Source organism: Marinobacter salexigens (assembly GCF_002806945.1).
Taxonomy (GTDB): Bacteria; Pseudomonadota; Gammaproteobacteria; order Pseudomonadales; family Oleiphilaceae; genus Marinobacter; species Marinobacter salexigens.
The window spans coordinates 57,672-445,627 of record NZ_NIHC01000005.1 but is presented as its reverse complement, the minus strand read 5'-3'; the positions used below and the strand labels follow the sequence as shown (position 1 = coordinate 445,627).

The 387,956-nt window shown below is 54.0% G+C and carries 347 protein-coding genes, 4 tRNA genes, 1 other RNA gene and 2 pseudogenes (1 of these 354 only partly in view); 218 read left to right on the top strand and 136 right to left on the bottom strand.

Going from position 1 to position 387,956, the window contains the following annotated elements; genetic code table 11:
- The first annotated feature begins 200 nt into the window (after nucleotides 1–200).
- The 12 genes from CDH47_RS12275 (at nucleotide 201) to CDH47_RS12220 (ending at nucleotide 10,591) form a co-directional block, all read left to right on the top strand.
- On the top strand, nucleotides 201–1,751 hold the full coding sequence (locus CDH47_RS12275; protein WP_100640175.1) for a 2-isopropylmalate synthase: 1,551 nt from the start codon (nucleotides 201–203) through the stop codon (nucleotides 1,749–1,751).
- Complete coding sequence (locus CDH47_RS12270) at nucleotides 1,752–2,561, top strand: 2-isopropylmalate synthase (RefSeq protein ID WP_100640174.1); 810 nt, start codon at nucleotides 1,752–1,754, stop codon at nucleotides 2,559–2,561.
- Nucleotides 2,561–3,049 (top strand): ribosomal protein S18-alanine N-acetyltransferase, encoded by a 489-nt coding sequence (rimI, locus tag CDH47_RS12265; RefSeq protein WP_100640173.1) that lies wholly within the window; start codon nucleotides 2,561–2,563, stop codon nucleotides 3,047–3,049. Before CDH47_RS12270 ends, rimI begins: the two co-directional genes overlap by 1 nt.
- Before the next feature lie 87 nt (nucleotides 3,050–3,136).
- Entirely contained in the window at nucleotides 3,137–4,717 is a 1,581-nt protein-coding gene (gene prfC / locus CDH47_RS12260) for a peptide chain release factor 3 (protein ID WP_100640172.1), read from the top strand.
- A gap of 22 nt (nucleotides 4,718–4,739) precedes the next feature.
- On the top strand, nucleotides 4,740–5,513 hold the full coding sequence (locus CDH47_RS12255; RefSeq protein ID WP_100640171.1) for a TatD family hydrolase: 774 nt from the start codon (nucleotides 4,740–4,742) through the stop codon (nucleotides 5,511–5,513).
- Nucleotides 5,514–5,723: 210 nt separating this feature from the next.
- Nucleotides 5,724–6,152 carry a 50S ribosomal protein L13 gene (gene rplM / locus CDH47_RS12250; protein WP_100640170.1) on the top strand — a complete coding sequence of 143 codons (429 nt, stop codon included), beginning with the start codon at nucleotides 5,724–5,726 and terminating at the stop codon, nucleotides 6,150–6,152.
- A 12-nt stretch (nucleotides 6,153–6,164) separates the two neighbouring features.
- On the top strand, nucleotides 6,165–6,557 hold the full coding sequence (gene rpsI, locus CDH47_RS12245; RefSeq protein WP_100640169.1) for a 30S ribosomal protein S9: 393 nt from the start codon (nucleotides 6,165–6,167) through the stop codon (nucleotides 6,555–6,557).
- A gap of 243 nt (nucleotides 6,558–6,800) precedes the next feature.
- Nucleotides 6,801–7,394: a ubiquinol-cytochrome c reductase iron-sulfur subunit gene (gene petA / locus CDH47_RS12240; RefSeq protein ID WP_100640168.1), complete on the top strand. Its 594-nt coding sequence runs from the start codon at nucleotides 6,801–6,803 to the stop codon at nucleotides 7,392–7,394.
- Complete coding sequence (locus CDH47_RS12235; protein ID WP_100640167.1) at nucleotides 7,394–8,626, top strand: cytochrome b; 1,233 nt, start codon at nucleotides 7,394–7,396, stop codon at nucleotides 8,624–8,626. Before petA ends, CDH47_RS12235 begins: the two co-directional genes overlap by 1 nt.
- Nucleotides 8,626–9,381 carry a cytochrome c1 gene (locus CDH47_RS12230; protein ID WP_100640166.1) on the top strand — a complete coding sequence of 252 codons (756 nt, stop codon included), beginning with the start codon at nucleotides 8,626–8,628 and terminating at the stop codon, nucleotides 9,379–9,381. The genes CDH47_RS12235 and CDH47_RS12230 overlap by 1 nt, the downstream gene beginning before the upstream one ends.
- Nucleotides 9,382–9,490: 109 nt before the next feature.
- Nucleotides 9,491–10,120 (top strand): glutathione S-transferase N-terminal domain-containing protein, encoded by a 630-nt coding sequence (locus CDH47_RS12225; protein ID WP_100640165.1) that lies wholly within the window; start codon nucleotides 9,491–9,493, stop codon nucleotides 10,118–10,120.
- Between the two features lie 60 nt (nucleotides 10,121–10,180).
- Nucleotides 10,181–10,591 (top strand): ClpXP protease specificity-enhancing factor, encoded by a 411-nt coding sequence (locus tag CDH47_RS12220; RefSeq protein ID WP_239985754.1) that lies wholly within the window; start codon nucleotides 10,181–10,183, stop codon nucleotides 10,589–10,591.
- A 55-nt stretch (nucleotides 10,592–10,646) separates the two neighbouring features.
- Here the strand turns inward: CDH47_RS12220 and CDH47_RS12215 are convergent, their stop codons facing one another.
- The 3 genes from CDH47_RS12215 to CDH47_RS12205 are packed head-to-tail and all read right to left on the bottom strand — an operon-like array spanning nucleotide 10,647 to nucleotide 13,504.
- On the bottom strand, nucleotides 10,647–11,237 hold the full coding sequence (locus CDH47_RS12215; RefSeq protein WP_100640163.1) for a D-sedoheptulose-7-phosphate isomerase: 591 nt from the start codon (nucleotides 11,235–11,237) through the stop codon (nucleotides 10,647–10,649).
- A gap of 6 nt (nucleotides 11,238–11,243) precedes the next feature.
- Nucleotides 11,244–11,612, bottom strand: coding sequence for a YraN family protein (locus CDH47_RS12210; RefSeq protein ID WP_100640162.1), 369 nt, complete (start codon nucleotides 11,610–11,612; stop codon nucleotides 11,244–11,246).
- A 29-nt stretch (nucleotides 11,613–11,641) separates the two neighbouring features.
- Nucleotides 11,642–13,504, bottom strand: a complete 1,863-nt coding sequence (locus tag CDH47_RS12205) for a penicillin-binding protein activator (protein WP_100640161.1) — start codon at nucleotides 13,502–13,504, stop codon at nucleotides 11,642–11,644.
- A 133-nt stretch (nucleotides 13,505–13,637) separates the two neighbouring features.
- Here CDH47_RS12205 and rsmI point away from each other — a divergent pair, with 133 nt between their 5' ends.
- The 18 genes and pseudogenes from rsmI (at nucleotide 13,638) to lpxC (ending at nucleotide 33,401) form a co-directional block, all read left to right on the top strand.
- Nucleotides 13,638–14,534, top strand: coding sequence for a 16S rRNA (cytidine(1402)-2'-O)-methyltransferase (gene rsmI / locus CDH47_RS12200; protein WP_420843681.1), 897 nt, complete (start codon nucleotides 13,638–13,640; stop codon nucleotides 14,532–14,534).
- A 56-nt stretch (nucleotides 14,535–14,590) separates the two neighbouring features.
- Nucleotides 14,591–14,949, top strand: an RNA gene (gene rnpB / locus CDH47_RS12195) — RNase P RNA component class A.
- A gap of 317 nt (nucleotides 14,950–15,266) precedes the next feature.
- Nucleotides 15,267–15,719 carry a division/cell wall cluster transcriptional repressor MraZ gene (gene mraZ, locus CDH47_RS12190; protein WP_100640160.1) on the top strand — a complete coding sequence of 151 codons (453 nt, stop codon included), beginning with the start codon at nucleotides 15,267–15,269 and terminating at the stop codon, nucleotides 15,717–15,719.
- Nucleotides 15,716–16,699 carry a 16S rRNA (cytosine(1402)-N(4))-methyltransferase RsmH gene (gene rsmH / locus CDH47_RS12185; RefSeq protein ID WP_100640159.1) on the top strand — a complete coding sequence of 328 codons (984 nt, stop codon included), beginning with the start codon at nucleotides 15,716–15,718 and terminating at the stop codon, nucleotides 16,697–16,699. Before mraZ ends, rsmH begins: the two co-directional genes overlap by 4 nt.
- 2 nt (nucleotides 16,700–16,701) lie before the next feature.
- Complete coding sequence (ftsL, locus tag CDH47_RS12180; RefSeq protein ID WP_100640158.1) at nucleotides 16,702–17,106, top strand: cell division protein FtsL; 405 nt, start codon at nucleotides 16,702–16,704, stop codon at nucleotides 17,104–17,106.
- 32 nt (nucleotides 17,107–17,138) lie between these two features.
- The gene (locus tag CDH47_RS12175) at nucleotides 17,139–18,881 is read left to right on the top strand and encodes a peptidoglycan D,D-transpeptidase FtsI family protein (RefSeq protein ID WP_100640157.1); all 1,743 of its coding nucleotides are present in this window, start codon (nucleotides 17,139–17,141) and stop codon (nucleotides 18,879–18,881) included.
- A gap of 4 nt (nucleotides 18,882–18,885) precedes the next feature.
- Entirely contained in the window at nucleotides 18,886–20,370 is a 1,485-nt protein-coding gene (locus CDH47_RS12170) for a UDP-N-acetylmuramoyl-L-alanyl-D-glutamate--2,6-diaminopimelate ligase (RefSeq protein WP_100640156.1), read from the top strand.
- Nucleotides 20,367–21,770, top strand: a complete 1,404-nt coding sequence (locus CDH47_RS12165) for a UDP-N-acetylmuramoyl-tripeptide--D-alanyl-D-alanine ligase (protein ID WP_100640155.1) — start codon at nucleotides 20,367–20,369, stop codon at nucleotides 21,768–21,770. The genes CDH47_RS12170 and CDH47_RS12165 overlap by 4 nt, the downstream gene beginning before the upstream one ends.
- Complete coding sequence (gene mraY / locus CDH47_RS12160; protein ID WP_100640154.1) at nucleotides 21,755–22,840, top strand: phospho-N-acetylmuramoyl-pentapeptide-transferase; 1,086 nt, start codon at nucleotides 21,755–21,757, stop codon at nucleotides 22,838–22,840. Before CDH47_RS12165 ends, mraY begins: the two co-directional genes overlap by 16 nt.
- A gap of 15 nt (nucleotides 22,841–22,855) precedes the next feature.
- The gene (gene murD, locus CDH47_RS12155; RefSeq protein ID WP_100640153.1) at nucleotides 22,856–24,211 is read left to right on the top strand and encodes a UDP-N-acetylmuramoyl-L-alanine--D-glutamate ligase; all 1,356 of its coding nucleotides are present in this window, start codon (nucleotides 22,856–22,858) and stop codon (nucleotides 24,209–24,211) included.
- A complete protein-coding gene (ftsW, locus tag CDH47_RS12150) occupies nucleotides 24,211–25,413 on the top strand; it encodes a putative lipid II flippase FtsW (protein WP_100640152.1) in 1,203 nt (400 codons plus the stop codon). Before murD ends, ftsW begins: the two co-directional genes overlap by 1 nt.
- Nucleotides 25,406–26,512 (top strand): undecaprenyldiphospho-muramoylpentapeptide beta-N-acetylglucosaminyltransferase, encoded by a 1,107-nt coding sequence (gene murG, locus CDH47_RS12145; RefSeq protein WP_100640151.1) that lies wholly within the window; start codon nucleotides 25,406–25,408, stop codon nucleotides 26,510–26,512. The genes ftsW and murG overlap by 8 nt, the downstream gene beginning before the upstream one ends.
- The gene (gene murC / locus CDH47_RS12140) at nucleotides 26,505–27,950 is read left to right on the top strand and encodes a UDP-N-acetylmuramate--L-alanine ligase (protein ID WP_100640150.1); all 1,446 of its coding nucleotides are present in this window, start codon (nucleotides 26,505–26,507) and stop codon (nucleotides 27,948–27,950) included. The genes murG and murC overlap by 8 nt, the downstream gene beginning before the upstream one ends.
- On the top strand, nucleotides 27,943–28,917 hold the full coding sequence (locus CDH47_RS12135) for a D-alanine--D-alanine ligase (RefSeq protein ID WP_100640149.1): 975 nt from the start codon (nucleotides 27,943–27,945) through the stop codon (nucleotides 28,915–28,917). Before murC ends, CDH47_RS12135 begins: the two co-directional genes overlap by 8 nt.
- A complete protein-coding gene (locus CDH47_RS12130) occupies nucleotides 28,910–29,749 on the top strand; it encodes a cell division protein FtsQ/DivIB (RefSeq protein ID WP_100640148.1) in 840 nt (279 codons plus the stop codon). The genes CDH47_RS12135 and CDH47_RS12130 overlap by 8 nt, the downstream gene beginning before the upstream one ends.
- 36 nt (nucleotides 29,750–29,785) lie before the next feature.
- Nucleotides 29,786–31,021: a cell division protein FtsA gene (gene ftsA / locus CDH47_RS12125; RefSeq protein WP_100640147.1), complete on the top strand. Its 1,236-nt coding sequence runs from the start codon at nucleotides 29,786–29,788 to the stop codon at nucleotides 31,019–31,021.
- A gap of 96 nt (nucleotides 31,022–31,117) precedes the next feature.
- Nucleotides 31,118–32,159 (top strand): annotated as a pseudogene (ftsZ, locus tag CDH47_RS12115) (cell division protein FtsZ); the annotation flags it as partial.
- Between the two features lie 324 nt (nucleotides 32,160–32,483).
- Nucleotides 32,484–33,401 carry a UDP-3-O-acyl-N-acetylglucosamine deacetylase gene (lpxC, locus tag CDH47_RS12110; RefSeq protein WP_100640145.1) on the top strand — a complete coding sequence of 306 codons (918 nt, stop codon included), beginning with the start codon at nucleotides 32,484–32,486 and terminating at the stop codon, nucleotides 33,399–33,401.
- Between the two features lie 11 nt (nucleotides 33,402–33,412).
- Here lpxC and CDH47_RS12105 read toward each other — a convergent pair whose 3' ends face one another.
- A complete protein-coding gene (locus CDH47_RS12105; RefSeq protein WP_100640144.1) occupies nucleotides 33,413–33,859 on the bottom strand; it encodes a DciA family protein in 447 nt (148 codons plus the stop codon).
- Between the two features lie 231 nt (nucleotides 33,860–34,090).
- Here CDH47_RS12105 and CDH47_RS12100 point away from each other — a divergent pair, with 231 nt between their 5' ends.
- From CDH47_RS12100 to ribA, 6 genes are all read left to right on the top strand, one after another.
- On the top strand, nucleotides 34,091–35,026 hold the full coding sequence (locus tag CDH47_RS12100) for a peptidoglycan DD-metalloendopeptidase family protein (RefSeq protein WP_420843680.1): 936 nt from the start codon (nucleotides 34,091–34,093) through the stop codon (nucleotides 35,024–35,026).
- A gap of 179 nt (nucleotides 35,027–35,205) precedes the next feature.
- A complete protein-coding gene (gene secA / locus CDH47_RS12095) occupies nucleotides 35,206–37,938 on the top strand; it encodes a preprotein translocase subunit SecA (RefSeq protein ID WP_100640142.1) in 2,733 nt (910 codons plus the stop codon).
- 123 nt (nucleotides 37,939–38,061) lie between these two features.
- On the top strand, nucleotides 38,062–39,279 hold the full coding sequence (argJ, locus tag CDH47_RS12090; protein WP_100640141.1) for a bifunctional glutamate N-acetyltransferase/amino-acid acetyltransferase ArgJ: 1,218 nt from the start codon (nucleotides 38,062–38,064) through the stop codon (nucleotides 39,277–39,279).
- 1 nt (nucleotide 39,280) lies between these two features.
- Nucleotides 39,281–40,264 (top strand): Nudix family hydrolase, encoded by a 984-nt coding sequence (locus tag CDH47_RS12085; protein WP_100640140.1) that lies wholly within the window; start codon nucleotides 39,281–39,283, stop codon nucleotides 40,262–40,264.
- Nucleotides 40,265–40,372: 108 nt separating this feature from the next.
- On the top strand, nucleotides 40,373–40,855 hold the full coding sequence (gene moaC, locus CDH47_RS12080) for a cyclic pyranopterin monophosphate synthase MoaC (RefSeq protein WP_100640139.1): 483 nt from the start codon (nucleotides 40,373–40,375) through the stop codon (nucleotides 40,853–40,855).
- 63 nt (nucleotides 40,856–40,918) lie between these two features.
- A complete protein-coding gene (ribA, locus tag CDH47_RS12075) occupies nucleotides 40,919–41,533 on the top strand; it encodes a GTP cyclohydrolase II (RefSeq protein WP_100640138.1) in 615 nt (204 codons plus the stop codon).
- A gap of 106 nt (nucleotides 41,534–41,639) precedes the next feature.
- Here ribA and dxs read toward each other — a convergent pair whose 3' ends face one another.
- The 4 genes from dxs to CDH47_RS12055 form a co-directional block, all read right to left on the bottom strand.
- Nucleotides 41,640–43,571 carry a 1-deoxy-D-xylulose-5-phosphate synthase gene (dxs, locus tag CDH47_RS12070; RefSeq protein WP_100640137.1) on the bottom strand — a complete coding sequence of 644 codons (1,932 nt, stop codon included), beginning with the start codon at nucleotides 43,569–43,571 and terminating at the stop codon, nucleotides 41,640–41,642.
- A 116-nt stretch (nucleotides 43,572–43,687) separates the two neighbouring features.
- On the bottom strand, nucleotides 43,688–44,584 hold the full coding sequence (locus CDH47_RS12065) for a polyprenyl synthetase family protein (RefSeq protein WP_100640136.1): 897 nt from the start codon (nucleotides 44,582–44,584) through the stop codon (nucleotides 43,688–43,690).
- On the bottom strand, nucleotides 44,584–44,838 hold the full coding sequence (locus CDH47_RS12060) for an exodeoxyribonuclease VII small subunit (protein ID WP_100640135.1): 255 nt from the start codon (nucleotides 44,836–44,838) through the stop codon (nucleotides 44,584–44,586). Before CDH47_RS12060 ends, CDH47_RS12065 begins: the two co-directional genes overlap by 1 nt.
- A 55-nt stretch (nucleotides 44,839–44,893) precedes the next feature.
- The gene (locus CDH47_RS12055; RefSeq protein WP_100640134.1) at nucleotides 44,894–45,661 is read right to left on the bottom strand and encodes an NRDE family protein; all 768 of its coding nucleotides are present in this window, start codon (nucleotides 45,659–45,661) and stop codon (nucleotides 44,894–44,896) included.
- A 100-nt stretch (nucleotides 45,662–45,761) separates the two neighbouring features.
- Between CDH47_RS12055 and CDH47_RS12050 the strand changes: the two genes are divergently transcribed.
- From CDH47_RS12050 to CDH47_RS12035, 4 genes are all read left to right on the top strand, one after another.
- The gene (locus CDH47_RS12050; protein ID WP_100640201.1) at nucleotides 45,762–46,559 is read left to right on the top strand and encodes a sulfite exporter TauE/SafE family protein; all 798 of its coding nucleotides are present in this window, start codon (nucleotides 45,762–45,764) and stop codon (nucleotides 46,557–46,559) included.
- Between the two features lie 10 nt (nucleotides 46,560–46,569).
- On the top strand, nucleotides 46,570–47,358 hold the full coding sequence (gene lgt / locus CDH47_RS12045) for a prolipoprotein diacylglyceryl transferase (protein ID WP_100640133.1): 789 nt from the start codon (nucleotides 46,570–46,572) through the stop codon (nucleotides 47,356–47,358).
- The gene (locus CDH47_RS12040; RefSeq protein ID WP_100640132.1) at nucleotides 47,355–48,194 is read left to right on the top strand and encodes a thymidylate synthase; all 840 of its coding nucleotides are present in this window, start codon (nucleotides 47,355–47,357) and stop codon (nucleotides 48,192–48,194) included. The genes lgt and CDH47_RS12040 overlap by 4 nt, the downstream gene beginning before the upstream one ends.
- 201 nt (nucleotides 48,195–48,395) lie before the next feature.
- Entirely contained in the window at nucleotides 48,396–48,911 is a 516-nt protein-coding gene (locus CDH47_RS12035) for a dihydrofolate reductase (protein WP_100640131.1), read from the top strand.
- Here CDH47_RS12035 and CDH47_RS12030 read toward each other — a convergent pair.
- Nucleotides 48,890–50,413 (bottom strand): DEAD/DEAH box helicase, encoded by a 1,524-nt coding sequence (locus CDH47_RS12030; RefSeq protein ID WP_100640130.1) that lies wholly within the window; start codon nucleotides 50,411–50,413, stop codon nucleotides 48,890–48,892. The two genes, CDH47_RS12035 and CDH47_RS12030, sit on opposite strands and share 22 nt — an antisense overlap.
- A gap of 198 nt (nucleotides 50,414–50,611) precedes the next feature.
- Between CDH47_RS12030 and CDH47_RS12025 the strand changes: the two genes are divergently transcribed.
- A complete protein-coding gene (locus CDH47_RS12025) occupies nucleotides 50,612–51,400 on the top strand; it encodes an acyl-CoA thioesterase (protein ID WP_100640129.1) in 789 nt (262 codons plus the stop codon).
- Between the two features lie 42 nt (nucleotides 51,401–51,442).
- On the opposite strand, the gene CDH47_RS12020 is transcribed toward CDH47_RS12025, so the two are convergent.
- Both CDH47_RS12020 and CDH47_RS12015 read right to left on the bottom strand, forming a co-directional pair.
- The gene (locus CDH47_RS12020) at nucleotides 51,443–52,342 is read right to left on the bottom strand and encodes a haloalkane dehalogenase (protein WP_100640128.1); all 900 of its coding nucleotides are present in this window, start codon (nucleotides 52,340–52,342) and stop codon (nucleotides 51,443–51,445) included.
- Between the two features lie 145 nt (nucleotides 52,343–52,487).
- Nucleotides 52,488–52,835 carry a hypothetical protein gene (locus CDH47_RS12015; protein WP_100640127.1) on the bottom strand — a complete coding sequence of 116 codons (348 nt, stop codon included), beginning with the start codon at nucleotides 52,833–52,835 and terminating at the stop codon, nucleotides 52,488–52,490.
- A gap of 121 nt (nucleotides 52,836–52,956) precedes the next feature.
- Between CDH47_RS12015 and CDH47_RS12010 the strand changes: the two genes are divergently transcribed.
- Together CDH47_RS12010 and CDH47_RS12005 are read left to right on the top strand one after the other, a co-directional pair.
- Nucleotides 52,957–54,036: an AI-2E family transporter gene (locus tag CDH47_RS12010; RefSeq protein WP_100640126.1), complete on the top strand. Its 1,080-nt coding sequence runs from the start codon at nucleotides 52,957–52,959 to the stop codon at nucleotides 54,034–54,036.
- A gap of 123 nt (nucleotides 54,037–54,159) precedes the next feature.
- Complete coding sequence (locus tag CDH47_RS12005; protein WP_100640125.1) at nucleotides 54,160–54,552, top strand: peptidoglycan-binding domain-containing protein; 393 nt, start codon at nucleotides 54,160–54,162, stop codon at nucleotides 54,550–54,552.
- A gap of 75 nt (nucleotides 54,553–54,627) precedes the next feature.
- Here the strand turns inward: CDH47_RS12005 and ilvD are convergent, their stop codons facing one another.
- Nucleotides 54,628–56,463 (bottom strand): dihydroxy-acid dehydratase, encoded by a 1,836-nt coding sequence (gene ilvD, locus CDH47_RS12000; protein ID WP_100640124.1) that lies wholly within the window; start codon nucleotides 56,461–56,463, stop codon nucleotides 54,628–54,630.
- 165 nt (nucleotides 56,464–56,628) lie between these two features.
- Here ilvD and CDH47_RS11995 point away from each other — a divergent pair, with 165 nt between their 5' ends.
- On the top strand, nucleotides 56,629–57,885 hold the full coding sequence (locus CDH47_RS11995; protein ID WP_100640123.1) for an HDOD domain-containing protein: 1,257 nt from the start codon (nucleotides 56,629–56,631) through the stop codon (nucleotides 57,883–57,885).
- A 13-nt stretch (nucleotides 57,886–57,898) separates the two neighbouring features.
- On the opposite strand, the gene CDH47_RS11990 is transcribed toward CDH47_RS11995, so the two are convergent.
- Genes CDH47_RS11990 through CDH47_RS11980 form a run of 3 tightly spaced genes read right to left on the bottom strand, consistent with a single transcriptional unit; the run spans nucleotide 57,899 to nucleotide 61,358 of the window.
- On the bottom strand, nucleotides 57,899–59,350 hold the full coding sequence (locus CDH47_RS11990) for a bifunctional DedA family/phosphatase PAP2 family protein (protein ID WP_100640122.1): 1,452 nt from the start codon (nucleotides 59,348–59,350) through the stop codon (nucleotides 57,899–57,901).
- Nucleotides 59,347–60,345: a GGDEF domain-containing protein gene (locus tag CDH47_RS11985; protein WP_100640121.1), complete on the bottom strand. Its 999-nt coding sequence runs from the start codon at nucleotides 60,343–60,345 to the stop codon at nucleotides 59,347–59,349. Before CDH47_RS11985 ends, CDH47_RS11990 begins: the two co-directional genes overlap by 4 nt.
- The gene (locus CDH47_RS11980) at nucleotides 60,342–61,358 is read right to left on the bottom strand and encodes a GGDEF domain-containing protein (RefSeq protein ID WP_100640120.1); all 1,017 of its coding nucleotides are present in this window, start codon (nucleotides 61,356–61,358) and stop codon (nucleotides 60,342–60,344) included. Before CDH47_RS11980 ends, CDH47_RS11985 begins: the two co-directional genes overlap by 4 nt.
- Before the next feature lie 133 nt (nucleotides 61,359–61,491).
- On the opposite strand from CDH47_RS11980, the gene CDH47_RS11975 reads away from it, so the two are divergent.
- The 11 genes from CDH47_RS11975 to CDH47_RS11925 all read left to right on the top strand — a co-directional run bounded on the left by CDH47_RS11975 (nucleotide 61,492) and on the right by CDH47_RS11925 (nucleotide 72,140).
- Complete coding sequence (locus tag CDH47_RS11975) at nucleotides 61,492–62,748, top strand: glutamate-5-semialdehyde dehydrogenase (RefSeq protein ID WP_100640119.1); 1,257 nt, start codon at nucleotides 61,492–61,494, stop codon at nucleotides 62,746–62,748.
- Nucleotides 62,749–62,753: 5 nt separating this feature from the next.
- Nucleotides 62,754–63,404 carry a nicotinate-nucleotide adenylyltransferase gene (gene nadD / locus CDH47_RS11970; protein ID WP_100640200.1) on the top strand — a complete coding sequence of 217 codons (651 nt, stop codon included), beginning with the start codon at nucleotides 62,754–62,756 and terminating at the stop codon, nucleotides 63,402–63,404.
- 70 nt (nucleotides 63,405–63,474) lie between these two features.
- Entirely contained in the window at nucleotides 63,475–63,825 is a 351-nt protein-coding gene (gene rsfS, locus CDH47_RS11965) for a ribosome silencing factor (protein WP_100640118.1), read from the top strand.
- A 2-nt stretch (nucleotides 63,826–63,827) separates the two neighbouring features.
- Complete coding sequence (gene rlmH, locus CDH47_RS11960; RefSeq protein WP_100640117.1) at nucleotides 63,828–64,298, top strand: 23S rRNA (pseudouridine(1915)-N(3))-methyltransferase RlmH; 471 nt, start codon at nucleotides 63,828–63,830, stop codon at nucleotides 64,296–64,298.
- A gap of 9 nt (nucleotides 64,299–64,307) precedes the next feature.
- Nucleotides 64,308–66,206, top strand: coding sequence for a penicillin-binding protein 2 (mrdA, locus tag CDH47_RS11955; protein WP_100640116.1), 1,899 nt, complete (start codon nucleotides 64,308–64,310; stop codon nucleotides 66,204–66,206).
- Nucleotides 66,206–67,348: a rod shape-determining protein RodA gene (gene rodA, locus CDH47_RS11950; protein ID WP_100640115.1), complete on the top strand. Its 1,143-nt coding sequence runs from the start codon at nucleotides 66,206–66,208 to the stop codon at nucleotides 67,346–67,348. Before mrdA ends, rodA begins: the two co-directional genes overlap by 1 nt.
- A 104-nt stretch (nucleotides 67,349–67,452) precedes the next feature.
- The gene (locus tag CDH47_RS11945) at nucleotides 67,453–68,370 is read left to right on the top strand and encodes a septal ring lytic transglycosylase RlpA family protein (protein WP_193601651.1); all 918 of its coding nucleotides are present in this window, start codon (nucleotides 67,453–67,455) and stop codon (nucleotides 68,368–68,370) included.
- A gap of 47 nt (nucleotides 68,371–68,417) precedes the next feature.
- Nucleotides 68,418–69,599: a D-alanyl-D-alanine carboxypeptidase family protein gene (locus tag CDH47_RS11940; protein WP_100640113.1), complete on the top strand. Its 1,182-nt coding sequence runs from the start codon at nucleotides 68,418–68,420 to the stop codon at nucleotides 69,597–69,599.
- 29 nt (nucleotides 69,600–69,628) lie between these two features.
- On the top strand, nucleotides 69,629–69,898 hold the full coding sequence (locus tag CDH47_RS11935) for an HP0495 family protein (RefSeq protein WP_100640112.1): 270 nt from the start codon (nucleotides 69,629–69,631) through the stop codon (nucleotides 69,896–69,898).
- Between the two features lie 5 nt (nucleotides 69,899–69,903).
- Nucleotides 69,904–70,548, top strand: coding sequence for a lipoyl(octanoyl) transferase LipB (gene lipB / locus CDH47_RS11930; protein ID WP_100640111.1), 645 nt, complete (start codon nucleotides 69,904–69,906; stop codon nucleotides 70,546–70,548).
- A 137-nt stretch (nucleotides 70,549–70,685) separates the two neighbouring features.
- Complete coding sequence (locus CDH47_RS11925) at nucleotides 70,686–72,140, top strand: ABC1 kinase family protein (protein ID WP_100640110.1); 1,455 nt, start codon at nucleotides 70,686–70,688, stop codon at nucleotides 72,138–72,140.
- Here the strand turns inward: CDH47_RS11925 and CDH47_RS11920 are convergent.
- Nucleotides 72,080–72,523, bottom strand: a complete 444-nt coding sequence (locus CDH47_RS11920; protein ID WP_100640199.1) for a YqaA family protein — start codon at nucleotides 72,521–72,523, stop codon at nucleotides 72,080–72,082. The genes CDH47_RS11925 and CDH47_RS11920 overlap by 61 nt on opposite strands.
- A gap of 195 nt (nucleotides 72,524–72,718) precedes the next feature.
- On the opposite strand from CDH47_RS11920, the gene CDH47_RS11915 reads away from it, so the two are divergent.
- Nucleotides 72,719–72,955, top strand: a complete 237-nt coding sequence (locus CDH47_RS11915; protein ID WP_100640109.1) for a GrxA family glutaredoxin — start codon at nucleotides 72,719–72,721, stop codon at nucleotides 72,953–72,955.
- A 97-nt stretch (nucleotides 72,956–73,052) separates the two neighbouring features.
- Here CDH47_RS11915 and CDH47_RS11910 read toward each other — a convergent pair whose 3' ends face one another.
- Nucleotides 73,053–74,315 (bottom strand): 6-phosphofructokinase, encoded by a 1,263-nt coding sequence (locus tag CDH47_RS11910; RefSeq protein WP_100640108.1) that lies wholly within the window; start codon nucleotides 74,313–74,315, stop codon nucleotides 73,053–73,055.
- A gap of 155 nt (nucleotides 74,316–74,470) precedes the next feature.
- Here CDH47_RS11910 and mpl point away from each other — a divergent pair, with 155 nt between their 5' ends.
- From mpl to CDH47_RS11890, 4 genes are all read left to right on the top strand, one after another.
- On the top strand, nucleotides 74,471–75,865 hold the full coding sequence (gene mpl, locus CDH47_RS11905; RefSeq protein WP_100640198.1) for a UDP-N-acetylmuramate:L-alanyl-gamma-D-glutamyl-meso-diaminopimelate ligase: 1,395 nt from the start codon (nucleotides 74,471–74,473) through the stop codon (nucleotides 75,863–75,865).
- Nucleotides 75,866–75,901: 36 nt separating this feature from the next.
- Nucleotides 75,902–76,573, top strand: coding sequence for a flavin prenyltransferase UbiX (locus CDH47_RS11900; RefSeq protein WP_100640197.1), 672 nt, complete (start codon nucleotides 75,902–75,904; stop codon nucleotides 76,571–76,573).
- A gap of 85 nt (nucleotides 76,574–76,658) precedes the next feature.
- Nucleotides 76,659–77,798: an acyl-CoA dehydrogenase family protein gene (locus CDH47_RS11895; RefSeq protein ID WP_100640107.1), complete on the top strand. Its 1,140-nt coding sequence runs from the start codon at nucleotides 76,659–76,661 to the stop codon at nucleotides 77,796–77,798.
- Between the two features lie 143 nt (nucleotides 77,799–77,941).
- On the top strand, nucleotides 77,942–79,828 hold the full coding sequence (locus CDH47_RS11890; protein WP_100640106.1) for a hypothetical protein: 1,887 nt from the start codon (nucleotides 77,942–77,944) through the stop codon (nucleotides 79,826–79,828).
- A 170-nt stretch (nucleotides 79,829–79,998) separates the two neighbouring features.
- Here CDH47_RS11890 and CDH47_RS11885 read toward each other — a convergent pair.
- Nucleotides 79,999–80,085 (bottom strand) — tRNA-Leu (locus CDH47_RS11885).
- A gap of 254 nt (nucleotides 80,086–80,339) precedes the next feature.
- Here CDH47_RS11885 and rnr point away from each other — a divergent pair.
- The 8 genes from rnr (at nucleotide 80,340) to alr (ending at nucleotide 88,570) form a co-directional block, all read left to right on the top strand.
- Nucleotides 80,340–82,865, top strand: a complete 2,526-nt coding sequence (gene rnr, locus CDH47_RS11880; protein WP_100640105.1) for a ribonuclease R — start codon at nucleotides 80,340–80,342, stop codon at nucleotides 82,863–82,865.
- 15 nt (nucleotides 82,866–82,880) lie between these two features.
- The gene (gene rlmB / locus CDH47_RS11875) at nucleotides 82,881–83,618 is read left to right on the top strand and encodes a 23S rRNA (guanosine(2251)-2'-O)-methyltransferase RlmB (RefSeq protein ID WP_100640104.1); all 738 of its coding nucleotides are present in this window, start codon (nucleotides 82,881–82,883) and stop codon (nucleotides 83,616–83,618) included.
- A gap of 230 nt (nucleotides 83,619–83,848) precedes the next feature.
- Nucleotides 83,849–84,292: a 30S ribosomal protein S6 gene (gene rpsF, locus CDH47_RS11870; RefSeq protein ID WP_100640103.1), complete on the top strand. Its 444-nt coding sequence runs from the start codon at nucleotides 83,849–83,851 to the stop codon at nucleotides 84,290–84,292.
- A 25-nt stretch (nucleotides 84,293–84,317) separates the two neighbouring features.
- Nucleotides 84,318–84,548, top strand: a complete 231-nt coding sequence (gene rpsR, locus CDH47_RS11865; protein ID WP_100640102.1) for a 30S ribosomal protein S18 — start codon at nucleotides 84,318–84,320, stop codon at nucleotides 84,546–84,548.
- Between the two features lie 26 nt (nucleotides 84,549–84,574).
- The gene (locus CDH47_RS11860) at nucleotides 84,575–85,441 is read left to right on the top strand and encodes a YybS family protein (protein ID WP_100640101.1); all 867 of its coding nucleotides are present in this window, start codon (nucleotides 84,575–84,577) and stop codon (nucleotides 85,439–85,441) included.
- Between the two features lie 20 nt (nucleotides 85,442–85,461).
- The gene (rplI, locus tag CDH47_RS11855; protein WP_100640100.1) at nucleotides 85,462–85,908 is read left to right on the top strand and encodes a 50S ribosomal protein L9; all 447 of its coding nucleotides are present in this window, start codon (nucleotides 85,462–85,464) and stop codon (nucleotides 85,906–85,908) included.
- A 179-nt stretch (nucleotides 85,909–86,087) separates the two neighbouring features.
- Nucleotides 86,088–87,494, top strand: a complete 1,407-nt coding sequence (gene dnaB, locus CDH47_RS11850; protein WP_100640099.1) for a replicative DNA helicase — start codon at nucleotides 86,088–86,090, stop codon at nucleotides 87,492–87,494.
- Nucleotides 87,494–88,570, top strand: coding sequence for an alanine racemase (gene alr, locus CDH47_RS11845; RefSeq protein ID WP_100640098.1), 1,077 nt, complete (start codon nucleotides 87,494–87,496; stop codon nucleotides 88,568–88,570). The genes dnaB and alr overlap by 1 nt, the downstream gene beginning before the upstream one ends.
- Before the next feature lie 5 nt (nucleotides 88,571–88,575).
- Here the strand turns inward: alr and CDH47_RS11840 are convergent.
- Nucleotides 88,576–88,834, bottom strand: a pseudogene (locus CDH47_RS11840) (hypothetical protein).
- 167 nt (nucleotides 88,835–89,001) lie between these two features.
- On the opposite strand from CDH47_RS11840, the gene CDH47_RS11835 reads away from it, so the two are divergent.
- Nucleotides 89,002–89,883: an SDR family oxidoreductase gene (locus tag CDH47_RS11835; protein ID WP_100640097.1), complete on the top strand. Its 882-nt coding sequence runs from the start codon at nucleotides 89,002–89,004 to the stop codon at nucleotides 89,881–89,883.
- A gap of 30 nt (nucleotides 89,884–89,913) precedes the next feature.
- On the opposite strand, the gene fnr is transcribed toward CDH47_RS11835, so the two are convergent.
- Both fnr and ylqF read right to left on the bottom strand, forming a co-directional pair.
- On the bottom strand, nucleotides 89,914–90,666 hold the full coding sequence (fnr, locus tag CDH47_RS11830; RefSeq protein WP_100640096.1) for a fumarate/nitrate reduction transcriptional regulator Fnr: 753 nt from the start codon (nucleotides 90,664–90,666) through the stop codon (nucleotides 89,914–89,916).
- Between the two features lie 98 nt (nucleotides 90,667–90,764).
- Entirely contained in the window at nucleotides 90,765–91,709 is a 945-nt protein-coding gene (ylqF, locus tag CDH47_RS11825) for a ribosome biogenesis GTPase YlqF (RefSeq protein WP_100640095.1), read from the bottom strand.
- Nucleotides 91,710–91,923: 214 nt separating this feature from the next.
- On the opposite strand from ylqF, the gene CDH47_RS11820 reads away from it, so the two are divergent.
- The gene (locus CDH47_RS11820) at nucleotides 91,924–92,388 is read left to right on the top strand and encodes a Spy/CpxP family protein refolding chaperone (RefSeq protein ID WP_153045479.1); all 465 of its coding nucleotides are present in this window, start codon (nucleotides 91,924–91,926) and stop codon (nucleotides 92,386–92,388) included.
- Nucleotides 92,389–92,446: 58 nt separating this feature from the next.
- Here the strand turns inward: CDH47_RS11820 and lipA are convergent, their stop codons facing one another.
- Nucleotides 92,447–93,490 (bottom strand): lipoyl synthase, encoded by a 1,044-nt coding sequence (gene lipA, locus CDH47_RS11815; protein WP_100640093.1) that lies wholly within the window; start codon nucleotides 93,488–93,490, stop codon nucleotides 92,447–92,449.
- A gap of 153 nt (nucleotides 93,491–93,643) precedes the next feature.
- Nucleotides 93,644–94,921 carry an O-acetylhomoserine aminocarboxypropyltransferase/cysteine synthase family protein gene (locus CDH47_RS11810; protein ID WP_100640092.1) on the bottom strand — a complete coding sequence of 426 codons (1,278 nt, stop codon included), beginning with the start codon at nucleotides 94,919–94,921 and terminating at the stop codon, nucleotides 93,644–93,646.
- Between the two features lie 180 nt (nucleotides 94,922–95,101).
- Here CDH47_RS11810 and CDH47_RS11805 point away from each other — a divergent pair, with 180 nt between their 5' ends.
- Nucleotides 95,102–95,434, top strand: a complete 333-nt coding sequence (locus CDH47_RS11805; protein ID WP_100640091.1) for a DMT family transporter — start codon at nucleotides 95,102–95,104, stop codon at nucleotides 95,432–95,434.
- On the opposite strand, the gene CDH47_RS11800 is transcribed toward CDH47_RS11805, so the two are convergent.
- Together CDH47_RS11800 and CDH47_RS11795 are read right to left on the bottom strand one after the other, a co-directional pair.
- On the bottom strand, nucleotides 95,428–95,862 hold the full coding sequence (locus tag CDH47_RS11800) for a PACE efflux transporter (RefSeq protein ID WP_100640090.1): 435 nt from the start codon (nucleotides 95,860–95,862) through the stop codon (nucleotides 95,428–95,430). The two genes, CDH47_RS11805 and CDH47_RS11800, sit on opposite strands and share 7 nt — an antisense overlap.
- Before the next feature lie 90 nt (nucleotides 95,863–95,952).
- A tRNA-Met gene (locus CDH47_RS11795) sits at nucleotides 95,953–96,029 on the bottom strand.
- A gap of 266 nt (nucleotides 96,030–96,295) precedes the next feature.
- On the opposite strand from CDH47_RS11795, the gene CDH47_RS11790 reads away from it, so the two are divergent.
- Nucleotides 96,296–96,676 (top strand): nuclear transport factor 2 family protein, encoded by a 381-nt coding sequence (locus tag CDH47_RS11790; protein WP_100640089.1) that lies wholly within the window; start codon nucleotides 96,296–96,298, stop codon nucleotides 96,674–96,676.
- Nucleotides 96,677–96,682: 6 nt separating this feature from the next.
- Here CDH47_RS11790 and CDH47_RS11785 read toward each other — a convergent pair whose 3' ends face one another.
- Together CDH47_RS11785 and CDH47_RS11780 are read right to left on the bottom strand one after the other, a co-directional pair.
- Nucleotides 96,683–97,144, bottom strand: a complete 462-nt coding sequence (locus tag CDH47_RS11785; protein WP_100640088.1) for a CBS domain-containing protein — start codon at nucleotides 97,142–97,144, stop codon at nucleotides 96,683–96,685.
- On the bottom strand, nucleotides 97,141–98,355 hold the full coding sequence (locus tag CDH47_RS11780; protein ID WP_161494489.1) for a cation:proton antiporter: 1,215 nt from the start codon (nucleotides 98,353–98,355) through the stop codon (nucleotides 97,141–97,143). Before CDH47_RS11780 ends, CDH47_RS11785 begins: the two co-directional genes overlap by 4 nt.
- A gap of 136 nt (nucleotides 98,356–98,491) precedes the next feature.
- Here CDH47_RS11780 and CDH47_RS11775 point away from each other — a divergent pair, with 136 nt between their 5' ends.
- The gene (locus CDH47_RS11775; RefSeq protein ID WP_100640196.1) at nucleotides 98,492–99,013 is read left to right on the top strand and encodes an O-acetyl-ADP-ribose deacetylase; all 522 of its coding nucleotides are present in this window, start codon (nucleotides 98,492–98,494) and stop codon (nucleotides 99,011–99,013) included.
- A gap of 17 nt (nucleotides 99,014–99,030) precedes the next feature.
- Here CDH47_RS11775 and ychF read toward each other — a convergent pair whose 3' ends face one another.
- From ychF to CDH47_RS11735, 8 genes are all read right to left on the bottom strand, one after another.
- Nucleotides 99,031–100,122 carry a redox-regulated ATPase YchF gene (ychF, locus tag CDH47_RS11770; RefSeq protein WP_100640086.1) on the bottom strand — a complete coding sequence of 364 codons (1,092 nt, stop codon included), beginning with the start codon at nucleotides 100,120–100,122 and terminating at the stop codon, nucleotides 99,031–99,033.
- 114 nt (nucleotides 100,123–100,236) lie between these two features.
- Nucleotides 100,237–100,830 carry an aminoacyl-tRNA hydrolase gene (gene pth / locus CDH47_RS11765; protein WP_100640085.1) on the bottom strand — a complete coding sequence of 198 codons (594 nt, stop codon included), beginning with the start codon at nucleotides 100,828–100,830 and terminating at the stop codon, nucleotides 100,237–100,239.
- Between the two features lie 21 nt (nucleotides 100,831–100,851).
- Entirely contained in the window at nucleotides 100,852–101,508 is a 657-nt protein-coding gene (locus CDH47_RS11760) for a 50S ribosomal protein L25/general stress protein Ctc (RefSeq protein WP_100640195.1), read from the bottom strand.
- 185 nt (nucleotides 101,509–101,693) lie between these two features.
- Nucleotides 101,694–102,644: a ribose-phosphate pyrophosphokinase gene (locus CDH47_RS11755; RefSeq protein ID WP_100640084.1), complete on the bottom strand. Its 951-nt coding sequence runs from the start codon at nucleotides 102,642–102,644 to the stop codon at nucleotides 101,694–101,696.
- A gap of 52 nt (nucleotides 102,645–102,696) precedes the next feature.
- Nucleotides 102,697–102,771 (bottom strand) — tRNA-Gln (locus CDH47_RS11750).
- 19 nt (nucleotides 102,772–102,790) lie between these two features.
- Nucleotides 102,791–103,654 carry a 4-(cytidine 5'-diphospho)-2-C-methyl-D-erythritol kinase gene (gene ispE / locus CDH47_RS11745; protein ID WP_100640083.1) on the bottom strand — a complete coding sequence of 288 codons (864 nt, stop codon included), beginning with the start codon at nucleotides 103,652–103,654 and terminating at the stop codon, nucleotides 102,791–102,793.
- Entirely contained in the window at nucleotides 103,651–104,286 is a 636-nt protein-coding gene (gene lolB, locus CDH47_RS11740) for a lipoprotein insertase outer membrane protein LolB (RefSeq protein WP_100640082.1), read from the bottom strand. Before lolB ends, ispE begins: the two co-directional genes overlap by 4 nt.
- Entirely contained in the window at nucleotides 104,286–106,043 is a 1,758-nt protein-coding gene (locus tag CDH47_RS11735; RefSeq protein ID WP_100640081.1) for a tetratricopeptide repeat protein, read from the bottom strand. The genes lolB and CDH47_RS11735 overlap by 1 nt, the downstream gene beginning before the upstream one ends.
- Nucleotides 106,044–106,291: 248 nt before the next feature.
- Here CDH47_RS11735 and hemA point away from each other — a divergent pair, with 248 nt between their 5' ends.
- Genes hemA through CDH47_RS11715 form a run of 4 tightly spaced genes read left to right on the top strand, consistent with a single transcriptional unit; the run spans nucleotide 106,292 to nucleotide 110,261 of the window.
- Complete coding sequence (gene hemA, locus CDH47_RS11730) at nucleotides 106,292–107,581, top strand: glutamyl-tRNA reductase (RefSeq protein ID WP_100640080.1); 1,290 nt, start codon at nucleotides 106,292–106,294, stop codon at nucleotides 107,579–107,581.
- Entirely contained in the window at nucleotides 107,578–108,666 is a 1,089-nt protein-coding gene (gene prfA / locus CDH47_RS11725) for a peptide chain release factor 1 (RefSeq protein WP_100640079.1), read from the top strand. The genes hemA and prfA overlap by 4 nt, the downstream gene beginning before the upstream one ends.
- On the top strand, nucleotides 108,656–109,522 hold the full coding sequence (gene prmC, locus CDH47_RS11720; protein WP_100640078.1) for a peptide chain release factor N(5)-glutamine methyltransferase: 867 nt from the start codon (nucleotides 108,656–108,658) through the stop codon (nucleotides 109,520–109,522). Before prfA ends, prmC begins: the two co-directional genes overlap by 11 nt.
- Nucleotides 109,512–110,261, top strand: a complete 750-nt coding sequence (locus tag CDH47_RS11715; RefSeq protein ID WP_100640077.1) for a HesA/MoeB/ThiF family protein — start codon at nucleotides 109,512–109,514, stop codon at nucleotides 110,259–110,261. Before prmC ends, CDH47_RS11715 begins: the two co-directional genes overlap by 11 nt.
- A gap of 132 nt (nucleotides 110,262–110,393) precedes the next feature.
- Here the strand turns inward: CDH47_RS11715 and phrB are convergent, their stop codons facing one another.
- Nucleotides 110,394–111,812 carry a deoxyribodipyrimidine photo-lyase gene (phrB, locus tag CDH47_RS11710; protein WP_100640076.1) on the bottom strand — a complete coding sequence of 473 codons (1,419 nt, stop codon included), beginning with the start codon at nucleotides 111,810–111,812 and terminating at the stop codon, nucleotides 110,394–110,396.
- Nucleotides 111,813–111,968: 156 nt separating this feature from the next.
- Between phrB and CDH47_RS11705 the strand changes: the two genes are divergently transcribed.
- From CDH47_RS11705 to CDH47_RS11680, 6 genes are read left to right on the top strand one after another with little or no spacing between them, the layout of a single operon-like run.
- The gene (locus CDH47_RS11705) at nucleotides 111,969–112,778 is read left to right on the top strand and encodes a hypothetical protein (RefSeq protein WP_100640075.1); all 810 of its coding nucleotides are present in this window, start codon (nucleotides 111,969–111,971) and stop codon (nucleotides 112,776–112,778) included.
- Between the two features lie 51 nt (nucleotides 112,779–112,829).
- Entirely contained in the window at nucleotides 112,830–113,690 is an 861-nt protein-coding gene (locus CDH47_RS11700) for a mechanosensitive ion channel family protein (RefSeq protein ID WP_100640074.1), read from the top strand.
- On the top strand, nucleotides 113,671–114,168 hold the full coding sequence (locus tag CDH47_RS11695; protein WP_100640073.1) for an ATP-dependent zinc protease family protein: 498 nt from the start codon (nucleotides 113,671–113,673) through the stop codon (nucleotides 114,166–114,168). The genes CDH47_RS11700 and CDH47_RS11695 overlap by 20 nt, the downstream gene beginning before the upstream one ends.
- Nucleotides 114,165–115,070 carry a 30S ribosomal protein S6--L-glutamate ligase gene (gene rimK, locus CDH47_RS11690; RefSeq protein WP_100640072.1) on the top strand — a complete coding sequence of 302 codons (906 nt, stop codon included), beginning with the start codon at nucleotides 114,165–114,167 and terminating at the stop codon, nucleotides 115,068–115,070. Before CDH47_RS11695 ends, rimK begins: the two co-directional genes overlap by 4 nt.
- A 3-nt stretch (nucleotides 115,071–115,073) precedes the next feature.
- Nucleotides 115,074–116,138 (top strand): succinylglutamate desuccinylase/aspartoacylase family protein, encoded by a 1,065-nt coding sequence (locus CDH47_RS11685; protein WP_100640071.1) that lies wholly within the window; start codon nucleotides 115,074–115,076, stop codon nucleotides 116,136–116,138.
- 15 nt (nucleotides 116,139–116,153) lie between these two features.
- Complete coding sequence (locus tag CDH47_RS11680) at nucleotides 116,154–116,579, top strand: secondary thiamine-phosphate synthase enzyme YjbQ (RefSeq protein ID WP_100640070.1); 426 nt, start codon at nucleotides 116,154–116,156, stop codon at nucleotides 116,577–116,579.
- A 14-nt stretch (nucleotides 116,580–116,593) separates the two neighbouring features.
- On the opposite strand, the gene amn is transcribed toward CDH47_RS11680, so the two are convergent.
- Both amn and CDH47_RS11670 read right to left on the bottom strand, forming a co-directional pair.
- The gene (gene amn, locus CDH47_RS11675) at nucleotides 116,594–118,069 is read right to left on the bottom strand and encodes an AMP nucleosidase (RefSeq protein ID WP_100640069.1); all 1,476 of its coding nucleotides are present in this window, start codon (nucleotides 118,067–118,069) and stop codon (nucleotides 116,594–116,596) included.
- A 62-nt stretch (nucleotides 118,070–118,131) separates the two neighbouring features.
- Nucleotides 118,132–119,586: an MFS transporter gene (locus CDH47_RS11670; RefSeq protein ID WP_100640068.1), complete on the bottom strand. Its 1,455-nt coding sequence runs from the start codon at nucleotides 119,584–119,586 to the stop codon at nucleotides 118,132–118,134.
- Between the two features lie 309 nt (nucleotides 119,587–119,895).
- Here CDH47_RS11670 and CDH47_RS11665 point away from each other — a divergent pair, with 309 nt between their 5' ends.
- Nucleotides 119,896–121,542, top strand: a complete 1,647-nt coding sequence (locus CDH47_RS11665) for a serine hydrolase (protein WP_100640067.1) — start codon at nucleotides 119,896–119,898, stop codon at nucleotides 121,540–121,542.
- Between the two features lie 121 nt (nucleotides 121,543–121,663).
- Here CDH47_RS11665 and gltS read toward each other — a convergent pair whose 3' ends face one another.
- From gltS to betI, 11 genes are all read right to left on the bottom strand, one after another.
- Nucleotides 121,664–122,887 (bottom strand): sodium/glutamate symporter, encoded by a 1,224-nt coding sequence (gene gltS, locus CDH47_RS11660; RefSeq protein ID WP_100640066.1) that lies wholly within the window; start codon nucleotides 122,885–122,887, stop codon nucleotides 121,664–121,666.
- 95 nt (nucleotides 122,888–122,982) lie between these two features.
- Nucleotides 122,983–123,561: a TMEM175 family protein gene (locus CDH47_RS11655; RefSeq protein WP_100640065.1), complete on the bottom strand. Its 579-nt coding sequence runs from the start codon at nucleotides 123,559–123,561 to the stop codon at nucleotides 122,983–122,985.
- Between the two features lie 74 nt (nucleotides 123,562–123,635).
- A complete protein-coding gene (locus CDH47_RS11650) occupies nucleotides 123,636–123,884 on the bottom strand; it encodes a DUF6868 family protein (protein WP_100640064.1) in 249 nt (82 codons plus the stop codon).
- Nucleotides 123,881–125,335: a diguanylate cyclase domain-containing protein gene (locus CDH47_RS11645; RefSeq protein ID WP_100640063.1), complete on the bottom strand. Its 1,455-nt coding sequence runs from the start codon at nucleotides 125,333–125,335 to the stop codon at nucleotides 123,881–123,883. The genes CDH47_RS11650 and CDH47_RS11645 overlap by 4 nt, the downstream gene beginning before the upstream one ends.
- A 283-nt stretch (nucleotides 125,336–125,618) precedes the next feature.
- Nucleotides 125,619–127,250, bottom strand: coding sequence for an alkaline phosphatase (locus CDH47_RS11640; RefSeq protein ID WP_100640062.1), 1,632 nt, complete (start codon nucleotides 127,248–127,250; stop codon nucleotides 125,619–125,621).
- 56 nt (nucleotides 127,251–127,306) lie between these two features.
- Nucleotides 127,307–128,488 (bottom strand): choline ABC transporter ATP-binding protein, encoded by a 1,182-nt coding sequence (gene choV / locus CDH47_RS11635; protein WP_100640061.1) that lies wholly within the window; start codon nucleotides 128,486–128,488, stop codon nucleotides 127,307–127,309.
- Nucleotides 128,485–129,333 (bottom strand): choline ABC transporter permease subunit, encoded by an 849-nt coding sequence (gene choW, locus CDH47_RS11630; RefSeq protein WP_100640060.1) that lies wholly within the window; start codon nucleotides 129,331–129,333, stop codon nucleotides 128,485–128,487. The genes choV and choW overlap by 4 nt, the downstream gene beginning before the upstream one ends.
- 105 nt (nucleotides 129,334–129,438) lie before the next feature.
- Nucleotides 129,439–130,368, bottom strand: a complete 930-nt coding sequence (locus CDH47_RS11625; RefSeq protein WP_100640059.1) for a choline ABC transporter substrate-binding protein — start codon at nucleotides 130,366–130,368, stop codon at nucleotides 129,439–129,441.
- 34 nt (nucleotides 130,369–130,402) lie between these two features.
- Nucleotides 130,403–132,070: a choline dehydrogenase gene (gene betA / locus CDH47_RS11620; RefSeq protein WP_100640058.1), complete on the bottom strand. Its 1,668-nt coding sequence runs from the start codon at nucleotides 132,068–132,070 to the stop codon at nucleotides 130,403–130,405.
- A 63-nt stretch (nucleotides 132,071–132,133) separates the two neighbouring features.
- On the bottom strand, nucleotides 132,134–133,597 hold the full coding sequence (betB, locus tag CDH47_RS11615; protein WP_100640057.1) for a betaine-aldehyde dehydrogenase: 1,464 nt from the start codon (nucleotides 133,595–133,597) through the stop codon (nucleotides 132,134–132,136).
- On the bottom strand, nucleotides 133,594–134,193 hold the full coding sequence (gene betI, locus CDH47_RS11610; protein ID WP_100640056.1) for a transcriptional regulator BetI: 600 nt from the start codon (nucleotides 134,191–134,193) through the stop codon (nucleotides 133,594–133,596). The genes betB and betI overlap by 4 nt, the downstream gene beginning before the upstream one ends.
- Before the next feature lie 481 nt (nucleotides 134,194–134,674).
- Between betI and CDH47_RS11605 the strand changes: the two genes are divergently transcribed.
- From CDH47_RS11605 to CDH47_RS11585, 5 genes are all read left to right on the top strand, one after another.
- Nucleotides 134,675–135,652, top strand: a complete 978-nt coding sequence (locus CDH47_RS11605; RefSeq protein ID WP_100640055.1) for a TAXI family TRAP transporter solute-binding subunit — start codon at nucleotides 134,675–134,677, stop codon at nucleotides 135,650–135,652.
- Nucleotides 135,653–135,763: 111 nt separating this feature from the next.
- Nucleotides 135,764–137,944, top strand: coding sequence for a TRAP transporter permease (locus CDH47_RS11600; protein WP_100640054.1), 2,181 nt, complete (start codon nucleotides 135,764–135,766; stop codon nucleotides 137,942–137,944).
- An 85-nt stretch (nucleotides 137,945–138,029) separates the two neighbouring features.
- Nucleotides 138,030–139,844, top strand: a complete 1,815-nt coding sequence (locus tag CDH47_RS11595) for a sensor histidine kinase (RefSeq protein ID WP_100640053.1) — start codon at nucleotides 138,030–138,032, stop codon at nucleotides 139,842–139,844.
- A complete protein-coding gene (locus CDH47_RS11590; protein WP_100640052.1) occupies nucleotides 139,841–141,193 on the top strand; it encodes a sigma-54-dependent transcriptional regulator in 1,353 nt (450 codons plus the stop codon). The genes CDH47_RS11595 and CDH47_RS11590 overlap by 4 nt, the downstream gene beginning before the upstream one ends.
- A gap of 163 nt (nucleotides 141,194–141,356) precedes the next feature.
- A complete protein-coding gene (locus CDH47_RS11585) occupies nucleotides 141,357–143,051 on the top strand; it encodes a methyl-accepting chemotaxis protein (protein ID WP_100640051.1) in 1,695 nt (564 codons plus the stop codon).
- Nucleotides 143,052–143,083: 32 nt separating this feature from the next.
- On the opposite strand, the gene CDH47_RS11580 is transcribed toward CDH47_RS11585, so the two are convergent.
- The 6 genes from CDH47_RS11580 to CDH47_RS11555 form a co-directional block, all read right to left on the bottom strand.
- Entirely contained in the window at nucleotides 143,084–144,103 is a 1,020-nt protein-coding gene (locus CDH47_RS11580) for an ArsA family ATPase (RefSeq protein ID WP_100640050.1), read from the bottom strand.
- Nucleotides 144,104–144,110: 7 nt separating this feature from the next.
- Complete coding sequence (locus tag CDH47_RS11575) at nucleotides 144,111–144,389, bottom strand: cory-CC-star protein (RefSeq protein ID WP_193601649.1); 279 nt, start codon at nucleotides 144,387–144,389, stop codon at nucleotides 144,111–144,113.
- 65 nt (nucleotides 144,390–144,454) lie between these two features.
- The gene (locus CDH47_RS11570; protein ID WP_100640049.1) at nucleotides 144,455–146,137 is read right to left on the bottom strand and encodes a carbon starvation CstA family protein; all 1,683 of its coding nucleotides are present in this window, start codon (nucleotides 146,135–146,137) and stop codon (nucleotides 144,455–144,457) included.
- A gap of 172 nt (nucleotides 146,138–146,309) precedes the next feature.
- Nucleotides 146,310–147,665 (bottom strand): PhoH family protein, encoded by a 1,356-nt coding sequence (locus CDH47_RS11565; RefSeq protein ID WP_100640048.1) that lies wholly within the window; start codon nucleotides 147,663–147,665, stop codon nucleotides 146,310–146,312.
- A 67-nt stretch (nucleotides 147,666–147,732) separates the two neighbouring features.
- Entirely contained in the window at nucleotides 147,733–148,230 is a 498-nt protein-coding gene (locus CDH47_RS11560; protein ID WP_100640047.1) for a CBS domain-containing protein, read from the bottom strand.
- A 71-nt stretch (nucleotides 148,231–148,301) separates the two neighbouring features.
- Nucleotides 148,302–149,042 carry an START domain-containing protein gene (locus CDH47_RS11555; protein ID WP_100640046.1) on the bottom strand — a complete coding sequence of 247 codons (741 nt, stop codon included), beginning with the start codon at nucleotides 149,040–149,042 and terminating at the stop codon, nucleotides 148,302–148,304.
- A 135-nt stretch (nucleotides 149,043–149,177) separates the two neighbouring features.
- Between CDH47_RS11555 and CDH47_RS11550 the strand changes: the two genes are divergently transcribed.
- Nucleotides 149,178–150,185 carry a DUF2804 domain-containing protein gene (locus CDH47_RS11550; RefSeq protein WP_100640193.1) on the top strand — a complete coding sequence of 336 codons (1,008 nt, stop codon included), beginning with the start codon at nucleotides 149,178–149,180 and terminating at the stop codon, nucleotides 150,183–150,185.
- 87 nt (nucleotides 150,186–150,272) lie between these two features.
- Here CDH47_RS11550 and minE read toward each other — a convergent pair whose 3' ends face one another.
- The 5 genes from minE to CDH47_RS11525 form a co-directional block, all read right to left on the bottom strand.
- Nucleotides 150,273–150,524 (bottom strand): cell division topological specificity factor MinE, encoded by a 252-nt coding sequence (gene minE, locus CDH47_RS11545; protein WP_100640045.1) that lies wholly within the window; start codon nucleotides 150,522–150,524, stop codon nucleotides 150,273–150,275.
- 3 nt (nucleotides 150,525–150,527) lie between these two features.
- The gene (minD, locus tag CDH47_RS11540; protein ID WP_100640044.1) at nucleotides 150,528–151,340 is read right to left on the bottom strand and encodes a septum site-determining protein MinD; all 813 of its coding nucleotides are present in this window, start codon (nucleotides 151,338–151,340) and stop codon (nucleotides 150,528–150,530) included.
- Between the two features lie 80 nt (nucleotides 151,341–151,420).
- On the bottom strand, nucleotides 151,421–152,170 hold the full coding sequence (gene minC / locus CDH47_RS11535; protein WP_100640043.1) for a septum site-determining protein MinC: 750 nt from the start codon (nucleotides 152,168–152,170) through the stop codon (nucleotides 151,421–151,423).
- Entirely contained in the window at nucleotides 152,167–152,553 is a 387-nt protein-coding gene (locus CDH47_RS11530) for a HopJ type III effector protein (protein ID WP_100640042.1), read from the bottom strand. The genes minC and CDH47_RS11530 overlap by 4 nt, the downstream gene beginning before the upstream one ends.
- On the bottom strand, nucleotides 152,553–152,831 hold the full coding sequence (locus CDH47_RS11525) for a DUF1244 domain-containing protein (protein ID WP_100640041.1): 279 nt from the start codon (nucleotides 152,829–152,831) through the stop codon (nucleotides 152,553–152,555). Before CDH47_RS11525 ends, CDH47_RS11530 begins: the two co-directional genes overlap by 1 nt.
- Before the next feature lie 115 nt (nucleotides 152,832–152,946).
- Here CDH47_RS11525 and dinB point away from each other — a divergent pair, with 115 nt between their 5' ends.
- The 7 genes from dinB to CDH47_RS11490 all read left to right on the top strand — a co-directional run bounded on the left by dinB (nucleotide 152,947) and on the right by CDH47_RS11490 (nucleotide 161,098).
- Nucleotides 152,947–154,011 (top strand): DNA polymerase IV, encoded by a 1,065-nt coding sequence (gene dinB, locus CDH47_RS11520; protein WP_100640192.1) that lies wholly within the window; start codon nucleotides 152,947–152,949, stop codon nucleotides 154,009–154,011.
- 46 nt (nucleotides 154,012–154,057) lie between these two features.
- Entirely contained in the window at nucleotides 154,058–155,095 is a 1,038-nt protein-coding gene (locus tag CDH47_RS11515) for an NADP(H)-dependent aldo-keto reductase (protein WP_100640040.1), read from the top strand.
- Nucleotides 155,096–155,338: 243 nt separating this feature from the next.
- Nucleotides 155,339–155,668 (top strand): hypothetical protein, encoded by a 330-nt coding sequence (locus CDH47_RS11510; RefSeq protein ID WP_100640039.1) that lies wholly within the window; start codon nucleotides 155,339–155,341, stop codon nucleotides 155,666–155,668.
- Nucleotides 155,669–155,874: 206 nt separating this feature from the next.
- Nucleotides 155,875–158,085, top strand: coding sequence for an acetyl-CoA hydrolase/transferase C-terminal domain-containing protein (locus CDH47_RS11505; protein WP_100640038.1), 2,211 nt, complete (start codon nucleotides 155,875–155,877; stop codon nucleotides 158,083–158,085).
- On the top strand, nucleotides 158,085–158,558 hold the full coding sequence (locus tag CDH47_RS11500) for an FKBP-type peptidyl-prolyl cis-trans isomerase (protein WP_100640037.1): 474 nt from the start codon (nucleotides 158,085–158,087) through the stop codon (nucleotides 158,556–158,558). Before CDH47_RS11505 ends, CDH47_RS11500 begins: the two co-directional genes overlap by 1 nt.
- A 178-nt stretch (nucleotides 158,559–158,736) precedes the next feature.
- Entirely contained in the window at nucleotides 158,737–159,465 is a 729-nt protein-coding gene (locus CDH47_RS11495) for a response regulator (RefSeq protein ID WP_100640036.1), read from the top strand.
- Nucleotides 159,466–159,529: 64 nt separating this feature from the next.
- The gene (locus CDH47_RS11490) at nucleotides 159,530–161,098 is read left to right on the top strand and encodes an ATP-binding protein (protein ID WP_100640191.1); all 1,569 of its coding nucleotides are present in this window, start codon (nucleotides 159,530–159,532) and stop codon (nucleotides 161,096–161,098) included.
- Between the two features lie 235 nt (nucleotides 161,099–161,333).
- On the opposite strand, the gene CDH47_RS11485 is transcribed toward CDH47_RS11490, so the two are convergent.
- Both CDH47_RS11485 and argF read right to left on the bottom strand, forming a co-directional pair.
- Entirely contained in the window at nucleotides 161,334–162,407 is a 1,074-nt protein-coding gene (locus tag CDH47_RS11485; RefSeq protein WP_100640035.1) for an ABC transporter ATP-binding protein, read from the bottom strand.
- Between the two features lie 5 nt (nucleotides 162,408–162,412).
- Entirely contained in the window at nucleotides 162,413–163,327 is a 915-nt protein-coding gene (argF, locus tag CDH47_RS11480) for an ornithine carbamoyltransferase (protein ID WP_100640034.1), read from the bottom strand.
- 245 nt (nucleotides 163,328–163,572) lie between these two features.
- Between argF and grxD the strand changes: the two genes are divergently transcribed.
- Entirely contained in the window at nucleotides 163,573–163,899 is a 327-nt protein-coding gene (gene grxD, locus CDH47_RS11475; protein ID WP_100640190.1) for a Grx4 family monothiol glutaredoxin, read from the top strand.
- 25 nt (nucleotides 163,900–163,924) lie between these two features.
- Here grxD and CDH47_RS11470 read toward each other — a convergent pair whose 3' ends face one another.
- The 5 genes from CDH47_RS11470 to CDH47_RS11450 all read right to left on the bottom strand — a co-directional run bounded on the left by CDH47_RS11470 (nucleotide 163,925) and on the right by CDH47_RS11450 (nucleotide 170,106).
- On the bottom strand, nucleotides 163,925–164,698 hold the full coding sequence (locus CDH47_RS11470) for an energy transducer TonB family protein (protein ID WP_100640033.1): 774 nt from the start codon (nucleotides 164,696–164,698) through the stop codon (nucleotides 163,925–163,927).
- A gap of 76 nt (nucleotides 164,699–164,774) precedes the next feature.
- Nucleotides 164,775–166,979: a DUF1631 domain-containing protein gene (locus tag CDH47_RS11465; protein ID WP_100640032.1), complete on the bottom strand. Its 2,205-nt coding sequence runs from the start codon at nucleotides 166,977–166,979 to the stop codon at nucleotides 164,775–164,777.
- 201 nt (nucleotides 166,980–167,180) lie between these two features.
- Nucleotides 167,181–167,783 (bottom strand): Yip1 family protein, encoded by a 603-nt coding sequence (locus CDH47_RS11460; RefSeq protein WP_100640031.1) that lies wholly within the window; start codon nucleotides 167,781–167,783, stop codon nucleotides 167,181–167,183.
- 150 nt (nucleotides 167,784–167,933) lie between these two features.
- Complete coding sequence (locus CDH47_RS11455) at nucleotides 167,934–169,217, bottom strand: HlyC/CorC family transporter (RefSeq protein WP_100640030.1); 1,284 nt, start codon at nucleotides 169,215–169,217, stop codon at nucleotides 167,934–167,936.
- Nucleotides 169,218–169,299: 82 nt separating this feature from the next.
- A complete protein-coding gene (locus CDH47_RS11450; protein WP_100640029.1) occupies nucleotides 169,300–170,106 on the bottom strand; it encodes a cytochrome C assembly family protein in 807 nt (268 codons plus the stop codon).
- A 182-nt stretch (nucleotides 170,107–170,288) separates the two neighbouring features.
- Here CDH47_RS11450 and ffh point away from each other — a divergent pair, with 182 nt between their 5' ends.
- The 13 genes from ffh to ung all read left to right on the top strand — a co-directional run bounded on the left by ffh (nucleotide 170,289) and on the right by ung (nucleotide 184,119).
- Nucleotides 170,289–171,677: a signal recognition particle protein gene (gene ffh, locus CDH47_RS11445; protein WP_100640028.1), complete on the top strand. Its 1,389-nt coding sequence runs from the start codon at nucleotides 170,289–170,291 to the stop codon at nucleotides 171,675–171,677.
- A gap of 164 nt (nucleotides 171,678–171,841) precedes the next feature.
- Nucleotides 171,842–172,081, top strand: coding sequence for a 30S ribosomal protein S16 (rpsP, locus tag CDH47_RS11440; RefSeq protein WP_100640027.1), 240 nt, complete (start codon nucleotides 171,842–171,844; stop codon nucleotides 172,079–172,081).
- Nucleotides 172,082–172,107: 26 nt separating this feature from the next.
- Complete coding sequence (gene rimM, locus CDH47_RS11435) at nucleotides 172,108–172,635, top strand: ribosome maturation factor RimM (RefSeq protein ID WP_100640026.1); 528 nt, start codon at nucleotides 172,108–172,110, stop codon at nucleotides 172,633–172,635.
- Nucleotides 172,636–172,638: 3 nt separating this feature from the next.
- Nucleotides 172,639–173,397, top strand: coding sequence for a tRNA (guanosine(37)-N1)-methyltransferase TrmD (trmD, locus tag CDH47_RS11430; RefSeq protein ID WP_100640025.1), 759 nt, complete (start codon nucleotides 172,639–172,641; stop codon nucleotides 173,395–173,397).
- Nucleotides 173,398–173,422: 25 nt separating this feature from the next.
- Nucleotides 173,423–173,779, top strand: a complete 357-nt coding sequence (gene rplS, locus CDH47_RS11425) for a 50S ribosomal protein L19 (RefSeq protein ID WP_100640024.1) — start codon at nucleotides 173,423–173,425, stop codon at nucleotides 173,777–173,779.
- A gap of 116 nt (nucleotides 173,780–173,895) precedes the next feature.
- A complete protein-coding gene (gene xerD / locus CDH47_RS11420) occupies nucleotides 173,896–174,798 on the top strand; it encodes a site-specific tyrosine recombinase XerD (RefSeq protein ID WP_100640023.1) in 903 nt (300 codons plus the stop codon).
- 148 nt (nucleotides 174,799–174,946) lie between these two features.
- The gene (locus CDH47_RS11415; protein ID WP_100640022.1) at nucleotides 174,947–175,678 is read left to right on the top strand and encodes a thioredoxin fold domain-containing protein; all 732 of its coding nucleotides are present in this window, start codon (nucleotides 174,947–174,949) and stop codon (nucleotides 175,676–175,678) included.
- A 173-nt stretch (nucleotides 175,679–175,851) separates the two neighbouring features.
- On the top strand, nucleotides 175,852–177,153 hold the full coding sequence (locus tag CDH47_RS11410) for a homoserine dehydrogenase (RefSeq protein ID WP_100640021.1): 1,302 nt from the start codon (nucleotides 175,852–175,854) through the stop codon (nucleotides 177,151–177,153).
- A 26-nt stretch (nucleotides 177,154–177,179) separates the two neighbouring features.
- Entirely contained in the window at nucleotides 177,180–178,580 is a 1,401-nt protein-coding gene (thrC, locus tag CDH47_RS11405) for a threonine synthase (protein ID WP_100640020.1), read from the top strand.
- Nucleotides 178,581–178,586: 6 nt separating this feature from the next.
- The gene (gene recJ / locus CDH47_RS11400) at nucleotides 178,587–180,320 is read left to right on the top strand and encodes a single-stranded-DNA-specific exonuclease RecJ (RefSeq protein WP_100640019.1); all 1,734 of its coding nucleotides are present in this window, start codon (nucleotides 178,587–178,589) and stop codon (nucleotides 180,318–180,320) included.
- Nucleotides 180,321–180,697: 377 nt separating this feature from the next.
- A protein-coding gene (prfB, locus tag CDH47_RS11395) for a peptide chain release factor 2 (RefSeq protein WP_100640018.1) occupies nucleotides 180,698–181,793 on the top strand; the annotation gives its coding sequence in 2 pieces (ribosomal slippage) (nucleotides 180,698–180,769 and nucleotides 180,771–181,793; 1,095 coding nt in all).
- A gap of 53 nt (nucleotides 181,794–181,846) precedes the next feature.
- The gene (gene lysS / locus CDH47_RS11390) at nucleotides 181,847–183,394 is read left to right on the top strand and encodes a lysine--tRNA ligase (RefSeq protein WP_100640017.1); all 1,548 of its coding nucleotides are present in this window, start codon (nucleotides 181,847–181,849) and stop codon (nucleotides 183,392–183,394) included.
- 2 nt (nucleotides 183,395–183,396) lie between these two features.
- Entirely contained in the window at nucleotides 183,397–184,119 is a 723-nt protein-coding gene (ung, locus tag CDH47_RS11385) for a uracil-DNA glycosylase (RefSeq protein ID WP_100640016.1), read from the top strand.
- Between the two features lie 157 nt (nucleotides 184,120–184,276).
- Here ung and CDH47_RS11380 read toward each other — a convergent pair whose 3' ends face one another.
- From CDH47_RS11380 to nadB, 5 genes are all read right to left on the bottom strand, one after another.
- Nucleotides 184,277–185,110: an HDOD domain-containing protein gene (locus tag CDH47_RS11380; RefSeq protein ID WP_100640015.1), complete on the bottom strand. Its 834-nt coding sequence runs from the start codon at nucleotides 185,108–185,110 to the stop codon at nucleotides 184,277–184,279.
- Nucleotides 185,111–185,230: 120 nt separating this feature from the next.
- Nucleotides 185,231–186,241: a CAF17-like 4Fe-4S cluster assembly/insertion protein YgfZ gene (ygfZ, locus tag CDH47_RS11375; RefSeq protein ID WP_100640014.1), complete on the bottom strand. Its 1,011-nt coding sequence runs from the start codon at nucleotides 186,239–186,241 to the stop codon at nucleotides 185,231–185,233.
- A 21-nt stretch (nucleotides 186,242–186,262) separates the two neighbouring features.
- The gene (locus tag CDH47_RS11370; protein ID WP_100640013.1) at nucleotides 186,263–186,724 is read right to left on the bottom strand and encodes a hypothetical protein; all 462 of its coding nucleotides are present in this window, start codon (nucleotides 186,722–186,724) and stop codon (nucleotides 186,263–186,265) included.
- Nucleotides 186,708–186,980: an FAD assembly factor SdhE gene (locus tag CDH47_RS11365; RefSeq protein WP_100640012.1), complete on the bottom strand. Its 273-nt coding sequence runs from the start codon at nucleotides 186,978–186,980 to the stop codon at nucleotides 186,708–186,710. Before CDH47_RS11365 ends, CDH47_RS11370 begins: the two co-directional genes overlap by 17 nt.
- Before the next feature lie 23 nt (nucleotides 186,981–187,003).
- Entirely contained in the window at nucleotides 187,004–188,608 is a 1,605-nt protein-coding gene (nadB, locus tag CDH47_RS11360) for an L-aspartate oxidase (protein ID WP_193601656.1), read from the bottom strand.
- A gap of 133 nt (nucleotides 188,609–188,741) precedes the next feature.
- On the opposite strand from nadB, the gene rpoE reads away from it, so the two are divergent.
- From rpoE to pdxJ, 13 genes are all read left to right on the top strand, one after another.
- A complete protein-coding gene (gene rpoE / locus CDH47_RS11355; protein WP_100640010.1) occupies nucleotides 188,742–189,425 on the top strand; it encodes an RNA polymerase sigma factor RpoE in 684 nt (227 codons plus the stop codon).
- A gap of 15 nt (nucleotides 189,426–189,440) precedes the next feature.
- Nucleotides 189,441–190,013: a sigma-E factor negative regulatory protein gene (locus CDH47_RS11350; protein WP_100640009.1), complete on the top strand. Its 573-nt coding sequence runs from the start codon at nucleotides 189,441–189,443 to the stop codon at nucleotides 190,011–190,013.
- A gap of 21 nt (nucleotides 190,014–190,034) precedes the next feature.
- On the top strand, nucleotides 190,035–191,060 hold the full coding sequence (locus CDH47_RS11345) for a MucB/RseB C-terminal domain-containing protein (RefSeq protein ID WP_100640008.1): 1,026 nt from the start codon (nucleotides 190,035–190,037) through the stop codon (nucleotides 191,058–191,060).
- Between the two features lie 2 nt (nucleotides 191,061–191,062).
- On the top strand, nucleotides 191,063–191,530 hold the full coding sequence (locus CDH47_RS11340; protein WP_100640007.1) for a SoxR reducing system RseC family protein: 468 nt from the start codon (nucleotides 191,063–191,065) through the stop codon (nucleotides 191,528–191,530).
- 93 nt (nucleotides 191,531–191,623) lie between these two features.
- Entirely contained in the window at nucleotides 191,624–193,024 is a 1,401-nt protein-coding gene (locus tag CDH47_RS11335) for a DegQ family serine endoprotease (protein WP_239985747.1), read from the top strand.
- Nucleotides 193,025–193,167: 143 nt separating this feature from the next.
- The gene (locus CDH47_RS11330; RefSeq protein WP_100640006.1) at nucleotides 193,168–195,894 is read left to right on the top strand and encodes a bifunctional diguanylate cyclase/phosphodiesterase; all 2,727 of its coding nucleotides are present in this window, start codon (nucleotides 193,168–193,170) and stop codon (nucleotides 195,892–195,894) included.
- Nucleotides 195,895–196,000: 106 nt separating this feature from the next.
- Nucleotides 196,001–197,803, top strand: a complete 1,803-nt coding sequence (gene lepA / locus CDH47_RS11325; protein WP_100640188.1) for a translation elongation factor 4 — start codon at nucleotides 196,001–196,003, stop codon at nucleotides 197,801–197,803.
- Nucleotides 197,804–197,814: 11 nt separating this feature from the next.
- Nucleotides 197,815–198,588, top strand: coding sequence for a signal peptidase I (gene lepB, locus CDH47_RS11320; RefSeq protein WP_100640005.1), 774 nt, complete (start codon nucleotides 197,815–197,817; stop codon nucleotides 198,586–198,588).
- Between the two features lie 27 nt (nucleotides 198,589–198,615).
- Entirely contained in the window at nucleotides 198,616–199,005 is a 390-nt protein-coding gene (locus CDH47_RS11315) for a DUF4845 domain-containing protein (RefSeq protein WP_100640004.1), read from the top strand.
- Nucleotides 199,002–199,691: a ribonuclease III gene (gene rnc / locus CDH47_RS11310; RefSeq protein ID WP_100640003.1), complete on the top strand. Its 690-nt coding sequence runs from the start codon at nucleotides 199,002–199,004 to the stop codon at nucleotides 199,689–199,691. The genes CDH47_RS11315 and rnc overlap by 4 nt, the downstream gene beginning before the upstream one ends.
- Nucleotides 199,691–200,608: a GTPase Era gene (era, locus tag CDH47_RS11305; RefSeq protein ID WP_100640002.1), complete on the top strand. Its 918-nt coding sequence runs from the start codon at nucleotides 199,691–199,693 to the stop codon at nucleotides 200,606–200,608. The genes rnc and era overlap by 1 nt, the downstream gene beginning before the upstream one ends.
- A 24-nt stretch (nucleotides 200,609–200,632) precedes the next feature.
- Entirely contained in the window at nucleotides 200,633–201,364 is a 732-nt protein-coding gene (gene recO, locus CDH47_RS11300) for a DNA repair protein RecO (protein WP_100640001.1), read from the top strand.
- Entirely contained in the window at nucleotides 201,354–202,094 is a 741-nt protein-coding gene (gene pdxJ, locus CDH47_RS11295) for a pyridoxine 5'-phosphate synthase (protein ID WP_100640000.1), read from the top strand. Before recO ends, pdxJ begins: the two co-directional genes overlap by 11 nt.
- 30 nt (nucleotides 202,095–202,124) lie before the next feature.
- On the opposite strand, the gene CDH47_RS11290 is transcribed toward pdxJ, so the two are convergent.
- Nucleotides 202,125–205,001 (bottom strand): ATP-binding protein, encoded by a 2,877-nt coding sequence (locus CDH47_RS11290; RefSeq protein ID WP_100639999.1) that lies wholly within the window; start codon nucleotides 204,999–205,001, stop codon nucleotides 202,125–202,127.
- A 221-nt stretch (nucleotides 205,002–205,222) separates the two neighbouring features.
- On the opposite strand from CDH47_RS11290, the gene cysM reads away from it, so the two are divergent.
- The 9 genes from cysM (at nucleotide 205,223) to CDH47_RS11245 (ending at nucleotide 217,264) form a co-directional block, all read left to right on the top strand.
- Entirely contained in the window at nucleotides 205,223–206,116 is an 894-nt protein-coding gene (cysM, locus tag CDH47_RS11285; protein WP_100639998.1) for a cysteine synthase CysM, read from the top strand.
- A gap of 26 nt (nucleotides 206,117–206,142) precedes the next feature.
- Nucleotides 206,143–207,492, top strand: coding sequence for a 23S rRNA (uracil(1939)-C(5))-methyltransferase RlmD (gene rlmD, locus CDH47_RS11280; RefSeq protein WP_100639997.1), 1,350 nt, complete (start codon nucleotides 206,143–206,145; stop codon nucleotides 207,490–207,492).
- A gap of 58 nt (nucleotides 207,493–207,550) precedes the next feature.
- Entirely contained in the window at nucleotides 207,551–209,791 is a 2,241-nt protein-coding gene (gene relA / locus CDH47_RS11275) for a GTP diphosphokinase (RefSeq protein ID WP_100639996.1), read from the top strand.
- Nucleotides 209,788–210,642, top strand: coding sequence for a nucleoside triphosphate pyrophosphohydrolase (gene mazG / locus CDH47_RS11270; RefSeq protein WP_100639995.1), 855 nt, complete (start codon nucleotides 209,788–209,790; stop codon nucleotides 210,640–210,642). Before relA ends, mazG begins: the two co-directional genes overlap by 4 nt.
- 93 nt (nucleotides 210,643–210,735) lie before the next feature.
- Nucleotides 210,736–213,381, top strand: a complete 2,646-nt coding sequence (gene ppc / locus CDH47_RS11265; protein WP_100639994.1) for a phosphoenolpyruvate carboxylase — start codon at nucleotides 210,736–210,738, stop codon at nucleotides 213,379–213,381.
- 61 nt (nucleotides 213,382–213,442) lie between these two features.
- Nucleotides 213,443–214,816 carry an HDOD domain-containing protein gene (locus CDH47_RS11260; protein ID WP_100639993.1) on the top strand — a complete coding sequence of 458 codons (1,374 nt, stop codon included), beginning with the start codon at nucleotides 213,443–213,445 and terminating at the stop codon, nucleotides 214,814–214,816.
- A gap of 201 nt (nucleotides 214,817–215,017) precedes the next feature.
- Nucleotides 215,018–215,671 (top strand): adenylate kinase, encoded by a 654-nt coding sequence (gene adk / locus CDH47_RS11255; RefSeq protein WP_100639992.1) that lies wholly within the window; start codon nucleotides 215,018–215,020, stop codon nucleotides 215,669–215,671.
- A gap of 33 nt (nucleotides 215,672–215,704) precedes the next feature.
- Nucleotides 215,705–216,403 carry a tRNA (adenosine(37)-N6)-threonylcarbamoyltransferase complex dimerization subunit type 1 TsaB gene (gene tsaB, locus CDH47_RS11250; RefSeq protein WP_100639991.1) on the top strand — a complete coding sequence of 233 codons (699 nt, stop codon included), beginning with the start codon at nucleotides 215,705–215,707 and terminating at the stop codon, nucleotides 216,401–216,403.
- A 12-nt stretch (nucleotides 216,404–216,415) separates the two neighbouring features.
- Entirely contained in the window at nucleotides 216,416–217,264 is an 849-nt protein-coding gene (locus CDH47_RS11245) for a class I SAM-dependent methyltransferase (protein ID WP_100639990.1), read from the top strand.
- 8 nt (nucleotides 217,265–217,272) lie between these two features.
- Here CDH47_RS11245 and plsB read toward each other — a convergent pair whose 3' ends face one another.
- Nucleotides 217,273–219,741 carry a glycerol-3-phosphate 1-O-acyltransferase PlsB gene (gene plsB / locus CDH47_RS11240; protein WP_100639989.1) on the bottom strand — a complete coding sequence of 823 codons (2,469 nt, stop codon included), beginning with the start codon at nucleotides 219,739–219,741 and terminating at the stop codon, nucleotides 217,273–217,275.
- Nucleotides 219,742–219,880: 139 nt separating this feature from the next.
- Between plsB and nudC the strand changes: the two genes are divergently transcribed.
- Both nudC and murI read left to right on the top strand, forming a co-directional pair.
- Nucleotides 219,881–220,708 carry an NAD(+) diphosphatase gene (gene nudC, locus CDH47_RS11235; protein ID WP_100639988.1) on the top strand — a complete coding sequence of 276 codons (828 nt, stop codon included), beginning with the start codon at nucleotides 219,881–219,883 and terminating at the stop codon, nucleotides 220,706–220,708.
- Nucleotides 220,705–221,538, top strand: coding sequence for a glutamate racemase (gene murI / locus CDH47_RS11230; RefSeq protein WP_100639987.1), 834 nt, complete (start codon nucleotides 220,705–220,707; stop codon nucleotides 221,536–221,538). Before nudC ends, murI begins: the two co-directional genes overlap by 4 nt.
- Here murI and CDH47_RS11225 read toward each other — a convergent pair.
- From CDH47_RS11225 to CDH47_RS11210, 4 genes are all read right to left on the bottom strand, one after another.
- The gene (locus CDH47_RS11225; protein WP_100639986.1) at nucleotides 221,533–222,540 is read right to left on the bottom strand and encodes a DUF2156 domain-containing protein; all 1,008 of its coding nucleotides are present in this window, start codon (nucleotides 222,538–222,540) and stop codon (nucleotides 221,533–221,535) included. The genes murI and CDH47_RS11225 overlap by 6 nt on opposite strands.
- Before the next feature lie 39 nt (nucleotides 222,541–222,579).
- Nucleotides 222,580–223,233 carry a methyltransferase domain-containing protein gene (locus tag CDH47_RS11220; protein WP_100639985.1) on the bottom strand — a complete coding sequence of 218 codons (654 nt, stop codon included), beginning with the start codon at nucleotides 223,231–223,233 and terminating at the stop codon, nucleotides 222,580–222,582.
- A 239-nt stretch (nucleotides 223,234–223,472) separates the two neighbouring features.
- Entirely contained in the window at nucleotides 223,473–225,650 is a 2,178-nt protein-coding gene (locus tag CDH47_RS11215; RefSeq protein ID WP_100640187.1) for a two-component system response regulator, read from the bottom strand.
- A gap of 20 nt (nucleotides 225,651–225,670) precedes the next feature.
- The gene (locus CDH47_RS11210) at nucleotides 225,671–227,656 is read right to left on the bottom strand and encodes an HDOD domain-containing protein (RefSeq protein WP_100639984.1); all 1,986 of its coding nucleotides are present in this window, start codon (nucleotides 227,654–227,656) and stop codon (nucleotides 225,671–225,673) included.
- Nucleotides 227,657–227,864: 208 nt separating this feature from the next.
- On the opposite strand from CDH47_RS11210, the gene CDH47_RS11205 reads away from it, so the two are divergent.
- The 4 genes from CDH47_RS11205 (at nucleotide 227,865) to CDH47_RS11190 (ending at nucleotide 233,828) form a co-directional block, all read left to right on the top strand.
- Nucleotides 227,865–229,187, top strand: coding sequence for an AAA family ATPase (locus CDH47_RS11205; RefSeq protein WP_100639983.1), 1,323 nt, complete (start codon nucleotides 227,865–227,867; stop codon nucleotides 229,185–229,187).
- A 223-nt stretch (nucleotides 229,188–229,410) separates the two neighbouring features.
- Nucleotides 229,411–230,922, top strand: coding sequence for a fatty acyl-CoA reductase (locus CDH47_RS11200; protein WP_100640186.1), 1,512 nt, complete (start codon nucleotides 229,411–229,413; stop codon nucleotides 230,920–230,922).
- Nucleotides 230,923–231,172: 250 nt separating this feature from the next.
- A complete protein-coding gene (gene acs, locus CDH47_RS11195) occupies nucleotides 231,173–233,122 on the top strand; it encodes an acetate--CoA ligase (RefSeq protein ID WP_100639982.1) in 1,950 nt (649 codons plus the stop codon).
- Between the two features lie 40 nt (nucleotides 233,123–233,162).
- Entirely contained in the window at nucleotides 233,163–233,828 is a 666-nt protein-coding gene (locus CDH47_RS11190; RefSeq protein WP_100639981.1) for a response regulator transcription factor, read from the top strand.
- A 145-nt stretch (nucleotides 233,829–233,973) separates the two neighbouring features.
- Here CDH47_RS11190 and CDH47_RS11185 read toward each other — a convergent pair whose 3' ends face one another.
- Nucleotides 233,974–234,957 carry a D-2-hydroxyacid dehydrogenase gene (locus tag CDH47_RS11185; RefSeq protein ID WP_100639980.1) on the bottom strand — a complete coding sequence of 328 codons (984 nt, stop codon included), beginning with the start codon at nucleotides 234,955–234,957 and terminating at the stop codon, nucleotides 233,974–233,976.
- 265 nt (nucleotides 234,958–235,222) lie between these two features.
- Between CDH47_RS11185 and CDH47_RS11180 the strand changes: the two genes are divergently transcribed.
- The 3 genes from CDH47_RS11180 to CDH47_RS11170 all read left to right on the top strand — a co-directional run bounded on the left by CDH47_RS11180 (nucleotide 235,223) and on the right by CDH47_RS11170 (nucleotide 237,342).
- Complete coding sequence (locus tag CDH47_RS11180) at nucleotides 235,223–236,449, top strand: pyridoxal phosphate-dependent aminotransferase (protein ID WP_100639979.1); 1,227 nt, start codon at nucleotides 235,223–235,225, stop codon at nucleotides 236,447–236,449.
- Between the two features lie 35 nt (nucleotides 236,450–236,484).
- The gene (locus CDH47_RS11175) at nucleotides 236,485–236,676 is read left to right on the top strand and encodes a CPXCG motif-containing cysteine-rich protein (protein ID WP_100639978.1); all 192 of its coding nucleotides are present in this window, start codon (nucleotides 236,485–236,487) and stop codon (nucleotides 236,674–236,676) included.
- A gap of 93 nt (nucleotides 236,677–236,769) precedes the next feature.
- On the top strand, nucleotides 236,770–237,342 hold the full coding sequence (locus CDH47_RS11170; protein ID WP_100639977.1) for a YceB family lipoprotein: 573 nt from the start codon (nucleotides 236,770–236,772) through the stop codon (nucleotides 237,340–237,342).
- 54 nt (nucleotides 237,343–237,396) lie between these two features.
- Here the strand turns inward: CDH47_RS11170 and CDH47_RS11165 are convergent, their stop codons facing one another.
- Entirely contained in the window at nucleotides 237,397–238,551 is a 1,155-nt protein-coding gene (locus tag CDH47_RS11165; RefSeq protein WP_100639976.1) for an isocitrate/isopropylmalate dehydrogenase family protein, read from the bottom strand.
- Between the two features lie 183 nt (nucleotides 238,552–238,734).
- On the opposite strand from CDH47_RS11165, the gene CDH47_RS11160 reads away from it, so the two are divergent.
- Nucleotides 238,735–239,091: a hypothetical protein gene (locus CDH47_RS11160; protein WP_100639975.1), complete on the top strand. Its 357-nt coding sequence runs from the start codon at nucleotides 238,735–238,737 to the stop codon at nucleotides 239,089–239,091.
- On the opposite strand, the gene CDH47_RS11155 is transcribed toward CDH47_RS11160, so the two are convergent.
- A complete protein-coding gene (locus CDH47_RS11155) occupies nucleotides 239,085–239,978 on the bottom strand; it encodes a LysR family transcriptional regulator (protein WP_100639974.1) in 894 nt (297 codons plus the stop codon). The genes CDH47_RS11160 and CDH47_RS11155 overlap by 7 nt on opposite strands.
- 167 nt (nucleotides 239,979–240,145) lie before the next feature.
- Here CDH47_RS11155 and CDH47_RS11150 point away from each other — a divergent pair, with 167 nt between their 5' ends.
- From CDH47_RS11150 to CDH47_RS11130, 5 genes are all read left to right on the top strand, one after another.
- On the top strand, nucleotides 240,146–241,357 hold the full coding sequence (locus tag CDH47_RS11150) for an acyl-CoA dehydrogenase family protein (RefSeq protein WP_100639973.1): 1,212 nt from the start codon (nucleotides 240,146–240,148) through the stop codon (nucleotides 241,355–241,357).
- Between the two features lie 187 nt (nucleotides 241,358–241,544).
- Nucleotides 241,545–242,366, top strand: a complete 822-nt coding sequence (locus CDH47_RS11145) for an SDR family oxidoreductase (protein ID WP_100639972.1) — start codon at nucleotides 241,545–241,547, stop codon at nucleotides 242,364–242,366.
- A 31-nt stretch (nucleotides 242,367–242,397) separates the two neighbouring features.
- Nucleotides 242,398–243,462, top strand: a complete 1,065-nt coding sequence (locus CDH47_RS11140; RefSeq protein ID WP_100639971.1) for a phosphotransferase family protein — start codon at nucleotides 242,398–242,400, stop codon at nucleotides 243,460–243,462.
- Nucleotides 243,462–244,151: a histidine phosphatase family protein gene (locus CDH47_RS11135; RefSeq protein WP_100639970.1), complete on the top strand. Its 690-nt coding sequence runs from the start codon at nucleotides 243,462–243,464 to the stop codon at nucleotides 244,149–244,151. The genes CDH47_RS11140 and CDH47_RS11135 overlap by 1 nt, the downstream gene beginning before the upstream one ends.
- A 17-nt stretch (nucleotides 244,152–244,168) precedes the next feature.
- Nucleotides 244,169–244,939, top strand: a complete 771-nt coding sequence (locus tag CDH47_RS11130; protein ID WP_100639969.1) for an SDR family oxidoreductase — start codon at nucleotides 244,169–244,171, stop codon at nucleotides 244,937–244,939.
- On the opposite strand, the gene CDH47_RS11125 is transcribed toward CDH47_RS11130, so the two are convergent.
- Entirely contained in the window at nucleotides 244,940–245,836 is an 897-nt protein-coding gene (locus tag CDH47_RS11125; RefSeq protein ID WP_100639968.1) for a DUF6279 family lipoprotein, read from the bottom strand. It lies immediately after the preceding gene.
- A gap of 142 nt (nucleotides 245,837–245,978) precedes the next feature.
- On the opposite strand from CDH47_RS11125, the gene CDH47_RS11120 reads away from it, so the two are divergent.
- Nucleotides 245,979–246,245: a DUF2798 domain-containing protein gene (locus tag CDH47_RS11120; protein WP_100639967.1), complete on the top strand. Its 267-nt coding sequence runs from the start codon at nucleotides 245,979–245,981 to the stop codon at nucleotides 246,243–246,245.
- 133 nt (nucleotides 246,246–246,378) lie between these two features.
- Nucleotides 246,379–247,719 (top strand): DUF4397 domain-containing protein, encoded by a 1,341-nt coding sequence (locus tag CDH47_RS11115; protein WP_100639966.1) that lies wholly within the window; start codon nucleotides 246,379–246,381, stop codon nucleotides 247,717–247,719.
- A gap of 51 nt (nucleotides 247,720–247,770) precedes the next feature.
- Here the strand turns inward: CDH47_RS11115 and dacB are convergent, their stop codons facing one another.
- Nucleotides 247,771–249,228, bottom strand: coding sequence for a D-alanyl-D-alanine carboxypeptidase/D-alanyl-D-alanine endopeptidase (dacB, locus tag CDH47_RS11110; protein WP_193601645.1), 1,458 nt, complete (start codon nucleotides 249,226–249,228; stop codon nucleotides 247,771–247,773).
- Nucleotides 249,229–249,642: 414 nt separating this feature from the next.
- Between dacB and CDH47_RS11105 the strand changes: the two genes are divergently transcribed.
- Both CDH47_RS11105 and CDH47_RS11100 read left to right on the top strand, forming a co-directional pair.
- Nucleotides 249,643–250,410: a glutathione S-transferase N-terminal domain-containing protein gene (locus tag CDH47_RS11105; RefSeq protein ID WP_100639965.1), complete on the top strand. Its 768-nt coding sequence runs from the start codon at nucleotides 249,643–249,645 to the stop codon at nucleotides 250,408–250,410.
- A gap of 104 nt (nucleotides 250,411–250,514) precedes the next feature.
- Nucleotides 250,515–250,928, top strand: a complete 414-nt coding sequence (locus CDH47_RS11100; protein ID WP_100639964.1) for a GFA family protein — start codon at nucleotides 250,515–250,517, stop codon at nucleotides 250,926–250,928.
- Here CDH47_RS11100 and CDH47_RS11095 read toward each other — a convergent pair.
- Entirely contained in the window at nucleotides 250,922–252,046 is a 1,125-nt protein-coding gene (locus tag CDH47_RS11095; protein ID WP_100639963.1) for a PQQ-dependent sugar dehydrogenase, read from the bottom strand. The genes CDH47_RS11100 and CDH47_RS11095 overlap by 7 nt on opposite strands.
- A gap of 190 nt (nucleotides 252,047–252,236) precedes the next feature.
- A complete protein-coding gene (locus CDH47_RS11090; RefSeq protein WP_100639962.1) occupies nucleotides 252,237–252,698 on the bottom strand; it encodes a YaiI/YqxD family protein in 462 nt (153 codons plus the stop codon).
- 158 nt (nucleotides 252,699–252,856) lie between these two features.
- On the opposite strand from CDH47_RS11090, the gene CDH47_RS11085 reads away from it, so the two are divergent.
- Nucleotides 252,857–253,195 carry a zinc ribbon domain-containing protein YjdM gene (locus CDH47_RS11085; RefSeq protein ID WP_100639961.1) on the top strand — a complete coding sequence of 113 codons (339 nt, stop codon included), beginning with the start codon at nucleotides 252,857–252,859 and terminating at the stop codon, nucleotides 253,193–253,195.
- Nucleotides 253,196–253,345: 150 nt separating this feature from the next.
- Nucleotides 253,346–253,855, top strand: a complete 510-nt coding sequence (locus CDH47_RS11080) for a copper chaperone PCu(A)C (RefSeq protein ID WP_100639960.1) — start codon at nucleotides 253,346–253,348, stop codon at nucleotides 253,853–253,855.
- A gap of 85 nt (nucleotides 253,856–253,940) precedes the next feature.
- Here the strand turns inward: CDH47_RS11080 and CDH47_RS11075 are convergent, their stop codons facing one another.
- Nucleotides 253,941–254,102 (bottom strand): CCGSCS motif protein, encoded by a 162-nt coding sequence (locus tag CDH47_RS11075; RefSeq protein ID WP_161494488.1) that lies wholly within the window; start codon nucleotides 254,100–254,102, stop codon nucleotides 253,941–253,943.
- 305 nt (nucleotides 254,103–254,407) lie between these two features.
- Here CDH47_RS11075 and CDH47_RS11070 point away from each other — a divergent pair, with 305 nt between their 5' ends.
- Nucleotides 254,408–255,475, top strand: a complete 1,068-nt coding sequence (locus tag CDH47_RS11070) for a diguanylate cyclase (RefSeq protein WP_100640184.1) — start codon at nucleotides 254,408–254,410, stop codon at nucleotides 255,473–255,475.
- A gap of 68 nt (nucleotides 255,476–255,543) precedes the next feature.
- Here the strand turns inward: CDH47_RS11070 and CDH47_RS11065 are convergent, their stop codons facing one another.
- Entirely contained in the window at nucleotides 255,544–255,750 is a 207-nt protein-coding gene (locus CDH47_RS11065) for a cold-shock protein (RefSeq protein ID WP_071266268.1), read from the bottom strand.
- 299 nt (nucleotides 255,751–256,049) lie between these two features.
- On the opposite strand from CDH47_RS11065, the gene CDH47_RS11060 reads away from it, so the two are divergent.
- A complete protein-coding gene (locus tag CDH47_RS11060; RefSeq protein ID WP_100639958.1) occupies nucleotides 256,050–256,904 on the top strand; it encodes a crotonase/enoyl-CoA hydratase family protein in 855 nt (284 codons plus the stop codon).
- A gap of 6 nt (nucleotides 256,905–256,910) precedes the next feature.
- Entirely contained in the window at nucleotides 256,911–257,507 is a 597-nt protein-coding gene (locus CDH47_RS11055; protein WP_239985739.1) for a CPBP family intramembrane glutamic endopeptidase, read from the top strand.
- On the opposite strand, the gene CDH47_RS11050 is transcribed toward CDH47_RS11055, so the two are convergent.
- Complete coding sequence (locus tag CDH47_RS11050) at nucleotides 257,504–258,370, bottom strand: LysR family transcriptional regulator ArgP (RefSeq protein ID WP_100639957.1); 867 nt, start codon at nucleotides 258,368–258,370, stop codon at nucleotides 257,504–257,506. The two genes, CDH47_RS11055 and CDH47_RS11050, sit on opposite strands and share 4 nt — an antisense overlap.
- A 91-nt stretch (nucleotides 258,371–258,461) precedes the next feature.
- Between CDH47_RS11050 and CDH47_RS11045 the strand changes: the two genes are divergently transcribed.
- Nucleotides 258,462–259,076 carry a LysE/ArgO family amino acid transporter gene (locus CDH47_RS11045; RefSeq protein WP_100639956.1) on the top strand — a complete coding sequence of 205 codons (615 nt, stop codon included), beginning with the start codon at nucleotides 258,462–258,464 and terminating at the stop codon, nucleotides 259,074–259,076.
- Nucleotides 259,077–259,086: 10 nt separating this feature from the next.
- On the opposite strand, the gene CDH47_RS11040 is transcribed toward CDH47_RS11045, so the two are convergent.
- A complete protein-coding gene (locus CDH47_RS11040) occupies nucleotides 259,087–259,587 on the bottom strand; it encodes a C40 family peptidase (protein WP_100639955.1) in 501 nt (166 codons plus the stop codon).
- A 93-nt stretch (nucleotides 259,588–259,680) separates the two neighbouring features.
- Between CDH47_RS11040 and arfB the strand changes: the two genes are divergently transcribed.
- The gene (gene arfB, locus CDH47_RS11035) at nucleotides 259,681–260,094 is read left to right on the top strand and encodes an alternative ribosome rescue aminoacyl-tRNA hydrolase ArfB (RefSeq protein WP_100639954.1); all 414 of its coding nucleotides are present in this window, start codon (nucleotides 259,681–259,683) and stop codon (nucleotides 260,092–260,094) included.
- Here arfB and CDH47_RS11030 read toward each other — a convergent pair.
- Complete coding sequence (locus CDH47_RS11030; protein ID WP_100639953.1) at nucleotides 260,085–261,161, bottom strand: alpha/beta hydrolase; 1,077 nt, start codon at nucleotides 261,159–261,161, stop codon at nucleotides 260,085–260,087. The two genes, arfB and CDH47_RS11030, sit on opposite strands and share 10 nt — an antisense overlap.
- 116 nt (nucleotides 261,162–261,277) lie before the next feature.
- Here CDH47_RS11030 and CDH47_RS11025 point away from each other — a divergent pair, with 116 nt between their 5' ends.
- Nucleotides 261,278–261,595 carry a putative signal transducing protein gene (locus CDH47_RS11025; protein WP_100639952.1) on the top strand — a complete coding sequence of 106 codons (318 nt, stop codon included), beginning with the start codon at nucleotides 261,278–261,280 and terminating at the stop codon, nucleotides 261,593–261,595.
- A 19-nt stretch (nucleotides 261,596–261,614) separates the two neighbouring features.
- Here the strand turns inward: CDH47_RS11025 and rluF are convergent, their stop codons facing one another.
- Nucleotides 261,615–262,562 carry a 23S rRNA pseudouridine(2604) synthase RluF gene (gene rluF, locus CDH47_RS11020; protein WP_100639951.1) on the bottom strand — a complete coding sequence of 316 codons (948 nt, stop codon included), beginning with the start codon at nucleotides 262,560–262,562 and terminating at the stop codon, nucleotides 261,615–261,617.
- A 137-nt stretch (nucleotides 262,563–262,699) separates the two neighbouring features.
- On the opposite strand from rluF, the gene CDH47_RS11015 reads away from it, so the two are divergent.
- Both CDH47_RS11015 and CDH47_RS11010 read left to right on the top strand, forming a co-directional pair.
- Nucleotides 262,700–263,452 (top strand): substrate-binding periplasmic protein, encoded by a 753-nt coding sequence (locus CDH47_RS11015; protein ID WP_100639950.1) that lies wholly within the window; start codon nucleotides 262,700–262,702, stop codon nucleotides 263,450–263,452.
- 121 nt (nucleotides 263,453–263,573) lie between these two features.
- Nucleotides 263,574–264,161, top strand: a complete 588-nt coding sequence (locus CDH47_RS11010) for a class I SAM-dependent methyltransferase (RefSeq protein WP_239985737.1) — start codon at nucleotides 263,574–263,576, stop codon at nucleotides 264,159–264,161.
- Here CDH47_RS11010 and CDH47_RS11005 read toward each other — a convergent pair.
- The 7 genes from CDH47_RS11005 to CDH47_RS10975 form a co-directional block, all read right to left on the bottom strand.
- Nucleotides 264,156–265,463, bottom strand: coding sequence for a short-chain fatty acid transporter (locus CDH47_RS11005; protein WP_100639948.1), 1,308 nt, complete (start codon nucleotides 265,461–265,463; stop codon nucleotides 264,156–264,158). The genes CDH47_RS11010 and CDH47_RS11005 overlap by 6 nt on opposite strands.
- 135 nt (nucleotides 265,464–265,598) lie before the next feature.
- A complete protein-coding gene (locus CDH47_RS11000) occupies nucleotides 265,599–267,044 on the bottom strand; it encodes a phospholipase D family protein (protein WP_100639947.1) in 1,446 nt (481 codons plus the stop codon).
- A gap of 18 nt (nucleotides 267,045–267,062) precedes the next feature.
- Nucleotides 267,063–267,797, bottom strand: a complete 735-nt coding sequence (locus CDH47_RS10995) for a glutamine amidotransferase (protein WP_100639946.1) — start codon at nucleotides 267,795–267,797, stop codon at nucleotides 267,063–267,065.
- Nucleotides 267,794–268,531, bottom strand: a complete 738-nt coding sequence (locus CDH47_RS10990; RefSeq protein ID WP_100639945.1) for a YebC/PmpR family DNA-binding transcriptional regulator — start codon at nucleotides 268,529–268,531, stop codon at nucleotides 267,794–267,796. Before CDH47_RS10990 ends, CDH47_RS10995 begins: the two co-directional genes overlap by 4 nt.
- A 112-nt stretch (nucleotides 268,532–268,643) precedes the next feature.
- Nucleotides 268,644–269,444, bottom strand: coding sequence for an oxygen-binding di-iron domain-containing protein (locus CDH47_RS10985; protein ID WP_100639944.1), 801 nt, complete (start codon nucleotides 269,442–269,444; stop codon nucleotides 268,644–268,646).
- Between the two features lie 150 nt (nucleotides 269,445–269,594).
- A complete protein-coding gene (locus CDH47_RS10980; protein ID WP_100639943.1) occupies nucleotides 269,595–270,023 on the bottom strand; it encodes an SRPBCC family protein in 429 nt (142 codons plus the stop codon).
- Nucleotides 270,024–270,136: 113 nt separating this feature from the next.
- On the bottom strand, nucleotides 270,137–271,012 hold the full coding sequence (locus tag CDH47_RS10975) for an AraC family transcriptional regulator (protein ID WP_100639942.1): 876 nt from the start codon (nucleotides 271,010–271,012) through the stop codon (nucleotides 270,137–270,139).
- Between the two features lie 165 nt (nucleotides 271,013–271,177).
- On the opposite strand from CDH47_RS10975, the gene CDH47_RS10970 reads away from it, so the two are divergent.
- From CDH47_RS10970 to CDH47_RS10940, 7 genes are all read left to right on the top strand, one after another.
- Entirely contained in the window at nucleotides 271,178–272,671 is a 1,494-nt protein-coding gene (locus tag CDH47_RS10970) for a CoA-acylating methylmalonate-semialdehyde dehydrogenase (protein ID WP_100639941.1), read from the top strand.
- 94 nt (nucleotides 272,672–272,765) lie between these two features.
- Nucleotides 272,766–273,932 (top strand): acyl-CoA dehydrogenase family protein, encoded by a 1,167-nt coding sequence (locus tag CDH47_RS10965; protein ID WP_100639940.1) that lies wholly within the window; start codon nucleotides 272,766–272,768, stop codon nucleotides 273,930–273,932.
- A gap of 26 nt (nucleotides 273,933–273,958) precedes the next feature.
- Nucleotides 273,959–274,738, top strand: coding sequence for an enoyl-CoA hydratase (locus tag CDH47_RS10960; protein WP_100639939.1), 780 nt, complete (start codon nucleotides 273,959–273,961; stop codon nucleotides 274,736–274,738).
- Between the two features lie 42 nt (nucleotides 274,739–274,780).
- The gene (locus CDH47_RS10955; RefSeq protein WP_100639938.1) at nucleotides 274,781–275,884 is read left to right on the top strand and encodes an enoyl-CoA hydratase/isomerase family protein; all 1,104 of its coding nucleotides are present in this window, start codon (nucleotides 274,781–274,783) and stop codon (nucleotides 275,882–275,884) included.
- A gap of 62 nt (nucleotides 275,885–275,946) precedes the next feature.
- Nucleotides 275,947–276,834: a 3-hydroxyisobutyrate dehydrogenase gene (mmsB, locus tag CDH47_RS10950; RefSeq protein ID WP_100639937.1), complete on the top strand. Its 888-nt coding sequence runs from the start codon at nucleotides 275,947–275,949 to the stop codon at nucleotides 276,832–276,834.
- A 196-nt stretch (nucleotides 276,835–277,030) separates the two neighbouring features.
- Nucleotides 277,031–277,963 (top strand): DMT family transporter, encoded by a 933-nt coding sequence (locus CDH47_RS10945; RefSeq protein WP_100639936.1) that lies wholly within the window; start codon nucleotides 277,031–277,033, stop codon nucleotides 277,961–277,963.
- Nucleotides 277,964–278,091: 128 nt separating this feature from the next.
- Nucleotides 278,092–280,272: an OsmC domain/YcaO domain-containing protein gene (locus CDH47_RS10940; RefSeq protein ID WP_100639935.1), complete on the top strand. Its 2,181-nt coding sequence runs from the start codon at nucleotides 278,092–278,094 to the stop codon at nucleotides 280,270–280,272.
- A 31-nt stretch (nucleotides 280,273–280,303) separates the two neighbouring features.
- Here CDH47_RS10940 and CDH47_RS10935 read toward each other — a convergent pair whose 3' ends face one another.
- Nucleotides 280,304–280,759, bottom strand: a complete 456-nt coding sequence (locus CDH47_RS10935) for a CopD family protein (RefSeq protein WP_100639934.1) — start codon at nucleotides 280,757–280,759, stop codon at nucleotides 280,304–280,306.
- 197 nt (nucleotides 280,760–280,956) lie between these two features.
- Here CDH47_RS10935 and CDH47_RS10930 point away from each other — a divergent pair, with 197 nt between their 5' ends.
- Genes CDH47_RS10930 through CDH47_RS10920 form a run of 3 tightly spaced genes read left to right on the top strand, consistent with a single transcriptional unit; the run spans nucleotide 280,957 to nucleotide 283,112 of the window.
- Nucleotides 280,957–281,943 carry a diaminopimelate dehydrogenase gene (locus tag CDH47_RS10930; RefSeq protein ID WP_100639933.1) on the top strand — a complete coding sequence of 329 codons (987 nt, stop codon included), beginning with the start codon at nucleotides 280,957–280,959 and terminating at the stop codon, nucleotides 281,941–281,943.
- Nucleotides 281,944–281,997: 54 nt separating this feature from the next.
- Nucleotides 281,998–282,843 carry a sulfurtransferase gene (locus tag CDH47_RS10925; RefSeq protein ID WP_100639932.1) on the top strand — a complete coding sequence of 282 codons (846 nt, stop codon included), beginning with the start codon at nucleotides 281,998–282,000 and terminating at the stop codon, nucleotides 282,841–282,843.
- The gene (locus tag CDH47_RS10920; RefSeq protein ID WP_239985730.1) at nucleotides 282,840–283,112 is read left to right on the top strand and encodes a YkgJ family cysteine cluster protein; all 273 of its coding nucleotides are present in this window, start codon (nucleotides 282,840–282,842) and stop codon (nucleotides 283,110–283,112) included. Before CDH47_RS10925 ends, CDH47_RS10920 begins: the two co-directional genes overlap by 4 nt.
- Before the next feature lie 4 nt (nucleotides 283,113–283,116).
- Here the strand turns inward: CDH47_RS10920 and CDH47_RS10915 are convergent, their stop codons facing one another.
- On the bottom strand, nucleotides 283,117–283,383 hold the full coding sequence (locus CDH47_RS10915) for an RNA recognition motif domain-containing protein (protein ID WP_100639930.1): 267 nt from the start codon (nucleotides 283,381–283,383) through the stop codon (nucleotides 283,117–283,119).
- Nucleotides 283,384–283,558: 175 nt separating this feature from the next.
- Between CDH47_RS10915 and CDH47_RS10910 the strand changes: the two genes are divergently transcribed.
- The 7 genes from CDH47_RS10910 (at nucleotide 283,559) to CDH47_RS10880 (ending at nucleotide 295,136) form a co-directional block, all read left to right on the top strand.
- Nucleotides 283,559–284,455 carry a DMT family transporter gene (locus CDH47_RS10910; protein WP_100639929.1) on the top strand — a complete coding sequence of 299 codons (897 nt, stop codon included), beginning with the start codon at nucleotides 283,559–283,561 and terminating at the stop codon, nucleotides 284,453–284,455.
- Nucleotides 284,456–284,574: 119 nt separating this feature from the next.
- Nucleotides 284,575–286,704, top strand: coding sequence for a type VI secretion system Vgr family protein (locus CDH47_RS10905; protein WP_100639928.1), 2,130 nt, complete (start codon nucleotides 284,575–284,577; stop codon nucleotides 286,702–286,704).
- 11 nt (nucleotides 286,705–286,715) lie between these two features.
- Complete coding sequence (locus CDH47_RS10900; protein WP_100639927.1) at nucleotides 286,716–287,255, top strand: DUF4123 domain-containing protein; 540 nt, start codon at nucleotides 286,716–286,718, stop codon at nucleotides 287,253–287,255.
- Between the two features lie 39 nt (nucleotides 287,256–287,294).
- Nucleotides 287,295–291,311 (top strand): hypothetical protein, encoded by a 4,017-nt coding sequence (locus CDH47_RS10895; RefSeq protein WP_100639926.1) that lies wholly within the window; start codon nucleotides 287,295–287,297, stop codon nucleotides 291,309–291,311.
- The gene (locus CDH47_RS10890; RefSeq protein ID WP_100639925.1) at nucleotides 291,301–292,359 is read left to right on the top strand and encodes a hypothetical protein; all 1,059 of its coding nucleotides are present in this window, start codon (nucleotides 291,301–291,303) and stop codon (nucleotides 292,357–292,359) included. The genes CDH47_RS10895 and CDH47_RS10890 overlap by 11 nt, the downstream gene beginning before the upstream one ends.
- 204 nt (nucleotides 292,360–292,563) lie before the next feature.
- On the top strand, nucleotides 292,564–294,198 hold the full coding sequence (locus tag CDH47_RS10885; RefSeq protein ID WP_100639924.1) for a hypothetical protein: 1,635 nt from the start codon (nucleotides 292,564–292,566) through the stop codon (nucleotides 294,196–294,198).
- 77 nt (nucleotides 294,199–294,275) lie between these two features.
- On the top strand, nucleotides 294,276–295,136 hold the full coding sequence (locus tag CDH47_RS10880) for a hypothetical protein (RefSeq protein ID WP_100639923.1): 861 nt from the start codon (nucleotides 294,276–294,278) through the stop codon (nucleotides 295,134–295,136).
- A gap of 16 nt (nucleotides 295,137–295,152) precedes the next feature.
- Here CDH47_RS10880 and CDH47_RS10875 read toward each other — a convergent pair whose 3' ends face one another.
- The 3 genes from CDH47_RS10875 to CDH47_RS10865 are packed head-to-tail and all read right to left on the bottom strand — an operon-like array spanning nucleotide 295,153 to nucleotide 296,644.
- Nucleotides 295,153–295,482, bottom strand: coding sequence for a hypothetical protein (locus CDH47_RS10875; protein WP_100639922.1), 330 nt, complete (start codon nucleotides 295,480–295,482; stop codon nucleotides 295,153–295,155).
- A 47-nt stretch (nucleotides 295,483–295,529) separates the two neighbouring features.
- A complete protein-coding gene (locus tag CDH47_RS10870; protein ID WP_100639921.1) occupies nucleotides 295,530–296,225 on the bottom strand; it encodes a PspA/IM30 family protein in 696 nt (231 codons plus the stop codon).
- 14 nt (nucleotides 296,226–296,239) lie between these two features.
- On the bottom strand, nucleotides 296,240–296,644 hold the full coding sequence (locus CDH47_RS10865) for a YjfI family protein (protein ID WP_100639920.1): 405 nt from the start codon (nucleotides 296,642–296,644) through the stop codon (nucleotides 296,240–296,242).
- Nucleotides 296,645–296,849: 205 nt separating this feature from the next.
- On the opposite strand from CDH47_RS10865, the gene CDH47_RS10860 reads away from it, so the two are divergent.
- From CDH47_RS10860 to CDH47_RS10850, 3 genes are all read left to right on the top strand, one after another.
- Nucleotides 296,850–297,476 (top strand): hypothetical protein, encoded by a 627-nt coding sequence (locus tag CDH47_RS10860; protein ID WP_100639919.1) that lies wholly within the window; start codon nucleotides 296,850–296,852, stop codon nucleotides 297,474–297,476.
- 43 nt (nucleotides 297,477–297,519) lie between these two features.
- On the top strand, nucleotides 297,520–299,589 hold the full coding sequence (locus tag CDH47_RS10855; RefSeq protein WP_100639918.1) for a flotillin family protein: 2,070 nt from the start codon (nucleotides 297,520–297,522) through the stop codon (nucleotides 299,587–299,589).
- Nucleotides 299,590–299,676: 87 nt separating this feature from the next.
- Nucleotides 299,677–304,938, top strand: a complete 5,262-nt coding sequence (locus CDH47_RS10850; protein WP_100639917.1) for a DNA repair ATPase — start codon at nucleotides 299,677–299,679, stop codon at nucleotides 304,936–304,938.
- 29 nt (nucleotides 304,939–304,967) lie between these two features.
- On the opposite strand, the gene CDH47_RS10845 is transcribed toward CDH47_RS10850, so the two are convergent.
- Genes CDH47_RS10845 through CDH47_RS10835 form a run of 3 tightly spaced genes read right to left on the bottom strand, consistent with a single transcriptional unit; the run spans nucleotide 304,968 to nucleotide 308,135 of the window.
- The gene (locus tag CDH47_RS10845) at nucleotides 304,968–305,552 is read right to left on the bottom strand and encodes a biotin transporter BioY (protein WP_205077574.1); all 585 of its coding nucleotides are present in this window, start codon (nucleotides 305,550–305,552) and stop codon (nucleotides 304,968–304,970) included.
- 45 nt (nucleotides 305,553–305,597) lie between these two features.
- Nucleotides 305,598–306,692 (bottom strand): rhomboid family intramembrane serine protease, encoded by a 1,095-nt coding sequence (locus CDH47_RS10840; protein WP_100639915.1) that lies wholly within the window; start codon nucleotides 306,690–306,692, stop codon nucleotides 305,598–305,600.
- A 48-nt stretch (nucleotides 306,693–306,740) separates the two neighbouring features.
- Nucleotides 306,741–308,135 (bottom strand): NAD(P)/FAD-dependent oxidoreductase, encoded by a 1,395-nt coding sequence (locus CDH47_RS10835; protein WP_205077572.1) that lies wholly within the window; start codon nucleotides 308,133–308,135, stop codon nucleotides 306,741–306,743.
- A gap of 268 nt (nucleotides 308,136–308,403) precedes the next feature.
- On the opposite strand from CDH47_RS10835, the gene CDH47_RS10830 reads away from it, so the two are divergent.
- From CDH47_RS10830 to CDH47_RS10775, 12 genes are all read left to right on the top strand, one after another.
- Entirely contained in the window at nucleotides 308,404–309,513 is a 1,110-nt protein-coding gene (locus CDH47_RS10830; RefSeq protein WP_100639914.1) for an AI-2E family transporter, read from the top strand.
- A 110-nt stretch (nucleotides 309,514–309,623) separates the two neighbouring features.
- Nucleotides 309,624–310,769: a zinc-binding dehydrogenase gene (locus CDH47_RS10825; RefSeq protein ID WP_100639913.1), complete on the top strand. Its 1,146-nt coding sequence runs from the start codon at nucleotides 309,624–309,626 to the stop codon at nucleotides 310,767–310,769.
- Nucleotides 310,766–311,797, top strand: coding sequence for a proline racemase family protein (locus CDH47_RS10820; RefSeq protein WP_100639912.1), 1,032 nt, complete (start codon nucleotides 310,766–310,768; stop codon nucleotides 311,795–311,797). The genes CDH47_RS10825 and CDH47_RS10820 overlap by 4 nt, the downstream gene beginning before the upstream one ends.
- A gap of 105 nt (nucleotides 311,798–311,902) precedes the next feature.
- Nucleotides 311,903–313,552, top strand: a complete 1,650-nt coding sequence (locus CDH47_RS10815; protein ID WP_100639911.1) for an AMP-binding protein — start codon at nucleotides 311,903–311,905, stop codon at nucleotides 313,550–313,552.
- Entirely contained in the window at nucleotides 313,549–313,974 is a 426-nt protein-coding gene (locus CDH47_RS10810; RefSeq protein WP_100639910.1) for a PaaI family thioesterase, read from the top strand. Before CDH47_RS10815 ends, CDH47_RS10810 begins: the two co-directional genes overlap by 4 nt.
- 80 nt (nucleotides 313,975–314,054) lie before the next feature.
- The gene (locus CDH47_RS10805) at nucleotides 314,055–314,849 is read left to right on the top strand and encodes an ABC transporter ATP-binding protein (protein ID WP_100639909.1); all 795 of its coding nucleotides are present in this window, start codon (nucleotides 314,055–314,057) and stop codon (nucleotides 314,847–314,849) included.
- A complete protein-coding gene (locus tag CDH47_RS10800; protein WP_100639908.1) occupies nucleotides 314,846–315,571 on the top strand; it encodes an ABC transporter ATP-binding protein in 726 nt (241 codons plus the stop codon). Before CDH47_RS10805 ends, CDH47_RS10800 begins: the two co-directional genes overlap by 4 nt.
- A gap of 80 nt (nucleotides 315,572–315,651) precedes the next feature.
- A complete protein-coding gene (locus CDH47_RS10795) occupies nucleotides 315,652–316,866 on the top strand; it encodes an ABC transporter substrate-binding protein (RefSeq protein ID WP_100639907.1) in 1,215 nt (404 codons plus the stop codon).
- 113 nt (nucleotides 316,867–316,979) lie between these two features.
- Nucleotides 316,980–317,867: a branched-chain amino acid ABC transporter permease gene (locus CDH47_RS10790; RefSeq protein ID WP_100639906.1), complete on the top strand. Its 888-nt coding sequence runs from the start codon at nucleotides 316,980–316,982 to the stop codon at nucleotides 317,865–317,867.
- Nucleotides 317,868–317,869: 2 nt separating this feature from the next.
- Entirely contained in the window at nucleotides 317,870–318,865 is a 996-nt protein-coding gene (locus tag CDH47_RS10785) for a branched-chain amino acid ABC transporter permease (protein ID WP_100639905.1), read from the top strand.
- A 234-nt stretch (nucleotides 318,866–319,099) separates the two neighbouring features.
- Nucleotides 319,100–320,296, top strand: a complete 1,197-nt coding sequence (locus tag CDH47_RS10780; protein WP_100639904.1) for an efflux RND transporter periplasmic adaptor subunit — start codon at nucleotides 319,100–319,102, stop codon at nucleotides 320,294–320,296.
- The gene (locus CDH47_RS10775) at nucleotides 320,296–323,415 is read left to right on the top strand and encodes an efflux RND transporter permease subunit (RefSeq protein ID WP_100639903.1); all 3,120 of its coding nucleotides are present in this window, start codon (nucleotides 320,296–320,298) and stop codon (nucleotides 323,413–323,415) included. Before CDH47_RS10780 ends, CDH47_RS10775 begins: the two co-directional genes overlap by 1 nt.
- Nucleotides 323,416–323,489: 74 nt before the next feature.
- Here CDH47_RS10775 and CDH47_RS10770 read toward each other — a convergent pair whose 3' ends face one another.
- The 15 genes from CDH47_RS10770 to CDH47_RS10700 all read right to left on the bottom strand — a co-directional run bounded on the left by CDH47_RS10770 (nucleotide 323,490) and on the right by CDH47_RS10700 (nucleotide 340,952).
- Nucleotides 323,490–324,353, bottom strand: coding sequence for a 2Fe-2S iron-sulfur cluster-binding protein (locus CDH47_RS10770; RefSeq protein WP_100639902.1), 864 nt, complete (start codon nucleotides 324,351–324,353; stop codon nucleotides 323,490–323,492).
- Between the two features lie 123 nt (nucleotides 324,354–324,476).
- Nucleotides 324,477–325,013, bottom strand: a complete 537-nt coding sequence (locus CDH47_RS10765) for a GTP-binding protein (protein WP_100639901.1) — start codon at nucleotides 325,011–325,013, stop codon at nucleotides 324,477–324,479.
- A 9-nt stretch (nucleotides 325,014–325,022) separates the two neighbouring features.
- The gene (locus tag CDH47_RS10760; RefSeq protein ID WP_100639900.1) at nucleotides 325,023–325,664 is read right to left on the bottom strand and encodes a hypothetical protein; all 642 of its coding nucleotides are present in this window, start codon (nucleotides 325,662–325,664) and stop codon (nucleotides 325,023–325,025) included.
- 415 nt (nucleotides 325,665–326,079) lie between these two features.
- Nucleotides 326,080–327,705: a phytoene desaturase family protein gene (locus CDH47_RS10755; protein ID WP_100639899.1), complete on the bottom strand. Its 1,626-nt coding sequence runs from the start codon at nucleotides 327,703–327,705 to the stop codon at nucleotides 326,080–326,082.
- A gap of 4 nt (nucleotides 327,706–327,709) precedes the next feature.
- A complete protein-coding gene (locus CDH47_RS10750; protein WP_100639898.1) occupies nucleotides 327,710–328,321 on the bottom strand; it encodes a TetR/AcrR family transcriptional regulator in 612 nt (203 codons plus the stop codon).
- Between the two features lie 150 nt (nucleotides 328,322–328,471).
- Entirely contained in the window at nucleotides 328,472–330,157 is a 1,686-nt protein-coding gene (locus tag CDH47_RS10745) for an AMP-binding protein (protein WP_100639897.1), read from the bottom strand.
- Between the two features lie 51 nt (nucleotides 330,158–330,208).
- Nucleotides 330,209–330,787: a peroxidase-related enzyme gene (locus CDH47_RS10740; RefSeq protein ID WP_100639896.1), complete on the bottom strand. Its 579-nt coding sequence runs from the start codon at nucleotides 330,785–330,787 to the stop codon at nucleotides 330,209–330,211.
- A 9-nt stretch (nucleotides 330,788–330,796) separates the two neighbouring features.
- A complete protein-coding gene (locus tag CDH47_RS10735; protein ID WP_100639895.1) occupies nucleotides 330,797–331,696 on the bottom strand; it encodes a hydroxymethylglutaryl-CoA lyase in 900 nt (299 codons plus the stop codon).
- Nucleotides 331,696–333,699, bottom strand: a complete 2,004-nt coding sequence (locus CDH47_RS10730) for an acetyl-CoA carboxylase biotin carboxylase subunit (protein WP_100639894.1) — start codon at nucleotides 333,697–333,699, stop codon at nucleotides 331,696–331,698. Before CDH47_RS10730 ends, CDH47_RS10735 begins: the two co-directional genes overlap by 1 nt.
- A gap of 1 nt (nucleotide 333,700) precedes the next feature.
- Nucleotides 333,701–334,525, bottom strand: coding sequence for an enoyl-CoA hydratase/isomerase family protein (locus tag CDH47_RS10725; RefSeq protein ID WP_100639893.1), 825 nt, complete (start codon nucleotides 334,523–334,525; stop codon nucleotides 333,701–333,703).
- Nucleotides 334,526–334,540: 15 nt separating this feature from the next.
- Nucleotides 334,541–336,148: a carboxyl transferase domain-containing protein gene (locus tag CDH47_RS10720; RefSeq protein WP_100639892.1), complete on the bottom strand. Its 1,608-nt coding sequence runs from the start codon at nucleotides 336,146–336,148 to the stop codon at nucleotides 334,541–334,543.
- 205 nt (nucleotides 336,149–336,353) lie between these two features.
- A complete protein-coding gene (locus tag CDH47_RS10715) occupies nucleotides 336,354–337,520 on the bottom strand; it encodes an isovaleryl-CoA dehydrogenase (RefSeq protein ID WP_100639891.1) in 1,167 nt (388 codons plus the stop codon).
- 56 nt (nucleotides 337,521–337,576) lie between these two features.
- The gene (locus CDH47_RS10710; RefSeq protein ID WP_100639890.1) at nucleotides 337,577–338,026 is read right to left on the bottom strand and encodes a MerR family transcriptional regulator; all 450 of its coding nucleotides are present in this window, start codon (nucleotides 338,024–338,026) and stop codon (nucleotides 337,577–337,579) included.
- A 195-nt stretch (nucleotides 338,027–338,221) separates the two neighbouring features.
- Nucleotides 338,222–339,805 carry a fatty acyl-CoA synthetase gene (locus tag CDH47_RS10705; protein WP_100639889.1) on the bottom strand — a complete coding sequence of 528 codons (1,584 nt, stop codon included), beginning with the start codon at nucleotides 339,803–339,805 and terminating at the stop codon, nucleotides 338,222–338,224.
- Nucleotides 339,806–339,935: 130 nt separating this feature from the next.
- Nucleotides 339,936–340,952 (bottom strand): AraC family transcriptional regulator, encoded by a 1,017-nt coding sequence (locus tag CDH47_RS10700; protein WP_100639888.1) that lies wholly within the window; start codon nucleotides 340,950–340,952, stop codon nucleotides 339,936–339,938.
- Nucleotides 340,953–341,099: 147 nt separating this feature from the next.
- Between CDH47_RS10700 and CDH47_RS10695 the strand changes: the two genes are divergently transcribed.
- From CDH47_RS10695 to CDH47_RS10675, 5 genes are all read left to right on the top strand, one after another.
- Nucleotides 341,100–342,242, top strand: coding sequence for an acyl-CoA dehydrogenase family protein (locus tag CDH47_RS10695; protein ID WP_100639887.1), 1,143 nt, complete (start codon nucleotides 341,100–341,102; stop codon nucleotides 342,240–342,242).
- Nucleotides 342,243–342,291: 49 nt separating this feature from the next.
- Nucleotides 342,292–343,479 carry a beta-ketothiolase BktB gene (bktB, locus tag CDH47_RS10690; RefSeq protein ID WP_100639886.1) on the top strand — a complete coding sequence of 396 codons (1,188 nt, stop codon included), beginning with the start codon at nucleotides 342,292–342,294 and terminating at the stop codon, nucleotides 343,477–343,479.
- Nucleotides 343,480–343,599: 120 nt separating this feature from the next.
- Nucleotides 343,600–344,361, top strand: a complete 762-nt coding sequence (locus CDH47_RS10685) for an SDR family NAD(P)-dependent oxidoreductase (RefSeq protein ID WP_100639885.1) — start codon at nucleotides 343,600–343,602, stop codon at nucleotides 344,359–344,361.
- Nucleotides 344,362–344,386: 25 nt separating this feature from the next.
- Nucleotides 344,387–345,535, top strand: a complete 1,149-nt coding sequence (locus CDH47_RS10680; protein ID WP_100639884.1) for an acyl-CoA dehydrogenase family protein — start codon at nucleotides 344,387–344,389, stop codon at nucleotides 345,533–345,535.
- A gap of 176 nt (nucleotides 345,536–345,711) precedes the next feature.
- Entirely contained in the window at nucleotides 345,712–346,893 is a 1,182-nt protein-coding gene (locus CDH47_RS10675; RefSeq protein WP_100639883.1) for a thiolase family protein, read from the top strand.
- A 47-nt stretch (nucleotides 346,894–346,940) separates the two neighbouring features.
- Here CDH47_RS10675 and CDH47_RS10670 read toward each other — a convergent pair whose 3' ends face one another.
- Nucleotides 346,941–347,222, bottom strand: a complete 282-nt coding sequence (locus CDH47_RS10670) for an ACT domain-containing protein (protein ID WP_100639882.1) — start codon at nucleotides 347,220–347,222, stop codon at nucleotides 346,941–346,943.
- Nucleotides 347,219–348,919: an acetolactate synthase 2 catalytic subunit gene (gene ilvG, locus CDH47_RS10665; protein ID WP_100639881.1), complete on the bottom strand. Its 1,701-nt coding sequence runs from the start codon at nucleotides 348,917–348,919 to the stop codon at nucleotides 347,219–347,221. Before ilvG ends, CDH47_RS10670 begins: the two co-directional genes overlap by 4 nt.
- Nucleotides 348,920–349,253: 334 nt before the next feature.
- Here ilvG and CDH47_RS10660 point away from each other — a divergent pair, with 334 nt between their 5' ends.
- The 3 genes from CDH47_RS10660 to CDH47_RS10650 are packed head-to-tail and all read left to right on the top strand — an operon-like array spanning nucleotide 349,254 to nucleotide 354,135.
- Entirely contained in the window at nucleotides 349,254–350,336 is a 1,083-nt protein-coding gene (locus tag CDH47_RS10660; RefSeq protein WP_100639880.1) for an efflux RND transporter periplasmic adaptor subunit, read from the top strand.
- Nucleotides 350,337–350,341: 5 nt separating this feature from the next.
- On the top strand, nucleotides 350,342–353,419 hold the full coding sequence (locus CDH47_RS10655; RefSeq protein WP_100639879.1) for an efflux RND transporter permease subunit: 3,078 nt from the start codon (nucleotides 350,342–350,344) through the stop codon (nucleotides 353,417–353,419).
- Nucleotides 353,416–354,135, top strand: a complete 720-nt coding sequence (locus CDH47_RS10650) for a pseudouridine synthase (RefSeq protein WP_100639878.1) — start codon at nucleotides 353,416–353,418, stop codon at nucleotides 354,133–354,135. The genes CDH47_RS10655 and CDH47_RS10650 overlap by 4 nt, the downstream gene beginning before the upstream one ends.
- Here the strand turns inward: CDH47_RS10650 and CDH47_RS10645 are convergent.
- The 3 genes from CDH47_RS10645 to CDH47_RS10635 form a co-directional block, all read right to left on the bottom strand.
- Nucleotides 354,116–355,567 carry an amidase gene (locus CDH47_RS10645; RefSeq protein WP_100639877.1) on the bottom strand — a complete coding sequence of 484 codons (1,452 nt, stop codon included), beginning with the start codon at nucleotides 355,565–355,567 and terminating at the stop codon, nucleotides 354,116–354,118. The genes CDH47_RS10650 and CDH47_RS10645 overlap by 20 nt on opposite strands.
- A gap of 173 nt (nucleotides 355,568–355,740) precedes the next feature.
- On the bottom strand, nucleotides 355,741–356,517 hold the full coding sequence (gene djlA / locus CDH47_RS10640; RefSeq protein ID WP_100639876.1) for a co-chaperone DjlA: 777 nt from the start codon (nucleotides 356,515–356,517) through the stop codon (nucleotides 355,741–355,743).
- Nucleotides 356,518–356,604: 87 nt separating this feature from the next.
- Nucleotides 356,605–357,885, bottom strand: a complete 1,281-nt coding sequence (locus CDH47_RS10635; protein ID WP_100639875.1) for an MgtC/SapB family protein — start codon at nucleotides 357,883–357,885, stop codon at nucleotides 356,605–356,607.
- A 193-nt stretch (nucleotides 357,886–358,078) separates the two neighbouring features.
- On the opposite strand from CDH47_RS10635, the gene CDH47_RS10630 reads away from it, so the two are divergent.
- The gene (locus tag CDH47_RS10630) at nucleotides 358,079–359,566 is read left to right on the top strand and encodes a SulP family inorganic anion transporter (RefSeq protein WP_100639874.1); all 1,488 of its coding nucleotides are present in this window, start codon (nucleotides 358,079–358,081) and stop codon (nucleotides 359,564–359,566) included.
- A gap of 1 nt (nucleotide 359,567) precedes the next feature.
- On the top strand, nucleotides 359,568–360,449 hold the full coding sequence (locus CDH47_RS10625; protein WP_100639873.1) for a universal stress protein: 882 nt from the start codon (nucleotides 359,568–359,570) through the stop codon (nucleotides 360,447–360,449).
- A gap of 92 nt (nucleotides 360,450–360,541) precedes the next feature.
- Here CDH47_RS10625 and trpB read toward each other — a convergent pair whose 3' ends face one another.
- The 5 genes from trpB to CDH47_RS10600 form a co-directional block, all read right to left on the bottom strand.
- The gene (trpB, locus tag CDH47_RS10620; RefSeq protein ID WP_100639872.1) at nucleotides 360,542–361,747 is read right to left on the bottom strand and encodes a tryptophan synthase subunit beta; all 1,206 of its coding nucleotides are present in this window, start codon (nucleotides 361,745–361,747) and stop codon (nucleotides 360,542–360,544) included.
- 95 nt (nucleotides 361,748–361,842) lie between these two features.
- Nucleotides 361,843–363,036, bottom strand: a complete 1,194-nt coding sequence (locus CDH47_RS10615; RefSeq protein WP_100639871.1) for a BaiN/RdsA family NAD(P)/FAD-dependent oxidoreductase — start codon at nucleotides 363,034–363,036, stop codon at nucleotides 361,843–361,845.
- Nucleotides 363,037–363,097: 61 nt separating this feature from the next.
- A complete protein-coding gene (locus CDH47_RS10610; RefSeq protein WP_100639870.1) occupies nucleotides 363,098–363,904 on the bottom strand; it encodes a PhzF family phenazine biosynthesis protein in 807 nt (268 codons plus the stop codon).
- A 150-nt stretch (nucleotides 363,905–364,054) separates the two neighbouring features.
- Nucleotides 364,055–364,714: a response regulator transcription factor gene (locus CDH47_RS10605; protein WP_100639869.1), complete on the bottom strand. Its 660-nt coding sequence runs from the start codon at nucleotides 364,712–364,714 to the stop codon at nucleotides 364,055–364,057.
- The gene (locus tag CDH47_RS10600) at nucleotides 364,707–366,185 is read right to left on the bottom strand and encodes a sensor histidine kinase (protein ID WP_100639868.1); all 1,479 of its coding nucleotides are present in this window, start codon (nucleotides 366,183–366,185) and stop codon (nucleotides 364,707–364,709) included. The genes CDH47_RS10605 and CDH47_RS10600 overlap by 8 nt, the downstream gene beginning before the upstream one ends.
- Before the next feature lie 178 nt (nucleotides 366,186–366,363).
- On the opposite strand from CDH47_RS10600, the gene CDH47_RS10595 reads away from it, so the two are divergent.
- The 4 genes from CDH47_RS10595 (at nucleotide 366,364) to CDH47_RS10580 (ending at nucleotide 371,774) form a co-directional block, all read left to right on the top strand.
- Nucleotides 366,364–367,992, top strand: a complete 1,629-nt coding sequence (locus CDH47_RS10595; RefSeq protein ID WP_100639867.1) for an acyl-CoA synthetase — start codon at nucleotides 366,364–366,366, stop codon at nucleotides 367,990–367,992.
- 98 nt (nucleotides 367,993–368,090) lie between these two features.
- Complete coding sequence (locus CDH47_RS10590; RefSeq protein WP_100639866.1) at nucleotides 368,091–369,467, top strand: solute carrier family 23 protein; 1,377 nt, start codon at nucleotides 368,091–368,093, stop codon at nucleotides 369,465–369,467.
- Nucleotides 369,468–369,727: 260 nt separating this feature from the next.
- On the top strand, nucleotides 369,728–370,558 hold the full coding sequence (locus tag CDH47_RS10585) for a metal-dependent hydrolase (RefSeq protein ID WP_100639865.1): 831 nt from the start codon (nucleotides 369,728–369,730) through the stop codon (nucleotides 370,556–370,558).
- 181 nt (nucleotides 370,559–370,739) lie between these two features.
- The gene (locus tag CDH47_RS10580) at nucleotides 370,740–371,774 is read left to right on the top strand and encodes a hypothetical protein (RefSeq protein WP_100639864.1); all 1,035 of its coding nucleotides are present in this window, start codon (nucleotides 370,740–370,742) and stop codon (nucleotides 371,772–371,774) included.
- Between the two features lie 111 nt (nucleotides 371,775–371,885).
- Here CDH47_RS10580 and fdxA read toward each other — a convergent pair whose 3' ends face one another.
- Nucleotides 371,886–372,209, bottom strand: a complete 324-nt coding sequence (gene fdxA, locus CDH47_RS10575; RefSeq protein ID WP_100640181.1) for a ferredoxin FdxA — start codon at nucleotides 372,207–372,209, stop codon at nucleotides 371,886–371,888.
- Between the two features lie 149 nt (nucleotides 372,210–372,358).
- On the bottom strand, nucleotides 372,359–374,977 hold the full coding sequence (gene mutS / locus CDH47_RS10570) for a DNA mismatch repair protein MutS (RefSeq protein ID WP_100639863.1): 2,619 nt from the start codon (nucleotides 374,975–374,977) through the stop codon (nucleotides 372,359–372,361).
- Nucleotides 374,978–375,059: 82 nt separating this feature from the next.
- On the opposite strand from mutS, the gene pncC reads away from it, so the two are divergent.
- From pncC to CDH47_RS10555, 3 genes are all read left to right on the top strand, one after another.
- Entirely contained in the window at nucleotides 375,060–375,560 is a 501-nt protein-coding gene (gene pncC / locus CDH47_RS10565; RefSeq protein WP_100639862.1) for a nicotinamide-nucleotide amidase, read from the top strand.
- Between the two features lie 166 nt (nucleotides 375,561–375,726).
- Nucleotides 375,727–376,770, top strand: coding sequence for a recombinase RecA (gene recA, locus CDH47_RS10560; RefSeq protein WP_100639861.1), 1,044 nt, complete (start codon nucleotides 375,727–375,729; stop codon nucleotides 376,768–376,770).
- 20 nt (nucleotides 376,771–376,790) lie between these two features.
- Entirely contained in the window at nucleotides 376,791–377,261 is a 471-nt protein-coding gene (locus CDH47_RS10555) for a flavodoxin family protein (protein ID WP_100639860.1), read from the top strand.
- Between the two features lie 8 nt (nucleotides 377,262–377,269).
- On the opposite strand, the gene CDH47_RS10550 is transcribed toward CDH47_RS10555, so the two are convergent.
- Entirely contained in the window at nucleotides 377,270–377,644 is a 375-nt protein-coding gene (locus CDH47_RS10550; RefSeq protein ID WP_100639859.1) for a PilZ domain-containing protein, read from the bottom strand.
- A 246-nt stretch (nucleotides 377,645–377,890) separates the two neighbouring features.
- On the opposite strand from CDH47_RS10550, the gene CDH47_RS10545 reads away from it, so the two are divergent.
- Genes CDH47_RS10545 through CDH47_RS10535 form a run of 3 tightly spaced genes read left to right on the top strand, consistent with a single transcriptional unit; the run spans nucleotide 377,891 to nucleotide 382,592 of the window.
- The gene (locus CDH47_RS10545) at nucleotides 377,891–380,299 is read left to right on the top strand and encodes a Lon protease family protein (protein WP_100639858.1); all 2,409 of its coding nucleotides are present in this window, start codon (nucleotides 377,891–377,893) and stop codon (nucleotides 380,297–380,299) included.
- 39 nt (nucleotides 380,300–380,338) lie between these two features.
- The gene (fixJ, locus tag CDH47_RS10540; RefSeq protein ID WP_100639857.1) at nucleotides 380,339–380,965 is read left to right on the top strand and encodes a response regulator FixJ; all 627 of its coding nucleotides are present in this window, start codon (nucleotides 380,339–380,341) and stop codon (nucleotides 380,963–380,965) included.
- A 46-nt stretch (nucleotides 380,966–381,011) separates the two neighbouring features.
- Complete coding sequence (locus CDH47_RS10535; RefSeq protein ID WP_100639856.1) at nucleotides 381,012–382,592, top strand: response regulator; 1,581 nt, start codon at nucleotides 381,012–381,014, stop codon at nucleotides 382,590–382,592.
- Here the strand turns inward: CDH47_RS10535 and CDH47_RS10530 are convergent.
- Nucleotides 382,589–383,464 (bottom strand): MaoC/PaaZ C-terminal domain-containing protein, encoded by an 876-nt coding sequence (locus CDH47_RS10530; protein ID WP_100639855.1) that lies wholly within the window; start codon nucleotides 383,462–383,464, stop codon nucleotides 382,589–382,591. The genes CDH47_RS10535 and CDH47_RS10530 overlap by 4 nt on opposite strands.
- A 204-nt stretch (nucleotides 383,465–383,668) precedes the next feature.
- Between CDH47_RS10530 and CDH47_RS10525 the strand changes: the two genes are divergently transcribed.
- Nucleotides 383,669–384,700, top strand: coding sequence for an AraC family transcriptional regulator (locus tag CDH47_RS10525; RefSeq protein ID WP_100639854.1), 1,032 nt, complete (start codon nucleotides 383,669–383,671; stop codon nucleotides 384,698–384,700).
- 143 nt (nucleotides 384,701–384,843) lie between these two features.
- A tRNA-Asp gene (locus tag CDH47_RS10520) sits at nucleotides 384,844–384,920 on the top strand.
- An 82-nt stretch (nucleotides 384,921–385,002) separates the two neighbouring features.
- On the opposite strand, the gene CDH47_RS10515 is transcribed toward CDH47_RS10520, so the two are convergent.
- Entirely contained in the window at nucleotides 385,003–385,893 is an 891-nt protein-coding gene (locus CDH47_RS10515; protein ID WP_100639853.1) for a LysR family transcriptional regulator, read from the bottom strand.
- A gap of 195 nt (nucleotides 385,894–386,088) precedes the next feature.
- On the opposite strand from CDH47_RS10515, the gene CDH47_RS10510 reads away from it, so the two are divergent.
- Together CDH47_RS10510 and fghA are read left to right on the top strand one after the other, a co-directional pair.
- Nucleotides 386,089–387,216, top strand: coding sequence for an S-(hydroxymethyl)glutathione dehydrogenase/class III alcohol dehydrogenase (locus tag CDH47_RS10510; RefSeq protein ID WP_100639851.1), 1,128 nt, complete (start codon nucleotides 386,089–386,091; stop codon nucleotides 387,214–387,216).
- Between the two features lie 53 nt (nucleotides 387,217–387,269).
- Nucleotides 387,270–387,956, top strand: the 5' portion of a protein-coding gene (fghA, locus tag CDH47_RS10505) for an S-formylglutathione hydrolase (protein ID WP_100639850.1). It continues 153 nt past the right edge of the window; only the first 687 of its 840 coding nucleotides appear in the window; its start codon is at nucleotides 387,270–387,272; its stop codon lies off the right edge, out of view.

The window sequence follows — 387,956 nt, the reverse complement described above, 5'->3', positions numbered from 1 at the left end:
TGCGCCGATGGTAGTGTGGCATTTGCCCATGTGAGAGTAGGTCATCGTCAGACTCTTAATACCCAAAACCCCAGCTTCCAAAGAAGCTGGGGTTTTTTTATGCCCGGAATTTAGGTTTGGCAACAGACTGAACACTGCCCCCTACACCTCCGGGTGATATACTGTTTCTATTAAAGCCAATTCCGATACGGAGAACCTCAATGTCTGGCAACGATCATCTGGTTATTTTCGATACAACTCTCCGTGATGGTGAGCAAAGCCCCGGCGCCACCATGAATAAAACCGAGAAGCTTCGTATAGCCAAAGCTCTTGAAAAGCTTCGTGTGGACGTTATTGAGGCAGGCTTTGCAATTGCGAGCCAAGGTGACTTTGAGGCGGTTAAATCCATTGCCGAAACTATCAAAGGTTCAACGATTTGTAGCCTTGCCCGTGCCTTGGACAGTGATATTGATCGGGCGGCCGAGGCAATTCGCCCGGCGGAAAGAGGGCGCATCCATACATTCATTGCCACCTCCCCCATTCACATGCAGCACAAATTGCAAATGCAGCCGGACGAGGTGATTGAGCAGGCTGTGCGGTCTGTAAAGCGTGCACGAAGCCATGTCGATGATGTCGAGTTTTCCTGTGAAGACGCTGGCCGCTCAGAGCTGGACTTTCTCTGTCGGATTATTGAAGCGGCGATAGACGCCGGCGCAAACACTATCAACATTCCCGACACGGTTGGCTATGCCATACCGGAGCAGTTCGCAGAAACTATTCATCAGCTGCTTAACCGTATACCCAATGCGGATAAAGCGATCTTTTCCGTACACTGTCACAACGACTTGGGTTTGGCCGTGGCTAATTCACTGGCGGCTGTAACCCGCGGTGCGCGCCAGATCGAATGTACCATTAACGGATTGGGGGAGCGCGCAGGTAACGCCTCGCTGGAAGAGATTGTGATGGCAGTGCGTACACGGCAGGATTTCTTCAATATTGATACCCGGATAGACGCTAGCCATATCGTTCCGGCGTCGCGTCTGGTTTCTACGATCACAGGCTTCCCAGTACAGCCAAACAAGGCCATCGTGGGCGCTAATGCGTTTGCTCATGAATCAGGTATTCATCAGGATGGCGTGCTTAAACATCGCGAAACCTACGAAATTATGCGGGCAGAAGATGTTGGCTGGCATACCAACAGCTTGGTATTAGGGAAACACTCGGGTCGTAATGCATTCCGCACCCGGTTGTTGGAGCTTGGTATCCAGTTTGAAACTGAAACTGAGCTGAATGAAGCATTTACCCGATTTAAAGCTCTGGCTGATTTGAAACACGAGATTTTCGATGAAGATTTGCAGGCTATTGCCAGTGACACCCGGCAGAAGGATGAGGAGGGTCGTTATGGCTTGGTGTGCCTGCAGGTGTGCTCGGAAACAGGCGTTGTGCCGAAGGCTACCCTCACGATGACCATGGACGGAAAAGAGCACAAAGTTGAAGCAGATGGTAGCGGGCCGGTTGATGCGGCATTCAAGGCCATAGAGTCACTGGTAGATTCCGGGTGCAGCTTGCAGCTTTACTCTGTAAACAATATCACCAGCGGTACCGATGCTCAGGGTGAGGTGACTGTTCGTCTTGAGCGAGGCGGGCGCATTGTAAACGGTATCGGTGCCGATACAGACATCATCATTGCCTCGGCCAAAGCCTATATAGAAGCGCTAAACCTCATAAGCAGTGGCGGCATCCGGCAGCACCCACAGGTTGCAGATGTTTAAATGATCCAGATTGAGGCGCAGAGGCAGTTTTATCTCGGGGCAGCAGGTGTTCGCCTGTGGTATGCCCGCGAGCCGCTACCGGGTGCAGCACCTAGCCCGGAGTTTCTGTTCCCGGAGCCGGAAGAGCCCGCACAGCACCCTGTATCCGGCCAAAAAACAGGGCCTGATGCGGGAAGGGTCGGTTCGGCAAGAAGCTTCCCGGCTGCTGATAAAAAAAGCGGGCAACGAATTGCCAGCCTTCAGGCGCTGATGGAGAGCAAGGCAGAGCCAGAATCTCTGGGCGCCACAGAGACTGATCCGCTGGTGGCAACTGAGACTGTTGAGAGTGTATCTAAGGGTGATGCCCTGTCGGTAGATGCTCAGGCACATGCACTCCGGGAGGTTAACTTAAGCCTGGGCGTGTTTGCTGGTGTGAATTACGTGCTTGTTGCCGATATTTCCAAAGCAGCGAGTTTACGCCTGCAGGAGACCCTTGCCACAAATATATTGAAAAGCCTCGGGGACGACCAGACAAGTGCCCCGCAATGGGTTGACTGGCCAGTATTCAGGAATCGTCTGGTTCCCGGTAACTCGCTTACTGACTTGAGGGCGGTAATGCAGAGTGTGTTGACCGAAACAGCTGGCAGGAAGGTTATTGTGCTTGGGACGCTGGGTGATCTTGGTGGGCGTAGCAGAGAAACCGGCTGGCTGGTTGATGTTCTGGGGCGCAATCCTGATGTTGAGTACGAGCATTCACTTGCGGCACTCGCGAGCAATCCAGACCTGAAGCGCTCATTGTGGCAGCAGCTTAAACCTCTGGGTAGATCGTGATGCACCGAAATGTGGCCTCATATGACCCTTCCCAAGGGCTGGAGTTGACGGTTCGACCTTTGGCGCCCGAAAATCTGCCAGAGGTTCTCGAGATTGAGCGCCAAGCATACTCCTACCCCTGGTCTGAAGGAGTATTTCTGGATTGCTTCAAGCCAGACTATCGGTTTTGGGGCGCCTGTCTTGGAGATTCATTGGCTGGCTATGCTGTTGTGGTCTATATCCTTGATGAGGTGCACCTGCTGAATCTTTGTGTCCATCCGGGATGCCGAAGCCGGGGCGTCGGGAAGCGGTTGTTGCGACACCTGATCGCGGAAGCTACCCGAAATGATATGAATCAGGTTCTTCTTGAAGTCCGGCAAAGTAACAGCATGGCGTGTAAATTGTATCGTAATGAGGGTTTTGAGGAGATAGGTCGCCGCCCTCGATATTATCCAATGGCCAACGGTAGGGAGGATGCGAGGGTTATGTCCTTGCTCTTGCATCCCTGACGTCTGGTGCTAGTGTTCGCGTAACGGCCTCTTAGCCCTTATAATGGCCGACTTTTCCGAATATCTGACGCGGGTTTCTCTTAGACTATGTCTCACCTTTCCCAGGAAGTGGCCAAGCGCCGCACCTTTGCAATCATTTCTCACCCGGACGCCGGTAAAACAACCATTACCGAAAAGGTGTTGTTGTTTGGGCATGCACTGCAAAAAGCAGGGACAGTCAAAGGCAAGAAGTCTGGTCAGCATGCAAAGTCAGACTGGATGGAGATGGAAAAGGAGCGGGGAATCTCCGTAACCACCTCGGTAATGCAGTTTCCTTATGGCGGTAAGTTGGTGAATTTGCTGGATACGCCGGGCCACGAGGATTTCTCTGAAGATACATACCGCACCCTTACCGCCGTTGATTCTTGTTTGATGGTGATCGACAGCGCAAAAGGCGTAGAAGAGCGCACCATCAAACTGATGGAAGTTACCCGTCTCAGAGATACGCCTATTCTCACCTTCATGAACAAGCTAGACCGGGACACGCGCGACCCGGTGGAGCTTATGGATGAGGTGGAGGAAGTTCTGAATATTGCGTGCGCACCGATTACCTGGCCCATTGGGATGGGGAAGAGTTTTAAGGGTGTGTACCACCTGCTTCGGGATGAGGTGATTCTCTATCAGAGCGGACATGGGCACGAAATTCAGGAGGAGCGGATCATAAGCGGGCTCGACAACCCGGAACTTGACACTATTCTGGGTGAGTACGCCAGTGATTTGCGTGATGAGGTAGAGCTGGTGAAAGGTGCCTCTCACGAATTTGAGCGGGAAGCGTTCCTCGCGGGTGAGCTCAGTCCGGTATTTTTCGGAACGGCTCTGGGAAACTTTGGGGTCGATCATATGCTGGATGGTTTGGTGGATTGGGCGCCTGCACCTCAGCCTCGAGAGACGGATGCGCGGTTGGTGCAGCCTGAAGATGAGAGATTCTCGGGTTTTGTATTTAAAATACAGGCTAACATGGATCCCCAGCACCGTGATCGTGTGGCGTTTATGCGCATTGTATCGGGCAAGTACAGCCAGGGAATGAAAGCGCGCCACGTGCGTATCGCAAAAGATGTGCGTTTTTCTGATGCGCTGACATTTATGGCTGGCGACAGGGAGCAGGCTCAGGAGGCTTACGCTGGGGATATTATCGGGCTGCATAACCACGGAACTATCCAGCTGGGGGATACCTTTACCGCTGGTGAGGATATGAAGTTCAAGGGCATCCCCAATTTTGCACCTGAACTATTTCGCCGTATCCGTTTGAAAGACCCGCTGAAAGCGAAGCAGTTACAGAAAGGTTTGATTCAGCTTTCAGAAGAGGGGGCGGTTCAGGTTTTCCGGCCCTTGCGAAATAACGACCTGATTGTCGGGGCCGTGGGTGTTTTGCAGTTCGACGTTGTGGTTAGTCGCCTCAAGACTGAGTATAAGGTTGAAGCTGTTTATGAGCCCATCAACGTTGCTACAGCGCGCTGGGTAACCTGTGCAGATGATCGCAAACTGGATGAGTTCCAGCGCAGGAATAATGACAACCTGGCCTTTGATGGTGGAGATCGGTTGGCGTATATCGCACCAACCATGGTTAATCTCAACCTGGCTCAAGAGCGCTACCCGGATATTCAATTCCATAAGACCCGGGAGCACTAGCCTTTAATGGCGGGAGGCAAGTTTGAAGCTGGTTGATGCCCACTGTCATTTTGATTTTCCCCAGTTCGATGGCAAGCGTTCTCAGGAGCTCGCAATAGCCGCTGAGAATGGGGTGGTCGGGCTGGTTATTCCCGGCGTCCGGCGCTCGGATTGGGGGCGCGTTCAGAGCACGGCGCAAGCTTTTCCGGGTCTCTATTACTGTCTTGGCATCCACCCTTGGTTTGTAGAGAAAAGTTCCTCCGAAGATCTGGATGCCCTGAAAGCAGCGCTGGCGAAAAGGTCGGAGCTTTGTGTGGGGGTTGGTGAATGTGGGCTGGATCGCCTTCGCGGTAATATGGGGATTCAGCTCCCTTGGTTCGAAGCGCAGATTAATTTGGCCTCTGAGGTGGATTGTCCGTTAGTGATCCATTCGGTAAGAGCGCATGACGAAGTGCATGCTGCCCTCAGGCGCGCAAACTGGAGTGGCCGGGCTCTGGTGCATGGCTTCTCTGGTAGTTATCAGCAGGCAAGCAAGTTAGTGGATCTTGGGTGTTATGTTGGTGTGGGTGGTATAATTACTCACCCGCGGGCTCAGAAAACCCGCGATACAATTGCACGATTGCCACTTGAGACTCTGGTGCTGGAAACAGATGCTCCGGACATGGCGCCGGACGGGGTAAAGCCGGGTGCCAATTCGCCTGTGTATCTTCGCAGGATACTTGAAAGTCTCTGTGATTTAAGGAATGAGCCGGTAGGAGAGGTTAGTTCCGTGCTTTTTTCCAATACAGAATTACTTTATGGTCAATCCTTGTGGTGAAGGTTTGACCATAAAACAGAGAAAGGCAGGGTTGGATTTTATTTTTGGTTCGAGTATACTTCGCGCCCTGGCTTTTCAAGGCGATGCTACTATCTCAGCCCCGAATAGAGCACTGCCATCAAATTACAGGTACAGAACCTCCTCCGGGTGTACGACACTTTCCGGTGGCGGTTTTTAACGTTTCTTTTTATAGCGTTCAAGGCGGTATCAATGAAGACTCTGAGTGCGAAACCAGAAGCCGTAAAACGTGACTGGTACGTTGTAGACGCAGCCGGCAAGACGCTGGGTCGTCTGTCAACCGAAATCGCCCGTCGTCTGCGGGGCAAGCATAAGCCTGAGTACACCCCTCATGTAGACACTGGCGATTACATTGTTGTTATCAATGCGGGCCAGGTGCGGGTTACCGGCAACAAGTCATCTGACAAGGTGTACTACAGTCATACCGGATTTCCGGGTGGGCTTAAGTCCATCAGCTTCGAGAAGCTGGTTGACAAGGCGCCTGAGCAAGTCATTCAGAAGTCTGTCAAAGGCATGCTTCCGAAGGGCCCGCTTGGTCGTGCCATGTTCAAAAAGCTGAAAATTTATGCCGGCGCTGAGCACCCTCACACAGCCCAGCAGCCCAAAGAACTCGACATTTAACGGAAGGCGGATATGTCTGTAGCACAAAATTACGGTACTGGTCGCCGCAAAACGTCCACGGCTCGGGTGTTCATCAAGCCGGGAAGCGGTAACATTTCAATAAACGGTCGCTCAATCGAAGATTTCTTCGGGCGTGAGACTCTTCGCATGATCGTGCGTCAGCCTCTGGTTGTTGCTGAGTCAGCAGACCGTTTTGATATCAACATCACTGTTAAAGGTGGTGGTAGCAGTGGTCAGGCGGGCGCGATTCGCCACGGGCTGACCCGTGCGTTGATGGATTACGACGAAACTCTGCGTCCGGCGATGCGTTCAGCGGGCTATGTGACCCGTGATGCTCGTGCAGTTGAGCGTAAGAAAGTTGGTCTGCGTAAGGCGCGTAAGCGTCCACAGTTCTCCAAGCGTTAAGTTCCGCTGGAGCAGATCTCAGGAAAACCCGGCTATTTGGTCGGGTTTTTTTGTTTCAGACTCAATGGTATTCAAATTGATCTGGAGCAGAGAAGAGGCTCTGGCGGCGGCTTTCCGACTTGTAAGGACATGGTAATTTCATTACCATTTGAGCGCTTATAATTTTGGATTGTGAAGTCCTTTTCGATGCACACTGTCGGCTTTCTGGCGGGCTGTGACATCGCCTGATGGGAGAGAACCATAATGAATAATGGCGACGTGAGCCAAGGTCGACGCCGGTTTCTTATCGGCGCTACGGCTGCGGTAGGTGGAGTCGGCGTCGTCGGTGCGGCAGTCCCTTTCGTGGCATCCTGGAATCCCAGTGCCAAAGCGGAAGCGGCTGGTGCGCCGGTAACCGTCAATATCAGTAAGATTGAACCAGGCCAGCAAATCACGGTCGAGTGGCGAGGTAAGCCCGTTTGGGTTATCCGCCGTACGCCGGAAATGCTGGATAACATTGAAAAGCTCAACGACAAAGTGAGGGATCCTCAGTCGGAGGAGCAGCAGCAACCGGAATATGCCAGTAATGAGTTCCGGTCCCTCAAGCCGGAGTTTATCGTGCTGGTTGGTATATGCACTCACTTGGGTTGCGTTCCAACATACCGTCCCGAGGTTGCCCCTGCAGACCTGGGCGACGAGTGGTTGGGCGGCCTGTTTTGTCCCTGTCACGGCTCCCGTTTTGACATGGCCGGCCGAGTATTCTTCGCGCAGCCAGCACCTCTGAACCTGGAAGTGCCGCCTTATCGCTACGACGACGATGCGACGCTAACGATTGGTCTTGATCCGGAGGTAGCGTAATGCAGAAGCTTCTTAATTGGGTAGACGAACGTCTGCCAGTTGTCGATGCCTGGAACAATCACCTGGCAAAGTATTACGCACCGAAGAACTTCAACTTCTGGTATTTTTTCGGTTCCTTGGCGATGCTTGTGCTGGTCAACCAGTTGGTGACCGGTATCTGGCTAACCATGAGCTATAACCCGACCGGCGAGGGTGCCTTCGCATCCGTTGAGTACATCATGCGTGATGTGCAGTGGGGTTGGTTGCTGCGCTACCTGCACTCAACGGGGGCTTCAGCCTTCTTCATTGTGGTTTATCTCCACATGTTCCGTGGTCTTATGTACGGTTCCTACCAGAAGCCGCGTGAGCTGATCTGGCTGTTCGGCATGCTGATTTATCTGGTCTTGATGGCAGAGGCCTTCATGGGCTATTTGCTTCCCTGGGGGCAGATGTCCTTCTGGGGTGCCCAGGTTATCGTAAACCTGTTTGGTGCCATACCTGTTATCGGTGAAGACCTGTCACTGTGGATTCGTGGTGATTACCTGATCTCCGGTATCACGCTGAACCGCTTCTTCGCCCTGCACGTAGTTGCGCTGCCAATTGTTCTGCTTGGCTTGGTTGTTCTCCACATTCTTGCGCTGCATGAAGTTGGGTCCAACAACCCGGATGGCATCGACATCAAGAAAAACAAGGACGAAAACGGTATTCCAAAAGATGGCATTCCGTTTCACCCGTACTACTCAGTGCATGATCTTGTGGGCGTGGCGGTGTTTTTCTTCATCTTCTTTATTGTGGTGTTCTTCTTCCCGGAGATGGGTGGCCTCTTTATTGAGAAGCCAAACTTTGAACCAGCAAACGCGCTGAAAACACCGGCACACATCGCGCCCGTATGGTACTTCACTCCTTTCTACGCCATGTTGCGTGCGGTTACGGTTGATCTGTTCGGCCTGTCTGCGAAGTTCTGGGGTGTGGTTGTAATGGGTGGTGCTATAGCCATCTTGTTTGTTTTGCCTTGGCTCGATAGAAGCCCTGTGCGCTCTATCCGCTACAAGGGGTGGCTGAGCAAAATTGCACTGACGCTGTTTGCAGTAAGCTTTGTGATTCTCGGTTACCTGGGGCTTGTGCCGGCTACCGAAGGTCGTACTACTGTGGCGCAAATATTGACCGTAGTGTATTTCCTCTACTTCATTCTGATGCCGTTTTATACGCGCATGGAAAAAACCAAGCCAGTACCAGAGAGGGTGACAGGATAATGAGAAAGCTGATATTTGGTCTTTTCATCGCATTCCTTCCGGTTCTTGGGCTGGCAGCCGGTGCGGGTATTCCGCTTGATCCAATCAAAACGGATCACACGGACAAGGTGTCGCTACAGCGTGGCGCAGCATTGTTTACGAATTACTGCATGGGATGTCATTCCATGGAGTATGCCCGGTACAAGCGGGTAGCTGAGGATCTTGAGATTCCGACGGCGCTCTTCGAAGAGAATCTGATCTTCACGGGAGCCCAGATTGGCGAGCTCATGAAAAACTCCATGGATAAGGATATGGCCGCTGACTGGTTCGGTGCGCCACCGCCCGATCTTACTTTGGAGAGCCGTCTTCGTGGCGAGTCCTGGGTATACTCATACCTGCGTGGCTTCTACAAAGATGATTCGCGCCCGTTGGGTGTGAACAATGTGGTGTTCGATAAGGTGGGGATGCCCCACGTTATGGTCGATCTTCAGGGTTTGTGTGCAGTTGAGCCTAATATTGGAAAAAAGGCCAGTGTTGAGCCGCTGAGTGGCAATATCAGAAATGCAGGCGCCTGCCCGGAATATGCAACCGAAGGAAGCATGACCAGCGCTGAATTTGATCGTGCAATGTATGACCTGACCAACTTCATGTCTTACATGGCTGATCCGATCAAAGTAGAGCGTGAGCGCCTCGGGATTTTCGTATTGATCTTTGTAGCTATCTTCTTTGTATTCGCCTACCTGCTCAATCGTGAGTACTGGAAGGACGTACACTGATTATTAGGGTATAATCCCGTTCCCTGAGTTCCAGCGGGCGTTAACCGGCCCGCTGGAATTTTTGCGTTTTTCAGGGCCAATTCGGTTAGTTTACTCGTGAGGTAATTCTATGGGCGTTGTGACCAAGCGATCATCGATGACGTTTTTCTCAGACCCGGCCAGCCACTACAGTCACAGGGTTCGTATTGTGTTGGCAGAGAAGGGTGTTACCGTTGATATCGTTGATGTTGACCCGGACAATCCGCCAGCCGAAGTGGCTGATATGAATCCGTATAACGCCCTGCCAACTCTGGTAGATCGTGATCTGGTTCTGTATGAGCCTAACATCATGATGGAATATCTTGATGAGCGTTTTCCGCATCCTCCGCTGCTTCCTGTTTATCCGGTAGCACGCGCTAACAGTCGCTTGATGATCCACCGGATCCAGAGAGACTGGTGTGGGCTGGTCGATCAGATTCTGCTCCAGCCAAATGCCAAGGCTTCTGAGGTGGCTCGCAAGGAGTTGCGCGAAGGCCTGCTCGCAGCTGGTCCGCTGTTTGCCGAAATGCCGTTTTTTCTCTCTGAGGAGTTCACCATAGTAGACTGCTGCATTGCGCCCATTCTTTGGCGTTTGCCGTCGCTTGGCATCGAGCTTAACGACAAGCAGGCAAAACCTCTGCAGAAGTACATGGATAGCATCTTCGAGCGAGAGGGGTTCAAGGCGAGTCTTTCTGATTTGGAAGAAGACATTCGTAGCTGATTTCGCAGTATCCCACCTTGGGGGAACAGGAGGCATGCAGTGGCTGATAACAAAATCACCATGACATCCAGTCGTCCGTATCTGGTACGAGCGTTCAATGAGTGGATATTGGATAACGACTGTACGCCATACCTCGTTGTGGATGCAGGCGTTCAGGGTGTTCAGGTACCGACAGCGCATGTGGCGAATGGGCAAATTGTGTTGAATATCAGCCCTGGAGCTGTGCGTGGTTTGGTTGTTGGTAACAGCGCACTGGAATTTAGTGCCCGCTTCGGGGGGGTGCCTATGCAGGTATTTATCCCTCTCCAGGCTGTGATGGCCATTTACGCCAAGGAGAATGGAGAGGGCATGGTGTTCGGCAGTGAGCCGGGCTCTCCTGATCCTGATGGTACCAATGACCGTGATGGTTCCGATCCCGGTGGCCAGGAAGAGCGGCCTTCTGGCCGGCCTACTTTGAAGGTCGTGAAGTAGGGGTTATCTGGATTTTCAGTTCTGACAAAAAAGCCGGCGTATGCCGGCTTTTTTGTCAGCCACCGAAAAGCTTGCCGTCCACCAGTGAGCACAAAGCATTAACCATAAGAATCAGTAGAGGGGTGGCCTCTGTGGGTGACAGGTCATTCAGGGCAATTTCGTGATCTTCCGAATGCATGAGCGAGGAGATGTCAGATTTCTCCCTTGCGCTCAGCACAACTACATTCATTTCCCTGTCGTGGGCTGCCTGAATGGCTTGGATCAGGTTGGCCTTGTGGCCATCATCAACAATTACAAGCAGCAGGTCACCGGGCTTCCCTATAGCTTTAACCTGGCGCGAGAAGGTGTCGTTAAAGCGGTTGTCACGGCAAATGGCTGAGTAGGTGGTTGCGTCTGCGCCAAGATTAATGGCGGGTAGGGCTGGCCGGTCTTGCTCGTAGCGGTTGAGAAGAGCGGTGCAGAAATACTGGGCGATCACGTTGGCATTGCCGTTGGCGCAGACTACAATTTTCCCGTCGTTGAGGAGGGCGCTTACCAAGGCGTCTGCTGCCTGTTCGATAGCGGGGCCCACTGTGCTGGCCGCCTGAGCAGTATGCTCCATGTGGCTCGCAAATAACTGGTTGATCAGATTGCCCATGTCGTTCATCAGAGTCTATACGTCCGCTTGAATTGCATTTTTAATCCATTGTACCCGGTATTTTTTAACGGTTCCCGGGCTGATTGCAACTACGTCTATTCGGCTGATGGCGTCCCAAAGTCGGTGGCGGTGCAGATAAAATGCAGCTGCTTTTAGAACCCGTTGTCGTTTTGGGTAGGAGATAGAACTGGCCGGATCAACGAGGCTGCCACTACCCCGATAGCGTACTTCAAAGAAAACGAGGGTGTTTTGATCCTTACCTATCAGATCAATTTCACCCCCACGGCTGTAGACGTTCCGTTCAAGGATGTGGACGCCCTGCGCCTCAAGATATCGCGCGGCGACACCTTCAAAGTGTGTTCCTAGGGCTTTTCGGCCTTCCATGGCTTTTGCCGTCCTTGTCTGAGTGGGTGTCAGTTGGCCAGTACCTGCGAGTCTGTATTGCTCACCTCGCTTTCGGGGGGCATCACGGGGAGCAGCTCAGGTGTTCCCTTGCGGAACTGGGCCCAGAGCTGATGGCGATGGATGCTGCCTTCGCGGGTCATGGTTAGTTGCCCGGTGTGGCCATCAATCGAGGCGCTTTGCACCTGACGAAGCAGGGGCAGGCGCTTGCTCAACTGCCAGGCATCTGCTCCCATGGCAAACAGTCGACCGAGTTGGCCGCGTGTGCCAGGCAATACAGCGCTGGCTTCTTCGCGCAGCGGGTTTTCGTTGTCAAGTACCCAGGGTATGTCGGTGAACATTACCTGGTTCAAGTCGCGATCCCGTCCTGCGTCCGGTGTGCCTTCGTAGATGATCGAGGGTGAGTACACGGGCAGATCGCCTCCAAAATAATAGGCAAACAGGGGCTTGAACTGCCGGGCGGTGGCCGGCTCAGCCACCATGATAATGGCCTCGGCGTCCTGGCGGCGACGTGGTTCAAACTCTACGTTCAGGCCAATGGTCCGTTCCACCTGAATGGCTCGATCCCGGGATACGGTAATGCCCAGCAGGTCGGCAGTGACGGCCCGCAGATTGTCCTCGCGGAAGAAGCGCTCTATGTCCAAAGCCACTCCGCCGGTCCGCTGCAGGCGTTTACGTAGTGCGGCTTCAACACGGTCGCCCCATTCGCCATGTGGAATCAGTACCAGCACCTGATTGATGTTCTGCTCAGAAATCCGATCTGCAATTTGTCGCGCTTCGTCTTCTGCCGAAAGGCCAAACTGGTACAGGCCGTCGGGTGTTGGTGTTTCAGCAGGCAGGTAGTTAAGGCCCAGCGCGGGAACCGGAAGTGTTTTCATGCTTGTGAGGCTGGCTAAAGCCTCCTTCTCAAGGGGGCCTATGATCAGGTCAACATCTCCAGCAGCGAGTTCTTTGTAGAGTTTGTCAAACGCTTGACCGGATGTATCAATCACGCGGATGTCAGTTTTATTGCGGTCTGCAGATTTATCATGATAGTAGGCAGCCAGAAACCCATCCCGAATGGCCTTGCCAGCACTGGTAAGAGGGCCTTGAAGTGGGAGGGCAAGGGCGATTTTTTCAGGCCGGCTCTCCGCCAGGGTGGCAATGAGCTGAAGTTCCGAGGGTAAGATCTGTGCGGCCGGGTGTCCCGGCCAGTTATTCTGCCATCGCCGAACAATGCGGCCCTGTTCGTCTATGTTGAGCCCGGGTGCCCGGATACTGGCGGTGAGTTCAAGCCATCCCTCGGTTTCATAGCCGATGCTTTTTTCGCTCGCTGTTGCGAGTTTTTGATCCGGAACCGCCTTCAGGAATGTCCAGATCTGGTCGTGAATGCGTTGCGGGTTTACCTTGCCATCGGTTTGGGAGAGTAGCATCAGGGTCATCGCTGCTGAAAGCCGGTCGCCTACAAGGGCATAAGTTTCAGCTTGAAGGTTGGCGGCCCGGTTAACGAGTTCCGAGTTGTAACCTTTGAAATTGTCTGGTGAGAGTTCCGTGGCAAGGCTATTAGCCCACTCCCGGTCTTCGAGAGCCACAGCGCTGGCCATGGAGAGTAGCTGCTTTTGTGCCAGCATAGAGGGTTCAGGTTGCGCCAACTGGGCGCTCTGCAGTAATGTGCGAGCGGCGCGGTGGTCGCCTTGATCCTGAAAACGTCCAGCTACTTTTAGCAAGTATCTCTGTGCGGTTTCAGCGTTGCGCTCCTTTGCAGCAAGCTCAAGGGCCTGAGATGGCGATTGGGCAATGTGCGAATCCAGGTCGACACTGGCGCAGCCTGCAAACAGCAGGGTCAGTATGAATATACTGGCCAGGGCACGATTATTAGCAGGGTTCTTTGTCATGGCAAGCTCTGTAGATTCCGGGGTTTTGGGCTTGTGGCGCCGATCTGATGGTGGCAAGTTTAACAGCTCCCGGGGCAATTCACATGACGCGGGTGTCATGGTGGCGCCGTCTTCTCCACTCGAGGCACATATTTTGAAATCTGAAACGGGCCAGTCTGCAGTGCAGGTAGTCAAGCCAGGTGAAAGCCGCGGCGTGCTATATATTGTTGCGACTCCAATAGGGAATCTGGATGATCTTTCGCCGCGGGCAGTAAAGGTGCTCTCAGACGTAGCGGTGATTGCGGCAGAGGACACCCGCCATAGTGGGCGCCTACTGCAGCATCTTGGTATCAGCAAGCCCTTGATTGCGTTACACGATCATAATGAGCGCGGCAGAGTACAAAATATATTGGAGCAGTTGCGAGCAGGCGCAGACGTGGCTTTGATTTCAGATGCTGGCACGCCGCTAATTTCTGATCCTGGCTATGTGCTGGTTCGAGAGGTCAGGGCGGCAGGAATGCGGGTAAGCCCGATACCGGGCCCGTGCGCTCTGGTTGCCGCACTGAGTGCTGCGGGGTTGCCCACTGATCGGTTTTTGTTTGTTGGGTTTCTGCCCGCGAAGCCCGCTGGGCGGCGGGCTGCTTTGGCTGAGCTTCGCAAGGAGGCAGCGACCCTCGTGTTTTATGAGTCGCCCCACAGGATTTTGGGGGCAGTGACAGATATAGCGGATGTGCTGGGTGCGCAGCGTGAGATTGTACTGGGGCGTGAGATTACCAAAACGTTCGAGACATTTTATTCTGGTGGGGCGGCAGACGTGCTCGCTACCTTGGCGGCTGACCCCCATGGTAGCCGCGGCGAGTTTGTTGTCATGGTGCGGGGTGCGGATAAAACTGAAGCTGGCATGATGGCTGGTGCGCTCGATGTGGATCACTTGCTGGGGCTTCTGATGGCAGAGCTGCCTCTGAAGAAGGTTGCAAAGCTGGCCTCCGGTTTGACTGGACTAAGCAAGAATGAACTATACCAGCGAGCGTTAGAGCTCAAGGAGGGTTGAGCTTTTGTTCTGCGCTTTTCCTTGCATGGTGAGCGGTGCAGGAGTATGGTCTCGATCGAGCTCGCCAGACAGCCGCCGCCGGTATACCGGGGGAGGAAAGTCCGGGCTCCGCAGGGCAAGGTGCCAGGTAACGCCTGGGCGGCGTGAGCCGACGGAAAGTGCAGCAGAGAGTAGACCGCCTAAGCGATCGGGATTCGTCACGATTGCCGGTAAGGGTGAAAGGGTGCGGTAAGAGCGCACCGCGTGACTGGCAACAGCTCACGGCAAGGTAAACCCCACCTGGAGCAAGACCAAATAGGAGTCCGTTGGCGTGGCCCGCGCTGGACTCGGGTAGGTTGCTTGAGATCTGTGGTGACGCAGGTCCTAGATGAATGGCTGTCCACGACAGAACCCGGCTTATCGGCGAGCTCGTTTTTTCCTCTCTTTATGAAGTGTATTTTATTCTCACGTTTTATTATCACCCCGTGGTTCTTATAGCCAAAAAATCTTAAACCTCACTTGTCTTCTTCAGACATTTTTGCAGGTGTTTGATTTTCCTTCTTTTCTTTTCCGTAATGTCACCTCCGACTCACATTAATCGCTGTAACTTGTTGTCATAAAAGGAACTTTTCCATGAGGGTCGCCGTTCACGGCGCTTGCATTGTGAATTGTGTGTTTCTATAGTGTGCACAAGTGGGAAAAAGTGGTTTCTAGTGGTTATTTGTGGTTTTCGGGTCCCCAGAGACGTACTAAATGAGCAATTTTCTTGGCAGTCATGCCATCAATATGGATGCAAAGGGTCGCTTGGCGATCCCCGCCAAGGTGCGCGAGACCCTCGCGCAAGCCTGTGGTGGCCGTATCGTATTGACTGCGAATGCTGATGAAGAGCGCTGTGTGCTGGTTTACCCCGAACCCGAGTGGGAGATCCTGCGGTTGAAGATCGAGGAGCTTCCCAATATGAAAAAGCCCGTCCGGCGCCTGCAGCGCTTGGTACTGGGTAATGCGGCACCCATGGAAATGGACTCTGCAGGTCGCATTCTTGTGCCACCGACCTTGCGTAGGCACGCCAACCTGGAAAAAAAGCTGATGCTCGTAGGGCAGGGGAAGAAGTTGGAGTTGTGGAGTGAAGAGCGTTGGTTCGAATGGCTTGACGAGAGCTCATGCGATGAAGACATACCGCCCGAGATGGAAGCGCTTTCTTTATGACCTCTGATCGCAGGCCGGAGACTGAAGCGGAATTTTCCCATCGCTCGGTGCTCCTGGATTCGGCGGTCGACTATATGGTCAGTGATCCCGCCGGCAAATATGTAGACGCAACCTTCGGCCGTGGTGGGCATAGTCAGCTCATTTTAGGACGTTTGGATGTTTCTGGTCAGTTGTTGGGGATTGATAAGGATCCGGAGGCGATCCGTGTGGCCGAGGAATTTGCGATAGCCGACTCCCGCTTCGATTATTTTCATGGCTCTTTTGCTGAGCTCAGCCACGCGGTTTCGCAGGCAGGCTGGGAGCAGGTTAATGGCGTACTGATGGATCTTGGTGTGTCTTCACCGCAGTTGGACGATGCGACCAGAGGGTTCAGCTTTATGCGTGATGGCCCCCTTGATATGCGTATGAATCCATTGCAGTCGCCAAGTGCTGCTGAGTGGCTGTCGTACGCGGAAGAGCAGGAAATTGCGAATGTGATCTTTCGTTATGGCGAGGAGAAGTTTTCCCGTCGCATTGCGCGTCTGATTGTTGAGCGCCGCCAGGAAGCGCCGATCGAAACCACTCTCCAGCTTGCCCATTTGGTGAGTGAGGCGATACCGAAAAAAGAGAAACACAAACATCCGGCAACCCGAACGTTTCAGGCCATTCGCATTTTTATTAACCGCGAGCTGGAAGATCTGGAAACCGGGTTGCAGGCAGCAGTCGACAGGCTTGCTCCCGGCGGCAGGCTTGTGGTTATCAGTTTTCACTCGTTGGAAGACCGCTTGGTGAAGCGTTTTATGCGAGATCTCGCTCGTGGTCCGCGTCTGCCTAAAGGCATTCCGGTGACGGCCGCGCAGGAGGCACCGGATTTTCGCTTGATCGGCAAAGCCAACAAGGCGGGTGCCGGTGAGATCAGTGAGAATGTTCGGGCCCGCAGCGCAGTTATGCGGGTTCTGGAGCGTAACGACAATACACAGACAGCTCAGGGGAGCGCGTAGTTATGGGCGCTGTAGCCATAGAGCCGGCAGTAAAGCCGGCAAAGCTGAATAAAGAAAAAGTTCGAGTGGGCGTTGTTGCGGCTGTACGGATATCGCGGCGAGTTTTCGATGCCACTCGGCAAAAAAAGGTTCTGGTATCTCTGGCTTTGGCTGTACTGCTTGTGGGTTCATCCATAGGCGTTGTGGTTAGTGCCCACGAGAATCGTGCGCTGTTCAATACCCTGTCTCAACTGCAGGCCGAGCGTGACAGTTTTCAGGCTGAGTGGAGCCAGCTGCTTCTGGAACAAAGTTCGATGGGCGGCCATGGTCGCGTAGAGCGGCTTGCGGCAGAGCGTTTCAATATGGTGGTTCCCGGGCGGCAGGACATTGTTCTGGTGCCATTGATGGCACCGCCGGCATCCCGATAATTCACGATAATAACAGTCTCAGGGTGGTCTGATTGTCCAGTCAGGAATCAGCAAGAACATTGAGCCAGAAGGTGGCAGCAGGCTTGAAAGCCTGGCGCTTCGGCTCTGTGCTGGGTGTATTCCTGGTTGTTGTGGCGGCGCTAGGCTGGCGTTTGGTTGATTTGCATGTTGTGGATAATGATTTTCTGCGTAAGCAGGGCGATGTTCGCACAATCCGCGTAGAAACTATTGATGCCCATCGTGGCGTAGTTAGTGATCGCTATGGCGAGCCGCTGGCGGTTAGTACACCGGTCCAGACGCTTTGGGCTAACCCGTCCGAAACCGATCCTTCGGAACCACGCCTTGCCAACCTGGCAAGGGTGTTGGGTGTCAGCGAAGTAAGGCTGCGGGAGCGCCTTGCAACCTACGCTGGTCGAGAATTCATCTATCTGCGCCGAAAGGTGCAGCCAGGGTTGGCGGCGAAGGCCATGGAACTGGATATTCCCGGTATTTATACGCGCCAGGAATACCGCCGTTATTACCCGGCCGGTGAAGTAACGGCGCATGTCGTTGGATTTACCAATATTGACGAGCGGGGCCAGGAAGGCATGGAGCTCGCTTATAACGAGTGGCTTTCCGGAGAGCCTGGCCGCAAGCGTGTCCTGAAGGATAACCGCGGCCGGATCATAAAGGACCTGACGCTGATCCGGGACGCAGCTCCCGGCCACAGCCTTGAGCTGAGTATAGATCTGCGACTGCAGTACCTGGCGTACCGCGAGCTGAAAGCAGTGGTCAGTGCCCATGATGCCCGTGGCGGAACCCTCGTTATGCTGGATGTCGGGACCGGCGAGGTGTTGGCTATGGTCAATCAGGGCTCATACAACCCTAACGATCGCAGCCAGTTAGCGCCGGAAAACCTTCGCAATAAGGCAATTACAGATCTGTTTGAGCCCGGTTCAGCCATGAAGCCTATCACCATAGCGGCTGCGCTTGAGACTGGGGAATACTCAGCCAATGCAACCATCGACACTTCGCCCGGCTACCGGCGTTTTGGTCGGTTCACCATTCGTGACCACCGGAATTACGGGGTCATGAGCCTCTCCGACATTATCGTCAAGTCCAGTAACGTTGGTATTAGCAAGATTGCCACTGATCTTGGCGGCGACACGATTCGCAACCTTTATGCGCGCTTGGGCCTTGGGCAGCCCACTGGCATAGGCTTTCCGGGCGAAGCTGTTGGTGTGCTGCCCGCCCCCCCGAAGTGGCGCCCGGTAGAAGTGGCAACTTTGTCCTACGGCTATGGAATGAGCGTTAACGCGCTTCAGCTGGCTCAGGCCTACATGGTGATAGCCAACGGTGGTGTGCGCTATCCCCTCAGTTTGATGAAGCTGGATGCCAAACCGGTTGGCGAGAGGGTGCTCTCCGAGCAGGTGACTGCTGAGGTGCGGGCCATGCTCGGTGATGCAGTTTCCAAAGGGACCGGTAAGCGAGCACAGCCAGGTTTTTACAGCGCTGGCGGGAAAACAGGAACCGTTCACCTGGTAGGCGCTCAAGGCTATGAGGACAATCAGTACAAGGCAATTTTTGCAGGAATGGCGCCGATTGATAACCCGAGGATTGTTACGGTTGTAGCGGTAGATGCGCCCCAATCGGGTGAGTACTACGGTGGCGAGGTGGCTGCACCTGTGTTCTCCCGGGTGATGAGCGATGCACTGCGGCTGCTGAATGTGAAGCCCGAGCTGGATGTCAGTGCGACCATGGGTCTGCAGAGCAGTGGCTCAGGGAAGAGGGGGTGAAGCCATGAGTATGACATCCCTGAGTACCTTGTTGCAGGGCATAGTGCCAGTGCCTTCTGTCTTTGATGTGACTATCCATGACTTGCGGGCCGATAGCCGCGCCGTCCGTTCCGGTGATGCATTTGTTGCGTTGTCCGGTGCAGATACACCGGCCGATCAATATGTGGATAAGGCCGTAGATGCGGGTGCTACTGTTGTGTTGCTGGAGTCGGAAGAAGCGGGCGAATGTCGGGAGCATCGCGGCGCGCTGATCGTTCCGGTTGTGCAGCTGCGACAGCTGCTGGGGAAAATTGCGGCCCGTTTTTATGAGCACCCTTCTCGCAGACTTCGGCTGATAGGTGTTACCGGCACTAACGGTAAAACATCTGTAAGTCATTATATTGCGCAACTGCTAGGTCAGGCGGGCACGCCTTGTGGCATTCTTGGAACCTTGGGCTACGGTATGCCCGGTGCCCTGCAGGAGGCTAGCCACACCACTCCTGATGCCGTTCAAATCAACCGCGCACTGTCGGACATACTCTCAATGGGAGGCCGTGCGGCAGCGATGGAAGTATCCTCCCACGGCCTGGATCAAGGTCGGGTAGATGGTCTTGCAATTACCGGAGCCGTATTTACCAACCTGACGCGGGACCACCTGGATTATCACGGCTCGATGGAAGCTTATGGGGCAACCAAGGCACGCCTGTTCGAGCGCGAGGATGTGCACTTTTCAGTAATTAATTTTGATGATCCTTTCGGCCGTCAACTATATGAAATGATTGAAGGCAAATGTGATCGCATTCGTTATAGCTTGCACGAATCCGAGTTGGAGCTGTGGTTGAAAGAATTTCACCCTACGGATGATGGCTTTGATGCTGTAGTTGATGGTGAGTGGGGTCTTTTTGGCCTGTCCGTGCCACTTATGGGCAGCTTTAATGCTAGCAATGTGCTTGCGGCAGTTGCAGCCGCTATGACCGTAGGTGCGACCGTCGAGCAGGTGCAAGAGGCTGTCAGGAAGCTGGCGCCTCCCCCGGGGCGGCTTGAGCAATTTCGTGGTGTGGAAGGCGTTCGCGCGGTGGTGGATTATGCCCACACTCCAGATGCCCTTTCGAATGCACTGGCTGCGCTTAGACCACATGTAACCGGCAAGCTGATATGCGTGTTTGGTTGCGGGGGAGACCGGGACAGCGGAAAACGCCCGGAAATGGCGAGGGAAGCAGAAAACTGCGCCGATTTCGTCATCGTTACGGACGATAACCCAAGGACAGAAAACCCGGTGAAAATTGTGCAAGACATTCTGGCGGGGTTCTCCCGCCCGAATGCCGCGACCGTGATTCACGACCGGGCTGAGGCTATCCGCTTTGCCATTGATATGGCAGGGCCAAACGATCTTGTTCTTGTGGCCGGGAAGGGTCATGAAGCCTGGCAGGAGATAGCGGGGCAGAAATTTCCATTCAGTGATGCAGCCCACGTATGCCAAGGGTTGAAGATTGAAGGGGGTGCCTTATGATGCGCACCTTCTCACTGGCTGAGGCCGCTGGTTTTACCGGCGGCAAATGTGCGTCTCAGGGGCTGGAAACTGTCGAGTATTCTGGCGTCTCCACAGATACCCGGGCTTTAAAAAAGGGCGATTTGTTTGTAGCTCTTAGTGGCGAGAACTTTGATGGCCATAAATTTGTCCAGGCAGCGCAGAAGCTTGGCGCCAGTGCGGCCGTGGTTAATGCACCGGTTGCGTCTGTTGATAACACCTCCAGCCTACCTCAGTTGGTTGTGGCTGACACGGTTCAGGCGCTGGCAGGGCTGGCGGCGGGTAACCGCAATGAAAGCTTGGCAAAACTGATTGCGATTACCGGCAGCAGTGGAAAAACCACGGTAAAAGAGTTGGCTGCTGCCATTTTGGCGCGCATGGGAGATACCCTCGCGACCCGTGGCAACCTCAATAACCACATTGGTGTGCCTTTGACCCTGTTCGAGCTGGAGCCAAAGCACATTTACGGAGTTATCGAGCTGGGGGCCAGCGGGCCAGGCGAAATTGCCCATACGGTGGCAATCACCAAACCTCAGGTCGCGATTCTGACGAATGCGGGACAGGCGCACCTTGAAGGTTTTGGCAGTTACGAAAATATCGTGCAGGCCAAGGGTGAAATTATTGAAGGCGTATCCGATGGTGGTCTCGTGGTTCTCAATCGGGATGACCCAGCCTTTGATCAGTGGCTTGCCCGGGCAGGTAACCGGCGGGTTGTGAGTGTTAGTCGTTGTGGCCACCCGGGCGCGGACTACAACGCCGTTATAAAGCAACCGCAAGGCTCCAGGCCTGAAGTTTCAATTACCGGGCCTGGCGGCTGGTCGTGCACCCTTATCCAGCCACTGGAAGGTGACCACAATGTGACCAATACCCTGCTCGCTGTTGCAGCAGCTCGTGACTTGGGCGCAACAGATGCAGCCATCCTTGAAGGGCTGGCAGAAATGCAGCCGGTTCGTGGTCGTTTGCAGGTCATCGACTTGTCGGAGGGCTTGACGGTTATTGATGACAGTTACAACGCCAATCCTGCCTCTATGAAAGCCGCGCTCAGCGTGCTTGCAAAGCGTAAAGGAAAGCGTGTTGCGGTTTTTGGTGCCATGGGAGAGTTAGGGCCAACCGCTCATGAACTGCACCGGGAAGTTGGGGCTTTCGCCTCAGAGCTCGGGGTTGACCGCCTTTTGACGGTAGGTGCTGGCTGCGACGGTTATGCAGAGGGCTTTGGTGAAGCAGCAGAGATGTATCGAACACACGGCGAGGCTGTGCAAGCCCTCGTCAGCGTTAAAGAAATGCCAATGATTGTGTTGGTTAAAGGGTCCAGAAGTTCCGCCATGGATCTCGTGGTGGAGGGAATCAAAAATAAGGTGAATAACGCATGCTGCTCTGGCTGACAGAGGTTCTATCACAATATTTTTCGGCGCTGACGGTGTTTCAGTACCTGACTGTGCGCGGTATTTTGGGCACATTGACCGCGCTGCTGATCTCGCTGGTGATCGGGCCGCTGATGATCCGAAAACTGAGCCAGTACCAGATTGGCCAGGCGATTCGTGATGATGGCCCTCAGACCCACCTCAGCAAAGCCGGCACCCCTACGATGGGTGGCGCGTTGATTCTGGTGTCTATCGCAATCACCACGTTGCTGTGGGCAGACCTGTCCAACCGCTACGTGTGGGTAACCTTGTTGGTGACAATGCTGTTTGGTGCAGTTGGCTGGGTTGATGATTACCGGAAAGTAGTTGAGCGCAACCCGCGCGGCCTGCCTGCACGCTGGAAGTACTTTTGGCAGTCGCTGATCGGGGCCGGTGCCGCCATAGTTCTGTACTTCAGCTCCATATTGCCGCAGGAAACATCGCTGTATCTGCCCTTCCTGAAAAATGTATCTCTCACTCTGGGGCCGGTGCTGTTTATTCTGTTGACCTACTTTGTGATCGTTGGCAGCAGCAACGCAGTAAATCTGACGGATGGCCTCGATGGCCTGGCCATCATGCCTACCGTTATGGTTGCCGGGGCGCTTGGTATTTTTGCTTACGTATCCGGCAACGTTCAGTTCGCAAATTACCTGCTGATTCCCCACTTGCCGGGCACCGGCGAGCTGATTGTCTTCTGCGGGGCCCTTGTGGGCGCCGGTCTTGGCTTTCTGTGGTTTAACACCTACCCCGCCCAGGTGTTCATGGGTGACGTGGGTGCCCTGGCCCTTGGCGCGGCATTGGGTGTGGTTGCAGTGATCGTGCGCCAGGAAATCATTCTTTTCATCATGGGCGGCGTGTTCGTGATGGAGACCGTTTCAGTGATCTTGCAGGTGGCTTCCTTCCGGTTGACCGGCCGCCGGATTTTCCGGATGGCGCCACTGCACCACCATTTTGAACTTAAAGGATGGCCAGAGCCGCGTGTGATTGTGCGCTTCTGGGTCATAACCGTCATTCTTGTTCTGATTGGCTTGTCCAGTCTGAAATTGCGATAGGAAGCCGGACTGATTATGAGTGTCATCACGTCAGATCGTCGCACACTGGTAGTAGGGCTCGGTAAAACCGGGCTCTCCTGCGTGCGCTACCTGACAGCTCAGGGGCGGGACGTTGCCGTGGCTGACAGCCGCGAAGCGCCGCCGTGCCTGGATGACCTTCGAGCCGGATGGCCAGATGTTCCTGTGTACCTGGGGCTTTTCAATCAAGAACTCTTTGCCGGTTTCAACGAGTTGATCGTAAGCCCGGGAATCAGCATCGCCGACCCGGCCATTGCCTATGCTGCAGAGCAGGGTGCCCGCATACGGGGCGACATTGATCTGTTTGCTGAAGCCGCCGGCGCGCCCGTTGTGGCCATAACAGGCTCCAACGGTAAAACCACGGTAACCACCTTATTGGGTGAGATGGCGCGTTCAGCGGGTCGCAAGGTTCAGGTTGGTGGCAATATCGGCACGCCTGCGCTGGATTTGCTGGGGCATGATGCCGACTTGTACGTGCTGGAGCTCTCCAGCTTTCAGCTGGAAACCACAACAGGGCTGAATGCGCTGGCGGCTGCCGTGCTGAATGTGAGTGACGATCATCTGGATCGCTACCCGGACAAGATGGCTTATTTTCAGGCCAAGCAACGAATCTTCCAGGGGTGCAAGAACGCGATCGTAAATCTTGATGATGCTCTGAGCACTCCCATGGCGCGGGATAACCTGCGGTTTGTATGTTTCGGCTTCAATCGTGTTAACCCGCAGACCTTCAGCACCCGGGAAGACGATCAGGGCCTGTGGCTGACCTTTGGTTTCGACAACTTGCTGAATGCCCGCGAGTTGAGCCTTATGGGGTGGCACAACATCAGCAACGTGATGGCTGCGCTGGCACTGGGCCAGGCCGCAGGGTTGCCCATGGATACCATGCTGGATAGCGCGCGGAAGTTTAGCGGTTTGCCGCATCGGTGCGAGCTTGTGCGCAGGCTTGCAGGCGTGGATTACATCAATGACTCCAAGGGCACGAATGTTGGAGCCACCGTCGCCGCGATAAACAGCCTGGTGCCGGAAGGTGACGGGAAAGTTGTGCTGATCGCCGGCGGAGAAGGCAAGGGGGCCGAGTTTACTGAATTGGCGGCGCCAGTCAGTGACAGTTGCAGGGCTGTGGTGCTCATTGGCCGGGATGCAGATCGTATCGCTGGTGCGCTGGCCTCCGGGACGTCCGTTTACCGGGCTGAAACCCTGAAAGCAGCGGTGGAAAAATCGGCGGAGCTTGCACAGGAAGGCGACCGGGTTCTGTTTTCCCCCGCCTGTGCCAGCTTCGATATGTTCGCAGACTATATGGATCGTGGTGAGCAGTTTCGCACCCAGGTCCAGGCACTGCGGGAGGTGAACTGATGCAGTCAGGGTTATCAGCCGCACCCGCACGAACTGAATGGTTGGGCGAAATTCAGCCCCTGCCGGTTCTGGTTATCAGCTCGGTTGCCTTGCTGATGATCGGGGTTGTGATGATTTCCTCCGCTTCCATGGACTTGGCGGTAGAGACCATGGGCAATGGTTATCACTATGTGATTCGCCAGCTTATGTTTGCGGTGATGGGATGCATGCTCGCGCTGGTATCGGTAAACGTGCCAGTGGCCTGGTGGGAGCGCAGCGGCTGGTTGCTGCTCGGAATCGGTATGCTTGTGCTGGTGTTGGTTCTTACGCCACTGGGCCGCACAGTGAACGGGTCTACTCGCTGGATCCCGTTCGGCTTGTTCAACGTGCAGGTGTCGGAAGTGGCGAAGCTATGCCTGATCGCCTACCTGGCCGGATACGTTGTGCGGCGCCGTGATGAGTTGTTGAACACTTGGCCGGGGTTTCTGAAGCCACTTGTGGTTCTTGGTGTGGCATCCGCCTTGTTGGTTATACAGCCTGATTTCGGGGCAACCGTGGTTCTGGTGACTGCCGCTGCGGGCATGATTTTCCTCAGTGGCGTGCGGCTTAGCCGGTTCGTACCGCTGATCGCCATTCTGGTGGTGCTCGGGGTCATTCTGGTGCTGACTCAGCCCTATCGGCTGAAACGGGTCGTGAGCTACCTCGACCCCTGGAAAGATCAGTTCGATAGTGGCTATCAGTTAACGCAGTCGTTGATTGCCTTTGGTCGCGGTGACTGGGGTGGTGTTGGCCTGGGGAACTCCATACAAAAGCTGTTCTTCCTGCCGGAAGCCCACACCGACTTTATCTTCTCCATTATTGCAGAAGAGTTCGGGCTGCTGGGTTCGCTGGTTGTGCTGGGGCTGTTTACCGTGCTGGTTGTAACAGGCTTTGTGATTGCCCGGCGGGCAGAAAAGGCAGAGATGCCATTTGGTGCCTGTTTCGCCTACGGCATCACGCTGCTGATCGGTTTGCAAGCCGGAATCAATATGGCCGTCAGCACCGGGTTGCTGCCCACCAAAGGGCTGACCTTGCCATTGGTGAGCTACGGCGGCTCCAGCCTGATGATCAGCTGTGTGTGTATTGGCATTCTCGCCAGGGTTGAGATGGAACGGCTGGATAAAGAAAAACAGGCTGCGGAAAAACCCGGCCGCCGCAAACGGGGAGGGGCACGTTATGAATGAATCTCGCCGTTTCCTGATGATGGCTGGCGGCACCGGAGGGCACGTGTTCCCGGCTCTGGCCACTGCCCGTGCACTTGAAGCCAAAGGGCATGAGGTGCACTGGCTGGGCGCTGTTGGAGGCATGGAAGAGCGGTTGATTGCCGATACGGGCATTCCGTTGTCGCTGATCCACATCTCCGGGCTCCGGGGCAAAGGCAAGCTGGCTTTAGTGGCGGCTCCGTTCCGCCTGATGCGTGCCCTGGGTGAAGCTTTTACCGTTATGCGCCGTATTCGCCCGGACTGCGTGGTTGGTATGGGCGGGTTTGTGACAGGCCCTGGTGGCTTGGCCGCCTGGCTTACGAAAACGCCGCTGGTGATTCATGAGCAGAATGCCATCGCAGGAATGACTAACCGGATTCTGGTGCGGTTTTCGAAAACGGTTCTGGAGGCTTTCCCTGGCAGCTTTGGTGCGGAAGTGATTACCCGGTGCACTGGTAACCCGGTGCGGGAAGATCTGGCCGCCTTGCCAGCCCCGGAACAAAGAATGGCAGGGCGCTCGAGCGAATCCCCAGAGCAAAGCAAGCCACTGCGAATTCTGGTGGTCGGTGGCAGTCTGGGAGCCCAGGTGTTCAACCAGCAGTTGCCAGAGGCCCTGGCAATGCTGCCAGAACAGGAAAGGCCGCAGGTTCGGCACCAGTGTGGGGAGCGTCATCTTGAAGATGCCCGCGGCTCTTATGAGCAGCACGGAGTGAATGCCGACGTTGAACCGTTTATCAAAGACATGGCAGAAGCTTATAGCTGGGCCGACATAGTGTTGTGCCGCGCAGGCGCCCTGACGGTTTCCGAGCTGTGTGCGGCCGGTATCGGTGCCGTGTTGGTGCCATTCCCCCACGCGGTGGATGATCACCAAACGAAAAATGGCCAGCAGCTGGTGAATGCCAAAGCAGCCATTTTGATACCACAGTCACGCTTGACGCCGGCAGTGCTGGCAGAAACCCTCGGCGACCTTGCCAGGGACCGCGCCCGGGTCATGGATATGGCCAAGGCTGCACGTACTTTGGCTCGCCCCGATGCAACGGAGCGGGTCGTAAATTATTGTCTGGAGGCCGCTAATGGCTGATACAAACAATCCGCCGCTTGCTTTTCAAGTACCGGAAATGCGCCGGATTCGCCACATTCACTTTGTGGGTATCGGTGGTGCTGGAATGAGCGGTATTGCAGAAGTGCTTAAAAACCAGGGCTACGACGTGTCTGGTTCAGACATCAGGCAGGGCCTGGTCACCGATCGTCTCAAGGCCATGGGTATTGAGATTCAGATTGGTCACCGCGAGGAGAACAGCGCTAAGGCCGACGTGGTAGTGGTGTCTTCTGCTGTGGCGTCGGACAACCCTGAAATGGTGTCGGCTCGCAACCGGCGGGTGCCTATCGTGCCCCGGGCTGAAATGCTGGCGGAGATTATGCGCTACCGCCACGGCATAGCCGTAGCCGGAACCCATGGCAAGACCACGACCACCAGCCTGATTGCTTCGGTACTGGGTGAAGCCGGGCTGGATCCGACGTTCGTTATCGGCGGCAAGCTCAACAGTGCAGGCACCAATGCCAAGCTGGGTGGCTCCCGCTATCTGGTGGCCGAGGCGGATGAAAGTGATGCCTCATTCCTGCACCTGACGCCGACGGTCTCGGTAGTCACCAACATTGAAGCCGATCATATGGACACCTATGACGGCGACGTGGAAAAGCTCAAGCAAACCTTTGTGGACTTTCTCCACAACCTGCCGTTTTACGGCCTGGCCGTGATGTGTGTGGATGACGAGTACGTGAATGAAATAATCCCCCGCATTTCCCGCGCGATCATCACCTATGGCATCAGCAATCCGGATGCCGATTATCGGGCCGAAAACATAGTCACTGACGGGCTGAAAACACACTTTGTCGTGAAACGGCCGGGCGGCCGCAGCGACCTTGAAGTCGAGCTCAAAATGCCCGGGCGTCACAACGTTCTGAATGCGCTTGCGGTTATTGCCGTAGCGACCGATGACGGTGTTGCCGATGAAGCCATTTGCCGCGGGCTGGCAGCGTTTGCGGGTGTGGGTCGCCGTTTCCAGGTTTACGGAGATTACGACATACCCGGTGGCAGCGTCACGTTGGTAGATGACTATGGTCACCACCCCACGGAAGTGGAGGCTGTAATTCGGGCGGCTCAGGATGCCTGGCCCGAGCGCCGGATAGTGATGCTGTACCAGCCCCACAGATTTAGCCGGACCCGTGACCTGTATGAAGATTTTGTGCGGGTGTTGTCGGAAGTCGATGGCCTCTTGTTGATGGACGTTTACTCCGCTGGCGAGACCGCCATTCCCGGTGCGGATAGCAGGGCTATGTGCCGCAGCATAAGGCAGCGGGGCAAGGTAGAACCGCTATTCGTGGAAGATAATCGTGAGATTGAGAATCTGCTGGCCAGTGTGTTACAGGACGGCGATCTTTTGATTACCCAAGGTGCTGGCGACATCGGGGGCATAGCCACCCGGTTGGCGACGCAAGGAGTGGTTTCAGGTGAGTGATATTCAGCATCCCGGCTTACCTGCGTATCAGGCTGAGCCAGAGGTGGTTAAGGCGCTGGGGCGCGTGGCGGTATTTATGGGTGGCGACTCGGCTGAGCGCGATGTCTCCCTCAAAAGCGGTAACGCGGTGCTTGCGGCTCTGGTTTCTGCGGGGGTGGATGCCTTCGCAATGGATGTTCAGGGCTGCCTGTTGAAGACCGTCGAAAACCCGGACTTTGACCGGGTCTTTATCGCCCTGCATGGCCGTGGCGGAGAAGACGGAACCCTGCAGGCAATTTTGTCCCAGGCGGGTATTCCGTATACCGGAAGTGAAGTAATGGCCTCCGCCCTGGCGATGGACAAATTGCGCACCAAATACGTGTTCGCCGGCTGCGGCCTGCCAACACCGAAGTTTCGAACCATGACCGCGGCCAGCGACGCCGAACAGATTGTTCAGGCATTGCGTGCGCCTTTAAGTGTTAAGCCGTCGCGGGAAGGGTCCAGCATTGGCATCCGCAAGGTGAATACTGCGGCCGAGCTGGCGGAAGCTTACGAGGCTGCGGCAGCACTGGATACCCAGGTTTTGATAGAGGAGTGGGTTGAGGGGCCGGAGTTTACGGTCAGCCTGCTGCAGGACCAGGCACTGCCGGCCATAGGTTTGAGCACAGATCATGTGTTCTATGACTACGACGCGAAGTACCTGGCAGATGATACCCGCTACAGAATTCCCTGTGGCCTTGCTCCTCACGATGAAGCGAGGTTACAGCATCTGGCGCTCGAAGCCTTCCGGGTTGTGGGCTGCCGCACCTGGGGTCGGGTAGACATCATGCAGGATGTCGATGGCGAATTCTGGCTGCTGGAAGTGAACACGGTGCCGGGCATGACAGACCACAGCCTGGTACCCATGTCCGCAAAAGCTGCGGGCATCAGCTTTGAAGAGCTGGTTGTGCGAATTCTCCTGGACACACTGGAGGAAGCCAATGCTTGAAACACTGCTGATCCGGAGCCGGGCGATTCCGGCTGAACCTCCTGGGCGCCGGGGAGCAACGACTCTCGGGCCGGAGAAGGACCGGTTTGGTGTGTTAAAGGCCGTTTTGGCTGCGGTGCCCTGGCTGCAGGCCGGTATGGGTATCGCGATTCTGTTGCTTGCTGGGTTGGTGCCCTGGGCAACAGGAAAGGTTTTGGGCGCTATGGACCAGCAAATATTGGCCATTGATGTGAATGGAGAATTTGTTGGGGATAGCCGGGTTGCCATTGAACGGCAAGCCGGGAACTGGATTGGCAAGAGTTATTTTTCCACGGATCTGTCGGACATCAAGTCGGATCTTGAAAGGCGCCCTTGGGTCGAAACAGTGGCAGTGCGTCGTGTTTGGCCAGACCGTCTGGTTATTAATATCCGGGAGAAGAAGCCCCTGGCTTACTGGACTGACGGTCGGCTGGTCAGTCGGACAGGTGAGCTCTTCATGCCGCCCAATCCGGAAATTGCAGGGCGGTTGCCTCAGCTTGCCGGGCCAGATGAGCGGGTGCGTGACGTGATCAGCATGGCGCGTACCATGAGCGACAAACTGGTTGGGCATAACCTGGGGTTTGCAGGTCTTTCCCTGGAGCGGCGAGGTGCCTGGACGCTCAGCCTCTCAAACGGAATTGAAGTGGTACTCGGCCGGGACCAGGTCGCGAAGCGATTCGAACGCTTTATCACAGTGTATGAAAACCGGCTGATATCTCGGTCGGACGAAGTTAGCCGGGTAGATGCCCGCTACACCAACGGTGTGGCGGTTCAATGGAAGCAGGCTCAGGCCGCTTCCAGCCCGAAAACATAGAAACAGTAAATTCAGACCTACGGTTTGGTGGAATACATGTCAACGGTTGAAACGGAAAACATGATTGTCGGCCTCGATATCGGAACCTCGAAAGTGGTTGCGATCGTCGGCAAACGCAAGATGGACGGAACCATTGAGGTGGTTGGTATTGGCTCCCACCCGTCCCGGGGTCTGAAGCGGGGTGTGGTGGTCAATATCGAAACCACGGTTCAGGCGATTCAGCGTGCCGTTGAAGAGGCAGAGTTGATGGCTGGGTGCCGCATTCACTCCGTATATGCGGGAATTGCGGGAAGCCACATCAAAAGTCTCAACTCTCACGGCATAGTCGCTATTCGCGACCGGGAAGTTACTCAGGCAGATGTTGACCGGGTTATCGATGCTGCGCAGGCCGTGGCGATACCTGCAGACCAGAAAATTCTGCACATTCTGCCTCAGGAATTTGTGATCGATAATCAGGAAGGCATCAAAGAGCCGTTGGGTATGTCAGGAGTGCGGCTGGAGGCAAAGGTTCACTTGGTGACCTGCGCCGTCAATGCGGCCCAAAATATTGAAAAGTGCATTCGCCGCTGTGGCCTTGAAGCCGATGACATCATCCTTGAGCAGCTGGCGTCCAGTCACGCGATTCTTACTGAAGATGAGAAAGAGCTGGGTGTCTGCGTTGTGGATATGGGGGGCGGCACCACGGATATCGCTGTGTTTACAGGCGGTGCCATCCGCCACACTGCAGTGATCCCCATTGCTGGCGACCAGGTCACCAATGACATTGCGATGGCGTTGCGAACGCCTACGCAAAATGCCGAAGAGATCAAAATCAAGTACGCCTGTGCCTTGACGCAATTGGCCGGGGCAGAAGAAACGATCAAGGTGCCCAGCGTTGGCGACCGAGCACCCCGAGATTTGTCCCGGCAGGCACTGGCTGAGGTAGTTGAGCCCCGTTACGAGGAGCTGTTTACTCTCGTGCAGTCAGAACTGCGCCGGTCAGGTTTTGAGGACATGATACCTGCAGGCATCGTCATTACAGGCGGTTCTTCCACGATGGAAGGCGTGGTGGAGCTGGCTGAAGAAATCTTCCATATGCCGGTGAGGATGGCGTGCCCGCACGCTGTTTCCGGTATGACAGAAGTTGTTAATAACCCCATCTACGCCACTGGCGTCGGGTTATTGATTCACGGTTTCCGGCAGATGGATCTTGGCCGGGCACCCGTGCTCAAGGGTGAAGATGCACCCTCGCTGTTTGAGCGCATGAAAGCCTGGTTTACCGGTCATTTCTGACGGTTCCGGGCAAGCAGTAAACGAAGGTATCTCGAAAATACAATCTCGAATAAAACAGCCTGGAACAAGGCTGAAACAGCACGAAGGAGAAGGGGAATGTTTGAACTTGTCGATAATGTCCAACAAAACGCTGTCATTAAGGTAGTCGGTGTTGGTGGTGGCGGTGGTAACGCCGTGCGTCACATGCTGAACAGTGACATTGAAGGTGTAGAATTTATCTGCGCCAACACTGATGCCCAGGCACTCGCCGATCTGGACGCACGTCAGATTATCCAGCTGGGCGGCAATATTACGAAAGGCCTGGGCGCAGGGGCGAATCCGGAAATCGGTCGCCAATCTGCTCTGGAAGATCGTGACCGTATTGCTGAATCCATCAAAGGCGCGGACATGGTGTTCATCACCGCTGGAATGGGCGGTGGTACCGGCACGGGCGCGGCCCCGGTAGTTGCTGAAGTTGCACGGGAAATGGGGATTTTGACCGTTGCCGTAGTGACCAAGCCGTTCAGCTTTGAAGGCGGCAAGCGTATGAGTCTGGCTGAAGAGGGGCTCAGGGAGCTGGAAGAGTGCGTCGACTCGTTGATCACGATTCCGAATGAAAAGCTGCTGGCGGTTCTGGGTAAAAAGACCAGTCTGCTGGACGCGTTCGCGGCTGCAAACGATGTTCTGCTTGGCGCAGTTCAGGGCATTGCAGACCTGATTACCCGCAACGGTATGATCAACGTCGACTTTGCTGACGTTAAAACCGTTATGTCGGAAATGGGTATGGCGATGATGGGGACTGCCAAGGCTACCGGAGAAAATCGTGCTCAGGAAGCTGCCGAAGCCGCTATCAAGAGCCCACTGCTGGAAGACGTCAACCTGCAGGGTGCCAAGGGTATTCTGGTCAATATCACTGCCGGTATGGATCTGAACCTGGGCGAGTTCTCCGAGGTTGGCGACATTGTGCGTGAGTTTGCATCGGATACTGCTACCGTTGTTGTGGGTACCGTTATCGATCCTGAAATGACCGACGAGCTGAAGGTAACAGTTGTTGCGACAGGCTTGGGTGGGGACCGTGAGAAGCCTACCAAGGTAGTGGATAATACCCGCTCACTGGATGGCAAGACGGATTACAAACAGTTGGATCGTCCTGCAATCCTGCGTCGCCGTGCGGTATCTCACGGTAACGTTGCGATTGATCAGAGCAAGGAAAGCGAAGAGCAGGGAGTCGACTATCTCGATATTCCCGCATTCCTTCGCAGACAGGCTGACTGATAATCTGTTGCAAATAGCATCCGGATTGTGGTGATGGCAGTTACGACACATCACTGTTCCGGAAATGGATGCGCTGAAGGCCCGTAGCCACTTTGCCTGAAAGATAGGCAATGTTGGGTTGCGCAAATGGTACTCAGTCGTATTTTTTGATATTCTGCTCGCAGATTTTTGCTTGGAATATCGCCAATTTTTACGGAATAACGAACCGATGATCAGACAACGGACACTTAAAAACACGATCCGTGCTACCGGTGTCGGGCTGCACTCAGGGGAAAAGGTTTACCTGACCCTGAAGCCCGCGCCGATAGATTCGGGAATCATTTTCCGGCGCACCGACCTCGACCCTGTGGTCGAGATACTGGCTTGCGCTGAAAATGTGGGTGAGACCATGCTGTCCACGACGCTGGTAAAAGACGGTGTCCGTGTGGCGACAATTGAGCATTTGCTGTCAGCCATGGCTGGTCTCGGCATTGATAACTGCTACGTGGAGTTGAGCGCTGCAGAAGTGCCGATTATGGACGGCTCTGCCGGCCCCTTCGTCTTTCTGCTGCAGTCTGCCGGCATTGCCGAGCAGGACGCTGCCAAGCGATTCATTCGCATCAAGCGGGAAGTCACTATTGAAGAAGGCGACAAGAAGGCCACCTTCCTGCCGTTTGAAGGCTTCAAAGTGAGCTTTGGCATCGACTTTGACCACCCTGTGTTCAAAGGCCGCGCCCAGACCGCGACCGTTGATTTTTCAAGCACCTCCTTTGTGAAGGAAGTCAGCCGCGCACGGACTTTCGGGTTTATGCGTGATATTGAAAAGTTGCGGGCGATGAACCTGGCGCTGGGCGGCAGTGTGGATAACGCCATTGTGGTAGACGACTACAAAATCCTGAACGAAGACGGTCTTCGTTATGATGACGAGTTCGTCAAACACAAAGTGCTGGACGCTATCGGAGATCTGTATCTGTTGGGCAACAGCCTGATTGGTGAGTTCCGTGGCATCAAGTCCGGTCACGACCTGAATAATAAGCTGCTGCGCAAGCTCAGGGCAGAAGAGGACGCATGGGAAGTGGTTACTTTCGATAATGAAGAAACCGCGCCTATCTCCTACATGAAACCTGTGCTGGCGGTACCGGCATAAGGCTGGATGTCTTAATCCCGGACGTGGCTTGCGAGTTTTTCGAGAACCTCGCGTAGTTTTTTATCCTTCGTGTGCCCGGCTTCCTCTTTGAGGAGCCGGGCATTTTCTTTACTGAGCGCCAGCTTTTTTGCGGGTGGTTTCTCGCTAAACCTTGGCGGTACCACTTTTACCTTGAGCTTCCATACAAACCGGAACAACTCGTTCTCCCGTAACTTTTCCATAATTTCATGCTGACGGAAGCGAATCTGGCTTGCCTTTCCGGCGTTTTCGCTTGAAAGTGTCAATTCCCCCTCAATGCAACAGACAAATCGAGTACCTTGCGCCAGCGCGGGGGGCAACACGGCGATAACTTGCTCCTCGGCTTTGCGGTGAGTGTTGGCTTTTGCAACCAGTTCGCGCAGAACCGGCGTTCCGCCCAGGTTGTCAAAGGTTGTTTTCTGATCACTTTTCCGCTTCATAAGGGGGGTTCTTCTCGACGACCACGATAACGATTGGTTACACTTCGGCACGTTTTGTGCGTAGCGCCTGTACTTCTATTGTTTTACCTTGTTGTAAACGAGTATGTCTACTGGGCGCTACGATTTATCGGTACGTAGTTGTTGCTAAGGATGGCAGACCCGCTCGGATTATTCCGGGCTGCAACACTACAGGAAAAGGTTGCGGCTCATTTGATGAAATCAGAAGACACTATGAATATCATTCTAGTTGGCAGGAGTCACGGTAAGTCTCGCACGCTGGCGTTGAATGGCTCTACCGCTGTTGCTTTGGCATTTGCTGCAGCGGCGCTGATAGGGGCCGCAAGCTGGGTCGGATACAGCGTGGCAGTGGCTCAGGCAGAAGCCCGTGAGCCCTCAGACTCTGAACTGGTAGCCCACTGGCAGAACAAGCTGGGAGAGCAGAAGGGTGAGCTGGATGCTCTCCAGCAGAATGTTCAGGATCAGATGGATGCCCTGACGCTTCGCTTGGGCGAGATTCAGGGCCGTTTGTTGCGCCTTGATGCTTTGGGCCAGCGCTTTTTGGAATCTGGTCTGGTTGCCAGTGACGAATTCGACTTCAACCAGCCTGCAGCGGTTGGTGGCCCCGAAGACTCGCACCCTGCGGACTCCTTCTCTGCGCCCGAGTTGACCCGGATGATCGATGAGCTGGAGCACAAAATGCTGGACCGGGAGCAGCAGTTGCGCTTGCTCGACCAGGTTTCCTCCCGCCAGAAGCTGGAAGATGAGCTGTATCTGGAAGGTCGTCCCATCACCTGGGGTTGGTTGTCTTCACCATATGGTTACCGTTCCGATCCGTTTACCGGCAAGCGCACCTGGCACGCTGGGGTCGACCTTGCAGGTAAGGATGGCAGCGATATTATTTCTGTTGCTGGTGGTGTTGTGACTTATGCCTCTGCACGAAATGGCTACGGTAATCTGGTTGAGGTTGATCACGGCGATGGCCTGGTAACCCGTTATGCCCACAGCAAGACCATCAAGGTGAAGGTAGGCGATGTGGTGCAGAAAGGGCAGGTGCTTGCGCTGATGGGAAGCACTGGTCGCTCTACGGGCCCTCACGTACACTTTGAGGTTATCCGTAACGGGAAAACGGAAAATCCGGAAACTTACATTAAAAGAGCCAGACGTTAGTAGTTCAGGTGTTGCCTGACGTTCGCTCAGCCCCCGCCAGCCTCATCAGGTTTGATAGCTCCCGGTATTTGGCACAGGATAGTCACATAACGTCGGCTATGTGAGCCCTGCCTTTTGTACTCCCGCAAAATAAGGTTAGAATGCCGTCTTCCTCCGTTTAATCAAAGAAGCAGTGGTCTATGTTCTCAAAGTTTGCAACCAAGATGTTCGGCAGTAAAAATGCCAGGGAAATCAAGAGAATGCGCAAGATGGCTTTGCGTGTTAATGAGCTTGAAGAGCAGTTTGGTAATCTTACGGACGCCGAGTTGCAGGGGAAGACTGCTGAATTCCGGCGCCGGCTGGACGAAGGCGAGAGCCTGGATGCACTGTTACCCGAAGCTTTTGCCACAGTACGTGAAGCCGGACGCCGCGTTATGGGTATGCGCCATTACGATGTGCAGCTGATTGGCGGCATAACCCTCCATGAGGGCCGGATTGCGGAGATGAAGACCGGTGAAGGTAAAACCCTGGTTGCCACTGCGGCTGTTTACCTGAATGCCCTGCCAGGTAAAGGCGTGCATGTTGTAACCGTAAACGACTATCTCGCCAGCCGTGATGCTGAGTGGATGGGCAAGCTATACCGCTTTCTTGGGCTGCAGGTGGGTGTGGTTGTAGCTGGCCAGTCCCCCGAAGACAAGCGCGCAGCCTATCAGGCCGATATCACTTACGGCACCAACAATGAATTCGGCTTTGATTACCTTCGGGACAATATGGCATTCAGTACCGAGGACAAGGTCCAGCGAGGCCTTCATTATGCGATCGTGGATGAGGTCGACTCTATCCTCATCGATGAAGCCCGCACACCACTGATTATTTCAGGCGCTGCAGAAGACAGCTCCAAAGCCTATCTTGCTATTAACGAACTGATCCCCGGTCTTGAGAAAGGGGAAGTGAGTGAGGAGGGCGAATCCTCCGGCGATTTCACCATTGATGAAAAATCGCGCCAGGTAGAGTTGACCGAGAAAGGTCATGAAAGGGTTGAAGAGCTGCTATTGAGCCGTCAATTGCTGGAAGAAGGTGAAAGCCTCTATTCCGCCGCCAACCTTAGCCTGCTGCACCATGTTCATTCAGCACTTCGCGCCCACCACCTGTTCCAGAAAGATGTGGATTACATCGTTCAGGGTGGTCAGGTTGTCATTGTCGATGAGCACACAGGGCGCACGATGCCGGGCCGTCGCTGGAGCGAAGGTCTGCACCAGGCAATGGAAGCCAAAGAAGGCTTGAAAATTCAGGCCGAGAGCCAGACCCTGGCTTCAACCACGTTCCAGAACTATTTCCGTCTGTACGAAAAGCTTGGCGGTATGACCGGCACCGCCGATACGGAAGCCTTCGAGTTCCGCCAGATCTACGGCCTCGACGTGGTGGTTATACCGCCCAACAAGCCGATCCAGCGCATTGACTACAACGATCTTGTTTATCTGACTCAGGAAGAAAAGTTCCACGCCATTATTGATGAAATCAAGGACGTAACGGCCGAGGGTCGGCCTATTCTGGTGGGTACGGCATCCATTGAAGCCTCTGAACTGCTTTCAATGCTGCTGAAAAAGGCCCGTATTGATCACAAGATCCTTAACGCCAAACAGCACGAATCTGAAGCTCAGATTATTGCCCAGGCAGGTCGTCCGGGTGCCGTTACTATCGCCACCAACATGGCGGGTCGAGGTACGGATATCGTACTGGGTGGTAACTGGGAGCATGAAGTTGCTGCCTTGGACAACCCGACTGAGGAGGAGATCGCGCGCCTCAAGGCGGAGTGGACAGAGCGCCACAAGCAGGTCCTCGATGCTGGTGGCTTGCATATTGTGGGCACTGAGCGGCATGAATCCCGCCGTATAGATAATCAGCTGCGTGGCCGCGCCGGGCGCCAGGGAGATCCCGGGTCCTCCCGTTTCTTCCTGTCCCTGGAAGATAATCTGATGCGCATCTTTGCGCCGGATCGGGTAAAGAGCCTGATGCAGGCCATGGGGATGAAGAAAGGCGAGGCCATTGAACACCGAATGGTCACTAACGCCATTGAAAAATCCCAGCGCAAGGTCGAAGGCCGTAACTTCGACATGCGTAAAACGCTTCTTGAGTATGATGATGTCGCCAACGATCAGCGTACAGTTATCTACGATCAGCGCAACGAGGTCATGTCTTCTGAGGATGTTTCCGAGATGGTTGATACCATCCGTGAAGACGTTGTAGGTACCTTGGTCAGCGAGCATATCCCGCCCCAAAGCATGCCCGAGCAGTGGGATGTGGCTGGATTGGAGGCTCAGTTGCAATCTGAAATGGCCATTGAGTTGCCGGTTCAGGAGTGGCTGGATGCAGATAAGAAGCTGTACGAAGACAACCTGCGCCAGAAAATTCTGGATGAGATTGTTGCAGCATACCGGGCCAAAGAAGAAGTGGCCGGTGCCGAATCCATGCGCAAGTTCGAAAAGCAGGTGTTCTTGCAGGTTCTGGATACCCTGTGGAAAGAGCATCTTTCCAACATGGACCACCTGCGCCGGGGCATCCACTTGCGTGGTTACGCTCAGAAGAACCCCAAGCAGGAATACAAGCGTGAAGCGTTTAACCTGTTTGAATCCATGCTCGATACCATGAAACGCGATGTAACCCGCGTGCTTTGCCACGTTCGGGTTCAGAGCCAGGAAGAAATGGAAGAGGTTGAGCGCCGTCGTAAAGAAGAGCTGGAGCAGGAGCTTGCGAAGGCACGGCTGCGCCACGATGAAACTAGCGCAACCGCCCAGGGTGAAGGTGAGCGCGGGGATGAGGGTCAGGCCGCACCTGAAACCTTCGTGCGACAGGAGCGCAAAGTTGGGCGTAACGAGCCTTGCCCATGCGGATCCGGCAAAAAGTTCAAGCAGTGCTGTGGCAAAGTGAGCTAATCTCACCCCGCAGGCAGCAAGGCAAAGTACGGAAGCCCGCAATCGACCAGTTGACTGGCAGACTGCGGGTTTTTTGTTTTCATGTGTGTTCAATTAAAAAGTAACAGCAAAAGGAGCGGCAGGATGGCGGTTGGTCCAGGAAACTTACCTGAGTTTTTCCCGGTAGCAGGTGTGAAGCTGGGCATTGCCAGCGCGGGCATTAAAAAGCCGGGGCACAAGGACATAGTGGTATTTGAGCTGGCCCCGGGAAGCCGCGTGGCGGGCTTGTTTACCCGCAACCAGTTCTGCGCAGCGCCAGTTACCTTGAGTCGTAAGCATCTGGCGGAGAAAGCGCCGCGGTATCTTTTGATCAACACAGGTAATGCCAATGCCGGTACCGGTGCCCGTGGCATGGCTGATGCTCTTGCTTGCTGCCAGGCCTTGGCGGAGCACGCCGGTGTCGGCGCCGCCGAAGTTCTGCCCTTCTCGACAGGAGTAATTGGTGAGCCCCTGCCGATCCAGAAAATTCTGAGCGCGTTGCCAGAGGCCTTGGACAGCATGGCGGATAATCGTTGGGCGGAAGCGGCAAGCGGCATCATGACCACGGATACACGGCCGAAGGGTGCGTCGGTTCAGGTAGATCTGGGCGGCCACACAGTGTCCATTTCCGGAATCAGCAAGGGTGCCGGGATGATCCGGCCGAATATGGCCACCATGCTGGGCTTTATCGCCACCGATGCGCGTATTGCGCCAGATGCGCTGCAAGCTTTGGCATCGGAGTTAGGGGAGCAATCTTTCAACAGAATCACCATCGATGGTGACACCTCTACTAACGACGCCTGTACGCTCATCGCCAGCGGCCAGTATGCCGGCCCGGAAATTACCCTCGACAGCCCGTATCTCCCGGCCCTCAAGGCCGCGCTGAAAGATATCTACATGGAACTCGCCCACGCCATCGTCCGTGACGGCGAAGGCGCCACCAAGTTCATTACCATTCAGGTTAGTGGTGCGGCGGCTCAGCAGGAGGCGCTGGATGTGGCCTACACCGTAGCTCACTCTCCTCTGGTGAAGACCGCGCTGTTTGCATCAGACCCCAATTGGGGGCGTATTCTGGCAGCGGTTGGCCGTGCCGGGGTAGTGGACCTGGACGTAAACGCCCTGGAAATTCATCTCGGAGATGTCTGCCTTGTGAGGGGTGGCGGGCGCGCTGAGGACTACTCAGAAGAGCGTGGGCAAGCGGTTATGGATCAGGAAGAAATTACCATAGCCATCGATCTCAAGCGTGGCGAAGTCAACGAAACCGTCTGGACCTGCGATTTTTCCCACGACTATGTCACCATCAACGCAGACTACCGCAGCTGAAATGACCAAAGCAGAAACAGTTGTTCGGGAGATCCATGTGGCCGTTGGCGTCATCGTTCGTGATGGGCGAGTACTTATCGCCCGCCGTCCGGACCATGTACACCAAGGTGGCTTGCTGGAGTTTCCCGGCGGCAAGGTTGAGCCGGATGAAACCGTGCAGGCCGCTCTGGCCCGTGAGATTGCGGAAGAGACCGGGTTGGAGATACCACTGGACACATTGCGCCCGCTGATTGGCGTTCGCCACGATTACGGCGACAAGCGGGTGTTTCTGGATGTGTGGAGGACCGACCAGCCCCGGGGCGAAGCTCATGGTCGTGAAGGGCAGCCCATAGAGTGGGTGCGTCCTGAAAGCTTGCGGGGTGAGGACTTTCCGGCAGCTAACCGGTCAATTATCCGGGCAGTGCAGCTCCCATCTTTATTGGCGATAACCGGAGAGTTCGGGATCGGTTATGATCCTGGTCAGCTACTGAGCAGTGCTCTTGCGGGTTTGCCGGTGCGAGACCGTTCAGGGTTGGTCGTGTTGCGGTCGCCGGCTTTAGATACAGAAAGCTACGGTGCTCTTGCGGAAACTGCGCTAGGCCTCTGTGAGGCCGCTGGTGTCGGCCTTGTAGTGCATGGCTCGCCGGCTGTGTTTGATGACACCCCCGATGCGGCTGGGCTACACATGCCGTGGCACGAAGCCAAGAAACTTGCGGCAAGGCCTGTGCCTGACGGAGTGTGGTTTGGAGTTTCCTGTCATAACGCCCGTGAGACAGATCATGCGGTGGCGATTGGCGCAGACTATGTAACACTTGGCCCGGTGAAGCCGACAGCCAGCCATCCCGGGGCCCCGGTCCTTGGGTGGGTTGAGTTTCAAAACCTGGTTTCGCGCGTTCCTATACCCGTATTTGGGCTTGGCGGACTGGCGCCAGCGAATCTCGGTGAAGCTCAGCGGGCAGGTGCGCAAGGCATTGCCGGCATTGGTTTCTGGTGGCCCCGTGACTGACCAGGAGCCGTCGCACTTGCCACGTGGGGGGAGTATCTCTGGTATGCTCCGCCTGCTTGCTCTTTTGTAGAGACATGAACTCATTATTTCTGACCCCCGGGAGACACCGTGAGTAAATTGACCCATCTAGACGACAAGGGCGAAGCCCGCATGGTGGACGTTACAGAGAAAGCCGTAACGGAACGAGAGGCCCGTGCAGAAGCGACCATTCACATGGCAGAGAAAACCCTCAGGATGATTATTGACGGGGATCATCCGAAAGGTGATGTACTTGCTGTCGCCCGGATTGCCGGAATAATGGCGGCCAAACGAACCCACGATTTGATCCCCCTGTGCCACGCTCTGAACCTTACCTCAGTGAAAGTGGAGCTTACTGCGGGAACCGATGGTGCATCGGTGCATATACTGACCCGCTGCAAACTTTCCGGGCAGACCGGTGTTGAAATGGAGGCTCTGGCAGCCGCCAGTATCGCCGCATTGACCCTTTACGATATGTGCAAGGCCGTCGACAAGGGTATGGAAATTGGCAAGGTGCGTTTGCTGGAGAAGAAAGGCGGGCGCAGTGGGCATTGGATTGCTGACGAGCACTGATGCCTGATGGGCACGCCCATGATAGAATACGCGCCCAGATTTACTGAACCACGAGGACGCACTGTGGCTGTTCGTTACATCGAGACCTGCCGGTTGCCGACCCCATTCGGGGTATTCGATATGCATGGCTTTGAAGAACCGGACACGGGAAAGGAGCATGTTGCCCTGACCTTGGGGTCGCTGGACGGTGACGAGCCCATGCTGGCCCGCACACACTCCGAATGCCTGACTGGCGATGCGCTTTACAGCATGCGCTGTGATTGCGGCTATCAGCTTGAAGAAGCTTTACGCAGTATTGCACGTGAAGGCCGGGGTATTCTGATGTATTTGCGTCAGGAGGGTCGGGGCATTGGCCTGCTTAACAAGATTCGTGCCTACCATCTGCAAGATCAGGGGGCTGATACGGTTGAGGCAAATGAGCGTCTTGGGTTTGCAGCAGACTTGCGCGATTACAGCATGTGCAAGGATATGCTGAAGCATTTAGGTATTAAAAGTCTGCGTCTGATGACGAACAACCCCCGCAAGGTTAAAGCTTTGGCCTCTTATGGTATTGAGATAGCTGAGCGTGTTCCCTTGCATGTCGGTCGTAACCCGCACAATGAGCATTATCTCGACACCAAGCAGAGTAAGCTGGGGCATTGGCTGGAAACCCATCAGGACGATGACCCCCAGCGATAAATTAGTGTTTTCTGTACATGCAGACACAAAAAAAGCCCGCCAGATGAACTGAGCGGGCTTTTTGCTTGTTGGTGCACAGGTGGCAGCCGCGAAGCCGCGATGCCTGCTATTTCACTGCTTTGAACCTCTGATGCTGCAGTCGCTCCATACGCGTGCTGATGGCAGAGAATATGCCCTGGGCATCCAGCCCGCAGTCCTTGAGCAGCTCCTCGTGTTTGCCATGGTCAATATAGGTATCCGGTAACCCGAGTTGCAGTATCGGCATGGAGACTTCTTGTCGGTTCAGGAATTCCGTAACCGCACTTCCCGCGCCACCTGCAATGGCATTCTCTTCCAGAGTGACCAGAAGGTCGTGCTGTTCTGCAAGTTCAAGAATCAGGGCTTCATCCAGGGGCTTGACGAAGCGCATGTCAGCAACCGTTGCTCCAAGCTTTTCAGCAGCCTCCAGAGCCGGTGTCAGCAGCGTGCCAAAGTTCAGAATGGCAACACCGCTGCCTTCGCGAAGCCTACGACCCTTGCCGATTGCCAGAGGGGTGAGTTCTTTACGAATCTCCGCACCTGGCCCGGTTCCGCGCGGGTACCGCACAGCTGCGGGGCCATCAAACATCAGGCCAGTATGAAGCAACTGACGGGTTTCGTTTTCATCAGACGGTGTCATCAGCATAATGTTTGGTATGCATCGCAGATAGCTGATATCAAAAGCACCCGCGTGGGTTGGGCCATCTTCGCCAACCAGGCCGGCTCGATCGATCGCAAACAGCACATCCAGGTTCTGGATGGCGACATCGTGTATCAGCTGATCGTAGCCCCGTTGTAAAAACGTTGAGTAAATTGCGACTACGGGTTTTGCGCCATCACAGGCCATGCCCGCTGCAAGGGTTACGGCGTGCTGTTCTGCAATCGCAACATCAAAATAACGATCCGGGAAGCGCTCGGCGAAGACCAGCAAATCCGAGCCCTCGCACATGGCGGGGGTAATGCCGCTCACACGATCATCCAGTTCTGCGGCATCGCACAGCCACTGGCCGAATACGTTTGCGTATTTTTGCTTCGATGCTGAAGGTTTGACCGGCTCCGGTTTGCTGGGGGGCACAGGTTCAATCTTGTTAATGGCATGGTAGCCAGTGGGGTCGGCCTCAGCGGGTGCGAAGCCTTTGCCTTTGGTGGTTACCACGTGGAGGAACTGTGGCCCCTCGAGCTCACGTATGTTCTCCAGAGTCTCTACCAGTAAGGGCAGGTCGTGGCCATCAATAGGGCCTATGTAGTTGAAGCCTAGCTCTTCAAACAGGGTGCCCGGAACAATCATCCCCTTGAAGTGTTCTTCGGTCTTCTTTGCCAGAGCCATCAGGTGTGGTGCGCCTTGAAGAACTTTTTTGCTGCTGTCGCGGACCTGATTGTAGGTGCGGCTTGAAAGCAGTTTGGCGAAGTAGTTGGACAGGCCACCAACATTGCGCGAGATCGACATGTCGTTGTCGTTCAGAATGACCAGCATGTCGGCGCGCAGGTGCCCCGCGTGGTTCAGTGCTTCAAAAGCCATGCCTGCGGTCATGGCACCGTCGCCAATAACGGCAATGCTCTTGCGGCCAGTGTTTTGCTGGCGAGCCGCGACAGCCATGCCCAGTGCTGCACTGATAGATGTGCTGGAGTGGCCTACACCAAAGGTGTCGTATTCGCTCTCAGCCCGCTTCGGGAAGCCGGACAGGCCGTCTTTGCGGCGGATGCTGCCCATCTGTTCACGACGGCCTGTCAGGATTTTATGGGGGTAAGCTTGATGGCCGACATCCCAGACCAGGCGGTCTTCCGGTGTGTTGAACACATAGTGCAAGGCGACTGTGAGTTCCAGCACGCCAAGCCCTGCACCAAAATGGCCGCCGGTTTGCCCGACAGACCATAGCAGGAATGCCCTCAGCTCTCTCGCAAACTGGGTAAGCTGGTCAGATGGCAGCTCCCGCAGTTGGGCGGGTATGTCAATCCGGTCCAGCAGCGGCGTATTTGGGCGCTGAGACGGGATTTCCTTGAAAATATAAGTGTCCTGCATCTGTACGGGTCTTTTCCGGAATGTTCGATAACTGGCTGGCATTATAGGGGAACAAGGGGGCCTGTTTCACATCTGGAGCCATATGTTACGAAATTGTACTTGGCCAACGAAAAGGCTCAATGAGTTCTTGCCACCACATAATCCGCCATTGCTCTCAGGGGGTCGGCTGCTGGCCCGAAACTCTGGAGGCTTTCAAGCGCGCTTTCAAGCAGGGTGGAAAGGTGCTCTCGGGCTCCTGACAGCCCCAGCAGGGCAGGGTAAGTAGGTTTCGCGCGGGCAATATCCGAGCCTTGAGGCTTACCAATGGTTTCAGTATCGCCTTCAATGTCCAGAAGATCATCCTGAACCTGAAATGCCAGCCCCAGAGCCCTGGCGTAATCTGTCAGTGCTTCCAGTGAACGAGCAGTAACCCCGGGCATGGTCATTGCACCAATGCGCACGCTGGCCTCAATCAGCGCCCCGGTTTTATGCCGGTGCATGGTTTCGAGCTGGGCCAGAGTCAGACGCTTGCCTACGGACTCAAGGTCAATCGCTTGTCCACCCACCATGCCGCCATGGCCACTTGCGTGGGCCAGTTCCTGGATCATGGCGAGTCGCGCAGCCCCCTCTATACCCGGGGCCTCTGCCAGCCATTCAAATGCCATGGCCTGCAGGGCATCTCCGGCAAGTATGGCCGTGGCTTCATCAAAGGCAATGTGGGCCGTTGGCCGGCCCCGGCGCAGCTCGTCATTATCCATGGCTGGAAGGTCGTCATGGATAAGTGAATAGGCATGGATCAGTTCGATCGCGCAAGCAGGTACCAATGCGGCTTCAATGCTTTGCCCTAGGGCACTCGCCGCCGCGAGGCTTAACGCTGGCCGGATACGTTTGCCGCCGCCCAGAACGCTGTAACGCATGGCCGCCTGTAGGCGCGCAGAGGTAGATGCTGAGCCAATGCGTCGATCCAGCTCTGTGTCTACACGGCTACGGTAGGTCTCCAGGTAGTCCATGTTTGGCAGTGTCTCTTTAGGCATCAGTCGGCGTCATCCGGTGAGAACGGGCGGGTTTCGAGTGCGCCATCACTTTTTTCTACCAATTGCTCAACTCGCTGCTCAGCGCTTTTCAGGGCCTGCTGGCATGCACGAGTGAGTTTTACGCCGCGCTCGAAAGCCGTCAGGGATTGCTCAAGAGAAAGTTCTCCTTGTTCGAGGTTGCGAACGAGTGTTTCCAATTCATCAAGAGACTTTTCAAAGTCAGCAATGGATGTGGCGTCTTGTTGACCGGCCATCGATGGCCCTCCGATCGGGTGGACGAATTTTGCGGATTATATCAGAGGCTGAGCGCTATCGCTGCCAATGGAACTCCCGGTACTCTTCAGGGCGGCCTTCTGGCGCCCAGCTCTGTTCGGTGACGTGAAGCTCACCATTACTCGAGACGCTGATTATGGTCGTAGCACGGGTGCCGTACTCTGTGCCGGCTATGAATGGCGATGAAAGAAAGCGCTCGGTTTCGCGGTGCACGCCGGTGTTCGGGAGCAAGTGGTCTGGCGCTGGCGTTGTATCCTGCAGCAAGCGGGTGAGATCTTTGTGCAAGGCCTCGGAATCACCCCCGGCAGACTGCACAGTGTGACCAACCGCCTGCCTCAGGCGCAAAAGCTTGGGCCATGGAGTCTGGAGCAGGTGGTTGCTCAGCCCGTAGATGCCACGGAAGATGCTGCGGCCGGGGTGAGCGTCGCGGTTGCTGAAGTACCAGCCGGCGGTATCGGCGAGGCGTACAAGGTTGAACCCTGCGTAGCGGGCCGATGTGCCTTCAAGACTGCTCTGTAATTCCGGTTCCGCAAGAGCCCTGAGTGGCAACTCACCACGGCTGATGTGGCCTGCTTCCGGCGACCCTTCGCGAACATTGGTGACCGCGGATACCAGACCTTCAGGGGAAACGGCCAGCCAGGTACCGCCGGATCGTAAATCCCTTCCGGAGAGCACTCGATTGCCGGTTTCTGTTGTCCACCAGTCCAGTGGTGCAGTTGGCCTGCGATAAAATTCATCGCGGTTAGCCGCTACCACCAGCGGAAACCGGGCACTCTGGCCAAGAGAAAACGCAATCAGGCACATGCTGGGCTGGCCTCCGGAGATTAGTGAGATGATCCTGCGTGATGAAGTTGCTGCTGGTGTGTATTATACCAGCCTTGTTTTCCCGGATGTGTGAGTGATTATGTCCTTGTTGTCCGTATTTTCCATTTATCTGTTACTTGGGGCTTTTGCAGGTACGCTTGCTGGCCTGTTTGGCATCGGTGGCGGCCTTATTATCGTGCCGGTACTGATTTTCAGTTTTGGGATCCAGGGTTTCAGTTCCGAGATTGCGGCTCACATGGCCGTTGGGACCTCTCTTGCGACCATCGTATTCACATCTCTCAGTTCTATTCGCTCGCACCACGGTCACGGAGCCATCCGCTGGGATGTATTCAAGCCGATGGCCATTGGCATTATAGTGGGCGCACTCCTAGGCGCCTGGACGGCGGCACTTTTAAGTGGAGCTGCGCTGGAACTTATTATCGGCGTGTTTGTCATTCTGGTCGGGCTGAAAATGTTGTTCGAGGTAAATCCCTCGCCCGGCCGGAGTGTTGCAGGTAACACCGGCCTTGCAGGTGCGGGTGCAGGCATTGGCTGGGCCTCAGCGATTTTCGGGATAGGCGGTGGAACGCTCACTGTGCCCTATTTGAGCTGGAGTAATGTTCGCATGCAGCAGGCGGTAGGCACTTCCGCGGCCTGCGGATTGCCGATTGCGGTTGCCGGAGCTGTGGGTAATGCCTGGACAGGGTGGAGTGAGCCGGCACTGCCGGAGTACAGCCTTGGCTTTATCTACTTGCCGGCCTTGTTGGGCATTATTGTTACCAGTGTGTTGTTTGCCCGCGTGGGCGCCAATCTGGCGCACAGACTCAACGCTAAAGCACTTAAACGCGTGTTTGCCATCCTGCTTCTGTTGGTTGGACTACGTTTTCTTTTGAGTTAAGAGGTTATAGATGCTTCAGCACCCACAAATAGATCCGGTTGCCATTTCCATCGGGCCTCTCAAGGTACATTGGTACGGGCTTACTTACCTGGTGGGCTTCCTGGCGGGCTGGTGGCTGGGAAGGCTGCGTGCGCGCAAGCCCTGGTCCCCGATTACCGAAGAGCAAATGGGCGATCTGCTTTTCTATCTTGCCTTGGGGGTTATCCTCGGCGGGCGCTTTGGCTATGTAATCTTCTACAACTTCGATGCCTTCCTGGCTGATCCCTTGTGGCTTTTGCGGGTTTGGGAAGGTGGTATGTCATTCCATGGTGGGCTGCTGGGCGTGATGTTCGCCATGTGGTGGTATGGCCGTAAAGTCGGAACCGGATTCTGGCGCCTTGCTGATTTCGTTGCACCCTTGGTGCCTGTAGGTCTCGGGGCAGGACGAATTGGCAACTTCATTAACGGCGAACTCTGGGGCAAGCCCACGGATGTGCCTTGGGGCATGGTATTCCGGCAAGCCCCGGATGCGCTCGCACGGCATCCTTCCCAGCTTTACCAGTTCGCCCTTGAAGGTGTGGTGTTTTTCATTATCCTCTGGTGGTTCTCCGCCAAACCACGCCCAAGAATGGCCGTGTCTGGCCTGTTCCTGGTTTGCTACGGAGTTTTCCGCTTTATGGTGGAATTCGTGCGCCAACCAGACGCCCAGCTGGGCTATCTGGCCTTCGACTGGCTCACCATGGGGCAGGTGCTGTCCTTACCGATGCTTCTGGCCGGGGTGATTCTGATGTCTATTGCTTACCGGAGAAACGCAGAATGAAAGCTTATCTCGACCTGATGCGGGACGTAGTGGACAACGGATTCGACAAAGGCGACCGCACCGGTGTTGGTACCCGCTCAGTTTTCGGGCGCCAGATCCGTTTTAACCTTCAAGACGGCTTCCCCCTTGTCACCACCAAAAAAGTACACCTGCGCAGCATAATTTACGAACTGCTTTGGTTCCTGAAAGGCTCCACAGACAACAACTGGCTGAAAGAGCGCAAAGTCTCCATCTGGAACGAGTGGGCACTGGAAAACGGCGACCTCGGCCCGATTTACGGCAAACAATGGCGAAGCTGGGAGTGCCCGGATGGCCGCGTGGTAGACCAGATCAGCGAAGTGATCGACCAGATCCGCAACAAACCAAACTCCCGTCGCCTGATCGTATCCGCCTGGAACCCGGCCGAACTTCCGGATGAATCCATAGGCCCGCAAGAAAACGCAGAGAAAGGCCTGATGGCACTGGCGCCTTGCCACTGCCTGTTCCAGTTCTACGTACTCGACGGCAAGCTCTCGTGCCAGCTTTATCAGCGCAGTGCAGATCTTTTTTTGGGCGTACCGTTTAACATTGCGTCATACGCCTTGTTAACGCATATGATTGCGCAGCAGTGTGATCTGGAAGTTGGCGAGTTCGTTCATACGTTTGGCGATTGCCATCTGTATCAAAATCACCTCACCGATGACATCGTTTTTGAGCAGCTAAAGCGCAAGCCAAAAGCACTCCCCAAGTTAGTCATTAAGCGTAAGCCAGACTCAATATTTGACTATGAGTTCGAAGACTTCGAGTTCGAAGGCTACGATCCTTACCCCGGCATAAAAGCCCCCATAGCAATATAAAACAGGCAGGCTTCCCCCAAAGTTCGATCGCAAGGATGCGGGAAGGAGTCTCCAAAAATGTGCGGAGCCATGGATGGCGGAGCCAAGCGTACAGGGACGTACTTGCAGCGGTTTTTGGAGACTCCTTCCCGCATCCTTGCAGCCCCGAAGCCCGAAGCCCGAAGCCCGAAGCCTGAAGTCCCGAATCAAAGGAACCCAAGCATGCGTAAAGCCCTCATAGTAGCCATGTCCCGAAACCGGGTAATCGGCAAAAATAACAACCTGCCATGGTACCTGCCGGGCGACCTGAAATACTTCAAGCAAGCCACCATGGGCAAACCCATCATAATGGGCCGTAAAACCTGGGATTCTATCGGCAGACCACTGCCAGGCCGAATGAACGTTGTTATTTCAAGAAACGCAGACCGGGAGGCCCCCGCAGGAACCGTCAGCGCAAAATCACTGGATGAAGCCCTGATAAAAGCCGAAGCACAGGCTGAGCTGGACGGTATCGATGAGGTAATGATTATTGGGGGAGGGCAAATCTATGCAGAGGCGCTACCCATGGTAGACCGCATCTATATTACGCAGGTGCACGCCGAAGTGGATGGCGATGCGTATTTTCCGGAAGTGAACTGGGACGAGTGGGAAGAAATCGGACGGGAGGATTTCTCCGCGTCCGATAACAATCCTTACGACTACAGCTTCGTCGTCTATCAGCGCTTGGCGTCTGACTGACGGGGAGGCCGCTTACCGGCAGGCTTGCCGCCTTTACCGGGTGGTTTGCCTCGTGCGCCGGATCCGCCAGGCTTACCACGCCCCTTGTAACCGCCTTTAGGTGGCCCCTTGCGGAATTCGCCGCGGCCGCCTTTGCGATCACGGCGCGCAGGTGCAGACGCAGAGACTACCGGCAGTGCTTCCGGCTGTTCCAGTGGCAATAAGCCAGGTTGCATGGTCTCCATCCAGCAGGCCAGAGCGCCGGCTACCATGGCAATATCCATTTCATTGCGCTCGGCGATTTCATCCAGTAACGCCATAGACTTGGCGAGTTTTTTATCCTCGGCAAAGCCCAGAAGCTGGCTCTCGAACTGCTCTTCGCGCATTTTTTTCAACTCAACCGGCGAAGGCAATTCATACGCGATCATGGGAGAGTTGGTGGCACGCTCAAGCGTGCGCAGCCAGCTACGCTCACGGGGCGTTACCAACAGAATCGCCTTGCCTTCGCGCCCAGCGCGGCCGGTGCGGCCAACCCGGTGAATGTAGGCTTCGGTGTCGTAGGGCACATCGTAGTTGATAACGTGGGTAATGCGGGGAACGTCCAAGCCGCGGGCGGCCACATCGGTTGCAACAATGATGTCTTTCTTGCCGCGCTTGAGATCTTCAACGGTCTGCTCGCGCTGGCGCTGATTCAAATCGCCATTCAGAGGCGCCACGGCGTGCCCGCGAGCACTAAGCTTCTCGGCCAGTAGTGTGGTTTCTGCCTTGGTGCGCACGAAGATAATCGCACCTTCCGTTGGCTCTACTTCCAGAATGCGGGTCAGTGCGTCCAGCTTGCGCTCTGCATACACTGGCAGGAAGTACTGGGTAATACGTTCAACTGTGCGGGTTTCGCTCTCAATTTTCACTTCTACCGCATCGTGCAGGTAGGTTTGGGCTACCTTCTTGATCTGCGGTGGCATGGTGGCAGAGAACAGTGCGCGCTGACAGTCGTCTGGTGTTTTGGCCAGAATGGCTTCCACATCATCGATGAAGCCCATGCGCAGCATTTCATCTGCTTCATCCAGCACCAGAGCCTTCAGTTTGCCCAGTTTCAGGGTGCCTTTGCGAAGGTGGTCGAGCATGCGGCCGGGGGTACCAACAATAACCTGGGCACCACGCCTGAGGCCTTTGATCTGAGGATAAAAGTCCTGACCGCCATAAATTGGCAGTACATGGAAATGCCTGAATTTGGCAGCATAGGAAGTAAAGGCTTCTGCCACCTGAATGGCCAGTTCCCGCGTTGGAGCCAATACCAGAATCTGGGGTTCACTTTCGGTGGCATCAACCCGGCTCAGCAGGGGTAATGCAAAGGCAGCGGTTTTACCCGTGCCGGTCTGGGCCACGCCCAGTAGATGTTTGCCAGCGAGCAGTGCAGGAATGCACTGGGCCTGGATGGGCGTTGGGGTTTCGTAGCCAATAGCGGATACAGCTTCAAGTACGGCTGGATCAAGCCCCAGTTCGGCAAAGGACAATTCAGACATTGATTTACTCGGTATTCGGAAGGTAGAGCATTGCCGGGCAATGCATTATGTGGCGATATTATAACCGCTTTTTGTCGGATTTAATACGTAAAATCTGTCATAGGCTGTAGGTAGTTGCCGGGGCGGTGCCATTGCATTGCGTTCGTGTTTTGGGCAGTCTTTAACTTTTGACCGATAGGTTGCTAACAGGGAGTTGTCATGACCTTTGATGAGCTGATTGCTGCGGGCCGTGCCAGTAATGAATTGATTATGCCGGACACTTGGTCCCAGGGGCGTGCAACATTTGGCGGTGTGGTGACTGGTCTACTGTTTGACCGCATGGCAGAAATGGTCCCCGAAGGACGGCCGGTGCGCTCTATGCATGTGTCGTTTATTGGGCCTGTAGAGGCAGGGGTGCCGGCGATTTTTGAGGCGCAAATCCTGCGACAGGGCGGGTCAGTGAGCCAGGTGGAAGGTCGTATCATCCAGAATGGCGAGCCTCGGCTGGTGTGTATAGGTGCTTTTGCCGGTGACCGGGACTCTGCCGTGCGGATAGAGGGAGAGCCGGCGCCTGATGTGAAGCCGGTGGAGCAGTGCCAGGCGTTACCGTTTATTGAAGGTTTAACCCCAGGGTTTATTAGCTACATAGACATGCGTTGGGCCTATGGGGTTCTCCCGTTCAGCGGCGGGGGCGGCCGTGAAATGGGCGGCTGGATGCGTTTCCGGGAAGTACCTGAGGTGCTTTCTGATGCCCACCTTGTGGCGCTGATTGATGCCTGGCCAGCGCCTGTCCTTCAGCATTTCAAATCTCCCGTGCCTGCCAGTTCGCTGTCGTGGGCATTCGATATTATTCATCCAAGACCTGCTCTGGAGGCCGATGACTGGCTGCTGTATAAAGCCACAATTGATCAGGCTGGCGACGGCTATGGCCATTTCCATGCCCGAGTGTGGACTCCGCGAGGCGACTTGTTGGCAACAAGCTGTCAGACCGTTGCTGTTTTTGGTTAAGGAGAATTGTCTGGCTGAAGGTGCGGCCTGAGGAATGGCGGCTCAGGCCGCCATTTCTGCTTTTAGCGCGTCAATAATGATACGTGCGAAATCTTCCGGGGAGTCTTCCTGAAGGAAATGTCCGCCGCGCAGGGTAATGTGAGGTTGCCCGAGCGCACCAGGAATACGGCGTTGCATATAACGGTCGCCGCCACGGGTTATCGGGTCGCCACTACTAAAACAGGTAATAAATGGCTTGCGCCATTTTTCCAAAACCTTCCACGCGGCCTTGTTGGCAATGCTCGCCGGGTCTCCAGGCGACACAGGTACCAGTTTTGGGAATGCTCTAGCGCCTGCTTTGTACTCCGCTGTGGGAAAGGGAGCCTCGTAGGCTCCCAGTTCGTATTTGTTAAGGGTTCGCTCAGTGCCCAGTTGCACAATTCGGCTAACAGGAAACCAGGGGCTGTGGGTAGCAAATGCCTTCCACACGTTGAATGCTGCCGGCGCACGGGCTTCGCCGGTCGGCAGCATGCCGTTGCCGACAATAATACGCTGGAAGCGATTCGGAAAGTTAGCTGCAAGTCGTAAGCCCAGAAGCGAACCCCAGTTTTGGCAAACCAGAGTGATATTCCTGAGATCGAGCGTCTTTAGCCAGTGAGTAAGCCATGCAAGGTGGCGATCATAACTGTAGTCATCCACAGAGGCCGGCTTGTCAGATTTTCCAAAACCCACCAGATCTGGCGCTAATACGCGGTGGCCTTCAGCGGCGATGATAGGGATCATGTGGCGATACAAGTACGACCACGAGGGTTCGCCGTGGAGCATGAGAACGGGGGATGCATCGGTAGGGCCTTCGTCCACATAGTGCATCCGGAGGCCGGGCTCGATATCGAGATAGTTGGGAGTGAACGGGTAATCCGGAAGACCTGCGAAACGGCTCTCATCGGTTCTCAGAATACGCATGCCATCGACTGTCCTGACTGATTGGTTGCGTGATCATTGCTGGCTTCGCTTATGCGGAACCGGCATAACAATCTTCAGCCACTAGGATAAGTCAGTTCGCAGACTGCTGTGTTTGAGTTGCGTAACAGTGCGTATTGGCTTTGAATCAGGAAATGTCCGGGTCTAACGTTGGGCGCCGGTTTGAGCGCTTGTCTTCCCAGCTGAGATCTTTTGGGTCGTACCACCCGATTGAATCGAGCACCTTTTGGCGGGTTGCGGCAGACAGGGTCGGCCAGAGTTCCTGGAAATCTTCCAGCCCCTGGTCGCGGAACCGCTGCTGTTTGCTTTGAAGGCGGTTAATAATTTGCGGCAACTGCAGTGCTTCGCCAAGTTGTCCTGGAATGATTACTTCCTGGCCCAGCACTTTTCTGCGATGAGTTCTGGCAGCTAACACCCGGCGCAGTTCCTGAGCGGTCTCCAGAGCAGTTTCCGTGGTAAAGGTTTCCAGTTCCAATGGGGTGACCTGTTTAATTGCTGATCAATAGCACTTCACTATAACCTGAAGCATGCGCCAGTGGCCATGCGTGCGTGATAGGCTAGTGCGCGTTTGAATCAGTCAGGGATACATCGGAATTATGTACGAAAAACTTGAGACACGAACCTTTCTTGCAATGCTGGTGGGTGTAACTCTGGCCTTCGTGATCCTTATGAAGCCATTCTTCGGGCCTATTTTCTGGGCAATCGCCATTGCGTTGATTTTTCATCCGTTCCAGTTGTTCCTGGTGCGCCGGCTTGGTGATCGGCCAAATGTGAATGCCCTGATTACCTTGACTGTCTGTATGCTGATTGTGGTGATACCGGTCTTGGTGTTGGTCACCTCGCTGGTGGCTGAGGGGCTGGGTATCTACCAGAAAATTCAGGACGGACAAATAAAACCTGGTGAGTATATTGATCAGGTGAACAAATCTTTCCCGGCCATACAGTCATTTCTGGGGCAGTTTGATATCAATTTCACTGAAATCCGCGATCGGGTTGTCAGTCTGTTTGTAGGTGGCAGCCAGTTTCTCGCCAAGCAGGCCCTGGGAATTGGTCAGAACACCTTCCAGTTTTTCCTCGGGTTGGCACTTATGGTGTATCTGGCGTTCTTCCTGTTGCGGGATGGGAGCAAACTGACTGAGTTGATGATCCGTGCGCTGCCTTTGGGGGATGAACGTGAACGACTGCTGTTTGCCAAGTTTGCTGAAGTAACGCGCGCAACCGTTAAAGGTAATCTGCTGATTGCTATTATTCAGGGTGCACTGGGCGGCATCATTTTCTGGATTCTTGGTATTGGCGGTGCCTTGTTGTGGGGCGTGGTTATGGCTATTTTCTCGCTGTTGCCCGCTGTGGGTGCTGCCCTGGTATGGGTGCCAGCAGCGATTTATCTTGCTGCCGTGGGCGATATCATTGAGGCCTTGGTGCTGACACTATTCGGTATGGTTGTGATCGGGCTCGCGGATAATGTTTTACGACCGATTATGGTAGGCCGTGATACAAAGCTGCCTGATTACATTGTGTTGCTCTCCACCTTGGGTGGTTTAGCCATGTTTGGTATTAATGGTTTTGTGATGGGCCCTCTGGTTGCTGCACTGTTTATGGCGTTCTGGGGGATTTTTATCCGTGAGTTCAGTGAAGGGGCTCATAGAGCCGAAAGTGATAAGGGTGATGTAGGCTAAGGCGACACGAGATAAAAGTATGTTAGGCTTTTAACCGTTCGCCTCAGCCTGTGGAGATTGGCACCACATAATAAAAAAGAAACGGATATCGATGAGATATCAGGAGTTAAACAGGTGAGTATTATGAAGTACGCGACCACCCGTTTGGGGCGCCTTGCTCTCGCGGCGGGCACATCCGTAATACTGGGTTTTGCGCCCACCGCATTCGCTAACGAAACCGTTGCACTCAAGAACGCCTTGTATGGCGCCGGGTACAATATTACCAACGTGAGTAGCGGAATGGATGATAACACCCGGTCTGAGCTGTCCCGCTTCCAGAAGGAAAATGGGCTTCAGACTAATGGTATTCTTGATGAGGCAACAAAAAAGGCACTGGGCATGGTCCGCATGAATGTAGCTGCTGCTTCGACCATTTCGACGCCGGCAAAGGCCCAGGCAGCAGCGCCGAGTACGCCAGAGCCGGTTGAGGAAGAGGCCATTGAAGAAGAGGAGGATGGTGGCTGGTCATTCTTCTGACGCAAACGTGCAAAAAACTAAAAAGCCCGCGCAGACAGCATGTTCTGCGCGGGCTTTTTACCATGAGAATCCGGATTAGCCGAGCTTTTCCAGATCTCTTACAGCGCCTTTGTCGGCGCTGGTAGCCAGCAGTGCGTATGCTTTCAAGGCCGACGATACCGCACGATCCCTGGGTTGATCGGGCTTCCAACCCTTGGCATCACGGGCTTCCCGGCGACTATCCAGTTCCTGTTGATCCAGCTGAACATTGATGGACCTGTTGGGAATATCAATCAGGATTGAGTCACCGTCTTCAATCAGTCCGATGGCGCCACCAGCCGCTGCTTCAGGTGATGCATGGCCTATAGAGAGGCCTGAGGTGCCACCGGAGAAACGCCCATCAGTCAGGAGGGCGCAATCTTTACCCAGCCCTTTGGACTTCAGATAGCTTGTTGGATAGAGCATTTCCTGCATACCGGGGCCACCCTTGGGGCCTTCGTAGCGGATGATAACAACGTCGCCGGATTTGACCTGATCATCCAGAATGCCAGCGACTGCTGCGTCTTGGCTTTCAAACACTTTCGCCTTGCCTTCGAATACAAAAATACTTTCATCTACACCAGCGGTTTTTACTACACAGCCGTCAACCGCGATGTTGCCGTAGAGGACGGCCAGCCCGCCTTCGGAACTATAGGCGTGTTCAACCGAGCGAATGCAGCCGGCTTCACGGTCACCGTCCAGGCTTGGCCAACGGGTGCTTTGGCTGAAGGCGGTCTGGGTGGGAATACCCGCTGGCCCGGCTTTGTAGAACTCCACAACCTCAGGGGGTGGTGAGCGCATGATATCCCAGGTTTCCAGGGCTTCTTTCATTGTTTTGCTGTGAACGGTTGGCAGGTCTGTATTGATCAGGCCGCCACGTTCCAACTCGCCAAGAATACCCATAATGCCACCCGCGCGGTGCACGTCTTCCATGTGGTATTTTGGGGAGTTGGGCGCGACTTTGCACAGCTGTGGAACCCTGCGGGAAAGCTGGTCGATCTCGTTCAGGGTGAATGGTACCCCGCCTTCCTGTGCCGCTGCCAGCAGATGCAGAATGGTATTGGTGGAGCCGCCCATGGCGATATCCATCACCATGGCGTTTTCGAACGCTGCCATAGAAGCGATGCTCCGAGGCAACACGCTGGCGTCGTTTTCCTCGTAGTAGCGCTTTGCATTCTCCACAATCTGGCGGCCGGCTTTCAGAAACAGCTGCTCGCGGTCTGAGTGGGTCGCCAGCATGGAGCCATTGCCCGGCAGGGCCAGGCCAATGGCTTCAGCCAGGCAGTTCATGGAGTTGGCGGTGAACATGCCGGAGCATGAGCCGCAGGTAGGGCAGGCGCTGCGTTCGTATTCCGCAACCATTTCATCGTCGGCGGTGGGATCGGCGGCAATCACCATGGCGTCCACCAGATCCAGCTTGTGCTCAGACAACTTGGTCTTGCCGGCCTCCATGGGCCCGCCGGATACGAAAATGGTCGGAATATTCAGGCGCATGGCAGCCATGATCATGCCCGGTGTGATTTTGTCACAGTTGGAGATGCACACCAGAGCGTCGGCACAGTGAGCATTGGCCATATACTCTACAGAGTCGGCGATAATTTCGCGGGAAGGCAGGGAATACAGCATGCCGTCGTGCCCCATGGCGATGCCGTCGTCTACCGCAATAGTGTTGAATTCTTTGGCCACCCCGCCGGCTGATTCGATTTCGCGGCAGACGAGTTGCCCCAGATCTTTGAGGTGCACGTGTCCTGGAACGAATTGAGTGAAGGAGTTGGCAACCGCAATAATTGGTTTGCCGAAATCATCATCTTTCATGCCGGTGGCGCGCCAAAGGGCACGGGCGCCGGCCATGTTACGGCCTGCGGTAGATGTCCGCGAACGATACTGAGGCATAGTGCTCTGGTCTCTTTGTCTTGATACTTGGGTGTTGATAATGAAGAGACAAAGGATACCAGATTAGACTCCAGGCGCATGGCTGTTTTAACGTGCCGTGGTTACAATAGTTAACGGATGACATAAACCTGTGCCCTCGCTTTGAACCAACCAAGGAGATTCTCTATGGCTCGCCAGGAAAGCTTGCCGCTGCGCCGTCTGAAGGAGTTTCAGCCACTGAACCGGCTAACTGATGATCAGTTGGTTGTGCTTGCCAGTCGTGCCGAGCGCAGGGCCCATGGTCCGGGCCAGCGAGTGCTGGAGCGTGGCGTGCGTGACGGCCTGGATTATTTTCTGGTTACCGGGAAAGTAGAACTGGAATCAGTAGATGGCCGTAAATTGGTCATCGACGCCGGAACAGAGCAGGCATTGAACCCCATCGCCAGGCTACAGCCAAGAATGTACGATGTTACTGCGGTAAAGCCCTGTGAGTTTCTCGTGGTAGAGCAGGATGTGCTGAACCAGCTCCTGCGTGCCGCTCCTGTGGCCCAGGTAGAGATGGATTCGGGGGAGAGTCAGGGCGGTGGTGAGAGCGAAGAGCACCATCTTCTGATGGAGTTTTACGGAGAACTGCGTTCCAACCAACTCAAATTGCCCAGTGTTCCTGATGTGGCCTGGAAAGTGCGCCGCTTGGTAGACAGGGATGATTCCACAGCCGAACAGGTAGCTGTTGCGGTGTCTGCCGACCCGGCCATGGCCGCCAAATTGGTGCGAGCCTGTAACAGTCCGCTTTACCGGGGCTTCAGCGATGTGCGTAATGTGCGCGAGTCGGTTGTGCGTCTTGGCATGCGAACGACTCGCCAATTGGTTACTGTATTTTCCATGCGGGAGGTGTTCAAAAGTCGGCACCCGTCTTTACAGAGGGAAATGGAAAAACTCTGGCGGCATTCCCGTGAAGTTGCGGCGCTTTGCTGGGTTTTGGCGGACCATGCAACCCGTCTGAACCCCGAAGAGGCGCTGCTGGCTGGTTTGCTTCATGACATAGGCGTGGTACCGGTTCTGGTGCAGGCGGAACACCATGTAAACCTGTTTGCTGACGACACTAATTTGCAGAATGCTATCAGCGAACTGCGGGCTGATGTCGGTACTGCCGTTCTGGGTAACTGGTCATTCCCGCAGCCCTTCATTGAGGCGGTTCGACATGCAGAAGACTGGAGGTATGAGAGCCGGGAAGCGGAGCCCCAGTTAGTGGATGTTGTCATTGTGGCGCAACTTCACGCCATGATTGGTTCCAGCCAGAGTGAAGGTCTGCCCCCGTTTGACGAGGTCCCTGCCTATCGCAGGCTTGGCAACCTTGAGCTTAATGCCTCCCGTAGCCTTGAGCTTCTGACACAGGCCCGAGCCCGTGTAGATGAAGTGCAGCAGCTTTTGTCTATCCGATGATAATTGAAGGCGTTTAAGAGGCCGGAGCGTAATGTTGAAGGGCGTCTGGCCACATGGTCCACATATAACCCCCGCAAAACGCCAGCCAAACCAGCGCTGCTAAAATAGTCATTATATCCGGGGCGACAGGTACGCGGTCGAAGCGGCTGAAACTGGCTCTGGTTGCGCCGGTTATGGCCAGCCCCAGGAGCAGCCCTCCTACAATATCGCTGAACCAGTGAACCCCCAAGTAAAGCCGGCTAATGGCCACAGGGATCAGCGGTAACGAAAGCACTATGTAGGTTTGCCAGCGCTTTCGGCTACGGGTTTCCGCCGCTACAAAGCTGGCCAGTAGGGTTACAAATACCGTGATGCCCGTAGTATGGCCGCTGGGGAAAGAGCCAGATGATGGCGGGTTCGCTACCAGATCAGGCCGTACAGTCCCAAATGCGAATTTCAGGCCCCATACCAGTACAGTAGTAATAATCGCAGCTAAAAGTATGTGAGCGGCCGCAGCGTAGTAGCCCCTGAGCGCCAAGGCAATACATGTCAGTATGGCTGCAGCAGTGAGAACGGGCGGGTCGCCCAGGAGTGTGGCCGCAATCGCCGGAGCGTCAAGCAAGGGTTGGCGCAAATCACTGAACCATTGCATCGCCAGCTGATCGAAAGGCGCGATCACGCCGGTCATGGTTGCCAGTTGGCCCCAGAGTATAAACAGGGCAAGTGCGCCAAGAGCAAGCATCAACGAAGCTAGCGGGAACTCGCTTTCTTTGGCGGGTCGCTCATTTGAATATAGGCGCCAGAAGCGATGGGTTGTTTCATACTGCGCCATCTTTCGTTGAAGCCAGAGGTACGGGCGGCTATCGTCGCCAAGACCCAACTGAAAACGGAAAATGATCAGGTAGATTGCCGCCAGGGTTGCCAGGCTTGCAACTGTAACCAGGTACACGTGAGCCGGTGGCTGTACATCACTTGCCAGTGCGCTGCCCACGAGAAAGCCCGGCAGAATGTAAGCAGGAGCCCAGGCTATGGCGGAACCGATATTGAAGGCCAGGAAACGGCGCCAAGGCATCAGCAGGGCCCCGGCAATCAGCGGGATTATGGGGCGTAGTGGCCCAACGAATCGCCCGATAATAACGCTCTTTCCGCCGTGCAAATGGAAGAAGGTTTCAGCTTTTCTGATGTGTTCAGGGTAGCGGCTTAATGGCCATACTGCTTCCAGCCTGCCCTGAAACAGTCTGCCGAATGCAAAGCTCACTGTGTCTCCGCTGACCGCACCCAGCCACGCCCATATCAGCACGGTCATTAGCGGCATTTCAATCTGGGCGGCCATAACTGAAATGGTAAACAGGAAGGCAACACCGGGCACAAGGATGCCGGCAAGCGCCAAAGATTCAATAAACGCTGTGCTGAACAAAGCGAGGGATAACCATTCGGGGTTGGCGCTCAGCCATGCAGTAAGATCTGAAAGCCAGGCGCTACTCATGTACTGATGGTCTCTCCCGGGCTGAACCATGCGGTGTCTGCCCCGCGCCTGCGGGCTTCTAGCATGGCCTGATGCGCACGCTTGCGTAAAGTATCGGTTCTGGTGTCGTTGTTTCCTCTGGTCGTGCAGCCCAGGCTCACCGTAGCTTTACCAGTCACTGGCCAGTGGTTTTCAGAAATGGTGCGCCGGATTCGCTCAGAAATTACGCGTACGCCTTCTTCCGGGGTGAAGGGAAGAATGAGGAAAAATTCTGAATCATTCAGTGTATACAACGTATCTCCCGCACGGATAACGCCAAAAAGGTGCTGGGTCATGTCATAAAACATTGCCTGCATCCCGGATTCTCCATGGAGCTCTGTGGCTTCATCGGCATGATCGATAGCGAGGTTGATTACAGATAGGCAGTGTCCTGTGGCAATGGAGCGGCTGATTTCTTTTTGCAGGGTTTCATCCAGAAAGCGGGCATTATGGGCACCAGTGACAGGGTCAGTAATGGCAAGGTCTTCGGCAGACTGTGCCATATGGTCATACTGCCATATATACAGGGCGGCAACTGTCAGGACGATGAACAAACCGCTGATAGCCGTGAGGGCATCTGCTGGCGGTTGCTTTACAAACAGCAGAATTGCCATAGGGGTCAGTAACAGCAGAGAAAGCATGAGAGCGTGGCGCAGTGGCAAGATTAGGAGGTTGAGCAACAACAGTGGCATGGCCCAGTGGGTAATACTTGTACTGTCCATTGTCAGCACGGCAGCCAGAAGCCCGCTGTTTAGTCCGGCGAGGATGATCAGGTGGCCAGGTGCAGAAAGTTGGCGCCGACGACTCAGAAACGTATAAGCAACACCACCGAGAGTCAGAGCGGCCATGCCGGACGCAAGATAGAATAGCTCGTAAAAGCCGTAACGCAGATTTTGCAGGGCGAGCATGAAAATAAAAAGGGTTGCCAGGCTATAGCCAAAGCTGTGTGTCCAGGTTCTCAGACGGGTTTCGGTCATGGCGCAGACCCCTCAGCACGGGGCTGGGCAGAGGGCGTAACCGGTGACCAGGTGCTGTAGGCTTGAGTTCTGTTGCCACCCTGTTGCTGTGCTCGGCGCAGGGCGTTAGCCGCACTCTGTTGCAGGCTGTCGGAATCATCGCCAATATTCAGCCCGGCGATGCCCGTGCTGACTGTCAGGTTCATGCCGTGAGTTTCAAGCAGGGTTCCAAGCCCTTTGCGGATCGATTCTGCTCTGGTAATGGCTTCCTGAGTGGCAATGCCCGGCAATATTACGAAAAACTGCAGGTCTGCTGCCCGATAGTAAGTGTCAAAGTCTCGCAATTGAGAGTGCAGGAAACGGCCAATTCGTGGAAGAATCGAACGGATATCTTCGTCTGGATCGTTGTCGCTGGCGTGGGCGTCAAGGCCGATCATAACGACAGACATGTCTGTGCCCTCGCGTTCGCTCCGCTGGATTTCTTTATGCAGGTCGGCAGAAAGGTATTCCCGGCTGGCAGCCTGAGTGAGTTCGTCTGTGCGCCTCAAGGGGGCTAGTTGACGAGTTTTATATTCGCGCAGGAACACAAAGACACCCGATAGAAGAACGGTTAACAGAAGTGCACTAACCATCTGGTGCCGGTCAGCTATGCCTTCGGCCCAATGGGCAGCGGTTACTGCAAGAGCTACCATTACCAAGGTTATCAGGGCTGCGAAAGCGCGAGGAACTATCGCGAAAGCAACCAGGGTAAGGCCATATAGCCAGTGGCTGAGCGCCCAGGGACCAGTCCAGAAGCTGGTCATCAACAGGAGTATAAGCGCTGCAAAAAACAGCTTTTGTATCATGGGCCAGGGGCTAACGCTGCGGCCTGAGCGAAAGCTGCGCCCGCTGATAATGGCACCTGCTGCAGCTGCTGCACAGGCTGCGGTCAGCGGCTCCCCCAGCAAGGCGCACAGAACTGCAAGGGCCACAAGTACAGCGAGGCTGGCACGTGATAACCGGTTCAGCAAAAACTTATCGGCCGTCTGGGCCATGGCATTCGTCCTTTTTCGGGATTCCCGTTGTACCGCAACGGTATAATATCTGTTTGAGGTGCGTACTTGAAACGGGAAAGGTAAAGTTAGGCTCTTATTCGTGAATTCTGGCAAAAATTTATAAGGTAAAGGGATGGATATTGCAGCTTATATGATCGAAGTCGGGCAGCAGGCCCGGGCAGCGGCGACACTCATTGCCCGTTCTACCACTGAGGTGCGAAACCGTGCGCTTTTGGCAACGGCCGAGGCGCTGGATGCGGCGCGCAGTGAGCTGGCGGAGGCAAACGCTCGCGATCTTGCTAGCGGTAAGGAGAACGGCCTTGATGCCGCCATGCTGGACCGGCTTGAACTCACGCCTGCGCGGGTTGACGCCATGATAGAAGGCCTGCGACAGGTCGCCTCCCTGCCTGACCCCATCGGTGCGATTACCGACATGACCTATCGCCCATCCGGCATTCAGGTGGGCAAAATGCGAGTACCCTTAGGCGTTATCGGCATTATCTACGAATCCCGCCCTAATGTGACGGTTGAGGCTGCCAGTCTTTGTTTGAAATCCGGTAATGCCACAATTCTGCGTGGTGGTTCCGAGTCCATTCATTCCAATCAAGCCATAGCTTTGTGTTTGGCCCGCGGGCTTGCCGAAGTCGGCTTGCCGGAATCGGCTGTGCAGGTTGTTAAAACCACTGATCGAGCGGCTGTGGGTGAGCTGATTACCATGCCGGATTATGTGGATGTGATTGTGCCCCGTGGCGGCAAAGGTCTGATTGAGCGGATTAGCCGAGACGCGCGAGTGCCGGTTATCAAGCACCTGGATGGCGTCTGTCACGTATATATCGATAGCCATGCTGATCCGGAAAAAGCCTTGAGCGTTGCTGTTAATGCCAAAACGCATCGCTATGGCACCTGCAATACGATGGAGACCCTGTTGGTGGATAAGGAAATTGCGGCCGATATGCTGCCGCTACTGGCTTCCGCTTTTGTTGAAATGGGTGTGGAACTGCGCGGTTGCGAACAGAGCAGAGGAATAGTCACGGATATGCAGGCCGCCACAGAGGCTGATTGGCAGGAAGAGTATCTGGCTCCCGTATTGGCGGTTCGAGTAGTGGATGGGTTGGATGGTGCCATCGCGCATATCAACCGTTACAGCTCTCAGCATACCGACAGTATCATCACGGAGAACTACACACGAGCCCGCTGCTTTATCACCGAGGTGGATTCAAGCTCAGTGATGGTCAACGCATCTACCCGCTTTGCGGATGGCTTTGAGTATGGTTTGGGGGCTGAGATTGGTATATCCACTGACAAGATACACGCCCGTGGGCCAGTCGGGCTTGAGGGTCTGACTTCGCAGAAATATGTAGTGTTTGGTGATGGACACATTCGGGCCTGATGTCAATGCATGTGATTTATGGCGGAACCTTCGACCCAGTGCATCATGGCCATTTGCGCCTTGCTCTGGAGGTTAGTGATCGGCTTGGGAGTGTGCCGGTAAGCCTTGTGCCCTGTCATATTCCGCCGCACCGTGGCGAGACGGGCGCCACGGCCACACAACGACTGCGCCTGCTTGAACTGGCAATTGCCGACGAGCCTTGCCTGCACATTGATGATCGGGAGCTGCGCCGGGAAGGCGCGTCTTACACAGCAGATACGTTACGCCAGCTGCGCAAGGAGCTGGGTGCCGAGTTACCGCTGGCCATGGTTGTGGGCACGGATGCCTTTGCCGGTTTCGATTGCTGGAAGGAATGGCGCCAGATACCTGAACTGGCCCATATCATTGTTGTGCAGCGCCCGGGCATAACGTTGGCCCCGGAAGGAGAGCCTGCCCGATTGTTGGCAGAGCGTGGTGTTGATGGTGCGGGAGCACTTCATGGGCGTGCGTCCGGGCTGGTCCTGAAGCTGGATCCACCCTGGCTGGATATTTCTGCAACCGGTATTCGCGAACGCATTAGCCGTGGCCAATCGCCCCGTTATCTGGCTCCGGATGCGGTCCTGACGGAGATTCAGCGCATGGGGCTTTACGGGGCATGCCCCGAGATCAACTTTTAGTGCTACAATCGCCATCGAAAATGACTTTTCGGGTGGCCATTCCGGCCGGCACCCGGACAACAGGGAAATTATGCAGGCAGAACAACTTAAAGATCTGATAGTGAATGCACTAGAGGATGTGAAAGCACAGGACATCAGCGTTATTGATGTGCGGGATCGTACCAGCGTAACCGATTACATGGTTCTGGCATCCGGAACATCCAATCGCCACGTGAAATCCCTTGCGGATTCAGTAGTTCTTGACGCCAAAGAGAAGGGCGTTCGTGTGAACAGCGTGGAAGGTGGTGGCGGTAGCGACTGGATACTGGTGGATATGGGCGACGTGGTTGTACATGTAATGATGCCCGCCACCCGTGAGTTTTATGATCTGGAGCGCTTCTGGCGTGACGCACCGGATGTCGGTGCTGCGGGCAGCGAATAATCGTGCGGCTGCGCCTGATCTGTGTGGGGCAAAAAATGCCCGACTGGGTCAGTAAGGGCTACGACGATTACGCTCGTCGTATGCCCCCGGAAATGCCTCTTGATCTGGTAGAGATTGCCATGCCTCATCGTGGCAAAAATCCCGATATTCCCAGGCTGATGCAGCGCGAAAGCGATGCAATCCTTTCCGCTACTGCTTCCAAAGACAGGGTTGTCGCTTTGGAGGTTACAGGGCGCCCCTGGTCTACCGAAAAGCTGGCCAGCCAGCTGGAAAGCTGGCAGCAGGATGGTCGGGACGTGAGCTTCCTTGTAGGCGGGCCAGATGGTCTGGCAGAGCCCTGCCGTCAGCGCGCAGACCAGCAATGGTCGCTTTCCCCTCTTACCCTGCCTCATCCACTGGTTCGGATTCTGTTGGCAGAGCAGCTATACAGAGCCTGGTCGATTACCCGTAACCACCCGTACCACCGGGCATAGGACGCATGCATGCCGTGGGGTGAATTCAAGGATACTGCCGCCGAGCGCAGACTGTTCCAGCGTCGTGCCATGGTTATGCTGGTGTTTGTTTTCCTGCTTTTGCTGGTGCTTGTCGCCCGCATGTACCAGCTGCAGGTGGTTGAGCACGACATTTATACTACGCTCTCGGATAAAAACCGCGTTCAGGTCCAATCTGTGCCCCCTCCACGAGGGCTCGTTTACGATCGCAACCATGTTTTGCTGGCGGAAAACCGCCCCGTCTTCAGTGTCACTGTTGTGCCGGAGCGGGTGGGCGACATTGATCATGCGCTGGAGCAGCTTGTCGGAATTCTGGATGTTTCTGATGAGGATCTGGAACGGTTTCAGCGCCGCCTCCGCGAACCACGCCGCCCGTTTCAGGAAATCCCGTTGCGCTACGATTTGACGGAGGATGAAATTGCCCGCTTGGCAGTGCACCGGCACGAATTGCCCGGTGTGGAAGTGGAAGCTGAGCTGGTTCGCTACTATCCCCATAGCGAGCTCACAGCACACGCGCTGGGTTTTGTTGGTCGAATCAACCGAGATGAGTTACAGCGAATCGACCCGGTTAACTACGCGGGTACAAACTACATAGGTAAATCAGGCGTTGAGCGGTTTTATGAAGAGTTGCTGCATGGGAAAGTCGGCTACCAGCACGTAGAAACCAATGCACGGGGCCGCACTCTAAGGGTTCTGGAGCGAGAGAATCCGGTGCCTGGTGAAGATCTGCAACTTCATATTGACCTGCGGCTACAGAGCCGGGCTCACGAACTGCTCGACGGTCGCCGTGGCGCAATTGTCGCCATCGAGCCGGAAACCGGCGGAATACTGGCACTCGCCAGCGTTCCCGGCTTCGACGCCAACAAATTTGTTACAGGCATCAGCGTTCCAGACTACCGTGATTTGAGTGAAAGCAAAGACAAACCCCTTTTTAACCGAGCTCTGCGCGGGCAATATGCGCCTGCCTCAACGATCAAACCCATGCTCGGCATTGCCGCTCTCGATAGTGGTGCAGTCACACGGGATCTCAGCATATGGGACCCGGGGTACTTCCAGATCAACTCCAAGGGGCGACGCTGGAGGGATTGGAAGCGCGGTGGACACGGCTGGGTTGATTTAACCCACGCAATGGCGCAGTCCTGTGATGTCTATTACTACGAAGCAGCGATAGAAATGGGCATTGATACTATGGTCGATTATTTGTCCCGCTTTGGCTTCGGTGAAGATGCAACTCTTGATGTTGCCGGAGCTTTAAGCGGCATTCTGCCATCCCCTGACTGGAAGCGAGCCACTCACAGCCAGCCTTGGTATCCGGGAGATACTGTTAATCTGGGCATTGGACAGGGCTTTATGCTCGCGACACCGTTGCAGCTGGCCACGGCAACGGCCTTGATAGCCAATCGCGGGGAGTGGGTTGAGCCTCGGCTGCTGAAAGATATACAGGGAGACAGGTCTGCGGAGGAGTTTTTGCCGGCCGAAACTCACGAGCCACTGCAGCTGAAAGATCCCAGTGATTGGGAGTTTATTACGGATGCCATGGCCGAAGTGATGCATGGGTCTAAGGGCACTGCCCGCGCTTCAGGTCGTGGTGCTTCCTATCGAATGGCCGGGAAAACTGGCACTGCCCAAGTATTCAGCCTTGCGGAGGATGAAGAATACGACGCTGAGGAAATCAAGGAGCGGCTGCGCGATCATGCTTTGTTTGTTGGCTTTGCGCCTACGGAAAAACCACAGATTGCGGTTGCTGTGATAGTTGAGAACGGCGGTGGAGGAAGCGGGACAGCAGCCCCTGTCGCTCGGGCTTTGTTTGATGCCTGGTTACTGGAGTTGTCATCCAGTGGTTCTGGTTCACTGGTTAGCAAAGCCGATTTGCAAAACGAGGTTCCCTGATGGCCGCGCGGGAAGTTTTCAGCTCAACTGCCAGCAATCCTCTTGGGCGCCCAAGAGGGTTTTGGTCTGCGCTACATCTGGACCCCATTCTTCTTTTTCTGCTGATTGCCCTGATCTCTGGTGGTTTGTTCATTCTCTACAGTGGCGCTGACCGAAATCTGGAGGTTGTAAAAGCCCAGAGTGTCCGTTTTGGGGTCGCTTTTGTCGTGATGCTTGTCTTTGCCCAGTTTGACCCCTCAGTATTCCGGCGCTGGGCGCCCTGGCTGTATGTGCTTGGTCTCGCGGGCCTGATTGCTGTGCTGGCTGTGGGAGTAGGCGCAAAAGGCGCGCAGCGTTGGCTGGCGTTGCCAGGATTGCCCAGATTTCAGCCATCGGAGTTTATGAAGCTTGTTGTACCCATGATGGCAGCCTGGTACCTGTCACGACATTTCTTGCCACCGCGGCTGTCCCGTATCGGCGTCGGCTTGGTTATAGCGCTTCTCCCAATGCTTCTAATTGTCAGGCAACCTGATCTCGGGACTTCACTTCTTGTTGGAATGGCCGGACTCTTTGTTGTGTTTTTTGCCGGAATGAGTTGGAAGCTCATAAGCGCTTTTTTGGCGATGGTTTCTGTTGCAGCCCCCGTGATGTGGTTTTTTGGCATGCGTGAGTACCAGAAACAGCGCGTACTCACACTTCTGGACCCCCAAAGCGATCCATTAGGCGCCGGCTGGAACATCATCCAGTCCAAAACAGCGATAGGTTCTGGTGGCGTAGATGGCAAGGGTTGGTTGCAGGGCACTCAGTCGCACCTGGAGTTTTTACCGGAAAGCCATACTGACTTCATCGTAGCGGTGTTGGCAGAGGAGTTCGGGTTTGTCGGGGTTCTTATACTGCTCAGCGTGTATTTCCTGATTATCCTGCGATGTTTGTTTATTGCGGTAACTGCCCAAGATTCATTCAGCCGTTTGTTGGCTGGCGCTCTGACCATGACCTTTTTTATATACGTGTTCGTGAATGTTGGAATGGTTAGCGGGCTGTTGCCAGTGGTCGGCGTGCCCTTGCCGCTCATTTCTTACGGCGGCACGTCAACCGTAACGTTGATGGCAGCGTTTGGTGTGTTGATGTCCATTCGTACTCACCGCCGGATGATCACGGCCTGATGTCAGGCTGGTAATGGTGGTCAGGGGTATGAACCCGTTACAATGGTAGTGGTTGTTGTCGCGTTACTATTTGGCAGCGTTTATTTTCAGAGGACATCTGCACAGTGAGATCAACTTGCTCAGATTTCTGGCCAGCCGTTGCGGCAGTCCTATTGCTGGCTGGCTGTGCTTCGGGCCCAGCACCTGCGCCCGCCGGCCCCGATCATTCTTCACGCTATACCATTACCCAGGACAGGGCGCCCTCAGGAAACTTTGATGTCTCGGGGCTGTCAGATGCCGTACCTGTATATCAGGCTCCGGCCAGGGCGGGAAACAAATCGCCCTATACAGTTTGGGGTAAGCATTACACCGTGATGGGCAGCAACGATGGCTATGTGGCTCGCGGTACCGCAAGCTGGTATGGCGAAAAATTCCACGGCCACAAAACGTCCAATGGCGAAACCTTTGACATGTACCAGATGTCTGCCGCCCATAAGTCCATGAGAATTCCGGGTTACGCCAGAGTTACCAACCTGGATAACGGCCAATCTGTGATTGTTCGGGTTAATGACCGGGGGCCGTTTCATGGTGACCGCCTGATTGATTTGTCTTATGCGGCGGCGAAGAAGCTGGGTTATCAATCCCGTGGAACCGCCCGGGTAGAAGTGGCAGCAATTACAGTGAAACCGGACGGCAGCATGTTCCTGGCCGGCCAGCCGTTGGTGTTGGAAGGACGGCCAGAAAAACAGCCAGCGCAACGCACTGTTGCCGTGAATGACGGGGCGGGCGGGGGGCTGTTTGTTCAGCTTGGTTCATTCAGTACCCGAGATCCTGCAGAGAAAATGCAGAGCCGTGCTATGAACATACTTGGTAGTTCTTCGGGAAATAACCCTGTGCGAGTGCGTGCAGTGGATACAGGCTCGGGACGCTTTCACCGTGTACAGGTGGGGCCTTTTCAGGATGAGGGCAGTGCGCGGACTATGCAGAGCCGCCTGGAAGCTGAAGGATTCAGGCAATCAATTGTGCTGACCGACTCTGATTAAGCATCGGATACACATAAAAACACACTTAACGACGAATGAATGGACCCATGGCATTAAAATCAGTTTTCCGCTCACTCTCTTTCATCTCAGCGATCTTTGCGTTTGTGCTGATGCTTTCGGTATCAGGCAACGCGGTTTCACAAACCGTGCTGATTCCTTCCCCGCCACAAATTGCTGGCAGTTCCTACGTGCTTATGGACCCGCAAAGTGGGCGCATTATCATGGAGGAGAACAGCAACGAGCGTTTGCCGCCGGCCAGCCTGACCAAAATGATGACGGCGTATATTGTTGAGCGTGAGCTGGACGAAGGCCGAATCAACATGTCCGACATGGTTCCCATCAGCGTCAAGGCCTGGAAAACTGAGGGGTCCCGCACGTTCGTTAAAGAGGGAACCAGTGTTTCTGTAGAGGATCTCCTCCGAGGCGTTATTATCCAGTCGGGTAACGATGCGTCTGTCGCACTGGCAGAGTTTATTGCCGGCAGTGAAGGCGCGTTTGTGGATATCATGAACCAGCAGGCCCAATTGCTGGGCATGAAGGATACCCACTTTGAGAATGCGACAGGGCTGCCAGCTCCTGACCACTTTTCTACCGCCTTTGACTTGGCGGTGCTGGCCCGTGCGATTATCAATGATTACCCGGAAAATTATCCAATCTACGCGGAGAAGCATTTTACTTACAATAATATTCGTCAGCCCAACCGCAACAGCCTGCTGTGGCGGGATGACAGTGTTGATGGCCTGAAAACCGGCCATACGGAAGAGGCCGGATATTGCCTGGTTGCGTCTGCCAAACGAAACGAAACCCGCTTTATCGCCACAGTAATGGGAACCAGTAGCTCCCAGGCGAGATCACAGGAAGTCCAGAAAATGCTGAACTATGGCTTCCGTTATTATGAAAGCGAGCGCTTGTTCCGTGCCGGCCAGCAGCTGATTGAAGCCAGGGTATGGGGCGGGGAGGCTGACAAGCTTTCAGTCGGCATGCTCGAAGATGCATATGTAACCATTCCCCGCGGATCCCGTGACAGCCTTGAATCCAGTGTGGATCTGGATTCAGTGATTAAAGCACCTGTAAGTGCCGGGGACGAGTTGGGCCGGGTGAAAGTATCACTTAACGGTGAGGTGCTGATCGACCAGCCAGTACTGGCACTGACAGAAGTGCCCGAGGGTGGCCTGTTCAAACGCATCTGGGATGCCATCAAGCTGTTTTTTGTTCAGTTGTTCCAATAAGGGCAGGCTTAGCCCGGGAGTGAAATAGTATGAGCGAGCCGAAAGCGCCAAAAATCGAGTTTCCCTGCGACTATGCCATCAAGGTGATTGGCGATGCTGCCCCGGATTTTAAGGAGTTTGTGGTCGCGGTTGTTGAGCAACACGCGCCAGGAATCAAAGAAGCCGATGTCTCGGTAAAAGACAGTCGGGAAGGTCGGTTCTGTTCGGTCAGATTGAATATCATGGCGACCGGTGAGCCGCAGTTAAAGGCCTTGTTTGAGGACCTCAAAGCCAGTGGCCGCGTGCATATGGTGTTATAAGCCACATGTCTGAGCTGATTGTCAGGTCGTTGGGGCAGCAGCCCTATCTGGAAACCTGGGAAGCCATGAAAAGCTTCACAGCGGGTAGGAATGAGCACACCAACGACGAGCTCTGGTGCCTTGAGCACCCACGTGTTTACACCCAGGGCCAGGCCGGCAAGGCAGAGCATATCCTGGCGCCGGGTGATATCCCGGTGATTCAGGTAGATCGCGGCGGACAGGTAACCTATCACGGCCCCGGGCAGTTAGTGGTTTACCTGATGATCGGGCTGACCCGACGCAAGATTGGGGTGAGGGGGCTTGTTGATATTATTGAGCAGGGCATAGTGCGCACCCTGGCCGAGCTCGGTATTGGTGCAGAACCCCGGCCGGATGCGCCAGGTGTGTACGTTGGGGATGCAAAAATTGCCTCCCTTGGGTTGCGGGTTCGTCGCGGGTGCTCCTTTCATGGTCTGGCGTTAAATGTCGACATGGACATGGCGCCTTTCCAGAGGATCAATCCTTGTGGTTATGCGGGGCTGGCTATGTGCCAAATCAGCGACTTTGTTGCTACTGCGTCCATTGAAGACATTGAGCAGAGGTTGGTGGCCCAGCTGATAGCCGGGCTAGAGGATTCGGCTGTGAGTTATCGTAAGGGTTGGGACGGTTAGGCCCGCTTTCCTCCCTGATACTCACCATCCCAATACTCGCTGTACAATGCACCGCTTTTGGCCCAGCCATAACAGCTTGTGTTACGTTAAAGCATCAGATCAGAGTGGGGAAATTCCCAGATTCGCACAGGTTATACATGTCATCCAGACGCCCAGATAATTCAGTCTCCCGCATCAAAACAGGTAGCTTCGAGCGCCGGTTGAGCCTTACTCGCGCCGGACTCTTTGCCGGAACGCGTGTGGCTTCGCACATGGCTACAAACTGGTTCAGTAGCAAGGAAAACCGGGATAAGCGCCACCGCGCCATGATGTCCAAGCAAGCCCACCTTTTGGTGGATGAGTTGGGCAAGTTGAAAGGGAGTGTGGTCAAAATCGGCCAGGTGATGGCGCTGTACGGCGAGCATTTCCTGCCCGAAGAAGTTACCGAAGCCTTGCACACGCTAGAGGATCAGACAACTTCATTGGAGTGGCCGGCAATTGAGCGGGTTCTGAAAGCAGAGTTGGGCGAAGAGAAACTTGCGGAGCTGGATATAGACCGTGAACCCATTGGTGCTGCGTCCCTTGGCCAGGTGCACCGTGCCTTGCGGCGGAGCGACGGCCTGGAACTGGTGCTGAAAATTCAGTACCCGGGTGTTGCCGATGCGGTGGACAGTGATTTGAACGCGGTGGCGCAGCTGCTCAGGGTGGCCCGGCTGGTGAGCTTCGGGCCCGAGTTTGAGGATTGGCTGGAAGAGGTGCGTGAGATGATGCACCGGGAAGTGGATTATCACCTTGAAGCGCGCACCACTGAGAAGTTTCGCCAATTGCTCCTGGAGGACCCGCGGTTTGTGGTTCCCCGAGTGTTACCAGAGTATTCAGGTTCTTTGATTATCGCTTCTACCTACGAGCATGGGCATTCTGTCAGCGCCAAGGTGGTTCGGGAATTACCGTTGGAGCGCCGGAGTGCTCTCGGTGAGGCTGCACTTGAGCTGTTCTTCCGGGAGTTGTTTGTTTGGGGGGAAATTCAAACAGACCCCAACTTCGGAAACTACCGTATCCGAATTGCTGGAGAATACGGAGACGACGGCGAAGGCGTAGAGCATGACCGCATCGTGCTGCTGGACTTTGGCGCAGTGCAGTCCTACACAAATGAATTTCTCGATCCGGTTATTCAGATGATACGGGCCTCGTACGAAAACGACCTGGATGCGGTGATCGACGGAGGCGTAAAGCTCCGTTTCATGAGCACTGACTGGCCTAAAGAGGTTTTGGAGAAATTTGGGCAGGTGTGTATGTCGGTTCTGGAACCATTGTCCAGCGACCATGCAACCTGGCCTGATTACGCGATTAACAGCAAAGGCCAGTATCGCTGGAAACAAAGCGATCTGCCATCACGGGTAGCGCGGCAAGCAGCACGCTCCGCCATAAGCCGATACTTCCGCGTGCCACCCAGAGAGTTTGTGTTTCTTAACCGCAAGCTGATCGGGGTGTATACCTTTATTGCTGTGTTGCACTCGGAGTTCAATGGTGAGCCCTTGCTGCGAAAGTACCTTTATGGCGAAGGTGATGATATGCCCGATGCTTCTGCAACCAGCCAGATCACAAAGGCATAACGCACACCTTTACCTATACCCACAAGAACAATGAAGTTGAGCCAGGGCACGCGCATAATACCGCCAACCAGCGTGAGTGCGTCGCCGCCGATGGGCAGCCAGCCCAAAAGTAAAGACCACTGACCGTAGCGGTTAAAACTGTTTCTGGCCTTGTGCAGTTGTGCCTCACTCAGGGGGAACCAGCGCTTGTGCTTGAAGCGATCCACCTGCCTGCCGATGATGCCGTTCACCACCGACCCCAGGGTGTTGCCCAGCGTGGCCCAGAACCACAGCCAAAACATGGGGTAGCCCTGAACAACCAGTGTGCCAGTCAGTATTTCCGAATAGGCTGGTAGCAGGGTGGCTGCTGCGAACGAGGTCAGAAATAACGTCAGGTAAACCACAGAATTGTCCTTGCAATGATAGGCATTTAGCTCATACGCCGTGCGAAAGCGCACTAAGTATGATCCGTTACTATCGCAGCTATTCAAAGCATCAATTTTTTAATTTTCCACAATCATGTCATCATGACGCTGTTTTTTTAACACCCTTTTAACTACTCCGGAATTGTTTCGGGGTATCTATCCCGGAGGTTTTTTATGGAGCAGGTGACAATTTACGGCCGTGAAAGTTGCGGTTTTTGTGTGCGGGCAAGAAGCTTGTGCGAGTCCCGCAATATGCCGTATGTCTGGGTAGATATGATCGAGCAGAATATGACCAAAGAAGACGTTGCAGATAAAATTGGCCGCGCGGTTCACACAGTGCCACAAATTCTTGTGGGTACCCGCTACATTGGCGGCTATGACGATTTTTCGGCGTATGTGCGAGAGCTCTAAGCGGGTATGACCCCATTAAATCATGCTGATGAGAATAAAAAAAGGCTCTGCGGGTAACCGTAGAGCCTTTTTAATCGGCGCAAAACTGATCGGGCGATCAGATCTGGAAATCGGCCTTCAGTTTCTTTTCCGCCAAGGTGTTTTTGAGCTTGGCTACCTTGGGAAGGCCGTTCTCAAATGGAGGAAAGTTCTCACCCGCGATCAGAGGCAACAGGTAGTCGCGACAGTCCTGAGTAATACCAAAGCCATCATCTGTAATGTAATGGATCGGCATTTTCTTTTCCTGGTTAGCGACTTCGCTCAGCGGAGCCTCACCAATTGACCAGACATAAGGCTTTGCTTTCTCGCGAACAATAATTGGCATTACCGCCTGCTTGCCAGCCAAAGCCATTTCAACAGCAGCTTTCCCCACAGCGTAGGCCTGCTCAACGTCTGTGGCAGACGCAATATGCCGTGCACTGCGCTGGAGGTAATCCGCCACTGCCCAGTGATACTTGTGCCCCAAAGCTTGCCGAACCATGTTGGCCAGTGCTGGCGCTACACCACCGAGTTGAGTGTGGCCGAAGGCATCTTTGGCGCCGGCATCCGCAAGGAAACGACCGTCTTCATACTGGGCGCCTTCGGAGGCCACCACCACGCAGTATCCGTATTCTTTCACGCAGGAATCGACCCGCTCCAGGAATGCTTCGCGATTAAACGGGATTTCCGGAAACAGAATAATGTGGGGCGGCTCGCCTTCACCTTGGCCCGCCAGGCCGCCGGCAGCCGCAATCCAACCAGCGTGGCGCCCCATGACTTCAAGTATGAATACCTTGGTGGAGGTTTCGCACATGGATTTGATATCCAGGCTGGCTTCCAACGTGGAGGTGGCAATGTACTTGGCGACAGAGCCAAAGCCCGGGCAGCAGTCGGTAAACGGCAGGTCGTTATCGACGGTTTTGGGAACACCAATGCAGGTAATGGGGTAACCCATGGTCTCGCCAATTTGTGAGACTTTGTAGGCAGTATCCTGGGAGTCGCCGCCACCGTTGTAGAAGAAGTAGCCAATGTCGTGAGCGCGGAATACTTCGATCAGGCGCTCGTATTCCCGGCGGTTTTCCGAGATGTTTTTCAGCTTGTGACGGCAGGATCCAAAAGCACCACCAGGGGTGTGGATCAACTCCTGAATGGCCTCATCACTTTCGAGGCTGGTATCAATTAGCTCCTCGTATAGCGCGCCCAGTATGCCGTTGCGCCCGGCAAATACTTTGCCGATTTTCTCCGGGTGCTTGCGTGCGGTTTGAATGACCCCGCAGGCGCTGGCGTTGATAACAGCGGTAACACCGCCAGACTGAGCGTAAAATGCGTTCTTGATGGCCATCTCGGGGTGGAGTCTCCAGTTGATTCGACAATGCTGCAGATGATACGTCAAACGCCCGCAATTTTCATGGCTGTAAGTGCGGATAGCAATGCGCTTGACGGCACTGAACGGATACGGGAGGCTTGTCGGGTTTCAACGCAGAGGACAGCTGGCGAATGCATATTCATATACTGGGGATTTGTGGCACATTTATGGGCAGCCTTGCGGTATTGGCAAGGGAGCTCGGCCACACAGTTACCGGTTCCGACCAGGGCGTTTATCCGCCCATGAGCACGCAGTTGGAAGCCCAGGGCATCAGCCTGATGGAAGGCTACAGTGCGGAGCATCTTGAGCCCAAGCCAGAGCTGGTGCTTATTGGTAACGCCATGTCCCGGGGCAACCCTGAAGTAGAGGCGGTACTCAATCGCAATATCGACTACATGTCTGGCCCGGAGTGGCTGGCAAGAGAAGTTCTGCGGCATCGTTGGGTCTTGGCAGTTGCCGGCACCCATGGCAAAACCACCACCACCGCCATGCTCCTGTGGATTCTTGATCAGGCCGGGCTGGCGCCCGGGTATCTGGTGGGCGGCGTGCCTAAGGACTTTCCGGTTTCAGCCAGTCTCGGCGATAGCGATTTTTTTGTTATCGAGGCCGATGAGTACGACAGCGCTTTTTTCGATAAGCGCTCCAAGTTTGTTCACTACCGCCCCCATACCCTGATACTCAACAACCTTGAGTTTGATCACGCCGATATCTTTGAAAACGTAGAAGCCATTGAGCGTCAGTTTCATCATCTGGTTCGCACGGTGCCTTCCCAGGGATTGATTGTTCGTCCGAGCCTGGATAAGCATCTGGATAACGCACTTGCGATGGGGTGCTGGAGCCCGGTTCAGGATATGGCTATCGGTAGCGAAGCTGCCACATCGGTTGATTGGCGTGCCGAACTATTATCAGAAGATGGCAGCCGATTTATGGTGGTTCACCATGAACAGCCCGTTGCGGTGGTGAAGTGGAGCCAAACGGGTATGCATAATGTTCGCAATGCCCTTGTAGCCATTGCTGCTGCCAAGCATGTGGGGGTAACGCCCGATCATGCCGTGGCAGCGCTTTGTCGCTTCTCTGGCGTAAAACGCCGCATGGAGTTGCTGGCGGATATTGGTGGAGTGAAGGTTTACGACGACTTCGCTCACCACCCAACTGCCATAGAGACCACGCTGGACGGATTGCGTAATCAGGTAGGTGAAGAGCCGGTTATTGCACTTATTGAACCTCGCTCTAACACCATGAAGCAGGGCGTTCATCAGCATACGTTACTGCCGAGTGCTGCGTTGGCAGACAAAGTTTATTGGGCCAACCTGAACACCATGGATTGGCTACCAGAGTTGGTATCCGCATGGCAGTCTGATAACGCGGAATCCGGCAAACACTTTGTTGAATCCACCGTAGAAGGGCTGATTGAGCGTGTAATGACGGATCTGCCAAGCCCCTGCCACATCGTCATCATGAGTAACGGTGGATTTGGTGGTATTCACGACAAGCTTGTAGCCGAGCTTGAGCGTATCCATGGCTGACCCGGCACACAAGGAGCTGCATCTTTGACCCAAACCATGCCCGATAATTTGTCGAACGCCCGCACCATCAACCTGGCGTTCACCGGAGCTTCCGGCGCCCAGTATGGGTTGCGCCTGCTGCAATGTCTGGTGGCAGCGGGCTGCCGGGTTCATGTGATGATAAGCAAGGCAGCACAGATTGTTATTGCAACGGAAACCGACCTGAAGCTGCCGGGCAGCCCTCCGGCCATGCAGAAAATGCTATCGGAATATGCATCAGCTCAGCCAGGGCAAGTGTTGGTGTTTGGGCGTGAAGACTGGTTTTCGCCACCGGCATCCGGCTCTGGTGAAAAGGCCCCTTTGGTGGTGTGCCCCTGTAGTACAGGAACGCTTTCCGCAATGGCCACTGGCGCCAGTAATAACTTGATTGAGCGGGCTGGGGATGTGGCGCTTAAAGAGCGGCGTCAACTGATTCTGGTGACTCGCGAATCGCCATACTCCCAAGTGCATCTGGAGAACATGCTGAGACTTACCCAAATGGGAGCGGTCATCATGCCGGCCAGCCCAGGGTTCTACCATCGACCGGAATCAGTGGAGGATCTAGTGGACTTTATTGTGGCTCGAATCCTCGATCATCTGGGCTTGCCGCAAGACTTGATGCCCCGCTGGGGTGAGGCTCGGTTGAGCGCCAAAATGAGTCGCAACGATGGTTTTGGCCAGCAGGATTGATGGTTTTAACCATTGAGCAAACCCGCCTGCAAGAAGAGACTTGGTGAACGTTAATTACAACATTGTTCACTGACTGAGGTTTACCATGATTCCACGCACGCTCTTCGATGCAGACCTTGACGGCTTTCGGGACTCTGTCCGGAAATTTCTTGAGCAAGAAGCCGCGCCATACCACGAGCAGTGGGAAAAAGATGGCCAGGTCAGCCGCGAGCTATGGGAAAAAGCCGGGGAGCTGGGCTTTTTGTGCCCTACTATGCCTGAAGAGTACGGCGGTGTAGGTGCTGATTTCCGATACAGTGCGGTTATTATGGAAGAAGTCTCCAGGGCCGGGCTTTCGGGCATTGGCTGGACGCTACACTCCGATATCGTTGCACCCTACATTTTGAATCACGGCTCCGAAGAGCAGAAAAAACATTATCTGCCGAAAATGGCGACTGGCGAGATGATCACCGCGATTGCCATGAGTGAGCCAGGTGCGGGTTCTGACCTCCAGGGTGTGAAAACTACCGCTCTGAAGGATGGTGACAACTACATACTGAACGGCTCAAAAACCTTTATCACCAACGGCCAGATGGCCGACCTGGTGATTGTTGTCGCCAAAACCGATCCAAAGGAAGGTGCAAAAGGCATCAGCCTTCTGCTGGTTGAATCCGACTCAGAGGGGTTTCAAAAAGGCCATAACCTGAACAAGGTTGGTATGAAAGCTCAGGACACCTCGGAACTGTTTTTCCAGGATGTGAAGGTTCCCACCAAGAATCTGCTCGGTTCGATGGAAGGGCAGGGGTTTATGCAGTTGATGATGGAGCTTCCTGCCGAGCGTTTGCAGATTGGTATTACTGCAATTGCTGCCGCAGAAGCAGCCTGGCAGTGGACTCTGGATTACGTGACCGAGCGCAAGGCTTTTGGCAAGCCAGTGATCAAGTTCCAGAACACCCGCTTCAAAATGGCTGAGATGAAGGCCGAAATCACCGCGGCCCGGGTATTCACCGACCGTTGTCTGGAACTCCACCTGGACAAAAAACTCGATATACCCACAGCAGCCATGTTGAAGCAGTACACCACGGATTTGCAGTGCAAGGTAATGGATGAGTGCGTTCAGTTGCACGGTGGCTACGGCTACATGTGGGAATACCCCATTGCCCGTGCCTGGGCTGATTCGCGGGTTCAGCGCATTTACGGCGGAACCAACGAGATCATGAAGGAGATTGTTGCTCGCGCGTTTTAAGCTGCACAAAGCAAACCCCCGGGCCAAATCCCGGGGGTTTCTTGTTACTAAACTTTACAGATTGCCAAACCTATCAAGGTCTCCGGCTTCCACATTCCCTAAAGTAACGGCACAACCTCTAACAAGGATAAACGGTTGCCGTGATGAAACCCCTTATTTTCCTGCCTGTTTCCCTACTTTTTCTCACCATTGCCGGCTGCGGCAAGGAATCTGATGAACTGCCTGTAGATGGTCGTGATTTCGACGGTGTGCAATACAGTGAGCTAAAATCCTATACAGGACGGGTGATCGACGGTTACCTGAAAAATGCCCGGGTGTGGCTGGATATGGATGGCGACAGCCAGTACACGCCGGGGCCCATGGAGTATGAGCTGGCATCCGGCCGCACGGTTACCTTGCTTTCCGGCGAGCCCACCGCCCTGAGTGGCGAGGATGGCGAGTTCGCGCTGGATATCTCAGAGCTGGTGCTGGACCCGCAGGTTGGCCCCGATATCGATCCGCGCCAATTCCCCTTATATGCTCTGGCACTGCCGGGTAAAACCCTGGAACAGACCCGCATAGGGGATGTGCCGGTGTCTCGCGCCTTTTTGCTTTCTGCGGCGCCGGGCGAGCGTAACATCACCCCGTTAACCACTCTGGATCGCTACCGCCGGCTTACACAATACGGAGTGTTTCCGGGCTCTGATAATACAGCGTTGTCCGGCTTGGCGGGCATCAACTTGCTGAGCGACTATGTGCTTGCCGAAGATGATCGGGCCCATGCTTATGCGCGAGCCCTGGCGCGCTTCTCGGCCAGCCAGCTACCGGATGAGTACAGCGACGCATGGGGCTTGCCGGGCAGTGATGGCACAGAGCGTTTACTTAGCTCTGAGAAGGTGTTTATCCTGGGCGTTTCCCTGTTACAGAATGCCAGTGATGTAACCGCAGTTGTAGACGCCGCTGCCCAAGGTAACTACGCAAACGTCGACACCGACCTCCTCGACTTGCCGCAAGTGCCATTGCAGTTGAGTGACCCATTACTATTGACCAGCCAGCGCGTTTATGCTCAGAACAAGCAGTCGAATCAGCTCCCGGCCAACAGTACGAACTTGAAGGTTTCGGCTGAATTAATGTTTGATTACAGCGAAGATGGGCGGCTGCAATCCATCAGCGCAAACGGCTGCCTTGCACCTTCAATGCAAGAGATTGCCAGGCTGGCGAGTGTTAATGGGTATATGTCAAAACTCAGTACCCAGTGGTTGCCGTCAGCATCGCTATCACTTAAAAGCGAGTCGGCTTATTCCGCTCCGGGCGTTGATGAGCGTTTGACCTTCAACTGGCAAGAACGCACAGCAACATTCGAGACCAGCACTGAATGCCATATAGCTAAGGGCGTTCAGTCTGGCTCGACCGAGCTGGGAGGAGATCCAGAGGTGCGCTACAGCTGGGAATTTACCGATGGGAAGTTAGCGGAGCTGGTGGCCCGGATTCCTCAACAAGGCGCTACCTTGACGCGGACGCTAGTGCCAAAACTCTCTGCTGATACCACTACCAGTATTACTCCTGCTGGCTTTATTGGCTACGAGTTACTGGAAAATGGCGTTGAGGTCGAGTCTCTGATTTACAGCAGTTCGCTGAAAAGTTGTGCAGCTGAGGAAGAGAGCGCAGCGCAGGCAGTTACAGGATATCATCGCTATGATTTTTCTGGCTATGCGCCTCAGCCTCCCATTTTTACCGGACTTTCTTTAGAGTTTGATACCCGGGGTGGCGTCATGCGCCCACTACGCTACGGCTTCCTGGCGCCAGAGATGTCTGGGCTGGGTCACGTCGCTGCCCCTAATGGTTTTGAGTGGGCGATGTACTACTCACCCAGAGCCAGCGAGACACCTCGTGGCGGGACGCCCAACCTGATTGATAGCGCGTATCTCAAGAGGTACGTCCCTGGTCGTGCCTGTGGCCGTTCGTTCGAAGATTCCAGGACGGGCGTCTATGCGAGGATAGAGTACCAATATAAAAACCTCTCTCAATATCTTGTGGAGCGGCTGGATTAGTTGGCGGCAAGATAAGGTGCGGTCGTAGGAGTATAAGTAGAGGCGCATCCGAGTTTAGCAATAAGGATGCGTCAGTAATTAGTATGAAAAACGGGCAGTAGCGAGCTTCTTGCTAATTAGGTTTGCTTCAGGGGTATGAGATTCACACAACCATTTCCTGGGGAAAGAAATGGTGCCGAGGAGAGGACTTGAACCTCCACGGGGTTGCCCCCACTAGCACCTGAAGCTAGCGTGTCTACCAATTTCACCACCTCGGCAGGTGATTTGCAGCTTTGCCTTTAGTTTGTTGAAAACTGGGCGTTTCTGCCTAAGATGAGCATGTCGTCTCATCCAATGGCGCGTACTTTAGTAATTCCCGCTTAAGCTGTCAAACATTTTTTTAGTAAAAGCCCGGCAGGTAATTGTGCGTATTAAAGGAGGGTTGTTAGGCAGTCTATGCCTACCAACGTATACTGTATAGCAAATGTAGTTGAACAGCGCCGTTGTGGCGCCGCATTGAGCAAGGATTTTAATGGTTTCCAGGAATAAAAAACACAAAGACCCCCACGCCAGCCGTGAGGCTCAAAAATATGATAACCCGATCCAAAGCCGGGAATTCATAATTGCACACTTGAAAGAGCGGGGGGCTCCGGCAACACACGAAACATTGTGTGCCGAACTTGGCCAGACAGAACCCGAAGGTATCGAGGCGCTACGGCGTCGTCTGATCGCCATGTGCCGGGATGGCCAGCTTATCTGTAACCGGCGTGATGCTTATCTGCCGATTGAAGAGGCAGCCCTGGTTAGTGGTCGGGTTATTGGTCACAAAGATGGCTTCGGCTTTCTGGTGCCGGATGATGGCGGGTCAGATCTGTTTCTTACTGCCCGGCAAATGCGCCGTGTGTTTCACGGCGACCGGGTAGCTGCCCGTGTAGACCGGGTGGACGACCGTGGCCGTCGTGAAGGCGTTATTGTTGATGTAATTGAACATCGCACGCAGCAAACCGTAGGGCGCTTCTTTAATGAAAGCGGCATTGCCTACGTGGTGCCGGAAAACACCCGCATCAATCACGAAGTGTTGGTGCCGAAAGAGCATGTTTGTGAGGCGGTTCATGGCCAGTATGTGGTTGTGGATATTTTACGCCAACCCACGATGCGGACCCAACCTACCGGAAAGATTGTCGAGGTTTTGGGTGAGCACATGGCGCCGGGGATGGAAATCGACGTGGCTATTCGCTCCTACGATATTCCCCATGAGTGGCCGACAGCAGTAGGCGAGCAAGCGGCCGCTATAGCTGCTGAGGTTGAAGAGAAGGATAAGCAGAATCGGGTCGATATCCGCAACATGCGGTTGGTGACCATTGATGATGAAACCGCCCGGGACTTCGACGACGCCATCTATTGTGAGCCAAGAGGCCGGGGCGGTTATCGCCTGGTCGTAGCGATAGCCGACGTGTCTCACTATGTTCGCACCGGCTCACCACTGGATGAAGAAGCGCTGCGCCGGGGTAATTCTGTGTACTTCCCGGATCACGTGGTGCCCATGCTTCCGGAGAAGTTGTCTAACGGTCTGTGCTCCCTGAACCCGGATGTTGATCGCTTGTGTATGGTCGCAGATATGACCATCAGCGCCGCCGGTAACATCAGTGGCTATAAGTTTTACCAGGCGGTAATGCGCAGCCATGCCAGGCTGACTTATAACAAAGTCAGTGACATGCTGGAGCGGCCAGATACTGAGCCGGGGTATCGCTTATCCGCACAGTATGCTGATGTGCTGCCACATCTTCATAATTTGTACGATTTGTACAAGCTGTTGCGCAAGGCGCGCACAGAGCGTGGCGCTATAGACTTCGAAACTACCGAAACCCGCATTGTTTTCGACGCTGAGCGTAAAATCGAAGAGATTGTGCCTGTGCATCGTAATGATGCGCACAAGATTGTTGAGGAAAGCATGCTGTGCGCTAACGTAGCCGCTGCACGCTTCCTCAAAAAGCACAAAATGCCTGCTCTTTACAGGGTGCACGATGGCCCTTCAGAAGAGCGTCTCAACTCGGTTCGCCTGTTCCTGGGTGAGCTGGGTTTGCAGTTGACTGGTGGCGACAAGCCAACGTCAGCGGATTATCAGGAGTTGCTGTCCCAGATAGTCGACAGGCCAGATGCGAACGTGATTCAAACGGTTATGCTTCGGTCGCTGAGTCAGGCGGTTTATAGCCCGGATGAGAGTGGTCATTTTGGCTTGGGCTTCCCTAGCTACGCTCACTTTACTTCTCCGATTCGCCGCTATCCTGACTTGATTGTGCATCGGGCTATCAAGTCCCGAATCCACAATCCCGAGGTCACCAAGGATGTGGTATCACCGGCTGAGCATGACGCTGCCCTGGTTGAGTATCCCTACGACTACGCCAAGATGGAGCAGTTGGGTGAGCATGTGTCGATGACTGAGCGGCGAGCAGATGATGCAACCCGCGATGTTATGGCCTGGCTCAAGTGCGAATTTCTCAGCGACCATGTGGGCGAAGAATTTGATGGCGTGATCGCTGCTGTTGTGCCCTTTGGCTTCTTTGTTCAGCTGGCGGATGTTTACATCGAAGGTCTTGTGCATGTTTCCACCTTGAGTGGCGACTATTTCCATCACGACGCTGCCAAGCACCGTTTGATTGGTGAGCGCACGGCCATTAGCTTCCGCTTGGGCGACGAGCTGCGTGTTCGTGTGATGCGGGTTGGTATGGAAGATCGCAAGATCGACCTGGAGCTGGTCAGTGAACCGAAACGGCGAAAGGCTGATCGGGATGCTTTGGGCGTGACCCGGCGCGATACTGGCGGTAAAGACGGTAAGCGCGCTGATAAAGGGCGTGGCAGGGCATCTGCAGGAGCCAAAGCAAGCAAGGGCGGGAAGCCCGGGAAAGCCGGGAAGTCCGGGCGTGGAGGCAAGCCGGAAAGCGCGAAAGCTCGCTTGGTGGCAGAAGCTGCTCGTGATGCCGGTAAAAAACCCAAGAAGGATTCAGGTAAATCTGAAGGTTTAAGCAAGCCACGGAAATCACGTAAGACAGGTAAATAACAGGAATCCAGACCAGTGTCCCAGGAATTTGTATTTGGTTGGCATGCGGTTGAGGCAGTCCTCAAGCGTGAGCCTGAAAGGTTGCAGCGGGTTTGGATTCAGACTGGCCGGCAGGACAAGCGAGTAAAGTCGATCACAGACACCCTTGATGAACTTGGGGTGAAGTGGGGGGTTGTCCATCGCCGGGAGCTGGATGAGCGCGTTGGTGGAGTTCACCAAGGTGTTGTTGCGGCGGTTAGTGAGAGTCGTGAATGGACCGAGGGCGATCTTCTGGCCCAGCTTGCGGCCAGCGACAAGCCTCCGTTTCTGTTGGTGCTGGACGGTGTAACTGACCCTCACAACCTGGGTGCGTGTATGCGCACTTGTGATGCGGTGGGCGTTCAGGCCGTTATTGTTCCTAAAGACAAATCCGCTTCGCTTACCCCGGTGGCTCGCAAAGTTGCTTGCGGTGCGGCTGAGACGGTGCCCTTCGTGCGCGTGACAAATCTGGCCCGGTTTCTGCGCGCATTGCAGGATCAGGGTGTTTGGTTGATCGGCACTGCCGGTGAGGCGAAGGTCACACTGTACCAAGCTGATTTTAAAGGCCCGGTTGCGCTGGTGATGGGTGCAGAGGGCAAAGGCATGCGTCGGCTTACCCGTGAGCACTGCGATCAGCTCATTAACATACCCATGCTTGGCCATGTGGATAGTCTTAACGTTTCTGTCGCTACCGGCGTTTGCCTTTACGAGGCATTGCGTCAGCGTATTGGTTAACCCTTGCACAGAAGCCCCGGTACGCCTAGAATACGTGACCCCTTTTTTTAGGGGGAGGTTTGTATTGCCTCTTGTCAGGTGTGCAACACTTCGCTTTTGATTAAGGTTTTTCTGTAAGGCCTTATTGATAAAGCACAAAAACCGGCAGTTCAGGCTGTCACCTCCTTGCTTTCATGCTTCACGGCCAGTCCGCGAATTAGAGAAAGCTGCTTAAACCGTAGGGAGAACTCATGCGTCACTACGAAATCGTATTTATGGTACACCCGGATCAGAGCGAGCAAGTGCCCGCGATGATCGAGCGTTATACCAGCCTCATCACTGAAGATGGCGGCAAGGTAGAGCGCTTGGAAGATTGGGGTCGCCGTCACATGGCATACCCGATCAACAAGATTCACAAGGCTCACTATGTGCTGATGAACGTTGAATGTTCACAGGCAGCAATGGACGAGCTGACTCACAACTTCCGGTTCAACGATGCCATCATCCGTGACCTGATTTTGCGTCGCGATGAAGCTGTTACTGATATGTCTCCGATGAAAGCCGCTGAGTCCCGTGAGGACCGTCGTTCCGGCGGAGATGATCGTCCGCGTCGTTCGGCTGAATCTACTGAAAATCGTCAAAGCGAGCGCCAAGACGAAACTCAGTCAGCGGATTCCCAGGACGAAGAAGAGTAATTAACCGGAGTTGAGGAGTTACGTTATGGCTCGTTTTTTCAGACGTCGTAAATTCTGCCGCTTCACGGCAGAAGGTGTTAAAGAGATCGATTACAAGGATCTGGACACCCTGAAAGGCTACATTACTGAAACCGGCAAAATCGTGCCTAGCCGTATTACTGGCACAAAAGCACGTTATCAGCGTCAGCTGGCTAGCGCTATCAAGCGCGCCCGCTACCTGGCACTGCTGCCGTACTCGGACAGCCACGATAACTAAGTAACAGATAAACAGGACTTGGGACCATGCGTGCACTGGCACAATTTGTAATGCGCGGTCCCCTGCAGGCCAGCGGGGTAGCAGCAGTAACAACTGCGATACCTTTGCTGTTCTGGATTGGCGCAGCGGTTGTTGGCCTGGTTGTTCTCAGGCTTGGCATCAGCCAGGGGCTTAATATCGGTCTTTGGGCATTACTGCCAGCACTTGGCTGGAGTGTGTTCGGGGGCGATCCAACGGCCTTGGCGGTGCTGCTGCAGGTGATGCTGATGGCGTCCATGCTCAGAACAACCCTGTCCTGGGAGAAAGCCCTTCTTGGAGGGAGCTTTCTGGCTATAGTCATGGGGCTTATATTGCCCGTGGTGTATCCCGGCCTGATGGACGAACTTGTTCGCGCCGGGGTCAGTTTTTACGAACAGTACAATGCTGAAGTGGCCCGCTCGCTTGGGAGTGATCTCGAGGCGGTTATACGGGACACCATGAACGCCAGTATGGCCGGTAGTTATCTGGCAGTCGGCGTGGGCATGACAATGCTGGCAAGATCGTGGCAGTCGGGTTTGTACAATCCCGGCGGGTTCCGAAAGGAGTTTCATGATCTCAAGCTGTCACCTGCCGTTGCTGTGATGCTTGCCGTGACCATGGTTGTAGGTCCATTTCTCGGGCTGAATGCCATGTTGCTCGGCTGGATAGCCGGAACGCCGATGTTTTTGGCGGGGCTGGCACTTGTTCATGGCGTTGTTGGACGTAAAAATCTGAGTGGTCAGTGGCTTGCAATGTTCTACGTTGCGCTGGTACTTCTGGGCCCAAGCCTGATGATTCTGTTAGTGGTTCTGGCTTTTGTGGATAGCTGGCTGGATATCCGGAGGCGAATAAAGCCCGCCGGGCCGGCTGAATAAAGCACGAAGAGGTTAACGAGATGGAAGTTATTCTGCTCGAGAAAGTTGCAAACCTTGGCACCCTGGGCGACAAGGTAAAAGTTAAGTCCGGTTACGGCCGTAATTACCTGCTTCCGTACGGCAAGGCTGCGCCTGCCACTGAAGCAAACGTGAAGGCGTTCGAAGAGCGTCGTGCGGAGCTTGAGAAAGCAGCAGCTGAGAAGCTGGCAGCAGCACAGGCTCGTGCTGAGGCGCTGGAGGAAGCATCCTTCACTGTGACCTCCAAAGCAGGTGACGAAGGCAAGCTGTTCGGCTCTATCGGTGTACGCGATATTGCTGAGGTAATCACTGCTGCAGGTACCGAAGTAGAGAAGAGCGAAGTTCGTCTGCCAGAAGGTCCGCTACGGACAACTGGTGAGTATGAAATCGAACTTCACCTGCACTCTGATGTAGAAGTGACTGTAAAGCTGGCGGTTGTCGCCGAGTAAGCTGTTTTTATGGAAACAGCGCTGGGCCTGGCCCGGTCAGTCCAACAGACCCGATCCGTTTAATACGGCTTTCGGGTCTGTTGCTTTCTGGTATGCTGTAAATATCCGGTAACTCCCTCCATAATTGCGACCTTTCATTTACCTTGTCGTGGTTGTGATGTTCAACTGAAGATGTGTTCATGGCCAAGCCTAATCTGAAGCCCGCAATAAACGATCCTGAAACCAGTCGCATCAAAGTACCCCCACATTCCGCAGAAGCGGAGCAGGCGGTACTTGGTGGTCTAATGCTTGATAACCGACGGTTCGATGAAATTACCGAGATAATCTCCGCGGTGGATTTCTATCGCCAGGATCACCGGCTGATATTTGGCGCGGTTGAGCGCCTGGCCAGCGAAAACGAGCCGCTGGATGTGGTTACTCTGGCTGAGTTTCTGGAGCGTGCCGGTGATATTGAAGACGCCGGTGGGTTGTCCTATCTGGCCGAGCTGGCAGAGAAAACACCGGGCGCCGCCAATATCCGAGCTTATGCCGAGATTGTTCGTGAACGCTCCATCCTCCGACAGCTTGTGGAAGTATCAGGCACAATTTCAGACTCGGCGTTTAACCCGCAGGGGCGAAACAGCAGCGAGATTCTGGACGAGGCGGAGCGTAATGTATTCCAGATTGCCGAATCCAGAGTTAAAGAAGGTTCAGGGCCCCAGTCGATCAACCCGATACTGACCAAAACCCTGAGTCGCATTGAAGAATTGTTCGAATCCGGTGAGCAAACCACGGGCCTGACCACCGGGTTCCGGGATCTGGATGAGCAAACGTCAGGCATGCAGCCGGCCGATCTCATCATCGTGGCAGGCCGACCCTCCATGGGTAAGACCACCTTTGCCATGAACATTGTCGAGAATGCCCTGATCAGCACCGGCACGCCGGTGCTGGTGTTCAGTATGGAGATGCCGGCAGATGCGCTGGCCATGCGTATGCTGTCGTCTCTCGGCCGTATTGATCAGAGCAAAGTTCGCGGTGGAAAGCTGGAAGAAGATGATTGGCCAAGGCTTACTTCTGCCGTTAGCCTGCTTAAAGACAAGCCTTTGTATATTGATGATACGCCGGGCCTTAGCCCTACCGAGCTCCGCTCACGAGCACGCCGAATTGCCCGGGAGAATGATGGCAAGATCGGCTTGATCATGGTGGACTACCTGCAGTTGATGCGTGTGCCCGGCAACACCGAAGGCCGAACGGCCGAGATTTCGGAAATTTCCCGATCCCTGAAAGGTATCGCAAAAGAGCTGAGCTGCCCGGTGGTAGCTCTTTCACAGCTTAACCGAAGCCTTGAGCAGCGCCCCAACAAACGCCCGATTAACTCGGATCTGCGGGAATCCGGTGCGATTGAGCAGGACGCAGATGTCATCATGTTCGTCTATCGTGATGAGGTGTACAACGAAGATACGCCAGACAAGGGCGTTGCCGAAATTATCATCGGCAAACAGCGTAATGGACCTATTGGCACTATTCGCCTCGCCTTCATAGGCAAATATACAAAATTTGAAGACCTCGCTAGTGGTGACTACGGGGATTACGGTGGAGAATACTGATGCCACGCAGTACCGTCGCCCGCATTGATCTTGATGCTTTGCGCGCTAACTATCGCACAGCTTGCAAGCGTGCAGGTGGCGCCAAGTCCATGGCCGTTGTAAAGGCTGATGGTTACGGACATGGCATTGCACGGATTGCGTCTGCTCTGGCCGACATTGTGCCCAAGTACGCTGTAGCCTGTATTGAGGAGGCTTTCGCGATACGGGCCGCAGGCCATGAGCAACCTGTAGTTTTGCTTCAGGGTGTGCATGCCGCAGGCGATATGGCAGATAGTGTACAAAGTAACTTTGAGCCGGTGGTGCACAGTGAGCACCAGCTAGAGTGGATGGAGCAGAGCGGTGCGGTTCCCGCCTTTTGGCTGAAGGTGAACACCGGCATGAACCGTCTGGGTTTTCGGGCAGACGATTTGCCTGCGGTTATGGCGAGGCTGGAAAAAATGGGCGCAGCGACCAGGCTGCAGGGCTTTGTAAGCCACTTTGCCTGCGCGGACGATGCCGATAGCACCATGACCTTGGCCCAGACCTCAAACTTTGAGGCAGCAACCTCGCCCTGGCCTTCATTAATGAAAAGCGTGGGCAATTCTGCCGCTCACTTTATTCCAGGCCAGCCACTGTTTGATTGGAGTCGCCCGGGCATCATGCTCTATGGCGGCTCTCCGATAGTTGGTAAAACGGGGCCCGAACTTGGTCTTGAGCCAGTGATGAGCCTTGAGGCGCCGCTTATTACCACGCGGGTTGTTAAAGCGGGTGAAAGTGTAGGCTATGGTGCTGCCTGGGTTGCCGAGCACGACACCCGAATGGGTATGGTTGCCATTGGCTACGGAGACGGTTATCCCCGCCATGCCGGAACAGACACGCCGGCGGCAATTGCGGGCCGCCGTATCCGGCTGATTGGCCGGGTCTCCATGGATATGCTGGCTGTGGACCTGAGCAATGCCCCGGAGGCCAGGGAAGGAGACCTTGTTGAACTCTGGGGGCGCACGGTTGGAGTCGATGAGGTGGCAAGCTGTGCCGGCACCATCTCTTATGAACTTCTGACGGGCCTCACCAATCGGGTTCCCAGAATCTCCCGATAACCAGCTCAGCTATTTACCGGCTCATGAATGATTTCCTCGATAAAATCGAGGATAGCGGCCAGGCTGCGGTCATCCAGTTTTTTTAAGTACCTTGTGGACAACCATCTTGCTGCCTTTGAGCATGCTGCTGATGCCTACTTTGGCCATGCTCAGCATCATCTTGCTGGCTTTGCCACGCCCGCGCAACTCTGCCACGGTATAGAGAGCGCGCGTACGCAACCCGTCGGGAATGGGGGCAACAATATGGCTTTGGTGTTTCAGCATGGTGGTCCCTGTGTTGTATGCTTCTCAAAAAAGATGACAACGCTGTGCAGGGCTCGCCCGGCGGCATCTTGAGTCGCGATCATTCTACGAAGCGGCAGCGTGAAGCCATTGGCTATACAGAGCACATGGCGCGTCAAATCAGTTATATCCGGAGGCATTGAACCCCAGTGCATGTACTTGTTGTTCACGACTATGGCCCCTTGGGAAAAGTTCTGCTGGAGCGGCTTAGGGAAACCTCTTTGCATGTAAGTCCCTTACTGGTCAGCGACCCTGCCGGAGCAAATCTCAGCGCCCTCGAAAGCTGGATTCCTGACGACACTGATCTTATCGTCAATGCGCTTTGGCTGGCGGACCCGGAAGCCGCAGAGCGTGACCCTGAGGGCACCCATAAGGCGGCATTTTCACTTCCGGTGGCTATCGCAGAGTTTGCCCGCGATAAAGGCATGGCATTGTTCCAGCTGTCGTCGTGCTATGTATTCGACGGACGTAAACAAAGTGGTTATATCGCCTCTAACCCAGGCCAGCCGGTGAATGAACTTGGCAATTGGCAGTGGGAGGGCGAGCAGGCGTTGCGCACACTTTTACCCCGGCACATCATTTTACGCACCGGTTGGAGCCTTAGCCGCTTTATTCTAAAGGTCCAGAAAAGCACAGCGGCCAATGAAACCCTGACGCTGCCGGGGCGGTGCGTAGGACAGCCCGTGTCAGTGAGGGATCTTGCGCGGGTAATAACAGCCATTATCCAGCAGCTGGATTGCGGCGCAGAGGTGTGGGGAACCTTCCAATATGCCGGCGCTGAGGAGGTCAGCCTTTACGAGCTGGGACTGGCAATTGCCGGTTTGCCGGGCATTCCCGAGGATATTCACGTAGTTGATGATATGCCGGCATGGGGTGCACTTGAGCCGCCGAATACAACGCTGATTTGTACAAAAATTCGCAACACATTCGGGATCAAGCAGTTGCCCTGGCGCTCTGGGCTGGCGAATGAGCTGGCTATGCTGAAAGAGGTGTCGATGCGAGTGGATGCTGCGGGCGCACCGGCCAAATAAGCGCTGCCGGTGCGGGTATAAAGGCGGCTGTTACTGGTTACACTGGCGGGAAAACTCCCGGGTGACCAGTTGCAGCGCTTCAAGATCCAATAACTCGACTTCGCGGCCCCGTGCCCGGATTACCCCTTGGTTCTGGAAGCGAGTGAAAACACGGCTAACGGTTTCAACGGCAAGACCAAGAAAGTTAGCAATGTCATTTCTGGCCATGGGAAGGCTGAAATTGGTGGGTGACATGCGCCGGCGCTGAAAACGGCTGGACAGTGAAAGAAGCAGTGCTGCAATACGCTCTTCGGCCGTATTTTTGCTCAACAACATGGCCAGCTGATGGCTGTTCTGAATTTCCTGGCTCATCAGACGGTACATGTGATGCTGTAGATCCGGAAGCTTGCCTGTGAGCTCTTCCAGCTTGTCCACCGGGAACTCGCACACGCTGGTGCGCTCCAGTGCCTTGGCTGTGCAGGCGTAAGATTCGCCGCTCATGCTGTCCAAGCCTACAAGCTCACCGGGCATAAAGAAACCAGTGACCTGCTCTTCGCCGCTTTCCGAGATAATCGAGGTTTTGATCGAACCACTTTTTACCGCAAAGCAGGAGCGAAACGGCGTGCTCTGGTCAAAAATGTGCTCACCACGATTGTAAATGCGACCCTGTTGAACGATTTCTTCCAAACTGCCCAGATCGTTCTCTTCAACGGCGAGAGGTAGACACAGGTTACTCAGGCTGCACTGCTGACAGGACGCTTTCAGGGCAGGGGGAACTTGGCGGAATCTGAGTGCTTGAGCCATTGCTTGTAAACCATCCAATTTGATGCAAGTCAAATAACTACTCTAATACGCAGGAACCAATTTGCCAATGAGCAAATCTCAGGATATGCATAATTGGTTCAATTGCGGCGGCCGGAGCCGGGTATTCTGGCTTTTTTTGAAGCGGCTTTCTTCTTGGTTAACTTTGACTCCTTTTCAGCTTCTGCCAATGCGGCCTGCTGTATCTCCTGCTCCACCATTTCGGGCGTTTCAAGAGAGATTCGGCCTAAGGTGCCTGCTCTAAATTCATTGAGCAGCACTTCGGCGACCTTGTGCAGGTCGGGCACGCCGCCGCGCCCCAGGAAGCGCCGCTTCTCTGCAATAGCATCCATAAGCGCGAGGCCATCTGCCGGCAGTTCATCTAAGCCATACCGGGCTTTAACCAGCGCGGGGTAGGCTTCTCGCAGGTAGTCGGCTTCAAACAGGGCGATATCCTCAAAATCCAGAACAGAGCTGCGTATGGCTCCAGTGATCGCCAGCCGGTAGCCACATTCTTCCGGAGAGAGTTTTGGCCACAGGAAACCGGGGGTGTCGTAAAGCAAAATGTTGTCGGGTAGTTTGATGGTTTGCTGTGCTTTGGTCACTGCCGGTTCATTGCCAGTTTTTGCAGCAGGGCGACCGGCGAGGGTATTGATGAGCGTGGACTTGCCAACGTTGGGTATGCCCAGAATCATTACCCGCAATGCGCTTTTCTGGCGGTCGTGGTTTGGTGTCATCTCACCAGCAAGCCGGAGAATGTCCAGGGCCTCTCCGCGTTGGTTGTGGGTGAGAGTGATCGTTCTTACGCCGCGCTCTCTTTCCAGCCAGGTTTGCCATTGGGCCGTAATTACCGGATCAGCGAGATCGCGCTTGTTAAGGACTCTGAGTAGTGGCGTATCGCCTCGCAGGGCCGGCACCAACGGATTTTCGCTGCTGAAGGGGATACGGGCGTCCAGTACCTCAATGATGAGATCCATTTGAGGCATGATCTTTTTGATCTCCTTGCGGGCCTTGTGCATATGCCCTGGAAACCAGTTAATGGCCATCGGTTACGCTCCGTAAACAGGTGAATTCCGCCATTATGAAGGGGAATGACCAAACTTTCACATTTGTTTCAATGCACGTGTGTGGCGGGTTTTGGGCGTGCCTGGCTCACAACCTGTAGAAAAAGAGGGGATATCGGGGTGAAATACAGGGGCGGGATGCTTTAGGGTGTTAACCCGGCTAGTTACCGAAACTAAATTGTAAATGGAGATTTCTATGACGCTCGCAAAACTGTTCGGCACCGCCCTTGTTGCATTGAGCCTGTCGGCCCCGGTGCTGGCCCAGCAAGCTGGTGCGGCTCCCCAAGGAAGCGCGGCTCAGACCGACCAGGTAGGCCAGCTGGCCCAGATGGTGGGGCTTTCCGACGATCAGCAAAAAGAAATTCGCGACATTCTAGAGGAAATGCAGGGCGAAATTGGTACCTTGCGAGAGGAGGCTCGTGCCTTGCAGGAGCAGATGCAGGCAGAAATCAAAGCTGATTACGATGAAGGTGCCATTCGCGAGCACGGGGAAGATCTGGGTGAGGTAACCGGTGAAATCGCAGTGCTTTCGGCTCTCATGCAGGCCAAAGTCGATAGTGTGTTCACTCAGGAGCAGCGTGACGAGCTGGACAAGAAGATGCAAGAGATGCGTCAGCAAATGCAGCAGCGTCAGATGATGATGCAGCAGCAAGGCCAGTAATATTATAGGCCCTGTTACTTACCCGGCTTTCGGGAAGGGTAGGTAACAGGGCAGTGCGCTACTCAACGTGTTTGATTGGAATCTGCATTGCATTCGAGCTTGCAGGCACCTCAGGCGCCGCAAGCCCCAGATTATTTTTGTCGAAGACCCTGTCCGCCCGGTAGCTGGACCGCACCATAGGCCCTGAGGGCACCTCCATAAAACCTTTCTCCAGACCTATCTCACGGTACTGATTAAACTCTTCAGGTGTTACGTAACGCTCCACAGGGAGATGATTTGGCGTTGGGCGCAGGTACTGGCCAAGAGTCAGGATATCCACGCCAATATCTCGGAGATCGTCCATGGTGGCAAGGATCTCCTCGTGGGTCTCACCCAAGCCCAGCATCAGGCTGGTTTTGGTGAGTACGTCGGGCCGGTAGTGCTTGGCGTGGGCCAGCACACTGAGTGTCTTTTGGTAGCCAGCACGAGGATCACGCACCCGGCGTGTAAGCCGCTCGACGGTTTCGACGTTCTGTGCGAACACTTCAAGGCCGGAATCCAGCACCTTCTCCACATCAGGCATTACCGCATCGAAGTCGGGTGTCAGGGCTTCCACAGCAACTTCAGGTGTGCGTTTTTTGATTGCCGAAACGCAGGCTGCATAGTGGGCGGCGCCGCCGTCCTCCAGATCGTCGCGGTCGACCGAGGTAAGCACAATGTAACGCAGGCCCATGAGCTCAACAGACTTTGCGGTATTTTCCGGCTCGTCCTTGTCGAGCCAGCCGTTAGGGTTGCCAGTGTCCACTGCGCAGAATCGGCAAGCGCGAGTGCACACTGAGCCCATTACCATGATGGTCGCCGTGCCAGCCGTCCAGCACTCACCAATATTGGGGCAGTGGGACTCCTGGCATACGGTACTCACCCGGTTTTCAGTGACATTCTTGCGCACGGCCTCAAAGCGCTCGCCACCGGGCATTTTGGCTCTTAGCCAACTGGGTTTGCGCTCAACCGATACAGGCTCCTGATTTGCCGTGCGTTTCTGGCCATCTTTGATCGCTGAAAAGCCATGCTCGTTACGGAATTTGGAACCACTGGTGACGCGGGGCTTTGCGCTTTCGCTCATTGCAACCGGACTCTCATTAAGACTTGGGGATCTCTAGAGAATAATCCGCTGAAGGGGTAGTTACAAGGTAGGTAAGGGCAATCACGGGGTGTTTGGAAGGGGGCCGGGCACGACTTTCGTCGCACCCGGCTGAGGTTTCCGGATATAAAGCAATCAGGCCTGGGCTTTTTCCAGGGCTTGCGTAATGTCAGCCAGAATGTCGTCCACATGCTCAATGCCGATGGACAGGCGCACCAAGTCTTCACTCACACCGGCATTCTCAAGCTCTTCCGCATTTAACTGGCGGTGGGTGGTTGTGGCGGGGTGGCAGGCCAGTGATTTGGCATCACCAATGTTCACCAAGCGGTAAATCATCTCCAGCGCATCAATAAACCTGGCGCCAGCTTCGCGCCCGCCTTTGATCCCAAAGCTCACGATGCCAGAAGCTTTACCGCCGCAGATTTTGTCGCAGGTAGCTTTAAAGGGGCTGTTGGCCAGAGCTGCATAGTTCACCCATTCCACTGCGGGATGATCCTGCAGGAAGTTGGCAACTTTCTCGGCGTTCTCGCAGTGGCGCTCCATGCGTAAACCCAGAGTTTCCAGGCCCTGCATAATCAGGAACGAGTTGAACGGCGAGAGGGCAGAGCCCGTATTACGCAGTGGCACAACGCGACAGCGACCGATAAAGGCAGCGGCGCCCAGGGCTTCTGTGTAAACCACGCCGTGATAGGAAGGATCCGGCTCGTTCATCATCGGGAACTTGGCACCATTGGCTTTCCAGTCAAACTTGCCTGAGTCCACCACGCAACCGGCTACGGTGGTACCGTGGCCGCCAATGTACTTGGTGAGAGAGTGCACAACGATATCCGCACCGTGCTCAAACGGGCGGCAGATATAAGGTGTTGCTACGGTGTTGTCCACGATCAATGGGATACCATGCTTGTGCGCGACTTCAGCCCAGCGTGCAATATCCACTACGTTGCCGGCAGGGTTGCCAATGGACTCGCAGAACAGAGCGCGGGTCTGGTCATCGATGGCATTCTCGATGGCATCAAAGTCGTCGTGGCGAACCATGCGGCACTCAATGCCCTGGTTCGGCAGTGAGTGGGCAAACAGGTTGTAGGTGCCGCCATACAGCTGGCTGGTGCTCACAATGTTGTTGCCAACACGGCAAATGGTTTGCAGGGCATAGGTAATGGCAGACATGCCCGAGGCTACCGCGAGAGCGCCCACACCGCCTTCAAGGGCGGCCATGCGCTCTTCAAGCACGGAGTTGGTCGGGTTCATGATGCGGGTGTAAATGTTGCCTGCAACCTTCAGGTTAAATAGATCGGCACCATGCTGGGTGTCATCAAACGTGTAGGAGGTGGTCTGATAAATGGGGGTTGTGGCCGCCTTGGTGGTCGGGTCGCCTTTGAAGCCGGCGTGGAGGGCGAGCGTCTCGAATTTCATAATAACTTCCTTGGGAATGGATAGTTGGCGTTGTTCAGTTCGGGCATCAGTATGCCATATAGATTTGGTGGGGTTTATAACGGTATGCAATCGTGACATGCCTGAACATAATATGCTTGCCTTACAAGCCCCGCTGGGGAATTGTGTGCAACAAATTATTGAGGATCAAGGGTATGTCTGATGAGTAACTGGGTTTTGCTGGGGATCGCCATAATTGCCGAGGTTGTTGCCACCTCTGCACTTAAAGCGAGTGAAGGGTTTACTCGGCTGACACCATCCGTGGTGGTTATTCTGGGGTATGGTGCTGCTTTCTATTTGTTGTCGTTAGCGTTGCGCACCATTCCGGTTGGTATTGCCTATGCGATTTGGGCTGGGCTGGGTATTGTTTTGATAGCCGCGGTGGGCTGGTTGGCCTTCGGCCAAAAGCTGGATGCCTGGGGCATGGTTGGTATGATGCTGATTGTTTCCGGTGTGTTTGTATTGAATGTGTTGTCCCGAACCGGGGTTCACTGAGGGGGAGGTGTCACAGCGTCTGTGTCGGGAAAGATGGTGTCGTAGCACCAAGTAAACACGAACGCATAAACCAGATAGAACAATGCAAAAGAAACGTCCACCAGAAGCGCTTCCAGAAGGCTTATATCCATCCACCAGGCAATGATCGGAAGGAATGCGAGTAACAGCCCCGATTCAAAGCAGACTGCATGTATGAAGCGATGTTTCAGGGATTTGCGGGTTGAGCCAGTAAAGCGTTTCAGTGTGTGGTCAAAGCCCAGGTTGAAGATGTAGTTCCACGCAGTGGCAAGCGTAGCCCCAATCAGCCCGAGCACGCCGGTTTTTTCAAGGGAAAAACCGAATGCGAAGGCTGCGAGGGGGATGGAAATGAGCAACCCGATAACTTCGAAGGAAACCGCTTGCCGGATTCTGTCGCCGGTGGTTCTCATTGGAAAGCTCCACAGTTAAAGAGAGGTGAATGTTTTCGTCCGTTGAAAACGAAAAAAGGCCGCGACGTGAGTCGCAGCCTTTTCGAATAATGGTAGCAAGGGGCGGAGTCGAACCGCCGACCCCAGCATTATGAGTGCTGTGCTCTAACCAACTGAGCTACCTTGCCATCGCTTCATCAATGGAAGCGGCGCGTATCTTATGTACGGAGAGCAGAGGTGTCAAGAGGTGGCCGATAAAACTGTGCCAAGAGCTGATCTTTTGAGCGCAGATTTTGCACTTTAAGCATTTTTAAACAATGGTTTATGGATTTTTTCAGGAATAAATAAAACCTGGAAAATATTGCCAGTGGAGCAGGGGTTGGGTGAAACTGCATAATAGCGTGTATCATTATGCGATTGTCGGACGTTCCCATTTTGGAATTGGAATCTAACTATGCAACCGAAAGAAATAGTGGCGCAGTTCATTGCCGGCATCCATGCGCAGCGCTTGGATGAGGCCAAGGCCTTGTTGGCTGAGGAGGGCTTTGAATATGTAGGGCCCAACATGCGGTTTCTGAATCGTGATGACATGCTGTCTTACCAGTTTGGTATGGTTGCCATACAGAAGGATCTGATTCTCCGCCAGCTCAGTGCCGATGGTGAGCACGTATTTGCAATTCTGGATTATCAGACCCACTTTGAGCCAATCGGGGATGTACGGCTTGCGGTCTGGTTTCGTGTTCAGGGTGACAAAATCCAGACCGTTGAAGCCTTTTACAATGCCGCTGTGGTAGAGAATATGTTGGGAGGCAACCTGCCTTCAGCTAATCCCTAGTGTGGCTTACTCGTCAGGCACCCGTGGGGCGGTATTGATGGCGTCGCGCAGCAAATCGGATAAGCGGATCACGCCCAGCAGGCGGCGTTGCTCGTCAACCACCGGGATGTCCTCAACGCGACGCTCCACGTGCTGTTGAAAGAGGTCGTGCTGATATAAAATGTCGCCGACATCCTCATCGACGCTGGCGCACATCACTTGATCGTCCATATGATCGGCGACTGTTCCGAGCGTGATCCGCTCCACCAGTTCGCGCAGGCTGAGTGTGGGCCGCAGCTCTGCCAGTAGCAGGGTGGCCACATGCCAGAAACCCAGATGTCCGCAAACCTGTCCTTCGGCATTGAGAACAAAGAGATCGCGCCCCTCCGGATCATCCAGCAGCAGTCGGGCGGCATCCTGAAGGCTGCACTCACTGGCGACGGTTAATGCTTTGACCGGATGGATTTTGAGCCATTCACTGGTCTTCATGTTGCCTCCTTACTCTTCTCGCTGGCTTCAGCGCTTTGGCTGAGCTCGCCGGCCCGCGCCAGGCCAAAGCGCGTTGCCATCGCACCCAATGTTTCAGTAAGCAACGTGGTTGCCGTGACAATATTAACGATCAGCAGCGCAGAATCCCCCAAGCTCGGCACACTGGTGAGCATTAGCGCCATACCTATGGCTACCCCGCCCTGTGGCAGCATGATCAGGCCCACGTTGTGACTGATCACTCGTGGTGCGCCGGCGAGGCGTGCGCCCACCATCGCTCCGATTATTTGGCCGCCCGCCCTTAACAGAAAGTATAGTACGATCAACCCCGCATGACTGAGTACGACGGCAGGCGCGAAATGCAGCCCGGCGAGGGTGAAGAACAGCACGAACACCACTTCCTGAAGTTGCTCGAGGGGTCGGAATAACGGCTCGGAGTGGGCGCCCGCAAACATTCGGACTGAGAAGCCCAGCGTCATCGCCGCGAGCAGTGGAGAGAAGTGCCAGGTTTCCGCCAGCCCGGTTAGCAGGATGATCCCGCCGAGTAATGCAACCAGTTTCAGTTCCTGCTCGGGCAAGTATCGTGCGGCACGTTCTATCGCATAAGCGCCGGCCGCCCCGAATCCGATTGCCGCAATGATCTCCCAAATGACTGCTGGAATCGCAGAGGTAAAACCGGCGCTGTCGATGGCGGCCAATACCAGTGAAAAAATCACCAATGCCAGCATGTCATCAAGCGCGACCATTCCCAGTAGTGCGGTGGTTAGCGGGCCGCGAGCCCTGTACTGGTGGATGATCGCTACAATGGCAGCCGGAGCGGTGGTGGTGGCAATCGCTGCAAGCAGCAGCGTAAAGGTCCAGCCGGGTACATCGGCTACGGTCGTGCCCAGTAACGTAAAACCCACCAGCACGGCTACAAAGCTACCGCTGACCTTGCCAAGCGTGGCTGTGACGATAGTCCAGCCTAATTGGCGCAATTGCGAGGCTGTGACTGCACCGCCAATCAGATAAGCAATGACGCCGAGCGTGACGGCAACGACCGGTCGGGTCCACTCAGTCGTTGCGGCCCCCAGGAGCCCACCCAGAAAATCGGGCGCAAACAGCATGCCGGCCAATATGTAGCCCACTACGCGGGGTACATTAAACAGGGCGCTGCCCAGTGCGCCGAGTGTAAGCCCGGAGATCATTAATAATCCGATCAGCAGGATTTCCACTTTGACTCCATTATCTTTATTTTGAACCGTTGATTCGCGGTGTTGTGAAGAATGTGCCGAGTGTACCATCGACGGGACACGCTTCCCGGGTTGGTGCATCTCTCGCGCTGCAGATTTTTGCGCTAGACTGCTGTTCATGACTACAACTTTAAGTGCCATTTGTGGCGATATTACTGTTCTGACTGTTGATGCCATCGTGAATGCTGCTAATTCGTCGCTTCTTGGTGGTGGTGGCGTAGACGGTGCTATTCACCGTGCTGCTGGCCCGCAGTTGCTGGAAGAATGTCGGGCTCTTCAGGGCTGTGAAACTGGAGATGCCAAGATCACCAAGGGTTACCTCCTGGCAGCAAAGCATGTGATCCACACAGTGGGCCCCGTGTGGCATGGCGGATCCAGCAGGGAGGCGGAATTGTTGGCTTCGTGTTACCGGGAAAGCCTGAAGCTGGCGGTCAATTCAGGTTTGTCCTCAATCGCCTTCCCGTGTATCAGTACCGGAGTCTATGGGTTCCCGGCTGCGCTGGCGGCGAGTATTGCAGTGAAGACGGTACGAGAATTCGTGGCTTCGGAGTCTGCATTTTCAGAAGTGGTGTTTTGCTGTTTTTCAGATGAGGATCTGGAGTTGTACCAGGGCTGTCAAATACCCGTTCGACAGCCCTGAATGCAAGTCAGGCAGATTTAAACGTTAAACCGGAAGTGAATCACATCGCCGTCCTGAACGATGTATTCTTTGCCTTCCAGGCGCCATTTCCCGGCTTCTTTAGCGCCAGCTTCGCCGTTGTACTGCACAAAGTCGTCGTAGCCAATAACCTCAGCACGAATGAAACCGCGCTCGAAGTCCGTATGAATCACTGCAGCGGCTTGCGGGGCTGTTGCGCCGATTTTTACCGTCCATGCCCGCACTTCCTTAACGCCTGCAGTAAAGTATGTCTGTAGACCCAGCAGGTTGTAGCCCGCGCGGATAACCCGGTCCAGGCCTGGCTCACCCATGCCCATCTCTTCAAGGAACATGCTTTTTTCGTCGTCTTCCAGCTCGGAGATTTCAGCTTCAATTTTATTGCAGATGGGAACCACGACGGCATTTTCTTGCTCGGCGATCTCGCGCACAGTGTCCAGGTGAGGGTTGTTCTCGAAACCATCCTCGCTCACGTTGGCAATGTACATGGTTGGCTTGATGGTGAGCAGGCACAGTTCGCGGATAAGCAGTAGCTCGTCACTGTCCAGCCCCATGCCCCGCACTGGCTTGCCTTCGTTCAATACCGGCAGAAGCCGTTCAAAAATTTCAATCTGGGCCTTGGCTTCTTTGTCACCGCCTTTGGCGATACGCTGAACACGCTTGATAGCCTTCTCAACGGTGTCCATATCTGCAAGTGCAAGCTCGGTATTGATGATCTCAATATCCGCTGCGGGATCAATTTTGTTGGAAACGTGGACAACGTTGGGGTCTTCAAAGCAGCGAACCACGTGGGCGATAGCTTCAGTTTGGCGAATGTTCGCCAGGAACTGGTTGCCCAAACCTTCACCTTTGGATGCACCTTCTACAAGGCCGGCAATGTCCACAAACTCCATGGTTGTAGGCACGGTGCGCTGTGGTTGGACGATCTCTGCCAGTTTATCCAGTCGTGGGTCGGGCATGGCAACCACGCCTGCGTTTGGCTCGATGGTGCAGAACGGGAAGTTTTCCGCGCCAATGCCCGCTTTGGTCAGTGCGTTGAACAGGGTGGATTTGCCGACGTTTGGCAGGCCGACGATGCCGCAGTTAAAACCCATGGAATGCCTCTGCTGGTACTGGAAAGTTTGGCCGGATTATACCGGTGTACGCCAAAGGGTGCGAGTGAGGGAAATCAGGGCTGGTAGATTAGCCTGAAGTGGTCTCTGGCAGGCTCAGGCGGTCGTTGGTTTGAAGCTGTGTAAGCGGTTCATGGCGGCTGCGAGGTTGCCAGAAACTGCATCCGGTAGCACCCGCATGGTTTCGTCGAATACCTCGTTGAGGTCTTCCGTTTCGCGTTTGCCTAAGCGGCCTAAGACATAGCCGGTAACCTTGCGGCTATCACCAGGGTGGCCGATACCAATTCGAAGTCTTTGGAATTCGTTTGTGCCAAGGTGGGCGATGGAGTCTCTTAAGCCGTTATGGCCACCGTGTCCTCCGCCTTTTTTGAGCTTGGCGGTGCCAGGGGGGAGGTCCAGCTCGTCGTGAGCAATCAGTATCTGGCTGGGTGCGATTTTGAAAAAATCCGCGAGGGCTTTTACAGACTGGCCACTGCGGTTCATAAAGGTAGCGGGATTCAGCAGGTGTAGCTCAAGACCTTGCCACTGGATGCGGGCGTAATGCCCGTGGTATTTCTTTTCTGGGCGGAGCGACTGGCCCGCTTCACGGGCCAGTGCTTCGACGAAAAGGGCGCCGGCATTGTGGCGGGTATTTTCGTAGTCGGGGCCAGGGTTACCCAAGCCAACCACCATGACAATATCCTGTGCCATTTGCCAACGCCTCCGGAGTGATTACTCCTTGCTTTCGCCTTCTTCGCCTTCTTCACCTTCAGCTTCTTCGCCTTCAGTGTCTTCAACCTGAGAGCCTCTCGGCTTGCTGACAGACACAACAGCCTGGTCGTGCTCAGCACCATGCTGCAGGGCAGGTATACGAACGCCTTCTGGCAGTTTCAGGTCACTCATGTGAACAACCTGATCCATTTCGATATCAGTCATATCGATTTCGATAGACTCAGGCAGATCCTTCGGCAGACAGGCTACTTCAACTTCTGTCATCAGGCGGAATGCAACACCACCAAAGGTCTTAATGGCTTCAGCTGACTCTTCGTTCAGCAGGTGCACCGGAACGTGTACAAGGATTTCCTGGTCCTTCTCTACGCGCTGGAAATCGGCGTGAGATAGCAGCAACTTGTACGGATGACGCTGCAGATCCTTGATGATAACGCTTTCTTTCTTGCCTTCCAGATCGATCGTCAGAATGTGCGAGAAGAATGCTTCGTTTTCCAGGGCTTTCTTCAGCTCGTTCTGCCAGATAGAAATCGGAGTAGCATCTTTGCCAGCACCGTAAATGATGGCTGGAATTTTACCTTCTTCGCGACGCAGGCGGCGGCTCGCACCTTTCCCCTTGTCGTCACGAGGAAATGCTTGAATAACAAAGTCCTGAGACATGGTTTTTACCTCAATCGTCACCTGAACTGCCCGCGACCAGGCGTTTGGACAGGCGATGGTTTCAAAAAGCCGGAGGTTTCCGGCTGACTAAAAGAGTCGGGAGCCTGATTGGGCTCCCGACTCGGTATTTTAATTGCTCACCTTGTAACCCGCGGTATTTTGACGAATTACGTTGGGCGGCCTACTCAGGCGTTCTCGAACAGCGCACTGATGGACTCTTCGTTGCTTACGCGGCGAATAGATTCAGCGAGCAGTCCAGCCATACTGAGGGGGCGGATTTTAGCACAGTTCTTGGCTTTGTCACCCAGCGGGATGGTGTCACACACAACAACTTCGTCAATTACTGACGCGTTGATGTTTTCAATGGCCGGGCCAGAGAGAACGGGATGGGTGATGTAAGCCACAACACGGGTTGCACCGCGGTCTTTCAGAGCGTTTGCGGCCTTACACAAGGTGCCGGCGGTATCGACAATGTCGTCCACAAGGATGCAGGTCTTGTCTGCAACGTCGCCAATGATGTGCATAACCTGAGATACGTTGGCTTTGGGGCGGCGCTTGTCAATGATGGCCAGGTCGGCATCATCCAGGCGCTTGGCAATAGCCCGGGCGCGTACAACGCCGCCTACATCCGGTGAAACCACAACGAAGTTCTCGAACCGCTGTTTTTCAATGTCGTCGAGCAGAGCGGGTGTGGCGTAAATGTTGTCCACCGGTACATCGAAAAAGCCTTGAATCTGATCGGCGTGCAGGTCTACCGTCAGTACGCGGTCTACGCCAATACTGGAAATCATGTCTGCAACAACCTTGGCGCTGATGGCAACGCGGCTGGAGCGAACCCGGCGATCCTGGCGTGCATACCCGTAATAGGGGATGACTGCTGTGATGCGTGATGCAGAGGCACGGCGCAAGGCATCGGCCATCATGATCAGTTCCATCAGGTTGTCATTGGTCGGGTAGCACGTGGGCTGAATGATAAATACATCATGTCCACGTACATTTTCGTTAATTTCAACGGTGGTCTCACCATCGCTGAAGCAGCCAACAGTCGCCTCTCCCATGGGTATATGGAGTTTTTTGGCGATAGCGTGGGAAAGCTCAGGGTTGGCATTGCCAGTGAATATCATCAATTTGGACACGACGGCATCCTTCTCATTTTCGGAGATTGAGTCAGAAGAAGCGGGAGAAAGGTGGCTGGGGTGGCAGGATTCGAACCTGCGCATGACGGGATCAAAACCCGTTGCCTTACCACTTGGCGACACCCCAGTATCGTGCTTTTTTGGCATCATTCCAGCTCTGTCAGCTTTTGGTGTAGAGGTGAAATGTTCACCCCTTTAGCTACGAACCCGGTGATGCCGGAGGGTTTGCTTTCCCAGATAATCCGGGCTGCGGATTCTGTAGGGAAACGTCCAAATATGCAAGCCCCGGTTCCGGTTAATCTTGCAGGTCCGAATTGTGTGAGCCATTCCATGCTCTGTTTGACCTCAGGATATAGCTTGTTAACCACATCTTCACAGTCGTTTCGGTACCTCGAGGCGTCTCCCTCAAAAGCGGGCGCTATTGTCATCTTCGGGGTGTCTCTTGTCAAGCCTTGTGCCGAAAATATCTTTCCGGTGTTGATGTTGCAGGCCGGTTTCAGGATCAGAAACCAGTCTTCTGGCGGGAAAGCCGGAGTCAGTTTTTCACCGACTCCCTCGCCGAAAGCCGCATGGCCGTGAACGAAAACCGGCACATCAGCCCCGAGCGTAAGGCCTATGTCAGCAAGCTCGTCGAGCCCTAGTCCAAGCTTCCAGAGGTAGTTAAGCCCCAGGAGAGTGGTGGCTGCATTGGAGCTTCCGCCGCCGAGCCCGCCACCCATAGGCAGGCGCTTGTTGATGCTGATGCTGACGCCTGGCAGTTCGTCAGGCGTTTTTCTGGCAAGGGCACGAGCCGCTTTGACAATAAGGTTGTCATCGTCTGAAACGCCGGGAATGGGACTCTCAAGGCGAATGCCAGGGCGTTCGGAGGTCAGGGTGAGCGTAATGTCGTCGCCGTAATCAAGGAACTGAAACAGGGTTTCGAGCTCGTGGTAACCATCCGGGCGCCGGCCAACGATGTGCAGAAAGAGGTTGAGCTTGGCGGGCGAAGGAAGGGTGAGTGTGGTGGTCACGGGTTCAGGTCCTGCCAGTTGCTAACAACAACGCGCACGCGCTTGCTGTCTTTCAATGCGGTGATTCTGGCGGGCAGGGCGGGTGTGTCGCCTTGCAGCGGATGCCAGCGGTCGTAACGGATTTCCCAGCCGTCCTGGCGAATCATTGCCAGCTCGCCCCGGTCGTCAAACAGCAGCCGGAAGTCGCTTGCAGGTGCTGGCAGGCCGCGAATCCACCAGATAAGGCTTTCCATTGGCAGTTGCCAGCCGGTTGCTGCTTCCATCAGGGCGCCCGGGTCTCCGGAGCGGTATGTTTCACCATTGGACAGAGTGAGTTCAATAAACCCCGGAACGCCTTTTAATATTGTGCTGCCCATCCCCAAAAAAGAGGATGATAAGGCCAGGTCGTAGGCTTCGCCTTCCTGTATCCAGTGGTTGATAATGGCAGTGCCACTATCTGACGGTTGGCGTACCGCTAATTTGCCCGATAAGCGCCAGTGATCAAACTGCCCCAGCTTTACGGAGCGATCCTGCCAGTCGGCTGGAGGCTGATCTGTCATGCCCTCGGGCAGAGGCTCTACCTGGATAGTGGTGCAGGCACTCAGGCTCGTCAAAAGTGCGATAGCTATCCACAGGCGAACAGAAGCCGGCATTACTGCTCACCGGTGTTCGTCAGTCGTTCAATGGTTTCCCGCAGTACCTCGTGATCAGCATCCTGCTCCAGAGCTTCTTTCCATATGATCTGTGCCTGTTCTTCGGCGCCGCTAAACCATAAGGCTTCTCCGTAATGGGCAGCAACTTCGGGGTCGGGGAAAGCCGCCCAAGCGCTGGACAAGTAATCGAGTGCGGGCTTGATCTGGCCCTGCTGAAACAGAACCCAGCCCATACTATCAAGGATGGCCGGGTTTTCGGGATCGAGTGCCAAGGCCTGCTCAATGTAGCCACGGGCTTCGCTGAGGCGGTTAGTGCGGGTAGTAAGAATATACCCCAGAGCATTCAGGGCGACGGCGTTTTTCGGGTCGCTGTCGATGATCTGCTTGAGGTCTGCTTCGGCCTTTTCTGGCTGCTGCAGGGCATCGAACAGCATCGCCCGCGCATAGCGGATCTGAAGGTTGGAAGGGTGGTCCACAAGAGCGCCCGTGGCGGCTTCAACAGCTTCCTGTTGCAGCTTCTGGTCGAGTAACAGGTTAACCTCAAGCAGCCAGTAATTTTCGGCCTGTTTCGGGTTGGCGCTGCGCATGGAACGGATGTCGTCGAGTGCTTTGTCGAGTTTGCCTTCTGCTGTCAGTAGTGCGCTGGCCCGGGCAAGTGAGGGGAAGTAGTAGTTGCCGTCTTCCACACTCTGATAGTAACCGATGGCCTGCTCCGTATTGCCGGCCTCATCCTCAATCCTGCCGAGGTAATAGTTGGCTTCGTTGGTGTGGTGGCCCTGCTCAGCCAGCTTGCTGAGTTCTTCCTTTGCCAGATCAAGTTGCCCATTTTCCAAAGCAACAAGCGCGTGTGAGAGGCGCAGGCCAGGGGTGTCCGGGTAGCGTTGCACGAGGCGGTTGAATTCGTCTTGGGCAGCTTGCAGTTCGCCTTCACTGATAAGCATGCGCCCATAAAGAGTGCCCATTTGGCGGTTTGCCGGAAAGCGACGGGTGTTTATCATCAAATGTTCGAGGGCTTCGTTTTCTCTGTCGCTCTGATACAGAAGATCGCCCTTCAGGATAATGGCAGGCTGAAAATTGGGTGTTTCTTTTAGCAGCGGTTCAAGGCGGCTAAGGGCTGCCTGTGGATTCCCAACGATTTTCAGCAGCAAGGCGATGCTGTATTCCAGTTCAGGTACGCCAGGGTGGCGGTATGCCATCTCGTTGTATAGTGTTAGCAGTTCTTGCCGTTGCTCGGGTGGCAAGTTGCCTGCCATTGCAGCAAGGCTGTCAAAATCCGCATCTTCGCCCTGGTTCAGAATCTGTTCCATATATCCCAAAGCGGCTTCAAGCTCGTTACGTTTGACGGCCTGAATGGCGGAAATTCGAAGCGCATAGAGGTTGCTCGGATCTATTTCAAGCCACAGCTCCGCCAGCTGCTTCTGAGCGTTGTCACCATTGAGTGATTGGGCAATGCGCATGGCTCGCTCGATCACCTTGGTGTCCCGGGACTGCTGTGCGGCTTTGATGTAGTTAACCAGGGTAACGTCGTACCGGCCCCGCTGGGCGGCAATTTCTGCAGTGAGCAGCAAGTACAGTATTTCTGGCTCAAAATCTGCGTACTCTACAGGCGGCTCGTTGCTGATTTTTTGGGAGCCTTTTTGCGTGCTCGTGATTGTTTCGTCGACATCAGGCGAGTGCCCGGAACCGGTTATACTGGCGCAGCCTGCCAGTGAAAGGCTTAACAGGCAGGTAACCAAAAGCGGTGCGGATTTGTACATGCAACTTCCCGTGATTTATTGACTGGGCACCTTGAAAGGGCCCGGAACCCCCTCTTTTTTTGAGTTGAGTCGGGCCCGGAGTGCGCCGATTCCCTATAATGGCATAAGCTCTTGTTCTTGCCCAACCTGTCCGCACTTCCCGAAGCCTATGCGCTTTTGGGTGGCAGCTGAAGGCTCTGGCCGCTAAAATGCCTGCATAATGGCGCTAATATACACAGTTCATCGACAGAGGATTGTAGAACCGAGAAATGGCACTGCTAACGCTGGGAATCAATCATCGCACCGCCCCTGTTGAGTTGAGGGAGCGAGTAGCGTTTACGCCTGAGCGTATGTCAGAGGCGTTTGCAGAATTGCGGGCGGCATCCGGGGCCAGTGAGGCTGCGATTCTATCAACCTGTAATCGCACAGAATTATATCTGGCGGGCGACGACGATTGTGCCCCCTTGGTTTTGCGCTGGCTGGCAGGCTTTCATGATCTGGATGCGGCCGAGCTTGAGGAAGTGCTTTATGTCCACCGCGACGCTGAGGCGGTGCGGCACATGATGCGCGTTGCGGCCGGGTTGGACTCCATGGTTTTGGGTGAGCCGCAGATATTTGGTCAGTTAAAGGACGCCTACGCACTTGCCCGGGAACATGGCGGAAGTGGGTCGTTTCTTTCGCGGATGTTTGAGCAGACCTTTTCCGTAGCCAAGCGTGTTCGAACACAGACAGCCATCGGGGAAAACCCGGTATCTGTAGCCTACGCCGCAGTAAGCATGGCTAATCGCATTTTTGCGGACATGTCGAAAAACAAGGCATTGCTGATCGGCGCCGGTCAAACCATAGAGCTGGTTGCCCGTCACCTTGCAGATGCTGGTGTGAAACACTTTATTGTTGCTAACCGCACCCTTGAGCGGGCTCAGGCACTCGCAGAATCCAGAGGCGGCAAAGGCATAGTGCTGTCGGAGATTCCAGACTACCTGTCGGATGTCGATATTATTATTTCATCTACTGCCAGCCCGCTGCCGATTCTGGGTAAAGGTGCGGTGGAACGTTCGTTGAAAAAGCGTAAACACCGGCCATTTTTCATGGTAGACATTGCTGTGCCCAGGGACATAGAGCCGGAAGTGGCGTCCCTTGCAGATGTGTATCTTTACACTGTTGACGATCTGCGGCAGGTAATCGAAGAAAATATCCGAACCCGGGAAGGTGCTGCCCGTGAGGCGGAAAACCTCATAGCAGATGGTGTGCAGGACTTCCTTAGCCAGCTCAGGGCTCTGGATGCGGTCTCCACATTGAAGCAGTTTCGGCAGCGAGCGGAAAGTTTGCGCGATATGGAAACTGAAAAAGCCCTTCGAGCCTTACGTAATGGGGGGGATCCTGAAACAGCACTGCGCAGTCTGGCGCGGGGCCTGACAAACAAGCTCCTGCATGAACCGTCTGTTCAGGTTCGAAAGGCCTCCACCGAAGGCCGCACCGAAGTGACAGAATGGCTGAGAGAACTCCATCAGCTTGATGTGCTGGAAGTAGACGCGACGACCACTCCGGAAAAAATATGAAACCATCCATTCAGTCCCGCCTCGAACTGCTTATTGAGCGCTTCGAGGAGGTCAGCGCTATGCTTAGCGATCCGGCCACCATTGCCCAGCAAGACAAATTTCGGGAACTGTCCCGGGAGTTTTCTGAGATAGAACCAGTGGTTCAGTGCTTTCGGGCATGGAAGCAGTCGCTGGATGATATCAGCGAAGCCAAGGAGCTTGCGAAAGACGGCGATGCCGACATGCGCGAAATGGCTGAAGAAGAGCTTGCGCTTGCCGAGCAAAAATCTGCAGAGCTGGATGAAGAGCTGCAGCGGCTAATGCTGCCGAAAGATCCGAATGACGGTAAAAACGTGTTTCTGGAAATACGGGCAGGAACCGGCGGTGATGAGGCTGCCATTTTTGCGGGTGATCTGTTTCGCATGTACAGCCGCTATGCAGAGAGCCGGCGCTGGCAAATTGAGGTGCTGAGCGAAAACGAAGGTGAGCATGGCGGTTTCAAGGAAATTATTGCGCGTGTAGCCGGCGATGCCGTTTATGGCGCATTGAAGTTTGAGTCCGGCGCACATCGGGTTCAGCGGGTGCCGGAAACTGAATCTCAAGGCCGTATCCATACCTCGGCCTGCACGGTTGCTGTCATGCCGGAGGCCGATGAGGCAGAGGCTGTTGAGATCAACAAGGGTGACCTGCGCGTGGACACCTTCCGTGCCTCGGGTGCGGGTGGTCAGCACGTAAACAAAACCGATTCCGCCATCCGGATTACTCACTTGCCAAGTGGCATAGTGGTGGAGTGTCAGGAAGAACGCTCACAGCACAAGAATCGCGCCAAGGCCATGAGCCACTTGGCTTCAAGACTGCAGAACGTTGAAACTGAGCGCCATCAGCAGTCCATGGCTGAAACCCGCAAAAGTCTGGTGGGGAGTGGTGATCGCTCGGAGCGTATCCGCACCTATAACTTTCCTCAGGGCCGGGTAACCGACCACAGAATCAATCTCACGCTGTACAAACTTGATGATGTGATCGCGGGCGACCTGGATTCCGTGATTGTGCCGCTTCAGCAAGAGCATCAAGCGGAGTTGCTGGCTTCGCTTTCCGATGACGAGTAAGCCTTTACTAACCTGCGAAGCGTTGCTTGATGATGCAGCGAGCAGGATCTCCGGTGATACAGCTCGGCTCGATGCCGAGTTGCTCCTTGCCCACATCACTGGCTTTAGCCGCTCAGGCTTTCGTGCGTTTCCGGAACGAGAGGTGGCTGCAAGGTTAGCGGTGGAATTTGAAAAGCTCGTGAACGAGCGGATGCAAGGAATGCCGGTTGCCTATCTTTTAGGACATCAGGAGTTTTGGTCACTTCCTTTGAAGGTCAGCGACAGTACCCTTATTCCCCGCCCGGATACTGAGTGCCTTGTGGAGCAGGCGTTGGAGCTGCCCATGCCAGAAAATGCCTGTGTTGTTGATATGGGTACAGGTACAGGCGCCATCGCACTGGCCTTGGCCAGCGAGCGGCCTGGCTGGACAGTCAGTGCCAGCGATCTGATGGAAGGCGCTGTGGTCTTGGCGCAAGAAAATGCACGCCAACTAAACTTGCCCGTAGACGTTTTCCAGAGCCGTTGGTTTGCGGGATTGCCTGCTGGCAGTTTTGATCTGATTATTTCCAATCCGCCTTATATCGCATCTGACGACCACCATCTTAATGAAGGCGATGTTCGCTTTGAGCCTGCCTCTGCGCTGGTGTCTGGAGCGGACGGCCTTGATGACATCCGTATGATCGTTAAGGATGCGCCTGACTGGCTGAATCCAGAGGGCTGGCTGCTTTTGGAGCACGGGTACGATCAGGCCGAGGCGGTTCAGGCGCTGTTTGTAAGTCGCGGGTTTGTTAAGGTAGAAAGTCGCAAAGACTACGGCGGTAACGACCGCATGACACTGGGGCAGTGGCCCCAAAAGGGACCTTTCAATGCTCAGTGATGAAGAACTTCTGCGCTTCAGTCGCCAGATTCTGATACCCCGCTTTGATGTTGCCGGGCAGCAGGCGTTGAAGGCTGCTCGCATTGTGATCGTAGGGTCCGGGGGGCTTGGTTGCCCGGTGGCACTTTATTTGGGGTCGGCAGGTGTTGGCCACGTAACGCTGGTCGATGACGATGTTGTTGAGTTGCCTAACCTGCAACGCCAGATTGCCTTTGAAACCGCTCAGCTTGGAGAATCCAAGGCAGAGACTCTGGCGGCCCGGGTACGCAGCATTAATCCGGCTGTGTCTATCTCTGTGGTGAACCGCCGTCTTGGGCAGGAGGGTTTTGCGCAGGAAGTGGCTGGAGCTAACCTTGCTTTGGATTGCACTGATAATTTTGCCACGCGCTTCGCGCTGAATCGTGCGTGTGTAGGCGCCGGTGTTCCACTGATTTCAGGCGCGGCTATTCGGGGCGAAGGCCAAGTGAGTGTGTACGATAGCCGGAATCCGGATTCCCCGTGTTATCACTGTTTGTACCCTGAGCAAGGTAATGAGGATCTGACATGTTCCGAGGCCGGGGTGATTGCCCCGCTTGTTGGTATGATCGGCTCTGTTCAGGCGATGGAGGCCATCAAGATGCTTTCTGGAGTTGGCACTCCACTTGTAGGCCGGTTATTGATTCTGGATGCCTGGGAGATGCAGTGGCGGGAAATGAAGCTCACAAAAGACCCCGACTGCCCTGTTTGCGGAAAGCACTAAGCCGATAGGCGCCGACGGAGAGCTCCCTCCAAAACCGTGCGGAGCCATGGATGGCGGAGCCGAGCGTACAGGGAGGTATTCACAGCGTGTTTTGGAGGGAGCTCTCCGTCGGTGCCTGCACCCAGTCTGAGTTCAGTCCTTTAAAGCTTTAAATTTGGCGATAGCCTCTTTCCTGCTTTCCTTCAAGTCAACGATTGGTCTCGGGTATCCACCGGGAATCACCCCACCTTTCGACGGATCGTGGATGCGCTTGTTATCCAGCTTTGCCAGTTCAGGCACCCACTCGCGGATAAACTCGCCTTTCGGATCAAAACGCTCACTCTGAGTCACCGGGTTGAACACCCGGAAGTAAGGCGCAGCGTCAGTTCCGGTTGATGCACTCCATTGCCAGCCACCATTGTTTGAAGCCAGGAAACCATCCACCAGTTTGGACATAAAATAAGCCTCGCCCAAGCGCCAGTCGATGAACAGGTTTTTAGTTAGAAACATTGCGGTAACCATGCGCAGGCGGTTGTGCATCCAGCCGGTTTGATTGAGCTGGCGCATGGTGGCATCAACCAGGGGGATGCCAGTGTTGCCGGATTTCCAGGCTTCGAAGTGTTCACCGGGGGTGTTCCATTCCAGTGCTTCCGTTTCCGGTTTGAAGGCTCTGTGCATGCTTACCCGAGGGCAGTGGTAGAGGGTATGGATGTAAAAATCTCGCCATGCAATCTCATTTATCCAGGTCAGATAACCTTCCTGATTGCCTCCCATGCCTTGCGCTTGTCGTGCTGCCATCAGGCACTGGCGGCCAGAAAGTACGCCGTTGGCCAGGTAGGGGGAGATTTGGCTTGTGCCGTTGAGGGCAGGAAAGTCCCTTTGCTCTTTGTATGCACCACCTTGCTCTGTCAGAAACTCTTCAAGTTGCGTGTGTGCGGCGTTTTCACCGGTTTCTACCAGTGCTGGCGGTGCATCTTTAAAGCCTTCTGGAATGGTGGTTATACGTTCCGGTTGAATCGCCTCGGCCTGTGCTTTGGGTATTGGGAACAGGCTTGGCAGGGTTTCGTCTATCCAGGTGCGCCAGCGGCGCGAGAAGGGGGTAAATACAGAATAGGGTTCACCCTGGCCGGTTAGTATGTCGCCCACGGGTGCTACTGTCTGATCACGATACTTCTGGGTGGCTATACCCAGTTCTTCAAGGCGGTGCTTTACAGTTTTGTCGCGCTTGCGCTCGTTAATGCCATACTCTTCATTGAAGTGAAGTTGATCAGCGCCGTGTTCCTGGCAATGTTTTGCAAGCGCTGTAACGCTATCGCTGAAGCGTTCAGCCGAAAGAAACGAAAGGGGGATGCCAAGTTTAGCCAGTTCCTCTGCCAGCGCGTTCGCATGAGCAATAACAAACTGAACCCGCGCGGGTGACCAGTCGTGCTCCTGCCACTGGTGTGGCGTGAGAATGAAGCAAGCCCGAACGCCGGAATTACTTCCCGCATTGCCAGATGCGTTGCATGCAGCAGTAAGAGCCGGGTTATCTGCGGTGCGTAGGTCGTTTCTGAACCATACCATTTGTGCCATGGGGCGTTCCTGTCGGGTTTCGGGTATTGAGTATAGGGGTAATTACATCGTACTCAGGTAATAAAATCACTTGGTTAGATATTCGCCCGAGACCCTTGATTGGATTATAGTCGTCACAACTTTAGCACCCGTAGTTGTGGGGGATTTATAGCGTTCATGAGCACTCAAAGTGACACCCGGCGCGACGGTTTATGGGCACAGCCCTACGAGCTGACCTCTGGCCAAACTCAGCATCACAAGCTTGGGCATGTTCGGTTGTGGGTCACACTGCTGGATCAGGAATGGCAGGTGCGCTCTGAAACCCGGGCTCCCGAGACTGATCCAGTTGGCTGGACCGAATCCATAGGCCACCAACTGCCGCAGACAAGTGTGTCTCTGCAACGATTTATCCGGGAAGGGGGTTCCTCAGAGGTAACCTTTATACCTGCGGTGGCCAACCTTCCAACGGTAATTCGCCCCTATCATCCGCTCACCATTCCAGGCGGTACACGGTGCACTATTTATGTGGGAACCGTTGTCTGGATGAAGATATGCGCGGGTGAGAACCAGACACTACTCACCGAGGTGCCTTTGGCTGCGCCATCATTTACCTGGGTGGGCAGGAACACGATGGAAGGTGAGCTGTGTTACTCATCATCAAACTTTGGTCGCCTGGTGCTCGATGCCTTGCCAAAGCGCCCTTGGCGAGCAACCACTCCGGTAACCATCATTAACCGCAGGGCAGAGCCTTTGGTATTGGAGCGTTTCAGTCTGCCTACGCCATTGTTGTCATTGCATCAGAATGAACGCGGCCAGTTGTGGACGCCAGGAGTGGTGGTAGAAGTAGCCACTGATATGAATTCTGCGAGCCTGCATCTGGATGAAGCCTTGCTTGTGGTCGCCGGGCCCTGCGTGAAGGTGGCTCCGGCTCGGGAGAAGCCTGCTAAAGGGCGCCTGGTAAGAGCTATTGATCGGGTGTTTGGTTGATGCGCATTTCACAGGATAACAGCTGTGACTGAAGCGCTAAAAACAGGAGCAATGAATGTGTTTACTGGTATAGCCTGGGGGCAGTGGATCAGCGCCGGCTTTTTGTTGGTGCTGGGTATTGTCCTTGCATCTTTGGCAGCGCGCAGTGTGTCAAAGGTGATGGTCAAGCGCACTTCCCGGCACCATACCGTTATGGCTCGGCGGTTGGTGTTCTACGTCATCTTTTTACTGTTTGGCGTTGCTGCGCTCAGGGAAGCCGGGTTCTCACTGGATGTGGTGCTTGGTGCGGCCGGTATTCTTACCGTGGCTCTTGGCTTTGCATCGCAAACGTCTGCCTCAAACATGATCAGCGGTCTGTTTTTGCTTGTTGAAAAGCCTTTTGAAATCGGTGATTTCATTGAGGTGGACGCAGTTATGGGGGAGGTGGTGGGTATCGACATGCTCAGTGTAAAACTGCGTACCCGAGACAACCTCTACGTGCGTATTCCCAACGAAACCCTGATCAAGACACCGGTTGTTAATCGTTCGCGTTTTCCTATTCGCAGAATCGACCTTCAGGTGGGGATTGCCTATGCTGAAGATGCAGAGAAGGTAGAAAAACTGCTGCTGGAGCTGGCAGAACAGAACCCTGCTTGCCTGGAGGAGCCGAAGGCGTTTGTGCTGGTTACTGCATTTGGCCCTTCCTCGGTGGATTTGCAGTTTTCTTTCTGGGTACCGAAAGACAAGGTGCTTGAAGGCAAGAGCGGTATGCTCGTTGCCATAAAGAAAACGCTTGATCAGGCGGGTATAGAGATACCTTTCCCGCATACCAGTATTTATGCTGGTAGCCACTCCGAGCCATTCCGGGTGCAATTGATGGCACCGGAGAAAGTCACTGAAAAGGAACAGATGGATGTCCAAAAAGATAGTTGAAGCCCTCAAAACCGTGGAGCCGATACCTGCTGAAAACAAAATCAACCTGGGCTGGCGGGAGTGGGTGGCACTACCTGATCTGGATATTAACCGCATCAAGGCAAAAGTGGATACGGGTGCTCGCACCTCTTGTTTACATGCTTTCAGGACGGAACCCTACACACAGGATGGCGAACGTCGAGTTAGGTTCTGGGTTCACCCGGTTCAGAATGATATGCACCAGGTGGTGGAGTGCGATGCTCGTGTTCTCGATGAACGTGATGTATCAGATTCCGGCGGTCACTCAGAACTTCGGCTGGTAATTGAGACCACTCTGGTGGTTGGTGGCGAAAGCTGGCCCATAGAAATGACGCTAACGAACCGGGATACCATGCAGTTTCGCATGCTGCTGGGGCGTACCGCCATGGCGGGCCGGTCTGTTATCTATCCCGAAGCCTCCTATCTCGCCGGGGAACCGGCTTTAAGGCCTGAAAAATGAAAATTGCAGTTCTATCCCGCAACAGGCACTTGTACTCAACCCGCCGCTTGGTGGAGGAAGGGATTAACCGTGGACATGAAGTGAGGGTGATCGACTGCCTTCACTGCTCCATGAACATTACATCTGCCAACCCGAAGATTCATTATCACGAAGAAGTGCTGGAAAACTTTGACGTGATTATTCCCCGTATCGGGGCTTCCGTTACCTTCTATGGCACAGCGGTATTGCGCCAGTTTGAAATGATGGGAACCTTCCCGGTAAATGAGTCTGTAGCCATTACACGCTCGCGGGATAAACTGCGCTCTTTGCAATTGCTTGCCCGTAAAGGCGTGGGTATGCCTATAACAGGTTTTGCCAACAAGCCGGATAACGTACCCGAACTGCTGAAAATGGTGGGTGGCGCTCCTGTGGTGATCAAGCTTTTGCAGGGCACCCAGGGTATTGGTGTTGTGCTCGCGGAAACTCGCACAGCGGCAGAAAGTGTGATTGAGGCCTTTATGGGCTTGAAAGCAGACATTCTTGTGCAGGAGTTCATCAAGGAAGCCGGCGGTGCAGATATCCGTTGTTTTGTGATTGGCGACAAGGTGATTGCTGCCATGAAACGCCAGGGTGCTGAAGGTGAGTTTCGCTCCAATCTGCACCGCGGGGGCAGTGCGTCTTTGGTTCGGATTTCACCGGAGGAGCGCAAAACTGCGGTGACTGCAGCAAAAGCCATGGGGCTGAACGTAGCCGGTGTAGATCTGTTGCGCTCAAGCCGCGGGCCACTGGTGATGGAGGTAAATTCCTCGCCGGGGCTTGAGGGCATCGAAAATGCCACAGGTAAAAACGTGGCAGGGATGATTATTAACTGGACTGAAAAAAATCACGCGCCCTGGCGTACCAAAACCAAAGGCAGAGGATAATCGATGGCGCGAGCGCCCTTTGAAATGGCCGGAGTGCAAGTTAAGCCAGGCACCCGGCAAACGGTAGAAATTCCCATTGCGAAGTTGTACACCCACACTCCTCTGCACATTCCCGTGGAAATTGTGCACGGTCGCCGGGATGGCCCGGTACTGATGGTGTGTGGTGCCATACACGGTGATGAAATTGCCGGTGTGGAAATTGTACGCCGTGTGCTTACTAATTCAGCGCTCCGCCATCTGCGCGGCACCTTGATAGCGGTGCCCATCGTTAATATTTTCGGGTTCGTGCACCGTACTCGCTATCTGCCAGACAGGCGGGATCTGAACCGCTGCTTTCCTGGTAGTGAAAGAGGCTCTCTTGGTGGTCGTATTGCTTATCTGCTGCGCACACAGATTATGGAGCAGGTAACGCACATCATCGATTTGCACACGGGTGCGATTCACCGTTTCAACCTGCCACAAGTTCGGGCTGAGTTGAAAAATCCTGAAACTGCGCGCATGGCAGAAGCGTTTGCAGCGCCGGTTATTATTGATGCGGGTCTTCGGGAAGGAAGTTTGCGCGCCTATGCAGACTCGCTGGACATCCCCGTTATCACCTATGAAGGCGGCGAAGCCTTACGCTTTGATGATGTGGTTATCGGCAGTGGTGTAAAAGGCGTGATGCGAGTGATGCGCGAGTTGGAAATGGTTCCGCCACGCAAGGGGCGTGCAACATCGAAAAAGCGCTCGGAAATTGCAGCCAGTTCCCAGTGGGTGAGGGCAGAGATTGATGGCATTATGCGGCCGGTGGCCAAGCTTGGTCAAAAAGTACGCAAAGGCCAGAAGCTGGCAATGGTGGCCGATCCTTTTGGCGAATCCGAAACGGCGATTGTTTCACCTTGCTCAGGCATTGTGATCTGTGTGAACAACTTGCCGCTGGTTAACGAAGGCGAGGCGATTTATCACATCGCCCGGTTTGAGGAACTGAACGAAGCTGAAAAAGCCATGGATTACTTTCGCCACTCCTTCGAAACAGAAGTAAGCGAGGCGGTTGTGCCCATGCATCCTTGGGATGAGCTTCAAAAATAATCCACGGGAGCCGCTATGATCTGGGATCAGACATTCATTAACCTGGCACCGCTACCCCGGGGATTTCATTTGGTAACCAATGAAATCCTTGCTCAGGCGCCGGAAATGACCAACTGCGAAGTAGGGTTGCTGCATCTTTTTATTCAGCACACCTCAGCATCGCTGGCGGTGAGCGAAAATGCTGATCCGGACGTGCGCGGTGATCTGGAGCGCCATTTCAACGTGATGGTACCCGAGAGAGCGCCTCACTACGAACACGTACTAGAAGGGCCGGACGACATGCCGGCCCATATCAAGAATGTCCTCATTGGCCCATCGCTTACCCTGCCCATAAGCCATGGGCGCCTGGCGCTGGGAACCTGGCAGGGGCTTTACCTCTGCGAACACAGAGATAACGCCGATGGCCGCCGGATTGTGGCTACGCTGCAGGGGAGATGGTAGCCGCGCCTGATTGTTTAACGAAACGGCGGCTCATCAAAGCTGCGCAGCTTGCGTGAGTGAAGCGTGTAACGCTCACTGCGCATCAGTTCCAGCGCGCGGATGCCGATATGCAAATGCTGGGTAACCGCACTCTCATAAAACGCACTTGCAGCCCCGGGTAGCTTGATCTCACTGTGCAGTGGTTTGTCGGATACACACAATAAGGTGCCATAAGGTACACGAAACCGATAACCCTGCGCGGCGATGGTGCCGCTCTCCATATCAACCGCGATGGCGCGGGCCAGGTTAATCTGCGGGCGCTCCTGCGCCCAGCGCAATTCCCAGTTACGGTCATCGTAGGTTAATACAGTGCCGGTTCGCAGTCGGCGCCTGAGCGTATCGCCCTCGTCGCCAGTGATCTCTGCTGCGGCCTGCTGCAGCACTTGTTGAACTTCGGCCAAGGCAGGCAAGGGAATGTTCGGCGGCAGTACCCGGTCAAGAATGCCATCCCGGCGCATATAGGCATGGGCCAGCACGTAATCACCAATTATCTGAGACTGCCGCAGCCCACCGCAATGGCCGATCATCAGCCAACAGTGCGGGCGCGTTACGGCGAGGTGGTCAGTAATGTTCTTGGCGTTGGAAGGCCCCACACCAATGTTGACCAAGGTAATACCCTGGCCAGGCTCAGTCGACTTCAGGTGGTAAGCTGGCATCTGGAATCTGTGCCAGACCACAGAGTCGACAAGCGCCTGCATTTCATCTTCGGGCATGCCCCGCTCGATAATCACATTGCCAGGCAATACCAGGCTTTGAAAACGCGAGCTGCCCTGCAGCATATCCAGCCCGTGACGAACAAACTGATCAACATAGCGGTGGTAGTTGGTCAGTAATATCCATCGCTGGACGTGTTGCCAGTCACTACCGGTATAGTGCACCAATCTGCGCAGTGAAAAATCCGTGCGCGACGCACCGAACAGGGATAGCGGCATTTCTTCAAGATCTTGCCAGTCGTAAAGACCATCGGCGGTGCCATCATCGGTGGTGGACAGGTCTGTACTTGGGAATACACGTGAAAGCTCGCTGGCCGTAACGCCGGAAGCGCCTAATTCGTCGCCCTGCTCCACAACATAGGGGTATGGAATGTCGACTTGGCTTGAACCCACCTCTACAACGACGGTGAAGTCCCTCATCATGTGCCCCAGCTGGCTCTCCAGATAACGCCGGAAAGCCTCGGGTTGAGTCACCGTAATTGTGTAAACACCGGGCACCTGCAGGCGCGCGTAGGCACGTATGCTGCTGGGCACTTCGCCTTGGGATTGATACGTCAGGCGCAGCTCCGGGTAACGGAATCTGCCTTGGGAATCCTGCGGCAACTGGCGATCAACAACATACCGCTTCAGAGCTGCACGCAGTGAGCTGGTGGCTTGTTCATAAAGAGTAGCAAGACGATCAACCGCTGCTTCAGCGGTAGTCACTACAATAAAATTATCATCACTGGATAGTGTCACGGCATGCCTCAGAGTTGTTTAGCAATTTTTATAGTGTCTACAGCAACGGCCACGGCCAACCGCTAGTGCTGCCTGCGCCGATCGCGTAGATCCTTAAAGGCCATGGTTAATGCTAGCAGAGTGATCACTGTGATTGTCAGCAGCCCAACACTCACCGCAGTGTGCCATGAGCTGTAAGGGTGCACCGCAAACACGATGGCCGTGATGACCGCAATACCAACAGATGTACCAATACGTTGTCCCGTTTGCATGATAGCCCCGGAGCTACCGGCGTAGGCGAGCGGTACCTCCGCTAGAGTGAGGGTCTGGTTGGGGCTGATCACCGAGCCCTGGCCGAGCCCGAAAAAGGCCAGGGACAACAGCAGCCACCAGATACTCAGGCCGACATACTTATGCAAAAGCACCACCACAATACTGGACAGCAGTCCAAACACCGCAAAAACCAAGCCCCCAATGACAACCTTGCGACCGTAATGGTTAACCCGCTTACCGGCCCAGTTGGAGGACCAGGCAGAAAGCAGTGCTGAGGGGATGCCGATCATGCCGGCTTCAAACGCTGAAAAGCCAACACCTTGCTGTGCGTACAAGGGAATCAGAACCCAGACACTGGTCATACCCAAAAAATACAGAAACATTATGACACTGCCATTACGGTAGCTGGAGGTGGCAAAAATTTTCAGATCTACCATGGGGCTGTAGCCGCACCGGGTGTACCAGCGTTCCCAGTGTACCCATAGGTAAAATAGCAACAGTCCTGCGGGCAGCAACAGCCACATCACACCGGACGAGCGCGACTCAACAAAGGGGTAGAGGACTGCCAATACACCCAAGCCCAGTAACAGGGCTCCGACCGGATCCAGAGATCTCAGGCCTTTGTGGGCCAGAAGCTTGGGCTTGTGTATCAAAGGGCGTGGAAACCAGAGCAGTGCCAGCCCTATAGTTAACAGGCCTATGGGCACGTTGATAAGAAATGTCAGCCGCCAGCCAATCTCCGGGCCTCCCAGATGAATCAGAATGCCGCCAAGGACAGGGCCAATAGCAACAGAGACTCCAACCGTGGTGCCAAAAAAACCAAAGGCGCGTGCGCGGTCCGGGCCCTGAAAATACTGTTGGATCATGCCTATGCCCTGGGGATTCAGAAACCCCGAGCCGACCCCTTGAACAAAGCGAGCGGCATTCAGCCAATCCGCATCCGGTGCCAGGCCTGCAGCAACTGAGGCGAGGGTGAATATGCTAACGCCCAGAATAAAAAAGCCACCACGCCCCATGAGATCCCCGGCACGGCCCGCACTCACCAGCACCACGCCAAAGGTGAGTGCATAGCCAGATAACACCCATTGGATATCGGATTGGCTGGCATCCAACCCTTCCTGGATTGAAGCCAAGGCAACGTTAATCACACTCACACTCATCAGCGACATAAAAATCGCCATGAGCAACACTAAAAGCACACGCCAGCGCTCGGAGTCGCTGATGGTATTGGTGGTGGTATTTTGTTGTGGGGTCAGTTCCGTCATTTAATCGCCATAGATGTTGCGCATAACGCACAGAGTAATGAGTATGGGAGCGTAACCAGAGTGTCTAGCAAGATCTACTATCATAGTTGCTAAGGAGTCACGAGCATGTTTAACCCGGCAAACTTTGCACATGGAAAACCATGTGGCCATTAAATCTGTTCTGAACGATGACATTGAAAAGAACATGCTGGATCAGTGGCCAGATCTTGACGGTCTCCGGTGGCGGTGTTCAGGAGTTGGACTGAACTAAGCTTTTTATTCTTGACGAAACTATTTGAAACGCATCGGAAGGACGATAAGGACAATACAATGAAGTCTATTATGAGCGCATGCCTCACCCTGTCTTTAGCTCTGGCAGGCACAGCGATAGCGCAGGAAGAAATTCCGCTTTCGGCGCAAGAATCGACGCCTGATGAGCTCGGCTGGATGCAGGGTTTTCCACCAGCGGCAGACAAAACAATTCGCTTTACAGACCCCGATTTTTTCACCTTTCCCAAATTGCGCTGGACGGTCTGTCACTTCCGTGAGTTGATGCCGACCGTTGCGGTGCGTAACGGTACGGAGGGCGCCCGTGAACTACCCGTTGATCTCGATGCCGGGCTGGATGCGGTTGAGTTTGTGCCGCTGGGCGGTGGCGAACCCATGACCTGGGATGCCGCCTTTGATGTGAACTACACAGACGGCATTCTGGTTATGCACAAAGGCCGCATTGTGTATGAGCGCTATGACGGCTGCCTGGATGAAAATACCCTGCATGGAGTGATGTCGGTCACCAAGTCGCTCACTGGCCTGCTTGGCGAAGTGCTGGTGGCGGAAGGTAAGCTCGATGAAACCGCCAAGGTGGCCACCCTGATTCCCGAATTGAAAGACAGCGCCTTTGGCGACGCTACTGTGCGACAGGTTATGGATATGACGACCGCGCTTGACTATTCGGAAGATTCCACAGATCCAAGCGCGGAATTCTGGGACTACGCGCTGGCGGGCAGCCCCTTGCCGATGCCTGCCGGCTACACTGGCCCACGCAGCTATTTCGAATACCTGCAAACGGTTAAGAAAGAAGGCACACACGGTGATGCCTTCGGTTACCGAACCATCAACGCCGATGCACTCAGTTGGTTGATCGCACGCACCACGGGCAAGTCGGTTGCTGACCTTTTTTCCGAGCGCATCTGGAGCCGGCTTGGAACCGAGCGCGAAGCCTTCTTTACGGTTGATTCAATCGGCACGCCGTTCGCAGGTGGCGGGTTCAATGCAACCCTGAGAGATATGGCTCGGCTCGGGCAGATGATGCTCGATGAGGGCCAGGTTAACGGTGAGCAGATCATCCCTGCCGCGGCAGTTGCCAGCATCCGCCACGGCGGCAAGGGAGAGACCTTCGCAAAAGCCGATTACAAAACTCTGCCGGGCTGGAGCTATGGCGGTTTGTGGTGGATCAGTAATGACAACCATGGCGCTTATGCGGCACGTGGTGTGCATGGCCAAACCGTCTGGATAAACCCTGCCGCCAATATGGTCATCGTGCGTTTCGGCTCGAACCCGGTTGCCGCAAACGCAGCCAACGACCCAACGTCACTGCCAGCCTACCGGGCTGTGGCTGACTATCTCATGGCACAAGAGAGAGCCCCGCAACTGGTGGGCCGCAAATGGTTCATTGAGGACATTGCAGGGAGGGGTGTGATTGACTACAGCCCGGCAAATTTATTGTTCATGCCCAATGGCCGCATGGCTGGAAATGCGAGTTGTAATCGCATGTTCGCAAGCTACACACAAAACGGTAATGCGCTATCGATAGGTGATGCCGGTACCACAATGATGGCATGCCCCGAGGCACTGATGAATCAGGAGCGCAGCCTGTTGGAATTGCTTGCCAAGGTTGAGCAGTATTCAATCGATGAGACAGGCGCATTGCTTCTCACAACATCCGGCGGACAGACGATTACTGCCCGCAGGCAATAGTCTGATAGGGCGTATTGGTCGCTTAGCGATATCAGGCGCATAAAACTGTGCCTCAGGCAGAGGCACAGCTTCAGCGTGGCTGCAGAAATCGGCCCCTGCGCGAAGTATCCGAATCCAGCGGCTATAAGTTGGTCAGGAAGAAGGGGATCATCAATGCGTTGACCAGGTCAATAAAAAACGCACACACCAGAGGTACGATAACGAAAGCCAGGTGAGAGGCGCCGTACCTCTGTGTTACTGCAGACATATTGGCCATTGCCGTGGGTGTCGAGCCCAGAGAAATGCCCCCAAAACCGGCGCAGACCACTGCAGCGTCGTAGGTGCGGCCCATAAGGGGGAAGACAACAAATATGTTGATGGCCACAGCGATTGCAAATTGAATCGCGAGAAGGGTAAAAATGGGCCCCGCCAGATCAACCAATGTCCATAGCTGCATGCTCATGAGTGACATAGCCAGGAATGTTCCCAGTGCCACCTCGGCGATCAAGGCCATGGACGGTGTACGACTGGGCCAGCGCATTCCGCTGAAACGCGGGAAATTGGCAGGGATCAGATTAGTAATGAGCAGCCCGGAAAACAGGCATGAAACAAACAGCGGCAGCTCGAGCCCCTGTGCTTCCAGCAAGCCGTTCAACATTAACCCGAAAAAGATGCTCAAATGGATGGCGAAGATAGCGTCTAAAAAGTCCATAGAGCCGATCACTTCGCCGCCTTTCTCCTCAGATATCCCTACACTCAGCGGGTCAGCCTTGTTGGGCGTCAGGTTGTGGCGAGCAATAAGAAACTTGGCGATCGGCCCCCCCATGAGGCTCGCCAGAATCAACCCGAAGGTTGCACAGGCAATGCCGATTTCCATGGCATTCACTACACCGTAGTCTTCTGCAATCCTCGGTGCCCAGGCGATTGAGGTGCCGTGACCGCCGATCAAGGACACAGTGCCACCCAGCAGGCCAACCGCACCCGGCAAGTCAAAGAACGCCGCTACGGACAAGCCGGTCAGGTTCTGAATGACCATGTACAAAATAGTAATTACTAAGAGTATAACGAGCGGCTTACCCCCATTCAGCAGGTCATTGACGCTGGAGTTGATACCGATGGTCGTGAAGAAATACACCAGAAGGGCGTCTCGGGCTGCGAGATTGAATTCCACCGCCGTGCCTGTCATCGCGTAAACGGTGGTGAACAGTATCGAGAACAGCAGCCCACCGGTAACCGGTTTTGGGATGCTTAACTCGCGCAAGAAGGCGAACCTTTCATTCACCCGCTTGCCCACGAACAGCACCAGAATTCCGATGGTTGCCGCTAAGCCTGGGCCTACTCGCAATACTCCGTCGACTATCTCCATATTACAGTATCTCGATCAGGTGTTGTTTGGCGCCTTCAGGCCAAGCATTGTTGCAAAATCCAGTATAGAGAATAAGCCGCCGGGCCAGTCCTGAATCACCCCTCATTCATCACCCTCTCAATCCTCTTGTCCGGCACCAGCCAGAGCAGTGCTATGCCCACATAGATGGCTTGTGCTGCCCAATGAAATTTGAACGATAAGCCCACAGCTGCCAAATACAGAGCCATGGACAGTTTTCCTTTCCAGTCAGCCCCTATTGCCTCCCGGAGAACGGAGCTGCAGCCGTCTGTTGCCATAATGCAGCGTTGCAGTATGTGGTAGGCAACCGCTGCCATAAACAACACAAAGCCATAGACGGCCGTCGGTAAAGGCTCAAAGTGATTGTTGCCCATCCAGGCAGTAGTGAAAGGAAATAGCGAAAGCCAGAACAGCAGGTTCAGGTTAGACCAAAGCACGCTGCCAGACACATGGCCGGCGGCATGTACCAGGTGGTGATGATTGTTCCAGTAGATGCCTACATAAATGAAGCTGAGCACGTAGCTGAGAAAACTGGGCAGCGCCGGGGTAAGAACGTCCAAGCCGGCTCCGTCAGGTATTTTAAGTTCCAGAACCATGATGGTGATGACGATGGCCAACACACCGTCACTGAAGGCTTCTAGCCTGTTTTTACCCATGCGCTGCTCCATACGAGTTAATGAAACTGCACCGAAAGTTACGGGCTGCATAGTTGGTGCAGTGGCCAAGCATTTTAATGGCCCATGATTTTGAGCGCCAGATAGGGGGCCACAAAGAATATGAAGGAAAATATCTTATAGTTCGCGAGATAGTTGAAATAGCTGATGGTCAGGTCGCTTTCTGAAATATCAAACATCTTGCTGTGGATTGAGGTGATGAAGGGTCTCATGGCCACGAGCAAGATGCTGGAAAAAACCAGCATGCCCAGATTCAGAACGGACGCCCAGCCAAGAAGCTCCGTGAGCTGTGAAAGTGTGATCACGATTGGTTCCTTGCATACTGAAGTGGTTGTTGGCTGTATAGTCGGTAGCAGTTTTTACCGCTCTTTTTAGCAGCATACATTGCCTTATCTGCCTTGCTGATCAGAGTGTCTACATCAGCTCCATCTCTGGGGTAAATGGCAATGCCTATGCTTGCGCCGATCGTTGCAACGCCATTGGAAAGGTGGACGGGTTCGGTCATTTGCTTGATGATATTTGACGCAACAGTGCTTGCATCTTCTTCAGATATGTCGCCATTTAATTGGATGACAAACTCGTCGCCCCCATATCGTGCAACAAAATCTGAATCACGAAGGCAGTTCTTCAAAAGCACGCCGATTTTCGCAAGCGTTTGGTCACCAGCCTTGTGGCCCTGTGTGTCGTTAATAGCTTTGAACCCGTCAATATCGACAAATAAGAGTGCGAGTTCTTCGTTGTTTCTATCGGCATGTGCAATCATGGAGGCGCTTAACTTACTGAACAGCCTCATGTTTGCAAGCCCTGTTAGTTCATCGTAAATGGACTCTTCATAGAAGATGTCTTTTTGCTCATGTACCAGCCCAATCAGTACGGTAGAAATGATTGACATGGCGAAGATCAGCTGAACTTCTAGCATTCCATAATATGAATAACCAAATAAAACATAAAAGGAAAGCGTGAACAGGTTGCCAATGAATGCATACATCAAACCGATTCCCAGCCCCCATTTTACAGAGGTCCAGATAATGGGAATCAGGATAAGATAGTAGTAGCTTGAGTAGTTTTCACTATATTTACCCAAAAAAATAACAAAGAATGATAGTGAGATTATGACAAAGAAGGCACCTAGTTTTTCAGGTTTTAACACGTCTCGATAAAAGGTGAGTTTAATGTTATTGAATCCGTTGGATTTAATATAAAGAAAGAATGTGAAAATTGGCAGTGCAGTTAGTGCACCTGTCAGGTTCCCGACAAAAAATAAAGGGACTTGCTCACGCCATTGGGCACTGATAGTGCTATCTATATCATTTGCGTTCATCACAAAAACAGCAGAAGATAAAAGTGCTGTTACTATGATGATTAATATTAGTGTGTAGTAAAAAGATGCGCTGAGTTTGTTTTTTTCGGGGTTCAGTTTTTTTAGTACTAATCCCGCCGTGCCGTAAATAACAAACATTCTGAGATCAGGGATTAGCATTTCCAGGTTGTAGTTAAAAATATCACGCTGAGGAAGGCCGCCAACAATTATTGCAAAAAAGAATACGGGGAGGTATTTGGCACCAAAAAGATAAATCAAGAGCATTGCGAACCCGGAGGGCGGGTAAAATACGCTAACGTTTTCGGCAACCTCAAAAAGATAAGCTACCTGGTTCAGAAGCCAAAACGACAGAACAAAAAACAGGGCGTTGCGAAGGTACTGCCTTGGCCCGGTCATCTCATTGATCAGGTCTGTTCTCTCGGGCGAAACTCCCATGCATACTCCACATAACGCCGAGTTTTAACTACTTAGTTCGCTGCCAGAGCACCCTGAAAAATGTAAAGGCGCGGCTTCAAATCCTTTGGGAAGCATAAGTTAATCCCGTGCCAAACGGTACTCCAAAGTCTGACTTTTCATGCAATCCGTGCTGAGGGCGTGCCAGGCAGGGGCAGAAATGGAGAGAAAGTGGGAGGTTTATACCCTGTGGGCTATTGCCGGAGGCGCCCGGGGGAGTTACCGGCCCCCATGGTTGTGGGCCGGTAGTCTTGGTTCTATGTGATCAATCTTCCAGCGCGTCCATGGCGTACTGGCCAATATCTGTGTGGTGCAGAATCTTGCCGAATGGCGCAGCCGCTTTCGCTGGCCCTTGGGTGAATACCAGAACCGGGGTGTTGGTATGGGTACCGGTAGACCAGACTACGTTCTGCTGCTCAGCAACTTCACGAGCCAGAAGGTTCTGACGGTTGTCGTCTGTCTGGTATACGAAAAAGGCGCCATTTACATCCATTTTCGGAACGGTTTTGGTGCTCAGGTAAGAGTGGCCCTCTGTGTAGAAAGGGTTGTCTTCAGTAGCCAGTACACGGGCAGCCTGTTCTTCGGTTATGTTGAACTGGGTTTCCGCATTAACGATGCGCGCGAGGTTGGCAGGGGTTTGTTCATCTTCGCTCAGGCCGTCGAACTGGCTGTAGAAGATGTCACCGTAGGACGACTTCTGCTCATAGAGCTTATCCAGGGTAGATACATCGCCAAAGTTGAAGCCAGGTTTGAACTGTTGTTCCTTGAACACGTCGCCCGGCAGGTCGCGGCCGTGGGGCAGGTCGTTGGCGGAGTAGCTGAAGCCGAAGCCACCGGTTTCGTGGTCGGCGGTAACAACCACCAGTGTGTCATCGCGGCCTTCGGCCCAATCCAGAACGTAGTTCAGGGTTTCGTTCATGCGCAGCATTTCGTGCAGCATGGTGCCTGTGTCGTTGTAGTGACCAGCCCAGTCGATTTGACCAGCTTCGATCATCAGGAAGAAGCCTTCGTCGTTCTGCGACAGTGAGGTGATGGCCTTTTCCGACATTTCTTTCAATGTGGGAATGGTGCGGTTCGGGTCGTTTTTGGTTTGGTTCTCAACAATGGCATTTGGCAGTGAAGAATAGGCAAACAAGCCAAGTATTTTTCCGTCCGCCTGGTTCATCTGGTCAAGGTTGAACGCCAGGTTGTAGTCTTGCTGCAGCGCTTCGGCAATCAGGTTGCGGTTGTCTTTGCGCTTGGATTTGATGCGTACGGAGCCTTCGGTCAGGGCTTCCAGTTCCAGACGCGCGGCTGATTGCTCGTCGTTGGCCGATGCTGGAATCCAGTAGCGCAGGCCGCCGGAGAGCATTACGTCTACATTGTTTTCCAGAAGATCTACAGCAATTTCATTTTCCAGGCTTCGGTGGCTTTGGTGAGCAGCGAAACCGGCAGGCGTGGCGTGGGTAATCCGGGTGTCAGACACCAGGCCGGTGGATTTGCCCAGCTTTTTGGCGCGTTCCAGAATGCTTTCTGCCGTGTTGCCGTCTTTGTCTGCGCCAATCATTTCGGCGCCAGCGAGTTGGCCGGTGGCCAGTTGTGTCGCAGAGGCTGCGGAATCTACAACCAGGTTGTCATTGGCGTGGGTCATGGAGATGCCCATGGGGCCATTTTCGGCAATGCGGTCGAAGGCGGTAATACCATCGGTGATAACTGAATTAGGCGCTTGCTTGGCATACGCGAGTAGTAATCCAACCTGTTGCGGGCCCATACCGTCGCCAATAATCATTATGACGTTTTTGGCTTTTTCAGGCTCAGTTGTTGCAGCTTGAGTCTCGGTTTGCATAGGTGCACAGGCAGCCAGCAGCATAGATGAGGCAAGTAGCCCAGCGCCGGCTGTGATGTTTCGGATATTCATACAGATCCTTTTTCAGGTTTGTCACTTTATGGTTATTGAGTGGCGATAAAGCTCGCCTAGCTGTCGTCCAGATGCTTCCCCAACATGGCGTGGTAAAGCTCCCGGTCGCCAATGGCGCCGGTAATCTGGCCGTTTTCTTCCACCAGCAGGCTATGGCCGGTGAAATATCGAATCTCTACGGCATCCCGCAGAGGTGTGTTCGGAGCTATACGGGTGGGTTGTTTGGCCAGACTCTCAATGGCTTGGCCTTCCTGCCAGGCTTGGGTCTGGAAGGTTTGGCCACCACTGGTCACTACGGCTTCTGCTGCAACATCTGGAGTGTGTAGCCAGATGTCGTAGCGTTTGTTGAGGCAGCGGTTGCCTCTGGAATCTTCCTGTATCTGCCCAATGGGCAGTGCCAGGGAGCGTGCCGCCAGTACGTTGAGCGGGTTGGTGCTGGCTACGAAGCTCTTCACATAATCGTTTTCGGGGTGCAGTACGATGGATTCCGGCTTGCCGTGCTGCACTATCTGGCCGTCTTTCATGATGGCAATGTGGGAGCCCAGCTTCAGGGCTTCGTCCAGATCGTGGCTCACGAATACGATGGTCTTTTGTAGCTCTTCCTGCAGGGTTAGCAATTCGTCCTGAAGCTGATGGCGAATCAGCGGGTCAAGGGCAGAAAAAGGCTCGTCCATCAGTAGTATTTCAGATTCTGTGGCCAGTGCCCGTGCCAACCCTACGCGCTGGCGCATACCGCCGGAGAGTTCATCCGGCCGTACCTTGGCCCAGCCTGCGAGACCAACCAGTTCCAGTTGGCGCGCTACTTTTTTACGGCGCTCGGTTTTGCCAAGGCCTTGCAACTCTAGGCCAAAGGCCACGTTGTCTTCCACAGATAGCCAGGGCATCAGAGCGAAGCTCTGGAATACCATGGATATGTGGCGCGTGCGTATGTCTCGCTGCAGCTTTTCGTTGGCTTGTGTGAAGTCCACCATTTCATTGCCGTGCTGTATGCGGATAGCACCACTGGTGACCTCGTTCAGGCCGTTTAAACAGCGCAGCAGGCTGGATTTTCCTGAGCCCGACAAACCCATCAGTACGCAGATTTCGCCTTTTTTAACACTCAGGTTGGCGTTCTGAACACCTACTATCAGGCCGGTTTGATCGCGAATTTCAGCTCTTTCCAGACCCTGCTCAATCAATGGCAAAGCCCGTTTGGGTTGTTTGCCAAATACGACGTTAACGTTCTCGATTTCAATCATACTGGAGTCCCCGTAGCGCCTTTCTGGCGGAAAAAACGATCCATCCAGATGGCGAGCAATACGATAGCCAGGCCGGCCTCAAAGCCTTTGCCAATGTCGACGGTGTTCAGTGCGCGAACAACCGGCACACCCAAGCCATCAGCACCTACCAACGCGGCAATAACAACCATGGAGAGCGATAACATGATGCACTGGGTTATACCTGCGCCAATGGAGCTCATGGCTGCGGGTAGCTCTACTTTGAACAGAAGTTGGCGGTTGGTGCAGCCAAAGGATTTACCGGCTTCAACCAGCTCAGTGGGTACCTGTGAAATGCCCAGATAGGTCAGCCTTACAGGGGCAGCGATGGCAAAAATCACAGTGGATATAACACCGGGTACCACGCCCAGGCCAAACAGAGTTAGGGTGGGGATCAGGTACACAAACGGAGGGATCGTTTGCATCAGATCCAGCACGGGCTGCAGAAACCGGTACAGCCAGGAGTTATGGGCAGCGTATATGCCAAGGGGGATGCCAATCAGGACGCACAGCACGGTGGCATAGAGCACCAGAGAAAGCGTGGCCATGGTGTCTTCCCAATAGCCTATATTCAGGATTAACAGGAAGCTGATAGCGGTGAAGACCGTGAGCCCCCAGCGGCGGTGGCGAATATGGGCTGCCGCTGTAAACAGGGCGATGAGCACAAAAGGCGGAACCCACAAAAGCCCGTCAGTCAGGCCATGAATCATGCTTCTTAGAGTTTCGGAAACGGCGTCAAAAAAGCCGCTGAAATTGATCACCAGAAAATCAACAATGGCTTCCATGAAGTCGCCGAAGGGTAGTTGATGCTCAGTTATCCAGTTCATGGTTTTATGTCTTTTTGGGTGCGGGCCAAGGCCGGCACGGAAAATGAGTGAATCAGGTAGTGCATATCAGATCAGGTGCCCGGGGTTGCCCCCGGGCTTTACTGGTTATTTAAGGGATGCTTTAACGGCGGGCAGTGCTTCTTTGCCGTCCAGGGTGGTTACGCCTTCAAGCCAGGCATCAAGAACCTCCGGGTTGTTCGCCAGCCATGCGTGTGCGGCATCGCTGGGCTCTTCACCGTCGTTCAGGATGGCGCCCATCACTTCGTTCTCCATGGTCAGGGAGAAGGTGAGGTTGTTCAGCAGTTTGCCAATGTTCGGGCACTCATTGGTGTAGTTCTTGCGAACGTTGGTGTGCACGGTTGCACCACCGTAGTTCGGGCCGAAGAAGTCGTCGCCGTCTTCCAGGTAGGCCAGGTCATGGTTGGCGTTCATCGGGTGTGGTTCCCAAGCAAGGAATACTACCCACTGGTTACGACGAACCGAGCGGCTGACTTGCGACAGCATGCCCGCCTCACTGGATTCAACAACGCGGAAGTCACCCAGACCGAAGGCATCTTCATCTACCATCTGTTGGATCAAGCGGTTGCCATCGTTACCTGGCTCAATGCCGTAGATGCGGTCGTTGAACTTGTCGGCGTTCTTGGCAATGTCTTTAAAGCTGGTGACGCCGGCATCGTAAACATACTGGGGTACGGCCAGGGTGTATTTGGCGCCTTCCAGGTTGGTAATCACGGTTTCTACATCACCGCTTTCCAGGTAAGGACGTACATCGCCTTCCATGGTGGGCATCCAGTTACCCAGGAATACGTCGATGTCTTTGTTTTTGAGCGAGCGATAGGTTACCGGCACAGACAGAACTTTTGCGGTGGGCTTGTAGCCCATGCCTTTAAGTACTTCGGAAGCCAGCGCAGTGGTGGCGGTAATGTCGGTCCAGCCTACATCTGCAAAGCGGACGGTTTCACATGCGGCGTTCGGGGCGGCGGTTGCAGCGCCACTGATCGCGAGGCCTGCACAGGCCATCATTAGTTTCTTCATTGGTTCTCTCCTTTCTTGGTTTTGTGTCACAGCGTTAGCGTTGTGCGTTTTTCCAGTCAGGGTGCTCCCATACCGGTGCGGGTGATGGGGCGAGTGGCTCAAGACCACGTATGTGGTCGGCACATTTTTCGGCCAGCATGATGGTGGGCGCATTCAGGTTGCCGCTCACCATGCTAGGCATGATGGAGGCATCCACCACGCGCAAATTGTTCACGCCATAAACCCGTGCCTGTTCGTCAACGACCGCCATGGGGTCGTCGGCCGCGCCCATTTTGCAGGTGCATGATGGGTGGTAGGCACTGTCAGCGTACTTGCGAACGAAGGCATCAATGTCTTCATCTGTAGTGGCGCTGGCACCGGGGCGTAGTTCTTCGCCCCGGAAGGGGTCAAAGGCCGACTGAGCGAAGATTTCCCGGGTCAGTTTGATGCTTTGGCGCATTTCCCAGCGGTCGCGTTCGGTGCTGAGCAGCTTGGGATCGATGATCGGGTGGTCGCTCGGGTTGGCGGATTTCAGTTTGATGAACCCGCGGCTGGTTGGGCGCATGGGGCCAACGTGGGCCTGATAGCCGTGGCATTCAGCGTCTTTGCGGCCGTGGTCAATTACCTGGGATGGCAGGAAGTGATACTGAATGTCCGGGTGCTGCACGCCGGCTTCCGAGCGAATAAAACCACCGGCTTCCAGGTGTGCGGTGCGGCAAGCACCCCAATCGTTGTTCATGAACCATTTCATGCCGGCCAGGGTTTTGCCCGGTTGGGTGGTGTACTTGTACAAAGTGACCGGCTGGGTGCATTTGTGCTGAACGTAGATTTCCAGGTGATCCTGCAGGTTTTTGCCTACGCCCGGGCGGTTTGCGACTACCGGAATGTTGTGTTCTTTCAGCTCGTCTTCCGCTCCGATGCCAGAGAGCATCAGCAACTGTGGCGAGTTGATGGCGCCGCCGCTCACGATGACTTCTTTGCGGGCCTTCACACGAAGGGTTTTGCCTGTCTGAATGTATTCCACACCCACGGCCGTCTCACCTTCAAACAGAATACGGGTGGTCATGGCACCGGTTTCAGCCGTCAGGTTCGGACGGTTCAGGGCCGGGCGCAGGTAGGCTTGCGCAGCACTCCAGCGCCGGCCTTTTTTGATGGTCATATCCATCTCGCCAACGCCTTCCTGCTGGTAGCCGTTCATGTCTTTGGTGTAGGGGTAGCCTGCCTGTTGTGCGGCCTCAAGGAAGGCACCGAACAAGGGGTTGGGCGTGTCGCCGGTGTGTACGTTTAGCGGGCCACTGCCACCGCGGTAGTCGTCGGCGCCTTTTTCCCGGCTTTCGGCTTTGCGGAAGTAGGGCAGCACGTCCTGATAGCGCCAGCCTTTGGCGCCTTCGTCGTGCCAGCGGTCATAGTCGTAGGCGTGGCCGCGTATGTACACCATGGCGTTCAGGGTGGAGCCGCCGCCCCACACTTTACCCCGGGGCCAGTACAGCTTCCGGTTGTTCATGTATTCCTGGGGCTCTGTGTGGTAGTACCAGTTGTACTTGTCGTCCATGAGGTTGTACATGAGCGCCGCCGGCATGTGGATTTTCCAGCCGTTGTCACGGCGCCCGGCTTCCAGAACCAGAACCTGGTCTGCTCCGCTTTCACTCAGGCGGTTAGCCAATACGCAGCCGGCGGAGCCGGTGCCGACAATCACATAGTCAAATTCGTTATCAAACTGCAAAACTGTCTCCTTGATGCGAAGGCGGATAGTTATCCGCAGAGGCTCTGGTTTGAAATGATGGTGTCAGAATGGCGACTCAAGCGGTGCCATGCCGACGTAAACAGATTTGGTCTGGGTGTAGTGGGCGAGTGTTTCGCGACCATTCTCGCGGCCCAGCCCCGAAAGCTTGTAACCGCCCACAGGCATTTCCGCCGGCGAGGCACCAAAGCTGTTAATCCAGCAAATCCCTGCTTCAATTTGATGAATAACGCGATGTGCGCGGGTGGTGTCTGAGGTGAACACCGCAGCTGCCAGGCCATAGTCGGTGGCATTTGCGCGTTGGATAACTTCTTCTTCGGTATCGAATGGCAGTACGGACATCACGGGACCGAAGATTTCTTCCCGCACAATAGTCATGTCATCGGTGCAGTCGGCGAAGATTGTTGGCGCCACAAAGTAGCCGCCTTCAAAACCAGCAGGCTGCAAGGTGGTGCCGCCGGTTAGCAAGCGCGCACCTTCAGCTTTGGCGCTGTCGATGTACTTCATTACCAGGTCACGATGCTTTGCGCTGATCAGGGAACCAAAGTTGGTTTCCGGGTGCTCCGGGTCGCCGGCGATGATGTTGTTCTCGGTTCTTCTTACCAGTTCCTCAAGAAAGGCGTTGTAGATGGAACGTTGAACAAATACGCGGGTGCCGTTAGTGCACACTTCGCCTTGGGTGTAGAAGTTGCCCAGCATGGCTGCGGAAACTGCCTGTTCCAGGTTGGTATCTTCAAAAACCATCAACGGAGATTTGCCGCCCAGTTCCATGGTTACAGATTTGAGAGAGGAGGCAGAATCGGCCATTACGGTGCGGCCGGTTTTGGCTTCGCCGGTAAACGAGACTTTTGCGATGGCCGGTTCGGCGGTCAGCATCTGACCCACCCGGTAGTCGCCTTGCACTACGTTGAATACGCCAGCGGGCACGCCTGCTTCGATGTAAATCTCAGCAAGTTTAATGGCGCCCAGTGGGGTTTCTTCCGATGGTTTGAAAATCATGCTGTTACCGCACGCCAGAGCGGGAGCGGATTTCCAGCAAGCAATCTGCAGAGGGTAGTTCCATGCGCCAATGCCTGCGCATACGCCCAGAGGCTCACGACGAGTGTAGAAAAAGTCTGGCCCCAAGTGCTGGCTTTCGCCGGTAATACTGGAGGCCTGGCCGGCGAAATACTCCACCGAGTCGGCACCGGTTACCACATCAACCACGCTGGCTTCCTGCCAGGGCTTGCCGGTGTCCAGCACTTCGATCTTTGCCAGTTCATCGTTGCGCTCACGCAGAAGGTTGGCTGCACGGTTCAGAATGCGACCGCGCTCAAGCCCACTCATGGCAGACCATGCTTTGAAGCCTTCTTGGGCGCTTTTGACTGCTGCCTGCATAACCGATTCATCGGCTTGTTCAACTTGATAGATCAGCTTGCCAGTGGCCGGGTTCACCACGTCGAAGCGCTCGCCACTCTGGTTGGCCAGTGGCTGGCCGTTAATAAAAGACTGGTACACGGGCAATGTCATTTTCTGGCTCCGTTATTCGCCTGTATGGCTTGGTCGATGTAGGTTTTGCAAAGGGCGACGGCCTGGTCGGGTTCAATCCGGCCTTCACTCAAAGCAGCGCGCAGCCAGAAGCCGTCAATCATGGCAGCTACGGTTTGTGCAGTTGCTTGCGCGCGCTCGCGAGGCATCAACTGGCGCAAGTGGTAGATAAGGTTGGATAGCAGGCGGCGTTCGTTAACCCGCTGTAGTCGCATCAGTTCAGGGCTGTGCATGGCTTGGGTCCAGAAGGCCAGCCAGGTTTTTGCCGACTGGGCGTGGGTCTGAACGCCGGAAAAGTTGGCATCCACAATGGCCATCAGGCATTCCCGGGGATCGTGGGAACGGCCTGCCATCAGTTTTGATGCATCCTGCTGCAGGCATGAGAGCAAATACCGCATAGTCGCTTCGAGTAGACCCTGCTTACCCCCGAAGTAATGGCTCACGATGCCAACCGACAATTTCGAGGCGGCTGCGATTTTTCCGATGGTCGCACCCTGAAAGCCGTGGGTTTCAATAACCTCTAGCGTTGCGTCGATGAGCTGCTGTCGCCTAATCGTTTCCACTCCAACTCTTGCCATGCGCTCTTTGACCTGTTTCGGGTTGAATGAGTGTTCAATTTGTTGAACGGGTATTCAATTTGCGCAGGTTAATGGTTTGAAGACTAAAGATCAAACGGAATAAAAATCTGAATTAGCCCTGAATTGCTTGATTTCGGCTTCAATTTCAGCGGTTAGTACGTACAAGAAAGTGTTTAGAAGGCGAATGAATGCTTGCGGGCATGTTAGGTGTTGCCCAGCGCGCGTCACCGAAACTGCGTTGGTAATTCAGAGCGGTAGCGGCAGTTGCCTGGCTGGCGGAAGTTCACCCAATGAGGCTCGGGAATGGGTGGGAATGCACCCAATTTCCCGGATGTTCAAGGCAGGGATATTTGAAAGCATCTGTTTCGGAAGGGTTTTTTTAAGTGGCCCGCTATTTGCTGATTGTAAATGTTATCGCAGCCCTCTTCGGGCTCCGTTGAGCACCCACTCAATCAATAAAATGAATCAGGGAGCATTCTCTATGAAGACCCAAGCCATGATGGCGGCAGCATTTGCCTCCACTCTTGTTGTTGCCAGTCCTGTTGTTGCTCAGGATCGGGCCGGTTGGCCGGATAACTTTACGGTGGGCACTGCCAGCCAGGGCGGTACTTACTTTGCCTATGGATCTGGCTGGGCGAACTTTGTTGCAGAAAGCCTGGGTGTTTCCGGTGGTGCTGAAATTACCGGTGGGCCAATGCAGAACATGGCGCTGGTTCATACCGGTGACTTGAAGTTTGGCCTCACCACCATGGGCCCGGCCCGTGAGTCCATGGATGGCAACAGCCCGTTGGCGCCGGGCATGAAGATGGACAATGTATGTGCCATGTTCCCCATGTACGAGACGCCTTTCTCGGTAACCGCGCTTAGCAGCTCCGGCATTACGTCGATTTCCGACATTCCGGATGGTGCCACTATTGGTTTTGGCCCTGCGGGTTCAACCTCTGACACCTACTTCCCGCGCATGATGGAGGCCCTGGGTGTGGACTTCAAACGCCGGAATGGCAGCTGGTCTGACCTTGGTGGCCAGCTTCAGGATGGCCTGATTGATGTTGTGGCTTTTGCAGCAGGTATCCCCATTCCGGCGGTTAGCCAGTTGGAAGTTCAAACCGATGTGAACATTATTGGTATGACCGATGCGGAAGCGAAGAAGGTGACGGACAACTTCCCGGTGTCTGAATTTATTATTCCGGCCAGCACCTACCAGACTCTGGATGAGCCGTCGCGTGTTGTATCCATGTGGAACTTTGCCATGGTGAACTGCGATATGCCGGAAAGCTTCGTGTATGAAATCACCAAGCTGACCATGGAGCAGAATGACCGGATGGTTTCAATCCACAAGGCCGCTCGCAACTCGGTTCCCGAGAACTACAGCAAGAACAACGTACTGCCTTGGCACCCGGGTGCAGCGCGCTGGTTCAACGAGAACGGCTATACCATCGAAGCAAGCAAGATCAAATAACGCTTAGCTAACACCTTTTGATCTGAATGCTTGAGAAAAAGGGGGCCGCAAGGCCCCTGAACACTCGCCGGCAGTTTACCGGCTCCGATTTGCCTGCAGGCAGGACCCCCAATGACACTTGAACGACACCCCCAAGACTTTTCCGATATAGAAGTGGGTGAAGACCACGTACTCGCTCACGATGTGGACAAAGAGCCTGTAGAAGCAAACCGCAGGCTGTTTGAAGGTGGCATGCTGAAGTTTGTGACTTTGCTTGCCATTGTTTACTCCTCTTTCCATCTTTATTCGTTGAATATTGCGCCATTGGAAACCTGGTCGTTCCGAATTGTGCACATTGCCGGGGCGCTTGTTCTGGGGTTTGTTCTGTTTGCCGGTGCGCGCTTTGTTTCCGCAGAAGAAGGCTCCGCGCGCCACCGCTGGACAACCTGGATTGGCGCTGTTGCGCTTTTGCCTGCCTTTTACGTGCTGTACCAAACCTACTCGTTCTGGCAGATGGTTCAGAACGGCGCCATGCGCATTCCGGTTGATCTGGAAACCTGGCACTTCGGTTGGCCGTTGTTGGCAGCCACCGGCGTAGGCATTGTGCTGAGCTGGTTTCATCAGCGTGAGCGTTCACGCTTCAGCGTGCCGGATCTGGTGCTGATTGTGTGCTCAATTGCTGTTGCTGCCTACTTTCTGGTGGCTTACAACACCGCCATGCGCATGTCGACGGGCACCTCGTTTGCGCCGGTGGGCATATCCTTTGCTGCCGTGGCTGGCACCGCGCTGATTATGGAGCTGACCCGCCGTGTGGCGGGGCTGGCGCTGGTAATTATCGGATTGGTGTTTCTTGTGTATGTGTTTGCCGGGCCATATTTGCCGGGCTTTTTGGGCTACCCGGGGCTGTCTGTTCAGCGTTTCTTCAGCCAGGTATACACCGATGCCGGTATTCTTGGGCCCACCACGGCTGTGTCGTCCACCTACATTATTCTGTTCATTATTTTTGCCGCGTTTTTGCAGTCGTCCAAAGTGGGCGACTACTTTGTGAACTTCGCGTTTGCCGCTGCCGGCCGTTCCCGGGGTGGCCCTGCCAAGGTGTCCATTTTCGCCTCTGGCCTTATGGGCATGATCAACGGCACCAGTGCGGGCAATGTGGTATCTACCGGTTCACTGACTATCCCGCTGATGAAAAAAGTGGGCTATAGCAAAAAATCTGCGGGTGCCGTGGAAGCGGCTGCGTCTACCGGTGGGCAGATCATGCCGCCGATCATGGGGGCGGGTGCCTTCATCATGGCCGAGATTACCGGTATTCCCTATACCGAAATCGCCATTGCAGCCATTATTCCTGCCATTCTTTACTTTGCATCTGTTTACTTCATGGTGGATTTTGAAGCGGCTAAAACCGGCATGCGCGGCATGCGGGAAGATGAGCTGCCAAAGCTGCGTACCATGGTGAAGCAGTGCTATCTGTTCCTGCCGATTATTATCCTGATAGTGGCTTTGTTTATGGGCTACTCGGTGATTCGTGCAGGTACACTGGCTATGGTGTCTGCGGCGGTTGTCAGCTGGTTCTCACCCAACAAGATGGGGATACGGCAGATACTGAACGCGCTGGAAATTGCCTCCTATATGGCGATACAGATTATTGTGGTGTGTGCGGCGGCCGGCGTAATTGTAGGCGTTATTTCGCTAACAGGTGTGGGTGCGCGTTTCTCGGTACTATTGCTTGATGTGGCCGAAGCGAGCCAACTGTTGGCGCTGATTTTTGCCATGTTTATTTCCATTCTTCTGGGTATGGGCATGCCTACCACGGCGGCTTATGCGGTTGCCGCTTCGGTGGTAGCTCCGGGCCTGGTTCAGTTGGGCATTGAGCCTCTGACGGCGCACTTCTTTGTGTTCTACTTTGCGGTTGTGTCTGCCATTACTCCGCCGGTTGCTCTGGCGTCCTACGCGGCCGCTGGGATCTCCGGTGCCAATGCCATGGAAACCTCGGTGGCGTCCTTCCGCATTGGTATTGCAGCGTTTATCGTGCCCTTTATGTTCTTCTACAACGGTGCCTTGTTGATGGAGGCCGGATGGTTCGATATTGCACGGGCACTGGTAACGGCACTCTTTGGTGTGTACCTGCTTTCTGGCGGTGTGCTGGGTTGGTTCAGCAATGTTTCGGCCTCATGGATAGCCCGCTTGTTACTGATAGGCGCTGCGCTGTTGATGATTGAGGGCGGTATGGTGTCTGACCTTGCAGGTATCGGGCTTGCAGTAGCGGCCTTCTTGATGCAGCGCCAGCGCAAGGGGCAGCTGGCAGCGGCCTGAGTGTTGCCTCCTTGCCTGTCCTCTTGTTGTTCAAGGGGGCGGGCGATAGGCTGGCGTCTTTTAACGGTATTGCGGGAACCCGGCTATGTCCTACCGGATAGGCGCTATTGTTGTGTTTTTGGTGACTCTCACTGTGTCCTGGATGCTAGGAGACTGGGTTGGTTACCGGCAGGTTGAACAGGATAGCCTCGAAGAGTCCTTTCGTTATCGGCAACTTGTGGGTAACGAGCTTAACCGATACCTGCCTATCCCTGAGTTGATGGCAGAGCACCCCTTGCTCGCAGAAGCCCTGACAGCGCCAGACAAGCCTGCCATTATTCATCAAGCCAACGAAGAAATGCAGCGTATGGCCACCATCGTTGGCAGTTCGGATGTGTATTTGATGGACACAACCGGGCTGACGATTGCCGCCAATAACTACCTGCAGGCCGGCAGTTTTGTTGGCCGCAATTTCAGTTTTCGCCCCTATTTTTACGAAGCTGTCGCAACCGGCAAGTCTGCCATCTATTTCGCATTGGGCTCCACCTCTCGGGTTCGGGGATTGTACTTTTCCCACCCGGTACGAGGGGAGCAAAACCAGTTGCTGGGCGTGGTGGTCGTGAAGGTATTGGTGCATGAGTTGGAATCTCAGTGGCACAGGCCAACCTCTTTGCGCGAAGCCGAAATGGTGGTGCTCGACGAGGCTGGCGTGAGCTTTCTTGCCAGCAAGCCGGAGTGGCTCTACCGGGACTTTACCGGCAGTGATGTGGCAGCTCCTGGCGAGCTTTCTCGCCAGCGGTACCCGGAACGCGACCTGAAACCCGTGGCTTTTGACTATCTTGGCAGCCCTTCCGGCCTGTCTGGCTCGTCAAGAACATTGCGCCTCCGGGAAAACGGCGGTGGCCGGGAGTACCTGAGTATTCGAACGCCCTTGCCCAGGCTGGACTGGACACTGCAGGTTATGGTGAGCACGCGCTCGGTTATATGGACACGGCTCGGGTTTATAGCCGGCGGCATCGCGATTTATTTCGGCATTCTGCTGGCATGGCTGTATTTGCGTGAGCGCTACCGGCGTGAAGCGGAGCTAGCCCTGAGAGGAGAGCAGCTTGAGCGCAGCGTTGCAGAGCGTACGGGTGACCTTGAACGCACCAACCGCAAGCTTGTGGATGAAATACGGGAGCGGGAGCGCACCCAGAGCGAGCTGCGAGAAACCCAGCAAGAGCTGATTCAGGCGGCCAAGCTTGCGGTTCTGGGGCAGATGTCTGCAGGCCTCAACCACGAAATGAGCCAGCCCCTTACCGCCATTCAGACCTACGCCCGGAACAGCCGCCGGTTTCTTGAGAAAGGCGCCGCCGACATGGTGGATGAGAATCTCAGTGAGATTGTGCTTTTGTGTGACAAAATGGCGGAGCTAACCCGCCAGTTCAAGGTGTTTGCTCGCAAATCTGAAGGGCCGCCGACGAGTGTGGATCTACGCTTGTCTGTGGATGCGTCCCTGAAAATAATTGAGGCGCAAAAAAGCAGTGCCGGAATTGATATTCGGTGGAACCGTCCTGAGCAGCCGGTTTTTTGCCATGGTGATCTGATCCGTATCGAACAAGTTATGGTTAACCTGCTCGCCAATGCGGTTCAGGCAGTAGAAGGCCAGGAGCAGCCGGTAATCACCATAGAGATTGAAGAGCAGGGGGCTTGTTGGTGCTGTTTTGTTCGGGATAACGGGACTGGGCTGCCGGCCAATTCCGAGCAGATTTTTGAACCCTTTTTTACGACCAAATCGGTGAAGCATGGGCTTGGGCTGGGCTTGTCTATTTCACGGCAGATTGCTGATGCCTTGGGTGGTCGGCTCACGGGGCGCAATCGCAGCGATGCCCCAGGTGCGGAGTTTGAGTTTACTTTGAAAAAGCGTGAGGCAACGGAATGACAGAACCCTCGGTTATTTTTGTGGATGATGATCCGCACATACGCAAATCCATCGCCCAGGCGCTGACGTTGGAAGACCTGCCTGTACACTGCTTTGAAAGCGCTGAGGCCGCGCTTGAAACCATGTCACCGGATTACAACGGCGTGGTGCTCTGCGATTACAACATGCCGGGAATGGATGGCCTTGAAATGCTGGGGGCTGTTCAGGCCCTCGATAAGGCGATTCCGGTTATTATCCTGACCGGGCAGGGCGACATCAGCACGGCGGTTTCCGCCATGCAGCAGGGTGCCTATGATTTTATTGAAAAGCCGTTTAATCACGACGAGCTGATTGAACTCCTGCGCCACGCCCTTGAAAAGCGCCATCTCGCCTTGGAAAACCGTCGACTCAAAGCCCAGTTGCGCCACCTGGCCCGGCCTGGACCGAGAATTCTCGGCGACACTCCCAGCATGCAAAAAGTGATGGATACCATTACGCCGATTCTGGATATTTCGGCCAACACCCTGCTTTTTGGTGAAACCGGCTCCGGCAAGGATGCCCTGGCTCGTTATATTCATGAAAACAGCCCTCGGGGTGCCCATAATTTTGTGGCGATCAACTGTGGGGCTGTGCCGGAGAATCTTATTGAGAGCGAGCTCTTTGGCCATGAAGCCGGGGCATTTACCGGCGCAGATAAACAGCGTATTGGCAAAATTGAACACGCCCACCTTGGCACTCTTTTTCTGGACGAAGTTGAAAGCATGCCCATGCCGTTGCAGATCAAACTGCTGCGGGTGCTTGAAGAGCAAAAGGTGGAACGTTTGGGCAGTAATCAGGTGCAGGATGTGGATGTGCGCATTATTGCCGCTACCAAAGCCGACCTGAAGGCGCTCAGCGATGAAGGAAGTTTTCGGGCAGACCTTTATTACCGGCTAAACGTGGTAAAAGTGGATATACCACCCTTGCGGGAACGCAAAGAGGATATCCCCATGTTGTTTCATCATTTCGTTCTGATTGCCGCAGCCCGTTACGACCGGGAAAGTGTCCCGCTGGATGCCAGCCAGGCTGCGCGGTTGATGCACCATAGTTGGCCGGGCAATGTGCGTGAGCTGCGAAACCTGGCGGAGCGATATGTGCTGCTTGGCCCGTCTGCGCTCGATGCGAGCGAGCCAGAAGCCAAGGCGGATGTGAGTGGGCGGCGAACCTTGACAGAAATGATGGATAGCTTTGAGCATTCCGTGCTGACCAGTGCCCTCAATGCCTGCCATGGCAGCATCAAGGACACCATGGTGCAGCTGGGTGTTGCCCGCAAAACCCTTTACGACAAAATGAAGAAGCATGGGCTGGATAAGGCGCAATTTAAAGATTGAGTCGGGTGGATTGATACGCAGCCGCACGAATAGTTACACGCGAGATACAAACTACGCAGTACCCTCAATGATAATTTTGGCGGCTATTCTATAGCATGCTGTCACCTTTTTACGGGTCGAGTCTTCGGCCCATACCTTCCAGCAGACACAAGACTTATTCGCTATGAAAAACCTGACCATTCAAACACGGGTGCTTTTGTTAGCGCTTGTACCGGTGATTGTGCTCACTGCGTTCCTGACAACATACAATCTTAAACAGGCCCAGGGCATTGGTGATGAAGCGGTTGCGGATTTCTCCTCGGATATGGAGATGAGCAAGCGACAGGAGTTGAAAAACTATATTGAGCTGGCGCGCACATCTATTGCTCATCTTTATAACCAGCCCGGTTCTGCCAATGACCCTGAGATTCAGGAGCAGGCTTGGGAGATTTTGCGTCAGTTGAGGTTTGATGACTCCGGTAGCCCGGGCTATATGTTTGCCTATGACGCCAGTGGTGTGAATGTAATGCATGGCGTAAGTCCGGCCTTGGAAGGCAAGAACCTCTGGGGCTTTAAAGACCCCTCCGGTAAACATCTGATCCGTGAACTCCTCCAGGTGGCCGGTAACGGAGGAGGCTACGTTGACTACGAATGGGAAAACGAAAGCACCGGGCAGGTGGCTCCAAAACTTGGTTACGCCGAGATGATACCTGGCTGGAATGTGATGATTGGCACGGGGTTTTGGATCGATGGTCTGGAAGCGCAGGTTGCCGTTATGGACAGCAACGTAGGTGCTGCACTGGGCAAAGCTGTAGTCGGCTCAGTAACCACCTCGGTGATTGCGCTGGCAGTTATCGTTTTTCTGGCACTGTTCGTTGTGCGCAGTATTATCCGTCCGCTGAAAACTGCGGTATCTGCAATGAACGACATCGCTAATGGAGATGGGGATCTAACCCGTAGATTGGAAGCCGATAGCAAAGATGAGCTGGGGCAGTTAGCGACGGCATTCAATAGCTTTGCAGACCAGGTGCACAGTTTGGTGGAGCGGGTTCTTACGTCTACCCATACCCTGAATGACGCCTCTGCCGAGTTGAGCCAGATAATGGAAGAGGCTGAGCAAGGTGTGGAGCGTCAAAAGTCCGAGAGTGACCAAGTGGCGACGGCCATGAACGAAATGACCGCAGCAGCACAGGAGGTGGCCAGAAGCGCTAGCGAGGCGTCGGGTGCGGCAGATAGCGCTAACGTACAGGTGTGCGACGCTCAAGGCCTTGTGCACCAAACCATTGAGGTGATCGGAGGCTTGTCTGAGCAGGTGGAGGAGGGGGTGAAGGTGATTGATAAACTGGGCGCCGACTCCCGCCAGATCGATACGGTTCTGGAGGTAATCCGTGAGATTGCCGACCAAACTAATTTGCTGGCTTTGAATGCAGCTATAGAGGCAGCTCGTGCCGGTGAGGCCGGTCGAGGGTTTGCTGTGGTGGCTGATGAAGTTCGCACGTTGGCCAGCCGAACTCAGAAAAGCACCCAGGAAATTCAGTCAATGATTGAGCAGTTGCAGACTGGTGCCAGCAACGCAGTTACTTTGATTGGCTCCATCAGCGAGCGTAGTGAAGCGACGATTGCTGAAACCCGGCAAGTGAACAGTGCTTTGCAAACAATCAGTCAGGCGGTTGGCACGATCAATGACATGAATGCCCAGATTGCCAGCGCGGCTGAGGAGCAGACCAGTGTCTCTGAAACCATCAACCAGAATGTTCATGAAATTGTTGCGATCACTGAACAGACCGCCGAAGGAGCCCACAGAGCCAGCTCCGCGACCCAGGAGCTAAAAACACTGGCTTCCGATATGGCCGATCAGGTTAGTCGCTACCGGGTTTGATGCCTGGAGAGTTCCCGGTGTGGCTGGGAACTCTAGCGGATCATTAAATCGGCAAATTGCGAAAGTGCTTCGAGCCCGCTTACGTCGTCTTCCATTAGCGGTAAGCGTTTCTGGGGCAGATCCTTTAGCACAGTGTCGATTTCGTGAAGGTGTCGCTTTTGGCGCTCAACGCGGGCTTGCCAGAAAGAGCTGCTGGCGGTATCTGGCATGATGCGGTTCACGATCACGCCGGCAACCGGGATGTTGGCACTAGCTAGCGCCTCTATGGCTCTGCCAGTTTCAAGAATAGGTAGCTTCTCCGGAGTCATCACAAACACGAAAGCAGTGTGTTCCGTATCGTTAAGGCGGCGGCGAGTGCGTTGAAACAGCCGCTGGCGGCGCAGCAAGGTTTCGGTTAGCTCCTGGCTTCGTTGGTCCATGCCTTCTATCGGATTTTCTTCAGGGCTTTTCAGTGGATTGTCGACGCTTCGCCCGGGCGTAAGATGAGCCAGCGCTTTGCCCAGCTTCTCAGAGCGTTTGTTGTGTTTCAGCAGGCCGTCGGTCCAGGCTGCCATGATTTCCGGTAAAGTCAGCAGTCGTAAGGTATGGCCTGTGGGGGCTGTGTCGAAAATCAACAGGTCGTAGTTGTTTTCGCTGTCTTCAATCAGCGTGGCCATTCGTTCCAGTATGGCCGCTTCCTGAGCGCCTGGAGATTGTGCGCCTAACCTCAGCTGTCGCTGCAACTCATTGATCTGATCCGGGCCGGCGAACCGCCGCATCTGCTGCATAACCCGGTCCATGTAGGCCTCGGCTTCTGTATTCGGATCCAACTCAAGAGCGTCCAGATTTGGCGCCATGCGCGTTACCTGGCCTCCGATGGCGCGATCAAATGCATCCGCAAGGCTGTGGGCCGGATCGGTAGAGATTAATAATACCCGGCGCCCTTGGTTGGCTGCGGCAACGGCAATAGCAGAAGCCGTGGTGGTTTTACCTACCCCACCTTTGCCGCCCACCATAATCAGTTTGCGGCTGGTAATAAGTGCCAGAATATCCAGGTTATGAGTTTGCAGCATTATTTCCTCAACAGCAGCGGAAGTTGTCGAGCGGTGAGCGCTCCATGCCCATGCGGGTATGCCAGTCGTGGAATCGTTCAAGCATGAGCGGTTGCAGTTCCATGCAATACCAACTTGCAGGGTTAGGGATGCCCATCATTTCACTGAACACCAGTAGCATGAAGAGGTCGTCTTCCTCGCGCCTGGCGCGGGCAATAGCGGCTCTATAGGGCGCGTTATAGTATTCCGCACCTGCCTGGCTGGCTTTCTGGTAGAGATATTTCAGGCGGGACAGCGTCTTTTTCATCAACTACTCCCATAAACAGGAAACCGGCCAGGATATATACCCCGGCCGGTTTTCTCAGAGCCTGCTCAGTCCCCTGCGGATGAGAGACTCACTTCTGCTTTTGCACGTTTTAGTGCGGAGATGCACTCCAGCGTGACAAAAATGGCGGCCACAAGAACTACCAGGTCCATAGTAAACAGGAACCAGTCTGCCTTGTCGTAAAAGCCTTTGAGCTGAATCAGCAAGGCAAATAGCGACATGGCGAGAACAAATACCAGTGGCGCCAGAGTGTAAAACGTGGGCGAACCTTTGCGCACCAGCATCACGGTAACAACCAGAAGGGTCAGGCCGGCCAGAAGCTGGTTGGTGGTACCGAACAGGGGCCATATCAGCAGGCCACCCGAGCCATCTGCACCGCCGGCGCCGAACGCCAGAGCCAGGCAAGTGCCCACAGACAGCAGTGTGGCCGGCAGCGGTTTGGCCATCCATTTGATGTTATAGATATCGCCCCACTCCTGAAAGATATAGCGCTGCAGGCGTAGGCCGGTATCCATGGTGGTGCCGGCAAACAGAGCGGCCATAACGGTCAGCATAGTGGCTGCAATGGCAAGGTCGAGACCGGTACCGGCGCTTAGAATCGCCGCGCCACCGTTTACAAATGCAAGCACGCCGCCCTGTCCAAAAGAGTGATACATGGCCTGCCAGTCTGCGAGAGAGGCAAAGCCAGCTGTAGCCGCAATAATGGCAGCCAACGCCAGTGCGCCTTCACCGGTTGCGCCAAAGTAGCCAACAAAGCGGGCATCGCCTTCTTTCGCCAGCTGTTTGGACGTGGTGCCTGAGGCAACCAGACCGTGAAAGCCGGAGATAGCGCCACAGGCAATGGTTACGAACAACAGCGGAATCATCGAGGGTGTGCCGGGTGGTACATCCACGTTGATCATGGGGGCGACCACTGTTGGGTTTGCGATCAGCACAGCGGCGTATAGAGCGGCTAGCCCTACGAACAACTGCAGGCCGTTAATGTAGTCCCGCGGCTGCAGCAACACCCACACAGGGAGCAGCGAGGCAATGGCAGCATACACAAACAGGATGATGATCCAGGCCGCACTGGGTGAAAGCCCACCCACGGATTCGGGCAGGGAAACTGGCACAGAAGGGCCAATGTAAATCAGGAAGTACAGAGCAACTACGCCAACAATAGAAACAAGTGGCAGGCTCATTTTTGCCCGGTAAATAGCCTGGCCAATCACCAGGGCCACGGCGATGGCGCCCCAAACGGGAACAACAGCGCCGGGATTGTTGATCAGCAGCTTGGCAATTACCACGCCAAATACCGCGTTCACCATCAGCAGAACCAGAAAAATCACTATGGAGAATATAGCTCTGGCGCGGCTACCAACCACTTCACCAGTGAGGGTGCCTACCGACTTTCCCTTGTTTCTTACGCTGGCCCAGATGGCGCCAAAGTCGTGAACGCCAGCAAAGAAAATGGTCCCGAGGGTGACCCACAAGAAGGCTGGCAACCAGCCCCAGATAACAGCTATTGCCGGGCCTACAATGGGCGCAGCGCCGGCTACTGACGTAAAATGGTGGCCCCAGAGTACAAATTTATTGGTGGGGACAAAGTCGATGCCGTCTTCAAACTCTTCAGCCGGGGTTTTGAAGCTGTCACTCAGTTTGAAAACAATGTGTGCGAGGAATTTCGAGTAAACGAAAAAGCCCAGCGCCATGCCCCCAAGCCCGAGTACCATCAATATAATAGAGCTCATCGATGCCTACCTGTTATGTTTGTTTGAGTAGCGTTTTGTTTTTTGAAATATAGCCTATCCTGGGTGGGTGCATGTTTACGCACAGAGGATGGCTTGAAAGCCAGTGTATCCGATTTGTGCCGAAACAAGAGGGTTCCGGCACAAGTCTTGGACTAAAGGCGTAGAGCTGTGCTTACAGGTTGGCTTCGGCGAACTCGGCCAGCAGTGAGCGTGGCACCCCTTGCAGATGAATATGCCCTCCGTGCTTGAAGGTTTTGAAACGCTCAGTCATGTAGGTAAGGCCTGAGCTCAGAGCGCTCAGATAGGGGGTGTCGATCTGCGCCAGGTTGCCCAGGCAGATCACCTTGGAGCCATTGCCAGCTCGGGTAATGATGGTCTTGATCTGATGCGGAGTCAGATTCTGGGATTCATCAATGATGATCAGGCTGTGCTGGAAACTGCGGCCACGAATGTAGTTCATGGATTTGAAGTGCAGTGGCACCTTGCTGAGAATATAGTCCACACTGGCGGTCATATTCTCATCGTCTTCGTGCAGGGCTTCCAGGTTGTCCACAATGGCCCCCAGCCAGGGTTCCATTTTTTCAGCCTCGGTGCCGGGCAGGAAACCAATATCCTCATCCAGCCCCTGGGTTGAGCGGGTGGCGATAATCCGCTTGTAGAGTTTGCTTGCCACGGTCATCTCAATGCAGGCGGCCAGTGCCAGAATGGTTTTGCCAGAGCCGGCAGAGCCGGTGAGGTTGACCAGGTGGATGTCCGGGTCCAACAGCAGATGCAAGGCCATGGCCTGATAGATATCCCGAGGCACCAGGCCCCAGACTTCCTCGTTCATCAGATCGTGCTGGTGCAGATCACGGATGACCACTTGGGTATCCGTAATGTTAACCACCCTACCGATAAACCCCTGTTCATCAAGCACAAACTCGTTGATGTTCAGCTTTGCCAGCTCGCCTTCGCGCTTGAGAGTGTGCTCAGTGGCACCTTCACGTTGCACGGTTTCCACTTTGGCAATGGTGTCCCAGAATGAGTTGGGAAACTCAATGTAGCCCTTCGGAAGCAGGTCAATGTCATCAACCAGTTGGTCGTTCTGGTAGTCTTGGGCCTCCACACCGAAGCCACGGGCTTTCAGCCGCATGTTGATGTCTTTACTGACCAGGATTATGTCCCGGGATTTGTGCTGGTCCTGAAGCGCCGCAAGGCTGTTGATTATCTTGTTGTCGTTCAGATGCTCAGGCAGAGCATGATTGCCGGTATGCTCCGTGCTCATCAGTATGGAGAGGGTGCCCAAGGGTTTTGACATCTTGGCCCGCACGATGGGTACACCTTGTTCTATCTCCTTGGGAGACGCATCCCCAAGCAGTTTGTCTACGGTACGTATTGCCTGGCGACAATCGGCAGCAACACTTTGCTTGCCTGTTTTCAGGCCGTCGAGTTCTTCCAGCACCGTCATCGGGATGATGACGTCGTGTTCTTCGAAGTTCAGGAGGGCGTTGGGGTCGTGGATCAGGACATTGGTGTCGAGGACGTACATGGTTCTTCGAACTTGCGGTGCAGTATCCGATGTTCTGGGCATATTAAGACGCTACCTCTTTGATGGTTCAGTCATTTCGGGCGCAGCGTTTTGTAAGCTCCTCATCCGAAATAACTTTCAGCATATCGTATGTGGTAACAATACCGGTTATCTTCGAGTCTCGGGTAATAAATATTCGGTGCAGGTGTTCTTGCATCATAAGATTGGCAATGTCGCGCACCGGTGTGTTTTCGTCAACCGATAGTACGATGGGCGTCATGATGTCTCGCACTTCCACCGGTACTTTGCTCATTTCCTCAAAAAGCACCATGCGCAAACGCCGCGCTTCCTGCTGATCCTCAGCGGAGAGTTGGTTTTCTGCGCTGGAACCGGAGCGGTCGGCATTCCAGCGGAATTCAGTGATGTCTTTAAGGGTAGCAATGCCAATTATTTCACCGGACTCATCCGTAACCGGGCTGCCAGTAATCTCGTTATCTGTCAGAAACCGGGCCAGGCGATCCATTGTCCATGATTGTGGTACAGCCTTGATGCTGGGCGTCATGATCTCGTGAGCGAGCACAGTCATTAAAAATTTTCCTGCTGCGTGAAGTCCTTCCACCAGAGCTTAGCGTTTCACACCAGGCCCGTCACCCTTCTTCAGTTGCTGCTGGCTTGCCTTACATCAACCAACTGGCCGTTCTCATCATATATCAGCCTGAAGCCTTGATAACGCTCTTTGGCTGCAACTCTTCCCAGTTCTTCAAGGGAGCTTGCCGGGATGTCCACCAAGAGGGAATTAACCAGCCAGCCGGGTAGTGCACCTTTGGGGTCTGTGTGTTGCAGCCAGGTCATGCGGGTTTTGCCGTTTTCAGGCACAAACCTGTATTTGGTGTTTGAAAGTTCAACTCTTACGCGGTTGCTGATCACTGCCCGCATTTCAGGTACGGCGCTCATTTCCATAATGATTTCGCCGGAGGCTTTGTCGCCCCGAGTACTAATGCTGATAACGTAATCCCGATCAGTGACCGGCCAGGGCAGATCATTTACGGAATAGGCATAGCGCTGATGAAAGTTGCCTTTGCCGATGGCGTAGGACTCAGTGCAGTTGAGCAACCACTCAATGCAAGAGGCGGGGTTTTGCATAACCGCCATAATGGCTTCGATAGGCGCATCAATCAGGGCTTCCGCTTTGAATGCCTGAAAGCTGGAGTCGCTCTGTTTCATGGTGTAGACGCGAATGTCACCAACTTCTTTGCGCAAGCTCCAGGTATCGCTGTCTTCTCCTGGTAAGGCTGCGAGTGTAGTGGTTGTCGCCAAAACAGAAACCAGCAGGGCAATAAACGCACTACTGATGACTGAGGCCCAGCGGTTAAAGCAATGGGCTTCGGTCTTGTTCATAAGTACACTTCCTTGAAAAAATAGGGCAGAGTCTATCATGGGGTGCCGGGCATTGTGGCGCTGAAGCAGGGGATTGTGAACCAGGTTGTGGCCCGGTAGAACAGTCCAATAAATTGGCCTGATCTGACGATGATAATGACGATAAAAAAACTGATTAATGCGAAAGGGCACATAACCCCCGGCGTACTTGAGCAGCCAGTAGATGAAATAAACTATCTGGAATACGACCTGCGCACTGTGATGGACCGCCCGCGTTCAAAACTGGCCCGGCGCTTGAGATTCAACCAGTTCCAGTTTGTGAGTGCGACAGGTACCGGGTGGGTGTTTGGTATGGCGCTGGTTGATTTGAAGCTTGTGGGCAGCGGTTTTTTCTACCTCTACGATGTCGCTTCTGGGCAGATGTTTGAACAGAGCTTTATGAGCCCTTTGGCCATGGGTACCCGGATAGAGCCATACCCAGAACACGGCCAGGCCTCGTTCAGTAAAGGAAAGGTGTCTATGCGCATACTACCTTTCGCCGGGGGCAGGGCCATCTCGATATCCGCACCCGGAGGAATCCGCGTGGAGTTAACGCTGAAAAACGATGCTGATCCTTTGCGGCTGGTGTGCCCTGCGGGTTACAACGGCTGGGTGTTCACCCGCAAGTCGGCGGGGCTGCCGGCAGAAGGTGAAATTCGTTGGGGCGATCAAATTTGGCGCTGTGATGAAGCTTCCAGAGGCGCCATTGATTGGAGTTGTGGCTTCATGCGTCGCGAAACAGCCTGGAACTGGGCGAGCCTGGCAGGGCAGCTGCCAGATGGTCGCTCACTCGGGCTCAATTTGGCCGCGGGCGTTAACGAAACCGGCATGACAGAGAACGCGCTGTGGCTGGATGGGCAATGCCAAAAGCTGGGAGCAGCCCGGTTTAGCTTCGATCGTTACAGTCCCGGAAGTGACTGGCATGTAACCACGGTAGATGGACGGGTAGATCTGCACTTCGTGCCGGCCACCGCGCGTAAGGAAAAGCTGAATGCGGGGGTTCTGGCGTCCAATTTCCGGCAATATGTGGGCACTTTCAGTGGAACCCTGACCGATGAAAGCGGTAACCGGGTTGATGTGCAAGGCTTGCAGGGGTTAATGGAAGATCACTTCGCCCGTTGGTAGCGGCAAGGTTTGTAACCTGGTGATGAAAAAGCGCCAACCAGCCGACAGCGGGCCGACGCTCGTTCACATCACGGGGCGTGAGTTGGCTCAGCGCTCGGGTAAGGTAACGTTCAGCTCCAGTACAGAACAGTTATCGTTGCGGTCTACCTCCACCTGAACCATGTCATCACTGATTTGCACATACTTGCGAATGACGGCCAGTATTTCCTGCTGCATTTGCGGCAGGTAGTCCGGCTGGTCGCGCTGCCCACGCTCGTGAGCAACAATAATTTGCAAGCGCTCTTTCGCCACATTGGCGGAGCCTGATTTCTTGCCTCTGAAATAATCGAGGAAACTCATCCGTTAGCCCCCCTTGAACATCCGCGAAAAGAAACCCTTTTTCTGGTTGGTCATGAAGCGGTGTTCTCGCTCCTCACCCAGAAGGCGTGCAACGGCGTCGTCATACGCCTGGCCAGCATCGCTCTCGGTTTCAAGAATAACCGGCAAGCCCTGGTTTGAGGCGTTGAGAACAACCTGGCTTTCCGGAATCACACCCAGTAATGGAATGGCCAGTATCTCTTCTACGTCTGCTACCGACAGCATTTCGCCTCGCTCAACGCGATCCGGGTTGTATCGGGTCAGCAGCAAGTGCTCCTTAACCGGATCCTCACCCATTTCTGCACGACGGGATTTGCTTTGCAGGATGCCAAGAATGCGATCAGAATCCCGAACGGAGGACACCTCGGGGTTGGTAACAACAACGGCCTCGTCCGCGTAGTACAGAGCCATCTGAGCTCCATGTTCAATCCCGGCGGGGGAGTCGCAGATAATGTAATCGAAGGTTTCAGAGAGTTCGTTGATGACTTTTTCAACGCCTTCTTTGGTTAACGCTTCTTTTTCACGGGTTTGCGAGGTTGGGAGAATATAGAGGGTGTCGACCCGCTTGTCCCGTATCAGAGCCTGATTCAAGGTCGCATCGCCTTGTATGACGTTGACAAAGTCATACACTACACGGCGTTCACAGTTCATGATGAGGTCAAGGTTGCGCAGGCCTACATCAAAATCGACCACTACGGTTTTGTGGCCGCGCTTTGCAAGGCCGGTGCTTATGGAGGCGCTGGTGGTGGTTTTACCAACCCCGCCTTTTCCTGAGGTAACGACAATAATTCTAGCCAAGGTCTATTTCCTGTATTTCAATGGATTCGTCGTGCCAGCCGGTTTATCGCCCGGTCAAATTATTGGGTTCGATTCCAGTGTCAGGCCTTGTCCAGTGGTGCTACCACCAGCAGGTCGTCCCTGAGCTGAATCTGCACAGCGCTTTTCCAGCCGTTGTCCTGAAGATCTTCAGAGATTTTATAGTGTCCAGCGATGGACACAAGCTCTGCCTCCAAAGATTGGCAGAAAATTCTTGCTGATTCGGCACCATGAATCCCGGCTAGCGCCCGACCTCGCAAAGGGCCGTAAACATGAATGCTGCCAGCGGCTAACACTTCTGCCCCCGCCTGCACAGGGCCAAGGACAACCAGGTCGCCGTCTGGCGCATGAATTTGCTGGCCTGAGCGAACCGGGTGGCTGATGATTTTGGTTTCGGCTGCCTCTTTGGCAACCTGTGGGGCGGGCGCTGCGGGTGCCTCAGATACCTCAACGGAGGTTTCGTGCTCCCGGTCCCTTTGAGCGCCCCCGGGCATGAGCGCCAACGAAGCCCCTCGAGCAAGACGGCGTTGATCATCGTTCCCGCCACGGACACCGATTACATGGATGTTGTTGCGACGACAAGCTCCGATGATCTTGAAAAAATCCAGTTCACTGTCGAGGCCTTCGTATTTTTCCAGGCTGACAATCAGAGGAATATCCCGAAAGAAGCCTGGTGCCTGGCTGATTTTGTTTTTCAGGGTTTCTTCAAATTCGTCATTGTCGAAGTAGTAGAGCTCCAGTGCCGTCATGGAAACGCTGGCACTTTTTAACTGGAATACTTGTTGTGCCTTTGCAGTAGCGGTGTCGCTCATGGGTGGATCTCTTCCTTGACGTTAGGTTCATGCGGGCTGCGTGGCCGAAGTGGCATGTCCTCGAAACGGATGCCTGACCAGCCGGTGCCGATGAACTGGCGGATGTTGCTATGGCTGTTGCCGGCCGGGTCGTTGAGCACTTGCTGATAGTGCTGGGCAAAAAGTTTCAGAGTGTCTGCCTCGTTAAGGTTGCAATGCAGGCCCAGTGCAAAGATTTTGCACGAGCCTGCATTGTCTCCAGCGGCGTTGAATAACGGGCCGTTATGAAAGCCGGCAGGATTGTAGTCGAAGTGGTACTCGATCAGTGCCATGGTGTCATCAAAATCTGCATGGCCACCATCTATTGAAGCGAGATGGATGCGTACCGCTTCATTTGCAGTCATTACTTGTGATCCTGTTTTGGACCGGTTTGGTGAAGGGCTTTCCACTCTTCATAGGGCATGCCGTAAATCTCTTCCCGGGCTGCCGGGTCTGAGATTTCGAAGCCGCGCTCGCTGGCTTCTGCCCGATACCACTTGGACAGGCAGTTGCGGCAGAAACCGGACAGGTTCATCAGGTCGATGTTCTGAACCTCGGGGTTGTCGCCTAAGTGCTTAACCAGGCGGCGAAACGCTGCAGCTTCAATTTCAGTGCGCTTGGATTCCGGGATAGGGTTCGACATGTTGCCTCGTTACGCTGTGCAGTGTGTGTTTAGGGTATCCCTGACATTCTCAGCATCTTACTTTAAGATACAAGACTGTATAAATGTACAGAAACCCTACGCGAGCCCACTGATTATGCCTAAACGCAAGATCATCCACGTGGATTGTGACTGCTTTTATGCCGCCGTTGAGATGCGTGATGACCCAACACTGCGTGAGGTGCCGCTCGCGGTGGGCGGTGAAGGCGGCCGCGGCGTGGTGACTACGTGTAATTACAAAGCGCGGGCGTATGGTGTGCGATCGGCCATGCCTGGTGGCGAAGCGCGCCGGTTATGCCCAGGTTTGGTTACCGTTCCTCCGGATATGGCTCGCTATAGAGCAGCGTCACAAAAGGTGATGAGTATTCTGCGGGAGCTGACCGATCTGGTTGAGCCCCTATCCCTGGATGAAGCCTTTCTGGATGTTACAGATGTAACCGAGCACAAGGGGAGTGCCACGTTGATGGCTCGCCACCTGCGAGAACGTGTGGAAAAAGAAATGGGAATTACCATTTCTGCCGGGGTTGCACCCAATAAGTTTCTTGCCAAGATTGCCAGCGACTGGCAAAAACCCGACGGATTGTTTGTGGTCAAGCCTGATGAGGTAGACGGGTTCGTTCGCGAACTCAAGGTTGAAAAACTGTTTGGCGTAGGACAGGTAACCGCGGCTAAACTGCATGCGCTTGGTGTTAAAACCTGTGGCGACTTACAGGCGCTGGGTGTTGACGTGTTGATTGAACGCTTTGGCAAGCAGGGGTATCGGCTGCATGAGATGGCCCATGGCCGGGATGAACGGCCTGTAGTGGTGTCCAGAATTGCCAAGTCGGTGAGCGTGGAGCGTACTTTTTCTCAGGATTTGCCAGATATAGCCGCCTGCGAGACAGTGCTGGCATCACTGGCGGCTGATCTTAATCTTCGCCTTACTCGTAAAGGCCGGGATAAGCCGATACATAAGCTGTTTATAAAGATACGCTATAGCGATTTTTCTACCCACACTCTGGAGCGCGTGCGGGAAAATATAAAAGAGCCAGGGTTTGAGGACTACCTGCCACTGCTCACAGAACTGGTTACCAATCGTGAGCGGCCTGTGCGGCTGCTGGGTCTTGGGGTACGTTTTCGCGATGACGACGCCCCGGTGACCCAGCTGCGCCTGTTCGATTGAGGTTTGATTGAGAGCTTAACGAATTCGACATTAGTTTGGAGACACTATGCAAACGCGGAAACTCGGAACCACCGGTCTTGAAGTGAGCATGATATGCCTCGGTACCATGACCTGGGGCGAGCAGAACACGGAGCAGGAAGCTTTTGAACAGCTTGATTTTGCCACCTCTGAGGGTGTGAATTTTATTGATGCCGCCGAGATGTACCCGGTTCCGCCCCGGGCAGAGACTCAAGGCCTGACGGAGACGTATCTGGGTAATTGGCTGGCGCAGCGTGGCCGGCGTGATGACCTGGTAATCGCCTCTAAAGTTGCCGGGCCCGGGAACGGGTTGAGCTACCTGCGCAATGGCCCGCGCCTTACCCATGATCAGATCATTGAAGCGTGTGATGCCAGTTTGAAACGCTTGCAGACAGACTATATTGACCTTTACCAAGTGCACTGGCCGGATCGCAGCACCAACTTTTTCGGCAGGCTTGGTTATCAGCCCGACCCCAAGGAAAAAGCCACGCCGATTGAGGAAACCCTCGAGGCGCTAAATGAGCTGGTTAAAGCCGGGAAGGTCCGGCACATCGGTATTTCCAACGAAACGCCCTGGGGCACCATGGAGTATCTGCGCCTGGCGGGAGAGAAAGGTTGGCCGCGCATCGCCAGTATTCAGAACCCTTATAACTTGCTGAACCGATCGTTTGAAGTGGGTATGGCAGAAATAGCCCATCGTGAGCAAACGGGTTTGCTGGCTTATTCTCCGCTGGCCTTTGGCATGTTGTCTGGCAAGTATATGGGGGGCAAATGGCCGGAAAAGGCTCGCCTTACCCTGTTCGAACGGTTCAGCCGTTACACCAGTGAAAGGGGTGTTGACGCGACTCGCGCCTATGCCGAGCTTGCGCGAAATATAGGGCTGTCGCCGGCTCAAATGGCGTTAGCTTATGTGAATAGTCGCAGCTTTGTGACAAGTAACATTATTGGCGCAACGACCATGGAGCAACTCAGGGAAAACCTGGGCTCCTGTAGTGTCAATCTCAGCCAGGACGCGCTGGATGCTATTGAGGCAATTCATCAGGAGTTTACCTATCCGTGCCCTTGATTGAGCGGCTAGTTGTTGGGTTGGGGTAAGTCCTTGATATGAGATGCGTTTTTCTTTTAAGGGAGAGGTCGAGTTACATTCAGAAATCTTGGTGATCATTTTTTGACAAAAAGCGCGCAAAGCTGTGACAAAAAAGCGGCGGATTTGCGCGCGAATTCACATCTTTTTATTACTCAAAGGTTAGACTTTAGTCAATGGCATCAGTAAACTTCTCTCCTGATTTAAAAGGTCGCCGCAAGTCTCATGATTATTCGTATATTTGTCACACTGCTTGTTCTCAATGTCGCTGCTTTCGTGGTTCGCGCTGAGGCGTCCGAGCGCGCGTTTGAGGCGACAAGCGAAACCATGACAGCCGAGTATGTCTATGAGCTTCAGCAGCGCATGTCCCGGGATTACGACGAAGAAGATGTTGATGCGATGGCCTTTGCGGAAATCGGCTCTCGTTTGCTAAGTCTTTCTCTGGTGCGTGCAAAGACCAGTGGCAAACATTACGCCTCCCAGCCGGCCCAGGCTGATCATGGCATAGCGCTGTTGAATGAAGGCGCTTGCTTGAATCTGAAGTGGAACTTCTGATTCCGTCGTTCTGCAAGTACTGGTTTTCCCCCTCGCTCCTGATTTTACACCCCGTAAGCGCAATCAATTTTCGCCCTTTATTGTCTGTTTCTGCATAACATTGGTTTTGCGCCAGTTTTATGATCTGGTGCATTGTCTGCATGCATGTGCCATGTGATGATTCTCTAATGGTAATTATATTCTGAGTAACCAATGAGGGTTTATATATGGCGGTAAACAGCAGGCAGCGTTTGAATAGTACTGAGCGCTGCGTAGATGAGGTAATCCGTCTGGTTGGCAAAGATATTACCCTGGGTTTGCCATTGGGGCTCGGAAAACCTGTTCGTTTGGTAAACGCGCTTTATCAGAGAGCAAAAGACGATCCTGAAATAAATCTCCATATCTTTACTGCACTTTCGTTGCTTGCACCCGGCGGCAAGTCGTCTCTGGAAAAGCGCTTTATGGGGCCCTTTCTGGAGCGCCTCTATGGCAGCATACCAGAGCTTCAATATGCGCGGGATCTCAGCAGGAATTGCCTGCCTGCTAACGTGCAAGTATCGGAGTTTTTCTTCAAGGCTGGAAGCTACCTCAATAACCGCAGCCAACAACGTCATTACGTATCGACCAACTACACCCACGCCGTTCGAGATCTGGTGGACTTAGGGGTTAATGTGGTGGCGCAAATGGTTGCTCCGGGTGAGTTGCATGACGCCCCGGGAATGGTGAGCCTGAGCTGCAACCCCGATCTGAGTCTCGACTTGCTGCCGCTTCTGAAGGAGCGGGAAGCAGCAGGAAGCCCGGTGGCCGTTGTTGGTGAAATCAATCGTCAGATGCCTTGGTTTGGGCGCGATGCAGCTATTTCTGAAGACGAGTTTGATATGGTGTTTGAGCACCAGGCTTCCGAGCACCCATTGTTTTCTGCGCCACAGATGGCCATTAGCCCGGCAGACCACCTGATTGGCTTTTACGCCAGCACTTTGCTTAAAGATGGTGGCACTCTGCAGGTGGGTATTGGCTCCCTTGGGGCGGCTCTTGTGCATAGCACTATTCTGCGCCATAAGAACAATGCTGCCTGGCGGGCTGTATATGACTATCTGAAGGTTGCTGAAAACTTCCCCCTGGCCGAAAAGGAGGGTGGTACCGGGACTTTTGAAAAAGGTCTTTATGGTTGCAGCGAAATGATGGTCGACGGCTTTCTTTACCTTATGGAAGCGGGTGTGCTCCGGCGCGAAGTGTATGATCATGCCGATCTGCAAATCCTGATCAACAACGGTGAGATTGAAGAGCGGGTTTCCTTGGCTACCCTCGATGTACTGCATCGGGAAGGGTTGATTGACTCACCCATGCGGGCGCGGGATGTGGCCTGGCTGAGGCGACACGGCATCCTGCGGGATGCGGTTGAGTTCAAGGGTGGCAGGTTAAGGATTGGGGACCACTCGCTCAATGCCGATCTGGGCGATTCTGAAGCGAGGGCGGCGATAGAAGAGTTGGTTTTGGGTGAGCGGCTTACCGGCGGGATTGCCATGCACGGAGGGTTTTATGTCGGCCCTCAGCAGTTCTACCAGTCGCTGCGTGAGCTTACCGATGAGGACCGTAACCGCATCTGCATGACCAGCGTTAACTTTATCAACCATCTATATGATCATCCGTTTGGTAATCAGCGGCTCAAAGCCGCTCAGCGGATACACAGCCGGTTTATCAATACCGCTATAATGTACACGCTCAGCGGCGCGGCGATTTCCGATGGACTTGAGGATGGCAGAGTGCTCAGTGGCGTGGGCGGTCAGTACAATTTCGTTTCCATGGCCCATGAGTTGCCCGGGGCGCGGTCTGTTATTGCATTGCGCAGCAACCGTAAGGTCAGTGGCAAAGCGGTGTCGAACATAGTCTTCAATTATGGGCACTGTACAATACCCCGCCACTTGCGGGATGTGGTGATCACAGAGTACGGAATCGCGGACTTGCGTGGCCAGCCCGATGAGCAGGTTTACCTGCGCCTGATCCGCATTGCAGACTCCCGTTTTCAGCAAGATCTTCTCAATCAGGCCCAGAGAGCAGGTAAAGTGGATTCCAGGTTCCGTCTGCCAGCCAGTTGGTTGAATAATACGCCAGATGCCATTACCAAGGCGTTTGCTGGGGCCGGTGATAAAGACTGGTTCCCCGCGTTTCCTTTTGGTCGGGATTTTACCGATCAGGAGCTGGTGTTGGGCAAGGCTCTGAAGAGGCTCAAGGCTGAAACGGCTACTCGTCGTGGTAAGCTGTCTACCCTGTTACAGGCCCTTCGTGCGAAAGATGAAAATGGTCGTTATGACGAGCTTCTGCAGAGAATGGGTCTGCGCGAGCCTTCGGGGTTGCGCGAAAAACTGGATCAGCGCCTTGTTATTCATGGCCTGCAATTGACAGAAAATCCATCGGATACAGGAAAAACGAAAGCCTGATGCAAGCTTCTCAAGAAAAACCTGACGTTTTCACGGTTCACTACGTGCTGAAGAATAAAATCGGCGAGTTGGTAGATACTTCAGAAGGCGGTGAACCCTTACATTTTCTATACGGTAGCCCGGATGTCATCGAGGGTATCCAGAAGGCAGTGAAAGACCGCAATGCAGGGGATTGTCTGGAGGTGACTGTTCCGCCATCAATGGCCTATGGCGAGCACCGGGAAGATCTGGTCCGGAAGGTACCCCGGTCTATGTTTGAGGGGGTAGAAAAACTGCAGGTTGGTATGAAGTTCCAGACCAATACCGGCGACAATGCCCAGATTGTTCAGATTATGGGGTTTGACGGTAATCTTGTCCGGATTGATGCCAACCACCCTCTTGCTGGCTTTACCCTGTATTTTGATCTGGAAATCATTGAGCGTCGCGAAGCAACCGCCGATGAAATTGCCCAGGGGCGGCCATTGCTCGTGTGAATCGGGTAGTTGAGTGCCAAAACCAGTTGGGGCATTCGGTGTAACTGGGTGTAACCGCATGACGGATCCATGTATATTTCTGAATAGCATGTATAATTGCTGTTACATCAGGTTGTCTGTATCGTCAGATGCAGACGAAATACTTGACCCGGAATAATAAAATAAGAGATGGACGCCTGTGGAACAGACGAACGAAAGTTGGCGAATTCTTATTGTCGAAGATGATGAGCGCCTGGCCGAGTTGACACGCGAATACCTTGAAAGTAATGGCTTGGAGGTGTCACTGGAAACTCATGGAAGCCCTGCCGTAGAACGAATTCGAAACGAGCAACCAGATCTTGTTGTGTTGGATTTGATGTTGCCAGGAGAAGATGGTCTTTCCATCTGTCGCCGTGTGCGGCCATTTTACTCTGGCCCAATCATCATGCTTACGGCTCGCACTGACGATCTCGACCAAGTGCTGGGCCTTGAGATGGGCGCAGATGATTACATCAGTAAACCCGTTAAGCCTCGAGTGCTTCTGGCCCGAATCCGCGCCATGCTGCGTCGTGTAACGGAAAGTGCGCAAAGCCACGCGGAAGAAGCCAATGCTGAGGAGCCTTCACGCCTGCAGTTCAACAGTCTTGTAGTCGATCGTTCAATGCGCGAAGCCTGGCTTAGCGATGAAAGTATTGATCTGACCAGTGCAGAGTTCGATCTGTTGTGGTTGTTGGCGAGTAATGCTGGCCGTGTGTTGAGTCGGGAAGAGATATTCACTGCCTTGCGAGGTATTGAGTACGATGGTCAGGACAGGTCTATTGACGTTCGGGTCTCCCGGATTCGCCCAAAAATTGGCGACGATCCAGTCCATCCCCGCAGAATCAAGACCGTTCGAAGCAAAGGCTACCTGTTTGTGAAGGAAGTCTGACGATTCAGTCTTTGGCGTCGGCATGGGTGTTCCGGCCGACGCTTCCCTGCCAGGGTTCGTTGACATGCCCCTGAAGTTCTTCCTAAAGCTTTACGCTCGCCTTGCCGGTCTTACGGCTTTGGTCATACTGCTCTGCCTTGTCTTGTTTGTTGGTATCAACTCCGTACGCTCACAATTCTGGCATGAGCACTTTACCCAGTCATTGATGCGCTGGCTCGCGTCTTCGCCAGCGCCAGAGCGGCAGTATCATTGGCTTTCCTCCAGGAATGGCTTCCAGGTTTCGGATGCCAGGGAGATGTCGCTATCTGCTGTGGTTCGCGAGCGCCTTGGCTATGGTCAAGTAGTGGCTATTGAGAGCAGCCTGGGCTATCGCTTTCTGGTAACCGGTTTACACGGAGAAGTTATACAGTTCAGGGCGACTCAGCCTTATCGTGATACCGCTATTGCATCTGCACAGATATTGCAGGTTCACCTTGATGCAGCAGGCCCCGAGGATCGTGATGAGGCTGTTGCAAAGTTAGCGGAAGGGCTGAACCTGGGGGTGCTTAGAATTCAAGGCTCGGCTGCACTTCCAGATGATGAGGTCCTTGAGCGTGTTTTCAGTCAGGGCGCTGCTTTTTATACCGATAACGGAGAGGGGCGGGTACTTGTTCAGTTGTCTGATGGCGAGTTGGTTCAGGTTAGTTTGCCGGCGCCGTTTAATCCCTGGGCATGGCCGGTTATTCTATTGTTGTTGGTGGTGTCCGGGAGTGTTTTGGCGTTGGCGCTACTGTTTGTTCTCCGGGGGCTGGACAGCAATCTGCGTAAGGTCGAGTCTGTGGCCGTGCGCATTGCTCGAGGGGAGATGGGGGCGCGGGTTGAAGCTGGCGAAGGTACTACTGTTTCGCGATTGGCGGCAGCTTTTAACAGCATGGCAGAACATATTCAACGCTTGGTGAACGTGCAGCGCGAAATGATTCATGCGGTTTCCCACGAGTTGAGAACGCCGGTCGCCCGTATACGTTTTGGCGTGCAAATGATTGAAGATTGCGAAAGCCAGGAAGCTCTCCAGAGGCAGCTTGATGGTATTGATGGCGATATTCAGGAGCTGGATGAGCTTATTGATGAGATCCTTACCTACGCGCGTCTTGAGCAGGGGGGGCCTGTATTTTCACTGGAAGAGGCATCCGTAACTGACATTGTGAGGCAGGTGGTTAGCGAGCAGCAGCTTCTGCGCCCGGCAATAAGTATTGAAGATGAAATCGACGAGGTTACAGAGCACATAGGGATGGCTGATGTTGAGCCAAGGTATATTCACCGAGCTATTCAGAATCTTGTAGGCAATGCCGGACGTTATGCCACCAGTAAAGTGCTTGTGCGATGCCACATCGATGAAGACCATTGCCGGGTTGATGTGGAGGATGATGGCCCAGGCATCCCGGAAGATGAGTGGGAGAAGGTTTTTACGGCATTTTCGCGGCTTGATGACAGCCGCACCCGTACTTCGGGCGGATACGGGTTGGGACTTTCCATTGTGCGGCGCATACTGTACTGGCATAACGGCCAAGCCTTTGTCAGCCGGAGTGATAGTCTGGGTGGGGCGCGTTTCAGTCTGGTTTGGCCGCGCAAAAAGCCACTCGAGCCGAGCTTGTAAAGGCTCTCGTGAAACGCAATTTGTTTTTCACCAGATGTAACAAAGCGACTACACAAGTGCAACTGAACGCTGCCCCGTGATTAGCGATACTTTATTGCGTAAGGGATGACTTATTGAGGTTGTGGTTCTTACGAACTTTCCTTGTTTCATTCGTCATTTGAGGGCCGGTTTTCCGGTCCTTTTTTTTGCGTGTTTTTTGACGACTTCAGCAGCCTTCCTCTGAGTTTACGTCTGGTCAGCTATTGCGCTCGAAGGCTATAAGGTGGTCAGCCTCCACCCGCACTGGTACTGTCTCGCCCATGTGGAAATCCAGGTGGCTTCGGAATAACGTCTCAAACTCTGTATCTTCTGAGCAGCGAAAGCGATAAAGCGTGGAGGTGCCGGCAAAAGTTTTCTCTACAACTTTCGGACGCAGGTCTGAGTTCTCATCATAAACAATATCATCAGGGCGGATGAGTACGTCTACCAATGTGCCAGCAGGCCATTTGTAGGCCCGGTTTCCGTGAATGATTCCAAGCTCGGATTCAATAATGTCTGGCCCTACAGCAATGCCCGGAATGAATCCACCTTGCCCTACAAAGCTCGCCACAAAGCGGTTTACAGGCTCATGGTAGAGATTGTACGGCACATCCCACTGTTGGATTTTACCGTTGTGCAGCACCGCGACCTGGTCGCACATGGCGAAGGCTTCCTGCTGATCGTGGGTCACCAGGATTGCGCTGATCCCCAGGGTCTTCAGGATCTCCCGGACGTCAAGGCTGAGTCTGCGGCGCAGGTCAGTGTCCAGGTTTGAGAAGGGTTCATCCAGAAGAATGAGTGTTGGTTCTGGTGCAAGCGCTCGTGCCAAGGCAACTCGCTGTTGTTGGCCGCCTGACAGTTCATGGGGGTAGTTGTCTGCCAGATCCTGCAGGTGGACCACGTTAAGCAGCTCCATAACTCTCTGCCGCTTTTCGGTTTTGTCGAGCCCTCGTAATCCGAAACCCACGTTATCGGCAATGCTCAGATGCGGAAACAGAGCATAATCCTGAAAAACCATACCAATCCGGCGCTTTTCGGGTGCAAGCGTGCGGCCGGGAAGACTGATAGGTTGCGACTGCAGGCGTATTTCACCGCTGGTTAGCGGAAGAAAGCCGGCCAGAGCCCGCAAAATGGTACTTTTTCCGCAACCGCTAGGCCCAAGCAGGCAGCCAATATCCCCTTGGCTGAGTGCGAAGTTGACGTCTTTTACAACGGCATTTCCACCATAGCCACAGGTCAGGTTTTCTACCTCTAGCAGCCAGTTGTGGGCAGTCTTTTCGGGCGAGCTCATAAATCTTAGTCCAGGCGGTTCAGGATGAGGAATTCCAGCAGGGCTTTCTGGGCGTGGAGCCGGTTTTCGGCCTCGTCCCAGATGACGGAGCCCGGATGGTCTATCATTTCTGCAGATATTTCCTCGCCACGATGGGCAGGCAGGCAGTGCATGAGTAGAGCGTCTTTCGCAGCCAGGTCCATCAACGCCTTGTTTATCTGGTATTTGGCAAAGGCCTTTTCACGGGCTTTTTGCTCATCTTCCTGGCCCATAGAGGCCCAGACATCAGTAACCAGAAGGTTTGCGTTGCGCGCAGCCTCCTCTGGTTCACGCATGAGTGTGATGCGGTCGCTATGAGCCTTCATCAGTTTCGGGTCTGGCTCGTAACCTTCGGGTGTTGCAATGTTCAGGTGAAAGTCGAACTGGGTGGCAGCGTTAATATAGGAGTGGCACATGTTATTGCCATCGCCTATCCAGGCCACGGTAGCGCCCCGAATGCTGCCACGATGCTCGCGATATGTTTGCATGTCTGCCAGTAGTTGGCAGGGGTGGAAGTCATCTGTGAGGGCGTTGATCACCGGTGCCCGTGACGCTTGTGAGAATTTTTCAACGGTTTCGTGTGCGAAGGTCCGTATCATTACGGCATCTACCATGCTGGAGATAACGATGGCCGAATCTTCTATGGGCTCTCCGCGGCCAAGTTGCGTATCCCGGGGAGAAAGAAACATTGCAGAACCACCCAGTTGGGTCATGCCGGCCTCAAACGAAACCCGGGTGCGGGTTGAGGATTTTTCGAAAATCATCGCCAGGACGCGGTTTTTCAGTGAGTCTCTGACCTTGCCTTGGCGCCATTCGTTCCGGAGTCTGGAGCCATGATCCACCAGATTTTCCAGTTCGTTTGTGGACATGTCATTCAGTGTCAGAAAATGCCTTGCTGCCATGGGGTGGCCCTTACTTGGATGGTACCCTGGATGAGTATAAATACTGGTGAAAAAATGGGGGTATCAAGTCTAGCCCTTCCCGCTACTGATGACAACGCCACAGGTGACAGGCTTGCTCTGAATCACCTTGCGTGGTTTGTTGAGGTGGCTGCCCGACGTGTACAATAGATCGCAGTTACTGTGGGTACAATAGCGTGCATAAACGCAAAAGACGGTTCCTTTATTTTAACTAGAGGTGAATGTTCATGGATATTAACGAAACCATTAAGAGCCAGCTCTCGGAAAACCCGATTATTCTGTATATGAAAGGGTCGCCCCAAGCTCCTCAGTGCGGCTTTTCTTCAAAGACATCCCAGGCGTTGATGGCCTGCGGTGAGCGTTTTGCATTTGTGAATATTCTTGACAACCAAGAGCTGCGCGAGGCCTTGAAGGTCTACTCAAGCTGGCCTACATATCCTCAGCTGTATGTTAACGGCGAGTTGGTTGGCGGCTGCGACATCATCATGGAGATGTCTGAAAGTGGCGAGCTGGCTACTCTGGTAAAAGAGGCTGCAAAGCAAGCTGAAGCCTGATTTGTTTTAACAGTGAGCCGCCCGGTTATAGCCGCGATGGAGAAAACACCAGCTTGACTTCGAAGTGGCTTTTGCTGCTCTGGTCGGGCGGCGGCTCCGGGTAAGGGCTCGCTGAAAGTGCCGCTTGGTACGCGGCACGGTCTATTTGTCCAGCGCCTGTCGATTTGATAACTCTCGCCCTTGTAAGTGCTCCATTGCTCAGTAACTGGAGCTCCAGCTCCATGGTTGTTGTGTCAGCCAGTTCCCTTAGTGCTGGTATCCTTGAAGTTTCCAGCTTTGCCGCCAGGTGCATGGCCAGTTTTATCAGGTAAGGGTCTTGCTCAATGGGTGACTGGGTAATTCTGGTGGCATCCTTTGTTGTTCCTGTCTTTGGAACCTGCTTGCTGGCTGTGGGGTTGGCTGGTGCCCCGGAAACAGATGATATCGCTGTAGCTCGGGAGGGGGCTGCTTTGTTCTTCAGTGTTGCAGCTTGTGGTTTTTCACTGGCAGTCGTTTTAACCCGGGAGTGGCTTGTGGTAACCCGGGGTGTTTCCTGTTGGGGAATGGGGGTATGTGGCGTGATTTCAAAGGGCGGATTGCGGGTCTCGATTTTATCAAGCGGGTCGGCGGCAGGGCCTCCACTAATGCTACCTGTCGCGACCAGTTCCACGCTCAGTTGCTGTCGATGCTCGCTGGGGGAGACCGGTAAAAAGGATGGAAGTCCAGACAGTAGCAGGGTGTGAATCAGAAAGGCGGTCGATAAGGCGAGGGCGATCCGATGCTTCGCCGGAAGGCTGTTGTTGCTGCCATGCTCCAGCATTAATCTAAGATTTCTCCTTTGTTACCGGGTGGGCGGCCTGTCTGGGTCCGCAAGGTGATGGCGGGCCCAGGTCCGATCAGGCTGTTTTGCTGCGCAGCGATCCGACGACGGCATCTAGTGCGCGGTCTATAAGTGCACCTTGCTCAAGTAGTGTCATTCTCCCTCGGCGCATTTCGTGGGCAAGCTCAACACGGGTTTTTTCGATGACTTTGAGCCCCATGCGGTTCACAAAGACAAAGCAGTCTGCCTCTTCAATGATTGCGGAAAGTTTGCACCTGAAACACGCGCCATTAACCAGCCCGAACTCTACCCAGTTGCCAATCTCCAGGCTGTCAATTTCAGCCATGAATTCTGCGATCACTGCATCTTGGGGCTGGTGGCTGGATTCCTCCTGGGCCTCACTCGGGGGTTCATCCTGGCTGGCTGGCTCTTCTGTTGTTTCCATGCTGGAGCTGGCGCGGAAAGCCTCTGCCAGCTCATGCTTGAGCGTGCCCATGGTTTCATCGAGCGTTGTTGTATTGTACGAAACTTCTTCCAGACCAGCCCGAAGCGATTTGAGCAAACCTGGTACAACGCGCACCCACTGATCCCTTTCGGTGTCTCCCTGATGCGGGTGAAGGCACCAGATAAGGTCATCAACAACCTTTACGCTTTCCTGCCAGCGATGCTCTACATCGTCCCGCAGGTAGGCCAGAAACATAAATCTGCTCCAGCCGTTGGTAAGCATTTTATACACAGGCTCCGGGAGTCGGTAGCGTGCCACGCGTTCTTTTATAACCCGGTCGACTAACTCTTGGGCTTTCTGGGATTTGATGCGCCCGCGCTCTGATTCACGAGTGCGCTGTTCTACCAAAGAGGACTTTCGGTTTTCCTTGGCAAGAAATTCTTCAAACTCATTATTCAGTGTTTCGAAAAGAGCTATGTCGCCCTCGAACTCACTAAGAATTCTTTGCACAATGCTGTGAATCTTTTCGTACAGCTTGTCCCGGGCTTTTTCGTCGCTGTTGCTCCAACCAATACCAGCGCGGGCAAGGGCGTTTAGCAGTTTGCGTGCCGGGTGTGTCGACTTGCTGAAAAAGCTTTTGTCCTTGATAACAACTTTTAGAATCGGAATCTGTAGCCGGCTTATCAGAACCTGCACTGGTGCTGACAGGTTGTAATCATCAAGAATGAACTCGAACAGCATGGATACGAGGTTGATAAGATCCTCATCCATTTCTTCAAGTGCGGGTTTCTTACCGTCATTTGTTTTTGCTTGAGCCAGTATCTGCTCCACGGCGCTGAGCAGGTCGATAACAAGTGGGTCACCTTCGCTCAAGTCGTGCTCAGGGTTTACCTGGTTGTTAAAGGGTAGTGACGCCAGCAGGTTGATCAGTTCATTGCCGTTAATAATCCGGATGTCTGGGCTATGCTGGCGAGATGGTATGCCGGAGTTAGCCCTCTGCCGTGCCAGTAACTGGTGGATCTGCTCGAATACTGCGCTACTGCCATCACTGGCTGTAGAATGGTGTTCTTCTTGCGCAGGGGCACCATCCTGTCCAGAGGCGGTAGTGTGCCTCTCTGAGGCACTGTGTTGTTGGCCCGCTTTTCCATGATAACGGAAGTTGGGAATGACTCCCGCCTTAACAAGGATTCTGTTGGCTTCGTCCAGCAGCATGCCCAGATTGGAAACCACGTAACGATCAAACTGCTTTAGCAAAATTAATCGCTCGCGGATTTGTATTTCCAGGGCCTGAATGGCTTCAGTGAAAGCGCTGCAAAGATGTTCTGGCGCCATTGGGTTAACGGGCGATACCTCTGAGGCACCTTCGTAGACATGGCTGAAGCGGGTTTGAAGTTGTAAAAGCGGCCCCTGAAAATGCGCTTTGGCTTTGGTGATCATGGCAGTCAGAGCAACTTGCTCTTCCAGATCATCGTTGCCAACGAGTGCCAGACTGTCTGCGCTTGCCTGACGCCCCAAAGTATCTTCATGAAGTTGGCCGGTACGGGGCGGATTGGAAAAAAACTGCGCAACCGCATTCTGGAAATGGCGCTCTACACCCTTTCGTTTTATGCGGATTTCCCGCATGGCCTCAAAATAGCGGTTCTGCTCGTTGTTGCTGCGAGCATTGTTGGCCAGTTCGAACAGCGAATCATCTACGGCATCAAACGCGCCCTGCAGCAGGTCGCCGAGCCCTGCGACAACAGTGTCGCGGATGCGAGTAACCTCCACGGGAACCGGATGGCTGCTTCCCGCTTCCCTGTATTCACGGAGGTAATGTATGCCGGACTGCTTGTCCATGGCCGACTCCTGTTAACGGCTCAACCGGGTAGATGACCGAGTTATACTTTCCAGTTTTTAGTTATGGATTAAATTTACCGCATTTTTGGTCTGGATAACATGGATAATAGCCAACTAGTACGCTTGTTGGCAAAATAAAGGGCGTTCTATCAGAGCGCCCTTGTGAAGTTGTTGTTGGCTTCGTGGCCAGGTTTGTATGGCTTAGCTTACATACTCCGGGCCAATTCCCGCGCTCCAGATCACCACGCTAATCGCAAGAAGAGCAACAAACATGACAAGCCCGACTGTGAGCACAGCGGTGGCGAACATAAATCCGCGGTCTTCAGGAATCTTCATGAGGATGGGCAGGCCTTCGTATAGAAGGTAAACCGCATAGGCAATAGCAACCAGCCCTGCCAGCATATTCACCCAGACATTAGGGTAAGCTGCAATAACTCCGATCAGAAGCATAGGTGTGGCGGTATAGGCTGCCATTGCGACCCCCCGAGGCACTTGGTCTGATGCATCATAGGTTGCCGCAAAAAAATCAATAAATTTGCCGAGAATGAATATACCGGCCAGCATGGCGGCATAAAACAGCACGGAAAGGCTTAAGCCGCTGCTGAAAGACAGGCGCGTAACTGGTCCATCACCGATTTGCCAGCCCACTTGGGTGGTACCAATGAACCCGGCCAGAGCGGGTATGAGAGCGAGTAGCAATACGTGCCCCAAGTAGAGCTGGGTAACAGACTCAGAATCTTTCCGGATGGCTTTCCATTGTCTATCAGGATGGGTCAGAAGACCGAAGGTGTGCATCAAGCTCATGGCCAAACTCCTTAAAATTATTGTTGTGCGGTGTTCTTATTGAGTGTTGGCGGTAGATTGATATGCGTCAAGGAGCTGGTTACATTTTGATCTTTCAAAAAAAGGCGTCGCTATAACTGGAATGACTATAGCGAAGGGGAATTGGCGAGCTCAGACGAGGGAGAGTGCTCGCTTTTTGCGTTTTTTAGGGTGCACAATTGCTGCTTTTACAACATTGTCCTTTATCTGCAGTACTTCTACCCGGTGACCGTCGACCTTCAGACACACGTTGGTGTCAGGGATGTTTTCAAGGGTTTCGGTGATCAGGCCGTTCAGGGTTTTGGGGCCGTCTATGGGTAGTTTCCAACCCAGGCTCTTGTTAATGGAGCGCACAGATGCGGTGCCATCCACAATGAAGGTGCCGTCCTCCTGGGGGATTATATCCGGACTGGCAGCTGCGTAATCCGTGGTGAACTCGCCAACGATCTCCTCCAGGATGTCTTCAAGGGTAGCGAGCCCAAGCACATCGCCATATTCATCTACCACAATGCCAAATCGGCGTTTGCCCTTTTGAAAATTGATGAGTTGGGTGTTCAGCGGCGTACTTTCAGGGACAAAGTAGGGTTCCTGGCAAAGTTGCAAAATCATGGCTTTACTGATTTCGTCTTGCTGGAGCAGTTTGGCTGCGCTGCGCAGGTGCAGTATGCCCTGAATGTTGTTGATATCACCTGTGAAGACCGGCAGGCGCGTATGCTGGCTATTTCTTAGTTGGCGCAAAATAGTGTCTGTGTCGTCATCGAGATCGATGCCTGATATCTCATTCCTGGGCACCATGATGTCGTTTACGGTTACTTTCTCGAGGTCGAGAATGCTAACGAGCATGTCCTTGTGCTTGGTCGGGATCAGGGCGCCAGCTTCGTTCACCAGGGTTCTTAGCTCTTCCCGGCTAAGGTGATCGCTTGCTGCGTCGGTCGGAGAAATCCTGAGAATCCGCAGTATCGCTCCTGTAAAGAGGTTGACGGCCCATACAATCGGATACAGGATTTTCAGCAAAGGTCCCAGAATGTAGCTTGCTGGAAAGGCGATTTTTTCAGGGAACAGGGCGGCCAGGGTCTTGGGGGTGACTTCAGCAAAAATCAGGATGACGATGGTCAGTAACAGTGTGGCAATGGCGATGCCGGCATCGCCCCAGATGCGGATGGCTATAACTGTGGCTATGGACGACGCCAGGATGTTGACGAAGTTGTTGCCGATCAGAATGATGCCGATAAGCTGATCTGTGCGCTGCAGCAGTTTCTGCGCCCGCTTGGCGCCCCTGTGCCCAGTCTTCGCCATGTGCTTCAGGCGATACTTGTTGAGTGACATCATTCCGGTTTCGGAGCTGGAAAAAAATGCCGATAGCAAAATCAGCCCGACGAGAATAATCGACAGCGCGGTGAGCGATGTACCGTCCAAACCAGAGAAGTCCTTATGTTGCTTACAAGTAGCGAAAGTAGGTTGTGCTTGTGCCTGGTGTCAAGAGATTATGGGTCGGCTGTCAGCCGCCTTTCTGGAACACCAGCTCCAGGGCGAATTTGCTGCCATAAAAGGCCACCATTAGAAGCGCGCAGCCAGCGAGTGTCCAGCGGCTTGCTGTCATGCCGCGCCAACCTTTGGTGTATCGGCCCACGAGCAGGGCAACAAAAACCAGCAGCGAAAGTATGGAGAATACAGTTTTATGTGCCAGGTTCTGGGCAAAAAGATTTTCTATAAACACGGCTCCGGTCACAATAGCGAGTGTCAGCATGACGACACCGGCCCAGACCATTTCGAAAAGCAAGGATTCCATGGTCTGTAGTGGTGGCAGGTTGCGGATCAGTCGGCTGTTATAGTTTTGTTTTAGTTGGCGATTCTGGAAGTAAAGCAAGGATGCCTGTATAGCCGCCAGAGAGAACAGGCTGTAGGCTGTCACGGATAGTGCGATATGGGAAAGTAGCCCGTAGCTTTCATCAGAGACCAGGCGCGACGGCGTATGGGTGATCAGGGTCGTGATAATGGTTAAGGCGGCCAGCGGGTATACGCCGAGAAAAAGGCTTTGAACCGGCTTTCTCAGATTGAGTCCCAGCAGTAAAAAGACGATTAGCCATGAGATCAGTACAGAGCTTTTGAAGAAGCCCAGGTCGACACCGCCATCGTGATAGATGGTCTGTGTAATCAAAAGCCCGTGAGATGTGAGCGCCAGCATGCCAATAAGGGTCGTTATCGCTATATTACTGTGCACGCGCCCACGGAAGTGGAGCGCCTGCAAAGCGGTACCGACGCTGTACAGAAAAAGAGAGGTGACCGCGAGAATCAGCGTTCCCATAACTTCCTTTAGTTACCACTGTGCTGGCTGAAGATCGACAGCTGTGGCTGCCGATTTGACCGGGTTGGTCGTCTAAGTGCGATAGTCTGGTTATAATGTCGAAATTATGCAACAGGAATCAAGGGGCCGATGCTGGCTCTGAGGTTTGTGCACTCAATTTATCCGGGGTACGGAAGAGCAACATGTTTGAGAACCTCCAAGATCGACTTTCCGGTAGCCTGCGCAAGATTTCCGGTCAGGCGCGGCTCACCGAAGACAATATCAAGGACACCCTCCGGGAAGTGCGCATGGCACTACTGGAGGCAGATGTCGCCCTGCCAGTAGTAAAAGACTTTGTTGAGGGCGTTCGACAGCGGGCTATCGGGCAGGAAGTCCAGCGCAGCCTTTCCCCTGGCCAGGTCTTTGTAAAGGTTGTTCAGCAAGAGCTTGAGCGAGTGATGGGTGAGGGCAATCAATCCCTCAATCTTGCCGTTCAGCCGCCCGCCGTTATCATGATGGCAGGTCTTCAGGGTGCCGGTAAAACCACCACGGTTGCAAAACTGTCGCGCTTTCTCAAAGAGCGTCACAAGAAGTCAGTAATGGTAGTGAGTGCCGATATTTACCGGCCGGCTGCGATCAAGCAGCTGGAAACTTTGGCGGGTGAAGTGGGCGTTGAGTTTTTCCCAAGCACCGCTGACCAGGACCCGGTTGCCATTGCTGAGGGTGCTGTTGCTGCCGCTCGCAAGAAGCATATTGATGTGGTGATTCTCGATACCGCGGGTCGCTTGCATGTTGACGAGCAGATGATGGGTGAAATTGGTCGGCTGCATAAGGCGGTGAGTCCGGTAGAAACCCTTTTCGTTGTCGATGCCATGACCGGGCAGGACGCCGCCAATACCGCCAAGGCATTTAACGACGCTCTGCCGCTGACCGGTGTGGTGCTCACTAAAACCGACGGTGATGCCCGTGGTGGTGCTGCGCTTTCGGTCAGGCACATTACTGGTAAGCCCATAAAGTTTCTGGGTGTTGGTGAGAAATCCGATGCGCTGGAGCCGTTCCATCCGGATCGGGTTGCCTCCCGGATTCTGGGTATGGGCGACGTGCTCTCCCTTATCGAGGAAGCCGAGCGCAAGCTGGATCAGAAGAAGGCTCAGAAACTCACCAAAAAGATCAAAAAAGGCAAAAGTTTTGACCTGGAGGACTTCCGCGACCAACTTCAGCAAATGAAGAATATGGGTGGTATTGGTGGCTTGATGGATAAACTGCCAGGCATGGGTCAGATGGCTCAGGTGGCACAGCAGCAGGTTAATGATAAGTCCATGGGTCAGCTGGAAGCGATTATCTGTTCGATGACCGCTAAAGAGCGTCGCTACCCGGATGTGATTAACAATTCGCGCAAGCGTCGCATTGCTGCCGGATCGGGAACGCAGATACAGGATGTTAACCGCCTGCTTAAGCAGCATAAGCAGATGCAAAAAATGATGAAAAAATTCAGTAAAAAAGGCGGAATGGCGAATATGATGCGCGGTCTTGGTGGTATGATGCCGCCGGGCGGTGGTGGCGGTGGCATGCCTCCGTTTGGGCGTATGTAAAAAGCCTTACATGGAAAACATGCAAACAGTCAGTTTGCCTGTTTTCTTTGGCGCGTATTTAGCATAGAATAGCGCCCCTTTCGAGTATGGGTCTCCTCGTAAGCCAGCATTATGGCAGGCGTGGAGCGTACAAAGTTCGTATAACAGAACAGGATATTGGTTAAATGGTAACAATCCGTTTGGCTCGCGGCGGCTCCAAGAAGCGCCCGTTCTATCATCTGACAGTCACTGACAGCCGTAATGCACGTGACGGCGCCTTCATTGAGCGTGTTGGCTTTTTCAATCCGGTCGCTCGTGGCCAGGAAGAGCGTCTTCGTGTTGATCGCGATCGTGTGAATTACTGGGTTGGCCAAGGTGCACAAACCAGCGAACGCGTTGCACAGCTGCTCAAGACTGCTGAGTAAGTTTTACTGACTACCGGGGTTGATGTATGACGCAGAATTCGCAGGAAACTGTGATCGGTCGGATTACCTCGGTGTTTGGGGTTAAAGGGTGGCTTAAGGTTTATTCCTTTACCGACCCTGTCGAGGGAATACTTGGCTATACCAACTGGGTTCTTGATCTGGACGGTAAGCGTATTCCTGCAAGGCTTGAAGAGGGTCGCCGCCAAGGCAAGGCGATCGTTGTCAGGCTAAAAGGTATTGCTGACCGCGAGTTGGCGCGCACCTATTGTGGCGCTGAGATCAAGGTCCCTACTGCTGAGTTGCCGAAACTTCCTGAAGGGGAATATTACTGGCGTCAGTTGCAGGGGCTTGACGTGTTCACGGTTGAGGGTGAATACCTCGGTCGAGTGGATCACCTGATAGAAACCGGTTCCAACGATGTTTTGGTGGTGCACGCAACAGCGGGCTCTATCGATCAGCGTGAGCGCCTGATTCCTTACCTTCCTGACCAAGTTGTCCGGGAGATTGATTTGGAAGGGTGTAAGTTGATTGCAGACTGGGATCCGGAGTTCTAACGGGTGTGGATTGGCGCAGTCAGTCTGTTTCCTGAGATGTTCCAGGCGGTAACCGATTACGGAATAACCAGCAGGGCAGTACGCGATGGTCTTTTGACCTTCGAGAGCTGGAACCCTCGCGACTTTACTCTGGATCGACACCGCACTGTCGATGACCGTCCCTATGGGGGTGGCCCCGGAATGCTGATGAAAATTCAGCCACTCAGGGATGCCATTCGCGCAGCGCGGGAAGCGGCACCAGGAAAAGCTTGTGTGGTTTATCTTTCACCCCAGGGTGAAACGCTGAGTCAGGCTGTTGTTGAGTCTCTTGCTGCAGAAGAGCGTTTGATTCTGGTAGCAGGGCGTTACGAGGGCATTGATGAGCGCCTGATAACGACAGAAGTCGACCGGGAAGTATCACTGGGAGACTTTGTGCTCTCCGGTGGCGAGCTGGCAGCGATGACTGTTATTGATGCGGTTACACGCCTCATCCCCGGAGCGCTGGGTCATGCGCAGTCGGCAGAGCAGGACTCTTTTGCTGACGGTTTGCTGGATTGTCCGCACTACACTCGGCCCGAAGTTTACGAAGGTCAGGCGGTGCCGGATATTTTGTTGGGCGGTCACCATGATCAGATCCGGCGTTGGCGACTTAAGCAGTCGCTGAGGCGAACCCGGGAACGACGCCCCGACCTGTTGGAAAAGCGGGTGCTTACGGACGAAGAGCGTGAGTTGCTGGGTGAGATTTTAAACGAACCGTGTGCCTCTGAATCATCAGGGCATTAAAAGATTGGGTATCAGGAGCATTACGATGAGCGGCAAGAACAACATCATCAATCAACTTGAAACAGAACAGATGACCAAGGAAATCCCCTCGTTTTCACCGGGTGATACCGTGGTTGTTCAGGTTCGTGTAACTGAAGGCAACCGTGAGCGTCTGCAGGCGTTTGAGGGCGTTGTTATCGGTAAGCGTAACCGTGGCATGAACTCGTCATTCACCGTACGGAAAATTTCTTACGGCGTAGGCGTTGAGCGTACTTTCCAGACCTTCTCCACGCTGATCGGCGGTGTTGATGTTAAGCGTCGTGGTGATGTGCGCAAAGCCAAGCTTTACTACTTGCGTGAGCGTTCCGGTAAGGCAGCACGTATCAAGGAGAAGTTGGGCTGATCAGCTATTTGCTGGACAACCTAGCAGTGAAAAAGGCAGCCTGAGGGCTGCTTTTTTCGTTATTGGCCCCTCAGGGTCCATTGTTGGAAGTTCGGCTTGTTTAGGGGCGAGAGGGTGTGAGGCTACAGGATGAGGCGGTAATTGCCCGGTTTGTTGATGCTGTTTGGCTGGAAGATGGGTTGGGCGAGCAAACCCGGCAGGCCTATCGCAACGATTTGCAGCGATTGGCTGCATGGCTGAAGGTCCAGCGCGGGAGTCCGCTGTTGGTGGATGCCCGGCGAACAGACTTGCTGGCCTGGATGGCTGATGGGTTCGCGAAGGGGTTAAAGACCTCTACGGCAGCTCGTCGCCTCTCGGGGATTCGGCGGTTTTACCGTTTTCTTCTTCGCGAGGGACTGATTGCTGAAGACCCTACGTTGCGCATAGACAGTCCTCGTTTGCCGCGGCGGCTGCCGGATTCACTGAGCGAAGAAGAGGTGGAGTCGCTTCTGGCAGAGCCGGACCCCGTCTTGCCCATTGAGCAGCGAGATAAGGCCATGCTGGAGATTCTCTATGGTTGTGGTTTGCGGGTGTCTGAACTTACCAGCTTGCGAGTGGATCAGGTGAACCTGCGTCAAGGAGTTATACGGGTGACAGGTAAGGGTGATAAAGAGCGCTTGGTTCCACTAGGGGAGGAGGCTATGGACTGGCTCATCCAGTACATGAAAGAAGGTCGCCCAGAGCTTCTCAGAGGGCGCGCCTGTGATGCGTTGTTTCCGGGTAACCGGGCAGTTGCCATGACGCGACAAACCTTTTGGCACCGTGTTCGCCACTACGCAATGCGTACTGGAATCCGCAAGCATTTATCGCCTCATACACTGCGGCATGCTTTTGCAACCCACCTACTTAACCATGGTGCGGATCTGCGCGTGGTTCAGATGCTACTTGGGCACTCAGATCTTTCTACAACACAGATATACACGCATGTCGCACGTCAGCGCTTGCAGGCGCTGCATCAAGCTCATCATCCTCGTGGCTGAAGTTACGCTTTTTAGGTAAGCTGGCGGTTTGAACTTTTTGGACGGACAGGCGTCTCAGTTTTTTGGTTCGAAGGCTTGTTTCATGGCTGGCGTGACTCTTTTTCCGCAAGCTCCATAGGTACCCTACAGAATAGGTGCGCTTTCCAGAATGAATGTAAAACGGTTTTTTATGTTGGCGGTGATGGCGGCTGGTGTTTTTGGCGCGCCCTTTAGTGTTGCCGGTGAGGTTGAAGACAGCATTAGCGAGAGTCTTTCCGCTGCTGTGCCGGGGTTGAAGATCTTGTCTGTACAGGAGTCCGAAGCGCAGGGGCTTTATGAAGTGCAGAGCAGTAACGGCGAAACCATTTATACCACCCGTGATGGCCAGTATCTGCTCACCGGTGATTTGCTGAAGGTTACCAGTAAGGGCATCGCCAACGTGACAGAAGAGGCCAGGGCAAATGAGCGCCGTAAAACTATGGCCAGCTACGGTGGCAATGGCCTGATCAGCTACAAGGCTGACAACGAAAAGGCGGTGATAGACGTTTTCACCGATATTGACTGCCCCTACTGCCGCAAGCTCCATGATGAGGTGTCGCAGCTTAACGATTACGGTATTACTCTGAATTATTATGCCTACCCGCGCTCTGGCCCAGGCACACCATCCTTTAAGAAGTACGAATCAGTCTGGTGTGCAGAGGATCAGCAGTCTGCGATGGATACAGCCAAGGCCGGTAAGGCGGTTGCTACGGCAACTTGCGATAATCCCGTGCTGGAGCAGTTTCAGCTTGGTCGGCGCATTGGTGTAACCGGCACTCCGGCCATTGTGCTGGAAGACGGTAACATTGTGCGTGGATACGTGCCGGCCAGAAACCTTGCCGAAGGGCTGGGCCTGCTTTAAAGGCCGCATGGGCCGCCCCCCCTTCGGCAGTGGCGGTTATGTGACAAGCTTTTGGTTCAGGGCTTATTCAGCAGGCCTTGAACCGGTATACTATTTGCCCTTTCAGTGTCGCGACATCGCAATACTGCACTATTACAATACATCAGGAACCCTTCGGGATCAGAGGTGAAAGCTTGAAAGACGTCAGTGTCGGAATCTGCGGATTGGGAACCGTTGGCGGCGGTACATTCAATGTATTGACTCGCAACGCCGCACTTATTGCGGGCCGTGCGGGCTGTAATATCCGGATTACCCGGGTAGCCAGCCGGCGTAATCGCGACGATATGGATCTTGGTGACGTTGCCTTCAGTACCGAGATATTCGATGTGGTGAACGACCCCGCGATTGACGTTGTGGTAGAGCTGATCGGCGGTTACGACACTGCACGAGAGCTTGTGCTGGCCGCAATCGGTAATGGCAAGCACGTGGTTACCGCCAACAAGGCGCTGATTGCCGTTCACGGAAATGAGATATTTGCCGCGGCAGAAAAGGCCGGGGTTGTGGTTGCCTATGAAGCGGGTGTTGCCGGTGGTATTCCTGTAATGAAGTCTATTCGTGAAGGCCTGGCGGGTAACCGTATTGATTGGATTGCGGGTATTATCAATGGCACGGGTAACTACATTCTTACCGAAATGCGTGCTGGCCGCGCGTTTGCTGACGTGCTCAAAGAAGCTCAGGACCTGGGTTACGCTGAAGCCGACCCTACGTTTGATGTAGAAGGCATTGATGCAGCCCATAAACTGACCATTCTGGCGTCTGCCGGCTTTGGTGTTCCGCTGCAATTCGAAAAAGCCTTTACCGAAGGCATCTCTTCGATCACGCCTTATGATATCGCTCACGCTGAACAGCTTGGCTATCGTATCAAGCATCTGGGCATTGCCCGCCGCCGGGATGATGGCATTGAGCTGCGAGTGCATCCGACACTGGTTCCTCGCAGCCACCTGATTGCTCAGGTAGACGGCGTGCTGAACGCAGTTCTTGTGGAAGGTGATGCAGTTGGTCAAACCATGTATTACGGGCCGGGTGCGGGTGACGAAGCAACGGCTTCCGCTGTGATTGCCGATATTGTCGACGTTGCCCGAATTGTCGCCAGCGAAAGCTCCCTGCGGGTACCCCATCTCGGGTTTGCTCCGGATGCGCTGGAACAGCTTGATGTTCTCTCCATGGAGGACATTCAGTCTGCTTATTACTTGCGTATAACGGCTCTTGACCGCCCCGGTGTGCTCGCCAATATTGCCTCGATTCTCAGTGAGCATGGCATAAACATCGAGTCGATCATGCAGAAAGAATCCGAGGTGAAGGGTGGCCGCATTCCGGTCATTATCCTGACCCACACCGTGCAGGAACGGCAGATAAACCGCGCTATTGAAGAGCTGGAAGCCCTGGCTGACACAGATGGCCCGGTTGTCCGCATTCGCGCCGAAAACTTTAACTGAGAACACCCTAACCAACAGGTACTCACGTGAGATACATCAGTACGCGGGGAGAAGCACCCGCACTGGGCTTTGAAGATGTCCTGCTAACAGGACTGGCTCCCGATGGCGGGCTGTACGTGCCGGAATCACTTCCACACTTCAGCCTGGAAGAAATCCGTAGTTGGCGGGGGCTTCCCTACACCCAGCTTGCGTTCAACATTATGTATCCATTTGTGGAGGAGGCCATTCCCGAGGCCGATTTCCGGCAGATGTTGAATGAAACCTACGCAGCGTTTGCCCATAAAGCTGTTGCTCCGCTGGTGCAGCTTGATTCCAATGAGTGGGTAATGGAGTTGTTCCGCGGGCCAACCTTGGCATTCAAGGATTTCGCGCTTCAATTACTGGGCCGCTTGTTGGATTACGTGCTGGAAAAACGCCAGGAACACGCCGTGATTATGGGCGCGACCTCTGGTGATACTGGGTCTGCAGCAATTGAAGGCTGCCGTCACTGCGATCACGTTGATATTTTTATTCTGCACCCATATCAGCGAGTGTCGGAAGTGCAGCGCCGTCAGATGACAACGGTTCTCGGGGATAACGTCCACAATATTGCCATCAAAGGCAATTTTGATGACTGTCAGCGCATGGTAAAAGAGAGTTTCGGAGACCAGTCTTTCCTGGGTGGCAAGGCCAGGTTGGCAGCGGTTAACTCCATCAACTGGGCTCGCATCATGGCTCAGATTGTTTATTACTTCCATGCTTCCCTGGCTCTTGGTGGCCCGGATCGCAGTATGGCGTTCTCTGTGCCTACTGGTAACTTCGGAGATATCTTCGCTGGCTATCTTGCGAAGAAAATGGGTTTGCCGATTACGCAGTTGGTTATTGCTACCAACCGGAACGACATTCTCCACCGCTTCATGAGCGGCAACAAATACGAGCAGCACCAGCTTGAACACACACTGTCGCCAAGTATGGATATTATGGTGTCCAGTAACTTTGAGCGCTTGTTGTTTGATCTTCATGGCCGTGATGGACTGGCAGTGAAAGAGTTGCTGGAGAACGCGGTTAAAGGTCCAGTCAGCATTGAGGACTACCGCTGGAAGCAGGCTCGCAAGCTGTTCGATAGCGCCGCTGTTGATGACAAGGCTACGTGCGACACCATTCGTGAGGTCTATGAGCAGAATGAATACCTGCTGGACCCACACACGGCGATTGGTGTGCGCGCTGCCAGAACCTGTCGCCGCGATGCAGATATACCAATGATCACTCTTGGCACCGCTCACCCGGCGAAGTTCCCGGATGCCATCACTGAATCTGGCCTTACGGTTAAGCCTGACCTACCTGCTCATATGGCGGATCTGTTTGAGCGCGAAGAGCGCTATACGGTGCTTGATAATGATCGTGCAGGTGTGCAGGATTTCATTGCAAAACACTGGAAGAATGCCTGATACGGTATGACACCAAAAAAGATCCTGCGTCGCCCCCTGCCGGAAAACTCTCCGGCCTGGGGGCAAGACCTTCCTCCCTTGCTCCGCCGTTTGTACTCCGCCCGGGGTGTAACTTCCGATGCACAGCTAAGTTATACCCTCAAGCATCTGGCCTCGCCCTTTGAATTACGTGGTATTGATCGGGCGGTAGAACTGTTAGCCGACGCCATCGCCCAGAACCAGCGAGTCCTCGTGCTCGGGGATTTTGATGCTGACGGAGCCACCAGCACCGCGGTCGCCATGCTTGGCCTCTCCATGCTAGGGCTTCAGAGCATTGATTTTCGTGTGCCCAGTCGCTTTTCAGATGGTTATGGGCTGACCCCAGGCATCATCGGGCGCTTGCAGGAAGAGGGTGAGTTGCCTGATCTGTTGGTAACGGTAGATAACGGCATATCAGCAATTGACGGTGTGCGAGCAGCCCGGGAACTTGGCATTAAGGTGGTAGTTACGGATCACCACCTTGCAGGCGAAGTGTTGCCTGAGGCAGATGCCATAGTGAACCCGAATCAGCCTGGCTGTGGATTTTTAAGCAAAAATGCGGCAGGTGTAGGTGTCATGTTTTACGTGCTCACCGCCTTGCGTAAAAGGCTTCGGGAAGCTGGCCGACTGCCTCAGCCGGAACCCAACTTGGGTAACCTTCTGGATTTGGTGGCATTGGGTACCGTGGCCGATGTTGTGCCGCTGGATCATAACAATCGGATCTTTGTTGAACAGGGGCTTCGTCGGATTCGCAAGGGAGAGGCTCGCCCCGGAATTCTGGCTTTGCTGGAAGTGGCTGGCCGGGAGCACGGGAATATCAGTTCAACCGATTTGGGCTTCGTTGTCGGCCCGCGGCTTAATGCGGCAGGCAGGCTGGATGATATGAGTGTGGGCATTGCTTGCCTGCTTGCAGACGGTGCGGATGAGGCTAGGCGTTTAGCCAGTGAGCTGGACACCTTCAATCGGGAAAGGCGCACGATTGAAAAGGACATGAAGACGCAGGCTCAGGATTTGCTCGCGTCCATGTCGCTTGATCTCGAGGGTTTGCCCTGGGGGTTGGCGCTGTTCGATCTGGATTGGCACCAGGGTGTGATTGGCATTCTCGCCGCACGTATTCGTGAGCAAACCCATCGCCCCACTATTGCTTTTGCGCCGGATGAGAATGGCGTAGATATTAAAGGCTCGGCCCGGTCGATTCCCGGCTTGCACATTCGCGATGTGTTGGCGGTTGTGGATGCAAGGCATCCAGGTGTGATGAAAAAATACGGTGGCCATGCCATGGCGGCCGGTATGACCTTGGCTCGTGATGATCTTGATGCGTTTTCTGAAGCATTTGATCGGGCTGTTCGAGATACGTTAACAGCTGCTGACCTTGAGGCTGCGGTTACTACTGATGGGCCGCTGAGCGCTGATGAGTTGTCACTGGAAACGGCAGCTTTGTTGAAGCGCGCGGGGCCTTGGGGGCAGCATTTCCCTGAGCCTTTGTTTGATGGCGAGTTTCGTGTGGTGAGCCAGCGGATTGTTGGCGAAAATCATTTGAAGCTGGTTTTGCAGCCGGTGGATGGCAGCGGAATCATTGACGGTATTGCGTTTAATACTGGGCCGGAGGTGCCTGATTACACGCGCACCGGGGCTCGGGTTGTTTATAAGCCGGATTCGAATACTTTTCGGGGACGGACTAATTTGCAGCTGTTGGTGGATTATCTGGAGCCGCTTTCTTAGCTGGCCTTTTTGGTGGCTGGTCACGGGGCGGGGACGCTTTTCTTCTGGAAAAACAACTCGCTGCGCTCAGACATCTTTTTCCGGCAGAAAAGCGTCCCCGCCCCCTGACCGATTTGACGGCAGAGAAAGATCGCTCTACCGAATCCCAGGAGAGAGCTTGGGCAGGCAGCGAGTGGGTTGTTCCGGGAGTGTCGAAAACATGGATGTTTTCGTCAAGCGTACATGGACGTATTCACAGCGTCTCCTGGAACAACCCACTCGTTGCCTGCTTGCACCCATGCCGAAGTTCGGTTTCCCACGGCTGATTTACCATTGGAATTCCGGTAGAATCCCGCCACTGTTTTACGCATCATTTTCTAACATTGAGTAATGGTCTTATGGAAGTTAATCCCATTGTGACGAAGATTAAAGAGCTTCGTGAGCGCACAGAGACGCTTAGGGGGTATCTTTGACTACGATCAGCGTAGTGAGCGGCTGGTTGAAGTAGAACGCGAATTGGAGATGCCCACCGTGTGGGATGATCCTGAGCGCGCCCAGGCGCTGGGAAAAGAGCGCTCTGATCTTGATTTGATTGTTAGCACCATCAACAACCTCACAACCGGTCTTTCCGATGCGGAAGGTCTGCTGGAAATGGCGGTTGAGGAAGATGATGCAGACACAGTGGCCGAGATTGAATCCGATCTCGAGGCACTTGATGGCGAGTTAGAGAAGCTTGAGTTCCGTCGGATGTTTTCCGGTGAGATGGATCCCAATAATGCCTATCTGGAAATCCAGGCCGGGTCGGGCGGCACCGAAGCCCAGGATTGGGCCAACATGCTTCTGCGCATGTATCTGCGCTGGGCTGAGAGCCGTGGTTTCAAGACCGAGATTGTAGAGCTGCAGGAAGGTGATGTGGCGGGCGTGAAGAGTGCCACCGTTCATATTCAGGGCGATTATGCCTTTGGCTGGGCTCGCACGGAAACGGGCGTTCATCGTCTGGTTCGCAAGTCGCCTTTCGATTCTGGTAATCGTCGCCATACGTCGTTTTCGTCGGTGGTTGTGACGCCGGAAGTGGATGACAGTTTCGAGATTGAAATCAACCCGGCAGATCTTCGGGTGGATGTTTACCGCGCCTCGGGTGCGGGTGGTCAGCACGTTAACCGTACAGAATCTGCGGTGCGTTTGACTCACAATCCGACCGGTATTGTTGTTGCCTGTCAGGCTGGCCGAAGCCAGCACCAGAACAAAGATCAGGCGATGAAGCAGCTTAAAGCCAAGCTGTACGAGCATGAGATGCAGGCACGCAATGCTGAGAAGCAGAAAGCTGAAGATGCAAAATCCGATATTGGGTGGGGCAGTCAGATTCGTTCTTACGTGTTGGACGATGGCCGCATCAAGGATTTGCGTACCAAAATTGAAACCAGCAACACCCAGTCGGTGTTGGATGGTGATATTGATAAGTTCATTGAAGCCAGCCTGAAAATGGCGCTGTAACCAGCGTCATTGCCAAGCCACCCCGAGCACCCCTGATTTTCTAGTGAGCCAACATGACTGAACACACCAAGAATGCACCGCAAGAGGACAACAGGCTGATTGCAGAGCGCCGCGCCAAATTGGCAGAGCTGCGCGAGAGTGGCAATCCCTTTCCCAACGACTTCCGCAGAGATGCCACTGCTGCCGAGCTTCAGGCTAAATACGGTGAGTATAGCAAGGAAGAGCTTGAGTCTATGGGTGTTAAGACCGCTATTGCCGGCCGCATGATGCTCGACCGTAAAGCATTCAAAGTGGTTCAGGATATGACGGGCCGCATTCAGGTGTATGCGTCTAAAGATGTGCAGAAAGATACCAAGCACTGGGATTTGGGCGACATTATTGGTGTGCGGGGCACTTTGTGTAAATCCGGAAAAGGCGATCTGTACGTGAGCATGGATGAGTATGTATTGCTCACCAAATCACTGCGCCCACTGCCCGAGAAGCACAAAGGCCTGACCGATACCGAGTCTCGCTATCGTCACCGCTACGTGGACCTGATGGTTAATGAAGACAGTCGTCGGGTGTTCCGTATGCGCTCAAACATCATTACCGCCATGCGCCAGTTCTTTGCTGATCGCGATTTTATGGAGGTGGAAACCCCCATGCTGCAGGTGATCCCGGGCGGTGCTACCGCGCGTCCGTTTATGACCCATCACAATGCTCTGGGTATTGATATGTACCTGCGCATTGCGCCGGAACTGTACCTGAAGCGTTTGGTTGTGGGTGGTTTTGAGCGGGTGTTCGAGATCAATCGTAACTTCCGGAATGAGGGGCTTTCTACCCGCCATAACCCGGAGTTTACCATGGTGGAATTCTACCAGGCCTATGCTGATTACAATGACCTGATGGATCTTACCGAAGACATGCTGCGCACCATTGCTGAGCAGGTTCTGGGCACGGCTAAGGTGGTAAACACTCGCATTCTGGCTGACGGTACGGAAGAGTCTATCGAATACGACTTTGGCAAGCCTTTTGAGCGCATGACAGTTGTGGACGCAATTCTGCGATTCTCCCCGGATATTACAGCGGAGCAGCTTGCAGACGAGGCTTCTGCACGGCAGGTTGCGAAAGACTTGGGCATCCATGTGAAAGACGGTTGGGGGCTGGGCAAGATTCAGATCGAAATTTTCGAGGCGACTGCAGAGCACCGCCTGATGCAACCAACGTTTATCACCGAGTACCCGAAGGAAGTTTCACCACTGGCCCGGTCGAAGGACAGCAATCCGTTTGTGACCGAGCGTTTCGAGTTTTTTGTGGGTGGGCGCGAGATCGCCAACGGCTTCTCCGAGCTAAATGACGCCGAAGATCAGGCCGAACGCTTCAAGGCGCAGGTTGCCGAGAAAGATGCTGGCGACGATGAAGCCATGTTCTATGACGAAGACTATGTGATGGCGCTGGAATACGGTATGCCGCCGACGGCGGGTGAGGGTATCGGAATAGATCGGTTGGCCATGCTGCTGACTGACTCGCCGTCCATTCGCGACGTCATCCTGTTCCCGGCCATGCGCCCCGAGCATAAGGTTGAAAATTCTAACAGTGAGAGTGCCGAAGACAAGGAGTAGTCATGCATCCGGTTGAGGTACTGGCAAGCAATCTCAGGCCCGACCGGGGCTGGAAAGAACACCTCGCAGGCGAATTCTGCCAGCCCTACATGCAGGCGCTGGCGGAGTTCCTCGCTGAAGAGGAAGGCTCCGGGAAGGTGGTCTTCCCGGACATCGAACACTGCTTCAATGCCCTCAACAGCACGCCTCTTGATGATGTGCGTGTTGTGATCCTCGGGCAAGATCCCTACCACGGCCCCAACCAGGCCCACGGTTTATCGTTTTCCGTAAGACCCGGCGTTCGCACGCCACCCTCTCTGGTTAATATGTTCAAGGAAATTCAGAGTGACCTGGGTATTCCACCACCGGATCACGGCTGCCTGCAACCCTGGGCAGAACAGGGCGTATTGCTGCTGAACAGTGTACTAACGGTGGTTCAAGGCCAGGCGGGGGCGCATCAGGGCAAGGGTTGGGAGACGTTTACAGACCGGGTGATCGAAACGGTGAACCGTGAGCGTGAAGGTGTGGTGTTTCTGCTTTGGGGCAGCTATGCCCGAAAGAAGGGGAAACATATTGATCGTACCCGCCACCATGTTCTTGAGGGACCCCATCCATCGCCGCTCAGTGCTTATCGAGGGTTCTTTGGTTGCAGGCATTTTTCCCAGGCTAATGAGTGGCTCAGGGAGCAAGGGCTTGAGTCTGTAAATTGGGAATTGCCTTCCAGGACGCATCTTGATTGTTCGTGATGCAAACTCCGATGATGAGAGAGTAGTCACGGGGTCACGGGGGAGCCTTCCCAAAACCGTGCGGAGCCATGGATGGCGGAGCCGAGCGTACAGGGACGTATTCACAGCGTGTTTTGGGAAGGCTCCCCCGTGACTGCTCGGCCGTAGCCGGAAAAAACTATTGAAGCAATGCCATCGCTGCTTCCATCTGAGCGTTAAGGTCTTCTTCTTCACTCATATCGATGTTCGGATCAAGGCCGAGGCGGTCAAAGGCTGGAATGGCCGTCCAGTCCATCTGCGCCCACGGGTGCTCTGAGCCCGCAAGCAGCTGCAGGCTAGCGACCATAACCAGGTCAGCGTAGTCTGCTGAAGGTACTTCTCTCTGAAATTTGGCGAATTCCAGCGGAACATTCTGCAAATCCTTCGGGAAATCCCATTTTTTCAGAATAGCGGTGCCAATTCTCGGGTGCAGCTCTTCAATAACGTTGTCCAGCAGGATGCTGCTGATCTGTATATCTTCATCTTCAACGTAGCGCAAAATGGGTAGCACGCCGATCAGATGAACCAGGCCGGCCAGGGTGGCCTGATCCGGTTTCAGCTTTGTATAGTGCTGGGCAAGTACATGGCAAATTCCCGCCACTTCGGTGCTGGCTTGCCAGGTTGCACGCAAGCGTTTGTCGATCATGTCGGAGGTCGCTTGAAACATCTGCTGCATAGCCAGACCCATGGCCAAGCTGCTTGTGTAGGCCATGCCAAGCCGGCTTACGGCCATGTTCAGGTTCTCTATGGCTCGGCTACCCCGGAAAAGAGGGCTGTTACACACGCGGATAATGCGGGCAGAAAGAGCTGTGTCGTTGCTGATGACCTTTACCAGATCGGCAATTGCCGAGTCCTCGGACTCGGCAATCTCCCTTACCTGAAGTGCGGCTTCCGGCAGTGTCGGCAGTAAGAGTTTGTCGTCTTCAATTGCGGCTGTAAGATCCGCCTTGATGGTTTCAGCAATGTTCGACATGATTTCGTATGGATCCGCTTGTCAGTTCAGAACACCGGTAATCCTTTGGAGCCGCGGCAATCTGAAGGTCAGAAGTATGAGATCTATATATAGCAAATTCTGACGGTCTTGCCTGTCAACTTATGTATCCTTTGGTTCAGTGTCCTCACGCTCGGTAACGGTGTAGGGCAGCGGTAGCGGCTCTAACAAGGCTTTCGGCAGACCATCTGGCCGCAGATCGCCGCTGGCTGCGTTATGGCGGATAACTGCAAGCAGTTCACAGGAGCCATCATTAAAGCCCACTGTGTTGACCACCTCGCCCACAGAGCGATCACCCGCCAAAATGGATGTTCCCGGCGCGGGTAGTGAACTGGTCTCCGCGACACGAAAGCGAAACAGGCTTTTTTTAAGTTGCCCGAGAAAGTGCATCCTGGCGATGATTTCCTGGCCGGTGTAACAGCCTTTCTTGAAATGTACGCCGCCAAGATGCTGCCAGTTAAGCATTTGCGGCACATAGGCTTCGCTGGTATCTGCGCTCAGCATGGGTACGCCGGCCGCAATCTCAGAGGCTTGCCAGTCGGAAAGGGTTTTCTCAGGGATGCTCTCCAGTTCCAGGTCACTTGCATTGGTTTGCCACAGTTCAAAGCGAGGTAACCCGTCTGCCGTATTTTCTGTGCGGATCAGAAACCCGCAGTCCAACGCAATAGTATCTCCAGCAGTTGCCAGGCTACTCAGCTCTTCTCCCGCAAGGCATGATGCAGCGTCGTTACCCAGCAAACCGATGATTCTTCCATCAGCCTGGATGGCCATAGTGGTGCCACGAAACAGCATCATGAATTTGCGCAGGTGAGCCATGATTGGCTCTGCTAACTCGCATGGAAGGTCAAGCAATACGTCTTCACCATCACGCAGCAGTCGGGTCAAGCAGTAGGCTCGGCCCTTTGGCGTGGCTCCTGCAGCACGGGGTGAGCTGCCCGTTTTGACATCATCAAGATTCTGGCTTAACTGGCCCTGCAGGAACTTGTCGGTGCTTGGGCCGGAGACGCGAACCAGAACCCTGTTGGTCAGCAGGATGCGCCCCGACTTCGGTGGTGGGCTTTCGGCAGATGCGTAAACAGGCGTGGCTGAAACAGGTGTTTCTGTACCAGTCATGGAAAAACTCCGGGCAAAATTCTATTCAGAGGATTGCTGAGCGCGGCCCAGTCTGAGCCACAGTCTCAGGCGACGAAACTGGTCTTCGGGCAGGTTTCCGGTAATCCGTTTGCCCGAGAGTAACACAACCGGATATGAAGAAGATCTGGAGGCGACGGGTTTGAGTTTCAAGAGCGCGATCCTGGAACTGATGCGGCTTGAACGGCATGCGCTCACAGCTACAGCTTGCCCATTGCCGAGTCGTGCGTAGAGTGTATTTTGATCGAGATACAGTCCTAAAACCGCGGAAGGCCCTGCAAGCAGGCCATTCAGCCGGTATTGGAGTAGGGCGCCCACTATGGTCAAAGGAGCCAGCGCGTGCATCCAGGTTTTTCCAGCCAGCCCCGCAACCAACAGGAAGGCGCTGGCGACCAACCAGGGTGCGGCTGCCAGGCAGCCGGCCGCTGCACAGCGTGACAGGGTCAGGTCAATCTGGCTGGACACGGGTCAGGATGATGTCAACGATACGTTGCAAGTCGGCATCATCAGGGCGGCTGCGTTGCATAAACCACTCGAACATATCGGTGTCTTCGCACGTCAGGAGTTTTCTATAGCGTTCCTGATCCTCAGCATCCAGGCCGAGATAAGCCTCTTCCAGAAATGGAATCAACAGGACATCCAGTTCCAGCATGCCGCGGCGGCTGTGCCACCATAGGCGTTTGAACTCCGGGCTGTCGGAAGTACCTTGGGTGTCTTGCATAATTACTCTCTTGGTCATTCCCTTTACGGTGAAGGGGTTCTGTAGGTCGTTGGTATCAGTACGGTATCACGGGCTTCGTGCAGTAGTCCCGGATAATCCAAAGTGTAGTGCAGGCCCCGACTTTCCTTGCGCTGCAGTGCTGAGCAGATAATCAGATCCGACACGGTGACCAGGTTTCTGAGTTCCAGAAGGTCGTTGGTTACCCGATAGTTGCTATAAAACTCACTGATTTCAGCGGACAGAAGGTCTACCCGGTGTTTGGCCCGCTGCAGGCGCTTCGTTGTGCGCACGATGCCCACATAGTCCCACATAAAGTGCCGTAGTTCGTCCCAGTTGTGGGAAATCACAACATCTTCATCTGAATCACGTACTTGGCTTTCATCCCATGGCGGAGCGTCTGGTGGGGGTGGGATGTCTGCTTCTCTGCGCGCAATGTCGGCGGCGGCCGCCCGGCCGTAAACCAGACACTCCAGTAGGGAGTTGCTTGCCATGCGGTTGGCACCATGGAGTCCCGTAAACCCTGCTTCACCTACAACGTAGAGTTGATTGATATCGGTTCTTGCCCGCTCATCGCTGACAATGCCGCCACAGGTGTAGTGTGCTGCCGGCACAACAGGTATGGGCTCTCGGGTGATGTCGATGCCAAATTCCAGGCATTTCTCGTAAATAGTGGGGAAATGATGCCGGATGAAGTCATCAGGCTTGTGACTTATGTCGAGGTACAGATGGTCCGCTCCCAAGCGCTTCATTTCATGGTCGATGGCTCTGGCTACTATGTCCCGCGGGGCGAGTTCTCCGCGCTTGTCAAAGCGATCCATGAAGCGGGAGCCGTCTGGCAGCTTCAGCAATCCACCTTCGCCCCTCACCGCCTCTGTAATCAGGAATGATTTGGCGTGGGGGTGGTACAGGCAGGTCGGGTGGAACTGGTTAAACTCCATGTTGGCCACACGGCAGCCTGCACGCCAGGCTATGGCAATGCCATCGCCCGAGGCGCCATCAGGGTTGGTTGTGTATCGGTACGCCTTGGAAGCACCTCCGGTTGCAATCACGGTGAAGCGCGCCCTGAACAACTCCACATGGTTGTCTTCAAGGTTCAGAATGTAGGCGCCAACACAGCGGTTCCCTGGCAGAGCCAACTTGCGGTTGGTAATCAGATCCACAGCAACACGCGCTGATCTGAGCTCAATATTGGGGCGAGCCTGTGCCTGGGCGGTCAAGGTTGTCGATACGGCGTACCCGGTGGCATCGGCTGCGTGAATGATGCGCCGGTGGCTGTGTCCGCCTTCGCGGGTAAGGTGGAATTGTGCATCTGTATCCCGGGTGAAATCAACGCCTGTGCCAATAAGCCAGTCAATGCTTTCTTTGCTGTGATCTACCGTAAAACGAACGGCGTCTTCGCTGCAGAGTCCACCGCCTGCCGCTAGAGTATCCTGAACATGGTTTTCGGCGCAGTCCTGGTCGTCCAGAACGGCGGCTATGCCGCCCTGAGCCCAGAGAGTGGCACCACTGCTTATGCCGGCCTTGCTGACTACGCACACCTTCAGGTGCTCTGGCAGGTTGAGTGCAACGGTCAAGCCGGCAGCACCGCTGCCAATAATAAGTACATCGTATTCGTAGGACTGTGGCATCGGGTCGTTGTCGCGGGCCATAATGTAGACGTGTATTGAACTAAACTTTACGCTTGCTGTCTATTTGGCCTGACGGATAACGTACCTCACGGGTAGGGTTGTCCTTTCTTAAAATGGGTGCCGGATAGAGAGTATGAGCCATCAGAAACTCGTAGCGGCCGAAATACTGGCCATGAAACCGGAGAGTACCGGCACATCGACCATGGCCTCAAATGATCAAAATCATGCTGAGCAGTCAGACCGTCAGACCGACCTGCAACTTGTTCGCAAAGTCCGGAACGGGGATCGCGCAGCCTTTGATTTGCTGGTTGTTAAATACCAGTCAAGGGTGGCGTCTATCATCAGCCGATATGTTTATGACAGCCAAGAGGTCATGGACCTGACCCAGGAAGCATTCATCAAAGCATACCGTGCTATTGATCGCTTTCGTGGTGACAGCGCATTTTACACATGGCTGTATCGTATTGCGGTAAACACCGCGAAAAACCATCTCGAATCCCGAAGCCGGAGGCCCCAGGGAAGCGCTGATTCAGCTGAAGCCGAGAATTTTGACGGTGGGCGGCGGTTGCGCGACATTGCCTCGCCGGAGCGCTTGCTACAACGGGAACAACTGCAGAAAGAGCTGAGCAAAGCTATAGCAAAACTGCCAGAGGAGTTGCGGTCAGCCTTCCTGCTGCGGGAGTACGATGGCCTCAGCTATGAGGATATCTCGCGAATATTGGAGTGCCCTGTCGGAACTGTGCGCTCGCGTATTTTTCGGGCCAGGGATGCTGTTGATCGGCACCTTGGGCCCCTGCTCAATCATTCGATGACGTAATTGAAGGTGCATCCTATGGATGATCGTCTCAGAGAAACATTGTCGGCTATGATGGACGACGAAGCTGACGAGTTGTCGGTCCGGCGCTTGTTGTCTCATGATAATCAGGCCGAAGTCTGTGCCCAGTGGCAGCGGTGGCAGGGTGTGCATGATCTTATGCACCGGGGTCACTCACCGGCTGAGGGCGTTGATGTAAGTGCGGCAGTGCGTGAAGAACTGGATGGACGCGCGAGACAGCAAGCGCCGGCCATATTGCGGCACACAAAGTCGCCACGACGATGGCAGTGGCCAGCCGCGGCAGCAATGGTTGCTGCTGCTTTACTGGTAGGCTTTGGCGCAGGTTCAGGCTGGGATGCCAGTGAGACCTCCCTGGATGCTCTGGCATCTGCCCCCGTAACAGAGCAGCTTACAACAGAGTCACCAGACATTGCTGCGCCAGTTCAGGAAGTTGCACTGCAGGGCCTTGATGAACAACAGTGGGAGCATATGAGTCGCTATTTGCTGGAGCACGCTCAGCACAACAGTGTAGGGGCGGGGCAGGGTTCGGTAGGCTACGCCCGTCTTGTCAGCGCAAGTGGCGGCTATTGATAGCAGAGTGTGAAGGTGTCCATGAGCAAAGCCCGTTATTTTGGTTTGAGCCTGGCTGAATTGCCATTGTTTCTCGTCCTCCTGTTAATGCTGAGCACAGCCATGCCGGCACACACGGCTGCCAGCGAGAAAACAGCAGCGGATTGGCTTGAGCAGTTGGGACCAGCCCTCAATATGACGTCCTATCGAGGCGTGTTTGTGTACGCGCGGGGCTCCAATGTTCATTCCATGCAGATTGCTCATCGATATCATAATGGCATTGTTGAGGAGAGGCTTGTCCTGCAGGACGGAGGCAGTGGCGAGATCGTTCGCAGGGATATGAATGTGGTTTGTGTGCTCCCGGAGCAAGGTAAGGTGCAGCTGGATGAAATTATTCCATCGGGTCCGTTTGCCGAGGCCTTTACTAGCCAGTTGATTCCCGTAAACCAGTGGTACAGGGCTGAACTCAAGGGCGAGGACCGCATTGCCGGCTATGAGGTGGTCACTGTTTCGCTGACCGCGAAAGACCGGCACCGATATAGTCACAGCCTTTGGCTGGAAAAAACCACAGGGCTTCTGGTAAAAAGCCACGTGCGTGCTGCTGATGGCGAGGTGCTGGAGCACTTCCAGTTTACCAGCCTGGAAATTACTGAAGATATCCCCGATGGCGAGTTGGTAATCCGCACTGAGGGCCGTGAAGTTTCTCGCACTCTGGGTGGTGCTGGTGCACAGGAGGGGTTTTCAAAGGCGTCGCGTATGCATGGCTGGCATCTTGATTGGCGCCCGGAAGGATTTGAACCTGCCGCCGCGCCAGGCTCTGGCAAGGGGCAGGCAGTTGCGTTTTCCGACGGGCTGGCGGCATTCTCTGTGTTTGTTGAGCCTGCGGGTAAAGTCAGTATGCCTACAGGGGCTTCGCGCATTGGAGCGACAACGATCTATATGCGCCAACTGGAAAGCGGGAACAACGCGTTTTTAGTGACCGTGGTAGGTGAGTTGCCCCCGGCTTCGGCGCGTCAGGTTGCCGAGTCGGTGCGAATAGATGAAACATTTGTGCTGGGTGTGAACTAAACGTGATTACGGAGACCGGAAAAGTTGTGGCTGTTACGGAAGGCTACGCCTGGGTTCAGACCATTCGAGCCAATGCCTGCCAGAGCTGTTCCGCGCGCCATGGTTGCGGGCAGAAGCTGCTGGCCACAGCCACAAGCGGTCGTGCCAATCAGGTTCGCGTTGTTAATTCGGTGAACGCCCAGGTAGGTCAGAGCGTGACACTGGGTATTGGTGAGAGCGCCCTGCTTGGTGCTTCGTTGCTGGTGTATGCGCTTCCGCTACTACTAATGGTAGTGGCTAGCTTGGCTGGACACCAGTTATTCGGGGGCAATGATTTTGCTGCAATGACTGGCGCGGCGGCCGGTCTTGCAACTGGCTTTGCGATAAGCCGAAAATTACAGCGCCGGAATGCCGGTAGCTATGAACCCAAACTGCTTCGGGTTAACCAAATCCCGGCCGGAGCGGTTTCCCACACAGACTCGTTAACATGACTTACAGGGGATCCTGATATGCTGAGATTGATACCAGCAATTAACCGGTTTTCCCCGGCATCACTCACTCAGAGGGTGCCGGCTTCTGTACTGATGATGCTGCTTTCGATTGTGCTTGTTGTCTGGAGTCAGGCTGCTTCTGCGCGGAGCTTGCCAGACTTTACCGAGTTGGTTGAGGAAAATGCCGATGCTGTCGTCAACATAAGTACTACCAGTGCTCCCGCCGCTGGTAACACACGCTTTCACGGTTTGCCTTTTGATGAGCGACAGCTCGATCAGTTGCCCGAGTTTTTCCGGGAGTTCTTTGGTGGACCGCAGTCACCCTTTGGTGGCGGACCAGGTGGCTCCCAGCCGCGTCGTTCCATGGGATCCGGATTCATTGTGTCTACTGATGGTTACGTGCTGACCAACAACCATGTTGTTGAAGGGGCCGATGAAATAATTGTGCGGCTCAATGACCGTCGTGAGTTGCCGGCAACATTGGTTGGCACCGATCCCCGCTCGGATATGGCGGTTTTGAAACTCGAGAACGGGGATGATTTGCCGGTTGTGAAAACCGGGCGGTCCAAGGATCTGAAGGTGGGTGAGTGGGTGTTTGCCATAGGTTCACCGTTTGGCTTTGATTACACCGTTACCGCGGGCATTGTCAGCGCGTTGGGGCGTTCACTGCCGTCAGAAAACTATGTGCCGTTTATCCAGACAGATGTGGCCATCAATCCGGGCAACTCAGGTGGTCCACTGTTCAATCTGGATGGTGAAGTGATTGGCATCAACTCCCAGATCTACACCCGCTCCGGAGGATTCATGGGGGTGTCCTTTGCGATTCCCATTGATGATGCCATGAGCGTTTTTCGCCAGATCCGTGATAAGGGTGCGGTTTCTCGTGGTTGGCTGGGCGTGCTGATTCAGGAAGTTAACCGTGATCTCGCCGAGTCGTTTGGACTCAAGCGCCCAAGAGGAGCCTTGATTGCCGAGGTGATGGATGGCTCGCCAGCTCAGGCTGGCGGCTTGCGGTCCGGCGATATTGTTCTTGAATACGATGGTGACGACATTCATCTTTCGTCAGATCTTCCGCCCATGGTTGGCCGCACCCCGGTGGGAGAGTCAGCTCGCCTGACGGTTCTTCGCGGTGGCAAAGAGATCACGCTGAACGTAGAGATCGGCCAGTTGCCTGATGAGCGTAGTGCTCAGCAGTCGGCCCCCTCAGGTGGTAGTTCCTCCACGGCGCCTCTGGGGCTCACCGTTGAGCCTTTGCCCTCGGATCTGGCTGATTCTATTGGGGTATCTGGTGGCGTTGTAGTAACGAACGTTGGCAGAGGTCCAGCATACAATGCCGGCATTCGCGCCCGGGATGTGATCACCGAGATCAACAGAAAGGCAGTATCGTCGGTAGAGGATTTCCGGAAGGTTGTCAGAGCCTTGCCGGAAGGGCGGGCAGTCTCAGTTCGCGTTGTGCGCCAGGGGCGGGCTGTTTATCTGGTTATGAAACCCTGATACTGCTGATCCGACCGCCCGTATTTAATGATGAAAGCCTTCAGGCCTGATGCAAAAAAACGACAGGCCTGGAGGCTTTTGTTATACTGGCACTCTAAAATAACCAATAATAAGAGCGGCCACGGAATGGACCAGGTTATATTATGATGAACAGAAAGGATCTCCCTCTCCTGCAGCTTCTGAAGCCCCGTAATGCCTGGCTCGCCTGGTTGCTTCTGGTCGTGGCCGTTGCTGTAACCATCGCTTCCTGGCAGTTTTCCATTCGCCTCGTAGAAGATCGTACGGAAGCCAGGTTTCGAACCCAGTCACTGCAATTGAAAACGGCAATTGAAGAGCGCTTGCTTAACTATGAGCAGGTATTGGCCGGCAGTGCCGGGCTCTTTGCGGTTACGGGGGATGTGTCCCGAGACGAGTGGCGGGAATATGTTCGAAATGTAGACATAGACCGCTATTATCCGGGTATTCAAGGCATAGGCTTTGTTCAGCGCATTGAAGTGCGTGACATGGCTGATCACATTGCTTCCGTGCGGGCCGAAGGTGTGTACAAGTACTTGGTGAAGCCACTGGGAGTCGGGCCTTACTATTACCCTATGGTGTACCTGGAGCCGGGAACCGAAAGCAATCGGCGGGCGCTTGGCTACGACGCTTTCAGTGACCCGGTTCACCGTAAGGCCATGGAGCAATCCCGGGACAATGCTATTCCGACGTTAACGGGCAAAGTGGTTCTGGTGCAGGAAGAGATGGAGGAAGGGCAGGCCAGTTTCCTCATGTATTACCCGGTTTATCAGGGTGGAGATGTGCCCGACATACGGGCCGAACGGCGAATGATGTTGGCAGGTTTTGTATTCAGTGCCTTTCGCATGAACAACCTGCTTGACGGTATCGTCGGCTTGATTTCGCCTTTTCTGGATGTCCGCATTTACGATAATGGCGACGCGGTCCGCGAAAACCTGATGTACGGCTCAAACCTCGGTTCACTGGACGACCAGTTCAGTTTCGACATGAGTCAGGTCGTAAGCCACGGCGGGCGTGACTGGCTTCTGCAAACCCGCTCCACTCCCGCATTCGATTATCTGGCGTCGGATCCACGGCCATCCATAGTACTGGGAACCGGCATTGTGATAAGTCTGCTGCTGTTCATCGTAGCTTTAGTGCTGATCCGCTCGCGGCTCATGGCGCAGATCAGTGAAGGACGTTATCGCGCCATTACCGAGGGCGCAGCCAATGTGACGCTGGTTATGGATGAGGCGGGTACACCTCTTTACGCCAGCCCGTCGAGTTTCGATATTCTCGGGTTTAAGCCCGGTGAACTACAAGCGCTTGCATTGGAAAAACTTGTGCATGAGGACGATTGGTCGCAGTTGAAGGAGGGATTTGATGAGGCGGTAAAGGCGCCAGGTAAACAAATGCCGGTTATCCGGGCGCGTATTTACGACGCTAATCACAACTGGCGCGACATGGAAGGCACCTATACGGCCATGCTGACTGTACCCGGTGTGGACGGCGTGGTGCTCAGCCTGCGAGATCTTACCCAGCTTAAGGCAGCCCAGTCTGAGTTGCACCGGTTGGCATTCTACGACCCGCTTACCGGAATGGCTAACCGCCAACTGTTCAAAGATCGTCTCAATAACGTCGTGCATCGAAGTCGGAGAAGTGGCGAGCCGGCTGCCCTGATGTTTTTGGACCTCGATGGTTTTAAACGCATCAACGATACTCTTGGTCACGATGCGGGCGACGAGCTTTTGTGCCAAGTGGCAGCCTGGCTTGAGGGCTGTGTGCGTGAGGAAGATTCTGTGGCCCGTTTGGGTGGCGATGAATTTGTTGTATTACTGTCGCAAATCAGTGGTGCAGACGCGGCGGGCAAGGTTGCCGAAACCATTCTGCGCAGGCTATGCCAGAGGATTCGTCTGAACGATCATGAAGTCGGGATTACGGTGAGCATTGGCATCACCATGATCCCCCATGACAGTGAAGACCCGGGAACCCTGATGAAATACGCAGATCTGGCCATGTACCGGGCCAAGGAAATGGGCCGGAACACTTACCAGTTCTTTACGCCCTCGATGAACATAAAGGCTGCTCGACGCTTATTGCAGCAGGAAGAGTTGGCAGCCGCCCTGGAAGGTGAGCGATTTGTTTTGCACTACCAGCCTAAAATAGATCTGGCGAGTGAACGAGTGATTGGTGTTGAGGCCTTCCTGCGGTGGCATCACCCGGAAAAAGGCCTGGTATCGGCACAGCAGTTTATAAACCTGGCCGAAGAGACCGGCCTGATTGTGAGCTTGGGTGAAATGGCTCTGCGCCAGGCCTGTATCCAGGTGCAGGCGCTGGAGCGGGCGGGTTTTGAAGACTTGAAAATGGCGGTAAATCTTTCTGTGAGGCAAGTAACGGACACCTGCTTCCTTGATATGGTTCGCCAGGTGATCACCGAGACCGGTGTTTCCCCTGAAAAGCTTGAGCTGGAAATGCCGGTAGAGTTATTGAATGAAGATCCGCGTATGCTGCGCGAGCTGCTTGTTTCACTCAATGATCTTGGTGTTTGCCTGATTCTGGATGATTTTGGTGCAGGCTCTTGCTCTCTGGTTGCCTTACAGCAGCTCCCCCTTGATGTGATCAAAATTGATCACCGGTTCATTCGGGACATCCCCTATAATGTCAGTGCAACCGATGTGGCGTCTGCGGTTATTGCGCTGGCGCAAAAGCTCCACCTTACTGTTGTGGCTGAAGGTGTCGAGACTCCGCAACAGCTGAGCTTTCTGAAATCCGCCGGATGCACCCAGTGTCAGGGTAATCTGTTCAGTTACCCGCTCGATGAAGATGCGCTGATCGGCTTCCTTATTAGACAATATGAACGTCCGGTTATTTCCTGAACATGGCAATGATGGCCGGTAACCGGTAAAATCACGCCGGTCCCGGATACTGGTAATGGCCTCTCCGGGCTCAATCCTTCGTCTTTATTATGAGTATTCATTGTCTGTGACTGAACTGAGCCGAATCCGTAACTTCTCTATTATTGCCCATATCGACCATGGCAAATCCACCCTTGCAGACCGTTTTATCCAGATCTGCGGCGGCCTGACCCAAAGGGAAATGGCCGCGCAAGTACTGGATTCCATGGATCTGGAGCGGGAGCGGGGCATTACCATCAAGGCCCAGAGCGTTACGCTGCATTACACGGCGCGGGATGGCGAGGTCTACAAACTGAACCTTATTGACACCCCGGGGCACGTGGATTTTTCCTATGAAGTGTCGCGTTCGCTCTATGCTTGTGAAGGCGCGCTGCTGGTTGTAGATGCTGGTCAGGGCGTTGAGGCCCAGTCGGTCGCCAACTGCTACACGGCCATCGAGCAGGGTCTGGAAGTTGTACCGGTACTGAATAAAATGGATTTGCCCCAGGCCGAGCCGGAGCGGGTAGCTGCGGAAATAGAAGATATCATCGGGATTGATGCGTCAGATGCGGTGCGCTGTTCTGCCAAGAGCGGAATGGGCGTAGAAGATGTTCTGGAAGACCTCATCAAGAAAATTCCGGCGCCTCAGGGTGATCGATCTGCGCCGCTGCAGGCTTTGATCATCGATTCCTGGTTCGATAACTATCTGGGTGTCGTTTCGCTTGTCCGGGTTACCCAGGGTGTTATGAGAAAAGGCGACAAGATTGTTCTCAAGTCGACGGGCAAGGCTTGGAGCGCCGATAAAGTAGGGATTTTTAACCCCAAGCCTCACGACACGAATATACTGGAAGCCGGCGATGTAGGTTTTGTGGTTGCTGGTATCAAGGATATCCACGGTGCGCCGGTTGGCGATACCATTGTGCACCACAAGTTTTCCGAAGAAACTCCCATGCTCCCGGGGTTTAAAAGGGTTCAGCCCCAGGTGTATGCCGGTCTGTTCCCTGTAAGCGCGGATGATTACAACGATTTCCGTGATGCGCTTGAAAAGCTTACCCTGAATGACGCTTCCCTGTTCTATGAGCCTGAAAGTTCAGACGCTCTGGGCTTTGGGTTCCGCTGTGGCTTCCTTGGCATGTTGCACATGGAAATCATTCAGGAACGCCTTGAGCGCGAATACGATATAAACCTGATTACCACCGCACCCACTGTTATATACGAGGTGTTGACCAAACAGGGCGAGACCTTGTCGGTGGACAGCCCCTCAAAGTTGCCGGATGTTGGCTCAATTGAGGAAATGCGGGAGCCTATTGTTGAAGCAAGTATTCTGGTCCCCCAAGAGCATTTAGGTAACGTTATAGCGCTCTGTGAAGAGAAGCGTGGCGTGCAGAAAAATATGCATTTTACGACCAATCAGGTGCAACTGACCTACGAGCTACCCATGGCCGAAGTGGTGCTCGATTTCTTTGATCGCATTAAGTCAGCCAGTCGCGGTTTTGCCTCTCTTGACTACCATTTTGTCCGTTTTCAGACGGCGAATCTGGTGCGCCTGGATGTTCTCATAAACGGTGATCGGGTAGACGCTCTGGCGCTGATTGTTCACAAAGATCAGTCTCACTACAAAGGGCGTCAGCTCATAGAGAAGATGAAAGAGCTGATTCCCCGTCAGATGTTCGATATAGCTATTCAGGCAGCTATCGGTAATCAGGTGGTGTCCAGGGTCAGTGTTAAGGCACTGCGGAAAAACGTAACGGCAAAATGTTACGGCGGCGATGTCAGCCGAAAGAAAAAGCTGCTCCAGAAGCAGAAGGAAGGTAAAAAACGCATGAAGCAGGTAGGAAATGTCGAAGTACCTCAGGAAGCGTTCCTTGCCGTGTTGAAAGTCGATAATTAGAAGGCATCTTGATGGATATTGATTTTCCTCTGGTTCTGGTTGTTTTGACCCTGGTGTCAGGGTTGATCTGGCTGGCAGATATTTTGTTTTTGCGTAAGCGCCGCCTTGCAGAAGCTCCTGCAGATACCGCTGATGATCTACCTAAAGAGCCGTACCTGGTTGACCTCAGCCGTTCGTTTTTCCCTGTACTGGCGGTTGTTCTCATCCTCAGATCTTTCCTCGTGGAGCCCTTTCAGATTCCTTCGGGTTCCATGCTGCCGACTCTGGAGGTTGGCGATTTTATTCTGGTTAACAAGTACGCCTATGGGTTACGCCTGCCAGTTGCCGGAACCAAGGTTTTCAGCATCGGAGAGCCTGAAAGAGGCGATGTAATGGTCTTCCGCTATCCCGAAGACGGCAAAACCAATTACATCAAGCGGGTGGTTGGTTTGCCTGGGGATACAGTGAGCTACCGTAACAAGGAGCTGCACATTAATGGCGAGAAGGTTGAAAGCGAATTTGTGGTGCGTCTGCCACCGGTGGAGGTACGCCGGGAAAAACTGGGTGAGGCAGAGCACGATGTTTTCCTGACCATGGGACGCCCGGGTGCTGCCGGAGAGGGTGAGTGGCAAATACCCGAAGGTGAGTACTTCATGATGGGTGACAACCGCGACAACAGTAACGATAGCCGTTATTGGGGCACGGTGCCCGATGAGCTGATTGTGGGTAAGGCCTTTGCAATCTGGATGCACTGGAAATCCCTCACCAGTCTGCCATCCTTCAAGCGGGTTGGCGGCATTGAGTAATATTTACTATTCCGGAGTTCCGATGTAATGAAGAAGAATAATCTCTCGGCTATGAGCCGCCAAGGTGGTGCTTCAGCGCTTGTTATCCTGATTATGGTGCTGTTTTTTGGCAGCTTGCTCACACTGCTGATTAAAGTTGGGCCGGCGTATATGGACGATTATACCATTCAGGAAGCACTTCAGAGCCTAGACGGTACCGAAGGCCTGTCACGGATGGGACCCGCTCAGATTCTTACGCTAATCAATAAGCGCTTGAGCGTGAATAGTATTCGCAGTTTCGACACCCAAAATATCACGGTCGAGAAAGATGGTGAGCTTGTTTTGATTGGCGTGGACTATGAGGTCCGTACTAATATTTTTCGCAATATTGACTCCATTGTTCACTTTCAGCACAGCTATGAGATGAAGGGTAAGTGAGTTCGCAACCAGACCTCGATCAACTGCAACGGCGCATTGGCTATCAGTTCAAGTCGCCGGAACGCCTGATGCTGGCGCTTACGCACCGGAGTTATGGCAACCAGAATAATGAGCGGCTTGAATTTCTTGGCGACTCCATTGTTAATATGGTGATTGCTGAGTATTTGTTCCTGAATTTCGATAAAGCCCGGGAAGGCCACTTGAGCCGGTTGCGGGCGCGAATGGTAAAGGGGGTAACCCTGGCGGAAATTGGCCGGGAGTTCGAGTTGGGAAGCTATTTGAGGCTAGGCTCCGGCGAGCTGAAAAGCGGGGGTTTTCGCCGCGAATCCATTCTTGCGGATGCAGTAGAGTCAGTCATTGGTGCTATATACCTGGACAGTGATTTTCACACTTGTCGCGAACAGATATTGCGCTGGTTTGAACCCCGACTGAAGCAGCTCGATCTTCAGGATACCCAGAAAGACCCTAAAACCCGTCTACAGGAATATCTGCAGTCCCGGCAGTTTCCACTGCCGAGATACGATGTCATTACTGTAAACGGTGAAGCCCATAACCAGACATTTCATGTGTCCTGTGTGTTGCCTTCCCTGGATCGAAAGACCAGTGGAGTGGGCAGCAGCCGCCGCATAGCGGAGCAGGAAGCAGCCCGTAGCGCGCTGAAACAACTCGGCGTGGAGACACCCTGATGAATGATATTACCCGCCCGGAAAACCCTGATAGCCGTTGTGGCTTTGTTGCGATAGTTGGCCGCCCCAATGTGGGCAAGTCGACATTGCTGAATCATATTCTTGGGCAGAAGTTGAGCATTACCTCCCGTAAACCACAAACCACACGCCATAAGGTTTTGGGTATTAAAACCGAAGGCCCGGTACAGGCGATTTATGTAGACACACCGGGAATGCACGTGGAAGAGCCGCGGGCTCTGAACCGTTATATGAACAAAGCCGCTACCTCGGCACTTTCTGGCGTGGATGTTGTTGTCTTTGTGGTGGATCAGCTTGCCTGGACAACGGCTGACGAAATGGTGCTGGAAAAATTGAGCAAGCTTGAGTGTCCGGTTATTCTGGCGGTAAATAAAGTAGACCGGATTGAGAAGCGGGAAAACCTGTTGCCGCACCTGGACATGCTTTCCAAAAAGCGGAACTTTGCCGAGATTATTCCGATGTCGGCATTGAAGGAAACTAATTTGGAGCCACTGGAAGAGGCGGTGAGCCGCTTCTTGCCAGAGAGCGTTCACTTTTATCCCGATGACCAGATAACCGATCGCAGCGAGCGCTTTATGGCGTCAGAAATGGTGCGGGAAAAAATCACTCGTCAGCTAGGCGCTGAGCTGCCTTACTCTGTTGCCGTGGAAATTGAAGAGTTCAAGCATGATGGCAAAACCCTGCACGTATCGGCGTTGATTCTTGTGGAGCGAGAAGGTCAGAAAAAAATCATGATTGGCGATAAAGGTGACCGGCTTCGTAGTATTGGGCAGGAAGCCCGAGCCGATATGGAGCGCATGTTTGATAGCAAGGTCATGCTGAAGTTGTGGGTGAAAGTGAAGCGTGGCTGGGCCGACAGCGATCGTGCTCTGAAAAGTCTGGGCATGAACGACTTCTAAAGCCGCCATGCCCGCTGAGGCACTATGAGAAAAGATGCGCAACACCAGGAGCCAGCCTACGTGATTCACCGCCGGCCCTGGCGGGAAACCAGTCTCATGGTAGACCTTTTTACCCTGAACCATGGTCGTCTCAGTGTTATAGCCCGCGGTGCCAGTGGTAACAAGAGTCCTCTGAAAGCTCAGCTCCAGCCCTTTCAGCCATTGGTGCTAGGCTGGACCGGGCGCGGCGAACTGAAAGCCCTGACGGATGTAGATGTTCGTGATGGCCCGGCGTTACAGCGCACGGTAGCTCTCTACAGCGGGCTGTATATGAATGAACTGATACAGCGCGTACTGCCACAGGCAGACCCTCACCCAACTCTCTTTGCCGCATACATTGAAGCAGTTGCGCAGCTAGCACAAACGCCGGATGTAGAGCCGGTACTGCGAAAATTTGAGCAGGCATTTGCAGCCGCTCTCGGGTACGATTTTTCCTGGGATCTGGCGATGGACACAGGTCAGCCTGTTCTTGCCACGCACACCTATTGCTACGACCCTGAACAAGGTATTGTTGCTGCTGCCACAACGGGCGTGCGTTTGCAGAACTTGCCCGGGGAAACGCTACTGGCCCTTGCCGGTGGAGATTACGAAACCACGACAAGCCGCCGGGTATCAAAGCGAGTGATGCGCGTCCTGACAGATTATCTGCTTCAGGGGCGACCGCTGAACAGTCGCAGTCTTTTCAATCACCATAGGGGAGAACGACATGAGTCCTAGAGTATTGCTTGGTGTCAATATCGATCATATTGCCACCTTACGTGAGGCCCGGGGAACGCGTTATCCCGATCCGGTTCACGCTGCATTGATTGCAGAAGAAGCAGGCGCAGACGGGATTACTATTCATCCCAGGGAAGATCGACGCCACATCCAAGATCGTGACGTGCTGCTGCTGAAAGAAATGCTGCAGACCAAAATGAATCTCGAGATGGCTGTTACCGATGCCATGCTGGAGTTTGCTGAGAAAATTCGCCCCGAGTGTGTGTGCCTGGTTCCGGAAAAGCGGGAAGAGCTGACAACTGAGGGTGGTCTGGACGTTGTTGGCCAGGAAGAACGAGTGGCGAAGGCATGTAAACGTCTAGCGGAAATTGGCGCTGAGGTTTCCCTGTTTATTGACCCTAACCCGGAACAGATTGACGCGGTTGTTCGCTGCGGTGCGCCGGTAATCGAATTGCACACGGGCGAGTACGCTGAGGCGGTGGGTGAGGAAGCCCAAGAAGCAACGTTCAAGGCCTTGGCAGAGGCAACAGCCTATGCCCGAAGTAAAGGCCTTATTGTAAACGCAGGACATGGCTTGCACTATCACAATACCGAGCGGATTGCGGCTATCCCAGGTATTAACGAGCTCAATATTGGACACGCGATTATAGCCAGAGCGGTGTTCAGCGGCCTCAAAGAGGCTGTTCAAGATATGAAAGCAATTATTGTCCAGGCGAGCACGCAAGGCTGACCGGTACTTCAACGTGCAGTTACACCACCATCAGCTGGTTTCAGCCCGCTGGTGGTGTTCCCGGAACATGCTCTGCCAATCGGTCTGGTCACTCCAGATTTGCAAGCGCTCAATAGCTGACATCAGCTGATCTTTCTGTAGCTCCATGTCTGGTTCAGAGCGCTTCAGTGCTGTTTCAAAGCGGTTTGCGGCATTGCGGAGTTCCGGAACGCCGCAATAGCGCGTGGCACCGTGAACCTTGTGCACGCACTCCAGCAAGCCCTCGAGATTCCCTTTGCCCCAGAGCCGCTCAATGTTGTTGAAATCTGCTGGCAATTGTTCCAGCAGCATGCTGAACAGCTCCTCTGCTAAATCTGCTTTGCCTGCAGCCAGTTGAATACTTTCATGCACGTTGACGCACTCCCGCTGCATTTTCCGGGTAGAGGGTCTGAGGGCGCGCCTTGTATCCCGTACTTCGGGTACAGGAATACGGCCTGTTTGGCCCGAGCCTTGGCATAGATAACCGGTGCATTCAAATATGGTTTCTGCCAACTGCTCGCTGCTGATGGGCTTGGGCATATAACCGTCAAACCCTTGGCGGGTCAGCCTTTCCTGTTCATCAGACAGGGCGTGTGCCGTTAGTGCAATGATGGCAGTTCTGTGGTTACTGTTATCCAGTTCACGAAGTCGCGCGGTTGTTTCCACACCGTCCATGCCCGGCATCTGTAGATCCATGAACACCAGGTCAAAAGCCTTTTTCCTGGCTTTGCTCAAGGCTTCAAAACCGCTGGACGCACCCTCGGCATCTACTTGATAGTCGTCCAATAAGGTCATGACCAGCTTCAAATTGGCGTCGTTGTCGTCTACTGCCAGCACCCGGGGCACATTCACAGGAGCGGGCAGGCGCGCGGAGTGATCCTGGCGCGAAATACCTTGCCCGGACGTATTAATGCCATGGACCAGGAGCAGTAGCTCATCGTACAGAGCATCGCGGCGTATGGGCTTCGTCAGGTGGCCGCTGGCGAGCCCTGCTAGAGGAGTGTCGTGGATTTCCAGAGTTGGCGTCAGCAGCAGTGTGCGACAGTCCCGCTCAATCTCTATGGCTCTTACCAGCCCGCAATACTGGCTCGAATTCAGCAGGTGTCGGGTAATCCCAACGATGGCTACGGCATAACCTGACTGGCTCTTCTGGGCTTCTTCTATTTTCTCCTGCATGGTGCCCGGACATGTAACGCGATCAACCGTCATGCCCCATTCGCGCAGATGGTGCTCAACGGCAAGACCACAGGTTTTCTGATGCTCCAGATATATAGCCCGCTCGCCCTGCAGAGCGTCTCGTGGGGCGCCGGCCTCGCCACCCGAAGAAAGCTCGGGTGTCAGTGTGAACCAGAAGGTGGAGCCTTTACCCAGCTCACTTTCCAGTCCAATCTGGCCTCCCATTTCTTCCACCAGGCGCTTGGAAATTGCGAGCCCAAGGCCGGTACCACCATATTGCCTGGCAGTAGAGGCATCTGCCTGGCTGAATGCGTTAAACAGTGACTGTTGCTGAGCCCGGGACAAACCTACCCCGGAATCTGTAATGCTCAGCCGGAGGATGACGCGGTTGTTTTCCTTGTCCTCGTCTTCAAGGCTTGCGCGCAGCACTACCTCACCGGTCTGGGTGAACTTGATCGCATTGTTAACCAGGTTGGTAATCACCTGCTTTACCCGCAAAGGGTCACCCATGATGTTATCCGGCACGTCGTTGTACACCAAGGGTACAAGGTCCAGGTTTTTGCTGTGGGCTGCAGGGGCCAGCATCACCATCACTTCTTCCACTATGTCTCTTAGTTGGAAGGGAACGCGATCAAGAATCAGCTTGCCAGCCTCTATTTTGGAGAAGTCCAGAATGTCGTTAATGATGGTGAGCAGGATTTCGGAAGATTTGCGTATGGTGCTCAAGTGGTCCCGTTGCTGGCGGGGTAGAGGGCTTTTGAGCAGTAGCTCGGTAAAGCCGATAATGCCATTGAGCGGGGTGCGGATCTCATGGGACATGTTTGCCAGGAATTCGGACTTTATTCGGCTGGCCTCGAGAGCCTCCTTACGAGCGAAATCCAGTTCAATGTTCTGAATTTCAATGGTCTCCAGGGTTTCTCGCAAGTCTTCAGTAGCTTGATCAATATTTTGTTGCATTTCGGCCTGGGCTTTACTCAGCTCCTCTGCCATGGCGTTCAGGCCAGATTCCAGTTGTTCAAATTCCGGGCCTGCGTTCGTATGAATCCGGGTGTCGAGTTTGCCTTCTTTCAGCTTTGCAACGGCTTCGTTGAGCTCGAAAACGGGGCTGGTGAATGCACGGCTGAGGCGCATGGCAATTAGCAGGCTGAAAACAACGCCGCCAAGAACCAGCAGCAGGGATATCAGCAGGGCTTTGTAGGTTTCTTTCTCTGTTCGGATATGGGACATCTCCACAGCAACCCAGCCCAGAGGTTCTCTTTGCTCCATGGTAGGCTGCTGAGGGTCCGGGGCACTCATGGACTGGATCATCAGGTCCTGTAGAAAAACCGGGTTAACAAAACGGGTGCTGGTTTTTCGGGTAATACGGCTTGCCTGGTCGCTGGCAAGTTCCTGGCTGTCGAGGTTGTCGGAGCTGCCGGGGCCGGTGTGCAACAGGCGGCGGCGGTCGCTGTTGAAGAAGGTGATTGAGCGCACATCCTGTTCTTCCAACAGGGCGTTGGAAAGGCTGCTCAGCAGACTGCGGTTTGCTGTAAACAAACCATACTCCGAGCCGGCCGCCAGCTGGCGGGAGAGCGACTCGCCACGATCCTCCAGCAGGCTTTCAATATTGTTAACCCAGCTATAGGTAAAAAACAGCCCAAGCATAAGGGTGGTGATAAGGGTGGGAACAAGCGTTACCACCAGTACTTTTTTGCGAATGCCCCAACGTCGCATACCAGATTCCTGCAGCTAACTTAACACCGCCGGCTGAGCGGGTTACGTCCTTGTAATAGTAGTTCGTCCGGGCACAGGTATCTTTGGTAAACATGCCGGCCGAACGGGAAAAAACACTACACATATAGCCTTCAGTCATGGATTTAGCCAGAAGCTGTATTGGGCGACCGGGGCTATAAGGCGTATCATGCCAGCCCAAAAGTGTACCACAGGGTTCATATATGCATTTTCCTACGATAGAAGATTTTGTCGGGCATACGCCTCTGGTTCGATTGCAGCGCCTTCCTGGTGACACCAGTAATGTGATTCTGGCAAAACTGGAGGGTAATAACCCCGCAGGCTCTGTTAAAGACCGGCCAGCCATGGGAATGATTCAGGAAGCCGAGCGCCGGGGTGAAATTAAACCTGGTGATACATTGATTGAGGCTACAAGTGGAAACACCGGCATTGCGCTGGCCATGGCTGCCGCTATCAAGGGCTATCGGCTGACACTCATCATGCCATCCAACATGAGCGAAGAGCGCCGGGCGTCCATGAGGGCCTATGGTGCCGAGATCATTACCGTAAGCCAGGAGGAGGGCATGGAAGTTGCCCGTGATATGGCTTTGAAAATGGATGCGGAAGGTAAAGGCAAAGTGCTGGATCAGTTCAACAACCAGGACAATCCTTTGTCCCACTATCGCACAACTGGCCCTGAAATCTGGGAGCAGACCGCAGGGCGAGTAACGCATTTTGTTAGCTCGATGGGTACCACGGGCACTATTATGGGTGTTTCCCAGTACCTGAAAGAACGCAATCCCGATGTAGGCATTATAGGATTGCAGCCAAAGGAAGGCGCCTCTATACCAGGAATTCGCCGTTGGCCAGAAGCCTACCTGCCCGGCATATACGACGCGACCCGCGTGGATCAAGTGCTTGATATTGGACAGCAAGAGGCTGAAGACACAATGCGTGCGCTTGCAGAGCGGGAAGGAATTTTCTGCGGCGTGTCATCCGGGGGCTCCATTGCGGCCGCACTCAGGCTCTCCGAACAGGTTGAAAACGCGATAATCGTGGCCATTATCTGTGATCGCGGCGACCGCTATTTATCCACTGGCGTGTTCCCCGGCGCCTGAATCTGACGACACCAAGAGAACAAACTATGAGCAGACGACGCAGGAAGGCACTTCCTACGGAACCCGTACGCTGTGAAGTGGAGAAGCTTAGCCATGATGGCCGCGGTATCGCTCGTCAGGACGGAAAAATTCTGTTTGTCGATGGCGCCTTACCGGGTGAAACCGTTATGGCCAAAGTAGTCTCCACTCGCAGTAAATTTGATGAGTTGCGCACGCTTGAGGTTTTGGAAGCCGCCCCGGATCGTGAGTCCCCTCCCTGTGAGTTTGCTGATCTTTGTGGTGGCTGTAGCCTCCAGCATATGGCCAGTGATGCGCAGATCCGATTTAAGGAAAACACGCTGCGAGAGCAGTTTGCGCATTTTGGTGGTATAGAACCGGAAGAGTGGATTGCGCCGCTGCGCCCGGAAAGCAACTTGGGTTATCGCCGCAAAGCCCGTATGGGCGTGCGCTATGTTAAGGCTCGTGAATCGGTACTGGTAGGCTTTCGAGAGAAGAGAAACAGCTTTCTGACGGATATTGATCGGTGTGTGGTGCTGGATCCACGCATTGGCGAACGCATTGTTCCTTTGCGTGAGTTGCTGCACAGTATGGATGCCTATGCCCGGATTCCTCAGGTAGAAGTTGCTTGTGGCGACGATGCTGCGGCAATGGTATTCCGTAACATGGATGACCTGAGCAGTGGCGACCGGGAAAAACTGATTACCTTTGGCCAGGCCCATGACCTGCATATTTATCTGCAGCCCAAAGGTCCGGATACCGTGCACCGTATCTGGCCGGAATCAGCCGACAAAGCTGATGAGCGTCTCAGCTATCGCCTTGATGCGTTTGATCTCACCATGAAGTTTCATCCCATGGACTTTACCCAAGTCAATGCAGACATTAATAAAGCCATGATAAACAGGGCCGTGGAATGGCTGGATGTGCAGCCGGGTGAGCGGGTTCTGGATCTGTTCTGCGGTCTGGGTAACTTTACGCTCCCGCTTGCGCGCAAGGGCGGGCAGGTGATTGGCGTGGAAGGCGATGATGCTATGGTTGTCCGGGGCCGCGAGAATGCGAAGCTGAACGGGCTTGCCAATGTGGCGTTCCACGGAGCAGATCTGCACGGTGATTTTACCGGCCAGAGTTGGGCGCAGGAGGGTTTTGATAAAATCCTGATCGATCCGCCGCGCTCCGGGGCAGAAGAAATCTGCAAGTACCTGACCGCATTCGGTGCCCAAAGCATTGTATACGTGTCCTGCAACCCCGCCACTCTGGCTCGGGATGCAGGTGTAATGGCCCGCAACGGGTACAGGTTGGTACGCGCCGGTGTGATGGATATGTTTCCTCACACTACGCATGTGGAGTCGATAGCGCTGTTTGAGCGCAACTCTCACTGAATGTTGTTGTTCGCAGCAAGGGATTGCTGCGTGAATCACCAGGAATAACAAGACAGATATGGTAAAAGTTCGCGAAGACTATGCAGTGGATGGCGATGGCCAGATCGATATCGATGGCTGGGTACAGCAAATCTCCTCGCTGACCCATCTGGATGATGTCGCTCAGTTTCGTCGGGCCTGTGAAAAGGCCGCTGAAATCGACTTACAGGCATACCGGGAAGACCGTTTGTGGGCTTCTGGTTCCAGCAGTTACCGCATTGGTATTGAAATGGCGCAGGTGTTGGCGGAGTTGCGCCTGGATCAGGTCAGTCTTATTGCGGCAATCCTTTACCGGGCAGTGAGGGAAGAGCGGGTAGCCCTTGAGGTGATTCGCAAGGAGTTCGGTGAAGAAGTAGCCATGCTGATTAACGGTGTGCAGCAGATGGCGGCCATTTCTTCCATCCATCATCCTTTAAAAGGCAATGTGCTCGGGCAGAGTGAAGGCCAGTTGGACAACGTCCGCAAGATGCTGGTAACCATGATTGATGATGTCCGGGTTGCACTGATCAAGCTTGCTGAGCGCACCTGCGCTATTCGCGGTGTCAAGAATGCGCCGGAAGAAAAGCGTATGCGGGTGGCTCGTGAAGTGTTTGATATATATGCACCTTTGGCCCATCGCCTGGGTATCGGGCACATCAAGTGGGAGCTGGAAGACCTTTCGTTCCGCTACCTGCATGGAACAGCGTACAAGAAAATAGCCAAGCTTCTGGATGAAAAACGATTGGACAGGGAGGGCTATATTCGCCGTGTTATAGATACGCTTCAGGGGGAACTGAAGGCCTCTGGAATTGCAGCCGAGCTCTCCGGTCGCGCCAAGCATATCTACAGTATCTGGCGAAAAATGCGTATCAAGGGCCTCGACTTTTCACAGATATACGATATCAGGGCCGTTCGCATTCTTGTGCCTGAAGTGAAAGACTGTTACGCCGCCTTGGGGATCGTGCACGCTCTCTGGCGCCATATTCCCAATGAGTTTGATGATTACGTGGCCAATCCCAAGGAGAATGGCTATCAATCCCTGCATACAGCGGTTATCGGGCCTGACGGCAAGGTAATGGAAGTTCAGATTCGTACCCACGGAATGCACGAGGATGCCGAATTAGGTGTTTGCGCCCACTGGCTATACAAAGGTACGGATAAAAACCAAAAGTCTTCCGGCTACGAAGCCAAGATCAATTGGCTTCGTCAGGTGCTGGAGTGGCAGGAGGAATTGGGCGATCTGTCTGGGTTGGCAGATCACCTTAAAACCGACGTTGTATCAGACCGAATTTATGTTTTTACGCCCGATGGGCACGTTGTTGATTTGCCCCAGGGTGCTACACCTGTGGACTTCGCTTACCGGGTTCACACTGAGATCGGTCATGCTTGCCGGGGCGCGCGGGTAGACAGCCGGATCGTGCCACTGACCTACCCGTTGAAGACAGGTGAGCAGGTCTTTGTGCTGACCTCCAAGAATAATCCCTCTCCCAGCAGGGATTGGCTGAACCCCAATCTCGGGTATATCCAAACCTCCCGCGCAAGGGCCAAGGTGACGCACTGGTTCAAGCAGCAAAACCGTGAGCGAAATATTGTTGATGGGCGCGCCATCATTGAAGATGAATTTCGCCGCCTGTCGCTGCACGATGTGGATCTCGGTCAGCTTGCAGTTAAAGTGAATTACCATAGCGCTGAAGATATGTTTGCGGCGGTGGGGGCGGGTGATCTGCGCCCGGCGCACGTTGCCAATGTTGCCCAGCAATTACTGGAGCCAAAATCCGAGCAGCTTGATTTGAAGCTGTCTGCCCAGCGCCGTAAGCCTTACGATACGGAGTCGGATATTCACATCCAGGGTGTGGGTAAGCTGAAAACCCAGGTGGCGAAGTGCTGCAAGCCTTTGCCGGGGGATGCAATAGGTGGGTATATCACCATTGGGCGGGGTGTGACCGTGCATCGGCAGGATTGTCTTACCTTCCTTAACCTGCAAGAGCTTGAGCCCAACCGGATCATTGAGGTGAGCTGGGGCGGCCAGCAGGCTTCTGTATACCCGGTTGATATTGAAATTGAAGCCTACGACAGATCCGGTTTGCTGCGGGATATTACCCAGGTGCTGTCGTTGTCGAAGAGCGATGTCCTTGCACTGCACACCATGACCAACCGTGATGACAACACCGCAACCATGATTGTGACGGTGGAAATCTCCAGCCTTGAGCAGTTGGCGCGTTTGCTGGCGCAGATCCGCAACCTGCCCAACATTATTGACGTCAGGCGCAAGCGCTTATGACATACACCATTGACGACCTGAAAGTATTGATGGCCCGGCTACGCGATCCTGAAACCGGTTGCCCCTGGGATACAAAACAAACTTTCAGAAGTATTGTGCCGCATACGCTTGAGGAGGCCCACGAAGTGGCGGACGCCATTGAGCGGGAGGATTACGGAAACCTCGAGGATGAGCTGGGTGATTTGCTGTTTCAGGTGATCTTCTATTCGCAGATTGGGGCGGAAGAAGGCCATTTCGGTTTTGATTCAGTAGTCGACAACCTCGTGCGCAAGCTTGTTCGGCGCCATCCACATGTGTTTCCCCAAGGTACGCTGGAAAGCCGTATTGACCCGGATAACCGGCCAAGCGAAACCTGGATCAAAGAAAGCTGGGAGCGTATCAAGGCAGAGGAGCGGGCGCAGGAACAAAAATCAGATTCAGCGGATACACCCTCCCCAAGTCGGCTTGATGGTATTGCACGGGCATTGCCCGCAATGGTACGCGCGGAGAAATTGCAGAAGCGGGCGGCAAGGCATGGGTTCGACTGGCCGAATATAGAGCCGGTGTTTGACAAGCTCCATGAAGAGATCGACGAACTGAAGGAAGCATGGCAGGCTGCCGAAGCCGGGCTGGGGAACCGTGATGCGGTTGAGGATGAGCTTGGCGACGTGCTGTTTGTATGTGTCAATTTGGCGCGCTTTATGAAGGTTAACCCGGAACAGGCAATTGGGCGCACCAACCACAAGTTTGAGGCACGGTTCAAAGCGATCGAAGAGACGCTTGATAAAGAGGGCCGTTCCTTTGATGGTGAAAGTCTCGAAGCCCTTGATGCAGTCTGGCAGTCCGTAAAGGGTGTGGAAAAGAAGACCTGACAGCACCCGCCACGCAAACGCTAATAGACTTACCCGGCAATTCCTTAGTATCGTTAGCTTACTGTGTTTCCTGCCATTTATAAGGATGCCAACGTGACCGAGCTACACCCTGATCTCCGAGAAAATGTCCGTATGCTGGGCGAACTGCTGGGGCAGAGCATACAGCGCCACCCCGGCCAGGAATGCTTCGAGTTGATTGAGGAAATCCGGGCAGCCGCCAAATCCGATCGCCGCCAGGAAAGTGGGTCTGGCCAACGCTTGGTCAGCCTTCTTGGAAAGCTGAGTGACGATGAGCTGCTCCCCGTTACCAGGGCGTTTAACCAGTTTCTCAACCTCGCGAATCTGGCTGAGCAATATCATGGCATTCGTCGCAAGCGCGGCCACCAATCCGATCTCATGATTGAGCCCTTGGCCGAAGTGTTCGAGCGCCTGAAAAACAGTGGCGTCAGTGCCGAAGCGCTGCACCAGTGTGTAGCAGACATGCGGGTGGAGTTCGTACTGACGGCACACCCTACAGAAGTGGCTCGCCGCACACTCATTATGAAATACGATGAGATGTCAGACTGCCTGGCCAGTCTGGATCATGATGATCTGTTACCGGCAGAGCGGGAAGCGATTGTCGGGCGCCTGTCGCGCCTTGTGGCTGAAGCCTGGCACACAGATGAAATTCGCCATGAGCGCCCCACGGCGGTTGACGAAGCCAAGTGGGGCTTTGCCGTTATCGAAAACAGCCTTTGGCAAGCTCTGCCACGCTTTCTTGCGGACCTGGACTCGTCGCTTCACGATGCAACCGGGAACGGATTGCCATTACAGGCATCACCGGTGCGGGTTGCATCCTGGATGGGCGGTGATCGAGATGGCAACCCGAATGTGACCCACCCGGTGACTCAAAAGGTATTCATGCTCGGGCGCTGGATGGCAGCAGATCTGTTTCTTCGTGACATCAAGTCACTGCGGGCGGAGCTTTCCATGTGGCAGGCAAGTGACGAGCTGCAAGCCCTTTCTGGCGATTCCCGGGAGCCCTACCGGCACGTGCTGGCGGAGTTGCGCGACCGTCTGATCAGAACCCGGGACTGGGCCGAGGCCCGGATCAACGGCGAGCCTGCCGACACCAATGGCATTCTTTTTGAAAACGAAGACCTGACCGCGCCCCTTGAGTTGTGTTATCGCTCAATGGTTGAGTGCGGGCTTGAGCACATCGCCAAAGGGGCGCTGCTGGATACTATCCGCCGTGCCCATACCTTTGGCTTGCCGCTGATTCGGCTTGATATTCGCCAAGAGGCGACTCGCCATGCAGAAGCGGTTGCCGAAATGGTGGAGTATCTGGGGTTGGGGGACTATCTTTCCTGGCCGGAAAAAGACCGTCAGGCATTCCTGCTGCAGGAGCTACAAGGGCGCAGACCGCTGGTTCCCCGTAACTGGGAGCCTTCGGAATCCGTGCGTGAGGTACTGGCTACCTGCGAAGTGGTCGCTCAGCAAACCCCCGAAGCCTTGGGCTCCTATGTTATCTCCATGGCCAGTAAGCCGTCGGATGTACTGAGCGTTATTCTGCTGCTTCGTGAATCGGGCATGAAATTCCCCATGCGGGTGGTGCCGTTGTTCGAGACCTTGGACGACTTGCGCGGCGCACCTGAAAGCATGGCTGCCTTGTATGAGGTGGAATGGTATCGGGATTATTGCCAGGGTCGACAGGAAGTGATGATTGGCTATTCGGATTCATCCAAGGATGCCGGCCAGCTCATGGCGGCCTGGGCACAATATCAGGCACAAGAGAAGCTCACCCAAGTGGCGGGTCGGTACGGTGTACACCTGACCCTGTTTCATGGTCGTGGCGGCACCGTTGGCCGGGGCGGTGGTCCGGCTAACCGTGCGATTCTTTCGCAACCTCCCGGTTCGGTAAACGGCAGTTTCCGGATTACCGAACAGGGTGAAATGATCCGGTTTAAATTTGGCCTGCCCCAGCTTGCGGTTCAAAGTCTGACGCTGTACACCAGCGCGGTCATTGAGGCGACGCTGGCGCCGCCTCCTGAGCCTGAAGATGCCTGGCGTGACACCATGGACTGGTTATCGGAGCGCTCGCTCAAGGCTTATCGGGAAGTCGTTCGGGAGAACCCGGATTTTGTACCTTATTTTCGTCAGGTCACTCCTGAGCAAGCTCTGGGAAAGCTGGCTCTGGGCAGCAGGCCGGCCCGGCGCAAGGCCAGCGGGGGCGTAGAAAGCCTGCGAGCCATTCCTTGGATATTTGCCTGGACTCAAATGCGATTGATGCTGCCTAGCTGGCTGGGTAGTGATGTGGCTCTGGAAGACGCCGCTCAAGACGGGCGCCTGCCTGTGTTGCGTGACATGATGCAGGGATGGCCATTTTTCCGCACCTATGTAGACATGCTTGAAATGGTTCTGGCCAAGGCAGATTTGCGCATCGCCAATTATTATGAAAAAACCCTGCTGGACGATGATGAGCTCCTGGCACTGGGAGCCAGTCTGGGTGAGCGCCTTCAAGGGTGTGTTCAGCGCCTGCTGGAACTCAAGGAGCAGAGTGAATTGTTGGAGGACGAGCCAGTTTTTGCTCACTCCATGCGTGTGCGCAACCCCTACACAGATCCCTTGCATTATCTCCAGGCAGAGCTGCTGAAGCGTGACCGGGAGGGTGAAGGTAAGGGTGAGGTTCCTGAACTGGTAGAGCGTGCACTTAAGGTTACAATGGCGGGGATTTCCGCCGGAATGCGCAACACCGGATAAAAACGACTGAGAACGGATAAGGGGCCAGAACGCCCTTGCCATGGACAACAGGAGTACTCTTTTGGCTCTCGCAGCACGCTTGGAGCGTTTTTTCAATCAGCAGGGTATAGCCTATCAGGAGTTGCCCATCAATCGCGCTGCCAGCCTGGATGCAGCCGTGTCTGCCCTGGGGGCGTCCCGCAAAGACGCCATCAGAGCAACATTGCTGATCGATATCAGCGGCATTGTGATGGTTGTTCACAAGTACGACAGTGTTCTTGATACGGAGGCTCTATGGCAATTGACGGGCCGCCACCTGCAACCTCTTACAATGCAGCAGAGTACCCGGTTGTTCAGTGATTGTGACCCCGGCTTTACGCCGCCAATTGGTAACGCGTACGAGCTGCCGGTGTTACTGGACGAAGATGTTGTCGGGGCTGAGCGGGCTGTGTTTTCCAGTGGTACAGATCACTCTCTGGTCGAGCTGGACGGGCGCTCGCTGCGCTTGGCGATGGCCGGTAGCCGGGAAGGGAGCCTGGCAATCCGTGGGCCTGGGAATGATGGTGCCCGGGAAGTATTGACCTTGGCAGAGGTGGCCGGAAAGTTGAAAAAACTCTACCGGTTGCCACCCATGCCAGCACTGGCCTTACGTCTCCTGCGACTGACCTCCAATACTGAGGCCACTGCCCGCGAACTTGCGGAACTTATTGAGTTTGATCCCAGCTTGACGGCGCAGGTGATGCGCTATGCTCGGTCAGCCCTGTTCAATTATCCTGGCCAGATCAACTCTGTTCAGGAAGCCGTAACCCGTGTGTTGGGTTTTGATCGGGTTGCCCATATAGCTCTGGGAATTGCCTCGGTTCGTGCGTTTGATGTGCCCAAAGGCGGTATGTTGGGAATGGATAACTTCTGGCGCCATTCGCTTTACTGCGCTTTCTTGTGTCAACGTTTGGCGCCGCGCTGCGATGCAGACAAAGGCCTGGCATACCTGTGTGGCTTATTGCATAACTTCGGTTTGTTGCTGGTGGGGCATTTATTCCCGGCAGAATTTAAAGAGCTTAACAGGCTGCGTGAAGCTAACCCTGAAACCAGCATGCATTCGCTGGAGCAGCAGGTATTCGGGCAAGGTGGCAAGCAGGAAATCATTTCTGTAGGACACGGTGCTATCGGCGGTATTCTGCATCGGCTCTGGGAGCTGCCAGATCCGGTTGTCAAGGCGGCTGGCGTGCATCAGCAGCTAGGCTATCAGGGTGAACATGGTAACTATGTGATGATGGTTCAGTTGGCGAACGCTTTGTTGAAGGAGCGGAGCATCGGGGACGAGTTCAACCCTGATGATATACCGGCATTGCTGCAAGGGCTGGAGTTGGAGCCCGTAATAATGGAAGAGTTGAGGGCTGAAATTGATGAGGTTGCCCCCGAACTGGACGCTCTGGCTTCGTCACTGAACATTTGACATTAATCCCCTTCGCTTCCGTTAGGTGGGCGTTTACTGAAGATGATACGGAGGTCGACTTTCTCTGAAGTGCCTGACTTCGTATAATGCGCCATCGCCGAACGTGGTTGACGCCAGTTTCGGGGGGAGAGGTTGTCGCAAAGGCACAGGTTTTTGCCACAACTTTTCAAACTTTAATAACGAAAACGGGAGCACAGCGTTATGCGAATCATCATGTTAGGCGCACCAGGCGCGGGAAAAGGGACTCAAGCCCAGTTTATTACTGAGCGTTTTGGTATCCCCCAGATTTCCACTGGCGATATGTTGCGGGCAGCTGTTAAAGCAGAATCCGAACTTGGGCTGCAAGTAAAAGAAGTGATGGCGACAGGCGGTTTAGTGTCTGACGACATTATTATTGCGCTGATTGAAGAGCGAATTAAACAAGCAGACTGCAAAAACGGATATTTGCTGGACGGCTTCCCCCGCACAATTCCCCAGGCTGAGGCCTTGAAGGATCAGGGTATTGTTATCGACTATGTTGTCGAGATTGCTGTGGACGACGAGGAAATCGTTAGCCGTTTGTCTGGTCGCCGTGTGCACGAGAGCAGTGGCCGGATTTATCACGTCAAATACGATCCACCCAAAGTGGAAGGTAAAGATAACGAAACCGGTGAGCCGCTGATGCAGCGCGAAGATGACAAAGAAGAAACTGTTCGCAATCGCCTGAAGATCTACCATGACCAGACTGCCCCTTTGATTGGCTATTATCAGAATCTGGCTAAGACAGAGCCGGAAGTAGCGCCAGAGTATGTGAGTGTTGAGGGTGTTGGCAGCCTGGATGATATCCGCGAACAGATTAGTGCTCGTCTCAAGTAATCCACTGATGTTTAACCGAGGCTATTCACGCCTGTGAAACTTTTGGCGCTGGACACTTCCTCAGAGGGCTGCTCTGCAGCCCTTTTTGTTGAAGGTGAGCTTACCGAGAAGTTTGAGATTGCTCCCAGGGGCCATACACGTCTTCTGATGCCAATGGTGCGTGAGCTCTTTGCAGGGCGGGGGCTGAAACCAGCTGAGCTTGATGCTTTGGCCTTTGCCCGTGGTCCAGGATCCTTTACCGGGGTGCGCATTGCTACCGGTGTCATACAGGGGCTGGCTTGGGGGCTTGATCTTCCAGTCGTGCCTGTATCCTCGCTGGAGACGGTTGCTTTGGGAGCAATTGAGGCTCTGCAGGTGAACGAAGGCGAAGGTATAGCTGTCGCGTTTGATGCCCGTATGAGTGAGCTCTATTGGGGCTGTTTCCGAAATTGCTCAGGTTTACCTGTGTTGCTTGGCGAAGAGCGGGTCTGTGCGCCTTCCAAAGCTACTTTGGAGCCTGGAGTGTCGCAATGGGTTGGTGCAGGGCAGGGCTGGGCATTCTGCGACAGTATGACGGCAGAAGTTGCTGGTGCTGTCATTTCGGTGGATGAGACCCTCATTCCCCGAGCTGGCTGGGTAGCGCGTCTGGCTGCTATGAAGTTTAAACAGGGCTTGGCAGTACCGGCGCAGCAGGCGCAGCCTGTGTACATTCGTGATGAGGTTACCTGGAAGAAATTGCCGGGTCGTGAGTGAGGTCTTGAACTGATGTCACGCCCTAATGCCGGCAATCCCGACTCCCCAAACGGGATCATTCCGTTGGCTGTTGCCAGAAGCCAACTTGGTGACGAACACCAGGCTCAATTCCTCAGTTCTGAGCTTTCCTTACCTTATCTTGGCATTGTGAGCCCGAAAGACGTGCGGAATGCCCATGCGTTGCTGTTCCTGGATGCAGGCGGATTATGCGTTCAGTTAGCTGGAAAAGGCGCTCCGGGGCCAGTGAGGGCCGAGTTTGTAAGCGGTAAAATGGGGTACCGCCGTGAGCATGGTGGCGGCTCAGGGCAGCTTGTAGCACGAGCAGTCGGCTTGCAGAAAACAAAAGCCGGTTTGCATGTTCTGGACGCCACCGCGGGCCTTGGGCAAGATGCTTTTGTATTGGCTGGCCTTGGTTGCAAGGTCAGTTTGTTTGAGCGTAACCCCGTGATCCATGCGCTGCTGGCAGACGGGTTGGCCCGGGCTGCTTTGAATATGGATTGCGCACCCATCATTGCACGGATGACATTGCGATCTGGAAGTAGCATTGACTGGCTGGCGAACGCCGAAGATCAATCAGACGCAACTCATGCGGCCGATGTCATCTATCTTGATCCTATGTTTCCCCAAAGGGATAAGTCAGCGCTGGTAAAGAAGGAAATGCAGGTCTTCAGAACTATTGTTGGAGATGATGACGACTCAGAGGCTTTGTTGGCGGCGGCGCTGAAAGTTGCAAAGTATCGGGTGGTGGTGAAACGGCCGCGCAAGGCTCCTGCCATTCCAGGGCCAGAGCCAAGCACTCGCATAGAGGGAAAAAGCAGCCGCTACGACATTTATCCAATCCGAGCGCTGCCCCAGCGTTAGCCGCACTGTCACACGCCCAGCATGGTTACTTGCTGAATAGCTTGGCGCTTCTCCACGCTTAGTACCAGCCGGGCATCATCCGCCACTTCATCCAGTCCCTCGCCGTAGCAAAGTAGCCCCTTGTCATCTGTGGTAATCACGCCATTGTTCTGCATGTTAGCAATAAAGTTACGGAACAGGCTTTTGTCGAAAAACTCAGGTGCATTCAGCCCAAACAAAATAGACATGCGCTCCGCGAGTAACGTGCACTGTTCTTCCAGTTCAGTTGCGGTGATCGTGCCCGAGCCGTTCTTGCGCAGTATGCCCAGGGCGATGTGGTAACGCTCCACCGTCTGGATGATGAATCGGGACAATACTCTGAGGCGCAGCATGGCCTCGGTGCCTTCCTCGGGGCGCGCGATTCGTTCGTTACCCTGGGCAACCAACAGGCCCTGATTTACCAGAACGTCAATCCACTGGTTGATGACAGCACCCGCTTTGTCAGGCGGATATTTAAGGAACAGCTCTGACTGGATATAGGGATAGGCTACATTCGCAAGATATACGATTCTTTCCCGCGCAAGTGAGCTCTTGTTTTCGAAAAGACTGGCGACCAATGCAGGCAGTGCAAAAAGATGTTGAATGTTGTTTCGGTAGTAAGTCATCAGGATGGCATTGCTACCTTCCAGGCCAATAATATCTCCAAGCTTCTGGGGCTGGCGTGAGACCAGGCCCATGGACTCGCAGTAGGTAACCCAGTTTTTTCCAGTACCTTCCGGCAAGGTTACGGTATCGGCATACGGAAAGGCCTTCAGCAGATCCGCATATTGATCTGCCAGGCGAATAAGTTGGCCCTCATCCATAGCCAGCCTTTCCGCACCCAGTAACACAGTTGCAATCATGCCAATGGGATTTACCGCTACAGATGCGTTTATGCTGGAGGCAACACGCTGTGATAGCTCAGAAACCGCTCCGTTAAGCCAGGCAGGACGATATTCTGAGCTGTATGCCTCGTCTCGCCAACAGTCCCGGACATCGTCCAGCACGTCAGACAGATGTATGGCCTCACCAAAGTTTACGGCAACCTTGCCAAAGGAACTACCAAGATTACGGGCAGTTTTGGCGAGCCCGAATACGCTTTCTTTCTGCTTTTTCTTGCCTCTGAGTTCACCGAGGTAAGAACGTCCCTCCATCACCTTTTCATACCCGATGTAAACCGGAACAAAAACGATCGGCTTGCTGTGGTCGCGCAGGAAACTGCGGACTGTCATAGCAAGCATGCCCGGGCGGGGCTGCAGCATGCGGCCGGTGCGACTGCGACCGCCCTCCACAAAGTACTCAATCGAGTAGCCGCGGGTGAGCATTACATGCATGTATTCATTAAACACCGTGCCATAAAGAGGGTTTTCCCGGAAGCTTCGGCGCATGAAAAAAGCACCGCCCCGCCGCAGAATCGGCCCTACAATCGGCATATTCAGATTAATGCCAGCAGCGATATGCGGTGGCATCAAGCCGTTTTTGTAGAGCACGTAAGACAGCAATAGATAGTCGATGTGGGACCGGTGACAGGGAACATAAATTACAGCATTATTCTGCGCAGTCTCTTTGGCGACCCTAATATTGTTAACCGCAACGCCTTTGTAGATGCGATTCCATAACCAGGCAAGGAGCACCTCAAAAATCTGGATGGCGACAATGGACATGCTGGCAGCTATTTCATCAGCATACTTGTAGGCTCGTGCGCGCACTTTCTCTGGGGCAATGTCTTCTTTGACTGCAGTTTCCCGGATAGCTTCTTTGACTGCCTGAGTTCTTAGCAGGCCCTCTACCAGCGTTCTCCGGTGTGATAGATCCGGCCCCAATACAGCTTGCCGAACCTTGCGGAAATGGGTGCGCAGGATGCGTGCAAGTTTGCGGTTAGCGCGCTCTTCGCTGTGGCGATGCTCTTCTATAATCTGCGACAGGTGGAATGGCGTGTTGAACTGCACGTAGGTGTTGCGGCCGTGCACAAGGATAATCAGGAGTTTCTGCAAGCGGCCCGCGACAGACCAAGTGTCAGATAAAAGCAGTTTTACCAGGGATTTTTCTTTGTCTGGAGAGCGACCCCAGAACAGGGATACAGGAACAATCTGAACCTCCTTTTCGGGGTTCTCAAGGCCGTAGCGTACTAACGCCTGAAATTCAGGGGTGGGAGCCGGTGCCAGGCGCCGGCGAAACGACCTGCCAGCCCGAGGGTACAGAAAAAAGAACGAGTGTGAGGGGCTGTTTTTAACCGGAAGCGATGTGTTAGCACCTGGCAGTTGTGCACGCACCACTTCCTGTTCAAGCACCAGGCGGCTGGACAAAGAGTGGTACTGCAGTACGTAGCAAACAGGCTTGTCGGGCGAAAGGCCCAGCGCGTCAACACTGTTCCCGCTGACATCTGTCCGGACCCACAAAAACAGTATCTTCCGGAAAAGTGTCAGAATCAGGCTGCGAATACCCTGGTAAAGACGCATAAAATGACGCTCCGATGAAAATCAGTCGCCAAGTTTACTTGGTTGAGTGGGAGCCGGAAAGTCACTGCTGCATTCTTGATGCTCCCGGCTCTATGATACATTCCTGTTTGGCTCATTTATCACTAAGGCGTAAAGGCAGATGGCGACCTCAACAATTCACTGGAGCCCCGGTTGGACGACCAAGGCCCCCGAGCGGGGCGACCTTGTGCTGGTGCTGTCAGGGGGCGGCATTCTCAAGCTGGCCGATGACTGGTTGCAGCCACTGGAGGCTGTACCTGAAAATGCTGGAAATACCGGTTTCGTATCCTTGGGAAGCGCAGGAGGTCGCCCGGTTTTCGTAACGGAAGTGCCGGAACCACCGGGCGCCGAAAGCGATGTTGTACCTCTGCGGGATGCGCTTTTGGCAGCCAGTGATGTGCCGGCAGCTATGCTCAGTACCGGCTTTCAGGTTTGGCAGTGGTTCCGGGACCATCAATACTGCGGACGCTGCGGCGGTAGCACGGGATTTCATCGGCGGGAAAGAGCAAAGTGGTGCAATAGATGCAACATTCCCTGGTACCCGCGGCTTGCTCCTTGTGTAATCGTGGTCATACGCAAACAGGACCGATATCTTTTGGCAAAATCCTCACGGGTTCAGCGCCATTTTTACAGCCTGATTGCGGGTTTTGTGGAGCCCGGAGAGAGCTTGGAAGCGGCAGTTGCCCGTGAGGTGAAAGAAGAGACTGGCCTGGATGTCACCAATATTCAATATCAGGCCTCCCAACCCTGGCCATTCCCGCACCAGTTAATGGCCGGATTTTTTGCGGATTATGCGGGTGGTGAGTTGGTTCTTCAGGAAGATGAGCTTGCCGATGCGGGCTGGTTCTTGCCGGGTAGCAGGCCGCCAGTGCCTCCTGATACCACTATTTCAGGTCGTTTGATTCGGGATATGGAAAGAATGATTGCCAGTGGAGGGAACAGAACTTGAGTGGGAGTAGCGTGCCCAGAGTTCTGGTGTTTGACTCCGGTATTGGCGGGCTAAGTGTTGCGGCCTGCGTGCATGAACGGCTCCCCGCTGCTGCCATGGTGTATCTGGCCGATAATGATGCCTTTCCTTACGGCAGCCAACCTGAATCTGTGGTGATTGAGCGCTGTTGTGCGCTCATTGCCCGGGCACTTGAGCAATACCCTTGTGATGCAGTGGTTGTAGCTTGCAACACCGCCAGCACGATTGCTCTCCCGCACCTGCGAGCGATCATAAAGGTGCCGGTAGTGGGTGTGGTACCGGCAGTGAAGCCTGCGGCGGCGCAAACCCTGAACCAGCGCATAGGTATATTAGCCACACCCGCAACGGTTCGCCGGCCTTACCTTGATGAGTTGGTGCGGGAATTTGCTTCCCACTGTCTGGTTGGGCGGGTGGGTCACCCGGGGCTTGTTCAGTGGGCGGAGGGCCTGGCCAGGGGAGTAGCCGTGCCCCAGGCTGAACTTGATAGTGCACTTGCGAGCCTGCGAGAGGCCAAGGTTGATACGGTGGTTCTTGGATGCACACACTACCCACTTTTGCTGGATAGCCTCAAACAAAGCTTGCCGGAGGTAAGGTTCTGGGTGGACTCAGGGGATGCTATTGCCCGCCGTGTTGAGTGGCTTCTGGCGCAAACTGGCAGAAGTGTCGACGCACAGGGACAAGACGATGCGATGTGCCCTCCAGTCGCCGTAGCCATCTTCTCGGGTGAAATACCGGAAGGCATTACAGAATTTATGGCAGGGTTGGGCCTGCAGCCGAAGGAGGTTACTGGAAGCTGGCCCGGAGACTCATAACACCTGGGTTAGTTTGAACATGGCAAGAAACTCCAGCGCCGGGATGCTGCGCTTGTGGCAACAGTAGGTTTTGAAGTTGTCACCGCGGAAACGCGATTTGGTAAACTCCAGCCCCTTGAAGTTATAGATGAAGTTTCCTCTGTTGTAGAGGCCGTGCAAGATCCGCTTCAAGAGACGGCTTTCCTGATGCTCTGTGTTTGCATCAAGCGATAATGGGATAAGTCCCAGATCCAGGAATGGAATGCCTTCGGCCTTGAAAACATCCATGGCGTGGGCCATGAGGGTATAGAAAATACCTTGCCGAAAGTCTGCGTTGGCTCGGGAAATATTCGGGACGTAGCTGATGATTTCGTTGTTGCGATAAATCGGATCAAAGTAGATGAAGCCGACGGCTTTACCATCCTGATACGCGTAAAAACGGCGCTCGTTCTCTTTATATTCCATTTCCATCGGGCGAATCAGGAAACGGATTTCATTGCTCTTGCACTTTCGTGTACGAATCCAGGCTTCAGAAATTTCACGAGTATTATCATCGCTATAGCGTTCCTGAACGGTGATTCCAGTTTTTTTGGCCTGGTTCAGGGCGGTACGGATAATCTGCTTTTTCTTACCGCTCAGAGTCCATTTGCCCAGATCAATTCGGGATTCGCTGCCGAACTGGGTTCCGTGCAGGCCAAAGCGCAGGTGCAAGAAGTCCACCACTGACTTGGAAACCTGAACGTAGGAAGCATTAGGGAAGCGTTTCTGGAAGCGCTCAAGAATTTCGCCAAAGTTTTCCGGGGCGCATACTGGATCGGAAAGAACGATGGTAGCGCCCCATTTGCGCATGTAGGCGATATAGCCTAGATCTGGCACATCAAAATATTGCATTCCCGGCTGTAGGGTAGAGAAGGATTGGGAGTGGCCGCCAAACCTCTTCAGGTATGCCACTCGCTCACTGAATGTAAACGCCGTGGTTTCCAGGCCTGATACCTGGTCAAGCGCAAGAGTTTGATCTGACATAGTGAATCCCCCGGTTGTTATTGTTTTGCAGGCGGTCAGTTATGACTGCTTGCGGCCGAGAATTGACCAGTAACAATCCATGTTCAGTAGTTTGAAGTGCTTTTTCTCGGTCACTTCAAGGCCCAGGCGCCGCATGTGCTCCGGGTAGTTGTAAATTTTGTGAAAGGCGTTGTTTGCAAATAGCCAGAAGATAAAAACGGCCATATACCAGTACAGCTTCTTGAACGTGCGCGAGAAGAGGTTGCCGGTTGGGTAGCTGAAGTCGCCAACAACAATGTGAGCGTCTGTTTTTCCCAGGCTTATAAGGTGTTCGAGTACCTTCACCATCATGGTTTCATCGAATACATTCAGGAAGAAATTGGCGACAACCATGTCGTACTGGCCAACCTCGTCTACCTTCATGATGTCGCTGTGAATGCGGCGGATAGAAAGGTGAGGCGCTTCGCTTTCCTGAGCCTCGCCGAACTTACGGAGCATGGTTTCTGACAGGTCTACCACGGTTACATCGGCGCCCAGCTCTGCAGCACGAATGGCGTCCCTTCCATGCCCCACACCGGCAAACAGGATACGGTCGCCTGACTTAACGGTTTCCACGTCAAGCATGGCTGTTTTACAGCGATGGATGTTTTTCCCGCTGTAAAGGTTGCTTAGGAAATCGTATACGGGGCCTATATAGCGGTACTTGTCGCGCATAATGACTGCTGCCTGCTCTTGATAACTGGGGATTGCCATCGTTATTGTTTTTTTTGCCCTGATGACAGATCAGTGCAGTGGGATGGCCAATGCCTTGAGAAACCAAGTCTATTGGGTGGGTTAGAAAAAGTATGTGCCCTAATCCTCATTTCGAGATACACAAGTTTACGAAATGTAATATTTGCCAATAATGTCAAGGTATTGATTGGAGTGGGGAGTATTTGGTGGGGCAGACGAAACTAGCCAGATACGAAAGAGCGAGCTTGGGCCTTCATCAGTAACTTGCTGATATTTTTGGCGGGTTGTGCAGGGCCATAGAAGAAACCTTGGACCTGATGGCAGCCCAGAGTACGCAGATACTCAAGCTGCATATCTGTTTCTACGCCTTCTGCGACAATCTCCAGTTTCAGGCCGTGGGCCATTGCCACTATTGCATTAACAATGCAGGCATCATCTACGCCACTGCGAATGGCTTTAACGAAGGATTGATCCACCTTGAGGGTATGGATAGGCAGTCTGTGCAGATAGTTGAGTGATGAGTAGCCTGTGCCAAAATCATCAATGGCGATGCGAATGTCCATGTCTGCCAGTTCGCGGAGCTTCTGACTAATCTGGTCCAGGTCATTCATGATCACGTTTTCGGTAATTTCGATTTCCAGATTACCGGGAGGGAAATGGGTAGCTTTAACCCGCTCCATCAGGGTTTCAACAAACTGGGGGTGCTCCACTTCTATAGGCGAGAGGTTTACGGCCAGGCGCAAGTCGGGGTGGCCGGAGCGAATCCATTGGCCGACATCCCGACAGGCCTGATCCAGAACTTGCTCACTTAACAGACCAATCAGTTTGGTTTCCTCGGCCAGCCCCAGAAAATCCCGAGGGTAGAGCAGGCCGCGCTCGGGATGTTGCCAGCGTACCAGTGCCTCGAGCCCTACAATCCGGCCTGTGCTTGCGCAAACCTGGGGCTGATAAAATACCCGCATTTGATCTTGCTCAAGTGCCATGCGCAGATCTCGCTCCAAGAGCAGACGTTGTGTAGTATCGATACTCATGCTCTCGGAAAAGAAGCGATAGCTGTCTTTCCCCTGGGCCTTGACGTGATACATGGCAATGTCGGCATTCTGGATCAGTTGATCCATGTTGCTCCCCGCCTCCGGGTAGATGGCGATACCAATGCTGACACCCACAAATACTTCATGACCACCCAAAATAAAGGGCGCCTTCAGTGCTTTAATGAGTTTTCGGGCGATTTGGCTGGCATCCTCCTTACCATGTACCGATGGAAGTAGCAGAGTGAATTCATCACCGCCAAAGCGTGACAAGGTATCGCCCTTGCGCACACAGCTTTCCAGCCGCTGAGTTACGGCTTGCAGAAGTCGGTCGCCCATGGCGTGGCCAAGGGTATCGTTAATGACTTTGAAGCGGTCCAGATCAAGAAACATCACCGCAAGTTTTTGTTTTGCGCGGCGTGCGTGGGTTATCGCCAGTTCCAGTCGGTCTTTGAATAGCGCGCGGTTGGGCAAGCGCGTGAGCAGATCGTGATAAGCCTGGAAGTTGATAAATGCTTCTGCTTCCTTGCGCTCAGTAACGTCGCGGGCGGTTCCGTAATAACTGGCATTCTGACCATTGCCGCCGCCTTGGGTACTACTTTTACTCTGCACCCAGTCCTGAGGGGCAATGGGAAAGGCTGTTATCTCGAAATGTCGGGTAGCTCTTCGGCTGCCTCGTGTTTTCAGGCGGATCTCAAGGGTGCGGGGATTGTCTGCACTGATATCCGGTGCGTTGAGCGCATAGACGCCTCGGGCTATATCGCGATCATCCAGTATGTGCCGGAAGTGCTTGCCGCAAAGTTCTGCCGGCCGATAGCCTAGAAGACTCTCCACTTTGTTGTTAATGAAGCAAAAGTGTCCTTTTGCATCCAGCATAAAAACGATATCGGGCGAGCTGTTTACAATGTATCGGTGCAGGGCTTCCGATTTTTCAAGACGCACCTGAATGTCGTCGTGGGCTTTGAGGAGTGATTGCTTTCCGACCACACCTTTTATGGTGGCAATCAATTCTTCCGGGTCAAATGGCTTGCGAATGTAATCCTGTGCACCACGCCTGAGCGCCCGGCTGACTGCTGTAAAGGAGCTTTCTCCGCTGATGACGATCATTGCGCATTCGGGTTGATGTTTATCCAGGTGTGCCATGACAGCGAAGCCGTCTACCTCAGGCATGCGTAAATCGAGCAGGGCCAAGTCAAAGCGGAGGGTGTCAATCAGCTCGCATGCCTGCTTGCCACCATGTGCCTCGGCGACATGGTAGCCGCAACTGCGCAGCAGGGAGGCTAAGGCAGAGGCCAAACGCGGCTCGTCATCAGCGACCAGAATGCGTACAGCATTCTGTAAGGCTTCCCTGGCGGTTTGTTCAGGTGCCATTGATCTGGGTCCGCTGTTGTTCATCGGTCAGTCTTGCCGGTTTCGTGGCTGGTCGCGGGTAGCAATAGCCGGAAAGTGGTGCCTTCCGCCCCGGTATGAAAAGAAATGATGCCCTCGATGTCATCAACAAGTTGCTTCACAATGCTCAGGCCCAACCCGCTGTGACCCTCTCCTTTAGTGGTTTTTCCCGGCGTAAACAAGCTTTTTTGTAAACCATCGGGTATGCCTGTTCCCGTGTCGGCCACCGCTACCTCGACCCAGTTACGGTGTCCTTGCCACACTGGAGCTGAGGTTTTGATTGTAACGGTGCCTCCATTGACTGATAGGTTTTCAGCAGCGTTTCTGATCAGATTGATCAAAATCTGGCGAATTGCAGGCGGACCAACACTAACAAATGTGGGGGTCTTGCACAGCAGCACGTTCAAATGCAGATTTCCGCCGCTGAAAAGACTGTCTTCCAGCACCAGGGCGAGGTTTTGTATTTCTGCATTGAGGTCGGCTGTTCCGTCATTGGTGCTGTTAATCGTGGTGTGATTGATTTGCAACAGAAGGTTGCCGGCGCGATCGAGCTCTTCCCGCACCACTTCCAGCTGTTCCTGTACGCCGGGATCGTTCAGCCGGTTTCTGAGCTGATGAATGTACTGTCGAATGATCGTTAGGGGGTTGCTGATCTCATGTATCTGCCTGTGCAGTCTTTCCAGGGCAATCTGGCTGCTCAAAGCCCCCTCGTCTGTTCTGGGTTCCAGGGCGCCGTCTTTTTCCTGAAGAACAGCAGAAAGCTGTTGAATAAAAAGGCGCACCAGCTCAGACGTTGTATCGGGTATATCGCCATTAGCGCCCAGCACGAAAACGCCGGGGCAGCGATCACCTGTAACCACCGGCACAGCCACTAATGTGGATGTTCTTAATAGCGATAAAAGCTGCCGGTCGAGCACCTGAGGGGCCTGCAGATCAAGGCTGGCGGGCATTCGCGAGGTGAAAGCTTCGGTCAAGGCGCTGCCGCCTGCTTGCGGGCTTATGGCCAGGGGCGGGCCCTCTCCGACAGTGCCAGAAAGCAGAACAAGACTATTGTCGCTATGTCCAAAGTACAGAGCAGGTAACCCCGTAATCAGAGTCAGGCTACTGACCGTTTCCGCAAGGATGGCACCACTGTTGCCTGCAAGATCGACAATGCTGATGGCTTGCTGGGCGATGGTTTGCTGCAATACTGTGTGGCGGAGTTGCTGCGCCCCCGGCTCGACGTTGTAGCTGTTGATCAGCGGAATTCCCAGTGACTCTGCCACTTGGGATACGTCTTGGTTGATGCGTCGATTGACTTCCCGGATCAAATCCTCGTTGAGCCCGAACATAGTGCCGGCCGCTGCAATGCCTGCGGAGTCAGACAAGGCGAGGCGGGCTGCCAGGCTGATTACTTTGACCAGATGGCCTGCATCCAGCAATTCCGAAGGCAGCGCCTGTTGGTATCGCATAGCGTCTGCTGCCATGGGACCTAAACCCCAGGATGTCACCAGATCCGCCGCGATCTCTGATTGTCGATCCATGTAGTCTTGCCGGGCTTCCACGTCCGCCGTTTTAATGGCGATAAGTTCTCCGATATTGTGGAGCATTCCCAACATGAAGGCTTCATCGGCTTCCGGGTAGCGGGTCAGCGTTGCCAGGGCCCGAGCCGTAAGGGCGGTAGTCAGCGCGAGCCGCCAGAAGTCGCGTAATTGTTGCCAGGAACCGCCGCCCAGATCAAAAAGGATCTGACGCAGGGCTGTAGTCAGTATCAGTGTCTTGAAACGCCGTGTACCCAGGCGCATCAACGCCTGGTCTATTGAGCGAATTCCGGGTGTGGGGCCGTAAAGAGCAGAGTTTGCGAGCGCCAGGATGCGAACCACCAAGGCAGTGTCTGAAGCCACGATTTCGCTGATTGCACGGTAACTGTCATCTCGGTGGCAAGCTTCCAGCGCGCGCAGAATGACCTCCGGAAGGCTCGGTAGCTGAAGGTCGGGAACTGTATTCATAGGCTTGCCTGTCGCGCGCTAAGATCAGATCATGAAACTGTGTTCATTTTTATTATAAGTTGAGTGGGAGCTTAGACAAAAACTCGGGAAGATTAAACTACTACTGTTCTTTTTTTGATCTTCGTGTTCATCGAAGCGTGATGTGTGTACAATTTTTACAGTTTAAAGCGTCGTTTGTTGTTTTTGCAAGGATGTAAACTTGCCTGCCATGAGTGCTCAGGAATCTTCCATACACAAAGCGAACCCACCCAGAACCATCGCTGTAACTGGCGGAAAAGGAGGTGTGGGTAAAACGTCTGTTGCTCTTAATCTGGCGCTTACCCTGGCTCGCCACGAGAAGCGCGTACTGCTACTGGACGGCGATACCGATCTTGCCAATGTCAGTATCATGTTGGGGCTATACCCCGAGCGTACCCTGGCCAATGTGGTTACCGGTGAATGCCGTCTGGAAGACATTCTGCTGGAGGCAAATTATGGTTTGCATATCCTGCCAGGGGCTTCTGGTGTCCAGGAGTGCATGGACATGGCACCCGAGGACAGTTTCCGCATTCTGCGGGCCCTCTCAATGCTGGAAAGGCGCTATGACTATGTCATAACGGATACCGCAGCCGGCCTGCAACCGACTGGTTTGCATATGATTGCTGCAGCGGAGCTGGCGTGTGTGGTGGTAACGCCGGACCCTGCATCACTTACTGATGCATTTTCACTGATCAAAGTGTTGAAGCGCCGAGGCTACAAGCGAACACCCAGTGTGCTGGTCAACATGGCCCAGGGCGCCAGTCAGGCCCGCTCTGTGTTTCAGCGCCTCGATGCAGCCGCGCGACGCCACCTTCAGTCTTCCCTGCATTATATGGGAGGAATCTGGCGCGACGAGACCCTGCGCCAATCAGTATTGAATCAGCAGCCGGTGGCACTCCTACCCCTGTCTGACCCGTCCTGCCGCCAATTCAGTACTTTGGCAGACATGCTTGAGGTGCGCCTGGCGCAACTGCCTGTGCGTAAAGCCGGTATAGCCGCCTACTGGCACTCGGTTTCGAAGCGCCAATCTGCTTCAGCACGAAAGGCGGACGTTCAAGATGCTTCAGCCACTTCCCGAGAGCGCTGTTTGCAAGCCGTTGGTGAACTGGAAACGGTGCTCGGGGGCGCTGATGAAAGTGCAATGCTGCGATACGACGTTTTTATGCGCTTGTTTGCCCTGTTGGGGCGCACGCCAGACAACGACACTATAGAAATTATTCAGACTGGGCTGGGTGCCATTGCCTGGGAAAACCTGAGCTCGGAGCAGCGTGAGCATCTGGCAACACATCTCAGACACCTGGCTGATGAAATTACCCTGACTGACACTCCATCCGACAGTCCCGGCGAAGAAGAGCGGAGTCTGCCGCAGCCGGTGCTTCCCGAGCCATTTTATGACCGTATCAGTTTTGGTGATCAGGAAAACCTGGTCAAGGTTTTAAAGGAGCAGCCTTCCGGTATTTCCTTGAACCAGTTGCTCCGATCGCTGGCAAAAGAGGACGGCAGCGGGGCCTGAGTTAGCGGGGCCAGGGCGTAAACGAACGAACATGCCGGTTATTTCATCATTTCATTGCGAGAGTTTGTAGAGTAGCGTTTTGTGCTGGCGCGGTTAGGTGTGTTTCGGTGATAACCTTGCGGTTTGTCACCGTACTGCCATAGAAGTTGTGCAAGGATCGGGTACCGCAGGCATCCATGAAAAAGGAGTTTTGGTCATCGCAAATCAAACAAGGGAGGCTGAAATGTCTTCGTCCAAGGTACTTGAGCAGCTGCGAGGCAAGCATGTTCTGATTACCGGCACAACAGGGTTTCTGGGCAAGGTCGTGCTGGAAAAGTTGATTCGTGCAGTGCCTGACATTGGTGGTGTACATTTGCTGATACGAGGCAATAAGCAGAGTCCTGATGCCCGTAGCCGCTTCCTCCGTGAAATTTCCACCTCGTCTGTGTTTGATCGTTTACGCCAGGAGAACAGCGAAGCGTTCGAGGCTTTTCTGAACGAGCGCTTGCACTGTGTCACAGGTGAAGTAACACAGCCGGGTTTTGGCCTGCAGCCTGAGGCTCTCCAAAAACTGGCGGGCAGCATTGATGCTGTTATTAACTCCGCGGCCAGCGTCAACTTTCGGGAAGAGCTGGACAAGGCGTTATCTATCAACACCTTGTGCCTGCAAAATGTTGCTGAACTGGCGCGACTGAATCCGTCCCTTGCGGTTGTTCAGGTTTCAACCTGTTATGTAAATGGAATGAACTCTGGCCAGGTTACCGAATCGGTGATCAAGCCTGCAGGTGAGGATATTCCTCGCAACCCGTCAGGCTACTATGAAATTGAAGAGCTGATCCGGGTGCTTAACGACAGCATTGCAGATGTGCGCTCGCGCTACACCGGCAAAATGCTGGAGCGCAAACTTGTAGACTTGGGTATACGTGAAGCGAACCGCTACGGCTGGAGTGACACCTACACCTTCACCAAATGGTTGGGTGAGCAGTTGTTAATGAAGGCACTGGAAGGTCGAGCCATTACCATTGTGCGGCCATCCATTATTGAAAGTGCGCTGGAAGAACCGTCCCCCGGCTGGATTGAAGGCGTAAAAGTGGCGGACGCAATCATTCTTGCTTACGCACGGGAAAAAGTAACCATATTCCCTGGCAAGCGCTCTGGCATTGTGGATGTTATTCCCGTCGACCTGGTTGCCAACGCCATTATTCTTGCCGCTGCTGAGGCCATAGGCGAGCCACCACAGCCCAGAATTTATCAGTGCTGCAGTGGCAGCTCCAACCCGGTGTCTGTGGGTGAGTTCATTGACCACCTCATGGCAGAAGCTAAAACCAATTACGCCGCATACGGGAACCTGTTTTATCGCCGGCCCGTCAAACCCTTTATTGCAGTGAATCGGGTCCTGTTCGATGCCTTTGTGGGCGGTGTTCGCATACCGCTCAGCCTTACGCACCGGTTGATGGGACTGCTGGGGCAAGGCCGGGACTTCAAGGCGCTACGAAACCTTGATACAACGCGTTCGCTGGCAGCAATTTTCGGTTTTTATACCGCTCCGGATTACATCTTTCGCAATGATGATCTGCTGGCCTTGGCATCGCGCATGGGCGAGGTGGATAAGGCGCTGTTTCCAGTAGATGCCAGGCTGATTGACTGGGCGGTGTATTTGCGCAAGATTCATTTGGCAGGCCTTAACAAGTACGCACTCAGCGCGAAGAAGGCGCAAGGCCGGCGGGGCTCTCGGGATCGAAAGAAGGTTGCCTGATTTCTACCGGGTTCGTTAAGGGGGCTGCTTTTTATTTGAAACTCACGCTGTTTGGAAATTACCCTTGGATTTTTGCAGGTTAGTGAACGCTTTAAGCTAAAAGACCAAGAACGTTAGGACGTTAGTCTAATTCATTGTGTGATGGTTCACATGTTGAACTACAGCTATGTGTCCACAGGGCTTGCATGCCCGATTGCTCTGGATCGACCAAATCGACAATGACAACAAACTCTGATCAAAGGGGAGCACTATGACTGATAAAAACCTTTATCCGGTAAGCCCGGAAGTGGCTAAACGGGCCCTGATAAACCGTGAACAATATGACGAGATGTATCGTCAGTCTATTGCAGATCCAGATGCTTTCTGGGGAGAGCACGGAAAACGGATTGACTGGATCAAACCATACACGAAGGTCAAAAACACCACATTCGACCCCAAAAATGTGTCTATCAAGTGGTTTGAAGATGGCGAGTTGAATGCGTCTGCAAACTGCCTGGACCGTCATCTTGAAACCCGCGGTGATCAGACGGCCATCATTTTTGAAGGCGACGACCCAGCAGAGTCCCGTCATGTCAGTTACCGCCAGTTGCATGAAGAAACCAGTAAATTCGCTAATGTGCTTAAAAGCCTGGGTGTAAAGAAAGGTGATGTTGTCACTATTTACATGCCCATGATTGTTGAAACTGCCGTAGCCATGTTGGCGTGTACCCGGATTGGCGCCATCCACTCGGTTGTTTTTGGCGGCTTCTCGCCCGAGGCTTTGGGTGCCCGAATTGTGAATGGTAAGTCACGCTTCGTTGTGACCGCGGATGAAGGGCTTCGCGGTGGCCGCAAGGTACCATTGAAAAAGAACGTGGATGCTGCCCTGAAAGACAGGGAAGGTGTGGCGGTTGAGAAGGTTGTGGTTGTCAGCCGTACAGGAAACAAAGACTTGCCCTGGAATGACGACCGGGATGTGCGTTATGAAGATTTGATGGAAAGCGCGTCTGCCGAATGTCCGCCAGAGCCGATGAATGCAGAAGATCCTTTGTTCATGCTCTACACTTCAGGTTCTACTGGCGCACCCAAGGGCGTTTTGCATACTACCGGTGGTTATCTGGTATATGCCTCCATGACCCATGAGTATGTGTTTGACTATAAAGATGGTGATGTTTACTGGTGTACAGCAGACTTTGGCTGGGTAACAGGCCATAGTTATATTCTTTATGGGCCTCTGTGCAATGGTGCTACATCGCTTCTGTTTGAAGGTGTCCCCAACTACCCGGACAGTTCACGCATGGGCCAGGTTGTAGACAAGCACCAGGTTAATATTCTGTACACAGCACCAACGGCAATTCGGGCGCTGATGGCTGAAGGTGAGGCCTGCATGGAAGGCACAACGCGCAAGAGCCTGAAGTTGCTGGGTTCTGTGGGCGAACCCATAAACCCGGAGGCTTGGGAGTGGTACCATCGCGTTATAGGCAACGGGCAGTGCCCGATTGTAGACACCTGGTGGCAGACAGAAACCGGTGGCATTCTGATTGCGCCGCTGCCCGGAGCCGTTGATTTGAAGCCCGGTTCTGCGACTGTGCCTTTCTTCGGTGTCAAACCGGGCCTGATGGATAACGAAGGGAATCTGCTGGAAGGCAAAGCTGACGGCAACCTCGTTATTCTGGACAGCTGGCCAGGGCAGATGCGCACGATCTATGGTGATCACGAGCGCTTTATCCGTACCTATTTCAGCGCTTACCCCGGTATGTACTTTACCGAAGATGGCGCACGCAGGGACGAAGACGGAGATTACTGGATTACCGGGCGCGTTGATGATGTGCTTAACATTTCCGGGCACCGCTTGGGCACTGCCGAAGTCGAGAGCGCTCTTGTGGCTCACGACAAGGTGGCAGAAGCTGCGGTTGTTGGTTTCCCCCATGACATTAAAGGTCAGGGACTCTACGTTTATGTGACTCTGATGCAGGGTGAAGAGCCTTCAGATGAGCTCAAAAAAGAGCTGGTACAATGGGTTCGCAAGGAAATCGGCCCCATAGCCTCCCCGGATGTCATCCAGTGGGCACCGGGCATGCCTAAAACGCGGTCAGGCAAAATTATGCGCCGGATTCTGCGTAAGATTGCTGCTAACGAGCACGACCAGTTGGGAGACACCTCTACACTTGCAGATCCAAGCGTGGTGGATGATCTCATCAGCAATCGTGAGTTTAAATAAGGTCTGAAAACAGGCCGTAAACCTGTGAGGAATCGGTTTAATGACACAAACAATTATCGTCGCTGATGATCATCCGCTGTTTCGGGCTGCCCTGAAACAGGCGGTCAGTCAGGCGGTACCTGATGCGGAAACAGTAGAAGTGGATAGCATCAAGGCCCTCCAGGCGTCGGTAGATTCGCACCCGGATGCAGATCTGGTCCTGCTTGATCTGAACATGCCGGGTGCCCACGGTTTCTCGGGGCTGGTGTTCATGCGTGGACAATACCCCGGGCTACCCGTGGTGGTTGTGTCAGGGTCGGAGCAATTGCAGGTAATGCGGCGCTCGATTGACTATGGGGCGTCTGGCTTTATTCCAAAGTCGGCGCCACTGCCCACCATTACCGAGGCCATTCGAGCTGTTCTAGAGGGTGATGTGTGGCTGCCGGAAGGTGTAGCAGACAAGCTTGAACGCATGCATGCCGACACCACCGACTTCTCTGAAAAACTGGCGTCACTGACCCCGCAACAATTCCGGGTTCTGGGTATGCTGGCAGAAGGCCTTCTGAACAAGCAGATCGCCTACGATCTGGAAGTGTCAGAGGCGACCATCAAGGCGCATATCACGGCGGTGTTCCGCAAGCTTGGAGTTCGGAATCGTACCCAAGCGGTGATTGCAATACAGCAGATGGAGATAGATCCTTCGGATCAGTCTTTGTCTGGTAGCTGAGGTTCCGTAATTCAGGAGGCCGGGCAGGGGAGGTGTTCCCAAAACACGCTGTGAATACATCCCTGTACGCTCGGCTCCGCCATCCATGGCTCCGCACGGTTTTGGGAACACCTCCCCTGCCCGTCCGGCATTTGCGGGAACCCGGCTACTTACTCCCAGCGTACCCCAACTCCTTGTCCACCATGTTGAACAACTCTTCACCACCGTGCCAACGGTCAAAATTCTCCAGAAACTGATCGGTAAGCGCACGATGCCAGCCGACAAAGTCGCCGGCCATGTGTGCCGTCATGATGACATTTTCCATATCCCAAAGCGGGTGGCCTTCCGGCAAGGGTTCTTCCTCAAATACATCAAGCCCAGCTCCTGCTATTTCACCGCTCTCCAGCGCAGCAATGAGATCGCCTGTTTTGACAATCGGGCCACGGCCAACGTTGATAAGGCGAGCGGTGCTTTTCATTGCCTTGAATGCCTTCTCATCAAACAGGCCCTCCGTTTGCGGTGTAAGAGGTGCCGCAATAACCACGTAATCGGCATGTCCCAGTTGCTGGTATAGATCGTCATTGCCATGCACAGCGACAAAGTCCGGATCACTCTTGCGAGCTGTCCTGGCAATGCCATGGGGCTTCATGCCGGCGGCTGCAACCAGTCGACCAATCTGCCGGCCGATAGAGCCTGCGCCGACTACAAGAACCTGCTTGCCCGTGGCTCTTTCTGTATCTCTATGTTTCCACTGGTGTTTCATCTGAAGTCGTATCGACCCCGGGAAGTCCTTGGCAAACATCAGAATTGTACAAAGCACATACTCTGCGATGGTTCGATCGAATATGCCTTTTGCGTTGGTGACTACAACGCTGCTGTCGGTGAGAGCGGGGAACATCAGGGCATCCACTCCAGCACTGGTGGCATGTATCCATCTCAGTTTGTCTGCACAGCCCCAAGCAGCCTCAAGAGCCTCGGTACGAAAATCAGTCACCATCATCACATCGGTACCCGGCAAGGTACTTCGCAGAGTTGTCTCATCGCTGGCAAAGCGCACCTCGGCGCGCGCCCGAAGAGAATCCATTCCCGGTGGCTCCTGATCTCCGGGGGCGGTGAGGACAGTTACAACAGGCTTGCTGGGATGGGACATTGAACCTCCACGGCATGGATGACTGGTTTGCGAGAGCGGCTGTATGGGCCAGACATTTTCCTCTACACAGCCCTGAAGCTAGTCTGGTAGGCGGATGCAATCTGGTCAACCTCACCCCGGATATATAGCTGGGATCACCAATACCTGTGGTGGGTACTTGTACCTATCATGTCCTTGCAGGCATCACCTTGTATGCCTGTATTTTACTGACTAATCTCCAAGGGGGTCGGTTTGGCCCCACCCGTTCCCGTTGTAGGAGGTTGTTATGGCAAATGGCGCCAACAGAGATACCGGCGAGGATAAAGTTCGGAAAGTGAAGTACCGGAAAGCCAAGGCAAGTTGGAACCCTGCCATGCAGGCGATTCCTGTGCCGGGAATTCGGCGTATGGTGAACATGGCCTCCACCATGAAAGATGTGATCCATCTGTCGATCGGCCAGCCGGACCTGCCAACACCCAAGCATGTTATCGATGCTTATATTGATGCCCTTAATGCAGGCCAGACCGGTTACACCATGGATGCCGGCCTACCTGAACTGCTTGTGGCATTGAGGGACTACTACAGCAAACGTTACAACCGCAAACTCACCAGAGATAACATTCTGGTGACCAGCGGGGCGACTGAGGCTATGTATCTGGCCATCTCGGCTACTTCTGCGCCTGGCCGGCAGTTTATCGTGACGGACCCCTCGTTCCTGCTCTATGCACCCTTGATTCGTATGAATGGGGGAGAGGTAAAGTTTGTACCGACCCGGGTGGAGAACGACCACCAGCTTGATCCCGAAGAGGTAATTGCGGCGATGGGGCAGCGTACCTTTGCCATAATACTTAATAACCCCAACAACCCCACAGGTGCCGTATACCCTCGCAGTACGGTAGAGGCCATCCTGGAGGAATGTGCTTATCGGGGCATACAGGTCTACGCCGATGAGGTGTACGACCACATGATTTTTGATGATGAAGATTTCGCCAGTGTCCTGAGTTGCTCAATGGATCTGGATAACATCATGTGTATCAGTAGTTTCTCGAAAACCTACAGTATGGCGGGGCTACGTGTAGGCTGGGTAATTGCCAGCCAGGCAACCATCAAATACCTGCGGCGCTATCACATGTTCACTACGTCGGTCGCGAATACTCCTTCACAATTTGCGGGAGTCGCGGCGCTCACCGCTGATCAGCAATGTGTAAGGGACATGGTGAATATTTATCGTGAGCGCAGGGATAAGGTGGTGGAGCTGGTCGAACAGACGCCTTACCTGACCGGGTACAAACCGGGCGGGGCCTTCTTCGCATTCCCGGACTTGCCGCGCCATGTTGATGGATCGGATCTGGCGCTGCGAATGCTTAAAGAAACCGGTGTGTGCGTGGTGCCGGGTGATGCATTTGGCGAAGCTTGCACCAACGCGATTCGCATCAGCTTTTCTACCACCTGTGAGAACCTTGAGGCAGCGTTTGATCGTATTATTCCATGGATGGCCAAACAGCAGTTTTGACGAGTACCTGTGACGAGTACCTATAAGGAGTGCCTATGTCGGCTCTGGATTCTGTGCTAATCCAGTGCCCCTATTGCTGGGAGACGCTGGACATCAGCGTCGACCCATCAGTAGCGGAACAAGAGTATGTCGAAGATTGCCAAGTATGCTGTCAGCCCATTTTATTGCGGATTGCGTTTGATGATAATCTTACCCCGCATGTGGATGCTCATGCTGAAAATGAGTAATCGGTACGCATTCTGACCAATTATTAACCTGCCAGCCTTGTTGCACCTTCCTCGCTGCCGCAGGATAGACAATAAACCTGTGGAGAATAAGCGATGAAACAGCAACACCTTAAAAGCCTTTGGGCTCTGATGATCATGGTTTTGGCCCTGACTACTGGGTGCGCCAGTATGTCTCCTTACTCGATCTCGGAAGGTGAGTTGGAACGGCATCTACAAAAAGCTGTAAGTGATTACGATCGCCAGCAGTTGCAAAATGGTTCACCCCTTAGCATGAGCCTGAGTGGTGCTGACGTAACTTTAGGACCGGATGGTCGTGATGTGGCGGTTATCGATGTTAAAGGGCAGGTTGCACTGAACGCGATACTGACAAAGCTTCCGGTTGACATTGCCCTTAAAGTGGAAGGTGCGCCGGTATATGACAGCAAAGAAAAAGCCATTTTTATTCGCAGGATAAAACTGCTGGAAAGCAGCATCGATGCAGGTTTCTTCAAAGGTGATCTTGCACCAGTGACTGATACAGTAATGGGCGTTGTCGCTCAAATGCTGGAGACCATGCCGGTATATCGATTGAATGAAAGCAACATGGCTGAGCGTATGTTCGGTCTGGTGCCAATGGATGTTCGTGTGGCGCCTGGCCGGCTTGAATTTGTCATGGATGATAAATAGCCATCTAGCTGATAAAGCAGAGCCAGAAACTGTTTTCTGGCTCTGCAACCTCCTTTAGGCTGACAACCTTTTGCAGATGGCGTCTCCAATCGCCTGAGTTCCCCGTCGTGCCCCTGCGTTTTCTGCAAGGTCGGTCGCGACCGCATCAAAAAGTTCCTTGCCTGCTAACGCCATTACCGGGTCTTTCCGGCCAAACCACTCCAGCATGCGTGCGGCGGTAAACAGCATGGCTGTTGGGTCTGCCAAGCCCTGGCCAGCGATGTCTGGAGCACTACCGTGGGTAGGCTCGAACATGGAAGGCATGTCGGGGTCGGTAGGGTTGAGGTTGCAGGAGGGCGCAACCCCCATTCCACCGGACAGTACGGCCGCAAGGTCGGTCAGAATATCCCCCTGCAGGTTGCTCGCAACCACCACATCGAATGCCCAGGGGACTTGCACAAACTTCATACAGGCTGCATCCACCAGTTCATGATGGGTGGCCACATCCGGGTATTCCTTGCTGATTTCTTCGAAGGCTTCAGTGTACATGTCACCCCAATAACGCAGCGCATTACGCTTGGTGATCAGGCACACCTGGCTTTCACAGGTGCTGCCATCAAGAGTGCGAAACTCTCTGGTGCGGCCTTCTGTTGCGCGTTCGGCTGCCCGGGTGCGAGCTTGCTCAAACCCGTAACGAATGATTCGGTCGGTAGCTTTACGGGTAAACACTTCCATTTGTGTCGCAATCTCATCTTCAGTGCCCTGACGCAAACGACCACCCTGGCTAACGTATTCTCCCTCGGAATTTTCCCGAATCACCAGCATATCTATGTCTTTTGCGCGCTCGTCTGCGAGATATTGGCGGGCGCCGGGCAGCAGGCGGGCAGGGCGCTCGCATACCCATTGATCAAAGCCTTTACGCATTTCCAGCAGAGGTGCCAACGAAACGCTATCGGTCAAAAGGTAGCGATTCGGATCGTCCAGGGGGCCAGGATCACCCAGTGCACCCAGTAATATGGCGTCATAAGCTTTGAGCTGAACCAAGGCATCTGCAGGCATGGATTCGCCGTGCTCCTGGTGCCAGGCGTGAGACGGCCATGGAAACTCATCCCACTCAAGATTGAGGTTATGCTTGGTGCGCAGGGTTTCCAGGCAGCGTATGGCTTCCCCCACAACCTCCGGGCCAATGCCGTCGCCCGGTGTCACTGCAATGCGGGTAGTCTGGGCCATTTTGGAGACTCCTTTTTCAAATTGACTCGTATGGATAACCAACCCAGTTTAGTCAGGGAAACCTGGGTTGCCACTGGTGTTGGAAAGAAACCCCTTTTACCCGCCTGCAGCCCGACGCTATAGTGTGTCCGCAATTAGCGTATTCGCTCTTTTTCCGTTTCTACTTACTACAGGAAGGCAACTTTGCTTTACCGACTTCTGACCATCATTGGCGGCCTGGTATTTGTGGCGGCGCTTTTCGCGCTGGTATGGTTTTTCTGCAAGAAGTTTCTACAGCGCCAAGGCGTTATCGAAAACCTGCCAGACCGCACAACCGAGCTGGCCACCTGGACCTTTGCCGGCATGAGTATTGGGCTGGTGTTTGCAGTAGTTGGGGCGTTTATTCTTGGCCCTTGGGCGTTTTATCGCACCCTGCGTGGGCATGGGGTTGATATCTCCGATGGCGCGGCCATTTGGTGGGGGTTCGGAATAGTGCTGGCCTCCCTCGGCATTACTGCAATTGGCTTTTTCGGCTTTCTGATGGCCGTGGGTGCTTACTGAATCGCCTTGAGCTGCTCCCGAAACCAGATAAGCGCCGGCTCCTGACCGTAGGCTGTGTGCCAGTACAGGTGCACATCGACTGAGGGCAGGTCGGCTGGCGGATTCATTATGGTGATATTTGCCCGCTCGGAAATAATCTGGGCGTAGGTTTCAGGCATGGTCAGTAACATATCCGTTCCTTCGACCACCCGGCAGGCGGCGTAATAGTGCTGGCAGCGCAGGCGTATGCTGCGCTGAACCCCTAGCCTTGATAATTCAAAATCCTCAATTCCCGGCCCTTCTGCGCGTGATGAGACCAACACGTGCCGCGCAGAAAGGTATCCGTCCATATCCAGAGCGTCTGCTGCCAGCGGGTGGCCCTCCCGCGCCAGAACTACAAGCCTGTCCTGCCTGAGAAGCTCGTGGGAAGTTTGGTTGCTGACCGGCAGCAAAACATCCACCGCGAAGTCCAGTTTGCCTGCGGCCAATTGTGTTTCCATATCCCGCCGGGGAATGCGTTTGCTGGCTATCTCCAACTCCGGATACGCGTATAACCGCTGCATAAGCGGCGGCAGAAACGTTGATTCAAGAACATCCCTCAGCCCCAAAGAATAGGTTTTACGCTGGTTTGCCGGGTCAAAGGCGTGGAACTGATTTACTGCACCCTGAATCTGGGTAAGCCCAGGCTTCATGGATTCCAGAAAACGTCGGGCCAGAGGTGTAGGCACCATCTGATTGCCCTGGCGGGTGAACAGCGGGTCGTCAAAATGGTCCCTCAATCGAGACAGTGAATGGCTAACGGCAGGTTGGGTGAGGTGTAACGCCTTAGCTGCCCGGGTAAGACTGCCTTCCCGGTATATCGTGTCAAATACATGCAGCAGGTTGAGATCCAGACGATTCCCGGCCATAGTCATTAATCTCTATAAGAATTAGTTTTGATAATAGTAAACGATAAGAATAATTCAGTCGCGTAATAGTTTGAGCAGCCCTAGACTGGTTTAATCGTGCTTATAGTCATCGCACCGTTTGCTAGTCTATCTAATAGATGTTGTTCAATTTCTGAGAGGGTTCGGCAATGGATTTCAGTATCTCCGAGAAGGGTCAGGATTATCTCAAACGTGTAAAAGCGTTTATGGCGGAAGAAATTCTCCCGGTAGAAGCCCAGTATCACAAGGAACTGGCATCTCTTGAAAACCGCTGGGTTGTGCTGCCAATCATCAAGGAACTCAAGGAAAAAGCCAAAGCTCAAGGCCTCTGGAACATGTTCTTCCCGGATGAAGAGCACGGTTGTGGCCTGCTTAACTCTGATTACGCCCTGATTGCTGAAGAAACCGGCCGCAGCTTTATTGCCCCCGAAATTTTCAACTGCAATGCGCCCGACACAGGCAACATGGAAGTGCTCATTCACTACGGGTCGGAAGAGCAGAAAGCTGAATGGCTCCCACGCTTGCTTAGCGGCGAAATCCGCTCTGCGTTCTGCATGACCGAGCCGGCAGTGGCCTCATCCGATGCAACCACCATGGAAGCAACAGCCGTAGTGGAAGGTGATGAAGTAGTGCTGAACGGCCGCAAATGGTGGAGCACCGGTGTTGGCCACCCGGACTGCAAAGTTGCTATTTTCATGGGACTGTCTGAACCCGACGCCCACAAGCACCGCCGCCACTCCATGGTTCTGGTACCGATGGATGCACCGGGCGTAACCATTGAGCGCATGCTTCCTGTGTTTGGTGAATACGACGAACCCTATGGCCATGGCCAAGTCCTGTTCGAAAACGTTCGCCTGCCCAAGAGCGCCTTTATTGCCGGTCCCGGCCGCGGTTTCGAAATTGCCCAGGGTCGCCTTGGGCCTGGCCGTGTACACCACTGCATGCGAGCAATCGGTGCCGCCGAGCGCACGCTTGAACTTCTGGTGAAACGGTCATTGAGCCGCGAGGCTTTTGGACGCCCGCTGGCGAAGCTAGGTGGCAACCCGGACATTATTGCTAATGCCCGTATGTCCATCGAACAGGCGCGCTTGTTAACACTGAAGTGTGCTTGGGCTCTGGATACCAAAGGCATTGCCGGCGCCATTCAGGAAGTCGCCATGATCAAGGCGCTGATTCCCAATATGCTGCAAACCATTGTGGATCAGGCCATTCAGATTCACGGTGGTGCTGGTGTGAGCGACGACGACTTCCCACTGACCCAATTGTTTGCCTATGCTCGTGTACTCAGGTTGGCTGATGGCCCGGATGAAGTGCATCGTGCCACGGTTGCGAGACTGGAACTGCGTAAATACAAAAGCTGACGGCCAACGAAAATGATGAGAGGAGCCGACGGAGGGGCGGGTTGATGAAACTGTGCGGAGCCATGGATGGCGGAGCCAAGCGTACAAGGACGTATCCACAGCGTGTTTCAGCAACCCGCCCCTCCGGCGGCTCCGCCGTACTCCAATGCTTAGGTACTGTTTTCAATAACAAACAACGGACAACCCCATGACACAAAGAGTATTCGTAACAGGCGGCGCAAGCGGCCTAGGCCGAGCCATTGCACTGCGTTATGCCAGAGAAGGCGCTAAGGTCTGTATCGGTGACATCAATCCCGAACAGGGCGTAGGTGTTGAGCAGGAAATTAACAATGCCGGTGGCGAAGGCTACTTTGTTGAGTGCGACGTTCGGCGCCTGACAGATCTCGAAAAAATCTGCGCCGATCTCACCGAGAAGTGGGGCGGTGTGGACGTAGTGGTGAATAACGCCGGTGTGGCCTCTGCTGGCTCCATTGAAGACACCACCATGGCCGACTGGGAATGGATCATCGATATCAACGTACTGGGTGTTGTGCGCGGCTGTAAGGCGTTCACACCCCAGTTCAAAAAGCAGGGCTCAGGAACCTTTGTGAATATTGCCTCCATGGCAGGCCTCATGCTCGCGCCGCTAATGGACAGCTACAATGTATCCAAGGCCAGTGTTATTGCACTGTCTGAAACCCTGCGGCAGGAATTACGGGGTGACGGTATCAGTGTTAGCTGCGTTTGCCCTGCGTTTTTCCAGACTAACCTAACCCAAAGCATGCGCTCAGACATTCCCGGTATTCAGCAGAACGTGAACAAGCTGATGAAGCGCTCGACCATTACTGCAGATCAGGTTGCCGACGACATAGTGCGCTCAGCGAAGAAAAAAGATTTCTGGGTGCTTCCCCACGTGAAAGAGCGCCGCCTGTGGATACTCAAGCGTTATGCGCCAGCGGTGTTTGACAAGCTGATGTATGAAGAGAGCAAACGCTGGATGAAGAAGATGGGCAATAAGGCCAAAGCCTGATTAGCACACGGGAACAAAAGGAGAGTGATGAATGACCCAGATTGACCAGGCAGCAGATATCCGCGAAGGCGAAGAGCTGGACCTTTCCGCAGTAGACCGCTTCATGAAAGGTGCCATCCCGGACCTGACCGGCGAGCCGGTTATTCGCCAGTACCCGGGTGGCGCTTCCAACCTGACCTATCAGGTGGACTACGGTGACCGTTCCTTCGTTTTGCGCCGCCCACCCTTTGGCAAAATTGCAAAATCCGCCCACGACATGCTGCGTGAAGCCAGAGTGATGCAGGCGCTGAAGCCTGTTTACCCTTATGTACCCAACATCATTGCCATTTGTGACGACCACGACGTGCTGGGTTGCGATTTTTATGTGATGGAACGCCTGAAAGGCATCATTCTGCGCCAGGACTTCCCAAAAGATCTTGAAATGGATGAAGCCGATACCCGCAAGCTGTGCCTGAGCGTCATCGACAAGATGGTGGACTTGCACAGGGTTGCCGCCAAAGCCGCTGGCCTGGACTCCTTGGGCAAGGGCGAAGGTTATGTTCAGCGCCAGATAGGCGGCTGGAGCGATCGTTTCCGCAAGGCCCGCACAGGCGATGTGGGCGATTTTGAGGAGGTGATGGCCTGGCTCAATGAAAAGATGCCAAACGATGTGGCCCAGGTTGTGATTCACAACGACTACCGCTTCGACAACGTGGTGCTGAACCCGGACAACCCCTTTGAAGTGATCGGGGTACTGGATTGGGAAATGGCCACCATTGGCGACCCGCTGATGGACTTGGGTAATACGCTTGCCTACTGGATAGAGGCGGATGATGACGAGTCATTCAAAATGCTGCGTCGTCAGCCTACCCACCGCCCTGGAATGCTCACTCGGAAAGAAGTCGTTGAGTACTACATGGAGAGGTCCGGTTTCCACGCAGATAACTTCGACTTTTACGAGATCTACGGGCTGTTCCGTTTGGCGGTGATCGTGCAACAAATCTACTACCGCTTCTATCACGGCCAAACCAGTGATAAGCGTTTTGCCATATTCGGCCACGCAGCCAACAGTCTGGAGAAGCGCTGCAAGCGTTTGATCGCAGAGAGCTCGCTGTAATGGCTACGGTTTACCTTGTACGCCATGGCCAGGCCAGCTTTGGCAAAGAAAATTACGATCAGCTTTCCAAAAAAGGCTGGGAGCAGGGCAAGATACTCGGGCGCTGGATGACCGATAAATTTGAGCCAGCGGCGATTTTTGGCGGCGATTTGCAGCGGCATCGGGAAACCGTAGAAGCCATCGCAACCGGCTATGGTGCGGAGCTGCCGGATATGCAGGTTGCTCTTGGCTTTAACGAATTTGATCACGAATCCATCGTAAACCGTTATCGACCAGAGTGGCGCGATTGGCATGTGATGGCGAGGGACCTGGCGGCTTTCCCGAAACCCGCGGCAGCCTTTCAGAAGGCATTTGTTGAAGCCGTACGCCGCTGGGCGTCTGGTAAGTATGATGCAGAATACGATGAGACTTGGCCGGAATTCCAAGCCCGGGTACTCTCGGCCTTTGATGAAATGATCGAATACGCAGACGGCGGCGATGTTCTGGTGTCCACATCCGGCGGGCCCATCGCCGCTATGTGCCAGCACCTTTTAAGCCTGAGCGACGAGCGCACATTGGGGCTGAATGAAGTCATTGCCAACACCAGCGTTACCCGTGTGCTCTACTCCGCAGGTCGCCGCAGCCTGTCTGTTTTCAATAATTATAGCCACCTGGAAGCGGAAGACCCCGCCCTGGTGACCTTCCGATAACAAATTGAGGTGAACCAATGAGCAAGAAAGACCTGTTTGATCTGACCGGAAAGATTGCCCTGATTACCGGTGCCAGCCGTGGTATTGGCGAGAGCATTGCCCGCACACTGGCGGATTACGGCGCCCACGTGATCGTAACCAGCCGCAAGATTGATGGCTGTGAAGCCGTAGCCAGCAGCATTCGCGAAGCGGGTGGCAGTGCTGAAGCCTATGCCTGCCACATTGGCGAGATGGATCAAATAGAAGCGATCTGGGCGCATATCGAAAAAGAACACGGCAAGCTGGATATTCTGGTGAACAACGCCGCAGCCAACCCTTACTTCGGTCCGGTTGAAGATACAGATCTGGGTGCCTTCCAGAAAACCGTCGACGTAAACATTCGCGGTTACTTCTTCATGTGTGCCCGTGGCGCGCAATTGATGAAGAAGCAGGGCGGTGGCTCCATTGTTAACGTAGCGTCTATTAACGGTGTGAATCCTGGCCACTACCAGGGCATTTATTCGATCACCAAAGCAGCGGTTATTTCCATGACCAAATCCTTCGCGACCGAGTTGGGGCAGCAGAACGTTCGCGTTAATGCGCTCTTGCCTGGGCTCACAGATACAAAGTTTGCCAGCGCACTGACCACTAATGAAGCAATCAAAAAGCAGGCGATGGCGCACATTCCTGTGAAGCGCATTGCCGACCCTGATGAGATGGCCGGCACTGTGTTGTACCTGGTATCAAATGCATCCAGCTACACGACGGGTGCCTGCATTAATGTGGATGGTGGTTACTTAACGGTCTGATCAATTATAAATGTGCGATGCGACCTCAGGGCCAGAAACACAGGTAAGGGCTTTGAAGTCGCCGCGCAATTCCGACACCTTGCTGGCCAGATGGTCAAGATGTGAAGCTTCGCCTGCTTGCAGAAGTTGCTGAATCAATGAGCTCATGGCCGCCATGCTGTCGTCCATCCTCTTTGCATAGGCATCGCCGCGGCCTGCTTCCGGGTTGTTGATCAACTCTGTGACGGTTGCGCCAAAGCCAGGCTCATTGCGATTCTCGAGGGCATTCAGCAGGGCTTTTTGCCAATTGCGGCGGCCCGCCAGCCAGATTTCTGTCTGTCCTTTCCGGCTTTCCGACCAGTCATTTATGAGGCTCTTCTGAGTGGCGTTCAGGCTGCCCAGCCAACGCTCGGCTCGCTCTTCCGTGCGCTCCGCCCGTGCTTGCGCAATTGTTTCAGCGTCGCCGGCCAGGAATTCCTCTTCCATTTCCCGATGGTTTTCTGCCATGTTCTCGGCCAGCTCACGCACCTGTTCGTCGTTGAGACTGGAGAGCAGGCGCACGGCGCCGGGTGTTATTTGGCGCATCAAGGGCGGCAGGAGCGTAAGAAGTTGGTCCTGATGCCTGCGAATGTCAGCCGGGCCAGGTTTGCCGGTGGCCAATTCGCTCCGGAGGTCGTGCAGCCATGCCTGATAGCGCGGCAACTCGGTACTGCAGTGCCATTGTCTTAATTCGTCAATGTCGGCGTTCAATTGCTGCTTTTGGGCTGTCGTAAGAGTTATGAAATCCTCTACCCACCAGACAATACCCCAGTCTGCGTAACGATACGCAAGTCGGGTTGAGCTACACCCTGTGACAACCAGGATTAAGACCAGCAGGAGTGCGGCCGTTCGAACGCTGCGTACTTTAGAATGACTCATAAGGCGCCCGGCTCGGTAAAAGCCTATCGATAAAAGGTTATAAGCTTATTATCATTATTCGATTGTGTCTTTATAGTTTACGTCATCCTGAGGTTTTCGGATGCAGTTATCCGAACACTTCTATCTTTATTGAGGAGAACTCATGAGCCGAATTAAACCCGCCCGCCTGCGCCAGCTTGTGTTCGGATTCTACATGTCTGGGATGATGTCTTTGTTGATGTCCGGGGTAATCACCGTGATCAACACAGGCATGGATAGTGCGTTTCTGTACCGCTGGGCTCCGGCATTTCTGGTGGCGTGGGCAGTTGCATTCCCCGTGGTGACGTTCGTAGCGCCAGTGGCGGTGAAACTAACGGAGCTAACTCTGGGGCAGCCCGGCCGTGAGAATAAGCGCACACCTGTAAACTGAAATGTAAAGTCGCATCATCTGTTTTTATTGTCCTCCCGTAAGTTGTTTTGACGCACATGTCAGGGACTGAATTTGTGCAGGTTCGAACCACTTAACCCTGGTATTTACTCCCGGAATAAGAGGACGAGACACAATGAAAACAAAATATGCACTTACAATGGTTCTGGCCGGCAGTTTGATGCTGGTGGGATGTAGTGACGATGATGATGACTCGGTAGCGCAAGAACCCATGTCGAAGGTGAGAGTGCTCCACGCCTCGCCGGATGCTCCTGCAGTTGACGTGGCTATCGATGGCAATGTTGTGTTGACCGGCGTTAAGTTCCAGCAGGGTACTGGCTACCTTTATGTTCCTGCAGGCACCCGTGAGATCAGCGTTCAGGTAGGCGGAGCAGACGTGCTGATTGAGAGTTTTGCACTGGACGAGGGGCGCTTCTACTCGATCATTGCTCAGGATAGCGTTGCATCCCTGGATCTGGAGGCTTTGGACGACACAGAGCGTCGCGCAAACGGCACGATTGATGTGACGGTTGTGCATGCTTCACCAGACGCCGGCAGTGTTGATGTGAACGTAACGGCACCTGGCGCTGCACTGCCTGCGATGCCGACATTGCCCAATGTACCCTTCGGCGCCAACGCCACTCTTGATCCGGTTCCCGCAGCCGATTATCAGGTTCGGATCGCCGGGGCAGGTGGTTCGGATATCGTCTATGACTCCGGTGCGCTTGCAATCGCTTCTGACGTGACGGTTGTGGCTGTCAACAGCGTTAAAGGCGTGTCGCCCGTGAGTCTTCTGGTGTGGGCTGAAAGCGACCCTGTTGTAACGGCTGTGCTCAGCAACAGCGCCGAAGTGCGGATTGTTCATGCGGTTGAAGACGTTACTGTTGATGTTTTTGTCGATGGCGAAGAAGCGAAAGGTGATTTTCTCTATGGAACCAATACACCCTACCTTGTGTTGCCTGCAGGTGATCGGGACGTTGCGGTTGCGCCTGCAAATGGTGGCATTGGCGGTGCGCTTGCAACACTAGGCGGCACCCTGACGCTGGAGCGCGGGGAGTCTTACACGGTGATTGCTGCGGGCGATGTGAATCAGTTGTCCAAGACTCGGCTGATAGTGCTGGCTGACCGTAGGGCGCCGAGCGATGCTGCTCAAGCGGATGTCCGGCTGGTTCATGCTGCCGCCGCACCCGAAGCCCAGCCGGTTGATATCTTCGTGCTGCCGGCAGGCGGTCCGGTGATGGGTGAACCGACGTTCCCGGATGTCCTGCTTGGCAAAGATACGGGCTACGTAACGGTTCCGGCAGCAACTTATGATGTGACCATTGCAGCAGATGGCACCACGATGGCAGCGGTTCCAGGTACTCAGGGTCTTGATTTGCCAGCCGGCAGCGTTACTACGGCTATTGCAATTGGCGCAAGTGTTGGCAGTCTTGAAGCATTGCTTCTGGAAGACCGCCGCGAAGCTTTGACCCCGTAACGAGAGTAAGATCCACCTGCCGTTAACGCCCTGGTTTTGCCGGGGTGTTTTTTATTGAATAGAAATACTGGTATCGCTTGTACTGGCTTTGGTCAGAGTCGTTCCTGTCGGCGGCCGGTAATGCAGGGAATAAAGAATCCGATCAAGAACCGCCTGACCATTCCAGGCAGGATCATTATTCACCATGCCCACAACCGCCCAGGTTGTATTGTTCTCATCCCGGGTGAAGCCAGCAATAGATCGTACGTTTTCCAGGTAACCGGTTTTAATGCGACCTTCGCCGTCCATGCCCGTATTGCGCAGGCGGCGAGCCATGGTCCCGTCCATGGCGATAATCGGCATAGAGGCCATAAGGTCTGAAGAGTAAGGGCTGTTCCAGGCGAGTTGAAGAATTTTGGCGCCTTGCCTTGCGGTAATTCTGCCATGGCGTGTAAGGCCTGCGCCGTTGTCGATCACCATGCCGTCAGTATCGACTCCTTTCTTCTGCAGCCAGTCATAAATAACGCGAATTCCGGCAACCCGATCATCGTTTTCGTTGTCCAAGCGGTTTTGGGCGCCAATGGTCAGCAAGAGTTGCCTGGCCATTACGTTGCTGCTCCACTTATTGATGTCCCGTACCATGGTAACCAGATCGGGCGACGTGGTTTTCATAACCAGTCGCGCAGTTTCCGGGGTTATCCCGATCTGGTTACCACCCGACACGATGATGCCCATCTCGGAAAGGAGCGTGCGAATCATCGAAGCGCTGTATTGCTCATGGGGCAGTAAGGACAGGTATTTTGTGGTGCGGCATCCTTGTGGCAGTTCGCCCGTTACCCGCACCGTTACCTTCCCGCCTGCCTGAATCACCGGTTCCCAGTCAAAACTGCGGCGCGCCGGGCAGGGCCCATCGGCTACTGCGGTCACCCGGTTGTCGATAGCAACCTCGTTAAGAGTGGGTGTGCTCCAGGCTTGTGTGCCGCGTTCATCGGCTCGAATCTGGAAGTGTATGAGGTTGAGGTTGGTCAGGTAGGCAGATGGCTCAACCAGAAACGGTGCGTGTGGGTTATCTCCATTATCCTTGAACGCGGGAAAGCCGCCATCAATTTTAAAATAGCTGCCGTCCAGCACAAGGTCGCCGTCAATGCGATTAATCCCCATGTCGCGGAGTTCACGCAGGGTTGTCCATAGCCGTTCGAAAGTGAGTTTCGGGTCGCCCCCAAAGCGTACATAGAGGTTGCCCTGGAGAGTATCACCAACCATTTGCCCATCCGTGAGAAAGTCCGTATCCCAGTGATGGGTGGGGCTGAGGATTTCCAGGGCTGCATAGGTGGTGATCACCTTCATAATGGAGCCAGGGCTCATGGGTACATCGGCATTGATGTTCTGGTCAAGCCCTGGGCCATTCAGGGGGACAGCGGCCATGCTCAAGGCTTCTTCGCTCTTAAGGGATTTCGTTGCGTAGTCGCGCATCTGGCTGGCCCAGAGGCGATTGCCAGTGAAGCCTGCGCCATCGTCGCTATCAGCCATTGCCGATGGTAGGTATAGTGCCGGGGCCAAGACGAGAGCTGCAGCCAGAAGTCTCGCTGGGCGTCTATAGCGTCGAAAGCTGGTTTTTTCTGCGCTGTTTGAGTGCGGCATATCCGAAATCACCATAAATAGCTGCCTGATGAAATATGAAGATGAACTCCCTACATGAACAATAGCCCATCTTTGCCATTTGTACTATGCAGAAAACCTCTACATGACGTTAATAAATGCCAGTAGATAGCTTGTTTGTATTGGGAATTTGTGACTGAGTGTAAGCCAGCTTTTGCAAAGCGGTGAGGCATGTAAGCAGGATGCAGATGGATACATGGCTGCCAGCCTTTTCAGTGTGGCTGAGCCAATGGAAAGTCGTTTTATTTGGTGATAATGGTCGGGGTATCAACTGAGGGTTTAATTATGCTGAAAAGACTCGCTCACCACGCAAATGTTTTGGGTTCCGTTACTACCTCGTCGTTAACTGCTTGGCGAGGCTGTCTCGTTGTAAGTGATGTACCGCAACCGGAGCAGCCCGTTGTGCTTTACGACATGGAGGGCTGCCCCTACTGTCGACGGGTTCGCGAAGTCTTCACGGCCCTCAATCTTGATGTGGAGATTCGCCCTTGCCCTAAAGGTGGTCGTGTATTTCGCAAGCACGCAGAAGCGACTGGTGGAAAACAGCAGTTCCCTCTGCTGGTTGACCAGAATACGGGTACCGTGATGTACGAGTCGGAAGAGATCATAGAGTATCTGTTCAGGCAGTACGCAGGTCGGACAGTGCCCGGCTACTACCGTGAGCGGGTCTGGCAGCCGGTTTTGGGTTCTGTCGCCTCTGTCACCAGCGCCATGCGAGGGCTGCGGGCAAATTCAGGAAAGCAGCCGGAGCAGCCGTTGCATTTGTGGAGTTTTGAAGGCAGCCCATTCTCCCGCCTGGTGCGAGAGAGACTGTGTGAACTGGAAATACCCTACACTCTGCACAACCTGGGCAAGGAACACTGGACTGAAATTGGCCCGGCAGCACAACGAATCAAGCCGGGGCCATACAAACCAATCCCTGGTGGTAAGCGCGATGACTTTTTTAAAGCTCACGGCAGAGTCCAGGTGCCTTACCTTGAAGATCCGAATACCGGGGAAGGGCTGTTCGATTCTGCTCGCATACTGGGCTACCTGAATGCGCAGTATGGATAAAAACAACCGGTAGTCACTCTGTTTCACGGGCAATTGGGTAGGTATCATAGCGTTCCCAATGAATGCGTGCTTGAACGCTCAAGACACAATGATCAGGAATGCCTATGTATACCGGCCAGTGCCTGTGTGGCGATATCACGTTTGAATACGAAGGCCCTCTGGGGCCGCTATCACTGTGCCATTGCAGCCAGTGTCGGCGTGCCCATGGCAGTGCATTTTCTGCCAGTTCCCCGGTACAGAAAGTGCGCTTCCGGTTTTTGTCCGGAGAAGAGCTGCTCACTGAATACGAGTCACGCCCGGGAAAATACCGGGCTTTCTGCAGCCGTTGCGGGAGTCATCTTTACAGTCGCGTGGATGCGATCCCCGGTATCCTTCGCCTGCGTGTCGGTGTAATCAATGAACCTCTGGCAAAGGGACCAGTGCAGCATGTTTACACGGGCTCAAAGTCTGACTGGTTCGAAATTACCGATACTTTGCCTCAGTATGAGAAGACTGAGCGCACCGACGACCCTCACTGAATCGGCACAACCCGGTAGACTTTTCCCTGTGGTGAATCCGTTAGTAACCACAGAGCGCCATTCGGCCCTGAGCGAACGTCACGAATTCGTTCGTTCAGGCTGGTAAGCAGATCCTCCTCCTCGATCACCTGTCCATTTTGGATTTCCAACCGTACCAGTTTGCGCAGTTTCAGGGCGCCTACGAATAAACTGCCTCGCCAAAGGGGAAATTCGGAGCCGGTGTAAAATGCCATGCCCGAGGGCGCAATGGATGGATCCCAGTAGTGCAGAGGCTGAGCCATACCTTCTTTTTCAGTGTCTTGGGTGATCGGGAACCCCGAGTAATCAATGCCATAGGTTATTTTGGGCCATCCGTAATTGGTGCCGGCTGCCAAAATATTTATTTCGTCGCCGCCCCGCGGGCCGTGTTCATGGGTCCAGATAACGCCTGTTTCTGGATGATTGGTCATGCCCTGAATATTGCGGTTTCCCCAAGTGAACAGGGTGTTGTTAGTGCCTGGGTCATCGAGCCCCGGGTTGCCAGGTGCAGGCATGCCATTCACAGTAATTCGGTGAACTCCGCCGGCATCATCCCGGGTGTCCTGAGCACGGTCCATCTCACCACGGTCACCCACGGAAATATAAAGGTAGCCGGAGGTGTCGAATACCATTCGCCCACCGAAGTGTCGAGAGCCACCGGAGCGCGGCAGTGCCTCGAAGATAACTTTTACGTCTTTTAGTTTTCCTTCTTCGTAAATGGCGCGAGCTACGCGAGTTGTCATTCCCTCGTTGGAACGCTGCGCGTAGCTGAGGAAGAGTGTTCTGTTGCTCTTGAAGCCGGGGTGCAGAACGATATCAAACAGCCCGCCCTGGCCTGTAACCGCGGGTGTTGGAAGCCCCTCAATAGCCTTGGGCAGCAGACTTCCGTTCTGAATGACACGCAGTCTTCCCGCTCTCTCTGTAACGAGTATGGAACCACCGGGGAGAAAGGCCAGGCTCCACGGGTGTTCGAGGCCGTCAGCTATGGTTTCCAGGCTGAAGCGAGCGTCATTGCTGGTAAATATCTGGGCCGCTGCGGTGAAGGAGAGGCTTAAAAACAGCAAGCCAATGACCGGAACCAGGAATTGAATATGGCGCATACCTTCCCCCTCTCTTGAGTTGCAAATGAAAACCATTATCATTAATATGTTTTTGTGCTTGTTCACTGAGCACAAATAATCGCCATACGAACTGTTTACATCATAAGCTCAAGGAGATACAGCCATGACAGCAGAGCAGGAAATGATGGAAGGATTGAAGATTGCCGCTGGCGCTGGTCTATTTGTTGCGTTAGTGGTTGTGGGGCTTGTGGTTGCGCTGTAACCACCGGTCCAGTTTGTCAGCGAATTCTTTCCGGTCGGTTTGGCCGAACGGGGCTGGCCCGCCGGTCATTTGTCCTGCATTGCGCATCTCTTCCATAAAATTCCTCATGGCCAAGCGCTGGCGGATATTCTCTTTGGTGAAAGCCTGCCCCCTCGGGTTAAACACATCCGCACCTTTTGCAATGGCTTCAGCTGCTAACGGAATGTCCTGGGTGATCACCAGATCACCGGCCTTGAGCTGATCCATAATCTCGTTGTCTGCCACATCAAACCCCTGCATAACCTGCCTGGCCTTAATGTAAGGGCTTGGCGGCAGCTTGATCACATGATTGGCAATAAAGGTTGTTTGAATTTTCCAGCGTGTGGCAGCACGGCAGAGAATTTCCCGGATGGGCACGGGGCAGGCGTCGGCATCGACCCAGATTGGCATGGCTGGTTCCTTTGAGCAGTTTTGCGTATTGGTCAAGCAATGCCGTGGAGTTTACCTGCTGTTGCAGCGGGCGTGGTAGTAGGCCTTCATTTACACCTCCGGAATAGAATAATTCTAGGTGGTATAATCCCCGTAAATTCAACTAGCAGGTAACTCTAATGTCCCAACTTCCTCCTTGTCCCAAGTGCGCTTCAGAATACACCTATGAAGATGGAATACAGTTTGTTTGCCCGGAATGTGCCCATGAATGGACAGAGGCTGAGGCGGCAGCTGCGGCAGAGGGCAAAGTAGTGCGCGATGCTCACGGCAACGAACTTCAGGATGGTGATGCCGTTACCGTTATCAAGGATTTGAAGGTTAAGGGCTCAAGCTCGGTAGTGAAAGTGGGCACCAAGGTTAAGAGCATTCGCCTGGTGGATGGCGATCACGATATTGACTGTAAAATCGATGGCATTGGTGCCATGAAGCTCAAATCCGAGTTTGTAAAAAAGGCTTGATCCCCGCCCAGGGGCTTTGTCTCGCTCGCTGCGACTATTCGCCGCACTCTATTTGTTGTGTTGAGTTGAGCTGGAAGCAACACTGTGGGCTTTGAAGTTTAACACCTGACATTGGTCATTTTCAGTTCAATAGTAGCGACGCGAGATACCATGAAAAAGCTAATTACATTGCTGTTCGCCAGCAGCGCTCTGATTTTTTCTGTCTTTTCCACAACTGTAGTGGCCAGCGAGCACGCCCACGGCGGTATTGATATTGAGAACCCTTGGAGCCGGCCAACGCCGCCAGGCACACCTATGGGAGTTGGCTATCTGGTCATCAGAAATCACAGCGATAAAGCTGTGACCCTGGTTGGTGCGAGTACGCCCAGAGCTGATCAGGTTTCAATTCACGAAACGGTGATGGCAGGTGGTGTTATGCGCATGCAATCAGTTAAGGGCGGGTTAACCATCTCGGCTGGTGGTGTGGTGGAGCTCAAGCCCCATAGTTATCACTTGATGCTTGAAAAGCTGGCAGAGCCACTGAAAGAGGGAGAAAATATTCCTCTGACTTTGGAATTTGAGGGTGCAGAACCAGTGGTTGTTGAGCTAAACGTACAATCGCTTGACGCAGATATGAAGGAGATGGAAATGGATCATTCAGCGCACGGAATGGAGCATTGATCCTTTAGTATTGAAAGGCCAGTGGCGGTTCCAGCGTGTAGTATATGCAATGGAATCGCCACCAGTCACTCGCCTTGCGATGTACTTAGGAGCAGCCACCGCAGCAGACTCCTGGATCTCCGTGCTTGCCTTTGCTTGAAGATTGTTTCTCTGCGCTTTCAGGTGCAGCAGTTGTTACCTCTGAAGCCTTGGCTTCTTTTTCGTGCGCTGTATTTTCACTTTTCACTTCTTTGAATAGCTCGGACATGGAAGCTTCCTGATCTTGGGTAATAAGGTTCATTTAAAATAGATGTTATGACGAGTGCTAGGTTGTGTCAATGAATGATTTGGCTGGATCGGTGTGAGAGTCAGGTGATATGTACCTATTAGTATAGTTTTTATGGCGGCTAAAAAATGAGCGGAGATTCATTTATGTGCTAAAGTCATATACCCAGTTGCCCGCGATCAGGTTTTGATTTCGCTGCTAGCGTTCACAATCAATCCCGCAAAAACCGGCAGCAGGCTGCTCAATGGCAAGAGATTTTGCGGTATATGCAAAGATTCGGTAATGCAATGCAGACTGGAGCAAGGCGCGAGCGCGGGCTGACTTTTTGGCGGGTTATGCCCAGAGTGTGTCAACTCGCGGCAGCCGTCGACGTTTCGTTTTTCTTCCTGTTCTATTTCTTGGGGTCGCCCATTCTCGCGTGGATAAATGTTGCCAGCGTTGCTATGTATACGGCTGCTTACTACGCCATCAAGAGCAGGCAAAATCGCCTGGCAATTACACTTGTGTGGATCGAGGTAGTTGTTCACTCCGCGCTTGGGACCATAATGATTGGGTGGGATAGCGGCTTTCATTACTACCTGCTGATGTTTGTCCCCATCTTATGTGTTAGTTCGGTGCGCCCTCGTACAGTAGTTATCCTGATCCTTTTGCTTTGGGGTTATTATGTGGGGCTGGATATTCTCATGTGGTTCATTGAGCCTGTGCAGCCGATACCGTCTGCAGGGCTGTTCGGCGTCCACGTGTTTAACCTTAGTGTTGTGTTTGCAATGTTCTCCTACCTGTCATTTTACTATATGAGTGTGGTGGTTTCGGCGCAGCGCAAGCTTCGCAAACTGGCTACGATAGATTCGCTGACAGAACTCTTCAACCGACGCCACGCCAGTGATATGGCCGATAATGAGATCGCGCGCTTTCGCAGAGTGGGGCACCCTGTTGCGTTTATGCTGCTTGATGTGGACCATTTCAAACAGATTAACGATCAGTATGGTCATGAAACAGGTGACATTATTCTGGCTGAAATTGGAAAGATCGTTCCAGCCCAGCTGAGAACTCAGGATATTGCAGCGCGCTGGGGTGGAGAGGAGTTTTTGGTTATTCTTCCCGACACGGGAATAGACAGTGCGCTGGCGAGTGCAGAGCGGATTCGAGTAGCACTTTGCGATCATGACTGGGAAGCAGTCACGGGTGAGCAAGTGAAGGTGACTGTTAGCGTTGGCGTGAGTGAGTTGGGTGAGGGGGACGACAGAGGGTCTGTTATCAGTCGTGCCGACAGAGCCTTGTATCGTGGAAAGGCCGGGGGGCGAAACAGGGTGGAAACGGAGGTAGTGAAAGAGGCTGCCGCGCAGCAGAGATAAGATCAGAAGTTAGAAAGAGAGTAACAAAAAAGGCAGCCGAAGCTGCCTTTTTTAGCGTTGTCTGTTAATTAAACAGCAACAACGTTCTCAGCCTGAGGACCTTTCTGGCCCTGAGTCACGGTGAAGTCAACTTGCTGGCCTTCAGCCAGAGTTTTGAAACCGCCGCCCTGGATAGCGCTGTAGTGAACAAATACGTCGGGGCCGCCTTCACGAGTGATAAAGCCAAAACCTTTTGCTTCGTTGAAGAACTTAACAGTACCGGTAACAGTAGACATAATAATCAATCCTGATTTCAATCATTTAAAGTGCCGCCAGTTCATCTTTCTGATGGCTGGTCAGCGGTATGCGGAAACAAAAAACGGGCGTGATCAAAAACAGGACGTACAACTACTGGAATGCGTCATATTGATGAAGTGCTTTGCTAAATCTTTCCAACGAGGGCCACTGTACCCCTTGGCTGATGAAAAGCAAAGCGTTTTCTTATACGCATAAACCCGACATTTTCAGCAACATGAGGTATGTTTGCGTCAGCAATTCGGAATTTTCGAAAAACACTTAACCAAGGAGTCTTGTCTTGTCTGAGCTATCCACCTACGAAAGTTTTTCTGTCAGTGTTGAAAACAGGATTGCCCATGTGCAATTCAGCCGTCCCGAATCCCTGAACTCCATGAACAAAGCCTTTTGGTTAGAGTTGCCCAAGTGCATGCAGGACATTGAGGCGAACACCGATGCACGGGTGATTGTTATTTCATCTACGGGCAAGCACTTTTCAGCCGGCATGGATCTTGGTGTTTTTACAGATTCCAGTGCAGTACCCATGAGTGGTGATCCTGGTCGAATGGCAGAGAATCTGCGTCGGGTTGTTATGCAGCTTCAGGATACTTTGACGTCTTTGGAAAATGTTCGTTTGCCAGTGTTGGCAGCCATTCATGGAGGCTGTATTGGTGGTGCGCTGGATTTGGTGTGTGCAGCAGATAGCCGTTACTGCACAGAAGATGCGTATTTTACAATCAAGGAAACCGAGCTGGGGATGACCGCCGATGTGGGCACTCTTCAGCGTTTGCCCAAATTGATGCCGGAAGGCGTTGTGCGTGAACTGGCCTATACCGGCCGCAAGTTCACCGCGCAGGAAGCCAAAGGGCTGGGCTTTGTGAATGCGCTCTATCCTGACCAGGAAGCGCTGATTGCAGGCGTTATGAAAATAGCTAGCCAGATTGCAGCCAACTCTCCACTGGCGGTAACCGGGTGCAAAGAAATGCTGAACTACAGCCGTGACCACACGGTCGCCGATAGCCTGAAATACATGGCAACTTGGCAGGCAGGTATGTTCCGCCCCACGGATATGATGAAAACCTTCCAGGCGAAAGCCCAGAAGCAGGCACCAGAGTATGATGATTTGTTCCCAGTGAAAGGCCTCTTTGAAAAGTAGTAAACGGTGACGAATCGCGATCGGTCAAAACTGTCCCCATATACCGCTCTGGCTTTTCAGGGCGGTATAGGCGTTGTCGGGCTGTTGGCTATTTTGGTGGCAGGCATTCCGGTGCAAATCTTAGGTGCCGGGATTGTGCCAAGCCTTTTTTACGGTGTTCTGGGAGCTTTGTGTACCTACGGAGCTTTGTTGCTACTCACTCAATTGCCGGGCTTGTTTCCCGGTAACCTGGACCGTCAGATGCGCGGGCTTTACAGGTTCGCTTCCGGGTACTCATGGTTCGTGCTTTTTCTACTTTCCGTGTTTGCCGGGGTGGGGGAAGAATTGCTGTTCCGTGGGGCACTGCAGGGTTGGCTCGTGGAGCACACCAATACTGCCGTTGGTGTGCTGGCAGCATCTGTGCTGTTTGGCTTGGTGCACTACGCTTCTTTCACCTACTTTGTTGTAGCTAGCTGTTTAGGGCTAGTGCTTGGTCTGGCTTATGAAGCAACCGAAAGCCTGCTTTTGGTTATGGTCTGGCACGGGGTTTACGACATGATAGCGCTGTACTGCTTGCTCCGGTTTCCCCATTTGTTTGGCATAAACGTGAAGCGGAGACTTTAAGCAGATGCCCCTTTCAGTGCCCTTGTGAGTTGCTCCATGATGCGACCACTGTGGCGCCAAAAGTGCCAATAAAGCTTTACCTCAAGGGATCGTCCGGGTGCGATGCTGACCAGTTGCCCGTTTTTAATTTCCCGCTGTGCCTGAATCTCCGGAATCATTCCGTAGCCCATACCGGCGAGAGCCAATTTTACAAAGCCCTCCGATGATGGGCAAAGGTGGTAGCCGAAGGTTCCATGGTAGCCACTCTCTGCCAGGAAACGGTGCTGTAGCTTATCGTTTGGCCCATAGATGATCGCTGGTGCTGCCTGTAGGCTATGTTCGTTGAAGCCCTGACTGAAATATTTCCTTTTATACTCTGGGGTGGCCAACGGCAGGTAGGTCATAGTGCCCAGATATATGCAACGGGCTCCGGCTACAGGTTGAGAGCTGCTGCACAGGCAGGCTGCAACATCACCTTCGCGCATTCTGCGCAGAGCAATGTCCTGATCTTCCACCACCAGATCTAATAGCAGGTCTTCATTGTTGCTGAGTGGGCCAATAGCATCTGCCCACCAGGTTGCCAGGCTGTCAGCATTGAGAGCAATGCGCAGCCTTGCCGCAGGCTCCGATAGAGTGGGAAGCGACTTGGCCAAATCTCGTTCCAGCAGCTGAACTTGCTGAACATGGTTGAGCAACTGTTGCCCGGCCGGCGTTGCCCTGAGAACCGGGCTGCGTAATAAAACCGGTTGGCCGATGCGAATTTCAAGGGTGCGGATTCGCTGGGAAACCGCTGATTGGCTGAGGCCAAGCACAGCGCCGGCACGTTCGAATCCGCCCGCTTCGACAACAGTGGCAAGAGCTTCCAGTAATTTGTAGTCAATCATTAGTAGAACTGATGCGCCATTACATTTATGAATTTTAAGTATAGCGCTATCTGGGTATTCTTGCGGCATCGGAAAAACGGAGCCAGTAACCGTGTTTGAAAGTTACCTGACAGGTTTGATTGTTTGCGGCGGTATTATCATCGCAATCGGGGCGCAGAATGCGTATGTGCTGAGCCAGGCGATACGGCGTGAGCACCATTGGTGGGCCGCCGGTTTTTGTATGGCTGCAGATGTAACGCTCTTTACTCTGGGTATGTTCGGCGTGAGTGCGGCCTTGATGGCGATGCCGGAAGCCTTGGAGGTCTTGCGCTGGCTTGGTGTGGTATTCCTGGGTTGGCTGGCTATTCAGGCGTTTGTGCGGGCTGGCAGGGGGCGAGGTGCGCTGGATGTTGGAGAGGCCAGGCGCAGAAGTCTGAAAGGGGTTCTGTTTACCACGCTTGCGGTAACCCTGCTTAACCCCCAGGTGTACCTGGATACGCTTTTGTTGATTCCTGCTATTGGTGCCCAACAGGAGAATGCTACCACCTTTGTGGCGGGGGCCAGCAGCGCGTCTGTAATGTGGTTTGGTTTGTTGGCCTGGAGTGGGTCTGCCCTGGCGCCGATACTGTCACGCCCAATGGCCTGGCGAATCATTGATGGTGTAATTGGTGTGATGATGGCAGCTATCGCTATTCATTTGGCAACGAATGGCAGCTTGCAGGCCTGAGCGCCGCCGCTTATTCAAAGCGGCGGGCTTGGGAAAAGCGGCCACGCCAGTAATAACCATTCAGGTCCGACATGATGACACCGGACGATGTAGAGGCATGAATGAAGCGGTTGTCTCCCATGTAAATGCCGGCGTGCTGGTCTTTGCCGGCGATACGGAAAAAGACGATGTCACCTGGTTCAATGTCTCCGGGGGATATCGCCTCGCCGTGTCGCAGCATGAGTGAGGTGGTGCGGGGTAACTGTTGGCCCAGGCTTTCACGATATGCGGTGGTTATAAAACCAGAGCAATCGAAACCTCTGCCCGTAGTGCCGCCGTAGTGATAGGGCGCACCCTGATAGCGCTCGAAAACCTGCCATAGCTTATCGGCTTTCACCGAGCCGGGAGCGGATTCTTCCGGGTGATATTGCGTGTGTAGGGGGGAAGACGATAAATGCTGGTTACTGGCGCACCCACCCAGTACAAACGACACTAAAACTGCCAGTACGGTATGTTTGACAATGTTGGCCATGTGAAGTCCTGAACTAAGCTTCTATAAAGCCACTGTATTATCTAATTGCCGGGATGTCAGGTTACGGTTTGCTGCTTTTGTTATCCTTGTCCGATGCTGAAAATATCCAATGCTGTTGAAATTGCCGAATGGGAAATAGAGATTACCCAGATTCGGTCCCAGGGCCCCGGTGGGCAGAATGTAAATAAAGTCGCCTCTGCAGTTCACCTTCGCTTTGATGTGCCTAACTCTGCACTGCCGCCGTTTTACAAGGAGCGCCTTATGGCGCTGCAGGATCAGCGCATCAGCAAGGACGGTGTGGTGGTCATTAAAGCCCAGTCGTTCCGTACACTGGAGTTGAACAAGGAAGATGCCCTTGAGCGTTTGAAAGAATTGATACTGGAAGCGATCAAGGTGCAAAAAGTGCGCCGCGCTACCCGGCCTTCAAAATCCGCCCGCCGCAAGCGGATGGATAAAAAAACGCAAAAAGGCAGAACCAAGGCGCTGCGTGGCAAGGTTCAGGTATGAGCTGTCTCTGATGCGTGCTTTTGGGCTTCAATCTGTTTGATAAACGATTTTACGTCGGCAAATGCCTGTTCAGCCTCTGGTAGCATAGGCGTGAAGATTTGCCAGACATGGACCATGTCTGTCCAGGTGTGCAGTTCCACCTGGGAGCCTGCAACTTTTGCCTTTGCAGCATATCGCCTGGCGTTATCCAGCAGCATCTCGGACGTGCTGGCCTGGATCAGTGTAGGCGGCAAGCCTGCAAGGTTGCCTAACAAGGGCGATGCAACCGGGCTGGTAGGGGATATGCGAAAGGCTGCCAGTGTCGCCCACCAGATAACCGGCTTGGGAATCTTCGACAGACCGCCAAAAACAGGCCCCAGCATAGGGTCCGTAGAGATATTGCTGCGGTTACTCGGTGCTGACAGCGTGAGGTCGGTGGAAGGTGAGAAAGCCACCGCACCGTCCGCCTGGCGCAGGCCATTGTCACGTACCCAGGCCAGCAGGCCAAGGGTATGGCTGCCACCCGCGGAATCGCCTGCCACCAGAATGAATGAGGCCTCTCCGGCACCTTCCGGGCCGTTTTCGACGAGCCAGGTGTAGGCCTCCCGGCAATCATGTACGCCATCCATAAAACGATGCTCTGGCATCAGGCGATAGTCCACGGCAAATACGGCTGCATTGGCTATGTGGGACAACCTGTCGGTAATAGCTCTATGGCTGCGGGGGCTTCCAGCGGCCCAAGCTCCGCCGTGAATGTAGAGAAGCCGCCTCCGGGTGTCTGCCCCCGGCGCGATGACCCATTCGCCACGGGGGCTATCGCACCGCCGAAACTCGGACCGAAGCTCAAGGCCGTCGCTCAGGCTGTCGAGATGCTTGCGCATTGCAATCAACCGTGTTTTTCCGCGAAGACCATTTCCAGCCCTGCGCATCTCTTTTAAGCGTTCCAGTACATCCTGGTTCTCGGAGCTGGGGCCTGTTGTCCTGACGGAATAGGTTTCCTCATCCAGATGGGAGAGATCCTCTATGCGAAAAAGTAGAAACGTCAGCACAACGATAAGTAAAACAACAGTGGCGATAATCCAGAACATGAGCAGCCCGTACCCTGAGAGTTGGCCCGGATGCTCCGGGCACACTATGCTTTGTGTATAAAGCATCGCAGATTTTTGCGGTTTATGCCCTCAAATGTCACAGAAGGAGACGGGCGATGCAAATAGCCTATCGGGCCAAGGACATTACAGAAGCTCACATTGTTGCCGGGTTACTGAACGCCAGTGGTATTGAGACCCACGTGGGTGGCCTTTATCTGCAGGGCGCAATGGGCGAGATTGGTGCGGCGGGTTTCAGCAATGTGCATGTGGACGATGAGGATCTCTACCCGGCCCGGCAGCTGATAGCAGAGTATGAGGCGAAGAACCAAGCGGTCACGGCCCGGGACGCTGATGATGGCAAGCCCGATTCCTATGCCCGCTGGTTTTTGCTGGGGATAGCCGTGCTGACACTGATTTGGTTAAACCTCCAATGAAGCATCCGGTAAGCGGAGTTCATCGCTTAATGCTGCGCTGCCTTGGTTTTCCGGCTTTGGGGCGCTTGGGCGAGGCAGGTTTTTTGCTCGCAGGTGGTCTTGAGCCTGATGGCCCGGCTTTGCTTTTGCCTTTATTGCCTGCCCGCTGACCTGCTTTGGGCCGGGATGCAGGTGGCCGTGAGGAACGCTTGGGTTTACCCATCGCTTTTCTTCCGGGGGTGACAGGCTTGTCCGGGGCGCCATCAGATGATGAATCACGTATGGCATCGAACAGGCCCGCCAGCTCTTTCTCCGTAAGATCCCGCCATTGACCCACTGCCAACCCTTTCAGGTTGACGTTCATAATACGCACGCGTTCGAGCCGAGTGACTTCAAATCCGAAATGTTCGCTCATCCTGCGAATCTGTCGGTTCAGTCCTTGTACTAATACTATGCGAAACACAAAGCGGCTCTCTTGTACCACTTTGCACTTTTTGGTCATGGTGCCAAGAATAGGTACGCCACCTGCCATGCCCTGAATAAACGACTTGGTAATGGGTTTGTTGACGGTTACCACATACTCTTTTTCATGATTGTTGCCGGCGCGGAGAATTTTGTTAACCAGGTCGCCGTTGCTGGTCATGAAGATCAGCCCTTGGGAATCTTTATCGAGACGCCCGATGGGAAAAATGCGCGCACTATGGCCAACAAAGCGCTGAATGTTGTACTTTTCTGCATCGTCTGTGGTGCTAACAATACCTACTGGCTTATTGAGGGCTATGAATACCAGATCTTCTTCGGCTCTAGGCTGGATCACCTGGCCGTTTACTCTGACTGTATCGCCGGGTAGTACTTGGTCACCCACACTGGCGCGCTTGCCATTGATAATGACCTTGCCTTGATCAATGTAGCGATCTGCTTCACGACGGGAGCACATGCCGCTTTCGCTGATGTATTTGTTGAGGCGTGTGGAATGAACGTTGGTCATTTAATGTCCGGTTGAAAGGCTGAGACGTGGCATCATAACAGGCAGCCGATTCACTCGCAGCCCATCGGTTGGCGCTACAATGGCTAGTCTGTCATTATTTTCCAGTATTCCTCTTGGACTTAAGAGCATCGTACTCCATGAATTATACCCGTTATTTTCTCCCGGTATGGCGGATGTGTTTCAGCAAAGCCTGCGTCGGTTTATTGCTGCTTCTCACATTGCCGGCGTCAGCACAGACGCTTCATTTGGTAACAGAGGAGTGGCCGGGGCTGATTGACGATACGCCGCAGGGTCCTGCTGGTGTGCTCTGGGAGATATCGAAAGACGTGCTCGAAAGCATGGGTTATGAGGTAAAGCTGGAGTTTGTTCCCTGGAGGCGGGCGCAACGTCTGGTGCTTGATAATGTACGTGACGGTATTGTTGGTCTGGGTGCAACTGAGGAGCGCGAGGTAATATTTCGCTTTCCGGGTGAGGCGCTTCTGGATAGTGAAACGGCCGTATACACACTTCGGGAAAAACATTTCCAATATGAAAACCTGGACTCTTTGAAAGGGATGAGCGTTGGTGTTTCCCCCGGCTACACTTATTCATCTGAAATCAGGGCCGCCACTCATTTTGAGAAGGTGAATACGCCGACAATTGAGTCAGGGTTGAAGATGCTGTTGCTCGGACGTATCGATGCAATGCTGGCAAATCGGGATGTTGTTCGTGGGCAAGTGACGCGCTTGGGTATCGCGGATCAAATAAAAGCTTCTGAGAAACCGATCAGTGGTGGCCCGGTTTACCTGGTTTTCAGTCCGGAGACATCTGTGGAATTTCTGGATGCTTTCACCGAAGCACTTAAACGATTTAAAAGCACTGGGGCATACGGAATTGAAGGCATTCGTTAGGCCCCAACCCAGCGTTTGTGCCGGCGTTTTATGCACGGTGTGTGAGCAAGAGTTGCTGGCACGCTTTCGGGTAGTGGATGGCAGAGAATACCTGCGATGCTCGCATTGTGGTGCAACAGTTATGGCGAAGAAGCATTGGCTTGGCCCGGAAGCAGAACGTGCGGTTTACGACCTGCATAATAATGATCTGAGCGATGCAGGCTACCGGACCTTTCTCGAAAAGCTTTCTTTACCCATGCTCAAACGAATTCCACCAGGATCTTCCGGGCTGGATTTTGGTTGCGGCCCCGGCCCTGCACTAACAGAGATGATGCGGGAAGCGGGTATGGAAATGGCGCTTTATGATCCATTTTTCCATCCGGCTGAGGCAGTACTGAATGGACAGTATGATTTTATTACCTGCACGGAGGTGGTGGAGCATCTGCACCATCCGGCCAAGGTGTTCAGCCAGTTGGATGGAATGTTAAAGCCCGGGGGATGGTTGGGCATAATGACCTGTTTTCAGACCTGCGACGATAGATTTGATAAGTGGCACTATCGGCGGGACCCCACCCACGTTGTGTTCTATCGAGAACAAACTTTGGAGGTTGTTGCCCAGGGTATGGGTTGGATTATGACCGTGCCTCGCAAAGATGTGGCGCTGTTTCATAAGCCGTTGCAGAAAACCGGGGGCCCCAGGAGACCCCCGGTTGTTTGTCGGTCCTTATAGCCAGGTAAGGCCCACACTGATAATTGCGCCAGTGATGATGAGCAACATCAAGCAGTATCCCATGATGTCTTTCGCTTTGAGCCCTGCAATAGCCAGTACAGGCAGTGCCCAGAACGGCTGCAGGAGGTTGGTCCAGGCGTCGCCCCATGCAACTGCCATGGCCACTCGTGGGATGCTTGCACCGAGCTCCTGAGCTGCTGGCAGCATAACGGGAGCCTGCACGGCCCACTGGCCGCCGCCAGAGGGAACAAAAATGTTCACTAGGCCGGCACTGATAAAGCTCCAGAATGGCAGGCTTTCCGCTGTGGCCATAGATACAAAGCCTGAGGAAATGCTGGCGGCCAGCCCCGAGGCAGTCATTACTCCCATGATTCCGGCATAGAAGGGGAACTGGATAACAATGCCAGAGCCGCCTTTAACAGCTTCATGCAGGCTATCGAGCAGCCTTTTGGGGGTTTGGTGAAGAATGATCGCCAGGAACAGGAACATGAAGTTGACGATATTCAGGTTCAAACCACCGCCTTCGATAAAATACTGGAAAATAAATGCCAGGCCGCTGAAGCCAATCAGCCAGGCCAGTATTCTGCTGTTTTCAAGGTGATCCGCAGGGCGGAGGATAGAAACGCTGGCATCCGGTTCGTCGTCCAGTACCGCAGGGTCCACATAGATACTTTCTTCCTCAGAGGGCAACATCATTCGGTTTACTGCAGGCACAACAATAAACAGCGCCACAATGATTGCCAGGTTGAAGAACGCAAAGATGGTTTCACTGGTGCCGATTACGCCGATCACATCAGCGGTAAAATGCCCATCGGTTGCGATTACCAGAGGGATGGAGCCCGCAAGACCACCGTGCCACACAATAAAGCCCGAGTAGGCACTGGCGATCAACAATGGGTAGTGAACCCTTACCTGCCGGGCTAGTGCCTTGGCAAAGAGTGCACCCACAACCAGGCCGAATCCCCAGTTGATCCAGCTTGCGATAAGCGCCACGAATGTGACTAATACAATGGCCTGGCCAGGGGTTTTGGCAAGTGCGGCAATCCGATTCAGTATCCCACGAACAAATGGCGTGCTGGCCAGCATAAAGCCTGTAACCAGGACGAGCAGCATCTGCATTGAGAAGGTGAGCAGACTCCAGAAGCCATTGCCCCACATTTCGACCACAGCCATTGGGCTGTGGCCTTCAAACACCATGGCGGCGATGAAAGCGAGTAGTGAGAGAATTAGAACGAAAATATATGGGTCCGGCAGATATTTATCCACCAGACTGACCATTGGCCGAGCAGCTCTGTTGAGCATGGTGTATCTCCTTGTTCTTGTTGATTTTGATCTACATCAGCTTAGATGGTCGCAAGATAAAAACCAAACCTCATGGCATAAGCAGAAGGTATAGGGAGACTTTGGGTAACGAAGGTGCTGGGCAAGGAGGTTGATTTAAAAGGTAGACAGCCCGGTGGCTTCCATCAAGCGGTAGCGCCAGTAGCGTAGGCGGGAGTCATCAGCCCAGCGCTCATAAGGCAGGCTCAGTACCGGATCACTGCCGGGGCTTGATTGCCATTGAGTTTCAAAGAAGCCAACGGCTTTCGTAGCTACTTCAGAATCAGCTGGTACGGCGACCCAGGCGTTGGTTTCAAGGTTGAGGTCATCAAGGTTGCGCCGGGTAAAGTTGGCGGAACCCAGAAGAAGTTCGGTGGAGCCTGCTAATGGGCGGAGCATTAACAACTTGCTGTGGCACTGCTCACCAAAGGTGTTGCACCAGCGCACAGGGATGCCGGCTTTGTGAAGTTCCAGGGCAACCTGGCGGTTGGGAATGCCGCTTTTCTGATGTCCGAATGCTTCGTTATTGGCATCGAGAAGCACCCGCACCTTTGCGCCACGATCATGAGCATCGAGTAGAGCAGTAACTATTCCACGGTGAGAGAGATAGAAGAGAGCGAGATCCAGGCGGCTACCGTTCTGGGCCTTAGCAATCATTTCGAGAGCGGTATCACGAATGGCAGATTCTGTTTTGATTGCGACGGAGCCAGTCGCACTATCAACCGCCATCTGTTGAGAGCTCGTCCGACTAATCAGCTCGTCCAGTAACGGATTGGGTTGGGCAGACATAGCCAGAACTGCTTGCTCACTTCTCAGAACATCGGCAACCGCAGGGCCAGTAAAACTAATGGCAATGTTGCTGTGCCGACTACTGCCGTCATGAGGGTTTGCAGATGTTATCAGGGCGCGCAGCTTATCCCCTTCATCTGTTACCAGAACCTTGCGATGGTTTGCTTTGAAGTTGGGCAGGGCAAGGTAGCTGCGAACAGTAACTGGTTGTGTGCCCAGTGCATTTGGCAGCCAGCCGCCTTCAGAATTATTGCCAAACCATTGGCAGCAGATACGCCAGATTGCAGACCACGCAGGGTTGCTGTCGCGAAGTGGTCGCAGGTTGGTTTCTGTTACGGGAATACCAGCCTGGCGAAGTGCCTGAAACCAGGGTGACTCTGAGCCTCCGTAAAGGGTGTTCAGGGGGTCAGAGATAACAATTATCTCCAGTTCTGGCTGTTCTGCTTTTCGGTTGATCAGGGCTTGGGTTAGCTGCTCGGAAAGTCGACGGTGGTCCACGCCTTCAGGGCTGCTGCTGTTGAAGAGAAACATGTCGACCAGAATGAAGGACTGAGCCTGGCCGATGAGGCGCAGGATTTCGTCGAATATCTCGTGGTCGCGGGTTTCTGAGCCATCATTGTGATGATTGGTCGAATCCTTTAGCAGGATTGCGTCATTGAGAGGGTGTGTGTCGCCGTTGTGGCTGATACCGGCAGGCAGGGGTTTGTATGAGTGAAACAAACCCACACCCACCAGCGTCAGAACTACGAATGCGAGCAATACCTTCAATGCCATAAGCAGCCCGGTGTGGATTTAACCTGCGTGGTTGTTTATTACCAGAGTAGAAAAGCGCTCTAGCAGCCCAGAAGCTTCCGGTGCATCTTCAACCGAGTTGATCATGGCTTGTGGGTCAAACCCTTCCTGCTCGAGAGCTGGAGCCTGCACGGTTAGGTAGGCTTTCATCACTGCGCTGGAAAACTCAGGGTGAAACTGCACGCCCCATGCACGCTCGCCAACCCGAAAAGCCTGGTGCGGCTCAAATTCATTGCGGCCCAGCAAAACAGCGCCTGGGGGCAAGCTAAGTACCGACTGCATGTGGGTGAGCTGAGCGTTGAATACACTTGGCATGTCGCGGAACAGGGGGTCATCCTGGGCGCTGGCGATCAGCTCGACCTTTCTGGTTCCACTTTCGCGGCCTTCTGGGTGATAGCCTACTTCGCCACCCAAAGCATGGGCGAGAAGTTGGTGTCCGTAACAGACGCCAAGCATGGGGATGCTCTTATCAACTGCCCGTGACAGCCATTCGGCAGCTCGTTCGCTCCAGGGTTCGCGATCGCTGACCATGGCGGGTGAGCCTGTTATTACAATGCCATCCCAGTCGGCTGGGTTGCTCGGTAGTTCGTCAGCCTGAGCGTTAAATACAGTAACATCGAGATTGGGTGATAACCCGCGAAGGAACCATTGCTCAAAGTCACCAAACTGCGCTTCGATGGACGGGTAGGTGCTACCGGTTTTGAGAATAGCTACTCTTGGCTTTGGCTGGTTCACTTTTCTGGCTGCTCTTCAGGCAGTTCGGCGTTGTGGAATATGTTCTGCACGTCATCCAGTTCGTTCAGCATGTCGCAAAACTTTTCGAACATCGGGATATCGTCGCCTTCTACCGGGGTGGTGGTTTTGGGCAAGAACTGAATGTCATCGACTTCGAATTCGATTCCCTCGAATGCGTCTTCCAAGGCTTGCTTGGCTTTGGCGTATTCAGTGTTCGGAGTGAAAACGGTGATTGCATCGTTCTCATTTTCGATATCGGTCACATCAACATCTGCTTCCATCAGGGCTTCAAGAACCGCATCTTCGTCTTGGTCTTTAAACACAAAAATCGCGCAGTGGTCGAACATGTGAGCGACGGTGCCAGGCGTGCCGATTTTGCTTTTGGTTTTGGTGAAGGCCAGTCGAACATCGCCGAACGTGCGGTTAGGGTTGTCAGTCAGGCAGTCAACGATAACCATGCAATTGCCAGGGCCGTAGCCTTCATAGCGAGCGGTGGAATAGTCTTCACCGGCGCCGCCTTTGGCCTTTTCAATTGCTTTCTCAATAACATGAGTAGGAACCTGGTCTTTCTTTGCGCGCTCAATAAGCCCTCGCAGAGACAGGTTGGCCTGGGGGTCGAGGCCGCCAGATTTGGCCGCCATGTAAATTTCGCGCCCGTACTTGCTATACACCTTGGTTTTGGCCGCCGCCGTTTTGGCCATGGATTCTTTGCGGTTTTGATAGGCTCTGCCCATTTTTTGCGCTGCCTCATATCTTGCTGGTGAAAAGGTTGGATTTTACGCAAGAATAGCAGTTTGGGACAGGCTTATCTGGCTAGCCTGTCCTTCTGAGCACGTCTCAAGTCTCTTAGATGTAATCAACCGGGGCGCGGTAGTTGTCTTGCACCATCAGATCGATACCGCACTCAACATTGCTGACCCAGTTCAGAAAACGATCCACCATTGCGGGCCCCTCAAAACGTTTTCCATGCTGGGGCACGATCATCTCAACGTCCATATCCCGGATCATATTGGCCCAGAGCCGGCATACTTTGTTGGACGCAATGTAGCGCCGGTGGAATCCCATCATATGGGGAATATGTCGATCAAAATCACTCACGGGTAAGTGGTCGTCTTCCGCGCCAATTGACGCTCCAAGATCCCCTGAAAACAGAATTTTCGAGACCGGATCATAAAACTGCAGGTTGCCGACCGAGTGCATGAAGTGGGCGGGCAGGCATTGCAGATAGGAATCACCAAACCGTACGTTGGCGCCGGCATCCGGAATGCTGATGATGCGGTCATAAACACTGCCGCTCAGCTGGTTGGTGACATAACTGGATACCAGGTGAGGGAGGAACCTGGCCCACAGCTTAGATGTCACAATTTTTGCGTTGGTGTGGACAATCCAGCGGTCAATGGCGCCGATGATGTCCGGATCCTGGTGGGATGCAAACACATAATCCATGTCCTTGATGTTCATGAACTTGGAAGCCGCCACCGCAAGCGGCGTGTAGGTCAGGTCACCGCCCGGGTCAATCAGCGCTTCGTGTTTGCCATCCACCAGCAGAAACTGGTTGGACTGGACACCTTCGCCGGTCACCAGGGAATCGAACATCAGGCACTTGTGATGTCCGTTATCAAACAGAACGATTGGCTCGCTTGCCATGTTTATCTCCGCAGAGTGAAGGTCGGCTCTAGCGGCCGAGTGTAGCAATTTGCGCGGAGGGTACAAAATTGATGGATGACAACAATTGCCTTGGGTCAATTATCTGATATCCATCAAGTAACGATTTGTTTCAGCTGTAAAAAGAGCTGGTCAGATCAGGCCGGGAACCTTTCTGATTCCGCGACGTATGGCTCGCTCCAGACCGGCGCTGAACAACTTGCCGGTATAGGGAATTCGGTCTTCAAAGGTGATCCGATAGCGCACGCGGGTATGGCCTTCCGGCGTATCCTCAAAGCGGATCCGACCCAGGTGATTCCGAATTGGGCTCAAGCTGGTAATTGTGTACTCAATCAGCGTATCTGGCTCGAAGCTGGTAACGGTTTCTTCCAGGCCAACAGGGCCTATGCCAACTTTGCGTACAGAACCGAGGCCGTTAGGGTCGGCTTGGCCGCTGTTCTTGATTCGTTTTGCTGGTGCCCCCAGCAGTTTTCCAAAACTCTGATGATCAGCAAATAATGCGAATGCCTTGTTGCGGGGCACAGTAAGCGTTTCGTCAACTTCAAATGTGTGAGTGGCCATTTCGAATGCTCTTCTTGTGTCTTTGCTCGAAGACTAGCGGTTTCCCGCCTACAAAAAAAGACGCTGAAGAGAATGCGGATGGAGCAGGCCTGTCGTGCTTCGCCATTGCGTTGCTAGTGTCTGGGTGTATGCCGGTAGTCCCGTGGCGACTGTCCCATGACTTTTTTGAACAAGCGGGAGAAATAATAGGCATCGTCATAGCCCAGGCGATGGCTTATATCAGTAAAGCTGAGGCTTGTAGTGTCGAGCATCTGACAGGCGCGCTCTATCTTCAGGTGCAGAAAGTGTTGAATGGGAGAGGTTCCGGTCTGCTCCTTGTAGCGTGTGGCGAAATGCGCGGGAGATAACCCGGCAAGATCGGCAAGTTGCTCCAGGGTGATGCGCTCGTCCAGATGCTCATGCATATAGTTGTTGATGGTATCCAGCTCGGATTTTCGTTCATGGCTTGTTTCGTCAATGCTGATGGGAACGGCTGCCAGTAGTTGCCGCAGTCGATTGGCCGCATGAATCAGGCCGCGGGCACGGAAGCCAGTCTGCCGAACGGAGAGCAGGCCGTTAAAATCCACCAGCAGCCTGGGCTGCCGCCCCAGATGGCGAACCGGTGTTGCGCCATCAAGCCCCATGTATTTGTGGAACTCGTTTGCCAGTGGCCCTGTGTAGTGAACCCAGTGAATGGTCCAGGGATTGTCCGGGTCTGCTGTGTAGCGGTGGCTGGCGCCAGCTGGCAGTAGCAGAAGATCTCCCGCTCCCAGGGTGTATGGCACATCTTCCACATTCAGAAACGCTCTGCCTTCCGTGCAGTAAATCAAAAGATTGTCGCGATGATTGTCCCGGTGCATATGATGCCCTGTTGCCCGGCGATAGTGGCCGAAGGCCAGCGGGTAGAGGTCCCGCGTAAGAGGGTGCTGAGACAAAAGCTTAATAATGGGGGCTGGTACCACATAGCGTATGCTGTCTTTGGGGACTGGCCATTGGGAAGTTTGAATCATGATTGTTGCTGCTGCTATCCGCCTTATAATCGAAAGATAGTCCATCAAGGTCGAAATTTAGTCAATCACCAAGTGCTGGTGGGCGTGCTAAGGTCTACCCATACATAGCCAAAGTGATTGCGCTTTTGGCCCGTCTCTCGCACAACAACAAACAGGGATACCGATATGAAAAACGTTCCACTGTACCTTGCTGGTGAATTTGTTCAGAGCCAGACCAACGAATGGATTGATGTAACCAATCCGGCCACTAATGAAGTCATCGCCCGCACGCCATGCGCGACCGATGCAGAAATGCGTAGGGCGATCGACACGGCTGGCGAGATGTTCAAAAGCTGGAAGGAAGTTCCGGTGTCAGAGCGTGCCCGGGTTATGTTGCGTTATCAGGCATTGCTGAAAGAGCATCACGACGAAATTGCTGAAATTCTGTCACAGGAAACCGGCAAGACGTTTGATGACGCCAAAGGCGACGTTTGGCGTGGTATTGAAGTGGTTGAGCACGCTGCCAATATCCCTTCCCTGATGATGGGTGAGACGGTTGAAAACGTAGCACGTTCAGTGGATACCCATTCCTGGATTCAGCCGCTGGGTGTGTGTGCGGGTATTACACCGTTCAACTTCCCTGCAATGATTCCCCTGTGGATGTTCCCCATGGCCATTGCCAGCGGCAATACCTTTATCTTGAAACCTTCCGAGCAGGATCCACTTACGCCCATGCGCCTTGCTGAGCTATTTGAAGAAGCGGGCGCCCCCAAAGGTGTTTTGCAGGTGGTTCATGGTGGCAAAGAACAGGTAGATGTACTGCTGACCGATCCTGCCATCAAGGCCATCTCCTTTGTGGGCTCTGTGCCGGTTGGCCGTTATATCTATGAAACCGGTACCCGTCACATGAAGCGTGTTCAGAGCTTTGCTGGTGCCAAGAACCACATGGTGATCATGCCGGATGCTGATAAGCAGCAGGTGATCAATGCCCTGGTTGGTGCCTCTGTCGGTGCGGCGGGTCAGCGTTGCATGGCTATCTCTGTGGCGGTGTTTGTGGGTGAAGCCCAATCCTGGATTCCGGAATTGAAAGAAGCCATGGCAAAGGTTCGCCCGGGTGCCTGGAACGACTCCGGCGCCAGTTATGGCCCAGTGATTTCTCCCAAGGCCAAGGAGCGTGTTGAGGCGCTGATTGCGACAGGTGAAGCCCAGGGTGCGAATCTACTTCTGGATGGCCGCGGCTGCACGGTAGACGGACTGCCTGATGGTAACTGGGTTGGCCCAACCCTGTTCACCGGCGTGACCACTGAGATGGACATCTATAACGAAGAAATCTTTGGCCCTGTGTTGGCCTGCATGGAAGAGGACAATCTGGAGGACGCCATTGATCTCATCAATAAGAGCCCTTATGGCAACGGTGTGTCTATCTTTACCGGCTCCGGTGGCGCAGCCCGCAAGTTCCAGCATGAAATTGAAGTAGGGCAGGTGGGTGTAAACATCCCCATTCCTGTGCCCCTGCCGTTCTTCTCGTTCACCGGTTGGAAAGGTTCTTTCTATGGTGATCAGCACGCATACGGCAAGCAGGCGGTGCGCTTCTATACTGAGACTAAAACGGTTACCTCCCGTTGGTTCTCCAGTGAGGCAACCTCATCGGAGGCGAACTTCTCTATCCAGTTGCGTTAATTGCTTTGAAGGTGGGTTGGTTTGGGCCGGATTCTGTTTCCGGCCCCTTTTTCCATTCTGAATGACCGAGAATTCCTGATTCTGGAGAGACGCGATGGATTTTAACCTCACTGAAGACCAGTTGGCGTTCCGCGAGGCAGCTCGAGCCTTTGCTGAAAAAGCCATGGCACCCTACGCAGCCCAGTGGGATGACGAGCATATTTTCCCGGTAAGCGTTCTGAAAGAAGCCGGCGAAATGGGCTTTATGGGTATTTATACCCCGGAGGCGCTTGGCGGCATGGGGCTTTCCCGGCTGGATACCTCCGTAATTGTGGAAGAGTTGGCGGCTGCCTGCCCTTCAACGGCTGCCTTTATCACGATTCATAATATGGCGACCTGGATGGTTGCGAGCTTCGCGCCCGATGATCTGAAACAGGAAGTCGTTCCGAAGCTGGCCAGCGGGGAGCTGCTTGCCTCCTACTGCCTCACAGAGCCTGGCGCCGGCTCCGACGCGGCCCGCCTGCGAACTAAAGCGGTTCGGGATGGCGATAGCTACGTGATTAATGGCAGTAAAATGTTTATTTCCGGTGCCGGCGAGACCGATATTCTGGTTTTGATGGCTCGCACCGGCGCGGCGGATTCTGGCGCGAAGGGCATTTCCACATTTGTGATTCCCGCGGATGCGGAAGGTATTTCCTACGGCAAGAACGAAGAGAAAATGGGTTGGCACTCCCAGCCGACGCGCATGATCAGCCTTGAGAATGTTCGTGTTCCCGCAACCAGTCGGATTGGTGAGGAAGGTGATGGCTTCGCCATCGCCATGAAAGGCCTTGATGGTGGTCGCCTCAACATTGCTACCTGTTCCCTGGGTGGTGCGCAGGCCGCGTTGCTCAGAGCTCGCAACTATATGCACGAGCGTGAGCAGTTTGGTAAACCTTTGGCCGCTTTTCAGGCCCTGCAATTCAAATTGGCGGATATGGCGACCAACCTGGTGGCGGCCCGGCAAATGGTTCGCTTGGGTGCGTTCAAGCTGGATTCCGGCGATTCCGAAGCCACATTGCATTGTGCCATGGCTAAACGTTTCGCAACCGATGCCTGCTTTGAAGTGGTGAATGATGCACTGCAGTTGCATGGGGGCTACGGTTATATACGGGAATACCCTCTGGAGCGCTTTTTGCGCGATCTGCGGGTGCACCAGATACTGGAAGGTACCAACGAAATCATGCGTTTGATTGTTGCCCGTCGCCTATTGGATGACGGTGTGGCCGAGGCCATTCAATAAATCGCGAAAATAACAGGAGAAGGATGATGAGCGATCTGATTCAGCTCGAGAAACGCGAACACATTGCAATTCTGACCATCAACAATCCGCCGGCCAATACCTGGACCGTGGGTTCTTTGGCAGCACTGACAAAAATGGTTCATGAGCTCAATGAAGACAAGAATATTTTTGCGCTGGTAGTGACCGGGCAGGGCGAGAAATTCTTCTCCGCCGGTGCCGATCTGAAAACCTTTGCTGATGGCGATAAGGCCCGAGCCAATGAAATGGCTCAACTCTTTGGTCAGGCCTTTGCTGCATTGACCAAATTTCGTGGCGTATCCATTGCTGCGATTAACGGCTACGCCATGGGCGGTGGTCTTGAGTGTGCCTTGGCGTGTGATATCCGCATTGCCGAAGAACACGCTCAAATGGCATTGCCGGAAGCGACGGTCGGTTTGTTGCCATGCGCTGGCGGCACCCAGAACCTGCCTTGGATTGTGGGTGAAGGCTGGGCCAAACGCATGATTCTGTGCGGCGAGCGAGTAAAGGCCGACAAGGCTTTGCAGATTGGCTTGGTTGAAGAAGTTGTGCCTAGTGGAAAAGGCCTGGAAAAGGCTCTGGAATTGGCTGAAATGGCCTGTAAACAGAGCCCATCTTCAGTGGCTCGCTGCAAAACGTTGGTGATGAGTTCTCGCGATGGTCGCAGCCATTCAGACAGCTGGCGAATGGAACGTGAACTGTTTGTAGAGCTGTTCTCAACCGAAGACCAGAAAGAAGGCGTGAATGCCTTCCTGGAAAAACGTAAGCCTGAATGGAAAAACCGTTAAAAGCCGCTAAATACCTGAGGCATATCGGTTTAAGGAATTGTTATGAGTCACCAACAATCTGTAGAAAGTAACCAGCCAATTGTCTTTGAAGAGTGGAAAGCGGCCGACGGTGCAGTAATTGCTGTGGCCAGGTTGAATACGCCAAAAGCCCTCAACGCTCTCTCCCTCGAGATGATTCGGATGTTGGCGCCGCAGCTCAAAAGTTGGGCTGAGGACGATCGGGTTTGTGCCGTATGGATTGAAGCGGAAGGCGACAAGGCATTTTGTGCCGGCGGCGATATCGTCGCGCTTTACCGCAGTATGACCGAACCCCAGAGTGGCAGTGGTGCCAGCGCAGGTGAAACCTTCTTCACGGAAGAATACGAGCTGGACTACCTGATTCACACCTACCCTAAACCGGTGGTGTGCTGGGGGCACGGCATTGTTATGGGTGGTGGCATTGGCATCATGGCCGGCGCTTCACACCGTGTTGTGACAGAAGCCTCAATGCTGGCAATGCCTGAGAGTAGTATCGGCCTCTACCCAGACGTGGCCGCAGGCTGGTTCCTGAATCGCACTCCCGGGCGCACAGGCCTGTTTCTAGGGCTAACCGGCGCCCGCATGAATGCAGCGGATGCCATCTTCGTGGGTCTTGCCGACCGCTTTATCAAACATGAAGAGAAAGCAGCCGTGGTCGCGGATCTGACCGCGCAAAACTGGCAGGGTGAAGATGCGTTTGCTGTTGTGGGTAGTGTGCTGAGAAAACATGAAAATCAAAGTGCTGATGCCTTGCCGGAATCTCAGGTGCGGGCTCACTTCGATGAGATCAACCGTGTAACTGACGCCGACAGCCTGGCCAGCATGGTTGCCCAGATGAAAGAGCTGGCAAGTGGTGATGGCTGGCTGGCCAAATCCACCAAGCCCTTGGCATTTGCCTCGCCAACGTCGCTGGCTTTGTGCTGGCAGCACCTGCAAAACTGCCGTTTGGATAGCCTACGGGAAGTGCTCGATAAGGAGCTCATACTCTCGAAAAACTGCCTGATTAAGGGCGAGTTTGCAGAAGGCGTGCGTGCGCTCTTGATCGACAAGGATAAACAGCCCCGCTGGCGTTACGCTTCGCTGGAAGAAATGGACAGCGAGTGGATTGACAGCTTTTTCCAGAAATAGCCTAACTGGCCGCCTGAGAAAGGGCGGCCAACTCAACCGAATACAAAAACAAGGGGATGATTATGGCAACGATTACCTTTATTGGCCTGGGCAACATGGGCGGCCCTATGGCCAGCAACCTTGTGAAAGCCGGGCACGACGTAACCGTTTTTGATCTGTCTAAAGATGCGGTCGCAACACTGGTTTCAGAGGGAGCAAAAACCGCGGACACGGCTCACGAAGCGGTCAAAGGCGCTGAGTGCGTGATCACCATGTTGCCGGCAGGCAAGCACGTTGAAGCTGTGTATCTGGGTGAAGATGGTTTGCTGGCGGCTCTGCCCGAGGGCACGTTGGTTATTGACTCATCCACCATCTCGCCAGAAACGGCTCGCGGTGTAGCCGAGCAGGCCGAAAGCAAGCGTATTCCATTCCTCGATGCACCCGTTTCTGGCGGTGTGGGCGGTGCCACAGCGGGTACGCTGACCTTCATCTGCGGTGGCGATGAAGAGACCTTTAATAAGGCAAAGCCGATTCTGGAAGCCATGGGCAAGAACATCTTCCACGCGGGTGATCACGGTGCAGGCCAGGTCGCGAAAATCTGCAACAACATGCTGTTGGCTATCTTGATGGCAGGCACCAGTGAGGCACTGGCGCTGGGTGTGAAAAACGGATTGGATCCTGCAGTTCTCTCTGAAGTCATGAAGCAGAGCTCCGGCGGAAACTGGGCGTTGAACGTTTATAACCCCTGGCCAGGGGTGATGGATGGTGTACCCGCGTCCCGTGACTACCAGGGTGGGTTTTTGGTTAACCTGATGAACAAGGATCTTGGTTTGGCCTTCGATAACGCCGTAAAAAATCAGGCTGCTATTCCCATGGGCTCTCTTGCCCGCAACCTGTTTACACTGCATGCAGAGCATGGCAATGGAACACTGGACTTCTCAAGTATCCAGCGTTTTTACAAGCCTGAATAACGCTTGTCGGGGCACGATCTTCCGTGCCCCGCCCCCCCCCTCTGAGTTGATTCTTTCCCGGATCTTCACCTCTATACATTGGTATAAAACTGTTGAGCAAGATAACTATAAGTAGGACAATGAATCCGTTTAATGGTGGATCGGTGGCGAGCAACGCGTAGCCGGTTTGTGATCACGGCTGAAGGCTGCTTTACCTATGCTGACGAACACTTTTGTACTCTATTTGTCGACCGTGTTGATCTGGGGCTCGACGTTTATAGCGATCCCTTTGCAACTGGGTGAAGTGCCGGGCGATGTGTCCATTGCCTATCGGTTTGGGCTGTCTGCACTGGTGCTGATGCTTTGGTGCAGCCTGACTCGGCGCAATATGCGGTTTGGCTTCCGGCAGCACCTCTGGATGGCGGGTCAGGGGCTGATGCTGTTTGGTTTCAATTACATGCTGGTTTATCAAGCGGCTGCAGATATCACCAGTGGATTGATTGCCGTGGTGTTCTCCACAATCATTGTGATGAACATCATCAACGGCGCTCTGTTCTTCGGCAATAGAGTGCCCCGCGCAGTGATTGGCGGCGCGGCGCTTGGGCTTGTGGGAATTATCCTGGTGTTTTTGCCGGAGGTTCGCGCGCTGGACGCCGATGGCGCCACCTTGAGGGCCATTATCCTGAGCTTGGCGGGCACCTTCATCACATCCTTCGGCAACATGATTTCGGCTCGCAACCAGTCATCGAAACTGCCAGTCATGCAAACCAACGCCTATAGCATGGCTTACGGCGCTCTTTTGCTGGCGCTCATTGCGTGGGGTAGGGGTGAGGCATTCGTTTTCGAAGCAACCTGGAGCTACACCGGCTCGTTGGTCTACCTGGCTTTGATTGGCTCAGTCCTCGGTTTTGGCAGTTTCCTTACATTGCTCGGGCGGATAGGGCCTGAACGTGCAGCCTACTGCATGGTGCTTTTCCCAATCGTCGCGCTTGCGCTCTCAACAGTATTCGAGAGTTACATCTGGACAATTGAGGCAGTAGCCGGCGTATCCCTGGTGCTTGCGGGTAACCTGTTGGTCATTTTGCCCAAAGAAAAGCTGCAACGGGTCTGGCGAATGTTCCGGCCAGTAGCTGCCAGCCCCGCTGAGTAGGTGTGTTGCGGAAGTAGTGATTGGTACGAGGTATGAGTGGCGTAGCGTTACGTCTATAATGGCCGCCCTGAATGGCGCGCACTCTATGGTCCAGGCGCGCCGAAATCTCTAAACCGAGTACCCTCGCAATGGAAATCAACGTCAATTATCTCGACAACCTCCGAGTTGAAGCCAAGTTTGATGACTTCTCGGTGATTGCCGACCAGCCCGTTCGCTATAAAGGCGATGGCTCGGCACCTGGCCCTTTTGACTACTTTCTGGCTTCATCCGCCCTGTGCGCCGCTTATTTTGTGAAGGTGTACTGTCTGGCGAGGGATATTCCAACCGATAACATCCGCCTTTCCCAGAACAACATTGTTGATCCGGAAAACCGCTACAAACAAATCTTCAAGATTCAGGTTGAGCTGCCCGACGATCTGCCCGAGAAGCATCGCCAGGGCATTGTGCGGTCGATTGATCGCTGCACGGTCAAAAAAGTGGTGCAAACCGGTCCTGACTTTCAGATTGAAATCGTTGATAACCTCGATGAAGACGCCCAGGCGCTGCTGACGATCAAGCCAGAAGGGGGTGAGGACACCTACATCGAAGGTAAAGACCTGCCGCTGGAGCAAACCATTGCCAACATGAGCGGCATACTGGCCGACCTGGGCATGAAGATAGAGATTGCCTCCTGGCGCAATATTGTTCCTCACGTTTGGTCGTTGCACATGCGGGATGCGGCTTCGCCAATGTGCTTTACCAACGGCAAGGGCTCTACTAAAGAAAGTGCATTGTGCTCGGCTCTGGGGGAGTTTGTTGAGCGCTTGAACTGCAACTTCTTCTACAACGATCAATTTTTTGGTGAGGAAATCGCCAACAGCGAATTTGTACATTACCCGAGAGAGCGCTGGTTCAAGCCTGGTCCCAATGACGAATTGCCGGAAGGCATTCTGGACGCTCATTGCCTGGCCATTTATAACCCGGATGGCGAGCTGCATGGCTCCAATCTGATCGACACCAACTCCGGCCGTGTGGATCGGGGAATATGTGCGCTGCCCTACGTGCGTCACTCCGACGGTGTGCCCGTTTACTTCCCGACTAACCTCATTGAAAACCTGTTTTTGAGCAACGGTATGAGCGCAGGGAACACTCTGGCAGAGGCTCAGGTGCAGTGCTTGTCGGAAATTCTGGAGCGGGCAGTAAAGAAGCAGATCATTCAGGAAGAAATCGCCCTGCCCGATGTGCCTATGCATGTTTTGGAAAAGTACCCGAATATTCTTGAAGGGGTGCGGGCGCTGGAAGCACAGGGCTTCCCCATACTGGTAAAAGACGCCTCTCTTGGCGGCCAGTTTCCGGTAGCGAACGTTACCCTGATGAACCCGAAAACCGGCGGGGTGTTTGCCTCTTTCGGCGCCCATCCAAACATGGAAGTCGCTCTGGAGCGCAGCCTTACCGAATTGATGCAAGGCCGCAGTTTTGAGGGGCTCAATGATTTTCTTCCGCCCACATTTAATAGCCTGGCCATCACCGAGCCCAACAATTACGTGGAACACTTTATTGATTCCAGCGGCGTGATGTCCTGGCGTTTCTTCAGTGCCAAGGCGGATATAGATTTTCAGGAGTGGGACTTCACTGGCACCACTGAAGAAGAGGCCGCTACACTGTTCGGAATCATTGAAGACATGGGCCACGAAGTATACACCGCGATTTACGACGATCTCGGCGCCCCGGTTTGTCGCATGCTGGTGCCGGGCTATTCCGAGGTGTATCAGGTAGAAGATCTGATCTGGGATAACACCAATCGGGCTTTGGATTATCGTGAAGATATTCTTAATCTCCACATCCTGAGTGATGAGCAGCTAGCTGCCCTGGTAGAGCGCCTGGACGATAGCCAGATAGACGATTACACAGACATCATCACCCTGATCGGCATTGAGTTTGATGAAAACACCGTGTGGGGCCAGCTCACCATTCTGGAGTTGAAACTGCTGATCAACCTGGCGCTCAAGCAATACGAAGATGCCCTGGAACGGGTGGAAATGTTCTTGCAGTTCAATGACAACACAGTAGAGCGCGGCCTGTTCTACCAGGCCATGTGCGCAGCGCTGGAAGCCACTCTGGACGAAGAGCTGGAGTTGAGTGACTACCTGTTTAACTTCCGGCGGATGTTCGGGGATGAGGTGATGGACGCCGTAACCGGTTCTCTCGATGGCAGCGTGCGCTTCTACGGCCTGACGCCTACCAACATGCAACTGGAAGGGTTGGACAGACATCTGCGCTTGATCGACAGCTACAAGAAGCTGCACGCAGCGCGTGCCGCTAAGGCTTGAGGTATTTTTGTTGAAGCATGCCCCGCTTTGATTAAATAAAGCGCCCGGCAGAACCAATAGCGACCACAATCAGCCCCAAGATCAGGTTGATGCCAACAAGCTGGCGAATCTTGCCAACCTGGCGCCCGCCTTCTTGCGGGTTGCTCGCTGCAACAGCCTGCTTCAAACGGCGAAACGGGGCGAAGTAGAGGTGGAAAAATATGGCCATCATGATCAGCCCCATTAGCTGCATGGTGTGGATGTGCCAGCCAGCCCCGGCCATCCCGCCAAACACCTTGAAGATCATCCAATACCCGGTGATCAGCAAGAGCGCGATTGCCAGCCACACCCAGCGGAAGAATCGGGTTAGCGTTTGATACCAAAGCTTCCCGCGCTGCCCGGCCTCGATAACTTCAACCACCGCTGGGCGCATTGCCATATAAGCGAAAAACATACCGCCAACCCAGGTAACCGCCGATAACACATGTAATGCAATAGCCAGCGCCATAAAAAGCCTCTTGGATAGTCGTTGTATTACTAATCGCAAAAGAATCTTTGCTTTAGCCTGCTTCGCAAACCCCTGATCATGGCATTGGTCGATAACACATGCCAGAATCTGCCCCTTGATAAATAATGGGTATTTGCTCGTGGTTGCGCCATGAGTGTCCCACAAATAGTTGATTAAACGAAACAGGGTAGAAAGACATGCCAGATCAGATAAGGGTGGCCATCGCCGGTTACGGAAACCTGGGGCGCGGTGTTGAATCAGCACTGGCGCAAAATCCCGACATGCGCCTGGTAAGTGTGTTCAGCCGCCGTGATCCGGCCAGCGTAACCTTGCTGGACAGCAGCGTGCCGGTTTACCCCATGGCCGATATTGAGCAGTACCAGAACGACGTGGATGTAATGATCCTTTGCGGTGGCTCAAAAACCGACCTGCCGGAGCAGGGGCCCTATTTGGCACAGTTCTTTAATACTGTCGACAGCTTCGACACCCACGCCAAAGTTAATGAGTACCACGCGGCATTGGATGAGCCTGCGCGCAAAGCCGGCAAGCTTGCGCTGATGTCAGTGGGTTGGGACCCCGGCCTGTTTTCACTGAACCGTCTGTTTGGTGAAACTATTTTGCCGGAAGGAGAAACTTATACCTTCTGGGGCAAAGGTTTGAGCCAGGGTCACTCGGACGCAGTGCGCCGTGTTGAGGGTGTTAAAAAAGGCGTGCAGTACACCTTGCCCTCACAGGAGGCTATTGCCCGAGTGCGCAATGGTGAGCAGCCAGAACTGAGCACCCGTGAAAAGCATGTGCGGGAATGCTTCATTGTTCTGGAAGATGGTGCCGATGAAGGCACAGTACGCAACAGCATTGTCACCATGCCGGACTATTTCGAGCCCTTCGACACCACGGTTAACTTTATTGACGAAGCCACCTTCGCGGCCGAGCACAGCGCCATGCCCCATGGCGGGTTTGTGATTCGAAGCGGTGATACGGGCACACAAAGCAAACAAACCATCGAATATTCGCTCGCCCTTGGCAGCAACCCGGAGTTCACCGCCAGTGTTTTGGTAGCCTACACACGCGCGGTTCATAAAATGGCTCTTGCTGGCGAAACCGGCGCCCGGTCTGTATTTGATGTGGCTCCGGGCTTACTTTCGCCCAAGAGCCCATCGCAGCTTCGCAAAGACCTGTTGTAAGATTTAAGGGCTGCCTGCGGGCGGCCCTTTTCCTCGTTTTCCGGATAAAGCTCTATGAACTCGCCCCTTGTAACAACGCAATGGCTTGCAGAAAACCTCGGCCGAGCTGATCTGATTCTGCTGGATGCCAGCATGGCTAAGGTAATCGGAAGAGAGCCCATTGAGTACGATCAGCCAGTCTTTATACCGAGTGCCATGCCATTCGATCTGGAACAGGATTTTTGTGATCTCAGTTCTCCTTTGCCCCATGCCTTTCCTTGCGCTGAGCAGTTCACATCGGCGGCTCGAAAGCTGGGTATAGAAGCTGACAGTTTGGTCGTTATTTATGACAACCAAGGCATCTACTCCGCGCCGAGGGCTTGGTGGATGTTGAAGTCCATGGGCCTCGAGCGTGCCTTTGTTCTGGATGGTGGCTTGCCAAAGTGGCTGGAGGAAGGTCGAGAAACAGCATCCAGCCTGGCGCAGGCAACAGCAGAGGAAGGCAGTATCTGTGGTGAGTTTGCTGCAGACACAGTGTGCGATTCCCGGCATGTGCTGGCATCCCTGGAATCAGACCTGATTACCCTTGTGGATGCTCGTTCCGCTGAACGGTTTTACGGCCGGGCAGCTGAGCCAAGAGCAGGCGTTCGCAGTGGCCATATTCCGGGTTCACAAAATCTGCCATTCGCCCAAGTTCTTGACGACCCTGTATTTAAGTCTAAAGAAGAATTGAAGGCGATCTTTGCCGACCTCGTACCGCCTGGCAGGAAGCAGATTCTGTTTTCCTGCGGCTCTGGAGTGACTGCCTGCATTCTGTTGATGGCGGCTGTTATAGCGGGCTACAGCGATACCGTTTTGTACGACGGCTCCTGGGCTGACTGGGGAAGCCAGCCGTCTTTACCGGTAGCAACGTCTGAGTGAGTGATGTCAGCTGTGCAAATTGCCGGGCATGCTGTTGCCGGTTGGAAGTGATGCTGATTTCCGAAACCGGTGTGCCTGAGAGGTTTATCGAAACGGATTCGTGGGGCGGCCAGACCATGGCGCGACTGGAAGATGGCTGGTGCGCCGCTCTGGATCGCGACACCATGCTGTGTTCGATATACGAGAAACGCCCGTTTATTTGCCGGCAGTTCGAAATGGGCGGCTATGAATGCCTGGAAGAACGGGGCGCCAACGAGATCATTCCGTAAGGCCTCAGCTTTTTGTGTCTGGTTGAGGTTCCTTGTCCTGAGCGACTCTTACCCGGATTCTGTTAGTCCCCACACGAGATTCATCCAGGTGCGCTTTGGCCATCTTGGCCTGTTTTGCGTGGGGCATTTCAACAAAACCGAAGCCTTTGGATTTTCCGGTTTCTTTATCCAGAACCAGCGTGCACTCAGTAACAGTGCCATGAGCTTCAAACAACTCCTGAATTTCCTGTTCTGTGGTAGTGCGTGCGAGATTACGAACTAAAAGTTTCATGACGGGCCATTTGAAAAAGTAAGTATGAATATAGTGCTTTTAGGGGACAGCGTAGGCCAGTAGGGAGATACGTTAAAAACCAGGCCGCGAGCCGTAGAACCCAGTATAGCCTTTAATAATCACTAGCGGATAATGGCGCTCCTGATTATTCGTTCGTTTTTTGGGGTTTGTGACTATGTATTATGCGTTTCCGCTATTGGCAGTCATTTTCTGGGCGGGCAACACCGTAGTTAACAAGCTGGCTGTGGGTGTTATCTTTCCGGCGGAAATTGGTTTTTATCGGTGGTTGTTCGCCGCCGTCATACTCACGCCCGTATTGCTGAAGCCCACATTGCGCTCCTGGCCAATAGTGAAGGCTAACCTGGGCAAGATTTTTGTGTTGGGTGTGCTTGGTATGGCGATTTACCAAAGCCTGGCTTATTTTGCTGCGCCGAAAACTTCAGCAACGAACATGGGCATTGTACTGGCGCTCATGCCTGTGATGTCTCTTATTTTAGCCATTTTGGCATTGGGCCACCGCCTTACAGTTGGAGCTGTAGTCGGATCACTGTTTTCTTTTTTTGGCGTACTGATTGTTATCACCTCGGGGGATTTGACAGCGATAGCCCAGCAGGGGATCAATGCTGGTGACGGCATGATGTTGGTAGCCGTGGCTGCCTACGCCATATACAGCACATTACTGAAAAAATGGCAGATACCCCTGCCTGCAATGCAGTTGTTGTATGCACAGGTACTGGTGGCTGTAGTGGTTCTGTTCCCGCTGTTTGCTGTACTGCCACAAACCGGACTGAACAGCGAAAACTTGCCACTGGTGCTGTTTGCCTGTGTATTTGCGTCTATTGGTGCCCCCTTGGCGTGGATGACTGGCATCAAGCACCTGGGGCCCAGCCGGACTTCTGTATTCTTTAACCTCATCCCCATTTTGACGGCACTGATAGCCTCGGTGATGCTGAGCGAAACATTGGGTGTGCATCACTTTATCGGCGGGGGGCTGACTTTGTTCGGTGTGCTCTTGTCTGAGTGGTGGACGCGACCTTTCCGTGTGAAGGCTCAGACGAAAGGCGCTGTCTAATTCATTGCCAGTATAGAACTGGTGCTCTTTTGCAACAGTGAGCGTTTGATTAACCGCGGCTTTTGCGACAGAATCCACGCCCGGACTTATTCAGAACCATACCTTCAAGGATTGAAGATATGCCCCAGGCAAGCGGACTGCAGTTTACCGCCCGTGTTGGCGAACTCCCCTCTGATTTATTTTCCGTTGTCGGCTTTACGCTGACCGAACGGCTATCCGAACTGTTCCATGGCCGCCTTGAACTGGCCAGCACTGACTCGGATATTGATGCATCTGAAGTTTTGGAGCAGCCAGTCGATCTGGTGGTGTGGCAAGATGGCATGCCCCTTCGCCGTTTCACCGGCGTAGCCAACGAATTTGCCCGAGGCGATTCCGGCCACCGTCGCACTCGCTACGAGGTTGTTATCCAGCCGCCTGTGTGGCGTTTAGGGCTGATGCACAACAGCCGCATCTTCCAGACCCAAACCACCGACACCATTGTGCGTACCCTGCTGGAAGAGCGGGGCATCGTAGATTCCGTGTTTGACCTCAAACGCACCCCCCAGGAACGGGAATACTGCGTACAGCACCGTGAAAGCGACCTGGCCTTTATCGAGCGCCTGGCCGCCGAGGAAGGCTGGCACTACCGCTACCAGCACGGCAGCGTGGACGGAGGCGAGCAACCCGGCCTGATTTTTGCCGACCACCACGGCGATGCGCCAAGACTGGAAGCCGCTGAATACAACGGCAAGGCCGGCGGAAGCACCAAACAGCCTGCGGTGTTCCGCTTCCGCTATGAAGAGCGTGTTCGAGCTGCCTCCGTCGTTACCAAAGACTATACCTTCAGAAATCCGGCCTACGCCCTGATGCACGAACACAGTGCCGCCAGTGCCAACCAACGGCAGGATTACCAGCACTTTGATTACCCAGGCCGTTTCAAAGCCGATGCCAGCGGCCAGCCCTTTACCGAAGCGCGGCTGGATGCCCTCAGAAGCGACGCCAGCACCGCCACCGGTGAGAGCAACCGCGCAGACTTCACCTGCGGTGCCAAAACCGAACTTACCGAGCACGACAACCCCAAACTGAACCGGGACTGGCTGCTTACCGCGGTTACCCACACCGGCAAACAGCCCCAGGCTTTGGAAGAAGAGGGTGGTTCTGAACCCACCAGCTACCACAACACCTTCAGCGCTAAACCCGCCGACAAAACCTGGCGGCCAAACATCACCCACCGCCCACTCATGGACGGCCCGCAAATCGCTATAGTGACCGGCCCCGAAGGGGAAGAAATTCACTGCGATGAATTTGGCCGGGTAAAGGTAAGGTTTCCTTGGGATCGCTATTCTGAGAATAACGAACACAGCAGCGCCTGGTTGCGCGTAAGCCAAGGCTGGGCAGGCGGCCAATACGGTTTTATGGCCCTGCCGAGAATTGGCAACGAAGTCATCGTCTCCTTCCTGGATGGCGACCCGGATCAGCCCATCATCACCGGCCGCACGTATCATGCAACGAACACACCGCCCTACACGCTGCCGGAACACAAAACCCGCACCACCCTGAAAACCCAGACTCATAAGGGTGAAGGCAGCAACGAACTGCGGTTTGAGGACGAGGCTGATAAAGAGCAAATCTACATCCACGCCCAGAAAGATCTGGATTTGCTCACGGAGAACAACCGCACCGAAGTCATTAAAAACGACAGCCACCTGACCGTCGAAAACGATCGCTTCAGCCACGTAAAAGGCAGCAAACATCAAACCATCAACGGCGAAAAACGTGAACAAACCGGCAAAGACCACAGCTTCAGCGTAACCGGCTCCTTGCACCTGAAAGCGGGCACCGCCTGGCTCAGTGACTCCGGCACAGAACTGCACATTAAAGCCGGGCAGAAAGCGGTGATCGAAGCAGGTGCCGAGATCACCCTCAAAGCGGGTGGCAGCTTTTTGAAGATCGATCCCAGTGGTGTGGCTATCGGTGGGGCATCTATAAAAATGAACGCTGGCGGTGCTGCGGGTAAGGGGAGTGGGCAGAAGGCTGAGGTGGCGGGGTTGCCGGGGGTGGTGACGGCTGCAGGTGCAGTCGTTGCCCCCGTAGCATTGGCAGAAACCAATCAACGAGTGGACGCTGAGCCCAAGGCCATAGTGGCTCACCGGTTGAAGCAGGCGCGGATGCAAGGAACCGGTATTGTTGAGCAGTGCCAACAGCAGCCTGATGGTAGCTGCCCACTGGGTAATTGTCCGTGTGGTAAAAATCAGGCTGTAAGAGCATAAGCGAGGGCAGCGTGGCATTGGATAAATTAACGAGCAACACGATCAGATACCTAGTTTTGGAATCTGGCGAGAGAACTCTAATCACAAGGATGCTTTATGAGCACGCAGAGAATCCGGAGTGGGTTTACCTGTTTGCCGATACAGAGTGGCAACTCTATTTGGCAGAAAGCCCGGTTATCCTGAAAGCTGCTCAGCAAAGCTCCGAGTACCAGTGGGCTTTGGCAGGTTTGAAGAATGGCCAGTTAAACGGCCTTATTCTGGAGTCGGAGGGTAGCTTTGAGTCGATAACCAAGTGGTTAAGAACACGACTGAAGGTGCGTTTTGATGGCCAGCGCCAAGGACTTTTACGATTTTACGATCCACAAATCTGGCACCAGCTGGCCCCCACCTCAAAACCCGGGGTGGATGTGGTTGAGCGTGTAATCTACTGGTTTGGAGAGCCTGAAGGTAAGCGATGGCATACCACGGAATGGCCTGATCCGCTTACCATGCTCCCAATGCCGACTCTGAGTGAGACTCAGTGGCAGGCATTGAACTCCGCCAATCTTTGAATGTGAATTTACCGGTATAAAAAGCAAGGAATGACAGGGATGTCTGACAATAATTCAAAACCAGTGCCCGCAAACTGTGGCCCTGCGTGTGAAGGTGAATCGCTGATTGTTGAGGTGATTGGTAAGGAGCACCCGGAGGGGCATGCGTTCCGAATCTTTGATGAAAGCAACAATGAGCAGCAAGAGTGGCTGGAGAAACAGGTTGCAGTAGAAATTCTGGATGATTCAGTTCTTCATGTATGGCCATGGAAAGGGCAGCCACGCCGAAACATTTGGATAGAAATCGAAGCTGAAGGTGCCCCGATCAGAGTGCCGTTTCTTGAAAGTGCAGGCAGCATTGATCGCGAACTTGAACGGCAGCATCATGTCATTCTGCCTATTGTTCCCGCCACCCTGATATCTGGCGTTGAGTTGCAGGGAGATAATCCGGTACATCATGTGCTTGCGAGAGCGGGATTCCTTTACCTGTTCCATGAAGGCAAGTTGTGGCGGGAGCTTGAGATACGGATCGATGAAAGCGGTGTTACCAGCTACTCGGATGTCGCGCTTTATGACTATCGCCAGACTAGTGGAACACTGAAAGCAGGCTATAGAGAGGTCACCGGAACCGGGCTTGAAGAAATCTGGCTTCCCGCAAGAGTTAATGGAGGCTGGCTGAGTTTGCAAGCCGCTTACAGCGAGTCTCAGTGGCCAGGAGAGCGAATAAACCACCTTGAGCGGTCAGTTAGAGACAGAGGTGGCCGCTGCAACACTGTAAGCATGAGATTTAATGCCGATGGCAAAGAAGGTACCAGCAATTCAAAAATCTCCAGTGAGGCTACTTCGGCATTTTTAGCCCTGCATATGGAATCCCAAAGGCCGCGAAAGCCGGCTTTGGAGTGGCAGTTTGATCGCCCCGAGAAATATTTGCTGGATCTGAACGCGAACTATGCGGATATAGCGAGGAAGGAGGCGTTGTCGTTGCACCAGCGCCATGAAGATCCGGATCCGGAGGATCCCATTGCTGAAGATGAGCGGGCTGAGATGACAGCGCTATCTAACTGTCTGCACAATACGCTTCAAGAGCTCATTCGCTCCGACGAGCCTGAGCCATTTTCATGGGCAGAAGTTGAGCCCTGTGTTGCTGACTGCACTGAGCAAGCCAAAGCCCGTGGTATCGGTGTGATAAGGCTGGATGATCCAATATACCAACTTCGTTACAATCAGCGGCGCCGACAGGTTGCAGCTTGGTTCATGAATGCTGCAGTGCGGAGGGCAAAGGTACGGCCTTACTTCGACTCGGCGCTATTGGTTCACTCGGTTCTTGAGCCTGAAACAGTAGCATCTAAACCGAATTCCCTTCATAAACACATGGCGGAAGTATCGGGTCACGGAAGAAAAGAGCTGGAACGATCTCTTGCGCTGTCTGAACGCACCTTGGCCCGACGTTATCTGGAAGAGATCCACACCGACTTGCTGGCACGGTTGTCTGATGAACGAACCCACCATGTGCTAACGGACTTGTTCACGCATTATAGTTATGACTATGCAGGCGCGTTCAACTTTGTCACCACTCTGGTGATGAATCTGGTTACCGAGCCTGCCGAATGTGATGCCCTCAGCATAGGCGTTGAAGGTGCAGGGGATGGTCAGGGTAAGCAGTGGCTTGAGGGTTTGTGTGCCGGCCGGCACAGCAGGGTACTGCGTTTGCTGCTATTTCCACGGTACAGCGCGGAAGACCTGAAGAAGCCATACAAGCCCCCAACCGAACCGCAGACTAACCGAGGAAATGGGCGATTCCGGGATGCAGAGCTTGCGGCCATGGCGGAAACGGATCTTCTGGAAATCGATGACCTTAAAACCATCGATGGGCTGGAAATTAGTATTGAAGCGGCTGCGGGTTCTTACGCCACGCTGTTGACCGCTAATCTTAGGATGGGCAGTCAGGTATTGATGAGCGTCCACGGCAATATGTGGGCAGCAATCCACCATGCCAGCCACGGGATTCAGGCAAGAAACAGAGAGCTTGCCGATGTTAACAAAGAGCTGGAAAACCTGCGGTTGCGAAAAGCCGAGCTTGAAAACCAGCGTTGGGCGACTGAGCGGAGAATTACTAACCTCAAGGGGCAGAAGGTTGAGCTTGAGGATATTCGCAACAAGCTGAGCCAGATGGAAACACGTTACCAGGAGTTAGCGCTTCAGAAGCAAGCCCTTGCGGAAACTGCCATCCTCGGACGGATGAAGCTGTACTCAAACTCTCTTGAGCAACTGCGCCGATCGCTACCACGTTTGCTCGGACAAATGGAGCTTATGCGCTTCTCCAAGGCTCTTCAGAAGGATTACTTCGTATTTGAAATCAGCAAGCATCGGCTGGGATCCTTTGGTGATAAAGAGGCTATTGCTCTGTTCGGGGATTTTATTCAGCAGGAAGGCAGCAAGGAAGTGCTTGCGTCTACTAACAAAAGGAGAAGTCAGGCCGCGGCTATTGCCTCTGAAGTAGCAGAGGATGCCTATGTGTTGGTAATACCGAAAACCGAAGCGATCGCCAAAATGATTGCGGAGATCTCTGCTGCCGAGTCCCGATTCCTGAACTCTGTCCACAAATTGTCTGAGATTGAGAACCTTGCTGATAACTTTCCAGACACGCCTACAGCGGCTGCTGCAATAGCGACTCGAAACCTGAACGCCGCCAGAGAGGAAATGGAAAGAGCGAAGAAGGAGCTGAAGGCTTTTGAGCAGGACGCGGCGAACCAAAAGGATCTGACTCGCCAAAAAGAGCAATACGTAGGTGACTTGAAAGCGGCCAATGATGCAGCAAACCAGATTGGTCAAGCTGAAATTGACAGCAAAAACAGCAGTCGGCTGTACCGCGTGTTGAACAAGCCGGTATTCCCACTGTTTGTGGGGTTGATGGAGCTTCATAACGCTTCGAGTGTTTGGGCCGCATATAATTATCAATCACGAGTAAAGGGCAGCAGGTCCGGCAATATCAAAATGTTCAGTGCCGGAGCCGATCTCTTGGCTGCAGCTACGGCAATCAGTGAACGATGGATGTTGGGCCCATCAAAAGTTCTGTCTTTAAAATTGTCAGGCAAGCCTGGGCAAGCATTTACGCGCCGTTTGGGAACCCCTTTAACTATAAGAAGCGGGCTGGGTGCGGCAGCTGGCTTTTTGATGGCGCTGGATGCAGGATTCGATTCTTACTACGAATATCGCATGGGTAACAACGCGGCGGCAGTCGGCTATGGCTTGATTGCTGGCAGTGGCGTAGCCTTCGGTTTCGCCAGTTTGGTGGGTAAACCGGGCTTGCTGTTGGTGCTCGGGCCGAAAGGCTGGCTGGTGGCTGGTGTGGTTCTGGCAGTGGCAGGTCTGGCTACTGTGTTCGCATTCAGTGACGAACCGCTGGATGTTTGGATGAGGCACGGGCCTTTCGGTTCAATGGCTGAAAAGCCATTTTTGAAAGAGCCGGATATAGCCTACCACCGTTTGATCAGCTTATTGATGGGCGTGTCTGTCCGGATGGAATATAACCCACTACGCCAGCAGGCGCGAGAGGGCGGGTTCGAAGGCGAAACTGCTGAGAGGGTAGCCGCCCTTTCGAATGCCAGTGAACGTCTGGTAATTGACAGTGCCATCCCGGGATTATTTAGTTCGGGGATGTTTGCCAAAGTAACCGTTGAGCTGCAGCTGTTTGAAACGATCGCTGTTACAAGAGGTCGGGGCCAGGCTTGGGTGAACAAGATCTCTGGCGAGGGTATTAAGAAGCATCGCCTGTTGACTGAGCAGTCGGAAACCGGTGCGCACATCTACCTGAAAGCTCCAGCCAATGAGCGACGGCAGCTAGATAGTTGGCCTTGGGAGCGCGATGTGTGGGAAACCAAAACCTACCGGTGGCGTGCCAAAGTGCAGATTCAGGCAAGGAAAGCAGCAGATGGTTTGTTGATGGTTTTCCCGGCTCCACCTCCGGAAGATCCTTTGACGTTCGACCAAGACAACGAGCTGCATAGCAAACCGAATTTCAAGCAAATACGCCAGCCGTACTGGTATACCCAAAGAGTTCAGGAAAATGTTGAATAGCCATTCCGACGGTGCCAACACCAACGCGCACTATGGGCCCTTTGCCTACCGTCCCTATTCCATTCCTCCACAGAAAAATCAGACGGAGGAGTTGAACCGCACCGGCCTGGATCGGTCTGCCAGTTTGCGTCTGCCGTGGGGTAATACTCGGGATGTTATGCCACCCTGCTTTATGTCCGATGATCCTCCCAAGAAACTGCGTAAGCTGGAGAAGAAGGAAGACCTGGCCGACAAGCACGGCCTTTACGTTGAGAACAGTCACGAATGTTTTCGGCATGCGCCTTTGGCGCTCCAAGCCCGTTTTTTCGATACGATATATGTTGCAGGAAAAGTATGGGCTTACATCGTGTCCCCTATCGTTTTGGTTGTTTTGATCTTGGTTTCACCTTTATTTGGTGCGAGAGGGCAAGCTTGGACGGAATTCCTGCAAAGTTTAATCCCGATGGAAGTCGTTTTTTTGTTGGGCGGTTGGGCTTTAATGCTTTTCTCCGATTTAATCTTCCGCCTCTTCCCCAAATGGCTCCATCAAAACGGCCGGGGCCCCGAGTGGGAGTTCAACCGGCGTACCGGAATGATCAAGGTCTGGCAATATTCCCGGAAGCTCCCCTTCCTGCCCAGAAAACCCCCAGTTGTCATCGAAAAACCTTTCTATGAGTTCGACGCCTGGTGCTGTGCGCGGGTAGACCGGTTTGGCACCTTGTTTGATCTGGTGCTGTCTCATCGCTACAGCAAGCTGGACGTAACGGTCGGTGACATTCTGGGTGCCCACGGCAGTGCCACCATGTGCTACGCCTACTGGGACTTTATCCAGAACTACATGGACGTGACCCGCCCTTTGCCAGAGATGCCCATGCTGGAGAAGTACCGCCCGCTGGATCCGGTCACTGCGGAACATGACCAGCAGACTGGCCGTCCTCCTCGCTACTGGCGGGATATGGACGACCAGACCTTCAAGAAAAAAGTGGACCGGATGTTTACAGATGTCACCATCATTAACACGGCGCAGCGGCCGAACTTGATGGAAGAGAAATTGAGTTACGCCTCGTGAGCTTTCCGAACATCCGGATGTGCGATGAAAACCAGTGGATCTGCAATGAGCGGGCGCAAGGCAGCGCCCGTTGGTTCTGAATAGGAACTACGCCGTCCCAGCGGGACAGCCTGAGTGTTGCGCTGTCGCGGCGCGAACATGATGACAAAGAAGATCCTTGACGGGCAAGGGTCGCCAAAACCAAAAGAACAGGCAGTTAGAATCATGGAAGATTCATTTGTACCAGCAGAGAGCGCCTTCACCGACCTTATCGCTAGTGAAAACCACATAGGCCTGATAAGGGACTGGCGAGAAGTTATCTTTCACACGCTATTTGCAAAAAAACGACACGATCTGGAATTACCTGTCTTGCTTCCTATCGAAGACGGACGATGCTTCATCGGTAGTCCAGACCCGGTAGCGGCCCGGGCAGCTATCAAAGACTTCAGTTTCGACGAAGAGCTGGACATTTTTGTCAAACCGGTTCCCTTGGGAGAGCTCGCAAGGAATGCGTTTCTTTTAGGTGCGTGGCTCTGCTGGACCGGATCCAAAGTAATCATGAACACGTCGCTGATGCATTTAATCGGAATGAAGGCTATTAAACAGGAGCCTTCAGGCCAGGAGCGTTTGTATCAGGCGAACATCCATGAACTTCAAAACCCGGGCGGGCTCGTCGAGATAATCAAGGCGCAAAGCTGGGTCATCAGCACCGTGTCTGGGGATTCGGCTACCGAAGTGGCGCGAGAAGATCTTATCTTCGATGATCGGGGGCTTGTGGTGTTTGGGCCTGGCCTTGGCCCAAAAGGTGGTGCTAAAAATCGTAGCGAGTTGTCCGCTGAAGAGCAGGCACTGTTTGATTGGTGGGCCGAACCTCCATACGACTATGCCGCTTTGAAAGAGGGGAGTGAAGGCGAGAATGAAGCGGATGAAAATGCTAAAAGCGCAGACACTTACGTCCCGGCTCCTGCCATCGTTGACGAAGAGCATCTTCGTTCTTTCTATGATCTTGAACGTGCTGTTCATAATCAAATCATGCCGGATGCCACCAAGCTGCAATTGGAAGTTATTGAAGACCAGGTGATTCCTGAAGTAGAAGAGCAGGATAGCGATGAACTTTTGAGAGTGGATGGGCGGCGGTTCCGTATCTTGTTTGCCGACCATCCCGAGTGGAGCTTGCCCTTGGGCGGGGATGGGCTCGCCATGACGGATTACACCGGGGAGGTTTGGCTGCCCCAGGAGCCTGGTGTCCATGAAGTGCCGGAACACTTGAAGTCGCGACTTATAAGGGCGATTGCCTGGGTGCTGTTCTGGCAAGGGCGAGACCCGGGAAAGCCTGCGCATCTGGTGTTAGGCCAGTTCGAGGGCGTAAAGCCGTTTTGTCCTGATAACATGAATCGCCTCTTCGTTCCGGATGCGACCGACGGACGTTTTCCTGCCCTGGCTTGCATGCCGTGTGGTGCACAGCAGGTTCCCGTGCTTGTTCACAGTGAAGTACCTGAGGGTTACGTTTGTGAAGTTCTAGAAGAGTGCCGGGTTCCCGCTTCGGATCTTCCCCGCGGATTAGTCGGGCGGGATTCTCTGTTGGTTAATGGCTCGGTGCCCTTTGTTTCCATGTGTGCGTTTCTGATGGTACCTGTTGCCGCAATCGAGTTTCCCAAAGATTGGTATGCCGGCATCCGGACGTCCAACACTCAGCTAATCTCGGACTTTGAATACTATCTTGCGAAACAGGGCCTGAGTGATCAGGCCAAGCTGGATGTGCAAGGTAGCAAAGACCCCAACGGCATTGCTGGGGTCTTCTGGGCATGCGCTGGGTTCATGGCTTTTATATTTTTGCTCATGGTCCTCTATGGAATATGAGTCGGGGCACAAGCGGGAGTCTGATCCGGTCTGACCCAAGGGGTCGAGCTTTTCATAAACGATGGAATAGCATAATCATGGAAGAAAAATCAGTTGCCTGTATTGAAGAGTTCGGCAGGCTTGTTGTCGCCAGAGAATACGTTTCACTGGTGCGTGAGTGGCAAGCTCACACTTTTTATGCCGTGTTTGTAAACAATGGCTGTGAGGGAGAGCTACCTGCCTTGGTGGAGGTGCACGATCATTTGGCCTTCCTCGCTGGCACAGATCCTGAAGCGGTTGAAGCAGAGTTGGCGGACTACCGGCTTTCGGCGGGTGACGGGAATATTTCCATAAAGCCGGTTGCTCTCAAAGAACTTGCAAGAAATGCTGCGGTGCTGGGCGCGTGGGTTGTCTGGGCTGGTTCAGATGGTGGCGTGGTGGTTGACTCCATTTTGCATATTCTCGGTTTAGCCGGTATCGCGAAAAATGAGTCTGGCACCGAACGCTTGTATCGGGCAAAGCTCCTTGAACTGCCGGCGAATGATGAAATGGGCACTGGGCCTGTCATGGCTCAGCGTTGGACTATCACGACGATCGAGGGCGATCAGGAGGTTGGTGATGCTGAGAGTTGGTTGGTTTACGACGACGATGATGGTGTGATTCTGCTTAATCCTGACGGTAGTCTGCGTAACGGTCCAAAGGCCCGAAGTACTATCACTTCTGCCGAACAGGCTTTGTTCGATGAGTGGCGTCAACCGCTCTACACGTTCCCCGTACCTGAGCAGACTGAAACATCTGACGTCGTTAACACCCAAACGGATATACCTGGCCATCCTGCTCAGGCGGCAGTTGCAACGTCCGATGTCAGCATTAAAGCAGACCGAAGCTTTGTACGAATGACTGCACTGACCTCCGTTTTGATCATCGCAGTGCTTGGTGTCGTGGTGAGCTTGCAGTGAGCGGTTGCGACGGTGGTCACTCAGATTCGGTCAGATAGCTACGGGCGAACACCTGTAAATCCTCCGAAACTCGCTGGCGAATCGTCGCCCGATCTTGCGGGTCAAGGTCGTACTTGCGGGCCAGCAACTCGAAGTCTTCATCTTTCAGGGTAATGGTCAAACGCGGCCTTGCCCGGGTTTTCTGATAGGGCAGTTCCAGAACTTTGCGCACCATGTCGGAGGTGCTCATGTTCTGTATTGCTGCAGAGACCCGAAATGCTCGCTGAATGTCTTTGGAGAGGTCGAAGGCCATTTGTACGGCCTGAACGGCCTGTTCCTCTTTAGACCAATCCGGTTTATTTGCCATGGGGGTAACCTGAAGAATTACGCCCCCGGAGTTCGGGGGCGCGGGGCTTACTGTGCAGGGCTGTCTTTGAGACGAGCCAGCACGTTGTCGATTGCATCTTGTTCGCCGTCAATACCGGCGGCTTTCAGTTTTTCGTCCAGGTCCGCGCCTGTGAGTTCTTTTTCCAGGGTGGCACTGGCGGTCTGGCGGTCTTCTTCCCGGGCCTGGCGCTCGCGAATGCGTTCAAGGGTTTCCTTGGCAGTGTTCAGCGAGGACTTCTGGCTGTTGATGTTTGTATCAATCTGGGCAGTGGTGCGAAGCACGCGCTCATTGGTTTTTACCACTTGCAGTTCCCGGCGGTAATCGGCCAGTTGCTTCTCTGCCCGCTGAACGCGCTCTTTCAGGCCGGCAATCCGCTGCTGCAGCAATTCGCGGGTTTGGGTCAGCTCTACTGCACGGCGTTCGTGGCCAACAATGCGCTCAGCCACTTCTCTGGCCAGGTCTTCCTGGCCGGCGGCAATGGCCTTGCGGGCATCCTGTTCGCGTTTGCTTGCGTTGTCCTGCTCAGAGCGAATTTGCCGGGCCAAAGAGGCAGATTCAGCCATCAGGGCAGCCAGTTCCTGTTTTGCCTGCTTCAGTTCCTGCTCGGAGTCCCGCAGTTCCTGTTCCAGGATGCGGTTGCCCTGGCCGTCGACTACGGCTTCGCCCAGTTCGTTAACACCACCGCGCATGGCGGTCAGAAGTTTGTTCAGTATGGATCTCATGTCTCAGCCCTCAGTTAAGCCAGGTAGTCTTCAAATGTCTGTAACAGGTCGATGGCATTCTCTGCCAACGTCACCAGTTCCTGCATGATTTCGGCTGCGCCGGAGGTGGGGCTGAGAGCGCCATATACCACGTAGTGATCACCGGTTTTGCCCAGTGAGCTCAGGGGCATGGGTACACTGAGTCGCAGCATGTTTTCATGCAACTCATTCAGGTGCACCGGGTTCAGTTCCTGCTCATCAAAAAGATACGCAAGACACAGAATTTGAGAGTCGGTCACGGTAAGGTACACCGGCGTTTCTTCTGCACCGGAAACCGTTACCTGAAGCACCGGTTCGTCCCCGGCTATGGGCATAACATCGAAGCGTCGGCCGGCATGGGTAGAATCACCCAGGGCCAGGGTGAGGGTTTGAATATCCACGAATAGCTCCTTCCTGTGGCGGTGAATCGGTTCGGCCGATCCGGACGAACCTTGTCCTGTCGCTTGACATTTTATGTCAATGATTAGAGTCTATACTTCGCAATTAAACATTTGCAAGAAATAGTTTGTTTGCGTTATAACGGCGCTCTGGTTTGACACAAACTGTCAATTATTGGATTTACCAGAAAGGATAATCTGGTCGCGTATGGAAACGTTCTTCGCTGTAGCCTTCTCCTTTCCAACGGTGGTTTTCTCCGTTCTGTTGTGTGTAGCCATTATTTACTGGCTGATATCCCTGCTTGGTATGGGCGATATCGACGCAGATGGCGACATTGACGTCGGTGGCGATTTCAGTGGTCTGATGGTTACTCTCGGGCTGCAAGGTGTTCCCTTGCCTTTGGTGCTCACGCTGTTGTTCCTGTTTGGCTGGCTGGCCAGCTACTTTGTTGATCTTGTTTTTGGCACTCTTATTCCGACTGGCTTGTTGCACTGGCTATACGGGGCAGCTGTTATTTTTTCGGCGCTAGTCGCCTCGGTGCTAGTAACGTCGATCGTGGTACGCCCACTTCGCCCACTGTTTCGCCGTGCATTTTTGCAACCCCTTCAAAAGCGGATTGTTGGCACCCCTTGTGTGGTGATTTCTTCACGGGTTACCGAAACCTCTGGTCGCGGCGAAACGGTTCTTGATGGTGCCCATCTTGTCCTTCAAATACGCAGCCAATTGCCGCTTTCCCGTCGGGAGAGGGCGATCATTATTGAACATATTCCGGATAAAAATGCCTGGTGGGTTGTTCCGGAATCCGAATTCCATTCCGGTGGCTCCACCGGATAACCCCGCACTCACTTATTTAAAACCAGCTCAGGAGAATGACTAAATGGACTTATCGTGGATGATGCCGGTACTGACGACCATCGGCGTTGTGGTGTTGCTGATATTGGGCGTGCTGACCCTGTTCAAGGCGTTCTATCGCAAGGTAGATCAGGGCCAGGCCCTGATCGTGAACGACCTGTCGCCTACACCCAAGGTGTACTTCACCGGCGCCATGGTGCTGCCGGTCATTCATCGCGCCGAGACCATGAAAATCTCGGTCATTACCCTGGAGCTGAACCGCACCGGTAAAGAAGGGCTGATCTGTAAAGACAACCTGCGTGCCGATATTACGGTTGCTTTCTATCTGCGGGTAAACGAAACCTCAGAAGATGTGTTGCGGGTAGCCAAGTCTGTGGGTGTTGGCCGTGCTTCCGACCGCAATGCGGTAAACGAGTTGTTCAATGCCAAGTTCAGTGAAGCGTTGAAGACGGTTGGTAAGAAGCTGGAGTTCATGCAGCTGTTTGAAGAGCGTCAACACTTCCGCGATTCCATCATTGAAACCATTGGCGAAGATCTTAACGGCTACATCCTTGAAGACGTGGCCATCGATTACCTGGAACAAACGCCAAAAACCTCTCTGGATCCCAACAACATTCTGGATTCCGAAGGTATTAAGCGGATTACTGAAATCACTGCATTCCACAATGTGGAGACAAACCGTTTAGAGCGCGACCAAGAGCTGGAAATTCAGCGTAAAAACGTTTCTGCTCGCGAGGCCTCGCTGGAACTGGAGCGCAGTCAAGCAGATGCAGAAGCGCGCCAACGCCGTGAGATCGAAACCCTGCAAGCTCGCGAAACCTCCGAGACCGAGCAGGTGCGCGAACAAGAACGCGCCCGTGCCGAAGCTGCTCGCATTAAGACAGACGAAGAGCTGGCCATTGCAGAAGAGAACAAACAGCGCCAGATAGAGATGGCGATGAAAGCCCGCGAGCGAGCGGTTCAGATTGAAGAAGTGCGTATTCGCCAGGCCCGGGAGCTGGAAGACGTAAACCGTGAACGAGCGGTTGAAATCGAGCGTATTGGCATGGAAAAGGCGCTTGAAGGCGAGCGCAAAGAAATTGCAGATATCACCAGCCAGCGCATTGCGGTAGAGCGCAACGTGGCTGAAGAGGAAGAGAACATCAAGGATGTTCGCAACCGTTCGCAAGCTGAGCGCCTGAAGGTCACGAAAGTGGTCGCGGCTGAGGCCGACGCCGATGAGCTCAAGCTCAAGGACGTGAAGGCGGCCGAAGCGGCGTTTGAACGCTCCAAGCTGGAGGCCGAACAGATTCGTGTTACTGCCCAAGCCGAGATGGATGCCGCAGAGAAAGAAGCCATTGCCGATGAAAAGCGGGCTCGTGGTCGTCAGGCGTTGTCTGCCTCTGACGGGCTGGCGGAAGCCCAGGTTAAGGAAGCTCAGGCTTCGGCTATTAGGGCTGATGGTATCGCCCGTGCCGACGTTAAATCGGCCACTGCCAAAGCAGATGAAGAAGCCGGCATGGCAGAGATTCGGGTTCTTGAGCAGCGCCTTGAAACTGAAGCTATGGGTGAAGAAAAACTGGGTCTGGCGAAAGCGGATGCCCGTAAGGCCATGGTTCTGGCTGAGGCTGATGGTGAGGCCAGGATGGGTCACGCCAAGGCGGATGCCCGCAAGGCTCTGGTGTTGGCAGAGGCAGAAGGAGAAGAACGCATGGGTCATGCCAAGGCAGGTGCCCGCGAAGCAATGGCCAAGGCAGAAGCGTCTGGCCTGGTAGAGAAACTCAAAGCCTATAACAACATGTCTGAAGAAGCCCGCCACTTCGAAGAATTCCGCATGAACCTGGAAGTTCATGAGAAGGAAGTGTTGGCGAGGATTGAGGCCCAGCAGACAGGCATTCTGGAAAATGGCCGGGTAATGGCTGCCGCTCTGAAGGACGCCAAGTTTGAAATGATCGGCGGCGACGGCGGTATCTTCGACAAGTTCGCCCAAGGACTTGGTTATGGCAAGAGCGTACAGGGCGTGCTGGATAATGCACCGTCACTGCAGGCGGCATTGGCAGGTATCGCCGGGCGTATTGGAGCGGACAAGCCCAGTAAAGCCTCTGAAACTGCATAAAACCCAGGGCACCACCTGCGTCTGACTTGGCGTAGGTGGTGCCTATCTCGTTCAGGTTTTCCCCCTTTTTGTTCAGGATGATTTGGTATGTCGACGGATCGCACCGGCCTCGAGAGCATTGTTCAGGAAGGTTCTGCCTTCGAAACCATTCAGCGTCGCCTGAAAGAGCAGGGCGGCCAGCTTCGCGAGCAGGTGTCGGGGCTGAATCAGGCCCGGGAAGATATTTTCGGAAGCGCCGGCATGAACGTGCTGGGGCGCGCCCGGGTCAGAACCGAAAATAATGCCATAGCCCGGGATGTAGTGCGCCTTGGTGACAAACTACTGTTCGGTTTTAACCTGCAACTGGGGTTACGCAAAACCCTGGAGCTTGAGGATGTCTTCTGTCTGTACCATCTGAATGATGGTGACGGTGGCTTCGAAATGACCGAGGCCGCGATTGAGGGCACTTTCCTGAAAGATGGCCGCTTTGCCACCGACTTCCGGGAGCTGCAGCAGTATTACAACACCGCCACTCTGTCTCAGCTGACGATCCTTAAAGGCATGCTGCTGATGGTGTTTCGCATCGGCGACAAACTCGGTGACTTGCGGGTATTTCGCTGGGAGCTGAAACCGAATGGTGAGGTTAACCGCTACATAGACAACCGGGGCGAGCGGGATCTTAGCTTCCCTGACAGGTTCAGCTTTCCCTGGAAAACCGTTGGTCGTGACTGCCAGGTGCAGGGGCGGTCTCCGCATCTGAACATCGCCGACACCCTGTTCGTGGATAACCTCCGGGGCGAGATTACCTTCAAGGTGGAGAACAACACGGCAACCGGCGAGGGCATTTATGCAGATCCGGTAGAGTCTGACTCCCAATCCCTGGACGACGCTACCTTTGAGTACGCCGATCTGGGTGAAATTCTTCTGGTACGAATTCTTCCCTTCAACGAAAAGCACTGGCGCTACTACCTGTTCAATCGCACCCAGCGAAAAGTTGAACGGGTAGACAGCATGGCCGGCTCTGTGGTGTCGCTTCCGGATAACCACGGCCTTATTTTTCCGTCTGGGTATTACCTCACGACAGGGGAGCTGAAAACCTTCCAGATTCCGGAAGGGGATTTTCGCCTCAAGCGTTCATTGCGAGCGCCTAACGGTGAGGATGTCCTCTACGTATTTTTCGAGCAGCTCACCGGGCAGGTGATTCTGTTCCGCTATAATCTGATCCGTAAGCAGGCCGATGTACCGCTGATTGGCCATGGCTTTGCGCTCTTTGAAAATGGCCACTTGGTGGTTTTCAGTGCCGACAACGAGCCGACTCTGGTCCACCCGCTGCAGGTTTGGGAAACGCCGTTTACCTCCGAGAACTTCCACGCGCAGGCCAGCGTTGCCAACGACTCGGAACTGGCGCGCATCGGCAACCCGGATCTGGTGCGGGGCATCGCCGAGCTGAACACAGTCATTACTTTAGTGGAAGCCAAGGGCGCCAGTGAGCGTCATTTCACCTCTTTGATTCGCACTGTAGACCGCGTTCTCGACCAATTTTACTGGCTGACTGCTAGGCAGGATGAAGCCTTGTTTGCGGGCCTGCATGAGCAGCTCTCCATCATTCGCAACACTGCGGAACTGGTGCTGGATGAGTACGAGAAAGTCCAGAACATCCGGGCACAGACGGAAGTTGCAATCAGTGAAGTGGCAGATGTTCAGGGTGCCTTGATGCGGGATCTGAAACCGGACAGCTGGAAGGCGCCGGATCAGTTCGTGGGGTTCCTGGCCAGGCTTCGGGAACACCGGGGCCGGGTGCGAACGCTCAAGGATCGCCGCTACGCAGACGAAGCACGAATAGACGGTCTTGAGCAGGAGTTGGCGGATGCAGAGCAACGGCTGACTGAACGCACCTTCCGTTTTCTGGCCTCTCCCGAAGCGCTGGAGGGCTACCGCAATACCCTGGCAGAACTGCAAGCAGAGCTGGCCAGTGCAGAAAGCCGGGATGCTCTGAAAAAGATTGTGGAGCGCTACCGGGAGCTGACCACTGGCCTGGATATGATTCAGGGCATGCTGGCCTCTATGGCGGGTGATGACGCCGCGCTGGAAACCGCCATAACCGACAATATTTCAGGCATCTATGCCAGCATCAACCAACAACGCTCGGAAGCGGAAATCCGCCTGAAAGAGCAGGGCAGTGCCGAAGCCCGCGCCCAGTTTGCGGCTCGCATCCGGTTATTTGAACAAAGCCTGGCCAACGGTGTCAGCGCGCTTTCCGATGTACGGGAATGCGATGGTTTGATGACCCGCATGCTCGATCAGTTGCAGGAACTGGAAAGCCAGTTTGGCGAGTACGATGAGTTCCTCGCCGCCGTTCTGGAACAGCGTGAAAATGCCCATGAAAGCATTGAAGCCCGGCGCCAGCAGTTGCAGGATCAACGGCAGCGCCGGGTAACTACACTCACGGACGCCGCTGAGCGCATACTGAAAAACGTCAATCGCCGTACCGAACGCTTTACCACAGTGGAAGAGCTGCATGCCTTTTTTGCGTCCGATGCCATGGTGGCGCGCCTGCGCAGCATGGCAAAGGAGTTGCGGGAGCTGGGCGCGGCCATGGAAGCCGATGATTGCCTGGGGCAGTTGAAAGCCGCCCAGGACACGGCCCTGAGAAGTGTGCGGGATAAAGCCGATATCTTTGAGGATGGCGGCGCCGTTATCCGGCTTGGTAAGCACAAGTTCAGCGTCAACCAGCAGGAGCTGGATCTCACCCTGATCCCGCGGGATGACCATGTGCTGTTGCACCTGACCGGTACCCAGTATTACGAGCGGCTGGACGAACCGGAACTCGATCGCCTTCGGGGCTACTGGAACATGAGCCAGCCGTCGGAATCTGCCAAGGTTTACCGGGGAGAGTACCTTGCAGCTCTGGTAATTGAAGAGTTTCGGACATCACAGGATTTACCGGTTAACGTCGCCGATATTGAGGAACTTACCGGCTATGTCCGCACATTTGCATCGCCCCGTTACCGCGAAGGCTATGAAAAGGGCATCCACGATCACGATGCCGCGCTGATTGTCAGCACCCTTTGGCCCGCCATTCAAAATGCCGGTTTGCTGCGCTTCAGCCCTAATGCAAGGGCGCTGGCGATGCTGTTCTGGGCGCAGCTGGGTCAGCAGCAGGTTCACGCTCAACAGTTACGCTCCCGTTGTTTGTCTGCCGGCATACTCAGCCGCATGATGCAGTCCAGTGAATTGCTGCAGGCTTTGGAACAGGAAGTTGGGCCAAATCTGTCAGAGTTTGTTGAGGCTAATGATCTCACCTTGACTGAAAAAGGCAGTGCCGAACGCACATTGTTGAATTCAGCCGCTGAGTATCTGGTTTTGCAACTGGCAGAAGAGTCGGAAATCTTCGAGATCACCCGCTATGCCGGTGAACTGGCTGAAGGCTTTACCGAAGCCCTGAAGCGGGATAACCAGTTTGCCCAGTACCAGAACGCCCTGAATGTGGTTGCTGACCAGCCGGCTGCACGCTGGAGCATCACCCGCCACTGGCTGAAAGCCTGGATGGGCAAAGCAGACCGGCAACATCTGTTGCACTACTTGCCGGAAGTGGTGGCGGTCCTGAATGCCGGGGAGGTTATCACCACGGCGGTACGTAGTGTGGAACTGGCGTTTGAGGTTGATGGGCTGCTGGGCCAGCATGCCAATATCAACGAACGTTCCCTGAGCCTGCAACTGGATGAATACGAGGAACGCCTGCGGTATCACCGGCAGGAGATCATTCCCGGCTGGCAGCAGCTGCAAGATGTTCGCCATAGCGTGCTGGAAAAATGGCGCGACCAATTGCGTCTGGACGAATACCGGCCCCGGCCGCTCTCTTCATTTGTCCGCAACAAGCTGATCAGCGAAAGCTACCTGCCCATCATTGGCGACAACCTGGCCAAGCAGATGGGCACCGCAGGTGAAGACAGGCGTACCGACCAGTCCGGCCTGTTAATGATGATCTCGCCGCCGGGTTACGGCAAAACCACCTTGATGGAATACGTGGCCAACCGGCTGGGCCTGATCTTCATGAAGATCAACTGCCCCAGTCTGGGCCATGATGTCACCTCGCTGGATCCGGAGAAGGCACCGCACTCCACAGCGAAGGCAGAGCTGATCAAGCTCAACCTGGCTCTGGAAATGGGTAATAACGTGATGCTGTATCTGGATGATATCCAGCATACGCACCCGGAGTTCCTGCAGAAGTTCATTTCCCTGTGTGACGGCACCCGGCGCATTGAAGGCGTATGGCGTGGTCGCACCAGCACCTACGACATGCGGGGCAAGCGCTTCTGCGTAGTCATGGCCGGTAACCCCTACACGGAAAGCGGCGAAGTGTTCAAAGTGCCCGACATGCTGGCGAACCGGGCGGATATCTACAACTTGGGTGATGTGCTATCGGGTATGGAACACGCCTTCGAGTTGTCCTATATCGAGAACAGCCTCAGTGCCAACCGGGTACTGTCACCCTTGGCCACCCGAGGCATGGCGGACTTCTACCGGTTTGCGGATCTGGCGGAAGGCAAGGCTGTGGCAGATTCAGACTTCGAGCACGATTACAGCGCCGCCGAACGGGATGAAATCGTCTCCCTGCTGCAGAAAATGATGCGCGTGCGGGAAACCGTGTTACGGGTGAACCAGGCATACATTGCTTCCAGCGCCCAAGCGGAGGCCTATCGCACAGAGCCCGCGTTCAAGTTGCAGGGCAGTTACCGGAACATGAACAAGCTGGCGGAAAAGCTGTCGCCGGTGATGAGCGATAAAGAGTTGGAAGCCCTGATTGACGATCACTACCAGGGTGAATCCCAACTGCTGACACAGGGCGCAGAAGAAAACCTGCTTAAGCTCAAGCAAATGCGCTGCACCATGACCGAAGCAGAAACCGCCCGCTGGCAGGCCATCTGCGAAGAATATCGCCGTCGCCAGCAGGCGGGTGGTGATGAGGAAGCCGGTGTGAAGGTGGTGCGCCAACTTGGCCTCATAGTGGAACAAATGCAGCAGGTGGGGCAGCAGTTGGCGGCGGGCATGGCTAGCCAGAAAGATTCAGGGCCGGATCTGGAAAAGGCTTTTGGCGAGCTGTCGCGCTCCCTTGAAACGGGTTTCACTGCCGGCTTGCAAACTGTGCAGCTGAATCCGGCGGTAACGGTAAACCTGGATAGCCCGCCTCAGGTAGGCGAAGCCCTCACAGCCTTCGCCCGAATCTTTGAGGAATCCATTGTTCCACTCGTAAAACTCATGGACGGCAAGCTGGGCCTGGATCTGAAAACCCAACGGGAAATGGGTAGAGTTTTGAGGGTGATTGGTGAGCTGCAAGAATCCGTAATGGGGCGAGAGTCTGGGAAGTGAGTGTTGATACTTGGGATTTATATGGGGCCCTACAGGCTAGGGCCCCGGAATCTCAACAAGCGATCAACAACGAAAATCGTACCAACCGCAAGAGCTGACTTTATAACGCCCCCAAGCAAGAACGGCAGAACACCTTTCAGGAATGCTTTTTCTGGCCCAATGGTAAATGCCAGCCATGCCCCACCAAACCCAAGGCAAACGGTATGGCCCAATAGCATTGCCAAGAAGGCCAGAGCAATATTCTTGGTGTTCCAGCCGCGCTCGAAAAGCAAGCCAACCAGGGCAACGGCCAGAGGAAAGGCAAACAGGTAGCCTGCAGTTGGCCCTGCAAAATAATCCAATCCGCTGGAGCCCCCGGCAAGAACCGGAAGCCCCAGAGCTCCGAGGCTCAGCCACAGGATTGTTGAGGCGGTACCAAGTTTCCAGCCGAGGAACCCTGTAGCAGTGAGGAGTACATAGGTTTGCGCGGTGATAGGTACCGGCACCATGGGTATCTCGATGTAGGATGCTACAGATAAGCACAGAGCTGTGACTACGATGGCAACCAGTTTCCAGCTTACTGACCGGCCGTTTGGATCGAGAGGGCTGAAACTTTGGCTTGGTACAGGTGTCATCATTTTCCCTTGTTTGGAATGTTGTTTCTCAATGAGTCATGCATCTCACCGACGCACCATAGCCTCTGGTTGATTCAGCATGGCAAGCAGCGGGTTTTTCCTTAATACATAGTCTTTCAGCAGATACCCAAGCAGCACTCCAAGGCCAAACCCGCCCAAGTGTGCGACCCAGGCCACGCCGCCTTGCCCGGAGATCATGCCTGCAATATTAATCAGGCTCCAGATCAGGAAGTACCAATGGGGTGCCAGCTTCTTCTGATAAATGACGAACATGAAGGTAAGGCTGGCGTGGCGGAACCACATGAGATAAAGGCCGAACAGGGCAGCAATAGCGCCACTTGCACCGACCAGCAGCAATGGGCCCTGGCTGGTGTTGAATAACAGAAGTTCTGCCAGCGCCGCCATCATGCCTGCAAACAGGTAGAGGGCGAGGAATGCACCATGGCCCAATGCGTCTTCAAGATTGTCGCCAATAATCCACAGGAAATACATATTGCCAACCAGATGCATTAGCCCGCCGTGAACAAACTGGTAGGTGAACAGTTGCAACAAAAAGTGTGGGAGGCTTTGGGTATCCGAGTTCAGAGCCAGGTTGGTAAAGATCCATTCATTGACCTCTGGAGACAGCAGGCCTGCTCCAAAAATCAGGCTGCACAGAACAACCAGTGTGCGGGTGATCCAGGGGGTGCGCTGCGGTGTTACGTTGTACTCCGCAGGCATGGCGGTCAGGAACTGGAACAGCCAGGACTTCCATGAAACTTTCTGGTTCAAATCCGTTAGCGCCTGCTTCAGTTTGGGGGAGTGCATTACCTGATCGATTTCATGCTTGTCCAGCCAAACGCCGTCGCAGGCGGGGCAGCAATCGATCTCGGTGGTGTAGTGCACCAGCAGTTGATAGTGGGTCATGGAGACGCTGCAGCGTATGCACAGGCGTTCACTGGTACGGAGTGCTGGGCCCAGGTGAAGCTCGTGGTCGTATTGGTCTATGCAATCGTGTTCTTCGGCAATGGCTTGGTTTAGTGAGCCATCTTCAAACCACAACCCTTGGCACTGTTGGCACCTTAGTATGTTCGGGTTGCTGGTGGGCTTTAGGGTTCCAGTGGTGCAGGAAGGGCAGCACTTAGTGTGTTTTTTGAGCATGAAGTCCTTTTCCTGATTTGATCACTTACACAGAAGTGTTTGTTGGTGTTAAGTAATACTGGTTTGACGCCGATTGCTCTGAAACTCCCGCTCCTCATACCAGTCAACGCCTTTCAGCGCACCCGTTATCGCTTTAACTCCAATAAAGGGGAGAAGGTTGCCGGGCGGCACTGGAATGGCCTTCCTGTTCACAATCCAGAATCGGCTTAGCTCGCTATCCACACCAGACACAAGGTCTGCAATGAGTCGGCCATTAAGCTGTGTAAGCGATACGCCGTGTCCGATACAGCCAGTTGAATAGATAATATTATGATCCCCAATAAATCCTATTTCAGGAACCATGTCGAAATTGGCCGACACCGCACCGCCCCACTTGTAATAGATTTTTTTATTTTTAAGCGATGGGAACAGCCAGCGAAAGTGCGCTTCCAAATCTTGCCAGACGCCTGGATCCTGCCATTTATCCATGGCATCTCCATATTCAAAGCCAATACTTCCGCCGCCCATCGTTATGCGACCACATTTGGTGATTCGTAAATAATGAACCAGTTGTCGATTGTCTTCGATCGACATGCGGTCGCGCCAGCCCAATGTTTCCCATTCATCTTTTGTTAAGGGCTCAGAGACAATCTGGTAAGTCCAAACTGCCCGCTGCCGGCTTCGCAGCTTGCGGGGGCCTGGCAATGTGTGAGTCCATGCATTGGTTGCCAGAACCAGTTTTTTGGTGTGAACTGTCGCATCGGGCGTTTTGACCACTATGCCTTCAGGTGTTCTGCGAATGTCGGTTACTGCAGAGTTTTCGTAAATGCATGCGCCAGCTTTTTCGGCCAGGTGTTTTAATGCCCGCACATGCTTGCAGGGGTCCAGAATTCCGGTTTGCGGTTCATAAATTGCGGCGCGAATATGTGGAGCATGCAGCTTTTCTCTCACTTGTTCTTGCTGATAGAAAAAGTAGCTACCTTCTTTTGTAAGGTCACACAGCAGGCGATAGGTTTTTTTGAGGCGCTTTTCCTGGCGCTCGGTATAGGCAACTCGCCACATTCCCGTGTGTTCGTAGTCTGAATCCAATCCTTCGCTTACTATCAGTTCGTGAACATAGGCCACAGCTTTCTGCATGTACTCTTGTGCTTCCCGGGCTTTTTGCTTGCCCCACCGAAGTACGGTTGTTTCAGGTTCCATCCCGAATAACGCCATGTTAAAGCCACCATTTCGACCAGATGCGCCAAAACCAATTTCATTAGCCTCCAGCACCATAACGTTCAGCTTTGGGTGGTTGAGCTTCACCTCCCTGGCGGTGGTTAAACCGGTGTAGCCTGCACCAACAATGAGTAAGTCAGCGGTGTGGATGCCTTCTGATAAGGGGGTGTTGGGCCGATATGTCCCGTATTTATGCTGCCAAAAGGAATAATTCCGGGCCATATCTTCTGATGCGCCAGTAGGCATTTTGATTCCACCTGTTTTCGTGCAGTAAACGCACACATTTTTATGTTAAGCGGGAAGGCACCTGTATACGGCTATTTTGTCTATCACTACCTGATATTGTTAGCGCCTGTAAACCTCTAATCGCGAAAGCGGGTCGATTCGGTAATGCGATAAGGTTTCTCCATGGGTAAACTGTCAGCTCTGCATTTCTGCTGAGGCTTTCGGTAGAACATCCAATCACGCTGGCAGATTCCATTGTTACAGCCGGCCGTCAGGTTACGGACATCCTATGGAAAACGAAAAGAAATCGGTTGAGCAGGGCAGCACAAAACCTGAAAAAACCCTGGCTGATCTGTCCACCCCTATCTATGGGCTGTTTATTCTGGGCGTGCTTTACACCCTGTACCTTGCCCATCAGATTATCTTGCCGATTGTTTTGGCACTTCTCACGAGCTTGCTCTTGTCTCCGCTGGTTACTCGTATGTGTTCAGGGTTGCGTATTCCACGGGTGGTCAGCTCGCTGATACTTGTGCTGTTGGTACTTGCTGGCATCGCCGGAATATCAATGGCTGTCGCCACACCAGCTCTGGAATGGGCAGGTAAGGCCCCGGAGGGCATTTCTCGTTTGCTGGTAGGGGAAAGTGAACTGAAGCGACAGATCAGCAAGGTGACAGAGTCCGCTAAAAGAGTGGAAGACTCAGTCAGTGAGTTGTCAGACAGTGGCAAAAATACAACCGCAGAGCCAACTACTGTTGTTCTGCAGACAGACTCCTGGCGCGCCCAACTAATGAATAAAGCCCGTGATGGCGTTGCGGGCCTTGCGCTTGCCATGGCACTTACTTACTTCTTGTTGGTTAGCGGTGACAGGTTGGTGCTTAATTTCGTCCGGCAGTTACCAAGAGACCATCGTCGAACCGTACTGCGCATTAGTGGGGATTCTCAGCGTCAGATCGCCCAATATTTGGCTGTGCTTGGCATCAGCAATACATCAGTAGGGGTGGCAACGGGCCTTATGGCATGGGCTGTGGGTTTGCCAGATCCTGCGGTATGGGGGTTGGTTGCTGGACTTGCCCGTTTTATTCCTTATTTGGGCGTTATTCTTACGATTCTTTTGCTTGCGGTTGTCTCGGTGGTAAGCCTGGACACCCTGTGGATGATGGCGATCGCACCGGTTGGCTACCTGGCCCTGACCACCATGGTGGGTTTTTTCATCGAGCCCTGGATTCACGGTTTCCGTATGGCCATCAACCCAGTGATTATTTTCGTTTCGATTTTTTTCTGGGGTTGGCTATGGGGGCCTGTAGGCGTGTTGCTTGCGGTGCCGCTGATGACCGTTATTCAGGTGGTTCTGAAACAGATTCCCAGGTTACGGCCCATCTATAAGGTGATTGCCCGTTAGTGTGGCACCGGGTAAACGCGGAAGCTTTCATCACTAACTGGCGCCTCGGTGAATGTCTCCTATCCTGAAGAGATAGCTTACACTCCTCAGGCAGGGACGATGGTTCACCTATGATCCCGAATACCATGAAAGCCATGGTTCTTACCGGCCATGGTGATATTGAAAAGCTTGAGTACAAAGACGTACCCACGCCGTTCCCTGCACCGGGGGAGGTGTTGGTTCAGGTAACCGCGACTGCGAAAAACAACACTGACCGCAAAGCCCGGGAAGGGCTGTATCCCACCAAAAAGGGGGAGACCACCTCGTTTCAGATGGGTGGCAAGCCCACACTGATTTTCCCTCGAATTCAGGGCGCTGACATCGCTGGCCGTGTTGTTGCAGTTGGCGAGGGCGTTGATTATAGCCGTGTTGGCGAGCGGGGGTTGCTGGATTTCAATATCTACGCGGACAGTCGCCGGGATATAAACCTTACCCCGGATTATTACGGCCATGGTGCAGATGGTGGCTACGCGGAATACGTTGCTGTGCCTTCAGACCAGTTCCACCGCATACAGAATAAAACTCTGGCGGATGCACAGCTCGCAGCAATGGGAATGTGCTCGTATCAGACGGCCATGCACATGCTCACCTCGGCTCATGTGGCAGCCGGCGAGCGAGTCCTGGTCACCGGAGCCAGTGGCGGTGTTGGAACAGCGCTGATTCAGCTTTGTCGGATTATGGGGGCCATTCCCTATGCACTGAGCACACCGGATAAAGCTGCAGCTCTCGTGGGGTTGGGCGCGGAATCTGTACTTGATCGCTCCGATATGGACAGCTTTGTGGAGCGGGTAAAGGCAGACACTGGCGGTAAACCCTTTGATGCGATTATGGACCTGGTGGGCGGTGATATGACTGACCGCTTCATCGACGCCATGATTTTCGATATGAGCGCCCGTAAAACCTATCCTCGTCTGAGCATTGCCGGTGCCAGTGGTGGAAACATCAGTGAAATCCTGTGGACGCGAATTTACCTGTATCAGGTGCAGATCTTTGGCGTGTCCCACGGCACCCGAGAGGAGGCGGAGCAGTTGATCGAATGGATTCGCGGCGAGCAACTCAAATCTGTTCTCCATGGCGCTTTCCGGCTTTCGGAGCTGCACCAGGCGGAGCGCTACTTCACAAATCGAGGCAGCAGTTATCTCGGTAAAATTGTCATAGTTCCTGATTCGCAGTGGGAAACCCACGGCAAACCCTGGTCTTTGGAGGACCGTGCATGAAAAAGGAACTGACTGTCCAGCTTATGGATACCCACGCCGGTGGGGATGTCAGTCGCATTGTGACTGGCGGAATTGGTACTTTGCCGGGTGGCAGTGTGCGGGCGCAAATGGAGTATCTGCGTGACCACGCCGATGGGTTGAGAAAATTGCTGTTGGAAGAGCCCTATGGCATACCCGAAATGTCTGTGGATTTGCTGGTTTCACCTTCCGACCCTCAGGCTGCAGCCGGCTACATCATTATGGAAGTGATGGGGTACCCGATTTATTCCGGCTCCAATACTATCTGCACTGCAACCGCCGTACTCGAGGCTGGAATTGTGTCCAAAAAGGAGGGCAGGCAGAGTTTCTTTCTGGAGTCTCCGGCTGGTTTGGTTCGTATCGATGCATTGGTTGCAAAGGGTGTGGTTGAAGCGATCACCTGTGAAGGTATGCCAAGTTACATAGATACCTATCGTGCAAGTGTTGAGGTGCCATCACTCGGCTCCGTCACATTCAGTGTGGCTTACAGTGGCGGGTTTTATGCACTGGTGGATGCGGAATCACTGGGTTTCGATCTTGTTCCGAATGAAGAGCGTAAGCTTGCAGAGGCTGCATACGTGATTGTTGAGGCTATTCGCGCGGCGCAGGTGTTTTCTCACTATAGCTTAGGGGATGTGGGGCCACTGCCTTTCCTGCATTTTATGGGGCCAGTGGAGCAAGTGGCTGAAGGGTGCTTCCGCTCCCGCTCAGCAACCTATGTGCATCCGGGCGTGATTTGCCGAAGCACTACCGGAACAGGCACTTCAGCACGGCTGGCCCTGATGCATCACGAAGGTCTTATCCGCCCAGGGGACAAGCTTGAAACTGTGTCCTTGCGGGAAACATGCTTTGTTGGTCAGTTCACTGCTGCAGAGCAGGAAGGTGGCTATAGCCTTGTGAAAAACACGATAACCGGGAAGGGCTACGTGATAGCGCGTTCGGATATTGTGGTGAATTGCGACGACCCTATGGTGGGCTGTGATGGGCTTTACCCTATCCTCAGCAATTGACCGCATTTCGGAGGAGTGTGCGCCTAAAGTTTACCTTTACGTAAGGTGAAGGCTGTGTTAAATCTTCAGCCATGCATTTAATGATAAAAATAGCAGGAGTTGATCATGAGCCTTCCGGAATACTCAGACGTCTATAATAACTTTGACCCCGCAGCCCTTGAAGCGGACATCCTGGATGGAAGTCTGGAAAACGGGCTGAACGTCTGCCACGAAATTTGTGACAAGTGGGCGACCGACCCAGAGAAAGTCGCGCTTTATTACGAAAAAGACGGTGGCGGCGACGGCGTGCTCACCTTTGCCGAACTGAAAGAGCAATCCGCCCGTTTTGCGAACTATCTGGCCTCTCAGGGCATTGGTAAAGGCGACCGGGTTGCCGGTTTGCTGCCAAGAGGTCCCGAGTTACTGATTGTGATCGCCGGAGCACTGCGGGCAGGTGCGGTCTATCAGCCGCTGTTTACAGCTTTCGGGTCGGGCGCTATCGAATATCGCCTTGAGCGTGCGGGAACAAAGCTGGTAGTGACCGATCCGGCAAACTACCCCAAGCTCACCGAAGTTAAGAACTGTCCGCCAGTACTTTGTATTGACGCTGAAAAGGCGGCTACTGGCGTTCCGGATTTCCGGGGTATGCTCGATGAACAGAAGCCTGGCTTTGAACCGGTCACGATCAAGGGCACTGATCCGTTCCTGCAGATGTTTACCTCTGGCACCGTGGGCAAGTCGAAAGGCGTGGCTGTACCAGCCAAAGCGTTGATGGCTTTCTACGTTTACATGAAATACGCCATTGACCTGCGCGACGACGATGTGTTCTGGAATGTTGCGGACCCGGGATGGGCCTACGGTCTTTACTATGCAGTTGTCGGGCCGCTGCTTATGGGGCATGCCACCCATTTCAATCCGGGAGCGTTTACCCCTGAATCCACCTACGACATGATCCGCAAATACAAAATCACCAATCTTGCCGCTGCCCCCACGGCCTATCGCCTTCTTAAAGCCAATGATCATGTCCTTCCAGAAGGCGAAAATCTCGGGCTTCGTGTGGCCAGCAGTGCCGGTGAGCCCCTGAATCCGGAAGTGGTTAACTGGATCAAGAACCGCCATTATTGCCCGGTTACGGATCACTACGGTCAGACCGAAACCGGTATGACTTGCTGCAATTTCCACGCCCTTGCGCATCCTGTGCGCGAGGGGTCAATGGGATACTCCTCCCCGGGTCACAGGGTGGTCGCCCTTAACGAGAAAAACGAAGAAGTAGGCGCAGGTGAAGTGGGGCAGATTGCGGTCGATGTAAAAGCATCCCCACTGTTTCACTTTGATGGATACACCTGGGGCGAAAAAGACCCCTTTGTGAAAGGCTACTACCTCACGGGCGATATGGCGATTTGCCACGGTGATGGCAGTTTCTCATTCAGTGGCCGAGACGATGACATCATTACGACGGCTGGCTACCGGGTTGGTCCCGCAGATGTGGAAAGCACATTGCTGGAACATGCCGCGGTTGCAGAATCTGGTGTGGTTGCAAAACCGGATGAGAAGCGAGGTTCTATCATCAAGGCATACGTGGTTATCAAAGGCGATCAGCAACCTGCGGATGATCAGGCCTTGCGGGACGAGTTGCAGGAACTGGTTCGACGGCGACTTTCCACCCACGCGTTTCCCCGTGAAATTGAGTTTGTGGATGAGCTTCCAAAAACCCCTAGTGGCAAGATACAGCGCTTTGTACTTCGTAATCGGGCGCAAGATGAGCCGAATTCATGAAAGTTACGTTTGAGGAGTTGGACAGGTTTCTTCAGGAGCAGTTTCCCCAGGGTGCCGCCTACGGCAGCCTGAGGAAGCTCGGTGATGGCTGGGCAGAGATGAGCCTGGATGTTGACGACGGGCACCTCAGGCCCGGAGGGACTGTTTCCGGGCCGGTGATGATGGGGTTGGCAGACGTCACTCTCTATGCTGCGTTGTTGAGCAGAATTGGGCTGGTGCCGTTAGCAGTAACTACCAATCTGAATATCAATTTTCTGCGCAAACCGGCAGCTCATACGCCGATCTGGGCAAGAGCAACCATGCTGAAAGTGGGCCGGACCATGGGGGTGGGGGAGGTTTTTGTGTACTCCGAAGGTGGAGACGAGCCTGTCGCCCACTCAACGATGACCTACTCGATACCGCCAAAAAAACATGAGAATTAGATTGACGTCAACGTAAACGTCAATCTAATCTGTAGGTAGTAAGCATAAGCATACAACAATAACAAAAGGTAGATTGGCTCATGAGTGACCAGTACGTACTGGAGACCCAAAACCTTGTAAAAGAGTTCAAGGGTTTTGTTGCGGTCGACGACGTGAATCTGAAGATTCAGAAAGGCCGAATTCACGCTCTGATCGGCCCAAATGGTGCGGGGAAAACAACTGTGTTCAACCTGCTTACCAAGTTCCTGATTCCGACACGCGGAAAGATTCTCTTCAAAGGCGAAGACATTACACCCTTGAAGTCAGCGGCCATTGCCCGTAGAGGCATGGTTCGCTCGTTTCAGATCTCCGCCGTGTTTCCCCACATGACAGCCCTGGAAAATATCCGTGTTGCGCTACAAAGCTTCGAAGGTAGCTCTTTCAGTTTCTGGAAGTCTGGTGCCTCTTTGAACCGGCTTAACGAGCGCGCCATGGAGCTTCTGGAATCTGTTGGCCTGACTGAATTTGCGAACACCATGACGGTTGAGTTGGCCTATGGCCGTAAACGCGCTCTTGAGCTGGCAACTACTTTGGCTATGAAGCCGGAAATACTGCTGCTTGATGAACCGACTCAGGGCATGGGAACGGAAGATGTTGATCGCGTTGTGGAGCTGGTGCGCAAGGCGGCTGAGGGGCGGACTGTTCTGATGGTTGAGCACAATTTGAGTGTCGTTTCCAAACTGTGTGATCGAATAACGGTGTTGGCACAGGGCTCAGTGCTTACCGAGGGTGATTATGAGGCCGTGTCTGCAGACCCCCGAGTTCGCGAGGTATACATGGGAACCGGTTCCAGTGGTGAACGGGGAGCGGAAGCCGAAGCGGAGACCGCCCAATGATAAGTAAGGATGTGGTAAAGAAATACGAACAGCTGCGAATTTCCAATCTGCATGCGTTTTATGGTGAATCTCATATTCTGCACGGTATCGAATTAGTCGTTAACCGTGGCGAGTTAGTCACGCTGCTCGGCCGTAATGGTGCGGGGAGAAGCACCACACTCAAAGCGATCATGAACATGGTGGGCCGTCGCACTGGTTCTATCATGATAAACGGGGAAGAGACCATGTCTTGCGCCCCGCACAATATTGCCAGGCTAGGTGTCGGTTATTGCCCCGAGCACCGGGGCATATTCGCGTCCCTCAGTGTTCATGAAAACCTTACGTTGCCGCCGGTGGTGCGCAGTGGAGGCATGAGCCTGGAAGAAATTTACACCATGTTCCCCAATCTCTATGAACGCCGCTTCAGTCAGGGCACCAAGTTATCAGGCGGGGAGCAACAGATGCTGGCACTGGCGCGCATTCTGCGCACTGGTGCCAACATGCTTTTGTTGGACGAAATTACTGAAGGCCTGGCACCGGTTATTGTTGAAAAACTGGGTGAGGTTCTGGTCGATCTGAAAAGCAAAGGGCTTACTATCATTCTGGTAGAGCAGAACTTCCACTTTGCAGCGCCTTTGGCTGACCGGCATTACGTGGTTGAGCATGGTCGAATTGTGGAAGAAGTCAGTGCCGCCGAACTGCAGGCAAAGCAGCCGGTGCTGGATCGCTATTTGGGTGTCTGAATCCGAATAGGGTGTGTGTTAAAGCAAAACAATAGCAACAATAACCCGAACCAACACAAAACAGTCGCGGAGATATAATAATGACAATTATGAAAAAGCTTCTGACCTCAGCCGTTGCATCAGCCATGATGGTGGGGGGCGCCCAAGCAGAAATCAGCAACAACACCGTAAAAATTGGCTATCTGGCTGATATGTCTGGTACCTATCGCGATCTGGCAGGCCCGAACGGTCTTTCAGCTCTGGAAATGGCCGTTGCTGATTTTGGGGGTACTGTAAAAGGTGCCAAAATCGAAATCGTTACCGCAGATGACCGTAACAGTCCGGACGTAGCTTCCAGCACCGTGCGCCGTTGGCTGGAAAACGATAACGTCGATATGGTGGCTGGTCTTGTTGCATCCTCAGTGACCATCGCTGCAACCAAGGTTATCGAAGAGAATAACAAGCTTGGTCTGGTCAACGGTTCTGCCGCATCCAGTATTACCAACGAGCATTGTACGCCGAACCACATTCACTACACATATGACACATACCCATTGTCTGTTGGTACACCTACTGCGATCGTCAAGGAAGGTGGCAAAAGCTGGTATATCCTGACAGCCGACTACGCGTTCGGGCACTCACTGGAATCAGACGTTACTCGCATGGTTGAATCCAATGGCGGGGAAATTGTGGACAGTATCCGCCATCCGTTCCCAACGCCTGACTTTTCGTCGTTCATCCTGCAGGCACAGGCTTCCGGTGCTGATGTTGTCGCCCTGGCAAACGCCGGAGCAGATACCACCAATGCGATTACCACCGCTTCGGAATTCGGCCTGACGCAGTCTGGCCAAACCTTGGCGGCGTTGCTGCTGTTCCTGACCGATGTTCACGCACTGGGTGCTGAAACCGCTCAGGGTATCCAGCTGACTACCGGCTGGTACTGGGATAAGGACAAAGAAGCTCGTGCCTGGTCTGACCGCTTCATGAAGGAAACAGGCGTAAGACCAACCATGGTGCATGCGGGCATCTACTCCAGCACCATTCAGTATCTGAATGCTATTGAAGCGACAGGTTCCGATGATTCTCAAACTGTGCGCAAGCAGATGATGGATACGCCCATCAACGACATGTTCACCAAGAATGGCCGCATCCGAGAAGATGGTCGGATGGTGCATGATATGTACCTTGCGCAGGTCAAAACGCCGGAAGAGTCGAACAGCGAATGGGACCTGTACAAAATCCTACGCACCATTCCGGCTGATGAAGCGTTTCGCCCGCTCTCAGACAGCAAGTGCAAGCTGGTTAGCAGCAATTAAGGTGTAGGCAAGTGAGCTCCCCTGCGTTTGCCGGGGAGCTCAAGAGACTACTCAAGGCATTACGCAACAATAAAAACTGACTCAACGTCTGTGCTGCTTCTGGAGTTAGCAACATGTCCATGATTTTCGGCGTGCCCATGGCGGTGCTTTCTGGCCAGCTTCTGATCGGGATTATCAACGGTGCTTTTTACGCGCTGCTGAGTCTCGGGCTGGCCATTATTTTCGGCCTCCTCAAAATTATCAACTTTGCCCATGGTGCCATGTATATGCTGGGTGCCATGGCCACGGTCATCATGTTCGACGCCCTTGATGTGAACTACTGGGTGGCCCTGTTCCTGGCACCTGTTCTGGTTGGCATTGTCGGGGTGTTTGTAGAGTATTTTCTTCTTCGCCGCATTGCCGGGCAGGATCATATTTACAGCTTGCTGCTGACCTTCGGCGTCGCCCTGATAATGCAGGGTGTACTAACCAATATTTATGGTGTGTCTGGTCTTCGTTATGCAATGCCGGATATGTTTAAAGGTGGCGTAAACCTTGGGTTTATGTTCATGCCTTACTACCGGGCGTGGGTTATCGTAGCGGCCCTGCTTGTGTGCTTCGGCACATGGTTCATGGTTGAAAAAACCAAACTGGGCGCATACCTCCGCGCGGGCACCGAAGACTCACAGCTAATGCAGGGTTTCGGTATCAATGTACCTTTATTGGTGAGCCTTACTTATGGGTTTGGCGTCATGCTGGCAGCTTTTGCCGGGGTGTTGGCCGCGCCCATTTACTCAGTAACTCCCGTAATGGGCTCTCACATACTTATTGTGGTGTTTGCTGTAGTGGTTATCGGTGGCATGGGTTCCATCGGTGGGGCCATTATTACCGGTATTCTCATGGGTGTGGTGGAGGGGCTAACCAAGACTTTCTACCCGCCTGCCTCATCTGCCGTGATTTTCCTGGTCATGGTAATCGTTCTGATGATCCGGCCCCATGGCCTGTTCGGCAAGGAGTCATAATCATGAGCCAGATCGATATTCAATCCTCCATCCAGAAAACGATTCTGAAGCAACAAAAAGCTGAGGATCGCAGAAAGCTGGTGCTGAACGGTATCTTGTTGATGCTACTGCTACTGGCACCGTTTGTAATTTACCCAGTGTTCCTGATGAAAATTCTTTGCTTCGCGCTTTTTGCGGCAGCCTTCAACCTGTTGTTCGGCTTCACCGGCTTGCTGTCGTTCGGCCATGCGGCCTTTCTGGCCACTGGCGGATATACGACGGGTTACCTGCTCAGCAACTACAGCGGACTCACCACAGAGATGGGTATTATCGCGGGAACGCTAATGGCTACAGTGCTGGGGTTGGGGTTTGCACTTCTGTCCATTCGTCGCCAGGGCATCTACTTTGCCATGGTTACCCTGGCTCTGGCGCAGCTGGTCTTCTTCTTCTTTGTTCAGTCATCCTTTACCGGTGGCGAAGACGGGTTACATGGCGTGCCAAGGGGCGAGCTGTTTGGCCTTATCAACCTTGAAGACAATCTCAACATGTATTACTTCGTGCTGGCAGTATTTCTTGCCTGTTACCTGTTGATTCAGCGGATTGTCAGCAGCCCATATGGCCATGTACTGAAGGCGATTAAACAGAACGAGCCCCGTGCTGTGTCCTTGGGCTATAAAGTTGATCGCTACAAGGTTCTGGCATTTGTAATCTCAGCTGCACTTGCAGGCTTGGCCGGATCCATGAAATCAGTGGTGTTCCAGCTGGCCTCTCTGAACGACGCGCACTGGCATATGTCAGGCGAAGTCATTCTGATGACGCTGGTGGGCGGCATGGGAACATTGCTGGGGCCGGTACTGGGCGCAACCCTGGTTGTTAATATAGAGTACCAACTTGGACAGGGCCCGCTCAGAGATTGGGTGGATCCGATTCTGGGGGCTATCTTTGTAATCACCGTACTGGCCTTCCGTAGCGGTATTGTTGGCGAGGTTCAGAAATTCGTGAGGAAAAATATTGGGTAGCACGGAAAGCCCCGGGAAGTAAAAGCAAAGGGTCGCCTCTTGAGGTGGCCCTTTCTGTTTCAGGTTTGTTCACTTGAAGCGGCCACAGAAGCTATTACAGCGGTTCCGCATCTGTCGTTTCGATGGTTGGTATGAATCCGTGGCCATTGGCCGCAGTATTGTTTAATCTAAGTGCAGGCTTTCCATATAGATAACAGAGCCCAGTCCAGCCCCACCATCAAACAGGAAATAGAAATGTTCAGCTTCTCGTGTAGTTCTCCACTACGGCTCATCCTGTGGGTTTCGTTGACTGTGTGTACACTTTTAATGGTTACAGGCTGTTCTGAGCCTGCTGCGCCGCTTTCGTCGCCACCTGTCCCCGTTTCCGTAGTGAAGCTGGAGGCCACTGAAGTGCGGCCGTCCCGTGACTTTGTGGCCCGGACGGCCGCTTCCGCCAGAGCAGACCTGACCGCGCGCATCGAAGCAGAAATAAAACAGATTTTGTTCGTTGAAGGGGCAAAGGTAGAGCGTGGTCAGGTGTTGGTCCAGCTTGAAGATACCCGGGTAGCAGCAGATTTGCAGCGCTCCAAAGCCGAGCTGACTGCGGCGCGGGCAGAGTTGGACTCCGCGCGAAGAAACCTCACCCGAGGCGAGGACGTTGCCAGCAAAGGCTATTTGTCGGATGCCGACCTCGACAAGCTCAAAGACCGCTTTAACATGGCCCAGAGCCGTTTGGAAACTGCAGAGGCAGCTGTTCAGATAGCACAAACCAATGTTGACTACGCTGTGATCAGGGCACCTTTTGATGGCTGGATAGGCCGGCAGAATTACGATGAGGGCGCCATTGTTAGCCCAGCAAGCGGGGCTATCGCCGACGTGCTGGTTACCGATCCGATATACGTGGAGTTTCAGTTGGATGAGTCGGATTACGTTGCGTTTCGCCGCGCCGCCCAAGGCAGAAATGAAGACGTTACCAATGGCTTGTCGCTGTCCCTGACCTTGCCGGACGGCGGGCGCTTCGACCAGGATGGCCAACTCAACTTTACCGATGTGGAGACCGATGCCCGAACCGGTACTGTTGCGATGCGCGCGGTATTTTCCAATTCTGACGCGGTATTGCTGCCGGGGCTGTTCGTAACGCTGAAAATTGAAGGCGCCACTGGTGCAGCGCAGGTACTGGTACCGCAAGCGGCTATTCAGGAAACCATCGAAGGCAAGTTTGTGCTGGTTGTAGATGATCAGAACAAAGTGGTTCAGCGCTTCGTTAAAACGGGCGCCCGTTTAGGGGCCATGCTGGCTATTGAAAGTGGCTTGGAAGCCGGTGAGCAAGTCATCGTAGAAGGCCTGCAGAAAGTTCGCTCCGGGATAGAGGTGAAGCCGATTATCAAAGCGATCAACCCGAAAACCGGCGTGTTCAGCGAGGCCGAATCCAGCGATAATGGGGCTAGCTAATGATCAGTAGTGTGTTCATTCATCGCCCTCGTTTTGCCTTTGTTATTTCTATTATCATCACGTTGGCAGGTTTGCTTGCGTTGCAGCAACTGCCGGTCAATATGTACCCGGACATGTCGCCACCCACCATTCGGGTATCGGCGGTGCTTCCCGGAGCTAACCCGCAAATTGTTGAAGAATCGGTAGTACGACCAATCGAGCAGCAGCTCAATGGTGTCGAAGATCTGATTTATATTGAATCAACCGCGTCCAGTAACGGCAGTGCCACCATGACACTCACGTTCGAGAGCGGTACCGACACCGACATTGCACAAATAAATGTGCAGAATCGGATTGCATTGGCTGAGCCTTTTTTACCGGAAGAAGTTCGCCGTCAGGGAGTCACGGTTAGCACTCAGTCGGGTGACATGCTGATGGGTATCAACCTCTTGGCCGACAGGCCTGAACTGGACGCGGTATTTTTAAGTAACTACGCGTCCACCAGTCTTATTGAAGAGCTGGGGCGGGTACCGGGTGTGGCCTCTGCTGAAGTTATGGGCGCAAAAGACTTCAGCATGCGCATCTGGCTGGATCCGCAGCGAATGACCTCTTTGCGGGTGACCGTGTCTGATGTGGCGGCCGCCTTGCGCGAGCAGAACCAGATTGTTGCAGCGGGTCAGCTTGGACAGGCACCGATTCCGGATGGACAACAATTTGTGTACACCATCCAGACCGATGAACGCCTGTCAGATCCTGAAGAGTTCGCCCAAACTATTATCCGCGCCAAAGCGGGTGGTGGTTTTGTACGACTGAATGATATCGGTCGGGTTGAGCTGGGCTCCCGATCTTACACCTCAACGGCGCTGATGAACAATGAGGAAACCGCGTTTATCGTGATTTATCAGCGTTCCGACGCCAACGCTCTGGGCGTGGCTGAACGTGTAAAAGAAACCGTTGAGGAGCTTGCACAGGGCTTTCCTGACGGCGTTTCCCACACCATAGAATTTGACTCTACCGAGTACATTCGCCAGTCGGTCAGGGAAGTGATTATCACACTGATGCAGGCTGTCGGGCTGGTGATTCTGGTGGTGTTTCTCTTTCTGCAAAATTGGCGCGCCACGCTTATTCCAAGTATTGCCATCCCGGTATCGCTGATTGGCACCTTTGCGGTGATGGCCGTGATCGGGTTTTCCGTCAACACCATCACTCTGTTCGGTCTTGTATTGGCTATTGGTATTGTGGTGGATGATGCCATCGTGGTAGTTGAAAACGTTGACCGGATATTGCGCGAGGAAAGGCTGCCAATTAAGGAGGCCGTCACCAAGGCCATGGAGCAGGTGACCGCGCCGATAATTGCCACTACTCTGGTGCTGTTGGCAGTGTTTGTGCCCGTCGCATTTATGCCGGGCATTACCGGTAAACTGTACCAGGAGTTTTCTGTCACCATTTCGGTGGCAGTGGTGTTGTCTTCTATCAACGCCTTAACGCTGAGCCCGGCGCTGTGTAGTGTTTTGCTGGGCGGCGGTGCGAACAAGACTACAAGTTGGTTGCGGCCTGTTGAACGCTTTATCGGCGTAAGTACAACCGGCTACTCGGGCATTGTCAAAGGCATGCTGCGCAAGGGTACGTTGGTGGGTGTTGCGGTGCTGGCCCTGCTTGTGGCCAGCGCGGGTTTGTTCAGCACAGTGCCGTCGGCGTTTGTACCACCGGAAGACCAGGGTTTTCTGTTTGTGGATGTGCAGTTGCCGGTCGCCGCCTCACAGGAGCGCACTGAGGCGGTGTTAAAAAAGACAACAGAAATGATACTGGATGACCCAGCGGTAGATGATTTTATCTCGGTGTCTGGCTTTTCGCTGTTGGCCGGTGCGGGCTCGAACCATGGTTTGGGCATTGTTATTTTGAGCGATTGGGCCGAGCGTAAAAGCGACGAGCTGAGTGTGGACGCGACGGTGGCGCGCCTGTACTCCGGGTTATGGAGCATGCCTGAGGCTCAGACCATGGTGTTCAACGTACCACCTATTCCCGGTATCGGGCTGACAGCGGGTTTTGACTACCGCCTTCAGGACAACCTCGGTCGCGACGTGACCGAGCTGACTCAGGTGATGAACGGCCTGATCTTCGAAGCCAACAGTCGCCCGGAAGTTAACCGGGTTTACAGTACCTACCGCGCCAATATACCCCAGTACCGGTTGGACGTAGATCGCAACAAGGCCAAGACTCTGGGAATCGGGCTGTCTGATATTTTTGCAACCCTGCAGACCCAGCTCGGTTCGTTGTACGTGAACGATTTCACCCTGTTTGGCCGAAACTATCGGGTACAGCTGCAGGCTGAAGGTAAATTCCGCACCGGCCCGGAAGATCTGTCGTACTATTTTGTGCGCAACAGCGACGGTGACATGGTACCGCTATCGACGCTGGCAACCCTGACACCGGTATTGGGACCTTCGAGTATTGCCCATTACAACCTGAAACGCTCAGTCACTATATCGGGTGAACCCGCTGCCGGGTTCTCAAGCGGTGATGCCATCCGCACTATGGAGGAACTGTCAGAAAAGTTGCCGCAAGGCTACGAGTACGCCTGGTCTGGCCAGAGTCTGCAGGAGCTGGAAGCTGGCAACCTGGTCACATACATTTACATGCTGGCGCTGCTGTTTGTGTATCTGTTTCTGGTGGCCCAATACGAGAGCTGGGCATTACCTTTTGCCGTTATTGGAGCCGTGCCCGTGGCGGTGTTTGGGGCACTCGTGGGTCTCTGGCTGACAGGTCTGGCGAACAACATCTACGCCCAACTGGGTATGGTGCTGCTGATTGGTCTGTCCACAAAAACTGCCATTCTCATTGTTGAATTCGCGATTCAATTAAGAAATCAAGGAATGACTGCAGAAGAGGCTGCCAACAAGGCTGCCGTACTGCGCTTCAGGGCAGTGTTGATGACCGCCCTGTCGTTCGTGCTCGGGGTGCTGCCACTGGTGTTTGCCACCGGTGCTGGAGCGGGTAGCCGGGTTAGCCTTGGTGTCACGGTGGTTAGCGGTATGATCTCTGCTACCGTGCTGGGAACTCTTCTGGTGCCCATGTTCTACAAGTGGGTACAGAGGATGCGTGAGAGCACTGCACGCTCTGAACCGCAGGTCTCGGAATAGTTTTAAGAGAGGCGGCCGTCGTGCCGCCTCTTCAGCCTAATTACCAGCCAAAGCGCCGTATGTCTTGTTGGTTATCACGTTGAAGGTGTCAGCGAGGATGCAGTGCAGCCAGGGCAGTAGATGGTGCCCAAACGCAAGTGATACCGAATGGTAGTGCCTTCATTCACCTCTTCACCGCAGTTGTCGCAAAGGGAACCGCTGTCCAGAGTAAGTTCTCCGTAGCCCGATACCGGTATCTCGATGTCTCCGATTGTTCGTGGCCAGGGCTCATCTTTGACAATGTCGGCCCTAAAGCTGTTTTCCAGCGCACGCCACCGCTCAATAAGATGGCCAGGCAACCCTTGGCGTTTCAAGCAGTCCACCATGATGGCCTCTCTGTAATCGAACAGGTCGTTGGATATCACCATCCAGTGATGGGCATTTTTGGGCTTATCGCCAAGATAGATTCTCTCGCCTGTGAACTGCTGTCGCATAAAAAGGTGCTGCTTTTCCCGGGCTCTTTGTTGTGTCACGCCCTGGAAAAAGGGTGAGAGCCTCTCGTCTTTATAAACGCGAGCATAGAAATCCTTCATGATCTCGGCTAACAGGCGGCCGTTATCCAGGGCTTCCCACATTTCTGGGTCCGGGGATAATAACGTGCCTGCCTGGGGTTTTGTGGCTCTTTCTGTAGCCAGTTTTTTCTTTCTTGGCGAGATAGACAAATTGTCTACTGGTACACAAAGACAGGGTAGAAACAGCCCTTGTTCTACCTGCTCCGGATGCAGTCCTTTCTGGGCTTGAGGTGGCAGTGTGCCCTTTTCAGCAATGTGCATGCAGGAGTGGCAGGAGCCCTTCCGGCAGGAAAAAGGGAAGGTCACGCCGTGTCTCAGCATGGCCTCAAGAACGGTTTCATTGGAGTTACAACCGTAGCTGTTTTCCAAATAATCGATTTTGTACATGGCAGCTACTCATATTTGTGCATTCTTGCCCTAAAAACTGATCTGTTGTAGCGGCACTTGTGAGCAGCATACAATCCAGAGATGTCTCTATCTGTAATTTATTGTATGGGTTTGGAGGGGCGATCATGAACGCCTGACACCCGGATCCAGCATGGCCAAAAGCGCACGCAATAAAATAATAATGTCGTTTCTCTTGCGCGCATCCACTTCAAAAACCGGGGCTTTAATTCCAAGCTCATCGAGTTTTTTATAATAAATGGCCAAGTTATTTTTATTATTCATATCCATCCCGGTTATGCCAATAACGACCCCACTTTTATTTATAAGAGGGCGAAAGGCTTTTGTGTACAGCTCAAGGTCTGCGAGGGGGTCTTCCCGATTACTATCCAATAATATGATCAGTCCAAGCCCGCCAATGCTGATAATGTCCCACATGAAGCTGAACCGGGTCTGCCCGGGCGTACCATAAAGATGAATTTTCTGGTGATCATCAATTTCTAATGTGCCGTAGTCCATGGCGACTGTTGTTGTGTCTTTTCGCAAGGCAACATGATCGCTGGCCTTGCGCTCTGTGCTTACCACGTCGATATCGCTGATCGCACGAATGGCTGTTGTTTTACCCGCGCCCACTGGGCCGGCAAAAATGAATTTTTGTTCCATGTTAAGCCCCTAATTCCCCGTGAGTTTCCTGAGTAATGATGCCAAGAGGCTCTGTTTGGGGTGGGGTACTATGTGGGGTTCTTCAGCTTTTCGGTTTATGGCTCGCGCATAGCCAGAAGCACGCGCGGCAGTGTATATCTGGTTGACTTCCGCCTCAGGGACTTTCAGCAATCTTGCAGCCAGGGCAACAGAGGTTGGGTGCTTGTAAAATAGCGTCAGAATACCAAATGTATTGGGGGTGTGGGGGAGTCGGGTCAGGTTTGGCCAGGACTCCAGTTCAACTACATCGCTACGGTGATACCCGCTCATAAGCCGGCCATTTGAAGCGTAGTAAGCTGCTTGCCACATCAGTTCATTGATGTCTCTGCATGCCGTGCCGGCATAGGTGTTGCTGTCGTTTTGAGCCATAACGGTAATGCGGAACTTGCCCGGAGAAAGTTGAAGGAACTCCGCCAGGTTCGGGTTTTCAGAAAAATACTCTTCACTGGCGCCCAGAATAACCAGGCTGCCATGAGCGCCGCCATCAATATGTATGTTCTGCCCATTAGCCACTGCCCGACGTAAGGTTGTCAGCAGGCACTCATCCGGACTGAAAGTATCTGTGGATGCAATATGGTGTTTATCTTTTGATTCTTTATTATTTTTGTTCATAAGCTCCTCAAAGCTAAAACATACAACTCGTGATCAGGGAGTAATCGACGATTTTTCTGTAGCTTTTCGTGTTAAACAAGCGTTTGATCGAATCAATATATAGTTTTGAGAAAATGAATACATCGTCACCGTTGTAAAAATTTGTATACTTTTCATGAAGTTTGATCTGCATCAATAGTTTTAATGGTTGGTTTTTTCCTGTCGCAGTGGGTTAGCCAAAACAGGGTTAGTGGGGTATTGATTAGTTGAGAGTCAGAGTGATTGAATTGCAAGAAGTCGCGAGAGGATTAGCCGACTGCGAGACGAAAGGCTGTGCTTTTGCTGGCAGTCGGCTAGATGTTGATTCTATTCCTGTTAAGTGGCTGTGAAAGTGTATTTCTTTCCAAGTACAGGGCTTTGGAAAGGATCAGGCTTATCAGCCAACAAACATTTTTTTGGCAAGCGGAATGCCCTTGAAGCCACTCACAGCAACGGTTGTCAGCAAACCACCCAGCATGGCGCCCACTACTCCGGCGGTCATTATGTCCTGGCCGGTGAGGTACAGGCCGGGTATGCGGGTCTTGGGCTTTAGCCAGTCCTGTTCGAAGCGATCGGGAGTATGGTCGAGGCCATAGATTTCCCCTTCGCTGTAGCGGCAGAAGTAGTCCGTAGAAAGGGAGGTGGACAGCTCGTAGTAATCCACTTTGCCTTCCAGATGCGGGAATTTCTCGTAAAGCTTGGCGAGCAGACGCTGGGCGAATTCTTCCTTCTTCGCTTCATAGTCTTCACCACGCTTGCCCCAAGGCTTGTCGGCCCACTCTTCGTACCATTTGAAGGGGCCAGGTGCCACAATCTCAATGGTGGCCCGGCCAGGGTAGCGCTCCAGAAAGCTGGGGTCTTTCGCCGAGGGGAAGGAGATATAGGTCAGCGAAATATCGTTGTTCTCCGGATCTTCCTCGAAGTCTTTCACATGCTTTTCGTAGTCTGTGCCGGGGTAAATCCAGTAGTTGGTTTTCGGCAGGCCCAAGTTCTCTGCTGTATCTTCCAGGCCGATGTACAGGCAGTTGCTGGCCATGGAACGCTTAACGGTTTTCAGTTTGTCCTGATAGTAGCCCCATTCAGGCGCGTCTTTTGGCAGCAACTTGTTGAAGGTGTTGAAGACGCCTGCGTTGCTGATGACCAATGGCGAGCGAATCTCTGCACCGTCGGCCATGCGAACGCCCACGGCTTTGCCTTTCTCGATGAGAATCTCGGTCACATCAGCGTAGGTAAAGACTTCACCGCCGCTTTGCTGAATCACCGGGATAATGGTCTTGGCCATTTCAGAGGCGCCACCAATCGGGTAGTAGCCGCCGTGCAGGTAATGGCGGGCGATGAGTGAGTGGACAATGAAGCTGGATTGGGCGGGTGGCAGGCCGTTGTCGCCCCATTGGCCGGTAAGCACAGCAATCAGCTCCTGGTTACTGGTGATGCTTTCAAGTACTTCGCGGGTAGGTTTGTTAAGGAACTCTGGCGCCTTACGTTTCGCAAGCATGCTTAGTGGTCCAAGAGCCAGGCTTGGCAATACCTTGCTCAGAACAACCGCCGGCATGGCCTTGGATACCTGGCGTAGATAGCCCAGGTAGGTGTCTATGGCCTTTTCTTCTTCCGGGAAGGCTTTGACCAACTCGGCACGGAATTCTTCCGGGCCGGCTACCAGGTCCACGTACTTTTCGCCCATGTAGATACGGTCGTAGTTGGCGTCCATTGGTGCCCACTTCAATTGGCCGTCCGTGATGTGGTCGAACAGCCGCTTACCCAGAGTGTGGTCTGCGCCCATGTCACCAATGTAGTGAACGCCCACGTCCCATTCGTACCCGTTACGGTCGTAGCTGTGGGTGAATCCGCCAGCAGTGTAGTGCTGCTCTAGAACGAGCACCTTTTTACCCATTTTGCTCATGCAGGCTGCGGCAGTCAGGCCACCGATACCGGAGCCAATAATGATGGCATCGTAGGGGCCGTCCAGGCGCTTCTCACGATAACGTCTGCCAACGCGGATGGTACTGGGTTTTGGGCTGCTCATTTATTTAATCCTGTTGTGTTTGTTGTTTGTCAGACCGGGAGCCATCCAGCAGTAAGCTGAGAACGCCTTCGGTCAGCATGGGTTCGGCCTTTGCGCTGGGCAAATGACCATCGATAGTGAGTTGCGACAGCCCGTGCACCAGAGACCAGGCGGCGGCTGTCATCAGTGATACGGGGGAGGGCTTGAGGTAGCCCAGGTCGCGGGCGCGGGCTACGGTGCTTTCCAGAACTTCAAATGCCCCTTTGCCCGCAGCATCCAGGCGCGGGTGCGCCCCCATGGGTAGTACGCGACCGCCAAACATAAGGCGATACAGATTGGGCTCTTCCTGGGCGAAAGCGACATACACCAGCCCAATATCGATCAAAGCCTTACGCGGCATTTCCTGATCCACCGCTTGCAGACGGTCACGTAAAGCTTCGAAACCTTCAATTGCGAGTTCCGCCAAGAGGGTTTCGCGATCTGAGAAGTGGCGATATAGAGCCGGGGCACTTACGCCGAGCTGCTTGGCCAGGGCACGCAAGCTGATGGCGGCATCCCCTTGGGTTCTGAGTATCTCCAACGCCAGCAACTGTGCCTGGGGCTGCAGGTCACCGTGGTGGTAGGCAGGTTTCGCCATGGGTATTCATGCTCGCTAATGTTATCGGTGGTAACAATGTTACTGGTGATAACATCACGAAAATGACGGGTAGTCAAACAGAATTTAGAGATCAAAAAAGCCCCGGGGCTCAGCTAAAGAGCGCCGGGGCTTGCGGTTGCTGCAGAGTTTTTACTTCAGTCCCAGTTCCTCAATGGATATTTCGCGCATTTTGAATTTCTGAATCTTTCCGGTAACCGTCATCGGGAATTCTTCCACGAATTTATAGTTCCGGGGAATTTTGAAATGCGCAATCTTGCCTTTGCAGAAAGCGATTAAGTCGTCTGCACCTACCGGATCTGCGTCAGGGCGCAGTTTCACCCAGGCGATCAACTCTTCGCCGTAGGACTCATGAGGAATACCCGTTACCTGAACTTCCTCAATGGATGGGTGGGTGTACAGGAACTCTTCAACTTCTTTCGGATAGATGTTTTCACCACCACGAATCACCATGTCCTTGATGCGGCCAACGATTTGCACATAACCTTCTTCATCCATGGTGGCCAGGTCACCTGTGTGCATCCAGCCGGAGGCGTCTATGGCTTCCCGGGTCTTCTCTTCGTTATTCCAGTACTTCAGCATTACGCTGTAGCCGCGAGTGCAGAGTTCACCAATCTCGCCACGGGGCAGAACGTTGCCTGTTCCCGGGTCGACGATTTTGGTTTCCAGATGCGGTTGGGTGCGGCCCACGGTGGTGACTTGCTTCTCGAAGGGATCAAGAGAGCTGGTTTGAGTGGATACCGGGCTGGTTTCAGTCATGCCGTAGGCGATCTGAACTTCTTTCATGTTCATCTTGCCGTTGACCTTTTTCATTACCTCGGCCGGGCAGATGGAGCCTGCCATGATGCCGGTACGCAGGGTGGAGAGGTCGTAGGACTCAAACTCCGGCTCGGCAAGTTCTGCAATGAACATGGTGGGCACGCCGTACAAGGCGGTTGCCTTCTCCTGATGCACCGCCTGCAGGACGGCTTTGGGCTCAAAGCCTTCGCCCGGGTAGATCATGGTGGAGCCGTGGGTGATGCAGCCAAGGTTGCCCATCACCATACCGAAGCAGTGGTACAAGGGTACCGGAATAACCAGCCGATCTTTCTCGGTGAGAACCTGGCTTTCGCCCACAAAGAATCCGTTGTTCAGAATGTTGTGGTGGGTGAGGGTGGCGCCTTTGGGGCTGCCGGTTGTGCCCGATGTGAACTGGATATTGATGGGGTCATCGAACTGAAGCTGGCTTTGTGCCTTGTTTAGTTCGTCCTGGCTGACATCACTGGAAAATTCGGTGAATTCGCCCCAGCTCCACATGCCGGCGTGTTTTTCGGTATCCAGGTTGATCACCGCGCGCAGGTCCGAAAGCCGCTGGGCCTTGATCTTGCCAGGGGTGCTGGCTTTCAGTTCCGGGGCCAATTCATAAAGTGTTTTGCGGTAGTCAGAGGCTTTAAAGCTATCGGCGGTTACCAACACGCTGATACCAGCCAGGTTCATGGCGTACTCGAGTTCATGCATGCCGTAAGCCGGGTTGATATTGACCAGAATGGCGCCGACCTTGGCGGTAGCAAACTGGGTAACCGTCCATTCATAACGGTTAGGTGCCCAGATGCCCACGCGATCGCCTCGTTTGACGCCGATGGCCAGGAAAGCTCGTGCTGCTTCGTTCACCTTGGCAAGGAATTCTTTGTAGGTCCAGCGAATGTCCTGATGCAGGCACACCAGAGCTTCGGTGTCGGGGTATTTATTGGCAGTGCGATCGAGCATCTCGCCAATGGTCATGCCCAGCAGTGGGGTTTCAGAGGTGCCGCTGGTGTAGCTTGGAAGAGTCTGGTTCATTGTCTGCCTCCATTTGTTTTTGTGGTTGCGGGCTGAAAATTGTTGAGCCTGTTAGCGACTCTGGCTGTGGTATTCAGTGTTCGGGCGCATGTCGCTGGCAATTGCCACGCGGTTCGACATGTTGTAAAAGCCGATTATATTGCTTAAATCCCAGATTCCGCGATCACTGAAGCCTGCATTCCGCAGTGCTTGCACTTCAGCTTCCGCTACTGTTGCCGGTGAGCGGGTAAGCTGTGACGCGAAATCCAGCATGGCTCGCTGGCGTTTATCCAGTTTGGCGGATCGGTAGTTCATCACGAGGTGTTCGCCTAACGCCGGGTCACCACTCATAACTCGCACGGCAGCTCCATGGGCGACAAGGCAATAAAAACACTTGTTTTCTGAAGAAACGACCACAGCAACCATTTCCCGCTCAAGCTTGCTGAGCTCGCTTTCACCCATCATCAGCTCATTATAGAGACGAGAGAAGCCGTCCAGCTGGTTCAGGTTCTGGCTGAAAGCGGTAAGCACATTGGGAACCATGCCAAGCTTTTCAATACAGACTTCGAAATACTTCCGGACATCATCGGGAAGATCTTTCATGTCTGGAATAGGGAGGTCCAGCGCGACAACATTTTTGTTTTTGCTCATGTCAGATCCTTAAGGTTTTAGGGCTTGGCCTACTTTAGAGCCGTTGTTTCGTTTGAGCTGGTTGCTTATCCATTCGCCGGTAGCCACCAGTTTGTTCAGATCCACGCCGGTGCTTATGCCCAAGCCGTTGAGCATATAGAGCACGTCTTCCGTCGCGACGTTACCAGATGCGCCATTGGCATATGGGCAACCGCCAAGACCAGCAACCGAGGCATCAAGAACCGCCACGCCTTCTTCCAGTACAGCGTAGAGATTGGCCAGTGCCTGTCCGTAGGTGTCGTGAAAATGCGCTGCCAAATGCTTTATCGGAACGTTTTTTGCCACAGCCTCGAGCATACGCTTGGCTTTCAATGGGGTACCTACGCCAATGGTATCGCCCAGCGAAATCTCATAGCAGCCCATGTCAGCCAAGTCTTTGGCAACCCTGGCGACTTGCTCGGGAGCAATTTCCCCCTCATAGGGACAACCTAGCACAGTGGAGACATAGCCCCGCACCGGAATCCTGTGCTTTTTCGCTGCCTCCACCACTGGCAGGAAGCGTTCCAGGCTTTCTGCAATGGAACAGTTGATGTTCTTTTGGCTGAAAGATTCAGACGCCGCGCCGAATACCGCCACTTCGTCTACACCCGCCGCCAGAGCATTCTCAAAGCCTCTGAGGTTTGGGGTCAGAACCGAATAGCGTACACCGGCTTTGCGCTTGATGCCGGCCATTACCTCAGTGGCATCCCCCATTTGCGGCACCCACTTGGGTGAGACAAAGCTGGCGGATTCGATATGATCAAGACCGCAATCTGCGAGTCGTTCGATCAGCCCGGTTTTTATGTGCGTGGCGATCACCGGGCCGGCCTCGTTTTGTAGACCGTCCCGGGGGCTCATTTCGACCAGCCGCACTTGTTTTGGAAAGGCCATTAGCTCGCCTCCTCACCGCTCGATTCGTTGACCTCAATAGCAATCAGCTCCGCGCCTTCTGAAACCTGCTCACCTTCGGTGAAGAAGATTTCGCTGACCACGCCATCGGCAGGTGCCTTGATGGCATGTTCCATCTTCATGGCTTCCATGATGACCAGTGTCTGACCCGCTGAAACTGTGTCACCCACCTTGGTCTGTACCGCCACAATGGCGCCGTTCATGGGTGCGGTCAGGCCGCCTTCAGGAGCCAGGTCTTCAAACCCATGGTTTTCCTGGTAGAGGGTGCACTGGAAGGTGTCACCTTCGTAGAAAAGCACGAGTTGGTCATTGTGCAAGTTGCCGTGAATGCTGATCCTGTGGCCATCGACCACCGCCTGAAGCGCGTCGCCTTCAAGTTTGGCAGTAAGGTTGTAAACCTTGCCATCCACGGATACCTGGTAGTGATCATCCTTTTCCAGAATTTTCAGATCGTGAATCTCGTCGCCTACCTGCAACTGCAGGGGCTGGGCGTATTCCGAGTTCAGGCGCCAGCTGTTGCGACGACCGAACGGGGACCAGGGATCTGTGCTCACAGACTCGGTGGATTTGCGTTCTTCCAATACAAAACCAGCAGCCAGCACCAGCGCTTTATGGGTATCGAGCTTCGATTTCGGGAACAGCAATTCCCGGTGGCTGTCGATAAAGCCGGTGGTAAGATCCGCTTCCCGGAAGGGCTGTGAATCCGCCAAGGCGTGCAGGAAGCGGATGTTGGTTTTTACCCCTGCAATCCGATAGTGCTCCAGCGCCTGAACCATGCGGTTGATGGCCTGCTCACGGGTTTCGTCCCACACGATCAGTTTGGCGATCATGGGGTCGTAGTGAATGCTGATCTCATCCCCTTCGATCACACCGGTATCGACACGCACATGGGCGCTTTCATCGGGCGTGCTCAGATAACGCAGGTTGCCAGTGGCAGGCAGGAAATCCTGATCCGGGTCTTCGGCATAAATACGGGCTTCCAGAGCATGGCCACGGGTTTTTACCTGTGACTGTTCCAGTGGCAGGGGCTCACCCCAAGCCACTTTCAACTGCCATTCCACCAGGTCCTGGCCAGTTACCATTTCAGTAACCGGGTGCTCCACCTGCAGGCGGGTGTTCATTTCCATGAAGAAGAAGGAGCCGTCTACATCGTAGAGAAATTCTACGGTGCCCGCGCCCACATAATTGATGGCCTGGGCGGCTTTAACAGCGGCTTCGCCCATGGCTTTGCGGGTTTCTTCGCTGAGCCCGGGGGCCGGCGCTTCTTCCAGGACTTTCTGGTGGCGGCGCTGAACCGAGCAGTCGCGTTCGGCCAGATACACGCCTTGGCCGGTTTCGTCGCAGAACACCTGAATTTCAACGTGGCGTGGCTGGGTCAGGTAACGTTCGATGAGCATGTCGGGGTTGCCAAAAGCGTTCTTGGCTTCGCGTTTGGCCGCGGCCAGAGCATCATCAAACTCACCGATGTTCTCGACCACTCGCATACCTTTACCACCGCCACCAGCGACGGCTTTCAGCAGCAACGGAAAGCCGCACTTTTCAGCTTCGGCACGCAGGGTTTCGGGGCTCTGGTCGTCGCCGTGATAGCCAGGCACCAAAGGTACGCCTGCTTTTTCCATAATGGCTTTGGCGGCAGATTTGGAGCCCATGGCTGCAATGGCTGAAGAAGGTGGGCCGATGAAGACAATGCCGTTGGCCTCACAGGCTTCGGCAAACCCGGTGTTCTCGGAAAGAAAACCGTAGCCGGGGTGGATAGCTTGGGCGCCGCTTTGCTTGGCAATCTCAATGATTTTGTCGCTACGCAGATAGCTTTCCGAGCTTGGCGCTGGGCCAATGTGGAAGGCTTCATCTGCCATGGAAACGTGGAGGGCGTTGGCGTCTGCATCGGAATAAACAGCCACGCACCGGATACCCATGCGGTGTGCAGTCTGGATAATCCGGCAGGCGATTTCGCCCCGGTTGGCAATAAGGATTTTGCTGAACATGTTAGTGGCTCTCCGGAATCCAGTTGGCGCGGCGTTTGTTCAGGAAGGCGCTTAGCCCCTCCTGACCTTCTTCGCCTACGCGAATATCAGCAATGCGGTGCGCAGTGTCGTCTATTACAGCGCTATCGATGGGCTTGTGGCTGACGGCAAATACAAGGTCTTTTGCGGCTTGCATAGCTTCCGGGCCATTCTGGGCAAGTTGCTTCAGCATCTCGTCACAACGGACGTTCATGGCGTCGATGTCGTCGCAGACAATATGCACAAGGCCGAACTGTTCAGCTTCCCGGGCACTGAATACTTCCGCTGAAATGAAGTAACGGCGGGCCTGTCGTTCACCAATGGCGCGCACCACATAGGGGCTTATCACCGCGGGAATCAGTCCCAGCTTTACCTCACTCAGGCAGAAACTAGAGGTTTCCGTGGCAATAACTATGTCGCAGCAGGCGGCGAGGCCGACGGCGCCACCGTAGGCTGCACCCTGAACAAGGCCGATGACGGGCTTGCTGAGATGATTGAGGCAGTCCATCAAACGAGCGAGTTGGCGGGAATCGTCCAGGTTTTCCTGCTGGCTGTTGTCTGCCATGCGGCGCATCCAGCCAAGATCGGCTCCGGCGGAGAAGTGTTTACCTTCTGAGCGCAGAATGACCAGCTTGGTTTCGGCGTCAGCATCCACTTCTGTGAATGCGCTGATCAGTTGCTGAATGATCACGTCATCAAAGGCGTTGCGTTTGTCAGGCCGGTTCAGCACGACTTCGGTCACGCCCTGGGCGCGGCGGTTGAGCAGAACAGCTGATTCCTGTTCACTCTGAACGTTGTTGTTTGTCATGTTTCTTCTCCCCGATTACATCCGGAACACGCCGAAGCGTGTAGGCTTCGCCGGCCGGTTGAGGGTGGCAGAGAGGCTGAGGGCAACCACTTCCCGGGTCTGTGCCGGGTCGATGACACCGTCATCCCAAAGGCGGGCGCTGGCGTAATAAGGGTGGCCCTGTTCTTCGTAGGTGTCAGTGATGGGCTTTTTGAAGGCAGCTTCTTCTTCTGCGCTCCACTCCTGGCCTTTGCGTTCCATACCATCACGACGAACTTGAGCCAGCACACCGGCAGCCTGTTCGCCACCCATCACCGAGATGCGGGCGTTTGGCCACATCCACAGGAAATCCGGGCTGTAGGCGCGGCCACACATGCCGTAGTTGCCGGCGCCGTAGCTGCCGCCGATCAGTACGGTAATTTTGGGTACGTTGGCGCAGGCCACGGCCATAACCATTTTGGCGCCGTGCTTGGCGATGCCTTCGGCTTCGTACTTCTGGCCAACCATGAAACCGGTGATGTTCTGCAGGAACAGCAGCGGGATGTTGCGCTGACAGCACAGCTCGATGAAGTGCGCGCCTTTTTGGGCGGATTCACTGAACAAGATGCCGTTATTAGCAATGATGCCCACTGGGTAGCCGTGTATGTGGGCAAAGCCGGTGACCAGGGTTTGGCCGTAGTAGCGTTTGAATTCGTCGAATTCGGAGCCGTCGACGGTTCGGGCGATAACGTCCCGTACGTCGAAGGGTTTGCGCAGGTCGGTGCCGACGATGCCGTAGACTTCGCTGGGATCGTAGAGAGGTGCTTTGGGTTTGCGTATCTCTACCGGAACCGGCTTTTTGCGGTTGAGGTTGGAGACGCAGCGTCGAGCAATTTCCAGCGCGTGGGCGTCGTTTTCGGCGTAGTGATCCGCAACGCCAGAGGTTTTGCAGTGTACGTCTGCGCCACCGAGGTCTTCTGCGGTAACGACTTCACCGGTGGCAGCCTTTACCAGGGGAGGGCCGGCCAGGAAGATGGTGCCCTGGTTGCGTACGATGATGGATTCGTCGGCCATGGCAGGCACGTAGGCGCCACCGGCGGTGCACAGGCCCATTACGACGGCAATCTGGGGGATGTCGTCGGCAGACATGCGGGCCTGGTTGTAGAAGATGCGGCCGAAGTGGTCGCGATCGGGGAATACTTCGTCCTGCCTTGGCAGGTTGGCACCGCCGGAATCTACCAGGTAGATGCAGGGCAGGCGGTTTTCGAGGGCGATTTCCTGGGCGCGCAGGTGTTTTTTGACGGTGAGTGGGTAGTAACTGCCGCCTTTAACGGTCGCATCGTTGGCGATGATCATGCATTCGGTCCCGGAGACGCGGCCTACGCCGGCGATGACTCCGGCTGCGGGGACTTCTTCATCGTAGACGTTGTAGGCGGCGAACTGGCCGATTTCGAGAAAGGGCGAGCCGTCGTCCAACAGGCGGTTGATGCGCTCTCTTGGCAGGAGTTTACCGCGGGCGATGTGGCGTTCCTGGTAGGAGGGGCCGCCGCCTTGCTGGATGGTGGAGACTTTTTCCCGCAGGTCTGCGACGGCTTCTGCCATGGCTGTTTGCTTGGCCTGAAACTCTTCAGATCTTGGGTTTATTTTGCTTTGGAGTATCGTCATTTTTCCTGGCCTCGAGGGTCGGGGCTTCGGGGTTGGTGGGGTGTCTTTCCGGGAAGCGCTACGAGCACATCCATGTGGGCTTGACTGTGGCCATCCTTGGCCACAGACATTCCCGGAAAGACACCCCACCAACCCCTTGATGTACCTTGGTGCTGGCCGTCCAAAACAAATCTGCTTTGGCGGGTGTCTGGATCGAAGCTACTGCTTAGTTGTTCAGGAACAGTTCCCGACCAATGAGCATGCGGCGGATTTCTGATGTACCTGCACCGATTTCATAAAGCTTGGCATCCCGCAGCAATCGGCCTGTTGGATAGTCGTTGATGTAGCCGTTGCCGCCCAGAAGCTGGATGGCGTCCAGCGCAAGCTTGGTAGCCATTTCTGCTGAGTAGAGAATCGCACCGGCGGAGTCTTTGCGGGTGGTTTCACCGCGGTCGGCAGACTGGGCAACCATGTAAACGTAGGACTTGGCGGTGTTCATCCAGGTGTACATGTCGGCCACCTTGCCCTGAACCAGTTGAAACTCGCCTATGGCCTTTTCGAACTGTTTGCGTTCGCGGATGTAGGGGACAACAACGTCCATAGCTGCTTGCATGATGCCCAGCGGGCCGCCGGAGAGGACGAGGCGTTCGTAGTCGAGTCCGCTCATGAGGACTCTCGCACCTTTACCTACCTCACCGAGTACGTTTTCTTTGGGTACTTTGCAGTCTTCGAATACCAGTTCGCAGGTGTTGGAGCCGCGCATGCCGAGCTTGTCCAGCTTCTGGTGCCGGCTGAAGCCTTCGTAGTCCCGCTCTACGATGAAGGCGGTGATGCCTTTTGAGCCGGCTTTTACGTCGGTTTTTGCGTAGATAACGTAAACGTGGGCGTCGGGGCCGTTGGTGATCCACATTTTGTTGCCGTTGAGCAGGTAGTGGTCACCGGCGTCTTTGGCATTCAGTTTCATGGAAACTACGTCGGAGCCGGCATTAGGCTCGGACATTGCCAGGGCACCTATGTGGTCACCACTGACGAGTTTGGGCAGGTACTTCTGCTTTTGCTCTTCGGTTCCGTTGCGGTGGATCTGGTTTACGCAGAGGTTGGAGTGTGCACCGTAAGACAGGCCAACAGAGGCAGATGCGCGGCTGATTTCTTCCATGGCGATTACATGGGCCAGGTAGCCCATGTCGGAACCGCCATAAGCTTCATCTACGGTAATACCCAGCAGGCCCATGTCGCCGAGCTTTTTCCAGAGGTCCATGGGGAACTCGTTGCTGCGATCGATTTCTTCAGCCCGGGGGGCGATTTCGCTTGCCGCAAATGCGTTGATCTGTTGGCGCAGCATGTCGAGGGTTTCGCCAAGGCCGAAGTTCAGTTCTGAGTATTGTGATTTCATGTGTGTTCGCCTATTGTTCTGCCAGTTGGTTATTTGCAAATGGAGTGCTGGGCAAGTTAGCTATGTACCTGGATGTGTTCCGGCTGTTCGGTTGTTGCTTTTTCTTGTTGTTGCTTCTTTTTCTGTAGTTCCGCAAGAGCCTCCCTGCAGTGGGCTTCTCTTGTATTGATTTCCAGCTCTGCCATAGCTATATCGGCTTTCTGTTGCTCGATATGCGTTCGTTTATCGTCCAGTATCGACAGCATTTTCAGGAGCTGTTTTTCGTTGCCAGTGAGGGTTTCATCCCACAGGTCAAAAGTTTCCTTGGTTTCAGCCAATGAAAAACCCATGCGCTTGCCCCGGAGGATGAGCTTTAGGCGCACTCTGTCTTTTGTGCTGAATATCCGTGTTTGCCCGCGCCGTGTTGGTTTTAGTAGCCCTTGGTCTTCGTAAAACCGGATGCTGCGGGTGGTCACATCGAATTCACTGGCGAGTTCACTGATACTGAATGTTCTCTTTTCGCTCATGTTGGTCCCCCCTCTTTTTAGTCAGACTAGAGGAAGTTTACGTTAACGTAAAGTTTTTTGGGCGAGCTGGATTGTTTTGCGTCATTTGCTGGGCATGAGGTGAGCTTATTGAATGGGCAGATTGGCCGCCAAGGGGCCGATAGCTGGCAGGCTCACTCTGAGGAAGTGGTGTGAGCCAACCAGCTGGTATAGGCGTTAGGAGAGGTCTTCTCTGAGTTTTCTTTTCAGCAGTTTGCCTGCCGTGTTCTTGGGTAGCTGACTTACAAAGTGGATGTGTTTGGGCACTTTGAAGCTTGCGAGTTTGGCGCGGGCATGACTCATCAAAGCGTCTGAGTTTTCGGTGTGCCCGTCTCTGAGTACCACAACAGCGCAGATAGCTTCAATCCACTTTTCATCGGGCACACCGATAACAGCAACTTCTGCCACGGATTCGTGTTGATAGAGTGCTTCTTCCACGTCACGGCTGGCAACCAGAACACCGCCGGTATTCACCACGTCTTTAATGCGGTCAACGATGTAGATATAGCCTTCTTCATCCTGGTAACCCAGGTCGCCAGAATGGAACCATCCATCCTTGAAAGCTTCTTCGGTTGCTTCGGGTTTTGCCCAGTAGCCCACCATCAGTTGGGGGGATTGATGTACCAGTTCGCCTTGTTCGCCAGGCTTGCAGTCTTTGCCGGTTACCGGGTCCACAATGCGGGTCATCACGGTCTGCATGGGGCGGCCAGCGGATGAAGGGCGTTCTGTGTGTTCCTCAGGTAGCAGCACCGTTGCCAGAGGTGCAATTTCACTTTGGCCGTAACAGTTGTAGAGGCCTGCGCCCGGCAGTTTTTCGCCCAGCTCTTTGACCACCTGGCCAGGCATGATGGAGGCACCGTAGTAGAGCTTGTCCATATGCTGGAGTTTTTCCGGGTTGAATTGCGGGTTCTGCAGCAGTGCAATCCACACGGTGGGTGGCGCGAAAAAGGCGTTGAGTTGTTCGCTGGCCAATAGCCCGAGAATGGCATCCGGTGTTGGTGTATTGATCAACCGGCTGTAACCGCCACTGAGCAGCATGGGCATGGAAAACACATGCATCTGCGCAGAGTGGTACAGAGGAAGGGCGGCAAGAGAACGGTCGCTGTCGCGAATGTCCAGATGGTACTGGCAGGCGCTGTAATGACTCATTAGTGAGCGGTGCGTGTGCATGGCACCTTTAGGATCGGAGGTTGTGCCGGAGGTATAGAGAATCTGCACAACGTCTGTGTCTGAAAGCTCTACGTCCGGTGCTGTATCTTCCCCGCTTGCAAGTGCGAGTGCCAGTATGTCCGGATTGTTGTCGTTTTGTCCGCTGTGAAGGGTTCCATATACGCCAACCTCCACTGTGTTTTTAACTTCATCTACTTGCGGCTGCAGATCCGTATCGAAAAACAGGGCTTTGCAGCCGGATTGATTCACTACATAGGTTAGCTCTTTGCCAATTAGCGCGTAGTTAACAGGCACATGAATCAGCCCCGCTTTTGCACAGGCCAACCAAAGTAACAGGTAGGCATCCGAGTTCTTGCCATAAGCACCAACACGATCACCTTTGATCAGCCCAAGCTCGATAAGGCGGTGAGCCAGGCGGTTTGACGCAGTGTGAATGTCGGAAAAGGTCCAGGTCCGGTCGTCAAATGCCAGAGCTGTGCGGCTGTTGTGAGTGCGCGCAGAGCGGGCGAGGGCATCACCTATGGTGTTGCGCAGTGCCCGGGCAATACCCGATGGCAGCGAACTGGAAGCAGGTGTGCTGTTGTTGTTCATGCAAGTACCTCTGTTGGTGTTTTTATATTGGTAGAGCTGGCATTAACTCAAAGAAGCATTGGCTTGGGGAATGACCTCTCAAGTCGAAAAAATTGACCCAATCAGCCAAGTAGATGTATTCACTACATGGTTATTTGTCAGCCCATTGCGAGGGCGACTTGCCCGTCCAACGTTTGAAGGCACGGCAGAAGGAGGCGGTTTCCGAGAAGCCGACCCGTTCGCTGATGTCCGCCACGCTCAGGTTTTCTGTGCTCATGAGTTTTATGGCGTACTCCCTCCGTAGGCTGTTCTTGATCAGGCGCAGGGAGGTGCCTTCTTCCTGTAACTTACGGCCTATGCTTCTTGGTGTCATGTGCAATAGCTCTGCAATGTCACCCAGGCTGGGCATGTTGCTCAGGCTTTGGCTTGCCAGCAAGGCGCGAACACGGTTGCGCAGGCTATCGTCGTTGTCGGGCCTGTGCAGTATGTAGGCCGGAGCTTCCTTCAGAAACGTTTCCAGCTCTGCTTCGCTCCGGGTAATGGGCAGTTGCAGGTATTTTTCGTGGAGAGAGAAGCCGCACACAGATTCTTCAAACTGCAATTCAGTCGGGAACATGGCGCGATACTCGTTAACATGTTTCGGCGCGGGATAACTGAAGCAGGTTGTAGCAAATGGGATCTGTTGGTCCACCAGCCAGCAGGCGAATCGTTGCCACATAAGAAGCAGGAATTCCTGCAGCATGTGGTCTGTATCCTGGCTGGCATCGTCTAGGCTAAGGCGGAAAAACACCAGTTTGTTGCTGTCGCTTTCCCCCAAACCTATATCGACATTGTTACAGGCGATGCTGTAAACCCGGGCGCTCTTGCGAAACACGGCCCCTAGGGAAGCGGAATCAAGGCAGTAGTCTGCCATTAACGCGAAGGTGCCGTTTTTACAGGGACTGGTGGATAACCCCAGGAATTCATCGCGGGTTGCACGCCACACGCTCTTGATCAACTGGGTAAGCTGTTGTTCGGTAATCAGTTGCTCGGGCTTGTTCAGCCACTCAATGGGAATCCCGGCGCTGTCCAGCAAGATGCTTTTGCTCAACCCTTGCCTTTCGGCACCGCGGATTGAGGCCTGGAGGTAGTGGTTCGCGATGTGGGGTATGGATTGCGGTTTGGGCATATCTACAGTTGATCAAGTGCGTATTGTGTCAATTTTTTCGGCTTGTACGGCCATTCCCGGGGAACAGGATAACCCTTTAAATGGTTGGCTGCCTGAATAATCAGAAGACTAATGGGTTTGTTGACAGAGCCACTTGAGAGGTTACCTATGTCCGGACACCAAGACGATACCGCGCTGTTTCATGAAATGATCAACCGGGTTCTTGATAGGGAAATTGCGCCGCACTATGACGAGTGGGAAGAACAATCCGCAATTCCTCGCTCAGTCTGGAACACGCTGGGGCAAGCCGGCATGCTCGGTATTGATATGCCAGAAGAATACGGGGGAGCGGCTGCGAGCTTTGAAGTTTCTCAGCTGGCGATCTCGGAAATTGCCCGCAAGGGCTTTGGTGGTCTGGCCGGTGGCTATAACATCCACGCCAATATCGTCATGCCTTATATTTTGCATCTTGGTACGGAGGCTCAGAAGGAGCGGTATCTCCCGGCGATGATCCGGGGGGATATTCTCAGTGCCATCGCCATGACCGAGCCGGGTGCAGGCAGTGACCTGGCGGCTATGCGTACCACGGCCCAGCGCACGGATAATGGCTATGTCATCAATGGTGCCAAGGTTTTTATTACCAACGGTTTGCAGGCGGAATTGGTGATTGTATGCGCCAAAACCGACCCCCAGGCCGGCGCCAAGGGTGTCTCTCTCTTCCTTGTGGATGCCAGCCTGCCCGGGTTCACCCGCGGTAAGGGCATCCGTAAAATAGGCCAGCATGCCAGCGATACGGCAGAGCTATTTTTCTCTGATCTTGTGGTACCCCACGACGCTCTGCTTGGCGAAGAAGGTAAGGGCTTTGCCTATCTGATGCAGGAGTTACCCCGTGAGCGCCTGGGTGTGGCTGCTCAAGCAGTGGGGGCAACTGAGGGTGTGCTGGCACTGACTCTGGATTATGTGCAACAACGCCAGGCGTTTGGCCAGCGGGTTGCGGATTTTCAGAATACCCGATTCAAACTGGCCGAAGCCAAAGCACGGCTGGAGGTGGGCAAAGCCTATCTGAACCAGTGCATCGGGAACTACCTGAACGGCGAGATGGGGCCAACGGAAGCTGCGATTCTGAAATTGATGCTCACGGAAATGCAGTGCGATATCGCCAACGACTGCTTGCAGCTATTTGGCGGCTATGGGTATACCGTGGAGTACCCTGTATCGCGATTCTTTGTGGATGCCCGCGTTCAGACAATCTACGCCGGCACCTCGGAAATTATGAAAGAAGTGATTGCCCGCTCCATGCTGGGCAAATAGATTATGCGCTCAGTGGAATTCCAGTCATCCAAATCTTGAGGAACAATCAATGAAACTTACTGATGTTGTCATTCTCGACGGTGCCCGAACCGCTATTGGCGGTTTTGGCGGTAGCCTGAGCTCCCTGACCCCGGCTGAGCTTGGAACCTGCGCAGCCAAAGAGGCGATTAGTCGTTCAGGTGTGCCTGCAGAAGACATCGACCATTCGGTGTTTGGCCATATTATCCCTACCGGCCCGGCTGACGCTTATGTAGCCCGGCACATCGGCCTGAACTCAGGCCTGCAGAAGGGCTCTGCTGCATTCAACGTAAACCGCCTTTGTGGTTCTGGCGTGCAGTCGGTTATCAGTGCCGCACAAATGATCATGATGGGCGATAGCCAGATTGCCCTGGCTGGCGGTGCCGAAAGCATGAGTCAGGGCGCCTATGTGCTGCCCAACGTTCGCAAGGGTTTGCGGATGGGTGATGGTAAAGCGGTTGATATGACCCTGGGAACCCTGACCGATCCGTTTGGCAGCGGCCACATGGGCATGACTGCTGAGCGCATTGCAGAAAAGTACGGTTTTACCCGTGAAGATCTGGATGCATTCTCAGCGGAAAGCCACCGCCGTGCCAGCCAGGCTATTGAGAACGGTTACTTCAAAGAACAGATTGTGCCGGTAACTGTAAAGCAGGGCCGTAAGGAAGTTGTTTTTGAGCAGGATGAACACGTACGCGCAGGCACCACAGCCGAAAGCCTGTCAGGCTTGAAGCCCGCCTTTACCAAAGACGGCATAGTTACCCCCGGCAATGCTTCTGGCATTAACGATGGTGCGGCTGCCATGGTGCTGACCAGCGCAGCAGAAGCCGAAAAGCGTGGCCTGAAAGCACGTGCCCGGATTGTGGGTTATGCCTTTGCCGGGGTAGATCCTAGCGTCATGGGCCTTGGCCCCATCCCTGCGGTACGAACCGTATTGGAGAAAACCGGCCTTAGCGTGGCAGACCTGGATGTAATCGAATCCAACGAAGCTTTTGCAGCACAGGCGCTTGCCGTCAGTAAGGAGCTGGGCTTGCCAGCAGACAAGGTAAACCCGAACGGCGGGGCTGTTGCTATGGGGCACCCTGTGGGTGCTACCGGCTCCATTCTCATCATTAAAACGTTGGCAGAACTTGAGCGCACCGGTGGCCGTTACGGCCTGATCACCATGTGCATTGGCGGTGGCCAGGGTATTGCGTTGATTGTTGAACGCATTAATTGATTGGATAGTCGAATTTCTTTTTAAGGCTGAATTGGGTACAGTTTACGTTAACGTAAAGTGTGGGCTGGCCCATTCAGCTAATCGCTGCCGAAAAAACTCCGAGATAGAAGGGAGAAGTTGATGGAATTCAATAATGTACCAGCCATTGTGACAGGTGGAGCCTCAGGGCTTGGCGAAGGCGCGGCCCGGGCGCTGGCGGCTGCAGGCTGCAAAGTAGCGATCTTCGATCTGCAAAAAGAGCAGGGCGAGAAAGTCGCTGCAGATATTGGCGGAATTTTTGTGCACTGCGATGTGAGCTCTGCCGAAAGCGCGGAAGCGGCAATAGCAACTGCCCGTGAAGCTCATGGCTTGTGTGGAATTGCAGTGAACTGTGCGGGCATTGGCCCTGCAGCAAGAATACTGGGCCGCAACGGGGTTATGCCCCTGGAGAAGTTCAGCAAGGTTATCGAAATTAACCTGATTGGAACCTTCAACATTCTGCGACTCGCCGCGACCGAAATGGCCCAGCGCGAAGCCAACACAGACGGTGAGCGTGGTGTGATCATCAACACGGCGTCCGTTGCCGCTTACGAAGGGCAGATCGGACAGGCAGCGTACAGTGCTTCCAAAGGCGGCGTGGTTGCCCTGACCATTCAATCCGCCCGGGAACTGGCCCGCGAAGGCATTCGCGTGAACACCATTGCACCTGGCCTGTTCATGACACCCATGATGGCTGGCATGCCACAGGAAGTTCAGGACAGCCTGGCAGCAACCCTGCCGTTCCCGCAGCGTCTGGGTAAGCCTGAAGAGTTTGGCATGATGGTGGATCAGATGGTGCGCAACCCTATTCTGAACGGCGAAACCATCCGGTTGGATAGCGCACTTCGCATGGCACCTAAATAAATCCGATTAAATACAGGAGAGCGCAATGACTAACCCAGTGGATCAGGAAGAAATCGCTCTGTTCAGAGCATCTGTCATCAAAGCTCTGGAAACAGAAGTTGCGCCCCACTACGAGGCTTGGGAACAATCTGGCCTGGTGCCCCGTGAACTCTGGAATACCCTCGGCGATGCCGGCATGTTATGTGTGGATATTCCTGAAGATTGCGGCGGATATGGAGCGCCTTTCCAATACTCCGTAGTGGTGGGCGAAGAGCTTGCCCGCATGGGTTTTGGTGCGCTCTCCACCAACGTAATGGTGCATTCAGATATAGTCGCCCCCTACATCAGCCACCTTGGTAACGAAGAGCAAAAGCAGCAGTGGCTCCCCAAAATGGTGTCGGGCGAAGTGGTTGGCGCCATCGCCATGACCGAGCCAGGTGCCGGCAGTGATCTGCAGGCCATGCGCACCAGCGCGGTGCGAGACGGCGACGACTATATCCTTAATGGTTCAAAAACCTTCATCACCAATGGCCAGCATGCCGACATGGTGATTGTTGCGGCGAAAACCGATCCCTCGGCCGGAGCAAAAGGCATCAGCCTGTTCCTGGTGGACACCAGCCTGCCGGGATACAGCAAAGGCCGCAATATCGACAAAATCGGCCAGCACAGCGGCGATACCTCCGAGTTATTCTTCTCGGATATGCGCGTTCCAGCCACCTCACTGGTAGGGCAGGAGGGCAAAGGCTTTGCCTACTTGATGCAGGAGCTGCCACGGGAACGGCTGGTTATCGGCGCGCTGGGCGTAGCAGCAGCCAGAGGCGCTCTGGATCTGACCATTTCCTACTCACAAGAGCGGGAGCTGTTCGGCCAGAAGCTGGCCCAATTACAGAACACCCGTTTTGAAATCGCCCGCATGGAAACCGACTACCAGATAAACAAAGCGTTTGTATCCCAGTGCATCAGTCAGTACGAAGCGGGTGAACTGGACGCAGCAACCGCCTCCATGGCCAAGTACAGCGCCACGGAAATGCAGTGCCGAGTAGCGGATGGTTGCCTGCAGTTGTTCGGCGGCTATGGCTACACCACGGAATATCCAATATCTCGCGCCTTTATGGATGCCCGAGTACAGCGCATTTACGGCGGCACCTCGGAAGTCATGAAGGAGATTATCGCCCGGTCGGTTTTAGGTCGCTAACCTTTATCAATCCTGCGTACAGACGCCAATGTTGAACGGTCAGGTGCAGGGCGGCCTTTCAGAAACCGTCAAAAGCCATGGATGGCTTTTGTCGAGCGTACAGGGATGTATTCACAGCGTGTTTCTGAAAGGCCGCCCTGCACCTGACCGCGCACCAAACACTGAGGACAAACACCATGCCAATACCTGATGTAGTAATCCTGAACTCCGCCCGTACCCCCATGGGCGGCATGATGGGCTCCCTGAGTTCTGTACGCTCTCCCGAGTTAGGCGCCACTTCCATCAAAGCTGCCATTGAGCGCAGCGGACTGCAGCCAGTGGATGTTCAGGAAGTAATTATGGGCTGCGTATTGCCTGCCGGACTCGGACAGGCGCCCGCTCGCCAGGCTTCCCGTGGTGCAGGTATCCCAGACAGCTCCGGTTGCACCACTGTGAACAAAATGTGCGGCTCCGGCATGCAAGCCGTGATCATGGCCCATGACCAGATCAAAGCAGGCACCAACAACATCATGATTGCCGGCGGCATGGAAAACATGAGCCAGGCACCGTACCTGTTACCAAAAGCCCGTGGCGGCATGCGCATGGGCCACGGACAGGTGATCGACAGCATGTTCCTCGACGGCCTCGAAGATGCCTACGAAGGCGGCCTGATGGGCGTGTTCGCGCAAAAAAGCGCAGACGACTACAACATTACCCGCGAACAGATGGACAATTTTGCCATTCAGTCTCTGACACGCGCCAACGCGGCCATTAATAATGGTTGGTTCGAGCCGGAAATCTGCCCGGTAACCGTCTCCGGCCGTGGCGGCGATACTGAAGTAGCGATAGACGAGCAGCCCGGCAATGCCCGCCCGGAGAAAATCCCCAACCTGAAGCCGGCCTTCAAAAAAGACGGCACAGTAACAGCAGCCAACGCCAGCTCCATCAGTGATGGCGCCTCCGCTCTGGTGCTGGCGTCTGCGGAAGAAGCAAAAGCCCGAGGCCTGACGGCTCAGGCCAGAATTGTTGCCCACGCCACCCACGCCCAACTGCCCGCAGAGTTCACCTTGGCACCCATCGGTGCGATTGAGAAGGTCTTGAAAAAAGCCGGCTGGAGCAAGGACGATGTGGATCTTTACGAGATCAACGAAGCCTTTGCAGTGGTTTCCTTGCTGGCCATTAACGAGCTGGGTCTCGATGCCGAGAAAGTGAACGTCTACGGCGGCGCCTGTGCACTTGGGCACCCCATTGGCTCATCCGGCTCCCGTATCATTGTTACGCTCATCAATGCCCTGAAACAGAAAGGGCTGAAGCGTGGGGTGGCGGCTCTGTGCATAGGCGGTGGTGAGGCCACAGCGGTCGCTATAGAACTGATCTGATGTGGTTGTAAGCAGGGCAAGTTCACGCTTTCCCTGCTTACACGGGATCATGCAATCCGGCTTGCTGCAGCCTCCGCGAGTGCAGCAAGTTTAACCTCAGCGACCGTGTGCAACTTCTCAAGCTGAGACTGCAGCATGCCCACCGGGCGTGCGCCTTGAATGGTCAGGGCGATCTGCAGAGCCCCGTCTGTTGTCTCCACCGCCATCTTCGCTATGCGAAAGCCACGAACCCGAACCACCTGGCACAAACGCTCGAGCGCGGCCGCTTCATGGCTCATCTTGCAGGTAATGTTATAGCTGGGCGTTTTACAGCTGCTCTCAGTGTTCATGCTGTTTTCTCCTTTTGGTCCGCGGCAGTGCGGCGGGTTTCATCAATCATTTCCTTGTTACTTCCACCTGGTTTTACGATCGGCCACACGTTTTCTTCCCGGGCAATGGCTACATGCAGCAGCATGGGGCCGTTATAAGCCAGTATGGTTTCGATACCGCGCCGAACCTGGTCCGTGCGATCAATTTTCAGGGCAGGGATATCGAAAGCCCTCGCCATGGCTACAAAATCCGGGTTGTCGTCCAGGTTGATGTGGCTTTCCCGGTTGTTATAAAACAGCTCCTGCTGTTGGCGAACCATGCCCAGGCATTGGTTATCCATGATGATCAGCTTTACCGGCAGGTTGTAACGGCGAATGGTAGCCAGTTCCTGCGCGTTCATCATGAAGGAGCCATCGCCGGTTACATTGATAACGGTGCTGTTGCGGTTAGCAAACTGAGCGCCAATCGCTGCGGGCAAACCAAAGCCCATGGTGCCAAGGCCACCGCTGGTCAGGTGATGTCGGGGGCGGTCAAACTGATAGTGCTGGGCAACCCACATCTGGTGCTGGCCAACGTCACAGGCAATGATGGTGTCGTCCGGTGCTGTGCGGGAAAGCTGGCTGATGAAGGCCGGGCCGGTAATGGGCGCCAATGGTTCTTCGTTGTCCGCCGCTTGGAACCCACCTGTTGTGCGCCAGGTCTGACACTGTTTGCGCCAATCACTGATTGCCAAAGGCGCGTCTGTGAGGCTCTTTGTCAGCTCGTTCAGAATGCTGTTCAGGTCGCCTCGAACCGCGACATCCACATTGCGGAGCTTGTTGAATTCGGCCGCATCGGCGTCAATGTGAATCGTGCGGGCATTCGGAGCGAATCCGTCCAGTTTGCCGGTGGCGCGGTCGTCCAGGCGGGCGCCGATAACCAGAAGCAGGTCACATTCATCCACGGCCCGGTTGGCCGCTCGGGAGCCGTGCATACCCAACATACCCAAGTTGTGAGCGCTGTGTTTGCCGGCGTTTCCAATTCCCTTCAGCGTTACTACGGCGGGCAGCTCCGAGCACTTGGTAAATTCCCGGAAGCTGTCTTCTGCATGGGCCAGGCTGATACCACCACCACTGTAAAGCAGCGGTTTGCGAGCATCGCGCAGTAGGGTGATTGCGCTACTGAGATCGGGACTGGTTGCTTGTGGCTGGGCAGTAGATCTGGTGGGCGCAGCCGTTGTCTCCGTCAGCAAGACGTCTTTCGGAATATCAATCCACACCGGCCCCGGGCGCCCGATTTGCGCCAACTCTATGGCTTCTTCAAGAATGCCGGGCAACTCGTCGGCAGTTTCAATCAGGTAGCTGTGCTTGACGATGCCAAGGGTCATTCCCAATACATCGGTTTCCTGGAAGGCGTCTGTTCCGATCAGCGCCGAGGGAACCTGGCCGGTAATAACCAGCATGGGGATCGAGTCCTGATAGGCGTTGGCAACGCCGGTAATCAGGTTGGTCGCACCGGGACCGGAGGTTGCAATGCAAACGCCCAGCTTGCCACTGGCCCGGGCATAACCGTCGGCAGCCAGAGCGCAGCCTTGTTCGTGGCGGCAAAGCACATGCTCCACGCCCACATCATCCACGAGTGCATCGTATAGCGGCATGATGCAGCCACCGGGATAACCAAAAACGGTTTCGATGTTGTGGTGGTGGAACGCTTGAAGAATATGCTGTGCGCCGTTCATCGTTATATTTCCTGTTTTTTCTTCCGTAAAAAAGAAACCCCCGGGACCTTGCGGTGCCGGGGGTTTCTGGTGTTTTTGTCAGGTTTGTCGCTATCTCACCCGCTTATCCACGCAAAATCCCCCGGAAGGTATCACTACCACCAGGACGAGCTTTGCAAGAATAATTACTGAGTTGATGTTCATAAAAACGACAATCTGGCCTGAATTAGCAAAAGGAATCTGTGTAGAATCTACCCCACGATTTGATCGGGTTGCAACCGTTTCGATCTTTTATTTTTTCGTTAGCGTCGTTTTCGGGCCATGGTTAACCAAATGCAGGCTATGTAGGTATCTAATGAGTAAAGCAAAATGGAGTTCGCTAGGTCTGTCTTTGATCGTTGTGATTGCTCTGATTATCTGGTTGGCCACTGGCGAGGTCAAAGTGGCAAACACTGATGCCCCCGCAGAGCCCAAAGCTGCAGAAAAAGAGCTCACACGGGTTCAGGTTACAAGGCTCAACGCGCAATTATATGAGCCAGGGCTATTGTTACAGGGGCAATTGGAACCCTGGCGTGCCGTAACGGTGAGTGCCCGGGTTGCCGGTACGGTAGAAACCATTGCGGCGGATCTTGGCGACTCGGTAAAGACGGGCGACGTACTTTTAACGCTATCAGAAGATGGTCGTGGTGCAGGAGTCCTGCGTTGGCAGGCGCGGGTTAAGCAGCTGGAAGCCGATTTGTCTGCTGTGCAAAAACTGGGTTCCAGAAATCTCGCATCCCAGTCGGAAGCTCTTGGTTTAGAAAGCGATCTGGCGGCTGCTCGAGCAGAGTTGGAGGGGGCGCAGCTTGCGGTTTCCCACCTCAAGCCCAAGGCGCCGTTTGATGGCGTGATAAACCGTAAAGAGGTTGAGAGCGGTAGTTTGGTGCAGGTTGGCTCGCCCTTGTATGAGCTGGTTCGAATAGACAGGCTCAAAGCTAAGGGGCAGGTGCCCCAACAGTCTGTTGCGCAAGTAGCACCTGGCCAGAAAGTGCGGGTGCGCCCTTTGGATGGAGAAGCTCTGTATGGTGTGGTCAGCTTTGTGGCGAGTGCTGCAAACCCTGAAACCCGAAGCTTTGCCATAGAAGTTGCTGTGGAAAACCCTGATCAAGAACGCATAGCCGGCGGAAGCGCCAATCTCCGTGTTGCGCTGGCGGATGTCCAGGCCACGTTTATTTCCCCGGCTTACTTGTCCCTAGGAGACGATGGGCGCCCGGGGGTGAAGTATGTCGATGAGCAAAACAAGGTTGTTTTTCGCACGGTGAAATTGCTCAGTGTGGCCACAGATGGCGCCTGGGTGACGGGCTTGCCTGATGAAACTCGCCTGATTACTCGTGGTGCGGGCTTTGTTAATGAGGGCGAGCAAGTTCAGCCTGTAGACGCCTCTGAAGAGCGGGGCTGAGCAGTATGCGCACACTTGTTTTTGCGGCCATAGATCGCAGCCGTACAACACTGCTAACGTTGTTTTTCCTGACACTTGGCGGCATTGCGGCGTTCCAGATTATCCCCCGGGAAGCAAATCCCGACGTCACCATTCCGATGATTTACATCTCCATGGCTCTGGAAGGCATAAGCCCGGAAGATGCTGAGCGACTGCTGGTTCGCCCCATGGAGCAGGAATTACGCTCTTTGGAGGGCGTAAAGGAGATGCGCGGCACGGCTTCCGAAGGGCACGCTTCGGTAATGCTGGAGTTCGATGCCGGTTTTGACCCGGACACGGCTCTCCAGGATGTTCGCGAAAAAGTGGATACAGCCCGCAGCAAACTCCCCCGTGAAGCGGATGAACCACGGGTGAATGAAATCAACGTGTCGCTGTTCCCTGTGCTTTCCATCGGCCTGTCCGGGCCTCTGTCTGAGCGAGAGTTGATCACGATTGCCCGAGGGCTTCAGGACGCCATCGAGGCAATTCCTGAGGTACTGGAGGTTGATATTGGCGGCGATCGGGAAGATCTTCTGGAAATCGTGGTGGACCCTCAAGTACTGGAGGGGTACGGCGTTGATTTCGATCAGCTTGGCAACCTGGTCACCCGTAATAACCAGCTGGTGGCGGCAGGATCGCTGGACACCGGCAATGGCCGTATGACCCTGAAAGTGCCCGGTGTTATCGAGAATATCGAAGACGTTATGTCCATGCCCCTCAAAGTTGATGGTGATACGGTGGTGACGTTCGGAGATGTCGCCATGTTGCAGCGAACCTTTAAAGACCCTACCGGGTTTGCGCGCATCAACGGTGAGCCGGCTCTGGTGCTGGAGGTCTCGAAACGCAGTGGCGCCAACATTATTGAAACCGTGGAGCAGGTACGGGAATTGATTGCCCGGGCACAGCCACAACTGCCGGATGCTCTGGAGGTGCGCTACATCATGGATCAATCCGATGAAGTGCGCGACCTGCTCAGCGACCTGCTCAACAACGTACTGACGGCCATTGTGCTGGTGACTATTGTGATTATTGCCGCTATGGGGCCGCGTTCCGCTTTGTTAGTAGGGCTTACTATTCCCGGCGCCTTCCTGACGGGTATTCTGGTGATCTGGTCAATGGGCCTCACCCTCAACATTGTTGTGTTGTTCAGCCTGATACTGGTCGCGGGTATGCTGGTGGACGGCGCCATTGTGGTTTCGGAACTGGCAGACAGAAACCTGTCTGACGGTCACGGTGTAAAAAGTGCCTGGGCTGAGGCCGCAAGCCGCATGGCCTGGCCGATTATTGCTTCAACCGCTACAACGCTTGCGGTATTTGTCCCACTTCTGTTTTGGCCGGGTGTCGTGGGCGAATTCATGAAATTTCTGCCTATTACCGTGATTATTTGTCTGGTCGCGTCTCTCGCCATGGCGCTGGTATTCTTGCCAGTTCTGGGTGGTGTGAGCGGTGGACATCGCGCCCGGGTTGTCAGTGAAAGCGGTCGAATGATGCATGGCTACAGGCAGATGCTTTCAACACTGCTGTCGTACCCCGGTTTCACTTTGCTAGGTGTGCTGGGCGTGGTTGTGATGATTTATCTCGCCTATGGCAAATTCAATTACGGCGTAGAGTTTTTCCCAAGTGTGGAGCCGGATTCGGCACAGGTGCAGGTTCGCGCCCGGGGCGATCTGTCTGTTTTGGAGAGAGATGCCATAGTGCGAAAGGTCGAGGACCGGTTGCAGGGCATGCCGGAAGTGAAAGCGGTGTATGCGCGCTCAATGCTGAGCGCCAGCACACAGATGGCGCCCGACGTGATTGGTGTACTTCAGTTTCAGTTTACTGATTGGTTCACTCGCCGCCCCGCCAGTGCCATTCTGGATGACTTCCTCGCTCGCACTGAGGATATTCCTGGCATCGAGCTGGAGTTTCGTAAGCAGGAAAGTGGCCCGGCGGGTGGCAAACCGATAGAGCTTCAGGTCAGCAGCCGTCACAGCAGTAAACTTAACCGGTATGTCGACCAGATCGAACGCCAGATGCGGGTTTTGGGTGGTTTTGTGGACATCGAAGATGACCGAAGCCTGCCGGGCATCGAGTGGCAGCTGGAAGTCGACCGTGAGGCCGCTGCACGTTTTGGAACCGACGTACTCAGTATAGGCAGTGCCGTTCGCCTGGTTACTAATGGACTGGTGTTGGCAACCTACCGGCCAGAAGATGTTCGTGATGAAGTGGATATTGTAGTGCGGGTTCCCAATAACTGGCGTGAACTGGATCACCTGCAGCGGCAGACAATTAACACAGTACGGGGGCAAGTGCCGCTATCACAGTTTCTGGATCTGAAACCTGGAAACAAGACCGGCAGTTTAGCAAGGGTAGACGGCCAGCGAACTGTCACCATCAAATCGGATATAGGGCAGGGTGAGCAGGTAGATAGCCTACTTAAAGTTCTTCAGGCACAACTCCCTGAAACGCCAGAGGGTGTATCGGTGAAGTTTGCGGGTGAGAACGAAGATCAGCAGCAGGCTTCTAACTTTCTCGTATCTGCATTTCTGGTGGCCATTGCCATGATGCTGCTCATTCTGGTGACCCAGTTTAACTCGCTATATCAGAGCTTCCTGATTCTTTCTGCGATCGTTCTTTCGACTGCCGGTGTTCTTCTGGGGTTGCTGCTGAACGGTCAGTCCTTTGGCATCGTGATGGTGGGCATGGGCATCATTGCTTTGGCGGGCATAGTGGTGAACAACAACATCATCCTGATCGATACCTATAACCAGATGAAGAAAGAGGGCTTGGAAGCTTATGAGGCAGCATTGGAAACCAGCTGTCTGCGTTTGCGCCCCGTACTCCTCACTGCAATTACGACCGTACTGGGATTGATGCCGATGGTTTTGAGCGTGAATGTCGATCTGCTTACACCGTCGCTCGGGCTGGGGGCGCCATCAACGCAATGGTGGGCACAGCTGTCCAGTGCGATTGCTGGCGGCTTGGCATTCGCCACGATTCTGACGCTACTGCTCACACCGGCGATGCTGGTGCTGGGTGACAAGATCAACGCGAAGTTGAGAGGTCTTGTCACAAAGCCTTCATGAACAATCCGCTGACGGAATTATATCGAGATGATTGGCTGCTGGTGGTTCACAAGCCTGCAGGGCTGCTGGTACACCGCAGCCCGATAGATCGTCACGAAACCGAGTTTGCCCTGCAATACGCCCGCGCACTCAATGGCGGTGCGCATGTTTACCCGATCCATCGGCTGGACAGGCCAACCTCTGGGGTGCTCGTTTTCGCCAGGGACCCGGCAACCGCTCGAACCCTGGGCGTGGCCATGATGGCGGGAGATGTGAAGAAAACCTACCAGGCAGTAGTTCGAGGTTGGCCGGTGGAGGAAGGAATTATTGATCATCCGTTACGGGAAGAGCCGGAAGATCGCAGGCTGAAAGGATTGGAGCAGCCAGTAAGGGACGCCCGAACCCGCTTTCGGACACTGGCAACCACCGAGATCCCAGTCGCAATTGAAACCTACCCGACCAGCCGCTATGCATTGGTTGAGCTTTACCCTGATACCGGGCGCAAACATCAGCTTCGGCGCCACATGAAACACCTGAACCATCCGATTATTGGCGACGCCAATCATGGCCGGGGGCGGCATAACCGTTACTTTGCCAAAAGGTTCGGCAGAGGCAGGTTAATGCTTGCGGCTACCTGTATCGAGTTCGCTCACCCTGCTACCGGTATGCCCTTGTCTGTCGGCGCCGCTCCCGAGCCAAGCTTCCTGGAAGTGCTTTCTATTTTCCCAGAGTTTTAAAGTTCAGCGTTTGTTCAGTCTCAAGGCCAAAGGCAAGGTCAAGCAGCGTGCGCTCATCCCCGTACTTACCCATCAGATGAACCGAAACAGGCAGGTTTTCTGGCGTAAGTGCCATGGGAACAGATATGGCAGGCGTGCCAGTGACGTTTGCCAAAGGGGTGAAGTTTGCATATTGGGTCAGGCGGTCAAACAGTGTGTCAAAGGGCACTTTCGCGCTAAGGTGACCCAGTTTTGGCGTTGTATGCCCCAAGACGGGTGTTAGCACTGCATCGAAGCTTGCAGTGGCTTCTGCAAATTCATATCTGGCCCGCCGTAAACGCCAGAGCACTGCAGGCATCTTCCAGAAGCCGCGTTTGAACATCTTGTCCAGGCCTTGAGTTAGCCCGTCTACCCGCCGTTTATCAAAGTCCGGATGTGCGATCTTTCGTCCGTTGAACTTCATGCCGAAGGCCAGTAGCGCCCAGTACATTGCAAAATCATCTGGGAAGTTCGAGTTTGCCGGTGTTGTCACAGGCTCAATACGGTGGCCTTGAGCTTCCAGCACGCGAGCAGCAGCCTCAACAGTTTGGCGCGTCAAGTCGTCGGTTTTGTGGCCGTTGATAGAGTCGATAACCATACCAATGCGCATCGGCTTGCCAGATGGGCCTTCCACTTTGCCAATAAAGGGCAGTTTCGGGTTGTGGTAATACCGCTCTGCCTCATAGATGAAGTTGGCTGTATCCCGAACGGTGCGGGTGACTACGCCATCACTGAGAATATCAATGGGTAGCGACTTCGCCGCATCGTTCTCAATTACACGCCCGCGGGACGGTTTAAGCCCTATGAGCCCACAAACAGCCGCCGGAATCCGAATAGAACCACCACCATCATTGGCATGAGCAACAGGAACCGCGCCGCTTGCCACCAGTGCCGCCGCGCCACCAGACGAAGCGCCACAAGAGTAATCCAGGTTCCAGGGGTTGCGGGTAGGCGCATCATGAACCGGTTCGGTTGATGCGTTGAATCCAAACTCTGGCATGGTGGATTTGCCCATACACAGGAAACCCTGGGCGAGCATCTGTTGAGCGAAAGGGCTTGTGTGGTTTACAGGGTGCCCAGCAGGAATAGCCGCCGACCCTTGCCGGGTGGGCAATCCTGCTACATGGGTGTTGTCTTTGATAAAGGTGGGAACGCCCGTAAAGAACGGCGCATTTGCCAAGTCTTTTTTGTTATCCAGCTTAGCCGCTTCCTCCAGCATCAACTGATAGCGTTCTGCGGCAACGCCGTGAACCAGTGGCTCTGCCTTGTGCAGCCGCGCAATAGCCGCTTGGGTTACTTCGGTAATTGACACCTCACCGCTGCGCACACGCTTCGCCAGAGCAGTTGCGTCATCATTCCCAAGGGCGTCATTAGTAAACACGTTGGCAGTTTTCGGTGAATCAGTAGCGGGCATTCAAGGCATCTCCCTTATAATTAAAGCGATTCGGGGCGAAACCGCTTGAGCTGGGAGTTACTCTACTCGAACGCAAAACATGGCGACATGTCATTTCAGGTATGAGTTCACAGGCTCGTAAACTTTACCGAGCCTGTGAGAGGAGGGGGCTGCCAGATTGCATAACCCCCGGATCAGGCGCTGTTTTTCCGGGATTCCTTGATAACGTCGTAGGCGTGGGTGATTTCCTGGGTGCGCTCTTCAGCCATTTCTCGCATGCTTTCTGGTAACCCGCGCCCCGCAAGTTTGTCTGGGTGGTTCTCGCTCATCAGTTTGCGGTATACCTTTTTCAGTTCTGCATCACTGATTGATGGGGAAACCCCTAAAACCTTGTAAGCATCATCGGTTTGCTGGGCGGTAGAGCGCTGGCCGCCAGCTTGGCCTGCATGTGCACCGCGCAACATGGCTTCCAGTTGGTCCACCTGGCTTTCGGGCAGGCCGAGGCCGCGGGCTATGCGCACCAGCATTTCGTGTTCAGCCGGATGTACTACGCCATCTGCGGCAACTGCCGAAACCTGTACTTGGAGAAACATCTGCAGAAAGGCCGGTTGCCGTCCGCTGATGTTCAAAAAGTGGTTCAGTTCGGCATCCAGATCAAAGTCTTTGGCTTTACCACGGCTGAACGCTGCTTTTGCTGTTGCTTTCTGGGCTTCGTTAAGGCGAAAGCGGACAAACATCGTCTCGGCCATCTGTATCTCGTCTTTCGAGACAACGCCGTCGGCTTTGCAAAGGGCGCCCATCACCGCAAAAACAGACTCTATAAAACCGGATTGAATGTTTTGGAGTTTGCCAATCAGGCGGCTTTTGGCGCGGTTCAATAAAAACGCACCCAGTGCGGCCCCCACCAGAAAACCGGGGAACTTGCCAAAGGCGTAACCAATCAGACCACCAATGATCATTGCAAACAGCATTAACGTATCCTTTGGGATAATGAATCAGACCACAGAATATACGTGTTTTTTAGCGGATCTTCATGAACAGGCTTTCATTTGTCCCAACTACTGTAACCAAGCCACCAAAAGCCCCGCCCCCAGCGAAAGCACCATGGGGCCAGCAACATAGAATCCCGTTTTTCGGTTGCCGATCACCCAGGCCATGCCGGACTTGACCAGGTTGTTGGTGGCAGCCGCAATAACGATACCGAGAACGGCAGCGTCCATGGCCAAGCCGTTGTTGGACATGCGGGTGAGGGACAGGGTGATCGCGTCTACATCCGCAATGCCCGAAGTGGCGGCCAGCATATAAATCCCGGTATCTCCCAACCAGTCTTTCAGGAAGTCGCCGAGTAGCAAAATAGCCGTCAACAACACTCCAAAAACCAGAGCGGACTTGAGATCGAGCGGGTTTTGGCTGAGGGTCGGCTGGCTGACCTCACTTGTGCCGGAATTCCTGCGCCAAATCAGGAGTGCTGGCACATAAAGCAGTACTGTCATGATCACCACAGGCCAGACAAGGCTGGGCAGCAGTTCACGGTTGATGACAAAACAATACACCAATATGCGGGGGAACATGGTGCCGCAGGCGATCAGAATGCCGGTGGCAAACTGTGCGTTCAATGCCGGATGCTGGTTTGCCTGACGAGAAAAATGCAGGGTTAGTGCGGTGGAAGAGCTAAGCCCGGCAAACAGACTGGTAAACAGAATACCCTTGCTGGTGCCTGCCAACCGCATGGCGAAATAGCCCACAAAGGAGATAGAGGCAATCATCACCACCATCCACCAGATTTCCCGGGGATTGAGTACGCCGCCAGGCCCCATGGGCTCGTTTGGCAACAGCGGCAGCATCACTACAGAAATGACAAGCAGCTTGAGTGCCGCATCCAGCTCATGGGCCTTCAGCTTGTGCACCCAGCCATGAATTTCTTCTTTGTTGTCCAGAATAATGGCAGTAATAACCGCAGCGGTGGTGGCTATCACAGGATCTACTGCAACAGCTATAGCGCCAAAGCAGAAGGTGAGTACCATGCTGACCATGCCGGTAATGCTGAAGTTGCGAATGTGATCGAGCCGTTCACTGTAAGCAACGATCGCCATCGCAACCACGCTGAGCAGGAGGACAGGGAACGCCCAAACCGTGATTTCCTCCGCCAGAACGGCAGAGATGCCCCCCAGAAGCCCAGTCAGAGAAAAGGTACGAATGCCTGCTATACGCTCGCCAGATTTTTGCGCGCGGGCGCCCCAGCCACGCTCCAGGCCGATGATTGCGCCAAGAAGAAGTGCCACAGCAAGATTCAAGGTGGTTTGATTGGCGGCTATGAATTGGGATGCAACATCGTCCATGAACGAATGTAACTCCTTCAAGTGGGTGGTGTTAGCGGAATCATAGCAGCCGGCAAGCCAAGGGGGACAGGCGCCCTTACGCCGGAACCGGTAATTTGATAGAATTCGCGCCCTTTATTTGCCGCAATCTGCATTTTCTGTAACGGCAATCCCCAGTTCATTAATTTGCACAACCTTCCGGGTACCCAAAGCTATGGTAAATACAATGAAAGCCGAATGGTTTTCCAACATTAAGGGCGATTTGCTCGCCGGGATCGTGGTGGCTCTTGCGTTGATTCCGGAAGCGATTGCTTTCTCGATCATCGCAGGAGTGGATCCCAAAGTCGGGCTGTACGCCTCATTTTGTATTGCCGTGATTATTGCGTTTGTGGGTGGCCGCCCGGGTATGATCTCAGCGGCAACCGGCGCCATGGCGCTATTGATGATAACCCTGGTTAAAGAGCACGGGCTGGAGTATTTAATGGCCGCCACGCTGCTAACTGGTGTGCTTCAGATAGTCGCGGGCTGGCTGAAGCTGGGTGGTTTGATGAGGTTCGTGTCACGCTCGGTGGTGACCGGTTTTGTGAATGCCCTGGCTATCCTGATCTTTATGGCTCAGCTTCCGGAGCTCACAAACGTAACCTGGCATGTATACGCCATGACGGCTGCCGGGCTGGGCATTATTTATCTGTTCCCTTATGTGCCTAAGCTAGGAAAGCTCGTGCCATCGCCGTTGGTTTGCATTGTGTCGCTAACGATTGTGGCGGTCATGTTCAACATCGACGTGCGCACAGTGGGCGATATGGGTGAACTGCCCGACACGCTGCCAATTTTTCTCTGGCCAGATGTTCCCCTGACTCTTGAAACCTTGATGATTATCCTTCCGTATTCCATTCCGCTGGCCGTTGTGGGTTTGCTGGAATCCATGATGACCGCCACCATTGTGGACGATCTGACTGATACCGAAAGCGATCGTAACCGTGAGTGCCGGGGGCAGGGCATTGCCAACATCGGGTCTGGTCTGTTTGGTGGTATGGCTGGCTGTGCAATGATTGGGCAATCGGTGATCAACGTAAAATCCGGTGGTCGCGGTCGGCTTTCCACGTTCACCGCGGGCGTGTTCCTGATGGTGATGATCGTAGTGCTGGACGACATACTGGTTCAGATTCCGATGGCTGCGCTGGTGGCAGTCATGATCATGGTGTCTATCGGTACCTTCTCCTGGGAGTCCATTCGCAATCTGAAAGAGCACCCGCTTTCGACCAATATAGTGATGCTGGTCACTGTGTGCGTTGTGGTAGTGACCCACAACCTGGCGTTGGGCGTGTTTGCCGGCGTGTTGCTCGCGGCACTGTTTTTTGCCAATAAAATTGGTCACTTTATGGAAGTTAAGTCCACTCTTGATGAACAAGCAGGCACTCGTACCTACAAGGTAACGGGCCAGGTGTTTTTCAGTTCTTCGGAAAAGTTTGTTGCATCGTTTGATTTCCGTGAAGTGGTCGATAAAGTGGTTATAGATGTGAGCCGTGCGCATTTCTGGGACATTACCGCTGTGGGTGCTCTCGACAAGGTGGTTATCAAGTTCCGGCGTGATGGTGCAGAGGTGGAAGTGATTGGCATGAACGAGGCCAGTGCCACCATCGTTGACCGTTTTGGCGTGCACGACAAGCCGGAAGGCATAGATCAGCTGATGAGCCATTAATATGCAAAATACAACTGAGAACACGCAGGATACCTTGCAGGTAGTGGCCTGCATTGACGGCTCAGCCGCCGCGCCAGCGGTATGTGACTATGCGGCCTGGGCAAGCAAACATATGGGGTCACCCCTGACCCTTCTGCATGTGCTGGATCAGGAACGCTATCCGTCAGAGCCGGACCTGGCCGGGAATATTGGCTTGGGTAGTCGTGAGTTACTGCTGGATGAACTGGCACAGCTGGACCGAAAGCGAGCCAAACTGGCTCTTGAACACGGTGATCACATGCTGGACGAGGCAGCTCGCAGGCTTGAGAACGCGGGTGTCGGCGAAATCAGAAAACGCCAGCGCCATGGAGATTTGACCGAATCTTTACTGGCACTTGAAGATGAAACCCGGTTGATAGTAATGGGCCTGCAAGGGGAGAGCAGCTCTGATCGAGGCTCCCGTATCGGCAGCCAACTCGAAACGATCATCCGCAGCGTGCATCGCCCCATCCTGCTGGTGCCGGAAACCTTCTCAACGCCGCGCACTGCCATGCTCGCATTTGATGGCAGCGCCACTGCATTTAGAGGGGTCGAGTTGCTGGCAGGCAGCCCGGTATTAAAAGGCGTGCCATTGCATCTGGTTATGGTTGGGGCAGACACTGCGGAGCACAGAGGTCAGCTGGAAAAAGCAAAGCAAATGCTGGAGGTGCTCGATACTGAAATCACTCTGACCATGCTGTCTGGTGATGTTGAGCAGGCGCTGCACAAGTATCAGGAAGAGCAGGATATCGACATCCTGGTGATGGGTGCGTATGGCCACTCCCGCATTCGACAGTTCTTTGTTGGCAGTACTACGACTGACATGCTGAGGACCGCAGTAAAGCCGCTGGTTGTTCTTCGCTAAGGATCCATTTCAATCCTTCTTTCTTCCCCACCACTCGGATTCCGGGTGGTGGGGTCTGCGCTTATTTGACATTCAGACGGTACTTCAGGGGCTCATAGCCCCAGCTTTTCTGCCACGTAATCCGCGTCTTTATCACCCCGGCCTGAAAGGTTGATCAGGATGGACTGTTCCTGCGACATTTCGGGTGCTTCGCGTATTGCCCAAGCTACCGCGTGGGCGCTTTCCAGTGCAGGAATAATCCCTTCTACCCGCGACAACATCATGAATGCGTCCAGACACTCGTTATCATTGGCACAAGCATATTCCACGCGGCCCAGGTCTTTCAGGTAACTGTGTTGTGGGCCGCTGCCTGGGTAATCCAGCCCGGAAGCGATGGAATGAACTGGCATAGCATTGCCTTCATCGTCTTCGAGTACATAGCAGGCCATGCCGTGTATCTGGCCTGGTTTGCCTAGTGTCATGGTTGCCGCGTGTCGCTCAGTATCCAAGCCTTCGCCGGCTGGCTCTACACCTATCAGTTTGACGCTCTCATCGTTCAGGAAGGCGGTAAAAATGCCCATAGCGTTAGAGCCACCGCCTACGCATGCAGCTATGTAATCCGGAAGTTTCTTGTAGCGTTCCATAAACTGCGCGCGGGCTTCTCGGCCAACCACGGATTGAAAATCACGAACCATTCCCGGGAAAGGGTGTGGACCCACAACGGAACCAATGGCGTAAATGAAATTTTGCGGGTCTGTCAGATATTCATCGAAAGCGCTGTCGACGGCATCTTTCAGCGTGGCTGTGCCGCGCGTTACCGGAACCAGCGTAGCGCCCAGGATCTTCATCTTGGTTACATTCGGGTGCTCTTTGGCAATATCTACCGTGCCCATATGAATCTCGCAAGGAATGCCCACCAAGGCGCAAGCGGTTGCCAGGGCGACCCCGTGCTGGCCTGCGCCTGTTTCTGCAATCACCTTGGTTTTACCCATGAACTTCGCCAGCAAGGCTTCTCCCAGGCAGTGATTGATCTTGTGGGCACCGGTGTGGTTGAGGTCTTCCCGCTTCAGGTAGATGCGCGCCCCACCGAGTTTCTCGGATAACCGGCGCGCGTAGAAAATCGGGCTGGGGCGGCCAACATAATCTGCCAGCAGGTAGGCCAGCTCATCCTGAAAATCCTTGCGCTGGCGGATTTCCTGATAGGCGGCGCTTATTTCATCCATAACCTGCTTCAGTTCCGGCGGCACAAACTGCCCGCCGAATTTGCCAAAAAAACCCTGTGCGTCGGGGAGGTTGTCGTAGGGGGAAGTTGTGCTCATAGGACTGTGTCTCGTTCAAAATTGTGGATTAATAATAGCGCTCTGACCGAAGTGGCTCAATGCTGGTGGCATGTGGTCGAAAAGGTATTATCAGGTTAAGCTGATAGCCCAGCCGCCACCCCCGATGCCCAGGCCCACTGGAAATTATGCCCGCCCAGGTGTCCGGTTACATCCACAACCTCACCGATAAAATACAGGTTTGGGTGCTCCAGGGCCGCCATGGTTTTTGATGAAAGCTGGCGGGTATCCACGCCGCCCAGTGTCACTTCCGCTGTTCTGTACCCTTCTGTTCCTGCGGGTTTGACCGTCCATTGCCTCAGTGTGTCTGCAACCTGCTCAAGGTCGCTGTTCTTGTAACCCTGAAGTGGGCCGCTCCAGCCATAAATTTCGGTGAATGCCTGTGCGAAACGCTTGGGCAGATGCTGGGCCAGGTAGTGGGCAATCGTGGATTGAGGCTTCTGTTTGCGCAGGGCGAGAAGATCTTCGTGGATGTTGCGATCCGGTAGCAGGTTGATGGACAGAGGGTCTCCGGGCTGCCAGAAGCTGGAGATCTGCAGCATGGATGGCCCGCTCAGGCCCCGGTGGGTGACCAGCATGGGCTCGCGGAAGTTTTGATTATTGCAGGCTGCATCCACCGGGCAGCTTATGCCGGATAGAGGTGCCAACTGTTGCCTCAGTTCCGGGTGCAGGGTAAAAGGCACCAGCCCAGCGCGGGTTGGCAGAACGGTGAGCCCGAACTGCCGGGCAATGTCGTAACCGAGCCCCGTAGCGCCCATGGTGGGGATGGATAAGCCTCCGCAGGCGACGACCAGAGATTTGCACGTCAGGCTGCCGGAACTGGTGTTCACATGGTAGAAGCCATCTGCTTGGGCAATAGTATTAACGCTGGTTTTCATACGGACTTCCGCGCCGGCCCAGTCGCATTCCGTCAGCAGCATGGCGACTATATCTTTCGCGCTGTCTTTGCAGAACAACTGGCCGGCGGCTTTTTCTTCGTGCTCAATGCCGTGGCGTTCAACAAGATCCAAAAAATGCTGGGGTGTGTATCGCTTCAGAGCGGAAATGCAGAAGTGAGGGTTGTCCGATAAAAAGTTGGCAGGCGAGCTGTTGAGGTTGGTGAAGTTGCAGCGACCACCGCCAGACATGAGGATCTTTTTGCCTGGCTTGTTGGCGTGATCTATCACCAGCACCTTACGCCCACGATAGCCTGCGGTCGCAGCGCACATCAGGCCGGCCGCGCCGGCGCCGATAATGATCACATCGTACTGGTTGCTGGAACTTGCTGTCATTACTGCCCGCCGATTGGTTTATGTGGCGCGCAGTATACCAGTCTCAGTGTGGCTTTATGGCTCATTCCAGATGAACCATGCCCTCCATATAAAAAGCGGCTTGCCCGGCAATGGCCACTCGGTCACCTTTCAACTCGCAGCGCAGTTCGCCGCCCCGGGTAGACAGCTGCCGTGCTACCAGCTTCGTTTTGCCGAGCTTTTCAGCCCAGTAGGGCACCAGCACACTGTGAATCGATCCGGTAACCGGGTCTTCATCAATGCCTGACCCGGGGGCGAAGTAGCGGCTGACAAAATCCACCTGTTCGCCAGGGGCCGTAATAATCAGTCCCATATTGCCCAACTGCTTCAGTAGTCGCAGGTCTGGTTGCGCCGCTTTCACCGCTGCCTCGTTTTCCATAACGATCATGTCATTAGTATCCGCTGGCACGTGAAAAGCCATTGCGGGTGCATTTTCAAGGGCTTCGCTAATGATTGCAGGTGTTTTCTGTTCTTCGATCGAAAGGTTGGGGAAATCCAGCTCCAGCCAGTCGCCCGGCCTTTTATGAACGCCCAGGGGACCGCTTTTGGAATGGAAGCGAAGGGTGTTTTCGGGCCAACCCAGCTTGTTGAAAATGACCCAGGCGCTGGCCAGAGTGGCGTGCCCGCACAGGGGGACTTCTCTGAGCGGAGTGAACCAGCGGATGTGGAAGTCCTCGCCATCGGGGCCGGGTTGGCGCACGAAGAATGCTGTTTCTGCCAGGTTATTCTCGGCGGCCAATGCTTGCATGGTGTCGGCGGGAAGCCATGCCTCCAGGGGCATGACCGCCGCCGGATTACCTTTGAAAACCTTGCTGGTAAACGCGTCTACCTGATAGATGGGGTGTTTCATGGGCGATTCTCCGGTAACAAACGCTTAGCGTAGTGCGGAGCCTTATAGCTGGCAAACTGCGCGACCTCTCGCTCACTGTAAAAGTGCAGCTCGGGCAGGGGGTTGTGAAATGTTACCACCCAGTGTTGCTGTTCTGGCTGTCGGGTTGCCTCAAGGCTCAAGCTCAACCCGCAGGTTCGATGGGTCCAGCAGGCCAGCGGTGATGGCTATGCCTGTCACATCGGGCAGCCGCTCCGCGCCCAGACGTTTCATTACGCGGGCCCGGTAGAGATCGATGGTTTTTACACTCACGCCCAGCTGGTCGGCAATTTCGCGGCTGGTGTAGCCTTGGGCCATAGGCAGAAACACATCCCGCTCACGGCGCGTGAGTGTTGAAATGAGAGCGTCAGTACTCTCGTCTCCAAACTGCTGGCGGCTGGATTGATGATGGGACTCTAACGCCTGCTGTACGCTGTCGAGAAGGAGCTGCTCGTTGAATGGCTTTTCGATGAAATCAAAGGCGCCGGATTTGAACGCCCGCACTACAATAGGCACATCCGCATGGCCGGATACGAAAATGATAGGCAGCTCAATACGACGTTTTTGCAGCTCTTCCTGAACATTCAGCCCGCCGAGGCCCGGCATCCGCACGTCCAGCACCACACAGCCGCCCTGGTTGTCTTCCAGAGCCTCGAGGAACTTTCGACCGTCGCTGTACGCTTGCACGTTCAGGCCAACTGATTCCAGTAACCATTGGGTGGATTCCAGCATGCCAGCATCGTCATCAACCAAGTAAACGGTGGAGGCCTCCGGGGTGGACTCGTTACTCATCGGGTGCAATCTCCGTAATGGGTGCTCGATTTTTTGTGGCTGTTGCCGGGAAGCGGCAGGTCAGGATAAGGCCGCCTGTTGCGGCCGTTTGGGCATCCAGAAAGCCGCCAAAGCCTTCAATAATGGAACGGCTCATGGAGAGCCCCAGCCCTAGTCCTTGTGGTTTGTTTGTGTAGAATGGCTGAAACATTTGCCTAATGCCCTGCTCGTCAAGGCCAGGACCCTCATCTGTAACTTCAATCAGCGTTTCTCCGTCGCTGTTCACCGATGTTGAGAGTGTCAGGCGGGAACTTGTGGTGGCCGTTTCTGCAGCGCGCGCTTCCACGTTCGCCTCCATACCGTTGCGGATCAGGTTAATCAGTACCTGCTCCAGCAATACCTGATCTGCAATGATTGTGGGCTTGCGGTCGGATGGCGTGCAGATTATCTCTACACTGTATTTGTCAGCTTCCCACTGGCATAGCTGGGCAACCTTTGTAAGGGTTTCGTTCAGTAGCACATCTGTTGTGCGGTTTCGGCCTTTGCGCAGGAAGGTGCGAAGGTGTTTGATGACTTCCGAGGCGCGATTGGCGTGATGGATGATCTTGTCCAGGCCATCGTCAACACGCTCAAAGTGTTCAGGTTGAGTGTTGGCACTTTTCAGGTAGCGTTGGCTGGCACTGGCAAAGTTAACAATGGTTGCCAAAGGCTGGTTCATTTCATGAGCGATACTGGAGGCCAGTTCGCCCAGCGTCGCCAGCCTTGATGTGCGCGCAAGCTCATCAGCCAACCTGCGGCTGTTGTCTTCTGATGCCACTCTGGCCGTTATGTCCCTGGATACGCTAACTACTTCAACAACCGCCCCTGTATAGGTTTCTCTGATGGCTCGGCTTGCGATCTCGAACCACCGCTTGCTGCCGTCACGGTGGGTGAGATCCAGGGTCATAGTGGCATAGCCGTCATCTCTCAGGCGGTTTCGGGCTTCTGTCAGTTGCTGAAGTGAGCCATCACTGTGAAAAATTTCCTCCAGAAACTTGCCCCGCAGCTCTTCAGGACGGTACCCAAGCAGACGCCACGACGCTTGTGTTGCATCAATGAAGCGCCCATCAGGAGCATGCCGCGAGATTAAGTCGGTGGTGTTTTCAGTGATCACCCGGTAAAGACGGTTTGATCGAATGGCCTGGTCGCGGGTGAGGATGTCGGCTGTGGCATCCCGGCCACGGGCCAGTACCTCGGCGGTTTTCAGACAGGGGATAAACGTCCATAGAAGGATAGTGTTGTTGAAGCGGGCCTCTACATCTTCGATTGCCCGGGCCTGTGTCAGTGCCGCAGTAATCAGTGCTTGAACATTCGTTGGAAGGATGCCTGAGGGGCCCGCCAGAGCACTCCTTACCCACATTGTTTTTGCGGCGAGATTGCTGCGCAAAGTGCTGGCAGAACCATCCAGTACCAAACCGGGTTGCGGGTCTGCATCGGACAAGCTAAAACTCATAGTAGTAATCGACTCTCTTGCAGTGGGATGCCGTATAGTATTTGCACTATAATACCTTGGTGCAATTCCTAGTTTCCCTTCTGTTAAATAAGATTCTCACTATAAGAATCCATGGCTACTCTAGCGGCTTTTCTAAATACGACACAAGAACAATAGGCTCACAAAAGAGGAATACCCCATGACCTCGATCTTCGATCAGGGCCTTGCGCCCCTTGATGCCAATTACGCTGTTCAATCCCCGATTGATTTCATCGAACGCACGGCCAGCGTCTACCCGGACTACCCCGCTATCATTCACGGGGCTGTTCGCTATAACTGGTCGCAGACTTACGACCGTTCGCGTCGCTTGGCTTCGGCACTGAAAGGGCGAGGAATCGGGCGGGGAGATACTGTGGCGGCCATGCTGCCAAATATTCCTGCCATGGTTGAATGCCATTTTGGTGTGCCCATGCTCGGGGCGGTTCTCAACACATTGAATGTGCGGCTGGATGCGGAAGCTATTGCCTTCATGCTCGAACACGGTGAAGCCAAGGCGGTGATTGCCGATCGCGAATTTGGCGAAGTAGTGCGCGATGCTGTCAGTCGGCTGGAAAACAAGCCACTGGTTATTGATGTTGACGATCCGGAATACGGTGAAGGCGTTCAGGTCAGCGATCTGGACTACGAAGCCTTTCTCCAGGAGGGCGACCCGGGGTTTGAGTGGAGCTTCCCGGAAAACGAATGGGATGCGATTTCACTGAATTACACCTCCGGCACCACCGGTAATCCCAAAGGGGTGGTTTATCACCATCGGGGTGCTTATATCAACGCCTTGGGTAACCAAGCCGTTTGGTCGATGGGGATGCACCCTGTGTATTTGTGGACGTTGCCCATGTTCCACTGCAACGGTTGGTGTTTCCCGTGGACTATTACCGCCATGGCGGGCACTCACGTATGCCTGCGTCGTGTAGACCCCGAAAAGATCTTGCAACTGATCAAGGAGCATCAGGTTACGCACATGTGCGGCGCGCCCATTGTGTTAAACGCCTTGCTGAATGTGCCGCCTGAGTCGAAGGCGGGCATTGATCATGAGGTTCGCTCAATGATTGCAGGCGCGGCGCCACCTGCTCAAGTAATTGGAGCCGTTGAGGAAATGGGCATTAAGGTGACCCATGTGTACGGCCTTACGGAAGTTTATGGCCCGGTAACCGTGTGTGCGTGGAAGTCCGAGTGGGATGAGCTGCCGCTGCACGACCGAGCCAAAATCAAAGCACGCCAAGGGGTGCGTTACCACACCCTGGCTGGCACCTTGGTGGGCGACCCTAACACCATGGAAGCAGTGCCCAAAGACGGCAAAACCATCGGTGAAATCTTCCTGCGTGGCAATACCGTAATGAAAGGCTATCTGAAGAACCCCAAAGCTACCGAGGAAGCGTTCCGGGGCGGCTGGTTCCATACCGGGGATCTGGCTGTTTGGCACGAAGACGGCTACATGGAGATCAAGGACCGCCTCAAGGACATCATTATCTCCGGTGGTGAGAACATTTCCACCATTGAAGTTGAAGATACGCTTTACCGACACCCGGCCGTTTTGGAGGCGGCTGTAGTGGCGCGCCCGGATGAGAAATGGGGAGAAACTCCCTGTGCTTTTGTGACCCTGAAACCGGAAGCGGGGGATGTGAGCGAGGCTGACATTATCAATTTCTGTCGCGAACACCTGGCTCGCTTCAAGGTACCCAAAACGATCATTTTCTCGGAACTGCCCAAGACCTCTACGGGTAAGATCCAGAAGTTCCTGCTACGGGATCAGGCCAAAGAGCTGAACTGATCTCCTGACCGGCAGCGCAAGTCCTGACGCTGCCGGATATTGCAACAAAAACAACATAAAACAGGCATGCGCAAGAAGCGTGTGCGGGAGCCCCTGCTATGCAAATGTTTCATCGTAAGACCGGAGAAGAGCAGCCCTACTGGCCCGCTGGTCCGTTTAAGATTCGCCTTCCTTTTGTGCATTACCGCTGGGAATTTGCGGAGATGGTTCAGGCTTTGATCATGTTTGTGGTCAGCCTTGCCATGATCCCTCTTTTGCAAAAATACCTGGGTGTTCCCTACGACGTAGCTCTGGCTTATGCCGTGATCTGCGGTATCGGTTTTATGTTGCCCGCCTTGTTGGGTGTTCCTCTGGTACCTGGCTGGATAACGCCGGGGATTCCGGTTGTGCTGTTGTTCCTGAGTGATTTTGAGCCAGGGCCTGAGGCCATACAGGCAATGTTTGCCTTGCAGTTCCTGGTGTTTATTATCTTTCTCTTTCTTGGTGTCACCCGCTTGGGAAGTAAGCTGGTGGATCTGATACCCCGTTCGATGAAAGGCGGCATTATTATTGGTGCCGGTATTGCTGCACTGATGGGAGAAATCGAAGCAGGTGGTCGCTTGGCCAATACACCGATATCTCTGATTGTTGGTGGGTTGGTTTGCTTGTATCTGATGTTCTCTGTGTCGTTCAAAGGCTTTGTTGAGACCAACTCCATTGCACGTAAGATTGCAAATTACGGCATGGTTCCGGGTATGGTCGTGGCTATTCTGGTGGGCTTCGCGACCGGGGAGTACGACGTTCCTAATGTCGAGTGGGGCATTACCAAGCCGGCATTCGATGAGCTATGGAATTACCTGCCGTTCTCCGTGGGATTCCCTAATCCTGAGGTGTTCCTCTACGCCATTCCAACAGCAGTTATCGCGTACATTATTGCCTTCGGGGATATCGTAGTAGGGCAGTCCCTGATGAACCGTGTCGATCACCTCCGTAAAGATGAGGATATCGACAACAGTATCGACCGGGTGCACCTGGTGACTGCCATCCGTAACGGTGGGCATGCCTTTTTCGCTCCCTACCCTGGTCTTGCAGGCCCAATCTGGACGGCTGTAACTGCAACCATGGCTGAGCGCTACAAGTATGGCCGAAATGCTATGGATTCGATCTACAGTGGCGGCGGTACCTTCTGGATTACTGGCTTTATTGCCCTGTTTATCCTGCCGTTGGTGAGCTTTTTCCAGCCCGTGCTGCCCATTGCACTGTCCCTGACGCTTTTGCTGACTGGCTATATCTGCTTGATGGTTGGCTTGGAGCAGTTGGAGAACAATACCGAACGCGGTATCGCCGGCACCATGGGCGTGGTACTGGCTGTTTATGGGGCTGGTTGGGGGCTTGGCACCGGTGTGGTTCTTTACCTGCTGATCGAAAGAACCAAGCTGCTCGGCTTTACTTCCGACCCTGAAGCTCCGGGCGCTGAGGAAGCTGAAAAGACTTGATGCTGCTCCCGGCTTGTGCCGGGGCTCACTTGAAATAACCCCTGTATATCTTTGGGAGGCTGGATGCCTCCCCTTTTTTTGCCAGGTTTTAATGATTTTCCCGATTTTTCGACGCGCTGACGATTTGTCATTTTGTGACAAACTGTCCCTTCTTCTCGCCTCGCCCTTCCTTCTATCTCGCCCTGAACAGTAAACTGGAACTGCTGTCGATTATTTGTCCAGCTATTGCAATTTATAATAAATAAAAGCAGGAGGCAGTCATGTCTGTCAGCTCCACTCCCGAGGGGGTTTCCGTTAAACCACGACACCTGCATTTTGATGTCAGTGAAGATCTGAAAACACTTTGGCATAGTGATGATGCATTCCGCACGGCGTTTTTTAATGCGCTATCGCTTCAGTTTCCAGATGGTGAACAGCAGTTTATTAATGCAGTGCGACTCTATCGTGACAAAATTGAAGATCCAAAACTTAAAGCCGAAATCCGCGGCTTTATTGGCCAGGAAGCTTTGCACAGTCGGGAGCACAAAGCCTATAACGAGGCGCTGAGGGCGCGGGGTTACGATATTGAAGGGCTGGACCGACGTTTCCGCAAGCACATGGAGTGGGTTGGAAAGCTTTCCCCTGAAAGGCAACTCGCGGGCACCTGCGGAGCAGAGCACTATACGGCGGTACTCGCAAATGCCATTTTAAGTCATCCTGAGTGGTTAGAAGGTGCAGCGCCGGTTATGGCGAAGCTCTGGCGCTGGCATGCCATAGAAGAAGCCGAGCATAAATCGGTGGCGTTTGACGTCTATCGGAAATGTGTGGGTAACGAGAGCCTGAGGCGCATTATTTTTCTGTTCGTAACCTGGAACTTCTTCAAGTACACCTTTTTGAACACCTGTAGCTTGCTGAAAACCGACGGTAAACTTTGGAGTTTGTGTACCTGGGCCGGCGGGCTCAACTTTTTATGGGGCAAGCCCGGTATCTTGCGCCAATGTCTACCTGAGTTTCTGGCGTATTTTCGCAAGGGTTTTCACCCCTGGCAGCAGGACAACAGAGCGCTGTTGGAGAAGAGCCTCCGGGATCTTGAGCCAGGAGCCTTGGTCTGAAAGTAGAATTAATTGTTCATTCAGCGATTTACAGAAATTGCTTCCGCTGCGGCTGGCACTGGCCCGGCCGCAGTCAATTAACTGCATTTTGGCGAACCCGTCTTCCAGATCTACGTGTTAGTCTCCTGTATTCAGTGTGATTTATGCTGTGACTCATCACTCGAACAGGGCCACGAAAACCATGACCAAGGACAAGCTTGATCCCGCCAGTCAGTTGCTGGAGTTGCATGTAAAACATGAGGTTGCATCATTAAAGGGAGCAAAACTCCATAAGTTTCTCAAGCAGGAGGTTAGTGAGCTTCTTGATCATGCAGGTTCTATTACGCTGAATCACATAGCCACGGAAGAGAGGGTTATGGGGACGATTCAGCGGGTTGTTGTGGATATGGAGCTGGATGCAGGTATTCCCGAGCTTGCTGGAGAGATGGCGGCCGAGGTGCTGAATGCTCAGGTTCAGTCCAATACAAAATTGAAAGATATTATCACTCGCGACCAAGCTACCGGCTTTGTGGAAGAAATGCTTGAGTTGAGGCAGCAGCGTGAGCGGATAATCAGTGAAATCATGGCGCACCCGGTTTATCAGGAGCTGGTGTCGAACGTGGTCTATCAAGGAATCGTGAATTATCTCTATGAAGACAACCTGATTACCAAGTCGGTGCCTGGTGTTGGCTCTATGATGAAGTTTGGCAAGCGCATGGCTAACAAGGCTGTGCCGGGCCTGGATGAAACTTTTGAGCGCCGACTGAAAAGCTGGTTGTCAGACAGCTTGCCGGGGATTATTAACCGCAGTGAGCAGTTTCTGCAGCGGGCGCTCTCGGATGAAGAAGTGCGAGATACAATTTTGGCTGCCTGGATAGCTGTAGAGGACCGCAGCATCGAAGATCTTCAGGTGGGGCTTGGTGATGTGGGGCTTCAGGAGTTCGTGGTGCTGGGCTACGAGCTTTGGCTGCAGTTCCGGAAAACCGCCTACTTTGAAGGATGTGCCCGGGCTGTGGTTGCGCACCTCTTTGTTAAATATGGCGACCGGCCACTAACTGATTTGCTTGGTGATGTGGGTGTGACCCAAGACGTGATCATGGCCGAGGTTGAAACCTGGGCTGTTCCGATTATCGGCTTACTTCAGGAAGAGGGCTATGTTGAAGCGCTTGTGCGTCGGCGCCTGTCAGCCTTCTATAAATCTGCAGCCGCTCAAAAAATATTGGTGCCGTCAGATTAAGGCTTTGCTTGCCGGCGTGAGATGGCCGCCGGGATTTTGACAGCAAAAAAGGGAAGCCATGATGGCTTCCCTTTTTTGCTTCAGGCCTTCGCAATAGAGGTAGACCCGGGATTATTTCTCCAGATATTGCAGCTTGTCAGGTTTACCATCCCACTCTTCGGCGTCTGGCAGAGGGTCTTTCTTCTCGGTGATGTTGGGCCATTTGGCTGCCAGATCGGCGTTGAGTTCTACGAACTGCTCCTGATCTGCTGGTAGCTCGTCTTCCGAGAAAATCGCTTCGGCAGGGCACTCGGGTTCACACAGTGCACAGTCGATACATTCGTCCGGGTCGATTACCAGGAAGTTAGGCCCTTCGTAGAAGCAGTCTACCGGGCAGACTTCAACACAGTCTGTGTATTTGCACTTGATGCAGTTATCGGTAACGATAAACGCCATAATCAGATCCCTGGTCCAGTGGTCAATCTCATCGGGAGCTTGGTGTTCACGCTCCATGGTTATATTTTAATGGGCGATATTGTAGGGAGCAGGTCGCACTGTCGCAAGCGTTTGACTGCTATAACCTTATTACCCAGATCAACTTCTCATCAGTTTTTCAGTAGTTTTTTCAGATCATACAGCCGGTTCATGGCTTCTCTGGGTGATAAATCGTCCAGGTCGAGGCTTTGCAGTGCTTCTTCTACGGCGCTGGGTTCTGCGCTGGCAAACATGTCGCCCTGATAAACGGTTTGGCTGTGCATCTCGGGCTGCGCCTGGCTTGCCTCAGCGACGGCTGAGGGCTGAGCGGTTGCGGGCACTGCGCTGTTTTCCAGCAGTTTCAGTTGTGCCTTTGCGTTCTGGATAACGTTCTGGGGGACACCCGCCAGCTTTGCCACCTGCAAACCATAGCTCTGGCTGGCAGGGCCTTCGTGTACGTTATGCAGGAACACGATGCTGTCGTCATGCTCGGTTGCAGTCAGGTGCACGTTTACAGCCAGTTCAAGGTCGTCCGCCAGTTGCGTAAGCTCAAAGTAGTGGGTGGCAAACAGGGTGTAGCAGCGGATTTCCTTTGCCAACTGTTCTGCCGTGGCCCATGCCAGCGACAAACCATCGAAGGTGCTGGTGCCCCGGCCCACTTCATCCATCAATACAAGGCTGAATTCAGTGGCGTTGTGCAGAATGTTGGCGGTTTCTGTCATCTCCACCATAAAGGTGGAGCGCCCGCCGGCAATGTCATCGGATGAGCCCATGCGGGTAAAAATTCGATCGACAGGCCCCATAACAGCACGGTTGGCAGGCACGAAACTGCCGGTGTAAGCCAACAAGGCAATCAGTGCGGCCTGGCGCATGTATGTGGACTTACCGCCCATGTTTGGGCCGGTAATGACCAGCATGCGACGCTGGGAGTCCATTAGCAGGTTGTTGGGCACAAAAGGTTCATCCAGAAGCTGCTCGACCACCGGGTGGCGACCTTCTTCAATATCAAACCCTGGCTCATCGCGAAATTCCGGAGGCACAAAGCGCAGGGTGGTGGCACGCTCGGCGAAATTGCTGATCACATCCAGCTCTGCCAACGCCTGTGCTGCGTCTTGCAGGGGTGCCAGCTGTTCTGCAACAGTTTCCAGTACTTGGTCGTACAGGGCTTTTTCTCTGGCCAGTGCGCGGCTTTTCGCGCTCAGGGCTTTGTCTTCGAACTCTTTTAGCTCAGGCGTTATAAAGCGCTCGGCGTTTTTCAGGGTCTGGCGGCGAATGTAATCCACCGGCGCCTGGTCAGATTGGGCCCGGCTGATTTCAATGTAATAGCCGTGCACCCGATTGTAGCCTACCTTCAAGGTGCTGATGCCGGTGCGCTCCCGTTCCCGGGTTTCCACATCCAACAGGTACTGGCCGGCGTTTTCGCTGATGTTGCGCAGTTCATCCAGCTCCTCGTCAAAGCCCTCGCGAATGACACCACCTTCCCGAATCACCACAGGCGGGTTATCGATAACCGCGCGCTCCAGCATGTCGGCAAGCTCAGGGTATTCGCCAATCGTGTTGGCCAGCTTCACAATGTGATGAGAGTTTACGGGCTTGAGGGTTTCCTGCAGCTCCGGCAAGGCCTGGAAGGCATCCCGCAGGCGGGCCAGATCTCTGGGGCGGGCCGAGCGCAAAGCTACCCGGGCCAGCACACGCTCGATATCGCCAACAGCTTTGAGCAGGCTGTGTACCGGTTCGTAATGAAAGCCATCCAGCAGTGCAGATACCGCGTGTTGACGCTGCTGCACTGTACCCACATCCCGCAATGGACGATTCAACCAGCGCCGTAACTCACGACCCCCCATGGAGGTGGCGGTTTTGTCCATCACCCAGGCGAGCGTGTGCTGATGCCCGCCCATGAGATTGATATCAATCTCCAGGTTACGGCGACTCGTGGCGTCGAGAATCACGGCTTCATCCCGGCGCTCCCGGGTCAGTTTTCGGATATGGGGCAGGGCAGTGCGCTGGGTTTCTTTTGCGTATTGCAGCAGACAACCGGCGGCGCAAATGGCCAAGCTGAGATCCTCACAACCAAACCCGGTGAGGTCACGAACTTGCAGTTGCTGGGTTATTACCCGGCGTGCGGTATCGGATTCGAACAGCCAAGGGCCCTGGCGGCGCACGCCAGTCAGGTCGGCCAGTATGTCCTGATAAGGGAACTCCTCGCTGATAAGAATCTCTGCAGGGCGAAGCCTTTGCAGCTCGCCTTGCAGGGCCTCCAGGTTATTCAGCTCAGACACCACAAACCGGCCGCTGGAAATATCCAGTGAGGCAAAACCAAACTGCTCCCGGGCATGATAGATGGCAACCAGCAGATTGTCGCGGCGGTCTTCCAAATAGGCATCATCGCTCAGGGTTCCGGGCGTAACAATGCGCACCACCTGGCGCTCAACCGGGCCTTTACTGGTAGCCGGGTCGCCAATTTGCTCAACAATGGCAATGGATTGACCCGCACGCACCAGGCGGGCAATGTAGCCCTCAGAGGAATGAAAGGGGATGCCCGCCATAGGAATCGGATTGCCGCCGGATTGCCCCCTTGCAGTCAGGGTAATATCCATCAGCTCTGCGGCTTTCTTGGCGTCGTCGTAGAACAGTTCGTAAAAATCACCCATGCGATAGAACACCAGTTCATTCGGGTGCTGGCCCTTGATTTTCAGGTATTGCTGCATCATGGGTGTGTGCTGGGGTTTACTGTTCTGAGCTGCTGACATGAACGAGTCCGGATAATCTTACTTTGGATGAAGCCACGGATTGTAGGAAAATTAAGCCCGTGATGAAACGAGGGAGACCATTATGCCTGCCAGTGACCACGAACTCGAACAAGCAGGGGATCAATTAGCAGCGCAGTTGCTACAGCAGGGCTCAACCGTAGTGACGGCCGAAAGCTGCACCGGTGGCTGGGTTGCCAAGGTGCTTACCGATAAAGCCGGCTCTTCTGCCTATGTGGTGGGTGGGTTGGTAACCTATAGCAATGAAGCAAAGCAAAAATTATTGGCCGTTACAGATGCCTCTTTGGCTAACCATGGTGCCGTCAGTGAGCCGGTTGTACGAGAAATGGTGGCCGGTGCACTTGCTACAACGGGTGCCAATGTTGCGGTGGCTATCAGCGGCGTAGCCGGGCCTGGTGGGGGCAGTAAGGAGAAACCGGTGGGCACGGTCTGGTTTGCCTGGGGTGATCGCATTGACCGCACCGAAGCGGTTGTTCAGTATTTCAGTGGTGACCGTGATCAGGTGAGGCGACAGGCGGTTCTCTTTGCCTTGCAGGGGGTTAGCCGGTTTTTGCAGCAAACCTGAAGGCTTTCACACTGGCAGGGGTTGGCCTCTCTCTCGGGGTATGTTTTAATACTGTTCAAATATACAGGGAATTTGCTGTTTTACCACTGTATGGGTTCCCGATTAATCATATTTCCAACGGCTTGTTTATTCCGCCGTTGGCCAAGGCAACAGAGGGTTTGCACTGATGGAAGATAACCGCAAAAAAGCATTGAGCGCAGCGCTGGGCCAGATTGAGCGCCAGTTTGGTAAAGGCGCGGTGATGAAAATGGGCGATCAGCCCCGCGAAGCCATTCCTGCGGTCTCCACCGGCTCCCTTGGGTTGGACGTTGCGCTGGGCATAGGCGGCCTGCCCTATGGTCGTATTGTAGAAATTTACGGCCCTGAGAGCTCCGGTAAAACAACCCTGACCCTGCAGGTTATCGCTGAAGCACAAAAAGCCGGTAAAACCTGCGCTTTTATTGATGCTGAGCATGCACTGGATCCTATTTACGCGGAAAAGCTGGGCGTTAACGTAGACGACTTGCTGGTTTCCCAGCCAGACACTGGTGAGCAAGCACTGGAAATTGCAGACATGCTGGTGCGCTCTAACGCGGTAGACGTGATCATTGTTGACTCCGTTGCGGCCCTTACGCCAAAGGCCGAGATTGAAGGCGAAATGGGTGATAGCCACGTAGGCCTGCAGGCTCGCCTGATGTCACAAGCACTGCGTAAACTTACCGGTAACGTGAAGCATGCCAACTGCTTGCTGGTATTTATTAACCAGATCCGTATGAAGATCGGCGTGATGTTTGGCAGCCCGGAAACCACCACCGGTGGTAACGCCCTGAAATTCTACTCCTCTGTACGTTTGGACATTCGCCGCATTGGCGCAGTAAAAGATGGTGATGAGGTAGTGGGTAACGAAACCCGTGTGAAGGTGGTTAAAAACAAGGTGTCTCCTCCTTTCCGTCAGGCAGAGTTCCAGATCCTCTACGGAAAAGGCATCTATCACATGGCCGAAGTGCTCGATATGGGCGTTAAAGAGGGCTTTGTGGACAAGTCTGGCGCCTGGTATGCCTATAACGGCGATAAAATTGGCCAGGGTAAAGCCAATGCATGTAAGTTCCTGGAAGAGAACATTGAGATGGCCCAGGAAATTGAGGCTAAGGTTCGTGACAGGCTGATGCCAAAACCGGTTGATAAGAAAGACGCCGTGGAAGCAGAGGCGCCAGCCGGCGAACTGCTCTAAAGTAATATCGGAGGTGTACTGTGGACCGTAAAAAGAAACTGCTTATTGTTTCTCATGCGCCTTCTCCGAACACCCTCACCCTGCGCGATGCGGTCGCGCAGGGTGCAGGCCATGAAGATATTGAAAATGTAGACGTAACCGTGCTGGCACCATTGGACGCCGGCCCGGATGATGTTCTTGCCTGTGATGCCATTATCCTCGGCACCACCGAAAATCTCGGCTATATGAGTGGCGCTTTGAAGGATTTCTTCGATCGCAGCTACTATCCCTGCCTGGAGAAAACCCAGGGTCTCCCTTTTGCTTTTTACATCCGCGCAGGCCATGACGGCACAGGGACGCGGCGCGCTATCGAAAGCATCACTACCGGGTTGCGCTGGAAGCTTGTTCAAGAGCCGCTGATGTGCCGTGGTGAGTATCAGGATGGGTTTGAAGAGCAGTGCCGGGAATTGGGGATGTACGTTGCGGCCAGTCTGGATGCCGGGTTGTTCTAAGGGGTGCTCTAACTGGCAAGGTGGTTGTAGAAACCTTCAATACGCGAGAGCGCATTATCCACTGCTCTGGAGTAACCTTTTTTGTTCAGATAATAACTGAACTGGACACTCACGCGGTAGCCTGTCTGGAATGGGCGACACTCCACTACGCGGGCGCAAACTTTCGATTCGTTAATGTATTTCCCTTCAAAATCCATAAGCAGATTGGTGCCAGGCTCCAGATGTCGTGGGCACAGCAAAGCCATTCCATAGCGGTTCAGATCAAGGCAGGTAGCCTGAAAAGAGGGCTTGGCTTTTTTGAGCCAACCGCGTTCCCGTACCTGCACCCCGAGGCACGAGGCTGCATAACGGTCCTTGAGTCGTCGATCTTCAGAATCACTCATCGTAAATTGACATCCGATCGGTATTTTTAGTTGTTATATCTGCATGTAAGACTAAAGGGTGATAGCCGGAAGGTAAAGTGTAGTGAGTGGCGGGCAGGGGTAGCGGGGAAATTAAGGAGGCATGCGGAACGATACAAAACAGCCTGCCAAGAAAGCTTTCTCACCATTTTGCCTCTCAGGCGCGACAGACCGGTTCACAAAACCTACAATGGCCGGCAAATATGTTAACCGTTACAGGACCCAACCTTGAAGTCACTGTCTCTGCAGCAGCTCTACAAAGCTTGTGTTTTGAAAGACCTACCATTCAAGTCGACCAGGCAACTGGAGCCCCTGGCAGAAATTGTGGGCCAGAATCGGGCCCAGGAAGCTGTGCGCTTTGCGCTGGCTATGCCCCACGGTGGTTATAACGTGTATGCCGTAGGGCGGAATGGCCTGGGCAAGCGCACGATGATGCTGCGGTATCTGGAGCACCATCAGGATACTGAGCAGCAAAGCCACGACTGGTGTTATGTCGCAGACTTTAAAGAGCCCCGGGTTCCCAAGCTGCTGCAATTGCCAGCGGGTAAGGGTGCACAGCTCAAGCAGGATATGGAAAAGCTCATGAGTCGGCTGGTTAAGGTTATTCCACAGACTTTCGACAGTGACAGCTTTCTGGAACGTTCTGAACAGCTCAAGGAAGAGTATGGAAAGAAGCAGGAAGATGAGCTTGAGAAGGTGGCAGCTCAGGCCCGCCGCAAGAAAGTCAGCCTCACTATTACAACCCCCGGTGGTTACCGCTTGGTAGCGATGAATGGCGATAAACCACATACCGCAGACACGTTCAAGGCGTTGACGGATGCTCAGAGGGACAAGTACGAAGACTCAATCAACAAGCTTGAGAAAAAGCTGCGCCAGGCGCTCCGTAAATTGGCGGACTGGGAGCAGGAGTATGCCGACAAGCAGCAGGCGCTGAATAAAGAAACTCTGGAAGGTATATCTGGCCATCAGATTGATGAGCTGATTGAGAGTTACAAGAGTCTTCCGGATGTGGTGGCTTACTTTGAAGCGGTGCGGGCAGATCTGGTGGAGAATTTGGAGATTTTTCTTGACGATAACGAAGAGCAGGCAGCGATTGCCTATGCCTCGCTCGACAAGAAGATGCCGCGTCGTTACCTCGTGAATGTGGTTGTGCATCAGAAAACCAATGAAGTCCCGATGGTGGTGGAAGACAACCCCACGTACCACAATCTTTTCGGGTACGTCGAAAATGTCACATACAAGGGCACGGTATTTACCGATTTTTCACTGATTCGGGCGGGCAGTTTGCACAGAGCTAACGGCGGCTATCTTCTGATGGACGCTATCAAAGTGCTGGAGCAGCCTTTCGTGTGGGATGGGATCAAGCGTGCCTTGCGATCGAAGTGTATTCAGATCAACTCGCTTGAGCGAGAGCTTACACTTTCGGGCACCATCTCCATCGAACCGCAAGCAGTCCCGCTGGATGTGAAGCTTGTGCTTTTCGGTGATCGCGAAACCTGGATGTTGTTGCAGGAATATGACCCAGAGTTTGCTGAGCTGTTCCGGGTTACTGCAGACTTCGAGAATGAGATGTATCGCTCCGAAGAAAGCCAGGTTATGTATGCGAAGTTTATTGCCAGCGTGGTGAAAGAAAAGAGCCTGTTGCACTGCAACAACAAGGCCGTGGCAAGGATTATCGAGCACAGTGCCCGTATGGCAGAGCATCAGGACAGGCTTTCATTGCATGCAGCAAACATTGCCAATCTGCTCCGGGAATCTGATTTCTGGGCCCGCCAGGCCGGCGCCAGGCTGATTCAGGATGTTCATGTGGAAAGGGCACTCGAGAGTGCGAAATACCGCAGCAGCCGTATCCGTGATCAGTTTTATGATTCGATTCGAGACGGCTCTACGTTGGTATCCACGCAAGGTTCGGTTGTTGGTCAGGTTAATGCTTTGTCTGTTCTATCTACGGGAGGGTTTGAGTTTGGCTTGTCCAACCGGGTAACGGCCACCTGTTATTATGGCGACGGGGGCATTATGGACATCGAGCGGGATGTAAAGCTGGGCGGCAATATTCACTCCAAGGGTGTGATGATTTTGAGCTCATGGCTTGCTTCGCATTTTGCGGTGACCGATCCGATGCACCTGTCCGCTAGCCTGACCTTTGAGCAAAACTATGGAGAGGTTGATGGTGATAGTGCTTCTCTTGCGGAACTTTGTGCACTTATCTCCTCGCTGTCCGGGGTTCCAGTATTACAAAACCTGGCTATCACAGGCTCCGTTAACCAGTTTGGCGAGGTTCAGCCCATTGGTGGCGTGAATGAAAAGGTTGAAGGTTTCTTTGCCACCTGCCAGCTCAAGGGTGGGCTGACGGGTACGCAGGGCGCCATTGTGCCTGCAAACAATGTTCAGAACCTGATGCTGGACAGTGAAGTGGTTCAGGCAGTCCGGGAAAAGCAGTTTTCCGTTTTCTCTGTTTCAAGTGTTGAAGAAGCGGTGACATTACTGCTGGGAATGCCGGCAGGTAAGGTAGACAGCAAAGGCAACTATCCGAAACAGAGTGTTTTTGGCATTATCCAGCAACGGCTTGAGAAAATGCGTGAGCACGAGCGCCAGGAGCACGCCCGGGACGATCAGAAAGATCCGTCAATTCACTGACCGGTCGCCATAATAAAACAGACAGGAGAGAACACACCCATGACTGATATCCAGCAAACTGTATACGTGGTAGAGGACGACGAAGCCGTTCGTGATTCACTGGAACTACTACTGAAAACCGATGGCAAGTTGGTCAAAACCTATGAGAATGCGGCAGTGTTTCTTAAGGACTATTCCGAAAAGATGGCAGGCTGCATCGTACTGGATATCCGTATGCCGGGTATGGACGGCATGGAGCTGCAGAAAAAGCTAAACGAGAAGCGTTCCATTCTTCCCATCATATTCGTGACCGGGCATGGCGATGTGCCAATGGCAGTCGACGCCATGAAAGAAGGTGCGGTGGATTTTATCCAGAAGCCTTATCGCGAAGAGGCGCTTCTTGAGAAAATTGAAGCTGCGCTGGAGCAGGACCACGAACAACGAAAAACGCTCGATGAGAAGCAGGAAATAATACGCCGGGTTAAAAGCCTGACGCCTCGCGAACATGAAATCATGGATCGAATGATAGAAGGTCAGGCTAACAAGGTGATCGCTATCGAATTGGAAATCAGCCAGCGTACGGTAGAGATTCACCGCTCCCGGGTGATGCATAAGATGGGGACTCATTCGTTGGCACACCTGGTCCGCATGGTGCTGTCCGTAAAGAACCTTATCGACGGGAGGTAATCTGGCCGGCATCATGCGGTTATCTTTTTGACCGGCCTTTTACTATATGACTGAAGCTGTCTGTGATAATTCAGAGGTTACGGTTCTGTTAGTGGATGACAATCCACAGAACCTGAAAGTTCTCTATGAGACACTGAAAGACAAAGGTTATCGGCTGCTGATTGCCAATGAGGGCGAAAAAGCTTTGGACTTAGCCCATCGCCATCAGCCTGAAGTTGTCCTGCTCGACATCATGATGCCAGAAATGGACGGCTATGAGGTGTGTGAACGCCTCAAGGCCGATCCAGAGACAGCCGATTGTGCGGTGGTGTTTCTCTCGGCCCTGGATGATCTGCAGGCAAAAGTTAAAGGCTTCTCCCTCGGTGGTGCCGACTATATTTCCAAGCCTTTCCAGTCTCAGGAAGTGATTGCCAGGGTTAAAACCCACGCCCGTGTTATCCGGCTTGAGCGCGAGTTACAGGCGCGCAATCGCGAACTTCAAAGTGACCAGTCACGCATCCTTAATTCGATCAGTGAGGGCATATACGGCCTCGACGAGAATGGAATGATCGAGTTTGCGAACCCTGCGGCAGCCGTCATTATGCGGTGCCCTGTTGAGGATCTGGTAGGTCGCAATTTTTTTGAAACCCACTTTAGTACAGCGGCTCAGTGCCCGAGCGGGCTTCCGGTTCACGCTACCTGCCACCAAGGGGTTTCAGAAAACCAGCGCGACATCAGAATGCTGCGGGCAGATGAAACAGGCTTCCCAGCTGAGTATCGTTCTACACCCAAGCTCGAAGGTGAAGAGCTGCGTGGTGCAGTGGTTGTGTTCCGGGACATTACAGTTGAGCTTGATGGCGAGCGGGAGTTGGAGGAGGCAAGGGCGCTTGTGCAGGAGCAGCGTAACCAGCTGGCACACATATCCCGCTTGACCACCATGGGAGAAATGGCAGCTGGTGTTGCCCACGAGGTTAATCAGCCGCTGACGGCGATTGCCAACTATGCTCGGGTCTCCAAGCGGATGATGTCCATTGAGAATCCGAACTTGAGCTTGCTGCAGGAAACCCTCGACAAGATCGAAGCTCAGTCCCACCGTGCCAGTGAAATTATCAGGCGAATTCGACGCTTTGTGAAAAAGCCCGCAACAGGCAAGGAAGTGCTTTCTGTCTCTGCATTACTTGAGGATACGCGGGAGTTTGCAGAAGTGGATGCGCGCAATAACGATGGTGCGATTGAACTTGTTGTAGCTGAGGGCTTGCCGGAGGTTCTGGCTGACCCGATCCAAGTTCAGCAGGTTGCTCTTAATCTGATTCGAAACGCGCTCGAGGCCACTCGCAGCAATGAAACTAACCAACCTGTGGAGGTAAGCGCAAAGCTTGCCGATAATGGCAGCGTTCGGGTTGAGGTTCGGGACTATGGTGTGGGGCTGGCGGAAGACGCTGAAGAAAACCTGTTTCTACCTTTTTATACCACCAAAGACGAAGGTATGGGCATTGGCTTGCCCACTTGCCGCTCCCTGATACAAGCCCAGGGAGGCGATATAGGCTTTGAGCGCCCTGAAGATGGCGGCGCCCGATTCTATTTTACCCTTCCCGTAGCTGTATCACCCTCACCAGGCGATGATGAAAGCCCCGCTGAGCCTTGTTAGAGCCACTCGATGCGACCGCTGAGATGAGGTGCGTCGCCTCGGCCATTCAGCAGTTGGTAGTCCCAGGCGTCTTTTCCTTCCCGCCAGTTCAATTGTGCGGTTCCCGGCAAAAATACCGGCTTTTTGAACTGGCAGCTTATCTTGACGGGGCCTGAGCGCCATCCATCCTGTTGGCTCATAATGGCCAGTGCCTGCGCCTTGCTCCACATGCCGTGTGCAATCGCGCGGGGAAAACCGAAAGCCTTGGCGCTCAGCGCATGCATGTGAATGGGATTGCTGTCGCCGGAGACTTTCGCGTACTGGCGCCCTATGGATTCTGCCGCTTTGATGTCTACCGTGTTCGGATAATGCTCAAGAGGCGGAGGCGTGCTCTTTTCACCGGATTGTGCGTTTGGATCAGGCTGGCGGAAGAGCATAGTGCTATCGCCTTCCCATACCATCGTGCCCGCAGAGCGAGCGATGGTGTTTACGCTGAACTCGATGCCCCGGCCAGTGCGTTCCTGCCCGCCCAGTTTAACCTCCAGCTCCAGAATCTCCCCTTTGCCGATTGGCCTATGTTGGGTAATGCTGTTGCGCAGATGAACCAGCCCAAGCAATGGCAGTGGAAAGGCTTTTTCGGTCAGCAGTTTCAAGTGCAGAGGAAACGCCAGAATATGAGGCCAGGTAATTGGTATGTCGCTGCTAGGCCGAAATCCGCATACGCGTTCGTATTGCTTCAGGTCATTGCTGGAGGTCTTTGCGTACAGAAGCTTGGCCGAGAGTTCCGGCAGCCTGATGTTGGCCTCAGCGCTGACTTTTTTTGGCAGCACAGCCTTGCCAAAAAGCGGAAGTAGCGCGGGTGGTGTATCCCGGTATATAAGCGTGTCGGACATGAATGTTTCTCCCTGAAGGGCGGTGCGTCGATAGCTAGGGTATTACAGATTGCTTAAAGCATCTTAAATGTAGGTACCTGATGTCTAGGGATTCTGGTACAACTGTGCGTCGATGGCCTGATATGCTCTAATGTAAGACGTTAGTCTAGGTTCGCTTCGGCCAACCGGGCCAAAGTAGTATCCAATAAATACAAGCGGGACTCTATGCAGGAACTACGTGATGCGGGCGTGATGCTGCGCCTTATCTATGAGGCAATGAAAAAGAAGGGGCTTGATACCGATCTTGTTTTCAGCCGGCTTGGTGTGAATGCGGAATATGTCTACACCGACCAGCTTCGCACGCCCCATAGCGCCCAGTTGTTTTTTTGGCAGGCTGTAGAAGATGTTTCGGGAGACCCTGATATCGGGCTGCATCTCGGGCAGCTTCTGCCGGCCTACAAAGGGCAGGTTCTGGAGTATTTGTTTCTCAGTAGCCCAACCTTCGGTGAAGGTTTGCGTCGTGCACAAAATTATCAGCGTTTGCTGAGTGACGCTGCCAATACAGATTTTTTTATTGAGGGCGAGAATGCCTGCATGGTCTTAGACGCAGCTTCGGATGACGTCCGGCGCCTGCGGCATTTTAATGAATGCTTTGTACAGGGATTGCTCAGTTTTTTCTGCTCTATCACAGATAATGAATTCCGCCCGTCGCGGGTCGAGTTTGAGCATGAGCGGGAAGAGGGGAAGGAATACGTTGCTGAAGTATTGGGTTGCGAGGTGATATTTGGTGCGGATGAAAACCGCCTGTATTTTCCTGTAAGTCTGCTTTCTCGTGCATCCCCCCACGCAGAGCCCGAGCTTCTGGATTTGCATGAGCGCTTTGCCAGCGAGCAGGTTGCCCGCCTTGAGAAAAAGGACATTGTCGGGCAGGTGGAGCGAATTATTGCCGAGTTGCTGGATAGCGGCGAAGTGACACTGAATTCTGTAGCGACCCGGCTGGACATAAAGCCTCGCACGCTGCGCACCCGGCTTACCGAAGCAGAAACCAGCTTCAACCAGATACTTGCTGACTTCCGCTATCGGCTTGCACGGCAGCTACTGGCAACAACGGACGAGTCCATTGATGAGATTGTTTATCTCACTGGATTTTCTGAGCCAAGCACCTTCTATCGCGCGTTCAAACGCTGGTCTGGCATGACCCCTATTGAGTATCGAAAGCTGGCTCAAGGCAAGGATGCGATGGTAGATACCCCGTAATATTTGGTTTTTTTTGGTTTTTGTCAGAAAGGGCGTTGACTTAGGCGGTTACCTCTATATAATGCGCTCTCGTTGTCACCGAGTAATCTCTAAAAGATTGCACTGCTTTGAAAGCATTTGAAAAAGCAATCGGTAATAACAGTGGAGCGGTAGTTCAGTTGGTTAGAATACCGGCCTGTCACGCCGGGGGTCGCGGGTTCGAGTCCCGTCCGCTCCGCCACTATTTCGAAAAGCCGTTAGCTGCATAGCAGTTAACGGCTTTTTTCGTTTTAGTCTGTGCCTTTTGCCTTGATCTCATTGCGCTAGTTTGGCGTGCTCTCAGTTTTTTGCAGGGATTCGCTCAGGTAGTCCAGCAACATGCGAACCTTTGGCGACAAATGTCGGTTATGAGGGTAGATGGCCCAGATGCCATCATCGGCTTCCTGATAAGGCTCCAGTAAACTGACGAGCTCTCCGGAGGCGAGAGCTGGCTGAACATAGTAATCCGGCAACTGAACTATGCCGATGCCCTTCAAGGCTGCGTCCAGCAGAGCCCAACCGCTGTCACACACGATGTTGCCTTTTATGCGAACGTTATGTGGCTTGCCCAATACCTGAAATCGCCAGTAATCCAGGTTTCCCTGAAGGCAGTTATGCTTGTCCAGCTCTGAAAGGGAGTGTGGGGTTCCGTGAGCCGAGAGGTATGCGGGTGAGGCGCACACATGCAGGGTTCTTGATGAGAGTCGTTTTGCCATCATGCTGGAATCTTCCAGTTTGCCCAAGCGTATTGCCAGATCGTAACCGCCGGCCACCAAATCCAGTTTTTGGTTGGTCAGGTTGAGCTGTACCTGTAGTTCGGGGTAGCGCAGCACGAAATTGTTCACCAGCGGGGCAATGTTTTTCTCGCCAAAAGTTACAGGCGCTGTCAGCCTCAGTTGCCCCTTTGGCACCATCTGCAGGTTGGTCATGGTGCGTTCCGCTTCTTCTAACCCGTCGAGCACTTGTCTGCATTGCTGGTAGTAAATCTGTCCGGCTTCGGTCACTGAAACCCTGCGAGTGGTGCGGTAAAACAATTTGGTTGAAAGCCGGGCTTCCAGTGCGCTGACCTGGCGGCTTACCTGTGCGGTAGAAATTCCTAATTGCTTCCCTGCAGCGGTAAAGCTTTCTTCTTCCGCCACTGCTACAAATTCACTTACCCCTTCCCAAATATGCATGTTCTGCTTCCCGTGCTGTCGTTTGAGCCCATTCGGATAGAGCTAATATTTTGGAATTTGCTCTTTCCAATTGTTACTCACTGGTAAAGGTGAGTTTATATAATATGGGATTATCAATCAGGACGATAGACTATAGTATGTTCTTCATGGTGGCAGAAACCTCTGCCAGAGCTAAAACATAGACCGGAGAGCCACATGACTAAAACAATCAAATCCAAAGCCGCTATCGCTTGGGGCCCGAAACAGCCTCTGTCTATTGAAGAAGTGGATGTGATGCCACCGCAGGCCGGTGAAGTGCGCATTCGCGTTATTGCCAGCGGTGTTTGCCATACCGATGCGTTCACCTTGTCGGGAGAAGATCCAGAAGGCATATTTCCGACCATTCTGGGTCACGAAGGTGGCGGTATTGTGGAGTCCATCGGCGAAGGGGTTACCAGTTTGGAAGTGGGTGACCACGTAATTCCGCTCTACACCCCTGAGTGTGGCGAATGTAAATTCTGTACCTCTGGTAAAACCAACTTGTGCGGGAAGATTCGTGAAACCCAGGGCAAAGGCCTGATGCCGGACGGCACTACTCGTTTTTCTTTGAACGGTGAGCCTATTTACCATTACATGGGTTGCTCAACCTTCTCCGAATACACCGTACTGCCAGAGATTTCCTTGGCGAAAGTGAACAAGGAAGCTCCATTGGAAGAAGTGTGCTTGTTGGGCTGCGGTGTTACCACCGGCATGGGCGCAGTAATGAATACCGCTAAGGTGGAAGAGGGCGCCACTGTGGCCATCTTCGGCATGGGCGGTATCGGCCTATCAGCTGTCATCGGTGCCACCATGGCAAAAGCCAGTCGCATCATTGCCATTGATATCAATGAGAGCAAGTTTGAGCTTGCCCGTCAGCTTGGCGCGACCGATTGTATTAACCCGAAGGATTACGACAAGCCGATTCAGGAAGTCATTGTTGAGCTGACCGATGGCGGTGTCGACTACTCCTTCGAATGCATTGGCAACGTTGATGTGATGCGCTCGGCGCTGGAATGCTGTCACAAAGGCTGGGGTGAGTCGGTTGTCATCGGTGTAGCCGGTGCAGGCCAGGAAATTTCCACCCGTCCTTTCCAGCTGGTCACAGGCCGAGTCTGGAGAGGGTCTGCCTTTGGTGGCGTGAAAGGGCGTTCAGAGCTGCCAGGAATTGTTGAGCAGTATATGAAAGGTGAATTCAAACTGAACGATTTCATTACTCACACCATGGGTCTGGAGCAGATCAATGAGGCCTTCGATTTGATGCATGAAGGCAAGAGTATTCGTACCGTTATTCACTTTGACAAATAACGAGGAGGGTCGCCTGTGCAGAGCGCGGGTGACCATTTATCAGGGAGATTATTATGAATATTGAAAATATCAGTAGAAACAAAAGTTTCGGTGGCTGGCACAAGCAGTACACTCACCATTCAGAAACGCTGAATTGCGATATGCGGTTCGCTATTTATCTGCCACCGCAGGCAGCCAACGGTAACAAGGTTCCAGCTCTGTACTGGTTGTCTGGCTTGACCTGCACAGATGAAAACTTCATGCAGAAAGCAGCGGCTCACCAAATGGCTGCTGAATTGGGCGTTGCGATTATCGCGCCTGACACCAGCCCGCGCGGTGACGATGTGGCTGATGATGAAGCCTACGATTTGGGTAAAGGGGCAGGGTTCTATGTAAACGCCACTCAGGCGCCCTGGAACCGACACTACCGCATGTACGATTATGTGCTTGATGAGCTGCCGAACCTGATCGAGTCTGTTTTCCCGGTGAGTGATAAGCGGTCAGTTTTCGGCCACTCCATGGGTGGTCACGGTGCCTTGGTGTTGGCGCTGCGCAATCCTGAGCGCTTTAAGTCGGTATCGGCGTTCAGTCCGATCAGTAATCCGGTGGATTGCCCCTGGGGTAAGAAGGCATTCACTGCCTACCTGGGTGAAGACACCGACAGCTGGGCTGAATATGACTCAAGCCTGCTAATGAAAAAGGCCACGAAGTTTGTACCGGCGCTGGTAGACCAAGGTGAGGCTGACAACTTCCTGGTTGAG

Bases quoted from the DNA above. Each gene is read 5' to 3' on its own strand.
- CDH47_RS12275 (WP_100640175.1), top strand. From the start codon at position 201: ATGTCTGGCAACGATCATCTGGTTATTTTCGATACAACTCTCCGTGAT.
- CDH47_RS12270 (WP_100640174.1), top strand. From the start codon at position 1,752: ATGATCCAGATTGAGGCGCAGAGGCAGTTTTATCTCGGGGCAGCAGGT.
- rimI (WP_100640173.1), top strand. From the start codon at position 2,561: ATGCACCGAAATGTGGCCTCATATGACCCTTCCCAAGGGCTGGAGTTG.
- prfC (WP_100640172.1), top strand. From the start codon at position 3,137: ATGTCTCACCTTTCCCAGGAAGTGGCCAAGCGCCGCACCTTTGCAATC.
- rplM (WP_100640170.1), top strand. From the start codon at position 5,724: ATGAAGACTCTGAGTGCGAAACCAGAAGCCGTAAAACGTGACTGGTAC.
- rpsI (WP_100640169.1), top strand. From the start codon at position 6,165: ATGTCTGTAGCACAAAATTACGGTACTGGTCGCCGCAAAACGTCCACG.
- petA (WP_100640168.1), top strand. From the start codon at position 6,801: ATGAATAATGGCGACGTGAGCCAAGGTCGACGCCGGTTTCTTATCGGC.
- CDH47_RS12235 (WP_100640167.1), top strand. From the start codon at position 7,394: ATGCAGAAGCTTCTTAATTGGGTAGACGAACGTCTGCCAGTTGTCGAT.
- CDH47_RS12230 (WP_100640166.1), top strand. From the start codon at position 8,626: ATGAGAAAGCTGATATTTGGTCTTTTCATCGCATTCCTTCCGGTTCTT.
- CDH47_RS12225 (WP_100640165.1), top strand. From the start codon at position 9,491: ATGGGCGTTGTGACCAAGCGATCATCGATGACGTTTTTCTCAGACCCG.
- CDH47_RS12220 (WP_239985754.1), top strand. From the start codon at position 10,181: ATGACATCCAGTCGTCCGTATCTGGTACGAGCGTTCAATGAGTGGATA.
- CDH47_RS12215 (WP_100640163.1), bottom strand. From the start codon at position 11,237: ATGAACGACATGGGCAATCTGATCAACCAGTTATTTGCGAGCCACATG.
- CDH47_RS12210 (WP_100640162.1), bottom strand. From the start codon at position 11,612: ATGGAAGGCCGAAAAGCCCTAGGAACACACTTTGAAGGTGTCGCCGCG.
- CDH47_RS12205 (WP_100640161.1), bottom strand. From the start codon at position 13,504: ATGACAAAGAACCCTGCTAATAATCGTGCCCTGGCCAGTATATTCATA.
- mraZ (WP_100640160.1), top strand. From the start codon at position 15,267: ATGAGCAATTTTCTTGGCAGTCATGCCATCAATATGGATGCAAAGGGT.
- rsmH (WP_100640159.1), top strand. From the start codon at position 15,716: ATGACCTCTGATCGCAGGCCGGAGACTGAAGCGGAATTTTCCCATCGC.
- ftsL (WP_100640158.1), top strand. From the start codon at position 16,702: ATGGGCGCTGTAGCCATAGAGCCGGCAGTAAAGCCGGCAAAGCTGAAT.
- CDH47_RS12170 (WP_100640156.1), top strand. From the start codon at position 18,886: ATGAGTATGACATCCCTGAGTACCTTGTTGCAGGGCATAGTGCCAGTG.
- CDH47_RS12165 (WP_100640155.1), top strand. From the start codon at position 20,367: ATGATGCGCACCTTCTCACTGGCTGAGGCCGCTGGTTTTACCGGCGGC.
- mraY (WP_100640154.1), top strand. From the start codon at position 21,755: ATGCTGCTCTGGCTGACAGAGGTTCTATCACAATATTTTTCGGCGCTG.
- murD (WP_100640153.1), top strand. From the start codon at position 22,856: ATGAGTGTCATCACGTCAGATCGTCGCACACTGGTAGTAGGGCTCGGT.
- ftsW (WP_100640152.1), top strand. From the start codon at position 24,211: ATGCAGTCAGGGTTATCAGCCGCACCCGCACGAACTGAATGGTTGGGC.
- murG (WP_100640151.1), top strand. From the start codon at position 25,406: ATGAATGAATCTCGCCGTTTCCTGATGATGGCTGGCGGCACCGGAGGG.
- murC (WP_100640150.1), top strand. From the start codon at position 26,505: ATGGCTGATACAAACAATCCGCCGCTTGCTTTTCAAGTACCGGAAATG.
- CDH47_RS12130 (WP_100640148.1), top strand. From the start codon at position 28,910: ATGCTTGAAACACTGCTGATCCGGAGCCGGGCGATTCCGGCTGAACCT.
- ftsA (WP_100640147.1), top strand. From the start codon at position 29,786: ATGTCAACGGTTGAAACGGAAAACATGATTGTCGGCCTCGATATCGGA.
- lpxC (WP_100640145.1), top strand. From the start codon at position 32,484: ATGATCAGACAACGGACACTTAAAAACACGATCCGTGCTACCGGTGTC.
- CDH47_RS12105 (WP_100640144.1), bottom strand. From the start codon at position 33,859: ATGAAGCGGAAAAGTGATCAGAAAACAACCTTTGACAACCTGGGCGGA.
- CDH47_RS12100 (WP_420843680.1), top strand. From the start codon at position 34,091: ATGAATATCATTCTAGTTGGCAGGAGTCACGGTAAGTCTCGCACGCTG.
- secA (WP_100640142.1), top strand. From the start codon at position 35,206: ATGTTCTCAAAGTTTGCAACCAAGATGTTCGGCAGTAAAAATGCCAGG.
- argJ (WP_100640141.1), top strand. From the start codon at position 38,062: ATGGCGGTTGGTCCAGGAAACTTACCTGAGTTTTTCCCGGTAGCAGGT.
- CDH47_RS12085 (WP_100640140.1), top strand. From the start codon at position 39,281: ATGACCAAAGCAGAAACAGTTGTTCGGGAGATCCATGTGGCCGTTGGC.
- dxs (WP_100640137.1), bottom strand. From the start codon at position 43,571: ATGCAGGACACTTATATTTTCAAGGAAATCCCGTCTCAGCGCCCAAAT.
- CDH47_RS12065 (WP_100640136.1), bottom strand. From the start codon at position 44,584: ATGCCTAAAGAGACACTGCCAAACATGGACTACCTGGAGACCTACCGT.
- CDH47_RS12060 (WP_100640135.1), bottom strand. From the start codon at position 44,838: ATGGCCGGTCAACAAGACGCCACATCCATTGCTGACTTTGAAAAGTCT.
- CDH47_RS12055 (WP_100640134.1), bottom strand. From the start codon at position 45,661: ATGTGCCTGATTGCGTTTTCTCTTGGCCAGAGTGCCCGGTTTCCGCTG.
- CDH47_RS12050 (WP_100640201.1), top strand. From the start codon at position 45,762: ATGTCCTTGTTGTCCGTATTTTCCATTTATCTGTTACTTGGGGCTTTT.
- lgt (WP_100640133.1), top strand. From the start codon at position 46,570: ATGCTTCAGCACCCACAAATAGATCCGGTTGCCATTTCCATCGGGCCT.
- CDH47_RS12040 (WP_100640132.1), top strand. From the start codon at position 47,355: ATGAAAGCTTATCTCGACCTGATGCGGGACGTAGTGGACAACGGATTC.
- CDH47_RS12035 (WP_100640131.1), top strand. From the start codon at position 48,396: ATGCGTAAAGCCCTCATAGTAGCCATGTCCCGAAACCGGGTAATCGGC.
- CDH47_RS12030 (WP_100640130.1), bottom strand. From the start codon at position 50,413: ATGTCTGAATTGTCCTTTGCCGAACTGGGGCTTGATCCAGCCGTACTT.
- CDH47_RS12025 (WP_100640129.1), top strand. From the start codon at position 50,612: ATGACCTTTGATGAGCTGATTGCTGCGGGCCGTGCCAGTAATGAATTG.
- CDH47_RS12020 (WP_100640128.1), bottom strand. From the start codon at position 52,342: ATGCGTATTCTGAGAACCGATGAGAGCCGTTTCGCAGGTCTTCCGGAT.
- CDH47_RS12010 (WP_100640126.1), top strand. From the start codon at position 52,957: ATGTACGAAAAACTTGAGACACGAACCTTTCTTGCAATGCTGGTGGGT.
- CDH47_RS12005 (WP_100640125.1), top strand. From the start codon at position 54,160: ATGAAGTACGCGACCACCCGTTTGGGGCGCCTTGCTCTCGCGGCGGGC.
- ilvD (WP_100640124.1), bottom strand. From the start codon at position 56,463: ATGCCTCAGTATCGTTCGCGGACATCTACCGCAGGCCGTAACATGGCC.
- CDH47_RS11995 (WP_100640123.1), top strand. From the start codon at position 56,629: ATGGCTCGCCAGGAAAGCTTGCCGCTGCGCCGTCTGAAGGAGTTTCAG.
- CDH47_RS11990 (WP_100640122.1), bottom strand. From the start codon at position 59,350: ATGAGTAGCGCCTGGCTTTCAGATCTTACTGCATGGCTGAGCGCCAAC.
- CDH47_RS11985 (WP_100640121.1), bottom strand. From the start codon at position 60,345: ATGACCGAAACCCGTCTGAGAACCTGGACACACAGCTTTGGCTATAGC.
- CDH47_RS11980 (WP_100640120.1), bottom strand. From the start codon at position 61,358: ATGGCCCAGACGGCCGATAAGTTTTTGCTGAACCGGTTATCACGTGCC.
- CDH47_RS11975 (WP_100640119.1), top strand. From the start codon at position 61,492: ATGGATATTGCAGCTTATATGATCGAAGTCGGGCAGCAGGCCCGGGCA.
- nadD (WP_100640200.1), top strand. From the start codon at position 62,754: ATGCATGTGATTTATGGCGGAACCTTCGACCCAGTGCATCATGGCCAT.
- rsfS (WP_100640118.1), top strand. From the start codon at position 63,475: ATGCAGGCAGAACAACTTAAAGATCTGATAGTGAATGCACTAGAGGAT.
- mrdA (WP_100640116.1), top strand. From the start codon at position 64,308: ATGCCGTGGGGTGAATTCAAGGATACTGCCGCCGAGCGCAGACTGTTC.
- rodA (WP_100640115.1), top strand. From the start codon at position 66,206: ATGGCCGCGCGGGAAGTTTTCAGCTCAACTGCCAGCAATCCTCTTGGG.
- CDH47_RS11940 (WP_100640113.1), top strand. From the start codon at position 68,418: ATGGCATTAAAATCAGTTTTCCGCTCACTCTCTTTCATCTCAGCGATC.
- CDH47_RS11935 (WP_100640112.1), top strand. From the start codon at position 69,629: ATGAGCGAGCCGAAAGCGCCAAAAATCGAGTTTCCCTGCGACTATGCC.
- lipB (WP_100640111.1), top strand. From the start codon at position 69,904: ATGTCTGAGCTGATTGTCAGGTCGTTGGGGCAGCAGCCCTATCTGGAA.
- CDH47_RS11925 (WP_100640110.1), top strand. From the start codon at position 70,686: ATGTCATCCAGACGCCCAGATAATTCAGTCTCCCGCATCAAAACAGGT.
- CDH47_RS11915 (WP_100640109.1), top strand. From the start codon at position 72,719: ATGGAGCAGGTGACAATTTACGGCCGTGAAAGTTGCGGTTTTTGTGTG.
- CDH47_RS11910 (WP_100640108.1), bottom strand. From the start codon at position 74,315: ATGGCCATCAAGAACGCATTTTACGCTCAGTCTGGCGGTGTTACCGCT.
- mpl (WP_100640198.1), top strand. From the start codon at position 74,471: ATGCATATTCATATACTGGGGATTTGTGGCACATTTATGGGCAGCCTT.
- CDH47_RS11900 (WP_100640197.1), top strand. From the start codon at position 75,902: ATGCCCGATAATTTGTCGAACGCCCGCACCATCAACCTGGCGTTCACC.
- CDH47_RS11895 (WP_100640107.1), top strand. From the start codon at position 76,659: ATGATTCCACGCACGCTCTTCGATGCAGACCTTGACGGCTTTCGGGAC.
- CDH47_RS11890 (WP_100640106.1), top strand. From the start codon at position 77,942: ATGAAACCCCTTATTTTCCTGCCTGTTTCCCTACTTTTTCTCACCATT.
- rnr (WP_100640105.1), top strand. From the start codon at position 80,340: ATGGTTTCCAGGAATAAAAAACACAAAGACCCCCACGCCAGCCGTGAG.
- rpsF (WP_100640103.1), top strand. From the start codon at position 83,849: ATGCGTCACTACGAAATCGTATTTATGGTACACCCGGATCAGAGCGAG.
- rpsR (WP_100640102.1), top strand. From the start codon at position 84,318: ATGGCTCGTTTTTTCAGACGTCGTAAATTCTGCCGCTTCACGGCAGAA.
- CDH47_RS11860 (WP_100640101.1), top strand. From the start codon at position 84,575: ATGCGTGCACTGGCACAATTTGTAATGCGCGGTCCCCTGCAGGCCAGC.
- rplI (WP_100640100.1), top strand. From the start codon at position 85,462: ATGGAAGTTATTCTGCTCGAGAAAGTTGCAAACCTTGGCACCCTGGGC.
- dnaB (WP_100640099.1), top strand. From the start codon at position 86,088: ATGGCCAAGCCTAATCTGAAGCCCGCAATAAACGATCCTGAAACCAGT.
- alr (WP_100640098.1), top strand. From the start codon at position 87,494: ATGCCACGCAGTACCGTCGCCCGCATTGATCTTGATGCTTTGCGCGCT.
- fnr (WP_100640096.1), bottom strand. From the start codon at position 90,666: ATGGCTCAAGCACTCAGATTCCGCCAAGTTCCCCCTGCCCTGAAAGCG.
- ylqF (WP_100640095.1), bottom strand. From the start codon at position 91,709: ATGGCCATTAACTGGTTTCCAGGGCATATGCACAAGGCCCGCAAGGAG.
- CDH47_RS11820 (WP_153045479.1), top strand. From the start codon at position 91,924: ATGACGCTCGCAAAACTGTTCGGCACCGCCCTTGTTGCATTGAGCCTG.
- lipA (WP_100640093.1), bottom strand. From the start codon at position 93,490: ATGAGCGAAAGCGCAAAGCCCCGCGTCACCAGTGGTTCCAAATTCCGT.
- CDH47_RS11810 (WP_100640092.1), bottom strand. From the start codon at position 94,921: ATGAAATTCGAGACGCTCGCCCTCCACGCCGGCTTCAAAGGCGACCCG.
- CDH47_RS11805 (WP_100640091.1), top strand. From the start codon at position 95,102: ATGAGTAACTGGGTTTTGCTGGGGATCGCCATAATTGCCGAGGTTGTT.
- CDH47_RS11800 (WP_100640090.1), bottom strand. From the start codon at position 95,862: ATGAGAACCACCGGCGACAGAATCCGGCAAGCGGTTTCCTTCGAAGTT.
- CDH47_RS11790 (WP_100640089.1), top strand. From the start codon at position 96,296: ATGCAACCGAAAGAAATAGTGGCGCAGTTCATTGCCGGCATCCATGCG.
- CDH47_RS11785 (WP_100640088.1), bottom strand. From the start codon at position 97,144: ATGAAGACCAGTGAATGGCTCAAAATCCATCCGGTCAAAGCATTAACC.
- CDH47_RS11775 (WP_100640196.1), top strand. From the start codon at position 98,492: ATGACTACAACTTTAAGTGCCATTTGTGGCGATATTACTGTTCTGACT.
- ychF (WP_100640086.1), bottom strand. From the start codon at position 100,122: ATGGGTTTTAACTGCGGCATCGTCGGCCTGCCAAACGTCGGCAAATCC.
- pth (WP_100640085.1), bottom strand. From the start codon at position 100,830: ATGGCACAGGATATTGTCATGGTGGTTGGCTTGGGTAACCCTGGCCCC.
- CDH47_RS11760 (WP_100640195.1), bottom strand. From the start codon at position 101,508: ATGTCTCAGGACTTTGTTATTCAAGCATTTCCTCGTGACGACAAGGGG.
- lolB (WP_100640082.1), bottom strand. From the start codon at position 104,286: ATGCCGGCTTCTGTTCGCCTGTGGATAGCTATCGCACTTTTGACGAGC.
- CDH47_RS11735 (WP_100640081.1), bottom strand. From the start codon at position 106,043: ATGTACAAATCCGCACCGCTTTTGGTTACCTGCCTGTTAAGCCTTTCA.
- hemA (WP_100640080.1), top strand. From the start codon at position 106,292: ATGGCACTGCTAACGCTGGGAATCAATCATCGCACCGCCCCTGTTGAG.
- prfA (WP_100640079.1), top strand. From the start codon at position 107,578: ATGAAACCATCCATTCAGTCCCGCCTCGAACTGCTTATTGAGCGCTTC.
- prmC (WP_100640078.1), top strand. From the start codon at position 108,656: ATGACGAGTAAGCCTTTACTAACCTGCGAAGCGTTGCTTGATGATGCA.
- CDH47_RS11715 (WP_100640077.1), top strand. From the start codon at position 109,512: ATGCTCAGTGATGAAGAACTTCTGCGCTTCAGTCGCCAGATTCTGATA.
- phrB (WP_100640076.1), bottom strand. From the start codon at position 111,812: ATGGCACAAATGGTATGGTTCAGAAACGACCTACGCACCGCAGATAAC.
- CDH47_RS11705 (WP_100640075.1), top strand. From the start codon at position 111,969: ATGAGCACTCAAAGTGACACCCGGCGCGACGGTTTATGGGCACAGCCC.
- CDH47_RS11700 (WP_100640074.1), top strand. From the start codon at position 112,830: ATGAATGTGTTTACTGGTATAGCCTGGGGGCAGTGGATCAGCGCCGGC.
- CDH47_RS11695 (WP_100640073.1), top strand. From the start codon at position 113,671: ATGTCCAAAAAGATAGTTGAAGCCCTCAAAACCGTGGAGCCGATACCT.
- rimK (WP_100640072.1), top strand. From the start codon at position 114,165: ATGAAAATTGCAGTTCTATCCCGCAACAGGCACTTGTACTCAACCCGC.
- CDH47_RS11685 (WP_100640071.1), top strand. From the start codon at position 115,074: ATGGCGCGAGCGCCCTTTGAAATGGCCGGAGTGCAAGTTAAGCCAGGC.
- CDH47_RS11680 (WP_100640070.1), top strand. From the start codon at position 116,154: ATGATCTGGGATCAGACATTCATTAACCTGGCACCGCTACCCCGGGGA.
- CDH47_RS11670 (WP_100640068.1), bottom strand. From the start codon at position 119,586: ATGACGGAACTGACCCCACAACAAAATACCACCACCAATACCATCAGC.
- CDH47_RS11665 (WP_100640067.1), top strand. From the start codon at position 119,896: ATGAAGTCTATTATGAGCGCATGCCTCACCCTGTCTTTAGCTCTGGCA.
- gltS (WP_100640066.1), bottom strand. From the start codon at position 122,887: ATGGAGATAGTCGACGGAGTATTGCGAGTAGGCCCAGGCTTAGCGGCA.
- CDH47_RS11655 (WP_100640065.1), bottom strand. From the start codon at position 123,561: ATGGGTAAAAACAGGCTAGAAGCCTTCAGTGACGGTGTGTTGGCCATC.
- CDH47_RS11645 (WP_100640063.1), bottom strand. From the start codon at position 125,335: ATGGGAGTTTCGCCCGAGAGAACAGACCTGATCAATGAGATGACCGGG.
- CDH47_RS11640 (WP_100640062.1), bottom strand. From the start codon at position 127,250: ATGAATATCCGAAACATCACAGCCGGCGCTGGGCTACTTGCCTCATCT.
- choV (WP_100640061.1), bottom strand. From the start codon at position 128,488: ATGATTGAAATCGAGAACGTTAACGTCGTATTTGGCAAACAACCCAAA.
- choW (WP_100640060.1), bottom strand. From the start codon at position 129,333: ATGAACTGGATAACTGAGCATCAACTACCCTTCGGCGACTTCATGGAA.
- CDH47_RS11625 (WP_100640059.1), bottom strand. From the start codon at position 130,368: ATGAAGAAACTAATGATGGCCTGTGCAGGCCTCGCGATCAGTGGCGCT.
- betB (WP_100640057.1), bottom strand. From the start codon at position 133,597: ATGACATTGCCCGTGTACCAGTCTTTTATTAACGGCCAGCCACTGGCC.
- betI (WP_100640056.1), bottom strand. From the start codon at position 134,193: ATGGCAAGAGTTGGAGTGGAAACGATTAGGCGACAGCAGCTCATCGAC.
- CDH47_RS11605 (WP_100640055.1), top strand. From the start codon at position 134,675: ATGAAGACCCAAGCCATGATGGCGGCAGCATTTGCCTCCACTCTTGTT.
- CDH47_RS11600 (WP_100640054.1), top strand. From the start codon at position 135,764: ATGACACTTGAACGACACCCCCAAGACTTTTCCGATATAGAAGTGGGT.
- CDH47_RS11595 (WP_100640053.1), top strand. From the start codon at position 138,030: ATGTCCTACCGGATAGGCGCTATTGTTGTGTTTTTGGTGACTCTCACT.
- CDH47_RS11590 (WP_100640052.1), top strand. From the start codon at position 139,841: ATGACAGAACCCTCGGTTATTTTTGTGGATGATGATCCGCACATACGC.
- CDH47_RS11585 (WP_100640051.1), top strand. From the start codon at position 141,357: ATGAAAAACCTGACCATTCAAACACGGGTGCTTTTGTTAGCGCTTGTA.
- CDH47_RS11580 (WP_100640050.1), bottom strand. From the start codon at position 144,103: ATGCTGCAAACTCATAACCTGGATATTCTGGCACTTATTACCAGCCGC.
- CDH47_RS11575 (WP_193601649.1), bottom strand. From the start codon at position 144,389: ATGAAAAAGACGCTGTCCCGCCTGAAATATCTCTACCAGAAAGCCAGC.
- CDH47_RS11570 (WP_100640049.1), bottom strand. From the start codon at position 146,137: ATGAGCTCTATTATATTGATGGTACTCGGGCTTGGGGGCATGGCGCTG.
- CDH47_RS11565 (WP_100640048.1), bottom strand. From the start codon at position 147,665: ATGTACGTCCTCGACACCAATGTCCTGATCCACGACCCCAACGCCCTC.
- CDH47_RS11560 (WP_100640047.1), bottom strand. From the start codon at position 148,230: ATGACTGTGCTCGCTCACGAGATCATGACGCCCAGCATCAAGGCTGTA.
- CDH47_RS11555 (WP_100640046.1), bottom strand. From the start codon at position 149,042: ATGAACAAGACCGAAGCCCATTGCTTTAACCGCTGGGCCTCAGTCATC.
- CDH47_RS11550 (WP_100640193.1), top strand. From the start codon at position 149,178: ATGACGATAAAAAAACTGATTAATGCGAAAGGGCACATAACCCCCGGC.
- minE (WP_100640045.1), bottom strand. From the start codon at position 150,524: ATGAGTTTCCTCGATTATTTCAGAGGCAAGAAATCAGGCTCCGCCAAT.
- minC (WP_100640043.1), bottom strand. From the start codon at position 152,170: ATGAGCGACACCGCTACTGCAAAGGCACAACAAGTATTCCAGTTAAAA.
- CDH47_RS11530 (WP_100640042.1), bottom strand. From the start codon at position 152,553: ATGACTGCAAATGAAGCGGTACGCATCCATCTCGCTTCAATAGATGGT.
- CDH47_RS11525 (WP_100640041.1), bottom strand. From the start codon at position 152,831: ATGTCGAACCCTATCCCGGAATCCAAGCGCACTGAAATTGAAGCTGCA.
- dinB (WP_100640192.1), top strand. From the start codon at position 152,947: ATGCCTAAACGCAAGATCATCCACGTGGATTGTGACTGCTTTTATGCC.
- CDH47_RS11515 (WP_100640040.1), top strand. From the start codon at position 154,058: ATGCAAACGCGGAAACTCGGAACCACCGGTCTTGAAGTGAGCATGATA.
- CDH47_RS11510 (WP_100640039.1), top strand. From the start codon at position 155,339: ATGATTATTCGTATATTTGTCACACTGCTTGTTCTCAATGTCGCTGCT.
- CDH47_RS11505 (WP_100640038.1), top strand. From the start codon at position 155,875: ATGGCGGTAAACAGCAGGCAGCGTTTGAATAGTACTGAGCGCTGCGTA.
- CDH47_RS11500 (WP_100640037.1), top strand. From the start codon at position 158,085: ATGCAAGCTTCTCAAGAAAAACCTGACGTTTTCACGGTTCACTACGTG.
- CDH47_RS11490 (WP_100640191.1), top strand. From the start codon at position 159,530: ATGCCCCTGAAGTTCTTCCTAAAGCTTTACGCTCGCCTTGCCGGTCTT.
- CDH47_RS11485 (WP_100640035.1), bottom strand. From the start codon at position 162,407: ATGAGCTCGCCCGAAAAGACTGCCCACAACTGGCTGCTAGAGGTAGAA.
- argF (WP_100640034.1), bottom strand. From the start codon at position 163,327: ATGGCAGCAAGGCATTTTCTGACACTGAATGACATGTCCACAAACGAA.
- grxD (WP_100640190.1), top strand. From the start codon at position 163,573: ATGGATATTAACGAAACCATTAAGAGCCAGCTCTCGGAAAACCCGATT.
- CDH47_RS11470 (WP_100640033.1), bottom strand. From the start codon at position 164,698: ATGCTGGAGCATGGCAGCAACAACAGCCTTCCGGCGAAGCATCGGATC.
- CDH47_RS11465 (WP_100640032.1), bottom strand. From the start codon at position 166,979: ATGGACAAGCAGTCCGGCATACATTACCTCCGTGAATACAGGGAAGCG.
- CDH47_RS11460 (WP_100640031.1), bottom strand. From the start codon at position 167,783: ATGAGCTTGATGCACACCTTCGGTCTTCTGACCCATCCTGATAGACAA.
- CDH47_RS11450 (WP_100640029.1), bottom strand. From the start codon at position 170,106: ATGGGAACGCTGATTCTCGCGGTCACCTCTCTTTTTCTGTACAGCGTC.
- ffh (WP_100640028.1), top strand. From the start codon at position 170,289: ATGTTTGAGAACCTCCAAGATCGACTTTCCGGTAGCCTGCGCAAGATT.
- rpsP (WP_100640027.1), top strand. From the start codon at position 171,842: ATGGTAACAATCCGTTTGGCTCGCGGCGGCTCCAAGAAGCGCCCGTTC.
- rimM (WP_100640026.1), top strand. From the start codon at position 172,108: ATGACGCAGAATTCGCAGGAAACTGTGATCGGTCGGATTACCTCGGTG.
- rplS (WP_100640024.1), top strand. From the start codon at position 173,423: ATGAGCGGCAAGAACAACATCATCAATCAACTTGAAACAGAACAGATG.
- CDH47_RS11415 (WP_100640022.1), top strand. From the start codon at position 174,947: ATGAATGTAAAACGGTTTTTTATGTTGGCGGTGATGGCGGCTGGTGTT.
- recJ (WP_100640019.1), top strand. From the start codon at position 178,587: ATGACACCAAAAAAGATCCTGCGTCGCCCCCTGCCGGAAAACTCTCCG.
- lysS (WP_100640017.1), top strand. From the start codon at position 181,847: ATGACTGAACACACCAAGAATGCACCGCAAGAGGACAACAGGCTGATT.
- ung (WP_100640016.1), top strand. From the start codon at position 183,397: ATGCATCCGGTTGAGGTACTGGCAAGCAATCTCAGGCCCGACCGGGGC.
- CDH47_RS11380 (WP_100640015.1), bottom strand. From the start codon at position 185,110: ATGTCGAACATTGCTGAAACCATCAAGGCGGATCTTACAGCCGCAATT.
- ygfZ (WP_100640014.1), bottom strand. From the start codon at position 186,241: ATGACTGGTACAGAAACACCTGTTTCAGCCACGCCTGTTTACGCATCT.
- CDH47_RS11365 (WP_100640012.1), bottom strand. From the start codon at position 186,980: ATGCAAGACACCCAAGGTACTTCCGACAGCCCGGAGTTCAAACGCCTA.
- nadB (WP_193601656.1), bottom strand. From the start codon at position 188,608: ATGCCACAGTCCTACGAATACGATGTACTTATTATTGGCAGCGGTGCT.
- rpoE (WP_100640010.1), top strand. From the start codon at position 188,742: ATGAGCCATCAGAAACTCGTAGCGGCCGAAATACTGGCCATGAAACCG.
- CDH47_RS11350 (WP_100640009.1), top strand. From the start codon at position 189,441: ATGGATGATCGTCTCAGAGAAACATTGTCGGCTATGATGGACGACGAA.
- CDH47_RS11345 (WP_100640008.1), top strand. From the start codon at position 190,035: ATGAGCAAAGCCCGTTATTTTGGTTTGAGCCTGGCTGAATTGCCATTG.
- CDH47_RS11335 (WP_239985747.1), top strand. From the start codon at position 191,624: ATGATGCTGCTTTCGATTGTGCTTGTTGTCTGGAGTCAGGCTGCTTCT.
- CDH47_RS11330 (WP_100640006.1), top strand. From the start codon at position 193,168: ATGATGAACAGAAAGGATCTCCCTCTCCTGCAGCTTCTGAAGCCCCGT.
- lepB (WP_100640005.1), top strand. From the start codon at position 197,815: ATGGATATTGATTTTCCTCTGGTTCTGGTTGTTTTGACCCTGGTGTCA.
- CDH47_RS11315 (WP_100640004.1), top strand. From the start codon at position 198,616: ATGAAGAAGAATAATCTCTCGGCTATGAGCCGCCAAGGTGGTGCTTCA.
- era (WP_100640002.1), top strand. From the start codon at position 199,691: ATGAATGATATTACCCGCCCGGAAAACCCTGATAGCCGTTGTGGCTTT.
- recO (WP_100640001.1), top strand. From the start codon at position 200,633: ATGAGAAAAGATGCGCAACACCAGGAGCCAGCCTACGTGATTCACCGC.
- pdxJ (WP_100640000.1), top strand. From the start codon at position 201,354: ATGAGTCCTAGAGTATTGCTTGGTGTCAATATCGATCATATTGCCACC.
- CDH47_RS11290 (WP_100639999.1), bottom strand. From the start codon at position 205,001: ATGCGACGTTGGGGCATTCGCAAAAAAGTACTGGTGGTAACGCTTGTT.
- cysM (WP_100639998.1), top strand. From the start codon at position 205,223: ATGCATTTTCCTACGATAGAAGATTTTGTCGGGCATACGCCTCTGGTT.
- rlmD (WP_100639997.1), top strand. From the start codon at position 206,143: ATGAGCAGACGACGCAGGAAGGCACTTCCTACGGAACCCGTACGCTGT.
- relA (WP_100639996.1), top strand. From the start codon at position 207,551: ATGGTAAAAGTTCGCGAAGACTATGCAGTGGATGGCGATGGCCAGATC.
- mazG (WP_100639995.1), top strand. From the start codon at position 209,788: ATGACATACACCATTGACGACCTGAAAGTATTGATGGCCCGGCTACGC.
- adk (WP_100639992.1), top strand. From the start codon at position 215,018: ATGCGAATCATCATGTTAGGCGCACCAGGCGCGGGAAAAGGGACTCAA.
- CDH47_RS11245 (WP_100639990.1), top strand. From the start codon at position 216,416: ATGTCACGCCCTAATGCCGGCAATCCCGACTCCCCAAACGGGATCATT.
- plsB (WP_100639989.1), bottom strand. From the start codon at position 219,741: ATGCGTCTTTACCAGGGTATTCGCAGCCTGATTCTGACACTTTTCCGG.
- nudC (WP_100639988.1), top strand. From the start codon at position 219,881: ATGGCGACCTCAACAATTCACTGGAGCCCCGGTTGGACGACCAAGGCC.
- CDH47_RS11225 (WP_100639986.1), bottom strand. From the start codon at position 222,540: ATGTCAGATCAAACTCTTGCGCTTGACCAGGTATCAGGCCTGGAAACC.
- CDH47_RS11220 (WP_100639985.1), bottom strand. From the start codon at position 223,233: ATGCGCGACAAGTACCGCTATATAGGCCCCGTATACGATTTCCTAAGC.
- CDH47_RS11215 (WP_100640187.1), bottom strand. From the start codon at position 225,650: ATGGCACCTGAACAAACCGCCAGGGAAGCCTTACAGAATGCTGTACGC.
- CDH47_RS11210 (WP_100639984.1), bottom strand. From the start codon at position 227,656: ATGAATACAGTTCCCGACCTTCAGCTACCGAGCCTTCCGGAGGTCATT.
- CDH47_RS11205 (WP_100639983.1), top strand. From the start codon at position 227,865: ATGAGTGCTCAGGAATCTTCCATACACAAAGCGAACCCACCCAGAACC.
- CDH47_RS11200 (WP_100640186.1), top strand. From the start codon at position 229,411: ATGTCTTCGTCCAAGGTACTTGAGCAGCTGCGAGGCAAGCATGTTCTG.
- acs (WP_100639982.1), top strand. From the start codon at position 231,173: ATGACTGATAAAAACCTTTATCCGGTAAGCCCGGAAGTGGCTAAACGG.
- CDH47_RS11190 (WP_100639981.1), top strand. From the start codon at position 233,163: ATGACACAAACAATTATCGTCGCTGATGATCATCCGCTGTTTCGGGCT.
- CDH47_RS11185 (WP_100639980.1), bottom strand. From the start codon at position 234,957: ATGTCCCATCCCAGCAAGCCTGTTGTAACTGTCCTCACCGCCCCCGGA.
- CDH47_RS11180 (WP_100639979.1), top strand. From the start codon at position 235,223: ATGGCAAATGGCGCCAACAGAGATACCGGCGAGGATAAAGTTCGGAAA.
- CDH47_RS11175 (WP_100639978.1), top strand. From the start codon at position 236,485: ATGTCGGCTCTGGATTCTGTGCTAATCCAGTGCCCCTATTGCTGGGAG.
- CDH47_RS11170 (WP_100639977.1), top strand. From the start codon at position 236,770: ATGAAACAGCAACACCTTAAAAGCCTTTGGGCTCTGATGATCATGGTT.
- CDH47_RS11165 (WP_100639976.1), bottom strand. From the start codon at position 238,551: ATGGCCCAGACTACCCGCATTGCAGTGACACCGGGCGACGGCATTGGC.
- CDH47_RS11155 (WP_100639974.1), bottom strand. From the start codon at position 239,978: ATGGCCGGGAATCGTCTGGATCTCAACCTGCTGCATGTATTTGACACG.
- CDH47_RS11150 (WP_100639973.1), top strand. From the start codon at position 240,146: ATGGATTTCAGTATCTCCGAGAAGGGTCAGGATTATCTCAAACGTGTA.
- CDH47_RS11145 (WP_100639972.1), top strand. From the start codon at position 241,545: ATGACACAAAGAGTATTCGTAACAGGCGGCGCAAGCGGCCTAGGCCGA.
- CDH47_RS11140 (WP_100639971.1), top strand. From the start codon at position 242,398: ATGACCCAGATTGACCAGGCAGCAGATATCCGCGAAGGCGAAGAGCTG.
- CDH47_RS11135 (WP_100639970.1), top strand. From the start codon at position 243,462: ATGGCTACGGTTTACCTTGTACGCCATGGCCAGGCCAGCTTTGGCAAA.
- CDH47_RS11130 (WP_100639969.1), top strand. From the start codon at position 244,169: ATGAGCAAGAAAGACCTGTTTGATCTGACCGGAAAGATTGCCCTGATT.
- CDH47_RS11125 (WP_100639968.1), bottom strand. From the start codon at position 245,836: ATGAGTCATTCTAAAGTACGCAGCGTTCGAACGGCCGCACTCCTGCTG.
- CDH47_RS11120 (WP_100639967.1), top strand. From the start codon at position 245,979: ATGAGCCGAATTAAACCCGCCCGCCTGCGCCAGCTTGTGTTCGGATTC.
- CDH47_RS11115 (WP_100639966.1), top strand. From the start codon at position 246,379: ATGAAAACAAAATATGCACTTACAATGGTTCTGGCCGGCAGTTTGATG.
- dacB (WP_193601645.1), bottom strand. From the start codon at position 249,228: ATGGCTGATAGCGACGATGGCGCAGGCTTCACTGGCAATCGCCTCTGG.
- CDH47_RS11105 (WP_100639965.1), top strand. From the start codon at position 249,643: ATGCTGAAAAGACTCGCTCACCACGCAAATGTTTTGGGTTCCGTTACT.
- CDH47_RS11100 (WP_100639964.1), top strand. From the start codon at position 250,515: ATGTATACCGGCCAGTGCCTGTGTGGCGATATCACGTTTGAATACGAA.
- CDH47_RS11095 (WP_100639963.1), bottom strand. From the start codon at position 252,046: ATGCGCCATATTCAATTCCTGGTTCCGGTCATTGGCTTGCTGTTTTTA.
- CDH47_RS11090 (WP_100639962.1), bottom strand. From the start codon at position 252,698: ATGCCAATCTGGGTCGATGCCGACGCCTGCCCCGTGCCCATCCGGGAA.
- CDH47_RS11085 (WP_100639961.1), top strand. From the start codon at position 252,857: ATGTCCCAACTTCCTCCTTGTCCCAAGTGCGCTTCAGAATACACCTAT.
- CDH47_RS11080 (WP_100639960.1), top strand. From the start codon at position 253,346: ATGAAAAAGCTAATTACATTGCTGTTCGCCAGCAGCGCTCTGATTTTT.
- CDH47_RS11075 (WP_161494488.1), bottom strand. From the start codon at position 254,102: ATGTCCGAGCTATTCAAAGAAGTGAAAAGTGAAAATACAGCGCACGAA.
- CDH47_RS11070 (WP_100640184.1), top strand. From the start codon at position 254,408: ATGCAGACTGGAGCAAGGCGCGAGCGCGGGCTGACTTTTTGGCGGGTT.
- CDH47_RS11065 (WP_071266268.1), bottom strand. From the start codon at position 255,750: ATGTCTACTGTTACCGGTACTGTTAAGTTCTTCAACGAAGCAAAAGGT.
- CDH47_RS11050 (WP_100639957.1), bottom strand. From the start codon at position 258,370: ATGATTGACTACAAATTACTGGAAGCTCTTGCCACTGTTGTCGAAGCG.
- CDH47_RS11040 (WP_100639955.1), bottom strand. From the start codon at position 259,587: ATGGCCAACATTGTCAAACATACCGTACTGGCAGTTTTAGTGTCGTTT.
- arfB (WP_100639954.1), top strand. From the start codon at position 259,681: ATGCTGAAAATATCCAATGCTGTTGAAATTGCCGAATGGGAAATAGAG.
- CDH47_RS11030 (WP_100639953.1), bottom strand. From the start codon at position 261,161: ATGTTCTGGATTATCGCCACTGTTGTTTTACTTATCGTTGTGCTGACG.
- CDH47_RS11025 (WP_100639952.1), top strand. From the start codon at position 261,278: ATGCAAATAGCCTATCGGGCCAAGGACATTACAGAAGCTCACATTGTT.
- rluF (WP_100639951.1), bottom strand. From the start codon at position 262,562: ATGACCAACGTTCATTCCACACGCCTCAACAAATACATCAGCGAAAGC.
- CDH47_RS11015 (WP_100639950.1), top strand. From the start codon at position 262,700: ATGAATTATACCCGTTATTTTCTCCCGGTATGGCGGATGTGTTTCAGC.
- CDH47_RS11010 (WP_239985737.1), top strand. From the start codon at position 263,574: ATGGCGAAGAAGCATTGGCTTGGCCCGGAAGCAGAACGTGCGGTTTAC.
- CDH47_RS11005 (WP_100639948.1), bottom strand. From the start codon at position 265,463: ATGCTCAACAGAGCTGCTCGGCCAATGGTCAGTCTGGTGGATAAATAT.
- CDH47_RS11000 (WP_100639947.1), bottom strand. From the start codon at position 267,044: ATGGCATTGAAGGTATTGCTCGCATTCGTAGTTCTGACGCTGGTGGGT.
- CDH47_RS10990 (WP_100639945.1), bottom strand. From the start codon at position 268,531: ATGGGCAGAGCCTATCAAAACCGCAAAGAATCCATGGCCAAAACGGCG.
- CDH47_RS10985 (WP_100639944.1), bottom strand. From the start codon at position 269,444: ATGGCAAGCGAGCCAATCGTTCTGTTTGATAACGGACATCACAAGTGC.
- CDH47_RS10980 (WP_100639943.1), bottom strand. From the start codon at position 270,023: ATGGCCACTCACACATTTGAAGTTGACGAAACGCTTACTGTGCCCCGC.
- CDH47_RS10975 (WP_100639942.1), bottom strand. From the start codon at position 271,012: ATGATTCAAACTTCCCAATGGCCAGTCCCCAAAGACAGCATACGCTAT.
- CDH47_RS10970 (WP_100639941.1), top strand. From the start codon at position 271,178: ATGAAAAACGTTCCACTGTACCTTGCTGGTGAATTTGTTCAGAGCCAG.
- CDH47_RS10965 (WP_100639940.1), top strand. From the start codon at position 272,766: ATGGATTTTAACCTCACTGAAGACCAGTTGGCGTTCCGCGAGGCAGCT.
- CDH47_RS10960 (WP_100639939.1), top strand. From the start codon at position 273,959: ATGAGCGATCTGATTCAGCTCGAGAAACGCGAACACATTGCAATTCTG.
- CDH47_RS10955 (WP_100639938.1), top strand. From the start codon at position 274,781: ATGAGTCACCAACAATCTGTAGAAAGTAACCAGCCAATTGTCTTTGAA.
- mmsB (WP_100639937.1), top strand. From the start codon at position 275,947: ATGGCAACGATTACCTTTATTGGCCTGGGCAACATGGGCGGCCCTATG.
- CDH47_RS10945 (WP_100639936.1), top strand. From the start codon at position 277,031: ATGCTGACGAACACTTTTGTACTCTATTTGTCGACCGTGTTGATCTGG.
- CDH47_RS10940 (WP_100639935.1), top strand. From the start codon at position 278,092: ATGGAAATCAACGTCAATTATCTCGACAACCTCCGAGTTGAAGCCAAG.
- CDH47_RS10935 (WP_100639934.1), bottom strand. From the start codon at position 280,759: ATGGCGCTGGCTATTGCATTACATGTGTTATCGGCGGTTACCTGGGTT.
- CDH47_RS10930 (WP_100639933.1), top strand. From the start codon at position 280,957: ATGCCAGATCAGATAAGGGTGGCCATCGCCGGTTACGGAAACCTGGGG.
- CDH47_RS10925 (WP_100639932.1), top strand. From the start codon at position 281,998: ATGAACTCGCCCCTTGTAACAACGCAATGGCTTGCAGAAAACCTCGGC.
- CDH47_RS10915 (WP_100639930.1), bottom strand. From the start codon at position 283,383: ATGAAACTTTTAGTTCGTAATCTCGCACGCACTACCACAGAACAGGAA.
- CDH47_RS10910 (WP_100639929.1), top strand. From the start codon at position 283,559: ATGTATTATGCGTTTCCGCTATTGGCAGTCATTTTCTGGGCGGGCAAC.
- CDH47_RS10905 (WP_100639928.1), top strand. From the start codon at position 284,575: ATGCCCCAGGCAAGCGGACTGCAGTTTACCGCCCGTGTTGGCGAACTC.
- CDH47_RS10895 (WP_100639926.1), top strand. From the start codon at position 287,295: ATGTCTGACAATAATTCAAAACCAGTGCCCGCAAACTGTGGCCCTGCG.
- CDH47_RS10890 (WP_100639925.1), top strand. From the start codon at position 291,301: ATGTTGAATAGCCATTCCGACGGTGCCAACACCAACGCGCACTATGGG.
- CDH47_RS10885 (WP_100639924.1), top strand. From the start codon at position 292,564: ATGGAAGATTCATTTGTACCAGCAGAGAGCGCCTTCACCGACCTTATC.
- CDH47_RS10880 (WP_100639923.1), top strand. From the start codon at position 294,276: ATGGAAGAAAAATCAGTTGCCTGTATTGAAGAGTTCGGCAGGCTTGTT.
- CDH47_RS10875 (WP_100639922.1), bottom strand. From the start codon at position 295,482: ATGGCAAATAAACCGGATTGGTCTAAAGAGGAACAGGCCGTTCAGGCC.
- CDH47_RS10870 (WP_100639921.1), bottom strand. From the start codon at position 296,225: ATGAGATCCATACTGAACAAACTTCTGACCGCCATGCGCGGTGGTGTT.
- CDH47_RS10860 (WP_100639919.1), top strand. From the start codon at position 296,850: ATGGAAACGTTCTTCGCTGTAGCCTTCTCCTTTCCAACGGTGGTTTTC.
- CDH47_RS10855 (WP_100639918.1), top strand. From the start codon at position 297,520: ATGGACTTATCGTGGATGATGCCGGTACTGACGACCATCGGCGTTGTG.
- CDH47_RS10850 (WP_100639917.1), top strand. From the start codon at position 299,677: ATGTCGACGGATCGCACCGGCCTCGAGAGCATTGTTCAGGAAGGTTCT.
- CDH47_RS10845 (WP_205077574.1), bottom strand. From the start codon at position 305,552: ATGACACCTGTACCAAGCCAAAGTTTCAGCCCTCTCGATCCAAACGGC.
- CDH47_RS10840 (WP_100639915.1), bottom strand. From the start codon at position 306,692: ATGCTCAAAAAACACACTAAGTGCTGCCCTTCCTGCACCACTGGAACC.
- CDH47_RS10835 (WP_205077572.1), bottom strand. From the start codon at position 308,135: ATGCCTACTGGCGCATCAGAAGATATGGCCCGGAATTATTCCTTTTGG.
- CDH47_RS10830 (WP_100639914.1), top strand. From the start codon at position 308,404: ATGGAAAACGAAAAGAAATCGGTTGAGCAGGGCAGCACAAAACCTGAA.
- CDH47_RS10825 (WP_100639913.1), top strand. From the start codon at position 309,624: ATGATCCCGAATACCATGAAAGCCATGGTTCTTACCGGCCATGGTGAT.
- CDH47_RS10820 (WP_100639912.1), top strand. From the start codon at position 310,766: ATGAAAAAGGAACTGACTGTCCAGCTTATGGATACCCACGCCGGTGGG.
- CDH47_RS10815 (WP_100639911.1), top strand. From the start codon at position 311,903: ATGAGCCTTCCGGAATACTCAGACGTCTATAATAACTTTGACCCCGCA.
- CDH47_RS10810 (WP_100639910.1), top strand. From the start codon at position 313,549: ATGAAAGTTACGTTTGAGGAGTTGGACAGGTTTCTTCAGGAGCAGTTT.
- CDH47_RS10805 (WP_100639909.1), top strand. From the start codon at position 314,055: ATGAGTGACCAGTACGTACTGGAGACCCAAAACCTTGTAAAAGAGTTC.
- CDH47_RS10800 (WP_100639908.1), top strand. From the start codon at position 314,846: ATGATAAGTAAGGATGTGGTAAAGAAATACGAACAGCTGCGAATTTCC.
- CDH47_RS10795 (WP_100639907.1), top strand. From the start codon at position 315,652: ATGACAATTATGAAAAAGCTTCTGACCTCAGCCGTTGCATCAGCCATG.
- CDH47_RS10790 (WP_100639906.1), top strand. From the start codon at position 316,980: ATGTCCATGATTTTCGGCGTGCCCATGGCGGTGCTTTCTGGCCAGCTT.
- CDH47_RS10785 (WP_100639905.1), top strand. From the start codon at position 317,870: ATGAGCCAGATCGATATTCAATCCTCCATCCAGAAAACGATTCTGAAG.
- CDH47_RS10780 (WP_100639904.1), top strand. From the start codon at position 319,100: ATGTTCAGCTTCTCGTGTAGTTCTCCACTACGGCTCATCCTGTGGGTT.
- CDH47_RS10775 (WP_100639903.1), top strand. From the start codon at position 320,296: ATGATCAGTAGTGTGTTCATTCATCGCCCTCGTTTTGCCTTTGTTATT.
- CDH47_RS10770 (WP_100639902.1), bottom strand. From the start codon at position 324,353: ATGTACAAAATCGATTATTTGGAAAACAGCTACGGTTGTAACTCCAAT.
- CDH47_RS10765 (WP_100639901.1), bottom strand. From the start codon at position 325,013: ATGGAACAAAAATTCATTTTTGCCGGCCCAGTGGGCGCGGGTAAAACA.
- CDH47_RS10760 (WP_100639900.1), bottom strand. From the start codon at position 325,664: ATGAACAAAAATAATAAAGAATCAAAAGATAAACACCATATTGCATCC.
- CDH47_RS10755 (WP_100639899.1), bottom strand. From the start codon at position 327,705: ATGAGCAGCCCAAAACCCAGTACCATCCGCGTTGGCAGACGTTATCGT.
- CDH47_RS10750 (WP_100639898.1), bottom strand. From the start codon at position 328,321: ATGGCGAAACCTGCCTACCACCACGGTGACCTGCAGCCCCAGGCACAG.
- CDH47_RS10745 (WP_100639897.1), bottom strand. From the start codon at position 330,157: ATGAACCAGACTCTTCCAAGCTACACCAGCGGCACCTCTGAAACCCCA.
- CDH47_RS10740 (WP_100639896.1), bottom strand. From the start codon at position 330,787: ATGAGCAAAAACAAAAATGTTGTCGCGCTGGACCTCCCTATTCCAGAC.
- CDH47_RS10735 (WP_100639895.1), bottom strand. From the start codon at position 331,696: ATGGCCTTTCCAAAACAAGTGCGGCTGGTCGAAATGAGCCCCCGGGAC.
- CDH47_RS10730 (WP_100639894.1), bottom strand. From the start codon at position 333,699: ATGTTCAGCAAAATCCTTATTGCCAACCGGGGCGAAATCGCCTGCCGG.
- CDH47_RS10725 (WP_100639893.1), bottom strand. From the start codon at position 334,525: ATGACAAACAACAACGTTCAGAGTGAACAGGAATCAGCTGTTCTGCTC.
- CDH47_RS10720 (WP_100639892.1), bottom strand. From the start codon at position 336,148: ATGACGATACTCCAAAGCAAAATAAACCCAAGATCTGAAGAGTTTCAG.
- CDH47_RS10715 (WP_100639891.1), bottom strand. From the start codon at position 337,520: ATGAAATCACAATACTCAGAACTGAACTTCGGCCTTGGCGAAACCCTC.
- CDH47_RS10710 (WP_100639890.1), bottom strand. From the start codon at position 338,026: ATGAGCGAAAAGAGAACATTCAGTATCAGTGAACTCGCCAGTGAATTC.
- CDH47_RS10705 (WP_100639889.1), bottom strand. From the start codon at position 339,805: ATGAACAACAACAGCACACCTGCTTCCAGTTCGCTGCCATCGGGTATT.
- CDH47_RS10700 (WP_100639888.1), bottom strand. From the start codon at position 340,952: ATGCCCAAACCGCAATCCATACCCCACATCGCGAACCACTACCTCCAG.
- CDH47_RS10695 (WP_100639887.1), top strand. From the start codon at position 341,100: ATGTCCGGACACCAAGACGATACCGCGCTGTTTCATGAAATGATCAAC.
- bktB (WP_100639886.1), top strand. From the start codon at position 342,292: ATGAAACTTACTGATGTTGTCATTCTCGACGGTGCCCGAACCGCTATT.
- CDH47_RS10685 (WP_100639885.1), top strand. From the start codon at position 343,600: ATGGAATTCAATAATGTACCAGCCATTGTGACAGGTGGAGCCTCAGGG.
- CDH47_RS10680 (WP_100639884.1), top strand. From the start codon at position 344,387: ATGACTAACCCAGTGGATCAGGAAGAAATCGCTCTGTTCAGAGCATCT.
- CDH47_RS10675 (WP_100639883.1), top strand. From the start codon at position 345,712: ATGCCAATACCTGATGTAGTAATCCTGAACTCCGCCCGTACCCCCATG.
- CDH47_RS10670 (WP_100639882.1), bottom strand. From the start codon at position 347,222: ATGAACACTGAGAGCAGCTGTAAAACGCCCAGCTATAACATTACCTGC.
- ilvG (WP_100639881.1), bottom strand. From the start codon at position 348,919: ATGAACGGCGCACAGCATATTCTTCAAGCGTTCCACCACCACAACATC.
- CDH47_RS10660 (WP_100639880.1), top strand. From the start codon at position 349,254: ATGAGTAAAGCAAAATGGAGTTCGCTAGGTCTGTCTTTGATCGTTGTG.
- CDH47_RS10655 (WP_100639879.1), top strand. From the start codon at position 350,342: ATGCGCACACTTGTTTTTGCGGCCATAGATCGCAGCCGTACAACACTG.
- CDH47_RS10650 (WP_100639878.1), top strand. From the start codon at position 353,416: ATGAACAATCCGCTGACGGAATTATATCGAGATGATTGGCTGCTGGTG.
- CDH47_RS10645 (WP_100639877.1), bottom strand. From the start codon at position 355,567: ATGCCCGCTACTGATTCACCGAAAACTGCCAACGTGTTTACTAATGAC.
- djlA (WP_100639876.1), bottom strand. From the start codon at position 356,517: ATGCTGTTTGCAATGATCATTGGTGGTCTGATTGGTTACGCCTTTGGC.
- CDH47_RS10635 (WP_100639875.1), bottom strand. From the start codon at position 357,885: ATGGACGATGTTGCATCCCAATTCATAGCCGCCAATCAAACCACCTTG.
- CDH47_RS10630 (WP_100639874.1), top strand. From the start codon at position 358,079: ATGGTAAATACAATGAAAGCCGAATGGTTTTCCAACATTAAGGGCGAT.
- CDH47_RS10625 (WP_100639873.1), top strand. From the start codon at position 359,568: ATGCAAAATACAACTGAGAACACGCAGGATACCTTGCAGGTAGTGGCC.
- trpB (WP_100639872.1), bottom strand. From the start codon at position 361,747: ATGAGCACAACTTCCCCCTACGACAACCTCCCCGACGCACAGGGTTTT.
- CDH47_RS10615 (WP_100639871.1), bottom strand. From the start codon at position 363,036: ATGACAGCAAGTTCCAGCAACCAGTACGATGTGATCATTATCGGCGCC.
- CDH47_RS10610 (WP_100639870.1), bottom strand. From the start codon at position 363,904: ATGAAACACCCCATCTATCAGGTAGACGCGTTTACCAGCAAGGTTTTC.
- CDH47_RS10605 (WP_100639869.1), bottom strand. From the start codon at position 364,714: ATGAGTAACGAGTCCACCCCGGAGGCCTCCACCGTTTACTTGGTTGAT.
- CDH47_RS10600 (WP_100639868.1), bottom strand. From the start codon at position 366,185: ATGAGTTTTAGCTTGTCCGATGCAGACCCGCAACCCGGTTTGGTACTG.
- CDH47_RS10595 (WP_100639867.1), top strand. From the start codon at position 366,364: ATGACCTCGATCTTCGATCAGGGCCTTGCGCCCCTTGATGCCAATTAC.
- CDH47_RS10590 (WP_100639866.1), top strand. From the start codon at position 368,091: ATGCAAATGTTTCATCGTAAGACCGGAGAAGAGCAGCCCTACTGGCCC.
- CDH47_RS10585 (WP_100639865.1), top strand. From the start codon at position 369,728: ATGTCTGTCAGCTCCACTCCCGAGGGGGTTTCCGTTAAACCACGACAC.
- CDH47_RS10580 (WP_100639864.1), top strand. From the start codon at position 370,740: ATGACCAAGGACAAGCTTGATCCCGCCAGTCAGTTGCTGGAGTTGCAT.
- fdxA (WP_100640181.1), bottom strand. From the start codon at position 372,209: ATGGCGTTTATCGTTACCGATAACTGCATCAAGTGCAAATACACAGAC.
- mutS (WP_100639863.1), bottom strand. From the start codon at position 374,977: ATGTCAGCAGCTCAGAACAGTAAACCCCAGCACACACCCATGATGCAG.
- pncC (WP_100639862.1), top strand. From the start codon at position 375,060: ATGCCTGCCAGTGACCACGAACTCGAACAAGCAGGGGATCAATTAGCA.
- recA (WP_100639861.1), top strand. From the start codon at position 375,727: ATGGAAGATAACCGCAAAAAAGCATTGAGCGCAGCGCTGGGCCAGATT.
- CDH47_RS10550 (WP_100639859.1), bottom strand. From the start codon at position 377,644: ATGAGTGATTCTGAAGATCGACGACTCAAGGACCGTTATGCAGCCTCG.
- fixJ (WP_100639857.1), top strand. From the start codon at position 380,339: ATGACTGATATCCAGCAAACTGTATACGTGGTAGAGGACGACGAAGCC.
- CDH47_RS10535 (WP_100639856.1), top strand. From the start codon at position 381,012: ATGACTGAAGCTGTCTGTGATAATTCAGAGGTTACGGTTCTGTTAGTG.
- CDH47_RS10530 (WP_100639855.1), bottom strand. From the start codon at position 383,464: ATGTCCGACACGCTTATATACCGGGATACACCACCCGCGCTACTTCCG.
- CDH47_RS10525 (WP_100639854.1), top strand. From the start codon at position 383,669: ATGCAGGAACTACGTGATGCGGGCGTGATGCTGCGCCTTATCTATGAG.
- CDH47_RS10515 (WP_100639853.1), bottom strand. From the start codon at position 385,893: ATGCATATTTGGGAAGGGGTAAGTGAATTTGTAGCAGTGGCGGAAGAA.
- CDH47_RS10510 (WP_100639851.1), top strand. From the start codon at position 386,089: ATGACTAAAACAATCAAATCCAAAGCCGCTATCGCTTGGGGCCCGAAA.